General features: G+C 58.6%; 348 protein-coding genes, 4 tRNA genes, 2 rRNA genes, 15 pseudogenes and 1 riboswitch (2 of these 370 cut by a window edge). Of the genes and pseudogenes, 145 read left to right on the top strand and 224 right to left on the bottom strand.

From position 1 onward, the window contains the following. Together AB4P91_RS20550 and rrf are read left to right on the top strand one after the other, a co-directional pair. Nucleotides 1-2,710, top strand: a 23S ribosomal RNA gene (locus AB4P91_RS20550); it begins 184 nt to the left of the window's first position. A 151-nt stretch (nucleotides 2,711-2,861) separates the two neighbouring features. Beyond that, nucleotides 2,862-2,977: ribosomal RNA gene (gene rrf, locus AB4P91_RS20545) — 5S ribosomal RNA — on the top strand. Nucleotides 2,978-3,150: 173 nt separating this feature from the next. Here the strand turns inward: rrf and AB4P91_RS20540 are convergent. After that, a complete protein-coding gene (locus AB4P91_RS20540; RefSeq protein ID WP_150597652.1) occupies nucleotides 3,151-3,777 on the bottom strand; it encodes a TetR/AcrR family transcriptional regulator in 627 nt (208 codons plus the stop codon). A gap of 130 nt (nucleotides 3,778-3,907) precedes the next feature. On the opposite strand from AB4P91_RS20540, the gene AB4P91_RS20535 reads away from it, so the two are divergent. After that, on the top strand, nucleotides 3,908-5,125 hold the full coding sequence (locus AB4P91_RS20535) for an MFS transporter (protein WP_395603543.1): 1,218 nt from the start codon (nucleotides 3,908-3,910) through the stop codon (nucleotides 5,123-5,125). Between the two features lie 144 nt (nucleotides 5,126-5,269). On the opposite strand, the gene AB4P91_RS20530 is transcribed toward AB4P91_RS20535, so the two are convergent. Next, nucleotides 5,270-7,399 carry a TonB-dependent receptor family protein gene (locus AB4P91_RS20530; protein WP_395603542.1) on the bottom strand — a complete coding sequence of 710 codons (2,130 nt, stop codon included), beginning with the start codon at nucleotides 7,397-7,399 and terminating at the stop codon, nucleotides 5,270-5,272. Between the two features lie 170 nt (nucleotides 7,400-7,569). Between AB4P91_RS20530 and ppk2 the strand changes: the two genes are divergently transcribed. Further along, a complete protein-coding gene (gene ppk2 / locus AB4P91_RS20525) occupies nucleotides 7,570-8,385 on the top strand; it encodes a polyphosphate kinase 2 (RefSeq protein WP_150597655.1) in 816 nt (271 codons plus the stop codon). 145 nt (nucleotides 8,386-8,530) lie between these two features. Further along, the gene (locus AB4P91_RS20520; protein ID WP_150591618.1) at nucleotides 8,531-8,734 is read left to right on the top strand and encodes a hypothetical protein; all 204 of its coding nucleotides are present in this window, start codon (nucleotides 8,531-8,533) and stop codon (nucleotides 8,732-8,734) included. A gap of 47 nt (nucleotides 8,735-8,781) precedes the next feature. Here AB4P91_RS20520 and AB4P91_RS20515 read toward each other — a convergent pair whose 3' ends face one another. Continuing rightward, nucleotides 8,782-11,427, bottom strand: a complete 2,646-nt coding sequence (locus AB4P91_RS20515) for an EAL domain-containing protein (RefSeq protein WP_395603541.1) — start codon at nucleotides 11,425-11,427, stop codon at nucleotides 8,782-8,784. Nucleotides 11,428-11,725: 298 nt separating this feature from the next. On the opposite strand from AB4P91_RS20515, the gene AB4P91_RS20510 reads away from it, so the two are divergent. Beyond that, entirely contained in the window at nucleotides 11,726-13,921 is a 2,196-nt protein-coding gene (locus tag AB4P91_RS20510; protein ID WP_395603540.1) for an OsmC domain/YcaO domain-containing protein, read from the top strand. Between the two features lie 58 nt (nucleotides 13,922-13,979). Here AB4P91_RS20510 and AB4P91_RS20505 read toward each other — a convergent pair whose 3' ends face one another. The 3 genes from AB4P91_RS20505 to AB4P91_RS20495 all read right to left on the bottom strand — a co-directional run bounded on the left by AB4P91_RS20505 (nucleotide 13,980) and on the right by AB4P91_RS20495 (nucleotide 15,265). Next, complete coding sequence (locus AB4P91_RS20505; protein ID WP_395603539.1) at nucleotides 13,980-14,438, bottom strand: GNAT family N-acetyltransferase; 459 nt, start codon at nucleotides 14,436-14,438, stop codon at nucleotides 13,980-13,982. Between the two features lie 11 nt (nucleotides 14,439-14,449). Continuing rightward, nucleotides 14,450-14,944, bottom strand: a complete 495-nt coding sequence (locus AB4P91_RS20500) for a PaaI family thioesterase (RefSeq protein WP_042558882.1) — start codon at nucleotides 14,942-14,944, stop codon at nucleotides 14,450-14,452. 72 nt (nucleotides 14,945-15,016) lie between these two features. After that, nucleotides 15,017-15,265 (bottom strand): hypothetical protein, encoded by a 249-nt coding sequence (locus AB4P91_RS20495; protein WP_150591622.1) that lies wholly within the window; start codon nucleotides 15,263-15,265, stop codon nucleotides 15,017-15,019. Between the two features lie 170 nt (nucleotides 15,266-15,435). On the opposite strand from AB4P91_RS20495, the gene AB4P91_RS20490 reads away from it, so the two are divergent. Both AB4P91_RS20490 and AB4P91_RS20485 read left to right on the top strand, forming a co-directional pair. Then, nucleotides 15,436-16,074: an ATPase gene (locus tag AB4P91_RS20490; RefSeq protein WP_150597659.1), complete on the top strand. Its 639-nt coding sequence runs from the start codon at nucleotides 15,436-15,438 to the stop codon at nucleotides 16,072-16,074. Between the two features lie 85 nt (nucleotides 16,075-16,159). Next, nucleotides 16,160-16,501 (top strand): hypothetical protein, encoded by a 342-nt coding sequence (locus AB4P91_RS20485; RefSeq protein WP_395603538.1) that lies wholly within the window; start codon nucleotides 16,160-16,162, stop codon nucleotides 16,499-16,501. A gap of 157 nt (nucleotides 16,502-16,658) precedes the next feature. On the opposite strand, the gene AB4P91_RS20480 is transcribed toward AB4P91_RS20485, so the two are convergent. From AB4P91_RS20480 to AB4P91_RS20465, 4 genes and pseudogenes are all read right to left on the bottom strand, one after another. After that, nucleotides 16,659-17,852 (bottom strand): GAF domain-containing sensor histidine kinase, encoded by a 1,194-nt coding sequence (locus AB4P91_RS20480; RefSeq protein ID WP_150591625.1) that lies wholly within the window; start codon nucleotides 17,850-17,852, stop codon nucleotides 16,659-16,661. 132 nt (nucleotides 17,853-17,984) lie between these two features. Further along, nucleotides 17,985-20,077: pseudogene (locus tag AB4P91_RS20475) on the bottom strand (TonB-dependent siderophore receptor). Between the two features lie 333 nt (nucleotides 20,078-20,410). Continuing rightward, a complete protein-coding gene (gene yghU / locus AB4P91_RS20470) occupies nucleotides 20,411-21,250 on the bottom strand; it encodes a glutathione-dependent disulfide-bond oxidoreductase (protein WP_395603537.1) in 840 nt (279 codons plus the stop codon). Nucleotides 21,251-21,323: 73 nt separating this feature from the next. After that, nucleotides 21,324-21,458 (bottom strand): annotated as a pseudogene (locus tag AB4P91_RS20465) (GFA family protein); the annotation flags it as partial. A 162-nt stretch (nucleotides 21,459-21,620) separates the two neighbouring features. Here AB4P91_RS20465 and AB4P91_RS20460 point away from each other — a divergent pair. Further along, nucleotides 21,621-21,944 carry a hypothetical protein gene (locus tag AB4P91_RS20460; RefSeq protein WP_395603536.1) on the top strand — a complete coding sequence of 108 codons (324 nt, stop codon included), beginning with the start codon at nucleotides 21,621-21,623 and terminating at the stop codon, nucleotides 21,942-21,944. 18 nt (nucleotides 21,945-21,962) lie between these two features. Here AB4P91_RS20460 and AB4P91_RS20455 read toward each other — a convergent pair whose 3' ends face one another. Together AB4P91_RS20455 and AB4P91_RS20450 are read right to left on the bottom strand one after the other, a co-directional pair. Then, the gene (locus tag AB4P91_RS20455; RefSeq protein ID WP_395603535.1) at nucleotides 21,963-23,012 is read right to left on the bottom strand and encodes an alpha/beta hydrolase family protein; all 1,050 of its coding nucleotides are present in this window, start codon (nucleotides 23,010-23,012) and stop codon (nucleotides 21,963-21,965) included. Between the two features lie 48 nt (nucleotides 23,013-23,060). Further along, nucleotides 23,061-24,028, bottom strand: a pseudogene (locus AB4P91_RS20450) (LysR substrate-binding domain-containing protein). Between the two features lie 124 nt (nucleotides 24,029-24,152). Here AB4P91_RS20450 and AB4P91_RS20445 point away from each other — a divergent pair. Beyond that, on the top strand, nucleotides 24,153-24,428 hold the full coding sequence (locus tag AB4P91_RS20445) for a DUF2798 domain-containing protein (RefSeq protein WP_150591631.1): 276 nt from the start codon (nucleotides 24,153-24,155) through the stop codon (nucleotides 24,426-24,428). A 3-nt stretch (nucleotides 24,429-24,431) separates the two neighbouring features. On the opposite strand, the gene AB4P91_RS20440 is transcribed toward AB4P91_RS20445, so the two are convergent. Further along, nucleotides 24,432-24,950 (bottom strand): cupin, encoded by a 519-nt coding sequence (locus AB4P91_RS20440; RefSeq protein ID WP_395603534.1) that lies wholly within the window; start codon nucleotides 24,948-24,950, stop codon nucleotides 24,432-24,434. Nucleotides 24,951-25,147: 197 nt separating this feature from the next. Here AB4P91_RS20440 and AB4P91_RS20435 point away from each other — a divergent pair, with 197 nt between their 5' ends. Both AB4P91_RS20435 and AB4P91_RS20430 read left to right on the top strand, forming a co-directional pair. Then, the gene (locus AB4P91_RS20435; RefSeq protein ID WP_395603533.1) at nucleotides 25,148-26,935 is read left to right on the top strand and encodes a thiamine pyrophosphate-requiring protein; all 1,788 of its coding nucleotides are present in this window, start codon (nucleotides 25,148-25,150) and stop codon (nucleotides 26,933-26,935) included. A gap of 87 nt (nucleotides 26,936-27,022) precedes the next feature. Beyond that, nucleotides 27,023-27,772: a DUF72 domain-containing protein gene (locus AB4P91_RS20430; RefSeq protein ID WP_395603532.1), complete on the top strand. Its 750-nt coding sequence runs from the start codon at nucleotides 27,023-27,025 to the stop codon at nucleotides 27,770-27,772. Nucleotides 27,773-27,978: 206 nt separating this feature from the next. Here AB4P91_RS20430 and AB4P91_RS20425 read toward each other — a convergent pair whose 3' ends face one another. The 8 genes from AB4P91_RS20425 to AB4P91_RS20390 form a co-directional block, all read right to left on the bottom strand. Continuing rightward, entirely contained in the window at nucleotides 27,979-28,197 is a 219-nt protein-coding gene (locus AB4P91_RS20425) for a hypothetical protein (protein WP_150591635.1), read from the bottom strand. Between the two features lie 183 nt (nucleotides 28,198-28,380). Continuing rightward, nucleotides 28,381-30,204, bottom strand: coding sequence for a hypothetical protein (locus AB4P91_RS20420; protein ID WP_395603531.1), 1,824 nt, complete (start codon nucleotides 30,202-30,204; stop codon nucleotides 28,381-28,383). A gap of 258 nt (nucleotides 30,205-30,462) precedes the next feature. Then, complete coding sequence (locus AB4P91_RS20415) at nucleotides 30,463-32,142, bottom strand: MFS transporter (protein ID WP_395603530.1); 1,680 nt, start codon at nucleotides 32,140-32,142, stop codon at nucleotides 30,463-30,465. Between the two features lie 191 nt (nucleotides 32,143-32,333). Then, the gene (gene phnE / locus AB4P91_RS20410) at nucleotides 32,334-33,101 is read right to left on the bottom strand and encodes a phosphonate ABC transporter, permease protein PhnE (protein ID WP_395603529.1); all 768 of its coding nucleotides are present in this window, start codon (nucleotides 33,099-33,101) and stop codon (nucleotides 32,334-32,336) included. Then, complete coding sequence (locus AB4P91_RS20405) at nucleotides 33,098-33,922, bottom strand: ABC transporter permease (protein WP_150591639.1); 825 nt, start codon at nucleotides 33,920-33,922, stop codon at nucleotides 33,098-33,100. The genes phnE and AB4P91_RS20405 overlap by 4 nt, the downstream gene beginning before the upstream one ends. Next, entirely contained in the window at nucleotides 33,916-34,713 is a 798-nt protein-coding gene (locus AB4P91_RS20400) for a phosphonate ABC transporter ATP-binding protein (protein ID WP_150591640.1), read from the bottom strand. The genes AB4P91_RS20405 and AB4P91_RS20400 overlap by 7 nt, the downstream gene beginning before the upstream one ends. Next, nucleotides 34,710-35,573 carry a putative selenate ABC transporter substrate-binding protein gene (locus AB4P91_RS20395; RefSeq protein WP_150591641.1) on the bottom strand — a complete coding sequence of 288 codons (864 nt, stop codon included), beginning with the start codon at nucleotides 35,571-35,573 and terminating at the stop codon, nucleotides 34,710-34,712. The genes AB4P91_RS20400 and AB4P91_RS20395 overlap by 4 nt, the downstream gene beginning before the upstream one ends. Nucleotides 35,574-35,739: 166 nt before the next feature. After that, on the bottom strand, nucleotides 35,740-36,141 hold the full coding sequence (locus AB4P91_RS20390; protein ID WP_150591642.1) for a RidA family protein: 402 nt from the start codon (nucleotides 36,139-36,141) through the stop codon (nucleotides 35,740-35,742). A 113-nt stretch (nucleotides 36,142-36,254) separates the two neighbouring features. Between AB4P91_RS20390 and AB4P91_RS20385 the strand changes: the two genes are divergently transcribed. The 3 genes from AB4P91_RS20385 to AB4P91_RS20375 all read left to right on the top strand — a co-directional run bounded on the left by AB4P91_RS20385 (nucleotide 36,255) and on the right by AB4P91_RS20375 (nucleotide 39,544). Next, complete coding sequence (locus AB4P91_RS20385; protein ID WP_150591643.1) at nucleotides 36,255-37,148, top strand: LysR family transcriptional regulator; 894 nt, start codon at nucleotides 36,255-36,257, stop codon at nucleotides 37,146-37,148. Between the two features lie 123 nt (nucleotides 37,149-37,271). Continuing rightward, nucleotides 37,272-38,432, top strand: coding sequence for a radical SAM/SPASM domain-containing protein (locus tag AB4P91_RS20380; protein WP_150591644.1), 1,161 nt, complete (start codon nucleotides 37,272-37,274; stop codon nucleotides 38,430-38,432). Between the two features lie 86 nt (nucleotides 38,433-38,518). Beyond that, on the top strand, nucleotides 38,519-39,544 hold the full coding sequence (locus AB4P91_RS20375; protein WP_150591645.1) for a GlxA family transcriptional regulator: 1,026 nt from the start codon (nucleotides 38,519-38,521) through the stop codon (nucleotides 39,542-39,544). A 128-nt stretch (nucleotides 39,545-39,672) separates the two neighbouring features. Here AB4P91_RS20375 and AB4P91_RS20370 read toward each other — a convergent pair. Together AB4P91_RS20370 and AB4P91_RS20365 are read right to left on the bottom strand one after the other, a co-directional pair. Next, nucleotides 39,673-39,777, bottom strand: a pseudogene (locus tag AB4P91_RS20370) (DUF559 domain-containing protein); the annotation flags it as partial. 276 nt (nucleotides 39,778-40,053) lie between these two features. Then, the gene (locus AB4P91_RS20365) at nucleotides 40,054-40,422 is read right to left on the bottom strand and encodes an endonuclease domain-containing protein (protein WP_395603528.1); all 369 of its coding nucleotides are present in this window, start codon (nucleotides 40,420-40,422) and stop codon (nucleotides 40,054-40,056) included. Between the two features lie 321 nt (nucleotides 40,423-40,743). Here AB4P91_RS20365 and AB4P91_RS20360 point away from each other — a divergent pair. Then, nucleotides 40,744-41,071 (top strand): annotated as a pseudogene (locus AB4P91_RS20360) (DUF6124 family protein); the annotation flags it as partial. Between the two features lie 71 nt (nucleotides 41,072-41,142). Here AB4P91_RS20360 and AB4P91_RS20355 read toward each other — a convergent pair. Further along, entirely contained in the window at nucleotides 41,143-42,165 is a 1,023-nt protein-coding gene (locus AB4P91_RS20355; protein WP_395604987.1) for an alpha/beta fold hydrolase, read from the bottom strand. Between the two features lie 324 nt (nucleotides 42,166-42,489). Between AB4P91_RS20355 and AB4P91_RS20350 the strand changes: the two genes are divergently transcribed. Continuing rightward, nucleotides 42,490-42,564, top strand: a tRNA-Gln gene (locus tag AB4P91_RS20350). Nucleotides 42,565-42,675: 111 nt separating this feature from the next. On the opposite strand, the gene AB4P91_RS20345 is transcribed toward AB4P91_RS20350, so the two are convergent. Both AB4P91_RS20345 and AB4P91_RS20340 read right to left on the bottom strand, forming a co-directional pair. Further along, entirely contained in the window at nucleotides 42,676-44,664 is a 1,989-nt protein-coding gene (locus AB4P91_RS20345) for a U32 family peptidase (protein WP_395603527.1), read from the bottom strand. A 489-nt stretch (nucleotides 44,665-45,153) separates the two neighbouring features. Next, nucleotides 45,154-45,534, bottom strand: coding sequence for a RidA family protein (locus AB4P91_RS20340; protein WP_042558925.1), 381 nt, complete (start codon nucleotides 45,532-45,534; stop codon nucleotides 45,154-45,156). 272 nt (nucleotides 45,535-45,806) lie between these two features. On the opposite strand from AB4P91_RS20340, the gene AB4P91_RS20335 reads away from it, so the two are divergent. Continuing rightward, nucleotides 45,807-46,220, top strand: coding sequence for a cupin domain-containing protein (locus AB4P91_RS20335; RefSeq protein ID WP_395603526.1), 414 nt, complete (start codon nucleotides 45,807-45,809; stop codon nucleotides 46,218-46,220). Nucleotides 46,221-46,223: 3 nt separating this feature from the next. Here the strand turns inward: AB4P91_RS20335 and AB4P91_RS20330 are convergent, their stop codons facing one another. Next, a complete protein-coding gene (locus AB4P91_RS20330) occupies nucleotides 46,224-46,433 on the bottom strand; it encodes a hypothetical protein (protein ID WP_150591652.1) in 210 nt (69 codons plus the stop codon). Nucleotides 46,434-46,623: 190 nt separating this feature from the next. Here AB4P91_RS20330 and AB4P91_RS20325 point away from each other — a divergent pair, with 190 nt between their 5' ends. The 4 genes from AB4P91_RS20325 (at nucleotide 46,624) to AB4P91_RS20310 (ending at nucleotide 49,096) form a co-directional block, all read left to right on the top strand. Further along, nucleotides 46,624-46,758, top strand: coding sequence for a hypothetical protein (locus AB4P91_RS20325; protein WP_263596245.1), 135 nt, complete (start codon nucleotides 46,624-46,626; stop codon nucleotides 46,756-46,758). 435 nt (nucleotides 46,759-47,193) lie between these two features. After that, nucleotides 47,194-47,841, top strand: coding sequence for a hypothetical protein (locus tag AB4P91_RS20320; protein WP_395603525.1), 648 nt, complete (start codon nucleotides 47,194-47,196; stop codon nucleotides 47,839-47,841). Further along, nucleotides 47,841-48,269: a phage holin family protein gene (locus AB4P91_RS20315; protein ID WP_150591653.1), complete on the top strand. Its 429-nt coding sequence runs from the start codon at nucleotides 47,841-47,843 to the stop codon at nucleotides 48,267-48,269. Before AB4P91_RS20320 ends, AB4P91_RS20315 begins: the two co-directional genes overlap by 1 nt. After that, on the top strand, nucleotides 48,266-49,096 hold the full coding sequence (locus tag AB4P91_RS20310; protein WP_150597681.1) for a DUF3618 domain-containing protein: 831 nt from the start codon (nucleotides 48,266-48,268) through the stop codon (nucleotides 49,094-49,096). Before AB4P91_RS20315 ends, AB4P91_RS20310 begins: the two co-directional genes overlap by 4 nt. A 49-nt stretch (nucleotides 49,097-49,145) precedes the next feature. Here the strand turns inward: AB4P91_RS20310 and AB4P91_RS20305 are convergent, their stop codons facing one another. The 15 genes from AB4P91_RS20305 to rfaH form a co-directional block, all read right to left on the bottom strand. Next, entirely contained in the window at nucleotides 49,146-49,631 is a 486-nt protein-coding gene (locus AB4P91_RS20305; RefSeq protein WP_150597682.1) for a DUF6130 family protein, read from the bottom strand. A 126-nt stretch (nucleotides 49,632-49,757) separates the two neighbouring features. Continuing rightward, nucleotides 49,758-51,245, bottom strand: a complete 1,488-nt coding sequence (locus AB4P91_RS20300) for a family 16 glycosylhydrolase (RefSeq protein WP_395603524.1) — start codon at nucleotides 51,243-51,245, stop codon at nucleotides 49,758-49,760. 30 nt (nucleotides 51,246-51,275) lie between these two features. Continuing rightward, entirely contained in the window at nucleotides 51,276-52,331 is a 1,056-nt protein-coding gene (gene galE / locus AB4P91_RS20295) for a UDP-glucose 4-epimerase GalE (RefSeq protein ID WP_150687448.1), read from the bottom strand. Nucleotides 52,332-52,360: 29 nt separating this feature from the next. Beyond that, nucleotides 52,361-53,779, bottom strand: coding sequence for an oligosaccharide flippase family protein (locus AB4P91_RS20290; RefSeq protein ID WP_150591657.1), 1,419 nt, complete (start codon nucleotides 53,777-53,779; stop codon nucleotides 52,361-52,363). Between the two features lie 15 nt (nucleotides 53,780-53,794). After that, nucleotides 53,795-54,730: a glycosyltransferase family 2 protein gene (locus AB4P91_RS20285; protein ID WP_395603523.1), complete on the bottom strand. Its 936-nt coding sequence runs from the start codon at nucleotides 54,728-54,730 to the stop codon at nucleotides 53,795-53,797. After that, nucleotides 54,724-56,040 (bottom strand): O-antigen ligase family protein, encoded by a 1,317-nt coding sequence (locus AB4P91_RS20280; protein ID WP_395603522.1) that lies wholly within the window; start codon nucleotides 56,038-56,040, stop codon nucleotides 54,724-54,726. Before AB4P91_RS20280 ends, AB4P91_RS20285 begins: the two co-directional genes overlap by 7 nt. Further along, on the bottom strand, nucleotides 56,037-57,149 hold the full coding sequence (locus tag AB4P91_RS20275) for a glycosyltransferase (RefSeq protein WP_395603521.1): 1,113 nt from the start codon (nucleotides 57,147-57,149) through the stop codon (nucleotides 56,037-56,039). The genes AB4P91_RS20280 and AB4P91_RS20275 overlap by 4 nt, the downstream gene beginning before the upstream one ends. Continuing rightward, on the bottom strand, nucleotides 57,146-58,219 hold the full coding sequence (locus AB4P91_RS20270; RefSeq protein WP_395603520.1) for a glycosyltransferase: 1,074 nt from the start codon (nucleotides 58,217-58,219) through the stop codon (nucleotides 57,146-57,148). Before AB4P91_RS20270 ends, AB4P91_RS20275 begins: the two co-directional genes overlap by 4 nt. Nucleotides 58,220-58,234: 15 nt before the next feature. Beyond that, the gene (locus tag AB4P91_RS20265; protein WP_395603519.1) at nucleotides 58,235-58,942 is read right to left on the bottom strand and encodes a WecB/TagA/CpsF family glycosyltransferase; all 708 of its coding nucleotides are present in this window, start codon (nucleotides 58,940-58,942) and stop codon (nucleotides 58,235-58,237) included. After that, nucleotides 58,939-60,297 (bottom strand): UDP-glucose dehydrogenase family protein, encoded by a 1,359-nt coding sequence (locus AB4P91_RS20260; RefSeq protein WP_395603518.1) that lies wholly within the window; start codon nucleotides 60,295-60,297, stop codon nucleotides 58,939-58,941. Before AB4P91_RS20260 ends, AB4P91_RS20265 begins: the two co-directional genes overlap by 4 nt. Nucleotides 60,298-60,348: 51 nt before the next feature. Further along, nucleotides 60,349-61,740 carry an undecaprenyl-phosphate glucose phosphotransferase gene (locus AB4P91_RS20255; protein ID WP_395603517.1) on the bottom strand — a complete coding sequence of 464 codons (1,392 nt, stop codon included), beginning with the start codon at nucleotides 61,738-61,740 and terminating at the stop codon, nucleotides 60,349-60,351. Between the two features lie 90 nt (nucleotides 61,741-61,830). Beyond that, nucleotides 61,831-64,146: a Wzz/FepE/Etk N-terminal domain-containing protein gene (locus AB4P91_RS20250; protein WP_150687440.1), complete on the bottom strand. Its 2,316-nt coding sequence runs from the start codon at nucleotides 64,144-64,146 to the stop codon at nucleotides 61,831-61,833. A 2-nt stretch (nucleotides 64,147-64,148) separates the two neighbouring features. Beyond that, nucleotides 64,149-64,682 carry a polysaccharide biosynthesis/export family protein gene (locus AB4P91_RS20245; RefSeq protein WP_150687439.1) on the bottom strand — a complete coding sequence of 178 codons (534 nt, stop codon included), beginning with the start codon at nucleotides 64,680-64,682 and terminating at the stop codon, nucleotides 64,149-64,151. Between the two features lie 12 nt (nucleotides 64,683-64,694). Further along, the gene (locus AB4P91_RS20240) at nucleotides 64,695-65,855 is read right to left on the bottom strand and encodes an outer membrane beta-barrel protein (RefSeq protein WP_395603516.1); all 1,161 of its coding nucleotides are present in this window, start codon (nucleotides 65,853-65,855) and stop codon (nucleotides 64,695-64,697) included. Between the two features lie 53 nt (nucleotides 65,856-65,908). Then, nucleotides 65,909-66,427, bottom strand: coding sequence for a transcription/translation regulatory transformer protein RfaH (rfaH, locus tag AB4P91_RS20235; RefSeq protein ID WP_395603515.1), 519 nt, complete (start codon nucleotides 66,425-66,427; stop codon nucleotides 65,909-65,911). A gap of 760 nt (nucleotides 66,428-67,187) precedes the next feature. On the opposite strand from rfaH, the gene AB4P91_RS20230 reads away from it, so the two are divergent. Beyond that, on the top strand, nucleotides 67,188-68,162 hold the full coding sequence (locus tag AB4P91_RS20230) for an NAD-dependent epimerase (protein ID WP_395603514.1): 975 nt from the start codon (nucleotides 67,188-67,190) through the stop codon (nucleotides 68,160-68,162). A 33-nt stretch (nucleotides 68,163-68,195) separates the two neighbouring features. Here AB4P91_RS20230 and AB4P91_RS20225 read toward each other — a convergent pair whose 3' ends face one another. Continuing rightward, nucleotides 68,196-69,155: a DMT family transporter gene (locus tag AB4P91_RS20225; protein ID WP_150591670.1), complete on the bottom strand. Its 960-nt coding sequence runs from the start codon at nucleotides 69,153-69,155 to the stop codon at nucleotides 68,196-68,198. A gap of 344 nt (nucleotides 69,156-69,499) precedes the next feature. Between AB4P91_RS20225 and AB4P91_RS20220 the strand changes: the two genes are divergently transcribed. Then, on the top strand, nucleotides 69,500-70,006 hold the full coding sequence (locus AB4P91_RS20220; RefSeq protein WP_150591671.1) for a CinA family protein: 507 nt from the start codon (nucleotides 69,500-69,502) through the stop codon (nucleotides 70,004-70,006). A 171-nt stretch (nucleotides 70,007-70,177) separates the two neighbouring features. Beyond that, entirely contained in the window at nucleotides 70,178-70,405 is a 228-nt protein-coding gene (locus AB4P91_RS20215) for a PLD nuclease N-terminal domain-containing protein (RefSeq protein ID WP_395603513.1), read from the top strand. A 103-nt stretch (nucleotides 70,406-70,508) separates the two neighbouring features. Here the strand turns inward: AB4P91_RS20215 and AB4P91_RS20210 are convergent, their stop codons facing one another. Further along, on the bottom strand, nucleotides 70,509-70,757 hold the full coding sequence (locus tag AB4P91_RS20210) for a DUF6555 family protein (protein WP_150592551.1): 249 nt from the start codon (nucleotides 70,755-70,757) through the stop codon (nucleotides 70,509-70,511). A 253-nt stretch (nucleotides 70,758-71,010) separates the two neighbouring features. Then, nucleotides 71,011-71,961, bottom strand: coding sequence for a universal stress protein (locus tag AB4P91_RS20205; RefSeq protein WP_395603512.1), 951 nt, complete (start codon nucleotides 71,959-71,961; stop codon nucleotides 71,011-71,013). Between the two features lie 277 nt (nucleotides 71,962-72,238). Between AB4P91_RS20205 and AB4P91_RS20200 the strand changes: the two genes are divergently transcribed. From AB4P91_RS20200 to AB4P91_RS20190, 3 genes are read left to right on the top strand one after another with little or no spacing between them, the layout of a single operon-like run. Beyond that, nucleotides 72,239-73,312 (top strand): NAD(P)-dependent alcohol dehydrogenase, encoded by a 1,074-nt coding sequence (locus AB4P91_RS20200; protein WP_150591674.1) that lies wholly within the window; start codon nucleotides 72,239-72,241, stop codon nucleotides 73,310-73,312. A 35-nt stretch (nucleotides 73,313-73,347) separates the two neighbouring features. Further along, on the top strand, nucleotides 73,348-73,560 hold the full coding sequence (locus tag AB4P91_RS20195) for a hypothetical protein (protein WP_395603511.1): 213 nt from the start codon (nucleotides 73,348-73,350) through the stop codon (nucleotides 73,558-73,560). 54 nt (nucleotides 73,561-73,614) lie between these two features. Continuing rightward, complete coding sequence (locus AB4P91_RS20190; protein ID WP_395603510.1) at nucleotides 73,615-74,856, top strand: MgtC/SapB family protein; 1,242 nt, start codon at nucleotides 73,615-73,617, stop codon at nucleotides 74,854-74,856. On the opposite strand, the gene AB4P91_RS20185 is transcribed toward AB4P91_RS20190, so the two are convergent. Next, on the bottom strand, nucleotides 74,853-75,767 hold the full coding sequence (locus AB4P91_RS20185; protein ID WP_395603509.1) for a diguanylate cyclase domain-containing protein: 915 nt from the start codon (nucleotides 75,765-75,767) through the stop codon (nucleotides 74,853-74,855). The two genes, AB4P91_RS20190 and AB4P91_RS20185, sit on opposite strands and share 4 nt — an antisense overlap. A 209-nt stretch (nucleotides 75,768-75,976) precedes the next feature. Here AB4P91_RS20185 and AB4P91_RS20180 point away from each other — a divergent pair, with 209 nt between their 5' ends. Then, a complete protein-coding gene (locus tag AB4P91_RS20180) occupies nucleotides 75,977-76,900 on the top strand; it encodes a universal stress protein (protein ID WP_395603508.1) in 924 nt (307 codons plus the stop codon). 52 nt (nucleotides 76,901-76,952) lie between these two features. Here the strand turns inward: AB4P91_RS20180 and AB4P91_RS20175 are convergent, their stop codons facing one another. The 4 genes from AB4P91_RS20175 to fnr all read right to left on the bottom strand — a co-directional run bounded on the left by AB4P91_RS20175 (nucleotide 76,953) and on the right by fnr (nucleotide 81,256). Beyond that, on the bottom strand, nucleotides 76,953-77,516 hold the full coding sequence (locus tag AB4P91_RS20175) for a GNAT family N-acetyltransferase (protein WP_395603507.1): 564 nt from the start codon (nucleotides 77,514-77,516) through the stop codon (nucleotides 76,953-76,955). A gap of 235 nt (nucleotides 77,517-77,751) precedes the next feature. Beyond that, nucleotides 77,752-78,657, bottom strand: a complete 906-nt coding sequence (locus AB4P91_RS20170; RefSeq protein ID WP_150687430.1) for an amino acid ABC transporter substrate-binding protein — start codon at nucleotides 78,655-78,657, stop codon at nucleotides 77,752-77,754. A 49-nt stretch (nucleotides 78,658-78,706) separates the two neighbouring features. After that, nucleotides 78,707-80,047 carry a putrescine-ornithine antiporter gene (gene potE / locus AB4P91_RS20165; RefSeq protein WP_395603506.1) on the bottom strand — a complete coding sequence of 447 codons (1,341 nt, stop codon included), beginning with the start codon at nucleotides 80,045-80,047 and terminating at the stop codon, nucleotides 78,707-78,709. Nucleotides 80,048-80,515: 468 nt separating this feature from the next. Further along, nucleotides 80,516-81,256 (bottom strand): fumarate/nitrate reduction transcriptional regulator Fnr, encoded by a 741-nt coding sequence (gene fnr / locus AB4P91_RS20160; RefSeq protein ID WP_395603505.1) that lies wholly within the window; start codon nucleotides 81,254-81,256, stop codon nucleotides 80,516-80,518. Nucleotides 81,257-81,822: 566 nt separating this feature from the next. Here fnr and AB4P91_RS20155 point away from each other — a divergent pair. Next, nucleotides 81,823-82,740 (top strand): universal stress protein, encoded by a 918-nt coding sequence (locus AB4P91_RS20155; protein ID WP_150591683.1) that lies wholly within the window; start codon nucleotides 81,823-81,825, stop codon nucleotides 82,738-82,740. 172 nt (nucleotides 82,741-82,912) lie between these two features. On the opposite strand, the gene AB4P91_RS20150 is transcribed toward AB4P91_RS20155, so the two are convergent. Next, nucleotides 82,913-83,344, bottom strand: a complete 432-nt coding sequence (locus tag AB4P91_RS20150; protein ID WP_150591684.1) for a VOC family protein — start codon at nucleotides 83,342-83,344, stop codon at nucleotides 82,913-82,915. Nucleotides 83,345-83,579: 235 nt separating this feature from the next. Continuing rightward, nucleotides 83,580-84,548, bottom strand: a complete 969-nt coding sequence (locus AB4P91_RS20145; protein WP_395603504.1) for an AraC family transcriptional regulator — start codon at nucleotides 84,546-84,548, stop codon at nucleotides 83,580-83,582. Between the two features lie 101 nt (nucleotides 84,549-84,649). On the opposite strand from AB4P91_RS20145, the gene AB4P91_RS20140 reads away from it, so the two are divergent. Continuing rightward, on the top strand, nucleotides 84,650-85,897 hold the full coding sequence (locus AB4P91_RS20140; RefSeq protein WP_395603503.1) for an MFS transporter: 1,248 nt from the start codon (nucleotides 84,650-84,652) through the stop codon (nucleotides 85,895-85,897). A 446-nt stretch (nucleotides 85,898-86,343) separates the two neighbouring features. Here AB4P91_RS20140 and AB4P91_RS20135 read toward each other — a convergent pair. Beyond that, nucleotides 86,344-86,431 (bottom strand) — tRNA-Ser (locus tag AB4P91_RS20135). Between the two features lie 122 nt (nucleotides 86,432-86,553). On the opposite strand from AB4P91_RS20135, the gene AB4P91_RS20130 reads away from it, so the two are divergent. Beyond that, a complete protein-coding gene (locus AB4P91_RS20130; RefSeq protein WP_007915443.1) occupies nucleotides 86,554-87,225 on the top strand; it encodes a Bax inhibitor-1/YccA family protein in 672 nt (223 codons plus the stop codon). Nucleotides 87,226-87,290: 65 nt separating this feature from the next. Here AB4P91_RS20130 and AB4P91_RS20125 read toward each other — a convergent pair whose 3' ends face one another. Next, entirely contained in the window at nucleotides 87,291-87,617 is a 327-nt protein-coding gene (locus AB4P91_RS20125; RefSeq protein WP_150591687.1) for a YceK/YidQ family lipoprotein, read from the bottom strand. Nucleotides 87,618-87,675: 58 nt separating this feature from the next. Continuing rightward, nucleotides 87,676-88,113, bottom strand: coding sequence for an Lrp/AsnC family transcriptional regulator (locus AB4P91_RS20120; RefSeq protein WP_150591688.1), 438 nt, complete (start codon nucleotides 88,111-88,113; stop codon nucleotides 87,676-87,678). 149 nt (nucleotides 88,114-88,262) lie between these two features. Between AB4P91_RS20120 and AB4P91_RS20115 the strand changes: the two genes are divergently transcribed. Further along, nucleotides 88,263-89,156: a DMT family transporter gene (locus AB4P91_RS20115; RefSeq protein WP_150591689.1), complete on the top strand. Its 894-nt coding sequence runs from the start codon at nucleotides 88,263-88,265 to the stop codon at nucleotides 89,154-89,156. Nucleotides 89,157-89,160: 4 nt separating this feature from the next. Here the strand turns inward: AB4P91_RS20115 and AB4P91_RS20110 are convergent, their stop codons facing one another. Together AB4P91_RS20110 and AB4P91_RS20105 are read right to left on the bottom strand one after the other, a co-directional pair. Next, nucleotides 89,161-90,201, bottom strand: a complete 1,041-nt coding sequence (locus AB4P91_RS20110) for an FUSC family protein (protein WP_395604986.1) — start codon at nucleotides 90,199-90,201, stop codon at nucleotides 89,161-89,163. 46 nt (nucleotides 90,202-90,247) lie between these two features. Continuing rightward, a complete protein-coding gene (locus AB4P91_RS20105; RefSeq protein ID WP_150591691.1) occupies nucleotides 90,248-91,873 on the bottom strand; it encodes an NADP-dependent glyceraldehyde-3-phosphate dehydrogenase in 1,626 nt (541 codons plus the stop codon). A gap of 366 nt (nucleotides 91,874-92,239) precedes the next feature. Between AB4P91_RS20105 and AB4P91_RS20100 the strand changes: the two genes are divergently transcribed. From AB4P91_RS20100 to AB4P91_RS20080, 5 genes and pseudogenes are all read left to right on the top strand, one after another. Continuing rightward, nucleotides 92,240-92,602, top strand: a complete 363-nt coding sequence (locus AB4P91_RS20100) for a c-type cytochrome (protein WP_395603502.1) — start codon at nucleotides 92,240-92,242, stop codon at nucleotides 92,600-92,602. A gap of 76 nt (nucleotides 92,603-92,678) precedes the next feature. Continuing rightward, nucleotides 92,679-94,007 (top strand): D-arabinono-1,4-lactone oxidase, encoded by a 1,329-nt coding sequence (locus tag AB4P91_RS20095; RefSeq protein ID WP_395604985.1) that lies wholly within the window; start codon nucleotides 92,679-92,681, stop codon nucleotides 94,005-94,007. A 56-nt stretch (nucleotides 94,008-94,063) separates the two neighbouring features. Continuing rightward, on the top strand, nucleotides 94,064-95,290 hold the full coding sequence (locus AB4P91_RS20090) for a DSD1 family PLP-dependent enzyme (RefSeq protein WP_395604984.1): 1,227 nt from the start codon (nucleotides 94,064-94,066) through the stop codon (nucleotides 95,288-95,290). A gap of 216 nt (nucleotides 95,291-95,506) precedes the next feature. Next, nucleotides 95,507-95,856, top strand: a pseudogene (locus AB4P91_RS20085) (hypothetical protein); the annotation flags it as partial. 190 nt (nucleotides 95,857-96,046) lie between these two features. Beyond that, nucleotides 96,047-96,565 (top strand): GNAT family N-acetyltransferase, encoded by a 519-nt coding sequence (locus AB4P91_RS20080; protein WP_395603501.1) that lies wholly within the window; start codon nucleotides 96,047-96,049, stop codon nucleotides 96,563-96,565. 1 nt (nucleotide 96,566) lies between these two features. Here the strand turns inward: AB4P91_RS20080 and AB4P91_RS20075 are convergent, their stop codons facing one another. Continuing rightward, nucleotides 96,567-97,259 (bottom strand): aspartate/glutamate racemase family protein, encoded by a 693-nt coding sequence (locus AB4P91_RS20075; RefSeq protein ID WP_395603500.1) that lies wholly within the window; start codon nucleotides 97,257-97,259, stop codon nucleotides 96,567-96,569. A gap of 202 nt (nucleotides 97,260-97,461) precedes the next feature. On the opposite strand from AB4P91_RS20075, the gene AB4P91_RS20070 reads away from it, so the two are divergent. Beyond that, on the top strand, nucleotides 97,462-97,953 hold the full coding sequence (locus tag AB4P91_RS20070) for a hypothetical protein (RefSeq protein WP_395603499.1): 492 nt from the start codon (nucleotides 97,462-97,464) through the stop codon (nucleotides 97,951-97,953). A gap of 326 nt (nucleotides 97,954-98,279) precedes the next feature. Here the strand turns inward: AB4P91_RS20070 and AB4P91_RS20065 are convergent, their stop codons facing one another. Next, entirely contained in the window at nucleotides 98,280-98,501 is a 222-nt protein-coding gene (locus AB4P91_RS20065; protein ID WP_395603498.1) for a cbb3-type cytochrome c oxidase subunit 3, read from the bottom strand. Between the two features lie 16 nt (nucleotides 98,502-98,517). Further along, nucleotides 98,518-99,945 (bottom strand): cytochrome-c oxidase, cbb3-type subunit I, encoded by a 1,428-nt coding sequence (gene ccoN, locus AB4P91_RS20060; RefSeq protein WP_395603497.1) that lies wholly within the window; start codon nucleotides 99,943-99,945, stop codon nucleotides 98,518-98,520. A 231-nt stretch (nucleotides 99,946-100,176) separates the two neighbouring features. Between ccoN and AB4P91_RS20055 the strand changes: the two are divergent. The 10 genes and pseudogenes from AB4P91_RS20055 to AB4P91_RS20010 form a co-directional block, all read left to right on the top strand. Next, nucleotides 100,177-100,320 (top strand): annotated as a pseudogene (locus AB4P91_RS20055) (DUF934 domain-containing protein); the annotation flags it as partial. A gap of 150 nt (nucleotides 100,321-100,470) precedes the next feature. Then, nucleotides 100,471-101,445, top strand: coding sequence for a hypothetical protein (locus AB4P91_RS20050; RefSeq protein ID WP_150591701.1), 975 nt, complete (start codon nucleotides 100,471-100,473; stop codon nucleotides 101,443-101,445). Between the two features lie 471 nt (nucleotides 101,446-101,916). After that, on the top strand, nucleotides 101,917-102,591 hold the full coding sequence (locus AB4P91_RS20045) for a DUF3313 domain-containing protein (protein WP_395603496.1): 675 nt from the start codon (nucleotides 101,917-101,919) through the stop codon (nucleotides 102,589-102,591). A gap of 227 nt (nucleotides 102,592-102,818) precedes the next feature. Beyond that, nucleotides 102,819-103,319, top strand: coding sequence for a thiol peroxidase (gene tpx, locus AB4P91_RS20040; protein ID WP_150591703.1), 501 nt, complete (start codon nucleotides 102,819-102,821; stop codon nucleotides 103,317-103,319). 186 nt (nucleotides 103,320-103,505) lie between these two features. After that, complete coding sequence (locus tag AB4P91_RS20035; RefSeq protein ID WP_395603495.1) at nucleotides 103,506-104,813, top strand: MdtA/MuxA family multidrug efflux RND transporter periplasmic adaptor subunit; 1,308 nt, start codon at nucleotides 103,506-103,508, stop codon at nucleotides 104,811-104,813. Next, nucleotides 104,810-107,911: an MdtB/MuxB family multidrug efflux RND transporter permease subunit gene (locus AB4P91_RS20030; RefSeq protein WP_395603494.1), complete on the top strand. Its 3,102-nt coding sequence runs from the start codon at nucleotides 104,810-104,812 to the stop codon at nucleotides 107,909-107,911. The genes AB4P91_RS20035 and AB4P91_RS20030 overlap by 4 nt, the downstream gene beginning before the upstream one ends. Before the next feature lie 79 nt (nucleotides 107,912-107,990). Next, entirely contained in the window at nucleotides 107,991-111,098 is a 3,108-nt protein-coding gene (locus AB4P91_RS20025) for an efflux RND transporter permease subunit (protein WP_150597720.1), read from the top strand. Beyond that, a complete protein-coding gene (locus AB4P91_RS20020) occupies nucleotides 111,095-112,555 on the top strand; it encodes an efflux transporter outer membrane subunit (protein ID WP_395603493.1) in 1,461 nt (486 codons plus the stop codon). The genes AB4P91_RS20025 and AB4P91_RS20020 overlap by 4 nt, the downstream gene beginning before the upstream one ends. Nucleotides 112,556-112,771: 216 nt before the next feature. Further along, nucleotides 112,772-114,853, top strand: a complete 2,082-nt coding sequence (locus AB4P91_RS20015) for a bifunctional diguanylate cyclase/phosphodiesterase (RefSeq protein WP_150687396.1) — start codon at nucleotides 112,772-112,774, stop codon at nucleotides 114,851-114,853. 117 nt (nucleotides 114,854-114,970) lie between these two features. Then, nucleotides 114,971-115,717 (top strand): SDR family oxidoreductase, encoded by a 747-nt coding sequence (locus AB4P91_RS20010; RefSeq protein WP_150591709.1) that lies wholly within the window; start codon nucleotides 114,971-114,973, stop codon nucleotides 115,715-115,717. A 142-nt stretch (nucleotides 115,718-115,859) separates the two neighbouring features. On the opposite strand, the gene mapR is transcribed toward AB4P91_RS20010, so the two are convergent. The 3 genes from mapR to AB4P91_RS19995 all read right to left on the bottom strand — a co-directional run bounded on the left by mapR (nucleotide 115,860) and on the right by AB4P91_RS19995 (nucleotide 119,505). After that, the gene (gene mapR, locus AB4P91_RS20005; protein WP_395603492.1) at nucleotides 115,860-117,269 is read right to left on the bottom strand and encodes a GntR family transcriptional regulator MpaR; all 1,410 of its coding nucleotides are present in this window, start codon (nucleotides 117,267-117,269) and stop codon (nucleotides 115,860-115,862) included. Nucleotides 117,270-117,618: 349 nt separating this feature from the next. After that, a complete protein-coding gene (gene ccoG / locus AB4P91_RS20000) occupies nucleotides 117,619-119,061 on the bottom strand; it encodes a cytochrome c oxidase accessory protein CcoG (protein ID WP_395603491.1) in 1,443 nt (480 codons plus the stop codon). Nucleotides 119,062-119,256: 195 nt separating this feature from the next. After that, nucleotides 119,257-119,505, bottom strand: a complete 249-nt coding sequence (locus AB4P91_RS19995) for a DUF3203 family protein (RefSeq protein ID WP_150591712.1) — start codon at nucleotides 119,503-119,505, stop codon at nucleotides 119,257-119,259. 122 nt (nucleotides 119,506-119,627) lie between these two features. Between AB4P91_RS19995 and AB4P91_RS19990 the strand changes: the two genes are divergently transcribed. After that, nucleotides 119,628-120,161, top strand: coding sequence for an MgtC/SapB family protein (locus tag AB4P91_RS19990; protein WP_150591713.1), 534 nt, complete (start codon nucleotides 119,628-119,630; stop codon nucleotides 120,159-120,161). A gap of 58 nt (nucleotides 120,162-120,219) precedes the next feature. On the opposite strand, the gene AB4P91_RS19985 is transcribed toward AB4P91_RS19990, so the two are convergent. Next, entirely contained in the window at nucleotides 120,220-120,378 is a 159-nt protein-coding gene (locus AB4P91_RS19985) for a hypothetical protein (RefSeq protein WP_191623965.1), read from the bottom strand. A 218-nt stretch (nucleotides 120,379-120,596) separates the two neighbouring features. Here AB4P91_RS19985 and AB4P91_RS19980 point away from each other — a divergent pair, with 218 nt between their 5' ends. The 3 genes from AB4P91_RS19980 (at nucleotide 120,597) to glgB (ending at nucleotide 128,335) form a co-directional block, all read left to right on the top strand. Then, nucleotides 120,597-122,594, top strand: a complete 1,998-nt coding sequence (locus tag AB4P91_RS19980) for an alpha-1,4-glucan--maltose-1-phosphate maltosyltransferase (RefSeq protein WP_150591714.1) — start codon at nucleotides 120,597-120,599, stop codon at nucleotides 122,592-122,594. A gap of 165 nt (nucleotides 122,595-122,759) precedes the next feature. Continuing rightward, nucleotides 122,760-126,101, top strand: coding sequence for a maltose alpha-D-glucosyltransferase (treS, locus tag AB4P91_RS19975; RefSeq protein WP_150687393.1), 3,342 nt, complete (start codon nucleotides 122,760-122,762; stop codon nucleotides 126,099-126,101). Between the two features lie 2 nt (nucleotides 126,102-126,103). After that, the gene (gene glgB / locus AB4P91_RS19970) at nucleotides 126,104-128,335 is read left to right on the top strand and encodes a 1,4-alpha-glucan branching protein GlgB (RefSeq protein WP_395603490.1); all 2,232 of its coding nucleotides are present in this window, start codon (nucleotides 126,104-126,106) and stop codon (nucleotides 128,333-128,335) included. A gap of 121 nt (nucleotides 128,336-128,456) precedes the next feature. Here glgB and AB4P91_RS19965 read toward each other — a convergent pair whose 3' ends face one another. Beyond that, on the bottom strand, nucleotides 128,457-129,383 hold the full coding sequence (locus tag AB4P91_RS19965; RefSeq protein ID WP_395603489.1) for an autotransporter domain-containing protein: 927 nt from the start codon (nucleotides 129,381-129,383) through the stop codon (nucleotides 128,457-128,459). Here AB4P91_RS19965 and AB4P91_RS19960 point away from each other — a divergent pair. Beyond that, entirely contained in the window at nucleotides 129,358-129,603 is a 246-nt protein-coding gene (locus AB4P91_RS19960; RefSeq protein ID WP_224787114.1) for a hypothetical protein, read from the top strand. The genes AB4P91_RS19965 and AB4P91_RS19960 overlap by 26 nt on opposite strands. A 375-nt stretch (nucleotides 129,604-129,978) precedes the next feature. On the opposite strand, the gene AB4P91_RS19955 is transcribed toward AB4P91_RS19960, so the two are convergent. Beyond that, nucleotides 129,979-130,761, bottom strand: coding sequence for an endonuclease/exonuclease/phosphatase family protein (locus tag AB4P91_RS19955; RefSeq protein WP_150687390.1), 783 nt, complete (start codon nucleotides 130,759-130,761; stop codon nucleotides 129,979-129,981). 212 nt (nucleotides 130,762-130,973) lie between these two features. On the opposite strand from AB4P91_RS19955, the gene AB4P91_RS19950 reads away from it, so the two are divergent. Next, nucleotides 130,974-131,070 (top strand) — tRNA-Sec (locus AB4P91_RS19950). A gap of 103 nt (nucleotides 131,071-131,173) precedes the next feature. Here the strand turns inward: AB4P91_RS19950 and AB4P91_RS19945 are convergent. From AB4P91_RS19945 to AB4P91_RS19860, 18 genes and pseudogenes are all read right to left on the bottom strand, one after another. Continuing rightward, nucleotides 131,174-134,887 (bottom strand): YncE family protein, encoded by a 3,714-nt coding sequence (locus AB4P91_RS19945; protein ID WP_395603488.1) that lies wholly within the window; start codon nucleotides 134,885-134,887, stop codon nucleotides 131,174-131,176. A 116-nt stretch (nucleotides 134,888-135,003) separates the two neighbouring features. After that, nucleotides 135,004-135,762 carry a PIG-L deacetylase family protein gene (locus AB4P91_RS19940; RefSeq protein ID WP_150591719.1) on the bottom strand — a complete coding sequence of 253 codons (759 nt, stop codon included), beginning with the start codon at nucleotides 135,760-135,762 and terminating at the stop codon, nucleotides 135,004-135,006. Between the two features lie 155 nt (nucleotides 135,763-135,917). Then, the gene (locus AB4P91_RS19935) at nucleotides 135,918-136,604 is read right to left on the bottom strand and encodes a glycosyltransferase (protein ID WP_395603487.1); all 687 of its coding nucleotides are present in this window, start codon (nucleotides 136,602-136,604) and stop codon (nucleotides 135,918-135,920) included. Beyond that, complete coding sequence (locus AB4P91_RS19930) at nucleotides 136,601-137,200, bottom strand: SAM-dependent methyltransferase (protein ID WP_150687389.1); 600 nt, start codon at nucleotides 137,198-137,200, stop codon at nucleotides 136,601-136,603. The genes AB4P91_RS19935 and AB4P91_RS19930 overlap by 4 nt, the downstream gene beginning before the upstream one ends. Beyond that, nucleotides 137,197-137,967, bottom strand: a complete 771-nt coding sequence (locus AB4P91_RS19925; protein WP_150591722.1) for a PIG-L deacetylase family protein — start codon at nucleotides 137,965-137,967, stop codon at nucleotides 137,197-137,199. Before AB4P91_RS19925 ends, AB4P91_RS19930 begins: the two co-directional genes overlap by 4 nt. Next, nucleotides 137,964-138,962, bottom strand: a complete 999-nt coding sequence (locus AB4P91_RS19920; RefSeq protein ID WP_150591723.1) for an acyl-CoA dehydrogenase family protein — start codon at nucleotides 138,960-138,962, stop codon at nucleotides 137,964-137,966. The genes AB4P91_RS19925 and AB4P91_RS19920 overlap by 4 nt, the downstream gene beginning before the upstream one ends. Nucleotide 138,963: 1 nt before the next feature. Continuing rightward, nucleotides 138,964-141,123, bottom strand: coding sequence for a glycogen debranching protein GlgX (gene glgX, locus AB4P91_RS19915; protein WP_150597728.1), 2,160 nt, complete (start codon nucleotides 141,121-141,123; stop codon nucleotides 138,964-138,966). 161 nt (nucleotides 141,124-141,284) lie between these two features. Continuing rightward, on the bottom strand, nucleotides 141,285-141,614 hold the full coding sequence (locus AB4P91_RS19910) for a DUF2934 domain-containing protein (RefSeq protein WP_395603486.1): 330 nt from the start codon (nucleotides 141,612-141,614) through the stop codon (nucleotides 141,285-141,287). Nucleotides 141,615-141,641: 27 nt separating this feature from the next. After that, nucleotides 141,642-144,410 carry a malto-oligosyltrehalose synthase gene (locus tag AB4P91_RS19905; protein ID WP_395603485.1) on the bottom strand — a complete coding sequence of 923 codons (2,769 nt, stop codon included), beginning with the start codon at nucleotides 144,408-144,410 and terminating at the stop codon, nucleotides 141,642-141,644. Then, complete coding sequence (malQ, locus tag AB4P91_RS19900; protein ID WP_395603484.1) at nucleotides 144,407-146,485, bottom strand: 4-alpha-glucanotransferase; 2,079 nt, start codon at nucleotides 146,483-146,485, stop codon at nucleotides 144,407-144,409. The genes AB4P91_RS19905 and malQ overlap by 4 nt, the downstream gene beginning before the upstream one ends. Continuing rightward, a complete protein-coding gene (gene treZ, locus AB4P91_RS19895; protein WP_395603483.1) occupies nucleotides 146,482-148,284 on the bottom strand; it encodes a malto-oligosyltrehalose trehalohydrolase in 1,803 nt (600 codons plus the stop codon). The genes malQ and treZ overlap by 4 nt, the downstream gene beginning before the upstream one ends. 18 nt (nucleotides 148,285-148,302) lie before the next feature. Continuing rightward, nucleotides 148,303-149,889, bottom strand: coding sequence for a glycogen synthase GlgA (gene glgA / locus AB4P91_RS19890; protein WP_150591729.1), 1,587 nt, complete (start codon nucleotides 149,887-149,889; stop codon nucleotides 148,303-148,305). A gap of 598 nt (nucleotides 149,890-150,487) precedes the next feature. After that, nucleotides 150,488-151,441 (bottom strand): D-2-hydroxyacid dehydrogenase family protein, encoded by a 954-nt coding sequence (locus AB4P91_RS19885; RefSeq protein ID WP_395603482.1) that lies wholly within the window; start codon nucleotides 151,439-151,441, stop codon nucleotides 150,488-150,490. 13 nt (nucleotides 151,442-151,454) lie between these two features. Further along, nucleotides 151,455-152,507 carry an alpha/beta fold hydrolase gene (locus AB4P91_RS19880; protein WP_150596299.1) on the bottom strand — a complete coding sequence of 351 codons (1,053 nt, stop codon included), beginning with the start codon at nucleotides 152,505-152,507 and terminating at the stop codon, nucleotides 151,455-151,457. A gap of 86 nt (nucleotides 152,508-152,593) precedes the next feature. Then, on the bottom strand, nucleotides 152,594-153,028 hold the full coding sequence (locus tag AB4P91_RS19875) for a YqaA family protein (protein WP_150687383.1): 435 nt from the start codon (nucleotides 153,026-153,028) through the stop codon (nucleotides 152,594-152,596). Beyond that, on the bottom strand, nucleotides 153,028-153,474 hold the full coding sequence (locus AB4P91_RS19870; RefSeq protein ID WP_395603481.1) for a DUF411 domain-containing protein: 447 nt from the start codon (nucleotides 153,472-153,474) through the stop codon (nucleotides 153,028-153,030). The genes AB4P91_RS19875 and AB4P91_RS19870 overlap by 1 nt, the downstream gene beginning before the upstream one ends. 221 nt (nucleotides 153,475-153,695) lie before the next feature. Beyond that, nucleotides 153,696-154,223, bottom strand: a pseudogene (locus AB4P91_RS19865) (methyl-accepting chemotaxis protein); the annotation flags it as partial. A 381-nt stretch (nucleotides 154,224-154,604) separates the two neighbouring features. Beyond that, nucleotides 154,605-155,633 (bottom strand): annotated as a pseudogene (locus AB4P91_RS19860) (cache domain-containing protein); the annotation flags it as partial. Nucleotides 155,634-156,067: 434 nt separating this feature from the next. Here AB4P91_RS19860 and AB4P91_RS19855 point away from each other — a divergent pair. Beyond that, nucleotides 156,068-156,595, top strand: coding sequence for a hypothetical protein (locus AB4P91_RS19855; protein WP_150591735.1), 528 nt, complete (start codon nucleotides 156,068-156,070; stop codon nucleotides 156,593-156,595). Nucleotides 156,596-156,653: 58 nt separating this feature from the next. Here the strand turns inward: AB4P91_RS19855 and AB4P91_RS19850 are convergent, their stop codons facing one another. The 5 genes from AB4P91_RS19850 to AB4P91_RS19830 are packed head-to-tail and all read right to left on the bottom strand — an operon-like array spanning nucleotide 156,654 to nucleotide 163,726. Continuing rightward, nucleotides 156,654-157,598: a GNAT family N-acetyltransferase gene (locus tag AB4P91_RS19850; protein WP_395603480.1), complete on the bottom strand. Its 945-nt coding sequence runs from the start codon at nucleotides 157,596-157,598 to the stop codon at nucleotides 156,654-156,656. Continuing rightward, nucleotides 157,576-158,886, bottom strand: a complete 1,311-nt coding sequence (locus tag AB4P91_RS19845; RefSeq protein ID WP_395603479.1) for a phenylacetate--CoA ligase family protein — start codon at nucleotides 158,884-158,886, stop codon at nucleotides 157,576-157,578. Before AB4P91_RS19845 ends, AB4P91_RS19850 begins: the two co-directional genes overlap by 23 nt. A gap of 47 nt (nucleotides 158,887-158,933) precedes the next feature. Then, nucleotides 158,934-161,336, bottom strand: coding sequence for an acyl-CoA reductase (locus tag AB4P91_RS19840; RefSeq protein WP_395603478.1), 2,403 nt, complete (start codon nucleotides 161,334-161,336; stop codon nucleotides 158,934-158,936). A 1-nt stretch (nucleotide 161,337) separates the two neighbouring features. After that, nucleotides 161,338-162,468 (bottom strand): acyl-protein synthase, encoded by a 1,131-nt coding sequence (locus AB4P91_RS19835; protein WP_395603477.1) that lies wholly within the window; start codon nucleotides 162,466-162,468, stop codon nucleotides 161,338-161,340. A gap of 10 nt (nucleotides 162,469-162,478) precedes the next feature. Continuing rightward, on the bottom strand, nucleotides 162,479-163,726 hold the full coding sequence (locus AB4P91_RS19830) for an MFS transporter (RefSeq protein WP_395603476.1): 1,248 nt from the start codon (nucleotides 163,724-163,726) through the stop codon (nucleotides 162,479-162,481). A gap of 450 nt (nucleotides 163,727-164,176) precedes the next feature. Here AB4P91_RS19830 and AB4P91_RS19825 point away from each other — a divergent pair, with 450 nt between their 5' ends. Then, complete coding sequence (locus AB4P91_RS19825) at nucleotides 164,177-164,365, top strand: hypothetical protein (protein ID WP_042559024.1); 189 nt, start codon at nucleotides 164,177-164,179, stop codon at nucleotides 164,363-164,365. Nucleotides 164,366-164,383: 18 nt separating this feature from the next. Here the strand turns inward: AB4P91_RS19825 and AB4P91_RS19820 are convergent, their stop codons facing one another. Continuing rightward, complete coding sequence (locus AB4P91_RS19820) at nucleotides 164,384-164,761, bottom strand: fe2+ zn2+ uptake regulation protein (RefSeq protein WP_150591742.1); 378 nt, start codon at nucleotides 164,759-164,761, stop codon at nucleotides 164,384-164,386. Nucleotides 164,762-165,062: 301 nt separating this feature from the next. Between AB4P91_RS19820 and AB4P91_RS19815 the strand changes: the two genes are divergently transcribed. Beyond that, nucleotides 165,063-167,408, top strand: a complete 2,346-nt coding sequence (locus AB4P91_RS19815) for an acylase (RefSeq protein WP_395603475.1) — start codon at nucleotides 165,063-165,065, stop codon at nucleotides 167,406-167,408. 55 nt (nucleotides 167,409-167,463) lie between these two features. Here the strand turns inward: AB4P91_RS19815 and AB4P91_RS19810 are convergent, their stop codons facing one another. Then, nucleotides 167,464-168,465, bottom strand: a complete 1,002-nt coding sequence (locus AB4P91_RS19810; RefSeq protein ID WP_150596309.1) for a FecR family protein — start codon at nucleotides 168,463-168,465, stop codon at nucleotides 167,464-167,466. Between the two features lie 152 nt (nucleotides 168,466-168,617). On the opposite strand from AB4P91_RS19810, the gene AB4P91_RS19805 reads away from it, so the two are divergent. Next, nucleotides 168,618-168,887, top strand: a complete 270-nt coding sequence (locus tag AB4P91_RS19805) for a PepSY domain-containing protein (protein ID WP_150596310.1) — start codon at nucleotides 168,618-168,620, stop codon at nucleotides 168,885-168,887. Between the two features lie 59 nt (nucleotides 168,888-168,946). Here the strand turns inward: AB4P91_RS19805 and AB4P91_RS19800 are convergent, their stop codons facing one another. Further along, nucleotides 168,947-173,755 (bottom strand): hypothetical protein, encoded by a 4,809-nt coding sequence (locus AB4P91_RS19800; protein WP_395603474.1) that lies wholly within the window; start codon nucleotides 173,753-173,755, stop codon nucleotides 168,947-168,949. Between the two features lie 219 nt (nucleotides 173,756-173,974). On the opposite strand from AB4P91_RS19800, the gene AB4P91_RS19795 reads away from it, so the two are divergent. Further along, nucleotides 173,975-175,015, top strand: coding sequence for an Ldh family oxidoreductase (locus tag AB4P91_RS19795; RefSeq protein WP_150591746.1), 1,041 nt, complete (start codon nucleotides 173,975-173,977; stop codon nucleotides 175,013-175,015). Nucleotides 175,016-175,056: 41 nt separating this feature from the next. Here the strand turns inward: AB4P91_RS19795 and AB4P91_RS19790 are convergent, their stop codons facing one another. Then, nucleotides 175,057-175,374, bottom strand: a complete 318-nt coding sequence (locus AB4P91_RS19790; RefSeq protein ID WP_150591747.1) for a YqjD family protein — start codon at nucleotides 175,372-175,374, stop codon at nucleotides 175,057-175,059. A gap of 154 nt (nucleotides 175,375-175,528) precedes the next feature. Between AB4P91_RS19790 and AB4P91_RS19785 the strand changes: the two genes are divergently transcribed. Then, a complete protein-coding gene (locus AB4P91_RS19785) occupies nucleotides 175,529-175,780 on the top strand; it encodes a hypothetical protein (protein ID WP_042559031.1) in 252 nt (83 codons plus the stop codon). Here the strand turns inward: AB4P91_RS19785 and AB4P91_RS19780 are convergent. Then, nucleotides 175,755-176,702, bottom strand: coding sequence for a LysR family transcriptional regulator (locus AB4P91_RS19780; RefSeq protein WP_395603473.1), 948 nt, complete (start codon nucleotides 176,700-176,702; stop codon nucleotides 175,755-175,757). The genes AB4P91_RS19785 and AB4P91_RS19780 overlap by 26 nt on opposite strands. A gap of 84 nt (nucleotides 176,703-176,786) precedes the next feature. On the opposite strand from AB4P91_RS19780, the gene AB4P91_RS19775 reads away from it, so the two are divergent. Continuing rightward, complete coding sequence (locus tag AB4P91_RS19775) at nucleotides 176,787-177,710, top strand: carbon-nitrogen hydrolase family protein (RefSeq protein ID WP_395603472.1); 924 nt, start codon at nucleotides 176,787-176,789, stop codon at nucleotides 177,708-177,710. Nucleotides 177,711-177,827: 117 nt separating this feature from the next. On the opposite strand, the gene AB4P91_RS19770 is transcribed toward AB4P91_RS19775, so the two are convergent. Together AB4P91_RS19770 and AB4P91_RS19765 are read right to left on the bottom strand one after the other, a co-directional pair. Continuing rightward, nucleotides 177,828-178,301, bottom strand: coding sequence for an LEA type 2 family protein (locus tag AB4P91_RS19770; RefSeq protein WP_395603471.1), 474 nt, complete (start codon nucleotides 178,299-178,301; stop codon nucleotides 177,828-177,830). A gap of 66 nt (nucleotides 178,302-178,367) precedes the next feature. Next, on the bottom strand, nucleotides 178,368-179,834 hold the full coding sequence (locus tag AB4P91_RS19765; protein WP_150687372.1) for a nucleobase:cation symporter-2 family protein: 1,467 nt from the start codon (nucleotides 179,832-179,834) through the stop codon (nucleotides 178,368-178,370). A 148-nt stretch (nucleotides 179,835-179,982) separates the two neighbouring features. On the opposite strand from AB4P91_RS19765, the gene zapE reads away from it, so the two are divergent. From zapE to AB4P91_RS19750, 3 genes are all read left to right on the top strand, one after another. After that, nucleotides 179,983-181,104, top strand: coding sequence for a cell division protein ZapE (gene zapE / locus AB4P91_RS19760; RefSeq protein WP_395603470.1), 1,122 nt, complete (start codon nucleotides 179,983-179,985; stop codon nucleotides 181,102-181,104). A 17-nt stretch (nucleotides 181,105-181,121) separates the two neighbouring features. After that, entirely contained in the window at nucleotides 181,122-181,703 is a 582-nt protein-coding gene (locus AB4P91_RS19755) for a DinB family protein (protein ID WP_395603469.1), read from the top strand. 121 nt (nucleotides 181,704-181,824) lie between these two features. Continuing rightward, nucleotides 181,825-182,322, top strand: a complete 498-nt coding sequence (locus tag AB4P91_RS19750; RefSeq protein ID WP_150591754.1) for a GNAT family N-acetyltransferase — start codon at nucleotides 181,825-181,827, stop codon at nucleotides 182,320-182,322. Between the two features lie 86 nt (nucleotides 182,323-182,408). On the opposite strand, the gene AB4P91_RS19745 is transcribed toward AB4P91_RS19750, so the two are convergent. The 4 genes from AB4P91_RS19745 to AB4P91_RS19730 all read right to left on the bottom strand — a co-directional run bounded on the left by AB4P91_RS19745 (nucleotide 182,409) and on the right by AB4P91_RS19730 (nucleotide 187,322). Beyond that, nucleotides 182,409-182,618, bottom strand: a complete 210-nt coding sequence (locus AB4P91_RS19745) for a hypothetical protein (protein WP_395603468.1) — start codon at nucleotides 182,616-182,618, stop codon at nucleotides 182,409-182,411. A 166-nt stretch (nucleotides 182,619-182,784) separates the two neighbouring features. Further along, nucleotides 182,785-185,031 (bottom strand): TonB-dependent siderophore receptor, encoded by a 2,247-nt coding sequence (locus tag AB4P91_RS19740; protein ID WP_395603467.1) that lies wholly within the window; start codon nucleotides 185,029-185,031, stop codon nucleotides 182,785-182,787. Nucleotides 185,032-185,178: 147 nt separating this feature from the next. Further along, nucleotides 185,179-186,927 (bottom strand): phosphoethanolamine transferase CptA, encoded by a 1,749-nt coding sequence (locus AB4P91_RS19735; protein ID WP_395603466.1) that lies wholly within the window; start codon nucleotides 186,925-186,927, stop codon nucleotides 185,179-185,181. A gap of 212 nt (nucleotides 186,928-187,139) precedes the next feature. Then, nucleotides 187,140-187,322 (bottom strand): DUF6026 family protein, encoded by a 183-nt coding sequence (locus tag AB4P91_RS19730; protein ID WP_064391122.1) that lies wholly within the window; start codon nucleotides 187,320-187,322, stop codon nucleotides 187,140-187,142. A gap of 272 nt (nucleotides 187,323-187,594) precedes the next feature. On the opposite strand from AB4P91_RS19730, the gene gnd reads away from it, so the two are divergent. Genes gnd through AB4P91_RS19715 form a run of 3 tightly spaced genes read left to right on the top strand, consistent with a single transcriptional unit; the run spans nucleotide 187,595 to nucleotide 190,901 of the window. After that, nucleotides 187,595-188,575 (top strand): phosphogluconate dehydrogenase (NAD(+)-dependent, decarboxylating), encoded by a 981-nt coding sequence (gnd, locus tag AB4P91_RS19725; protein WP_150591758.1) that lies wholly within the window; start codon nucleotides 187,595-187,597, stop codon nucleotides 188,573-188,575. After that, nucleotides 188,572-190,095 (top strand): glucose-6-phosphate dehydrogenase, encoded by a 1,524-nt coding sequence (gene zwf, locus AB4P91_RS19720; protein WP_395603465.1) that lies wholly within the window; start codon nucleotides 188,572-188,574, stop codon nucleotides 190,093-190,095. Before gnd ends, zwf begins: the two co-directional genes overlap by 4 nt. Then, nucleotides 190,092-190,901 (top strand): HAD family hydrolase, encoded by an 810-nt coding sequence (locus AB4P91_RS19715; RefSeq protein WP_395603464.1) that lies wholly within the window; start codon nucleotides 190,092-190,094, stop codon nucleotides 190,899-190,901. Before zwf ends, AB4P91_RS19715 begins: the two co-directional genes overlap by 4 nt. A gap of 125 nt (nucleotides 190,902-191,026) precedes the next feature. On the opposite strand, the gene nhaB is transcribed toward AB4P91_RS19715, so the two are convergent. From nhaB to AB4P91_RS19700, 3 genes are all read right to left on the bottom strand, one after another. Next, a complete protein-coding gene (nhaB, locus tag AB4P91_RS19710; protein WP_150591761.1) occupies nucleotides 191,027-192,529 on the bottom strand; it encodes a sodium/proton antiporter NhaB in 1,503 nt (500 codons plus the stop codon). A 184-nt stretch (nucleotides 192,530-192,713) separates the two neighbouring features. Next, complete coding sequence (locus AB4P91_RS19705; RefSeq protein ID WP_395603463.1) at nucleotides 192,714-194,003, bottom strand: delta-60 repeat domain-containing protein; 1,290 nt, start codon at nucleotides 194,001-194,003, stop codon at nucleotides 192,714-192,716. 281 nt (nucleotides 194,004-194,284) lie between these two features. Then, on the bottom strand, nucleotides 194,285-194,551 hold the full coding sequence (locus AB4P91_RS19700; RefSeq protein WP_042559048.1) for a hypothetical protein: 267 nt from the start codon (nucleotides 194,549-194,551) through the stop codon (nucleotides 194,285-194,287). A gap of 368 nt (nucleotides 194,552-194,919) precedes the next feature. Here AB4P91_RS19700 and AB4P91_RS19695 point away from each other — a divergent pair, with 368 nt between their 5' ends. Next, nucleotides 194,920-196,245 (top strand): sigma-54 dependent transcriptional regulator, encoded by a 1,326-nt coding sequence (locus AB4P91_RS19695; protein ID WP_150591763.1) that lies wholly within the window; start codon nucleotides 194,920-194,922, stop codon nucleotides 196,243-196,245. A gap of 64 nt (nucleotides 196,246-196,309) precedes the next feature. On the opposite strand, the gene AB4P91_RS19690 is transcribed toward AB4P91_RS19695, so the two are convergent. From AB4P91_RS19690 to AB4P91_RS19650, 9 genes are all read right to left on the bottom strand, one after another. Further along, on the bottom strand, nucleotides 196,310-197,614 hold the full coding sequence (locus AB4P91_RS19690) for a transporter (protein WP_150591764.1): 1,305 nt from the start codon (nucleotides 197,612-197,614) through the stop codon (nucleotides 196,310-196,312). Nucleotides 197,615-197,659: 45 nt separating this feature from the next. After that, nucleotides 197,660-198,406 carry a hypothetical protein gene (locus AB4P91_RS19685; protein ID WP_150591765.1) on the bottom strand — a complete coding sequence of 249 codons (747 nt, stop codon included), beginning with the start codon at nucleotides 198,404-198,406 and terminating at the stop codon, nucleotides 197,660-197,662. 43 nt (nucleotides 198,407-198,449) lie between these two features. Then, complete coding sequence (locus tag AB4P91_RS19680) at nucleotides 198,450-199,130, bottom strand: C39 family peptidase (RefSeq protein WP_150591766.1); 681 nt, start codon at nucleotides 199,128-199,130, stop codon at nucleotides 198,450-198,452. Between the two features lie 62 nt (nucleotides 199,131-199,192). Beyond that, on the bottom strand, nucleotides 199,193-200,185 hold the full coding sequence (locus AB4P91_RS19675; RefSeq protein ID WP_150591767.1) for a heme utilization protein: 993 nt from the start codon (nucleotides 200,183-200,185) through the stop codon (nucleotides 199,193-199,195). Nucleotides 200,186-200,256: 71 nt separating this feature from the next. After that, nucleotides 200,257-200,829 carry an adhesin gene (locus tag AB4P91_RS19670; protein WP_150591768.1) on the bottom strand — a complete coding sequence of 191 codons (573 nt, stop codon included), beginning with the start codon at nucleotides 200,827-200,829 and terminating at the stop codon, nucleotides 200,257-200,259. A gap of 1 nt (nucleotide 200,830) precedes the next feature. After that, entirely contained in the window at nucleotides 200,831-201,280 is a 450-nt protein-coding gene (locus AB4P91_RS19665) for a hypothetical protein (protein WP_150591769.1), read from the bottom strand. Between the two features lie 347 nt (nucleotides 201,281-201,627). Continuing rightward, nucleotides 201,628-202,152, bottom strand: coding sequence for an AAA family ATPase (locus tag AB4P91_RS19660; protein ID WP_150687487.1), 525 nt, complete (start codon nucleotides 202,150-202,152; stop codon nucleotides 201,628-201,630). Further along, nucleotides 202,149-202,712: a nicotinamide riboside transporter PnuC gene (gene pnuC / locus AB4P91_RS19655; RefSeq protein ID WP_150596320.1), complete on the bottom strand. Its 564-nt coding sequence runs from the start codon at nucleotides 202,710-202,712 to the stop codon at nucleotides 202,149-202,151. Before pnuC ends, AB4P91_RS19660 begins: the two co-directional genes overlap by 4 nt. A gap of 358 nt (nucleotides 202,713-203,070) precedes the next feature. Next, nucleotides 203,071-204,705, bottom strand: coding sequence for a methyl-accepting chemotaxis protein (locus AB4P91_RS19650; protein WP_395603462.1), 1,635 nt, complete (start codon nucleotides 204,703-204,705; stop codon nucleotides 203,071-203,073). A gap of 304 nt (nucleotides 204,706-205,009) precedes the next feature. Between AB4P91_RS19650 and AB4P91_RS19645 the strand changes: the two genes are divergently transcribed. Beyond that, complete coding sequence (locus AB4P91_RS19645; protein WP_150591772.1) at nucleotides 205,010-205,840, top strand: undecaprenyl-diphosphate phosphatase; 831 nt, start codon at nucleotides 205,010-205,012, stop codon at nucleotides 205,838-205,840. After that, nucleotides 205,837-206,265: a DUF1294 domain-containing protein gene (locus AB4P91_RS19640; protein WP_150591773.1), complete on the top strand. Its 429-nt coding sequence runs from the start codon at nucleotides 205,837-205,839 to the stop codon at nucleotides 206,263-206,265. Before AB4P91_RS19645 ends, AB4P91_RS19640 begins: the two co-directional genes overlap by 4 nt. A gap of 117 nt (nucleotides 206,266-206,382) precedes the next feature. On the opposite strand, the gene AB4P91_RS19635 is transcribed toward AB4P91_RS19640, so the two are convergent. Next, the gene (locus AB4P91_RS19635) at nucleotides 206,383-206,742 is read right to left on the bottom strand and encodes an MmcQ/YjbR family DNA-binding protein (protein ID WP_042559061.1); all 360 of its coding nucleotides are present in this window, start codon (nucleotides 206,740-206,742) and stop codon (nucleotides 206,383-206,385) included. Next, nucleotides 206,739-207,647: a LysR substrate-binding domain-containing protein gene (locus AB4P91_RS19630; RefSeq protein ID WP_150591774.1), complete on the bottom strand. Its 909-nt coding sequence runs from the start codon at nucleotides 207,645-207,647 to the stop codon at nucleotides 206,739-206,741. The genes AB4P91_RS19635 and AB4P91_RS19630 overlap by 4 nt, the downstream gene beginning before the upstream one ends. 128 nt (nucleotides 207,648-207,775) lie before the next feature. Between AB4P91_RS19630 and AB4P91_RS19625 the strand changes: the two genes are divergently transcribed. Together AB4P91_RS19625 and AB4P91_RS19620 are read left to right on the top strand one after the other, a co-directional pair. After that, a complete protein-coding gene (locus AB4P91_RS19625; protein ID WP_047301015.1) occupies nucleotides 207,776-208,387 on the top strand; it encodes an FMN-dependent NADH-azoreductase in 612 nt (203 codons plus the stop codon). 237 nt (nucleotides 208,388-208,624) lie between these two features. Further along, nucleotides 208,625-209,662 carry a dienelactone hydrolase gene (locus tag AB4P91_RS19620; protein WP_150596440.1) on the top strand — a complete coding sequence of 346 codons (1,038 nt, stop codon included), beginning with the start codon at nucleotides 208,625-208,627 and terminating at the stop codon, nucleotides 209,660-209,662. A 45-nt stretch (nucleotides 209,663-209,707) separates the two neighbouring features. Here the strand turns inward: AB4P91_RS19620 and AB4P91_RS19615 are convergent, their stop codons facing one another. Then, nucleotides 209,708-210,895: an MFS transporter gene (locus AB4P91_RS19615; RefSeq protein ID WP_395603461.1), complete on the bottom strand. Its 1,188-nt coding sequence runs from the start codon at nucleotides 210,893-210,895 to the stop codon at nucleotides 209,708-209,710. Nucleotides 210,896-211,175: 280 nt separating this feature from the next. Next, the gene (locus AB4P91_RS19610; RefSeq protein WP_080896013.1) at nucleotides 211,176-212,762 is read right to left on the bottom strand and encodes an ABC-F family ATPase; all 1,587 of its coding nucleotides are present in this window, start codon (nucleotides 212,760-212,762) and stop codon (nucleotides 211,176-211,178) included. A gap of 379 nt (nucleotides 212,763-213,141) precedes the next feature. Here AB4P91_RS19610 and lpxO point away from each other — a divergent pair, with 379 nt between their 5' ends. Then, complete coding sequence (gene lpxO, locus AB4P91_RS19605; RefSeq protein WP_395603460.1) at nucleotides 213,142-214,041, top strand: lipid A hydroxylase LpxO; 900 nt, start codon at nucleotides 213,142-213,144, stop codon at nucleotides 214,039-214,041. 140 nt (nucleotides 214,042-214,181) lie between these two features. On the opposite strand, the gene AB4P91_RS19600 is transcribed toward lpxO, so the two are convergent. Then, nucleotides 214,182-215,042, bottom strand: a complete 861-nt coding sequence (locus AB4P91_RS19600) for a Ku protein (RefSeq protein WP_150591778.1) — start codon at nucleotides 215,040-215,042, stop codon at nucleotides 214,182-214,184. Nucleotides 215,043-215,231: 189 nt separating this feature from the next. Between AB4P91_RS19600 and AB4P91_RS19595 the strand changes: the two genes are divergently transcribed. Both AB4P91_RS19595 and AB4P91_RS19590 read left to right on the top strand, forming a co-directional pair. Then, nucleotides 215,232-215,552, top strand: a complete 321-nt coding sequence (locus AB4P91_RS19595; RefSeq protein WP_150591779.1) for a hypothetical protein — start codon at nucleotides 215,232-215,234, stop codon at nucleotides 215,550-215,552. Nucleotides 215,553-215,603: 51 nt separating this feature from the next. Beyond that, nucleotides 215,604-216,758 carry a PQQ-dependent sugar dehydrogenase gene (locus AB4P91_RS19590; protein ID WP_150596325.1) on the top strand — a complete coding sequence of 385 codons (1,155 nt, stop codon included), beginning with the start codon at nucleotides 215,604-215,606 and terminating at the stop codon, nucleotides 216,756-216,758. Between the two features lie 64 nt (nucleotides 216,759-216,822). Here the strand turns inward: AB4P91_RS19590 and AB4P91_RS19585 are convergent, their stop codons facing one another. After that, complete coding sequence (locus AB4P91_RS19585; RefSeq protein ID WP_395603459.1) at nucleotides 216,823-217,923, bottom strand: GNAT family N-acetyltransferase/peptidase C39 family protein; 1,101 nt, start codon at nucleotides 217,921-217,923, stop codon at nucleotides 216,823-216,825. A gap of 92 nt (nucleotides 217,924-218,015) precedes the next feature. Here AB4P91_RS19585 and AB4P91_RS19580 point away from each other — a divergent pair, with 92 nt between their 5' ends. From AB4P91_RS19580 to nudC, 4 genes are all read left to right on the top strand, one after another. Next, nucleotides 218,016-219,590, top strand: coding sequence for a RimK family protein (locus AB4P91_RS19580; protein WP_395603458.1), 1,575 nt, complete (start codon nucleotides 218,016-218,018; stop codon nucleotides 219,588-219,590). A 7-nt stretch (nucleotides 219,591-219,597) separates the two neighbouring features. Then, the gene (locus AB4P91_RS19575; RefSeq protein ID WP_150596327.1) at nucleotides 219,598-220,521 is read left to right on the top strand and encodes a magnesium transporter CorA family protein; all 924 of its coding nucleotides are present in this window, start codon (nucleotides 219,598-219,600) and stop codon (nucleotides 220,519-220,521) included. Nucleotides 220,522-220,703: 182 nt separating this feature from the next. Beyond that, nucleotides 220,704-221,516, top strand: coding sequence for a crotonase/enoyl-CoA hydratase family protein (locus AB4P91_RS19570; protein WP_395603457.1), 813 nt, complete (start codon nucleotides 220,704-220,706; stop codon nucleotides 221,514-221,516). 5 nt (nucleotides 221,517-221,521) lie between these two features. Next, nucleotides 221,522-222,352, top strand: coding sequence for an NAD(+) diphosphatase (gene nudC, locus AB4P91_RS19565; RefSeq protein WP_395603456.1), 831 nt, complete (start codon nucleotides 221,522-221,524; stop codon nucleotides 222,350-222,352). Here the strand turns inward: nudC and AB4P91_RS19560 are convergent. Next, complete coding sequence (locus AB4P91_RS19560; protein WP_042559075.1) at nucleotides 222,320-223,099, bottom strand: TSUP family transporter; 780 nt, start codon at nucleotides 223,097-223,099, stop codon at nucleotides 222,320-222,322. The two genes, nudC and AB4P91_RS19560, sit on opposite strands and share 33 nt — an antisense overlap. A gap of 166 nt (nucleotides 223,100-223,265) precedes the next feature. After that, nucleotides 223,266-224,420, bottom strand: a complete 1,155-nt coding sequence (locus AB4P91_RS19555; protein WP_395603455.1) for a MalY/PatB family protein — start codon at nucleotides 224,418-224,420, stop codon at nucleotides 223,266-223,268. A 244-nt stretch (nucleotides 224,421-224,664) separates the two neighbouring features. Here AB4P91_RS19555 and fdnG point away from each other — a divergent pair, with 244 nt between their 5' ends. From fdnG to AB4P91_RS19515, 8 genes are all read left to right on the top strand, one after another. Then, entirely contained in the window at nucleotides 224,665-227,730 is a 3,066-nt protein-coding gene (gene fdnG, locus AB4P91_RS19550; protein WP_395603454.1) for a formate dehydrogenase-N subunit alpha, read from the top strand. Further along, nucleotides 227,731-228,666 carry a formate dehydrogenase subunit beta gene (fdxH, locus tag AB4P91_RS19545; RefSeq protein WP_150591789.1) on the top strand — a complete coding sequence of 312 codons (936 nt, stop codon included), beginning with the start codon at nucleotides 227,731-227,733 and terminating at the stop codon, nucleotides 228,664-228,666. Further along, nucleotides 228,663-229,328, top strand: a complete 666-nt coding sequence (locus AB4P91_RS19540; RefSeq protein ID WP_395603453.1) for a formate dehydrogenase subunit gamma — start codon at nucleotides 228,663-228,665, stop codon at nucleotides 229,326-229,328. The genes fdxH and AB4P91_RS19540 overlap by 4 nt, the downstream gene beginning before the upstream one ends. 3 nt (nucleotides 229,329-229,331) lie before the next feature. Next, nucleotides 229,332-230,258, top strand: a complete 927-nt coding sequence (fdhE, locus tag AB4P91_RS19535) for a formate dehydrogenase accessory protein FdhE (protein WP_395603452.1) — start codon at nucleotides 229,332-229,334, stop codon at nucleotides 230,256-230,258. A gap of 48 nt (nucleotides 230,259-230,306) precedes the next feature. After that, nucleotides 230,307-231,719: an L-seryl-tRNA(Sec) selenium transferase gene (selA, locus tag AB4P91_RS19530; RefSeq protein ID WP_395603451.1), complete on the top strand. Its 1,413-nt coding sequence runs from the start codon at nucleotides 230,307-230,309 to the stop codon at nucleotides 231,717-231,719. Next, nucleotides 231,716-233,632, top strand: coding sequence for a selenocysteine-specific translation elongation factor (gene selB / locus AB4P91_RS19525; RefSeq protein WP_395604983.1), 1,917 nt, complete (start codon nucleotides 231,716-231,718; stop codon nucleotides 233,630-233,632). Before selA ends, selB begins: the two co-directional genes overlap by 4 nt. 6 nt (nucleotides 233,633-233,638) lie before the next feature. After that, a tRNA-Sec gene (locus AB4P91_RS19520) sits at nucleotides 233,639-233,734 on the top strand. A gap of 84 nt (nucleotides 233,735-233,818) precedes the next feature. Further along, a complete protein-coding gene (locus tag AB4P91_RS19515) occupies nucleotides 233,819-234,286 on the top strand; it encodes a hypothetical protein (RefSeq protein WP_395603450.1) in 468 nt (155 codons plus the stop codon). A gap of 31 nt (nucleotides 234,287-234,317) precedes the next feature. Here AB4P91_RS19515 and AB4P91_RS19510 read toward each other — a convergent pair whose 3' ends face one another. Both AB4P91_RS19510 and AB4P91_RS19505 read right to left on the bottom strand, forming a co-directional pair. Further along, nucleotides 234,318-235,613, bottom strand: coding sequence for an OprD family porin (locus tag AB4P91_RS19510; protein WP_395603449.1), 1,296 nt, complete (start codon nucleotides 235,611-235,613; stop codon nucleotides 234,318-234,320). A gap of 334 nt (nucleotides 235,614-235,947) precedes the next feature. After that, the gene (locus tag AB4P91_RS19505; RefSeq protein ID WP_395603448.1) at nucleotides 235,948-237,651 is read right to left on the bottom strand and encodes an amidase; all 1,704 of its coding nucleotides are present in this window, start codon (nucleotides 237,649-237,651) and stop codon (nucleotides 235,948-235,950) included. Nucleotides 237,652-237,902: 251 nt separating this feature from the next. Here AB4P91_RS19505 and AB4P91_RS19500 point away from each other — a divergent pair, with 251 nt between their 5' ends. Beyond that, entirely contained in the window at nucleotides 237,903-239,018 is a 1,116-nt protein-coding gene (locus AB4P91_RS19500; protein WP_395603447.1) for an AI-2E family transporter, read from the top strand. Nucleotides 239,019-239,081: 63 nt separating this feature from the next. Here the strand turns inward: AB4P91_RS19500 and proP are convergent, their stop codons facing one another. The 3 genes from proP to AB4P91_RS19485 form a co-directional block, all read right to left on the bottom strand. After that, nucleotides 239,082-240,584 (bottom strand): glycine betaine/L-proline transporter ProP, encoded by a 1,503-nt coding sequence (proP, locus tag AB4P91_RS19495; protein WP_150591797.1) that lies wholly within the window; start codon nucleotides 240,582-240,584, stop codon nucleotides 239,082-239,084. 259 nt (nucleotides 240,585-240,843) lie between these two features. Beyond that, on the bottom strand, nucleotides 240,844-241,503 hold the full coding sequence (locus tag AB4P91_RS19490) for a DUF3313 domain-containing protein (RefSeq protein ID WP_150596339.1): 660 nt from the start codon (nucleotides 241,501-241,503) through the stop codon (nucleotides 240,844-240,846). Further along, nucleotides 241,503-241,817, bottom strand: coding sequence for a hypothetical protein (locus AB4P91_RS19485; RefSeq protein WP_150596340.1), 315 nt, complete (start codon nucleotides 241,815-241,817; stop codon nucleotides 241,503-241,505). Before AB4P91_RS19485 ends, AB4P91_RS19490 begins: the two co-directional genes overlap by 1 nt. Nucleotides 241,818-241,981: 164 nt before the next feature. Between AB4P91_RS19485 and AB4P91_RS19480 the strand changes: the two genes are divergently transcribed. The 5 genes from AB4P91_RS19480 to chrA all read left to right on the top strand — a co-directional run bounded on the left by AB4P91_RS19480 (nucleotide 241,982) and on the right by chrA (nucleotide 248,407). Next, a complete protein-coding gene (locus tag AB4P91_RS19480) occupies nucleotides 241,982-242,692 on the top strand; it encodes a response regulator (RefSeq protein ID WP_395603446.1) in 711 nt (236 codons plus the stop codon). Further along, nucleotides 242,689-244,020: an ATP-binding protein gene (locus AB4P91_RS19475; protein ID WP_395603445.1), complete on the top strand. Its 1,332-nt coding sequence runs from the start codon at nucleotides 242,689-242,691 to the stop codon at nucleotides 244,018-244,020. Before AB4P91_RS19480 ends, AB4P91_RS19475 begins: the two co-directional genes overlap by 4 nt. A gap of 248 nt (nucleotides 244,021-244,268) precedes the next feature. Continuing rightward, a complete protein-coding gene (locus tag AB4P91_RS19470; RefSeq protein WP_150596343.1) occupies nucleotides 244,269-246,128 on the top strand; it encodes an ABC transporter ATP-binding protein in 1,860 nt (619 codons plus the stop codon). Nucleotides 246,129-246,224: 96 nt separating this feature from the next. Beyond that, nucleotides 246,225-246,980 (top strand): hypothetical protein, encoded by a 756-nt coding sequence (locus AB4P91_RS19465; RefSeq protein WP_395603444.1) that lies wholly within the window; start codon nucleotides 246,225-246,227, stop codon nucleotides 246,978-246,980. Between the two features lie 218 nt (nucleotides 246,981-247,198). Beyond that, the gene (gene chrA, locus AB4P91_RS19460; protein WP_395603443.1) at nucleotides 247,199-248,407 is read left to right on the top strand and encodes a chromate efflux transporter; all 1,209 of its coding nucleotides are present in this window, start codon (nucleotides 247,199-247,201) and stop codon (nucleotides 248,405-248,407) included. Nucleotides 248,408-248,458: 51 nt separating this feature from the next. Here the strand turns inward: chrA and AB4P91_RS19455 are convergent, their stop codons facing one another. Continuing rightward, the gene (locus tag AB4P91_RS19455; RefSeq protein WP_395603442.1) at nucleotides 248,459-249,211 is read right to left on the bottom strand and encodes a methyltransferase domain-containing protein; all 753 of its coding nucleotides are present in this window, start codon (nucleotides 249,209-249,211) and stop codon (nucleotides 248,459-248,461) included. Next, the gene (locus AB4P91_RS19450; RefSeq protein ID WP_395603441.1) at nucleotides 249,211-249,909 is read right to left on the bottom strand and encodes a glutathione S-transferase family protein; all 699 of its coding nucleotides are present in this window, start codon (nucleotides 249,907-249,909) and stop codon (nucleotides 249,211-249,213) included. Before AB4P91_RS19450 ends, AB4P91_RS19455 begins: the two co-directional genes overlap by 1 nt. Nucleotides 249,910-250,149: 240 nt before the next feature. Between AB4P91_RS19450 and AB4P91_RS19445 the strand changes: the two genes are divergently transcribed. The 3 genes from AB4P91_RS19445 to AB4P91_RS19435 all read left to right on the top strand — a co-directional run bounded on the left by AB4P91_RS19445 (nucleotide 250,150) and on the right by AB4P91_RS19435 (nucleotide 252,684). Next, nucleotides 250,150-251,073, top strand: coding sequence for an AraC family transcriptional regulator ligand-binding domain-containing protein (locus AB4P91_RS19445; RefSeq protein WP_395603440.1), 924 nt, complete (start codon nucleotides 250,150-250,152; stop codon nucleotides 251,071-251,073). A 135-nt stretch (nucleotides 251,074-251,208) separates the two neighbouring features. Beyond that, nucleotides 251,209-251,466, top strand: a complete 258-nt coding sequence (locus tag AB4P91_RS19440) for a hypothetical protein (protein ID WP_191623967.1) — start codon at nucleotides 251,209-251,211, stop codon at nucleotides 251,464-251,466. Nucleotides 251,467-251,868: 402 nt separating this feature from the next. After that, on the top strand, nucleotides 251,869-252,684 hold the full coding sequence (locus tag AB4P91_RS19435) for an alpha/beta fold hydrolase (RefSeq protein ID WP_395603439.1): 816 nt from the start codon (nucleotides 251,869-251,871) through the stop codon (nucleotides 252,682-252,684). 54 nt (nucleotides 252,685-252,738) lie between these two features. Here the strand turns inward: AB4P91_RS19435 and AB4P91_RS19430 are convergent, their stop codons facing one another. Beyond that, nucleotides 252,739-253,641: a bestrophin family protein gene (locus AB4P91_RS19430; protein ID WP_150596349.1), complete on the bottom strand. Its 903-nt coding sequence runs from the start codon at nucleotides 253,639-253,641 to the stop codon at nucleotides 252,739-252,741. A gap of 177 nt (nucleotides 253,642-253,818) precedes the next feature. Here AB4P91_RS19430 and AB4P91_RS19425 point away from each other — a divergent pair, with 177 nt between their 5' ends. Beyond that, nucleotides 253,819-254,010, top strand: coding sequence for a hypothetical protein (locus AB4P91_RS19425; RefSeq protein WP_150591810.1), 192 nt, complete (start codon nucleotides 253,819-253,821; stop codon nucleotides 254,008-254,010). 65 nt (nucleotides 254,011-254,075) lie between these two features. Here the strand turns inward: AB4P91_RS19425 and AB4P91_RS19420 are convergent, their stop codons facing one another. Both AB4P91_RS19420 and AB4P91_RS19415 read right to left on the bottom strand, forming a co-directional pair. Continuing rightward, nucleotides 254,076-255,365 carry a carbohydrate porin gene (locus AB4P91_RS19420; RefSeq protein ID WP_395603438.1) on the bottom strand — a complete coding sequence of 430 codons (1,290 nt, stop codon included), beginning with the start codon at nucleotides 255,363-255,365 and terminating at the stop codon, nucleotides 254,076-254,078. Nucleotides 255,366-255,460: 95 nt separating this feature from the next. Beyond that, entirely contained in the window at nucleotides 255,461-257,869 is a 2,409-nt protein-coding gene (locus AB4P91_RS19415) for a glucose/quinate/shikimate family membrane-bound PQQ-dependent dehydrogenase (RefSeq protein ID WP_395603437.1), read from the bottom strand. 321 nt (nucleotides 257,870-258,190) lie between these two features. On the opposite strand from AB4P91_RS19415, the gene AB4P91_RS19410 reads away from it, so the two are divergent. The 3 genes from AB4P91_RS19410 to AB4P91_RS19400 all read left to right on the top strand — a co-directional run bounded on the left by AB4P91_RS19410 (nucleotide 258,191) and on the right by AB4P91_RS19400 (nucleotide 259,962). After that, the gene (locus AB4P91_RS19410) at nucleotides 258,191-259,102 is read left to right on the top strand and encodes a ZIP family metal transporter (protein ID WP_395603436.1); all 912 of its coding nucleotides are present in this window, start codon (nucleotides 258,191-258,193) and stop codon (nucleotides 259,100-259,102) included. 85 nt (nucleotides 259,103-259,187) lie between these two features. Beyond that, nucleotides 259,188-259,436, top strand: coding sequence for a hypothetical protein (locus tag AB4P91_RS19405; RefSeq protein WP_150591815.1), 249 nt, complete (start codon nucleotides 259,188-259,190; stop codon nucleotides 259,434-259,436). A 25-nt stretch (nucleotides 259,437-259,461) separates the two neighbouring features. Continuing rightward, nucleotides 259,462-259,962 carry a GNAT family N-acetyltransferase gene (locus AB4P91_RS19400; RefSeq protein ID WP_224795331.1) on the top strand — a complete coding sequence of 167 codons (501 nt, stop codon included), beginning with the start codon at nucleotides 259,462-259,464 and terminating at the stop codon, nucleotides 259,960-259,962. A gap of 4 nt (nucleotides 259,963-259,966) precedes the next feature. On the opposite strand, the gene AB4P91_RS19395 is transcribed toward AB4P91_RS19400, so the two are convergent. From AB4P91_RS19395 to AB4P91_RS19385, 3 genes are read right to left on the bottom strand one after another with little or no spacing between them, the layout of a single operon-like run. Then, entirely contained in the window at nucleotides 259,967-260,758 is a 792-nt protein-coding gene (locus AB4P91_RS19395) for an ABC transporter ATP-binding protein (protein WP_395603435.1), read from the bottom strand. Beyond that, a complete protein-coding gene (locus AB4P91_RS19390) occupies nucleotides 260,755-261,759 on the bottom strand; it encodes a FecCD family ABC transporter permease (RefSeq protein WP_395604982.1) in 1,005 nt (334 codons plus the stop codon). The genes AB4P91_RS19395 and AB4P91_RS19390 overlap by 4 nt, the downstream gene beginning before the upstream one ends. 8 nt (nucleotides 261,760-261,767) lie before the next feature. Beyond that, nucleotides 261,768-262,781: an ABC transporter substrate-binding protein gene (locus AB4P91_RS19385; RefSeq protein ID WP_395603434.1), complete on the bottom strand. Its 1,014-nt coding sequence runs from the start codon at nucleotides 262,779-262,781 to the stop codon at nucleotides 261,768-261,770. Nucleotides 262,782-262,922: 141 nt separating this feature from the next. Next, nucleotides 262,923-263,117, bottom strand: a riboswitch (cobalamin riboswitch). A 230-nt stretch (nucleotides 263,118-263,347) separates the two neighbouring features. On the opposite strand from AB4P91_RS19385, the gene AB4P91_RS19380 reads away from it, so the two are divergent. Then, nucleotides 263,348-264,115 carry a pyrroline-5-carboxylate reductase gene (locus tag AB4P91_RS19380; protein WP_150591820.1) on the top strand — a complete coding sequence of 256 codons (768 nt, stop codon included), beginning with the start codon at nucleotides 263,348-263,350 and terminating at the stop codon, nucleotides 264,113-264,115. Between the two features lie 27 nt (nucleotides 264,116-264,142). Here AB4P91_RS19380 and AB4P91_RS19375 read toward each other — a convergent pair whose 3' ends face one another. Beyond that, nucleotides 264,143-265,249, bottom strand: a complete 1,107-nt coding sequence (locus AB4P91_RS19375) for an NADH:flavin oxidoreductase (RefSeq protein ID WP_150591821.1) — start codon at nucleotides 265,247-265,249, stop codon at nucleotides 264,143-264,145. Nucleotides 265,250-265,371: 122 nt separating this feature from the next. Between AB4P91_RS19375 and AB4P91_RS19370 the strand changes: the two genes are divergently transcribed. Continuing rightward, nucleotides 265,372-266,253, top strand: a complete 882-nt coding sequence (locus tag AB4P91_RS19370; protein ID WP_150596359.1) for a LysR family transcriptional regulator — start codon at nucleotides 265,372-265,374, stop codon at nucleotides 266,251-266,253. Here AB4P91_RS19370 and AB4P91_RS19365 read toward each other — a convergent pair. The 4 genes from AB4P91_RS19365 to AB4P91_RS19350 all read right to left on the bottom strand — a co-directional run bounded on the left by AB4P91_RS19365 (nucleotide 266,250) and on the right by AB4P91_RS19350 (nucleotide 269,807). Beyond that, the gene (locus tag AB4P91_RS19365) at nucleotides 266,250-267,008 is read right to left on the bottom strand and encodes an OBAP family protein (RefSeq protein ID WP_150591823.1); all 759 of its coding nucleotides are present in this window, start codon (nucleotides 267,006-267,008) and stop codon (nucleotides 266,250-266,252) included. The genes AB4P91_RS19370 and AB4P91_RS19365 overlap by 4 nt on opposite strands. A gap of 12 nt (nucleotides 267,009-267,020) precedes the next feature. Beyond that, the gene (locus tag AB4P91_RS19360; RefSeq protein ID WP_395603433.1) at nucleotides 267,021-267,512 is read right to left on the bottom strand and encodes a short chain dehydrogenase; all 492 of its coding nucleotides are present in this window, start codon (nucleotides 267,510-267,512) and stop codon (nucleotides 267,021-267,023) included. Between the two features lie 152 nt (nucleotides 267,513-267,664). Next, nucleotides 267,665-268,804, bottom strand: coding sequence for a sensor histidine kinase (locus AB4P91_RS19355; RefSeq protein WP_150596361.1), 1,140 nt, complete (start codon nucleotides 268,802-268,804; stop codon nucleotides 267,665-267,667). Nucleotides 268,805-268,991: 187 nt separating this feature from the next. Beyond that, nucleotides 268,992-269,807, bottom strand: a complete 816-nt coding sequence (locus AB4P91_RS19350; protein WP_395603432.1) for a DUF1206 domain-containing protein — start codon at nucleotides 269,805-269,807, stop codon at nucleotides 268,992-268,994. Nucleotides 269,808-270,132: 325 nt separating this feature from the next. Here AB4P91_RS19350 and AB4P91_RS19345 point away from each other — a divergent pair, with 325 nt between their 5' ends. Beyond that, entirely contained in the window at nucleotides 270,133-272,259 is a 2,127-nt protein-coding gene (locus AB4P91_RS19345) for a TonB-dependent siderophore receptor (RefSeq protein WP_395603431.1), read from the top strand. A 523-nt stretch (nucleotides 272,260-272,782) separates the two neighbouring features. Here the strand turns inward: AB4P91_RS19345 and AB4P91_RS19340 are convergent. After that, a pseudogene (locus tag AB4P91_RS19340) lies at nucleotides 272,783-273,061 on the bottom strand (hypothetical protein); the annotation flags it as partial. A gap of 383 nt (nucleotides 273,062-273,444) precedes the next feature. Further along, complete coding sequence (locus AB4P91_RS19335) at nucleotides 273,445-274,359, bottom strand: LysR family transcriptional regulator (RefSeq protein ID WP_395603430.1); 915 nt, start codon at nucleotides 274,357-274,359, stop codon at nucleotides 273,445-273,447. A 214-nt stretch (nucleotides 274,360-274,573) separates the two neighbouring features. Here AB4P91_RS19335 and AB4P91_RS19330 point away from each other — a divergent pair, with 214 nt between their 5' ends. Beyond that, nucleotides 274,574-275,914 carry a nucleobase:cation symporter-2 family protein gene (locus tag AB4P91_RS19330; RefSeq protein ID WP_395603429.1) on the top strand — a complete coding sequence of 447 codons (1,341 nt, stop codon included), beginning with the start codon at nucleotides 274,574-274,576 and terminating at the stop codon, nucleotides 275,912-275,914. Nucleotides 275,915-275,945: 31 nt separating this feature from the next. After that, entirely contained in the window at nucleotides 275,946-276,455 is a 510-nt protein-coding gene (locus tag AB4P91_RS19325) for a nucleoside deaminase (protein WP_150591829.1), read from the top strand. Between the two features lie 145 nt (nucleotides 276,456-276,600). On the opposite strand, the gene AB4P91_RS19320 is transcribed toward AB4P91_RS19325, so the two are convergent. The 7 genes from AB4P91_RS19320 to AB4P91_RS19290 all read right to left on the bottom strand — a co-directional run bounded on the left by AB4P91_RS19320 (nucleotide 276,601) and on the right by AB4P91_RS19290 (nucleotide 285,959). Continuing rightward, the gene (locus tag AB4P91_RS19320; RefSeq protein WP_395603428.1) at nucleotides 276,601-277,722 is read right to left on the bottom strand and encodes an SMP-30/gluconolactonase/LRE family protein; all 1,122 of its coding nucleotides are present in this window, start codon (nucleotides 277,720-277,722) and stop codon (nucleotides 276,601-276,603) included. Between the two features lie 185 nt (nucleotides 277,723-277,907). Continuing rightward, entirely contained in the window at nucleotides 277,908-279,041 is a 1,134-nt protein-coding gene (locus AB4P91_RS19315; protein ID WP_395603427.1) for an alanine--glyoxylate aminotransferase family protein, read from the bottom strand. Nucleotides 279,042-279,131: 90 nt separating this feature from the next. After that, on the bottom strand, nucleotides 279,132-280,430 hold the full coding sequence (locus AB4P91_RS19310) for an MFS transporter (RefSeq protein ID WP_395603426.1): 1,299 nt from the start codon (nucleotides 280,428-280,430) through the stop codon (nucleotides 279,132-279,134). Between the two features lie 334 nt (nucleotides 280,431-280,764). Further along, nucleotides 280,765-281,877 (bottom strand): alkene reductase, encoded by a 1,113-nt coding sequence (locus tag AB4P91_RS19305; RefSeq protein WP_395603425.1) that lies wholly within the window; start codon nucleotides 281,875-281,877, stop codon nucleotides 280,765-280,767. Nucleotides 281,878-282,019: 142 nt separating this feature from the next. Next, complete coding sequence (locus AB4P91_RS19300; protein ID WP_395603424.1) at nucleotides 282,020-284,254, bottom strand: molybdopterin cofactor-binding domain-containing protein; 2,235 nt, start codon at nucleotides 284,252-284,254, stop codon at nucleotides 282,020-282,022. Then, entirely contained in the window at nucleotides 284,251-284,724 is a 474-nt protein-coding gene (locus AB4P91_RS19295) for a (2Fe-2S)-binding protein (RefSeq protein ID WP_150591835.1), read from the bottom strand. The genes AB4P91_RS19300 and AB4P91_RS19295 overlap by 4 nt, the downstream gene beginning before the upstream one ends. Further along, nucleotides 284,721-285,959, bottom strand: coding sequence for a c-type cytochrome (locus AB4P91_RS19290; RefSeq protein ID WP_395603423.1), 1,239 nt, complete (start codon nucleotides 285,957-285,959; stop codon nucleotides 284,721-284,723). The genes AB4P91_RS19295 and AB4P91_RS19290 overlap by 4 nt, the downstream gene beginning before the upstream one ends. Nucleotides 285,960-286,296: 337 nt before the next feature. On the opposite strand from AB4P91_RS19290, the gene AB4P91_RS19285 reads away from it, so the two are divergent. Together AB4P91_RS19285 and AB4P91_RS19280 are read left to right on the top strand one after the other, a co-directional pair. Beyond that, entirely contained in the window at nucleotides 286,297-287,496 is a 1,200-nt protein-coding gene (locus tag AB4P91_RS19285) for an MFS transporter (protein WP_395603422.1), read from the top strand. Between the two features lie 94 nt (nucleotides 287,497-287,590). Beyond that, nucleotides 287,591-288,514 carry a LysR family transcriptional regulator gene (locus AB4P91_RS19280; protein WP_150591838.1) on the top strand — a complete coding sequence of 308 codons (924 nt, stop codon included), beginning with the start codon at nucleotides 287,591-287,593 and terminating at the stop codon, nucleotides 288,512-288,514. A gap of 10 nt (nucleotides 288,515-288,524) precedes the next feature. Here the strand turns inward: AB4P91_RS19280 and AB4P91_RS19275 are convergent, their stop codons facing one another. The 4 genes from AB4P91_RS19275 to xylA form a co-directional block, all read right to left on the bottom strand. Continuing rightward, nucleotides 288,525-289,661 (bottom strand): sugar ABC transporter permease, encoded by a 1,137-nt coding sequence (locus AB4P91_RS19275; RefSeq protein WP_395603421.1) that lies wholly within the window; start codon nucleotides 289,659-289,661, stop codon nucleotides 288,525-288,527. Further along, nucleotides 289,662-291,218 (bottom strand): D-xylose ABC transporter ATP-binding protein, encoded by a 1,557-nt coding sequence (gene xylG / locus AB4P91_RS19270; RefSeq protein ID WP_395603420.1) that lies wholly within the window; start codon nucleotides 291,216-291,218, stop codon nucleotides 289,662-289,664. It abuts the gene before it with no gap. A gap of 151 nt (nucleotides 291,219-291,369) precedes the next feature. After that, entirely contained in the window at nucleotides 291,370-292,371 is a 1,002-nt protein-coding gene (xylF, locus tag AB4P91_RS19265; protein WP_150591841.1) for a D-xylose ABC transporter substrate-binding protein, read from the bottom strand. 148 nt (nucleotides 292,372-292,519) lie between these two features. Next, complete coding sequence (gene xylA, locus AB4P91_RS19260; RefSeq protein WP_150596374.1) at nucleotides 292,520-293,836, bottom strand: xylose isomerase; 1,317 nt, start codon at nucleotides 293,834-293,836, stop codon at nucleotides 292,520-292,522. Nucleotides 293,837-294,011: 175 nt separating this feature from the next. On the opposite strand from xylA, the gene AB4P91_RS19255 reads away from it, so the two are divergent. From AB4P91_RS19255 to AB4P91_RS19245, 3 genes are all read left to right on the top strand, one after another. Further along, nucleotides 294,012-295,193: a XylR family transcriptional regulator gene (locus AB4P91_RS19255; RefSeq protein WP_150596375.1), complete on the top strand. Its 1,182-nt coding sequence runs from the start codon at nucleotides 294,012-294,014 to the stop codon at nucleotides 295,191-295,193. 58 nt (nucleotides 295,194-295,251) lie between these two features. Further along, nucleotides 295,252-295,884 (top strand): dTMP kinase, encoded by a 633-nt coding sequence (locus AB4P91_RS19250; protein WP_395603419.1) that lies wholly within the window; start codon nucleotides 295,252-295,254, stop codon nucleotides 295,882-295,884. 226 nt (nucleotides 295,885-296,110) lie between these two features. Next, nucleotides 296,111-297,397: a DUF2254 domain-containing protein gene (locus AB4P91_RS19245; protein ID WP_150687480.1), complete on the top strand. Its 1,287-nt coding sequence runs from the start codon at nucleotides 296,111-296,113 to the stop codon at nucleotides 297,395-297,397. Nucleotides 297,398-297,490: 93 nt separating this feature from the next. Here the strand turns inward: AB4P91_RS19245 and AB4P91_RS19240 are convergent, their stop codons facing one another. After that, nucleotides 297,491-298,945, bottom strand: a complete 1,455-nt coding sequence (locus tag AB4P91_RS19240) for a TrkH family potassium uptake protein (protein WP_395603418.1) — start codon at nucleotides 298,943-298,945, stop codon at nucleotides 297,491-297,493. A 386-nt stretch (nucleotides 298,946-299,331) separates the two neighbouring features. Between AB4P91_RS19240 and AB4P91_RS19235 the strand changes: the two genes are divergently transcribed. Both AB4P91_RS19235 and AB4P91_RS19230 read left to right on the top strand, forming a co-directional pair. After that, nucleotides 299,332-300,999 carry a BCCT family transporter gene (locus tag AB4P91_RS19235; protein WP_150687312.1) on the top strand — a complete coding sequence of 556 codons (1,668 nt, stop codon included), beginning with the start codon at nucleotides 299,332-299,334 and terminating at the stop codon, nucleotides 300,997-300,999. A gap of 86 nt (nucleotides 301,000-301,085) precedes the next feature. Then, a complete protein-coding gene (locus AB4P91_RS19230; RefSeq protein ID WP_150687311.1) occupies nucleotides 301,086-302,222 on the top strand; it encodes a mechanosensitive ion channel family protein in 1,137 nt (378 codons plus the stop codon). 107 nt (nucleotides 302,223-302,329) lie between these two features. On the opposite strand, the gene AB4P91_RS19225 is transcribed toward AB4P91_RS19230, so the two are convergent. The 3 genes from AB4P91_RS19225 to nhaA form a co-directional block, all read right to left on the bottom strand. After that, nucleotides 302,330-303,049, bottom strand: a complete 720-nt coding sequence (locus AB4P91_RS19225) for a 3'-5' exonuclease (protein WP_150687310.1) — start codon at nucleotides 303,047-303,049, stop codon at nucleotides 302,330-302,332. Further along, on the bottom strand, nucleotides 303,046-304,926 hold the full coding sequence (locus AB4P91_RS19220; protein ID WP_150687309.1) for a DUF294 nucleotidyltransferase-like domain-containing protein: 1,881 nt from the start codon (nucleotides 304,924-304,926) through the stop codon (nucleotides 303,046-303,048). Before AB4P91_RS19220 ends, AB4P91_RS19225 begins: the two co-directional genes overlap by 4 nt. A gap of 507 nt (nucleotides 304,927-305,433) precedes the next feature. Continuing rightward, nucleotides 305,434-306,807 (bottom strand): Na+/H+ antiporter NhaA, encoded by a 1,374-nt coding sequence (nhaA, locus tag AB4P91_RS19215; protein ID WP_150687308.1) that lies wholly within the window; start codon nucleotides 306,805-306,807, stop codon nucleotides 305,434-305,436. A gap of 429 nt (nucleotides 306,808-307,236) precedes the next feature. On the opposite strand from nhaA, the gene AB4P91_RS19210 reads away from it, so the two are divergent. The 4 genes from AB4P91_RS19210 to AB4P91_RS19195 all read left to right on the top strand — a co-directional run bounded on the left by AB4P91_RS19210 (nucleotide 307,237) and on the right by AB4P91_RS19195 (nucleotide 311,200). Beyond that, nucleotides 307,237-307,671 (top strand): hypothetical protein, encoded by a 435-nt coding sequence (locus AB4P91_RS19210; RefSeq protein WP_395603417.1) that lies wholly within the window; start codon nucleotides 307,237-307,239, stop codon nucleotides 307,669-307,671. Continuing rightward, complete coding sequence (locus tag AB4P91_RS19205; protein ID WP_150591846.1) at nucleotides 307,668-309,128, top strand: ATPase domain-containing protein; 1,461 nt, start codon at nucleotides 307,668-307,670, stop codon at nucleotides 309,126-309,128. Before AB4P91_RS19210 ends, AB4P91_RS19205 begins: the two co-directional genes overlap by 4 nt. A 10-nt stretch (nucleotides 309,129-309,138) precedes the next feature. Continuing rightward, the gene (locus AB4P91_RS19200; protein WP_150591847.1) at nucleotides 309,139-310,164 is read left to right on the top strand and encodes a sensor histidine kinase KdpD; all 1,026 of its coding nucleotides are present in this window, start codon (nucleotides 309,139-309,141) and stop codon (nucleotides 310,162-310,164) included. A 172-nt stretch (nucleotides 310,165-310,336) separates the two neighbouring features. Beyond that, nucleotides 310,337-311,200, top strand: a complete 864-nt coding sequence (locus tag AB4P91_RS19195) for a sensor domain-containing diguanylate cyclase (RefSeq protein ID WP_150591848.1) — start codon at nucleotides 310,337-310,339, stop codon at nucleotides 311,198-311,200. Nucleotides 311,201-311,211: 11 nt separating this feature from the next. Here AB4P91_RS19195 and AB4P91_RS19190 read toward each other — a convergent pair. Further along, a pseudogene (locus AB4P91_RS19190) lies at nucleotides 311,212-311,301 on the bottom strand (DUF190 domain-containing protein); the annotation flags it as partial. Nucleotides 311,302-311,473: 172 nt separating this feature from the next. Here AB4P91_RS19190 and AB4P91_RS19185 point away from each other — a divergent pair. Both AB4P91_RS19185 and AB4P91_RS19180 read left to right on the top strand, forming a co-directional pair. After that, entirely contained in the window at nucleotides 311,474-312,916 is a 1,443-nt protein-coding gene (locus tag AB4P91_RS19185; protein WP_191623987.1) for an ATPase domain-containing protein, read from the top strand. Nucleotides 312,917-312,939: 23 nt separating this feature from the next. After that, a complete protein-coding gene (locus tag AB4P91_RS19180) occupies nucleotides 312,940-313,311 on the top strand; it encodes a response regulator (RefSeq protein WP_150596379.1) in 372 nt (123 codons plus the stop codon). A gap of 243 nt (nucleotides 313,312-313,554) precedes the next feature. On the opposite strand, the gene umuC is transcribed toward AB4P91_RS19180, so the two are convergent. Together umuC and AB4P91_RS19170 are read right to left on the bottom strand one after the other, a co-directional pair. Further along, entirely contained in the window at nucleotides 313,555-314,835 is a 1,281-nt protein-coding gene (gene umuC, locus AB4P91_RS19175) for a translesion error-prone DNA polymerase V subunit UmuC (protein ID WP_150591850.1), read from the bottom strand. Beyond that, nucleotides 314,822-315,253 (bottom strand): LexA family transcriptional regulator, encoded by a 432-nt coding sequence (locus tag AB4P91_RS19170; RefSeq protein ID WP_150591851.1) that lies wholly within the window; start codon nucleotides 315,251-315,253, stop codon nucleotides 314,822-314,824. The genes umuC and AB4P91_RS19170 overlap by 14 nt, the downstream gene beginning before the upstream one ends. A gap of 97 nt (nucleotides 315,254-315,350) precedes the next feature. Between AB4P91_RS19170 and AB4P91_RS19165 the strand changes: the two genes are divergently transcribed. The 4 genes from AB4P91_RS19165 to AB4P91_RS19150 all read left to right on the top strand — a co-directional run bounded on the left by AB4P91_RS19165 (nucleotide 315,351) and on the right by AB4P91_RS19150 (nucleotide 318,503). Continuing rightward, complete coding sequence (locus AB4P91_RS19165) at nucleotides 315,351-316,061, top strand: SOS response-associated peptidase (protein ID WP_395604981.1); 711 nt, start codon at nucleotides 315,351-315,353, stop codon at nucleotides 316,059-316,061. 140 nt (nucleotides 316,062-316,201) lie between these two features. Continuing rightward, complete coding sequence (locus AB4P91_RS19160; protein ID WP_150591853.1) at nucleotides 316,202-316,507, top strand: hypothetical protein; 306 nt, start codon at nucleotides 316,202-316,204, stop codon at nucleotides 316,505-316,507. A gap of 82 nt (nucleotides 316,508-316,589) precedes the next feature. Next, nucleotides 316,590-316,955 carry a histone-like nucleoid-structuring protein, MvaT/MvaU family gene (locus tag AB4P91_RS19155; protein WP_150591854.1) on the top strand — a complete coding sequence of 122 codons (366 nt, stop codon included), beginning with the start codon at nucleotides 316,590-316,592 and terminating at the stop codon, nucleotides 316,953-316,955. A 282-nt stretch (nucleotides 316,956-317,237) separates the two neighbouring features. Beyond that, a complete protein-coding gene (locus AB4P91_RS19150; protein WP_150596447.1) occupies nucleotides 317,238-318,503 on the top strand; it encodes an APC family permease in 1,266 nt (421 codons plus the stop codon). 216 nt (nucleotides 318,504-318,719) lie between these two features. Here AB4P91_RS19150 and AB4P91_RS19145 read toward each other — a convergent pair whose 3' ends face one another. Next, on the bottom strand, nucleotides 318,720-319,394 hold the full coding sequence (locus tag AB4P91_RS19145) for an HAD family hydrolase (RefSeq protein ID WP_395603416.1): 675 nt from the start codon (nucleotides 319,392-319,394) through the stop codon (nucleotides 318,720-318,722). Between the two features lie 86 nt (nucleotides 319,395-319,480). Then, nucleotides 319,481-319,663, bottom strand: coding sequence for a hypothetical protein (locus AB4P91_RS19140; protein WP_395603415.1), 183 nt, complete (start codon nucleotides 319,661-319,663; stop codon nucleotides 319,481-319,483). A 257-nt stretch (nucleotides 319,664-319,920) separates the two neighbouring features. Here AB4P91_RS19140 and AB4P91_RS19135 point away from each other — a divergent pair, with 257 nt between their 5' ends. Continuing rightward, complete coding sequence (locus AB4P91_RS19135) at nucleotides 319,921-320,412, top strand: cupin domain-containing protein (RefSeq protein WP_191627771.1); 492 nt, start codon at nucleotides 319,921-319,923, stop codon at nucleotides 320,410-320,412. Further along, nucleotides 320,409-321,197 carry a carboxymuconolactone decarboxylase family protein gene (locus AB4P91_RS19130; RefSeq protein ID WP_395603414.1) on the top strand — a complete coding sequence of 263 codons (789 nt, stop codon included), beginning with the start codon at nucleotides 320,409-320,411 and terminating at the stop codon, nucleotides 321,195-321,197. The genes AB4P91_RS19135 and AB4P91_RS19130 overlap by 4 nt, the downstream gene beginning before the upstream one ends. A 5-nt stretch (nucleotides 321,198-321,202) precedes the next feature. Here AB4P91_RS19130 and AB4P91_RS19125 read toward each other — a convergent pair whose 3' ends face one another. From AB4P91_RS19125 to AB4P91_RS19105, 5 genes are all read right to left on the bottom strand, one after another. Next, nucleotides 321,203-322,117, bottom strand: coding sequence for a LysR family transcriptional regulator (locus tag AB4P91_RS19125; RefSeq protein WP_395603413.1), 915 nt, complete (start codon nucleotides 322,115-322,117; stop codon nucleotides 321,203-321,205). A gap of 29 nt (nucleotides 322,118-322,146) precedes the next feature. Continuing rightward, the gene (gene paoC, locus AB4P91_RS19120; protein WP_395603412.1) at nucleotides 322,147-324,357 is read right to left on the bottom strand and encodes an aldehyde oxidoreductase molybdenum-binding subunit PaoC; all 2,211 of its coding nucleotides are present in this window, start codon (nucleotides 324,355-324,357) and stop codon (nucleotides 322,147-322,149) included. A 52-nt stretch (nucleotides 324,358-324,409) separates the two neighbouring features. Next, entirely contained in the window at nucleotides 324,410-325,360 is a 951-nt protein-coding gene (locus tag AB4P91_RS19115) for an FAD binding domain-containing protein (protein ID WP_395603411.1), read from the bottom strand. Further along, nucleotides 325,357-326,025 (bottom strand): aldehyde dehydrogenase iron-sulfur subunit PaoA, encoded by a 669-nt coding sequence (paoA, locus tag AB4P91_RS19110; protein WP_150596387.1) that lies wholly within the window; start codon nucleotides 326,023-326,025, stop codon nucleotides 325,357-325,359. Before paoA ends, AB4P91_RS19115 begins: the two co-directional genes overlap by 4 nt. A 481-nt stretch (nucleotides 326,026-326,506) precedes the next feature. After that, the gene (locus tag AB4P91_RS19105; RefSeq protein ID WP_150596388.1) at nucleotides 326,507-327,568 is read right to left on the bottom strand and encodes an SDR family oxidoreductase; all 1,062 of its coding nucleotides are present in this window, start codon (nucleotides 327,566-327,568) and stop codon (nucleotides 326,507-326,509) included. Between the two features lie 72 nt (nucleotides 327,569-327,640). Between AB4P91_RS19105 and AB4P91_RS19100 the strand changes: the two are divergent. Then, a pseudogene (locus AB4P91_RS19100) lies at nucleotides 327,641-327,766 on the top strand (inorganic diphosphatase); the annotation flags it as partial. Here the strand turns inward: AB4P91_RS19100 and AB4P91_RS19095 are convergent. The 7 genes and pseudogenes from AB4P91_RS19095 to AB4P91_RS19065 form a co-directional block, all read right to left on the bottom strand. Then, nucleotides 327,747-328,166 carry a DUF6691 family protein gene (locus tag AB4P91_RS19095; RefSeq protein ID WP_395604980.1) on the bottom strand — a complete coding sequence of 140 codons (420 nt, stop codon included), beginning with the start codon at nucleotides 328,164-328,166 and terminating at the stop codon, nucleotides 327,747-327,749. The pseudogene AB4P91_RS19100 and the gene AB4P91_RS19095 overlap by 20 nt on opposite strands. 2 nt (nucleotides 328,167-328,168) lie before the next feature. Next, on the bottom strand, nucleotides 328,169-328,603 hold the full coding sequence (locus tag AB4P91_RS19090; protein WP_395603410.1) for a YeeE/YedE family protein: 435 nt from the start codon (nucleotides 328,601-328,603) through the stop codon (nucleotides 328,169-328,171). Nucleotides 328,604-328,685: 82 nt separating this feature from the next. Then, nucleotides 328,686-328,955 (bottom strand): annotated as a pseudogene (locus AB4P91_RS19085) (pyridine nucleotide-disulfide oxidoreductase); the annotation flags it as partial. 380 nt (nucleotides 328,956-329,335) lie between these two features. Beyond that, a complete protein-coding gene (locus AB4P91_RS19080; RefSeq protein ID WP_395603409.1) occupies nucleotides 329,336-330,724 on the bottom strand; it encodes a tripartite tricarboxylate transporter permease in 1,389 nt (462 codons plus the stop codon). Beyond that, the gene (locus AB4P91_RS19075; protein ID WP_395603408.1) at nucleotides 330,721-331,197 is read right to left on the bottom strand and encodes a hypothetical protein; all 477 of its coding nucleotides are present in this window, start codon (nucleotides 331,195-331,197) and stop codon (nucleotides 330,721-330,723) included. The genes AB4P91_RS19080 and AB4P91_RS19075 overlap by 4 nt, the downstream gene beginning before the upstream one ends. A 58-nt stretch (nucleotides 331,198-331,255) precedes the next feature. Next, on the bottom strand, nucleotides 331,256-332,173 hold the full coding sequence (locus tag AB4P91_RS19070) for a hydroxymethylglutaryl-CoA lyase (RefSeq protein ID WP_339474228.1): 918 nt from the start codon (nucleotides 332,171-332,173) through the stop codon (nucleotides 331,256-331,258). A gap of 2 nt (nucleotides 332,174-332,175) precedes the next feature. Next, nucleotides 332,176-333,465 carry a hydroxymethylglutaryl-CoA reductase, degradative gene (locus AB4P91_RS19065; RefSeq protein ID WP_395603407.1) on the bottom strand — a complete coding sequence of 430 codons (1,290 nt, stop codon included), beginning with the start codon at nucleotides 333,463-333,465 and terminating at the stop codon, nucleotides 332,176-332,178. A gap of 137 nt (nucleotides 333,466-333,602) precedes the next feature. On the opposite strand from AB4P91_RS19065, the gene AB4P91_RS19060 reads away from it, so the two are divergent. Beyond that, nucleotides 333,603-334,973 (top strand): PLP-dependent aminotransferase family protein, encoded by a 1,371-nt coding sequence (locus tag AB4P91_RS19060; protein ID WP_210703488.1) that lies wholly within the window; start codon nucleotides 333,603-333,605, stop codon nucleotides 334,971-334,973. A 156-nt stretch (nucleotides 334,974-335,129) separates the two neighbouring features. Then, a pseudogene (locus AB4P91_RS19055) lies at nucleotides 335,130-335,222 on the top strand (hypothetical protein); the annotation flags it as partial. A 258-nt stretch (nucleotides 335,223-335,480) separates the two neighbouring features. On the opposite strand, the gene AB4P91_RS19050 reads toward AB4P91_RS19055, so the two are convergent. The 4 genes from AB4P91_RS19050 to AB4P91_RS19035 all read right to left on the bottom strand — a co-directional run bounded on the left by AB4P91_RS19050 (nucleotide 335,481) and on the right by AB4P91_RS19035 (nucleotide 338,163). Beyond that, nucleotides 335,481-335,873 (bottom strand): RidA family protein, encoded by a 393-nt coding sequence (locus AB4P91_RS19050; protein ID WP_210703487.1) that lies wholly within the window; start codon nucleotides 335,871-335,873, stop codon nucleotides 335,481-335,483. 263 nt (nucleotides 335,874-336,136) lie between these two features. Next, nucleotides 336,137-337,099 (bottom strand): IS30-like element ISPpu17 family transposase, encoded by a 963-nt coding sequence (locus AB4P91_RS19045; RefSeq protein ID WP_004577240.1) that lies wholly within the window; start codon nucleotides 337,097-337,099, stop codon nucleotides 336,137-336,139. A 112-nt stretch (nucleotides 337,100-337,211) separates the two neighbouring features. Then, nucleotides 337,212-337,547, bottom strand: a complete 336-nt coding sequence (locus tag AB4P91_RS19040; protein ID WP_210703486.1) for a chorismate mutase — start codon at nucleotides 337,545-337,547, stop codon at nucleotides 337,212-337,214. Between the two features lie 25 nt (nucleotides 337,548-337,572). Continuing rightward, entirely contained in the window at nucleotides 337,573-338,163 is a 591-nt protein-coding gene (locus AB4P91_RS19035; protein WP_210703485.1) for a LysE family translocator, read from the bottom strand. Between the two features lie 253 nt (nucleotides 338,164-338,416). On the opposite strand from AB4P91_RS19035, the gene AB4P91_RS19030 reads away from it, so the two are divergent. Together AB4P91_RS19030 and AB4P91_RS19025 are read left to right on the top strand one after the other, a co-directional pair. Continuing rightward, on the top strand, nucleotides 338,417-339,001 hold the full coding sequence (locus AB4P91_RS19030; protein WP_210705681.1) for a TetR/AcrR family transcriptional regulator: 585 nt from the start codon (nucleotides 338,417-338,419) through the stop codon (nucleotides 338,999-339,001). A 333-nt stretch (nucleotides 339,002-339,334) separates the two neighbouring features. Next, the gene (locus AB4P91_RS19025) at nucleotides 339,335-339,496 is read left to right on the top strand and encodes a hypothetical protein (RefSeq protein WP_395603406.1); all 162 of its coding nucleotides are present in this window, start codon (nucleotides 339,335-339,337) and stop codon (nucleotides 339,494-339,496) included. A 105-nt stretch (nucleotides 339,497-339,601) separates the two neighbouring features. Here the strand turns inward: AB4P91_RS19025 and AB4P91_RS19020 are convergent, their stop codons facing one another. After that, nucleotides 339,602-340,006, bottom strand: coding sequence for a helix-turn-helix domain-containing protein (locus AB4P91_RS19020; RefSeq protein ID WP_210705679.1), 405 nt, complete (start codon nucleotides 340,004-340,006; stop codon nucleotides 339,602-339,604). Between the two features lie 48 nt (nucleotides 340,007-340,054). Between AB4P91_RS19020 and AB4P91_RS19015 the strand changes: the two genes are divergently transcribed. Together AB4P91_RS19015 and AB4P91_RS19010 are read left to right on the top strand one after the other, a co-directional pair. Then, the gene (locus AB4P91_RS19015) at nucleotides 340,055-340,870 is read left to right on the top strand and encodes an SDR family NAD(P)-dependent oxidoreductase (protein ID WP_395603405.1); all 816 of its coding nucleotides are present in this window, start codon (nucleotides 340,055-340,057) and stop codon (nucleotides 340,868-340,870) included. A 133-nt stretch (nucleotides 340,871-341,003) separates the two neighbouring features. Continuing rightward, nucleotides 341,004-341,471, top strand: a complete 468-nt coding sequence (locus tag AB4P91_RS19010) for a MarR family winged helix-turn-helix transcriptional regulator (RefSeq protein WP_210705677.1) — start codon at nucleotides 341,004-341,006, stop codon at nucleotides 341,469-341,471. Between the two features lie 2 nt (nucleotides 341,472-341,473). Here AB4P91_RS19010 and AB4P91_RS19005 read toward each other — a convergent pair whose 3' ends face one another. The 3 genes from AB4P91_RS19005 to AB4P91_RS18995 form a co-directional block, all read right to left on the bottom strand. Further along, nucleotides 341,474-342,487, bottom strand: a complete 1,014-nt coding sequence (locus tag AB4P91_RS19005) for a zinc-binding dehydrogenase (RefSeq protein ID WP_210705675.1) — start codon at nucleotides 342,485-342,487, stop codon at nucleotides 341,474-341,476. Between the two features lie 4 nt (nucleotides 342,488-342,491). Continuing rightward, entirely contained in the window at nucleotides 342,492-342,926 is a 435-nt protein-coding gene (locus AB4P91_RS19000; protein WP_210705672.1) for a PaaI family thioesterase, read from the bottom strand. Nucleotides 342,927-343,865: 939 nt separating this feature from the next. Continuing rightward, nucleotides 343,866-344,183 carry a helix-turn-helix transcriptional regulator gene (locus tag AB4P91_RS18995; RefSeq protein ID WP_313005330.1) on the bottom strand — a complete coding sequence of 106 codons (318 nt, stop codon included), beginning with the start codon at nucleotides 344,181-344,183 and terminating at the stop codon, nucleotides 343,866-343,868. Between the two features lie 91 nt (nucleotides 344,184-344,274). Here AB4P91_RS18995 and AB4P91_RS18990 point away from each other — a divergent pair, with 91 nt between their 5' ends. Continuing rightward, on the top strand, nucleotides 344,275-344,709 hold the full coding sequence (locus tag AB4P91_RS18990) for a hypothetical protein (RefSeq protein ID WP_313005328.1): 435 nt from the start codon (nucleotides 344,275-344,277) through the stop codon (nucleotides 344,707-344,709). Nucleotides 344,710-344,837: 128 nt separating this feature from the next. On the opposite strand, the gene AB4P91_RS18985 is transcribed toward AB4P91_RS18990, so the two are convergent. Together AB4P91_RS18985 and AB4P91_RS18980 are read right to left on the bottom strand one after the other, a co-directional pair. Beyond that, entirely contained in the window at nucleotides 344,838-345,032 is a 195-nt protein-coding gene (locus AB4P91_RS18985; protein ID WP_313005326.1) for a hypothetical protein, read from the bottom strand. Between the two features lie 124 nt (nucleotides 345,033-345,156). Further along, nucleotides 345,157-345,594 (bottom strand): hypothetical protein, encoded by a 438-nt coding sequence (locus AB4P91_RS18980; RefSeq protein ID WP_395603404.1) that lies wholly within the window; start codon nucleotides 345,592-345,594, stop codon nucleotides 345,157-345,159. 257 nt (nucleotides 345,595-345,851) lie between these two features. On the opposite strand from AB4P91_RS18980, the gene AB4P91_RS18975 reads away from it, so the two are divergent. Next, nucleotides 345,852-346,061: a hypothetical protein gene (locus AB4P91_RS18975; RefSeq protein ID WP_313005322.1), complete on the top strand. Its 210-nt coding sequence runs from the start codon at nucleotides 345,852-345,854 to the stop codon at nucleotides 346,059-346,061. Between the two features lie 171 nt (nucleotides 346,062-346,232). On the opposite strand, the gene AB4P91_RS18970 is transcribed toward AB4P91_RS18975, so the two are convergent. Next, entirely contained in the window at nucleotides 346,233-347,393 is a 1,161-nt protein-coding gene (locus AB4P91_RS18970) for an ATP-binding protein (protein ID WP_313005321.1), read from the bottom strand. A 281-nt stretch (nucleotides 347,394-347,674) separates the two neighbouring features. Here AB4P91_RS18970 and AB4P91_RS18965 point away from each other — a divergent pair, with 281 nt between their 5' ends. Further along, the gene (locus AB4P91_RS18965) at nucleotides 347,675-348,973 is read left to right on the top strand and encodes a site-specific integrase (protein ID WP_313005318.1); all 1,299 of its coding nucleotides are present in this window, start codon (nucleotides 347,675-347,677) and stop codon (nucleotides 348,971-348,973) included. Nucleotides 348,974-349,039: 66 nt separating this feature from the next. Here the strand turns inward: AB4P91_RS18965 and AB4P91_RS18960 are convergent, their stop codons facing one another. Both AB4P91_RS18960 and AB4P91_RS18955 read right to left on the bottom strand, forming a co-directional pair. Beyond that, nucleotides 349,040-349,486 (bottom strand): hypothetical protein, encoded by a 447-nt coding sequence (locus AB4P91_RS18960; RefSeq protein ID WP_395605012.1) that lies wholly within the window; start codon nucleotides 349,484-349,486, stop codon nucleotides 349,040-349,042. 617 nt (nucleotides 349,487-350,103) lie between these two features. Further along, nucleotides 350,104-350,310 (bottom strand): annotated as a pseudogene (locus AB4P91_RS18955) (DNA-binding protein); the annotation flags it as partial. Between the two features lie 270 nt (nucleotides 350,311-350,580). Here AB4P91_RS18955 and AB4P91_RS18950 point away from each other — a divergent pair. Then, nucleotides 350,581-351,576 (top strand): site-specific integrase, encoded by a 996-nt coding sequence (locus tag AB4P91_RS18950; protein WP_313005296.1) that lies wholly within the window; start codon nucleotides 350,581-350,583, stop codon nucleotides 351,574-351,576. Here the strand turns inward: AB4P91_RS18950 and AB4P91_RS18945 are convergent. The 17 genes from AB4P91_RS18945 to AB4P91_RS18865 form a co-directional block, all read right to left on the bottom strand. Continuing rightward, a complete protein-coding gene (locus AB4P91_RS18945; RefSeq protein ID WP_395604979.1) occupies nucleotides 351,560-351,742 on the bottom strand; it encodes a LysR family transcriptional regulator in 183 nt (60 codons plus the stop codon). The genes AB4P91_RS18950 and AB4P91_RS18945 overlap by 17 nt on opposite strands. A 40-nt stretch (nucleotides 351,743-351,782) precedes the next feature. Continuing rightward, nucleotides 351,783-352,991: an MFS transporter gene (locus tag AB4P91_RS18940; protein WP_313005294.1), complete on the bottom strand. Its 1,209-nt coding sequence runs from the start codon at nucleotides 352,989-352,991 to the stop codon at nucleotides 351,783-351,785. Nucleotides 352,992-352,997: 6 nt separating this feature from the next. Next, complete coding sequence (locus AB4P91_RS18935; protein ID WP_313005292.1) at nucleotides 352,998-353,855, bottom strand: cache domain-containing protein; 858 nt, start codon at nucleotides 353,853-353,855, stop codon at nucleotides 352,998-353,000. 78 nt (nucleotides 353,856-353,933) lie between these two features. After that, complete coding sequence (gene panC / locus AB4P91_RS18930; RefSeq protein WP_313005290.1) at nucleotides 353,934-354,785, bottom strand: pantoate--beta-alanine ligase; 852 nt, start codon at nucleotides 354,783-354,785, stop codon at nucleotides 353,934-353,936. 4 nt (nucleotides 354,786-354,789) lie between these two features. After that, nucleotides 354,790-355,341: a glutathione peroxidase gene (locus AB4P91_RS18925; RefSeq protein ID WP_313005288.1), complete on the bottom strand. Its 552-nt coding sequence runs from the start codon at nucleotides 355,339-355,341 to the stop codon at nucleotides 354,790-354,792. A gap of 24 nt (nucleotides 355,342-355,365) precedes the next feature. Further along, complete coding sequence (locus tag AB4P91_RS18920; protein WP_313005286.1) at nucleotides 355,366-356,490, bottom strand: acyl-CoA dehydrogenase family protein; 1,125 nt, start codon at nucleotides 356,488-356,490, stop codon at nucleotides 355,366-355,368. A gap of 43 nt (nucleotides 356,491-356,533) precedes the next feature. Further along, nucleotides 356,534-357,334 (bottom strand): crotonase/enoyl-CoA hydratase family protein, encoded by an 801-nt coding sequence (locus AB4P91_RS18915; protein WP_150578824.1) that lies wholly within the window; start codon nucleotides 357,332-357,334, stop codon nucleotides 356,534-356,536. Further along, a complete protein-coding gene (locus tag AB4P91_RS18910; protein WP_313005283.1) occupies nucleotides 357,331-358,404 on the bottom strand; it encodes an acyl-CoA dehydrogenase family protein in 1,074 nt (357 codons plus the stop codon). Before AB4P91_RS18910 ends, AB4P91_RS18915 begins: the two co-directional genes overlap by 4 nt. Next, nucleotides 358,404-359,552 carry an acyl-CoA dehydrogenase family protein gene (locus AB4P91_RS18905; protein ID WP_313005281.1) on the bottom strand — a complete coding sequence of 383 codons (1,149 nt, stop codon included), beginning with the start codon at nucleotides 359,550-359,552 and terminating at the stop codon, nucleotides 358,404-358,406. The genes AB4P91_RS18910 and AB4P91_RS18905 overlap by 1 nt, the downstream gene beginning before the upstream one ends. Nucleotides 359,553-359,663: 111 nt before the next feature. Further along, nucleotides 359,664-360,971, bottom strand: a complete 1,308-nt coding sequence (locus AB4P91_RS18900) for an amidohydrolase family protein (RefSeq protein WP_150578821.1) — start codon at nucleotides 360,969-360,971, stop codon at nucleotides 359,664-359,666. Nucleotides 360,972-361,082: 111 nt separating this feature from the next. Beyond that, on the bottom strand, nucleotides 361,083-362,360 hold the full coding sequence (locus AB4P91_RS18895; RefSeq protein ID WP_150578820.1) for a cytochrome P450: 1,278 nt from the start codon (nucleotides 362,358-362,360) through the stop codon (nucleotides 361,083-361,085). A gap of 138 nt (nucleotides 362,361-362,498) precedes the next feature. Next, on the bottom strand, nucleotides 362,499-363,002 hold the full coding sequence (locus tag AB4P91_RS18890) for a carboxymuconolactone decarboxylase family protein (protein ID WP_191623091.1): 504 nt from the start codon (nucleotides 363,000-363,002) through the stop codon (nucleotides 362,499-362,501). Between the two features lies 1 nt (nucleotide 363,003). Continuing rightward, nucleotides 363,004-364,179, bottom strand: a complete 1,176-nt coding sequence (locus AB4P91_RS18885; RefSeq protein ID WP_150578819.1) for a thiolase family protein — start codon at nucleotides 364,177-364,179, stop codon at nucleotides 363,004-363,006. Next, on the bottom strand, nucleotides 364,176-365,078 hold the full coding sequence (locus tag AB4P91_RS18880; RefSeq protein WP_313005276.1) for a 3-hydroxyacyl-CoA dehydrogenase: 903 nt from the start codon (nucleotides 365,076-365,078) through the stop codon (nucleotides 364,176-364,178). Before AB4P91_RS18880 ends, AB4P91_RS18885 begins: the two co-directional genes overlap by 4 nt. A 13-nt stretch (nucleotides 365,079-365,091) precedes the next feature. Continuing rightward, on the bottom strand, nucleotides 365,092-365,943 hold the full coding sequence (locus AB4P91_RS18875; RefSeq protein ID WP_313005275.1) for a fumarylacetoacetate hydrolase family protein: 852 nt from the start codon (nucleotides 365,941-365,943) through the stop codon (nucleotides 365,092-365,094). After that, nucleotides 365,943-367,007 carry an amidohydrolase family protein gene (locus AB4P91_RS18870; protein ID WP_150578816.1) on the bottom strand — a complete coding sequence of 355 codons (1,065 nt, stop codon included), beginning with the start codon at nucleotides 367,005-367,007 and terminating at the stop codon, nucleotides 365,943-365,945. Before AB4P91_RS18870 ends, AB4P91_RS18875 begins: the two co-directional genes overlap by 1 nt. Nucleotides 367,008-367,352: 345 nt before the next feature. After that, nucleotides 367,353-368,084, bottom strand: a complete 732-nt coding sequence (locus tag AB4P91_RS18865) for a TetR/AcrR family transcriptional regulator (RefSeq protein ID WP_313005272.1) — start codon at nucleotides 368,082-368,084, stop codon at nucleotides 367,353-367,355. Nucleotides 368,085-368,267: 183 nt separating this feature from the next. On the opposite strand from AB4P91_RS18865, the gene AB4P91_RS18860 reads away from it, so the two are divergent. Continuing rightward, nucleotides 368,268-369,899, top strand: coding sequence for an ATP-dependent acyl-CoA ligase (locus AB4P91_RS18860; RefSeq protein ID WP_313005270.1), 1,632 nt, complete (start codon nucleotides 368,268-368,270; stop codon nucleotides 369,897-369,899). A gap of 120 nt (nucleotides 369,900-370,019) precedes the next feature. Here AB4P91_RS18860 and AB4P91_RS18855 read toward each other — a convergent pair whose 3' ends face one another. Further along, entirely contained in the window at nucleotides 370,020-370,820 is an 801-nt protein-coding gene (locus AB4P91_RS18855) for an SDR family NAD(P)-dependent oxidoreductase (protein WP_150578813.1), read from the bottom strand. Nucleotides 370,821-370,921: 101 nt separating this feature from the next. On the opposite strand from AB4P91_RS18855, the gene AB4P91_RS18850 reads away from it, so the two are divergent. Beyond that, nucleotides 370,922-371,662, top strand: coding sequence for a DUF2889 domain-containing protein (locus AB4P91_RS18850; protein WP_313005268.1), 741 nt, complete (start codon nucleotides 370,922-370,924; stop codon nucleotides 371,660-371,662). An 84-nt stretch (nucleotides 371,663-371,746) separates the two neighbouring features. Here the strand turns inward: AB4P91_RS18850 and AB4P91_RS18845 are convergent, their stop codons facing one another. The 4 genes from AB4P91_RS18845 to AB4P91_RS18830 form a co-directional block, all read right to left on the bottom strand. After that, nucleotides 371,747-372,322 (bottom strand): aromatic-ring-hydroxylating dioxygenase subunit beta, encoded by a 576-nt coding sequence (locus AB4P91_RS18845; RefSeq protein WP_150578811.1) that lies wholly within the window; start codon nucleotides 372,320-372,322, stop codon nucleotides 371,747-371,749. A 91-nt stretch (nucleotides 372,323-372,413) separates the two neighbouring features. Then, a complete protein-coding gene (locus AB4P91_RS18840; protein ID WP_313005265.1) occupies nucleotides 372,414-373,814 on the bottom strand; it encodes a Rieske 2Fe-2S domain-containing protein in 1,401 nt (466 codons plus the stop codon). A 123-nt stretch (nucleotides 373,815-373,937) separates the two neighbouring features. Then, on the bottom strand, nucleotides 373,938-374,936 hold the full coding sequence (locus tag AB4P91_RS18835) for a fumarylacetoacetate hydrolase family protein (RefSeq protein WP_395603403.1): 999 nt from the start codon (nucleotides 374,934-374,936) through the stop codon (nucleotides 373,938-373,940). Then, nucleotides 374,933-375,634 carry an SDR family NAD(P)-dependent oxidoreductase gene (locus AB4P91_RS18830; RefSeq protein ID WP_150578808.1) on the bottom strand — a complete coding sequence of 234 codons (702 nt, stop codon included), beginning with the start codon at nucleotides 375,632-375,634 and terminating at the stop codon, nucleotides 374,933-374,935. The genes AB4P91_RS18835 and AB4P91_RS18830 overlap by 4 nt, the downstream gene beginning before the upstream one ends. A 139-nt stretch (nucleotides 375,635-375,773) precedes the next feature. Between AB4P91_RS18830 and AB4P91_RS18825 the strand changes: the two genes are divergently transcribed. Both AB4P91_RS18825 and AB4P91_RS18820 read left to right on the top strand, forming a co-directional pair. Next, the gene (locus AB4P91_RS18825) at nucleotides 375,774-376,172 is read left to right on the top strand and encodes a Zn-ribbon domain-containing OB-fold protein (RefSeq protein ID WP_313005261.1); all 399 of its coding nucleotides are present in this window, start codon (nucleotides 375,774-375,776) and stop codon (nucleotides 376,170-376,172) included. Then, nucleotides 376,172-377,362, top strand: a complete 1,191-nt coding sequence (locus tag AB4P91_RS18820) for a thiolase family protein (protein ID WP_150578806.1) — start codon at nucleotides 376,172-376,174, stop codon at nucleotides 377,360-377,362. Before AB4P91_RS18825 ends, AB4P91_RS18820 begins: the two co-directional genes overlap by 1 nt. A gap of 9 nt (nucleotides 377,363-377,371) precedes the next feature. Here AB4P91_RS18820 and AB4P91_RS18815 read toward each other — a convergent pair whose 3' ends face one another. The 6 genes from AB4P91_RS18815 to AB4P91_RS18790 all read right to left on the bottom strand — a co-directional run bounded on the left by AB4P91_RS18815 (nucleotide 377,372) and on the right by AB4P91_RS18790 (nucleotide 382,820). Further along, nucleotides 377,372-378,157 carry an IclR family transcriptional regulator gene (locus AB4P91_RS18815; protein WP_395603402.1) on the bottom strand — a complete coding sequence of 262 codons (786 nt, stop codon included), beginning with the start codon at nucleotides 378,155-378,157 and terminating at the stop codon, nucleotides 377,372-377,374. An 83-nt stretch (nucleotides 378,158-378,240) separates the two neighbouring features. Continuing rightward, entirely contained in the window at nucleotides 378,241-379,827 is a 1,587-nt protein-coding gene (locus AB4P91_RS18810; protein ID WP_150578804.1) for an MFS transporter, read from the bottom strand. A gap of 40 nt (nucleotides 379,828-379,867) precedes the next feature. Further along, entirely contained in the window at nucleotides 379,868-380,752 is an 885-nt protein-coding gene (locus AB4P91_RS18805; RefSeq protein WP_313005253.1) for a fumarylacetoacetate hydrolase family protein, read from the bottom strand. A gap of 1 nt (nucleotide 380,753) precedes the next feature. Next, on the bottom strand, nucleotides 380,754-381,704 hold the full coding sequence (locus AB4P91_RS18800; protein WP_395603401.1) for a VOC family protein: 951 nt from the start codon (nucleotides 381,702-381,704) through the stop codon (nucleotides 380,754-380,756). 69 nt (nucleotides 381,705-381,773) lie between these two features. Further along, nucleotides 381,774-382,532 (bottom strand): SDR family oxidoreductase, encoded by a 759-nt coding sequence (locus AB4P91_RS18795; protein WP_313005248.1) that lies wholly within the window; start codon nucleotides 382,530-382,532, stop codon nucleotides 381,774-381,776. Nucleotides 382,533-382,583: 51 nt separating this feature from the next. Further along, nucleotides 382,584-382,820, bottom strand: coding sequence for a ferredoxin (locus AB4P91_RS18790; RefSeq protein ID WP_150581003.1), 237 nt, complete (start codon nucleotides 382,818-382,820; stop codon nucleotides 382,584-382,586). A gap of 123 nt (nucleotides 382,821-382,943) precedes the next feature. Here AB4P91_RS18790 and AB4P91_RS18785 point away from each other — a divergent pair, with 123 nt between their 5' ends. From AB4P91_RS18785 to AB4P91_RS18770, 4 genes are all read left to right on the top strand, one after another. Then, entirely contained in the window at nucleotides 382,944-384,206 is a 1,263-nt protein-coding gene (locus tag AB4P91_RS18785) for an MFS transporter (RefSeq protein WP_150581004.1), read from the top strand. Between the two features lie 26 nt (nucleotides 384,207-384,232). Further along, nucleotides 384,233-384,553: a 2Fe-2S iron-sulfur cluster-binding protein gene (locus AB4P91_RS18780; RefSeq protein ID WP_150581005.1), complete on the top strand. Its 321-nt coding sequence runs from the start codon at nucleotides 384,233-384,235 to the stop codon at nucleotides 384,551-384,553. 20 nt (nucleotides 384,554-384,573) lie between these two features. Further along, a complete protein-coding gene (locus tag AB4P91_RS18775) occupies nucleotides 384,574-385,809 on the top strand; it encodes an NAD(P)/FAD-dependent oxidoreductase (protein ID WP_150581006.1) in 1,236 nt (411 codons plus the stop codon). 84 nt (nucleotides 385,810-385,893) lie between these two features. Then, nucleotides 385,894-386,727 (top strand): oxidoreductase, encoded by an 834-nt coding sequence (locus AB4P91_RS18770; protein ID WP_313005240.1) that lies wholly within the window; start codon nucleotides 385,894-385,896, stop codon nucleotides 386,725-386,727. A gap of 39 nt (nucleotides 386,728-386,766) precedes the next feature. On the opposite strand, the gene AB4P91_RS18765 is transcribed toward AB4P91_RS18770, so the two are convergent. From AB4P91_RS18765 to AB4P91_RS18745, 5 genes are all read right to left on the bottom strand, one after another. After that, complete coding sequence (locus tag AB4P91_RS18765; protein ID WP_313005238.1) at nucleotides 386,767-387,117, bottom strand: nuclear transport factor 2 family protein; 351 nt, start codon at nucleotides 387,115-387,117, stop codon at nucleotides 386,767-386,769. Between the two features lie 23 nt (nucleotides 387,118-387,140). After that, a complete protein-coding gene (locus AB4P91_RS18760; RefSeq protein ID WP_150581009.1) occupies nucleotides 387,141-388,442 on the bottom strand; it encodes an MFS transporter in 1,302 nt (433 codons plus the stop codon). Between the two features lie 10 nt (nucleotides 388,443-388,452). Continuing rightward, nucleotides 388,453-389,241, bottom strand: coding sequence for an SDR family NAD(P)-dependent oxidoreductase (locus AB4P91_RS18755; RefSeq protein WP_395603400.1), 789 nt, complete (start codon nucleotides 389,239-389,241; stop codon nucleotides 388,453-388,455). 148 nt (nucleotides 389,242-389,389) lie between these two features. Beyond that, nucleotides 389,390-390,421 carry a hypothetical protein gene (locus AB4P91_RS18750; protein WP_313005233.1) on the bottom strand — a complete coding sequence of 344 codons (1,032 nt, stop codon included), beginning with the start codon at nucleotides 390,419-390,421 and terminating at the stop codon, nucleotides 389,390-389,392. A gap of 51 nt (nucleotides 390,422-390,472) precedes the next feature. Next, complete coding sequence (locus AB4P91_RS18745) at nucleotides 390,473-391,750, bottom strand: cytochrome P450 (RefSeq protein WP_313005231.1); 1,278 nt, start codon at nucleotides 391,748-391,750, stop codon at nucleotides 390,473-390,475. A 182-nt stretch (nucleotides 391,751-391,932) separates the two neighbouring features. Here AB4P91_RS18745 and AB4P91_RS18740 point away from each other — a divergent pair, with 182 nt between their 5' ends. Further along, complete coding sequence (locus AB4P91_RS18740) at nucleotides 391,933-392,598, top strand: TetR/AcrR family transcriptional regulator (protein ID WP_313005228.1); 666 nt, start codon at nucleotides 391,933-391,935, stop codon at nucleotides 392,596-392,598. Between the two features lie 191 nt (nucleotides 392,599-392,789). On the opposite strand, the gene AB4P91_RS18735 is transcribed toward AB4P91_RS18740, so the two are convergent. The 6 genes from AB4P91_RS18735 to AB4P91_RS18710 all read right to left on the bottom strand — a co-directional run. Continuing rightward, a complete protein-coding gene (locus AB4P91_RS18735) occupies nucleotides 392,790-394,394 on the bottom strand; it encodes an NAD(P)/FAD-dependent oxidoreductase (RefSeq protein WP_313005226.1) in 1,605 nt (534 codons plus the stop codon). Nucleotides 394,395-394,492: 98 nt separating this feature from the next. Then, nucleotides 394,493-395,314 carry an SDR family oxidoreductase gene (locus AB4P91_RS18730; protein ID WP_313005223.1) on the bottom strand — a complete coding sequence of 274 codons (822 nt, stop codon included), beginning with the start codon at nucleotides 395,312-395,314 and terminating at the stop codon, nucleotides 394,493-394,495. Nucleotides 395,315-395,342: 28 nt separating this feature from the next. Then, a complete protein-coding gene (locus tag AB4P91_RS18725; RefSeq protein ID WP_313005221.1) occupies nucleotides 395,343-396,161 on the bottom strand; it encodes an enoyl-CoA hydratase/isomerase family protein in 819 nt (272 codons plus the stop codon). Then, nucleotides 396,158-397,129, bottom strand: coding sequence for a lactoylglutathione lyase (locus tag AB4P91_RS18720; protein ID WP_313005219.1), 972 nt, complete (start codon nucleotides 397,127-397,129; stop codon nucleotides 396,158-396,160). Before AB4P91_RS18720 ends, AB4P91_RS18725 begins: the two co-directional genes overlap by 4 nt. A gap of 46 nt (nucleotides 397,130-397,175) precedes the next feature. Beyond that, the gene (locus AB4P91_RS18715; RefSeq protein WP_313005217.1) at nucleotides 397,176-399,707 is read right to left on the bottom strand and encodes an MMPL family transporter; all 2,532 of its coding nucleotides are present in this window, start codon (nucleotides 399,705-399,707) and stop codon (nucleotides 397,176-397,178) included. A gap of 35 nt (nucleotides 399,708-399,742) precedes the next feature. After that, nucleotides 399,743-400,226, bottom strand: partial view of a YCF48-related protein gene (locus AB4P91_RS18710; protein WP_395603399.1) — the end only. The gene runs 647 nt beyond the window's last position; only the last 484 of its 1,131 coding nucleotides appear in the window; its start codon lies off the right edge, out of view; its stop codon occupies nucleotides 399,743-399,745.

The raw sequence follows: 400,226 nt of genomic DNA, 5'->3' as shown, positions 1-400,226 counted from the left end.
AGGGGAACTGAAACATCTAAGTACCCTGAGGAAAAGAAATCAACCGAGATTCCCTTAGTAGTGGCGAGCGAACGGGGACTAGCCCTTAAGTGGCTTTGAGATTAGCGGAACGCTCTGGAAAGTGCGGCCATAGTGGGTGATAGCCCTGTACGCGAAAATCTCTTAGTCATGAAATCGAGTAGGACGGAGCACGAGAAACTTTGTCTGAATATGGGGGGACCATCCTCCAAGGCTAAATACTACTGACTGACCGATAGTGAACTAGTACCGTGAGGGAAAGGCGAAAAGAACCCCGGAGAGGGGAGTGAAATAGATCCTGAAACCGTATGCGTACAAGCAGTGGGAGCAGACTTTGTTCTGTGACTGCGTACCTTTTGTATAATGGGTCAGCGACTTATTTTCAGTGGCGAGCTTAACCGAATAGGGGAGGCGTAGCGAAAGCGAGTCTTAATAGGGCGTCTAGTCGCTGGGAATAGACCCGAAACCGGGCGATCTATCCATGGGCAGGTTGAAGGTTGGGTAACACTAACTGGAGGACCGAACCGACTACCGTTGAAAAGTTAGCGGATGACCTGTGGATCGGAGTGAAAGGCTAATCAAGCTCGGAGATAGCTGGTTCTCCTCGAAAGCTATTTAGGTAGCGCCTCATGTATCACTGTAGGGGGTAGAGCACTGTTTCGGCTAGGGGGTCATCCCGACTTACCAAACCGATGCAAACTCCGAATACCTACAAGTGCCGAGCATGGGAGACACACGGCGGGTGCTAACGTCCGTCGTGAAAAGGGAAACAACCCAGACCGTCAGCTAAGGTCCCAAAGTTATGGTTAAGTGGGAAACGATGTGGGAAGGCTTAGACAGCTAGGAGGTTGGCTTAGAAGCAGCCACCCTTTAAAGAAAGCGTAATAGCTCACTAGTCGAGTCGGCCTGCGCGGAAGATGTAACGGGGCTCAAACCATACACCGAAGCTACGGGTATCATCTTAGGATGATGCGGTAGAGGAGCGTTCTGTAAGCCTGTGAAGGTGAGTTGAGAAGCTTGCTGGAGGTATCAGAAGTGCGAATGCTGACATGAGTAACGACAATGGGTGTGAAAAACACCCACGCCGAAAGACCAAGGTTTCCTGCGCAACGTTAATCGACGCAGGGTTAGTCGGTCCCTAAGGCGAGGCTGAAAAGCGTAGTCGATGGAAAACAGGTTAATATTCCTGTACTTCTGGTTATTGCGATGGAGGGACGGAGAAGGCTAGGCCAGCTTGGCGTTGGTTGTCCAAGTTTAAGGTGGTAGGCTGGAATCTTAGGTAAATCCGGGATTCTAAGGCCGAGAGCTGATGACGAGTCATCTTTTAGATGACGAAGTGGTTGATGCCATGCTTCCAAGAAAAGCTTCTAAGCTTCAGGTAACCAGGAACCGTACCCCAAACCGACACAGGTGGTTGGGTAGAGAATACCAAGGCGCTTGAGAGAACTCGGGTGAAGGAACTAGGCAAAATGGCACCGTAACTTCGGGAGAAGGTGCGCCGGTGAGGGTGAAGGACTTGCTCCGTAAGCTCATGCCGGTCGAAGATACCAGGCCGCTGCGACTGTTTATTAAAAACACAGCACTCTGCAAACACGAAAGTGGACGTATAGGGTGTGACGCCTGCCCGGTGCCGGAAGGTTAATTGATGGGGTTAGCTAACGCGAAGCTCTTGATCGAAGCCCCGGTAAACGGCGGCCGTAACTATAACGGTCCTAAGGTAGCGAAATTCCTTGTCGGGTAAGTTCCGACCTGCACGAATGGCGTAACGATGGCGGCGCTGTCTCCACCCGAGACTCAGTGAAATTGAAATCGCTGTGAAGATGCAGTGTATCCGCGGCTAGACGGAAAGACCCCGTGAACCTTTACTATAGCTTTGCACTGGACTTTGAATTTGCTTGTGTAGGATAGGTGGGAGGCTTTGAAGCGTGGACGCCAGTTCGCGTGGAGCCAACCTTGAAATACCACCCTGGCAACTTTGAGGTTCTAACTCAGGTCCGTTATCCGGATCGAGGACAGTGTATGGTGGGTAGTTTGACTGGGGCGGTCTCCTCCTAAAGAGTAACGGAGGAGTACGAAGGTGCGCTCAGACCGGTCGGAAATCGGTCGTAGAGTATAAAGGCAAAAGCGCGCTTGACTGCGAGACAGACACGTCGAGCAGGTACGAAAGTAGGTCTTAGTGATCCGGTGGTTCTGTATGGAAGGGCCATCGCTCAACGGATAAAAGGTACTCCGGGGATAACAGGCTGATACCGCCCAAGAGTTCATATCGACGGCGGTGTTTGGCACCTCGATGTCGGCTCATCACATCCTGGGGCTGAAGCCGGTCCCAAGGGTATGGCTGTTCGCCATTTAAAGTGGTACGCGAGCTGGGTTTAGAACGTCGTGAGACAGTTCGGTCCCTATCTGCCGTGGACGTTTGAGATTTGAGAGGGGCTGCTCCTAGTACGAGAGGACCGGAGTGGACGAACCTCTGGTGTTCCGGTTGTCACGCCAGTGGCATTGCCGGGTAGCTATGTTCGGGAAAGATAACCGCTGAAAGCATCTAAGCGGGAAACTTGCCTCAAGATGAGATCTCACTGGAACCTTGAGTTCCCTAAAGGGCCGTCGAAGACTACGACGTTGATAGGTTGGGTGTGTAAGCGCTGTGAGGCGTTGAGCTAACCAATACTAATTGCCCGTGAGGCTTGACCATATAACACCCAAGCAATTTGCGTCGAAAGGCCAAATTGCGGTGTGTGAAGACGAAACGAACCGAAAGTTCGATGTTCACAAAACACCGAAAGCTGTCACATACCCAATTTGCTGAAGCGAGACCACTTGGTCACGACTCAGTACCCGAATTTCTTGACGACCATAGAGCGTTGGAACCACCTGATCCCATCCCGAACTCAGCAGTGAAACGATGCATCGCCGATGGTAGTGTGGGGTTTCCCCATGTGAGAGTAGGTCATCGTCAAGATTAAATTCCGAAACCCCAATTGCGAAAGCAGTTGGGGTTTTGTTTTGCCCGCAGGAAAGTTCTTACAGCGTTTGTGGACACAGTTCGGTTGTATCTAGGTTCAATTTACACAGATCATTCACTACAGGCCGCGAATACCAGCTTCAGCGGTTTTCGGAACGCGCTCCCTCTGATTAATCCTTGGCAGAAGTGGCGGCCGCAATGTCCCACGTCATCAATACCTGAGTGATAGCCGCATCAATCACCTCAATCGAGGTGTCATCCCGGGCGAGGATGGAAATTCCCTGCAGAAAACTGTCAAACACCGTCGCCAGGGCGGGTGCCACAGTATTGGCCGGTAACTCACCTGAACTCATTCCTCGCTTGACGCACGCCAGGATCCCCGCACGAGTCCGTGCGCGGGACCGGGTGAGTGCTTCAACCACTCGGGCGTTTTCAAGGCTGGGTGCGCTCATTACGCCGAGAGTAACCATGCAACCCTTAGGGTGGCCATCTTCGCACTGCATGCGCGCCGACTGGCGCAACGCGGTTTCAATAGCCTGGCGCGGAGGCAGATTTTCGTCCCAGAGGCATTGGGTGACCTGAGCGAAGGTCTCTAGGTAACGCTGCACGCATTCATCAAACAGGGCTTCCTTTGAGCCGAACGCAGCGTAAAAGCTCGGCGCGGAAATTCCGCCGCCCAGTTGTGCTTTCAGCAGGGCGAGGGAGGTGGAGTCATAGCCGTGTTGCCAGAACAATTGCATGGCTTGCTCGACGGCGTCGTCGCGGTCGAAATTTCGGGGGCGGCCCGTTCTTGCCATTTCAGGATTCCTCGGTCAGATGATTTAAATACTAGACGATACATAAATCGTTGACAACGAGTAGTCACTGCCTCCAGTATTCTATATCGATCGGTATTTAATTCTCGAAATCCCTACTCAAGGACTTCCCGTGACGCCCTCACTCACTTTATCGGCAAAGCCGAAAAGCCTGCCAATCGGCGCCTTGCTGGCGTTGGCCATGACGGGTTTTATCTGCATCGTCACCGAAACCCTCCCAGCCGGCTTGCTGCCGTTGATCAGCGAAGGCCTGGCGATCTCGCCGTCGATGGCCGGCCAGATGGTCACGGCCTATGCGTTAGGCTCGGTGCTGGCGGTCATCCCGATGACCATCGCGACCCGTGGCTGGCGCCGGCGTAACGTGCTGTTGCTGACTATCGTCGGTTTCTTGCTGTTCAATTCCATCACGGCGCTGTCCTCTCACTATGGCGTGACGCTGGTGGCGCGATTCTGCGCTGGCGTATCAGCCGGGTTGGCGTGGAGCTTGTTGGCCGGTTACGCCCGCCGCATGGTCGAGCCCGATCAGCAGGGCAAGGCGTTGGCGCTGGCCATGGTCGGCACACCCATTGCGCTGTCACTGGGGGTGCCACTCGGTACATGGCTGGGTGGTCTGGTGGGTTGGCGCACGGCGTTTGGCATCATGTCGGGCCTGACGGTGATTCTGATCGTTTGGGTGTTGGTGAAAGTGCCTGACTACCCACCGCAGCCCGCGCACCAGCGCATGTCGCTGCGCAGTGTGCTGACCACGCCGGGTGTGCGGCCGGTGCTGGCGGTGGTGATCAGCTGGATGCTCGCGCACAACATCCTCTACACCTACATCGCACCGTTCGTGGCGTCGGCGGGGTTGGAAAGTCGGGTGGATCTGGTGTTGCTGGTCTTCGGGATCGCTGCGCTGGTGGGGATCTGGTTGACGGCGAAATTGGTTGAGCCGCTGTTGCGAAAAACCACACTCATCAGCCTCGCGGCGTTTGCGACGGTTTGCGTGGTGCTGGGTTTTTCAGGGCACGTACCGCAAGTGATCTACATCGCCGTAGCGGTGTGGGGCTTGAGCTTTGGCGGCGCGGCGACGTTGTTGCAAACCGCGCTGGCGGATGCGGCTGGCGATGGCGCAGACGTGGCGTTGTCACTGAATGTGGTGGCATGGAATAGCGCCATTGCGGGCAGCGGCGTTGTCGGTGGCGTTTTGCTGGACAAGTGGGGCGTCGCGTCTTTTCCCTGGGCGATGACGCTGCTGGTGGCTGTCGGGTTGGCCATTGTCTGGCGCGCGCGCGGGCATGGCTTCAAGCCGGGGGCGCGTGGACATGGACGAACGGTGGTTACTGGGCATTGAAGCCCCGAAGCGCTGCTTTTCGAACGTCCCTTGCTCCTGGCGATGGGGGACGTCGTCAATGGCAGCGCTTTCCATCCTCAGTCTGAAATGGCTGATCGTTGGCCCACAGAGATTGGCGGGGTATTTACCTATCTTGTCGTGGCCTCAGAGCAAACTCCACGAAACCCCGACATAAAGGCCCATCCCTTCACCCGGCGTCGACCGCGCCGCATCCAGTCCCTTGTCGTCATATCCCGGCGTGACCGTCGCCGCATAGTGTTTGTTGGTCAAATTGCGCATGTCCACCCAGGTCTGCCAGTCACCCTTCGGCGCGTTGTACCCCAACGTCGCGCCGAACAGCGCATACGGATCGGCGTAGTAACTATTGGCGTAGTCCACTGCAACTTTCGACACCAGTTGTGTGTTCACAGCGGCGAAGAAACCCTGCGGCCAGTCGTAGCGCAATTCACCTTGGTAGTAATGCATCGGCAATCCCGGCAAGCGGTTGTCACCGAAGCGATCGTCATCGCTGTAGTGGAAATCGCTGAAGGTGTACGCCTGACGCAAACTTAACTGCTGCCCGTCGGCGGAAGACCAGAGTTTGCTGTTCAGGCTGGCTTCGACACCCTGGTGCACGGTGGGGCTGGCGTTGAGCTCATACGGCGTGACTGCGGTGGCGTCTGGCAGCACCGAAAGCAACTCGTGGCGCACTTGCGCGTAGTACCAGGACAGGCTCCATTCGCCGAGCGCGCTGTCACCACGACCGCCGAGCTCAAGGGTGGTGGCTGTCTGATTTTGTAGTTTGATCGGGTCGCGCTGTGTGCCGGTGGCCGCGCCGCTACCCTTCGGGAAGCGCACGTTGGAGCTGTAGATCAGCGACCACGGATGCGGCGCTTCGACCGAGCGGCTGAGATTGCCGAACACTTGCAGGTCCGGCGTCACCTGATATCGCAGACCGAGACGGGGCGCGTAGTCCCAGTCGCTCATGCTGGTTTTGCCTCCGCCCTGCGGATAGGTGACGGCGCTTTCGCGGCGGGTGTAGATGGCGGCGAGGCCGGTGGTCAGCCACAGGTCATCGGCTATTTCCAGATCATTGCCGAAATGCAGAACAGTGTCCGAACCCTGATAGGTGAAATTGCGCATGCGCGTGCCTGGTACATAGGCTGCGGTGTTGGGCGCGGTGGGAATGCGAACAAACTCACTGGCGCCATCGTTGGGCAGATGTTTGGTCACACGCAGGCCCACATTGCTGCGACTTTCCATGCCCCACAGCGTGTCGCGGCGCTTGTAGTCGAAGGTGCCGCTGACGTCCGTATAGGCGACCTTCAGACGATTCGGGCCTTCGCGCAGATCCATCGGGTAGTCGTGGTAAACGAGGCCGGTCTGGATGCTGGAATCGTCGTCGATGTAGAAGGTGGTCTTGTTGCCGATGAAGGTGCTGCCCGGCTGCTTGCGGCTGTCATCGCGCGACACGTAAGTCGGGTTGGCTGCCCGTGGATCGTGTTCAATGGAGTGCTTGGTCACGCGTCCGGCGAGGTCGTTGTCGGTTTCGCGGTAACGGATGTAGAAGCGGGTTTCCAGGTTCGGGTTGAAGCGATAACCGAAGTTGGCAATCAGGCCTTTGCTTTCGCTGGCGGTGTGGTCCTGGTAGCCGTCGGCGTTCGAGTCGGTCAACGACACGTAGTAATCGAAGTCGCCGAGCACTTGCCCGGAACTGACCTGACGCTGCTGGTAACCGTGGTTGCCGGTGGCATAGCGGACTTGCAGTTTCGGCGCGTCGTAGCCGGTATGGCTGACGTAATCGATGGAGCCACCGAGAGCCAGCGAGCCGCGATCGAAGCCGTTGGCGCCGCGCAGCACTTCAACATGGTCGACCCACAACGGTTCGAGCAATTCGTAAGGCGTGCCACCGGGGCCAGTCAGCGGCAGGCCGTCGAGCATTGTATAAAGCCCCGAAGCATGAGCCCCCGGCGCACGATTGATGCCCGAGCCGCGAATCGAAATCTTCACGCCTTCGTTGCCCGCCGACTGCGCATAAACCCCCGGCTGATAGGCCAGCACATCCTGATTACTCGCCACGCGGCCCTGCAACGGCTGGCGCATGTCGACAACGTTGGTGCCGCCGGGCACACCGGCCAGACGCACCTTGGCGTCATCGATAGCCGCATCGGTACCGCTGCGATCCTCGGCCGAAATCAGCACCTGCCCCAACTCCATACCTTGGGCCTGGGCCATGGTCGGGCAAGCGAGAGCCAGCCCCAACAACGCGGTGGGCAGGGAATTGGGCGAAGGCATCGAGAAAACTCCAGACAAGACAGGCACGGGCAATGAACAGTGCGACGTTAGAAAGAACGAAGGAAACACATCGCGATTTTGCTTATTGTCCGGCAATGGAAAACAACGCGCCATAAACTAATCTCACGAGTCTGGTTCACAGCAAATTCCCAGTCAGTGAGGGCTCGGCCATGGCAAAAGATAAGAAGAAAGCCGCAAAGACGTCCGAAACTCCCCGGTTGAAAAACAAGGCTTACCTTGAGGCGTTGCGCACGCTGCATGTCGAGCTGGTCAAGCTGCAGGAGTGGGTCATCGCCAAGGGCGTGAAGGTTTGTATCGTCTTCGAGGGGCGCGATGGTGCGGGGAAGGGCGGGACAATCAAAGCGATCACCGAACGGGTCAGCCCACGGATCTTTCGCGTCGTGGCGCTGCCGGCGCCAACAGAACGCGAGAAAAGCCAGATGTACGTCCAGCGCTACCTGCCACATTTGCCTGCTGCGGGCGAAGTGGTGATCTTTGATCGCAGTTGGTACAACCGCGCCGGCGTCGAACGGGTGATGGGTTTTTGCACCGAGGAACAAGCCGACAAGTTCCTCAAATCTACACCGCTGGTCGAGCGCGCAATCGTCGAGTCAGGGGTGATCCTGATCAAATACTGGCTGGAGGTCAGCCCGCAGGAGCAGACCCGTCGGCTGGAAGCGCGTATCAACGACGGCCGTAAAACCTGGAAGCTGACGGGGATGGATCTCAAGTCCTACGGCCGTTGGTATGACTACTCACGCGCACGTGACGAGATGTTCAAGCATACCGACACTAACCACGCCCCCTGGCTGGTGGCCGACTCAAACGACAAGCGCCGGGCGCGGCTGAATATCATCACCGATTTGCTCGGCCGCATTCCTTATGAGGCGTTGGTGCACGAACCGGTCAAGCTGCCCAAACGGCAGAAACCGGGCAAGTACCGTGAACCGGATTATCAGTACAAACGTGTTGCAGACACGTTCTGACGGCTCGCTCCTGGTGGTAGACATAGATGATTGAGCCTGTGCCGGAATCGGCAGGATCATGAATCAGCCTTCCACCCGTCGACTACGCTGAACGACCGCGCCAGCACGTTTTTCTATTAGGGTAGTCCCTCACGAGATAGACCCTATGTTCGATCAGCGCAAGAAAGAATTACTGGCGGCATGGCGCAAACTGGCGACGCAGTCGCACTTGGAGATGGATCCTGAGGAGCAGTACGACGAATTGCTCAAGGCTGCCGATGAAATGGAGGCGCAGGGAATCATTACCAGTGCCGAATGGCGACAGTTGGTTAGGGATGCAGGCAGCGTGTTTACCAGCGACACGACTTAGACACTTGGCTGAAACCGAATGAAGTAAGTCCTAATGTTCTGGGGGGCTCACAAACCCTCCAGATTCAGACCACTCCTGAGGCGGTCTTTTTTTGCCCTCGGCTGCTCTGTCTGGTCACTTCTCGATGTTTGCAGCAGACGCATAAATCCGGCTTTGTCGATCGGGCGACTCATGAAGTAACCCTGTACTTCGTTGCATTGATCGACGCCGAGTATAGTCAGTTGTTCTTGGGTCTCGACGCCTTCGGCGGTGACGTTCAGGCCCATGGCTTTGCCCAGCCCGATGATCGCTTGCACCACCGCCCGATCATTGGCACCGCTGCTGATTGAGGCGATGAAGCGCTTGTCGATCTTGATGCCATCGAACGGATACGCACGCAGGTAACCAAGCGATGAGTATCCGGTGCCGAAGTCGTCCATGTTCAGGCGCACGCCCAGCTCTTTAAGAGCGTTCATGGTGGTCAGCGCGCCGTCGGTATCGTTGAGCATGACGTTTTCAGTGATCTCAAGCTCCAGCCGAGTGGCCGGGAATCGGGTGTCGACCAGCACTTCGCGGACATCCTCGACCACATCGGTCATGGCGAATTGCGCAGGCGACAGATTGACCGATAGCAAGATGTCTTCCGGCCACGTCAGCGCCGTTTCGCAGGCCTCACGCAATACCCAGCGCCCGAGCGGGACGATCAGGTCGCTTTGCTCCGCCAGCGGAATAAACAGGTCGGGCCCAAGCAGACCCCTGGTCGGATGCTGCCAGCGCACCAGTGCCTCGACTGAAACGATCTGTTTGCCATCAACCTTGTAACGTGGCTGGTAGTGCAGGATAAACTCGTTGTGCTTGAGCGCATGTCGCAGGTCGTCTTCCATTTGCCGGCGTGTCTGGATCTGGTCGCTCATGTGCGCTTCGAAATAACACCAGGTGTTCTTGCCCTCGGACTTGGCCTGGTAAAGCGCAATGTCGGCGTAGCGGATCAGTTCGCTGGGGGTGAATCCATGGCGCCGGCTCAGGGCGATGCCGATGCTGGCGCCAATGTGCAACGGGTGATGCTCGAAGATTACCGGTTGATGCAGGCTGCCGATCAGTCGGGTGCAGAACTTGTCAATTTCGTTAGGTGCGTCCATGCCATTGAGCACCACGACAAATTCGTCGCCGCCAAGCCTGGCGACAATGTCATCATCGCGGGTGCATTCACGCAAACGGGCGGCGACTTCCTGCAGCACCGCATCACCGGCCGGATGGCCGAGCGAATCATTGATCGGTTTGAAGTTGTCCAGGTCGATCATCAGCAGCGACAGCGCCGGCGCGTGCTCCCTGAGCATCAGCGCTTCATCCAGATAGCGCGCGAGTTTGTTGCGATTGGGCAGCCCGGTCAGGGCATCGTGCATGGACAAGTGCTGGATTTGCGCATGGGCGGCGACCTCGTCGGTGATATCGCTGGCGGTACCGCGATAACCAATGACGACATGCTTGTCAAAGATCGGGCGAGCCGAAAGACGGCAATGACGTTGCTGCCCGCCATGGTCGCGGTAGGTGCAGCGCAGATCGCTGGCGTGACCTTCTTCGTTCAGTTTTTTCAGCCACAGCTCCAGCGGCGTGGTGTCGCAGAACAGCAGTTGACCGATGTCCTGGCCCTGCCAAAGGGTTTGCGGGTAACCGGTCACTTCGCTGAATCGCGCCGACAAATAGGTCAGCGACAGATGGTGGTCGACCTCCCAGATCCAGTCTGAAGCGGCTTCCGCCACCGCGCGAAAACGCTCCTCGCTGGCTTCCAGGCCAAGGTTGGCGGCTTCCAGTGCAAGGTTGGAAGACTGCATCACCGCAAAACTTTCGTCGACATAACGCGACGAACGCAAAGCGTGGCGGAAGAAGTAGGCGGTCAGTAGCATCAAGACCACCATTGTCGCGCCGAGGGTGGGCAGCAATGACCACAATAACTGTTGCCCCGGCCGCTCAAGATCGGCTACAAGGCTAAAACCGGTGCTGTCCAGCGGCACTCGCGGGTGTGCCGGTTCCAGGGTTTCATCCGGCGCAAGGGTCAGGTTTTTCAAGCCGTAACCGCTGCCGATCTTGCGCAGTTTGGTCGGGGTGAGTTTGTCGACGAAGACCAGCACAGAGGTTTGCTGCGCAGTCTTTTGTGGCCGCTCATCATTCGGCAAAATGGCCGCTGCCGACACTAGCGCCGGCCAGCCTTCGAACAATGCGTAGCGGCTGACGGGGTGGGTCAAGTCGCTTTGGCCTTGCACCTGATCCAGCAGTGATATCGCGTTGACGTCCACGAACGCCGCGATATCCGTATCGAGCATTTGTCCGCGAACCACAGCGTATTTGGTGCGCTCGCGATCCAGCACGAACACGCCGTCATAGCCGTCAGCGGTGAACAGCGTTTTACCCAGGTTTTGCTCGGTATAAGCCCATTGGATGTCGACCTGCTCACTCAGACGCTCATAAGCCGTGGTCCAGTAGGCGTAACTGGTGATGTAGTTTTTCGAGGCGGTGATGCGGTTTTCCAGAGCACCAACGGAATAGAACTCGGTCCTTTTGACCTCCTCCTGATTCAGCCTGTTGGCGATGCCGAGCAAGGCCACGGCCGCAGCAATCACTCCAGCGACAAATAGCGCACCCACGGCAACCGCCAGACGCCGGGTGACGACGCTCTGCCGAGGGGGAAGCGGCGCTGCGTAAGTGGAAATGTCCATTCGCTCGTCCTTGATCCACTGTCTTCTGAATCTAGAACAGTGCCGCGGGGGCAATGTTCAGATTCTTCTTCAGGATCATGCTGATCGGAATCTGTAGAAGCGTAGTGAACACCGAGAGACTTTGCTTTTGCCAGTTTGCAACAAGTGACGACTGACCCACCCAGGCCGCACCGGATATGGGTTTGCGCGCCGAAGACGGCGTCGCCCCGGTCGGCGGCGATTCCCGAAAGCACAAGACTTCCCGCTCAAAAACCGGATAATGGCCGCCATTCGTTTAGCCGTATTCTGGTAATCCCGCATGGAAATCAAGGTCAACTTTCTCGACAACCTTCGACTTGAAGCCAAGTTCGACGACTTCACGGTGATCGCCGATCAGCCCATCCGCTACAAGGGCGATGGCTCGGCACCGGGACCGTTCGACTACTTCCTGGCGTCGTCGGCCTTGTGTGCGGCTTACTTTGTGAAGTTGTACTGCGACACGCGCAATATCCCGACGGAAAACATTCGCCTGTCGCAAAACAACATTGTCGACCCGGAAAATCGCTACAACCAGATCTTCAAGATTCAGGTCGAATTGCCGGCGGACATCTCTGAAAAGGATCGCCTGGGCATCCTGCGCTCGATCGACCGCTGCACGGTGAAGAAAGTCGTGCAGACCGGCCCGGAATTCATCATCGAAGAAGTCGACAACCTCGATGCCGATGCCCAGGCCTTGCTGATGCCGCACTCGGCTTCGGCGGCGGGCACCTACATCGCCGGCAAGGACCTGCCGCTGGAGCAGACCATCGCCAACATGTCGGCAATTCTCGCCGACCTGGGCATGAAGATCGAAATCGCTTCGTGGCGCAATATCGTGCCCAATGTGTGGTCGCTGCATATCCGTGACGCGCACTCGCCGATGTGCTTCACCAACGGCAAGGGCGCGACCAAGGAAGGTGCACTGGCGTCTGCGCTGGGTGAGTTCATCGAGCGGCTGAACTGCAACTTCTTCTACAACGATCAGTTCTGGGGCGAAGACATCGCCAGCGCAGAATTTGTGCATTACCCGGACGAGCGCTGGTTCCAGCCTGGCCCGAAAGACGAGTTGCCGAGCGAGATCCTCGACGAATACTGTCTTGAGATTTACAACCGGGATGGCGAGTTGCGTGGCTCGAACCTCTATGACACCAACTCCGGCAACACTCAGCGCGGCATCTGCTCGCTGCCGTTTGTGCGCCAGTCCGATAATGAAGTGGTGTACTTCCCGTCCAACCTGATCGAAAACCTGTTCCTCAGCAACGGCATGAGCGCTGGCAACACGTTGGCCGAAGCGCAGGTGCAGTGCCTGTCGGAAATCTTCGAGCGCGCGGTCAAACGCGAAATCCTCGAAGGTGAAATGGCGCTGCCGGATGTTCCGCAGGAAGTGCTGGAGAAATACCCGAGCATTCTCGCCGGCATCAAGGGCCTGGAAGAGCAAGGCTTCCCGGTGCTGGTCAAGGATGCGTCGCTGGGCGGTGAGTTCCCGGTGATGTGCGTGACCCTGATGAACCCGCGCACGGGCGGCGTGTTTGCCTCATTTGGCGCGCATCCAAGCCTGGAAGTCGCGCTGGAACGCAGCCTGACCGAGTTGTTGCAGGGCCGCAGTTTTGAAGGCCTTAACGACCTTCCGCAGCCGACCTTCTCGGGGCAGGCAGTGACCGAGCCGAACAACTTTGTCGAGCACTTCATCGACTCCAGCGGCGTGGTGTCGTGGCGGTTCTTCAGTGCCAAGGCTGATTTCGAGTTCGTCGAGTGGGACTTCTCCGGCCACGGCGAAAACTCCAACGTCGAAGAAGCCGCCACGCTGTTCGGCATCCTCGAAGACATGGGCAAAGAAGTCTACATGGCGGTCTACGAGCACATCGGCGCCAAGGCTTGCCGGATTCTGGTGCCGGGCTACTCGGAAATCTATCCGGTCGAAGACCTGATCTGGGACAACACCAACAAGGCCCTGCAATTTCGCGCCGACATCCTAAACCTGCACAGCCTGAGCAAAGTCGGCCTGCGCAACCTGGCCCAGGGTCTGGAAAAAAGCGAGCTGGACGATTACACCGACATCACCACCCTGATCGGCATCGAGTTCGACGACAACACGCCGTGGGGCAAGCTGACCATCCTCGAACTGCGCCTGCTGATTTACCTCGCGCTGCAAAAGTTTGATCAGGCGAAAGACCTCGTTGAAGCCTTCCTGCAATACAACGACAACACTGTCGAACGCGGCTTGTTCTACCAAGCGGTGAATGCGGTACTGGAAATGGAACTGGACGAAGATCTGGAACTGGCCGACTACGAAGCCAACTTCCGCCGCATGTTTGGCAACGAGCGCATGGACGCGGCCATCGGCTCGGTGAACGGCAGCGTGCGTTTCTATGGTTTGACGCCGACGAGCATGAAGCTCGAAGGCCTTGATCGGCATTTGCGCTTGATCGAGAGCTATAAGAAGCTGCATTCGGCGCGGGCGAATGTGAAGGGTTGATCCTGAAATGCGCACCTGTGGCGAGTGAGTAAGCTCTCTAGCCACAGGTCTGCGTGTCCTACACTTGGCTCAGCCATTTCTCCATGATGACCGTGCGCTCGGCGCCGTGAAACTCATCGCGGATTTTCTCGAAGCCCAGCGAGGCATAAAAACCTTCGGCGGTAATGGAGGAGGGCACGCGCAGGCGCTGCAAACTTTCGTTGATGGCCACTGACTCAAGTGTCTCCATCAGTTTTTTGCCGATTCCGGTGCCTTGATGGGGAGGATCAACGAATACGCTTCGAACCACTTCCCGATCAAGACTGGCCGTTGCAACGATGCGCCGTTCGATGGTCGCTACGTACACCCGACGCTGAGTCAGCATCTGCAGGAGGGCTGCAGGGGAGAAGCTTTGCTCAACCAGGTCGATGATCTCCTGGGAGTAGTCCTGAGCATTGGATTCACGCAGGGCCGCGATAATCACTCGGCTGATGGCAGGCGCATCGTCGCGGGTCGCGGTTCGAATCAGTGGATCCATTGAGGCTGTCCTTAGCGCTTATGCGCAGCATCCGCCAACTGCCCGGTATCGACTCGCACAAAAACCGAATCACCCACCGCTGTCAGCACGTCGCCCGCAAACACCTCGCAGATCACTCGGGTTTTGCGCCCGACTTCACCCTCGACTTTCGCCCGCAAGGTCAGCGTTACGCCCATCGGTGTTGGTTTGATGAACTTGATACCGAGGTTGCCCGTGACGCAATCGATGCGGGGCAACGTCCCGGCTTCGCGGTTTTCTGCGCGGTAGTGATAGGCCATCGCCGTCCAGTTGGAATGGCAGTCGACCAGCATCGCGATCAGTCCGCCGTAGACCAGATCCGGCCAGCCGCAGTACTTGGCATCCGGCAGATGCTCGGCGATGACGTGCACTGCGTCTTCATGCCAGTGGCTCTTGATGTGCAGGCCGTGGGGGTTGCTGCCGCCGCAGCCGTAGCAAACGCCTTCGGGGGCGGCGCTGTCTTGAAGTGGGGTATCGAGGTTGGACATGGGTGTGGTCATCCTGAAGTAGTGAGCCCGGTCAGGCGAATGCGGTTACGGCCGCCGCGCTTGGATGTACGGTCATTCTTCGGACGTAAGCCACGTGTCGACAACCCGTCGATCCAGCTCTTCCCAATACGCCATGCCCAGAACCCGTGTGGTGTTGAGCCCGCGCAGATAGCCGCGCAACTGATTGGCTGTGTCCCGAATGAGCTGCCGGTCAGGGTCATCCTTGCTCAGCAGGACACTTTCGTACTGGACCAGGTATTCAGCCACGCGCTCACGATATTCGGATAGGACGGCGTCGCGGATCAGGTCAAATGTTCTCAAGGAGAATTCCTCATTCATCTTGTTCTGGTTGTGACCGAGTGTGTAATCAGTCTGCACATTGCGCAACTATCGCTAGAAGTAATAGTGACCATCACCAAACGCAAGTTCTGCTTTGTCGCCGATGGGCGGAAAATCGCCCCATCGAACACGCAGCTCAAGGAATTTGCGCGATGAACATTCTGACTCGATTGGCTCTGGCGGCCCTGCTGATGGGCGCTGTCGCTGCGCCGACCTACGCCGACGATGCCCGGTCGTGTCATTTTCAATCCATCACCGGCAGCAGCGCCACGTTGCAGCATTCGCAGACTGTTGGCGTGCTGTACAGCGAAAACACCCTGGACAACCTGCAATACCTTGAGCGTTACCACGACATGGCCATCAACGGCGCGAAAGATGCGCTCGACTCGCGGATTCGCGACGCTTTCGTCGCCAGTTCCGATCCGGAACTGGCCATCGACTGGTTGATGAGTTCGTTACAACAGCAGTTCTTGTCCGTGACCGTCTACCACAGCCTTGACGAGCTGGTGCAGGCCCATCCCGATGTGGTGGTGAAGCTCGACACGTTCAATCGTCTGCTGACCCAACGCAACAATCTGGTCGAAGCGCGTTTTACCGCGCGGTTCTACGACGCCGACCTGCAGTACATCGGCAAGGCTGAAGGCGCTGTAGAAAAGCAGATGCCGTCGGTCTGGGTGCATAACCAGGCGGCGCCGCAAATCGCCGCGCAGATCGATAAGCAACGTGACTTGCAACTCAATGCATTGAAGCAGTTCGACAACTCGCTCAAGGCGTTGGTCTCGGCAAGCTGACATCGCAAATACCAACGGCAATGGCGGCGCCGTGAAGCCGAACCGTTGCCGGTTGAACCGAAACTTTATTTTCAGGATTACACCGATGCGTCCTTTATTCGTTTCTGCCTTGGCTGTCGCTTCTTCGCTGCTTGTCGGCTGCGCCTCTGCACCGAACGACCCGACCCTGACCTTGCAGACCCGCAAGACTCCTGCGCAATACGCCGATTGCGTCGTGCCCAAGTTGCAGGGCATTGCGCTCAACCCGACCGTCTCGCAGACCCAGCGCAGCTACCGGATCGTGGTGCCGAGCAAGGTCTCGGCGGACAACGTGCTGGAAGCCCACAAGGCCGGCAGCGGCGGCAAGGTGTTCCTCTACGAGCGCCACCTGCTGGCCTCGAACTTCCTGCCATCAAGTTTTGAACGGGCAGCTCAGGACTGCATCTGATTTTGCCCGTTAACCGTGTCTGACAGAGCTCCTTTGGTTGGCCGCAACCAACCAATTTTTTACCCCGCCCCTTAATTGGGTTGCGGGGTTTTTTTTGCTCGGATTTTGAGGGGGCGAATCGCGTCGATTTTTTCCGGCATGTTGGGGGGCAACGGGCTCAGACCCATTTGAATTGCGCCGGGAATCTCGCCACGAAACGGGTTCCCGATTCGCGGTCTGAGGTTACGCTCAGACTGCCGTTATGCGCCGCCGCAATCTGCGAAGCGATGTAAAGGCCCAGACCCAGTCCTTCGCAGCGCTGCCCGGCTTCGGAGCGGGAGAAGGGCTCGAACAACAGCGGAATCAAATGAGGGGCAATCGGTGTGCCCTGGTTGGTCAGCGAGATCACCATTTCGTCGTTCTCGGCCCAGGCGTTGAGGACAATCGGTTCACTGATTGAACCGTGGGTGACCGCATTGCCCAGCAGATTGGAGAGCAATTGGCTGATGCGCAATGCATCGCAATAGACACCTGTCGGCACGTCCAGCGTATGAATGAACGTTGCCTGCGGGTGGGACACCTGAACCTCTTCAAGCGTCATCCGCAGCGTGCGCTGCAAGTCGTCGACCAGTTTTCGCTGCACTGGAATGCCGCCGCCGAGGCGTCCGCGGGCAAAGTCGAGGATGTTTTCGATCAGCACACCCATGCGTACAGAACTGTTGCGGATCGCCGCGATAAAATTGAGCGAACGCTTGTCTTCGATTTTGGTTTCGAGCAAATCGGCACTCATGCGAATGGCGCTCAGCGGTGTGCGCAGGTCATGCCCCAACACCGCAATGAACTGCTCGCGCAACCGGCCCAGCTCATTGGCACTGTCCAGTTCGGCTTTGGCGGCGTGCAAACGATTTTGGGTGTCGAGGCTCATGGCGATCAGCTGCGCGAACAGCGTGAGCGTCTTGACGATGGCGGGTTCGTCGAGTTTGGCCGGTACGGAGTCGATAGCACACAGCGTGCCAAAAAATTCGCCATCGGCTTTGACGATAGGAATGGAAATGTAGCTCTCCAGGCCATAGGTTTTCGGCGTGTGATGCACTGAAAAGAGCGGATGCAGGCTGGCATGGCCGAAGATGACAGGCTGTTTATGCTGGCGGATCTCGTGGCAAATGGTCGATTCGAGGACCAGTTCGTCGCCGGGTTTGAGGCCGAAATCGATCGAGTCGTCGACCGCGCAGGCCACCCAATTATTTTCGGTAACCCGGGCAACCGCCGCGAAACGCATGCCGGTGATGTGCTTGACCATGCTCAGGATGACAGGCACCGCATCAATGCTGCGGATGGCTTCAATGTCTGATGTGAACTGAGGATCGGTCATGGCGGCGCTTCGAAATAATGTCGTCGAAAGACTATCTCTTATTGCCAGTCTTGGCTAATTGGCCCGTCCGAAAAAAGGGCGCCATGGCTTGTCCAGGCGCCCTTGCGTGTGCCGAGGTGAGGGTTACACGACTCAGAACTTGTATTTGGCCGTCAGCATGTAGCTGCGCGGAGTGCCGTAGTTGTCGTTGGAACCCCAGGTGACGTTACTGCCGATGGCGGAGTAGTAAACGCGGTCGAAGATGTTGTTCGCGTTGACCTGCAGGTCGAGGTGTTTGCTGACTTCGTAACCGGCCATCAGGTCGGCGGTCGCGTAACTGCCCTGTTCGAGACGATAGCTGCTGCCATTGGCGAGTGCGATGTCGTTATACATACGGCTCTGCCAGTAAACGCTGCCGCCGACGCGGAGTTTTTCCAGTGGGCCTTGCAGGCGATACATCGTCGAGACCTTGAACAAGTGCTCAGGCGTGTCGCTGTCGAATTTCTGATTGTTGTTGGCCGGATTTTCGTCCTTGATGAAATGCGCGCGGGTGTAAGTGTAGCCAGCGCCGAGCTGCCAGTTTTCGGTCAGCGCGCCTTGCAGCTCCATGTCGATGCCTTGGCTGCGCACTTTGCCGGACGCGTTATAGCAGGTCATCACCGGGCAACCCAACTGGTTGTCCGCTGTGGTCGAGCGGCCGGTCTGGTCCATCTGAAACACGGCCAGGCTGGCGTTGAGTGCACCGTTGAAATATTCACCCTTGATGCCGACCTCGTAGTTCTCGCCGACGATGGGCTCCAGCACTTTGCCGGAGAGGTCTTTGCTGGTTTGTGGGGTGAATATGTCGGTGTAGCTGGCATAAACCGAATGGTGGTCATCAAGCTTGTAGATCAGACCGGCATAACGCGTCAGGTTGCGGGTGATTTTATAGTCGCCGTCGGTGGTGCGGTCATCGTAGTCATACCAGTCCAGACGACTGCCGAGGATCAGCGTCAGCGGATCAGCGAGGCTCAAACGGGTGGTCAGGTAAACCGCATCCTGAGTGGTGACGCTGCGCGTCTTGCCATCACGCACGAAGTTGGGCTTGGGTGCACCGATCGGCCAGGCTGTGGTGTAAGGGTCGTATTCTTTGGACGTCGCATCGTAGACGCGATTGCTGGCGCCGACGACCAGTTCGTGGGTGCGGCCGAAGGCTTCGAACGGGCCGCTGGCAAAGCCGTCGAAAGCGTGTTGCTTATCGGTGTTGTGCGACTGATAGGCGGTGGTTTCCAGCGGGCCGGCGTAACGCGACAGGTACGAACCAGAGAATTCACCGTTCAGCGTTGAAGAGGAGCCGGCTACATGCAGTTTCCAGTCGTTGTCGAAGCGATGCTCGATGTCACCGAAAACGGTGTCGATCTGCAGTTTCTTGTTTTCCCAATCCGTGCCCGGGTAGGTGGAGCGGGGCAGGTCGAGGTGGTGGCCGTTGGTGCCGATCGGCAAGCCGCCCCAGAAATAGTTGGTCTGCTCATTTTGCCGAGAGAAGCCCAGCGTCGCAGTCGTGGCGTCGCTGAGGTCGGCTTCACCGATGGCGTAGAACAGACCGTGATCATTTTGCTCTTTGTCGCGGAAACTGTCGGCGCCTTGATAGGAACCCACTACGCGGCCACGCAATGTGCCGCTTTCGTTGAGCGCGCCGGAGGCGTCGATCTCGCCGCGGTAATCATCCCAACTGCCGGCTGCACCGGTGAGCGTCACTTGCGGGGTGGCCGTCGGGCGTTTGCGCACCATGTTGATCGCTGCTAAGGGTTGCCGGCACCGGTCACCAGGCCGGTCGCACCACGCACGATTTCAACCCGGTCGAACATCGCCAGATTCGGCTGCACTGCCATCGAGTACGGCTGGTAAGAGCTGGGCAGGCCGTCGTACATGATGTTGTCGATGTCGAAACCGCGGGCGCTGTAATTTTGCCGACCCGGGCCGCTGGATTGATTAAGGAACAACCCCGGCGTACCCCGCACCACATCGTTGATGCTGGTCATGCCCTGATCATCCATGCGCTGGCGGGTGATGACCGTCAGCGCCTGCGGCGTTTCGCGCATGGTCAGCGACAGTTTGGTCGCGGTCTGCATCGGGCCTGTGGTGTAGGACTCTGAACCTTCCGTTGTGCTGCTCATCTGCGTGGCGCCGATCTCGGTCGCACCCAGCTCCAGCGTGGCGGGCGCCGCGGTGTTTTCTGGCGGGGATGATGTGGGTTCATCGGCCATCGCTGGCGCGACGCCGGCCATGCAAATGGCCATTGCCAACAAGTTAGGCGAAAGGTTCGAACGGCGATAACGGGTATGAAACGACATCAATCTGCTTCCCCAAGAATACTAAAGACGAATCCGGTGCATATGCGTGTAGGAATTATTCGCATTAGTCTGTCAGATTGATCCGCTCGGAGAAAGCCATACGAGTCAGTTAGTTAACAAATTTTTCACATCTGGCTTATGACTGAACAGCCACCACCGTGATTGGATGAAGGTAGGAATTGAAAAAAGGCCGATCAATTTGATTTTGATCGGCCGTTTTTAAACCAGGGGAGCCTTGCGCGAGTATCAGCTCAAATCTTCAGCCTGATGCCGCTCGGGTACCTGGCTCGCCTCATCGCCCCATGTGCGGTTGACGCGCTGTCCACGGATGACGGCTGGTCGCTTGGCTATGTCTTCTGCCCAGCGCTGCACGTGGGTGTATTCATGGGCCGCGAGAAACTCCGCCGCCGAATAAACATTGTTGCGCACCAGTTGGCCGTACCACGGCCAGACCGCGATGTCGGCGATGGTGTAGCTGTCGCCGGCCAGGTACGGGCTCTCGGCCAGGCGCCGATCAAGCACATCCAGCTGCCGCTTGGCCTCCATCGTGAAGCGATTGATCGGGTATTCAAGTTTCTCCGGCGCATAGGCATAGAAATGTCCGAACCCGCCGCCCAGATACGGCGCCGAGCCCATCTGCCAGAACAGCCAGTTCAGGGTTTCGGTGCGCCCAGCCGGGTCTTCAGGCAGGAAGGCGTCGAATTTTTCCGCGAGATACAGCAGGATCGAGCCCGACTCGAATACGCGAATCGGTGGCTCGACACTGCGGTCGAGCAGGGCAGGAATTTTCGAGTTGGGGTTGATCTCGACAAAACCGCTGGAGAACTGATCGCCCTCGCCAATGCGGATCAGCCACGCATCGTATTCGGCGGCGCTGTGCCCCAGCGCCAGCAACTCTTCGAGCAGGATGGTCACCTTCACCCCGTTGGGCGTGGCCAACGAGTAAAGCTGCAGCGGATGCTTGCCAACCGGCAGCGTTTTCTCGTGCGTCGGCCCGGCAATCGGGCGGTTGATGCTGGCAAACTGGCCGCCGGACGCTGCTTCGTTTTTCCAGACCTTGGGCGGAACGTAGGGCGCATTGCTCATGAAAAAGACCTCATCGTTGCTGGCTGAGAATAGAGGGACACCGTAGGGAAAAATCTCGTTCGATTCAATGCGAGCTGGCAAATGCTGCACCATGGCTCTTGCGGCACTGACTGCAATGGCAATGAGAAAGCGCTTTGGGTCTTGAGTTGATCTGATATATCACTGCGCCGCAAAGGCAACTGCCCAGAAAGGCCTGGGGAAACGTCATTAAAGACCTCTTGGTTGAGTGGTGTTTCGTCTTGGGGCAAAACCTGAGCCCAGCTAGTGGCTTTTACTTTCAGAGGATAGAATCCCGGCCTTTCACCCACATGGATGCTGGCGTTGTCGACTGACAGTGCCAGGCGATTGGATTTTAAGGATAAAGCCTGTAATGCGACGTCAGTTCCACCTCAAAAAAATTTCATTTGTCACCGTTATCGCACTGACGCTTTCTGGCTGTGTCGGGGTTTCCGTTTCAACGAGTAAACCGGGAGATCAATACGAACAAGCCGACAGTGGCGAAACCCACCGAGAATGGTGCGGTGTCACGCTTTGGGCAGTTATTGTGCCTATCCCCTTGAAGTTGCCTGTCTGCAAGATGCGTAGTGGAGAGACCTTCGTGACGCCCATGTACGCTTGCGGGCCCCTGATGATCTTGGGACCTATCGTCCATGGTTATCAGGGAAATGCCCTATGTGGTGTGTTTCCGAATTGATGATGAATGTTTGCTCGATCAATTGGGTGTTTCTTGACTCACCTGCAGAAACTCGCTGATCAGCGAAATAACCTGCTGTTGGATCACCTCACGCGCGCGCCCAGCCTCGCCATCTGTACAGATGATTCCATCACCGGGCACGTCTTCTTCGAGCATGGCTATCGCGCCCGGTTTGCACAGCGACAGAAAGCTGAAATGACTGGCATCGCCAATTTCAACGTATTGGCTCGACGGTTTGGGCAGACGCTTGGCCAGGTCGGCGGACTCCAACTCGGCCGGCAGATCTTCAGACGGCACGCCCGCTGCGATCACCAACACCGGCACCGGCAGCGCTGCAAGGCTGGCATCCGTGAAGCCGCGTGACAAACCCAGGTCCAATGCCACCACGGCAGTGACGCGCTTGTCGCGTAAATCAGCGGCGAGTCGGGCCTTTGATGCCGGGTTGCTCGCCGGATTCATGGTTTGGTAAACGCCGCAACTGGCTAACTTCTGATGGACGCTGCAGTCGCGGGCAAACAGGTCCGTGTCGAAACGCGCGCCGGCGATTTCCATTGCTGTCCAGCCGCCAAGTGAATGACCGATCACGGCAATACGCCGCGTCGCGACTGCACCAAATTTTGCCGGCTGAGCCGTCACCGCATCAATGGCCCGACCAATGTCTGCGGGACGCTGCCATAGCTGCGCGGCTGCTTGTGGGCTACGGTCATGCGTGGTGCTACCGGGATGATTGACCGCCGCAACGATGTAACCCTGATGCGCCAGCGCGCTGGCCAGCCATGCCTGGTTAGTCCAATTGCCGCGATACCCGTGGGAAAGCACCACCAATGGGTGTTCGCCTTCAGCCGGTGCTGCGTTTTCGACAGACAGGACACCGACAAATGCCGGATTGTCGGCGATCAACTTGGGGGCAGTGGTGGTTGCACGGGAAGGGTACCAAACGACCATTTCCAACGGACGGATGTTGTCCGTGTCGGGCAGTGTTGAACGCTGGAAACCGATAGGTGTGTCATCAGCGAATGCTTGGGTGGTGAGGCAGAGCAGGAGCAGGGCGCAGAAAGCATTTTTCATTGTTTTTATCGTCCATGATGAGCCTCGATTGGCGATGTGGACTTTGCCTTAGTCCGCACGTTTCAGCGAATATCTTTTAGCGCCCGATGACACCTGTTCCATCGGCCAGCGCAGCTTCAAATGTTCGATTAAATAGTCCATGAACGCTTTGACCTTCGGCGTCATCGCCGCGCGATCCTGCACGCAGGCGTATATCTCCATCGGTTCGACAACGGCATGATCTGCGCTGTGACGGGTTTCGAACAGCGGCAGCAGTTGACCGCTGGCGATGTAAGGCGCCGCCACGAACTCCGCCAGACGCGTGATGCCGGCGCCGCTGATTGCCATCTGCGCGAGCGCGTCGATGTCGTCGCTGATCGCTGTGGCATTGATATTGGCTTCGTAACGCTGGCCGTCGCGCAGAAAACTCCAGCGAAGAAATCGCCCATCAAGAGGATAACGAAACGCCAGGCACGCATGGTTTTGCAGCTCGTGCGGTGATTGCGGTACGCCTGCGCCTCGAGATAGGCGGGGGCGGCGCACAGGATGAAGGGCAGCGAAACGATCTTGCGCGCGACAATGCCTTCTTCCAGTTGCGGCTTGATCCGCAGGCTCAGATCAATGCCATCCTGAATGTGGCTGATCTTGCCGTCGGTGGTCGACAGCTCAATCAGCAGGCGCGGATGCTGTGCGGCGAAACCTGCGATCAGCGGTGCGAGCACATGCCGGCCGAACGCAGAGGTCGAGGCAATGCTCAGTCGCCCCTGCAGTTCGGTTTCTTCATTGCTGATTGAGCTTTGCGCCGACTCCAGATCCGCCGCGATGCGCTTGACCTTTTCGTAGTACACCGCGCCGTTTTCAGTCAGCGCCATACTCCGCGTCGTGCGTTGCAGCAAGCGCACGCCCAGATGCGCCTCCAGACGATTGATCGTCTGGCTCACCGCCGCTGCACTGACGCCCAAGGCTTTGGCTGCACCGACAATGGAGCCCGATTCGACCACTTTGATGTAACTGGCAATCGCCGCTAACAGATTCATCCATGGCCTGCCGAGAAGAGGATTCGTAAGCAGTGCTTTATAAAGTACCTGCTATTGGCCGTCTAGTTGAGGGCAAACGGGCTTGCTAAGGTGCCCGCTCCCTGTCAATGGATGCAAAAGCCATATGAATCAAAGAACAAACTCCGACGCCCTGTATGTCAGCCGCCGCAAGCTGTCAGCACGGGCCACGCCCTACGTGTTTGCGTTGTACATGGCGACGATCATGGCGTTTCTGATGTCGCTGGTGATCACCGCCGCCAATTCCGGCATTGATAACGACTACCTGACTAATGCGCTGCACGCTTACAAACTGGCGATGCCGGTGGCATTCCTGTGCATCCTCTTCGTTCGGCCCATCGTGATCAAACTGGTGGCGATGACGGTGCATCCGCATCGGTGAGGTTCATTCGTCCCAATATTGCCTGACTGCACCTTCATGCCCTTGCACCGGATCGCTCTCGGGAAACGGCAATTTTTCAATACGCTGCAACTGCTCCCGGCTCGGCGCGTCCCGACAGATGTCAGCGTGTTGCCCTGGCGGATAGGCACCGACCACCAGAAAGTCAGCGCTGGAACCCAGGTTGCAATGGCCGGTGCCGGCGGGCAGCAACAGTACGTCGCCGGCGCTGACGTCTATTTCATGGCCATTCGGGCCACCGAGCATCAACCGTGCATGGCCGCCAGCGATGCCGAGCACTTCATGCCCTTCGGTGTGGTAGTGGTGATAATCGTAGATGCCATAGCGCCATTGCGGCGGCCAGCCGTTGGCGCTGAAAGTTTGCTCGAACAGGGCGGCTGGATCGTTGCCTTTGATGGCAATCGCTTTGGGGTAAATCAGCACCGGCAGGCGTGGGTTGTTCGGCACCCAGTCATTGCGCTCAAGCAACACGGTTTGCACGGCTACAGCCTTCATCTCAGTCATCGCAATGGCTCCGCAGTCCTGTTGAACAATGGACAGCGACTTGGGGCCTTCGCCTCAATAAACAGATCAATCTCCCCTCGTCATCCAAGGCAAATCAATCGAAACTTCGCCACCAACCCGACTGTCCAGACCCTTACAACTTCCGGCGGATGCGCTGCCGGAAAGCTCCATGCACCGGTGAAAGGCGAGGCACAACGATGACGATGACAGTAGGAGATTTTCTGGTTGAGCGGCTCAGCCAATGGGGCGTCACGCGGATCTTTGGTTATCCGGGCGACGGCATCAATGGCGTATTTGGCGCGCTCGACCGAGCCAACGGAAAGATCGAATTCATACAGGCACGCCATGAGGAAATGGCCGCGTTCATGGCTTCGGCGCATGCCAAGTTCACCGGCGAACTGGGGGTTTGTATCGCCACTTCGGGCCCCGGCGCTTCACACCTGATCACTGGCCTCTACGATGCGCGGATGGACCACATGCCGGTGCTGGCGATTGTCGGTCAGCAGGCACGCACCGCGTTGGGCAGTCACTACCAGCAGGAGCTGGATCTGGTCTCGATGTTCAAGGACGTCGCTGGCGCTTTCGTACAGCAGGCATCGGCGCCATCGCAGGTCCGCCATTTGCTTGATCGCGCGGTGCGCACAGCGATTGGCGAACGACGCGTCACCGCGGTCATCCTGCCCAATGATTTGCAGGATCTGGCCTATGAGGCACCGGCCCGTGCGCATGGCACCGCGCATTCCGGTGTCGGCTACAGCAAGCCGAAAATCATGCCTTACGAGGCAGATTTGCAGCGTGCGGCGGACGTGCTGAATGCCGGAGAAAAGGTCGCGATCCTGGTCGGCGCCGGTGCGCTGGAGGCGACTGACGAAGTCATCGCCGTGGCCGAAAAACTCGGCGCCGGTGTCGCCAAGGCGCTGCTCGGAAAGGCCGTGCTGCCCGACGATTTGCCATGGGTCACAGGCAGCATCGGCCTGCTCGGCACTGAACCCAGCTACAAGTTGATGGCCGAGTGCGACACCTTGCTGATGATCGGCTCGGGTTTCCCGTATTCAGAATTCCTCCCTAAGGAAGGCCAGGCGCGCGGCGTGCAGATCGATTTACAGCCCGACATGCTCAGCCTGCGCTATCCGATGGAGGTCAATCTGCAAGGCGACGCGGCAGAAACACTGGCCGCATTGCTGCCACTGCTCGAACAGAAAAGCTCGGGCAAATGGCGCAAGAAAGTCGAAGGGTGGCGCGGCACTTGGGAGAAAACCCTGGAAAAGCGTGCGATGGTCAAAGCCAAACCGATCAATCCGCAACGGGTGGTGTACGAGTTGTCGCCGCGCCTGCCGGATCAGGCGATCGTCACCAGCGACTCCGGTTCGTGCGCCAACTGGTACGCGCGCGACTTGAAGATTCGTCAGGGCATGAAGTGTTCGTTGTCCGGTGGACTGGCCTCGATGGGCGCCGCCGTGCCTTATGCCATCGCGGCCAAATTCGCCTATCCCGAACGTTCGGTCATCGCACTGGTGGGCGACGGTGCGATGCAGATGAACAACATGGCCGAACTGATCACTGTCGCCAAATACTGGCGGCAATGGGCTAGTCCGAAATGGATCTGCGCAGTGTTCAACAACGAAGACCTCAATCAGGTTACCTGGGAGCAGCGAGTGATGGAGGGTGATCCGAAGTTCGAAGCATCGCAGAGTATCCCCGACGTGCCTTATCACTTGTTCGCCATTTCCATCGGCCTGAAAGGTATTTTCGTTGACCGCGAAGAAGACGTGGCGGCGGCCTGGGAACAGGCATTGGCCTCGGACGTACCGGTGCTGATTGAGTTCAAGACCGATCCGAACGTGGCGCCACTGCCACCGCACATCAAACTTGAGCAGGCGAAGAAATTCGCCACGACGTTGCTCAAGGGTGATCCGGATGAGGCAGGCATTATTGTGCAAACCGCCAAACAGGTATTGAGTTCAGTGCTGCCCGGCAAAAAGTAACCTGAAGGCCAGCCAAGCCCTGTAGGAGCTGCCGCAGCCTGCGGCAGCTCTTACATGGGGGCGACGCAGTATGTGGAGGGAATCGATTTGATTTACATAGGCTGCGCAGGCTGGAGTCTGGGGCGCGAGCATTGGCCGGCGTTCCCGGTTGAAGGTACGCACCTGCAGCGCTATGCAACGCAATTCAACAGCGTGGAAATCAACAGTTCGTTCTATCGCCCGCATCGCCTACAGACCTACCAACGCTGGGCTGATTCGGTGCCAGACGGCTTTCGCTTTTCAGTGAAGATCCCCAAGCACATCAGCCATGAACTGCGCCTGGCAGGCAGTGAGGCCGCGCTCGATGAGTTTCTCGGGCAATGCAACGGCTTAGGCGATCGCCTCGGTTGTTTGCTGGTGCAGTTGCCGCCGTCACAGGCGTTTGATGAAGCCATTGCCCAAGGGTTTTTCAGCGCATTGCGCGAGCGTTTTGCCGGGGCGGTGGTGCTTGAACCGCGTCACGCATCATGGGTTGCTGCCAAACCGTTGTTGATCGCTCATCAGATTGCGCAAGCGGCGGTCGATCCTTCACGCATCCGCAGTGACTCGTCTCCGAGTGGCTGGACCGGCATTCAGTACTGGCGATTGCACGGTTCGCCGCGCATTTACCACAGCACCTACGATTTGCCGTACCTGCAAAGACTTGCGCAAACGTTACATAGCGCAAGTGCCGAAGGCGCCGCGACCTGGTGCATCTTCGACAATACCGCCAGCGGCGCCGCGATCGGCAATGCGTTGACCTTGGCGAAGGAACTCAATCAGTACGCGCCCCCGACGCCGTCGAAGCCCTCACCCTAACCCTCTCCCAGAGGGAGAGGGGACTGATTAAGTTGATAGCGAGAGTTTCACCGACCTGAACGATCGCGCTGATTTCAAGACCTCAAGCCATGAGAGCTGAGTCGAGCCGAGGTTTTGAACGGCATGAAGATCGGCTCCCTTTCCCCCTCTCCCTGAGGGAGAGGGTTGGGGTGAGGGGGAAATGTCCAACTGACACTACAAAAATCTCAGTTGCCGTCCGCCACTTTGCGCTCAATCTCATCAACCTTGCGCTGTAGCTCTTCGGCATCCTGCTCTTTGACCCGAGTGGATGAAGGCGTGATGACCTCATCCACGGCTTTGGTGTCATCGTCCCTGTCCGCAAGATCACGCTCGACCACATTCACCGGTTTGCCGGACGTATCTGTGGGCGGGGCGTTTGGGGTTTTGCTGTCGTTGCTGTTCATATCGCTGACCTCCGTTGGTGTAAACATTGGAGGTGTCGCACAGCAGAGCGTTCGATATTTCTGCCGATTGCTCAATCAATAATGATGAAATATTGCAACGGGCTAGCCGTAGATCACACAGACACTGCTTGGGGTGACCACGTCCCGGGCACCAATTACCGGAGAATCGATCGTCGGCGACACTCAGCCAGCAATCAGCAGATCAAGCGTTGCCGAGTACTCGTACTGCCCGGTGGCGGCGCGGAACAACACACAACTCACTTGCACTGTTTTTCCGATGTTGGGTGTCACAAACCGTATATCGACTCTGAATCGCACAGGTCGGCCTTCGGTCACTGTCGTAATGGGCACCCAGTCACTGGTGCTGCCAAGGGGATCATCCCCACACCAGTAGTAAGTGACGATGTCATCCTTTGCTGTTTTCGCCTCGATCAGTAAGTGAGCCATGTCGACCACTTTGCTCGGATCCAGCCTGTCCGGCGGATCGGCTTCCTCCACCACCGGCATCGGCAGCGTGGCGCGGACTTTCTCGACCTTGGCCAGCAACCGTTCGGATTCAGCGACGCCGTAGAGCGCCGCCTGGTCGTTGGACACTCGATAGGAAAGATCGAGTTTGACCAGCGGGCTGATGTGCTCATTGTCGACGTACAGGGTGACGATCCCTGCCTTTGCTTCGTTTTCGCTGACGATATGTTCAGCTTCGTGCGCATACGGGGTGCCGTTGGATCGCTCGCCTTTCCACACCAGGTTGATGAGGTCGCCACTGCTTGGGCCCGGATAACGGATGTCCACGGTGGCGCACGCCTTGTCTGGCTCCAGCGTGTCGCCGCGAAGCTCCCGAATGGTCGGCTCTGGCAGCATCACAACGTCACCCACCACTTGAGCAAACGTGCGCTTGGATGAGAGCGGTGGCCCGCCATTCTTTGGCACCAGCACACATGAAGCATCCGCCAGGCCCATGGCGATGGCTCTTATCAGTGCGTAGGGCACTTTCAATTCCAGAATGCTGGGTATGTTGTCGACGATTCTAGACGCTGAATGTATCAATGGCTTACCGGTCTTGGGCGTGCCGATAAAGTTTAAGGTCACGTTGTCGCCGAGCGTGAAATCCTTGTTCTGCACATGGAACTGAACCGTGACGTCCTGTTTGTTCAGTTCCCTGATGATAATGAAGCCGTTGACCGATTCTTTGATGACGGGCGCTTCCAGGCGCCAGCCACCGGCATCAACGCGAACGCGCGTGCGTTGCGAGCGCCGGACCGCCCAGTTCCAGACCTCATCGTGAATATCATAGAGCACTGGCTGCTCTTCACTGTCTCCCCCGGCCAGAATGGCCGCCTGGTCAGCGATCATCACGATGGGGGTTTTTCCATCGGCCTCATCCTGAGTCACGGTATGAGGCGCAAGAATGTTGTTGGCGCTCCCCCAATGCACCAGGATCGAGTCACCCACTGCCATTTCCGGGTAGAACGGAATGATGATGGGCACGCCTTTTTTCGCCCACTCGGCATCAATACCCTGTCGCACGACCTCCTCGGGCAACTGCGGTGGATGCAGCTCGGAATGGCCGTCCGGCAGATGCGGCGCCTTGTCGCGACCGCCGGGGCGCGTGAATTTGACCCGTAATCTCAGCGCCACCGAGGGGGCGTCCGGGGTGCCTGCGCCGAATCGGGTCAGTTGGTAATCACACTCTTCAACCCAGCCCGGTTGGGCGATGTTCGTGGGCAGGTAAAAAAACAGCGGTTTATTGACTTCGTTCGCCTCTACCACCTTGGTGTAAACGGCTGACCTTTCCCAGCAAATGACAAGCTGATCGCCCTCATGCATGCCGATATACGGATTGATCACACACAGCATCCCGGCGGGGTTGTCGGTGACCACTGCGATATTGATGCCGCCATCCCCACCTTTAATGGGGCGAACCATGCCCGCGATCAGCAGGGGACGAAGCGCCAAGGTCTCGTTGTCATCGAAGCGGGGGAACAGATAGCTATGGTCGGAGGGCATGGCGAAGTTCCTGTCGTGGGGGAAGACAACTTCAGGCGATGAGAGGCCTGTCTGATCGAGCCTCGACAGGGTGAGCGTGACTGCTGCTTGCCGATCGTTTGTTGGCGCACATGATCAGGAACTCCGTTCAGCAAAGTGACGGAGTGATTGAACGATGTATGGGAACATTGCGCACCTGTCAGATCTGACAGGTGCGCAGGGTTTTTCGACGAGCGGTAGGAGGCAAAACTCTGCCTCGGTTCTCGTAGGGATGAAAAATCAGTCCTTGAGAATGTCGCGATCCTTGGTTTCCGGCAGGAAGAACGTGCCGAGTATCGCCGTCATCACCGCAATCACGATCGGGTACCACAGCCCGTAGTAGATATCACCCGTGGCCGCGACCATCGCGAAAGCCACGGTCGGCAGGAAGCCGCCGAACCAGCCATTGCCGATGTGATAGGGCAGCGACATTGAGGTGTAGCGGATGCGAGTCGGGAACAGCTCGACCAGCCACGCCGCAATCGGGCCGTACACCATGGTCACGTAGATCACCAGAATGGTCAGCAGCAGCAACATCATCGGGTAATGGGTTTTCGCCGGATCGGCTTTCTCCGGGTAGCCCGCTTCTTTCAGTGCGCCACTCAAGTTGGCGGTAAACGCATCGTTGCGCGCCTTGAAGTCAGCGGCGGGGAGGGCGCTGCCCTCGAAGCTCTCGACGACTTTGTCACCAATGCGCACCTGTGCCACGGTGCCGGGCTCGGCCTCGACGTTCTTGTAAGGGATCGCGCGTTTCGCCAGCAGGGTCTTGGCCAGGTCGCAGGAACTGGTGAATCTGGCCTTGCCCACCGGGTCGAACTGGAACGAGCACTGATCGGAATTGGCGATCACCTTGACCGGGTTTTTCTCCTGGGCGATGAACACGTCGGGGTTACCGTACTGGGTCAACGCATGGAAGATCGGGAAGTACGTCAGCGCCGCCAGAATGCAACCGACCATGATAATCGGCTTGCGGCCGATACGGTCGGACAGGCTGCCGAAGATCACGAAGAACGGCGTGCCGATCAACAGTGAACCGGCGATCAACAGGTTGGCGGTCTGAGGGTCGATCTTCAATGTCTGCAACAGGAAAAACAGCGCGTAGAACTGCCCGGTGTACCAAACCACCGCCTGGCCGGCCGTACCGCCGAGCAGCGACATGATCACCACTTTGAGGTTGTCCCAGCGCGCGAAGGATTCGGTCAGCGGCGCCTTGGAGGCCTTGCCTTCAGCCTTCATCTTCTGGAACACCGGCGACTCGCTCAGTTGCAGGCGGATGTACACCGAAACGATCAGCAGCAGGATCGACAGCAGGAACGGAATCCGCCAGCCCCAGGCTTCGAACGCTTCGGTGCCCAGCGCGGTGCGGCAGGCGAGGATCACCAGCAGCGACATGAACAGGCCCAGGGTCGCGGTGGTTTGAATCCATGACGTGAAGAAGCCGCGTCTGCCCGGTGGCGCATGTTCAGCCACGTAAGTCGCAGCGCCGCCGTACTCACCGCCCAGCGCCAGGCCTTGCAGCAGGCGCAGGGTGATCAGGATGACTGGCGCGGCGACGCCGATGGTCGCGTAGCCGGGCAGCAAACCGACGATGGCCGTAGAGACACCCATGATCACAATGGTGATCAGGAACGTGTGTTTGCGCCCGATCATGTCGCCGAGCCGGCCAAACACGATGGCGCCGAACGGCCGCACGGCAAACCCGGCGGCGAACGCCAGCAAAGCGAAGATGAACGCAGTGGTCTCGTTGACGCCGGCAAAAAAGTGCTTGGCGATGATCGCGGCCAGTGAGCCGTAGAGGTAAAAGTCGTACCACTCGAACACCGTGCCCAGGGACGAAGCGAAGATGACCTTGCGCTCCTCCTTGGTGATGCCGCCGCTGCGAGGTGGATTGCCTGTGGGTGTCGTGTCGATTGTGGTCATGGGTGTACTCCGTCGTACGTGTTTTTTGTAGGCCGGAGTTCCCCATTACCGCTTTATCGCACTCTGGCCTTGTGGCGTGTGCCGCAATTGCTGCCGCGTGGAACCTGCACAGTCTGACCGCCTCGCAGGTGTGCGAGGTTTCCTGAAGCATAATCAGCTTCTGGCAGATATCCACTCGCCATCATCTGGACTTACGCCTTCACCCAGCGCTGGCGGCTCCACGCACTCAACCAGTCCACCGCAAACACCAGCACCAGCATCGCCAGAATCACCGTGCTGGCCTGTGCTTCCTGAAACAGGCTGAGGCTCACATACAGCATCTGCCCCAGTCCGCCCGCGCCGACAAAACCCAGCACGCTGGCCATGCGGATGTTGTTTTCCCACCGGTACAGGACGTAGGCGAGCAGTTGTGGGGCGAGGTTGGGCAGGGTGCCGTAGCAGAAGGCGAGGACGGGGTTAGCGCCCTGCAAGCGGATCGCTTCGGCCGGTTGCGGCGGGGTGTTTTCCAGCGCTTCGGCAAACAAGCGGCCCAGCACGCCGGTGGTGTGCAGGGCGAGGGCGAGGGTGCCGGCGTTCGGGCCCAGCCCGGCGGCGAGCACCATCAGCGCGGCCCAGACCAGTTCCGGAATGGCCCGCAGAGCATTGAGCAGCCATCGCGAAGCACTGCGCAGCGGCCAGCCGAAAAGTCCGGCCGCGGGCAGGGCGAGGACGATGCCCAGCAGTGCGGCGAGCAGGGTGCCGAGCGCCGACATGGCGAGGGTTTCCAGCGAGCCATGGAGGATCGCTTTCAAGTAATCGGCGCTCAGATCCGGGCTGAGAAAGCGCTGCACATACGCGCCCATTTGTTTCAGGCTGGTGGCAGTGCCCAGTTCGCCGAGGTCGAGCCCCAAGTAAATGAACGAGGCGATGACGGCCGCGCCGATACCGGCGATCAGCAACAGATTGATCAGACGGTTCATGCCAGCCTCCAGCGCAGCAAACGGCTGAGTTGATCGGCCACCAGCACCAGCAGCAGGAACGTCAGCAGAATGCTCGCGACCTCACCACCGGCGAACATACGGATCGACAGGTCGATTTGCTGGCCCAGGCCACCGGCGCCGACAAAGCCCATCACCACCGAAGCGCGGATCGCACATTCCCAGCGATAGACCGTGTACGAGAGCAATTCCCCGGCGACATTCGGCAGGATTCCATACGCAAAACTCGCCAGTCGACCGCTGCCCGACTGCAACAGCGCGTGCGCCGGACGCTGGTCGGTGGATTCGAAAATCTCTGCGTAGACCTTGCCGAGCATGCCGCTGTAGGTGATCGCAATCGCCAGCACGCCCGACGCCGGGCCGAGGCCTACGGCGCGCACGAACAACAGCGCCCAGACGATTTCCGGCACGCTGCGCAGGAAGATCAGCAACCCACGAACCGGCCAGCGCAACAACCGACCGAAACGACTGGGCACGCCCCCCCGTGAAGCGGCAGACAGCGACAAGGCACGGCTGGCGAGCAAACCGGCGGGCACCGCCAGCAACAGCGCCAACGCCATGCCTGCCGTAGCAATCGCCAGGGTTTGCAGCGTGGCCTTGAACAACAACTGCAAAAAATCTTCATCGTGGGCGGGCGGCCAGAACTGCGCGACAAACCGGCCCATTTCATTCTGGCTGTCGGGCAGCAGCACGCCCGGATTCAGCTCGCTGAGCTGGATTCCCGGCCACAGCACCGCAATCGCCAAAACCGTCAGCAGCAGACGCGGCCACGCCGCGGGATCGCGTGAATCGGCCTTCAGCATCGAGGGATCTGCACAGGCAAAGGCGCAATCGCAACGGTCGGCGATTGCAGATGTTCATTGGCGTACAGCGCGTCGAGCATGTCGTGGCTGACTTGATCGGCAGGGCTGTCGAACAGAATCTGCCCGTCACGCAAGCCGATGATGCGCGGGAAGTGCGACAGCGCGAGGTCCACCGCATGCAGGCTCGCCACCAGCGTGACGTTATGTTCTCGGGCATGACACGACAGCACCGTCAGCGTGTGCCCGGCCATGACCGGGTCCATCGCCGAAACCGGCTCATCCGCCAACAGAATCTCCGGCGCCTGATACAGCACCCGGGCGATGCCGACGCGCTGCAACTGACCGCCAGACAATTGCTGGCAGTGGGCGAACAGCTTGTCGCCCAGATCCAGCCGCGCCAATGCCGCGCGGGCGCCCGGCACGTCGAGAGGGTGCAGCAGGTTCAGCAAACTTTTGCCCAAACTCCATTGCCCGAGTTTGCCGGCCAGCACCGCCGTAACCACGCGCTGGCGCAACGGCAGGGGCGGCGCCTGATGCACCAGGCCAATACGCGCGCGCAGGCGTTGTCGCTGGCGGGCAGACAAGTGCCAGGCGCGTTCGCCGAGCACTTCGATCTCGCCGCTGCTGGGCCGCAGTGCGGTGGCCAGCAGGTTGAGCAAACTCGATTTGCCGGCCCCGGACGGGCCGATGATCGCGACGTGTTCGCCGACGCCAATCTGCAAGTCGACGCCGCGCAGGGCATCGACTCCATTGGCGTGGCGAAGACTGACGTGGGTGAGGCGTAGCGTCATTTCAGCAAATCGGCAGCGCGGGCGGCTTCCTCGATGCCTTTGTAGTTCTCAGGCTTGGTGTCGATGAAACGGCTGGCAGCCTGCAGATCGAGGATCTTCTTCTGTTCAGGGTTGGCCGGATCCAGATCGAGGAAAGCTTTTTTGATCTTCGCCGCCAGCGCCGGGTCGAGTGTGCCGCGCACAGTCCAGTTGTAATCGAAGTACGACGGGGTGGTGGCGAAAACTTTGACCTTGTTGGTGTCGACCTTGCCGGCGTCCACCAGTTTCTGCCAGACACTGGCGTTCAACACACCGGCGTCGACCTTGCCAGCCTGCACCCAGGCAACCGTGGCGTCGTGGGCGCCGGAGTAGGCGACGCGACTGAAATACGCCTCAGGCTTGATACCGTCATTTTTCAGCATGAAGTAGCGCGGCATCAGGCTGCCGGAAGTCGACGACACGGAACCGAAAGCGAAGGTCTTGCCCTTCAGATCGGCCAGGCTTTTGACGTTCGGGTCGGCGGTGATGAATTTGCTGGTGAATTGCGCATCCTGTTCGCGCTGCACCAGCGGAATCACCGGGGTAGTGGCGTCGGTCTTCAAGCGCGCCTGCACGAACGTAAAGCCACCCAGCCACGCCATGTCGAGACGGTCGGTGGCCAAGGCTTCAACCACTGCCGGGTAATCGGCCACCGGGACGAACTGCACCTTCATGCCCAATTGCTGTTCCAGATACGCACCCAGTGGCTCGAACTTGCGCAACAGTTCGGTCGGCGCTTCATCAGGAATGGCGCTGACCTTCAATACATCAGCGGCTTGCGCCACCAGCGCGGAAAGGGACAGGGCCAGGCCGGCCGTCAGTGCCAGGGTTCGTTTGAGCATGGAATTCTCCGTTTCGTGAGCGTCAAAGTCGAAGCGCCGCCGTTGTGCAGTCGAGGCTGGGCGCAAAGTCAGGTTAGACGAAACGGCGAGGTTATACGCATTCGTGGGTTCAAAGGCCAGAGCGCATCAGCGTTGGCGACACTTGATGCACTCCTGCAAGGGGCAATCAGTGGTTTTCGGGGAGTCTGGCGATCACTTTGATCTCGAAGTCGAAACCATACAGCCAGGTCACGCCAACGGCGGTAACGGTTGGATGCGGCGCATCGCCCCAGAACTCCGTGAGCACGATGTTCCAGATTGTCTCGAACTTCGATTGCGGATCAACCATGAAAAGGGTGACGTCAACCACATCCTCGAACGTGCAACCGGCCTCGTCGAGAATCGCGTTCAGGTTATTGAAAGCCTGACGCACCTGGTTTTGCAGATCCGGCTCGGGCGTACCGTCCTCCGTAGTGCCGACCTGGCCCGAGACAAACAGAAAACCGTTGGAGCGGATCGCCGGTGAGTAGCGATGGCGCTCGTACAGGGTTCGGCGTGCAGGGGGGAAAACAACATCGCGCTGCGTCATGGGGGGCTCCATCAGTGAGGTGATGGGCCAACTTTAGGCATTTGCAGGCCCGCGATAAACGCGCAAGCTTGGCGTTAACTGTTTGTAAAACCCAAACAATCGGAAGTCGAGCAATGGATCGTTTTGATGCAATGCAGGCATTTGCACGGGTGGTCGAGGCGGGGAGCTTCACCAAAGCCGCCGGAACCCTGCACATGAGCAAGACCACCGTGACGCAACTGGTCCAGCAATTGGAGGCGCGGCTGCGGGTCAAATTGCTCAACCGCACCACGCGCAAGGTCAATGTCACGGCCGACGGTGCGGCGTATTACCAGCGCGTGATCAAGTTGCTGGCCGACATGGAGGACGCCGAAACCAGCCTGCCCGGTGCCTCGGTATCGCCACGTGGACGATTGCGCGTGGACGTGCCGAGCCCGTTCGCTCGCTTGATTCTGATCCCGGCATTGCCCGAATTTCACGCGATGTATCCGGATATCCAGATCGACATGGGCGTCAGCGATCGCATCGTCGACATCATCGATGAGAACGTCGACTGCGTGGTGCGCGGCGGCGAGTTGCTGGACCAGTCACTGATGGCGCGCAAGGTTGCGGACCTGCAACTGGGCGTGTTTGCCGCGCCCGACTACCTCGCTCGCTCCGGCACGCCGATGCACCCGCAGGAACTGGAAGATTCCCATCATCGCGTGGTTGCGTTCCTGTGGGCACGCACCGGCAAGCCGATGCCGTATGCCCTGCATAACGATAAGCAAAACCTGCAGATCAAGGGTCGCCATGTGTTGGCAGTCGACGACGGCAATGCCTACCTTGCGGCGGGTCTGGCCGGCATGGGTGTGCTGTGGCTGCCCAGGTACATGTCCGACGCCCCGGTGGCACGCGGTGAGCTGGTGCCACTGTTCGAGGACTGGCAACTTGCATCAATGCCTCTCTACATCGCGTATCCGCCGAACCGCCATATCAGCTTGAAGTTGCGAGTATTTATCGATTGGGTTGTGAGGTTAATGGCTTAGCAGGCGTGTGGTGCACTTTTTGCTTGCATGTGCTCAATGTCGTCAAATAACTAACACATCCGGCAACCCGACAGCCTGCGGCGTTGACCAGAGTAGCGTTAAGCTCAAGGAGCTTTACTCATCATGAACATGTACATCGATATCGTCGGTGCCTGCAATCTGAGCTGCCCCTCTTGCCCGATGGGCAATTCGGAAAACCTCAACTTCAAAAAAGCCATGCAGATTGAAATGTTCCGCGAGATCGTTGAGAAGGCCAAACGCGAAGGCGTGCGGGCGATTTTTCTCTACAACTGGACTGAGCCTTTGGTGCATCCGAAGATCGGCGAGTTCATCGAGATCATCAATGCGGCCGGCATGAACAGTGGCGTCAGCACTAACCTGAACCTGGCCAAAAACATGGAAAAAGCCTTGTTGGCCGAGCCAGGGTTCTTCCGTATTTCGCTGTCAGGGTTTTATCAGGAGACCTACGCGAAGGGGCATGTCGGGGGGGATATCGAAGTTGTAAAACAGAACATGATCACGCTGAGTGAACTCGTGCAGCGCCATGGTCTGAACACCCTTGTCGAAGTTTATTACCACCGGTATCTGGATAATCTGGCAGAAGAAGCACTGATGCGCGAGTTCAGTGAGCGTCTGGGCTTTAGGTTCAGCACGGGTTATTCCGTGATGATGCCGCTGGAGAAGGCGTTGGCCATTGTCGAGCGCGATCCTTCCGTAACCGACACTGACCACGAGACCCTCAAAAGGCTGGCATTGCCGCCTTACGATGATCTGGTCAATGTCGTACAACACTTCCACAAGCAAGCGTGCACACTCAAAGATGACTGGCTGGTGATCGACTGCAACGGCAATACAGTGCTTTGCTGCACCATCTTCAATCAAAGCGAATATCAGGTCGGAAAGTATCTGGACATCAATGTCGACGAATTGATGACGCGTAAAAACACGCAGAAAAACTGTGTCGACATGTGCAATCGGTGCGTAAAGAAGGGGATGCACATCTATGCGATGCACCCCGGCAAGGGCGTGCTTGAAAGTCATGCAATCAATCGCATGATCGATTTCCAGCAGCGCACCGTTGCCGGTTTGCCGATTGATAGCGAGCAACTCGGCCGGGCCGGCGAGGTCAGTTCCGAAAATTTCGATGAAGCCCAATACCTTCAACTGAACGATGACGTGCGCCACGCCGTTTCCACCGGCGCTTTCACCAGCGGCTATCAACACTACGTGCTCTTCGGCCGCCTGGAAGGGCGAGTGGGCGCCGGGCTTTTTTCAGCGGTGTAAACGCCGTCAGGATGACCCGGTCAGCAACAGGCGTGATTGACTCCGGCGCGGTTCAGGCCAACTATCGGCGCATAACAATATGACCGATGGACCAGACCTTGATCGAACGACGTCAATTCAGCGGGGGCATGAAGGGCAAAAACCTCCGCTATCTGAATGAGCAATCCGCCGACCAGACCCGCGTGACGCGCGCGGGTTTTTTACTGCTTGAACACTTTTCGCTGCCGGCCTTCACTCAGGCGCTGGACACGATCATCACCAGCAATCTGTTGCGCGCCGAGCTGTTTTCTACGCGCACGTTTGGCTTGAGTGAAGCTGAGGTCGTCAGCGATCTGGGATTGGTGATTCGGCCAGATGCGCGGATTGATCCGGCGGCGCTTCAGGATCTTGACTTGTTGGTGGTGTGCGGCGGTTACCGAACCGAACTGCGCGCCAGTGACGCGTTCATCAGCCTGTTGAAAGCGGCAGCAGAACGCGGTGTCAGCCTCGCCGGTTTGTGGAATGGCGCGTGGTTTCTAGGCCGCGCCGGATTGCTCGACGGCTATCGTTGCGCGATCCACCCGGAACATCGCCCGGCGCTGACCGAAATCTCCAAGACCACCCACGTCAGCAGCGAACCCTACGTCATCGACCGCGACCGACTCACGGCATCGAGCCCGTCCGGGGCCTTTCACATGGCGCTGGACTGGATCAAGAACCTGCACGGCAAGGCCTTGGTCGAGGGCGTTGAAGATATCCTCGCCTTCGAGGAGTCGCGTTATCGACGGATCAAACCGGACGAAAACATCTGCGTCAGCGCACCGTTGCGTGAAGTGGTGAAGCTGATGGACGCGAACCTTGAAGAGCCGTTGGAACTGGAACAACTGGCGGTGTATGCCGGCCGCTCCCGGCGCCAGTTGGAGCGCTTGTTCAAGGAACAACTCGGCACCACGCCGCAGCGCTATTACCTCGAGTTGCGCATCACCGAAGCACGGCGTTTGCTGCAACACACCGAGCTCTCGCAAGTGGAAGTGCTGGTGGCGTGTGGGTTTGTCTCGCCGAGTCATTTCAGTAAGTGCTATAGCTCGTATTTCGGGTATCGACCTTCGAAGGAAAAACGGCTGGTCAAATAACTCGAGCTGTTACTAACCCGAGTTCACCCGGTATCCAAAGTCGGCGTAGCGCCCCCATTCAACTCGGTCAGTTCCCTCTCCCTCCGGGCGGTCCGACGTTTCGGGAGGGCTAGGGTGAGGGGCTTTTTCGCGATTTGGCGGGCGCGCAGCTTTTGCCAAAGCAGGTGTTCGCAGTCAGTTTGATGAGTACGCAAATGGCGGGCGAATTGGGCGAGGGTGGGGCGATTTTGCATGCTTCACGATCCTTGTGAAGTTGATGGAGATTTAACTGTAGACCACTTTCCCTCACCCCAGCCCTCTCCCAGAGGGAGAGGGGGCCGACCGAGATGTCTTGCGTCATACATCGACCTGAAGAACCGAGTTGATTATGGCCTCGGCAGCACCGCTGCAATGAAGATCGTGGATTCGGCGATGTACTGTCAGTTCGATCATGGATTCGGCAATGCACTCTCAGGTCGACGTATGCCTGAAGCATCGCACGGTCAGTTCCCTCTCCCTCCGGGAGAGGGCTAGGGTGAGGGCGCTTTTCGTTCTGCCGCGGTTTTTATGATCTGCTCCAACACAGCCCCCATCTGCTGGATCACCTCTAAATTACTAAACCGCACCACTTCAATCCCCTGACGCTGAAGGAACAATGTCCGGCGTTGGTCGTGAATCACGCCCGCTGATTGATAGTGCTGACCACCATCCAGTTCGATGGCCAGTTTCAGTTCGACGCAATAAAAATCCAGGACGTATGGCGGGCAGGGGAATTGTCTGCGGAATTTCAAGTTGGCGATTTGGCGGGCGCGCAGCTTTTGCCAGAGCAGGTGCTCGCAATCAGTTTGATGAGTACGCAAATGGCGGGCGAATTGGGCGAGGGTGGGGCGATTTTGCATGCTTCACGATCCTTGTGAAGTTGATGGAGATTTAACTGTAGACCACTTTCCCTCACCCCAGCCCTCTCCCAGAGGGAGAGGGGGCCGACCGAGATGTCTTGCGTCATACATCGACCTGAAGAACCGAGTTGATTATGGCCTCGGCAGCACCGCTGCAATGAAGATCGTGGATTCGGCGATGTACTGTCAGTTCGATCATGGATTCGGCAATGCACTGTCAGGTCGACGTATGCCTGAAGCATCGCACGGTCAGTTCCCTCTCCCTCCGGGAGAGGGCTAGGGTGAGGGGCTCTTCTAAACACCACCCCGCACACACGTTCAGATCCGGCATCGCCGAACCCATCACAACTCAAGAAAACTCCACGAAGCAACAGAACGTGCGCTTGACCATTACCTGCTGCCAGCAGCCGGGATTATGGCAACACCCTATACGCCCAGCACTCTGTTCATGGTCAGCCCGCAGTCCGACGCCGAGTCTTTACTGACCAATGCCAGCGGCTCTTTAGCGTCTGCCACGGTCATGCTCGGTCATTTTGCAGGGCTGCTGGAAGGGTCGAACCGCCACACCTTGTTGGGTATCGCGCAAGTGGTCATGCTGGGAGAGTTGGCGGGCAACAAGGCGTTGGATATCGTTGTGCCAACTGGGTGATCACACACGTTAGCCATTAAGCAGTCAGCCTGAGCGGCTGACTGCTTTTTTGTGCGGGTAGGGGAAGACTTTTAAAGGTGATCCGCATCAATCACAGCCTTGGCAAACGCCTGCGGATCTTCCTGCGGCAAGTTGTGGCCAATGCCGCCGTTGATCAGCCGAAACTCGTACTTGCCGGTAAAGCGCTTGGCGTAATCCTCGGGCGCCGGGTGCGGTGCACCGTTGGCGTCGCCTTCCAGGGCGATGGTCGGCACGCTGATTGAGGGGGCGGTGGCCAGTTTCTGTTCCAGCGCCGCGTATTTCGCCTCGCCCTGCACCTGGCCCAGACGCCAGCGGTAATTGAAGACGGTGATGTCGACGTGATCGGGGTTCTCCAGCGCTTTGGCGGAGCGATCGAAGGTTGCGTCATCGAACTTCCACTGCGGCGAAGCCGTTTGCCAGATCAGCTTGGCGAAGTCGCGGGTGTTCTTCGCATAGCCAGCGCGGCCGCGGTCAGTGGCGAAGTAAAACTGATACCACCACTGCAATTCAGCCTTGGGCGGCAGCGGGTTCTGCCCGGCCGCCTGATTGCCGATCAGGTAGCCGCTGACCGCCACCAGCGCTTTGACCCGTTCTGGCCACAGCGCCGAGACGATGTCCGCCGAGCGTGCGCCCCAGTCATAACCGCCGAGCACCGCTTGCTTGATCTTCAGCGCATCCATGAAATCGATGACGTCACTGGCCAGCGCCGCCGGTTGGCCGTTGCGCAGGGTGTCTTTGGAAAGGAATTGCGTATCGCCATAACCCCGCGCATACGGCATTAACACGCGATAACCCTTGGCCGCGAGCAATGGCGCGACTTCATCGTAGCTGTGAATGTCGTAGGGCCAGCCGTGCAACAGAATCACCACCGGGCCGTTGGCCGGACCGGTTTCGGCGTAAGCCACGTCCAGCACGCCCGCCTTCACATGCTTCAGCGGGCCGAACGGCGAGGGCGCGGAATAGCTCGCAGCCGCGGGTTCTGCGGTTTGGGCTTGAGCCGTACCCAAAGCGCCGAACAACGACAGCGCCAGAATCGAAAGTCCGAATGCGGTTTTGCGAGTGTGCAGTGCCATTTTCACGGTGACGTCTCCTCTGCGAACTGTGGGTCGAGGGTTGCGAATGAGCCCTTCAAACCTTGAGTGCATTTGAGCGCCGAGACGTATCTGGCCTGTGTCGAAGAGGGGCGATGTTGAAATCCGCTGTATCGCCGCGGGGTAGGTACACAGTGTGATACACGCCGCCAAACGGCCCGATCATTGGGCTGAATCGGGCCAAGAAAATAAGTCGCTGTTTTAAAACAAAAAATATTTCATTTCGGGCTTCCCAAACGTAACGAATGTTGATAAATTGCGCCCCGTTCTTGCAGTGATCCTCACGGAGCCGCTGACAAGTGCTGTAGGGGCGTCGCCAAGCGGTAAGGCAGCAGGTTTTGATCCTGCCATGCGTTGGTTCGAATCCAGCCGCCCCTGCCATCTATCAAAAAACGCCAACTTCGAAAGAAGTTGGCGTTTTTTTATGCCTGCGATCTGGCCTCGATGGAGCAGGGCAGGCGTGCGCGGCGCCGAAGCACCGCGCACGACCACTCAGTGCGGTGCGCGCGGGATGGTTTTCATCAGGTCTTCGGGGCTGATGTGGCCCACCACGCTGCCCAGTTGCGGCAGGTTGAGGATGTGGCCTTTCATCTTGCCGATGATGTGCATCTCGCACGGCTTGCAATCGAACTTCAGCGTCAGCACTTCATCGCCGTGGATCAACTGCATCGGCGCAACCTTGGTGCGCACGCCGGTCACGCCTTTGGCCTGTTTCGGGCACAGGTTGAAGGAGAAACGCAGACAATGCTTGGTGATCATCACCGGCACTTCGCCTGCTTCTTCGTGCGCTTCGTACGCAGCGTCGATCAGCTTCACGCCGTGACGATGGTAGAAGTCGCGCGCTTTCTGGTTGTAGACGTTGGCGAGGAACGTCAGGTGCGAATCCGGGTACACCGGTGGCGGCGTGGTTTCGGCTTTGCGGCCGCCGCGCGAATGAGCGGCAACGCGGGCGGCGGTCAGCGCTTCGATCACTTCACGGCGCAGGGATTTGAGCTGCGAGTTAGGGATGAAGAATGCCTGCGGCGCGTCGAGTTTGATGTCTGTGGCGTGGTACTGCGTGGTGCCGAGTTGGCCGAGCAAATCGCGCAACTGCTCCAGTGCCTGCTCCGGTTTATTGGCAACGCCAAACGGGCCGTTCAGGGTGACGCTGGCGCTGATGCCTTCTTCACTGGTGGCGGTGACTTCCAGCTGCTCTTCACGCAGACGGGCAGCCCAGCTCAGGGCCACGCGACGCTCGGAGGAAGTCTTTTGCAGCGCCTGCTGCCAGTTGTGATCAAGGTTGCGATTCAACGGGTGGTTCGGGCGCAGTTTGTACAGGCCTTCGGGCATTTCGTTCGGCTCGACGCGGTAGCGGTAACGCTTCTCGCCGTCTTCTTCGAACTCGCCTTTTGGCTCGGCGATGTTGGCGCGGAAACCGACCACTTCACGCTTGACCAGTACGTTCAAACCGTCGCCGTTGGACAGCGGTTCGTGGGTCACGACCTGCATGTCACGCTTGCCGACTTTCTCGACCGTGCCCACCGGCAAACCGGTGAAGGTCGGCGAATCGAAGGCGCCGATGTCGATCTTGCGATCAGTCACGAAGTAATCGGTGCTGCCGCGGTGGAAGGTTTTTTCCGGATCGGGCACGAAAAAGTGCGCGGTGCGGCCGCTGGAAGCGCGGGCGAGGTCCGGGCGATCTTCGAGCACGTCGTCGAGGCGCTGACGGTAATAGGCGGTGATGTTTTTCACGTAGCCCATGTCTTTGTAGCGACCTTCAATCTTGAACGAGCGCACACCGGCTTCGACCAGGGCGCGGATGTTGGCGCTCTGGTTGTTGTCCTTCATCGACAGCAGGTGTTTCTCGTAGGCGATCACGCCACCCTTTTCGTCTTTAAGGGTGTACGGCAAGCGACAGGCCTGGGAGCAATCGCCACGGTTGGCGCTGCGCCCGGTCTGCGCGTGGGAAATGTTGCACTGGCCGGAGAACGCCACGCACAACGCGCCATGAATGAAGAACTCGACGGCGGCGTCGGTTTCATCGGCGATCGCGCGGATTTCCTGCAGATTGAGTTCGCGGGCCAGCACCAATTGCGAGAAGCCGGCCTGATCGAGGAACTTCGCCCGTTCCAGCGTACGAATGTCGGTCTGGGTCGAGGCGTGCAGCTCGATCGGCGGAATGTCCAGCTCCATCACGCCCAGATCCTGGACGATCAATGCATCGACACCGGCGTCGTACAACTGATGGATCAGCTTGCGCGCCGGCTCCAGTTCGTTGTCGTGCAGGATCGTGTTGAGGGTGGTGAAAATTCGCGCGTGATATTTACGGGCAAATTCCACCAGCCCGGCGATCTCGCTTACTTCGTTGCAAGCGTTGTGGCGGGCGCCGAAGCTTGGGCCACCAATGTACACGGCGTCGGCGCCGTGCAGGATCGCCTCGCGGGCAATGGCCACGTCGCGGGCAGGGCTGAGCAATTCCAGATGATGCTTGGGCAAGGACATAGTTTTTTTTAGTCAGGCTGTCACGGTTGAGGCGCGCATTGTAGCCCCGAAACGCGCGCCGGGCACGCCCGTGCTGCCCGATGGCAAACGCAACGTGCCAAACCCTGTGGGAGCGCGCTTGCTCGCGAAGGGGCCAGCACATTCAACATCAATGTCACCTGACCCGCCGCCATCGCGGGCAAGCCCGCTCCCACAGTGAGTTGTGCCAGACACAAACCTCGCGACCACCGCAAAACCCTGTGGGAGCGAGCTTGCTCGCGAAAGGGCCAGCACATCCAACATCAATGTCACCTGACCCGCCGCCATCGCGGGCAAGCCCGCTCCCACAGTGAGTTGTGCCAGACACAGATCTCGCGACCGCCGCAAAGCCCTGTGGGAGCGAGCTTGCTCGCGAAAGGGCCAGCACATCCAACATCAATGTCACCTGACCCTCCGCCATCGCGGGCAAGCCCGCTCCCACAGGTTCTTGCGTTTACTTCAGATCGGGGCTCAGGCCTTGGCGGCCATCGCGGTGACTTCCACGCGCATGCCTTCGACGGCCAGCGAGGCAACGCCAACCGCCGCACGCACCGGCCACGGTTTGGCGAAGAAGCGCTTGTAGACCTCGTTGAACGCGGCACGATCAGCCATGTCGGTGAGGTAGATGGTCAGATGCATGACCCGGTCCATCGAACTGCCGGCACGTTCCAGTGCAACTTTCAGCGCCTGCAGTGTGCATTCGCTTTGCTCGGTGATGCCGCCCAGTTCCAGGCTGCCATCGGCGCGGGTCGGAATCTGTGTGGAAACCATGATCCCGCCGAAGGTCGCGACGTCGGAAGAAATGGACTCGGCGTCCGGATCGGGCGTGAAGGTGATGTCTTGGTTGGCCATGTGGATCCCTTGTCTGAGCGAGTAAAGATCGCGGCAGTTTACAGATTCGCTGCCGACATGGCCCGTTTGGTCAATCGAATGGAGGCCAGTCACGCTTCGCACCTCAGGGGCGGTCGCTCCCGCACAGACAGACGAAGCGTTTGTATAACCGTGTATCAATCCCGGCTCGGTACACACGCCAATAACAAACCAAGGATTCACGACACATCAGCACTACAAGCCCTGTTCAAAGTGGCGTCACCACACACCACTGAGTTTGAGAGGGCAACATCATGCGCCGTCCATTGTTCCTGACTACTGCCGCCATACTTGCTTCGATGATTGGCATCGCACACGCCGCCGAGACGCAGCCCAAGAGCTGGCAGCAAGGCCTGAGTCGTACCGATCTGGTACGCCAGGACCTCGGCGCTGCCGACCGCGAAGTCATTCAGGCACGAGTCGATTTTGAACCCGGTGTGACCTCGCCACGCCATGCGCATCCGGGCGTGGAGGTCGCGTACGTGATCAGCGGTACATTTGAATATCAACTTGAGGGCAGGGCGCCAGTGACGCTGAAGGCGGGTGACTCGCTGTTCATTCCTGAAGGCGTGGCGCATATCGCCAAGAACATCGGTACTGAGAAGGGGTCGGAGTTGGCGACTTACATCGTGAAGAAGGGTGACCCGCTGTTGATTCTCAAGCCGTAGGGTTTAGTGCAGTGTCACAACCCGTCGACTCTCACCAATCCGGATCCGGTCGAGCGCACGGTTTAATGCATCAAGTGCGTCGAGAAGGGCTTTGGCCTCCGCTTCTCGACCGTCACCCCACAGCCGTTCGGCCATTTTGTTCAACGCCTGAATCGATCGCTCGATTTCCGCGGCGGTGGCGGCCTCTTTACTGGCCGGTTGTTTCCTGGGCATTCGGTGACTTTCCTGCAATACGGGTAGCTGCCGTTTTAGCACGATGCCTGCGTGCCGTGAAGTTCAAGGCAACATGGCGCCAACGTGCTTTAGCTTGCCCGCCCGTGCAAGCCAGAGAGAAAATTTGAATTAGTCAGTTGCCTGTTCGGTCAAGAATTATGAACGCAGTAAATCTGACGAGGTAACAGCGATGACTATCCAGGCAGAGACACTCGTACAACTGGCCGAAGCGCTTCAGGAGCGCGGCATGACTCTGGTTTCAGACGTCCACTTCACCCGCGCGCCTTATCGGCATAATCACCTCTGGATCTGCACGGTAGAGTAGCGATCCTTATTGCCGGCGGCCTGGACCCACAGTCCGCCGCCGGCTCCTTATGCGCAAATTCGCGCTTGCACCCTCAGTCACTTCGCACTCTTTGACGAGGCACCAGTAGAACCGACGAAATCCTCCTCGTTAACGCTCCTGTCACTGCAAGTACACATCCGACGAAGAGAGCGGGGATCTCCTTATCTGCCTCCGGAACACGAAAGTAGCTCATGATCAAATCGAACTCAGCGTGGCTCGCTGCAAACTCATGCTGGGTGCGGCCTTTGCGCCGATTTAGCACACGCTGACAGCGGCCCGAGCTTGCGGAGGAGTGCTCGTTCATCAAATCCTTTGAACGATCCCGAGAACTGATCCGTCCTTAACTTTAAGGGGCTCAGGGCAATGGTGCTGCGAAGTCCCGTACGACGTTTTCAGCAGAAGGCGAGGGACGACATGAATACTTCAGACAGCAGGGCCGGCACCCAGTCCGGTGCGCCAGATGATGGCAAGCCGCAGGACTTTCAACATTTAAAGGACGATGTCACCGACGCACTCGGCGGCGCTAGGCAGCAGGCTGACGCACAATTCGGCCAATACCGCGACACCGCCGCCGACCAGATCGAGGCCTTGGCACAGGGCGCAAAAAGCTTCGTTTCGGAGCTGGAAGACAAGGACACGCTGGGCATGTCCGATTACCTGACCGATATGGCCGAGTCCATGACCGGCCTGGCAGGTAACCTTCGCGGCAAAAGTGCCGAACAGCTGTTGCATGATGCCGCCGATCTGGCCCGCAGCAATCCCGGCTTGTTCATTGCCGGCAGCATTGCGCTGGGCTTCGGCCTGTCGCGGTTTCTCAAGGCGGGCAGTTCCGCCGCTGTGACAGTCAGTGCAAATCACGATCCGGCGGCGGGCAACTCGACACCGCCAGCTACAGGCTATGGCGCGCACCGACCCTACGAATCCTCCCCGGCATCGACCGCAAATCCCAACCCTGGACTGGCCACTGGCATCACCCCGACGTCGCCGAATGAATACGACCACCCCTCGGATTTTGCCGGATCATCGACGCCTATTTCGCCAAGCACGAAAGGAGAATTCTGATGAACAGAGACGATTCCGAACTGCCGGGTGCAAGACCTGTCTCCCAGCCTGACGACGCTTCGATGGTTGGCCTGCTGCGGCAATTGTCCCGCGAGGTGCCCGCGTTGTTTACCAAGGAGCTGGCGCTCGCCAAGGCCGAGCTGCAAGCCAGTCTGACCACGCTCAAGGCCGGTATTGCCGGCGTCGCGGGCGGGGCGATCGTGCTATTGGCGGGCTTGATCATTCTGTTGATGTCGGCGGTCTACGCCCTCAGCACGATGATGGCGCCGTGGCTGGCGGCACTGATTGTGGGTGTTGTGGTGATGGTTATCGGCTTCATCATGCTGCAATCGGGCAAAAAACAATTCGAGCCGTCCCACTTCAAGCCTGACCGGACGCTGGACGCTTTGAATAAAGATCAGGAAGCGCTGCGGAGAAAAGTCTCATGAAAAGTGAACTGGATTTCGAATCGGAAAAAAGCCCAGAACAAATCGAGCGGGAGATCGACGCGCAGCGCGCCAGCATCGGCAACATCGTCGACAAGCTGGAAAGCAAATTCACGCCCGGCCAGATGTTCGATCAGGCGTGGAGCATGATGCAGAACAATGGCTCGACGTTCGTCAGCAATCTCGGCACCAGCGTGCGCAACAACCCCGTGCCCGCCGTGCTGACATCAGTCGGTTTACTGTGGCTGATGATGAGTCAGAACCGCCCGCCAGTGCCGCAACCGGTGTATCGCAGCGGTCCGGATCAGGACCGCGCGGGGGAGTGGGCGGATGGCCTGGCTGACGGCATCGACAGCGCGCGCGACAGTCTGCATCACACGGCCGACTCGCTGAAGGACGGTTACCAGTCGCTGAAAAACAAGGCCAGCCACTTAGGCGATAACGTTGGCGCTGCTGGCGAGAACCTGAGTCATGCGATGCACGATGCCGGCGACCGCCTCAACCGCAGCACGCAGGTATTGGGCCAGCAATTCAATCAAATGCTCAAGGAACAGCCATTGGTCGTCGCGGCGGCGGGCATCGCATTGGGCGCATTGATTGGCGCGGCATTGCCGAGCACTTCGACGGAGCAGCGTTACATGGGACGAACCAGCGCGGGCCTGGTCGACAAAGTGAAGAAACAGGCGCAGGAGGGTTACGAGGCGGTGCGTGACACCGTGACCAAAACCACTGAGCAAACGGAGGTGGCATCAACCACGAACGCGCCGCCGCAGCAAAACATGACCACCAGCCAATCGGCGGATTTGTCCGGGGGAATGGGCACTTCCTGAGGTCCATGAAAAAACGGGGGGCCTGCAACGGGCCTCCCGTTACGGTCGGTCACGGTTTAACCGCGTGCCCGTCGTCCATAGGCGGGGCGTCCATTGGCTTTAGCTCGGGAACACTGAAACTGACGGTCGTCTGGGTGAGAACGGTGTGGGTCGGGTCGGCGATTTCCAGCAAAACCTTGTGTGCTCCTGGCGTTAGTCCTACCAGGATAATCGGGTCTTCACTGGTGTGCGCCCACGTACCTTTCCAGTCATCTACCGTCACGTGAAGGTGACCGAGACGGGGTGATACGTCACCCGCGACTTTGCCAAATACCGGCATGATCCTGGCGTGCTCTGTTCGATACTGAATGATCACCACCCCACGCGCGAGCGGCCCGGCCAGCGGCGGATAGGCGATGATTTTTGCCTGCGATTCAGATTCCAGGGGGAGTATTGCCGGCGGCTGATCAACGCTGGCGGGCTCCTGAGCAAATGCCGCGATGCAATAAAAGCCTGCCAAGCACAGCACAAACAGATTTCTGAGAGCGAGAAACATGGCGTTTTCTCCCGAGGGGTTTTGTACAAGGCTAGACCAGCGGATGCAGGCATTAAACTCGCGCCGTGTACCAATCATCAGAAGACCTAAATGTGCTCGGAAACAGTTCTACCGATCAGTCTGGCCCTACGGACGTTGCGTCCAGACTTTCACATAGTCGACACGAAACGTGGAGGGCAGGTCAGCGTCATCGACCACGCCGAACCAGTCCCACATCGCCTCGCTGTCGAAGACGATCTGCATCGGGAAGAACCAGTGGGTGTTCTTTGCCTCGCGCACCAGCACCCCGTCGACGTACCAGCGCAGGGTGTCCGCGCGCCAATCGAAACCATAGACATGAAAGGTGTTCGCCAATCGCCATGGCGCAATCCAGGTGCCGCCGTCGCTCAAGTGTTCATCGCTTTGGGGTGTGGCCCAAACGTGCGCGTTCATGTTGTACATGACATCGAATTTGCCATTGAGGGTCTTGCCGCCGATTTCGAAGATATCGATTTCGGTGGCGTTGTCCGGCAGCCCGGTCCAGGCCAGCCAGAACGCACTGGAGCCCGCCGAGTTCATCGGTTTGGCACGCGCTTCGTAATAGCCGTAGAGCCCGCGTTCAATGGTGCGCACCATCGCCGAGCTGTAGTCCTTGTAGCCCAGGCGCACGTATTTTTCGGGCAGCGTCTGCTTGCGAAACGAGATGTTTAGATTGCCGTTGGCGACCTTGGCATTCTCGGGCAGAAACAGCGCCGGTTTGCGCCCGAGGGAGTCGGTGCCGGTGGCGTTGTTGACGTGCCAACGCGTGGCGTCGATGGCGTTGCCGTTGAACTCGTCAGACAGCCGCGTATCCAGCACCCACTTTCCGGCATTCGCCTGATCGGATAACGGCAGGTTGGCGTTGGTTCGCACCGGCGTCGGACCGAGCGGGCCGGTGCGGGTCCAGGCGGTTGACGGCTGCGGCAGTGTCACCGCCCACTTTGTGCGGAGGTAGTCCGACACCTTTTGACGTTCAGCCTGAGAGGCCAGCAACCGGTCGTAAACCAGCACTTCGGCAATGTCGCCGCGCAGGATTTCCGAAGTACCGACCACGTTGCGCGCCACGGCGAACGGGCCGATGGGCACGTTGGTGGTTTCCAGAAACGCCACTGTCGGCGCGTAAGCGCTGGTCTGCTGCACGCTGAGACCGAAGTTCGGCGCCACGTTGTCGTTGTCGGCCAGTTGCGGGCGCGAGCTGAACAAGCGCTGCCAGGCTTTGCCGCCGGCTTGATCCGGCAAACGGCGCGAGACCACGAACACCGTTACCGAACCCTTGGAGGTGCGGATTGCCTGACCGGTGAAGGCCGAAGCACCGTTGAAACGCAGCACCGAGTGACCATTCAGGGCGTTCTCCATGCGCAACGGCAGTGAAGCGGCAGCCGGGTCATCAAGGCTTACATCATTGGACTGCCCGGATTTGTCATGCCAGCGCGAGACCCGATGTTGCGCATCCAGAGTCATATGCACCGCATCGGCGCCATCGAGCCACAGCACCAGCCCATCGGTGACGGGCAGGTCGGCGGACGCCTGCGCATTTATTTGCACGCCGGCGCTCAACATCAGCCACAACACTGTCAGCACGTATTGCCTGAACATGGCGCAATCCTTCCCTGAGTCGAACGGTGGTTATTTGCCGGCGAATGCCAACATTGGTGCAGGTTGCGGGTGGTAGCCGTCCGGGTTGTTCGACTGCCAGCGCCAACTGTCCGTGAGCATTTGCCCCAGGTTGCGTTGTGCGCTCCAGCCCAGTTCGCGGCTGGCCTTGCTCGCATCGGCCCAATACTGCGCGACATCCCCGGCGCGTCGGGGTGCAAAGCGGTAGGGAATGCTGACCCCGGTGGCGTCCTCGAAACCGCGGATCAGTTGCAGCACGCTGTAACCGATGCCGGTGCCGAGATTCCAGATGTGAATGCCATGGTCGCCCTGAAGTCGTTCGAGGGCCTTGAGGTGACCTTCGGCCAGGTCGACCACGTGAATGTAGTCGCGCACACAAGTGCCGTCGACGGTCGGGTAATCGTTGCCATACACCATCAATTCACTCATGCGCCCCGTCGCGACCATCGTCAGGCACGGCAGCAGATTATTCGGTATGCCGTTGGGCGCCTCGCCGATCATTCCGCTTTCGTGGGCACCGATGGGATTGAAGTAGCGCAGCACGGCGATGTTCCAGCGTGAATCGGAACACGTCAGGTCGGTCAGCAACTCTTCGGCCATCAATTTCGAGCGGCCGTAGGGGTTGGACGGTTTGCCGGTACCCAGGTCTTCGCCGATGGGCGTGCACGCCGGTTCGCCATAGACCGTCGCCGATGAACTGAACACCAGATTGAACACGTGCGCACGCGCCATTGCCTGGCACAGCGTGAGCGTGCCGGTGACGTTGTTGGCGTAATAATCCATGGGTTTGCGCACGCTTTGCGCCACGGCTTTGAGCCCGGCGAAATGCATCACGGCGTCGATCGCGTAGTCGCTGAAAATCTCGTCGAGCAGGCGTGAATCGAGGATGTCGCCTTCGATGAATTCGATCCGTGTGCCGCTCAGTGACTCGAGCCGACGGATCGATTCGACACTGCTGTTGCTCAGGTTATCCAGCACCAGCACGCGGTGGCCGGCCTCCACCAGTCTCAACGCAGTATGGGAACCGATGTAGCCGGCGCCCCCGGTAATCAGGGTAGTTTTGCGCATGACGATGTGCTCCAGAGAGGCAACGGTGCTCACCGGGTGGTGAACACCAACTTGAATTCATGCGGCCAGCGCGGGTGCAACACGCTGTAGGCCAGGGCGTAGGTCAGCCCGCCGGCGGCGATATTGGCGATCAGGTGCAGATAGCCCACCAGACCCGAATGGCTTGATACCCACGACACGACAGCGGCCATCACCAGCGTGGCGATCACGCTGCGGTAGGCGGATTCGAAGAAGGTGCGCCAGCCATAACCGATCGCGGTGTTCAGCCCGATGACCTGCAACGGTGTGATCGCGACCATACGGATCAACAGCGCAATCGCTGCCGCCATGCCGCCATACACAGGCCCGAGGACGTACACCAGCGCCAGCGCCAGCAGCGTGGTGAGCACTTCAGCCTTGAGGGTCAGGTAGGTGCGATTGACGGCGACCAGCGCCGTCGTTGCATAGAGGGCCAGATTGCCCAGCGCGGCGGTGCAGGCCAGCACTTGCAGGAGCCCGACGGCGTCGGCCCATTTCGCGCCGAAGATCAGCAGGATGATGTCTTCGGCGGTCAGCGCGATGCCGACAAACAACGGCGTCAGCAGAAAGCCGCTGATGGCCGTGGTGTCGCCGATCAGCCCGACCAGCCGAGTCGGTTCGCCGCTGCGCCGGGCAAAGGCTGGCAGTGCATAGCTCATCAGGCCGTTGTAGATGGCGGATCGCGGCAGGTCGATGATGCGCATCGCCAGGTTGAACATGCCCACCGCGTGCGCGCCGGCGGTGATGCCCAGCACCACGTTGACCCCGCGTTGCAGGGTTTGCGAACTCATGACGTTGATCGCCACCGGCGTGCCCGTGCGCAGCAGATCAAGCAACAATGGCCCGTCGATGGCGAAGGGGATGCGCCGCCGATCGCCGCGCATCAACACCACCATCGACACCAGATCCATGATCAGCGCCTGGGCAATCACCGCCCACGGGCCGAAGCCCAGCAGCGCCACGACAATCCCGGTACCGCCGCCGACGACTTTACCCAGCAGCGTGCGCGAGGCCAGCAATTTGAAGTTACCACTGCGGCGCATCTGCGCGACGTAGACCCGCGCCATCATGGTGAACAGAATCTTCACCGAGGCGATGGCCGTCATCCATTGCAGGGCGGGCGATGGGGTGTACAGCATCACGCCCAGCGAAATCACCAGGATCGACGCCAGGCTGATCAACACGGAGAACCAGAACGCGGTGCTGATGTGCTTGTCTTCCAGGCGTTCGAGCCTGACCAGCGGGTCTTCAAGCACCGAAGAATAGAGAATGCCGACCACCTCGACGATGGCGATGATGATCGTGCCGATGCCCAGTTCGGTCGGCGTGAGCAAATGCGCATACACGACGAAGGTGATCATCGACAGGAAAATCAGGCCGAATTTCTCGGTAAAGATCCAGATCAAGGTGGTCAGGCGCTGGTTGGCCATGGCGGGGCCCCGGACTCAAGCCGTCCTGCGCAGCGTCTTCGCCAAGGCGTAGACGTAGCGCAGGGTCGGTTTGCCGCGGGAGAAAAACAGCGTCTGCCATGAATGATCGAGCATGTTGCGGAACACATTGATCACATGTGCGTGGTCGCCGCGGCGGGACGAGGCGCAGAGAAAATCGGCGTGGTTGGCCAGGACGAAATCAATGCGCTGCTGCTTGCTCATGTGCGCGCCGTAGCGGGCGAGGTAGAGCTCGATAAATTGCACTTTGTACGGGTAATACTTGCGCGGCTGCGCGGTGATGTTGCCGTTGTTGACGCTGCGCCGCAGCAACACCTCGGGCACGGTGTGGATCTCCCACTGCTCGGCGATCCGCGTCCACAGCAAACGGTCTTCGGCATAGCGCAGGGTCTGATCGAAGCCTTCCAGCGCGATGATTGCGCCGCGCAACACCAGCACGCCGGAGGTGCCGTTGATCACGTTCTCGCGCATGAAATCGGCAAAATGATTGCCGCCCTTGCGCCGGTCCTCCAACTGTTGCGTGCCGTCGCTGAATTCGCTCATCTGGTAGCAGTCGATCAGTCCGACCCGACGCCCTTCACGCGTGAGTTGCTCATACAACGCCAGTTGCTTGTGCAGTTTTTCCGGGTGCCATTGATCATCGGCATCAAGGAACGCGATAAACCGCTCGGTGGCGCTGAATACGCCGCGATTACGCGCGGCTGCCGGGCCCTGATTGGTCTGTTGCAGCAGGATCAATTCAAACGGCGCGACGTAATCCGTGACGATTTGCGGGCCCTCGTCGCTTGAGCCGTCGTCGATGACTATTACCTTGTCCGGACGGCGGGTTTGCAGGCTAAGGGATTCGAGCGCCGGGCCGATGCTGGCGGCAGCGTTGTACATCGGGATGATCACGCACACCGATCCTGACGTGGGCACAGAGCTGTTCAACATGATGAGAACTCCTTGGCCCGCGCACGGGAGCGCGGGGCGGCGTGGGCATTGGCGCGCGGCAGCGGCGCAGGGCGGTTGACTCGGTGATGGCGGAACGACAGGGCGAGGACGCAGAACACCAGAAACTCGGCCGAGCGATAGTTGGGGATCACGTAGGCGACGTAGTTGGTGACCGCAAACAAGCCGAGGACCACCAGGGCGCAGGCGTGATAGCGCGCCGAATGCTCGGCGGTAATCGCCCGGTAATGCTTGGTCAACGTCTGCGCGAACAGCAGGATCAGCGCGATCAACTGAATCAGGCCGCCATTGAGCAACGTCTCGACATAGCCGCTGTGGGCGTTGCCGATGTAGCCCCAACGTTTGATGAATCCGCTCGCGTCGGCACTGCTCCAGAACGCGCCGAAGCCGTAGCCCTTGAGGAAGCGATCATCGATCAGCGGCCCGAGCAGCTCCCAGATCAGGGTGCGGTCGGTGAGTGACGGATCACGGCCGACCAGTTCCAGCAGCAGCGTGTAATTGCCGTACAGAAAAGCGCAGATCAGCCCATACACCACGGTCGCGACGAAAAAAGCCGTCAGCGAACGGTTGATGCGCAAGCGGATCAAGATGAGGAAATACCAATAACTCGCGGTCCCGGCGACGATCAGCGCGATGCCGGTCGCGGACTGCGCCAGACAAATGGCGATCAAACAGAACGCGGCGTAGACGATGGCCAGTGGATTGCGCTGACGGATCATCGGCAGCAGTAAAAGAATGGCGATGGCGTTGATCCGCGCGCCGGCATTCTTCTCGGAAAAAATACCCTTGAACGCACCGTCGCGTATGCCGCCGCTGATGAAGGCGATGTCGGGGCGGATCACCGCGAAAATCAGACCCATCAGTGCCGCCGCACCAATCACGCAGCCGAGCATGAAGGCGATTCTTTCAAGGCTATAGTGCCAGGCGATGAAGCCTGCGAAAAACACCACGCTGATCATCGCGATGAAGCGCTTCAGGCTCAGGGTGGGGTCGTCGGACCAGCCGATTGACGCTGCCACGCAGACCAGAAACGCCAGCAGAAAAGCGTTTTGCCGGTAGAAGCTTTTGCTCAGGAACACCTTGTTGCGGATAAAGAAGAACAGCGGCACCAACAGCGTGATCAAGCCGCAGACCTGGTTGGCGACGTTACCTTCCAGATCTTTCTGCGCGTTATCCAGACTCGCGGCGCTGCCCATGCCGAGAAAGAACGTGAGGATCTGCACGTAGAACATCACGCCAAACAGGACGAAGCCGTCACGCAGCGTCGAATAGCGGACTTGAAGTCTGTTCATGGCGCTGGACTCCCGAGCAACGCCGTCAGGTAGGTTTTCACCGCGCGAGCACTGACGAAGCGTGCGGCGGCATCGATGCGCCGTTGCCGGTTGAGGTCGCGGGGCAGGGCCAGCTCCAGGCTGATGGCCTGCGCCAGTGCTGCGGGATCATCGACATTGACCAGTGGTGCGACGCGGCCTTCGGCGAGAATCTCTTGTGGTCCATAAGGGCAGCGCGTTGATACCACCGGTGTACCCGTCGAGAGCGCTTCGACCAGGGCATTCGGACTGCCCTCGAAGCGTGACGACAGGACGAAACAATCCGCTGCGCCAATCTGCGCCAGCGCATCGCTGGCATAACCCGGCAGGTCAACACGCTCGGCGACCCCCAGGGCATTGGCTTGCGCCAGCAGTTCGGCGCGCAGCGAGCCTTCGCCAAAAATGATCAGGCGGACGTTGCGATCCGGTAGTCGGGCGAAGGCGTCGAGCAACGTATCGAAACCTTTTTGCCGGGCCAGGCGTCCCACCGCGACGATCACTTGCAAGGTGTTGTCCAGCAGCCAGGGATGGCTGGCGGGGGCCAATGGTCGCTCGCGAAAGTCGTTGTCTAGCACCGGGTTGTCAGCGGTGGTCACATCCCGCGTGCGGGCCAGTGTGGTGTCGACCAGATCCTGGGCGACACCGCGCGAGACGCAGATCACCGGGTTGGGAATCAAGCGGTACAACAGCGGCGCCAACAGGTAAGCGAAGCGCACGTGCAGCGCCGGATTCACGTGTTTGTCCCGGGAGAAGGCGTTGCGCTCGCTGACATGCAACCGCGCCAACGTGCCCGACAGCGTGGCGGCGGCGATAGCTATCACGTTGACGTGGGTGAGGGCGGCCAGTTGCGCATCGAAGCGATTGCGCCGCAGGAACCGCGTCAGCGCCGGGACGGCGGCGACGCTGCGAGGGCTGTGCAGCGAGACTTGTTTGACCCGCGAATCGAGCCCCGCCAGATTCACGCCGCCGCCAGTGAGCATCAGCAGCGTCACGTCGTTGCCGGCCTCGACCAGCGCACCGGCCAGACGCGCCATCATTTTCTCGGCGCCGCCCGCACTGAGATCCTGAAGAATGATCAACAGTTTTTTCATTGATTCCACACCTGATAGTAAGCCTGCGCCGCGTGCTGGCTGGTGTAGGGAAGCACCGCGTCCGCGACCGCTTTGCCGAGGGCGGACTTGTCGCTGCTGAGGTTTTGCAGCATGGCCTGCGCCAGCGCCGGCACATCGTTGACCCGTACCAGTTGGCCGACGCGACCGTGGTCGAGCAATTCACGCGGGCCGGTGGGGCAATCGGTGGCCAGCACTGGCGTGCCGAGGGCAAGGGCTTCGACCAGCACGGTCGGCATGCCTTCATGCAACGAGCTGAGGATCAGCAGGCGTGCCTGGCGAATCAGCGGGTATGGATTGGCAAGGTGGCCGGTGAAATGGACCTGGCGCGCAATGCCCAGGCGTCGGGCCTGCTCCTCGAGTTCGCCACGCAGCGGGCCGTCCCCGGCAATCACCAGATAAGGCACCGTGGCCTGACGTGCCGCCAGCGCATAAGCTTCCAGCATTATGTGGAAGCCCTTGAGTTCCACCAGCCGACCGACGCCCAACCAGTACCGCGCCGGCACATCGGCGGGCAACGGCGCTTGCGCGGCGCTGAGCAATTGCTCGGTGATCACCGCATTCGGGCAATAGCGAATCCGCTGACGGCCCCAGGGCATCAGGCCGGTCAGCGCCTGACGCAAACCCAGCGACACCGCCACCACTTTGCCGCTGCCGCACAGGTACAGCGCGTACAACAGGCGCAGGCTGCGCACGCCGGTGTGTTGTTCGGAACAATCGAGGTCGGTGTGCCGGGTGTAGATGACCTTGCACGGCGTCCCCAGCGTGGCGAGCCAGGTGCACAGGTTGGCCTGCTCCTTGGCGCCGATCAGGTGCGTGACCTTTTCGCGCAGAATCAACCGGCGCAGCAACACCACCGAACGCAGCAGGCCGCTAAACCCACTCCCGCCGCCGGCAATCGTCGGCACCTCGTCACTGTCCGGTCGTTCGCCGTTCATGATGAAGAAACCGACGCGTCGCCCGTCTTTGAGAAATTGTCCGGCCAGCCGTTGCTGCACGCACTCGACGCCACCACCGGTCTTGAAATCTTTGAGTGTGAAGAGGATATGCATGGTCATTCCCGGCGCTCAGGGCGCAGTGATATCGATCGCAACTTTGTGCCGGACGATCATCTCGGCCAGCTGCAAGAAGTTGCGCGGGTAGTCGAGCAGGTAGCGTTTGATGGTGTGCGGCTCGCGGTACATGCGATAGAACGCGCGCAGGTGCAGGCGGTTGATGGCGGCGGGGTAGTAGCACTCGCTGGCGCTGGCTTCCTGACGGATGAAACCGCCGCAGGTGAAGGCCACTCCGGCAAAACCGGCGTTCAGCGCATCGATCACGAAGCGCTCCTGCAAACCGGCGCCGAGCCCCACCAACAACAGGTTCGCTGCGCTGGTGCGGATGTCGGCATGCAGGTTCGCCGCTTGCGCCTGATTGAAATAACCGTTGTGCGCGCCGGCAATGATCAGCCGCGGATAGCGCCCGCGCAGCTTGACGACGAACGCCTCAAGCTCGGTTTGCGTGGCGCCGACGATGTACACCCTCAACTGCTGCTGTTCGGCATCGCGCAACACCGGGTCGGCAATCGAGGTGAAATCAAAACTGACCCGCTGCACCGGTTGCCCGGTGACCCACGACATGAATCCCGACATCAGCATGCCGTCGCAGAAGTAGGCGACGGAGGGCGGCGGCTGGCGGATGAAACTGCCAATCGAAGCGAAATTGATAAACGAAAATGCGCGGTTGCCCATGAGCAGATTCGGCGAGTAATGCCCCATCAAGGCGAGCCGGATCATGACGCATCACCCGGTTCAAACGCCTGCTGGGTCTGGCGGCCGACCGAGATATAGGTGAAGCCGCGCGTGCTCATGCGTTGCGGATCGAACAGATTGCGCCCGTCGAAAATCAGCGGTTGCTTGAGTTGGCGTTTGAGCAGGTCGAAGTCGGGTGCGCGGAACAATGTCCACTCGGTAACGATGATCAGCGCGTCGGCATTTTTCAGCGCCGCTTCCTTGGTGCCGGCAAGGCTGAAGTCATCGCGGGCGCCGTATAAACGCTGCGCTTCTTCCATGGCCTTGGGGTCGTAGGCCTGGACGTTGGCGCCTGCCCGCCACAGCGCTTCCATCAGCACGCGGCTCGGCGCCTCGCGGATGTCATCGGTGTCGGGTTTGAAACTCAAGCCCCACAACGCGAAAGTCTTGCCTTGCAGCGCACCGTTGAAGTGATCGGATATCTTGCGAAACAGCGTGGTTTTCTGTTCGTTGTTGCGCGAGTCGACGGCTTTGAGCAGCCGCGCATCGATGTCGACACCCTCGGCGGTGTGGATCAGCGCCTTGACGTCTTTGGGAAAACACGAGCCGCCGTAGCCGATGCCGGGGTAGATGAACTGATAACCGATGCGCGGATCGGAGCCGATGCCGTGGCGGACCATCTCGATGTCGGCGCCGAGTTTTTCGGCGAGATTGGCCATCTCGTTCATGAAGCTGATTTTGGTCGCGAGCATGCAATTGGCGGCGTACTTGGTCAGCTCGGCGCTGCGCACATCCATCACGATGATTTTTTCGCGGTTGCGGTTGAACGGCTCGTACAACTCGCGCATCACCTCTTCGGCACGCGGGCTGTCGGTGCCAATGATGATCCGGTCGGGGCGCATGCAGTCGTCGACCGCACAGCCTTCCTTGAGAAACTCCGGATTGGACACGACATCGAACGTCACGTCGGCGCGGTCGCTTTCTTGCAGTGCCTCGGTGATGCATTCTCGCACCCGGTCTGCGGTGCCGACCGGCACGGTGGACTTGTCGACGATGATCACGTGGCGTTGCAGGTTCAGGCCGATGGTGCGCGCCACGCTCAGCACGTGGCGCAAGTCCGCCGAACCGTCTTCGTCGGGCGGCGTGCCCACGGCGATCAACAGCACGTCGCCGTGGCGCACCGCTTCACCGAGGTCGGTCCCGAAGCGAAGGCGCCCGCCCTGATGGTTGTCTCGCACCAACGTCCTCAGGCCTGGCTCGTAGATCGGCAGCGTGCCGCTTTCGAGGGCTTGCACCTTGGCGGCGTCAACATCCACACACAGCACGTCGTGCCCGACCTGCGCCAACGCGGCGCCCTGAACCAGTCCCACATAGCCGATGCCGAATACGCTCACATTCATGGGTAAACCTCGGTAGGTCGTGTTGACGGCCCGGGAACCGGGCGCGCGCGGTTAGTAGATGTTTTTGGAGAACAGCGAGAGGGGGGTCTTGAGCAGAATCTTGATGTCGAGCCACAGCGACCATTGGTTGATGTAGTTCAGGTCCTGGGCGACCCGCAGCTGCATCTTTTCCAGGGTTTCGGTTTCGCCACGGTGCCCGGTGATCTGCGCCAGCCCGGTGATGCCGGGCTTAAGGCGATGGCGCGCCATGTAGGCGCGCACCTTGCCGGTGTAATAGATGTTGTGGGTGACGGCATGCGGCCGCGGACCGACCAGCGCCATGTGCCCGAACAACACGTTGAACAGTTGCGGCAGTTCGTCGATGGAACTGCGGCGCAGGAAACGTCCCAGTGGCGTCACGCGGTCGTCGTTGCGGCTGGCCTGGCGCACCTCGTGATCGTCGTGGACGCGCATCGAGCGAAACTTCCAGACCCTGATCACTTCGCCGTCGCAGCCGTGGCGGTTTTGCTTGAACAGTACGGGCCCGGGGGATGAGCATTTCACCGCAATCGCCACGCCCAGCAGCAGTGGGCTGAGCACCAGCAGCGCCATCGCGGCGAGGCTGCGCTCCAGCAAGTCCTTGCAGAACAGACTGCCGGGGTGCGATGTGATGAGGCTTTCGTTGAGGTAGATCGCCGGCATCCGCTCGATTTCCGAAATCGAGTGGTTGAGCAAGACCATGCTGCCGAAATCGGGAATCCACACCACGTCGACGTTGATGTCGAGCAGGTCGATGTACAGCGCTTCGATGGTGGCGGCGTCGGCCATCGGCAAGACGATGTAGACCCGACGGGCTTCGAGGCGAGTGATGATTTCGCGGATGTCGTCGACATGCCCCAGCAGCGGCAGAATGCTCGGTGCCGGGCACACTAGCGGCGTGGCGGAAACAAAGCCGAGCAACAAAGTACGGTCGGGGTGAATAAGCTTTTTCGCCAATTCATGCGCTGTTGAGCACGTGCCGATGATCACTGAGCGACGGTCGTTGCGGCTCAGTCGCGTATACAGTCGCACGGCGAAATGCAGCGGCAGGAAGCTGCACATCTGCACCACAAATCCTCCGATCGCCCAGACCAGCATCACCTGCCGTGAATACAGGGCGCTGGTCTGCGTGACAAACGCGATGGTGCTCAGCGCCGCCAGCAGAATCAGCCAGCCGGCCAGCAAACGGCTGAGCCCGGCCAGCAACCCATGGCGCTTGTGATAGACCTGCATGAGGCTGTACGTCGGCACCGATCCGAGAATCGTCAGGATCATCAGCACGCGGTATTCGCTGGGCAGGCTGCCGACCCGCCATTGCACCAGCACGATCAGCAACAGGTTGACCAAGGTCATCGCGCACAGCCACTGGCCCCAGAAAGTCAGGCCACGGCGGTGGGCCATTTGAGCGGTATTGAGCGGCGTCATCGACTCGATCTCACAAAAAAAGAACGAACGGGCCCCTGAGGCGAGGGCGCAAGCGCTCTCGCCACCAAGGCTGTCTTAAAAAATCAAGGGTTAGCGGGGGGCGAAGTCGTAGTCGTAGAAGGAGCGCGAATGGCTGTGGCCGTATTTTCGCGCCTTACGCAAATCGACCTGGTTGAGCACCACGCCGAACACGGGCGCCTGGCTTTGCTGAAGTACCGCAAGGCCTTTTTGCACCTGCGCGACCGGCGTGCTTTCGGCTTTCACTACGTAGATGACGGCGTCCGAATGCTTGGCCAGCAACAGGGCGTCGCTGACCATTTCCGCCGGTGGTGAATCGATGATGATGTGTTTATACCGGCCCTTCAGCGCCTCCAACATGCGACCCAGTCGCGGCGAACTGAGCAGATCCTGCGCCGGCGGCCGGTGAGCGGATCCATATTGCGCACGGGCCGAAGGCAAGCGCGGGGCGTCGAACGGGTCAAGCGGGGAGAGCGTCAGACTGCCGGCCGGCAACATGTCGAGATTGCCCACGGTACGGATGCAGTCTTCGAGTTTGGCGGTGCCTGCGATCACATTCGCCAAACCTGGGTTTTCCGGTGGGAAATCGAAGTTCAGCGACAGTGTCGGTTGACGCATGTCGGCGTCGATCAACAACACCCGCTCAAGCGAGGTCAGTGAGCAGGCGAGGTTGTTGGCGATGGTGCTTTTGCCTTCACCGGCCACCGACGACGTGACCAAAACCACCTGCGCCGGCGCCTCGGTGTTTTGCAGCATGAGCCAGGTGCGCAGGTTGCGGATGGTTTCGCAGAATCGCGGGTTGTCGTTGTCTTCGAACAAGCGCGCCAGTTGCCGACGGCTTTTTTTCATCACCAACGGCACCACGCTGAGCAGCGGCACGCCGAGGGTGCTTTCGATGGTTTCATCGCTCTTGAAGGTGTTGCTCAGGGTTTCCAGCAAGAAGGCCAAGGCAATGCCAATGACGGCGGCGACCAGCGCGACAATCGCGATGATCAGGGATTTGCGCGGTTTGCTCGCTTCGGTCGGGGCAATCGCGGCATCGACGATCCGCGCCTTGGCTGAATCCATGTCGGAGGTGGCGGCGGTTTCTTTCAGGCGGGTGACGAAGGTTTCGTAAAGCGCCCGGGTGCTGTCGACTTCACGCTGGTATTCGCGCAGCTGGAATTCCTTGCGCGAGATGTCCTGGATCTGCGCTTTGTTGGTGTTGAAGGATTGGCGCAACGCGCTTTCGCTGGCAACCGCGAGCTGATACTGGCGCTCAATGCCGGCGACCACTTGCTGCACTTGCAGACGCAGGCTGCTGGCGGCGGTGCGCAATTCGGTCTGGGCCGACACCAGCGACGGGTGTTTCGGCCCGTAGCGCCCGGACAATTCTTCGACCTTGGCTTGCGCCTTGGCCAGATCCGCCTGGAATTGCTGGATCAAAGGGTTGCTCAGCACCGCCGGCACACTCGAGAGTCGGCTGATATCGCCGTTGCTCAACGACTGCGCCTGACGGAACTGGCTTTCGGCCTCGGCACGGTTGCGCCGCGCATCGATCATCCGGTTGCCGGTCATCTGCAACTCGTTGGCGCTGATGGTCGCGACGCCGTCGACATCCACCAGGCCTTGTTCCTCGCGATAACCCTGCAGTTTGTTTTCAGCGGCGCGCAGGTTATTGCGCAGCTCTACCAGGCGGGTGTTCATCCAACTGGTGTTGTTTTGCGAAGACTTGAGGCTGGTGTCCTGCTGGCTGTCGATAAAGCCCTGAGCCAGTGCATTGGCGGTGACGGCCGCAAGCGCTGCGTCAGGCAGCTCGACTTCAATTTCGATCAACTGGCTCTTGCCGACGAATTTGACGCTGGTGTGCAGCATCAGGTTTTGCGTGACCTCGTTGAACACGTCCTCTTCGGTCGGCGCTGGCTTGGGCGCCGGCAAGTATTCCAGCCAGGGCAGCCATTCACCACGATTGAGCTCGGCCAGCCATTGCCGTGGCGCGAACCATGATTTGGGCTGCTGACGAGGGTCTGTGATCGGGTTGGTAGTCAGCCCAAGCTTCTTCACGGCCCGTTCGGCAAGATCGCGCGATTGCAGCAACGCCTGTTGCGTCTGCAAATAATCAGTGGTGGTCGAACCACCGGTATCGGCATTCTGCTGAAAACTCATCACCGGTGGCGTTTTGTCCTTGATCAGCAAGGTGGTGCTGCCGACGTACTGCGGCGTGACCATGGACAATGCGGCCGCTGCCAGCGCGGCACTGAGCACCACCAGCAAGGCGATATTCCACTTGGCCGCCCAGACGGTTCGCCAGAGCTGAAGCAGGTCCAGGGTGTCCGACTCTTCGTTGTGCGACGCACGCAAGTGCGCCTGGAGGGGACGTTCGACGTAGGTGCTAGGGCTGTTGTCCATGATTAGAAAAAGCCTTGTGCAATGGAAATGGTGTCACCCGGGCTGATGACCGTGGTGCGGCTGATGTCGTCGATTACGGGCGGGCCACCCACGCCGCGCAGGATGGTCACGCGTTTCATCGAAGCGCGTTCGGTCAGGCCACCGCCCAGCGCAATGGCTTTTTCAAGCGTGAGTCCGGGCTGAAACGGATAGCTGCCAGGCTTCTGCACTTCGCCATTGATGTAGAACGGTCGGTACTCGATCTGGCTGAGGCTGACTTTTGGATCGACCAGATAGCCTTGCTTCAAGCCCTCGACGATTTTCTGCTCCACCTGATTGGGCGTCAGGCCCCGGGCGACGACTTCGCCCAGGAACGGATACGAGAACGTGCCGGCATCGTTGAGGCGGATCTTCTTGAAACTCAGCTCCGGTTCGCCGAACACGGTGATGCGCAAGACATCGCCTGCCGCGAGTTTGTAGTCAGTAAGGGTTTCGGCGGCGTGGGCTGCGGGAGTCAGCCACACCAGCAACAACAGGAAAACGATGCGCATATTCATGGGCCTGGCCTCTTAGAGACTGACGTCGAAACTGATCTGGAAGACGTTGCGGGTGAAGCTCTCGTTGTCGGCGTCCGAGTCGTTATCGCGAAAGCGATAACCGAGTTCGATATCCAGCCAGCGGCGCATCTTGTAGATCACCGCCAGGTTGTAGTCCTGAAGGTCGTCGCTGCGCGACTGACCCTCGTAGTCGTAGCGGCCCATGCCGGCCTGCGCCACGGTGGTGATGCGTTCCGTCCAGCCGTGGCGCCAGCCGACCTGGGTGAAGGTCGACTTCACGGCGTCAGCGCCGTCGTCACCTTCAGCCATGGCCTGGCGGGCAAGAAAGGTAAAGGTCGAATAGGTGCGAGGTTTCCATTGCAGATCCACTTGCCAGGTGGGATTGCTCAGGTCGCTGGCGCCACTTTCGTCGAAATTCTTGCGTTCATAACCGAGCTTGAGCATGCCGGTGGTACGGGCGCTCATGTCCCACTCGGCTCCGCCCAGCAATGCATTGGAACGGCTGCTGCGGGTACTGCCCGATTGCAGATAATCGAACCGGGTGTGGTCGTATTCGAGCAGGCCGCGCGTGTTGCTGCCGAGGCGGTGATACCAGATGCTGGAAAAGCCGCTGGTGTTGCGCTCTTTGTCGTCGTTGATGCCGCCGCCGTTGTCGTAGCGCAGTTGCGCATAACTGGCGCCGAGGTCGATTTGATTGGCGGCAGTTTTCGCGCCGAAGGTGTACACGCCGTTGACTCGGGTACTTTCGATCTTGTCGTTGATGCCATCGACGGCCGTTGAGGTCGTGCGCTCGTACTTGCGCGCTTCAGCTTCGAGTTTCAGCCGATGGCGATCGGTGAACTCCATGATGCTGTCGGCGCGCACGCGCTGGGCGGTGTTCGAGGCATCGTCATCCTGGTGGTAGATGTAGCGCGTGGGCTCCCAGATCACCCGCGTCGCACTGTTGCGATCCTCGGCCTTGAGCTCGAAGTAGGGCGCCAGCCGAGTGACCATCGTCGATTGGACATTGTGTTCAAGCTCACGAAAGTTATCGTCGTAGCTTTCCGACAAGCCGAACTTCGGGATGAAGTCGAAGCCGTAGACATTGATCGCTTGTGGCTCCAGGCACCAGGCCACTTCGGGGTACAGAAAGGCCAAGAGCAGGGCAGCGGGGCAGCGGGAATTCAGGGCCATGGTTCTTGGTCCGCAAAGTGGGTATCGGCGTATGGCTGGGGGAATGGCGGGCGTTACTGTCGTTGTCGCTCAAGCAGGCTCAGCGGTACGCGGACAGGCTGTTGCCGGTTAAGAACCTGCAACAGAATCATCACGCGTTCAGCACCCAGCGATGACAGGTAGACACCTTCAAGCGGCTCCAGCGAACCTTGAACGATGTGCAAGATTTCACCGGGTTCGAGCGCGTTGGGAGTGGGGGATTCAAGCGACGTTGCACTGCGCTCGCGCAGGTGTTCGATCACCTGATCGTGGACGATGGCGGGCACATGATTGAATTCGACGATGCGGCTGACGCCACGGGTGGAGCGGATCGGGCCCCAGTTGTCATCGGCGCTGAGCTGAATGAACAGGTAACCCGGGAACAACGATTCGATAACGTTGTGCCGTTTGCCCCGCACGATGCGACTACTCATCAGCTCAGGCCGAAAGGTGGCGTAACCCTGTTGAAGCAAATTGAATTGCGCCCGCTCATCCTGGCGGGGTTTGCACTGCAATAAATACCAGTTAGAACCGCTGCGGCGACTCGTTAGCATGCTGGAATACTCCATACATAGCGAAGGTGTAAGCATGCCGAACGCAGACACTTCAGTGCGTATTCATGCTTGCTGGTAGCTAGTAGGCTGATCAAGGCCAAGATGGCGAAGCCAGATGCGTTACATGTTTTTATTGGCAGGGTAAGTGTTTCAGAAATGAATCACTCGGGTCGTGCTCTAGTTGTGGGTCGGGCTGTCTTTGGTGCAAAACGCGGTAATTTTCGTTTGGGCAAAGCTACCGCACGGTTTGCACATGCAACCTTTTTGAAATGTTTTTTAGATGGTCGCCTGACAACTAACGGTGGAGACCTGCAAGGTTCCGGCGTAGGCAAGTCAGGCAGGGAATAGTTATCGGCCAGTCGTGATCGGCTGTCAAATACTAACAGTCAAAAAAAGCGCCATTTATCCATCGGTATTTTTCGGTTTGTTCAAGTCTATGTTTTGTATGTGTTTTTATATTTTCAGAATTGCGCAAAACTTTTTCGATTATGCGCGGTCGCGTTCGATTGCAGGGGCTTGTCAAGTCGGTTTAGTTACTAACAATGCTTTCCCCGTTAGTGGGTGAAATAACCTAATTGTAGCTTTTCTGTGGTTTGCATGAAGTTTTGAAGCCTCGCTATCAACTCTGCTATAACCTCACAACTTCCAGTAGTTGTCGCTTGCGGTACGCTTGCATGGATTAGTGGCGTCAAAGAATCGCCATTGTTTGTTTTGATCGCTGAGTCGCTCACGAACCAAGTATTAAAGGGGAAGCATTGCCATGACTATTCTCGTGACCGGTGCTGCCGGGTTTATTGGCTACCACACTGTTAAGCGTTTGATTGAAGACGGAATTGAAGTTGTCGGGATCGATAATCTCAATGGCTACTATGATGTCACGCTCAAACAGGCGCGACTCGCCGCATTGCAATCTTTGCCAGGCTTTGAATTTCACGAAATGGACATCGTCGACAAACCTGCGCTGATGGCGCTGTTCCAACAGCACCGTTTTGAATACGTCGTGCACTTGGCAGCGCAGGCTGGTGTCAGGTACTCACTGGATCAACCGGACGTCTACGGGCAATCGAATCTGGTGGGTTTTCTGAATGTGCTTGAAGTCTGTCGGCAGTTTCCCCCAGAGCACCTGATCTACGCGTCGAGCAGTTCGGTGTACGGCGCCAATCATAAGATGCCGTTCCACGAAGAGGACCCCGTCGAGCAGCCGGTCTCACTCTATGCCGCGACCAAACGCGCCAATGAATTGCTGGCTTACAGCTACTGCCATCTCTATGGCTTACGCGCCACCGGGCTGCGTTTTTTCACGGTGTACGGGCCTTGGGGGCGGCCCGACATGGCGCTGTTCAAGTTTACCCAGGCGATGATCGAGGGGCGCTCCATTGATATCTACAACGAAGGGCAAATGGCTCGGGACTTTACCTACATCGACGACATTGTCGAGTCGATCCAGCGCTTGTTGAGCAAGCCCCCTGAGGGCACGCAAGGGCGCGGCGCCAATCGGTTGTTCAATATCGGCCGCGGCAGTCCGGTCGCGCTGCTGGCGTTTGTCGAGTGTCTGGAGCGGGCGCTGGGCATCGAGGCCCAGCGCAATTATCTGCCGCTGCAAGAAGGTGATGTGGTCAAGACCTGGGCAGATGTTTCGGCGCTTGGCGCGTGCATCGACTTCAGCCCCCAAGTGTCGGTTGATGTCGGGGTGGCGGCTTTTGTGCAGTGGTATCGGGCTTATTATCGGGTTTGAGTTGGGTAGAGCGAGCCAGTGAGCATCCGCTTTTCACACCACAGCTTTGGCTTCAGCCTTGATCGCCGATCTGCGGTACGTCAGCAATACGATGCCGGCGACCACAATCACCCCGCCGAAAACCTGCCCGGTACTGAGCATTTGATCCAGCACAATCCAGCCCATCAATAATGTCGCCAACGGCTCGATGTTCATGACCGGCGCATTGCGCGGCATGTCCAGGCGAGGCACCGAAATGAACAGCACGATAAAACCGGTGCCGTACAACACCACAAGGGTGGCGAGGGCCAGCCATCCGGTCGAGGTTGCGGGCAGGTTCAGTCCGCTTGGGAAGGCGCCGGTCAGTCCCGCCAGATTAATGCTGCTGAAGACGATAAAAATGGTCAACAGACTGCGCGCCGAGCCACGTACCTGAGACAACTTGTGGTCGGTGATCCACAGCGCGCAGGCGAATACGCTGGCGGCGCAGAACGCGAGCGCGACGCCCAGCCCCCATTCCGGGCCGACGCTGGTAGTGGACGAAAGACGTCCGGGTACGTCCAGTACAAACACCAGCCCCACCAGAATCAAACCCATCAACGCAGCAGTGCGTGCGGTCGGTCTCGGGCCACCCATCGCCCAGGTGAGCAACGCCAGCAGGATGGGGAACACGTTGGCCACCAGCAGCGCCAGCGCCACTGGGACTCGAGCGACGGCCGAATACAGGCACAGGCTTTGCGCGGTAATCAGCAGCCCCAGCAGCAACTGCCAGCGCCAGGCACCTGCGGGCAGGCGCAGACTTTGTCGTTGCCACAGCACCAGGATGGCGAGCACCAGTAAAGTCCCGCCCGAACGCAGCAAGATCGCCAGCAACACCCCCGCGCCATCATCAAAAGCGACCCGAGCCGCCACATGGTTGCCAGCGAAAGCACAGCCCATGCACAGAAGAATGATCACGGCCAGATGACGGGGGAAAGGGGGCGGAGCAGTTTGCGCAAGGGTAGAGCGAGGCATGGCAGATCTCGAACAGTGCTCGGCCATTCGGGATGGCGTGCGGGTTTTTATTATGTTGTCGTACAACTGGGTCGTTTTGTACCGCAATTGAGTGTGTCGGGCAAGGAGCGTGGCATCCGGGCCTTTTGCGTACTGCAGCGAACGTTTGCCGGGGGAGCTGGCGGAAATGCCAGGAAGGGTTTTTTTACCGCTTTGCGGGCAGACAGTTTCGCGGCTACGGGCGAATTACCGGGTTTGACCTGGACTCATCGCCACTTTTTTGCCGAAACTGACAAAGCCAAAATGCAATGGAATGTTCGTCCTTCCTGTCGGTCAACCGAGCAATAACCCTGTGAGTTGAGCTCATGCCCATTGCCGAAGACACCGTTCGATACCTGCGGGATAACGCCTTGGTGATCACGACAGCAGAGTCGTGTACGGCGGGCAAAATCGTTACGTTGCTTTCCGAGGTCGAAGGCAGCGGCAATTTCATCGAGTGCGGGTACGTTGTTTATTCGCCGCAAGCCAAGCAGCGGCTACTGCACGTTAAGCCACACACCATCGACACTTTCAATTTGACCAGCGTGGAAGTTGCCCGGGAGATGGCGACGGGAGCCTTGCGCGACAGCACTGCCAATGCGGCCATCGCAACCACCGGGATTCTCGGCCCGGACGATGTAGACGGCATCCCGGCAGGGACGATCTGCTTTGCCTGGGCCTTTCAAATGGCTGATGAGTGCCACCTGTTCAGCCATAAACACCGGTTTCACGGCGATCGTTGTGAGGTGCAAAAACAAGCCACTGAATATGCACTGCATTGGTTGCCGCTTTTCCACGAACGTGTTTTGCAACGCGATAAAGGTGAGGCGTGATGAGCGATGAGATCTCGCGGTTGATTGATGGTGAGCCGACCATCCTTGTCGAGACCGCGAAGCTTCTCCATGAGCACCTTCGTCGCGCTCGATTATTAGAAGCGGATGTCATGGAGGCTGCACGTTTCAGCCAAGGCATCTACGCCGTAATCAGCCTGAGGAGGCTAAATCATGTCGCAAGCTACCAGCTATATCGCGATTGCCGTCGCCGTGTTCATTCTTCTCGTCAATCTGTGGGCCATTGTCAGCGTGTTTGGCAGCGATAAAACAGTGGGGGTGAAGGCGGGTTGGGCTATCGGGCTTATCGTTTTCCCAGTGATAGGGTTAGTGGTTTGGGGCCTTGCTGGCCCCCGTGGAATCAAAGAGGGGCCAACGTCGCCTGAACACAGCAAAGGGTAGATGTAACTCGTTCCACGACGCTGGGAGTAGGGTGGTCTAGACGTCCTCGACGCGGTGACGGTGGACGCACCGTCACCGCGTCGAGTTCATGAGTCAGTCATGGCTAGGCTTCTGTCCATACCAACGTAGCGGTTTCGCGCCACTTCACTTCAGTGACTCCGAACCGCTCGGCTTGAGGTTTCGAAACGACCTTCAGCGGAGGTTTACCTGGCTTGGGGATTGGGGCTATACCCGCATCGCAACTTGCCCAATGCCAGGCATCAACATTACGCATGGACTTGGCGCGAATCACGAATGACTTTGACTGCCCGTGAAGTTTGTAATCGATGACGAAAATGTCTGTTTGGCTCATGAGTTCCTCCTTACGCTCATAAGCAAATGAGCTGTACCGACCGAAAAAATTCCAACGTTTTTCAGCGTCGAAATAGAGCATGACTTTTCGCCTGGTTCTCTGCCCATCGGCAGTGCCAAACTCTTCACCTCCAGTCGCTCTTCGGTGAGCGGGATCGCTGAATGGGCATGCCCCCGCCAACTGGACGCAGTCATCTGGACTGCTCTGCCGCCATGCCGCTTTCAGACCCCCACTGGCTTGTTTTGAGTCCAGTTCAAAGCCGTAGCGTGCCAGATGTGCCCATCGCGAGCATTTCTGGCGCCACGACCCACACGCTGCAAGGCATTTTGTACAACAGATGCTCCACCGTACTGCCGATCAGTCGGCCTATCCCTCGATGGGTAATACGGCCCATTACGATCACGTCGACATCGTATGCATCGGCGTAGCTGGAAAGCACCTTGGCTGGATCTCCCATAATCATGTGCTGGTTTTCTGCCGGGATATTGTTGCGCGCAGCCAGCGCCTGGAAGGCTTCGCCTTGGGCGTCAAACAGGCTTTTGGCGGCGCTGGAGGAAAAGAACGCTGACGCGTTATCAAAGCCGAATTCGGCGGCGCTGAGGGACGACAGGTCATGGGCATAGATCACGTCAAGTTCGGCGTTGCAGGTGCTCGCCAGTTTTGCCGCTTCGCTCAGGATCCGGTCGTTGAGTCCCTCGTACTGGCCATCGCGATGGAAGGGATCGACGGCGGCAACGATTCGCCGCGGCAGGGCGTGTTGTACGTGACTGACAAAATGCAGCGGCACCGGGCATTCACGCAGCAGGTGGATGTCCAGCGGCGTGAACATAAGGCGTGATAGCAGCGACTCATGCTCCAGTGCTTTGATCAGCGCAGCCATCGGCTGCTCCCGCAGGTGGATGAGGATTTCCTGCAAGGGCTGTTCTACCCACACCACTTCCGTGGTGACGTGCACACCGATTTTGCGCAGTGGCCGGGCCTGGTCTTCGAGCCATTGGTGATGGCGCTCGACGTAGCCCAGGCGCATCTGTTCCAGGGCCTGTTCGTTGACCAGCCCGGCGGTCGCCAGACCCTCCAGATAATCGAACGCCACGATGTGCAGTGCGGCATCCGAGGCTTTAGCCAGTGCGGCGGCGCGGTCGAACGCAGGGCTGTTCTTCATCAGCGGCGAGGCAACGAGCATGAAGCGTGCTTGATCAGACATGACAGAACTCCCGTGGGTCATCACAGCAGTAATGCGCTCATGAACTCAAACGTTCACGAGCAGGGCAGTGACATGTACTGATCCTGGCGCGAGCGGCGGCGGGGCGCTTGATATTTGTCAAATGCTTGGCTGATCAATCACACCATCGGATGCACGGTCGGGCATTGCGGCTCATTCACCGATTGTTGACCATTATCAACCTCCGGTCTGACACCGCGGCGCAAGCTCCGGTGGAGTGCTGAACTCAAACGCGCCACTGGCGCAGGGAGAAGTCACCATGGCCACCATGAAAGCCGCGATCTTCGTTGAAAAAAACCGCATCGTGCTCGACGACAAACCGATACCCGAAGTAGGGCCACTGGATGCGTTGGTCCGCATCACCACCACGACCATTTGCGGCACTGATGTGCATATCCTGCGCGGCGAGTACCCAGTGGCCATAGGGCTGACCATCGGTCACGAACCGGTCGGCGTCATTGAACGATTGGGTTCGCAAGTACGCGGTTTTGTCGAAGGGCAGCGGGTGATTGCCGGCGCCATCACCCCCAGCGGGCAAAGTTATGCCTGCCTGTGTGGTTGCGGCTCGCAGGATGGACCCGAGACCCGGCATGGCTTCAAGGCCATCGGCGGCTGGAAGTTCGGCAATACCCTCGACGGCTGCCAGGCCGAGTACGTGCTGGTACCGGATGCGCTGGCCAATCTGTGCCCGATTCCCGATGGACTGAGCGACGAACAGGTGCTGATGTGCCCGGATATCATGTCTACCGGGTTTTCCGGCGCAGAACGCGGCGAGATTGCTATTGGTGACACGGTCGCTGTTTTCGCCTTGGGGCCTATTGGCCTGTGTGCCGTGGCCGGGGCTCGCCTCAAAGGCGCCACCCGCATCATCGGTGTGGACGCGGTGCCTGAACGAATGAGTGTGGCCCGCCAGTTGGGCGCGACCGATACCGTCAACTTCAATGACGGTGACGTGGTGGAGCAGATTATGGCGCTGACCGATGGCCGTGGCGTCGATGTGTCCATCGAAGCGCTGGGCACTCAGGGCACGTTCGAGTCGGCATTGCGGGTGCTGCGTCCCGGTGGGCGCTTATCCAGCCTCGGTGTGTATTCCAGCGATTTACGTATCCCGCTCGGCGCGTTTGCCGCGGGCCTGGGCGATTACAGCATCGTCTCCACCCTGTGCCCGGGCGGTAAGGAACGCATGCGGCGCTTGATGGGAGTGGTGCAGAGCGGTGCCGTAGATCTCTCGCCGCTGGTGACTCACCGATTCAGACTGGACGATATCGAGGCCGCCTACGAACTATTCGCGCATCAACGCGACGGCGTTATGAAAGTGGCAATCACTCCTTGAAAGCACATGGATGTGCCGCTGAAACCGAGGTTTTCATGAACATCGAGATCACTGAAAGGCAGGCACCCCATGTTTGGGTCGTGCACCTGGATGGCTGGGATGTGAACTTCAGGAGCGTCAAGGCTGCGAAGGATTTTGTCGATGTGCTTCAGGCCCGCATCAATGCACCTCATATGTGGCCAAATGCTTGTGCTCAGACGCCAACGAGGCCGGTTGCGGTTCGCCGAATGGGGGCGAGCGTTGAATGATCGCTGTGAGCTGCGTGCAGGGCAGTTCGCAAACGCTGCGGGGCGCTACCCATCATGAACGAAGTTTTCGATCTTTCCGGTGCCGCGGCGGCGTTGGGGATCGGCATGCTCATCGGTCTTGAGCGTGAACGGCACAAGGGCACTGGCGATGCGCGACACTGCGCCGGCTTGCGCACGTTCGCCATTACCGCTTTGTTGGGCTATGTCGCGCTGCAAGTCGGCGGTGGCCTGCTGGTGGGGATCATCGCCGCCTGTGTGACGCTGCTGATCAGCGTCGCGTATTGGCGCAGCCGCAGCGACGATCCCGGGGTAACCAGCGAGGTGGCGTTAATCACGGTGTTGCTGTTGGGCGCGTTGTGTACGACCGCGCCGGCGCTGGCAATTGCCCTTGGCGTGGTCATCGCGGGTTTATTGGCGTATCGCCAGACGCTGCATCATTTTGCCAACAGCCAGTTGACCGAAGCTGAGATGCGCGACGGCCTGATCTTGCTGATCGCGGCGCTGGTCGTGTTGCCATTGGTGCCGGATCGGTACATGGGACCCTACGCCGCGATCAATCCACGCACTATTTGTACGCTGACGGTGTTGCTGATGCTGGTCGGCGCGACCGGTCATATCGCCGTGCGTACGCTGGGCAGCCGCTACGGCTACGTGATCAGTGCAATCGCCTCCGGGTTTGCTTCGAGTACCGTAACGATCGCGACCATGGGGCAGCGAGTCGTCCATGAGCCGGACAACATCAGGATCCTCAGCGCGGCCGCCATTCTGTCCAATCTTGCCACGGTGGTTCAGGTCGGCCTGATCTTCGCCATGGTTGATCCGGACTTGCTGCGCGACGTGTGGGCGCCATTGGGCTTCGGTTTGGCAGCGACAGTCTCTTATGGCGCCTGCCTGATGTTTCCCGACCCGACACGGGGTACCCGCAGCGAGCCGATCAAGACCTCCGGCGCGTTCAATCTCAAACTCGCCATCATCGTGACGCTGACCCTGACCGGCATCACGCTGCTGTCATCGGTAATGCTCAACCACTTTGGCCAGGCGGGAATGATGCTCACGGCGACCCTGACAGGCTTTGCCGATGCGCATTCCGCCACGGCCTCTGTGGCGAATCTTGCCAAGGCGGGGCAGCTGCCCTATGACGCCATAGCCGCGCCCGCGCTGATTGCCGTCAGCAGTAACTCGGTGAGTAAATGTGTAGTGGCCTGGGTCAGCGGCGGCAGACGGTTCGCCGCCTATGTGATCCCGGGCCAGCTGTTGCTGACGCTCGCGATGTGGGCAGGCTACGTGTTGATTTAATCGCAAGCTGACTCGCAACCCGGCGCCAGCAGACTGAAGCGGCAGGCGTTGCCGCCGTTACGCTTGGCTTCGTACATCGCATTGTCTGCGCGCCCCAGTAATTGCTCAACACTCGTCCCATCAGTCGGGTATACGCTGATACCGACGCTGATACGCATCTCTATCCGATGGTTATCGATCATGAAGGGCTGATCCATGGAGGTGATCAGTTTGTTCGCCAGCGCTTCGATCAATTCGCTCCGATCCATGCCCGGGATCAGGATCGCGAACTCGTCACCGCCCAGGCGCGAGACCACATCAGACCTTCGCACCGACTGGCCCAGACGCTCAGCCACGGCGACCAGCAACTTGTCGCCGCAAGCGTGACCAAAGGTGTCGTTGACGCCTTTGAAACGGTCCAGATCGATGAACATCAACGCCAGTGTCGACGGATGAGTGTGAGCGCCGTTGATTGCCTTATTGAGCAGGTTCAGGAATAGCACGCGGTTGGGCAATCCGGTCAAGGGATCATGGAATGCCAGCTCCTGCATGGCAGCGCGTTCTTCGTCCCTGATCTTAAAGTTGTGCAGGATGGAGATGAAATGGGTCACCACACCCTGATGATCGAGAACCGGAGTTATGACCTGATTGACGGTGCAGGTGCCTCCATCCTTGCGACGCTCGACCATTTCGCCCTGCCAGGTAAGGCCGGCCAGTATTGTCATCCAAAGGTTGCGATAAAAAGTTGTGTCTTGGCGTCCCGAGGCCAGCAAATGTGGAGTCTTGCCCAACAGCTCCGGTTTGGAGTAGCCGCTCAGCAGGCAGAAGGCTTTGTTAATCCAAACGATGCATCCCGTACGTTCTGTTATCAAAACCGGATTCGTTGCGGCGTCCAATGCTCTTGCCAGTACTTGCTGGTCACTTTCGATCATCGCACCCCTCCAATACTGCCGTTGACACAGAAGACCTGGCTTCAGGCTAGGGCACGGCACAGCGGGTCTCTTGACCGAAGTCAACTTTTGCTCGGGTCATGCCCTGCGTCAAAATCCGTCCAGTTGCTGACAAAGATCAAAGTGCTTGCGGCCGCAGCGTTCACGCGGAAGGTCTATTCCTTTTGGCTGGCCGCGTGCCGAGGTATCCAATGTCGCAAACTCAGCGTTTACTGTTGATCGCTCCTCCCACCATGGAGCGCACACCGGCGTTCGAGCGCGCGGCGGCGCTTGCCCAGGCCATGCAGGTGCCGCTGCACATCGTGGCCTTCGACTATGTGCAAGCGCTGGCGGTGGCCGGCCTGTTTGCCCCTGAGCAAATCCGCCTGGCCCGCGATGGTTATTTGCGCACCCATCGCCAGTGGCTCACAGAGCAGGCGTCATTGCTGGCAAGACATCACATCAAGGTCACCACCGAGGTGGTCTGGGTTCAGGATCCCTTTGTCGAGATCCTGCAGTTCGTCAATGAGATGCCGGTGATATTGATCATCAAGGATGCCCAGCACGAGTCGGCGTTGAAACGCATTTTTTATACCCCGCTGGATTGGCAACTGTTACGCGATTGTCCGGTGCCGGTACACCTGGTGACTGACGACACTCATTCTCGCCCGCGCAATGTACTGGCCATCGTTGATGTCTTGCGCAGCGAAGAACAGGATTGCCTGTTCAACGACCAGATCCTTGATGCAGCCACCCGATTGGCTGAGCAATGTGATGCCAGACTTGAGCTGGTGCATGTGTATGACTGGACGACGGTTTACACCACGGACATGGGTTTCGGCGCATTGCCGCTGGCCACCGGTGTTCACGAAACGCTGGGTAGCGCTCAGCATGAGGCGTTTGCGGCCCTGGCCGAACGTCACGGCGTGCCAGATCCATGCCGACATTTCATCGAGGGCGCGCCGGTGCCAAGCATCTGCGAGTTCGCCGACAAGCAGCAGATTGACGTCATTGTGATGGGAACGGTGCAGCACCACGGCTTGAGCAAGTTGTTAGGCACCACCGCCGAACAACTGCTGCATCGCGCTCCGTGCAGTGTGTTGGCGATCAAGCCACAACACACCTTGCAGTCCTGAAACGGGATCGCCCCGTAATGAGCCGTTGGCCGACACATCACGGGGCGATTTTTTACAGGTGAAGTCGATGAATGACCTGGTGCGGATCGTCGGGATCATTGTGAGTCTCAAACCCTAGACTTTTGGCCAGATCGCGCATCAACGCGTTACTCGCAGCGTCGACCGAATACATCTGGCGAAAACCGTTGTGGCGGGCAGTCTTGATCAACTGCTCCATCAGCAATGTGCCCAGGCCCAAGTGCCGCCATTCATCAGCGACCGTCACGGCGCATTCGCACTGATATTCGCCGGTGCCGGCATAACGGCTGATACCGATTTCGATCAACTTGCCGTTCTCGTGAACCAGTGCAATGAAGGCCGTACGCTGTTTGTTGTCGGTGTCCATCAACTGGTCGAGCAGGGCGGTGCCAGGTTCGCTGATCTGGGCAAGAAAGCGCATGTGCCTGGATTCGGGTGACAGGCGCTTGATGAAGTTGTATTCGCGCTCACGATCCTTTTCCGAAAGCGGGCGGATCAACACATGGCGGCCGTCCTTGAGCGCCTCAATCCAATATTGGCCGGAGACCGCCGCATAGGCGGCTACGGCCTGATCGTTGTGGTCTTTAACGGTGAGCATGGGTCATCCTCCATCCAGTTGAAAGGCTGGCGCGCGGTGAAAAAAACGTCCGCTTGGCTTCCTTCTACACCGTTGCCCGCGGCTGCATCTGATCTAAATCAGGCACAGGCCTCGCGGTTCTTCATTGGCATCGGTTTGATGGAAATCAACGAAGGGCAGGTGGGGCGGGTGCAGCCTTAGACTCTGCTGGCCCATGGCGCTGGAATCAGCATTCAAACGTGTTTTCAGCACGTCGCTAAGGTATCGCATAGATCTTGAATAGCTTTTTGGCCGAATCACCGGCTCCCCCCAGATATTTTTCGAATGCCCGTTCAATGTCGCCGGATCGATACATTTCACTCAGCGCGGTGTCGACCAGCAGACGGAAATCTTCATCCTCTCGATCCACTGCCATTGCAGTCGGTGCGTACTCAAAAATCCGCTCTAGCAGTACCAGGTTTCCCGAAGGGTAATTGCTGGTTAGCAGATGCTTGAGCATCATGCGTTCAGCGAAGAAGGCATCGGCTTTGCCATTGGCAACCAGATTGAGACCTGCATCTGCGTTCTCTACTGTGATCAAAGTGGCTACAACACCCAGCAATCGCATCTGCTGATGTATCCACGTCTCGGTGACACCGCCAGCGATGGCGGCATACGTTTGATTGGACAGACCAAGGTTCACAGTCGCTCGCCACGTTGGTCCTGTATGAGCCACCTTGCCGCCCAGCACATTGAGCAAGGCGTCGGAAGCATTCTGGCGGACCACTGCCGAGAGACCGGCCGTGTAAATTGGCACCGAGTAGCTGACGATCTTCCTCCGTGCCAGTGTGGGTGGGGTCGGCGTACAAAGAATGTCGATCTTCCCCGAACTGACGGCATTCATCTCGTCTTTGAGTGAGACAGGTTGGTACTGAACTTTCAACTCAGGCAAATTCAAATCGGTCTTGACCTTCTCGGCTATTTTCAGACAAAGATCGATGGCATAACCGCTGGCTTTATCGGCTGCCTGATCACTGAAAGGCACGAAGTCAGGTAAGTAGCCCAGAGTGATAGCGTGACTCGCGCGTATGCGCTCAAGCGTATTGCCATGGACCATTATCGGTAGCAGCGCCAGTATGCAGACGAGCAGCAGGTTGTTTGCTTTGGCAAGTTTTACGTTCATACACGGGTTTCCTCGAATTCAGATGTCTGTGTCGTACTGAACACTTGGATCAAGGGTTATCGGCCCGGGTGTTAGCAGGCGCCGGGACGTCGACAAAACGTTTGGCGAGGAAACCGTAGAGCAAGTAGCCGAACACCAGAACAAGGATGCCGCCGAACACGGCGTCTTTGCCGCAGGCATACAGCGCATACAAGGAATAGGCGACGGCAACCACTAACAGCAGAGTGTTGCGCGTGTATACGCCTGCGCTGACTTTGGCTTTGTACATCATGACCAGCAGCCCGGTGGCTGCCGTCACGTAGGGGATCAGGTTGGTCACCGCGGCGAGGCTGACGAGTTTTCCGAACTGTGCACTCGCGTTTGGCGAAATGGTCGACAGCGCCATCAAGGTCTGCAGCACGCCACAGACCACCATCCCGACGACGGGGGCATTGTGTGCGCTGACCTTACTGAACAGTTTTGGGAACATGCCCTGATCAGCCGTCATCTTGGCGGTTTGCGCCAGAGTGAACTGCCAGCCCAACAGTGATCCCACACAGGCCATCACCGCGAGCGCCATGATGATGTTGCCGACCGTGGGGTTGAACATGTGCGCATACACGAGCGCGAAAGGGGCTGATGAGTTGGCCAGTTCGGCATTGGGAATGATGCCCTGAATGACCGTCGTGGATAGCACATAGACAGCGGCGGCCCCCAGTGTGCCGAACAGGCAGGCCAGCGGTACGGTGCGCGTGGGGTTTTCCACCGCATCAGAGGCCTGGGCAGCCGACTCCATGCCGAGAAAAGCCCAGAGGGTCAGAGGAATCGCTTTGCTGATCGCTTCGGATATGGGCAGGTTGTTCGGGTTCCAGGCAGCGATTATCAGATCGGTTTTGAACCAGAACCAACCGATGATGCTCAAGCCCGCTACCGGGATGATCACCCCCCAGACAGTAACCGCACCCATCCTGCCCGTGATGCCAGGGCCGCCAAAATTAGCCACGGTGGTTAACCAGAGCAAGCCGACCGTTCCGATGAACAATGGAATGGCGCCGCTTCCCAGCCAAGGCATGAACGATGTCATGTATCCCACTGCGGAGATGGCCACGGCCACGTTGGCGATGGCCAGCGACAGGAAATACAGATAAGAGCACAGGAAAAAACCTGATTTTGCGTGCGCTTCTTCGGTGTAGGCGGATAACCCGCCCGAGCGCAGACAATAGATGCCACATTGGGAAAAACAATACGCGATGGCCATGGATCCAACAGCGGTGACGATCCATGACAACAATGAAACAGCCCCGAGTTGGGCCATGCTCGTCGGCAACATAATGATGCCTGAGCCCATCATGTTTACCGCAACCAGTGTGGTGAGCCCCATGAGGTTCATTTTCTTGCTTGAGTCGGCCATCGGAATCCCCTGGATCTGCGAAAAGCATCACCGCTCAACCCTCGAATGCACTGCGAAGCAGGCTCAGGCTCCCGCCGAAAATGGCGATGGACAATCTGACCAGCTGCCTGACAACGCTCACGCGCCTGCCCAAATTTTGCTATGAGAGTGGGTCGGACACGTTGAGTTACGGTCTTGTCACAACACTAGTACCGGCAGACGGGGGCATTTCTGATAATTATCAATCAATACGATCTGCCAGCCGTTAGCCCCATGGATTGGCACTCAAGCCATGTAGCAGCCCTCCAACGACCGCGGTAATAAACCCGCTAACGCCGAGTGCTGGTCTTCTCACGTGATGTTCAAAGCGTAGAAAGCCGGATTATTTAAAATTGATGGGTACAGGACGCTCGTCGCTTTGCAACGGCTTGCCCGAGGGCGCACAAAACCAGGACGGGCGCGCCTGATCGATCTGCGTTAGGGACGGTGTCATTGATTCTGGCGATTGCAGCCGGACACCATGTGTTTGAGGCCGTCCATGTTCTGGATGGTCACGTCGCGACCGGCGATTTCCACCAGCCCCTGATCGCGCAAGTGGGCAATGCCACGACAGATGGTCTCCAGACGCAGCCCAAGGTAGGAGCCGAGCTCTTCACGGCGCATTTTCAGCACAAACTCTTTGGAGGAATAGCCACGCACGCTCAGGCGTTGCGAGAGGTTGAGCAGGAATGCCGCCAGGCGCTCATCGGAGTTCATATTGCCCATCAGCATCAACATGCTGTGGTCACGCACAATTTCCCGGCTCAACAGTTTGTTGAGGTTGTGCTGCAGGGATGGAAGGCTTTGCGCCAGTTTTTCCAGTTGCGCGAAGTGAATCGGGCAGACTTCGCTGTCCTCCAGGGCATACGCAGTGCAGGCATGCTGATCGGCACTGATGGCATCCAGACCGAGCATTTCGCCGGGTATATGAAACCCCGTCACTTGTTCTCGGCCATCGACGGACAGCACGCTGGTCTTGAACGAACCTATGCGCACAGCGTACAGCGAGCGCAGCGGGTCACCTGCCCGGTATAGCGCGGTGCCTTTCTTCACCTTGTATCGCTGCACGATCAGTGTATCGAGTCGATCGACCTCCGAACCCGTCAGGCCGATCGGCAGGCATAGCTCCACCACGCTGCAACTGGAACAGGCAGCTTTGAGCAGTGGCGGGGGAGAATGAGTTTCAAGCATGGGAAAGGCGCCTCCAAGGGTCGTGATAAGCATAGGCGTCGTAGCGGCGCGAGTACTTTTCATTTGGCCTTTCACCGTGATTGCAGACGAGCGGAGTGCCCGGATTACCGAGACGCTGGCAGCTTCGTCTTTATTAAGCTTCAAGGTTGCTGTTGATACTTGATGTAAATCAATCATTGCCCGGTTTTTCAATTTGGGCAGCCAGTCGCTCAGGCGTAACAAACACTCGTAAAGAATCGACACAGCAGCGAATTCACCGCTACCCATCGATGCTGTCTTTTGTTGACAAAAATCAGAGTCGGGAGCGCGCATCGTCAGATACTCAGTTCAGCGATTTGGCAGAGCAGTGATTGACCAAGGGGAATCATGAACCTGCGCTCATCCATCATCGTGCTGAGTATCCTCTGGTGGCTACAGCCACCGGAGCGTGCAGCCGTCGAGGCCAATGAGCGCATCAAGCGGATGGCCGAAAAGGCAACGCGCAAGTCGTCGGCGATTTCATCAAACCGGACACGGATGTCGGGCTGGCAATCAGGCCGGCGAAGCATTGCCAGGAGAGGTACGTCATGTTCAAGCTCAAACGCATTCTATTGATCGCACCCGCCGAAATGACCCGCACTCCGGCGTTTGACCGCGCCCAGGCTCTGGCCCGGGCCAGCGGTGCGTTGTTGCACATCGTGGCCTTCGATTATGTGCAGGCCTTGGCGCTTGCCGGTCTGTTTGACCACAACGCCATGGCGCAGGCGCGCGAAGGTTATTTGCAGGTGCATCGGCATTGGCTGGAACAGCAAGCCCGATTCGAGCGTGGCAGCGGCGAGCAAGTCACTACCGAAGTGGTCTGGGCCAGGTCCACACCGGCGCATGTGCTTGAGTACGTCAATGACTTCCACGCCGATCTGGTCATCAAGGACGCCCACCATGTTCCGGCCCTTGATCGGGCATTCCATCAACCACTGGACTGGCTGTTGCTGCGCGATTGCCCAGCCTGTCTGCACCTGGTCACCGATGCAGCGAACCCGACGCCTTTGAAGATTTTGGCGGCCATAGACCTTTCCCACCTCGAGGACCTGACCCAAGGGCTCAACGACCGGATACTCGGCCTGGCATCGACTTTGGCATCAGAGTGCGGAGCGTCGTTGCATCTGCTGAACGTGAGCAATTGGTCCGTAGTGGGTGATGCCGCGATGAGTGTGCCGAACCTGAGTCTGGATCACAGCTTGCGCGATGCGATCACCGATACTCAGCAAGAGGCGTTCGATACCCTGGCCGAGCGCTATGGTGTCGATGAAAAACACAGGCACTTGCTGACCGGTATCCCTTACCGGGTGATCGAACAGTTTGCCCGACAGAACGCGTTCGACCTGATGGTGCTGGGCACGTCCTACCATCACGGCCTCGACGGTTTTATCGGCGGTACGGCGCAATGCCTGATAAATCGCGCGCCGTGCAGCTTGGTGATGGTCAAGCCGTCCGTGCACTTTTAGACGAAAGCCGCCGATAGAAGACAGCCAGATCCCCCGAGCTTCGGGTCGAGACAACTAAAGTTAAGGGGGCGGGCAGCAGCGTCGGAAGGGCAGGGTTGTGCAAGTGCCCGAAAAGATGCGGAAACGATCCATAGAGACAGCAGCCAGTTTCCTGAATGGCAGAATCCTGAGTTCAGATTGAACAAACCGGGCGCTCTCCCAAACGCTCTACCAACCTTACGAGATAGCCATCGGGATCCTGGACGATGAATTCGCGCTGACCGACTTCTACATTGTTAGCCCGATACCAGGTGTCTTTGCATTCTCGATAGAGTGGAAATCCAGCCTGACCAAGTTTTTGGATGATCGGGCCGACAGCCGCAACGTCAATCTGGAGGTTGATTCCTCTTCCATACGGCTTAGTCAGGGGGGCAGTTAGCCATTGGCCAGCCTCCGGGTCAGCCTGCTCAAGCATTACCTGCGCACCGTTCAAGTCGAGGTAAGCGAATCCGTCTTCTGGGCGTTGATAAGCCACTTCAAGTCCCAGGCAAGAAACCCAAAAGGCCAGACTGCTATCCAGGTCAGTGACCATTAACTCTGGAACCAGTTTGCTACGTTCGAACATGAGATGACTTCCATTTCAATCGGCTCAATCGCCGGGGGTGAACAGTGTAAAAAGCTGATTCGCGCGATCAGGCAGTGCTCTTTTGGCACGGGCCCTGGGAGGTGGCGAGCATCATGATGCACGGTCGGCTGAGTATTATCGAATCGAGTTGAATGGCGACTTTTGGCCTAAAGCTGCCTGACGCATGGGCAGTGCAAAGCCGCCCTATGGCTCCCTCCACGACTTCTGCTCGGCGTCAGGAAACGGCGGACTGTCTCGACTGTCGACTTAATCCAGGCGTCTTGCCCGTAATGCGCTTGAATGCGCGACTGAAAGCGGCCTGAGATGTATAGCCCAGGCGCAGCGCCACCTCTTCAATTGGCAGCCTTTCCAGCGTCAGCCACTGGCTTGCAAGCCGCATTCGCAACTCAGTGACGTAGCGTAGTGGTGTCATGCCAATCGTCACTTGGAAACGGTCCGCGAAGACTGAACGCGAGCTATTGCATTGCTCCGCCAGCTGCGCAACGGTCCAGTTGCGTCCCGGTTGTTGGTGGAGCGCAAGAAGCGCATTTGCCAAGCGTGGATCGCGCAATGCGGCGACCAGGCCAGAGGCACTACCGCAGGCGCACTCCACCCAGCCGCGAACGACCATGGCGGCCACCACGTCGGTCAGTCGCGCGAGGATGCCGGCGAAGCCGATACGTGCGGCGCTGACCTCGCGCTCCATGGTGGTCAGGATCGGCACCAGTCCGGGGTAACGCTGCCCACCGGCATCAATCAGCATCAAGCCGGGCATCAGGCTGCCCAGGCCATGGATACTGCCCAACTCAAACTCCATGCAGCTACTGAACAAAATGGTCGTCGGCGTGGGGTTGGCATCGGTTCCGGCATCCACCGCGCTGACGGTTTCACCGAGGGGCGCGCCGTCTAAACGGTCGATGTCCTGAACAGGCACGTCCGTATGGGAAAGCAGTTGATGGGCCGCCCCATGGGAGATAAATACGGCGTTGCCGGCAGACAGCGCATAGGTTGTCCCGTCCTCCATCCGTAGCACCGCATTCCCGACCGCCAGGAAGTGGAACCAGGCATGCCCAGGTTTGGCCGCGAAGCCCAGGCCGAAGACTGGACCGGCTCGGATACGCCGGTGCTCAACGCCACGCAGGCGCATGCCGCGCAACAACTCGTTGATGAGTTCCGAGGAGAGAGCAAACTGATCTGTAGGCATCGTTAGGTGTTTCAGTCAAAAAAACGAGGTTTTTGATCATAGATCATCCAGATTCTCGCGCCTAGACTGCGGGTCGCAATGAAGATTGGGAGATCCGTGCAATGACTGACCTTGTGTGTAATGCCGTAACCGACAGCCGTGCCGGCGTCGGGCAGGATGTAGAACCTGCAACCCCCGCGTGGATGGCCGTATTCTCGTTGGCAATGGGCGTGTTCGGCTTGCTGACCGCTGAGTACCTTCCGGCCAGTCTGTTAACACCGATGGCTACCGATTTGGGTGTGTCCGAAGCGCTAGCTGGCCAGGCCGTAACGGTGACCGCAGTGGTGGCGCTGTTCGCCGGCCTGTTGGTGCCAGGCCTGACACGCAGTATCGATCGTCGCTGGGTGCTCCTGGGTTTTTCCACGCTGATGATCGCATCCAATCTGTTGGTCGCCATTTCCTCCAGTTTCGCGGTGCTGCTGTTGATGCGTATCTTGCTGGGTATCGCCCTTGGCGGGTTCTGGAGCATGGCGGCGGCAGTGGCGATGCGATTAGTACCGGCTGCTTTGTTGCCGCGAGCGCTCTCGATCATTTTCAGCGGCATTGCTATCGGGACGGTGGTTGCGGTCCCGTTGGGCAGTTTTCTGGGCGGGCTGTATGGCTGGCGCAGCGCGTTCTTTGCAGCGGCGGCGGTGGGGGGCGTGACCCTGACTTTCCAGTCGTTTACTCTGCCGCGCCTTGCGCCGCGCCGGCCTGCACGCCTGCGCACGGTGTTTGAGGTGTTGCTGCGCCCGGGCATCGCCATCGGGATGTTCGGTTGTGTGCTGGTGCACAGCGGCCACTTTGCGATGTTTACTTATATTCGGCCATTCCTGGAAGGTACGACAAGCATTGGCCCGCAAGGGCTGTCGCTGATGCTTCTGGGGTTTGGTGTGGCGAACTTTGTCGGCACGCTGGTGGCTGGATGGCTGCTTCCCCGTCACCCGTTGGCCACCCTGGTGTTGATGCCGGTGCTGGTGGGCGTTGCGGCACTGGCGTTGGTTCTTTTGCCGGCCTCGGTGCCGGGTCAGGCCATTCTGCTGGCGGTCTGGGGCTTGGCCTTTGGTGGTGTGCCAGTGGCATGGTCGAACTGGGTCGCCAGCGCCGTACCTGATCAGGCGGAAAGCGCCGGGGGCATGGTAGTGGCGTCTGTGCAGTCGGCCATCGCAACAGGCGCAGCCGCTGGCGGTGCGATGTTCAGCTTCGGTGGTAGCGCAGGCGTGTTTGTAGCGGCGGCCGTGTTGATGCTGCTGGCCGCGTTGCTGATTGCGTTGCGTGTCCGGGTTCCTTCCCATGGCGGTGCCCAGGCCAGGCCGGCGCTGCACCTTTGATCCGACTCCCCGCGCGCCCCGATTCTGCCTGTAACCCGGACATGAAATAAGAACAATACGACGTCTCACCAAGGACGCCTGAAATCTTTTCACGCCGCAGGTATAGGCAATGCGCTCGGGTGGTTCGACTGGACGTTGTACGCAACCTTTTCGGTGTACCTGGCAGGCAATCTGTTCGACAAGGCCTGTCAATGTACCCGCGCTGATCAAGCATTGGACTCGGGCAAGACATCCTGTCGTGAAAAACGGTAGAGAATGGCCGAAAGCTGTCCGTTGAAGACAGCCACATCCTCAGGTGTGTCGAGGTCGAACCAGTGATGTCGGAAGGGAAGGGTTGCGGAAATGGCCGAATAGATGCGGAAACGGTCTATAAAGAGAGAAGCCAAATTCCTGAAAGCCAGAAACGACAAAGCCCTGAATAATCAGGGCTTTGTCGGTACCAAATATGGCGGAGGCGATGGGATTCGAACTCATGGACCTGTTACAGTCGACGGTTTTCAAGACCGTTGCCTTAAACCACTCGGCCACACCTCCGTTGCGTTGCGGGCGCCATAATACCTGAATGAAACACACTGTCAAACTCTCTGCATGGCTTGTTACAGAGCGTCTGTTATGATCTTTGCGACTGAACGTTTCAAACCAACAGGAGTGTCGCCATGCGCGAACAGGATTACGCAGTTAATAACAGCGTGCAGGCTGAGCAGCTAGAGGTTAGCCGCGTCCTGCGCAACACTTATGGTCTACTCGCCCTCACCCTCGCATTCAGCGGCGTGATGGCGTTCGTTGCCCAGCAGATGCGTGTTGGCTACCCGAACATTTTCGTGGTGCTGATTGGCTTCTACGGGCTTTTCTTCCTTACCAACAAACTTCGTGATTCCGCGTGGGGCCTGGTGTCCGCCTTTGCGTTGACCGGTTTCATGGGTTTCCTGCTCGGCCCGATCCTCAATCGTTACCTGGGCATGCAGGGCGGCGCTGAAGTGGTCAGCTCCGCGTTCGCGATGACGGCACTGGTGTTCGGTGGTCTGTCGGCTTACGTGCTGATCACCCGCAAGGACATGAGCTTCCTGGGTGGTTTCATCACCGCCGGTTTCTTCGTCCTGCTGGGTGCAACGCTGGCAAGCTTCTTCTTCCAGGTCAGCGGCCTGCAACTGGCGATCAGCGCAGGTTTCGTGCTGTTCTCGTCGGTCTGCATCCTGTTCCAGACCAGCGCCATCATTCACGGCGGCGAGCGTAACTACATCATGGCGACCATCAGCCTGTATGTATCGATCTACAACCTGTTCATCAGCTTGTTGCAGATCTTCGGCATCATGAGCCGCGATGACTGATCGCAGTTCATGACATAACAAAAAACCCGCTTAGGCGGGTTTTTTGTTGCCTGCAGAAAAGGTGATCAATTGATCACGATGCTGCCATCGGCTTGTTGCTTATAGATCGTGTAAGGCAACAGCAGTGTGTCCAGCACCCCCGACAACGCGGCATCCACCAGCACGCCGGGCGTTGCGTTGTTGTAATTGAACGCATCGACATCATCCGGCCGCTCTGCGTGCAGCAGGCAGAAATCATAGGTCACGCCGCTGTAGATCCGCGGAACGGCGCCGCAGTGGGATTTCTTGTCTTTCAGATAGTCCGCCGCGACTTGATCACTGCGCACTACCGTCTGCACGGTCCCGCAGCCGGCGAGCATAAGCGTCGCCAACATCACTGCCTGAATTTTCATACCGCCATTCCTTAGCCGCAAATAACCTCAATCTACGCTGACCGCCGGCAAAAAGCATTCATGCCATTGGCGGTAGTCGGCGCTTGACTGGCGTCTTCTTGACGATCGCCGTATTGGTTTCGGCCAGGTTGTTAAGGCGATCGAGCAGGGTGTCCAGCTGTTCCATCGAACGTACGTGCAGGCGAGCGATGAAACAGTCCTCGCCGGTGACCTTGTCGCACTCGGTGAATTCGGGAATCGCCAGAATCTGCCGCTCGACTTCTTGCAGCTGCCCCGGCAGCGGCCGCACGCGGACGATGGCCTGCAATTGATAGCCAAAACATTTAGGGTCAATTTCGACGGTGTAGCCCTTGAGCACGCCGCGTTCTTCCAGTCGGCGCAGCCGTTCCGCGACGCTGGGCGACGACAGGCCACTGATCTGCGCCAAGGCCTTTAATGAGCGCCGAGAATCCTCCATCAAGGCACTGATGAGGATCTGGTCGATGTCATCGGTCATGGTCAATCTCCGGCATTAGGCAATTGATGAAAACCACCCTCGATAAAAAAGGCAGAAACCGATTTTAGCCTGCTTTTTGCGCTGGAATGGCCCGGCGTCGGATTGGCATACTTTTGCCACGCATTCGCCAAACGCTGAGGAGATTGATAATGGACAACCCGATCCGTCGCGGCTCGATTGAAATGACCGCGGCCATGCTGATATCCGGGACGATCGGCTGGTTCGTACTGGTTTCCGGGCAACCGGTGCTGGACGTGGTGTTCTGGCGGTGTGTGTTTGGGGCCGGCACTTTGTTGATGATTTGCGCGGTTTTCGGTTTTTTGCGCCCCGGCTTACTGACGCGCACTACATTCTTGCTGGCGGTGCTCAGCGGCATGGCGATTGTCGGCAACTGGGTGCTGTTGTTTGCGTCTTATTCCCGGGCCTCGATCGCCATCGGCACAGCGGTGTACAACGTGCAGCCGTTCATGCTGGTCGGACTGGCGGCGCTGTTCCTCGGCGAGAAAATTACCCTGCAAAAGCTGTTTTGGCTGGCAATTTCCTTTATGGGCATGCTGGCGATTGTCAGTGCCCACGGACAGCAAGGCGATGGAGGTAGTCAGTATCTGCTGGGCATTGCTCTGGCACTGGGCGCGGCGTTTCTCTATGCGATTGCCGCGTTGATCATCAAGCGCCTGACGGGCACGCCGCCGCACTTGATTGCGCTGATCCAGGTCTGCACCGGCGTGCTGTTGCTCGCGCCTTTTGCGCACTTTTCGGCACTGCCGCAAGCGCCGAGTGCATGGGCCAGCCTGGTGACACTGGGCATCGTTCACACTGGCCTGATGTACGTGCTGCTCTATGGCGCGATTCAGAAATTGCCGACAGCGTTGACGGGCGCACTGTCGTTCATCTACCCGATTGCAGCGATTTTCGTCGACTGGTTAGCCTTCGGTCATCGCCTGGAAGTCCTGCAATGGGTGGGCGTAGCAGCGATTCTGCTGGCCGCCGCGGGGATGCAACAGGGTTGGGGCTTCAAGGTTCGGCGACTGGCTGCGCAGTAAAACGTCAAATGTTCCAGCGCGGCGCGGTTTTCGCCAGGCGCTGGCGCAACTCGCCGATGTTCGCGGCGAGTTGCCGGGTCAGCAACCGATAGCCATCCAAATCGCTATAAACCGGTGCGTCAAGGCTGGCGTCCGGCAATTCCGCTGGCCGATCCAGACGCTGCGTCGCTCCCGATTTGAGTGCGCGGGCCATACCAATCAATTGCACGCGAATCTGCCGGTGCTCGGCCTTCAACGCTGATTGCAGATGGGCCATGGCTTGGGGGTCGTTGGCGTCGGGGCGCGTGTTACCGAGGATCTCCAGTGTGCTGATGCACATGCGCAGGTTGCGCTGGATGGCATCGAGTTCGGTCATGGAAACCTTCACTTCCTTGGACACCGACGGCATCAGCGAACGCAGTTGCACCATCACCGCACCCAGGCGGCCCATCAGTTTCAGATGTTCGTCGGCGCTGACCGGTTGGCCGCTGATGATGCGTCCGTATACCGTGGCGCAATCGCGTAAAGCATCGGCCAGGTTGTAGCGCCAGGAGTACACCGCGTACAGCGGCAGGGCAAAGGAAAATGCCAGCGCCAGGGCAATGCCGATCAGGATGTCGACCCCGCGCCACAACCCATCCGTGATCGGGTTGTCACCGTGCCCGGCGACGATAAATACGGTGATTGCGGAGAGCAGGGCGGTGTACCCCCCCTTGCCGATGGCGTGATACGAGAAGAAGCCGCACACCACGGCCATGGCAAAGTAGGTCAGCCACGGCATGCCGAGCCACGCCTCCTGCGCCACCAGTAACAAACCGACGCCGGCGCCGATCAAGGTGCCGGTGGCGCGTTCAGCGGCTTTTTTGCCGATGTTGCCGTGGTGCTGCAAACCGCCGATGACCACCAGCATGGTCACCGATGCCCACTCGCCATGAGGGAGGTTGATGCCGGTGGTCAGCAGGATGGTTGCCAGCAACCCCAATGCCACCCGCACAGCGTGGATCAGTCGGGCGTGGCGGTAGCGCCGGTACGGGTCCAGCAGCGGACGCAGGATTCGGCGCAACAGCGGTGGCAGTCGGTGGGTGCTGAACGTACTCAGTGCAAGGCCCTCGTCAGAAGATGTAGTCGGTGGTCAGGAAGCTCGAATCGCGTCCGCGAATGATCTCGCTGATCAGATCCTTGTTGCTGTCCTGGTATTTGGTGGCCACCAGCGTGCGGATCGAAAACACCCGCAGTGCATCGTGTACCGACAGCGTGCCTTCGGCGGAGTTCTTGCGGCCGTTGAACGGATAAGTGTCAGGGCCACGCTGGCATTGGGCGTTGAGGTTGATCCGGCCGACCTGATTGGCGAACGTGTCGACCAGCCGTCCGACGGCCACCGGGTTGGTGCCGAAGATGCTCAACTGCTGGCCGAAGTCCGACTCCAGCACGTAGTCGATCACCGTATCGAGGTGACGGTACGGCACGATCGGCACCACCGGGCCAAACTGCTCTTCCTGATACACGCGCATCTGCGGGTTCACCGGGTACAGCACCGCCGGGTAGAAAAACGACTCGCGCGACTCGCCGCCATTCGGGTTGACCACTTCGGCACCCTTGCTGCGCGCATCCGCGACCAGCCCATGCAGATAATCGACCTTGCCCGACTCCGGCAGCGGTGTCAGTGACACTCCGCTGTCCCACGGCATGCCCGGTTTCAGTGTGGCCAGTCTGGTGTTGAATTTTTCGATGAAGCTGTCGACCACATCCTCATGGACAAACAGTATTTTCAGCGCGGTGCAGCGCTGGCCGTTGAACGACAGTGATCCGGTGACCGCCTCGCTGACGGCGTTGTCCAGATCGACTTCCGGCAGGACGATGCCGGGGTTCTTCGCATCCAGCCCCAACGCCGCGCGCAAGCGGTGCGGTTTTGGGTGCAGTTTCTTCAGGTCGCTGGCGGCCTTGTTGGTGCCGATGAAGGCGAAGATGTCGATCTTGCCGCTGGCCATCAGTGCGCTGACCGTTTCGCGGCCGCTGCCGTAGATGACGTTGATCACACCGGTAGGGAAGCTGTCGCGGAACGCTTCGAGCAATGGGCGAATCAGCAGCACGCCAAGCTTGGCCGGTTTGAACACCACGGTGTTGCCCATGATCAGCGCCGGAATCAGCGTGGTGAAGGTCTCGTTCAGCGGATAGTTGTAGGGGCCCATGCACAGCGCCACGCCGAGCGGCACGCGGCGAATTTGCCCGAGCGTGTCCTGCTCCAGTTCGAAACGGCTGGAGCGGCGGTCGAGTTCTTTCAGCGCATTGATGGTGTCGACGATGTAGTCGCAGGTGCGGTCGAACTCTTTTTCCGAGTCCTTGAGGTTCTTGCCGATTTCCCACATCAGCAGCTTGACCACGGCGTCACGCTGCTGGCGCATGCGCCCGAGGAACGCTTCAACGTGCTGGATGCGTTCGGCCACACGCATGGTCGGCCACAGGCCCTGGCCACGGTCGTAGGCGCGGACGGCGGCGTCCAGCGCGGTGAGGGCAGTGTCGGCGTCGAGCAGGGGTGTGCTGCCGAGAATCACTTGCTCATCGCCATTGTCGCCGTGCAAATAGACCGGGCTGCGAACCGTGGCGAGCGGGCCGTCCCAGCGGCGCAATTGCCCGTCGACCAGGTATTCGCGCTGCTCGACCTGACCGTCGAGGCGGTATTTTTCCGGGATGTCGCTGACAGAAGGGAACAGGTTGCCAAGGATGTTTGCTGTGGTCATGTCGTTACCCCGTGTTGAAGTCCGCGTGCAGATCAAAAAGTCTGTACAGGTTATACGCCTGAATGTGGCGAAATTTAAACCCGAAAATGTCAGGCAAAGGTGTGAATTAGAGCTGTGCTCACTGTAGATATCCTGTGGGAGCGAGCTTGCTCGCGAAGGCGTACTCACATTCAGCAAAGTTGTTGCCTGACACTCCCTCTTCGCGAGCAAGCTCGCTCCCACAGTTTTTGATGTTGTGGTTCAGTTCGAGTGAACCCAACTGGCCCCGTAAGTCCCCCTCACTGTCCCGCAATGCCCTCAAGCCTCTGGCGTTGCTGTCTTAAGGTGTGATCACAACAATAAGTGGGGCCACCCTTGAGGATCGTTATGCGGGCAATCCTGATCATTTTGCTGCTGGCGTTGGCCACGATGCTGCCCGGATGCGGCGACGAGGCCAAACCGGCGGTCACTTCCAGCATCGCCAGCAGCGCTACCCCGTCCGACCCGGCGCTGGCGCAGATCTACGCCAACAGTTGCCAACTCTGCCACGCCAACCCGGCCGCCAATGCACCGCTCACCGGCGACCGCAAAGCCTGGGAGCCGCGAATCCAGCAGGGCGCCGACACGCTGCTCGACCATGCCATCAACGGCTACAACGGCATGCCGCCGATGGGCCAATGCGTTGAGTGCTCGCAAGAGCAGTTCCTGCAATTGATCGGCTTCATGGCCGACCAGCCTCTTCCAGAATAAGGGTGCGCGCATGACGATGGATCTGACACGGCGTCAGTTGTTGCAACGGGCGAGCATTGTTGGCGCGTTCAGCGCGTTGGCAAGCAACCCGGCATTGGGCCAATTGATGCGCGCGCCACGGCTGATCCCTTGGCGCAACTGGTCGGGCGCGCAGAGCTGCCTGCCGGCGGCGCGTCTGGCGCCGAAAAATCTCAATGAGCTGACGACAGTGATTCGTCAGGCTCAAGGCACGATTCGCCCGGTCGGCTCGGCGCATTCGTTCAGCGCCCTGGTGCCCACCGACGGCACATTGTTGTCGCTGAGTTACTTCACTGGGCTGCTCGATCACGACCCGAAAACCCTGCAGGCCGAATTCGCCGCCGGCACACCGATGTCGCGCATGGGCATGCCCCTGAAGGACGTCGGCCAAGCGCTGCAAAACATGGCCGATATCGACTATCAGACCCTCGCCGGCGCGATTGCCACCTCGACTCACGGCACCGGTAAAAACTTCCAGTCCTACTCCGCCCACGTCTGCGGTATGCAGTTGGTGACGGCCAGCGGCGAGGTGCTGGACTGTGACAGTCAGCGCCATCCTGAGGTGTTCAATGCCGCCCGCGTATCCCTCGGTGCACTTGGTGTGGCAACAAAAATTCGCCTGCAGAACCGCCCGGCCTATCGCCTGCGCGAACGCCAGTGGATCGCCAAAACCGAGGAATTACTGGAAGACCTCGACACCAACACCCGCGAAAACCAGCACTGGGAAATGCTCGTGGTTACCCATTCCGACTACGCCTTGTCCATCGCCCTCAATGAAACGAAAGACCCGACCACGCCGCCGATCAGTCCCGAAGAGGAGGGCGGCAACGAGTTCGTGACCCTGATTGAAAAGATTGACAAGTACGCCAGCGATTTTCCCGAACTGCGCCGCACGATGCTCAACAGTCTGCGGCATCTGGCGCGTTTCGATGACCGGGTCGGCGACTCGTTCGACATCTACGCCAACGTACGCACGGTGCGCTTCAACGAGATGGAGTACTCGGTGCCTGCCGAACATGGCCCGGCCTGCCTGCGCGAAATCCTCAAGCTGATACATGACAAGGACCTGCGCACCTGGTTTCCCATCGAGTATCGCTACGTCAAGGCCGACGACATCCCGCTGAGCATGTTCGAGGGCCGCGACAGCTGTTCGATCTCGGTGCACCAGCATTACCAGATGGATCATCACAATCTGTTCGCCGCCGTCGAGCCCATCTTCTGGAAGTACAACGGCCGCCCGCACTGGGGCAAGTTGCACACGCTCAACGCGAAAAACCTGCAACCGCTGTACCCGCGCTGGCGTGAATTTGCCCAGGTGCGCGAGGCGCTTGATCCGAGTGGGCGGTTTCTCAATGCGCATTTGTCGTCGATTCTGGGGGTGAGCTGATGGCGGTCAATCGACGTAGCTTTGTGCTTGGCACGTTGGGTGTCGGAGCTTTATTGATGGGCGTCGGCGCGTGGTTACGGCCGGCGGATCGCGGTGGGCCTTATAACGACTATTTCCGGGCGCTGAATAAAGAGCTGAGGGAAAAGGGGCCGATGCGCCCGGTGCTCCTGATCGATCTGGATCGTCTCGATCACAACATCGACGTGGTCATGCAGTCGGTCAAACGAGGCGGCAAGCAGTTGCGATTGGTGGAGAAGTCGCTGCCATCGCCGGGGTTGCTCAGCTACATCGCGCAACGTACCGGAACGCAAAAACTGATGTCGTTTCATCAGCCGTTTCTCAATCACGATGCGGTGACGTTTGCGCAGTCGGATATCTTGCTCGGCAAACCGTTGCCGGTGCGCTCGGCCGAGTTGTTTTATCAGATCCACAAAGGCCCGTTTGATCCTGCCAGGCAGTTGCAATGGCTGCTCGACAGCCCTGAGCGTTTGCAGCAGTACCTGGCGCTGGCACAGGGTTTGGGCACGCGGATGCGCATCAACATTGAGCTGGATGTGGGCTTGCATCGCGGCGGGGTCAGTGACGTGAACGTGCTGGGGCAGATGCTCGCGCTGATCAGTGCCAACCCGCAGCACCTGCAGTTTTCCGGGTTCATGGGTTACGACCCGTTCGTGGGCATGGGGGTGCCGGGGATTCTGGGTTCGCCCGAGGAGTTGTTTGCCAGGGTCATGGTGATTTATCAGCGCTGCGTTGATTTCACCCGCCAGCAATTTTCGGGGTTGTGGCATGACGGTTTGTGCCTGAACACCGCTGGCAGCCCGAGTTATCGCATCCATGAAAAGGAAACCCTGAGCACGGAAGTTTCAGTCGGTACGGCAATGCTCAAGCCGACGCACTACGATCTCCCGTCCCTGGTCGATCATGTACCGGCCACTTACATTGCCACGCCCGTGCTGAAAAGCACCGGAGCGGTCAACATCCCGGCGCTGGACGACAAGTCGACACTGTTCTCGTGGTGGGACCAGAATCAGCGACAGACCTTTTTCATCTACGGCGGCAACTGGATGGCCGAGTTCGAATCGCCGCAGGGGCTGCAAAGCAACACTGTTTACGGCCGCAGTTCGAATCAGGAAATGGTCAACGGCTCGAACGCGGTGGGCCTGAGGATTGAGGATCACGTCTTCCTGCGCCCGACCCAGAGCGAAGCCGTCCTCCTGCAATTCGGTGATTTGCTGGCGGTGCGCGGCGGCAAGATTGTTGACACCTGGGCGGTTTATACCTGAAAACGCATCCACGCTAAACGCCACGCTCCCTGTGGGAGTTGGCTTGCCAGCGATGAGGTCGGCACACTCAACATCATTGGTGACGGACACTCCGCCATCGCTGGCAAGCCAGCTCCCACAGGGTTCTCCATTGGGTTCAGAATATTTTCAACGTGCTGCAAGCCATCAAACAACGAAGATCGACAGGGAGTCATCGATGTCATTCACCGAGCCCGCATCGCCCTCGACAGTGAACTGTCCTTGCGCGCGGTCAGCGCCGACGTCGTTCTGTGGCTAGCTCCCGGAGACTCACCCAGCCCCGGCGTCTGGCCGGGGTGGTGCAGATGCAGTCCTACGAAATGATGCTGGAGATGATCCGTTGCAGCGCATGCATCGGCTTGCTGCCCATGTACATGAGTCGCTATGACCGTGGGCTGGTGGCGCTGCCGGGCCTGTTTGAACAGCCAATGCAACTGAATGCCTGGCTGGCCGTAAATGCCGACTCGCAGAATGTCAGCGAAGTGCAAACCCTGATCGAACTCATCCACCACACCTTCAATGAGCGCCAGGAATGGTTTGAGACTTGAGCCGAATCTTCAGTACCCCAATGCCCTGTGGGAGCGAGCTTGCTCGCGAATGCGTTCGATCAGTCGGCATGAATGCTTAATGACACGCCGCCTTGGCGAGCAAGCTCGCTCCCACAGTTTTTGATCTCGCCAAATGGATAATGGGCGGTTTAGAGTGGTCAGCCACACATCGATCCAGGAAGGATCCGCCATGCCTGACCACGACCCCGCCATTCACCTCGAGCGCTTCAACGAATCCCACGTCGAGGGTGTCACCGCACTGTACAACGATGCCGCGGTCGCCCGGCAGGTGTTGCAGATGCCGTTTCAGTCCGCCGAGGTGTGGCGCCAGCGGATCCAAGCCGATAACGAGCGGGCGGTGAAACTGGTGGCGCTGCATCAGGGCGTAGTGATCGGTCACTTGGGCCTGGAGCATTTTTCGCGGATTCGCCGCAGCCACGCCGGCAGCTTCGGCATGGGTGTCGCGACCGCGTGGCAGGGCAAGGGCGTCGGTTCGACGTTGTTGGCGGCAGCGCTGGATGTGGTCGACAACTGGATGAATCTGCACCGCGTCGAGCTGTCGGTGTACGCCGACAACGAGGCGGCCATCGGTCTCTACCGCAAGTTCGGTTTCGAGACCGAAGGCCTGTTCCGTGATTACGCGGTACGCGACGGGCAATGGGTCGACACCCTGAGCATGGCCCGCCTGCGCAATCGTCCGACAACCTGACTCAGTCGCCCAGCGCGAACGCCACCGCCGACTGCGCATGCAGCTCGGTGGTGTCGAGCAGGGGCAGGGCGCTGTGTTCGGGTTTGATCAGCATGCCGATTTCCGTGCAGCCCAGAATGATTGCCTGGGCGCCGCGAGCGGTCAGGGATTCGATTACCTGCTGGTAGATCTTGCGCGACGCCTCGCTGATCACGCCGACGCAGAGTTCGTCGTAGATGATCCGGTGCACTTCTTTGCGCTCAGCGTCGTCCGGCACCACGACCGTCAAGCCTTGGGCGATCAAGCGCTGCTTGAGAAAATCCTGCTCCATGGTGAACGCCGTGCCCAACAGCCCGACCGTACGCGCCTCGATCTTCAGCGCCGCTTGCGCTGCCGGTTCGGCAATGTGCAAAAACGGAATGCTGACTGCCGCCTGAATCTGTTCGGCCACCTTGTGCATGGTGTTGGTACACAGCACCACACATTCGGCGCCGCCCCCTTCGAGCCTGCGCGCGGCGTCCACCAGAATCGCAGCCGCGTCGTCCCAACGCCCGGCATGCTGGGCCTGTTCGACCGGGCCGAAGTCGACGCTGTACATCAGCAACTTAGCCGACCGCAGCGGGCCGAGCTGATCGCGGATTTGCTGATTGATGATGCGATAGTATTCGGCGCTGGACTCCCAGCTCATGCCGCCGATCAGGCCGATGGTGCGCATTCGATTTCCCCAGGCAGGTGCCCAGGCGAAAGGCTGGGCCGGAGCCGAGTGTCTATTTGTTCACCCGCGCGCGCCAGCGCAAATTAACTGTACCGATCATCCATCGGCAAAGTGTTTCGGTGGGCGCTTTCGAGGTTAAACGTACGCCGGTGCTTCGATCTGTCACTATCAGGTATCGCAGGCTCCTCAGAGGAATGTACCCATGAACGACGTACAACAACTGGGCGAAATGCTTCGTCACTATGCCGAGAGTGAGTCGCACAAGAAGCAACTGTTCGAAACGCAGTCGCAGGTATGGGCGACACGGATTACCGAATTGTTCGGGCAGATCCAGCAATGGCTTGAGCCGTTGCAGGCACCGGGTTTGCTGGAGGTCAGCCGTGAGGCGTATGTTGCGTTCGGCCCGAGCACACCGGTCGAGACTTCAACCTTCAAGACCGAGAAACTGACCATTGTGATTGCCGGCAAACCGGTGGAGTTCGTGCCCGATGTGATGGGTAGCTCGGGACAGATTTCGTTGGCGGTGATGGGTTTGACAGCGGCGCGCTACGGCAGTATTTCGCTGGTGGGCCTGCCGGACGGGGAGTGGCAGTGGCGCAAGACCAACGGCCTGAAAGACCCGGATACCTTTGCGTTTGATGCGGATTTTCTGGCGTTGCAGTTGCAGAGTCTTATTCCTCGCGACCGCGGTTAAGATCAAGAGCTAACCCCCTCACCCCAACCCTCTCCCCCAAGGGGGCGAGGGGGAAAGGGAGCAGATCTTCAGTGTTTTCGGAATCAGCGTTCGGCGGGGAAGGGAGCAGATCTTTGTTGTTGTCAGAGTCTGCGTACGGCGGGGAAGGGAGCAGATCTTTGTTGTTGTCAATGTCTGTATTCGGCGGGGAGTTGAGCAGATTTTGCTGTTTTTGATAGGGCACTCACTCTCGATATGTCAGGTCGACGTAGCTCGTATAAACCCCTCGGTCAGTCCCCTCTCCCTGTGGGAGAGGGTTAGGGTGAGGGCATTCCAACTGACACCCCTCACATCTCCAGATTGACCCAACCCGGCTTCCCCACCTCCGGCGCCACCGCTTTCACAGCCTTGCCCGTGGCCAGCTCAACCCTTCGCGCCATCTCCGGGTCATCGGCAAACGGCATCATGCTCGCCTCATCCAGACTGTCTTCGGTTTCACGGCGCAAGCAATACTCCACCGCCAGCCACAGAAACACCACGCCCAACCCATTCAAGAAAAATTCGAACATGACCCGGCTCCCTGCCTCAGGCGATCTGCGCTTCACGGTGTGCCAGTGCCACGTCCGCGACCCGCACGGTGCGCCAGATGTTGTAGGCCATCAGCAGCATCCCGGTCAGGAAGAACACCCCACCAGCAAAGCGCACGATGAACCCCGGATGGCTGGCCTGCAGCGCCTCGACAAACGAATAGGTCAGCGTGCCGTCCTCATTGATCGCCCGCCACATCAGGCCCTGGGTGATGCCGTTCACCCACATCGAAGCGATATAAAGGACCGTGCCAATGGTCGCCAGCCAGAAGTGCAGGTTGATCAGCGGCGTGCTGTACATCTGTTCGCGGCCAAACACTTTCGGCACCATGTGATACGTCGCACCGAAGGTGATCATTGCCACCCAGCCGAGTGCCCCGGCGTGAACGTGGCCGATGGTCCAGTCGGTGTAATGGGAGAGGGCGTTGACGGTTTTGATCGCCATCATCGGACCTTCAAAGGTCGACATCCCGTAGAACGCCAGCGACAGCACCAGAAAGCGCAGGATCGGGTCGGTACGCAACTTATGCCAGGCGCCCGAGAGCGTCATCATCCCGTTGATCATCCCGCCCCAGCTCGGCGCCAGCAGGATCAGCGACATCGCCATGCCCAGCGACTGCGCCCAGTCTGGCAGCGCGGTGTAGTGCAAGTGGTGCGGGCCGGCCCAGATGTACAGGGTGATCAGCGCCCAGAAATGCACGATCGACAACCGGTACGAATACACCGGCCGATTGACCTGTTTTGGCACGAAGTAATACATCATCCCGAGGAAGCCTGTGGTCAGAAAGAACCCCACCGCATTGTGCCCGTACCACCACTGCACCATGGCATCGGTTGCGCCGGAATACACCGGATAGGATTTGAACCAGTCGACCGGAATCGACAGGTGGTTGACCACGTGCAGCATGGCGATCACCAGGATGAACGCGCCGAAGAACCAGTTGCCGACGTAGATGTGTTTGGTTTTGCGCTGCACCACAGTGGTGAAGAAGACCACGGCGTAGGCGACCCAGACCACGGCCATCCACACGGCACCGGAGAATTCGATCTCGGCGTATTCCTTGGTGGTGGTGTAGCCCAGCGGCAGGGTGATCAGCATGATCACGATCACCGATTGCCAGCCCCAGAAGGTGAACGCGGCGAGTTTGTCCGAATACAGCCGCACCTGACAGGTACGCTGCACGGCGTAGTAACTGGCAGCGAATTGCGCGCTGCCGGCGAAACCGAAAATCACCAGGCTGGTGTGCAACGGTCGCAAGCGGCCGAAGGTGGTCCACGGCAGGTCCAGATTCATCTGTGGCCATACCAGTTGCGAGGCGATCCATACCCCCATCGCCATGCCCACGACACCCCAGAAAACAGTCGCGATGACGAATTGGCGGACGACCTTGTAGTTATAAGCCTGTCCGATTATTGCTGTGCTCATGGTCAGTTCTTCCACGGTTGCAAAGTCTTGCCAGGCCACCCGGTCTGGCATGGGTTGCACTGTAGAAACCCCACCGGAAACAAAACAGGCTCAGGAATCTTTCATTTGTGCGGATCAGATTGAAGTGCTGCCTGCGGCCATCTGCCGCGCCCTGATACGGTTTTTATGCTCTCAGGTGAATCTGTAACGCGCTGCGCCGTAGCGTCATAGTGGTGTTACGAAAACTGTGGGAGCCATATGCGCCAGTGCGGATTCGACAGCTTTGCCGTGCGAAAAAACAAATCGGCTGACGATGCGCTGAAGGGGTTGGCAGGGATGAGCGTGCTGTATGGCCGCTCAGTGACTGAACCACGCCCACTGTTTCGTAGACGCTAATGAATCAAAAGATCGAGCCATACCGGGGAAACCCCTAGAACCCTGGCTCATTCGGGATTTTTCCTTGGGTCGATGGTGGCCTTTTGGTAGAGTCGCCGTCGCCAGCGGGTTTTCGGCTGGACGGTAGAACCGAAGAAGGGAGTCTGATCAGTGAGTCCGGGCAAGAAAATCCTGGGCCTCACCGCGCTGCTGTTGATGCTGACGCTGTGGGCCAGTTACTTTTATGTATTCAATCAAAACCGCGACGGCCAACTCGGCGGTGTCGGCGAAAGCACCGCCTGGTGTGGCACACCGCCGTCCACTGAAGCGGCGCTGCTGGGCAAGGATCAACTGACCTTGCGCGTCACCAACAACCTGCGTGGCGAGTTCATGCTCAGCGGTTCACTGGTGGTCTCCGAACGCACGTTCAACCGCTACGATCTGGGCCGCAACGAACTGCGTCTGCGTCTGGAACCGTTGCAGTGGTCCTATGGCGCGACGCCGATCTTCCTTGAGCAGGTCAAGGTCCAGCCCCTGAGTCGCAACCTCTCAGCCACCAACAAAAGCGCATTTGCCGAACTTGAACCGCGTCCGATAGGCGTGCAGGGGCAGGTCACCGCGTTCCCGTTCGACACCTACCGTTACGGCTACAAACCGGTGCTGTATTACCTCAAGGGCAGCGAGCGCATCGACCTGCGCTTCAAGAACATCACCACGCTGATGGAGATGTCCAACACGTTCACGCCGATCCAGAAGTACAACCGCGTCGACTACATCGCCGAGCAAACCTCGATGATCCGCGACGAGGATTACAAGGCCTATGGCCCGCACGAATGCGCGTTCAGCGTTGAACGCAAGGGCTCCTTCAAAGCCGTGGTGCTGTTGTTTCTGCTGGTGCTGTGTCTGCCGCTGTTGCTGGTGTTCTATCGCGAAGAGCCGGGGATCGACTTCCTCGCCACGCTGGTGGGTGTTGCCCTGGTGCGGGTGCTGCTGATCGGGCCGGTGGAGGATTTCCGGTTGTACAACATCGACTTCCTGTTTGGCGCTGCGATTTTGCTGGTGGGCACGGTGTCGTTGTACAAAGCGATGCGCGCCAATACTCGGCGAGAGATAGCGTTGCGCAGCGGTGAAACTTCTTCCTGGTGACGGGCTGAAGATCAAAAACCCCTCACCCCGACCCTCCCGAAACGTCGGACCGCCCGGAGGGAGGGGACTGATCGAGTAGTGCGACGATCTACACCGACTTGAAAGACCGGGTCGACAATGGATTCACAGCACATCGTTCACGTCGGTGAATCTCCTGAGCTTCCCCCCATCGGTCCCCTCTCCCTCGGGAGAGGGCTAGGGTGAGAGGCAACAATCTTCAGCCTGTCACTTCAGCGCCGCGCCACCCCATGTTCATCCTCTTCCAACCCTGCAAACAGCCCCTGCGCCCTTGGTGCCTTGCCGTTTTGCACCGCGAGAGCCGCGCATTGCGGTTCTACCGTTTGTACCTTGGGGCGATCCCTCCAGAATCACGCTTTTTTTGTGGTTTCAAATCGCAATTGCTGCGGTTTTAGCTATACCTGTAACTCCCCCTCAAGCAATACATTCAGGCCTTCTGACAGGAGTTACAGCATGAAGCTAGCAGTAATGATGGGCACGCTGTGCATCGCCACCCTCGGCGTGGTGGGCTGCTCAAGCAAAACCGTCGCTCCCGATGAATATTCGGGGTTTCTCAAGGACTACAGTCAGCTGAAGGAGGCCAAGTCACCGTCCGGCGCCGAGGTGATGCGCTGGATGGACCCGAAACTCGACGTCAACAAATTCACCAGCGTTTACGTCGAGCCGAGCCAGCTCTACCCCAAACCACAAGCGACCGCAAAGGTCCCGCAACAGACGCTCAACGGCATTACCAGCTACTACGATCAGGCGCTCAAGCGTGAGCTCGGCAAGTCGTTGCCAATCGCCACCGGCCCTGGTCCCGGGGTGATTGTCGTGCGTCCGGCGATCACTGCTGTGAGCAGCAAGACCAAAGGCCTGCAGGTTTATGAAGTGATCCCGATTGCACTGGTGGCGGCGGCAGTGAGCACCGCCACGGGGATCCGCGATCAGGAAACTACCCTGGCCACTGAAGCGGTGTTCATGGATGGCGCCACCAACAAGGTCGTCGCTCAGGTCGTGCGTAAAGGGACTGGCAAACCGCTGGAGAACGACTCGCAAGTGATGCAGACCAATGACGTCAAAGCCGTGATCGATGGCTGGGCTTCGGATCTGCATCAGTCGTTTCTCAAGCTGAAAGCGGGTAAATAACCGCTTACCAGCGTAGGCGCTGCCGAAGGCTGCGATCTTTCGATTTTGCTGTTTCAAGATCAAAAGATCGCAGCGTTTCGCAGCGTCCGCAGGGGGGGACGAGTTGTGTGCAGTTTTGCATTTCAGAACATGACAATTTCTGCGCGGGCATAGGTTGTCGAACAATTTCGTGGTTAACTTCGGCCCCTGCGTGATTTTCTAAAACAACGTTCAGAAGGACTCAAGTCATGGCTCAAGTCACCCTCAAAGGCAACCCGGTTCAAGTCAACGGCCAGTTGCCACAAGCCGGTTCCAAGGCGCCAGCCTTTTCCCTGGTTGCCGGCAATCTGTCCGACGTCACCCTGAAAGACTTCGCCGGCAAGCGCAAAGTGCTGAACATCTTCCCAAGCGTCGACACCCCGACCTGCGCTACCTCCGTGCGCAAGTTCAACGCCCAGGCCAACGACATCAGCAACACCGTGGTGCTGTGCATCTCGGCTGACCTGCCGTTCGCCCAGGCGCGTTTCTGCGGTGCCGAAGGTCTGGAAAACGTCCAGAACCTGTCGACCCTGCGTGGCGCCGAGTTTATCGAGAACTACGGTGTGGCCATCGCCGACGGCCCGCTGAAAGGCCTGACCGCCCGTGCCGTGGTAGTACTGGACGAGAACGACAACGTCCTGCACAGCGAACTGGTCCAGGAAATCGCTGAAGAGCCGAACTACGACGCTGCTCTGGCGGTACTGAAGTAAACTGCGCAACAGCGCTTTTACAATTGTTAACGGCCTGGCCCTGTCCAGGCCGTTTTCATTTGTGTATCAGTGTTTTGACTCACACCTTGAAACGTAAGTTGAAGGTAAATTGCCGGTAAAGCTGCTTTGCTTAATTCCCGTCAGTGCTTATCGTTCAGCCTCCCGTAGAAGAAGCCCACGCGCCCAATGGTTAATCACTCCATGCAATCGTCTCCCCGCAACTCCCGTCGCTGGCTGTTCAGCCTGCTTGTCTTGTTGGTTATCGCCGTACTGTGCTGGAAATTCTGGCCCGCCGGTTCAGCCGACAAGGAGGGCGGCGAGAAGGCTGCAGCCGGACATGCCGGGCGTTCCGGGATGATGCGGCCGGGCTTCGGCGGCGGCACAGGGCCAATTCCTGTGCGCGTGGCGCCGGCGGTCACGGGTGACTTTGCGCTGTATTACAAAGCGCTCGGCACCGTCACTGCGCTCAACACCATTAACGTGCGCAGTCGAGTGGGTGGCGAATTGGTGAAAATCCATTTCGAGGAAGGCCAGATGGTCAAGGCGGGCGATTTGCTTGCCGAGATCGACCCGCGCTCCTACCAGAACGCCTTGCTTCAGGCGCAAGGCACTTTGATGCAGAATCAGGCGCAACTGAAAAACGCACAGGTTGATGTCGAGCGCTATCGCGGTCTGTTCAAGGAAGACAGCATTGCCAAACAGACCCTGGACACCGCCGAAGCGCTGGTCGGCCAGTATCTGGGCACGGTCAAGACCAACCAGGCGGCTGTCAACGACGCGAAACTCAATCTCGAATTTACTAAAATCCGCGCTCCAATTGCCGGTCGTGTCGGTCTGCGTCAAGTGGACGTCGGCAACCTCGTTGCGGCCAACGACACCACGTTTCTGGCGGTGATCACCCAGACTCAGCCGATCAGCGTCGCCTTCACCCTGCCGGAAAACAACCTCGAAACCGTGCTCGCCCGCTACCGCAGCGGCGCCAAGCTGCCGGCTGAAGCGTGGGATCGCGGCGACACCAAACTGCAAGCCACCGGTGTGCTGCAAAGCCTCGACAACCAGATCGATGTGGCCACCGGCACCCTGAAATTCAAGGCTCGTTACGATAACCGTGATCAGTCGCTGTTCCCCAATCAGTTCGTCAACGTGCACCTGCTGGCCGACACCCTGAAAAACGTCGTGTTGGCACCGTCCGCTGCGATTCAGTTCGGCACCAACGGCACTTTCGTCTACGCGCTGGATGGCGACAAGAAAGTCACGATCCGTCAGTTGAAGATCGGCGCCAGTGACGGTGAAAACACCGTGATCACTGAAGGCCTGGCCGCTGGCGACCGCGTAGTGCTGGAAGGCACCGACCGCCTCAAGGAAGGCAGCGAAGTGGAGGTGGTCAACGACAGCAATCAAGTGCCGACCACACCGACCGAACACCTGCAAGGCAAGTCCGCCGCCACCCCGACTGATGCCGCTGTTACTGACAAGGCCAAGAAGGGCGCATGAACATTTCGCGGCTGTTCATCCTTCGTCCGGTAGCCACTACCCTGAGCATGCTGGCCATTGTGCTGGCCGGCCTGATCGCTTATCGCCTGCTGCCAGTGTCCGCCTTGCCGCAGGTCGATTACCCGACCATCCGCGTCATGACCCTGTATCCCGGGGCCAGTCCGGACGTGATGACCAGCGCCGTCACTGCGCCGCTTGAGCGTCAATTCGGGCAGATGCCGGGGCTGACACAAATGGCCTCGACCAGCTCCGGCGGTGCCTCGGTGCTGACCCTGCGTTTCAGCCTCGACATCAACATGGACGTCGCCGAGCAGCAGGTGCAAGCGGCAATCAATGCTGCGACCAATCTGTTACCGACCGACTTGCCGGCGCCGCCGGTTTACAACAAGGTCAACCCCGCGGACACCCCGGTGCTGACCCTGGCCATCACCTCGAAAACCATGCTGCTGCCCAAGCTCAATGACCTGGTCGATACGCGCATGGCGCAGAAAATCGCCCAGATCAGCGGCGTCGGCATGGTCAGCATCGCCGGCGGTCAGCGTCAGGCCGTGCGGATCAAGGTCAACCCGGAGGCGTTGGCCGCCAATGGCCTGAACCTGTCGGACGTGCGCACCTTGATCGGCGCCTCGAACGTCAACCAGCCGAAAGGTAACTTCGACGGCCCGACCCGGGTGTCGATGCTCGATGCCAATGACCAACTGACGTCGCCCGAGGATTACGCCAACCTGATCCTCGCCTACAAGAACGGCGCGCCGTTGCGGCTCAAGGATGTCGCGGAAATTGTCGATGGCGCCGAGAACGAGCGCCTGGCCGCGTGGGCCAACCTGAATCAGGCCGTGCTGCTGAACATTCAGCGTCAACCGGGCGCTAACGTCATCGAGGTGGTCGACCGGATCAAAGCCTTGCTGCCAAGCATCACCGACAATTTGCCGGCCGGCCTCGAAGTCACTGTGCTCACCGATCGTACCCAAACCATTCGCGCCTCGGTCACCGACGTGCAGCACGAACTGCTGATCGCCATCGCGTTGGTGGTCATGGTGACGTTCCTGTTTCTGCGCCGTTTCAGCGCGACGATCATTCCGTCGGTGGCTGTGCCGCTGTCGCTGATCGGCACGTTCGGCGTGATGTATCTCGCCGGATTCTCGGTCAATAACCTGACCCTGATGGCGCTGACCATCGCCACCGGTTTCGTGGTCGATGATGCGATCGTGATGCTGGAAAACATCTCGCGCTTCATTGAGGAGGGCGACAGCCCGATGCAGGCCGCGCTAAAAGGCGCGAAGCAGATCGGCTTCACCCTGATTTCCCTGACCCTGTCGCTGATAGCCGTGCTGATCCCGCTGCTGTTCATGGCCGACGTGGTCGGGCGGCTGTTCCGCGAGTTCGCCATCACCCTGGCGGTGGCGATCCTGATTTCCCTCGTGGTCTCGCTGACCCTGACGCCAATGATGTGCGCGCGTCTGCTCAAGCGCGAACCCGAGGAGCATGAGCAGGGCCGGTTCTACCGGGCCAGCGGCGCGTGTATCGACTGGATGATCGCCGAGTACGGTCGGATGCTGCGCTGGGTGCTCAAGCATCAGCCGCTGACGTTGCTGGTCGCCATCGGCACTCTGGCATTGACTGTGTTCCTCTATATGGTCGTGCCGAAGGGCTTCTTCCCGGTGCAGGACACCGGGGTGATTCAGGGTATTTCCGAAGCGCCGCAGTCGATTTCCTTCGCCGCCATGGGTGAGCGTCAACAGGCCTTGGCCAAGGTAATTCTTGAAGACCCGGCAGTGCAGAGCCTGTCGTCTTACATTGGCGTCGATGGCGATAACGCCACGCTCAACAGCGGCCGGTTGTTGATCAATCTCAAACCCCACAGCGAGCGTGATCTCACCGCCACCGAAATCATCGCGCGCCTGCAACCGCAACTGGACAAACTGGTCGGCATTCGTCTGTACATGCAACCGGTGCAGGACCTGACCATCGAAGACCGCGTCAGCCGCACCCAGTACCAGTTCAGCATGTCCTCGCCAGACGCCGAGCTGCTGAGCCAATGGAGTGGCAGATTGGTCCAGGCCCTGGCGCAACGTCCGGAACTGACCGACGTCGCCAGTGACTTGCAGGACAAGGGTTTGCAGGTTTATCTGGTGATCGACCGTGATGCGGCGTCGCGCCTCGGTGTGTCGGTGGCGAACATCACCGATGCGCTGTACGACGCCTTCGGCCAGCGGCAGATCTCGACCATTTACACTCAGGCCAGCCAGTACCGCGTGGTGCTGCAGGCGCAGTCCGGGGAAAGGATCGGGCCGCAGGCGCTGGATCAGATTCACGTCAAGACCACTGACGGCGCGCAGGTGCGCCTGTCGAGTCTGGCTCACGTCGAGGAACGCCAGGCGCAACTGGCGATCACCCACATCGGCCAGTTCCCGGCGGTGATGATGTCGTTCAACCTCGCACCGGGCGTAGCGCTGGGGCATGCGGTGGACGTCATCGAACAGGTGCAGAAAGACATCGGCATGCCGGTCGGCGTGCAGACCCAGTTCCAGGGCGCGGCCGAAGCGTTCCAGGCATCGCTGTCGAGCACCTTGCTGCTGATTCTGGCGGCGGTGGTGACCATGTACATCGTGCTCGGCGTGCTGTACGAGAGCTATATCCACCCGATCACCATTCTCTCGACTCTGCCGTCAGCGGCGGTCGGTGCGTTGCTGGCATTGCTGCTCAGTGGCAACGACCTGGGCATGATCGCGATCATCGGCATCATTCTGCTGATCGGCATCGTCAAGAAGAACGCGATCATGATGATCGACTTCGCCCTCGACGCGGAACGCAATCAGGGCATGGCGCCGCAGGAGGCGATCTATCAAGCGGCGCTGCTGCGTTTCCGACCGATCCTGATGACCACGCTGGCGGCGCTGTTCGGTGCCGTGCCATTGATGCTCGCCACCGGTTCCGGGGCTGAGCTGCGCCAACCGCTGGGGCTGGTGATGGTCGGTGGTTTGTTGGTGAGTCAGGTGCTGACGCTGTTCACCACACCGGTGATCTACCTGTATTTCGACCGTCTGGGCCGACGCTTTGGCAAAACCAATGCCGACACCCAAGAGGTGGCGGTATGAAGGCAGCTGCGAGCTTCCAGCCTCAAGCTGCAAGATACCTGGGTTTTAGCTTGACGCTTGAAGCCTGGGGCTCGGCGCTATGAATCTTTCTGGTCCTTTCATCAAGCGCCCGGTGGCAACCATGCTCCTGAGCCTGGCGATCATGCTGCTGGGCGGTGTCAGCTTCGGCTTGCTGCCAGTGTCACCGCTGCCGCAAATGGACTTCCCGGTCATCGTGGTGCAGGCGAGCCTGCCCGGCGCCAGCCCGGAAGTCATGGCGTCCACCGTGGCGACGCCGCTGGAGCGTTCGTTCGGCGCGATTGCCGGCGTCAACACCATGAGCAGCCGTTCGAGTCAGGGGTCGACCCGGGTCATTCTGCAATTCGATCTCGACCGCGACATCAACGGCGCGGCGCGGGAAGTGCAAGCCGCGATCAATGCTTCGCGCAATCTGTTGCCGAGCGGGATGCGCAGCATGCCGACCTATAAAAAGGTCAACCCGTCGCAGGCACCGATCATGGTGCTGTCGCTGACCTCGGATGTGCTCGAAAAGGGCCAGCTCTACGATCTGGCGTCGACGATCCTCTCGCAGAGCCTGTCGCAGGTGCAGGGTGTCGGTGAGGTGCAGATCGGCGGCAGCTCGCTCCCGGCAGTGCGCATCGAACTCGAACCGCAGGCACTGAACCAGTACGGTGTGGCGCTCGACGATGTGCGTAAAACCATCGCCGATGCCAACGTGCGCCGGCCGAAAGGCTCGGTCGAGGACGGTCAGCGGCTGTGGCAGATCCAGGCCAACGATCAGTTGGAGAAAGCCAAGGATTACGAATCGCTGATCATCCACTACGCCGATGGTGCCGCGCTGCGCCTGAAGGATGTGGCCAAGGTCAGTGACGGTGTCGAAGACCGTTACAACAGCGGTTTCTTCAACGACGACGCGGCAGTCCTGCTGGTGATCAACCGACAGGCCGGCGCGAACATCATCGAGACGGTCAACGAGATCAAGGCGCAGTTGCCGGCGCTGCAGGCGGTGTTGCCGGCCAGCGTCAAGCTGAATCTGGCGATGGACCGCTCGCCAGTCATCAAGGCAACCCTGCACGAAGCCGAGATGACCCTACTGATCGCCGTGGCGCTGGTGATCCTGGTGGTGTTCCTGTTTCTGGGCAACTTCCGCGCCTCGCTGATTCCGACTTTGGCGGTGCCGGTGTCGCTGGTCGGCACGTTTGCGGTGATGTACCTCTATGGCTTCTCGCTGAACAACCTGTCGCTGATGGCGCTGATTCTCGCCACCGGGCTGGTGGTGGACGATGCCATCGTGGTGCTGGAAAACATTTCCCGGCACATCGACGAAGGTGTCAAACCGATGCAAGCGGCGTATCTGGGCGCCAAAGAAGTCGGCTTTACCTTGCTGTCGATGAACGTGTCGCTGGTCGCGGTGTTCCTGTCGATCCTGTTCATGGGCGGGATTGTCGAGAGCCTGTTCCGCGAGTTTTCCATCACGTTGGCCGCGGCCATTGTGGTCTCGCTGGTGGTGTCCCTGACGTTGACGCCGATGCTCTGTGCGCGGTGGCTCAAGCCGCATACGCCGGGACAGGAAAACCGCCTGCAACGCTGGAGTCGCAGAACCAATGACTGGATGGTCGCCAGGTACGCCACCAGCCTCGACTGGGTGTTGCGCCACCGTCGCCTGACGTTGCTCAGTCTGTTTGTTACCGTTGGCGTCAACGTCGCGCTATACGTAGTGGTGCCGAAAACCTTCATGCCGCAGCAGGACACGGGTCAGTTGATTGGTTTTGTGCGCGGTGACGACGGTCTGTCGTTCAGCGTCATGCAGCCGAAAATGGAGATCTTCCGCCGCGCCGTGCTCAAGGACGAAGCGGTAGAGAGTGTCGCCGGGTTCATCGGTGGCAGCAACGGCACCAATAACGCCTTCATGCTGGTGCGTCTGAAACCGATCAAGGATCGCCAGTTGTCGGCGCAGAAGGTTATCGAGCGCCTGCGCAAGGAAATGCCCAAGGTGCCCGGTGCGCAACTGATGCTGATGGCGGACCAGGACCTGCAATTTGGCGGTGGCCGCGAGCAAACCTCGTCGCAGTACAGCTACATCCTGCAAAGCGGCGACCTCGGTGAACTGCGTAAGTGGTATCCGAAAGTGGTCGCCGCGCTGCGAGCCTTGCCGGAGCTGACGGCCATTGACGCTCGTGAAGGCAAGGGTGCGCAGCAAGTGACCTTGATCGTTGATCGTGATCAGGCCAAACGCCTTGGCATCGACATGGACATGGTCACCTCGGTGCTCAACAACGCTTATAGCCAACGGCAGATTTCGACGATCTACGACAGCCTCAACCAATATCAAGTGGTGATGGAGGTCAATCAGAAATACGCCCAGGACCCGGTGACGCTCAAGCAAGTGCAGGTGATCACCGCTGACGGTGCGCGCGTGCCGCTGTCGACGTTTGCTCACTATGAAAACAGCCTCGAAGACGATCGCGTCAGCCACGAAGGTCAGTTCGCCTCCGAAGATATTGCCTTCGACATGGCCGAAGGCGTGACGGTGGAGCAGGGCAGTGCCGCCATCGAGCGCGCGATTGCCAAGGTCGGCTTGCCGGAAGATGTCATCGCGAAAATGGCCGGCACCGCCGATGCCTTTGCCGCGACCCAGAAAAGCCAGCCATTCATGATTCTTGGCGCGCTGCTGGCGGTGTATCTGGTGCTGGGCGTGCTCTATGAAAGCTACATCCATCCGCTGACGATTCTGTCGACGCTGCCCTCGGCCGGGGTTGGCGCGTTGCTGTCGATCTATGCGCTGGGGGGTGAGTTCAGCCTGATTTCGTTGCTCGGGTTGTTCCTGCTGATCGGCGTGGTGAAGAAAAACGCGATCCTGATGATCGACCTCGCGCTGCAACTGGAACGTCATCAGGGCATGACTCCGCTGGAGTCGATCCGCAGCGCGTGTTTGCAACGGCTGCGACCTATCCTGATGACCACGCTGGCGGCGATCCTCGGTGCCTTGCCGTTACTACTCAGCCGCGCCGAAGGTGCCGAAATGCGCCAGCCATTGGGCCTGACCATCATCGGCGGGCTGATTTTCAGCCAGGTGCTGACGCTTTACACCACGCCTGTGGTTTACCTCTATCTCGACAAGCTGCGCCATCGCTTCAACAAATGGCGTGGCGTGCGTACTGATGCCGCTCTGGAAACTCCGCTATGACTGACCGTTCGCTTTTCAATCTGGCCACTGCTCGCGGCTCGCGCCTGTTGAGCCTGTCATTGTGTGTGGCAATGCTCAGTGCCTGCGCCGTCGGCCCGGACTACCAGCGCCCGCAGACAGCGCAAATCGCTCAATACAAGGAAGCCGAAGGCTGGCGCCAGGCCAACCCGAGCGATTCGCTGGCCCGCGGCGCGTGGTGGGAGCTGTACGGCGATCGGCAACTCAACGGTCTGATCGAGAAACTCAACAATGCCAACCAGACGGTCGCGCAATCGGAAGCCCAATACCGTCAGGCCCAGGCCTTGGTCCGCAGTGCGCGTGGAGCGTTTTACCCCAGTGTCGACCTGAGCCTTGGCAAGACCCGCTCCAGTCAGGGCACCGGCAGCAGCAGTTCGAGCCTGAGCAGTTCCTCCAGCGGTATTCGCGATACCTACAACGCGCAATTGGGCGTCAGTTGGGAAGCAGACATCTGGGGTAAGCTGCGCCGCGGGCTGCAAGCCGATGAGGCCAGTGCCCAGGCGAGTTTTGCCGATCTGGCGGCGATGCGTCTGAGCCAGCAGTCGGAGCTGGTGCAGAATTACCTGCAACTGCGGGTGATCGATCAGCAGAAGCGTTTGCTCGAAGCCACGGTTGCGGCGTATGAGCGTTCGCTGAAAATGACCCAGAACCAATACCGCGCGGGCGTTTCCGGGCGTGATGCGGTCGCCCAGGCGCAGACGCAACTGAAAAGCACCCAGGCTGATCTGGTCGATCTCATCTGGCAGCGGGCGCAGTTTGAAAACGCCATTGCCGTGCTGACCGGACAAGCGCCGGCAAACTTCGACATTGCCGAAACCCAGACCATTCCGAACCTGCCTCAGGTGCCGCTGAACCTGCCTTCGCAACTGCTTGAGCGGCGCCCGGATATCGCCTCGGCCGAGCGCTCGGTGATTGCCGCCAACGCCAACATCGGCGTCGCCAAAGCCGCGTATTACCCGGATCTGTCGCTGAGTCTGGGCGGTGGCTACAGCAGCAGTACGTCAAACGACCTGATCAGCCTGCCGAACCGCTTCTGGTCGGTGGGACCGAAACTGAACTTGCCACTGTTCGACGGCGGCATACGTTCGGCAGAGGTCGACCGTACCGAAGCGGTGTACGACCAGACGGTGGCCAAGTACCGGCAGACGGTGCTCGATGGTTTCCGCGAGGTGGAAAACTATCTCGTGCAACTCAAGGTGTATGAGGACGAGGCGGCGGTGCGCCAGGAAGCGCTGGATGCTGCCCGTGATTCGCTGCGCCTCACGGAAAACCAGTACAAGGCCGGGCTGATTGCCTATATCGACGTCGTGGTGGTGCAGGCCACGGCGCTGAGTAACGAACGCAATGTGCTGAATATCCTGCAGAACCGGCTGATTGCCAGCGTGCAACTGATTGCTGCGTTGGGCGGTGGATGGGATGGGGACTTGCCCGCCGAATGACTGTGTAGGCGCAGCCTTCGGCAGCGCCTGCAAGGGGTTTTTTGGGGGCGGTGATTAGCGCGCCAGAGCCTTGTAGGACGATCAAACAAGCGTTTCATCGGGTTGATGGCAAAATGGTTACTTTGTCAGTGCGTTCTGCTGTGCAATCAGTACAATCGCCGCATTTGCCCGACCGAGAATGGACGCAAGCCGGTATGGGTAGCCTCGAGAATTCGCATGCTCATCGGTAGTTATTCCTCCACTCTGGTTTTCATCTCGCTGTGTGTCGCAATTCTCGCTTCGTACACCGCGCTCGACCTCACTGGCCGCATCACCACTGCCAAGGGCCGTGCCGTGCATTTCTGGACTGCCGGTGGTGGTTTCGCCATGGGCATTGGCGTCTGGTCAATGCACTTCATCGGCATGCTCGCCTTCAAGCTGCCGATCGAACTTGGCTACGATATCGCCCTCACGGCGCTGTCGCTGCTGATCGCGGTGCTGTCTTGTGGTTTTGCCTTGTGGCTGGTGAGTCAGCCGAAACTGCCCGTTCTGCAATTGGCGTTTGGCGCGCTGATCATGGGCGCCGGCATCAGTGCCATGCATTACACCGGCATGGCGGCGATGCGCATGACCCCGGGAATCGACTACGATCCGACGCTGTTCAGTGCGTCCTTGTTGATTGCGGTCGGTGCTTCTGCGGCGGCGCTGTGGATCGCGTTTCGCCTGCGCCAGCATTCGCCCTATGTCCGTTTGATTCGCGCTGGCGCTGCGGTGATCATGGGCCTCGCGATTGTCGGCATGCATTACACCGGCATGGCCGCCGCGCAGTTTCCGGACGGCAGTTTCTGCGGCGCGGCGATCAATGGCCTGAAAGGCAATGGCCTCGACAGTCTCGTGCTGATCACCACGCTGGCGGTGCTCTCGATTGCCTTGCTGACCTCGATACTCGATGCGCGTCTTGAAGCGCGCACCGCCGATCTGGCGCACTCCTTGACCGTGGCCAACCGCGAACTCACGCAACTGGCGCTGCACGACACCCTGACCGGGCTGCCCAATCGCATGCTGCTGGACGACCGCATCAATCAGGCGATGAAAAAGGTCAACGAGCAGGGTGGCTGCTTTGCACTGATGTTCATTGATCTGGACGGCTTCAAACCGGTCAATGACGCATTCGGCCATCACATGGGTGATCAACTGTTGCGTGAAGTGGGCGTGCGTCTGCGCGAAGATTTGCGCAGCCTCGACACGCTGGCGCGGATCGGCGGTGATGAATTCGTCTTGCTGGTGCGCCTGACCGAGCCTGACGACGCCTTGGGCCTGGCAGCACGCCAGGTCGGGCTGATCGCGCAGCCATTTCACGTGGCTGAACATGACTTGCAGATTTCCGCCAGCATCGGCATCGCCCTCTACCCTGGTAATGGCGAGAGTGCTCAGGAATTGCTGATGAACGCCGACGCGGCGATGTACCACGCCAAGGGAGGTGGCAAAAACGGCTACAGTTTCTTCGACGTATCGATGAATACCAATGCGCGCAAACAGTTGCAATTGCTGCAGGATTTGCGCGCAGCGCTGGAACATGGCCAGTTCAGCCTGCATTACCAACCCAAATTCGACGCCGCCAACGGTCGACCGGTCGGCGCCGAAGCGCTGCTACGCTGGCAGCACCCGATCCACGGCATGCTGATGCCAGCCAAATTCATCGATCTGGCGGAGAAAACCGGAGTCATCATCCCGATCGGCGAATGGGTGCTCAACGAAGCCTGCCGACAGATGCGCGAGTGGTACGTGCTCGGCTACACCGACTGGCGCATCGCGGTGAACCTGTCGGCGTTGCAGTTCTGCCATGCAGGGCTGGTGCGCAGCGTTGCCAAGGCGCTGGCGACTCACCAGTTGCCGGCCAACAGCCTGACCCTGGAAATCACCGAAACCACGGCAATGAGTGACGCCGACGCGAGCATGACGGTGTTGCAGGAGTTGTCGGACATGGGCGTCGATTTGTCCATTGATGACTTTGGCACCGGCTATTCGAGCCTGATGTACCTCAAACGCCTGCCGGCCAACGAGTTGAAGATCGACCGTGGCTTTGTCCGCGATCTGGAGCATGACAGCGACGACGCTGCGATCGTTTCGGCGATTGTCGCGTTGGGCCAGGCGCTGGATTTGCGCATCGTTGCTGAAGGTGTTGAAACGGATTCGCAGCAGGATTTCCTGACGCAACTGGGTTGCGATTCGTTGCAGGGGTATCTGCTGGGGCATCCGCTGCCGGCGGATCAGTTCATGCGTGACATTGCCCGGGGCGAGAAGCTCGCGGTGATCTGACGCCATAACCCCGGTTCTTTGGGGCAAGCCCGGACGCAACACGGTCCATGCAAAACCGGCCAATGGCGGTTATTCTTCCCCGCGACGGTTACGTGTGCATTTGGGGGAAAGGCCAGCATGGATAAAGTCATTGTGATCACCGGTGGCGGGCGCGGAATTGGCGCCGCCACGGCGTTGTTGGCTGCCGGACAGGGTTATCGGATCTGCATCAACTACCAGTCAGACGAACAGGCCGCGCACAGCGTGCTGCAGCAAGTCCGTGCGCTGGGCGCACACGCCATCGCGGTGCGCGCCGACGTCAGCATCGAAGACGAAGTGATCGCGCTGTTTCACCGGGTCGACACCGAACTGGGCCGAGTGACCGCGTTGGTGAACAACGCCGGCACCGTCGGGCAAAAGTCGCGTGTCGATGAGATGTCCGAATTCCGCATCCTCAAAATCATGAAAACCAACGTCCTGGCGCCGATCCTCTGTGCCAAGCACGCCATCCTGCGCATGTCGCCCAAACACGGCGGGCAGGGCGGCAGCATCGTCAATGTGTCGTCGGTGGCGGCGCGCCTCGGTTCGCCGAATGAATACGTTGACTACGCGGCCTCCAAAGGCGCGCTCGATACCTTCACCATTGGTTTATCCAAAGAAGTGGCGGGCGAGGGGATTCGAGTCAACGCAGTGCGTCCGGGTTACATCTACACCGATTTCCATGCGCTGAGCGGCGATCCGGATCGGGTCAGCAAACTGGAATCGGCAATCCCGATGGCCCGTGGCGGGCGCCCGGATGAGGTGGCGGAGGCGATTATCTGGTTGCTGTCGGACAAGGCTTCGTACGCGACCGGGACGTTTGTTGATTTGGGGGGCGGACGCTAGATCGGCGGTGCCTGGTCTGCCCTTATCGCTGGCAAGCCAGCTCCCACAGGATTCGATGTCGCTCACAAATTGCGTGTTCAACACAAATCACTGTGGGAGCTGGCTTGCCCGCGATGAGAGCGGCGCTATCAACCTCAAACCTTCAGAACGACCGCACAATCCGCCCCAGCGTCTCCATCGCTCTCTCCGAATCCTCGGTCCACGGGCTGCCGTAATTCAAGCGAATACAGTTCCTGAAGCGCTGCGTCGGCGAGAATATCGGCCCCGGCGCGATGCTGATGCCTTGCGCCAGCGCCATCTGAAACAACTTCAACGAATCCATCTGCGGTGGCAATTCCAGCCATAAAAAGTAGCCGCCCGCCGGCTGACTGACCCGTGTCTGCGCCGGGAAGTACCGGGCAATCGCCGCCAGCATCGCGCTTTGCTGTTCTTCCAGCGCATAGCGCAATTTACGCAGGTGCCGGTCGTAGCCGCCGTGTTGCAGGTAGTCGGCAATCGCCGCTTGCGCCGGCATCGAGGCGCACAGCGAGGTCATCAGTTTCAGCCGTTCGATTTTCTGCGCGTAGCGCCCGGCTGCGACCCAGCCGATGCGATAGCCGGGGGCCAGACTCTTGGCGAACGAACCGCAATGCATCACCAGCCCTTCGGTATCGAAGGCCTTGGCCGGTTTTGGCGCCTGCTGGCCGTAATAGAGCTCGGCGTAGACGTCGTCTTCGATCAGCGGCACTTGATGGTGGCGCAACAGTTCGACCAGTTCCTGTTTCTTGGCCTCGGGCATGGTCGCGCCCATCGGATTCTGGAAACTGGTCATGCACCAGCAGGCCTTGATCGGATGGCGTTCCAGCGTCTGCGCGAGCACGCCGAGGTCGATACCGTCGCGCGGGTGCACGGGGATTTCCACGGCTTTGAGTTTCAGTCGTTCCAGCACTTGCAGGCTGGCGTAGAACGCCGGGGCTTCGATGGCCACCAGATCGCCGGGTTCGGTGACCGCTTGCAGGCACAGGTTCAGCGCTTCGAGGGCACCGTTAGTGATCAGCAGTTCTTCCATCGGCAGCATCAAGCCGCCGACCATGTAACGCAGGGCGATCTGTCGACGCAGTTGCGGGTTGCCCGGCGACATGTCGGTGACGACCATGCGCGGGTCCATCTCCCGCGCGGCGCTGGCCAGTGACCGCGACAGCCGTTGCAACGGGAACAGCGTCGGGCTGGGGAATGCCGAGCCGAATGGCACGGTGCTGGGGTCCTTGATCGACTCCAGCACCGAGAACACCAGTTCGCTGACATCGACTTCGGTGGAATCGTTGACGTGGCTGCTGATGACCGGCTCCGAGAACGGGCTCGGTGCGTGGGTGTTGACGAAGTAACCGGAGCGGGGTCGTGCGCGAATCAGGCCGCGACGTTCGAGCAGGTAATAGGCCTGGAACACCGTGGACGGGCTGACGCCGTAAGTCTGGCTGGCGTAGCGCACCGACGGCACGCGCTGGCCGGGGCCCAGGACGCCGGAGCGGATCAGTTCAGCAATGTCTTCGGCGAATTTTTCGTAGCGTTTCATCGAGGGCCTTGGTGCTTGTTGGTTGTGTGGGGTGCCAGGCAACTGCCCCTCACCCTAGCCCTCTCCCAGAGGGAGAGGGGACTGACCGTGTTGAATGTTGCAAGTACGCCGACTTGAAGGATCATCGGTGAACTCGGGTCCTGAAAAGCGCCGAAAACGACTGCCTTTTCTCTCATTCCAACCGTTTCCCAAAGGGAGAGGGAACTGGCTGTGTTGAATGTTGGAAATACGAGCTTACCTAAATCTATGACCGACTCGGTCGCCCAGGTCGATGCACAACGAAAGACACTTCGGTCGGCCCCCTCTACCTCTGGGAGAGGGCTGGGATGAGGGCAGAGATTCTAACGACTCAGCGATTCATCGGCGCGACAAACCTGCTTTTCGCCACGCTATAAACCTCAGGCTCGTCGCTGTCGGCAATCTTGAAACTCAAGGTCTGCGAACTGCTGCTCGGCCGCTCCGTGGTCATCGCCACCGACACCGGTACATCGACAATCTCACCCGGCGCCAGGCTCAGTTCGGTTTTGCCTTGCAGCTGGAAGCCCTCGCCGTCGACCAGGCTCAGCTGGTAATCCTGACGCTGCTGGGTCTTGTTGATGACTTTGAGGCTGTAGATGTTTTCGATCTGGCCCTGACCGTTTTCGCGGAACAATCCGCGATCCTTGGTCACGTCCAGCGACACCATCGGCCGCTCCACCAAGGCCAATGCCAGTGCGCCGATCATCACCAGCAGTACCGCCACGTAACCGACCAGCCGTGGTCGCAACAGATGTGTTTTGCCGCCCTGCAATTCGCGCTCGGAACTGTAGCGGATCAAGCCGCGTGGGTAGTTCATCTTGTCCATGATCGAATCACAGGCGTCGATGCACGCCGCGCAACCGATGCACTCCATCTGCAAACCATCACGAATGTCGATACCGGTCGGGCACACCTGCACGCACAACTGGCAGTCGATGCAATCGCCCAGCCCGGCCTCGAGCGGTTTTACATCACGTTTACGCGGGCCACGGTTTTCGCCGCGGGCCACGTCGTAGGAAATAGTCAGGGTGTCCTTATCGAACATCACGCTCTGGAACCGCGCATACGGGCACATGTGCATGCACACGGCTTCGCGCAGCCAGCCGGCATTGATGTACGTCGCGGCAGTGAAGAACAGCACCCAGAACAGGCTGACCCCGCCGATTTGCAGGGTCAGCAACTCTTCGGCCAGCGGCCGGATCGGCGTGAAGTAACCAACGAAAGTCAGACCGGTGAGCACGCTGATCGCCAGCCACAAGGTGTGCTTGGCCGCGCGGCGCGCCAGTTTGTTCAAGCCCCAGGGCGCGGCTTGCAGCTTGATCCGTTGGTTGCGCTCGCCCTCGGTGATCTTTTCGCACCACATGAAGATCCACGTCCACGAACTCTGCGGGCAGGTGTAACCACACCAGACCCGTCCGGCGAAGACGGTGATCGCGAAGAGGCCGAACGCGGCGATGATCAACAGGGCCGAGAGCAGAATGAAATCCTGCGGCCAGAAGGTCGCGCCGAAAATGTGAAATTTGCTTTCCGCCATGTCCCACAACACCGCCTGACGACCACCCCAGTTCAACCACACCGTGCCAAAGAACAGCAAAAACAGAAACCCCGCGCCGCTCATGCGCAGGGTGCGAAAAAGGCCGGTGAAACTGCGGGTGTGAATCTGGTTGTCGCTGGACTTGGCCGTCGCCTTCATTGGGCGTGCGGGCACCTTTTTTATATGAGGAGCTAGGGTGGGGGTTGCTTCTACGGTTCGGACGGGGATTTGTTCGCTCATGGTCATTCGCTCATCAGCCTCCATCAGGCCGATGAACTATGAGCGTCGATCTGTTTGCATAACAGACTCAGCTAATTCAATAAAAACCGTATCAGATGAACTTTAAAGCCACGCCTGCGACAACTTGAAGCAGCCCGCAGACTAGGGCGCAAACGTCTGAACCAGACGTTTGCGTGAAGTGTTGATCAAAGTCAATCAAATCACCGAATCACCGGTGTCGGCTTTCAGATGTTTACGCCCATCCTTGGCACCTGCAACGGTCAAGGCGTCGGCCTCTGCTTCGGTGATGTAGACGCGCCGCGCTTCGATTTCTACGAATGACATGGCTTTTTCGCTATCTGTGTTGACCTCAAGGGTGTCGCAGATGCGAATCTCCTCGCCATTTTCAACAGTAAAAAAACACACTTTATTCTCGGGATTGGATTCATCGATTCGAACGGTCATGGAGCGGTCCTTTTTTCACGGGTGTCTGAAAGGTTAGGGCACGGGACTCGCAGATCGTTCTGCGCAACTGATTAATGGTCGCCGCTGTCCATCGCTTATCAAGCCATAACAAGGACTGCACGATGAACGCGTGGTGGGAAGAGGTGCTGGAAACGCTGCAAGCAGAATTCGCCGACATTGGCGATGCGTCGCAACTGACAAGAATTACCGTACGGCTGCTGATGGCGGCAATACTCGGTGGGATCCTCGGTTTTGAGCGCGAACACAAGGGCAAGGCGGCCGGGGTGCGAACGCACATGCTGGTGGCGTTGGGTGCGGCGCTGTTTGTGCTGGTACCGCAGACCTCGGGCGCAGAGGCCGACGCCATGAGTCGGGTGGTCCAGGGGATCATTGCCGGTATCGGGTTTCTCGGGGCAGGCACTATCCTGAAAAATCAGGAGGGTGATGAAGGCCACGTCAAAGGACTCACCACTGCCGCCGGCCTTTGGATGACCGCCGCCATTGGTGTGGCGGCAGGCATGGGCAAAGAAGCAACGGCGGTGCTCAGCACCCTGTTGGCGTTAGGTATTTTCAGCGTGATGCCGCGGATCGTGCGTGTTTTCGAGAAGGACGATCAGAATTTCGAGAAAGATGAGCAGAAAAACGATCGTCTGTAGTGTCTTTGGTGGATGTTCCCACGCAGCGCGTGGGAACGATTGTCGCGATTGATGCGTGTCAGACAATCACTGGCGGCATCGTCGACGGTGGCTCTTCCTTGGGTGGTGGGAGGGTGCCGGGCGGCTCCTGCTCGGGGATCGGTTGCGGCTCGGTCTCGGGAATGGCCGGGTTGTCGATGTTCGGATCGGGCGTTTCCGCCGGGAATGGGTTGTTCATCAGGTAGACCTCCGTGTGGCACATGGCGTGAGAAGTGCTTAAGTGGATTGACCACCTCGCGACGAATTCGATCCGCCGGTTCAAACAGACAAATCGCTGTGAACTTTTCTCTGCCGCGGTCGCTCGGAACCTAAGTGAGTTCATTCCGGGGCAGGTGCTTTGTTGTGAAGACTGAACCGGCACAAGAGCGTCCTTGGGGCGTACAGGAGAGATGCTCGATGACTGCTGAAAAACCCTCAGAGCTGAGCTACAACCCGCACATGCCGCTGTCGCAGGCATTGCTGCTGCCTCGCATTGTTATCGAAGACACCATGCCAACCCTTGATGGCGGCCAGTTCGCCGTGAAGTCGATTGCCGGGCGCGACGTGATCGTTACCAGCAAGGTGTTTGCCGACGGTCATGACAAGCTCGCCGTGCGCATTCGCTGGCGCGAGGAAGGTCAGGAAACCTGGCAAAGCGAAGTCATGTCGGAGCTGGGCAACAACGGCTGGCGTGGCAGTTTCCGCCCGGAACACCAAGGGCGATTCGTGTATTGCGTCGAAGCGTGGATCGACCATTTCGCCAGTTTCCAGTACGAACTGGAAAAGAAGCACAACGCCGCCGTCCCGGTTTCACTGGAGCTGCAAGAAGGTCGCAGCATGGTGCAACACGCCGCCGAGCGCAGTGAAGGTCAGCTCAGCGAACACCTGGCCGCGCTGCACCATGAACTGTCCGGTCTGCTCGAAACCGAGCAAGTCGCGCTGTTTCTGCACTCGCGCAGTGCGCAACTGATGGCCCAGGCGGATCACCGCGCTTATCTGAGCGTCAGCGCCGAATTCCCGATGGATGTCGAGCGCGAACTGGCCGAATTCGCCAGTTGGTATGAGTTGTTTCCACGCTCGATCACCGATGATCCCAACCGCCACGGCACCTTCAATGACGTGCACTCGCGGTTGCCGATGATTCAGGACATGGGTTTCGACGTGCTGTACTTCACGCCGATCCACCCGATTGGCCGCGCCCACCGCAAGGGTCGCAACAATTCCCTGACGGCTGGGCCGGATGATCCGGGCAGCCCGTACGCCATCGGTAGCGAGGAGGGTGGCCACGAGGCGATTCACTCGCAACTCGGCACGCGTGAGGATTTCCGTCGGCTGGTGGCTGCGGCGGCCGATCATGGTCTTGAAATTGCCCTCGATTTCGCGATCCAGTGTTCCCAGGATCACCCGTGGCTCAAACAGCATCCGGGCTGGTTCAACTGGCGGCCGGACGGCACCATCAAATATGCGGAAAACCCGCCGAAGAAATATCAGGACATCGTCAACGTCGACTTTTATGCCCCGGACGCGATCCCGAGTCTGTGGGTCGAGCTGCGCGACATTGTCATTGGCTGGGTCGAGGAGGGCGTGAAGATCTTTCGCGTCGACAATCCGCACACCAAGCCGCTGCCGTTCTGGCAATGGCTGATTGCCGACGTGCGGGCGCTGCACCCGGAAGTGATCTTCCTCGCCGAAGCCTTCACCACGCCGGCAATGATGGCGCGCTTGGGCAAGGTCGGTTACACCCAGAGCTACACCTATTTCACCTGGCGCAACACCAAGGCCGAATTGGCCGCGTACTTCACCGAGCTGAACGAATCGCCGTGGCGCGAATGCTACCGACCGAACTTCTTCGTCAATACGCCCGACATTAACCCGGCGTTCTTGCATGAATCCGGGCGCCCGGGCTTTCTCATACGTGCGGCGCTGGCGACCATGGGTTCAGGCCTGTGGGGCATGTATTCAGGGTTTGAACTCTGTGAAGCGGCGCCGGTGCCGGGCAAGGAGGAGTACCTCGATTCCGAGAAATACGAGATCCGCGTCCGCGATTTCAACGCGCCGGGCAACATCATTGCCGAAATTGCTCAGCTCAACCGCATCCGTCGCCAAAACCCTGCGCTGCATACCCATCTGGGTTTGCAGGTCTACAACGCGTGGAACGACAACATTCTGTACTTCGGCAAACGCAGCGCCGATGGCAGCAATTTCATTCTGGTGGCGGTGAGCCTTGATCCGCATAACGTTCAGGAAGCGAATTTCGAGCTGCCGTTGTGGGAAATGGGCCTGCCGGACGATGCAACCACCCACGGCGAAGACTTGATGAACGGGCACCGCTGGGACTGGCATGGCAAGTACCAGTTCATGCGCCTTGATCCGGCGTATCAGCCATTCGGCATCTGGCGGATCAGTCATTCCTGAGCCCGACAACTATCAAATGTGGGAGCTGGCTCGCCAGCGATTGCGTTCTGGCAGCTTGCTTGTTTATCGCTGAACCACCGCTATCGCTGGCAAGCCAGCTCCCACAATGAACACCCTTTTTTCAGGACGCCGGTTGGCTTCCAGAATTGAACGCAGGAGTTTCACATGGCGAAGAAACCCAAGGCAGCCACCTTTATCAAAGACCCGCTCTGGTACAAGGATGCGGTGATTTATCAAGTTCACGTCAAATCGTTTTTCGACTCTAACAACGACGGGATCGGCGACTTTCCCGGCCTGATCGCCAAACTCGATTACATTGCCGAACTCGGCGTCAACACCATCTGGCTGCTGCCGTTCTATCCCTCGCCACGTCGTGACGACGGCTACGACATCGCTGAATATCGCGGCGTGCACAGCGATTACGGGACCATGGCCGACGCCAAGCGCTTCATCGCTGAGGCGCATAAGCGCGGTTTGCGCGTGATCACCGAGCTGGTCATCAACCACACTTCCGACCAGCACCCGTGGTTCCAGCGGGCGCGCAAGGCCAAACCCGGTTCGGCGGCGCGAGACTTCTACGTGTGGTCGGACGACGACCAGAAATACGACGGCACGCGAATCATTTTCCTCGACACCGAAAAGTCCAACTGGACCTGGGACCCGGTCGCCGGCCAGTACTTCTGGCACCGTTTCTATTCCCACCAGCCGGACCTGAATTTCGACAACCCGCAAGTGATGAAAGCGGTCCTGTCGGTGATGCGCTACTGGCTGGACATGGGCATCGACGGTCTGCGTCTGGACGCGATTCCCTACCTGATCGAGCGCGATGGCACCAACAACGAAAACCTTCCGGAAACCCACGACGTCCTCAAGCAGATCCGCGCCGAAATCGACGCCAACTACCCGGACCGCATGCTGCTCGCCGAGGCCAACCAATGGCCGGAAGACACTCAACTGTATTTCGGTGACACCGACGCCGAAGGCCTGAATGGCGACGAATGCCACATGGCTTTCCACTTCCCGTTGATGCCGCGCATGTACATGGCGCTGGCCCAGGAAGACCGCTTTCCGATCACCGACATTTTGCGCCAGACGCCGGAAATTCCCGCGAACTGTCAGTGGGCGATTTTCCTGCGTAACCACGATGAACTGACGTTGGAAATGGTGACCGACAAGGAGCGCGATTACCTGTGGAATTACTACGCGGCTGACCGTCGCGCGCGAATCAACCTCGGTATTCGCCGACGTCTGGCGCCGTTGATGGAGCGCGACCGTCGTCGCGTCGAGTTGCTCAACAGCCTGCTGCTGTCGATGCCGGGCACGCCAACCCTGTATTACGGCGATGAAATCGGCATGGGCGACAACATCTACCTCGGTGACCGTGACGGTGTGCGCACGCCGATGCAGTGGTCGATCGACCGTAACGGCGGCTTCTCCCGCGCCGACCCGGCCAGTCTGGTGCTGCCACCAATCATGGACCCGCAATACGGTTACCTGTCGGTCAACGTCGAAACCCAGGCCGGCGACCCGCACTCGCTGTTGAACTGGACGCGGCGCATGCTCGCGGTACGTAAACAGTCCAAGGCGTTCGGGCGCGGCACGTTGAAGATGCTTTCGCCGAGCAACCGGCGGATTCTGGCCTACACCCGCGAATTCACCGATGCCGATGGCAAACACGAGATTATTCTTTGCGTGGCTAACGTATCGCGCAGTGCTCAGGCAGCGGAGCTCGACCTCTCTGCCTACACCGGGATGGTGCCGGTGGAAATGCTCGGCGGTAATGCTTTTCCGCCAATTGGCCAGTTGAATTTCCTTCTGACCCTGGCGCCTTACGGCTTCTACTGGTTCGCCCTGGCGACCGAAAACCAGATGCCGAGCTGGCACGTCGAACCGGTGCAAAGCCTGCCGGACTTCACCACGCTAGTACTGAAAAAGCGTATGGAAGAACTGCTCGAAGCGCCGTCCCGCACGACGCTGGAGCAGAGCATTCTGCCGAGCTGGCTGCAAAACCGTCGCTGGTTCGCCGGCAAGGATGCGGCCATCGAAAAGGTCAATCTGGCTTATGGGGTGCGGTTTGGCGATGCGCAGCAACCCGTGTTGCTCAGCGAAATCGAAGTCACCAGTGGTGGCCAGACCAGCCGATATCAGCTGCCGTTCGGCTTTATCGCCGAAGATTACGTCGGGCCACCGTTGCCGCAGCAATTGGCACTGGCCCGCGTGCGCCGGGTTCGTCAGGTCGGCTTGATCACTGACGCCTTCAGCCTCGAAGGGTTTGTTCATGCGGTGCTGCAAGGCATGCAGAACAACACTGTGCTGGAATCGTCCGAGGGCGAGATTCGTTTCGCACCGACGGCGCATCTGGAAAAACTCAACCTGGGCGCCGACTCTGAAGTGCGTTATCTGTCGGCCGAGCAATCCAACAGTTCCGTGGTGATCGGCAATAGCCTGGTGCTTAAGCTGATCCGTAAAGTAGCGTCTGGCGTACACCCTGAACTGGAGATGAGCGCTTACCTGACCGCTGCCGGATTTGCCAATATCTCACCGCTGCTGGGCTCGGTGATTCGCCGCGACGCCCAGGGCGAAGATAATCTGCTGATGATTGCCCAAGGTTATTTGAGCAATCAGGGCGATGCGTGGGAATGGACGCAGAACAACCTCGAACGGGCATTGCGCGATGAATTGGCCGACTCCATGTCCGAGCAGGATCAGCATTACAACGCTTTGGGCGAACTGAGGGATTTTGCCGGTATGCTCGGTCAGCGCCTCGGTGAGATGCACCAGATGCTGGCCGCGCCGACCGACAACGCCGATTTTGCGCCACAGGTGAGTTCGGCCAAGGATATGCAGGCGACCGGCAAGGATGTCGTGTCTCAGGTCGAGCATGCGCTGAAACTCTTGAAGCAACATCAAGGGCAACTCAGTGCTGCGGATCAGAAACTCGTCGCACGGCTGCTCGACGAGAAGAAAACCATTCTTGCCCACGTGCAGGATCTGGCGAAAAAAGCCGCGGGTGGTTTGCGTATTCGTGTCCACGGTGACTTGCACCTGGGCCAGGTGCTGGTGATCAAGGGCGATGCCTATCTGATCGATTTCGAAGGTGAGCCTGCGCGACCACTGAGCGAACGCCGTGGCAAGCATAGTCCGTACAAGGATGTCAGCGGTGTGCTGCGTTCTTTCGATTACGCCGCCGCGATGACCATCAACGTGCACAACGTTGATCACAGCGCGGAATCCGAAGACGCTCGCCGTCGCGTGGCGCAACGGTATCTGCTTGAGGCGCGCGCAGCATTTGTCGAGGCATATCGCCAAGCGACAGCTAGTCTTGATCATGCCTGGCAGGATCCTGAAGGTGCCGACGCCGCGCTTGCGCTGTTCGGTCTGGAGAAGGCGGCCTATGAAGTGGCCTATGAAGCCGAAAATCGCCCCACGTGGCTGCCCGTGCCGTTGCACGGTTTGTATGGGTTATTGACGGGGCTTAAACCCTTTTCCGATCTTGGTGGAGAGTAGTCATGAGTTTCTCGAACAAGGAACAGGGTCACGCTAAAGAAGCGTTACTGCCGTCGGCGAAAGACATCGACGCGCTGGTACGTGCGGAACACCCGGATCCGTTTTCCATTCTTGGCCCGCACGGCGATGGCGCTGGCGGGCAGTTCATTCGCGCCTATTTACCCGGTGCGCTGAGCGTTGCCGTGCTGGACAAGGACAGCGATGAAGAAATCGGCGCGCTGGCGCAAACCGAAACGCCGGGGCTGTTTGTTGGCCACTTCAATGGGGAGCGGCGCTATCGCCTGCGCACCCGTTGGGCCGGTGGTGAACAGGTTGCCGAGGATCCTTACAGCTTTGGTCAGTTGCTCGGTGAAATGGATTTGTACCTGTTCGCCGAAGGCAATCACCGTGACCTCAGTGCCTGCCTCGGTGCGCAACTGAAAACGGTTGATGGCGTCGACGGTGTGCGTTTCGCGGTGTGGGCGCCGAATGCCCGGCGCGTCTCGGTAGTGGGTGATTTCAACGTCTGGGACGGTCGCCGCCACCCGATGCGCCTGCGTCATCCGTCCGGGGTGTGGGAGTTGTTTATCCCGCGCCTGCAAGCGGGAGAATTGTACAAATACGAGATCCTGGGTGCTCACGGGATTCTGCCGCTCAAGGCTGACCCGATGGCGCTGGCCACCAGCCTGCCGCCGGACACCGCGTCGAAAGTCGCCGCGCCATTGCAGGTCAATTGGCAGGATCAGGACTGGATGAACAGCCGCCGCGAGCGGCAAAAACATTCGGCGCCGCTGTCAATCTACGAGCTGCATGCCGGGTCGTGGCAATGCGAGCTGGATGATCTCGGTGAAGTGGCGCGCCAGTACAGCTGGCCGGAACTGGCTGAACGGCTGATTCCGTACGTCAAGGAACTGGGTTTCACCCACATCGAACTCATGCCGATCATGGAGCATCCCTTCGGTGGCTCGTGGGGTTATCAACTGCTCTCGCAGTTCGCCCCGAGTGCGCGTTATGGCACGCCGGAGCAGTTCGGCGAATTCGTCGACGCCTGCCACCGCGCCGAGATCGGCGTGATCCTCGACTGGGTGCCGGCGCACTTTCCAACCGATACCCACGGTCTGGCCCAGTTCGACGGCACGGCACTGTACGAATACGCCAATCCGCTAGAAGGTTTCCATCAGGACTGGGACACGCTGATCTACAACCTCGGGCGCACCGAAGTACATGGCTACATGCTTGCCTCGGCGTTGCATTGGTTGAAGCATTTTCACATCGACGGTCTGCGCGTCGATGCGGTGGCCTCGATGCTTTATCGCGACTATTCGCGCAAAGCGGGCGAGTGGGTGCCGAACCGCCATGGCGGACGCGAGAACCTGGAAGCCATCGACTTCCTGCGGCACTTGAACGATGTGGTTGAGCTCGAAGCCCCGGGTGCCTTGGTGATCGCCGAAGAGTCCACCGCGTGGCCGGGCGTCAGCCAGAGTACGCAGCAGGGTGGCCTGGGCTTTGCCTATAAATGGAACATGGGCTGGATGCACGATTCGCTGCATTACATCCAGCAGGACCCGGTGTACCGCGCCCATCATCACAACGAGCTGAGTTTTGGTCTGGTTTACGCATGGTCCGAGCGCTTCATCCTGCCGATCTCCCATGATGAAGTGGTGCACGGCAAGCATTCGCTGATCGACAAGATGCCCGGCGACCGCTGGCAGAAGTTTGCCAACCTGCGCGCCTACCTGAGTTTCATGTGGACCCATCCGGGCAAGAAGCTGCTGTTCATGGGTTGTGAGTTCGGCCAGTGGCGCGAGTGGAACCATGATCAACAGCTCGACTGGTATCTGCTGCAGTATTCCGAGCACAAAGGCGTGCAGAAACTGATCGGCGACCTCAATCGCTTGTATCGCGAAGTGCCGGCGCTGCACGATCAGGATGACGCGCCGCAGGGTTTTCAGTGGCTGATCGGTGACGATGCGATCAACAGCGTTTATGCCTGGTTGCGTTGGAGCAAGGACGGCGAGCCCGTGTTGGTGGTGGCTAACTTCACGCCGGTGCCGCGTCAGGCGTATCGCGTTGGCGTGCCGTTTGCCGGGCGCTGGACTGAGCTGCTCAACAGCGACGCCGACACCTACGCCGGTTCCAACTATGGCAACGGCGGCGGGGCGTTTACCGAAGAAGTGCCGAGCCACGGCCAGGCGATGTCACTGGAGCTGAACCTGCCGCCGCTCGCGGTGTTGATCTTGCGACCGCAGGGCTAGCCAGGCGCCGCATAACCTGTGGGAGCGGGCTTGCCCGCGATGAGGCCAGCACATTCGGTTGTCTGGCCTGCCGCTATCGCTGGCAAGCCAGCTCCCACAGGGATTTAAGGTGATCCGAAGATCACCAACGCATCCGCACACCCAAACTTCCTATCAGCCCATTCAAATCATTGTCATCGACGTCACTGCTGTAATCGGCGCTGACGTACAGGCTGACCACGGGTGTCACCCGCGCCACGAGTCCCAATCCCAATTCCACTGTCGACGACTTGCGACTGCTGCTGATCTTGTCGACCTGATCCAGAGTCACCGTGCTGCCGGTATACACCGTGTGCCACAGGTTGGTCCGCACATAGGGTTCGACCGGTAAACCGTTCAAGTCATAACTGCCTTTCAACCGTGCGCCGACGCGACCGCTCCATGAGGTCAGGTCGCTTGACGACGCATTGCCCGAGCCCGCGGAAGGGGTATTGAGGGTGATGCGCTGGTTGATCAATTGTGCCTGCGGTTCGACCACCCAGTTTTCGCTCAAGCCAATCGGGTAACCGCCCTCGACCGAGAAGGTGATCGCGCTGCCTTCGGTGGCTTGCCGCGCACCTTGTTGATTGCGACTGAAACCACTGACGCGCCCGCCGCTGGCCGAGAGGTCGACGTGCCAGCCTTGCGCCCCCGTCAGGCTGTAATAGGCGCCGAGGCTTTGGCCTTCCAGATTCAGGGTGGCGGAGGATGGATCCGCGAGGGCACGACTGGTGAGCGGGCCGTTGCCGTTGGCCTGAATCTGGTTCACGCCGCCAATCAAACCGATGGTCTGGGTGGCGCCGTTGCCGCTTTGCAGGGTCAGGACAGCAGGACCTTTCGAATGGCCACCGCCGGGTAATGCGAAACCTGATGACAGCACGTCGGTTTGCGCTTGGCGGGAGCGTTGGCCGTAGAATCGCTCCCAGGCGCCGGGCGCGAGGTCTTCAGTGATCAGTCGGGAGTCTTGCAAGTCAGGGCGCTGATTGAAGCGTTGCGGACCGGGGGTGATCACCGTCGCGGGCAAGGTCATCACCGGCACGTTCTCTCGATACCAAGGGGACGTTTCATCCGCCGCAGAACCGGCCTGCGCCTCCATGGATGAGCACAGCAAGATAGAACTCGACACTGTGCAAAAAGTGATTTTGATCTCGTGTGGGGTGATTGAACTTTTCATGGAGGTCTACCTTGCAGGCGCATGCGGCATCTCGATGTGGCGCCTCTCCTACCCCGAACGAGGGGCGACCGAATGAAGCGAGGCAAACCGTGGGCGCTCGATTTCGCGAGAGTCCGAAGGCTTGCCCCGGTTAGGATTCCGGGGGTAGTAAGGTAGAGATAAGAAGAGTGAAGGGCGCGCGTCAAGAAATTGAACGATGAGCGGTAGTGGCGAATTGTCCGGCGCAAGCGTTTGTTTTTCTGCACATAACTAAGTGGTTGTTTGCATGGAAAAACGCAACGAAAGCGCCGGCCCAGAGCATTTTCTTACCGACGGAAGGTTCACCAGCTAATGCGGATCCCGATGTTACCCGACACGCCGCGCACGTCATTGCTGTCAATATTGCGAGGTGTAGAAGGTATTTTCGGCGTCGGACACCATGTCTGACGCACGATCCAGTGCATATGTAAGGCTACAGATGCACTTCAACCGCCAGCGGCAGATGATCCGACAGATGAGTCCAGGGCTTGTTGCCAAGGATCTGAGGGTCATGACTACTGGCGTTGCGCAGGTAGATCCGGTCCAGACGCAATAAGGGAAACCGCGCCGGATACGTCTTGGCCGGGCGACCGTGGTGGCGTTCGAAGGCTTCGTGCAGATAAGCACGACGGGCGAGGGCGGCGTTGCCGTGTAACTGCCAGTCGTTGAAGTCGCCGGCAATAATTACCGGGGCGTCGTCCGGAAGGGATTCGAGCAACTGGCAGAGCAGTTGCAACTGCAATTGGCGATGGCTTTCGAGCAGGCTCAAGTGCACGCAGATCGCGTGTACTTCGGCGTGCCCCGGCACCTCCAGCACGCAGTGCAAGAGGCCGCGGCGCTCAGGACCGGTGATCGAGACATCAAGGTTGCGGTATTCGCGGATCGGGTATTTCGACAGCAGCGCATTGCCGTGATGGCCGTGAGGATAGACCGCGTTGCGCCCGTAGGCGAAATCGCTCCACATGCTGTCGGCGAGAAATTCATATTGCGAGGTTTGCGGCCATTCGTTGTAGCGGTTCGAATGCCGCTCGTGTTCACCCACCACTTCCTGCAAAAACACCAGATCGGCCGAAGTGCTGCGTACCGCTTCACGCAATTCCGGCAGGATGAAACGCCGGTTGAACGCGGTAAAACCCTTGTGGGTATTGACCGTCAGCACCCGCATACGATGGATGGCGGGTGCGTCGACGGCGTGAGGCTTGGGATCGCTGGACACGGTTACTCCTCTGAATCCTGAGTGCCTGTTCATGCGACTGATGGGTGGGGGTGGCAGTTCCGTTGGAATGAGGCGGCTCATTTAGCTGTTGCGCTGCCCGCTTTGCGAGGGCTTAGGGTTTCGGGTACCGGTCAGCCCGGCGACCCTAAGGCGAAGTACGACAAACCTGTCACGACAATGGGTTGGTAATGGCGCACGCCTACTGAACTCAGGGAATGCAATCGCGCCCGATAGCGTGGCCGGGCTTCAAACCCGGTTGGGGACGGCATCCGTCCCCGGGCAGGTTCGACTCCAGCAGCCTTGCTGCCACTTCCCTAGCACAGATACAGGCAATCGCAGCTAGGCAAAGAGGTGATTTTCCACCTGTTTCACCAGGGAGAATCCCATACCGTATGATCGTCATGGTTACAGATTATACCCGTTGCCCATTCTTGCTGAATGCCACTGCATGCGGCGACCGACCCGATTTGATTCTGCGGATTGCAAGTGTGCTCGTGTCAATGATGAACGATTCTTCGCTTTTGCTCTCTCCAACACAGCATAAATGTTTTCCATCTGGCGTTATCGCCATTTTTGATAGACCGGGATGAACGTTTATTCGTCGGGTGATGTTGTGCGTTGGAATGCTTATCTCTATGAGTTCAGTGTGCTGACTGCTTAACACATATAGATATGTTCCATCTGGTTTTACAACTATATCGGTTGCATTCCACGCTACATCGAGGCTTTTTATTTGGGTGAAGTTATTGGTTTCGAATATCAACAGCGAAGGAAGACTGTTTCTATTGATAGCGTAGAGGTGCTTATCGTCCGGAGATAATGCGGAAGGTAGCGAATTGTTGCCCAAGTTGATGTTTCGAATTATTCGACCACTTGCAATATCTAGAACTTCCGTTCTTCCGTTAGGGAAATCGGTATTCATGTCGCCAGTACTGTAAAGCTTGCTGTGGTCGTGACTGGCGATTAAATCTGATCGATAAATTTCGCTGGTGAATGATCGCAATTGTGAGAGATCAGAAGCGTCATATTCAAGAATGATAAATGGAGTGGAAAGATACAGTCGATTGCCATCCCGACTAACGATTAAGTCCCAGACAAGCCGAGTGTTTATATTGGTGGAGTCAATAACGCGCTGCGTCGCGAGATCAATAACGTCGAGTGTGATCACTCTGTTACTAACAGGACCGAAGCCGAGTACATATGCACGAGCGCCATCAGGACTGACCGCGATGTAGCGCGGAAACTGGGTTGGTATGACATTCAGCTTTCCCACCACGCTGAATGTGCGTGCGCTTGACTCCAGGCCCGAACCATAAAGTGCCTTCGCCTTGTAAAGGTGAGTCGTCAGGCTCAAGCCTGAATCTCTCAATTCCCAATTGCCTGTTGTCCCATCTGCGGTGGCGTCCCCTCTGGAGGTGGCGCCGTCGAACACTTCAACTTTCTGGCCTTTGGCGGCAGTGCCACTCAGTGTGACGGCTGTTTCCACGGTAGTGCCACCCTCGAGAATTTCATCCCCGCTCGGTGAGCCTTTGACGGATGTAATTTGCGGCTTCAGATCCTCCACAGCCTTGATGGTATAGGTGCGCACCGGGAAAGTTACCGCTTTGCTTTCATCGGGGCTGCGATCAAAGCCGACCTTGAACATTACGCTCACGCGTTCACCATGTCGCAATGCCTTGAGTGCAGCCACCGGAGTGTCGGGATACATCCCGGTGGGCAGTCCCGCCGCAGGGGTTGGCGTGGCCTCGTAAGTTACGGCGATGGGCGTAGGGTCGTCGTCTTTCAGATAGAGCAACCACAGGGGTTGCCCCTGTGCGATATGCGCCCAGCGTGCAATGCGTGTTTTTGCGCCGCGGGCCAGCGTGGTGGTGTCCAGTTCGGAGCTGGTGTTGCCATTGATGATCGGGCTTGGCAGGCGATGGTCCTGATCCTTGATCGGCAACACCGCCAGCAGCAACAGCTGCGAATCTTTCGATTCGCCATCACGGCTCACGATGAAACTCACCGTCACAGATTGGCCGAGGTTGAAAGCCAGAACCGCGTTGTCGATCTCAATTTTCTGCGCACCAATGGTGGTCACGTTCACTGGCGCCGTGGTGTGCGAGCCGCCGGCCGGGGTGCCGGGGGCGCCGGTCAAGGTCACGGTGATTTTGTCGCCAAGGCGCATGTCGTAATCGATAATTGCGGTCAGCGCATCCTCCGCCGCAAAGGGATCCAGGGTGGAACCATTCGGCGCTTGTTCGATGGAGGGGGCTTTGAGCTCCAGCGCCACCCCGACACGGAACGTCAGCGGGTTGGAATAACTGGTGCCACCCGCCGCGCGTTTGATGCAATAGTCCGTCTTAACCATCCCACCTTCATTGTTCTTGATCAGCCCGGCCCCGATGGTGAACTGGATGATTTTGCCCGCGGTAAACGAGTTCAGTGTGATCGAGTCGCAGACCGTGCCGGTTTTCGAGCCGCTCCAACAGTAGGTCACGACATCGCCGGGTTGTGTGTCCAGGTAGGATATGGTCAGCGTCGTGCCGTCTCTGTCGGGCGGCATGACACCGTTGACGACGCCGGCCACTTCCGGCTCCGGCAGTTCCAGGCGCGGCTCGCCGACTTGCAGGATCTCGGCGTGGATCGATTCGCGGGTGGCATGGGTGGCGTTGACCCGATTCATCGTGCCGAGCACCGCGTTTGCAACGTGCAACAGATAGTACACCTCCAGCTTGCCGCCATTGGCCATCTCCAGGTGCGGATCACCGGGGACGTTTATTTGCAGCGACTTTTTGGCCGCGATGTCACCATCGGTGATCGTGCGCAATGGCAGGGTGGGCATGTAGTGACTCAGGTCGGAACGAATGACGAGCCAGCGCAGTTCGATGGACTGGCCGGCGACGAACGATTCATCGAACGGGATCAGAATGACCACCTGTGCCAGTGTCGGGTCCAGCGCGCCATTCAAGGCGTCACGGACAATCGGAGCCGCCAGCCGCTGCACCTCGCCGATGGCGCTGATGAACTGGGTTTTGGCGTGCAGCTCTGGAGAACCGTCGGCACTGAGTAACCGAAAGGACATCGCAAAGCGCGATTTGGCAAATTGCCGCAGGACAGCGTTGGGCACCGACATTTCGGCAATGCTGGGCACGCTGACCAGCGGCTCGCTGACGATCTCTTTATAGATGGGCGCACCTTCCACAGGCGTGCCCTTGATTTGCAAAATGATGATGTCGCCCACTTTGAATTTGCTGGTGTCCAGGGCGACGATCTGCGCCGTGCCGTTGGCGTTGCCGAGCTTGTCGACATCCAGCACGTTGTTGACGGCTTCCCTGAGCAGCGGCGCCTCCAGCCGGGTCGTGTCGATGGCGACCACCACGCGTTGCTCGAAGCTCCAGTCCTCGGAGCGGTTGTCCACCAGATCGTAGACCTCGAAGGCCACCCCCAAACCGGTGCTATCGGAGTCGCCCGCCTCGCGCAGGGTGGCTTCGTCGATGTGAATGGTGATCGGTATCTTGCCGTCGGCCTGATCCTGAGTGAGCCGCTCGCTGAGCACAAATACTCCGCCAACGCTTACCTGGATCTGATCACCGGCCGCTGCGAATGGGTAGGGCGGCAAGCCGTCATCGTTGCTAATGGTGACCAGGAAACCGTCGGCGATGTTGTCCTTGTCAATGCCGCCGCCGATGATCTCCGGCGGGATGCTCATGATCAGCTTCGAATGCCCCGGCCTATCGTCTTCGTCGTGACCGCCGGGGCGGGTACCCTTGAACACATAATCCGTGACCTCTGAAGGCAGAGGCGTCTGGTTGAGGCGAGTGACCGTGTAGGAGACGGTGAATGGGCCTTCGTGGAGGCGGGCTGCGGGCACGAACATCTGCAGCTCTTTGTCGACCTCGTGCTTGTCGACGATTTTTCGCAGGACTTCCAGCCCTGCCATAGAAATCGCGATCGTGTCGCCAACTTCCATCAAACCCCACGGCCCGGCCCGACACAACAGGCCCTGACGGGGAAAGTTGTCATGCGCAGCCGCCCGGTTGATACCCCATACCATCGGCCGCTGGGAGACCGGACCCGTGCGGCCGGGGATGTCGAGTTCCTTGAAGAGTGTGGTGGTGTTGCCGGGCAGGTCGTTGGCGGACATGGGCGAAGAACTCCGGTCGGTTAGTGGCCGGAGTCATTACGCGCTGAATGGGAGGATTGCGCACCTGTCAGATCTGACAGGTGCCGACGAATGGTCATCCGTGCGAGAGTGATAAGTCAGACGAAAACGATCTCATACGGCAAACGCATCCGCTCAAGAATCACCGGCGGCAGCATGGGGGCGATGCCCAGCGCCGGTTCGCCCTTGAGCTGGCTGGCGTAAGCATGGGTGGCGTGGCTTTTACGTGCGACTGTCCAGGTGTCGAGACGCAGTTTTCTAGCTCGCTGCCAAGGGATCAATTGCTGGTCGCGCTCCGGCCAATGCCATGCCCAGACCGGTACGTCGTGGAAAGTCGCCCCGGCCAGTTCAGCGGCTTCGGCGGCGGCGTGACCGACCGCTTCATGGTCGTCATTGCCGTCGCCGCGCCACGTACTGAACACCACGTCCCCGGGCCGCAGATAACGGCCGATGAACTCGGTCAACTGGCTGTGTTGATCGCTCAGGGCGTTATCGGTGAAGCCCCCGCGAACCCATTTCAGGCTGTGCATCGGCAAGCCGAGGCGGCGCAAGGCTTCGACGCTTTCCTGCGGGCGGAATACGCTCAGGCGTTTTTCCGACCATTGTCGGGAACCGGGGTGGCTGGCGCTGCCATCGGTAATGGAGAGCAATTGCAGCGGATGGCCCAGGCTTGAAAGTAATTGCAGCAGGCCGCCGCAGGTCACCACTTCGTCGCCGGGATGCGGCGCGATGATCACCGCGCGCGCGCCGGTGCGCACCAGGCTACGGGTATTGATGACGGGGATGTTGTCGAGTTGCGCGGCGCTGTTCCAGATTTGCGCCGAAGAAGGGCCTTCACTTAGCGATAACGGTTTCATGGGTACGACGTCCTTGTTTGTCTCGCCCTCGATCGCGCTCACCGTCATGAAATCCGACGTCGTCGACCCTTGAAGGCTGGTTGATTGCCGTGCAGCGCTCCGAACCCTGGATTGCCACGCACGGGAGTATTGCCCATGAACTCAGATTCGTCGCGTCACAGATCAATCTGATCCGGTTTTTTTGCTTCCAACTGTGCCAAATGGCGCAGATAGTCGCCAAATCCGCCCCGGGCCCGACTGTCCAGGCGAGCACTGGTGTGAACCTGCGGGCGATGGCTCCAGGCGATGTTTGCGCCAACCAGCTCCAGCTCCCGGACCAGTTGCACATCTTCGTCGCACGCCAGCGGTTTAAAGCCTCCGGCCCACCGGTAAGCGTCAGCGCTGATGCCCAGATTGGCGCCGTGGATATGCCGATGACCCTCGCAGGCCCGATAGTTTCGGTGATAGTGGATTTGCGCCGCTTCATCGAACGACTCATGCCAGCGCTCGACAGTGACCGTGCCGCACACCGCGTCCGCGCCCAGCCCGAGCTGAGCCACCAGCCAGTCATCGGCGACGCGGCTGTCTGCATCCGAGCAGGAGATCCAGCGCGCCCCGCGCTCCAGTAACAGCTGGGCACCGGCGGCGCGGGCCTGGCCGACGTTGCGTGCCTCGATGTGCAGACTCTGCACTGGATAGCGGCTGACGATTTGCGCCGAGCGATCAGTGCAGCTGTCGAGCACCACCAGCACTTCGACGCGTTCACCGGCGAGCAAACCGTGCTGGCTCGCGCGCATGGCCGCACTCAGGCAGTCGTCGAGCAGGTCTTCTTCGTTGTGCGCCGGGATCAGAATGCCAATCATCGCAAGCCCTCCAATGCCGCCACCGAGCGCGGTTCGCGGCTCCACACCTCGAGAATAAAGTCCGACTCCTGGTGCAGCGCCACACGCGGCAGCCGCAATTGTTCGTGAATCAGATCGTGAACCTGACGTGCGTTCAGCGGGCAGCCCTCAATGGGCGGGCGCCAGTGACAGGCCAGCAATTGCCCGTCGGCCGTCAGGGAATCGCTGATCTGACGGATCACTTCTGTCAGATCCTTGCCATCGAGGTAGTAGCCGATTTCGCTAAATACAATCAGGTCGAATTTTTCCTCCGGCCAATCTCCGGGCAAGCGGCTTTGGCGGACTTCGGCGTGATCAAACAAACCCAATCGGGTTCGCGCCAGTTTCACCGCAGCACTCGCCGTGTCACAGCACAACAGTCGGTCACAACGGCTGGCCAGTTCCGCGCTCAACTCGCCATTGGCACAGCCCGGTTCGAAAATCGCCCGGTAGTGCGCTCGAGGCAACGCAGCGAGGGTAATCGCACGCTTGCGCTGTTCATACCAGCGTTCGCGGAAGGCCCAAGGGTCATCGTTGCCTGCGAACAGGCCTTCGAAATACCGATCCTCGACGCTCATAAAAACACCACTTCAAAGGGCTGGAGCAGACGCTCGAGAATGTGCGGCGCCAGCACCGGGGCGAGTCCGGCGGCGGGGTCACCTTCCAGTTGACTGGCAAAGGCGTGCACTGCGTGGCGTTTGCGTGCGACTTGTTCAGGCGTCAGTAGAATCTTGCGTGCTCGTTGCCACGGCACGACCGCGTCTTCGGGGGTTGCCCAGTGCCACGTCCACACGGGCAGCTCGTGGCAGCTTGCGCCGACCCTTCGCGCAGCTTCGGCACTGGCGCGGCCGACGGCTTCGTGGTCGCAATGGCCGTCTTCACGCCAAGTGGTGAACACCACGTCGTTGGGACGTAGATAGCGCTCGATAAAGTCGCTTAATGCAGACTCCTGAGCGGCCACCTGGGTGTCGGCAAAACCACCGCGCAGCCACTTCAGCTGGTGCATCGGCAAGCCGAGCCGGCGCAAGGCTTCGGCGGACTCTTGCGGGCGGATCACGCTCAGGCGTTCCACCGGCCAGCGCTCCGAGCCAGGGTGACTGGCGCAGCCGTCGGTGACCGAGATCAGTTGCACCGGGCGGTCGGCGGCGGCAAGCAGTTGCAACATGCCGCCGCAGCCCAGCACTTCGTCGTCCGGGTGCGGCGCGATGATCACCGCCCGAGCGCCCGCAGGCACCAGCTCGAGAATATCGATGCTGCCCAGTTCCGCCAGATGCCGCGAGTTCTGCCATTGCTGCAGGGAGGTGCCGTGACCCACGATTGGATTGTCCTTATGCGCAGCGTTCATAGCGTCCAGGCCTCCACGGATTGCTCGGCAACTATCTGGCCGAGGGCGGCGAGGTCGCGTTCGGCGTGGCTTTGCCGCAGGAACACCGGCAAGTCGGCGATAAGGCTGGCGAAATGCCGATCCTTGCAATACGGCCCGGCGCCCAGTGCGCGGCCAACTTCGCGAATCACCTGCTCAGCCGACTGTTCGACCACGGCGCGGGCGCGACGGGCGAGGAGTTCGGCGTTCTCTTCGGGATGCGCATCGATGTGCAAGGCGCTGAAACGCAACACATCGGCGGCCGCCTGCAACGCCGTATCGACCGCGCCGAGGTGGGCGAGGGCGTGTGGTTCTTGTCGTTGCGTGCACTGTTGACGCAACGCCTCGGCAATCTGCCGTGCCGCGCCATACCAGCAGGCGGCGATGCCGATCCCGCCTTGCCAAAACCCCGGTCGGTGCAGGTAATCGCCGGGATTGCCAATCGCCTGGGCTTCGGCGCCGTCGAACAAGACTTCGACGCTACCGGTAGCGCCCATGCCAACCGCTTGCCAGCCCTGATCGGTGAGGGTCACGCCCGGTTGATCGAGTGCGACCGCAACCAGTTGCTGTTGATCATCGGCATCCCACGCAGTAAGCAGCGCATGGCTGAGCACGGCGGCGCCAGAACACCACGCCTTGCGTCCATGCAACGTGACCAAATGCCCGGCGGGTCTCACCTGCACCCGCGCCTGCGGCGGTTCAGCCGCCCACATGCCCCACGTGCTGCCGGGCGTTGGCGAACCGCCCAGTTGCTCGATGATTGCCAGTGCGTCGGTGTGGCCTTCATAGAGTTTGCACAGCCCCAGATCGTGGCCGGCAACATTGGCCAGATGCTGCCACCGCTGCAGCGTGTGACCGCTGCCCGGTAGCGGCAAGCGGTCGAGCCCGGCTTCGACCATCGCTCGCAAGCAACCACCCAGCGCCAAGGTGTCGCTGTAGCCCGGGGGACGGCGGGCGAGATAGTTTTGCAACTCCATATCAATCTTCTTCATCACGTTGCAGTTCGAACAGCAGCAGCGAACGCCCGGTGACCGAGTACTCGTGACCGAAGTCGAAACGTTCCTGACCCCGGATCGACGGCTGATTAGTGTCGATCATGCACGTCCAGAAACTGCCCTCAGGCACTTCCGGCAAGGTGAAGTTGACAACGTCGTGATGGGCGTTGACCACCAGCAGCAGGGTCGCATCGGCGCCCTTGCGGCGGATACCGGTTTCCTGCGCGCGGCCATCGAGCAGCATGCCCAGGCAACGGTTATTGGCGTCGTGCCAATGCTCGGTGGTCATCTCGGTGGCATCGGGTGCCAGCCAGGTCACGTCCTTGACGCCGATGTCTTCGTTGTATTCGCCGACCAGGAAACGGCCTCGACGCAAGATGGGGTAAGCGAGGCGCAGCTTGATCAGGCGTTTGACGAATTTCAGCAGGGCTTTGCCGTCCTCGCTCAGGTCCCAATTGACCCAGCCGATGTCGCTGTCCTGGCAATACGCATTGTTATTGCCGTCCTGAGTCCGCGCGAATTCGTCACCGGCGACGATCATCGGTGTGCCTTGGGACAGCAGCAGCGTGGCGAAGAAGTTGCGCATCTGCCGATGGCGCAGGGCATTGATTTCGGGATCGTCGGTCGGGCCTTCGACGCCATGGTTCCACGACAGGTTGTTGTTGCTGCCGTCCTGATTGTTCTCGTCGTTGGCCTCGTTGTGCTTGTCGTTGTACGACACCAGATCGTTGAGGGTGAAGCCGTCGTGGGCGGTGATGAAGTTCACCGACGAATACGGCCGCCGTCCACGCTGGTTGAACATCTCGCCGGATGCGGTCATGCGGGCGGCGAAGTCGGCCACCTGGCCGTCGTCACCTTTCCAGAACGCGCGCACGGTGTCGCGGAATTTATCGTTCCACTCGACCCAGCCCGGCGGGAAGTTACCGACCTGGTAACCACCGGGGCCGCAGTCCCAAGGCTCGGCAATCATTTTCACCTGACGCAGCACCGGGTCCTGACGGCAGGCCACAAGGAAGCTGTGACGCTCGTCGAAACCGTCGTGGTAGCGACCGAGAATGGTCGCCAGGTCGAAGCGGAAACCGTCGACATGCATTTCGCTGGCCCAGTAACGCAGCGAGTCGGTGACCATTTGCAGGACGCACGGGTGACTCAGATCCAGCGTGTTGCCGGTGCCGGAATCGTTGATGTAATAGCGTTTGTCATCGGGCATCAGGCGGTAGTACGACGCGTTGTCGATACCGCGCATCGACAAGGTCGGGCCTTGCTCGTTGCCCTCGGCGGTGTGGTTGTAGACCACATCGAGGATGACTTCGAGATTGGCTTCGTGCAGGTGCGCGACCATCTCCTTGAACTCGGCGATCTTGCCACTGGCCAGATAACGCGGGTCCGGGGCGAAGAACGCGATGCTGTTGTAGCCCCAGTAATTGGTCATGCCCTTGTGCAGCAGATGCTGGTCGTTGACGAATGCGTGGATCGGCAGCAGCTCCACCGACGACACCCCGACGCTGCGAATGTGCTTGAGCACGTCGTCATTCATCAAACCGGCGAAGGTGCCGCGCACGTTTTCCGGCACCGAAGGATGCCGCATGCTGATGCCGCGCACATGGGTCTCATAGATGATGGTTTTGTCCCACGGCACGCTGACGCGCTGGTCGTTGCCCCAGGTGTGCGCCGGGTCGATGACCTTGCACTTGGGCACGAACGGGGCGCTGTCGCGTTCGTCGAAACTGAGGTCGGCGTCGGGGTGGCCGATGGTGTAGCCGAACAGTGCTTCCGACCATTTGAGTTCGCCAACCAGTTGTTTGGCGTAGGGGTCGATCAGCAGTTTGTTGTGGTTGAAGCGGTGGCCGTTGGCCGGATCGTACGCGCCATAAACGCGGTAGCCGTAGATCATCCCCGGGTGCGCGTCGGGCAGGTAGCCGTGATAGATCTCGTCGGTGTATTCCGGGAGTTCGATGCGTTCGAGCTCGACTTCGCCGGCATCATCGAAGATGCACAGTTCAACCTTGGTGGCGTTGGCGGAGAACAGTGCAAAGTTCACCCCCAAGCCATCCCAGGTCGCGCCGAGCGGGAAGGGCAGACCCTCACGGATTCTCGATGGCTCGGCGTGTGTAACGGGCTCGGCTTTATTTGGACGGGTCATGACTGCTCCTGCAAAATTCGGGTCGTTCGTTTTACACAAGCACCTGTGGGAGCGAGCAGGCTCGCTCCCACAGGTGTTTGTGTGCTTTTTTCAGGGCGAGTGAGCCCTCGGTGGCGAGCACGCTCGCCACACGGTCGTTCAGTTCAATACTCGGAAGCGCTTCAGTTCGCCGGGGGCTTGCGTGCGGCTCGCGGCTTTTTCTCGGCGGCTTTTTCGCCCGGCGGGATTACTGAAGCAACGCTTGCAGGCTTGGCCTTGGACGCCGTCTTCGGTTTTGCCGCCGCGCTTTTACTGTCCACCGACTTGGTGGTCGCAGACTTGCCAGCGGTTTTACTGCCGGCAGCCTTTGGCGACTTCTTCGGCGCCAGTGCCTCGGCCTCGGCCAGTTTGCGCGCCATCTCCCAGTGGCGTTCTTCCTGGCCTTGCGGTTGACCTTCAGATTCCCAGATCTGATAGGCGAACTCGCGAATGCGTTTATCGTCGGTACTCATCGCAATACTCCTGAACTGAACTCATGCTTACGTTAAGTGTTGGATATAGAGATTGACCGGGACATCCCCCAGCGCGTCGCTGACTTTCAACTCCCTGTTTTTTGTGACTGCGCGGGTTGCAAAAAGTCCCTTCAGGTTTGTGTCAGAGGCGGCGAACGGTAAAACCACTCGCGTATCGCCCCAGCGCAGCGCATCGACCTGCGGCACAGCACTGTTTTCCAGCAAGCTCGCGCAGCGAATGGGCACGATCACGATAGCTTGCTGCCCCGCATGTTCGCGGACAAAAGCGAGCACGTTGTGCGCCTGGCTGCCCAGCACCTCCAGGGCCTGATACGAGCCGCGGCGGAACAACTCGGCCTGCTCGACGCGCAGGTTCAGCACTTGGGCAATCAAGGCCTGCTTGATGCGCCCGTCACGCCAATCGTGCACCAGCTCCCCGACCGGTAACGCTGCTTCCAGGGCCTGCTCGCGAGCGGCGTAATCCACCGGCCGACGATTGTCCGGATCGACCAGGCTGAAGTCCCAGAACTCGTTGCCCTGATACAGATCCGGCACGCCCGGCACGGTCATGCGCAGCAAAGTCTGCGCCAGGCCATTGAGTGCACCGGCGGCGGCGATGCTGTTGACGGTCTTGTGCAGGGCCGCGCGCAGCAGTTCGCCTTCTTCGCCGGTGAGCAGTTTTTCGGTGAACGACTGCGCGGCGTTTTCATAGGCTTCGTTGGGAGCGCTCCAACTGCTTTGCAGCTTGGCTTCGCGCAACGCTTTCTGCTGCCACTGCCAGATGCGTTTGGCGTAGTCAGCCAATCCGGCCTGATCGCCATCGTGCAGGTCCAGCGGCCAACTGCCGAGCAGGGCTTGATAGAGAATCAGCTCATCGCCAGTCGACGGCATTTGATCGTCACTGCGCACCGGGCGGGCGAGGGCGCGCCACAGTTCGATCTGTTCGGCGTACCAGTGGCTGCGCTCGCTGAGAACAGCGAGGCGCGCGCGGGTGTCTTCGCCGCGTTTGTGATCGTGGGTGGCGGTGGCCAGCAGGTTGTCGGGGAACTGCTCCAGACGCTGCTGATTGATCTCGTGGAAATCGCTGACCGGTGCGCTGAACTGTTCGGTGTTGTAGCCGACGTCATTGCGCGACAACAACACGGCCGAACGATACAGGGCCGTGTCTTCCACGGCTTTGGCGGCTGCCGGGGAAGTCAGTTGCTGGAAGCGTACGCAAGCGTGTTTGAGGATTTTGCGCGAACGCCCGCGCGGCTTCTGCCGCCACGGCGTGCCACCGAGCCAGGCCGCGACGCAGTCGAGCACCGGCCAGTCGCCTTCACCGAGGGTCTGCCGCGCACCGTCCATGGCCTGCTGGAAAAACACCTCATCCTGAGCGGAGCGGCCCATCGCGCTGATGTAGGTGCGATAGACCGGGAAGTTCACGATCAATGCCTGCAAGACCCGGCGGATCGAGCCGAGGGTCAGGTCGCGGGTCATCAAGTCATCGCGGGCCACTTGCAGTAACGCCTGCGCGACACTTTCGCAATCGCTGGCCAGCGAGCCGTTGAGGATCTGCTGACGCGCCAGTTGCGCCTCTTCGATGAACGCGGCAGGGCGCTCGGTGCGGCGTTGCCACAAGTCGCCGAGCACGTGTTCACCGTCGGGATCGTGTTGCAGCAGCGACAGCTGATTCATGAACTCGTAACCGGTGGTGCCATCCACCGCCCAGTCGCGTCGCGGGGTTTCGCCGGCACCGAGGATCTTCTCGATGTAGATCGGCAAATGACGCCCCGGCGCGAGCAGATCGACACGGCGGCGCAGTTTACGGCAATAACCACGCGGATCGGCGAGGCCATCGATATGGTCGATGCGCAGGCCATCCACCAAACCTTCGGCGATCAACTGGAAGATTTTGCCGTGAGTCGCTTCGAAGACCGCCGGACGTTCGACGCGCAAACCGCCCAGTTCGTTGATGTCGAAGAAACGCCGCCAGTTGATGTCATCCGCCGCCGTGCGCCAACTGGCCAGGCGATAACTCTGACGTTCCAGCAACTGATGCAGCTTTTGGAAACCTTCTTCGGTGGTCGAGTCGTAATGCGCCAGATTGCTGTGAATGGCTGCGAGAACCTGCGGCTCGCTCGCCCATTGCCGAAGCTCTTCTTTCAGAGGAATGGCCAGCGAATGGGCATCGGTCTGGTAGCTGAGCGAGCTGAAACGATCGGCCAGGGACTTCAGCGCTTCTTCGGATTTGAGCAGCTCGCCATAATCGTTCGGGCAAATCGGGAAATGATGATCATAGTGCTCGACGTAAAAGCCGCCGGTTTGCGCATTGAACTGCAGCTTGAGCGTGCCCTCTTGCAGCGCGACACCGTAATCACTGCCCAGAAACGGCAACAGCAACTGGCCTTCCATCAACGGGTCGGGCGAGTGCCACTGAATGTCGAAGAACTCGCCGTAAGGGCTCAGACGCCCCCACTCCAGCAAGTCCAGCCACCACGGATTGTCGTTGCCGCCCACAGCCATGTGGTTGGACACGATGTCGAGGATCAGCCCCATGCCGTGTTCGCGCAGGGTACTGACCAAACGGCGCAGCGCAGGCTCGCCACCCAGTTCCGGATTGACTTGCGTCGGGTCGACCACGTCATAGCCGTGCATCGAACCGGCCCGCGCTGCGAGCAGTGGCGAGGCATAAATGTGGCTGATGCCGAGGCGCGCAAAGTACGGCACCAGTGGCACGGCTTGTTCGAGGGTGAAGCCTTTATGAAATTGCAGTCGCAGGGTGGCGCGCAACGGTTGGATGTTCGCTTGGTTCATTGGTCACGCTCGGCAGCTTGCAGGCGCGCACACGCCAAGAGTTCCAGACGCCGTGCGGCATCCGCACCGTCAAGCAATGCTTCGCTGTTGCCGGGCAATCGCCGCGACCAGTTCGGGTGCGTGTCAATGGTGCCCGGCAGGTTGGCTTGTTCGTCGATGCCCAGCGCATCTTCAAGCGGCAGCAACACCAGCGGTGCGCGGGTATGGCCCAGGTAACGCACGGCGGCGTCGACGATTTGATCGGCTTCGTGGGATTCTTCGCGAAAATTCTGCGGATCCTGACTCAAGGCACTGCGCAAGCCTTCGCGCTCACGCTGGCGATAGCGACGCCATTCGATTTCGCCATTGGCATCGACAAAACCCAAGCGGGCGTTCCAGTCGATATCGCGGCCATGCCACCAGCCGTTGAGCGTCGGCAGGTCGTGGGTGCTGGTAGTGGCCAGTGCGTTGTCCGGCCAGTCGAGAATCGGTCTGAAATGGGTGTTGTTCTGTTCGAACAACAGCACGCGCATGCCCAGTATGGAGCGGGCAATGAGTTTTTCCTGCAGGCCGTCGGGCACGGTGCCGAGGTCTTCACCGAGGACGATGGCTTGATGGCGGTGGGACTCAAGGGTGAGCAAACGCAGCAGATCATCCACCGGGTAATACAGGTACGCACCGTCGGCCGGCGCCGACCCATTGGGAATCACCCACAACCGCTGGAGGCCCATGACATGGTCGATGCGCAGGCCGCCGGCATGGGCGAAGTTGGCACGGAGCATTTCGATGAATGCACGAAAGCCATTGCGAATCAGGCCTTCGGGAGAAAATGCGGAAATCCCCCAACCCTGGCCGGAACGATTGAGGATGTCCGGCGGCGCGCCCACGGTCAGCGAGGCGAGCAGCTCATCCTGAAAACTCCAGGCCTGACTGCCACCGCCATCGGCACCAACCGCCAGGTCGGCGATCAGGCCAATACCCATGCCGCCACCGCGTGCAGCGGTTTGGGCGCGTTCCAGGCAGCGGTGGATCAGCCATTGGCAAAAGGCGAAGTAGCCGATGCGCTCGGCGTACTCCTGGGCGAATGCGCCGAGGGCGGCGCCACGCGGGTCGTGCCAGTGCTCGGGCCATTCGCGCCAGTCAAGGCTCTCGCCACGGGCGGCGCGCATTTCCTGAATGGCTTCAAAGCGGCAGTGGTTTTCCAGCGCATCGCCACCGGCGTGACGAAAACTGGCGAAGTCGGGATGCAACGGATGTTCGCCAGCGACAAAGCCTTCATACAAGGCTTGCAGCAGTTTCTGTTTGGCGTCGGCGGCGGTTGGCCAATCGACCAGCTTCAGGTCTTCGAGTTGTGCGAAGTGCGCCGCCAGACCTGCGCTGTCGATGGCATCGCGCAGGGCGCGTTCGCCGAGAATCGTGCCGGGCGCGGCATACAGGGAATTCAGAAACAAACGACTGGACGGCGAATAGGGGCTGTATCGGCCCGTGTCGGCGCTGAACATCGCGTGCATCGGGCTGATCGCCAATGCATCGGCACCGCGCTCGCCGGCGACCCGGGCCAGTTCCTCCAGCGCCTGAGTATCACCGAAACCGCCGTCGCCGGCCCGACGCAGGCCATACAACTGCACGCTCAGACCCCAGGCGCGGGGGAGCGGGTTGTCAACCGCATCGCCGACACTGAAGCAACGTTCTGGCGCCACAGCCAGCGTGAAGTACTGATCGTCAATGTGCACCTGCTGATAGCCGACTGGAACCACGCCGGGCAGCTTGGCTTCGGAGTCGAGTTTCAGGTCCATCCGCGAACCGTCTTCGAGGTGGATTTCACACGGCGTCTCGGGTTTGAAAAAACGGGCCAGGTCAACGCTGACGCCCACGTCACTGGTCAGCAGCGGCGGCAGATGGCGGTCTTGCTGGACTTTTTGCAATTCAAGCAGGCTGGCGTCGATTTCCTGAGCCGTGCTGGCGGGGTGGCCGAGGCCGATCAGGACATTGCGTAGCACCGCCGGGACGACTTTTTGTGGCCGCCCGTTGGCGTCAATCCAGTCGACGGCAAGGCCGGCTCGGCTGGCAAGAATTTCCAGTTGCGCATCGCTCATAGGCGCTCTCCATTCAGAGGTTGCAAGGGGGTTGCGGCCGTGAGGCTGACGAGCGCGCAATACGGGGGCAGCAGGCCTTCATCCGACAGTTCGTCGGCGGGCGGCTTTTGAAACAGCCACACCGCGCCGGTCCGTGGAGGGTTGACCACTGCGGTATCGCTGAGGTTCAGGTCGATTCGCAGCTCACTGCCATCGCCCAGACGCCAGCGTGCAGTGACGGCCGCATAACCCAGCATTTGCGCGCCAAGGGCCTGTGTGCCACTGAGGTGCGGAATGATGTGCTGATGGCGCAACTGCAGCAGTTGCCGGTATAGCGCGAGGGTTTCCTGCTGCTGCGCGGTGCCGCCGTCTACCAGACGTGGCTGCGAGGCGTGGAAGGTTTGCTCGGCATTGGGATCAGGAATCTGCTCGCGTTTATGCGGATCGGCGAAGGCGCTGAACGCGGCAAATTCATTGCGTCGGCCCTCACGAACCAGCTCCGCCAGTTCGCCATGATGGCTGGTGAAAAACAGGAACGGCTGTTCGGCGGCGAACTCGTCGCCCATGAACATCAGCGGAATCATCGGCGACAACAGCAGCAACACGGTCGCGGCCTGCAAGGCTCGGGGATCGGCCAGTTGATGCAGGCGTTCGCCAAAGGCGCGGTTGCCGATCTGGTCATGGTTTTGCAGAAACAGCACGAAAGCGGTGGACGGAAGATGTTCGCTCGGTTCGCCCCGAGGTTCGCCATGGCGGGTGATGTGGCCCTGAAACACAAAGCCCTGGCTCAGGCAGCGCACAAGTTGCTCGGTTGGCTGGAGCGCGTAATCGGCGTAATACGCATCGGTTTCGCCGGTCAGCAGCACGTGCAGGGCGTTATGCCCATCATCGTTCCATTGCGCGTCGTAGTCCTCTTCAAGCAGGCTCGACTGGTTGAATTCGTTCTCCACGGTCAGCCAGACGTGCCGGGACGGATCGACTTGCTGGCGGATGCGTCGCGCCAGTTCACGCAGGAATTGCGGGTCTTCAATGGCGTGCACCGCGTCCAGGCGTAACCCGTCGAATCGATATTCCAGCAGCCACATCAAAGCGTTTTCGATGAAAAAATCGCGGATTTCCAGACGGCGGAAATCGATCCCGGCGCCCCACGGCGTGTGCTTGTCCTCGCGGAAAAAGCCTTTGGCGTAGCGGTGCAGATAATTGCCGTCGGGTCCGAAGTGGTTGTAGACCACGTCGAGAATCACTGCCAGACCATGGCCGTGGGCGGTATCGATCAGGTGTTTGAGCTGTTCGGGCGTGCCGTAGGACGCTTGCGGTGCGTAGTGCAGGACGCCGTCGTAGCCCCAGTTTCGCTCACCGGGGAACTGCGCAATCGGCATCAGTTCGATAGCAGTGATACCCATCTCGGCCAGTCGGGCAAGATGCGTTTCAACCGCTGCAAAGCCGCCGAGCGCGCCAACGTGCAGCTCGTAAATCACCGCCTCGTGCCAGGGGCGACCGTGCCAGGTGAGGTGTTGCCATTGATAGGCGAGAGGGTCGACCACCACGCTGTGGCGATCGATGTCACCGTCCTGAGCTCTGGAGGCCGGGTCGGGCACCTCCAGTTCGCCATCGATGTTGTAACGGTAGCGAGTACCCGCCGGACAGCGGGACTTGACCACGAACCAGCCGTCTGCCTGAGGCAGCATCGGCAGCGACTCTCCATTGTCCAGCTCTACGCTGACGTAAAACGCGTCAGGTGCCCACAGCGCAAATTGTGTGTGTTCGGCGTCCAGCTTGATCGCGCCGTGGGGCCAGTTTTCTTGGGTCCGTAACGGCATCGTTAAAAAACTCCCTGCTTATTTGTGGTGAGCTTTGCCCAGTGCCTTGGCGACCAGTTGTTCATAAAGTTCAGCGTACGGTTCGACCGCTTTGCACCAGTTGAACGGTGCAGCCATGGCGCGGCAACGCATGGCGTTGAGCAGTTCGGGGAAAGCGAAAACCTTGAACGCGCGGCTCAGCGCTTCGCGATAGCTTTCAACCGTGGATTCGTCGAAGAGGAACCCGGTCATGCCATTTTCAATGGTGTCGGCCAGCCCCCCGGTATTGCGCGCCACGGGCAGCGAACCAAAGCGTTGCGCATACATCTGGCTCAGGCCACAAGGCTCATAACGCGAAGGCATCAACAGGAAGTCGCTGCCGGCAAACATGCGGCGTGCGTCAGTTTCGTTGAAGCCGATGCGCACACCGATCTGGCCCGGGAAGCGCAACGCCAGTTCACGCATGGCTTGTTCTTCTTCCGGTTCGCCACGTCCGATGATCGCAATCTGCCCACCGTTCTGCACGATGTACTCGGAGACCGCTTCGGTCAGATCCAGGCCTTTCTGATAAACAAGGCGCGATACCACGGCGAACAGCGGGCCCTCGGAATCTTTCAGACCAAACAACTCACGAACGTGCGCGGCATTGATCGCTTTGCCTTCCCAATCGCCGATGGCGAACGGCGCGAACAGGTGCGGGTCGGTGGCGGCGTCCCAGCTTTCATCAATGCCGTTGGGGATGCCACTGAGCAAACCTTGCTGGGTCTTGGCGGCGAGAAAACCGTCGAGACCGCAGCCGAAATCCGGGGTGGTGATTTCCTGCGCGTAGGTCGCACTGACCGTGGTGATGTGACTCGAATAAGCCATGCCGGCCTTGAGGAACGACATCTTGCCGTAGAACTCCATGCCTTCCTGTTGCAGGGCATGGTTCGGGATGCCGAGTTCAGGGCACGAGCCCAGGCTGGTCACGCCTTGATACGCCAGGTTGTGGATGGTGAACAGGGTTGGCGTACGCTGACCGCGCCAGTGCATGTAAGCAGGCGCCAGGCCAGCCGGCCAATCGTGGGCGTGCACCAGGTCCGGGCACCAGTGAATTTGCGCGAGGTTGGCGGCGATATCGGCAGCGGCCAGGCCCAGACGTGCGAAGCGAATGTGGTTGTCCGGCCAGTCGCGGCCGTTGTTGGCGCCGTAGGGCGAGCCTTCACGCTCGTAGAGTTCAGGGCAGATCAACACGTAGATCACCAGCCCGTCGGGCATGTCCATGCGCCCGATCTTGCACGGCGGCAGCGCTGCATGGCCGCCGAGTTCGCCGATGATATGGATAGGGTTCTCGCTGTGCATCACCTGCGGGTAACCGGGAATTAGCACCCGGACGTCGTGCAGATGCGCCATGGCGCGGGGCAGGGCGGCGGACACGTCACCCAGGCCGCCGGTCTTCACCAGATCGGCAATTTCCGAGGTCACGAACAATACTTTTTTCTTGTTGGGATTCTGACTGGCTACCGGTGTCAGTGTTTTGCTGCTCGGGACGTTGATCGACCGGCTGCCGGGAATGCTGACGGTGCTCGCTTCGCCTATCGACTGCTGAGCACGTTCTCCCTGAATGTCCAATGCCGCACTGATCATATGAATCTCCCGTGTTTTTGATCTGATTCTTGTCTCAAACAAACGATGTTCATGGCCAAATCCTGTGGCCGGGCGCAAACGCACCGCGCAGGGGGGAGCAAACGCTACCCAACACGCGCAAAGCAGAATGGGTGGAGAGGCCATTGCAAGGATTGCACCACTCGCTTCAGCCCTACCTTTGAGATGACCCGCCGGGCTCAGCAAAAGTTTCGACTTTTTTTCGAGTTTGTGACCGACAGTTTTTACCCCGCGAAAATGAGTCTAGGCCAGATCCTAGAGCGGGCCAGAGCAAATGGGTAAATTGTTCGACAATCGGTTACGCGGTGTTGCGATTGGAGGTATGGAGGAGGAAACGCACCGACGAAGGGCAGGTTTTTTTGCCTGAATGGGTCAAAACGGTGACCGGACGGTCACGTTTTCGTGCTAGCGAAGAAGAGGGGTGCACTGTTGTGGTGCGTGCGGGTTGTTGATGAGTTGTGTTCAATGGCCTCATCGCTGGCAAGCCAGCTCCCACACGACTGGCGGCGTACGCAAATCCTGTGGGAGCTGGCTTGCCAGCGATGGCGGCGCAGGGCACAGCAATGTCGAGAGGTTGATATCAATTCAACAAACGAACCGGACTGCCCGCCGACCAGGCCTGAATATCCTCGATCATTTGTGAAAAGAATTGCTGATAATTCTGCCGACTCACATACCCCACATGCGGGGTCGCCAGCACAGTGTCGAGGGTGCGAAACGGGTGCAGTGCTGGCAACGGTTCCTGATCGAACACATCCAGCGCCGCGCCGCCGAGCTGTTGTTTCTGCAAGGCCTTGATCAGCGCAGCTTCATCGACAATCGGGCCGCGGGCGGTGTTCACCAACAGTGCAGTCGACTTCATCCAGGCCAATGCCTGCGCGTTGACCAGCCCACGGCTGCGGTCGCTGAGCACCAGGTGCACGGACAGCACGTCCGCCTGTTCAAACAGTTGCTGCTTGCCGACATAGGTCACGCCGGCTTGTTGCGCGCGCTCAGCCGTAAGGTTTTCGCTCCAGGCAATAACGCGCATGCCAAACACCTGCCCGAACTGCGCCACCCGTTGGCCGATGCTGCCCAAGCCGAGGATGCCCAGGGTCTTGCCATGCAAATCGCCGCCAAGGCCTTGTTGCCACGCACCTGCGCGCACTGCATTGGCTTCATTGAGCAGGTTGCGCGTGGCGGCCATGATCAGCGCCCAGGTCAGTTCCGGCGCGGCGTGTTTGTAGCTGTCGGTGCCGCAGATCTTGATGCCCAGCGCCGCTGCGGCTTGCAGGTCCAGCGCGGCGTTGCGCATACCGCCGGTGACCAATAACTTGAGATTGGGCAAACGCTTGAGCAGGTCTTCGTCAAAACGCGTGCGTTCACGCATCACGCAGATCACTGAGTACTTGCCCAGGCGTTTGGCCAGCGTGGCATTGTCCGTCGGGTAATCATGTTCGAACGTCACCTCACCGATGCTATCGAGGACCGACCAGTCGACCACATCCCGCGCCACGTCCTGCCAGTCATCGATCACCGCAATCTGTACCGCCATCAGCCTGACCTCATCAATCAACGGGATTGGTTTTGTTCAGCCAGCCGAGCAGGGCCTGGTGAAACTTCGCCGGCTCTTCCATCTGCGGCGCGTGGCCCATGCCGGGGAATTCAACCAGAGTCGACTGCGGGATCAGTTTGGCGACCTGTTTACCAAGCACCTCATAGTGACCGATTTTCGCTTTCACCTCAGGTGGCGCGAGGTCCTTGCCGATGGCCGTGGTGTCGGAGGTGCCGATCAGCAACAGTGTCGGCATCTTCAAGTCCTTGAACTCGTAGTACACCGGCTGGGTGAAAATCATGTCGTAGATCAGCGCCGAGTTCCACGCTACCTGGGTCTTGCCCGGGCCTTTGCTCAGGCCCGCGAGCATGTCGACCCAGCGGTCGAACTCCGGTTTCCAGCGGCCATCGTAGTAAGTCGTGCGCTCGTAGTCGCGAATGCCTTGGGCGGTAACTTTCAGTTCCCGTTGGTACCACTGATCCACCGTGCGATACGGCACGCCGAGGGCTTTCCAGTCTTCCAGACCAATCGGGTTGACCAGTGCCAATTGGTCGACTTGCTCCGGGTACAGCAGCGCGTAACGCGTGGCTAGCATGCCGCCAGTGGAATGACCAAGCAGGGTGGCTTTCTGAATGCCCAGCGCTTTGAGCAGTTGCTGGGTATTGGTTGCCAGTTGCTGGAAGCTGTACTGATAGTTGTCCGGTTTGCTGGAGGTGCAGAAGCCGATCTGATCAGGCGCGATCACCCGGTAACCGGCCTCGCTCAGGGCCTGGATCGAACTGTCCCAGGTGGCTGCGCAAAAATTCTTGCCGTGCATCAGCACCACGGTGCGACCGTTGGCCTTGCCGAGGGCGGCGACATCCATGTAACCCATCTGCAAGGCTTTGCCCTGAGACTGGAAATCGAAGTGTTTAAGCGTATAGGGGTATTCGAAGCCTTGCAGTTGTGGCCCATATGCCGGACCTTCGGCGGGGGCTGTTGCTGTTTGCGTGGCGGCGTGGGCAAACAGCGGCAGGGCGGCAGTCAGGAACAGGCCGGGCAGCCAACGGGATAACGTGACAGACATAAGGGCTAACTCCATTGAAATCGGCCGATGCTGGAACGGCAGGATTAGGGCGACGTTAAACACAGGCAATGCGCGACGATGATGGTTCAACCGATCCAGCCCAGCGTCAGCATGGCCAGCACGCCATACCGCGCGCCTTTGGCGAGGGTAACGATCAACAGGAAACGTCCGAGCGGTTCGCGCATGACCCCGGCAACCAACGTCAGCGGATCGCCAATAATCGGCAACCAACTGAACAGCAGTGACCAATGGCCGTATCGTTCATAGTGCTTGCGTGCGGTTTCCATGTGCCTGGCGCTGACCGGAAACCAGCGCCGATCCTGAAATCGCTCAAGCCTGCAACCCAGCCACCAGTTGACCAGCGAGCCGAGCACATTGCCCACGGTCGCCACCGCCAACAATCCCCAGAGCCAGTAACGGTCGCTGACGATCAACCCGATCAGCAAGGCTTCGGATTGCAGCGGCAGCAATGTCGCGGCGCCGAAGGCGGCAAAGAACAGTCCGGTGTAAGCAGCGCCCATCAACGGGCCGGGTAGTCCGCCAATACGACGTCAGCGCCGTCTTTTTTCAGGCCGATCACTTGATAAGCGTCGCTCATGCCGTCCATTTCCATGCCCGGCGAGCCCATCGGCATGCCCGGTGCGGCAACACCCAGCAAATCGTCACGCTTGCTCAGGGCCAGCACTTGCTCCGCCGGGACATGGCCTTCGACAAATTTGCCGTTGATGATTGCGGTGTGGCATGAGGCAAGCCGTGGTGGCACGCCGTGTTGTTGCTTGAAGCTGCTCATGTCGGTTTCAACGTGATCTTCGACTTTGAAACCGTTGGCTTCGAGGTGACTGATCCATTTTTTGCAGCAGCCGCAATTGGCATCGCGATGGACTTCGATGGGGATCAGGTCGGCAGCCTGGGCCAGGGAGGAGATGAACAGGGCGCTCAGGGCGACCAGACGCAGGTGGGTTCTCATGACGGGCTCTCGACTCGGGTGGCGGTCAAAAAGAACGTATTTTGACCGGTTTTTCCTGCCAGGCATCAACTCAGTGTTTCAAGTTGCTACAAGGCAGGCTGGCAGGATAATCGTAGATCAACCCTGACAGCCCCCTGAGCGAGAGATGACAATTCCGTAAGGTTGCAAGCGATCCCGTGTAGAAGCAGCCCGCGGCAGCGCCTACATGAGATTGAGGTGGATCAACGCACCTTGAACCGCCCCATGATCGCACTCACCCGGCTGTTGGCTTCCAGCAACTGGTGGGTGTTGAGTTCACTGGCCTGGCCGCTTTGAACCAGTTCATCAACCATGTGGCGAATTTGCACCATGCTGCGGTTGATCTCTTCGGTCACCGCACTTTGCTGCTCGGCGGCGGTGGCGATTTGCGTGCTGAGGCTGTTGATATGGCTGACGGAACCGGCCATTTCATCCAGCCCCGAGTTGACCCGTGCCGTGGCGTCGGCCGCCGACTGGCAGCTGGCCTGAGTGTTTTCCATGGCGCTGACCGACGAACTCACCCCTTGGGTCAGGCGCTTCAACATCTCGTTGATTTCCGAAGTGCTGGCCTGGGTCCGGGCGGCGAGGGCGCGCACTTCATCGGCCACCACGGCGAAGCCGCGACCCTGTTCACCGGCGCGGGCCGCTTCGATGGCGGCGTTGAGGGCCAGCAGGTTGGTCTGACCGGCAATCGCGCCGATCACTCCCAGAATCTCGGTGATGCGTTGAGCGTCCTGTTGCATGTTTTCAACTTTATGGGTGGCGCTGGCCACTTCATCGATCAGCGCCACCACGCTGTTGGTCGCTTCGCCCACCACCACCCGCGAACGGTCGGCGTTTTCGTTGGCGCGCTGGGTGAACGCCGCGGTTTCAGCAGCGTTCTGCGCCACGCTTTCGGCGGTCGAGCTCATCTCGGTGATGGCGGTGACGGTCTGATCGGTTTCCGAAGCATGACGCAGCAGAATCTGGCTGGTATGCGCCGACGTGCGTTGCAGATTATCGAGACTCGACGCCATGGCGCCGGTGGCCTGGGTGACTTCACCGATCATGTTTTGCAGATAGGCAATAAAGGTGTTGACCGAATGACCGATGGCGCCGAGTTCGTCCTCGGCGCGGATGGTGATGCGTCGAGTCAGGTCGGCATCGCCGCTGGACAGCAGGTCGATGTTGGCTTTCAGCGCTTTCATGCGCGAAACCAGCTGACGGATCGCGTAGACCTGCAACAGCACCAACAGAATCACCAGCGGGATCTGCAACAGGCTCAGGGTGCTGAGCACGTCGTCACGCTGGGCAGTGAGCATTTTGGTCGGCAGGGCAGTGGCGAGGAACCACGGGGTGCCCTCGATCGGGCGCATGAAGAAGGTGCTGGCTTCACCGTTGTTGTCGAATTCGACGCGCTGCGCCTGATCGCGGCTTTGCAGGCCCGCCTTGACCTGGCTGGCGAAGGTCGAGCTGGCAGCCAGTTCGCTGATGTTCTTCAGCACGATCGGTCCGCTGATGCGCGAACTGTTGCTGATGATTTTGCCATCGGCCTCGACAATGAGCATTTCAGCGTTGAGGTCTTTTTCCTTACGGGCCACCAGGTCGTTGAAGAAACCCAAGGTGACGTCGATGGTCGACACGCCCCAGGCGTTGCCGTTTTTCTGGATGGCCATGGCGCAGTTGGTGCGCGGCTCGGCGCTGGCGTCGTCCTTATAGGCCGCCGCCCAGGCGCACTGACCGCGCGGGGTGGCCATGCCGCCCTTGTACCAGGTCTGGTCGTAGTAATTGGGTGCCGCGTCACTGTTCCAGAACGTGTTTACCGCAAGTTTGCCCGAGGCGTCGCGGTGCCAGAAGGTGCTGAACTTGTTGCGCCCGGCTTCACGCTGGCCGGGTAGCGGCCAGATACCACCGCCAAACACTTTCAGTTCGCCGTATTGATCCACCAGGCCCGGCAATACCGTGTCGATGGCAGCGCTGTCGAGCAGCGGGATGGTCTGGGTGATGCTGCGTTGTTGCGCCTGAACCTTGTTCAACTCGCCCTGAATCTGCTCCGCGACTTCGGCAATGCGGTTGAGCACCACCTGTTCTTCGGTTTGACGCAGTTTGGGGGCGACCAGTTGGCTGATACCGACCACGGTCAGCACTGACAACAGCAGCATGAACAGAACCAGAAACAGCGTGTAGCGAGCCTGAATAGTGCGGAATGCGGGCATGGAAACCGGTCCTTGAGCTGCGATTCTTATTAGGGGCGGGAAGCGTAAACAGTGCGGGTATCACTAGGTATCGTCGTTGCCGTCAGAAGCTTTAGGTACCGGCGTGCTAAAAAGCTGAATGCCGATGACTGGTCGGTATTGAACTTGATACACATCAATCGACCAGCCCGGCCACCGGTGTGAATATCTATCGGTCGCGGCGTGATAAAGGGCTTGAAAGCCAGCATCCACGGAGGTCTGCTGATTTGTATCGAGAATGTACGAGAATTGTAAGTGAGTGCACAAAAAGGGTTGGTGCCATCAGTTAGCCGGTGGATACTCCCCGGCATTCGAGTGGTTCAACAAGGATATTTCATGTTCATTTCACAGGGAGTTTTCTCATGACGATTGGCATTGTCGGCGGCTGGGAAAGCAAGGCTGGCGTCATGGTGCGCAACACGGGCGGGAAAAAGCAGGTGTCCCAGAGCGTCATGGTGCAGCAGATGCTTACCAAGGTTGGTAACGATCCCAACGCTTTGAATGTTGCCGAGATGGACAAGCAAGGTCTGCGCAAAAACATCAAGGGCTTTGATCCTGCGAACGTCTCGGTGAAGCAGATGGGTAACCTTGCCGCCATGCTGCGCGGCCGAGGGCTGATCTCGGAAATCACGTCTTTCACCTTGATGAATGCCGGCGACAAGTTCGATCGTTTCGGCGTGACAAAAGACATTGATGTCAAATTCAACGCGCTGGAGTATTTCGCGACTCAGCTTAATGCGATCCAGAACAATGGCCTCAATGGCAACGCTTACGGCAAGAACCTGATTCCCGAGTTCAAGAAAGCGATCTACGTCCTGCAGAACCTGAAGACGTACGGCGAAGGCAACGTGGCGAAACCCGTGGATGAGGGCCTTAGAGCCAAGGCCTGACAAGACAACGCTTGGCCCGCTCGAGCTGAGCGGGCGTAATCGAATGACCGTGCTGCGCCTAATTGCCTGATAGCGGTGTCTCGTGCATGTGCCGCACGACTTGCTGTTGTGCCTGATTGTGTAACTGCTGCATCTGCGGGCAGCGCAACTCAAGTTTTCCCAGCCGGTAACCCCGGTGAAACAGGGCCAGCCATCCTCCCTGCTTACCCTCGACGGGTGCCAGCCCGGTAAAGACAAATCCGATTGCAGCCAGTCTGTTCAGATCGCAGGTAAATTGCTGCGACAAGCCGAGCCGGATCGACACCAGCCATTGCGGCGGCAATCCCCTTAGCTGCTCGAGCAAATCGGGCCGCAGGGTCTTGAGCCGGAGGTCGTAACGATTGGCATGTTGCTCCAGCTGAATCGCGGGTCCATGCCAGTAAAGTCTTTGCTCTTGCGTGCCGAATACATCACATAAATGTTCCATGAAACGACGGTAAGCAGACGGCCAGGTCTGCCTTGGCAACGGGCGTTGATACCCCTCCATGATGCGAGATCCCAGGACGATCGATTCCGGCGTTGAGCGACCAAACGGCGAGGGCACGTAGTCCGGCAGCAGCCCGGTATTATGAAAACCGAGGTTGGCGGCCATGCGTTGCGTGTACGGGTGGTGAGTGACCTGTTTGATGGACACGTCGTGGCAGCCCAACGCTTGCGCGCGGGTCAGCAGTTGCTGGCTCAGACGTGTGGCAATGTTTTGCCCCCGGGCATCCGGATGGACGGCGCTCAATGCCAGTTCGGCGGTGCGGGCGCCTGTGTCACGAAACAGCGTGGCGTGTCCGCGTATCTGCCCGTCGACCTCGGCGACCAGCGAGTGCCAGCGCTGGTGGGCGTGGTTCTGGTTGATCATCTGCGGCAGATAAACGTGCGGTTGCACATAAAGATCGCCGTACACCTCGCGGAACAACTGGCTGACCGCCGTGGCATCGCTGGCGCGATAATTACGCAGAATCAACGGTTCCATCCGGACCCTCCTGATCCTTGTGTTCATAACGACGCAGGTCCAGCACCCGCAGGCATTTGCCTGAGCGGGGATGTCGTGGCAGATCCTCATGCGTGCAGCACTGGATGTGCAGTTCCAGCAAATGATCCGCCCGTAATTGCGTGATCAGCGGATAAAGCTCAAGCATTGCGGTTTCCAGTTGCTGATTGACGTCGGCGCGGTCGGGGGACTGTGCAGTCAGCACCCATTTCAGCGTCAGCCTGTCCTTGAGCGCGACCTGTTCAATCACCAGTTGCCAATCGTCGCTGGCGGCGTCACGGCGTATCAGCTCGGCGATTTCCTGAGGCACCAGCGACAAAATGCCCACTCGGACCCGATGGCTACTGGCGCTGCGGCCCATTATCGCGAACTTGCGCTGCGCAGTGCCGAGCGGTTCTCGCCAACAGGCGCGGTCGCCTACCGGGTATCGAATCAGCGGCATCAAGCGCCGGTGGGGACTGGTCAGAACAAGCAAACCCACTTCATCGCAAGACTCGATCACCTCTCCCGTGTATTCGTCGATGATCTCCAGGATCGCGTGATTTTCATGCATTCGATGCTCGCCCTCGGCGCAGTCGCGCTGACTGCTGCCGATGAAACCGGCGTCAACGCTGGCGTACCCGATGGAGGCGATGCGCGCGTTCGGAAACGCCAGGTTGAGAAGTTGGCGCTGTGAATCAAACAGACTTTCGCCGCCGTAGAGCAGCGTGTCGACAACCGGCAATGTTTGCTCGCGACTTAGAAGCCACGCGGCAAAGGTCAACAGATGTGCCGGCAAGCCTGCAAGTACGTTGATCTGATGCTGCTGGATGGATTGCGCCAATACCTGCGAATCGATGTCGCCAGTGAACGGGAACTCGGTGATGTCCACACGGACATGTGCCAATGAATCGTGGATGAACAGGAAGCTGGCATACAGGTCGCCCGCAAAAAACAGATTGGCCACCCGGTCTCCCGGGTTGAATTGTGCACTGAGGGCGTTGCCGAAATCGCCGACCAGACGCCGCCATTCATCCCGGGTGTAAACAGAGAGTTTCCCGGCACTGGTGGAACCGCCGGTTCTGAAGACCAGTGCCCCCTGCGCTGAGTCGGTCAATACCGGCCACAGGGCGAGGGTTTCGCTGTGACGCCAGAATGCGTCGGGATCAATGATCGGTAGCTCGGTGAGCAACGCGACCTCTCCAGGGACTTCGGCAAAATGTTTGCGGTAATAGAGCGAGTGCTGACGAGCGAAGTTGATCAATTCGCCCACTGAGTCAGTGATGTTCACAAGGTTGACCTTTTTTTATGGTTTTCTGGCTTAGCTCACGGCAAATATCAGTTACGCGAATCAATCATTAACGGCGTCTTGCCGCTGTGCGTGTTTCGGGCGAAGTCTTTGATGGCACAGACTTCAACTTCGAGATTGAGCAATCCGCTGTGAACAATCGTTGCCAGGGTCGGGTAACTCGACAGTCGGGCCTGGACGTCAGCGGCTTCGAGTTCGCTGCGCAAACGCATGCGCTCGACACCGTCGGGTGCATGATCCAGCAACAGTTGAAACGGCACTTGCAGATGCACCGCCAGTTCGCTCAACGAAATGAAGTCGGTGCCGATGCGGATCAATTTGCCGTGGCGCTGCAGCAGTTCGAAGCGTGGTGAGGCCAGTCCGCAAGCGCAGGCGCCGGATACCCAGCGGCCGGTGTCGCCGACGTCATAGCGGTGCACGTTTTGCGCCTCCCGGGCGATAGAGGTGAACAACAACCGGCCGACTTGATTGCCGACCACAGGCTCATCGGCGTCGAGGGCGACAATTTCCAGATGCTGGATGTCGTTCATCAGATGAAAAATGCCATCTCCCGCAGCCGGGCAGGCATGGCCGAGGGGGCCGGCGTCGACACTTCCGTAAATGGCCGAGCGGATGCTGGTCACACCGCAACGGCGCAAAAGAGCCCGACTCGGTTCACTGAGATGTTCGCCACCGAGAAACACCTTGGTGATGCCGCCGTAGGCTTGCAGGCGCTCCCGTTCGTTGAGGAACAAGCGGTGCAGAGTGCTTGGCATGCCCATCAGCACCGTCACGCGCTGACTGATGATCAGCTCGGCGATGTCGCGGTAATCGTCATCGGCCGGGGCGCCCATCGGCAGGTGGGTAATGTCCAGCAACTCAAGGACTTTGGCGAAACTCAGAAAACCGCCGTACAACCCACCGCAGAAGAACAGGTTCATGACCCGATCCCGCGCCGGATCCAGGCCCGCAGCGAACAAACCGTCCGCTGTCGCGCGCATCTGTCGATGGAAATCAGCATGGCTGTAACCGGACAGCGCGGGTGTCCCGCTGCTGCCACCGGAGCGGAAGTACAGCTGCGCCGCCGCGTTGCACGGCTGCTCCTTGAAGCGCTCCTTGTCCATGATCGGCTGTCCGCAAAGCCTGACGGGTACAGGCGCGGGGTCAAGGGTGGCGTGGCTTGCCAACAGGCCGGCAGCGACGCTGACTGACACACGTCGACTAAACCGTTGCAGCGCGTAAACGCCATCATGGGGCTCACCGTCATAGCCATCGTGAATGCCGGCCACTGGCGCGATGCGGGTCACACCGGCACGGATCAGCATCCGCGCCAACTCGCCGATCTGTGCTTCGCCGCACAGCAGCGCGCAACTTTGCAGGACGTTGCGCCATGGCAGCAGAGTGTCGGTGATCAGCGAGCGCGGTACCGGATGCAGCAGCACGCTGCGAAACAGTGGGGAGGGGGCGAGCTGACGCGCGTGCGCCCAGATCACCCGCCAGCCCGGCGCGCTCCAGACATGGCCGGTTTGTTCGGCGAAACTCTGTGCCAGGCGTGCCATGTGCGTGTGCGTGGTGATTTGCGCGCCTTCCTGTGGCGTTGGCAGCAGCGCCGGCCATTGCCCGGCGCGGCGTTCGAGGGCTGCCGCCAGGCGTTCGCCGATCTCGCGCAATACGACCGGGTCGTCACTGTCCACCAGCAGCCATTGCGGGCTGGAACAGGCCTGCTGATCCAGTCGACAGACTTCATCGGCGACGGCATCAAGGTTTTGCGCTGTGGCGGCTTCGCCAGTCAGATAGACGAAGCTGATGCGATGTCCCCAGTCGATCCAGCGGCAACCGGAAGGGAGCTGCTTGCGAATGGCTTGTAAAGCAGGTTCACCCCCCCACGCCGCAACGCCATTGGCGCGTTGACACAGTTGCCCGATCTGCCCCGTGCTCACTGGCAATACCGCCACGTAACCCGCAAGTTGGCCACTCGAATCGCATTGCAACAACGCGTGCAGTAACCGTGCGCTCAGGCCTCGGTCGCTGCTGCTGGGGCGTAACCAGTTGACGTTGCCCGCCAACAGACTTTCCAGTACCGCGCAGAACGCCAGCAACGGCGCGTTGCCCGGCGTGATGTGCACCACCAGCCCGAGGGGGCTCCAGCATTCGAAGCGCGACTGTCGATAGTCGATGCGGCGCAAAGAGCCCGGTTGCGCGCCCAGTTCGCGTTGCAATTTGTGCTGCAACGCCTCGGCCGTGCAGAACTCGATCAGGGCCTGTCGATGTTCGAGATCAAGCGCGAGCGCTTGATTGTCGCCGCTCAGTTGCTCGGCAAAGCAGTTTGCGGCGCTGATCACCGTGCTGCTTTCCAGCGGCGTGCACAGACGGTCCGCAAGATCCGCCTGAAGGCGTTCAAGCGCAGCGTCAAGGTCGCAGGCGTCGCGTAATTGTCCGTAGATCAAGTACATATCAGTAGCTCCCCAGCAGGTCGGCGGCTGCCATCGCGCAACTTCTGCCTGCGGCAGTGCCCGCGCGGCCGTGCAGTTCAAACCAGTCGCTGCTCAGCCCGCAGCCGCAACTCTGGCCAGGGTGCAACGTCGCCAGATCGCTCATCACCACCGCGTGCGCGGGACTGGACGAGATGTAGGGCGAGACGAATCCCAGCAGGCCTTGCTGGCCATAGGGTTGAATAGAAAAATCAGAGGGATGGCGCACGTACACCTTCGAATAGACCGGGACATGAAAACGGTGATGGGCGCATTCGATGTAAGGCACGGCATGCTCGACGGCACCGTAACCATCTCGACAACGCGAGGTTTCAATGCCCAGTTGGCGGTGGATGCAGGCATATAGCTGTTGCCTGGGAATTTCATGTGCGGCCTGGGTTTTCCAGCCACCGCCGAAAAATGCCAGGGAACCGGCCGGCAGTTTCAGATCTGGCATGCCGAGGGCCTGCATCTGTTGCAAGGTCTGCCAGAGAAATGCCGGGAAGCCGAGGATGCGCACCGGCAGATCTTCTTCGGCAAACGCCTGCAAGGCCTGGATGACGCCAAACACATCAAACCGATGACCGTTACCGGTGCTGCGCAAGGCATAGACCACACGGTTGGCGGGGGCGAAGCGGCACAGAAACTGATCGGTGAACGAGGTGCCAAGCGTGATCAGCCCTTGCGGTTCGTAACTCAGCAACAAGTAGTTGCAGGGCGTGTCCGGAGTGTCCCAGCCGTAATGGCGGAAGATCTGCGCGACCATGAATTGCGCCGCGCCAAGGCTGCGCTCGTCGTAGCGCATGCGGCTGCGCTGACCGCTGGTGCCGGAAGACGTCAGCTCCAGGGCATCGGCGCCGGTGCTGCTGAGCAGCAGCCGTTGCTTGAAAAAATTGGCAAAGATCGGTGGCAAGCGTGACCAGTCATCAAGTGAGTCCAGGTCATGCGCACCGAGCCCGTGGGCGTTCAACCAATGTTCGTAACCGGGTGTGTGCTGGCAATGAAAACGGCTGATCTCGGCCATGGCCCGTTCGAACAGGCCGGTGGGTACGGAGCGCGGGCAATATGGATGGGGCAACGCGCATAACGCATCGCTCGCGGGTAAATGGATCATCGATATTCCCTTATTCAGGTGCGGCGACCGCGGTTTTGGCGTGTTGCAGGAACCAGAGCAGCAGCGGCAGGCACATCAAGCCTCCGAGTGCGGCCCACAGGGCGAAGAACTCGAGGCGGGTTCCGCCGCCAATGGCCGCAATAATTGAGCCGCCGATGCCCATCACCGCAATCGAAATCATGCCGACCATGGCTGAAACCAGGCCTTTGCTGTCATCCGAACAAAACAGCGCCAGCCGATACAGCGCCGCATTGCCGATGCCCAATCCAACGGCGTAAAGCGCCAGGCTGGCGACTGCCGCTGTCAGTCCCAGGCCCTGCATCGCACAGCCAATCAGCGCGAGCAGGCCCAGGCCGAACGGCCAAAGCCCCAGTTGAATCACGCGTGACAACGAGTGCGTCACCAGCAGACGGTTGAGAATCAGATTGCCGATGATGACGGCAGAGAAAATCGGGATTTGCCACAGACCGTACATCAGCGGTGTCAGGCCCAGGCCCTGGATCAGCAGCAACGGCGCCAGACCGATCCAGGCAATCAGTGGCAGGCTCATCAGCCCCAGGGCCAGGCTCGCGCCGAGAAACCGCGGGTTACCCAGCAGGGCAAGGTAGCGCTGGCGGATCTGACGCATGGAAAAGGCCACGCGGACTTGCTGCTGCCCATCGCGACGGACAACCCCCACGGTCTCCGGCATACAGGCGTAAAGCCCCAGCCAGACCAGCACCGCAGCAATGCCGAGTGCCAGAAACAGCTCGCGCCATGTCAGCCATTCCAGCAGTACGCTGCCGAGCATGGGTCCCAGCAACGGCGATAGCAGCGCAATGTTGCCGAGCAGGGCCATCAGGCGCACGGCATCCGCTTCGCAGAACACTTCCTGCAGGGCCGGATAACTGACGGCCACGACAAACCCCAGTCCCATGCCCTGTATCAGGCGCAGCGCATTGAACGCTTCAATGCTGCGGGTGATGAAAGCGCCGGCACAGGCAGCAGCGAATGCGGCGCAGCCGATCAACAGCAGTCGGCGCCGCCCCCAATGATCAGACAGGGGGCCCAGCAGCCATTGCAGGCAGACGCCGCCCAACAGATAAAGATTGAAGGCATTGGGAACATGGCGAACATCGGCCTGGAACTCTTCAGTGACGCTCAACATCGCTGGCATGATCAAGTCACTGGCCATATAGGTCAGGAGTTCAAAAGCGCTGAGCGCCAGGCAGAATCCCGCCACTTGGCGTGGCCCGATTCTTATCAATGTTCTCTGCATAAACATCCTTGTCAGGTAAGGAGGAGGTTGCAGAGCCTAGGTCCAGACATGGGCGTGACCTACTGGTTAGCTGAAACATTAGCTGTCGAATCTTTGCAGGATATGAAACGGACGCAAAACGCTCGTAAAACAAGACGTTACCGGGCAGGTATCCACGGTCAAAAAAAATGCCCGCGAATGGGGCGGGCATTGTTTTTCAGTTAATTCAGTGTGTATTTTTCCTGCCCGGCGTCTGTCACTGACGAGCAGGCGGGGTGAAATATCCTGTTAACGATGTTGATCGCTGCCGGGGCTCCCCCGTTGCAAGGATGAGGGTCGTCTTGAAGCCGTGATGAAGCCAAAAGCCTCTATCGGCTGTAACATGAGACCCCGTTTGCAGCGGCGCGTACCCGTATGACGGCAAGTGCATGGCAGGCAAGTGGATACATTCCAAAGTTTCAGGAAGCCGCAATGACCCAGAAGCAACGTTTGATTTATTCGATTCTGATCGCCGTCTCCGTACTGGCGATCATGCTCGGCCTGTCCTGGCTGCAGAACACCGGGAAGATCGATGAAAAGACCTTCCAGTACATCGCCATCGGTGTGGCGGTGATCGTCGTGGTGATCAACGGCGTCATGCGCCGCAAGGTCAAACCCTGACGGCGAACGCAATACGGTTCACTCGGTGTCGAGAACTGCAGCAGCCTGCGGATGCAGGCTGTAGCTCTTGTCCGCGTTGAAGGTGATCACGCCTTCGGCGCTCAGGCGCTTGAGGACTTCGCGCACACTGAGGAAGGACAGCGGAATATCCAGATCCAGCAATTGGCTATGGACGCCGCGAACGCCCAGGCGACGGTCGTTTTGTGCCGCGACCAGCAGGGCGTCGATGACCTTGAGGCGAATCAGGCTGGTGCGCAGACCGAAACTTTTCAGCAACAGCCGGATGCGTTCGTTGCCGTGACGCTCGATGCGTGGTCCGAAATCGCTCGCGTGAGGGCTCATGGATGCTCCTCTTGACGCCTGGCTACCGTCCGTTGGTAGTTGCGGGTTGTACATGCAATTACTCCTTTTCAGAGCCCGATCGGGAAAGGTTTTTTTGCGCTCTCTAAACAAGACGTTTCAGCTCGCCAAATCATGAAAGAAAAAATGTAGAAAATTTGTCGGGATTTCGTCTTCTGCGCGTAATCACTGCGCAAAACTGCCGCGCACCGCGCTAAATTTTTTTCGTCGACGTTCGTTTTCAGGACAGGCTCATTGCGCGTGGACGCGTGGGTGTTAGCACAGCGGATCCGTTGCCCGTCACATGTTTCGCGCGGCAAGGCAGGTCCGCTTTTCGGCATTTCGATCAGGAGCGAGCGTGATTATTTCCAGGCAGTTAACCGGACTGGCCGTTGCCGGTATGCTTTTCGGGCTGAGCCTTTCGGCCCATGCATTCAGCCCCTCCATTGATACCAGCGCCGAGATCCGTCGTACCGGTTTTGGCGTGCCGCATATCCGCGCACAAGACGAGCGTGGCCTCGGTTTCGGCATCGGTTACGCCTATGCGCAGGACAACCTCTGCCTGCTGGCCAACGAAATCGTCACGGTCAATGGCCAGCGTTCGCGTTATTTCGGCCCGGATCAGTTCACCGTCGAAGAGCGTGAAAACCGTGTCAGCGATGTCTTTTTCAATTGGCTTAATACGCCGGAAGCGGTCAACACCTTCTGGCAGGCGCAAACGGCACCGGTGCGGGATCTGGTCCAGGGCTATGCCGCGGGCTACAACCGCTATCTCGCCGAACGCCGTCAGCAGGGCCTGCCGCAACAATGTCAGGGCGAATGGGTTCGCGATATTGCCCCAGAGGATCTGGTCAAGCTGACCCGTCGTCTGTTGGTCGAGGGCGGGGTTGGTCAGTTCGCCGAAGCCCTTGCCGGTGCCACGCCGCCACAGGCCACGGCCCGGATCGCCAACGATACGCACGCCTTCCAAATGGCAGGTGTCCGTCAGCAGCGCTTCGCGCTTGATCGTGGCAGCAATGCCGTGGCGGTGGGGGCCGAGCGTTCGTTCAACGGTCGCGGCATGCTGCTGGCCAACCCGCACTTTCCCTGGGTTGGCGGTATGCGTTTCTATCAAATGCACCTGACCATTCCCGGCAAACTTGACGTCATGGGCGCCGCGTTACCGGGCCTGCCGATGATCAACATCGGTTTCAACCAGCACCTGGCCTGGACCCATACGGTCGATTCCTCCAAACACTTCACCCTGTATCGCCTGCAACTCGATCCGAAAGACCCGATGCGCTATCTGCTCGATGGCCAATCGTTGCCGATGAGCAAACAGAAGGTGACCGTGCAGGTCAAACAGGCCGACGGGCAAGTGCTGCCGGTGGCACGTGACATCTACAGCTCGAAGTTCGGCCCGATTGTGCAGTGGCCGGGCAAGCTCGATTGGGACACTCAGTTCGCCTACAGCCTGCGTGATGCCAACCTCGACAACGATCGCGTGCTCAAGCAGTGGTATGCGATGAATCAGGCTTCCACGCTTGAGGATTTGCAGGATTCGGTGCACACGATTCAGGGTATTCCCTGGGTCAATACGCTCGCCGCTGATGAGAAGGGGCAGACGCTGTACATGAACCTGTCGGTGGTGCCGAACGTCAGCGGCGAAAAACTCGCAAAGTGCAGTGACCCGCGAATCGGCACCCAGATGATCGTGCTAGACGGCTCAAACAGCGCCTGCGCCTGGGACGTCGACCCGCAAGCCGCGCAGAAGGGCATTTTTGCTGCCAGCCAATTGCCGCAACTGCTGCGCAAGGACTTTGTCCAGCACTCCAACGATTCCGCATGGCTGGCCAACCCGGCGCAACCGCTCACCGGTTTCTCGCCTCTGATCAGTCAGGATGGCCAACCGCTGGGCTTGCGTTCACGCTTTGCCCTCGATCGTCTGGCGAGCCTGAACAAAAAAGGCGCGTTGGGGATCAAGGATCTGCAGCAGATGGTGATGGACGATCAAGTGTATCTGGCGACCCAGGTGGTGCCGGATCTGCTGAAGTTCTGCGCCGCTGACCTTGGCGCCGATGCGCAAGCACTGAAACCGGTGTGTGCCAGCCTGAAAGCGTGGGACGGGCGGGCCAATCTGGATGCGGGCCTAGGCCTGGTGCATTTCCAGAACATCATGCAAGCCCTGCAGAAGTCGACGGACATCTGGCGTGTCGCCTTCGATCCGCAAGACGCGCAACACACGCCGCGCGGTCTGGCGGTCGAGCAGTCAGCGGTGGCCAAGGCGCTTCGCGAAGCGATGCTGGCGTCGGTCGATACGGTGGCCAAAATGGGCCTGAAACCGCAAACCCGTTGGGGCGACATCCAGGTGGTCAGCAGCGGCGGGCGGCAGACGCCGATGCATGGCGGGCCGGGTACGCTGGGGATCTACAACGCGATCCAGAGCGTGCCACGCGAGGATGGCAAGCTTGAGGTGGTCAGTGGCACCAGTTATCTGCAAGTCGTGACGTTCGATGAAAAGGGGCCGCACGCGCAGGGGCTTTTGGCGTTCTCGCTGTCCAGCGATCCGGCATCGAAATACTCGCGCGATCAGACTGAGGCATTCTCGAAGAAACAGTGGAGTGTGCTGCCGTTTACCGAACAGCAGATCCAGGCGGACCCGCTGTATCAGGTGCAGACCATTCACGGGACGTTGGACAAAACGGGGAAGGTCGCCGCCCAGTAAACACGGCGTTACTGGAAACACAATTGAAGGCCGCATCCCGCAAGGGGCGCGGCCTTCAGCTTTTTGGCGGCTGTTGCGGCATCGGGTTGATCACCGGGTTGCCTTCCTTGTTGCGCGTCAGGTAAACGGGCAAGACCTTGGGCAGGGAGTTGGCGAGGTTGTTCAGCTCTTTGATGTTGTAGATACCGCCCACGCGGATCGCTCCGGTGCTGTTGTCGGCGAGCATCAACGGTTTTTCCAGGTAGCGGTTGATCAGCGGCAGCGCTTCACTGAGCGGCAGATTGTCCAGCACCAGTTTGCCGCTGCGCCAGGCCAGCGAAGCATCGTTTGGGTAGGTCTGGCTGATCTGCGGCATGTAGTCGCCCGGTTTGTAACGCGCTTGCATGGACGGCTCGAGACGCAAGCCGTCGCCCGGCAATTGACGATTACTGCTGACCAGCACCGAACCTGCGATCAGGTTCACCCGCACTTGATCCTCGTACATCCAGACATTGAACCGCGTGCCGGTCACCCGAATCCTGCCTTCGCCTGCCCGCACGACAAACGGGTGCGACGTGTCGTGACTGACGGTAAAGAACGCCTCGCCTTTTTTCAAAGTGACGCGGCGTTCGTCCTTGTAGTTGCTGAAGGTCAGGTCAGTGTTGAGGTTCAGTTCGAGTTGGCTGCCGTCACTCAGCGTCACCTGACGCACATTGTCAGTGGCGGCAAATTGCTCATAACTGTTGGGCAGCCAGCCCAGATGCCAACCGGTGTAAGCCGTCAAGGGCAACGCCAGCGCACAGACTCCGGCCGCTATCGCGTATCGGTGCCATGGGCGGGCAGGCTGAGCAACCGGCACGACCACTGCTGTGTCCGGGCGCGGCAGGTGTCCGGCAACGTCCCAGATTTCCAGCATGGCTTCGTACTCGAATGCATGCAGAGGATGAGCATCGTGCCATTGCTGGAATGCGCGACGCTCTTCGTCCGTGCAGTCGGCGGCGTGCAAACGCATGCACCAATGCGCGGCGGCATCGGTGATCGCATCGTATTCGGCTTCCGAGAGAGTGTCTTGGGTCATTGACTCATCCTGATTTCGCCCATTCTAACCTTGACGGGAAGTTACCGAGAACATCAGTCATGGCATTTACCCATCAAAGTGGAACTTATTTTTCGCTCAGGCGCCCAAAAAACAGGACGCCAATGACCACTATCCACAAATGGAGTGAAAAAATGATCAAGAAGACCTTTGCTGCACTGATTGCCACTGCAAGCCTGCTCAGCGCCGGTGCCGCGCTGGCAGACAAGCCAGGCGCTGGCTGGATCACCATCGAAAAAGCCATCGAGACCGCGAAGACCAAGGCCGGTTATGTCGAGATCTACAAGATCGAGGCCGATAACGACGGCTATTGGGAAGGGGAAGGGCGCAAGTCTGACGGTGTCGTCTATGAGTTCCGCATTGATGGCGCATCGGGCAACATTCTGCGCGATCAGAAAGACTGATCCCGACCGTCTGAGCCAGGGCGCAGGTTTAGACCTGCGCCCTTTTTTTTATGTTTTTTTCAGGGCGCCGGCACCGGGTCCAGTTGCCGGCCCATCTCGCAGATCAACAGGGCGAGCGAATCGGCATTGTGCAAAATGATATCGATCCGCGCATCCGCTGAGATCCGGTTGTAAAAAGCGTTGCGCGCCTCATCCATGGTCGGGCTGCTGGTCAGCCTGAGTATTTCTTTGCCGATGTGTCTGCCATCGGGGCTCTTGTCCAGATCGACATACTCCCCGCGGCGGTGGCTTTCACGCGCAAAGAGTGCCTGACGCGGCGTTTGCAGGGACAGCGCGGTGCTTCGAAAGTCTTCCAGCGCATCCCTCAGGTTTCGCCCGAAGACCGTGATGGTGTTGATCAGATCGGGAAACGGTCGCCGGGCTTCCAGTAAGGCGAAGTCTTCGGTGCCGGAGTATTGATGGGAAAATTCGTGGATCAGGGTGGCAGCCTGGGCGTGGCCTTCGATGTTGAAGGGCTCACTCAGATGCTCTTGGTAGTAGGCCAGGTTCGGGTCGAAGAAATGCTCGGTGAAATGCACCATTTTGCGCTCGTCCTTGATCAGTACAAACGCACTGACGGAGGACTTATAGATATTGGAGCCCACCACAAACCGCTCGGTGTTCATCAGGTCATCGCTGGGGTCTACCAGCGCTTCACAGATCGGCACGATCGCCTTGTGCACCTTGCTTAACAGGTGTTTATCGACCGCAGTTACCCCGAAAAAACCCTTGAGAAAGCCATCCAGCCGGCTGCCGGGAACGTTGGCTTTGAGTTGGGCCAGATTGTGCAAACTGTTGAAAGCGTAAAAGCGGGCAATGTCGATGGCCTGCTGGATCTGCCGTGCTTTATACGGATGAAGGCGCTGAATCTCCTTCATGCCAATCGCTTCAATGTTCAGCAACGCTCTGCGGTTGGCTTCAACATCATCCGCGCGCGACAGGATCGACATGACTTTGCCGTAATGCGCGGCGTTCTGATCAGGTGCCAGCAGCAGGCGTGAGCCGCTCTGGACCAGGCTCGGGCCGGGTGCCAGGTCGTTGACCATCTGCCACACGGGACCTGAGTGGTCTACACGGTTTACTTTGCCAGCGATCGGCGCATAGGTGCGCTTGTTGAGCAGATCCTCATAGAGGCCTGTTTGTGGGACATGCCGCAGATCCTGCAGCGCGACATCCGTGGCTTCGAAGGGCTGCAACTCGGTGCGCAGCGGCGAGGTGGTTCTGATCTGCGACCAGCTCGGTGCAGCCTGCGCGGTGGGCGGTGTGGGGACGTCGGTGACGTCGGTGACGGGCGCGGCGCCTTCCAGCTTGAGACGCCCCAGCGAGATCATTTGCGCCGCCCCTGAAATAAAGCTTTTCAGGGCTTGCGGCCAGTGATGATCCTGCAAGCCTTCGGCGGAGTGCTTGAAGTCTTTGTAGGCCTGCCAGAGAAAAGAGAGGTAGGACACTTTACCCGGGAGCAGGCTCGCGCTCAGGCTGATACCTCGGTTAAACAGCGCTTTGGCCGTGTCCCAGTCGGACTGGGCGTCGCGTTGCAATTGGCAGCTCAGCAATTGCGGCAGCAGTTTGAGGTTGTCAGTAAAAAACCTGTGCAGCACGTTGCCGGTGATGGGCGTGCTGGACAGGGTGAACTCACTGGTCATGCCAGCGCTGGATTGTAAAAGCGTAGCGAAGATCGACTGCTGCGCCTGGGGCAAACGACGAATCAGCAGGTCCTGGAAACTGCCCGGTGTGTTGATGGCGGCGATGACGCTCGCCGAATCCACGAACTCGCGCAACACCTCTTCACCATACGGCGAATACAGGACCAATGGGCCGGTGTGGCCGCCGCCCGGACCGATCAGGTACAGCCCCAACGCTTCGACAGCGACTGCGCCTGCGGTCTTGAACAACGACAGCGGAGAAACAATCGCGTGGGCGCCTTCGACGGTTTTGCGGGCGAGGCCATCCGGCATGTCGAGCACCTGACACAGGTGATCGAACGCGCGGGCGGACAGCTGTTGCTGCATCTTCAGACCTTGCGCATGTTGCAGCAATTGCCAGGGCAACTGGCGATAAAAGCGCTGTCTGCGCGCCGTGGCTTGCGCATTGCCCGGCGACAACGCGGCGGTGATCTTTGCCGCGAATGTCGTGGGTATGTCCAGCGACAACAGCAATTGCCTGACAGCGCTTTGATCCAGGCCGGCCGGTAGACGCCGGGTGGTTTTCGAGGCGACCTTGAACCCGGTGCCCTGGCCGATGTTGAAATGATTCAACGCAAATTCCGTCAGCGGGCGCGCAGGGCCGGCCAATGCCAGGTTGGGGGTGATCTCGATGTTCTGCGGATCAAGCGCGCTACCCGGGAAACGGCTGTCGAGCAACGACTGCAAGCGCTGGCTGACGTACTCGGGCAGTGAAGGCAGGCCGCTGAGGTAATCCTGCTGGTCAACCACACTGTGGCGCCATTGCTCCAGCAGTTCGAGATAAAGCTGTTGCTCTTGCACCGGCGCCATGCCCATCCAGGCCGGCAGCGATTGTTGCTGGCAGATGGCGTTGGCCAGGAAGACGCTGCGCTCCAAATTGGTGTCAATCGGGGTTTTCACCACTACGTCAAAGGCAACCTTGAGTTTCGACGCCGTCTTGATGCGCTGGCGAAGCTGATTGCAACGCGCAAGGAAATGCTCGATGCCGGACTGGACACGTTCCAGCAGCACGTTGTCCTCGATCAACCGCAAGGCACCCAAGGTGTACTCGTTATGAAACCGACGTTGCTGGGGCAGCAGGTTTTCCAGCAGCGTCAGGCGATCAAGCTTGTCCTTGAGCCGATGTTCCAGCGCGAGGCGGGCGCCGCCGATGCTGGCAAAGACTTCCAGACCCTGTGCCGGGGTCCACAAAACGGCGCGACCGGAGTGCAGGTCATCCAGGCCGCCACGCTCGGTCAGTAAAAAGCAATGGGCCAATGCCAACGCTTGCACCACCCCGGCGCTCCTGAGGGTGATTGACCAGGCGTCGGGTCGGAAACCATTGAGCGAGCGACGATCATCGCGGCTGGGCTGAGCGTTGTTGAACACGGTGTCGACTATCGCTTGCTCCGGCACCGTCAGCGAGCCACTCATCACGCGTAGCTGCGCCTCATGGGTCACGCCGCTGAGCAACACATTGCTGAGCCTGCCTTTGAGAGTGTCGAGGTAACGGCGCTGTTCGGCTTCGGTCGCGGTCGGCTGCCCTCTGAACGTGCCGGTCAGCACGATGTTTTCCAGATCACAGGTGTCGGCAATCCTCGTCGCCTTGTGCGCCAGCACTTCGGAAGGTTGTTGCACGCCGGTCAATACCGGGCGTGTCGACCAACGCTCGCCGGCGTCCAGAGTCAGCAGCCGTTCATGCAGCATGGCGCGGATATCCAGGGCCTTGTCGAACAATGAATGAATGTCGACGCCGCCATCGCTGTGCCGGAACACTTGCAAGGCGTAGGCGATGTTTTGCCGTTGCTTGGTGATGATCGCCTCGCACAGCACTTTGAAGGGCTCGCCGCCGAGGCTTTCTCCCGTTACGTTCGGGCGATTGAAACCAATGAACCGGTTGCGCTCCTGCATGCTCAGCAAGCCATAGAATTCGTCCTGATGACCGCGTGCGCCGAACTTGCTCAACACGGTGTCTCGCAGGTCAGGGTAGTCCTTGAGCACCTGCAACCCGTGCGTGGGCGTGTACAGACAGGCATCGATGTGGCTGATCATCAGCGAACCGGCCAACTCGACATACTCGGGTTGGTACTCCCAGATCCGCACGTTTTCGATGGTCGGGCGACCGGCCGGTAAGGCGTCGGGCTGAATCATCTGATGCAGGACAGCGAACTTGTCAGCGCTGAGGATGGCGCTTTCGCGTTTGATCATCAGATCGGCGCGGGCCTGCTCTTGGAGCACGGCACTGAAAAACGTGTTACGCGGCGTACCTGTTTCGGCGGGCGCCTGCCAATAGTGTTGCAATTGTTGAAAGAGCAACACCTGCAGCTTGCCCGCGACCGCATCAAGCGCCTCTTCCCATACGGCCTGGTCGCGATCGAACGGTGCACGCCCGGGATGGGAAAACTCATGCATCTGGTCAGTTGGCCAACCCTGATTGCGGTAGACCATCAAGACTGCGTCACTCAGGCTGATGGAGTCGTGCCAGTGCCTGACGGACTGCGTTGGCGATGCGGCGTTAGCGCTGCCCAGCGCGGCATCGAGGTAGAAGTTGACTCGGGTCAGCGCCTGATTGATGTGAGGCAAACGGATGTTCAACAAGCCGTTGAGGAGCGTTTCCAGCATCGATGTCAGCGAGGGCAGGCGTTTCAACTCGTCGAGCGTGGTTTGGGCATTGCGTTGCTGGCTCGCGAGAATCTGCGCCTTCTGATGATCGAAAATGTCGCCTTCGATGGCTTCGAACGTCAGCGTGCGTTGCCGCTGTTCGACAATGTCCCTACGTTGGTCGAGCGCGATGAAGGTCAGAAGCAGGTCGTCTTCTTCGGCATCCTTCAGACGTTTTTCTCGCTGTTTTTTCAGCGTGGCCAGGCTTTCGTATTTCTTGATGCCGTCGTAGGGCGTGTACAGGATCGCGCCCTGGTCATCAGGCGTTTCGCTGAGAATGAAACAGCCTGCCAACGTCACCGAGGGCGCCGTGCCTGCGTGAATGTGAATGCTTTGCGCAAGCATTGGCGGGGTTTGCCGGCTGCGCAGTGCCTGGGTGGCGAGTTTCACATGGCTCAGCCAGGTGAAATCCTTGGCATTGAGGTTGTGCGTTTTACCCAGTTGCCTCCACAGCGCGGGAAAATTCAGGGTTTCGGGGAACAGCAACGGGGATGCCGGCTCAGTCATCATCAGGTCTCGAAATGGCGCGTGCGGCGCGAAGAATGAAAACCGAGACTAGGGGCGATGAAGGCGGCGCAGGTGGTAGATAGTTATCGCACGGCCAGATGCTGGTGCTTTGGACGGCAGGCGTCGAAGGGTTGACAGGGTACTGTTGTGGCGTGGTTAATCGGTGCGCAAGTTGTCCGTACGCTGGTGTTCCCTCCAATAACTATTCTGGAGCTTCAGATGTCTGCGCCAAACGATTGTGCAATACCTGCCGCTGCGTCCTCGATCACCGTTGAGGCGCTGACCGGGTTGCTTGAAAGCGTGTTTCTGCGCAATGGCACCAGTGCCGAAGTAGCGCGGGTGCTAGCCGCCAACTGCGCCAATGCCGAGCGTGATGGTGCTCATAGCCATGGCGTGTTCCGCATTCCCGGCTATGTTTCGACTCTGGGCAGTGGCTGGGTCGACGGCCAGGCAGTGCCCCAGGTTGAAGACGTCGCCTCGGGTTTTGTCCGGGTCGATGCCGGTAATGGCTTTGCCCAGCCGGCACTGGCAGCGGCTCGGGCGCTGCTGGTGGAGAAAGCGCGTCACGCCGGAATCGCCGTGTTGGCCATTCGCAACTCTCACCATTTCGCCGCGCTGTGGCCGGATGTCGAGCCTTTCGCCGAGGAAGGGCTGGTGGCATTGAGCGTGGTCAACAGCATGACTTGCGTGGTGCCGCACGGCGCTGACCGGCCCTTGTTCGGCACCAATCCGATTGCATTTGCCGCCCCGCGCGCCGGCGCCGCACCCATCGTTTTCGACCTGGCCACCAGTGCCATTGCCCATGGCGACGTGCAGATCGCCGCACGCAAAGGTGAAAAACTGCCGCCGGGGATGGGCGTCGACAGCCTCGGCCAGCCGACTCAGGACCCCAAGGCGATTCTGGAAGGCGGGGCACTGTTGCCGTTTGGCGGGCACAAAGGCTCGGCGCTATCAATGATGGTCGAATTGCTCGCGGCAGCGCTAACGGGAGGGAATTTTTCTTTCGAGTTCGATTGGTCCAACCATCCCGGGGCGAAAACACCGTGGACCGGCCAGCTATTGATCGTCATCGACCCAAGCAAGGCGGCGGGCCAGAGCTTCGCCGAGCGCAGTGAAGAACTGGTGCGTCAGATGCATGGGGCAGGGCTCAAGCGCTTGCCGGGGGACCGTCGGCATTTGCAGAGGGCGAGGTCGCTGGCTCAGGGGATTGTGCTGGATGAGCCGACTTTGCTGCAGCTCAGAACGCTGGCTGGATACTGAGGTGTGGTGAGGGGACGAGTCCCCTCACCATAGGAGATTGCTTAGCGACGACCGAGCAGCAGACCCACCACCAGGCCAAAGCCGGCCGAGATGGCCACGGTTTGCCAAGGGTGGCCGCCGATGTAGCTTTCGGTGGCTTCGACCGCAGGTTTGGTGCGATCACGCACGCTGGATACCGAGTCCAGCGCCTGCTGCAGCTTCACCGAGATTTGTCCGCGAAGGGTCTCCGCTTCTTCGCCGACCATCGAGGCACTGCTCTTGAGCAGTTTTTCGGACTCTTCGATCAGTGCCTGGAGTTCGCTGAAGGCTTGATCCTTGATTTGATCCTGGGCGGCTTGTACGGCGGATTTGCGGGCCATTGGGTGACTCCTTGCAGTTGAATGGACAGTGGTCAATGGAGTGTGACGCAGGGTAAAAAGTTGCACTGAATTTAGTCCGGAATCAAAAACCTGCGCGGGAGATTTCAGTCGAGCGTGTAAGATGTCGGCAATTTACGCAGCAGGAAAATTCCCCATGAGTTTCAATCTGGCCGACAAACCCCTCGCAGAGCGCGCCGCGCTGGAAGATGAGAAATCCCGTCTGTTCGACCTCTGGCAAAGCAATCTGGGCAAGGCCAAAGGCGAAGCTGCACGGTTGTTCGGCGAGCGCGCCAAGCGCAAGGGCAAGTGGGCCGAGTGGGTCCGTGCGGAACTGGACGGCATGTCACCGCCGGAGTTCGCCAACATGGTGCGCAGTGAGGTCAATCGCTTGATGGCAGCGAAGTAACGCCGCTGCAGTCGCGGTTGAAACACGCAACAATGGCTTCGCGTACCTTCACCACCACAGGGTCGAGCTGGGTACTGGTGCGCCAGCCCAGCTCGATCGGGTAACGCGGCAAGGCCAGCGGGCAGGGCAACAGCGCCAGGCCACTGAGTGCGGCGATGCTCGCGGCGGCATGCGCCGGAATCGTCGCCACCGCCTGGCTGCCCTTGAGCAGAAAAGGCAGCGCGGCAAAATGTGTGGTCGACGCACACACCCGGCGAGTCAAGCCTAACGTCGCCAGTCCTTCATCGGTGATGCCGATAAAACCGCCTGACGAGACCAGAAGGTGCTCGCGGGCAACAAACTCCTGCAGATCGATCTGTTGCTGGCCCGGCGCAAGGCTCACCGGGTCGACCAGGCACGCGTAACCCCCTTCGCCCAACACCTGACGGCTGAGCAAGCGTTCGGCAAAGCCGCCGGCAGTGATCGCCAGGTCGATGCTGCGTTCCATCAGCGCGCGGGCGACGATCTGGCTGTGGGTCTGGCGGAAGATCAGCCGCAGTTTCGGTGCACTGCGGGCGATTTCCTCGATTAAGCGACGGCCGTAAGCAATTTCAAAATCGTCCGAAAGGCCAACAGTGACCGAACGACCGTCGTAGTGATTGGCCGTCGGATCAACCATCGCCAGACTTTGCCTGCATTTGTTCAGCGCCTCGCTGACCACCGGTTTCAGCTGATTGGCCTTGAGCGTCGGCGCCAATCCGCGGCCGGTGCGCACAAACAATTGATCGCCGTAAACTTCACGCAGACGCCGCAATGCCGCGCTGACTGCCGATTGCGTCACGCCCAGGCGCAGGGCTGCACGGCTGGCACTGGATTCTTCATGCAGGGCTTCGAATACTTTCAACAGGTTGAGGTCGACCGGGGCGATATTCATTTGGCTCATATCATTCAGCAGTGAGCGGGGCTTTATTCATGATCCCGTGACGCCGGAGAATCAGCAACACCTGAATCGGATGGAGTGACCGCGATGCCAAAATCAATCGTAGCTGCGCTGCAAATCGGCGCATTACCCGGTGGCAAAGACGCTACCCTGTCGCAGATTCTCGGTTGGGAGGCCGCCATCATTGAATCAGGCGCGGCGTTGGTGGTGATGCCGGAAGCCTTGCTCGGCGGGTATCCGAAAGGTGAGGGCTTCGGCACGCAACTGGGTTATCGATTGCCAGAAGGTCGTGAAGCGTATGCACGTTATTTTACCAATGCCATTGATGTGCCGGGTGCGGAGACCGACGCGTTGGCGGCTTTGGCGGCGCGCACCGGGGCCAATCTGGTGATCGGCGTGATCGAGCGCTCGGGCAGCACGTTGTATTGCACGGCGCTGTATTTCGATCCGCAGTCCGGACTTGTCGCCAAACACCGCAAATTGATGCCCACCGGTACCGAGCGGCTGATTTGGGGCACGGGCGACGGCTCGACGCTGCCGGTGCTCGACAGCCAGGTCGGCAAACTCGGCGCGGTGGTGTGCTGGGAGAACATGATGCCTTTGCTGCGCACAGCGATGTACGCCAAGGGCATTGAGGTCTGGTGCGCGCCAACCGTGGATGAGCGCGAGATGTGGCAGGTGAGCATGCGCCACATCGCTCATGAGGGGCGCTGTTTTGTGGTCAGCGCCTGTCAGGTGCAGGCGTCGCCGAATGAGCTGGGGGTGGAGATCGCCAATTGGCCGCAGGATCGTCCATTAATTGCCGGTGGCAGCGTGATCGTCGGGCCGATGGGTGATGTGCTGGCGGGGCCGTTACGCGGCGAGGCAGGGCTGCTGACGGCTGAAATCGATACGGATGACCTGATCCGGGCGCGCTATGACTATGACGTGGTCGGCCATTATGCGCGGCCCGACGTGTTCGAGTTGAGCGTTGATGAGCGCGCCAAACCGGGCGTACGGTTCAACACATAACCCTTGTGACAAAGCCTGGCCTGGGTCGTATCTGGATCCCCACAGGACAACAACCGGGATTCTGGATTGCGCCGGCCTGGCAAGGTCAGTGGGTGGATCAGCGAGGCTGACGCATTTTTACCAGGTCGCGGCGCTGGCCTTGGGCAGGCTGAGTTTGCCGCTGTCGACAAAACGCACGGTGCCGAACAGTCCGCCGGCGAGTTTGCCGCGCAGTACGTAGGGCAGGTTGTCGAGGGTTTGCGTCTGGCTCAGGCCGAGGGTCTGGCGCAACACCGAGAACGCGGAAACGCTGACCGGGACGCTGACCACTGTTTCGGAAAACCGCGCGATCGTCCCGCTCTGGTCGCTGACGCCCGAGGCCAGCGCATGGCCGTTGACCTCCAGATCGAGGGCGATGCCGTTGTAATCGATAGCGGTTTCGTTGGGGTTCTGTACGCGCAGTTTGATCGCGAAACGCACTTCCAGATCCTGACTGGTCAGCGGTTCGATCCCGACCACGTTGATGTTGACCGGGTCACGATTGGGAAACAGCGCGCAGGCACTGAGCGACAGCAAAAATAGCGACAGGATCAAGGCGTGCAAGCGGCGCATAAACAGTCTCTCAACAAAAAAGGGCTGAGCCGCTACCGGATCAGCCCTGTTATTCAGAGCGCAGTGTTAGCGGTTCAACTGTGCGACAGCCGCAGGCGAGGCAGGTTCACCTTTGGCCGGGACATCCGGGTTTTCCATGACTTGCAGGATAGAGGCTTCCGGATCGAAGTCGTCCTCCTCAAGTTCGATGAATTCTTCTGGCAGGAAGATGTTCAGCACGATAGCGCACAACGCGCCCACGGTGATTGGCGATTCGAAGATATTGCGCAGCGCCTGGGGCAGTTCGCGCAGGACTTCCGGCACGGCGGCGATGCCCAGGCCCATGCCCAGGGAAATGGCCACGATCAGCATGTTGCGCCGGTGCAGGCCAGCCTCGGCGAGGATCTTGATCCCGGCCACGGCCACGGTGCCGAACATCACCAGTTCGGCGCCGCCGAGCACGGGTTTGGGCATCAGTTGCAACACCGCACCAATCATCGGGAACAGGCCCAACAACACCAGCAGGCCGGCAATGAAAAACGCGACGTAACGGCTGGCCACGCCGGTGAGCTGAATCACGCCGTTGTTCTGCGCGAAGGTCACCATCGGCATGCTGTTGAACACCGCTGCCATCGCCGAGTTGAGACCATCGGCGAGCAAACCGGACTTGATCCGGCGGATGTACAACGGGCCTTTGACCGGTTGCCGGGAAATCATCGAGTTGGCAGTCAGGTCACCGGCAGCCTCCAGCGGCGAGACGAGGAAAATCACCGCGATGGGCACAAACGCTACCCAGTCGAAATTGAAACCGTACTTGAACGGCACCGGTACGCTGACCACCGGCACGTCGGGCAGGTTGGCAAAGTCCACGCTGCCCATCAACCAGGCGACCACGTAGCCGAGGGTCAGGCCGATGACGATCGCGCCCAAACGCAGGAACGGCACGTCGACCCGGTTCAGCACCACGATGGTGCCGAGCACCAGCGCTGCCAGAAACAAATGGCTGGCGCCGCCCAGATCCGCGGCGCCGAAACCGCCGGCGATATCGGTCATTGCCACTTTGATCAGCGACAGGCCCATCAGCGTGATGATTGTGCCGGTGACCACCGGGGTAATCAGCATGCGCAGTTTGCCGATGAACTGGCTCAGCGCCACTTCAATGAACGCAGCGAAAAAGCACACGCCGAAGATCGTCGAGAGAATTTCATCGGTGCCGCCACCGCGGGCCTTGACCATAAACCCGGCACTGAGAATCACGCTGATAAAGGAAAAACTTGTTCCTTGCAGGCACAACAAGCCAGAGCCCACCGGGCCGAAACGCTTGGCCTGAACGAACGTGCCCAGGCCCGAGACGAACAGCGCCATGCTGATCAGGTAAGGGATTTCGCTTTGCAGACCGAGGGCGCCGCCCATGATCAGGGTCGGGGTGATGATGCCGACGAAACTCGCCAACACGTGTTGCAACGCAGCAAACACAGTGGCGGTCAGGTGCGGGCGGTCGTTGAGGCCGTAGATCAGATCGTTGTTGCGCAGGGCTTTTTCAGAGGCGGTCATGATGATTTGCGCGCCGTGAGGCGGAGCCGGGTCAGAAAATGGAGGCGCAGAATGCCGGAAGAGAGCGGCGAGGGCAACGCAATAAAACTGCCTGAAAGGTCAGGTTTTATTGGGTGTGGCGTGGGCAAGCCGTGGCATACTGCCGCGCATGACTTTCGACTCTCCGCTAAGCGCCTGGCAGCATGCCATCGAGCACAAGGGTTTCATCCAGGATGAAGCTCAGGAGCACGCTGTATGGGCGCTGCAAAAATGCCACGAAGCCTTGCACGGCGGCGCCCGCTCCGTCAGCGGCGTGTACTTGTGGGGCCCGGTCGGGCGCGGCAAGACGTGGCTGATGGATCAGTTCTATCAAAGCTTGCGAGTGCCAGCGCGGCGGCAACACTTCCATCATTTCATGGGCTGGGTGCACCAGCGTTCGTTCCAGTTGACCGGCATCGCTGATCCGCTGCGTGCGCTGGCCAAGGAGCTGGCGAGCGAAGTGCGGGTGCTGTGTTTCGACGAACTGTTCGTTAACGACATTGGCGATGCGATCATTCTCGGGCGCCTGTTCCAGGTGATGTTCGACGAAGGCGTGGTCGCGGTCTGCACCTCCAACCTGCCGCCGGATGATTTATACGCCGATGGCTTCAATCGCGACCGTTTTGTCCCGGCCATCGCGGCGATCAAGGCGCATATGCAGGTGGTCCCGGTGAATGGCGCCGAGGATCATCGCCTGCATCCGGGCGTGATCCACCAGCGCTACTTTGTCGTCGCCAATGCCGGAAGCACCAGTGCACTGGGCGAGGTCTTTGACGCGTTGACGGCCGGGCAATCGGCCAGCGCTGAACCGGTAACGGTCGGCCATCGAGTGCTCAACGTGGTGCGGGCCAGTCAGACTGTGCTCTGGTGTCGATACGCTGACCTGTGCGAGCAACCGTTCGCCGCCATGGATTTCATCGCGCTGTGCGACAACTACCGGGCTATTCTGTTGAGCGAGGTGCCGAACCTCAGCGCACAGAAGCGCGAAGGACGTATCGCTCGCGGCACCGAAGACGGCAGCGCGCAAGTGGTGGCGGGGGATCGTGAGTTGCCACAGTTATCGGTGCACGACGATGGCGTGCGGCGTTTTATTGCCTTGGTAGACGAGTGCTACGACCGCAAGGTCCCGCTGTACATCGAGGCACACGTGGCGATGGAGGCGCTCTACACCGAGGGCTATCTGCAGTTCCCGTTCCGCCGCACCCTCAGTCGCTTGCAGGAAATGCAATTGCAGCGCTTTGCCGAGGCTTGAAAGAAGAGGGCGCCCACATGAACCAGCCGCTGTCCCATCATCTATTGACCATGGCGTATCAAAACGCCTGGGCCAATCACCGACTGGCCAAGGCCTGGTCGCAACTCGACGACAGCGAGCTGTCGGCCCCTCGGGTGAGTTTTTTTCCGAGCCTGCGGCTGACCCTCAACCACATCCTCACCTGTGACTGGTTCTATGTGGATGCGCTGGAGCGCGAACTGCGCGGGGACGAACCGCATCCTGACTGCTACGTGTTTTTCAACGCCGCCGAACCCTTTACCGACCCACTTCCATTGCGTGAGGAACAGGCCCGTGTCGATCGCCGGCTGATCGCTTATTGCGAACAACTGCGCGATGCCGATCTGGGCCGGCTCGTTACCATCGCCCGCGAGATACCGCAGCACGACAGCCGCTTGCGCATGCTTTCCCACCTGTTTGAGCATCAGATCCATCATCGTGGGCAGGTGCACGCGATGCTTAGCGACACTGCCGTGAAACCGCCGCAACTGGATGAGTTTTTCTGTGTCGGTGAGGCGCGATTGCGCGCCGCGGATTTTGCTGAATTGGGCTGGACCGAGGAGCTGATCTGGGGGCGTTGAACGACCTTGTGATCTTTTGCTTTCCCTGCGGGTTGTCCGCCGGGCCGCGGTCGCGCTAAGGTCTTGCTGTGCCTTTCAGCAAGCACTTTGCGCGCTGGGGCTTTTGTGTTCGGGGATGGAAATGGATTCCGCAGAAATTCTTGTGCTTCAGGCCAGTTACACCAATCCAGTGCACGCCGAGGCCATTGGCGTTGTACTCAATCACTATGCAGAAGATCCCATGGGTGGCGAGCAACCGATCGACCCTGAGTTGCTGCGACGCCTGCCCGAAGAGCTGGCGCGCCGGCCGCACGCCTTCAGTGTGCTGGCGTTTGTCGGCGGTGAACCGGCAGGGGTGGTGAACTGCTTTGAGGGGTTTTCCACATTCGCATGCAAACCCTTGGTCAACGTCCATGATGTGGCGGTGATGAGCAAGTTTCGCGGTTTGGGGTTAAGCCAGAAAATGCTCCGCAAGGTGGAGGAAATCTCCCGTCAGCGCGGCTGCTGCAAGATCACACTCGAAGTACTGGAAGGCAACGCCGTGGCGCAGAACGCCTACAGCAAATTCGGCTTTGCGCCCGGCATGTTCAACCCTGATCACGGGCGCATGCTGTTCTGGATCAAGGATCTTCAGGCATAAAAAAAGGCGCCCGAACAGGGCGCCTAACTGTCTTCCCCCAGGCCGGAGCACAGCCGTGGGAGGTTCATCGGTTGCTCTGTAAAAACTCAGTTGCGGTAGGAGTCGGTCACTTGCGCCGTCTGATCGGCGGGAACCCGAATCTCTTTCGTGCTGGCGTCGTTCGCCTGTTCGCTTTGCGTGTGATGGACGGGGAAATTGTCGAAGTAATGACGCATGCGTTCGGCGCCACCTTCAGCGAAAGCGCTGGCGGAACCAAGGGCGAGTAGCCCGGCAAGCATTGCGGTGGTGATTTTCATGGTGCCTCCTACTGAACAAGTCGGAGCCGTTCGTCCATGAAGCAGATCTCGGGGGCAATTCTGTGCGGAGCGAATTAACTCGGGGTTAACACCCTTTGACGGTGTGCCCTACCTGTAGCGCGGGCGCTTGTTCCTGCACTACAGGTGATGGGTGGATAAAAGAAAGTCAGAGCTTCCAGTCCAGGCTCACCGTGACTGTGCGCGGATCGCCCCAATACACGCCGTTGTAGAAGCCGACGTTTTCGTAGTACTTCTTGTCGAAAAGGTTATCGACGTTCAGCGAGGCCGAGAGGTTTTTGTCGATGGCATAGCGCGACATCAGCTTGACCACGGTGTAGGCGCCCTGGTGAATCTTGGTATTTTCGGTGATGAATTCGCCCTCGGCATCCCGGCCGATCGGGCGATTCGAATCGCCGAAAATACGGCTCTGCCAATTGACCGCACCGCCGACGGTCAGCGCTTGCCATTCACCCGGCAAACGATACGCCGTGGAAACCCGCAGCATGTTCAGCGGTTGGTTTTCATTGGTGCGTTGTTGCTCACCGTTGGCCGAATGGGTGTAGGTGTAGCCGGCGGTCATGTTCCAGCCGTTGAGAATCTCGCCTGAGACCTCGGCTTCGAAACCACTGACTTTGTTGCCTTTACCGCCTGACTTGTAGAACTTTTCACGGGTGACCGGATCTGGCGGCACCGAATTGTCGACCTCGGCCACGTTGTCCTGCTTGCTCCAGAACAGCGCCGTGGCGACATTGAGTCGCTCTTCCAGCAAGCTGCCTTTGAGGCCCACTTCGTAGTTGCTGCCGACGACCGGATCGAGGTACTTGCGACTGCTGTCGCGGTTGCTCTGCGGTTTGAAAATATCGGTGTAGCTGACGTAAGCGGTGTATTCCGGCGTCAGGTCGTAGAGCAGGCCGGCGTAGGGTGTCCAGACGTCACTTTGTTGCTGGCGAGTTGTTTCAACGCGGGTCAATTGCAGGCTTTTGTCATACGAGTAGTCGGCATTTTCGCCTTCCCAACTGCCGTAACGGCTCCCGATCACGGCGTGCAACTGATCGGTCAGGCTCAGGCGCGTGGCGATGTAGCCAGCCTTCTGCCGCGTGTTGCCCCTGGAGCTGGTGAGGCCTGTGACGGTGTCGGGGAACCTGGCGATATCGCCCATGTATTTCCAGTCGCGGATGCTGCCGTAACCGGCGCCACGCGGTCCGTTGACGGTCTTCGGGGAGTAGGAGCGGTGTTCGGCTTCGCCATAGCCGAACATCATTTCGTGCTCACGACCGAGCAACGAATAGGGGCCGGAGAGATTGAAGTCATAGACGTCCATTTTCTGCGTGCCGACCATGTGCGAAGAGTAAGCAACCATGCCACTGCGGTCTGCGTCGGGGAAACCTTCGCCGCCATAATAAACCTTGCCGTCGATATCGCTTTGGCGGTGGGTGTAGGCCGCTTTCAGGTGCCAGCCTCCAGCCAGTGCCTGATCAAGGGTGGAGAAGGCGGTCTTATCCTTGAGTGGCCACGAGCTCCAGGAAGTCGCCATATTGGTCGAGCGACCCAGCCCGGCCTTGCCGCCGTCGGCGTTCCAGTAGGGTACGGTGCCCCAGGCCGAACCTTGCACCTGTTTGTCCTGATAGTCATAACCCACGGCGAGCACGGTGGAATCGGTCAGGTCGGCCTCAAGAACCCCGTAGCCGACTTCCCGTTGCAGCGCGTACTTGTCGCGAAACGACTGGCTGTCGCGGTAAGCCAGCACCGTACGCCCGCGTAAACGGCCATCAAAGGCCAGCGGGCCGCCGACATCGACGTAACTGTAGTAGTCGTCGTAGCTGCCACCGCTGACTCCGGCCAGGGCCTGAAGTCGGGTCGTCGGCCGTTTGCGCACCATGTTGATGGTCGCCGACGGATCGCCCGCACCCGTTGTCAGGCCAGTGGCACCGCGCACCACTTCTATGCGGTCGTAGATGATGGTGTCGGCGTCGGACTTCATCCGGTCGAACGTGTTGAGCATCCCGTCGATCTGGAAATTGTTGATCGAATAACCCCGGGAGGAATAGCTGACCCGATCCGAGTCAAGGTGCTGGACCACCACGCCAGTGGTCTGGCTCATGGCTTCGGACAATGTACCGAGCTTGAAATCATCCATCTGCTGGCGGGTGACCACCGACACCGACTGTGGCGTTTCCTTGATCGACAGGTTCATTCGGGTAGCGGTGCTCATGGCGCCGGTGGTGTAAGCGTGGGTGTTTTCGGTGCTGCTGCCCAGGCCTTGGGCGGAGATGTTGGTCGATTCCAGTTGCAGCGCCGGGGCGGTGGGCTCCGGTGCTTTTTCGGTGTCGGATTCAGCCAGCAGATCGGGGCTCAGTGCGGCTGCGCAGAGGCCGAGGGTAAGGGTCATGGAACGGGTAATGGGCGCGAACATCGCAGCCGACTCCTTGTCTTCGAGGGGAAAAAATCCGTTTGTTCAAAGACGAAGCGCGAAACTGCGATTTAGTATCAAACGCGAAATACTTTCATTTGAAAATGTTGCAGGCATGAAAAAGGGGCCGGTGTCGGCCCCTTTGCGATGTCACTGTTTTACGACTTTCGGCTCTGAGCCCACGACGGGCTTGGGCTTCATCAGGCTGAAATCGATCAGCGCCCGTTGTTCACGTTGATACGGATCGCCGATCAGCAGTGGACGAACCTTGAAGCTGTCGCTGACCACGCTTTTGCTGCGGTCCAATTCGTCGAAGCTCAAACCGGCCAGGTCTGCCCACGTGTGGATCAGATGCGAGCTGCTGTACGGTCGCTGCAAGTCACCGGCCAGGTTCCAGTCATGGTTTTCGCGCCATTTCGGCGAGGCCCAGGCCATGAACGGAATGGTGTACATCGGCGCGGTCGGTTTGTTTTCGTTGCGGCCCAGGGTGTTGTGGCCCACCGAGTCGAACACGTCTTCGCCGTGGTCCGAGAGATACAGCAGGAAGCCATTCGGATCGGATTTGGCGTAATCCTTGATCAGGCTCGACACGACAAAGTCGTTGTACAGCACGGCGTTGTCATAGCTGTTGTAGGTCGGGACCTGATCGTCACGCACACCCGGCGGAACACCGTTGCGATCCTTGAACTTGTCGAAGGTCGGCGGATAACGGTATTGGTAGCTCATGTGGGTGCCGAGCAAATGTACGACGATCAACTTGCGCGGCGCCGCATCGGCCAGCGCCTTGTTGAACGGCTCGATCACGTCGCCGTCGTACTGAGCCGCGTTCTGGTTGCGGTTGTTGTTCAGGTACACCTGCTCGTCGGCCTGTTCGGAGAAGGTCGTGAGCATGGTGTTGCGCTTGGTCATGGTCTGCTGGTTGGTGATCCAGAAGGTCTTGTAACCCGCCTGTTTCATCATGCTGACCAACGATGGCGTGGACAGGTACAGGTCCGGATTTTCTTCGTCAGCGAACGTCAGTACCTGCTGCAACGCCTCGATGGTGTAAGGGCGAGGGGTCACGACGTTGTCGAAAATCGCCAGTTGATCCTTGAGTTTGTCCAGTTCCGGCGTGGTGTTGCGCGGGTAGCCGTACAGGCTCATGCGCTGACGGTTGGTCGACTCGCCGATTATCAGCACAAGGGTTGACGGCTGATCGGCGCCGGCAGCCTTGAGGTTTTGCAGCGGCGGGATCTTGCTGGCGCTGTGCAGCATGCCCTGCATGTCTTCCAGGGTGTCGAGATAACGGTGGTAAGCCACTGCCATTTGCCATGGCACCGCTGGCTCGATACGGGTTTCGAATTTCTCGAAGCCTTGAGCGAAAGTGCCCATGCGCAGCGTTTGCTTGATCAGCGGATAACCGACAACAGCGATCACGATAGCCGCGGCAGCGACCATTGCGCGGCCACGGGGCATGTACACCGGGCGCAAGCGAGTCCACAGGAACCAGGCGAATGCGGTATGCGCCAGGAACGCCGCCACCATCCACCAGGCAAAGTACTGAGTCATGTACTCGCCGGCTTCAGACACGTTCGACTCGAACATGATGAAAATGACGCTCTGGGAGAATTCCTGCTGATAAATGAAGAAGTAACCCAGACTGGCCATCGAACAGGCCCACAGCACCACGCCGATCAGGCCGGCGAGCAGTTTTGTGCGTTTTGGGAACAACAGCATCGGTGCCAGCCAGATCGCGCTCATCACGAATGCTTGGCGAAACCCGGTGAAACCGGAGGTGCCGGTTATCTGAATCAGCAGTTGGGTAATGCCGGAGAAGTACCAGAAAAACACAAACAGCCAGAGAACACCGGCCCAATCGAAACCTGCCGCAGTCGTTTTGCTGCGTTTGAACAATGCCATTCGGCGCTCCAGCTCACTCGTTACAACTACCGCCGGCACATCCATGAAGCCGACGAACGGACGCCGCACGCGCAGGTACGGCCAGAATGCGGCGCAGTATCACGAAGGGATTGTGAAAGTTTTGTTAATCGGCGCGCTTGTCTGTGCTTAAGCGGCCAGAAGTGCATCGTGTCGGGAACAGCGTCGGCTGCTCCCGAAAACAGCGGGGAAGATCAGGCGTGCGGGTGACGCTGGACAACCGGTAGTGGCTTGGGCTGAGCGCCCTGGGTCAGCGCGCGCAGTTGCGCCAACTCCTGCTTCAACTGGTCGCGCTCGTCTTTCAACTGACGCAATTCATCGCGACGAATCGTGACGTACAGGGTTTGTGGCGGCATTGCTGTGTGTACTGTGCCCATTGCTCACCTCGCAAATGGTGTGTCTCAACTGTAAGTAGCCCCCGTTTTAAGGTGCTGACTTACTATCGGCACCAATTTTGTTTTCTTTTGCCTCTGAATGGAACTTTTTTATTTTTCATGGTCGGTGTGTCTTCGACACGTTTAAGGGCGTTATCAGTCTGGATCGGGCACAATGCCCGGAAACTTCATCCCGGTGCTCTGGACTAACCTCCATTAGTCGCGTTGGGCTATACCTTTTGACACACATTATTTGTAGTAAGGAGCATCAGCACATGCAACTCGGGATTATTGGACTGGGCCGTATGGGCGGCAACATTGCGCGGCGTCTGATGCTCAACGGTCATACCACCGTTGTTTTCGACCGCAATACCGCCTTCATCGATAACCTGGTCGCCGAGGGCTCCACGGGCGTTGCCGATTTGCCGGCACTGGTTGCAGGCCTGGCCAAACCACGGGCCGTGTGGGTCATGCTGCCGGCCGGCGCGCCGACCGAAGACACCATCGAAACGCTGAGCAACCTGCTGGAAGCTGGCGACACCATTATCGACGGTGGCAACACCAACTATAAGGATGACATTCGCCGCGCCAAAACCCTGGCCGAGAAGGGCCTGCATTACATCGACGTCGGCACCTCCGGTGGCGTCTGGGGCCTGGAGCGCGGTTACTGCATGATGATCGGCGGCGATGCCGAGACCGTAAAACGTCTCGACCCGCTGTTTGCCGCATTGGCGCCGGGCATGGGCGATATTCCGCGCACCAGGGACCGCAAGTCCGATGACCCGCGTGCCGAGCACGGCTACATCCACGCCGGTCCCGCCGGTGCCGGGCATTTTGTGAAGATGATTCACAACGGCATCGAGTACGGAATGATGGCGGCCTTCGCCGAAGGTTTCGACATCCTCAAGACCAAATCCAGCGAGCGTCTGCCGGAAGATCAGCGTTTTGATCTCAACGTGGCTGACATCGCTGAAGTCTGGCGCCGTGGCAGCGTGGTGTCGTCCTGGTTGCTCGACCTGACTGCCGACGCCTTGGCCAGCGACCCGAAACTCGACGGTTTCTCCGGCTCGGTGGCAGACAGCGGCGAAGGCCAATGGACCATCGAAGCCGCCATGGAACAAGCGGTGCCGGTACCGGTGCTGTCTAACTCGCTGTTCTCGCGCTACCGCTCACGCGGTCAGGGCACTTTTGGCGACAAGATTCTTTCGGCCCAGCGCTTCGGCTTCGGCGGCCACGTAGAGACTGCGAAAAAATGACCCATACGATCCGCAGAAAATCCAAGGCAGAACCCGCACCACCGACCACGCTGTTCCTGTTCGGTGCCCACGGTGACCTGGTCAAGCGCTTGCTCATGCCCGCGCTGTACAACCTGAGTCGCGACGGCTTGCTTGATGAGGGTCTGCGGATCGTCGGCGTTGATCACAACGCCATTACCGATGAAGCCTTCGCGCAAAAACTTGAAGACTTCATCCGCACTGAAGTGGCGGCGAAGGTCGGCAAGGGCGATCAGATGCTTGATCCGGCCTTGTGGGCCAAGCTCGCCCAAGGTATCAGCTACGTCCAGGGCGACTTCCTGGACGACAGCACTTATTCCGCGCTGGCGGCGAAAATCGCCGACAGCGGCACCGGCAATGCGGTGTTCTATCTGGCCACCGCGCCACGTTTCTTCAGCGAAGTGGTGCGCCGTCTCGGCAGCGCCGGTTTGCTCGAGGAAACACCCGAAGCGTTCAGAAGGGTGGTGATCGAAAAGCCATTCGGCTCCGATCTGCACACTGCCGAAGCACTGAATGCCTGTTTGCTCAAGGTGATGTCCGAGAAGCAGATCTACCGGATCGACCATTACCTGGGCAAGGAAACCGTGCAGAACATTCTGGTCAGCCGGTTTTCCAACAGCCTGTTCGAGGCATTCTGGAACAACCACTACATCGACCACGTACAGATCACCGCCGCGGAAACCGTTGGCGTTGAAACCCGTGGCAGTTTTTACGAACACACCGGCGCGCTGCGCGACATGGTGCCCAATCACCTGTTCCAGTTGCTGGCGATGGTGGCCATGGAACCTCCGGCAGCGTTCGGCGCCGACGCGGTGCGGGGCGAGAAGGCCAAGGTGGTCGGCGCCATTCGCCCATGGAGCGTGGAAGAGGCGCGGGCCAACTCGGTACGCGGGCAGTACAGCGCCGGCGAAGTGGCCGGTAAACCACTGGCCGGTTATCGCGAAGAGGCCAACGTCGCACCCGACAGCAGCACCGAAACCTACGTCGCCCTCAAAGTGATGATCGACAACTGGCGCTGGGTCGGCGTGCCGTTCTACCTGCGCACCGGCAAGCGCATGAGCGTGCGCGACACCGAAATCGTTATCTGCTTCAAACCGGCGCCTTATGCGCAGTTTCGCGACACCGAAGTGGACGAGTTGCAGCCGACCTACCTGCGCATCCAGATCCAGCCAAACGAAGGCATGTGGTTTGATCTGTTGGCCAAACGTCCCGGCCCGTCGTTGAACATGGCCAACATCGAACTGGGTTTCGCTTACAAGGATTTCTTCGAGATGCAGCCGTCAACCGGCTACGAAACACTCATCTACGACTGCCTGACTGGCGATCAGACACTGTTCCAGCGCGCCGACAACATCGAGAATGGCTGGCGCGCCGTGCAGCCGTTCCTTGACGCCTGGCAGCAGGATGCGAGTGTGCAAAGCTATGCCGCCGGTGAAGACGGCCCGCAGGCTGCCGTAGACCTGCTGACTCGCGACGGTCGCGTCTGGCATGGTCTGGGATGAGCGAGCCGGTCCGTTTTTTGTTGAGCGATATGGACGGCACGCTGTTGCTGCCCGATCACAGTCTGAGCCAGCGCACCATTGACGCCGTTCGATCGTTGCGCGAGGCGGGCGTGCTGTTCAGCCTCGCCACTGGCCGCCCGCCAAAAGCCATGCTGCAGCAGATCGAAGCCTTGGGCGTCGACCTGCCGACGGCGGCGTTCAATGGCGGCACCATCGTCAATCCGGACGGCAGTCTGCTGGTGGCGCATTACCTGCCGGCGACAACCGCACTGATTGCACTGGCGACGTTCGCCGATCAACCTGATGTTGAAGTCTGGGTGTTCAGCGGCGGTGACTGGCTGCTCAAAGACCCGAACGGGCCAATGGTGCCGCGCGAGCAGCATGGCCTCGGTTATCCGCCGGTGGTGGTGGAGAGTTTTGAACCGTATCTGGAGCGCATCGACAAGATCGTTGCGACCAGTCACAACACCGAGTTTCTGATCGAGCTGGAAGCGCGCCTGTTGCCCAAGGTCAACGGCATGGCGCAAGTCTCGCGTTCACAACCGGTGTACCTCGACGTCACGGCGCTGGAGGCGAACAAGGGCACCGCGCTGGCAACGATTGCTGCGCATCTCGGTGTTGCGCTGGAACAAACGGCGGCGATTGGCGATGGCGGCAATGATCCGGCGATGTTCCATTGCGCGGGGTTGTCGATTGCCATGGGGCAGGCGGAAGAGGCGGTGCGGCGTCAGGCGGATGTGGTGACCGGCACAAACACTGAAGACGGTGTCGCCCAGGCGATCGAGACGTACATCCTCCCTCGCTGAGCCAAAAACAAAAGCCAATGTGGGAGCGAGATTGCTCGCGAATGCGGTGCGCCATTCAACGAATTCGTTGCCTGACACTCCCTCTTCGCGAGCAAGCTCGCTCCCACCGTTTTACTTTGGTGGGTTTACAACCAGTAACTCACCGCATACCAGCCCAGCAGCCCCATCACCACGGTGTAAGGCACTGCCATCCATACCATCCGCCCGTAAGACAACCGCACCAGCGGCGCAATCGCTGAGGTCAGCAGGAACAGAAACGCGGCCTGACCATTCGGCGTCGCCACACTCGGCAGGTTGGTGCCGGTGTTGATCGCAATCGCCAGCGTCTCGAAATGCTCGCGGCTCATGTGGCCGGCGAGGAATGCCTGCTTCACTTCGGTGATGTAGATGGTTGCGACAAACACGTTGTCGCTGATGGCCGACAACAGGCCGTTGGCGATAAACAGCATGCCCGGTTGTTGATCCACCGGCAGCGCCAGTACCCATGTAATCAGCGGCACAAACAGCTGTTGATCGTGAATCACTGCCACCACGGCAAAAAACACCACCAGCAAAGCGGTGAACGGCATGGCGTCCTTGAAGGCACTGCCCAGACGATGCTCGTCGGTGATCCCGGTAAAGGCGGTGATCAGCACAATCACCATCAAACCGATCAGGCCGACCTCTGCCACGTGAAAGGCCAGGCAGCCAATCAGGATCAGCGCGGCAGTGCCTTGCACCAGCAGCGCAGCACGTTGACGTGCGGTACGTTCGGCGTTGTCTTCGGCCGCATAGTTGGCCAGTACAGCGCGCACGTTGTCCGGCAGCAGGGTGCCGTAACCGAACCAGCGCAGTTTCTCCAGCAACACGCAGGTCACCAGGCCCGCGGCCAATACCGGCAGGGACACTGGCGCGACTTTCAGAAAGAACTCCGCAAAATGCCAGCCCATTTCATGGCCGATCAGCAGGTTCTGCGGCTCGCCCACCAGCGTACAGACGCCGCCCAGCGCTGTACCGACCGCGCCGTGCATCAACAGACTGCGCAGAAACGAGCGAAATTGTTCCAGGTCGGCATGGTGCAGGGCCGACAGGTGTTGGTCGTTGCCGAATTCGCTGTCCTTGCGCGGATCGTTGCCCGAGGCGACCCGATGGTAGACCGAGTAAAAGCCTACCGCTGCGCTGATGATCACTGCGGTGACCGTCAGGGCATCGAGGAACGCCGAGAGGAACGCCGACAAGAAGCAGAACATCAGCGACAGTATCGCTTTGGAGCGCACACCCAACAGCAATCGCGAAAACAGATAGAGCAGCAGGTCTTTCATGAAGTAGATGCCGGCGACCATAAACATCAACAGCAGGATCACCGGAAAGTTGTGCACCAGCTCATCGTAGAGCGCCTGCGGCGTGGTCATCTTCAGCAGCAGGGCTTCGATCAACAGCAAACCACCGGGCATCAGCGGATAGCACTTGAGGGCCATGGCCAAGGTGAAAATGAACTCGATCACCAACAGCCAGCCCGCCGCGACGGGCCCAACGGTGAACAGCACCAGCGCATTGAGGATCAGGAAACCGACGATGGTCGCCTTGTACCAGCGTGGCGAGTGCCCGAGAAAGTTGTGCGCGAACGCCTGGGCGATTGAACCGGACATCGGTTGCTCCTTGTATTCAGAAGCGCGCAAGTTGCCGGATGTTTCAGCCGAGTTCAAGTTCTAACTGCCTGAAACACGCCCCTGTAGAACTGCTGAAGGCTGCGATCCTTCGAGCTTGTTTCTAAAATAAAAAAATAGCAGCCTTCGGCAGCGGCTACCGGGGCGTAGTTGTGTCAGGGGAAATTCATTGATTAAGGTACCGCGCAACCATCGCCCGGTAGTTGCCATCCAGCGAATAGCCGCCCGCCAGTATGGCGCCGTCTGGTTGCACGGCCAGTGAGTTGGCCGTATCGAGGCTGCGACCAAGGCGTGTGCGTAGCCAGCCGTGGCCATGACCGAAGCTCGGGTCGAGGCTGCCATCGGCGCGGTAACGAGCGACGATGAAGTCTGCCTCGACACCGCCAAGGGTAGCTCCTACCGCAATCATCCGACCGTCTGCCATGCGTTGCGCGGCGCTCCACTGGCAGCCGCTGGGTCCGATTTCGAGCAGTTGCGGCTGGCCATTGTTGATGTGCGAATCCGGGCGACCATTGGGGTGCACGGTGAGCGCCAGGCAGCGGATCGGGTCGCGACTGCTGCCGAAGCAGTGCAGCGATTCGGTCGACTCAAGAATCTGACTGACCAGTGCACTTTTGCCTTGGGCGGTGAACGCCATGAAGCCATCCACCGCGAAGCTTTCATCGAGACAACCCTCGGGCAGGTATCGCGCCAACAGGCCTTGCTGCGGAAAATCGATCGATCCGCCGACCAGGATCCGCCCGTCGGCCTGCAACAACAGACTGCTGAGCCAGGTATTGAGCAGCAAATGGCGGATCATCACGAAGCCGCGACCGTTGAACGTCTCATCCAGGCAACCATCGGGTTTGAGACGAATCAGCATGCCGGCGTGATCAGCGAGTTCGAAATGATGGTTGGCGATCAGCAGAATATGCCCGTCGTCCTGTACCGCGAAGTCGCAGGCTTCGGCACCCGGTACACCGGGCGGGAGCCAGGTATCGCGGGTGCCCATGGACAAGTCGCCCGGCAGACGCACGACTTGCCGGCCGTTGTCGCCGAATGTCTGATCCGGATTGCCTTGCGCATCGAACAAGGCGAAGGCGGGCAAGGTGCGATGGCTGTTTTCATAGTGCAAACCGGCCAGCAGGATGCGCCCATCGGCGAGCACTTGCACTTTACCGGCCATCGCGTCGAAACCGTGGGTAAACGTGTCAATCACGCTGCCCTGATTGCCGAACGACAAATCCGCAGAACCATCTGCAAGCAACCGCGCGAGGCCGAACCGGCTGCCTTCGGCAACGCCGACTTTCGCCGCCACCAGAATCCGCCCCTGCGCATCGAGCGCGACATCCTCGGTCAGGCTGGACAAACTTGCGGCGAAATACACCTGAGCAACGCCGCCGTGGGCAAAGGTCTGGTCAAGTTGTCCCGCGTCATTCATTAACGCCGGGAGCGCAAAGGCGTTCAGTGTGGACATGCACGCATCTCCTTGCGAGTTGACCAACACCGAAAACCGGCTGGTAACTGCATGAGCGGAACATTCAAAACCTGAACTGAGGGAAGTACAACTGTAAGAACTAACAGGTGGAGGGTCGCACTGTGCCAGAACAGTGTCTTTTTGAACCAATTGCAAGCGAGCCAAGCAATTATGCTGGAGCGTATTGCCGAAAGTTGTACAAAAGTATCGAGGATTAACCAGAAACAGCAACTAACAAGCGGTGGGCGGATGAGCAGGAAGTCATCCGCGTCACCCGGTTATCAGTGTGGCATCGACCAGGATTGCAGCGCGTAACCTTCTTCGCTCAGTTCAGCACGCGCCTGCTGCAGCAGTTGCTCAAGTTGTGCTGGATCGGAGTAGGCGCTGCTTGGAATCTGTTTGCGACCGATGTGGGAGTTGGTGCGGTCGATAACGGTCAGGCTCAGTTCGCCATTGCCGTCTTGCGGCGCCCAGGCCACGCACTGGAAAGGCTTGAAGGCGTGGTTGGCAATCAAAAGTGCTTCGTTGATACGGAGCGGGGCGGTCATGGGGGTCTTCTCTCTGTAGTGCCCAATCAGTGATTTGCCGTCGGTTGGGCTGACCGTTCGGCTGGTTACTTGTACTGATGCACGCAACCGGGGAGCAGGTCACACTCCCGGCAAAGAAATTTCGACTTTCTTTCATCTATCCGCTTTTAAGCCAGTTTTGAAAGCTTGGCGAAAGCTTGTTAACGGCGAGTCATAAACAGACTTAAGTCGATAGCTAACTAACAACTGAAGTTCTTATAACAAGTTTGGTTGTACACCTATAAGCAAACGATACAAGGCGCTGTCAAAATCTTGCTAGTGTTACAGCCAGGTCTGCCAAATGACTGTTTTTTCAACCTTTTCCTAAAATTTGGCGCCAAGGAACAGTCATGAGCGAAGCGCCTGCGTTACGACGTTTATTGGTGGTCGATCCGTGCGACGACTGCCATCGCCTGTTACCGGGTTTACGCGCGGTAGGGTGGGATGTCGACAGTTGTACCCTGGAAAACGCCGCCGACCGCAGCTGTGATGTCGGGCTCTTGCGTTTGCAGCCCTTTCATCTGGAACGACCCGAAGCCGTCAAAGAGCTGATCAGCCGCAGCGGCACCGAATGGATCGCTGTGCTCAATCAGGAAGTGCTGCGTTTGCAGAACGTTGGCGACTTCGTGTGCGAATGGTTCTTTGATTTTCATACCTTGCCGTTCGACGTGTCACGGGTGCAGGTCACCCTCGGCCGAGCCTTCGGCATGGCGCGGCTGCGCGGGCAGGGCACGATCCACGTCGATCAGCCCGAGCATGAACTGCTCGGCGACAGCAAACCGATCCGCGAACTGCGCAAGTTGCTCAGCAAACTGGCGCCCACCGAATCGCCCGTGTTGATCCGTGGCGAAAGCGGTACTGGCAAGGAATTGGTTGCGCGCACGCTGCATCGCCAATCCCAGCGCCACAACAAACCTTTTGTGGCGATCAATTGCGGAGCGATTCCCGAGCATTTGATTCAGTCCGAACTGTTCGGCCACGAAAAAGGTGCGTTTACCGGCGCTCATCAACGCAAGATCGGGCGTATTGAAGCGGCCAACGGCGGCACGTTGTTTCTGGATGAAATTGGTGATCTGCCGCTGGAATTACAAGCCAATCTGCTGCGGTTTCTGCAGGAGAAGCACATTGAGCGAGTGGGTGGCAGTCAGCCTATTGCGGTGGATGTACGCGTGCTGGCGGCGACCCACGTCGACCTTGAGGCGGCAATCGAGAAGAAGCGCTTTCGTGAAGACCTGTATTACCGGCTCAACGTGTTGCAAGTCGTCACCGCGCCGTTGCGCGAACGGCATGGGGATCTGTCAATGCTGGCCAACCACTTCTCGCATTTCTACAGCCACGAAACCGGCCGCCGTCCGCGCAGCTTCAGCGAAGATGCGTTGATTGCGATGGGCAAGCATGACTGGCCCGGCAATGTCCGTGAACTGGCCAACCGTGTTCGTCGCGGCCTGGTTTTGGCCGAAGGCCGGCAGATTGAAGCGCGGGATCTGGGCCTCATCAGCCAGCATTCGATTGCCACGCCCATGGGCACCCTGGAAGACTACAAGACCCGCGCCGAACGTCAGGCCCTGTGCGACGTCTTGAACCGGCACAGCGATAATCTCAGCGTTGCGGCCAAAGTGCTCGGCGTTTCCCGGCCGACGTTCTACCGTTTGCTGCACAAACACCAGATCCGCTAGGGCGGGGAGCATAAAAAAAGCCCGCTGCGATCATCTCGCAGCGGGCCTTTTCATGTCCGCAAGTTTAGAAGTAGTACGGGAATTTCAGGCTGAAGGAAAAGTCCGGCGCATCCTCGGTAATGCCGATGGACAAGTTGGGCACGATGGTCAGGTTGTCGGTGGCTGCAATGGTCATGCCGACGTTGAAGTAACCGGCGTTGGCGTCGCTGGACACCACCGATTCCCAATCCCCGCCATCCTGCTTCAGTTTGCTCTTGCGCTGCACCAGGTCGGATACCGAGAACGACATACTCATCTTCTCGTTCAGTGCGAAGGCAATACCGGCGCCGATCTGGAAGCTGTCGCCGATCTTCACCTTGCCCGGGTTTTTCTGGTTGACGGTGGAGCTGATATCGTCGAACGACTCCTCAAGGTTGTGCGTATAGGACAGGCTGCCGAACAACACGGCCGGGTCAAACGTCTTGACCAGCGAGATGCCCGGGGTGATCGACCAGACGCCGTTGCCGGTCGGCAGGGTGTCAGGTACGAACAGGTTGGAGTTGGCGTCGGTCTGGCGCAGTTTGATCCCGAACGGATCCTTGCCGGTTGGCGCCTTGACGCGCAAGGTGACGACCGCATCCGGCGTATTGACTGACTCGTCGAGGAACTTGTACGCAATACCGAAGTTGACGTCGCCGATGGTTGGATCCTTGGTGACGGTTTCCTCGGTGGTGACGCCTGCCGCACCCTCGTTGCCGCCGCCCGACTGATACGTCGACTCGCGGTACACGACGGGCACGTTCAAATCGAACTGCCAGCGATTGTCGAAGTTGTAGCGGCCCGTGAGGTCAAGGGTCCAGGTGTCGGCCTTGATCCGGTCGAGGTTGATGTTGCCGAGAAAGATCGAGTCCAGTGCCAGAAAGCCATTGAGAATCAGCTGGCGGGTGTCATAGCGCGAATAAGTGAGGCCGGTTTCAACGCTGAATTTGCCACCGCCGAAAAAGCCGCTGGCCTCGTCATAGAGGTTGGATACGCTTTGCGCCGGTTGTGAATCGTCAGCCAGCGATTGCCCGTAAGAGGCGCCGCTGCCCCCGGCGGCTCCTCCTGATGCTGCGGCGGCACCGGTACCGGTGGCGACGCGATTGCCTTTCATGTCCGACGGCGATTTCGCCAACCGTTTTGGCGGTGGGGCAGAGGGTTGTTCTTCAACCTGGCGAACCCGTTGCTCGAGTACCGCGAGGGCTTTTTGTTGTACTTCGTATCGTTGCTTCAGCTCCAGAAGTTCCTGTTTCAGGGCCTCTACATCCGCGTTAGGAGCCGCTTGCAGCATTGCGGCAGGGATTAGAGTGCTCAAACACACCGCTGCGCGCAGTGATACTGATCGATACATGAATAAGCCGTCCCTTTATGCCCAATGATCGAGACTCAGCGTAGTTCAATATCCTATATTGCGTAGGGCCCCGAGTTGAGTCAGGTTGCAGTCCAGTGCACCGGCGCTTCTGCCGTTATTGTTCAGTACGACGCTGAGTTGAGTCAGGTTGTTGACCACGTTGGCGCTGCCCAGCAATCGAGTGTTCTGCAGCAAACCGCCCTGGGCGACTTGTTGCAGGGCAGTCCCCTGATTGCCGCTGGCTTGAATGGCCATTTGAACGCCGCCGCCAGTGGCCGAAACCGCGACACTGCCTGCCGCGTTGCTGCCATTGATGGTTTGTCCGGCGACCAGCGCCTGGCCTTGGGAAGGTGCCAATGCAGGCGCCTGACTGGCTTCTTTGACGTTGATTGCAACATTGTTGTTGGCGGTATTGCTGTCGCCGGCGGCACGTACGCTTTGTGTCACGCCCTGACTGCTGTTGAGTCCCGCGCCACCGATGACACTGCCAGTACCCAGCGTCGGGGTGCTGCCATTGCCGCGTTCCTTGATGGTCGAGACGTAGAATTCCGGTTTTACCGTCGCGGCCTGAATCTGCATCGAGGTCGCGGCCCCGATCAAGTCACCGCTGGCGTTGCGCCAGGTACTACTCATGACAATGCCGAAGCTGATAATTCGCCCCGGCATGACATAACGACCACGTAGCTCGGCGAGCTCCTGATCCTTGATTTCTATGGGTTTGAATCCTGCATTGGCAAAACCCGACGCGCTCGCTGCCAGGCAGGCGGCGGCCAGCCAGTATGAGGTTTTCATTTGCTGCTCCCGGGACATCCAGTCCCATTTCTATAGTCGGCGATTAAAAGAAGTCGCTCTGTATGAACCCGAAATCCATCAATTCAGCATCTTTGACAGGGTTGAAGCCATCCAGCTGGTTCTTGGCCGTCAACGGTACCGGTGGACTGCGCAAGGCGTTGGCCTTGTCGTACCCGGGGCCAACGATGGCGAAGACAATGCCGTTCCAACCTTTGACAAAGTCATCGTGTTTGTAGCGCTTATGTCCAAGGACAGGGTCTCCGATATAAACCCACTCCTTGTCTGCACGCTGCAACACGACGAAATGCTTGTAGCCGCGAATCTCTATCAGTACCACCACCGGTATCGTCACCGCTTCGAGCTTCTCGGGCGGTATCCGGTAGCCTCTGGCACGCATGCCGATGCTTTCCACGTAGCGCTTCATGTCGAGCATGGAGAAACCTTGAGTACGAACAAGGTCCTGGTCTGCATTGACCAGCATGCCTTTGATGATGTGCTCCTCATCGACGTCGAGCCAATAAGCCTGGCGTAACACCGTGGCCAGTGCGGCAGCGCCGCAGCTGAAATCGGTTTTCTGTTCGACGATGTCGGCAAACTTGCGCTCACGAATGCTCTGCACGTCCTTGTAAACAAGTGTGCCGCCCGGCAAGGCAGCCACAGGCATCTGTGCCGCCTGAGTCAGACCGCACAGGCACAGCAAAGCGAGAAGGGCAGACTTACGCATGATCGATACGCCTTTGCGGACTGAGGAAAAGCCCCGTTTCCGGGGCTTTCGTTCGATCGCGATTACAGGCAGGCTCTGCAACCTGCGGCGATGGACAGCGAGTTGCTTTGTTGGTTGCCCACACCAGACGAGACGTTGGCCCCACCGTTGCCGGAGAAGTTGTTCATCGAGTTGGTCATGTTGGCATTGTTGACCACTGGCGCTTTCCAGCCGTCTTTGGTCATCACTTGCTGAGTGGTTACGCCAGCGAGGCCAAAGGTACCCACGGCTTCGAATTTGGCTTTCTGATCATCGTTGCCGCCGTGGCCGCCGCCACGATTGCCCCAACCGCCGTGATCATTATCGTCTTCGATGGTTGCAGTGCCTTTTGCCTTGAACGTCCCGGCAGCGGCATAAGTCCCGGTGAGGGTGTCGGTTTTGTAGGTCTGCACGCCTTTGTTATCGACAACCAGGCCAGTGGAAGACTGGTTGGCAGAAGCAGCAGCCTGAGCTACGCGACCACCGGATACGGCGATTGCCAGGTTGTTTTTCTGCTGGTTGAAGTTGCCGGCAGTGACGTTGATGCCGATGTTGCCGGAACCATTGTTGCCTGCGTTGTTGAGATTGGCGTTGTTGAAGGTGGACGAGTTTTTCACATAGTTGTTGTTGTTGACTTGAGTGGCGCTCGAGGCAGCAACAGCGTTACCGAAGATGAAGCTTTCGTCAGCGGTGGCCAGTGCAGCAGCATTGTCCTGCTGGTTGCCGTCGCCAGCTGCAACGTTGGCGCCCATGTTGCCGTTGGAGTTGTTCAGCGAGTCACTGGCGTTAGCGTTATTGAGCGTGCCCTGGTTTTTGACAACGTTGCCGTCGCTTTCTTGCTCATCGAGCACAGCGGCGCCGGCGCCTGCGGTGATTTGCAGCAGTTGTTCCAAGCTTGGGCCTCTTGGCTGGTTATTACCGTGGCCGTTGCCGTGCCCATTACCATGATCGTCATCACGACCGCCTGCCTGTGCTGCGATTGCCATCACTGCTGCAAGTGCGAAAACCAGTGGTTTGAGAGCCATTGTAGGTTTCATGGTGTTTCTCCATCGTGCTTATTAGTTGGTTAAGTGTTGGTACTTTCTAATTGCACTGCTTTTTATTTGGGTCAGTCTGCGACCCGGATGCTCAGGGTGTTGGCCATTCGGTTCCCCACCCCGGCACTCTGGTTCACCTGGATTACCCCGCGGCTGCCGGTGAAGGCCTGATCACTTGTCGTGACCTGGCGACTGCCGATTGAGGTACCAGTTGCTCCTGAGCTCGGTAACAACGCCACGTTCTGTTGCGAAAGGGCGCTGTCGTCAATGCTCTGCGGGCCAGCACTGATGCTGACGCGCGTCACATTGGCCATCTGGTTGTTGGCCCCGGCGCCCTGGTTGACGCCCAGGATTCCGTTGCCATTACTGAAAGCGTTGCCGCCGATGTTGGCGCTGGCGTTCATCGAGCGATCGGCAGGTGTGTCGATCTTCTGAATGACTCGGGTAGTGGCCTGAGATTCGGTGCCGATGGCGATCGCCTTGGTATTGGCTTGTTGCATCTGGTCACCGGCGGCCTGGTTGACGTTGAAATTGCCGCGGTATTGCATGCCTGAATCCTGAATGTTTGCGCTGTTGACTGAACTTGGGTCAGCCATGGCGCTGGTGCAACCGAGCAAGGCGAGGAGAAGAAGAGTGCGATTCATCTCATTGGCCTCCGGCCATGCGGGTCAGGGGGGCCAGGCCGGTGCTCATGGCACGGTTGACGGTATTGGAGATCGAGCCGCCGGCACCGCCGCCGGTGCCAGTGCGCATGCCCGGCAAGCCGTTGGTGTTGGTCAGCGTGTTCATCCCCGGCAGGTTCGAAGTTGGCGTGTTCATGTTGCCGCGTATCGAAGAACCACTGGCGATCTCGGCGAAGTCACCGTCACTGAGTTCAGTGCTGCTCAGGGTCTGATTGATTCGAGCGGAGGGATTGGCGTTGACGGTCGTCGGGTAGGGGTCTTTGCCGCCATTGCGACCGATAGGGATAGGCTGCACATCGCGATCAAGGACGATCACGCCATTGCCCTCGGCCTGAACGTTGGTGCTGATCAATACACTGGCTGCTGATCCGATCAGCAAAAGGCAGGTCATGCTCTTTTTGATATTCCCCACGGCTGCAATTCCTTCTTCAGTGGGCTGCCCTTGTCAGCGTTGTGAAGGAGATAGCGAAAGCTGTGCCGCTTTTGAATTGTTGTTGTTTTCCAGTGAGTTATGAGAAATACGGGCTGAGTCGGTGCTCAGTGTGTTTCATCGTTGAAACACAAGCGGTCTCGCCAGCCTTTCTATTGGCTGAACAATGCTCTGGAACAAGGGTTTGCGCGGATGTGTATCAGGGACGTAACAAATGCCATGACAAAGCGATGAATAGCGTTGAAACGGCCACTCTGCACCCGGGCGAGTGTTTCAGGAATGGACACTTTTCCCCCAAAACAGGGTGAAACAGTGGGTCAAGTGCCCCGTCAGTTGGCCAACAGGCGCGCAACGGCCGCGAAGGCCTGGACCTGTCGCTCGGCCCAGTCGCCGTGGATGATCTGGCAGGGTTGCCGATGCTGTTCCAGCCAATCACGCGTGGCCTGAAAGAAAGCCAGGCGCTGTGCCAGATCCGGCTGGCAGCGCTGACCGTCATCGGTCCAGTCAATCCGTTCCGGCGAAAGAAGCAGGTGCAAATCGTAATGGCGCGCCAGCAACTCGCCTTCCAGCCAGTCCGGGCACGCGCTGAAGAGGGTCTGGCTCCAGAGCATATTGCTCAACAAGTGGGTGTCGAGAATCAGCAGCGGCGGTTGTTGCGCCCGCGCCTGATCTTCCCATTGCAGTTGCCCGCGGGCGATCTCGGGGATGTCGGCCAGGCAGGTGTCACGCGGGTTCTGCTCGATAAACCAGCGCACGTACTCGTCCACCCGCAGACCGCCAAACTGTTGCTGAAGGCCCGCCGCCAGCCAGCTCTTGCCAGTGGATTCCGGACCGGTCAGAACCACGACCTTCATGTGCGCAATGCCGGGTCGGCGCGCCATTCGCGCCAGCCCTGAATGGCAATCACGGTGAACAGTGCGTACAGGCCCGCGGTGAGGTAAAGCCCCTTATAAAGGAACAGTCCGACAAAAATCACGTCGAGCACGAACCACAGCGCCCAGCATTGCAGGCGTTTCTGCGCCATCCATAACTGCGCAACCAGGCTGAAACCGGTGAGCGCCGCGTCCAGCCACGGTTGCGCCGCGTCAGTCCAGTGCGCCATCGCAGCCCCCAGCAACACGCTGCCAATTGCGCCGACACTCAGGCCAAGCGCTATCGAGCGAGTATCCAGGCGAGTGACTTGTCGCCCGTCATGCATCGTCCCGGCGCGCGTCCATTGCCACCAGCCATACACTTGCAGGGCGGCGTAGATCACTTGCAGCAACATGTCCGAATACAGCTTCACTTCAAAGAAGATCCAGCTATAGAGCAACACCATGACCAGGCCGATCGGCCAGCACCACGGATTCTGTTTGACCGTCAGCCACACGGCGATGACACCGAGAGCGGCGGCAAACAGTTCAAGCCCGGACATGTGGGTTCCTTGAGGGGGAGTTGAAAGAGGGGGCGGATTGTACTGTATTCGCCAGAACACTGAAGAACCCTGTGGGAGCGAGCTTGCTCGCCAGTGTGGCGGCCCACTCAACACTGATGCTGAATGTCGCACCCCCATCGCTGGCAAGCCAGCTCCCACAGGGATTTATGTAGTGCTCAGGCTTTGTGGCACGCCGCCAAAGTTTGCCAGCTCACACAGAGATTCATGTTGTGCTCACAAAAGATGGCGCTGCACAAAACCTGTGGGGGCTGGCTTGCCAGCGATAGCGGTGGGGCAGGCAACACCTTCCAACCGACAAGCCGCTATCGCGAGCAAGCTCGCTCCCACAGGTTAGGTATTACACGCGGAACTGGCGCAGGAGGCCGTTGAGTTGTTCGCTCAGTTGCCCAAGGCGTACGCTCGCCGCACTCGACTGTTCTGCCGCCATGGCCGTGCTGTGAGAAAGCCCCGCCGCCTGGGTAACGTTCTGGTTGATGTCCTCGACCACATGCGCCTGTTGTAGCGTGGCGCTGGCAATCGACGCGTTCAGGCCATTGAGGTTGCGCAACGCCTGGCCGATGGCATTCAGGCTCGCGCCCGCCAGCCCGGCCTGTTCAATGGTCAGTTGCGACGCCTTGCTGCTGTCACCGATGACCTTCACCGCCGCCTCGGAGTGATTTTGCAGGCGTTCGATCATCGACTGGATTTCCGCTGTCGACTTCTGCGTACGCTGCGCCAGCAAGCGCACTTCATCCGCCACCACGGCGAATCCACGGCCCTGTTCACCAGCACGCGCCGCTTCGATCGCCGCGTTGAGGGCGAGCAGGTTGGTTTGCTCGGCAATCGAGCGAATCACCTCCAGCACGCTGCCGATCTGGGTACTTTCGGTGGCCAAGGTGCGAATCACCTCGACTGCTTGATCAATGGTGCCGGAGAGCTTGTCGATTTGTTGCAGGCTACCGTCGATATTGATCTGGCCCTGTTGCGCCTGCGCCTCGGCATCACGCATTTCGGTGGCCGCATGCTCAGCGTTTTTCGCCACGTCCTGCACGCCGTAAGTCACCTCGTTGATCGCGGTGGCCACCAACTCCATTTGTTGCGACTGTTGCTGACTACGTTGCTGAGCTTGCGAGGCATCGTTGCCCAGTTCGCTGGACGATTGACCGAGCGCGCTGGCCGACACCTGCAACTCACCGATCACCCGGCGCAATTTGGCGGTAAACGCATTGAAGTGGTGAGCCAGTTCGGTCACTTCGTCCTTGCCGTGGGTATCGAGGCTGCGGGTCAGGTCGCTTTCGCCGCTGGCGATGTTGGCCATGGCATTCACGGTTTCCTGCAAGGGGCGCACGATGCTGCGCGCGATCAGGATCACCAGCAGCGCCATGATCATGGCAATCCCCAGACCGATCACGGTGGCCTTGATCACCTGGCCCTGGAATTCGGCCTGCACGTCGTCAACGTAAACCCCGGAGCCAAGCACCCAGCCCCACGGCTCGAACAGTTTGACGTAAGAGGTTTTCGCCACAGGCTCACTCGCGCCGGGTTTCGGCCAGCGGTAATCGACCATGCCGGCGCCCTTGGACCGGGCAATCGCGACCATTTCGTTGAACACCGCAAAACCGTCCGGATCGCGGATTGCCGAGAGGTTCTGGCCTTCGAGTTTGGGGTTGGTCGGGTGCATGACCATCACTGGGGTCAGGTCGTTGATCCAGAAGTAATCGCTCTGGTCGTAGCGCAGCCCACGGATGGCCGTGAGGGCTTGTTTCTGCGCCGCCTCTTTAGTCAGCGTTCCGGCGGTTTCCAGCTCGTGGTAGTAGGTCAGCAGGCCACTGGCGGTCTGTACCACGTGCTGGGTTTTCTGGGCTTTGGCGTGATACAGGTCGTCGTGGATCTGCTTGAGCATCAATACGCCCAAGGTCAGCAACATGACCACCGCCACAATCAAGATGAGCCACAAGCGTCGGCTGATCGACACACTGCGCAAGCTGTTCATAACGCTGTCACTCCGGATTCTTTTTCTTGTAATAAACGACCGCCAGCATCCAACCACGATTTCGCGAGCGGGCATACGCGACCCAAGTCGTATAACGCGGCAGCGCTAATAAGGCTTGTCTGTTAGGATTTCGGCCCCGCGCGTGAAAACCTGAATCGAAGTTGATATTTCACGGAATTTTGACCCGTTCCTAGGGATCCTGTGCGCGCGGAATCGGTCCAGCATTAACCAGCTACGCTGATCGCAGTGAACGTAAAAAAATACTATCGGGGCATGCCGGCGTGCATCGCTCTTTGGGGGATTGATGGATCTTTGGACCGCCTTGCAGGCATTGATACTAGGAGTTGTAGAAGGGCTGACGGAGTTTTTGCCCATTTCCAGTACCGGACACCAGATCATTGTTGCCGACCTGCTCAACTTCGGCGGCGAACGGGCCATGGCGTTCAACATTATTATTCAGCTGGGCGCGATTCTCGCCGTGGTCTGGGAATTTCGCCGCAAAATTTTCGACGTGGTCATCGGCTTGCCGACCCAGCCAAGTGCGCGGCGCTTTACGGCTAATCTGCTGATCGCGTTCTTACCTGCCGTGGTGTTGGGGGTGATTTTTGCCGACCTGATTCACGAATACCTGTTCAACCCGATCACTGTGGCGGCGGCGTTGGTGGTGGGCGGGGTGATCATGTTGTGGGCCGAAAAGCGTCAGCATGAAGTGCATGCCGAAACGGTCGATGAGATTCGCTGGAGCGACGCCCTTAAAATCGGCTTCGCCCAATGCCTGGCAATGATTCCCGGCACTTCGCGTTCCGGCTCGACGATCATTGGCGGCCTGCTGTTCGGCCTGTCGCGCAAGACCGCCACCGAGTTCTCGTTCTTCCTCGCCATGCCGACCATGGTCGGTGCTGCGGTGTACTCGGGCTACAAGTATCGCGATCTATTTGTGCCGGCGGATTTTCCGGTGTTTGCCATCGGTTTCGTCACCGCATTTATCTTCGCGATGATCGCCGTGCGCGGCCTCCTCAAGTTCATCGGCAGCCATAGCTATGCGGCATTTGCCTGGTATCGGATTGTATTCGGGCTGGTGATTCTGGCGACCTGGCAGTTTGGCTGGGTGGACTGGTCGGCGGCCAAGGCATGAGTGATTCGCGCGCGCGCCGCCCCGAAGGTCGGCCGTCCGGAGGCAATATTCAGCACCTGAAACTGAAGCTGGTCGTCCTGTTGATCGTCTGTGCGTTGCCGTTGGCAGGCTCGCTGTCGATGTGGCTGAGCGGCATTTCTCTGCTGCCGCTGGCGGCGTATGGCATCGTCAGCGTGTTGGCGTTTTTCATGTACTGGGCGGACAAGCGCAAGGCTCGCAACGATGCGTGGCGCACGCCGGAAAACATCCTTCATGCGGTGGAGCTGGCGGGCGGCTGGCCGGGTGCGCTGATTGCCCAACAGGTGTTCCGGCACAAGACGCGCAAAGTGTCGTTTCAGGTGCTGTTCTGGATGATTGTCGTGTTGCATCAGGTGTTCTGGATCGACCAGTTGTTCCTCGGTTCGAACCTGTTGTCCTTCCTTTGAGAGATCACATAGAAACCTGTGGGAGCGAGCTTGCTCGCGAAGAGGTCGTGTCAGTCGACATCATTGCTCAATGACAAGCCGCTTTCGCCAGCAAGCTCGCTCCCACAGATACTGTGGTTAAAGCAGTAATCCAATCCGGGTTTTCTTCGGCAACTTGCTCACCACCAACTGATGCGACCGTTGCAGCAACCCCTGCAATTCCTCGGTGCCCAGCGGGTAGGGCGGATGCATGATGATCCACTGTGCCCTTGCCAGATAAGGAGCGGGATGGATCCCGGGGCGGTCGCAATGGCCTAAAAACAGGTCTTTGTCGACCTTGAACGCCAGTGAATCCCCACGCAGCCCCTGCAAGGCAAACATCTTGTTGCCGGCAATCGAAAATACGCGCACGCCACCCCACTTGTAGTCCTCGCGCGCGCCCGGCAATGCCAGACAAAACGCGGCGACGTCCGCTTCGCTCATTTTTCCCTTGCTCATAACAACCGCTCCCCACAGGCATTGAACGACTCGACCAGGTGATCAATCCACGCACGCACCGCCGGCATGACCCCGCGCCGATGCGGGTACACCGCTTGCAGCCATCCGCCGGGCAGCGACCATTCGGGCAGCAACTGCACCAGCGCGCCGCTTTCCAACTCGGCTTCGCAATACATCATGGGCAATAGCGTGAAGCCCTGGCCGGCCAGCACACAAGCCTTGCGCACGACAAAATCGTCGATGCCCAGCCGTGCTTCCATGCTCAGCTCGAAACTGGTGCCCTGTTGATCGATTAAACGCACATGCACCAGCCGATCGGCCTCGAGCGCGCCGAGCACCGGCAAGTTCTTCAGGTCTTGCGGGTGGCTGATCGACTGGCCTTGCATGAATGTCGGGCTGGCCACGACCACCATTTGCGCCTGGCGCAGACGGCGCGTGACCAGTAACGGGTCTTCATCGCCCAGCTCGCGCACACGCAGGGCAACGTCAAATCCTTCGGCGACCAGATCGACCCGGCGATTGAGCAACACCACTTCAAGTTGCACCTGAGGGAATTTGCCGAGGAAGTCGCTGATCACCCACGGCAGCATTTCATGCGCCAGGCCGGTGGGGCAGGACACCCGCAAACGTCCCCGCGGTTCGCTGGACATGCTGGCGACGGCTTCGTCGGCCATTTCCGCTTCAAGCAGCATCGCCTGACAGTGACGCAAATAGCGCTCGCCGACCGCGGTGAGGTTGAGTTGGCGCGTGGTGCGCTGCAGTAAACGCGCCCCGAGACGCTCTTCCAGTTCGGCGATGCGCCGCGACAGTCGTGACTTGGGAATCCCCAGCAAACGGCCGGCCGCCGCAAAACCGCCAGCCTCGACGACTTTGGCGAAATAGTAGAGATCGTTGAGATCTTGCATGGTGGATATCCAACTGTTCTATCAGTGGGACGAACTATCGCATTGCTGGCGGCTAATCAGCTATTGGTTTGTTGCGTAGGATTGTCTCCATTCCGTCGCCACCGGCGATTCATTCCAGGAGATCCCACATGAAACTGCTGCATATCGATTCGAGCATTCTGGGCGACAACTCGGCTTCCCGTCTGTTGAGCAGCGAAGTCGTCAAAGCCTGGCAAGCCGCCGAGCCAAGCGCGGTGGTGACTTACCGCGACCTGGCTGCCGACGCCATCAGCCATTTCTCGTCGACCACGCTGGTTGCCGCCGGCACCACCGCTGAACTGCGCAACGCCGCACAGCAACACGAAGCCGACCTGAGCGCTTCGACGCTGGCCGAGTTCATCGCCGCTGACGCTGTAGTGATCGCTGCACCGATGTACAACTTCACCGTTCCGACCCAACTCAAGGCGTGGATCGACCGTGTTGCGGTTGCCGGTCAAACCTTCCGCTACACCGAAGCCGGCCCAGAAGGCCTGTGCGGCGGTAAGAAAGTCGTCATCGTTTCCACTTCTGGCGGCATTCACGCCGGTCAGGCCAGCGGTATCGCCCACGAAGAATATCTGAAGCTGGTATTGGGTTTCCTTGGCATCACCGACATCGAAATCGTCCGTGCCGAAGGCCTGGCGTACGGTGACGAAGTGCGCAACAACGCCATGACCGCCGCGCAAGCGAAGATCAGCGAGCAACTGTTCGCCGCCGCGTAAGGCTCGCGTAAAAAACCGCTGATGTTCAGGTAGCACCCCAAAAACTCTGTATTCTGGTTCCGCAAGGGCCAAGTACGGAGTTTTTTGTTTCTGGCTGTTACATAATCTGGCCCGGGTTATGCAGTCAACTGATCAGCGTCTGAGTGCAATGTCGTGACCTGCGCACCGAATGCACGGCTTTCTGGTCTCACACTGCAACGAATCTTTCGATTGAGTCACAACAGGGTGGGGCGTCCGGTGATGCGTCTTTGTGCAACGTTACTGATTTGCCTGCTCGGCAGCCTGAATACAGTGCAAGCGGCGCCGGGGCGTCATCCTGCGTGGAGCGCCGGTTACCACGAAATGACGTTCCTCGATCCGCTCGACTTGCAACCGATGCGCGCCATCGCGTTTTATCCCTCCAGCGACCGCGAACATCTGAGCATGCTCGAGGGTTATTCAGTCGAAGCCGGCGAAGACACCAAAGTCGCCATGGGCCGATTCCCAATGCTGATGCTGTCTCATGGCAACACCGGCACGCCGCTGGCCCTGCACGATCTTGCCACGTCATTGGCGCGCAAGGGGTTCGTTGTGGTGGCGGTGATTCACCCCGGCGACAACTCCAGGGATCACAGCCGACTCGGCACCCTGAGCAATCTTTACGGGCGGCCGATCCAGATTTCCGAAGCCATTACTGCGACCCTTGGCGACCCCATGCTGGCGCCGTTCGTCAATGCAGAACAGGTAGGCGTGATCGGCTATTCGGCCGGGGGCGAAACAGCATTGATCCTTTCGGGGGCGCAACCGGATCTGGATCGCCTACGCCGCTACTGCCAGGAACGCCCGGACGACCGTGACGCCTGCAACACCCAAGGCGAGCTCATTGTCGACCGTGATGATTTGCAGCCGGTGGCTGACCCACGCGTGCACGCCTTGTTGCTGATGGCGCCGCTCAGCCTGAAATTCGGCCGACATACGTTGGCTGACGTGCATGTGCCCGTGCTGCTGTACAGCGGCGATGGCGACAAACTGGTGGCTTTCGATAAAAACGCTGCCGCACTGGCGCGCAAGCTGCCGACTGCACCGGACTTCAAATTGCTGGCCGGGGCAGGGCACTTTGTATTCATGGCGCCGTGCAACGAAGAGCAGATCATTGCCATGCCGGCGTTGTGCACGGATGCCGATGGGGTTGATCGCCAAGACATCCATCGCAATCTGATTTCCGAAGCCGGTCGATTCTTCGCCCATGCGCTGGGCCGGCCTACACGGGCGGGGATGCAGACTGCGGATCAATAGCTTCAGGCGTTTATCCTGAAGTCACCACAAATCCTGTGGGAGTTTTCAGGAAATTGCCCGGCGCTTGAGCATCAAGGTCAACCCCAGCCCCGTCACCGACAACAGCGCCGCACTGAAGAAAATCCACGAATACCCCAGATTCAACGCCACCGCGCCCATCAACGGCCCGGCCACCGCCAGTGCCAGATCAAAGAACACCGCGTAGGCACTCAATCCGGCCCCGCGACTGGAGCCCGGTACCTGCTTGATCGCCTCGACGCCCAGTGCCGGATACACCAGCGACAGGCCAAACCCCGCCAGTCCGGCACCGATCAATGCAAACGCGGTGGACGGCGCGAGCCACAGCATGACCAGCCCCACGGTTTCAACAGCAATGCAGACGATGGCCGAAGTGAAGCCACCGAATCGACTGATTGCCGAAATAAACATCAGCCGCGACACGATAAAGCACACGCCGAACACCGTCAGGCAATACGCCGCGCCGCTCCACCCGCGGTTGAGGTAATAAAGGGTGATAAATGTAGTGAGTGTGCCGTAGCCGATTGAGGCCAGCGTTAGGCTCGCGCCAAACGGTGCAATCCGCCCGAACACGGCCCAAAACGGCAGACGCTCACCGCGTATCACCGGTACCGAAGGTTTGTGACGAATCAACAGCAACGCCCCCGCCGCCAACACCGACAGCGAAATACCGAGGCTGGTGAAACCGTACTCGGCCACCATCACCACGCCCAGCGGCGCGCCAATCGCAATGGCGCCATAGGACGCAATACCGTTCCAGCCGATGGACCTGGCGGTGTGTTCGACCCCGACCTGACCCATGCACCAACTGATGGTGCCGACACCGATCAGCCCCTGCGCAATGCCCAGCAACAACCGCCCGAGAATCAGAATCAACAGGCTCGGCAGCGGATAGCTTTGCAGCAGCGTGGACAACAGCGTCAGCGCGCCACTGAGCACAATCCCCAGCAAGCCATACACGATCGCCCGTTTGGTGCCGATGGTGTCAGACATGCGCCCGGCCATTGGGCGGCTTAGCAGGGTGGCCAGGTACTGCGAGCCGATTACCAGTCCGGCAACGATCGCGCTGAAACCCAGTTGTTCATGAACATAGCCCGGCAGCACCGCAATCGGCAGCCCGATGCAGAGGAACGCAATAAAGGTATAGAAAACGATAGAGACGATCTGCACGGTGATCGCCATGGAGCGTTGCGGTGGCAGTTGCTGCGCAGACATGAGGACTCGTTCGCGGGCGGCGGTGGGAGAGTTCGCATCATGGCGTGGGTGTGGAATAAAAGGAAGCTGGCTAACTATTTTTCCCGGAATGGGTATCGCTGCTGATGGGCCCCTTCGCGAGCAGACTCGCTCCCACCCCTGAAATGCATTCCCCTGTGGGAGCGAGCTTGCTCGCGAAGGTGTCTGCACCAAAAAATGACTGACCCTGAAATGCAAAAAGCCCTGTCACATGGACAGGGCTCTTAACCTGCAGCTAACAGCTGAAAACTCGAAGCTGCTTTTAGAATACGACGCCCTGGCTACGCAGGTAGTCATCGTACGTACCGCTGAAGTCGGTCACACCGTCCGGGCTCAGCTCGATGATGCGAGTGGCCAGGGACGATACGAACTCACGGTCGTGGCTGACGAAGATCAGCGTGCCCGGGTAGTTTTCCAGCGCCAGGTTGAGCGCTTCGATCGATTCCATGTCCAGGTGGTTGGTCGGTTCGTCCATGATCAGCACGTTCGGCTTTTGCAGGATCAGCTTGCCGAACAGCATGCGACCTTGCTCACCACCGGAAATCACCTTCACCGACTTGAGGATTTCGTCGTTGGAGAACAGCATCCGCCCCAAGGTGCCACGGATCACTTGCTCGCCCTGAGTCCACTGACCCATCCAGTCGAACAGGGTCATGTCGTCTTCGAAGTCGTGCGCGTGGTCCTGAGCGTAGTAGCCCAGCTCGGCGGCATCGGTCCACTTGACACTACCGGCATCCGGAGTCAGCTCGTTGACCAGGGTGCGCAGCAGCGTGGTTTTGCCGATACCGTTCGGGCCGATGATCGCTACGCGCTCGCCGGCTTCAACCTGGAAGCTGAAATCCTTGAACAGTGGCTTGCCGTCGAAACCTTTGGCCATCTTCTCGACCATGACAGCCTGACGGTGCAGCTTTTTGTTCTGATCAAAGCGGATGAACGGGCTGACGCGGCTCGAAGGCTTGACCTCGGCCAGCTGGATCTTGTCGATCGCCTTGGCGCGGGAAGTGGCCTGCTTGGCTTTCGAGGCGTTGGCCGAGAAGCGGCTGACGAACGATTGCAGCTCGGAAATCTGTGCTTTCTTCTTGGCGTTGTCCGACAGCAGTTGCTCGCGGGACTGGGTCGCCACGGTCATGTACTCGTCGTAGTTGCCCGGGAACAGGCGCAGCTCGCCGTAATCCAGGTCAGCCATGTGCGTGCACACGCTGTTCAGGAAGTGACGGTCGTGAGAGATGATGATCATCAGGCTGTTGCGCTGGGTCAGAATGTTTTCCAGCCAGCGGATGGTGTTGATGTCCAGGTGGTTGGTCGGTTCGTCGAGCAACAGCACTTCCGGATCGGAGAACAGTGCCTGAGCCAGCAACACGCGCAGTTTCCAGCCTGGCGACACTTCGCTCATCGGGCCAAAGTGCTGCTCGATGCCGATACCCAGGCCCAGCAGCAATTCACCGGCACGGGATTCGGCGGTGTAGCCGTCCATTTCGGCGAATTCGGTTTCCAGCTCGGCCACGGCCATGCCGTCTTCTTCAGACATTTCCGGCAGCGAGTAGATGCGGTCGCGCTCGGCCTTGACCTTCCACAGCTCTTCGTGACCCATGATCACGGTATCGATCACGGTGAATTCTTCGTAGGCGAACTGATCCTGGCGCAGCTTGCCCAGGCGCACGTTCGGCTCAAGCATGACCTGGCCACCCGTCGGGTCAAGGTCACCGCCGAGGATTTTCATGAAGGTCGACTTGCCGCAACCGTTGGCGCCGATCAGACCATAACGGTTACCCGCGGCAAATTTGACGGAAACGTTTTCGAAGAGCGGCTTGGCGCCGAACTGCATCGTGATGTTAGCTGTAGAGATCAAGAGTTTTTCCTGCGAAGCATTCTGAATAGCGAGGGTGCGGCCGTAGCGCTTGGCCCGAGTCAAGGTGCGCTGAGGCGGGGAGTTCCCGGCATCAACCAAGGGGGCGCGTAAAGTTTGGCGGCGATTGTACTGGTCTGGCTCTTTAAACGATAGGGCGAAGACGTCGCGGGTGCCGATTGGCACAATCGCGGGACAGTTTTTCACAGATGAAGGTTCACTATCGGTTACAAAGTGTGGCTAAAATGCCATCCATTCACCCACCGCCCTACAGCGGCGCGGGCTCAAGGACGTGCCATTTGTACTCAGACCACTGCATAAGACGCTGGGCCCCAGGCCGACAGGCGCGCAGTTTTTTTACTTCTGACGTGTGACGATTTCCGTGAAACTCATCATTGCTGCTATTTATGTCATTTCCATTGCATACGTTCACTTGCGTGGCCGTGTGCGCCACAAACTGGGGCGGCAACTAAGCGACCATTCGACGTTTCTGGCGCCGATCAACTGCTTTCTCTACCTGTTCTCGAAAAAGCCGAACAAGCCTTACCTTGATCCGACCGAATTTCCCGACCTGAGCCCGTTGCAGGCGCATTGGGAAGAAATCCGTGAAGAGGGCCAGAACCTGCTGCGCGCGGGTGAGATCAAGCGTTCGAACCAATATGACGACGTCGGTTTCAACTCCTTCTTCAAAAGCGGCTGGAAGCGTTTCTACCTCAAGTGGTACGGCGAGAGCCATCCGTCGGCCATGAAGCTGTGCCCGCGCACCACGGAACTGGTGCAGAGCATCGGCTCAATCAAGGCTGCGATGTTCGCCGAACTGCCGCCAGGTTCGAAACTGGTACGCCATCGCGACCCGTACGCCGGCTCCTATCGTTACCACTTGGGCCTGGACACGCCTAATGATGCGGGTTGCTACATCAATGTCGACGGTGAGAACTACCACTGGCGTGACGGTGAAGCGGTGATGTTCGATGAAACCTTCATCCATTACGCCGAAAACACCACTGACAAGAACCGCATCATTCTGTTCTGCGACATTGAGCGCCCAATGAAGTATCGCTGGGCTGCAGCGTTCAATGCCTGGTTCAGCCGTACGGTCATGTCTGCCGCCGGTGCGCCCAACGATGCGGGCGACCGTACCGGTGGGATCAATCGCCTGTTCACTAAAATCTACAAGATCAGGTTGCGTGGCAAAGAGCTGAAAAAGCGAAATCGTGCGCGGTACTACATGGAAAAGTGGGCGATCTTTGCTGGTTTGCTGGCGATCTTTATTCTGATCTGAACATTGCGGCGACTGTCCTGGCGCCATCGCTGGCAAGCCAGCTCCCACAGTGGCCAGCGTGAGGCTGCTATTGCATTCACACCGCTAAACCTGTGGGAGCTGGCTTGCCAGCGATGAGGCCCTGAGATTCACCCGATGACTCAGGAGGCTTTTTTGGCCTTCTTCGCTGGCGCCGACTTGCTTGCCGTTTTGGCCTTCGGCTTGGCGGGCGCCTTGCCACCCAGGCTGCGTTTCAGCAGCTCGGTCAGGTCAATCACATCGGCGGTCTTGCGCTGTTCCTCGCCACCCACCGTCTCGACATCCTCGATCTTGCCCTCGTGGGCCTTTTTCTCCACCAGCGCCATGATCTTGTCTTCGAACTCGTCCTTGTAATCCTCGGGGCTCCAGTCCCCGCTCATGTCCTCGACAAGACGTTTAGCCATGTCCAACTCACCTTTGGCAAGCTGAGGCTTGGTCACTTCGCTGCCCAGTTCCAACTGATCGAGGCCGCGTACTTCCTGTGGCCAGCGCAATTTCACCAGCACCAGCGCTGACTCCAGCGGCATCAGCGCCGCCAGATACTGGCGCGTGTGCAAGACGACGCGGGCGAGCGCAACCTTGTTGGTTTTGCTCAACGTTTCACGCAACAGTGCGTAAACCTTGCCACCGCGCTTGTCCGGCGCCAGGTAATAAGGGGTATCGATGTTTTGCAACGGGATTTGCTCGGCATCGACGAAAGAAAAGATGTCGATGGTCTGGGTCGAAACCGGGTGTGCCGAGCGGATTTCCTCCTCGCTGAGTACCACATACCGGCCCTTTTCATAGGCCACACCTTTGACGATGTTTTCCTTGGTCACTTCCTTGCCGGTCACCTTGTTGATGCGCTTGTAGCCAACCGGATCCATGCTGCGACTGTCGAGCCAGTCGAAATCCACGCCTTGGGATGAAGTCGCTGAAACCAGCGCGACGGGGATGTGGACCAGTCCGAAGCTGATCGCGCCTTTCCAGATTGCCCGAGCCATGGTGAGTTCTCCGAGTGATGATCAGGTGACCCGAGGCCCGGCGCGAAAGTTTCCTGAGAATGCGCGTTTTCAGTTTGGCTCGGTCAAGCCGTGTTACATGTTGTTTAAGACCGACGGGTTAACAAATCCGAACCTGAAGCGTAGCGTGGACTCGAAGGCTCTACTCCACGCACATCGAGAGGCTGACCCATGAACCGATTTTTGATTGGCATCGCCGTCCTGACACTCAGTGGCGGTCTGGTTCATGCGGACGTGGTGCTGGCGCAGAGTCCGACCGGCAACAGCAACAACCCCTACAACAGTCCGATTCGCCGGGCGAATCCCAACAGCATGCAGGGCACCCAGCCCAGTGCCCCGCCCATCCGTGGACCAAACACCGTTCCCGTGCCACGTCCGCCAACCCTTGATAACCGGGGGATTGGCAACGGCCAGCCGATTCGTTCAGCGCCGACCAAGCCCCCCACGTTCATTCCCAACCCACCCTCGCGAAGCACCGACACTCAACGTTAAACGGCAGGTCAAGCGGTCTGCCAGACTTTGAAACGACAAAAGGAATCGTGCATGTTGCGTAAAACCCTTCTGGCCAGCCTGTGCGCCAGCGCTCTGATCAGCGTTCCGGTATTCGCCGCTGTCCCCAAAGCGCTGCAAAGCGAGCAAGGCACTCTCGAAGTCACAACCATTGCCCAAGGACTTGAGCATCCGTGGTCGCTGGCCTTCCTGCCGGACCGCCAAGGCATGCTGGTGACCGAACGACCGGGCAATCTGCGCGTGGTGGGGGCGGACGGCAAGCTATCGGCTCCCCTAAGCGGCGTGCCGCAAGTATGGGCCAAGGGGCAGGGCGGTTTGCTGGATGTCGTGTTGTCACCCGACTTTAAACAGGACCGACTGGTTTACCTGTCCTACGCCGAAGGTGGCGGCGCTGGGGACAAGGCAGGCACGGCGGTGGGACGCGGTTACCTGTCGGATGACTTGAAAACGCTGAAGGATTTCAAAGTGATCTTCCGTCAGGAGCCAAAGCTCTCCACCGGCAACCACTTCGGTTCACGGCTGGTGTTTGATCGCGATGGTTATCTGTTCATCACCCTGGGTGAAAACAACGACCGGCCGACCGCGCAGGATCTCGATAAGCTGCAAGGCAAGATTGTGCGGATCTACCCGGACGGCAAGGTTCCGGACGACAATCCGTTCGTGGGTCAGTCAGGCGTGCGCCCGGAAATCTGGGCTTACGGCATTCGCAACCCGCAGGGTGCAGCACTTAACCCGTGGAACGGCACAGTCTGGGAAAACGAGCACGGCCCGCGCGGCGGTGATGAGGTGAATATCATCGAGCGGGGGAAAAACTACGGTTGGCCGCTGGCGACCCACGGCATCAACTATTCGCTGCTGCCGATTCCCGAAGCCAAAGGCAAAAGTGTCGAAGGGGGCGTCGATCCGCGTCATGTGTGGGAGAGATCACCGGGCGTCACCGGCATGGCGTTTTACGATGCCGATCGCTTCAAGCCCTGGCAGAAAAACCTGTTTATCGGCGCGCTGGTGAGTCAGGAGTTGATTCGCTTGCAGTTCGATGGCGACAAGGTCGTGCATGAGGAGCGCTTATTGGGTGAGCTGAAACAGCGCATTCGTGACGTGCGGCAGGGACCGGATGGGTACTTGTATGTGCTGACGGATGAGGAGAACGGTTCGCTCTACAAGATCGGCCTCAAACCCGATCTTTGAGACTCATAAACCTGTAGGAGCTGCGGAAGGCTCCTACAGGTTCAGTATCAGCATCTGGGGCAGACTATTCACTACGGGCGTAAAGAATCACCACCGCCCGTAACTTCCCCCGCCCAAACCGGCACATCTTCTCAAACTCGCCGTGGCTGACCGGCACATGCTGGCAATCAATGGGCTGGCGGTGCTGGCTATGGTCGACGTCCGGATCGTGCAGGTAAACGAAATCCTCATCGCAATCGGTCACCACCACCCAGTGCGGCGATTTCGATCGCGTCAGCCGATAGCTGCTGATCAGCACCAGCGGTTGGCCTCCCGCGTCCAGTAAGCGCGGCAAATCCAGCGCAGTACCGATCACGCGCTCCACATCGGTCTGCGCCAACTGCGCGGTGAACTCTTCATGGACCAGGCGCATGACGTCTTTTTTATGCTCATTACGTACGCCGTCGAGGAACAACGGCCCCGCCAGGCTCAACTCCAGACGCACACGAAATCCCCGTCGCCATGCGGCGAGCGCCAATCCCTGCGGACTGCAACCACCATGCCCCGACGTCATGAAAACGGTCGTCGCCTCGCGCCAGATCTGCAGTTCCTCACGGCGCTCCAACAAGCGTTCTGACTGCAACGCCCCCATGGCCATCAACAGGCACGCCGGGCCACAGGTGAAGTCGGTGGTTTGTCCGTACCAAGGCACTTTGATGCTGCGTGAGTCTCGATGCTGAAGAATGCGTTTCTCCAGGCGCAGCGCGTCGGCGTGGTCTTCGTAGTAATCGTGAATCAGTGCAAAACGCCGGTAGCCGTTGCGTTCATACAGGGCAATGGCGGCGGGGTTGTCGGTGCGTACTTCCAGGCGCAGATACGCGCAATCATGTTCCAGCGCGCAAGCCTCGATCCGTTGCAGCAGTTGTTTACCCAACCCGCTCCCGCGCGCCTCGGCAGCAATCGCAATGGAATACAGCCGCGCCAGCGACGTACCACGGTGAAACAACGCCAGTGCGTAACCCTGTAATTGGCCGTTTACCTCGGCCACCAGCAGCTGTGCGTGGGCGCGGGTAATCATCCAGTGAAAACTGCGACGGCTGAGCCCATCTGTTGTGAAACATTGCATTTCCAATGCCAGCAACGCCGGCAGATCTTCAACTACCGCCAAACGAAAAACAGCACTCATATGACCACCGTAAAAGTTGCGTAACGAAACGAGACTTTCGAAAAACTTCGTGCTTAATAGAAAAGGTCTTGTTCTCCAACGGATCAATCTCTATGTCAGCGGTACAGGGTCATTGGCGCGAAGTATCCGAGCAAAATTTGCCGGCGGCAACTTATTTAAATTCAGCAACTGGCACTTCCAGTCGAGTGTTGATCATTGTCGAACGCAAGGAAGATTGGGCTTCGTACTTCCCCAGCGAGGACATCATCACGGCGCAGGAATACCTTGAGCAAACCCGTGACAGCGAGCCGGGCAAACGTGTGCAGGTGATCAATCTGTGCCGTAGCTACAAGTACCTCGGCCATGGCTATTACTGCTCGCTGCTGGCCGAAGCCCGCGGCCACAAAGTGATTCCGTCGGTTCGCACGATCAGCGAACTGACCAAAAAATCACTCTACGGCCTGGCGCTGGACGACCTCGATAAAACCCTGGAAAAAGCCCTCAGTCATCATCTCTACAGCGATACCGAAGGTTTTACCCTGACGCTGTATTTCGGCAGGACTCATATCGAGCCATTACAGGATCTGGCTCGACAATTGTTTGAAGTGTTTCCCTGTCCGATTCTGTTAGTTGAGTTTCGTCGAACTAACGGCTGGCACATCGAGGGCATAAAGTCCGGCACTTTGCATAAGTTGCGCGACGACCAGGAAGATCAATTCGCCAATGCGCTTGATGGCTTCAGCCGCAAAGTCTGGCGGGTGCCTCGCTCCAAGCAAGTGGCGCGGTATGACCTGGCGATCTTGCACGATCCGCAGGAAGCGCTGCCGCCATCAAACAGCAAGGCGCTTGCGAACTTTGTTCGGGTCGGCAAGACCATGGGCATCGACGTCGAGCTGATCGAGCGCAAGGATTACGCGCGACTCGCCGAGTACGACGGCTTGCTGATTCGCGAAACCACCAGCGTCGACAACCATACCTACCGTTTCGCCAAGAAGGCTGAAAGCGAGGGGCTGGTGGTGATGGACGATCCGGCCTCGATTCTGCGCTGCACCAACAAGGTCTACCTCACCGACCTGCTCAACAGCCATCAACTGGGCATGCCGGCGACGGAGATTCTGTACAAGGAGCGACCCGAAGATTTCGAACGGGTAGGGGAACGGCTGGGTTTTCCGTTGGTGTTGAAGATCCCCGACGGCTGTTTCTCGCGGGGTGTGATCAAGGTCGAAAGCCAGCAGGCGCTGCTCGAAGCCACGGCCGAGCTTTTTGAACATTCGGTGCTGTTGCTGGCCCAGGAGTTTTTCTATACCGAGTACGACTGGCGCATTGGCGTGCTCAACCGCAAACCGATCTTTGCCTGCCAGTACTTCATGTCCAAGGGGCACTGGCAAATCTACAACCACAAGGCCAAGGGCCAGGACATCAACGGCGAATGCCGGACAATGGCGATCCACGAGGCACCCCGCGCCGTGGTGGAGCTGGCGGTGAAAACGGCCAACCTGATCGGCGACGGTCTCTATGGCGTGGACCTCAAACAGGCAGGCGACAAGGTGGTGGTGATCGAAGTCAACGACAACCCGAACCTGGACGCCGGTATCGAGGACGCTTATTTGCAGGACGATTTGTATTCACTGGTGCTGGAAGAGTTCGTGCGGCGGCTGGAGCTCAAGCGCCGCGGTCAGGCCTGGTGAAGCGCCGATGATCAACAGTTTTGCATTGAGTCGCGGCGCCTTGCAGCGAGTCGAACGACTGGACGCCGAGGTGATGCTGTTCAGCGATCCCGACGCCGCCGAGCGTGACCTGCTGCACAGTCATTTCAAAGTCGATGAGCACGCTCTGGCCTCGGCACTCGATCCGGACGAAGTCTCGCGAATCGAGTTTCACCCCGATCACTTGTTCCTGATCTGGAAGCGCCCGGAAAACTATTCCGGCGGTGGCAGTCTGGCGTTTGAAGTGTCTTCGTGCGGTTTGCTGTTCTCGCCCGGGCAGTTGCTGGTGATCGCCACCGACGACACGCCGCTGCACGGCCTCGGCACTCGCCAGCCGTTAAACACGCCGCTGGATGTTCTGCTCGACCTGCTGTTCAACAACATCCATCACTACCTCGGGCACTTGAAGGTGATCAAACTGGTCGCCCGCGAGTTGCAGCAAAAATTCAACGCCTCGATGCAGAACCAGCATCTGGTGCAAATGTTCAACCTCAGTGAAAGCCTGATCTATTACATCAACGCCCTGCACAGCAACGGCGCAGTGCTGACGCGGCTGCGCAACCACGCCGAAAAACTGCATTTCAACAGCGAAGCGATCGGCCTGATCGACGACCTGATCATCGAAAACAACCAGTGCTACAAACAGGCGGAGATTTATTCCACGGTGTTTTCCGGGCTGATCGACGCGCGCGGCAACTTGATGAACAACAGCATGAACAACCTGTTGCGCAAATTGACGTTGATCAACGTGGTGTTTTTGCCGTTGAACCTGATTGCAAGCATTGGCGGGATGTCGGAGTTCAGCATGATGACCGAAGGAACACCGTGGTGGGTCTCGTATCCGCTGTTTTTGGCGGGGATGTTGCTGGGGGCCGCGGGGATGTTGTTTGGGCTGCGGAGGTTGGCGCGGTGATTGATGATGATTGCGGACGCCTTCGCGAGCAAGGGATCTTTGGTGTTCCCGAAATCCCTGTAGGCTCCGGCCGCGCCTACACGGTTTATGTATTTCTGACAGTCCCGCTTTTGGCCGAACCGCCACCGTGATGCCTTGTTATAGTTCGGGCCTCATTTTCAGCCCGGTAAAGGATCACTGCCATGTCTCAATACACCGCCTTCAGCGTCGAACTGGCCGACAATATCGCCCATGTGCAGATCAATCGTCCGGAAAAAATCAACTCGATGAACGCCGCGTTCTGGAGCGAGATCGTCGAGATTTTCCAGTGGGTCGACGACACCGACGAAGTGCGCGTGGTGGTGCTCAGCGGCAACGGTAAACACTTTTCCTCCGGCATCGACCTGATGATGCTCGCCGGCGTCGCCAATGAACTGGGCAAGGATGTCGGCCGCAACGCGCGCCTGCTGCGCAAAAAGATCTTTACCCTGCAAGCCTCGTTCAACGCCGTCGATAACTGCCGCAAACCGGTCATCGCGGCGATTCAGGGCTATTGCCTGGGTGGCGCGATTGATCTGATCGCCGCCTGCGACATGCGATACGCCGCCGAAGACGCGCAATTCTCGATCAAGGAAATCGATATCGGCATGGCCGCCGATGTTGGCACTTTGCAACGGTTGCCACGGATCATCGGTGACGGCATGCTGCGTGAGCTGGCTTACACCGGTCGCCACTTTGGCGCTGAAGAAGCGCGCAGCATCGGTCTGGTCAATCGCGTTTACAGTGACAAGGACGCGCTGCTCGAAGGCGTGCTGGATATCGCTCGCGACATCGCGTCCAAGTCGCCCATCGCCATTGCCGGCACCAAGGAAATGATCAGCTACATGCGCGACCATCGCATCGACGACGGCCTCGAATACGTTGCCACCTGGAACGCCGCCATGTTGCAATCCACCGACTTGCGCGTGGCCATGGCCGCCCATATGAGCAAACAGAAACCCGAATTTGTGGATTGAGTACCATGACATCTCGCTGGACCACTGCAGTACTGGACACCGATCAAACCGGCGGCTGGGCCGTGGCGCGTAGCCCCGAAGGCTTTCTGTTCGACGATAACGGCGCGCTGTTCCCGCGGGAGTGGCTCAAGCGTCAGGACTTGTCAGTGCTGGCCGAGCATGGCATCGGCCACCTCGATGGCGAGCCGGTGTACTTGCTGGAATTGCGCAGCGCCAGCGAGGTCATGGGTTGCGGCTGGAAGGGCCTGCGGGCGTTCATGCTCGACGGCGATCACACGATTTACAAAGTACTGGGTTATGCCGCGCAGATCGGCACCTGGGCCCGTGAACACCGCTTCTGTGGCAATTGCGGGCAAGCCATGACGCAAGTGCCGCGCGAGCGGGCGATGTATTGCCAGCCGTGTGATCTGCGCAGTTATCCGCGGATTTCGCCGAGCATGATCGTGCTGATTACCCGTGGCGACGAGATTCTGCTGGCACGCTCACCGCGGTTTGTGACTGGGGTTTACAGCACGCTGGCCGGTTTTGCCGAGCCGGGCGAGTCGGCGGAGGACTGCCTGATTCGCGAGGTGCGCGAAGAAGTGCAGATCGAGGTGAAGAATATCCAGTATCTGGGGAGCCAGTGCTGGCCGTTCCCGCACTCGATGATGCTGGGTTTTCACGCAGAATACGCGGGCGGGGAGATTGTGTGTCAGGAAGACGAGATCGAAGACGCCCAGTGGTTCAACGTGCACGAGCTGCCGCCATTGCCGGCGTCAAAATCGATTGCCCGTTACCTGATCGACGTCTATGTGGCGCGGCGATTAGGCCACGCTGAACCAGTGCTGCCAGGCTAGGCGCACGGTTAATCCCAGCACCACGGTGATGAACACCGGACGAATGAACTTGGCGCCACCGCTGATTGCGGTGCGCGCGCCAAAGAAAGCGCCAACCATCACCGACAGGCCCATGCTCAGGCCGATGATCCAGTCCACTTGCCCGGAAAACACGAACACCGACAGCGCCGCAATGTTGCTGACGAAGTTCATGCTGCGCGCCACGCCGCTGGCCTTGACCAGATCGATCGGGTACAGCAGCAAGCTGCTGACGGTCCAGAACGCGCCCGTGCCGGGACCGGCCACACCGTCGTAGAAACCGAGGCTGAAGCCTTGGGTCGATTGCCATTTCTTCTTGATCGGCGCGTTGCTGTCCAGCGGCGCTTTTGGCGTGCCGCCGAACAGCAGATACAGGCCACAGGCGAAGACGATCACCGGGAGCATTTTGTTCAGCCATTCTGCCGGCAGGTAATGAGCGACGACGGCGCCGGTCAATGCACCGACCAGGGTGCCGACAATCGCGTGCATCCACTGGCGAGGATGAAACAGCTTGCGCCGGTAGAAAGTGAAACTGGCCGTCGCCGATCCGAAGGTTGAACTCAGCTTATTGGTGCCCAGCACCAGATGTGGCGGCAGGCCAGCGGTCAGCAGCGCAGGCGTGGTCAACAGACCGCCACCGCCGGCGATGGCATCGATAAAACCGGCAACGAAAGCGACAACGGCCAGAATGGCCAAAGTGGTGAGGTCAACGCTGAGTTCAAAAGGCATGGAGTCGACTTATTCGGCAGGGGCGCAGATCGGGGCTGCGCGGAGGGCTGCCATGTTACTCATTTCCAGGTGTTGCGGCGAGTTGACTGGCGTCTTCGCGAGCAAGCTCGCTCCCACAGGTTTTTGCGTTGATCTCAAAGACCCTGCAGGAGCTTCTCGCTAAGCGTCAGACACTACGATCAGCCAACGCCCGTTCCATCCGCGCAATCCCTTCTTCCAGCAACGACCGCGGGCAGCCGAAGTTCAGCCGCACGAATTGCTGATTCTGATCGCCAAAGTCCAGCCCGGCGCTCAACCCTACCTTGGCCTGTTCAAGGAAGAACTGCTGAGGGTTTTCCAGATCCAGCGCCGAGCAATCGAGCCAGGCCAGATAAGTCCCCTGCGGCACATTGATGCTCACGCCCGGCAAACGACTGCGAACCGCTGCAACCAGATAATCACGGTTGGCCTGCAGGTAGGTTTTCAACTCGGCAAGCCATGGTCCACCTTCGCTGTAAGCGACGCGGGTGGCCTCCATGCCCAGCGGGTTGACGCTGTCGACCATGCCGCAACGGGCGTGATTGACGCGTTCACGCAGGGCAGCGTCCTGGATGATCATGAACGAGGTCTTGAGACCGGCGATGTTGTAGGCCTTGCTCGCCGACATCAGGGTGATCGTGCGCTGGGCGATTTGCGGATTCAGCGAAGCGGTCGGAATATGCACGCGGCCATCGAAGCACAGCTCGGCATGGATTTCGTCGGAGATGATCCATGCGTCCTGCGCCACGCAGATGTCCGCCACCGCTTGCAGCTCATCGCGGCCGAACACTTTGCCGATCGGGTTGTGCGGGTTGCTCAGCAACAGCGCGCCGCCACCGTGCAGCGAATCACGCAAAGTGTCCAGCGGTGTGGCGTAGGTGCCGTCAGCCTGCGGCACGAATTCCAGCTCAACCTTGTTCAAACCCCAGTGAGCCGGCGCATGGCGCAGTGGCGGGTAGTTCGGCACTTGCACCACGACATTCTGCTGCGGCTGCACCAGCGCCTTGAGCGCCATGTTGAAACCGGATTCAACGCCCGGCAGGAAGATCAATTCTTGCGGTTGGACTTTCCAGGCGAACTTGGTCCAGAGGTCGGCAACGATGGCTTCACGCAGGTTGTCCTGCGCGACGCTGTAACCCACCAGCGGGTGCAGCAAGCGCTGTTGCAGCGCCTCGATGACCACCGGCGGCGCGGCGAAATCCATATCAGCGACCCACATCGGCAGCACGTCGGCCGAATAGCGGCTCCACTTGGTGCTGCCCGTGTTGTGGCGGTCGAATACCTGATCAAAATCGAAAGTCATGCGCGGTCTCGTGAAGGCGGGTGAGTTCTGTTCGCCATGATAAGCCCATGACCTTGTGGGAGCACACAAAACCTGTGGAATTGAAGTTGTCAGGGAGAGCCCCGACAAACGGCCGACGGTCGGTTTTCACACAGTCTGTGTGGTCATTGTCTACAGTGAAAAAGCGGGCACCCGTTGCCGCAACCGTGTTTGTCCAGATAAAGCCCGGCTCAAGTACCGGGTTCCACCTGATCAGGAGTGCACGATGGATCTCAGCCGTCGTCAGTTCTTCAAGGTCGCCGGTATCGGCCTTGCAGGCTCTAGCCTGGGCGCGTTGGGCATGGCCCCGACGCCTGCCTTCGCCGAGCAGGTGCGTCACTTCAAGCTTGCCCACACCCATGAAACCCGCAACACCTGCCCATATTGCTCGGTCGGTTGCGGTTTGATCATGTACAGCCAGGGCGATGCCGGAAAGAATGTCGCGCAAAATATCATCCACATCGAGGGCGACGCCGACCACCCGGTCAACCGTGGCACCCTCTGCCCAAAAGGCGCGGGCCTGTTGGACTTCATTCACAGCCCGGGCCGTTTGCTGTATCCGCAGACGCGCAAACCTGGCAGCAGCGAATGGACACGGATCAGTTGGGATGAAGCGCTGGATCGCATCGTCGATCTGATGAAAATCGACCGCGATGCCAACTTCATCGAGAAGAATGAGCAGGGGCAAACGGTGAATCGCTGGCTGACCACCGGTTTCCTCGCGGCCTCGGCGGCGTCCAACGAAGCGGGCTACATCACCCAGAAGGTGATTCGCAGCCTCGGTCTACTGGGGTTCGATAACCAGGCGCGTGTCTGACACGGTCCGACGGTGGCAAGTCTTGCCCCGACGTACGGCCGTGGTGCCATGACCAATACCTGGACCGATATCGCTAACGCGAATCTGATCCTGGTGATGGGCGGCAACGCAGCAGAAGCGCATCCGTGCGGCTTCAAATGGGTGACCGAGGCCAAGGCGCACAACGCCGCGCGGCTGATCGTGGTCGACCCGCGTTTTACCCGAACCGCTTCGGTGGCTGACTACTACGCGCCGATTCGCACCGGTACCGATATCGCCTTCATGGGCGGTTTGATCAATTACCTGCTGACCGAGGACAAGATCCAGCACGAATACGTGCGCAACTACACCGATGTGTCGTTCATTGTCAAAGCCGGTTATGGCTTCGAGGACGGCATCTTCAGTGGTTACGACGTGGCCAAGCGCAGCTATACCGACAAATCCGGTTGGGGCTACGAAATGGGCGAGGACGGCTTCGTCCGAGTCGACCCGACCCTGCAAGACCCGCGCTGCGTCTATCAGTTGATGAAGCAGCATTACAGCCGCTACACCATCGACCTCGCGAGCCAGATCTGCGGGATGCCGGTCGATGCCATGCAGAAAATCTGGGACGAAATCGCCACGTGCTCGATACCGGGCAAGACCATGACGATTCTCTACGCGCTCGGCTGGACCCAGCATTCCATCGGCGCGCAAATCATCCGCAGTGCGGCGATGGTGCAACTGTTGCTGGGCAATGTCGGCATGCCGGGCGGCGGGGTGAACGCCTTGCGCGGGCACTCGAACATTCAAGGCCTGACCGACCTCGGATTGCTCTCCAATGCGCTGCCGGGCTATCTGTCACTGGGCACCGATACCGAGCAGGATTACGCCACCTACATCCACAAACGCACGCAAGTGCCGTTGCGGCCGGGGCAACTCTCGTACTGGCAGAACTACAGCAAATTCCACGTCAGCCTGATGAAGTCGTGGTACGGCGCCCACGCCACGGCCGAGAACAATTGGCTCTACGACCATTTGCCGAAACTCGACATCCCCAACTATGACGTGTTGAAGATGTTCGACCTGATGAGCCAGGGCAAGGTCAACGGCTACTTCTGCCAGGGCTTTAATCCCATCGCCGCGTTGCCTGACAAAAACCGTGTGATGGGCGCGTTGGCCAAACTCAAATGGCTGGTGGTGATGGACCCGCTGGCCACCGAAACGTCGGAGTTCTGGCACAACGTCGGGCCCTACAACGATGTGAAAACCGACGAGATCCAGACGGAAGTCATTCGCCTGCCGACCACCTGTTTCGCCGAAGAGGACGGCTCGCTGGTCAACAGCAGCCGCTGGCTGCAATGGCACTGGAAGGGCGCCGATGGCCCGGGCGAAGCGCAAACCGACATTCGCATCATGAGCGAACTGTTCCTGCGCCTGCGCAAGCGTTATCAGGCCGAGGGCGGCAAGTTTCCCGACCCACTGCTGAAACTGACGTGGCCGTACAAGATCGCCGACGAACCGTCCCCGGAAGAACTGGCCAAAGAGATCAACGGCAGCGCCGTCACAGACTTTACCGATGCCACCGGCGCCACGGTCAAGGCCGGCACGCAACTGGCCGGGTTCGGCTTGCTCAAGGACGACGGCAGCACCGCGTCCGGCTGCTGGATTTTCGCTGGCAGCTGGACCGAGGCCGGTAATCAGATGGCCCGGCGCGACAATGCCGACCCGTATGGCATGCATCAGCACCAGGGGTGGGCCTGGGCCTGGCCGGCCAATCGGCGGATTCTCTACAACCGCGCTTCCGCAGACGTTGCGGGCAAACCGTGGGATCCGAAAAAGCGTCTGGTCTGGTGGAACGGTAAAGTCTGGACCGGCACCGATGTGCCGGACTACAAGGCCGACGTGCCGCCGGAGGCCGGGATGAATCCGTTCATCATGAACCCGGAAGGTGTGGCGCGGTTCTTCGCCGTCGACAAGATGAATGAAGGGCCATTCCCCGAGCACTACGAGCCGTTCGAAACCCCCATCGGCATCAACCCGCTGCACCCGCAAAACAAGCAGGCCACCAGCAACCCGGCAGCGCGGATCTTCGATTCGGTCTGGGAAACCCTCGGCGAAGCCAAGGACTTCCCGTACGCCGGCACCAGCTATCGCTTGACCGAGCATTTCCACTTCTGGAGCAAGCACTGCAAGTTGAACGCGATTGCCCAGCCTGAGCAGTTTGTCGAAATCGGCGAGGTGCTGGCGAAAGAGAAGGGCATCGCGGCCGGTGATCGAGTGCGGGTCAGTTGCAAACGCGGATTCATTGAAGCGGTCGCGGTAGTGACCAAAAGGATCCGGCCGCTGCAGGTCAACGGCCAGGTGGTGCATCAGATCGGCATCCCGTTGCACTGGGGTTTTACCGGTTTGACACGTCACGGTTACCTGACCAACACCTTGGTGCCGTTCCTCGGCGATGGCAACACACAGACCCCGGAATCCAAGTCATTCCTGGTCAACGTGGAGAAACTGTAAATGGCCAGCCAAGACATCATTGCCCGCTCGGCCACCACCACGGTGCCGCCCTCGGTGAGGAATCAGGAGGCCGTGGCCAAGCTGATCGACACCACCAAATGCATCGGCTGCAAGGCCTGCCAGGTCGCCTGTTCGGAATGGAACGAACTGCGCGACGAGGTCGGCCACAACCACGGCACCTACGACAACCCGCAGGACCTGAGCGCAGAATCCTGGACGCTGATGCGCTTCACCGAGCACGAAACCGACGCCGGCAACCTCGAATGGCTGATCCGCAAGGACGGCTGCATGCACTGCGCCGAGCCGGGGTGCCTGACGGCGTGTCCCAGCCCCGGTGCGATCATCAAGCACGCCAACGGCATCGTCGACTTCGATCAGGATCACTGCATCGGTTGCGGCTATTGCATCACCGGGTGCCCGTTCAACATTCCGCGTATCTCGCAAAAAGATCACAAGGCGTACAAGTGCACGCTGTGTTCGGATCGAGTCGCGGTGGGTTTGGAGCCGGCCTGTGTGAAAACCTGTCCGACCGGCGCCATCGTCTTCGGCACCAAGGAAGACATGAAGGAACACGCCGCCGAACGCATCGTCGACCTGAAAAGCCGTGGCTTTGAGAACGCCGGTTTGTATGACCCGGCCGGCGTCGGCGGCACTCACGTCATGTACGTGCTGCACCACGCTGACACACCGAGGATTTACGCCGGTCTGCCCGACGCGCCGACCATCAGTCCGCTGGTGGGCTTGTGGAAAGGCATCAGCAAACCGCTGGGCTTGTTGGCGATGGGCGCGGCGGTGCTGGCCGGGTTCTTCCACTACGTGCGCATCGGCCCGAACCGGGTTGAAGAGGATGAACATCCGACCGCGCCCGACACCTCGGTGCATGTCGTTGATCCGGCGGTGCACACCTTCGACCCACGCGGGGAGGACCGGCCATGAGCAATAAGACGATCCTGCGTTACACCGCCAACCAGCGCACCAATCACTGGCTGGTGGCGATTGTGTTTTTCATGGCCGGGCTGTCGGGGCTGGCGCTGTTTCATCCATCGATGTTCTGGCTGACCCATCTGTTCGGCGGTGGACCGTGGACGCGGATTCTGCACCCGTTCATGGGGGTGGCGATGTTCGTGTTGTTTCTCGGTTTGGTGTTCAATTTCTGGCGCGCCAACGTCTTCATCGCCAACGACCGGCAGTGGCTGCGGCGCATTGATCGGGTATTGGTCAACGACGAAGAAGCCGTGCCGCCGGTTGGCAAGTACAACGCCGGGCAAAAGCTGCTGTTCTGGACTTTACTGCTGTGCATGCTCGCGTTGCTGTTCACTGGGCTGGTGATCTGGCGCGCCTGGTTCAGCGCGTTTTTCGGCATTACCCTGATCCGCTGGTCAATGCTGCTGCATGCACTGGCCGGGTTTGTGCTGATCCTCAGCATCATCATCCACATCTACGCCGGGCTGTGGATCAAGGGCTCGGTCGACGCGATGCTGCATGGTTGGGTCAGCCGCGCCTGGGCGAAGAAACACCACGCACTGTGGTATCGCGACATCACCCGCGATGAACGCAATCCGGACGTGCCAGAGCGACCGATCACCAAAAAGGGCTGACCTTTGCCAAGCATTCTTGAACCCGGAGAAATCGAAGCGGCGGCCAGTTCGCCGCCGTTTCTGCACCTGCCACCGCACAACCTTTTCACCCTGCGCGCCGAACGCCTGGAGCGATTGGCCGTAGGGCATCCGTTGGCCGAGTATCTGCGCTTGATCGCCGGTTTGTGCCGGGCGCAGCAGCAAGTCCTGGATGAGCCGCCGTCGACCGGGCCAATCGATCAACAACGGCTTGCGCTGTGCCAGCAACACGGTTTACCGCCGTTCGGCGCCGATACCTTAATTCGCGAAGATGACTGGCAAGCCTGGCTGGAGGCTTTGTTGCAGCGTTACACAGCACCCGAGCAACCCGCTGTGATCGATGCAATCGCCACATTGCGCAGCGCCGATTCTGGGCAATTGCGCAGCTGGGGGGTGGCGCTGGTCAGCGGGCAATATTCCATGGTGCCGGCGCAATTGGTGCCGTTTTTGGGCGCGGCGCTGCAAACCGCGTGGAGCCACTGGCTGCTCAGCGCGCCCAACCTGCAACTCAAACCCGGCGACAGCCTCAGCCAATGCCCGGCCTGCGGTTCACCGGCCATGATCGGCGTGATTCGCCATCGCGGCAAACACAACGGCTTGCGCTATCTGGTGTGTTCGCTGTGCGCCTGTGAATGGCACGTGGTGAGGGTCAAATGCGTGTATTGCGAGTCGAGCAAGGGCCTCGACTACCTGAGCTTTGAGGACGATCGCCACGCCGCCAATCAGGCGCCGCTGCGCGCCGAAGTCTGTCCGGGCTGCAACAGCTATCTGAAATTGCTCTATCTGGAGAACGATGCCGACGCCGAGGCGTTGTCGGCTGATCTGAGCAGTTTGCTGCTGGACATGCGTCTGGCGCAGGACGGCTATCAGCGTCTGGCGCCCAATCTGCTGCTGGCGCCGGGAGACGAATGACCGCAGCGTCTACACTCGCCGGACAGTCTTTTGTTTCGGGAGTGGCAGATGTCTGCAAGTGTTGCCCTGCGATTACCTTCCATTGATGGTTTGTTGCGTCACCCGGCGTGTCTGCCGTTGGCCGAGCGTTATGGGCGTGAGGCGTTGCTGGCGAGTTTGCGACAACTGCTGGATGAACTGCGCTCGAGTGTGGTGAACGGGCAGTTGTCGGCGGCTGAAATCAGTCCTGATGTGCTGGCCGGCCGGGTCGGCGAACGGCTTGTGCAGCAACAACGCAGCCAGGTTCGGCGGGTGTTCAACCTCACGGGCACGGTGTTGCACACCAATCTCGGCCGGGCGCTATTGCCTGAAAAAGCCATCGAAGCGGTACAAATGGCGGCACGGTATCCGCTCAATCTTGAGTTTGATCTGGCCAGCGGTAAACGCGGCGACCGTGATGATTTGATCGAGGGCCTGATCCGCGAACTGACCGGCGCCGAAGCCGTCACCGTGGTCAACAACAATGCCGCGGCGGTGCTGCTGACGCTCAACAGCCTCGGGGCACGCAAGGAAGGCATCATCTCGCGCGGCGAGTTGATCGAGATCGGCGGCGCGTTTCGCATCCCCGACATCATGGCCCGCGCCGGCGTGCGTCTGCACGAGGTCGGCACCACCAATCGCACCCATGCCCGTGATTACGAAGCGGCGATCAGCCCGCGCAGCGGTTTGATCATGCGTGTGCATGCGAGCAATTACAGCATTGAGGGTTTTACGGCGCGGGTGGCGACCGCCGAGTTGGCCGAGTTGGCGCATCGTCACGGGCTGCCGTTGCTGGAGGATCTGGGCAGCGGCAGTCTGCTGGATCTGACGCGCTGGGGGTTGCCCGCAGAACCGACGGTGCGACAGGCGCTGCTTGATGGCGCCGATATCGTCACCTTCAGTGGTGACAAGTTGCTCGGCGGCCCGCAGGCCGGATTGATCGTCGGAAGCAAAGCGCTGATCGCGAAAATCAAGAAGAACCCACTGAAGCGTGCATTGCGGGTCGACAAACTGACCTTGGCGGCGCTGGAAGCCGTGCTGGGTTTGTATCGCGATCCGGATCGACTGGCCGAACGATTGCCGAGCCTGCGCCTGTTGACCCGTGCGCAAGCCGACATTTTTGCGCAGGCGTCACGATTGCAACCGGCCATGGCTGGCGCTTTGGGCGAGGTCTGGCGTGTTGCTGCTGTGCAGTCACTCGGCATGATCGGCAGCGGCAGCCAACCGGTGGCGCGCTTGCCCAGTGCGGCGCTGTGTTTGCGCCCGCAAGTGTCCAGGCGATTACGCGGCCGTCATCTGCTCAACCTTGAAGCCGCGCTGCGTGCCTTGCCGATCCCGGTGCTCGGGCGCATTGATGACGACGCGTTGTGGCTGGATCTGCGCCAGCTCGACGACGAGCCCGCATGGCTGGGGCAGTTGTCGCTATTGCAGGTCGCGCAATGATCGTCGGCACAGCGGGGCACATCGACCACGGCAAGACCTCGTTGCTGCAAGCGCTGACCGGGCAAACCGGCGACCGCCGCCCGCAGGAACGCGAACGCGGCATGACCATCGACCTCGGTTATCTGTATGCCGAGCTGGAACCGGGTGCCGGGCTGAGCGGTTTTATCGATGTGCCTGGCCATGAAAAATTCACTCATAACATGCTCGCCGGCGCGCAAGGCATTGATCTGGTGTTGCTGGTAATCGCGGCGGATGACGGCGTGATGCCGCAAACCCGCGAACATCTGGCAATTGTCCAGTTGCTCGGCATTCCCCGCGCGGTGGTGGCGATCACCAAGTGCGACCGGGTCGAGGCGGGCAGGGTGGAGGAAGTGCAGCGCCAGACGCTGGACTTGCTCGAAGCCGGACCGTTTGCCGAGGTGCCGATTTTGGCTGTATCGAGCGTGAGCGGGCAGGGCATTGATGAATTGCGACAGATCTTGTTGCAGAGCCAACGTGAAGTGCTTGAGCGCAGTCGAGAAGGAGGTTTTCGTCTGGCCATCGACCGTGCTTTCAGCGTTGCCGGTGCGGGGATTGTGGTCACCGGCACCGCGCTGTCGGGCGTGGTCGCGTTGGGCGACAAACTGGTTTTGGGGCCTGCCGGTAAAGCCGTCAGGGTTCGTGGTTTACACGCGCAGAATCAGCCCTCCGAACACGGGTTCGCCGGGCAGCGGGTGGCATTGAATATCAGCGGCGATCGCCTGGCACTGGCGCAAATCCACCGCGGCCAATGGCTGCTGAGCGAGTGGCTGTACGCGCCGACGCAACGGGTCGATATCGAGTTTCAACTGTTGCCCGGCGAACGTCCCTTCGAGCACTTCCACCCGGTGCATCTGCACCTCGGCACTCTAGACGTGATCGCCCGCGTCGCCTTGCTCGAAGGCCCGCGCCTGAACCCCGGCCAACGCATGTTCGCGCAATTGCTGATCAACGCGCCGGTGCACGCGGTAAGGGGGGATCGGCTGATCCTGCGCGATCAAAGTGCCCAGCGCACCCTCGGCGGCGGCCAAGTACTCGACCCGTTCGCCCCGGCCCGCCAACGGCGCAGCCCCGAACGGCTGGCGCAACTCGAGGCCTTGGCGCGCAGTGAACGTTTTGAGCAGGTGCTGCCGGTGCTGCTCAATCACAGTGCCGGCGGCCTCGATCCGCAACGGCTGGAGCGCCAGTTCAATCGTCCGCGTGAAGACTGGTCATTGCCGCAGAACGTCCGGTTGATCGATACGCGCCAAGGGCCGGTGCTGTTCAACGTGCAGCGCTGGGGCCAGCTGAAATTCATCCTGCTGGAACAACTGGCGAAATTTCATGAACTGGAGCCCGATCAGATGGGCCCGGATCGGGATCGTCTTCGGCGTTTCAGCGGGTTGGTGCTGGAGCGCTCTATTTTTGTCAGTCTGTTGGACGAATTGCTCGGCGCCGGTTCGATCAACGCCAGCGGGCCGTGGCTGCACCTGCCGGATCATCAGGTGCGCTTGAATGCCGAAGACGAAACCTTGTGGCTTCAGCTGCAACCGCTGTTCGAACAGGCCGGGTTCGATCCGCCGTGGGTGCGCGACATCGCCGGAGTTGTTGAGCAAGACGACGCCGTCGTCCGCTTGCTGCTGCGCAAACTCGCGCGCCTTGGGCTGATGCATCAAGTGGTGCGCGACCTGTTTATCAGCGACGCGATGCTGCGGCAGATGGCGACCGTATTGTTGCAACTGGCCAAGGAAAATCCGCAGATCCAGGTGACAACCTTCCGCGATGCGCTAGGCTTGGGACGCAAGCGCTCAATTCAATACCTCGAATACTTCGACCGTCTCGGCCTGACCCGGCGCAGCGGTGAAACTCGACTCATTCGTTACGACAACGCGTTGGCCATGGCGGACGCGCACTGAGTTCAAGGAAGGCAATCGCGTCCGGTGGCGCGGCCGGGCTTCAAACCCGGTTGGGGACGGCATCCGTTCCCGGGCAGGTTCGACTCCGGCTGCCTTCCGCCACTTTGCAAACAGAAGATCGCAGCCTTCGCCAGGGCCTACCCTGTACCATCCGGCAATCCTGACAATGGACTGCCGGAGATCCGCTTGAAAAATCCAACCAGAAGCACCGTGCTTTTCTTCACCCTGTTGGTGTGTGCGAATGCTGCGGGATGGCTTTACTACGTAATCACGCACGCCACGGTGACACGTGGGATGCCAATGATCAGAACCACAACGCCGCTGCTGATTGGCGGGCGCGATGGTGATGAAACCCGCTACGTACTGCCGGTGGGCACCACGCTTTATGAAGATAAAAGTTCCCCGGAAGGGTTCACACGTTACCTGGTCTACTTCAACCACAAAGGCCCGATTGATCACGAAACGGTGACGATGGAGCCCAAGTATGGCGGCTCGGTGGTTGTCCCGCAGTGGTTGGAAAGCATTGATGCCGTTACGTTGAACAACATTTTTAAACGTTTCCCTTTATCCAGGCGCGACGTTGCCGCGGCGGTCAAGGCCAATGACATTAGCCGGGATGATCTGATTGAGATTATCGGTGAGATGCCGGAGTGACGGATTAAAGGCGATGTTCAGCCATGCGCAGTCAGAGCCCCAACGGATACTCCACCACCACGTAAATCCGATCAATATCATCCCCGGCCTGTGCTTCATTGGCCCGGTGCGAAACGTGCGACACCTGCACCGACAAATCCTTCGCCGCGCCCGACTGCACGATGTATTTCAGATCGATGTCGCGCTCCCAGTGTTTGCCACCATCGCCTTGCTGCGGCTGGTATTCGCCGCTATCGGCATCAAATGGATTGTAGGCGCCACCCTTGGGCGCATGGGTGCCATCGATGTGGCTGCCGGAGACGTAGCGGGTCATGAACTTGAGGCCAGGAACGCCAAAAGCGCCGAGATCGAGGTCGTAGCGTGCTTGCCACGAACGTTCACCGGCACCGTTGAAGTCGGCGTATTTGATCGAGTTGGCGAGGTAGATCGAGTCGCCGCCGACGAAATCGAACGGTGTGTGGCCATTGATCCGCTGCCAGCCGAGCATCACTGCATGCGGGCCGAGGGTGTACTTGCCCGAGAGGCTGAACGCGGTGTTGTCGATTGCCCCGGCCAGTGCCCGCCCGGTGTCGCGGGTGTGATAGAAGTTGGCGTCGAGCAACAGGCCGGGGCGCCTGAAGTGCAGGTTGCCGTAGAACTGCTGCCAGGTGTCGCTCAGGTCGGACGCATACAGCGCGCCACCCAGTGGGCTGTCAGCAAAAAGATCGGCACCGACAAAGCTGATAGCGCCAGATTTCGTGCTGGCACCGTATCCGTAAAAATCATCTTTCCTGGAAGAACTGTCCTGATTCTTGAATGCCGTGAAATGCCCGGCTTGTAGATTGATGTTGTCGATTTCCTGACTGCTGAGCAGAAAACCGGTGGCGTATTCCGGTTGCAGGCGTTTGTCAGAGGTGTCGAATACCGGGGTTTCGACGGTCATTTCGCCGAACGCCAGGGTGGTGCGCGAAGCCTTCAACTTGAGGGCGCCGCCAGCGCTGGAGTAGTTGTTTTCGCTGCGGCCATTGCTGTCGACCGGCAGCAACCCGGTGCCCGAATGGCCCCTGCCGCCATCGAGTTTCATGCCTATAAAGGCGTGCGTATCGATGCCAAAGCCGACTGTTCCTGGTGTGAAACCCGATGAGAAAGTACCGATAAACCCTTGTGCCCACTCCTGTTTATAGTTTTTCCCGGTGGATGAGGGTGAGCGGTAGTCGTTGTTCAGGTAGAAATGGCGGCTGAGTACCGCAGATTGGGAGTTTTCGAAAAACCCGCCCGCGTTTGACGTGGTGCTCAGACCGCAGAGCAGCGCAAGCAGGGTGATACGCGATGACGTGCAGTCGATCATTATCAGTGGCCAGCAGCAAAGTAGATGGCGCTGATGATCACGGCATTCGGCAGTCAGGGATTGGGCCGGTGTGCTGAATGTGGTCGCTGCACCCAAAAAGCTGTGAGCGAGCCTGCTCGCGATGGCGGCAGGTCATTCACCCACGATGTTGACTGACCGGGCGCTATCGCTGGCAAGCCAGCTCCCACAGGGACTCGAGGTGTGCCCAGGATATTGGGTGACACCCAAAAACCTGTGGGAGCTGGCTTGCCAGCGATTGCAGTGCGTCAGGCAACATTTCTATCAACTGACACACCGCCATCGCGAGCAGGCTCGCTCTCACAGCTTGACCGCGTTATGACAACGGCGGGGTGCGTGGCGGGATCATGCGTTTACTGCCCGTCGATTCAAACGCCGCGGCCAGGCGCAGCAGGCTTGAGTCGTCGTAGGCGCGGCCGGCGAAGGTCAGGCCGACCGGCATGCCGATGTCGGCCATCACGCCCATGGGCACGGTGACGGTGGGTACGCCCAGGTGGCGGATCGCGAGGTTGCCGTTGGCGACCCAGATGCCGTTGCTCCAGGCAATGTCGGCGGACTCCGGGTTCACATCCGCATCCGCCGGGGCGACATCGGCGACGGTCGGGAACAGCACGGCGTCGAGGCCCAGCTTATCCATCCAGTCCTCAAGGTCGATGCGCCGGGTTTGTTCCAGGCCACGCAAGCCATCGGGAACAGTGGAAATTTCATTCCACGGCGTGATGCCACGCTCGGCCATGCGCACGTATTCGTCCATGCCGGCGACAAGGTCACCCTCCCGGTTGGGCAGAGTGCCCGGCTCGTGCGGGAAGATTTTCGCACCGTCGACGTCGACCAGACGATTGAGCTTCGGGTCGCCGTTGGCTTGCAGGAAGTCGTCAAAAGCCCAGGCGGTCAGGTCCCACAGTTCATGGTGGAGGAACTCTTTGGACACCAGCCCACGGGTGAACACGGTCGGTGCGCCGGGACGGTCGCCTTCGCAGTTGGAGACCAGCGGGAAGTCGGTTTCGATCACTTCGGCACCGGCAGCTTCCAGTGCCTGACGCGCCTGTTTCCACAGATCGATCACCGACGCGCGCGTGTTGATGCGTTGGCCGGTCGGGCCGCCGATGCCCGGCGCTTCGCTGGTACCAGCGTCAGGGTCGGCATTGATGAACATGCGCGGCACGGCGAAACGCTTGCCGGCCAGCGCCGTGCGGTCGGCAGCCAGTTCGGCGTAAGCGGCAGGGCGTACGGTGCTGACGCTCGGGATCGGCACCCAAGGTTGCAGGCGCCACAGATCGCCGCGGGTGTCCGGATCCTCGGCGACGACGATGTCGAGGACTTCGAGCAAGTCAGCCATGGTGCGTGCGTACGGCACCACGACATCCATGGTCGGGGTCAGCGGCCAGTTGCCGCGCACCGAAATCACACCGCGTGACGGGGTGTAGGCGCACAGGCCATTGTTCGAAGCAGGGCCGCGCCCGCTCGACCAGGTTTCTTCGGCCAGGCCGAATGCAGCAAAACTCGCGGCCGTGGCGGTGCCGGCGCCATTGGACGAACCGGAGGCGAACGGTGCGGTGAGGAAGTCAGCGTTGTATGGGCTCTCGGCACGGCCATAAACTCCGCGCTGCATGCCGCCATTGGCCATCGGCGGCATGTTGGTCTTGCCCAGGCAAATCGCCCCGGCACCGCGCAGGCGCTCAATGGTGAACGCGTCGCGATGGGCGACCAGATCAACGAAGGCCGGGCTGCCGGACGCGGCGGTCAGGCCCTTGACCAGATAACTGTCCTTGGCGGTGTAAGGAATGCCGTCGAGCGGGCTAAGGGTTTCGCCTTTGGCGCGGCGGGCGTCGGCAGCCCTGGCTTCGTTCAGCGCTTCGGGGTTGCGCACGACAACCGCGTTGAGCGCTGTCGCCGTGTCGGCGCCGTCGTAGGCATCGATGCGGGCGAGATAGGCCTGCACCAACTCAAGCGACGTGGTCTGGCCGGACTCAAGCGCTGCGCGCAGTTGGGCGATGGAAACTTCAGTGACTTCGATCATGCGTTCACCGCCGATTGCAGTTGAGCGTCATGGGTTTTTGAAGAGCTATTCATATCAGTTCTCGTGCACGGCTTTAGCGACAAGGTTAAGACTGGCGCCTATTTAACACCATGCCGGGCGCGGAGTAATCGGCGGGATGTTTTTTGTCTATCGATGACCCCTTCGCGGGCCCATCAATCAAACAGGAAGAATGCAAGGAGGTGATCTAGGCTCAGCGCAGTCCGACCGATGCGCTTGACGGGGGAACCACTGTGGAAGAGAAACCGCTGATCGCATTCAACAGTTCCAGAGCGTTGCTTGACGTGCTGATCCGTGCGGGGTTGATCGTCACGTTGGTGCTGTTCTGTTACGACATTTTCCATCCGTTTCTCAATGTGATGCTCTGGGCGCTGATCCTGGCCGTCACCCTGTACCCGCTGAACAGAATGCTCGGCGCCAGACTCGGTCAACGTTACGGCTGGGCCGCGGTCATTGTGGTGGTGCTGGGGCTGCTGATCCTGATGGTGCCTTTGAGCCTGCTGGGCGCATCGGTGGCCGAGTCGGTGAAGGGCGGGATGCAGGTGCTTGAAAGCGGCCATTTCGAAATCCCGCCGCCGCCGGCCAATGTCGAGACCTGGCCGCTGATCGGACCACCGATCTTCGGCATCTGGCAGCACGCCTCGCAGGATCTTAGCTGGGCCTTCCAGGAACTGGCGCCGCACCTCAAGGAATGGGGCAGAGTGATGCTGCACCAAGCGGCCGGGGTGGGCGCGGGCATTGTGGTGTTCGTCGTAGCGTTGATCGTTGCCGGGTTGATCATGACTTACGGTGAAAGCGGCCATCGCACCGCCGTCGCCGTCACCACGCGGATTTCCGGGCCCGCGCGTGGGCCGCAGATCGCCCAATTGTGCACGGCGACCATTCGCGCCGTCGCTCAGGGTGTGGTGGGCATCGCTTTTATCCAGATGCTGCTGATCGGCGTTGCCTTGGTGATCATGGGCGTACCAGCGGCCGGCATATTGGCGCTGTTGGTGCTGTTGCTGGGCATCACCCAATTACCGGTGCTGTTGATCACGCTGCCTGTGGTGATTTTTGTTTTCGCTCAGCAAGGGGTCAGCGCCGCAACGGTGATCTTTGGCGTGTGGATGGTGGTTGCCGGGCTTTCCGACAATGTGCTCAAACCGATGCTGCTGGGACGCGGCGTGGCCGTGCCGATGCCCGTCGTGTTGATCGGCGCCCTCGGCGGCATGGTGACCAGCGGGATTATCGGGTTGTTCACCGGGCCGGTGATTCTGGCGGTCGGCTATGCGTTGTTTATCGGTTGGGTGTATCAGCCCGCCGATGTCACCGAGGTGCTGGAAGCTCCGCCAGAGGAAAATCTGTCCTGACTCACGCAGTGCTGAAGATGTGGCAGCAGCCCGGGCAGTTTTCTGCACCGGGCCACGCAGGGCTCAGTTGATCCGCGGATGCTGTTGCACCAGGTTCTTGCGCTTGGCTTCCAGTTCGGCAATTTCAGCATCGATGTCTTCGATCTTCTGCTCGATATTGTCGTGATGTTCTTGCAGGAGCTCCTTCGCCTCTGCCAGGTCAGAGGCGGCGGGGGCGGCGCCACGCAACGGTTTGTTCGCCGTTTCCTTCATGGTCAGGCCGGTGATCAGACCGACCACGGCAACCACCATCAGGTAGTACGCCGGCATGTACAGGTCGTTGGTGCTTTCCACCAGCCAGGCCACGACGGTCGGCGTCAGGCCGGCGATCAACACCGAAATGTTGAACGACGCCGCCAGCGCACTGTAGCGAATGTGTGTGGGGAACATCGCCGGCAGGGTCGAGGCCATCACGCCGATGAAGAAATTCAGCAACACCGCCAGCATCAGCAGCCCGGCGAAGATCAGGCCGATCTTGCCGCTGTTGATCAGCATGAACGCTGGAACGGCGAGAATGAACAGGCCAATGCTGCCGATGACGATGAAAGGCTTGCGGCCGATTTTGTCGCTGACAAAACCGATCAGCGGCTGCACGAACAGCATGCCGACCATGATCGCGATGATGATCAACACGCCACGATTTTCGCTGTAGTGCAGGTTATGCGACAGGTAACTCGGCATGTAAGTGAGCAGCATGTAGTAAGTGACGTTGGTCACCGCCACCACGCCGACGCAGGTCATCAGGCTGCGCCAGTGCTTGGTGGCGATTTCCTTGAACGACACTTTCGGGCCACGGGCCAGACCTTCGCGATCCCCTTGTTCGAGTTTCTCCACGTGCTGCTGGAACGCCGGCGTTTCTTCGAGCGCGTGGCGCAGATACAGACCGATCATGCCCAGCGGCAGAGCGAGGAAGAACGGCAGACGCCAGCCCCATTCGAGAAACTGCTCTTCACCGATAATCGCCGAGATCATCACCACCACGCCGGCGCCAAGGACGAAACCGGCAATCGAACCGAAGTCCAGCCAACTGCCGAGGAAGCCGCGTTTGCGGTCCGGGGCGTATTCGGCGACGAAGATCGAGGCACCGGTGTATTCGCCACCGACGGAGAAGCCTTGGGCCATTTTCGCCAGCAACAGCAGAATCGGCGCCCAGATGCCTATGGAGTCATAGGAGGGGATCAGGCCGATGGCGAAGGTGCTCAGGGACATGATGACGATGGTCGCGGCGAGGACTTTCTGTCGTCCGTACTTGTCGCCCAACGCGCCGAAAAACAGGCCGCCCAGCGGCCGGATCAGGAACGGCACGGAGAAGGTCGCCAATGCCGCGATCATCTGTACGCCAGGATCGGCGCCGGGGAAGAAGATCTTGCCGAGCGCATAGGCGACAAAACCGTAGACGCCAAAGTCGAACCATTCCATGGCATTGCCGAGGGCAGCGGCCGTAATGGCTTTGCGCATCTTGACGTCGTCGACGATGGTGATGTCTTTCAGACCAATCGGTTTGACGCTGCTTTTACGTGATTTCATCCGGGTATTCTCTTTACTGATCCATCTTGTCGCGTCAATGCCATCTATTTGATGGCGCGTGCTTAATGGGTCTGATACATGAGGACACGAAATAATTCACCGCTCGCGGCTTTTTTTAATTTTCAAACACAAGATCAAAAGATCGCAGCCTCGTTTTACTCGACAGCTCCTAGAGAACTTCTGCCCCGTGGGCTGGTGATAGCTGCACTTTACGTTAGACGAAAAAACGCTTTACGACCGATGCCTCCCGCCACGGGTTCTACTTTCGAATCGCCACGTACGATTTACCCAGATCACTGGCCCAGCCATCGAGCACCACTTTGACGTCGTCGGCAGTCAGCACCTGTTTGCTGTTGTCCAGCGCCACGCCGGTGCCCTTGCGCATGACTTCTGCAACCACTTCGCCGGTCGAGCCGTCCTCGAACGACACTTCCGTGGCGATTTCGCTGTCTTGATCACGAATGCCAGTAGCGGTGCTCACGCCAGCCGCAAGCAGTGTGACCGGCAACCATTCGTAAAAACGCAAACCTTGGGTGCTGGTGGCAACCCGGGTAATCGCGGGCCTGACGATCAGCGTATTGGGACCGGGAGTCGATACCAGTGGCAGGACTTTGCCCAGTTCCTGCCTGAGGGCCGCGTCGTAATAGTCGGTGACACCCGCGAGGGTGCTGAGGGGGATGCGTTCGGTGGGCTCGGCGCTGGGGAAAAACTGACTCGGCGCCAGATAGGCCTGGGTGTAACGCCCCCTGGCCAAAGCAGGGCTGACCCACCCCAATACATCGTGACCCGAGGGCGATGTGTGTTGCTTCAAAACGCTGTAATCATGCAGAAATCCAGTGTGTTCGACGCTTGGACTGGTGCAGGCCGAGAGGCTCAGGGACGCAGTACACAGCACCGTCATCAGGCAATGGCTTCTCATTAATGTGAATCCTTGTGGGTGTGCGGGGCGTTTTCCGAGCACTCGATGTGCAACTGGCCGTGGGTCATGATCCAGTGGATGAGGTCGGCGGCCGGGATCGAATGGGCATACTCCACCCACTGAGCGTTGGCCGGGCTGAACTGCTCGAAGTAACGGCGCAGGACAATCCGGCTCTGATCACCGGACACCCCCAGGCAGAACTCCTGAAACAGGACCGGCGTATCGTGTGTCGGTGCTGTCGTGCGCTGGCTGAGGATCAACGGATATTGGGCTTTATGCCCCTCGGCGGTGTACCTGCTGTGCAAGGCCTTCATGAACAACCCCTGATTTGGAAAGGAGTGCAGGATGCACGAGGGTTTTTGCCGGACGATGTCCGGTTGATGTCGCTGGTGACGGAATGTTGCGCGATTGAAATAAATGACCCAGACGCCAGAATGGTTTTAGATGCGCTCTTTTCTGGATTGAGGATCCTGTGCCCGTGAGCAGACTGCTGATCGTCGACGACGACGTGGAAATTCTGTCGCTGCTGAAGAAGTTCTTCGTCCAGCACGCCTATGAAGTCAATGTGGCGGCGGACGGCGAGGCGATGTGGGCGGCGATCGCGCAGCAGCGACCGGACACGATTATTCTCGACCTGATGCTGCCCGGGGAGGGCGGCTTGAGTCTGTGCCAGAAAGTGCGCGCGCAGATGGCCATTCCGATCATCATGCTCACCGCCATGGGCGAACTGAGCGACCGCATTGTTGGCCTGGAGCTGGGGGCGGATGACTACGTCACCAAGCCGTTTGCACCGCGTGAACTGCTGGCTCGTCTGCGTGCCGTGCAGCGCCGTGCAGGCGAACCGGTCAGCCACCCGAGCGAACCGTCCCGGCCGGTGATTGCCTTCGCCGGATGGCATCTGGATATCACCTGTCGCGAACTGCGTTCACCGCAAAACGTGATGATCCCGCTGTCCGGTGGCGAGTTCGATTTGCTGGTGGTGTTTCTCGAAAATCCGCAACGCATCCTCACTCGCGAGCAACTGATCGACCTGACTCACGGCCAGGGCCACGACGCGTTTGATCGCAGCATCGATGTGCAGGTCAGCCGGCTGCGGCGCAAGATCGAGCCCGACTGCAAACGTCCGGACCTGATCCGCACCGTTCGCAACGGCGGTTATATGTTCACGGCCAAGGTCAGCCGCTCGTGATCCGCCGGATGCTGCGGCGCGACACGCTCAGTCGGCGGATTGCCCTGACTATCGTCGCGGCGATGCTGACGTCGCTGGCCCTTAATGCCTTGTTCGTGCAAGTCGCCGGGATCTGGGCGCGTCCGCCGATTGAGCGTACCGGTTTGCTGGAACAGATTGCCGCTACCGTGCGCGTGATCGAGGCCGCGCCGGTACAGTTGCGCCCGCAGTTGGCGGACGCGGCAAGCAGTCCGCGGCTGAAAGTGGCGTGGAAAGCGCAGCGCGCCGACTTCGGGCTGCCGGCGGGCGGCAATCCGGTCGAAGCGGGCAGGGTGCCGGTGCTACAATTGCTATTGGGCAATGGCCGAACCATGGAAGCCTTCAACCCCGACGACTGGCCGAGCCACAGCCCGCAGGCGCACTATGCCGCACTTGTGCAACTGGTCGATGGCAGTTGGTTGTCGTTCACCCCACCTGAACGGGTTTGGGGGCTGGAGGCGAGTACGCGGATTGCGGTGGTGATTGCCCTCGGACTGATCGCTACCTTGCTGGTGGCCTGGATCGCCACGCGCCAACTGGCCAAACCCCTGCAACGTTTCGCCAGCGCCGCGCGGCGTTTCGGTGGTGACCTGCGCGCCCCGCCGATCAAAATCGAAGGCCCTGAGGAAATCCGCCAGGCGATCATCGCCTTCAACACCATGCAGGCGCAGATTCAGCATTTCATCGGCGAACGCACGCACATGCTCGCGTCCATCTCCCACGACTTGCGCGCACCGCTGACCCGCATGCGCTTGCGCAGCGAGTTCATGGAAGACCTGGATCACCAAGGCAAACAGATTCGTGATATCGAAGAGATGCAGTCGATGATCAACGCCGCGTTGGCGTTTTTTCGCGAGGACACCCACCGCGAGTCCACTACAGCGTTTGACCTTGCCGAACTGCTGCAAACCATCATCGATGACTACCGTGACCAGAACATCGATGTCGGCTACACCGGCCCGGCACACTGGGTGTATGAGGGGCGGCCGCTTGGCATCAAGCGAGTGATCGTCAACCTGCTGGATAATGCCGAAAAGTACGCGCAACACCCGCGCATCGCCTTGAGTGGCGATGGCTACACGATCTGCATCGAGGTCAGTGACGACGGGCCGGGGATTGCCGAAGAGTCGCTGGAGCGCGTGTTCGATCCGTTTTTGCGCCTCGAAACCTCACGCAACCGCGAGACCGGCGGGGTCGGACTCGGGCTTTCCGCGGCGAGGGCCATCGTGCGTGAGCAGGGCGGGGAACTGACGTTGAGCAATCGCAGCGGCGGGGGTCTGGTGGCGCGGGTTGAATTGCCGATTCAGTGACCACGCCTTTAGCCGATGTCAGGGGCACCGTCATCAGCGCCAGGACATTCCGTGGTTATACGAATTCGATGGATTGCATTCCTAAGCTGGGCAGACGCGCATCATTCGACCTGCTGGAAAGCTGCGTGAAAAGCGATCTGTGGTTTATGGCCGAAAGCTGTCCCCACGGACACACACTTTTTCACAAAGCCCTCCTGCCAACCATTCAATGGCAGAATCCCCTCAACTTGAAAGTTTTGGAGATCACTATGCTTCGTGCGTTCGAACGAAGACTCGACCCTTTTCCGCCTGATGAGGTACCGCCGCCGCCCAACGGCCTGGCGCGTTTTCTGTGGGCCTGTACGCGAGGTGCGCGCGGTTACATTCTGCTGCTTGCGCTGCTGAGTGCCGCTGTGTCGATTTACGAAGCCTGGCTGTTTTCCTTCCTCGGGCAGGTTGTGGATTTGCTCTCGACCTGGCAGGCCGGCGGTGAAGCGGCGGTGCAGGAAAGTCGCGTGTTGTGGGGCATGGGCATCGTCATGGTAACCAGCGTCGGGCTGGTGGCGTTGCGCACCATGGTGCAGCACCAGATTTTGGCGATTAACTTGCCGTTGCGACTGCGTTGGGACTTCCATCGTCTGATGCTGCGGCAGAGCCTTTCGTTTTTTTCCGATGAGTTTTCCGGCCGGGTCACCACCAAGGTGATGCAAACCGCGCTGGCAGTGCGCGACGTGCTGTTTACCCTGATCGAGATCATCCCCGGGATCGGCGTGTATTTCATCGCGATCATCGCGCTGGCCGGTGGCTTTGCGCTGAAACTGATGCTGCCGTTCATTGGCTGGGCGGTGTTGTTCGCGCTGGCCATGTGGTACTTCGTGCCGCGCCTGGGCAAAGTCGGGCAGGAGCAGGCCAATGCACGGTCAATGATGACTGGGCGTATCTCGGACGCCTACACCAACATCACGACGGTGAAGCTGTTCTCCCATTCCAATCGTGAAGCGCACTTTGCCCGTGCAGCGATGGAAGATTTCAAGCTGACCGGTTTTCGCCAGATGCGTCTCGTCAGCAGGTTCGAGATCGTCAACCAGGCCTTGGTGGTAGGGCTGATCATGTCCGCGGGTGGTTACGCCCTGTGGTTGTGGCACCAGGGCGATGTCGGTGCCGGTGCCGTGGCGGCAATCACTGCCATGGCTTTGCGCATTAACGGCATGTCGAACTGGATCATGTGGCAGATGACCTCGCTGTTCGAGAGCATCGGCACTGTGCAGGATGGCATGGCCACGCTGACGCAAGGCGCGAAGGTGCAGGACGCGCCGGATGCGGGTGTGCTGGTGACCAAGGGCGGCGCCGTTACTTTCGATAAGGTGCACTTCAATTACAACGGCGAACGCCAGGTGCTTGATGGCCTCAGCCTGAACATCCGCCCGGGTGAAAAGATCGGTCTGGTCGGCCGCTCCGGCGCCGGCAAATCCACGCTGATCAACTTGCTGCTGCGCTTCTATGACGTCGACAGCGGCGAGATTCGCATCGACGGGCAAAACATCGCGAAAGTGACCCAAGACAGTCTGCGCAGCGCCATCGGCATGGTCACTCAAGACACCTCGTTGCTGCATCGTTCGATTCGCGACAACATCGCCTATGGCCGTCCGGACGCAACCGATGCGCAAATCCGCAGCGCCGCCGCCAGCGCCCAGGCCGATGAGTTCATCAGTCAACTCAGCGACCGCCAAGGCCATAGCGGCTACGACACGCTGGTCGGTGAGCGAGGCATCAAGCTGTCGGGCGGTCAACGGCAGCGCGTCGCGATTGCCCGGGTGATGCTCAAAAATGCACCGATCCTGCTGTTGGATGAAGCGACTAGCGCGCTGGATTCGGAAGTCGAAGTGGCCATTCAGGAAAGCCTCGATGACATGATGCAGGGCAAAACCGTGATCGCTATCGCCCATCGTCTGTCGACAATCGCGGCCATGGACCGGCTCATTGTGATGGATGACGGCCGCATCATCGAACAGGGCACCCACAGCGAATTGCTGGAGAGGAACGGCGTGTATGCGCGGCTTTGGCAGCATCAAAGCGGCGGGTTTCTGGGTGAGGACAAAGGGTTGGTCGAGGCACTGGATCAGGCTTGAGGTGCAAGGGCGCATGGCGCGGATATATCGAGTTCTGCGAGAACACCTGACAGTCTATGCTCCAAGACTTGACTCCACTGTTCAGGGTGCTGATGCATGAACTCTCTCTGGATCGCACTGGCCATTTTCGGGTGCCTGGTTGCTGCCTCGCTTCTCATGATGAATGGGTACCCCAAGCTGGCGTCCCACCACCGCGATGACGAGACCAATACCGTCATTCGCCTGGTCGCCAATATTTTTGTGGTCATGACGTCGCTGGTCTTTGGTCTGATGATCAATTCCGCCAAAAACACCTACGAGTCCATAGATGCAAACTTCCATGGCTATGCAACCAGCCTGATTATTTTTGACCGGACGCTACGAGGCTATGGAGATGGCACACAAGACACGCGCAACCGCCTGATCACCTATCTTGAGCGCGCTATAGAGACCCCGTATCGAGGGGATGAGGCCTTGCAGCATCGCGACAGCGAAGCGGCTAAATACCTGGATGACATAGGCAAGTCGTTGACCGGCATAAAGCCACCGGATCGCTTCCATGAAACGATGCTTCAGGATATCCGTCAGCAATATCATTCGCTTATCGAGCAACGCTGGAGGATCGTCGAGCAGTCAGAAGGGGCGATTCCGGGCCCTCTGATCGGGATGCTGGTTGCCTGGTTGACACTCATCTTCGCCAGTTTCGGATACCGCGCACCCCGGAACTCGATGGTGGTTGGAATGTTCATTGTCTCGTCATTGCTCATCGCGGCCTCTGTTTACCTCGTGCTGGACATGGATGTGCCATTTCACGGCCCTATTCAGATATCCGATGAGCCCCTGCGCAGGGCGCTCGCCGAAATGCAGCTCTGAGCGGCTTGTTGGGCGTTTGCATTCTGAGTAGCAGCTTTCGGCTACTGGTTACTCTTCTGTTCCGGATGCCAATGCTCCAGCCGTTGCAGATGGTGCGACAGGAAGCAGCCAATCATCGTCCCCGGTGGTTTAACGGCAATGGAACAATGGCCCTGTAACTTCTCAAGAAACCGAAATACGCTATCGTTGCGCGACTATTGAAGAAGGAACGCGGCTACATGACCGACACTTATACCGCTGAACGAAACAGTGCCTGGTCGGTGTTTCTGATCTTTCTGCGGCTCGGATTGACTTCATTCGGTGGTCCTGTTGCTCACTTGGGTTACTTCCACCATGAGTTCGTCAGTCGGCGGCAATGGCTGACCGAGCGCAGCTATGCCGATCTGGTCGCGCTTTGTCAGTTTCTGCCGGGACCTGCAAGCAGTCAGTTCGGTATCGCTTTGGGCCTGTCCCGCGCGGGCTATCGCGGTGCGTTCGCTGCTTGGGCCGGGTTCACGCTGCCGTCAGCGATGCTGATGATTTTGTTTGCGCTGGGCCTGTCCCGTTATGGCGCTGTTCTTTCGCCCGTTGCTCTGCATGGCCTCAAAGTCGTGGCTGTCGCAGTGGTTGCTCAAGCCGTGTGGGGAATGGCTCGAAACCTGTGCACGGATGTACCGCGAATGACCCTTATGGTCATTGCAGCGTGCGTCGCGTTGCTTGCGCCGTCTGCCTGGGGGCAGGTCAGTGTGATTGTCGTCGCCGGGCTGCTGGGGCTGATGCTGTTCAAGCCTGCGCAACGTGTCGAACACGACGCGCTGTCGATACCGATCAGCCGCAGAGCCGGGGTGATGTGGCTGGCCTTGTTTCTTCTGTTGTTGGTGGGGCTACCGTTGTTGGCTGAACGGGTAACTGATCAAAGCCTGGCAATGGTCGATGCTTTCTACCGTTCCGGCTCCTTGGTATTCGGCGGCGGCCACGTGGTTCTGCCTCTTCTGCAAGCAGAAGTCGTGCCCTCCGGTTGGGTCAACAACGAGGCGTTCCTGGCCGGATACGGTGCTGCGCAGGCTGTGCCGGGTCCGTTGTTTACGTTCGCGGCGTTTCTCGGCGCCTCCATGAACATCCCACCTTCAGGTTGGGCGGGCGGCATGATCTGCTTGCTGGCGATCTTTGCCCCAGCATTTTTGTTGGTTGTCGGCGCCTTGCCTTTCTGGGAGCGATTACGTCGTAGCGTGCGTGCACAAGCCGCTTTGGCTGGCGTAAACGCGGCGGTCGTTGGTCTGTTGCTGGCCGCGCTTTATCAACCTGTGTGGACCAGCGCGATTCTCAAGCCGCAAGACTTCGGCCTCGCGCTGGTTGCCCTGATGGCGCTGATGGTCTGGAAGATGCCTGTGTGGCTGGTTGTGATCGGCACGGGAGTGGCGGGGTGGGTAATGAGTGTCACGCTTTGAAAACGTCCAGGTCTGCGCTCTACGCGACCGCGCCTGTATAGCATGTGAAAATCACACTTTGCGCGCCCAGCTACCGAACATCACGTCGCCGATGTACGTTGCGCGAGCGTCTGAACGCTCCTGGTCCAGTCGCTGTTGCAACGTTTCAATCCCGACCTCTTCTGCACTGGCCACCCCCAGCGCAATGATGCGCGGCAGGCACGCTTGAACAATGCTGCCGAGACCGTAAGGTGTATCAGGCGTCTGCACCAGACATTCAGCCCGCACATGTTCGACGGCCAGGCCCGCCTGGGTGAAGAGGCTGTGCAGGTTGAATCCGATGTGCAGATCGGCCCCCTCAAGCGCGATCATTTGCTGTATCCAGGCTTGCGCTCGTCTATGCAGCGGGAAAGGCTCCAGGCTCGCCGGTACCATCGTCGTATCGTGTTCTTGAAAGACCACGATGCCGCCGGGACGCAAGCATTTCGACAGCGCCCGAATCGTCGCCACGGCATCCTTCTGATACATCAGCACGCGCCGCCCGACGATGGCGTCGAAAGAACCCATGGAATCTGGCAGCTCCAGCAGATCGCACTGCACAAAGGTCAGGGCAGGGTGGGCTTTTGCCGCACCGCGCTCGCGGGCAATGGCGACGGCGCGGGCGTCATGATCAACGCCAATGATTTCTCCGTCTTTCCCCACCAGGTCAGCCAAGAGAAAGGAAACGTCTCCTGAGCCGCAGCCCACGTCCAGAACGCGCATTCCTTCGGCGATGCCCGCGTCGATCAGCAAGCGCGTGGTGAAATCCGGTCTGTTGCTCGTCATCACAAAGCCTCTTCAAGTGTTCCGGGGAAACTCCCCAGCAGTGCTTCATCCTTTGCCACGGCACGTTTATAAGCATCGCGACTTATCAACTTCCCGGCGTAAGCGAGAAACGCGGGTCTGTGCGGCAAAGTGCCCAAGCCTAGCCCCCAGCCGATGTGGGAGCCAACATAAATGTCGGCAGCGCTGAAGTGCTCCCCGGCAATGAACGGCTGGGCCAGCACGGCGCGTTCGAGTTGGTCGACGGTGCGTTCGTAGCTTCCATAGCCAAAGAAGAACTCCTGCTCCGCCGTCGGGTTGAAGCCGGCGCGATGGTTGGTCACGGCTTGTTCCAGAGGGCCCGCGGCGAAAAACAACCAGCGGTAGTACGACGCCCTTTGCGTGACCGCAGGGGCCAGCCCGGCTTCCGGGAATGTGTCTGCGAGGTACGCACAGATGGCGGCCGTTTCTGTTATGGTTTGCCCGTTATGCACCAGCGCAGGGATCTTGCCCATCGGGTTGACGTCGCGAAAGAATCTGACCCGCGGATCATCACCCTCGGCCAGCGCCGGCACTGCCAGCGCAGCGCCTCCCCAGCGGTCTGCCTGACTGGTCGCTTGGTAATCCAGAATGACCGTTTCATAGGAGCAGCCGATCTCTTCAAGCATCCAGCGCACCATGCGGCCGCGAGAATTGGGGTTGGTATAAAAGGTCATCGTCATCGTGAGCTCCTTTCAGCTCGATTCGTTGCCGACAATGTTAAGAGCGAAGCTGCATCATCCCTTCGGCGGTTTGCGCCAAAACACTCGCAGAGTGCGCCATCAACGAGGCGCTACGTCAGTAAGCCGCTTGCCTGCGGCTCGGAGCCTGGAAAAATGTCCCACCCTCAGACCAGCGCCGAGCGCTGTAGATTACCCCGAGCGTTCTGGCAATCGGTCGAACAACTGGGTCTGAATCCCTCTTTGATTCAGGCGCACGCTCAACTGCCCCATGACCTTCATCTGAACGAAGCTGCCGTTGTCAGCACACAGCAATTGTTTGCCGTGTGGAACGCGATCGAGGCGCTTTCTTCAGACCCGGCCTTCGCGATAAAAATGGTCCGCGATACGCCCAGCGCGAAACACAAACTCGCGTTTCTCGCAGCGCTATATGCGGCCAGTTTTCGCGACGCCCTTGCGAGGTTTTGCCGTTTCAAGCGCCTGTGCAGTCCCGACCAGATTTGCATGGATGAGCATGAGGGCAGGGTGCTATTCACGATTCAGTGGCCTTCGGGTGCAGGGCTTGCGCCTCATTTCTCGGTGGATGCCTGTTTTGCTTTGGTACTTGAGCTGGGTCGACGAGGCACCGGTAAGCACCTGAAGCCTGTGGCACTGAGCTTGAGGCGCCCGCCGCAAAGCCTGGAGACTCATTCGAATTATTTCGGTTGCCCCATTCAATACGGCGCGGCTCGTGACGAGTTGAGCATGTGCGCCACCGACCTCGATCTGCCATTTCTTCAACACAACCCGGAAGTGCTGGACATGATGACGCCCGGCCTTAGCGCCGCGATGCGAGAGATCGAAGCGCCGGCTGGATTCTGCGAGCAGGCGATTGAAGTTCTGAAACGAGCCTTGGCGGATGGTCGGCCGAGTTTGCAGTATCTCGCCCGTGAACTCTTGCAAAGCGAGCGCACGTTGCAGCGACGATTAACGGCGGAGGGTACGACGTTCAGCGCGCTGCTTAACGAGGCCCGGCGCCAGGCAGGATTGCACCTGCTGGCTGACAAGACGCTTGAGCTGAAAGAAGTGGCTTACCTGCTCGGGTATCAGGACGTGAACTCTTATTACCGGGCGTTTCGGCAATGGGAGAACGTTTCACCGGGTGAGTGGCGACGCGCCAATGCATGAGCTTTTAATGGGTAGCGACAGGGACTGATCAACGCGTGGCATAAATAATTTGAACGGCTCTCGGGCGCGCTCACCTAATGATTAGCTTGTGAATAATCACACAGGCCATGTGCCAATATCGGCACGCTCCGAGAGGTGATCAACGTGGCTAAAGACGAGAAGAAAAGCAAAGGTGACGCTTCGAAAGCCAGCAAGGACTTGAAGGATAAAAAGTCATCGCCGGCAAAAAAATCAGCGGCGGCTTCGACGCTTTCCAAATCCTCCGACAAGAAGGAAAAAAAGAAAGACGCCGAACCCAAGAAGTCAGCAAAGAAGGCTGATAGCAAGCCAGAAAAGGCCAAGAAATCAGAGAAGTCTGAAAAATCTGACAAGCCGGCAAAAAAGAAAAAGTAACGTCTGCTATCCGCTAGGGCTTCGCGCCCTAGCTTTTCGACGTGTCGGGATCGACTGGCTTGTTTGGTCCTGACTGAATGGCGCGGCCCGCGAGGTGCAGCAGACGTGGCGTACCTGTGAGTGTTGGCCAGCTTGGGCATTGGCTTGATTGCGACGTTCTTTTCTGTGTCCCTCGATGCTGTCTGAACACCTGTCTCACGCAGGTTCAGATCACTTCGTTGGCCGACAATGCTTCCATGACCTGGGTTGTTTCGGTCGTATGCACTTCACGACTCTCAAATTTTCATCGGCCACTGTCAGGCGCTGAGCAATGGCAGGGGTTCGCTTGTCTATGCTTCGCCGTTTACATGAACCAGAGTCTTTAGCCAGATGCCCTCTTGGTCGCGGGCAGCAAGGGGAACGATGAAAACGCGCAAACTGGTCGTTAATGACTTGCAGTTGAACGTATCGATCTGCGGACAAGGCTCGCCGCTGCTGTTGCTCAATGGTCTGGGTGGCTTGATCCGTACCTTCGCCCCCCTTCGCGAGGCACTTGGGGACTACACCACGATTACGCTGGACGTGCCCGGCGTCGGTAAATCGCATAGGCCCCGCTGGCCGCTGCGTCTGCCGGGCCACGCCGACTTGATTGCCGAGATGCTCAAGCAACTGGGCATCAAGCAGATCGACGTGTTCGGGGTGAGTTGGGGCGGCGCATTGGCGCAGGAATTTGCGCTACGGCATCCGAGTATGGTGCGGCGGTTGATCCTTGCGGCGACTTCGGCCGGCCCGGTGGTGCTGGTGAAGCCAGCCCACATCGTGGATTTTTTTGCCAGGCGCCAAAATCCCAGATTGCGCAACAGCCCGGGATCGCGCGATTCACTACAGACGTTGCTGCGCTTCGGTGTGGCAAGAGGCATGCTCACCGCTGATCCGCGCACCTATTACCACCAGCTCGCTGCATTGGCGGGCTGGACCAGCCTGCTGCGGCTGTTCCGTCTTCGTCAACGTACGCTGATCCTCACCGGCGACCGCGATACTTTGGTCCAGCCATACAACGCGCATATCCTGCGCCGCACCATTCGCCGTGCCGAACTCCACGTCCTGGAGGGCGAGGGGCATTTTTTTGTGGTGACGAGTGCCGAGCGCACTGCCCAAGCCATCCGCGAATTCCTCGGCAGCTGGAACGGCGATGAAGCTGCCGATGACAGAAACAACGTTCCTATCGAGATGGGTTGAGGCGCTCGATCGCATGCCTCGCGAGCGCATCAATCAGCGACCACAGCCCTTCGTTCAGACGGTTTCTTCAACTCTGTGCACATCACCCAAGGAATCACGCTGCATCGATTGCAGGTTTTTCTCGATGGTTTCGCACAGCGCTTCCATCTGAATCTGGTGTTCACTGAGACGAAACGGGCTTTGCAGATCGGTGCCGATGCGCTCGATGGCCAGCAACATGAAGCCCACCACGGTCGAGGCGAGCGGGGTAAACCAGCCCAGGGACTCCACCAGCCCCACTGGCACGATCAGGCAGAACAGCGAGATAAACAGCCGAGGGAAATACACATAAGGGTAGGGCAGTGGGGTATTGGCGATCCGCTCCATGCCGCCCTGGCTGTTGGACAGATCGACCATGGTCGATTCCAGCCGCGCAAGGCGAATGCTGTCCAGACGCCCCGCCTTGTATTCCTTCGCCAGCAGGGCAGCAGAACCTGTGAGGATGTCGTTGGCGAAGTTGTTGGTGGTGCCGCTGCGGGCGAATTCGTCGGCAGGGATAAACGCGCGAACTTCTTCCGGGCAAGGCTCGCCCTGAAGATGCGCCGCGAGGCAATTCACATAGGCCACGTGACGGCGCAGCAGGGTTGATTTGACCGGATTCACCTCGCTGCCGGTGTCGTCCAGCAGCGTCAGCACTTGTCGGGCGTAGCTGCGCGAGCTGTTGATCATCATGCCCCACAGCGTTCGCGCCTCCCACCAACGGTTATAGGCACTGCTGTTGCGAAAACTGATCAAGACTACCAATGCCGAACCGAGCAATGTCAGGGGCATCAGCGGCAGGTTGATCTTGGCATTGAGAAACAGCATGAAGTCTACGGTGACAGCGATATCCCAGAGCAATAGCCAGAACAACGCCCAGCCCACATAGCCCATGGTTTTGATGATCAGACGGTATTTTTTGACGATGGCAGCTTTCAAACGGAAACCTCGAGGCGAGCGGTAAGCATTAACGCCTTAGCTCGGACGGTGTTTTCGGGGTAAAGGTTCGGCGATTGAAATACTTGTCGTCCATTCGTCCAAAACCCGGCACTCCTCAGGCCGAATCGCCTCTGAACTTCAAGCACGGATTTCCCGCGCCCCGGTTGGAGAGCCAGCATGGACATTGATGAAAACGCGCCAGGCAACACGTCTCAGCAGGAAGTGACACGTACCACGGACAACGAGACTGGACACGATCCGCGGCGCGATGAACCTGAGGTTCCGCTGCCAGCAGACGACGAAGCGCCGGTCGAGGAAGACATGAGCGATGTGGATGCGAATAACTCGGTATCGAGTGAGCATCCCTGATCAACAGGATCGAGCCACAAAAAAACCGGCATTGCGCCGGTTTTTTATGGTCTGCAATCGGCCAATCAGAGCGCAGCTTTCACCTGCAAGCCAAACACCAGCGCATTGTCGATGTCCTGGCCGGAGAACGCGCCCGGCTCGATGATGTACTGCATGTTCGGCCGCAAGGTCAGCCAGGGCGTGGCCTGATAACCGTAACCGAGCTCGATCAACTGTTCGGCGCTGTCCAGATTCGGGAACGCTGTGCCGTTGTTCAGCGCGGCGTCTTGTTGAACATCGCGACTGCGCGGGTTGGGCACAGCGCGGCCATAGCCCAAAGCAAGCGTGTCACGCGGCCGGCCTTCGAACGGTTTGTACAACACCACGCCTGTGCCGTACCACTTGCTGAAAGGCGAAGCGGCAGAACTGGCTGCCGAATACTGACCGAAGGCGTGCAGGCTGCGACCTTCGGACGCCTGCGAGCGCCACACCGCCTGGTCGACGAGCAGGTAATGACCACCGCGACCGGACACCTCTTTGTCGCTGTCGATGCGTTTTACATCGGAGCTGTCGTAGTAGTAACCAACCTTGTATTCACCCGGCAAGTCACCTGTGTGCTTGTACACCAACTCGATCGGCACGACGGTGCCTGTGGTGTGTTTCGGGCCAAGATGCCAGGCACGGCTGGCGTCGCCGTTGCTTTCGGGGTCGACATTGAATGCGGCCACACGCAGTTGCCACGCTGGCGACAGGTCGTATTTCACCCGCACACCCAAGCGGGCGTTGGGGTAGTTGGTCCAGCCGCTGCCGCCGGACATGTTCAGCGGGTGGCCGCAGAAACCGGCGTTCATGAAGTTACAGAGAATGCCACTGTCCAGGCCACCGAGGTCGTTACCCATGGCCATGTAGCCGAGTTTGACGTTCAGCGCCGGGGTAAACAGCGATCGTTCGTAGCTCAACTCGGTCAGGCGGGTGTAGAGCCCACCGTAGTTTTCCTGGATCGGCAGGCGGTTGCCGACCAGATCTTCAGAGGCGCTGTTGCCGCGACGGTCGTTGATGGTCAGTTGGACCTTGCCGGCGTTGTCCACGCCGTACAGTTTGCTTAGGTCGAACTGCACACCCAGCTTGATGTTCTGCGAGTAACGCGCCGAACGATGCAGTCCGCCGTCGGCGTTATAGGCCGTCTCACCGCTGTAATCGCCGGTGAACTTGATGCCGTCTTCGTCCATCTGGTGGCGCAGGCCGCCCCAATCGCCGGTCAAGGTGTTGCGGGTCAAGAGGTTCGAACCGGTGTCGGCGAAGGCGGGCAGGGCGGTGCTGCAGGTCAGCCCCAACAGCACGCCGTTGAGCCAGCCGATATGAGAAAAACGAAACATGGAAGTCTTCCTGGTGAAATCTTCAGCGATAGGCATAAAGCGGCGCGGCACCCGAAGGTGCCGCGCACAAGTGCAATGAAGTGGCTCGCAGATGTTTACGGCAGCGCGTAAGCCATCACGTAATCGCCACGATCGGTCGACTGACGAGCACCGCCAGCGGTGACAACGATGAATTGCTTGCCGGTCTTCGGCGAAACGTAAGTCATCGGACCGCCCTGGCTGCCCACAGGCATACGCGCCTTCCAGACTTCTTCGCCGTTGCCGCTGTTGAAGGCGCGCAGGTAGAAGTCCTGAGTACCGGCGATAAAGATCAGGCCACCTTGAGTCGACAGCGTGCCGCCGAGGGTTGGCAGACCGACCTTGATCGACAGGTGCATGCGGATACCCAACGGGCCCGTGTCTTCAACGGTGCCGACCGGCACTTGCCAGGCGACTTTCTGGGTTTTCATATCGATGGCGGTCAGCGTACCGAACGGCGGCGCCTGGCAAGGAATACCGGCGACCGACAGGAAGCGGTTTTTGTTCACCGCGTAAGGCGTGCCCTTGAGCGGCACGGCGCCCATGCCGGTGTTCAGCGATTCGCCACCGGAAGCGGCCTGAGCCTTGTTCTGCGACGGGATCATCTGAATCCACAGACCCAGGCGCATGTCGTTGACGAAGATGAAACCGTGCACCGGATCGGTGGAGATGCTGCCCCAGTTCATGCCGCCCAGCGAACCCGGGAAGCTCAGGGACTTGTCGGTGCCCGGTGCAGTGTACAAGCCGTCATAACGCATCGACTTGAAATCGATCCGGCACAACAGTTGGTCGTACGGCGTCGCGCCCCACATGTCCGATTCGGTCAGGTGCTGCGCACCGATCTGCGGCATGCCTACCGATTTTGGCTGGGTTGGCGAGTACGGCTCGTTAGGGATGTTGGCCGCTTTGACCGGTACTTCTTCAACATCGGTCAGTGGTTTGCCGGTGGCGCGATCCAACACATAAATCTGACCAGCCTTGGTGCCGATGACCAGCGCCGGAACGGTTTTGCCGTCCTTGGTGAAGTCGATCATGCTCGGTTGCATCGGCAGGTCGAAGTCCCAGAGATCGTTGTGAACGGTCTGGAACACCCACTTTTCTTCACCACTGTTGGCGTCCAGTGCCAGGATTGACGCACCATAGGTGTGATCCAGTTGGCTGCGCTCGACACCGTAGATGTCGGTGGACGAACTGCCCATCGGCAGGAATACGGTGTTGGTTGCCGCGTCGTAGGACATCGGCGCCCAGCTGTTCGGTGTGCTGCGCACATAGGTGCTGCCGTCGGCTGGTGCGTTGCGATCCTGCGGGTTGCCCGGATCGAATGCCCAGCGCATGGCGCCAGTCATCACGTCGAACCCACGGATCACGCCGCCCGGCATATCGGTTTGCACGTTATCGGCCACACGACCGCCAACCACGACGGTGGTCCCGGCCATCAGCGGTGCGGAGGACAACTGATAGTAGCTGTCCGGGACATCGCCCAGACCGGCCTTGAGATCAACTTGGCCGTTGTTGCCAAAACCCCGGCAGAACTCGCCGGTATCGGCATCCACGGCAATCAGGCGTGCGTCGATGGTGTTGGTCAGCAAACGGCGCTGGCAGTGGGCAGGGAGGGCATCGGCTGTTTCTTGAACGACTGGCGAGTTTTCTGGCGTGGCGACTGCCGCCGTGGCGTCGAAATAAGCCATGCCACGGCAACGCTGCCAGACTTTCGATTGCGCGTTGATCGAGTTTTTCCAGATTTCCTTGCCAGTGTCGGCATCCAGCGCGATCAGATTGTTGTGCGGGGTGCAGATGAACACTTTGTTGCCGACCTGCAGCGGGGTGAGCTGGTCTTCGGCACCGTTGCCATCGCTCTCGGCGACGTCACCGGTGTGGTAAGTCCATGCGACCTGCAATTTGTCGACGTTGGTGCGGTTGATCTGATCGAGCGCGGCGAAGCGGCTGCCGCCTTCGGTATTACCGTAGTGAGCCCAGTCTTTCTGCTCCTTCCCAGGCTCCACCGGGGTGAGCCCCGGGCCAGTGCCGGTCGCTGCAACCGTGGGGTGAGCAACGAACATGTTGCCGGCGGCAACGGCCAGCGCCACCGCCAATACGGCGGCAACGCCATAAGCGCCACGACCAGGAACGCCACCGTTGGCACGTGTCAGCAGGGGGTAGACCAACGTCACGGCCAGACCGATCGCGCTGAACATGAACAGGCGCGAGAACAAAGGCCAGAACACCAGGCCCACGTCGCTGACCGCCCAGACTGCCGTTGCAAGCAGAAACGCCGCAAACAACCAGGCCCCGGCCGGTTTATAGCGAGCGATCAGCAAACCGGCAATGGCCATGACCAGACCACCGACCAAGAAGTAACACGAACCACCGAGGCCGACCAACTTCACGCCCCCGGCCGCCAGCGCCAGACCGAGCAGGGCGATGATCACACCCAGCCCGATCAGAATGAATTTTGATACGCCAGAGACGCGTTGACTTTGCTTCACGTTAAGAGCCCCGTTGAAATGAAGCGCGCATTATATAGTTAGGTAACTATCTAGTTAAATCACAATTTCACCCTCAAGCGTAGTTCGTCCTTGTCAAGCGCTCCATCGCGAGGCCCTGAACACGTCAGGCGTTTGCTGCGTTTGGCCAAATGCTGACGACAGGCGCTAAAATCGGCGGTGAGCGCCGCCCGTCGCAAGCGCACCGTGAAAATTGCAATTATTCCTTTCGACCACGTTTCAGATCATTGTGGATTGCCTTCACCGCTGCCGATCCCGGCGCGGACGTGCGATGTACCCACTTCAAAAAAATCAGGAGGAGCAATGTCGCAACCTGTTGCGTCTGCAAGGCCGACTCAAGCGTCAAACCGGCGCTGGATGGGCATGATGTTTTGGCTGGTACTGGCAGGGGTGGCAGTGCTGTTGCTGGTCAGTGGCTACGGTGCGTTGGTAAATGCCGACCGCGCTCACTTGCAACTCGCCGTATTGGGCGGACTTTCCGGATTTGGTGCCACCGCTCTGGGCGCCGTGGCGGCCATTGCGCTGCGCGACATTTCGGCGCGTACGCAGGACACCATGCTCGGCTTCGCCGCCGGAATGATGCTGGCGGCCAGTTCTTTTTCATTGATCCTTCCCGGTATCGAAGCCGCTCGGCAGCTTAGTGGCAACCCGTTGCTGGCTGCCGGTATCGTCGTGCTGGGATTGGGCCTGGGGGTGGGGTTGATGATCGGACTCGACCGATTCGTCCCTCACGAACATACCGAGAGCGGGCGGCGCGGACCTGAAGTCGAGCGCATCAACCGGGTCTGGTTGTTCGTTCTGGCGATCACCTTGCACAACTTGCCGGAAGGCATGGCCATCGGCGTCAGTTTCGCCAATGGCGACATGCAGGTCGGTCTGCCGTTGACCACAGCCATTGCCATCCAGGACATTCCAGAAGGTCTGGCTGTCGCGCTGGCCTTGCGGGTGACCGGCATTTCCGCGCTGCGGGCGGCGATGATCGCCATCGCCTCCGGCTTGATGGAGCCAGTGGGCGCCGTCGTCGGTCTGGGGATTTCCAGCAGCTTCGCGCTCGGTTACCCGATTGCACTGGGGCTGGCTGCCGGCGCGATGATATTTGTCGTCTCCCACGAGGTGATTCCCGAAACGCACCGTAACGGCCATGAAACACCGGCGACGCTTGGCCTGATGCTGGGCTTCGGGGTAATGATGTTTCTCGACACGGCGCTGGGCTAGTCGCTCATCGTCCGATTTGAACTCCCGGACTTAGTGCTGCGTCCTTTGTTGTACGGTCAGTAATACTTTTATCGGGGCCCTTGCCATGAATGCCTACAAAAATTTGCTGAGCGATACCGAAGTGAAAAAACTCGCCGCGCTGGATCGTTGGCACGCGGCGTTGGACGATGTGACGTTGCGTCGCGACAACCCGGATGGCTATCACGAAGAGCTGATCCGCCGCGCAGACGAACTCGACCGCCTCGGGAAAATCACCTTCGAAGAGTGGCGAACCTTGCGGCTCGACGCTGATCAAGCCTGGTTGCGTGCGGTATCCGGGGATGACTATCGGTGAAGGGCTTATCAACCAGGGAGAATTTGTGTCCACATTCACCATTGAGGTCGTGACCCGGTCAGAGATTGCCGAAGTCATCGACTTCGTCATGCAGGCTCGCGCTGAGCTTTTTCCTAAACTGAGCGCCACGGGAATCCCGCCAGATCTGGCGAATTTTGAAGAGACTTACCTGAATGGCGCCGGGCTTTTTCTGCTTGCCCGTCATGAGGGCCGCATCGTCGCCACGATCGGCTATCTGCCCTACGACCGACGCTTCGAACACCTCGATTACGGGCAGCTCAAGGTAGTGGAAGTGGTGCGGCTGTTTGTTCTTCCCGAGTTCAGACGCTCGGGACTTGCCAGTGAGCTTTACCAGACCTTGCGGTCATCGGCCGAACGCGCAGGGGTCGATGTGATTTACCTGCACACGCACCCGTTCTTGCCGGGCGCGATCAATTTCTGGCTCAAGCGCGGTTTCCAGGTGATCAGCGTCGATGCCGATCCGGTCTGGCAGACGACCCACATGGATTTCCGGATTCATGACTGACCCATCAGGAAGAGCGCAATCGCAGGATCTGCGCGCCGTCGAACGGGTCAGTCAGGTAATGCGCGTGGACACCAAACGTTTCCAGCAGGCGTTGCGCGGTCAACACTTCAAGTGGTTTGCCGAGGGCGACGAGTCGACCCTTGTCCAGTACGGCCAAACGATCACACGTCAGTGCCTGATTGAGGTCGTGCAGGGCAATCACCGTGGTCACCGGCAACGCTTGAACCCCATGCAAAATCGACAGTTGATGCTGGATATCCAGATGGTTGGTAGGTTCGTCCAGCAGCAGAATTTGCGGGCGCTGGGCGAGGGCGCGCGCGATGTGCACACGCTGGCGCTCGCCACCGGAAAGGCTGCGCCAGGAGCGATTGCGCAGATGCGCCGCGTCAACATCGCGCAGGGCCTGATCGACGATGCCATCGTCCTCGGCAGACCACGGACTGAGCGCCGACAGCCATGGCGTTCGACCCAGTGCCACCGCATCAAACACGCTGATCGCATCGAGGGTGTCCGCCTGTTGCTCAACCACCGCCAGCGTTTGCGCGACGGTTCGGCGCGATAGCGTTTTCAAGCGCTGGTCGTGGAGATGGATGTCGCCACGACTGGGCGCGCGTACGCCGCAAAGCAATTTCAGCAAAGTGGATTTGCCAGAACCGTTGGGGCCGACAAGCCCAAGGGTTTCGCCGTGACGGATGTCCAGATCGATTTCGTGTAGCAACCGCGCATCGCGGATATCAAAGCCGAGGCCGCAGCACCGCAGCACCGAATCGCCGATCACCGGGGACAGCGCATTCATCGGGCATTCCTCCGGCCGATCAGGATCAGCGCGAACACCGGCGCACCGACCAGCGCGGTAATCACGCCGACCGGGATCACCTGGCCTTTGATCAGCGTGCGCGACAGCACATCAGCGGCAATCAGAAACACCGCGCCACCCAGCGCACTCGCTGGTAGCAGGCGCGTGTGTCGAGTGCCAAGCAACAGCCTTACAGCGTGGGGAATGACCAGCCCCACGAAACCTATCGAGCCGACAATCGATACCATCACTGCCGTCACCAATGCGGCACAACTGATCAACAGCAATTGCACGCGCCGCACCGGAATGCCGAGCGAGGCAGCTGAGTCGATGCCGAAGGTAAACGCGTCCAGCGCACGCCGATGCCACAGGCACACAACGAGCCCGATGACCGCCACCGGCACCGCCAGCCACACCGATGGCCAGCGCACGCCGCTGAGATTGCCGAGCATCCAGAACATGATGCCGCGTGCCTGTTCGGAACTGGCCGACTTGGTGATCAGAAATGCCGTGAGTGCATTGAACAGTTGCGAGCCGGCAATCCCCGCCAAAATGATCTGGCCGGTATTACCCGGTGAACCTGCGGCGCGGCCGAGCAAAACCACCACGGCGAACGCCACCACAGCGCCGCCGAACGCGCCGACTGACATGGAAATCGCCCCGGCGCCGAAACCCAGCAACGCGACCATCACCGCACCGGTCGAAGCCCCGGCGGAAATGCCCAGCAGATACGGATCGGCCAACGGGTTGCGCAGCAGCGATTGCAGAATCACCCCGCAAGTCGCCAGGCCAGCGCCGCAAGCGGCGGCCACCAGCGCGCGCGTCAGGCGATAGTTCCAGACGATGCCTTCGTCGATCGGATCAAGCACATACCCGGCCGCCCACAGTTTGTTGGCCAGCACCTGAAACACCACGACGGGATCAATGGTGGTTTCACCAATGGCCACACCTGCAATCACCGCTAAAAGCAGGATCGTCAGTGCAAGCACGGTGCGTATCAACGTCGCGGTCATTTGGACAGGTCGTATCCGTTGATGGCGCTCGCCAGTGCGGCGATACCGTCGAATGTGCGCATGCTGGCCTGCATGGCCATGGCGTCGAGAATAATGATGCGGTTGTTTTTTACCGCGTCCATGTTGCGGGTCACGGGATCGCTGCGCAAAAATTCCAGCTTCTTCAGGTAGTCATCCGCCGGGAAGCGACGGCGATCCATGCGTGCGATGACCAGCATTGTCGGGTTGGCTTTGGCGATGGTTTCCCAGCCGACGGTTGGCCATTCCTCATCGGACTCCACGACGTTGCGCACGCCCAGGGTGGTGAGCATGAAGTCTGGAACGCCTTTGTGTCCGGCGACGTACGGGTCGATATCCAGACTGGCACTGGAAAACCAGACCAACGCGCTGATGTCTTTCGGGTTCTTGTCACTCGCCATGGCAATGGACTTGGACAGGCTCGCCTTGAGGTCTGTGTTCAGCTGCTGCGCACGCGCCTGGACATCAAAAATCTCACCGAACTGGGTGATGCTTTTGTAGATGCTATCGATGCGAAACGGCGCCAGACGCGTGCCGTCGGCACCGACCAGATTGTCCTTGGCCTCGCAGTCAGACGGCATCAGATACGTCGGAATCTTCAGCTCGTGAAACTGTTCGCGGGTGCCGACCGCACCTTGTGGCCCGACCATCCATTCCAGCTCCACAGCCACCAGTTGCGGGCGCTTGGCGATCACCGATTCGAAACTCGGTTCGTTATCGGCCAAGCGCTCGATGTTGTCGTTTTGCGCTTTGTACTGAGGCAGCACATCGTTGAACCACAACGATGTGCCGACCATTTTGTCAGCCAGCCCGAGCGCAAAAAGCATTTCCGTGCCGGCCTGGCCGATCGTGACCGCCCGGGCAGGGGCCTGCGCGAAGGTCAGCGTGCTGCCGCAGTTAGCAATTGTCAGCGGGTACTGCGTCGGCGACGCATGGGCGAGGGAGCCCAGAGCCAGGCCAGCGACGAGGGCGACAAAGCGGGGCAGTGGCATGATTGCAGTCTCCATTCGGACCGTACACAAAGCAGGGGTGCAGGGTCTGGAAACACATCTCGACGCTGCGGATCAGCAGTGCCAGGGCGATCAACACGTGATGCGCGCAGAGGGATGTCCTTCCCGGACACCCCGCCGGTTAGTGATTGTTGCTTGGCCGGCAGGTCTCCTGACTGATGCGTCATCGCCTGCTTCAGCCTTCCCGGGAGCAATCCCAGTGGCAGTTCAGAAGCAGGCTCGGCATCTACAGTTGCGGGGGCAGTTCCGTTTGAGGCGTCGAGCGCATCACGGATTCCCTATTATTTCCAATTGGAAACCGGCGGGCAGCATGGTATCCGATCATGACGGTCGAGGCGAACGGGCGGCGCAAATGAGTTCGGGCTCAGGAGCCGGTACCCGCAATGACCGGCCCAGCGCTGCGGTTTCCAGGGTTTTGGGCGTGGCACGGAACGTGTTGACGAGCCTTTGGTGCCAATGCAGAGGAAAGTTCTGTCAACAATTGGGTTGTCCAGCAACATGACGCCAGCAAGCCCATCAACGGGCGCGTCAAACCGGGAGGAAAATCAGTGCAGCAAATTGGAATTTTGGGTGTAGGCGAGCTGACCGAAAAAGTCGTCATGGGCCTGCGCCGTAGTGGCTACACAGGTCGAATCTGCTTGTCCCCACGTAACCAGAAGCGCGCCGAGGCGCTCCGCGATAATTGGGATTGCGAGGTGATGGACAGCAATCAGCGCGTTGCAGACGGCTCTGCGGTGTTGTTTCTGGGCGTCCGTCCGGAGGCTGTGGAGCAGGTTGCCAAAGAAGTCAGCGTGACATCCGATCAAACCGTGATTTCGCTGGTTGCCGGCATGAATCTGCAGGAACTCGACCGCCATTTTCCGCACGCGAAGCGGGTAAGGGCCATGCTCTCCTACGCTGCGCAAATCAACCAGTCGACGGTCGTGGTCACGCCGGCCGGCGAGCCGCATGAATCCTTGCTCCGCGATCTCGGCACGCTGGTTGTGCTGGACAACGAACAGGCTTTCGAGTTGGCGACGGTCGCCGCGTGCATGAATGGCTGGTTCTATTTCTTCCTGGGCGAGTTGCAGCAATGGTTCGTTGAGAAGGGATTGAACAACGAACAGGCGGCGCAGTTAGTGATGGGGAACATGCAAGACTGTCTTGCCAGTGCTCGCCAACAGCCCGGTTTGAGCCTGGAAGAACTCGGAAACAGGATTGCGACGCCCGGGACCTTCACGGCTGCCGGGCTGGATGTGCTCAATGGTGCAAACATGCGTGAACCATGGCGGCAGGCGTGTGATGTAATCCTGCAACAGCTGGTGAAAACGCCCTAGTCGTTGAGCATGTCGCGGTAGTCCGCGCTACGCCATGTTCAACTCGCTATCCTTGATGTTGGCAATGGGCCCCAAAATCGCGGCATCGAATTCGGCGAGGTCAGTATGGGTCGCCAGTCGACGGGGAAAATCAGGGTTTGCCAACGCCGCTTTGCCCAGCGCGATGACATTGGCACCGTCACCGAATGCTTGCTCGGCGCGCTGAGGGACACCCAGTCCACCGTTGGCGATGATCGCCACTTGGGGCGCATACCGGCGGGCCAATTCAACCAGGCTTGCAGATCCTCCATCGAACGCCGGTTTCCAGGCCTCAAATTCAGTCACATGAATGAAATCAACGCCGGCGTCCTTGACCGACCCGAAAATGACCTCGGCGCCAGCTTCGCCTTCCGGCCATTTATGTTCGTAGTCGTTTACTTTGCTTTGGGAGAGGCGTACGCCTACGGGAACACTTGCGCCGACAGCCGTCTTCACAGCCTTGATGACTTCCAGTGTCAGCGCTATCCGCGCCGCGACATTCCCGCCCCAGCGATCGGTGCGCTGGTTGGTGTAGTCGGTCAGGAATTGATCGAGTAAATAGCCGTTCGCCCCGTGGATTTCAATGCCATCGAAACCAGCAGTTCGCGTTGCCAGCACGGCCGCTTGCGCAAATCCGGCGATGGCATCGGCAATGTCCTCATCATTCATTGCCTGGGGTAACGGATATTGTCCCTCGCCGTAATAGAACTTCATCTGCGTGCCTTTTGGTCGAACGGGGGAGGGTGCAGCCGTCGACATTTCAAAACGATTGGCCTGACTCAGCGCTCCCGCGTGCATGAGTTGTGCGAATACGGTGCCATCGTGAGCATGGACAAGATCGGTCATGCCGCGCCACGCCTGGGCCTGTTCGACATCGCTGACGCCCGGTTGGAAGGGGTATCCCTGAGCGTGTTTCTGGTCGGTGTACAGCCCTTCGGTAATGATCAGACCGAATCCGCCTTCGGCGAATCTTCCGTAGTAACGCTCCATCTCAGCGGTCACCTGGCCCGCGTCGGTAGCGCTGACACGTGTCATGGGCGCGACGGCAAGACGATTCGCCAACTTGACGTTGCCAATATCAAATGGGGTTAGAATCTGCGCATCGTAGTCAGTCATAAAACCAGTCCTCATGTGTCCGGGTTGTGGTCGCAAAGCGATGTGGACAACAATAGACTCGGCATGAAGCCCTGATAACCCAAGCAAAGGGTTATGCCGCTTTATCAGAAACGGATGTAATGATGCAAGTTTCAGATGTGCAAGTGTTCGATGCCATTGCCGATACCGGCAGTCTTTCGGCTGCGGCCCGACGGCTGGGCCTTACCCCGATGACGGTGTCGCGCAGGCTGGCAGCACTTGAATCCGAGCTGGGGGTCAGGTTGTTTCATCGCACGACCCGCGCCGTATCGCTTACCGCAGAAGGCGAAACCTTCCTGCCTTTTGCTGCGACGTTGTTGCAAGCAAGCGAAGAGGCCAGGGCCTGTTTGAAATCCAGCGCCGGCACGGCCAGCGGGGTGCTGAAGGTCACGGCCCCCACCGTGTTCGGACAGTCAGTGATCATGCCGCTGTTGCCCGCGCTATTGGCGGAACACCCGGCGCTGCGGATAGATCTGACGCTCTCGGACAGCATCGTCGATATTGTCGGTCTCGGAATCGATGTCGCCATTCGTATTGCCACCCTGCGAGACTCGGCTTTGATCGCGCGCCCGCTAGCACCCAATCCCAGAGTGCTATGCGCAAGTCCCGCGTATCTGAAGCGTTACGGCACGCCGACGACAATGGAGGCACTGACGAACCACCGGCGCATCGCCTTGCACGGCATGCCTTACTGGCCTTTCATGCGCGCGGGTGAGGCCGTGGCAATCCGCGCCGACGGTGTTTTTTCTGCCAACAGTGTCGAAGCGGTGCGCACGGCGTGTCGAGAAGGTTTGGGTATGGCGATGCTCACCTATTGGGACGTGCGCGACGACCTGGCTGCTGGAAATCTCTGCCTGCTCGAGCTGGCGGATGCCATGCCCGAACAACTCTTCATCACCGCACTACTACCCACGCGCCAGCACGTACCGCATAGAGTTGGCATTTTCCTTCAGCGTCTGGAGGCTGCGCTCAAAGCTTCTGATTAGTTCGGCCGGTGTATATGCGATGCCTCCGTCGGGTCCACGATCTGAATGACCTTCCCCGTGCGCCACGCATCCGCGCCTGGTGCAACGGCGGGCGCAGGGATATCCGCTCGTTCCTTCTTTTTCTGCGCACTATCCACTTCAAGCCGACGATCGCGATCGGCAACCATGCGCGGGTCGGCCTGGCCGTCGGCGGTGAAACCCATCATCAACTGCGGCACGCCCAACGGCAGGTTTTTGTCCAGATCGGTGTGCCACGTATGCCAGGTCTTGCCGTAGGTGTGGACCAGTTTTTCCATCAGGGCATGTTCAGCGATTTGCGGAATCCCGGGCGCCACGAGCTGGCCGGATTTCACTTCGTGAACATGGCTGTGCCACAGCGCTTTCTCCGCTGCCGGAAGGCCGGTAAACAACCGCTCACTGATGATGTACTCAACGCCCATGAGCTTGGCGTCCTTGCGGTTACCGTCATAGATAACGCACTGGATAACCTCTTCGTTGAGAATGGAGCAGTAGTGGTGGGCCTCCATCTGAACATCGGGATGGCCGTTGTAAAAATGAAACCCGTCCAGATAGGCGTTCAACGCCTCCACCGGTGGGCGTGACTGGAGCAGGGCAGCGCCGGCGTCCAAAGTCTTCAGGGTTGGCGACTTGTCGGCGCCCGGCGCGATGACATTGGACGCACTGTTGTTGCCCGCGCATCCAGCCAGTGCTGCCAACAGCGTCAGGGAAAACGCATACGTCATGTTCTGAGCCATCGTTAATTCCTTTTAACGGAGTTTGCGAGTAGTGCGGCTGCTGCGGCGGGTAAGCGCAAGCAGAATCCCGCTGATCACCACGGCAGCCCCGGCAACGATTAACAATGGCGAACGCCCGCCAACTGAGCGCTTGGCGCGCAGCGCCTTGTCTTCAAGCGCTTGAGCGGCGGTTCGGCGCTCATCCAGCGTGTCGATCGGCGTTGTGTCTGCCTCTTCGTCATCGGTGTAGTTCATTTGGTTTATTTGCAGACGTACACCGTCGGCCAACACCAGTGTCAGGTCCTCGACCGTACCCGCCAGCCGATCCGGAAACACCGGTTCGCCCGCAGGATCAAGTTCGTCGTAATAAAAACGGTTGCCTTCCAGCCAACCGATTGACGTCATCAACTCGGGACCCAGGTAATACTTCCCGTCTAGAAAAAAACCCGGGAAGTGGTGAGTTCGCTCCAGGCTTTCAACGATGTAGCGCTCGCCGACCTTCATTCCGGTTGATGGCTCGATCATGATCACATCCTCAGATTTGTTGGTGTTGCGATAGAGGATTGGCAATCAGCAATGTTCCATTGAAATGACCGAACGGATGTCAGCGGGACACCAGACGCTGCGCCAGGCCCGGTATCGTCCGGCTTTCTCGTATCATCGCGCGGACGGGGGCATCATGGTTCTTTGCGCTGAAGGTTTGGAACGGTCACTACAAAGGTCGTCCCGCTATGTGAATTCGAAGTGACCTCGATGACACCGCCGTGCGATGTAACGATCTCTGAAGCAATAAACAACCCCAATCCCAGGCCTTCAGTAGGGCCATGGTCGATGATCGAGTGCTGAGAGAAACGGCCCATCGGGTTGAAGATGAACGGCATCACATCATCTGGAATGGGTTCACCGCTGTTATGTACGTTGAAAATCACATGCTCCTCAGCGGTGTCCAGAGTAACGGTCACTGGCTGTTGATTATCGCCATGCTGCACGGCATTGCTGACCAGGTTGGAAAGAACCTGCTCCATCCGTGCTCCGTCGAATTCACCCTGACAGGATTTTTTTGCCTCAAAGAGGATATCGGCACTCGGGTAGTACGCCCGCAGCTCATCAACGATGCGCTCGCACACGGGCAACAAGTCCAGGCGCTCTGTTTTAACAGGTATGCCGGGGCCCATCTGGCAGCGTGTCAAATCCAGCAGGTCACCGACAATCTGAGTGGCGCGTTTGACGCTGGTGTAAATTTGCGTGGAAATCTTCGTGGCCCTGGTGCCGATGTCCTCTGAGCGCCTCAACCTGTCGGCACCGAGCAGGATCGCGCCCAGCGGGGTTCTCAGATCATGGCCAAGGATGCCCAGGAACAGGTTTCGTGACGCTTCAACGGCTCGTGAATAACTTGCAATTGACTCGGCGAGGGCCTGGTCTATTGCTTCATGAAATCTCGTCATGTCATCGATGTCGAGTGGCGTGCCGGCCTTGATCTGTTTAGACCACTGGTTGAGTACGCTGGCTCTGAGCGCGCGATATTCGGAGACCATCTGATCAATGGTGAATCCTGCCATGAGTCGCGTGACCGCATGGGTTTCAGCGGGTGTTTCCAAATCGTTGGACGGGGCATTGCCATGCGCCTTCGCCAGTTGTTCTTTTGCAGTCTGTTTAGTCTGTAGATCGAGCACTATGGCGTCGAGCATCTGTTCGGCATGATCGCGCAGGGCTTCTGTGTGCAGCGGTGCACCGGGTGTTTCAATCGTTCGCGCAAAAGAGTCCCATTCCTGCAAAATCGGCTCGAGGTTGGCGGTGATGAAATCGGACAGTCGCATGTGCATGATCCTGGTCAGGAGGGCGAGTTCCAGACAGGAAGGAAGGGGAAGCCGCAACGTGAAGTAGAACACGGATTCACTGTGTTGCTGCGCTGTCCTATGAAACGCTGCGCCCTCAACGCTGATTGCGTTATGCGTACAAGGGCGCTCGCCTTACCAGGTCCTGCGACCGGCATTCACTTTGCCGCTAGCGCTTCTCTACGCCCGGCACATCCATGTTTATCTTGCGCCAGGCGCCTTCGGAGAAACTGTAAACCGAGAAGGCGATCAATCCCAACGCCATCACCATCAGAATCAAACCGCCAAAAGGCATACTTTGCAAAGCATCCAGGGCTTCCTTCATGCCCGGTGGGTTCGTGGCTTTATAAAGGGAGCCGCTGATTGCCATGAGCACTGCGATCTCGATAAACACCACGCCTCGGGCTATCAGTCCGAACCTGGACACCGGGCGGATATAGCGCATTACGTCGTCGTCAGCTTCAAAGTACTTCTCGAACGACGCTTTCCAGCCTTTGATGATGTGCGCAATGCCGACGCCTAACGGCACGAGTGCCACAAGGTAGACCAGCAGGTTTGAATGCTCGAACGACAAAAGATGCGCTAACAAATCCTTCGTTTTGCCATCCCCGGAGTTACCCGAGCTTCCAGCACCACTGACGAGCAGGCCCAATGCAAAAACCGCCAGCGCGCCATTGACCAGACCTCCCGCGAACAACCCTGCACGAATGACGAGCCCCTTGAGTTCGGTACCGTGATGATCAACGTCGCGAATGGCTTGCAACACACGCCACGCGGCGAAGGCGAGTAGGCCGGCCACCACCAGCCCAATCAAGACATACCCGAAGGGCTGGCTCAGCAGTGCCTCGAGACTTTTATGACTGTCTTTTGGTTTCGTAGCGTCTTGAGCCGCCAGCAGCGCGAATATCCCGATGATCAGATACAGAACGCCCCGAGCGGCATAGCCGCAACGCGCGAGCAGAACAAGGGTGTTTTGGGCAAGCATTGAATATTTCCAGACAGAGAAGGTGTATACGAGCAGACCCGCCGCAGCGGCAGGGGTTCGATAAAGCACTGTGCGGCGACCTGAAGGGTTGTGAGCCGTTACTGGCAGCGGGCAACACCCAGCTTTTTTCATTGTCACCAGCGTGGATGCATGGGTTACGCAAGTTGAGTTGTCTGGAAGGATCGATCTTCAACACGGCTATTGGAGCGGCGTTGATAAATACAAATGCGAATACGTATCAAATGCTCGAGGCGTCATATATTATTGCCCCCGAATTATTGGCACGTATGCCGTCCCATTTGGCTATTTCCTCAAGGCTTTCTCGATGCGTCGTACTCTGGTTTCCATCTGTGTGCTTCAGGCAATTTCCGCTTCCTCCTGGGCGGAGCAGGCGACATCCGATACAACCATTCTGGAGTTGCAGGCGACCGACATCGTCGGTACTGCGCAGTACGAAGCCGCCCAAGGGCCGGTGGAGGGCTACCGAGCAACGCGTTCTGCCAGCGCAACGCGAACCGACACCTCGATTCACGAGACCCCGCAGTCAATGAGCGTGGTGACCAAAGATGCTGTCGAAGACATCGGCGCTACTCGGCTTCAGGACGCGCTTGATTACGCCGGAGGGGTGGGGCGGGCCAATAACTTCGGAGGCCAGGGACTGACTACTTTCACGGTGCGTGGATTTACCACGGGCGAGTTCTATCGCAACGGTTTCCCGATCAACCGTGGTTATCCGAACATGCCCGATGCGAACACCATCGAGCGTCTTGAAGTACTGCGAGGCCCCGCCACTACGCTCTATGGTCGAGGTGATCCAGGTGGCACGTTCAACGTGGTCTCCAAACAGCCGTTGATGGAGCGCACCGCGACCCTGGGCAGCCAGCTCGATGATCAGGGAATGAAGCGCGGCACGCTGGATGCTTCCGGCCCGATCGACGAGGAAGGCCGCCTGGCCTATCGCTTGAATGTGGTGGGGGAAGGCGGTGATACCTTCCGCGATCATGTTGAAACCGAGCGCTATGGCGTGACGCCGGTTATTTCCTGGCAGGCCAGCGACGATACCAAGGTGATCTTCGAGGGTGATTTCATGCGCAATAATCACCCGCTGGATCGTGGCGTCACGCGTTATCCAAATCAGATCGGTACCGCGTCTCGCGATACCTTCTTTGGCGAAAAAGACGTTGGCAAGTTGCACAACGACAACAACATGGCGCAGCTGCGTTTCGAACACCTACTGAGCGATAACTGGACGTTGGGCGGTGGTTTTCAATGGCTCGATGGGACACTGCAGGGCAATGCGATTGAAGCGAATGGCGTCGCTGCCGACGGGCGCACGCTGGGGCGCAACTTCAATTATCGCAAACTGGAGTGGACGGACAAGGACACCCAACTGAACCTCACCGGACATTTCTCGACCGGGGGCTTCGATCACACGCTGTTGACCGGAATCGAGTACGAGGATTACGACTATAAGTCCATCATCCAGCGTTCCAGTGGCGCGGTAGGTGCCTACCCGATTGATATCTTCAATCCGGTATATGGTCAGGCTCGTCCCGCCCTGACCCGTACGCCGACCCACGACAAGGAAAATCTCAAGACCTACGCCGCCTTCATCCAGGATCAAGTGGCATTGACCGAGCGCCTGAAAGTGCTGGCGGGCGCCCGTTTCGAGCGTTTCGAGCATGACTATGAAACCTATGTGCCGGGCGGCAAAAGCTGGGAGGCAAGCGACAATGCGGTGACCCCACGTCTTGGCGTGCTTTATGACCTTACCGATACCGTCGCGGTGTATGCCAATACCGCGCGCTCATTCAAACCCAATACGGGAGCAAGTCGGCAGGGCGGCGGTTTTGAACCGGAAAAGGGTAAGTCTTATGAGATGGGGATCAAATGGGAAGCGCTGGATCGCCAGTTAAGCGTTGACGCGGCGATCTACCAGATTGAAAAACGCAACGTCCTCACCACCGATCCCGTGGACTCCACTTTCAGCGTGGCCGCTGGAGAGGTGCGCAGCCGAGGCTTTGATCTCAACGTGGCAGGCAACGTAACCCCAGAGTGGCGGGTGATTGGCGGTTATGCCTATGTGGACGCTGAAGTCACCAAGGACAATGTAATCCAGTCGGGCACACGACTGATGAACATTCCGAAGAACAGCTTCAGCCTGCTCAACGTTTACGAATTCCAGGATGGCAATCTCAAGGGATTGGGTTTGGGGATGGGCGGCAAGTACGTTGACGAACGTGCCGGCCAGACGGCGAACACGGCGTTTTCGATGGGCAGTTACACCGTTGTCGATTTGCTCAGCTTCTACAAGATCAACGACAAGGTCAGGCTTAACCTTGATGTGAAGAATGTCTTCGACCGCGACTATGAAGAAGGCGCCTTTGGCAATGTGTATGCGTACCCTGGTGAACCGAGAACCGTTCAAGTGGGTGTTTCTTACACTTTGTAGATGATCCGGACACACCGGTGACCTGACGCTAATCCGCATCGGCAGCGCGCGGCTGATTCTGCTGCTGCCCTGCATCATGCCGAAGAGTATCTGGGTCTCCACGGGCGCTCATATACTCCATGATTGGACGCTTTTCATTATCGCCCTGTTGGGTGCGTTACCCTCTGGGCATTAAGGCGCCGCTGAATTGCGCGATCGGCAGAACGAAGCCCTGCTGGGCTGCCGATCGCGCAAGCAAAGGGCGCTTGGCTACCACTCAGAGTTTGCCTTCAGATCCGGTATAACTTGCACCTTGGACTTTGCCACTGGCATCGGACAGGCACGACCAAGGAGCGTCCGCGTCAGGTACCTTGATCGTCACGCCAACTCCCGCTTCGGCGGTCATGACGTCGGTCACCGAAAGTTTGCTGACGGCCACACCGGTTTTCTTCGCCACCTCGGCGAGGCAGGCTTTCTCTGCCTTGCTGGTGGCAGATGTGCCATTGGCGCTACCGACAGCACTCGCAGCGCCCGATGTCGCTGGCTTGCACACCCCATTGGCCCCGCCTTTACCGGTATAGGATACGTCCCATGACGCATCTGGATTACGCGTGAGAGAAATCGTCACGCCAGAGCCTTTGGCTTCATAGGCGTTGTTATTGAATTTCTTCAGTCTGGCCTCCTTGCCATTGATGTACACCGGCCCGCCCTGATCCGCATGCACGGCGATATTAGTCGGGCAGTCGTAGTTGAGTAGTGGAATATCAGCACTGGCCACGGTGGCAAACAGTAAAGTGGTGGCTCCCAGCAAAAACGTGTTCATATTCATGCGAAATTCTCCTTCTGTTTGAGAGTGGTTGTACTTACTGCACGAGCGCCATGGTCATACAACAGCACGCGCAGGGCCGAAACGACTTTTTGCCACCTCGACGACAATGTTTCGGCAGTATAGGTCGTGGTGGCCAGTTTGAACGGCTAAACGCCCAGGGTCGGATCTGATTGTCGGGTAGACAGACAGTTGCTCTCATCCACCCGTTCATACGAGTTCCAGCATACGATTCAAGCCTGCGCTGAGGCACCATTGGACACCCTATGGCTTTGTCGGAGTGGGGTTGGATACAACTTCGATGAGCTGGCCCTTTGCGAGGCGACACTTACCATCAGGGCTGCGGGCAAATTTGCCGATCAGCGCTATTTCCAGCGTCGTCACAGCGTGGTGATCTGTCCATTTCGATCCAGCTCAAAAACCTTGTTGTCCTGCAATTTCTCTTTCAGCCAGCGCTCAGCCTTGCCCAAGGGCCGCTGGCGTGCCCACAACAGGTCCACGCCTATTTGCCAGTCGGTGTGCGGGTAGGCCGAGAGTTGAAGTTCTACCAATTCACCTCTGGCCAGTTCGCGCTGGATGAGTTGACGGGGCAGGGTGGCCCAGCCGAGACCGGCGCGCACCATTTCCAGTAAGGCCAGATAGCTTTCCGCCTGCCACAGCTGGGTCGAGCGCAGGTATTCGCTGCTCGGCAGTTTGCTCGCGTGGGCGCTGAACGCCAGACGTCGATGGACGTGCAGGTCCTCGAAGCTGACGTTGTCGAGCTGCGCCAGCGGGTGATCGGGATGGCAGACGTGCAGCATGATCAGTTTGCCCAGTTGCTGGAACGCCAGCTCATTGGGGTAGTCGGGCTGTGAAAACGCCACGCCGAGTATGGCTGCGCCGCTGCTGACGAGCTCGCTGACATCGCCGTACACCGGATGGCGGATGATCAGATCGACGAAGGGGAACGCTGCTTCGAAGGCTTTGAGTACGGACATGATCGGGCCGTACGGCGTTTCAATCGCGAGCGTCAGGCTGGGTTCGACGTCGTCCGACAGGCAGTCGGCGTGGGCCTCAAAGGTCATGCAGCGTTCGAGCACGGCTTCGGCCTGCAGCAGCAATTTGTGGCCGCTGGCGGTGAGGGCAGGGCTGCGGTTGCTGCGGTCGAAGAGGTCGACGCCGAGGTCGGTTTCGAGGTTGGCAATCGCCGCGCTGATGGTCGATTGGGTCTTGCCCAGTTTGCGCCCGGCGGCGGAAAACGATCCGCTTTTGACCACTTGGACGAACATCAACAGTTGATCGAGTGAAAAGCGCAAGCGATGAACTCCCGGGTCGAAGGTAAGGGGTTATAGCAGCAAGCGGATACCTGATTGTGCCATCGAAAAAAGCGATGGTTGCCAATTTGTTTCATCGTAATAAACGTTCAAATATGGCCCCGCGTCAAACGATCTCCGGGGCGGATCCACCTTTCAAACGCCCCTGAGCATGCCCGCGATCTCAATAGATGCCGCACCTTCAGGAGCGTGTGAAATGACCACACAACGCATTCATCCGGTGGACGAGGTTTTGCCGCTGCGACAGTTGTTCACGTTTGGCTTGCAGCATGTTTTGGTGATGTACGCGGGAGCAGTCGCGGTGCCGCTGATTCTTGGCAGTGCGATGGGCCTGACTTCGGCGCAGGTGGTGTTTTTGATCAACGCCAACCTGTTGACCTCTGGTGTGGCGACGTTGATTCAAACCCTCGGTTTCTGGAAATTCGGCGCGCGTCTGCCGCTGATTCAGGGCTGCTCGTTTATCGCGCTGGCGCCGATGATCATGATCGGCAAGGAGTTCGGCCTCAGTCAGATTTTCGGTGCGGTGATCGCGGCGGGCTTTATCACCATTGCGCTGGCGCCGGTGTTCAGCCGTTTGCTGCGGTTTTTCCCTCCGGTGGTGATTGGCAGTCTGATCACCATTATCGGCATCTCGCTGATGCCTGCTGCTGCGATCTGGTTAGGTGGTGGCAATCCCGACTCAGCGGATTTTGGCAATCCCGCCAACTTGTTGCTGGGCTTGGCCACGGTCAGTGTGACGCTGGTCATCTATGCCAAATTCAGGGGTTTTATCGGCAACCTCAGCGTGCTGATCGGCTTGTTCGTCGGCAGTCTGATCGCAGCGGCTTGCGGCATGACCCACTTCAGCCGGGTCAGCGAAGCAGCGTGGTTTGAGCTGAGTGCGCCGATGGCATTCGGCGCACCGGAATTCTCGCCGGTCCCGATTCTGATCATGACCCTGGCGATGCTGGTGATCATGGCCGAGACCACCGGCAACTGCCTGGCAATCGGCAAGTTGACCGGCAAGCCGACCACGCAACAGACCCTCGGCAACGCGTTTCGCGCCGACGGTTTGTCGACCATGCTCGGCGGCTTGTTCAACAGTTTTCCTTACAACGCGTTCACCCAGAACACCGGTTTGATTGCGCTTTCGAACGTTAAAAGCCGCTTCGTCGTGGCTGCTGCCGGGGCAATCATGGTGCTGATGGGCTTGTTCCCGAAACTCGGCGCGCTGATTGCGGCGGTGCCGACGCCGGTGCTCGGTGGCTGCGCGATCGTGATGTTCGGCATGACCACGGTGGCGGGGATTCAGGAACTGTCGCGGGTGCAATTCGAGGGGACGCGCAACGGCATCATCGTCGCCGTGTCGGTGAGTGTCGGCGTGCTGCCGATGTCCTTTCCGGCGCTGTTCGAACACGTCGGCCCGACGCTGAAACTGGTGCTCGACAGCGGGATTTTCCTCGGTGCGATCACCGCCATCTTCCTCAATCTATTGCTCAACAACGAAAAAAAATCGACCGAAACCATCGGCGCTACGTCGGCTGAACTGGCCGACTGACTGTGTTTTTTCCACTGCCCAGGAGTTACCCATGAATCAATTTACCCAGCTCATCCCGGCCGGTGTCAGCGATCTTGACCTGACATTGCTGCGCCAGACCATTGCCTTGTCCGAGGCATCGAAACAGCGCGGTCGCCATCCGTTCGCGGCATTGGTAGCCGACCGCAACGGCAAGGTGATTGTCGAAGCAGGCAACAACTCGATGCCGCCGGAGGGTGATCCGACCCAACATGCCGAACTGGTTGCAGCGGCTGCAGCGGCCAAGCTGCTGTCGCCGCAAGAGCTGGAACTGTGCACGCTGTACACCAGCGCCGAACCTTGCTGCATGTGCGCAGGCGCCGTGTATTGGACGGGGATCGGGCGGGTGGTCTATGCCTTGTCGGAGCATGCGTTGCTGGAGTTGACGGGAGACCATCCGGAGAACCCGACGTTCTCGCTGCCGTGCCGCGAGGTGTTCGCCAAGGGGCAGCGCAAGGTGAGTGTGTTGGGGCCGATGCTGGAGGGTGAGGCGGCCGAACCGCATAAAGGGTTCTGGTCGTAAACTGCTGTTGGGCACCTGTGGCGGTGCGCATCACAAGGTCCAGCGAGGCGGGATCAGTAAACAGGCTTGAATGCCGCGCATCCTCGGATGCGCGGCAGTCTGTCGATTCGCCACTCACGAAACTGTCGTGAGAAGAACCTGGCGTCTACAACGCAAACGTAGTCCCTCGAGTATTCACAAAAAGCGAATAGATCGAGTGACTGCTGGCCATGAACAGCCGATTCCCTTCGCGTCCCCCGAAGCACACATTCGGGCAGCGCTCTGGCAGAGAAATGTGCCCGATGGCCTTGCCCTGAGGATTGAAAACCCGCACGCCGTCGAGTTTCTCCAGGTCGGCCTTGGGATCACCATTGCCGCCCCAGCCGCACCACAGGTTGCCCGCTTCGTCGCATTTGATGCCGTCGATCGCGGCATATTCCAGCCCTTCAATGTGCTTTCGGCGTTCGCCGAGTGTGCCGTCGTCCTTCACGGCAATTGCCCAGACCAGACGATTGGGCTTGGCGCGACCTTCGACGACGTACAGGGTTTTTTCATCGGGAGAAAAGCACAGGCCGTTGGGACCGTTGAGATCGCCGATGACCCGCGTGACTTTTTTGCTCTCGCCGTCGATGCGGTACACGGCGTGGGGTTGGCTCGGGGTGACTTTGTGGCCTTCGTAGTTGTTGCTGGTCTGGAAGGGCGGGTCGGTGAACCAGATCGAACCGTCACTTTTGCAGACGATGTCGTTGGGCGAATTGAAGGGCTTGCCGTCGAAGCTGTCGGCCAGCACGGTGATCGTGCCATTGGATTCGGTGCGCGTGACGCGGCGGCCTTCGCTGGTGGTGGTGGAGCCTTCGCAGACAATCAGACGCCCTTGGCGATCCCGGCACATGCCGTTAGAAAAGTTGGAGTGTTCGCGGTACACGGTGAACGTGTCGGTGATTTCATCCCAGCGCATGATGCGATTATTGGGGATGTCGCTGACCAACAAATAGCGGCCATCACCGACCCACACCGGTCCTTCGGCCCAGCGCATACCGGTGGCAAGTTTTTCAACACTGGCGTTGAACACACGTAGCTCGAGGAAGCTGTCGTCGAGGATGTGAATCAGCGGATCCGGATAGCGCTGACTCAAGGGTTCGGCGGCCTCGGCAATCCGGGTCAGTGCGGTGCCGCCGACGGTGACGAGTGTGGCGGAAACGGCGAGGGACTTTTTCAGGAAGCTGCGGCGAGTGTTGCCTACCGCGCGGTCAAGGCTTTCAGGCTTGGCGGACAGGGATGAGTCCATGTAGCAATCTCCGGGGTTTTATTTTTTTTGTGGGAGACATAGTAATACCTCGTGATAGGACATCGTACAACCTGTTCGCTGCGCACTGGGCACAGGCCGTATGCAGCGATGGAAGCGATCAAGCATCGCCTCCACCAGAAATATTGGCATGCGATAACTTCGTGCCCTGCGGGCACGAACAGGTCTTAGCCAACCATCACTTCATCCAGCGCCTGCTCAAGCGTACTGATCGTACGCTCGATATTGTGCAGCTTTTCAAGCCCGAACAGGCCGATGCGGAAGGTCTGGAAGTCGGCCGGTTCGTCGCATTGCAACGGCACGCCGGCAGCGATCTGCAGACCGTGGTGGGCAAATTTCTTGCCGTTCTTGATGTCGGCATCATCGGTGTAGCTCACCACAACGCCAGGGGCCTGAAAGCCGGCAGCCGCCACGCTTTTGAAGCCTTTGCCGGTCAACAGGGCGCGTACCCGGTCACCCAGCGTCTGTTGCTCGCCGCGCACTTTGTCGAAACCGTAGGCTTGGGTCTCTTTCATCACGTCGTTGAACCGCGCGAGGGCATCGCTGGGCATGGTCGCATGGTAGGCATGTCCGCCCTGTTCGTAGGCTTGCATGATCTGCAGCCACTTTTTCAGGTCGCAGGCAAAGCTGCTGCTTTGCGTCTGTTCGATGCGCTCCAGAGCCCGAGCACTGAGCATGACCAGGGCGCAGCAAGGGGAGGCGCTCCAACCTTTCTGCGGTGCGCTGAGCAGCAGGTCGACGGCGCATTTGTGCATATCCACCCAAATCGTGCCGGAAGCGATGCAGTCCAGCACGAACAGGCCGCCCACCGCATGCACGGCGTCGCCGACTGCCCGCAAGTACTCGTCGGGCAGGAGGATTCCGGATGACGTTTCAACATGGGGCGCGAAGACTATCTGCGGCTTCTGCGCCGCAATGGCTGCCAGCACTTCATCCAGAGGCGGCGGGGCATAGGCCGCTTGGTGACCCGTTTCGACTGGCTGGGCTTTGAGTACCGTGGTGGCGGCCGGAATATTGCCCATCTCCAGGATCTGGCTCCAGCGATAGCTGAACCAGCCGTTGCGGATCACCAGGCACTGCTGGCCGGTGGCGAACTGCCGCGCCACCGCCTCCATGCCGAATGTGCCGCTGCCCGGAACCACCGCAACAGCCTCGGCGTTGTAGACCTTTTTCAGGGTTCCGGAAATGTTCTTCATCACCCCTTGAAAGGACTGCGACATGTGGTTCAGCGAGCGGTCGGTGTAGACCACTGAGTACTCGACCAGCCCCTCGGGATCGACACTGGGGTAGAGCTTGGACATAAGGTGACTCCTTGGGCACAGAGGTAAACATCATTGCCAAGGAGTGTAGGCAAAAGGCACTAATGGGCTCATCGAATTACGTAAATGAGCTTAGCGTGCTTCACATTGCGGCGAAGGTTCGCCGCTCAGCGCGTCAACCATCGGCGGATGCTCCTGCACGGCCTGACGCAGATCTTCGGTCACCCGCAGCTCCGCACCCGTCGGCGAGAAGGTCGCCGCCGCCGCAAACGGCGCGGGATTGGCCGGAACCGGGCGCTTGCCACGCCGCCACAGGAAGAAACTGACCATGCACAGATTGACCAGCGCAAAGACCCAGAACAGTCCATTGGCACCGAACGAGTTCATCACCGGCGAGATCATCATCGGGCTGATTGCCGAGCCCAGTGAGTTGATCAGCAGCAAGCCCTGAATCATCGGTACCAAGGCTTCGGCGGGGGCGCGGTCGGCGGCGTGGCTGACCGCCACCGGGTAAAGCGCGAAGACTCCACCGCCAAGCAGAAACAACATCACCGCGAGCAGCGCCGAGGACAACGGCACCAGCACAATCACCAGCGACAACACCGTGCACGCCACCGTCAGAATCGTCAGCACCTGCAAGCGATCCTTGCGGTCGGACCAACGTCCGACCGGGTATTGCAGGAGCATGGCGCCGAGGATTGTCCAGGCCATCATGCTGCCGACGTCACCGACATTCAGACCGCTGCGTTGCAGATACAGCGGCAGCAAGGTGTAAATCGCCGCGATGCTGACACCCGAGCCGAAACAGCCGACCAGCCCGGTTGGCGTCACGCCCAACAATTGCCGTGGCTTGAGCGGCTCGACCTGATCGAGCAGTGGCGACACGCGCGGCAGGATCACAATCGGCAGCACCGACAACGAAGCGAGCATGCCGGCCACCATGAACGGTGCGCTGTCGCTCAACCCGGTGATTTTCCCCAGCGTTGCCTGACCCAGCACACCGGCGCCGTACAAAACGATCATGTACAGCGCAAGCAAGCGCCCACGAATCTTCGCGTCGCCGGCCAGCAGCAGCCAGCTTTCGATCACCAGAAACACGCCGACCGTGGCCCAGCCGTTGATCAGGCGCAGGGCGAACCAGCCCCACGTGTCATAGAACAATCCCTGCAGCAGGATGGTCACGGCGATCAGCGAGGCAAAGCTGCCGTAGGCGCGGATATGGCCGATGCGCAGAATCAACCGGTCGTTGAACACCGCACCCAGGGTTAAACCCATGAAGTAGGCTGATGAAACGAAACCGATTGTCGTGGCCGAGGCACCGGCGGCGTCCAGGCGAAGGGTGGTCAGGGAAGACAGGAAACCGTTGCCCAGCGCAACAATGAACAGCCCAAGCAGGGGCGCCAGCGCCATGGCCAGCAAACGCGCAGACATAAAAACCTCTAGAAAACGAACAGCAGAACGTGCGCTTCCGCGCATGCGATTGCCAAGCCGAAGGGTGTGGGGTGCAAGTGCTCGCCGAACGGGAGGGGCGATTGAGTCCGAGGTGGGGCCAGCCCGTCAGGTATGCCTCGGGTGCCAAATCTGGCGACTGCAAGAGCGCGCGGATTCTAAGGCTTGTGCGGAATTTTCCAATGGCTGTTTGCTGCGACAGTTGGACGCAGGGCCAGCGCCGCTGGCCCCCGCGCGACCGCGCAGTACAGCCCCCCCCTAAGTCTGGCTTATAGGGGATTTACACAGTCATGCAGCGAAGGCCGCGTGCTTGTGCTCAGGCATGAAACGGATAATCAACGTACCCACGCTGATCCCCGCCGAAAAAGCTGCTCGGGTCCGGCGTGTTGAGCGCCAGGCCATCGTGCAGTCGACGCGGCAAGTCAGGGTTTGCCAGGAACGGGCGGCCGAACGCAATGATGTCGGCACGATCAGCGACCAGCGCCTGTTCGGCAGATTGCGCATCGTAGCCGCCGGCGAGGATCAGCACGCCGTTCCACGTTTCGCGCAACTGGGCAATGATCGCGTCCCAGCGCGGGTCGAAATTTTCATCTTTGACTGTGCCGACCATCGCTGGCTCGACCAGGTGCAAGTACGCCAGATTCCATTGGTTGAGCGCTTCGACGAGGTGGCCGAAGGTGGCCTGCGGGGTGTCATCGCCCATGCCCATGAAACGCCCCATCGGCGTCAAGCGTACGCCGACCCGCTCGGCGCCGACTTCTTCAGCCACGGCCGCGACCACCTCCAGCAGAAACCGCGCGCGATTCTCTACGCTGCCGCCATAGGCGTCGTCACGGTGATTGCTGTTGCTGTTTAGAAACTGATCGAGCAGGTAACCGTTGCCGGCATGAATCTCTACACCGTCCATGCCTGCCTGCAATGCGTTGCGCGCGGCCACGCGATAATCCTCGACGATGCCGGCAATTTCCGCTGTTTCCAGTGCACGTGGCACCGGCACATCCCCCCAGACGCCGTTTCCGCTTTCATCGACGATAAACGTCTTGCCGGGCACCGGCAGCGCGCTGGGCGCCACCGGCAGGCCGGCATCGGGTTGAAAGCTTGGGTGGGAAACCCGGCCGACGTGCCACAGCTGCATGAAGATCAATCCGCCGGCCGCATGCACCGCCGCACTGACGTCGCACCACGCCTGGACTTGTTCCTGGCTGTAAATGCCCGGCGTCCATGCGTAACCCTGAGCCTGCCGGGAAATCTGCGTGGCCTCGGTGATGATCAGCGCGGCGCTGGCACGTTGGCGGTAGTACTCGGCGTTCATGCTCGTCGGCACATCGCCCGGCTGGCCGGCACGTGATCGCGTCAATGGCGCCATCGCTACGCGATGGGCAAGGGTGTAAGGGCCGAGTGCGATGGGTTGGAACAGGCGACGAGTCATGGGTAGCTCCGGATTGATCAAAGGGTTTCAAGCGCGGCCGCAGGGCGGCGAACCAGTGCTGCTAACTTAACCGGGTGCCGCGGGGGTGATAATCGGTGCCCGGCGCTACGCTGTTTTGCGCACGACGCAACGGCGCCCATGTTCAAGTGAATTGCGTCGAACGGGTCAATGGCAGGTTCAACCAGCGCCGGCCGGTGGCGTTGGCGACGGCGTTGCCAAGGGCCGCGGCCATGGGACCCTGGACGATTTCAGCGGCACCGAGGAAGGGTTCCCCTGGCTGGTCGAGCAAATGCACATCGACTTTTTTCGGCAATTGCGTGAAGCGCAGAATCGGATAACCGCTCCAGTCGTAGCTGCGAATGCCCCCCGCGTCGTAGGCGACTTTTTCGTACAGGGTCCAGCTTGTGGACTGCACAATGCCGCCCTCGACCTGATTGCGCAGGCCATCGGGGCTGACGATCTGGCCGACGTCCACGGCTGTGACCACATGATCGATGCGGATCTCGCTGGTCTGCGGATGCACCCTCAGCTTCACCGCGATGGCGCAGTAACCCATGATGTTTTTGTAGCGGGCAAAGGCGAAACCGATGCCGGCGCCGGGTTCACTGCTTTTTTGCGGCCAGCCGATGGCATCTCGCACCCGTTCGACGACTGCGCGGGCGCGCGGGTCGCTCAGATGGGCCAGACGCAGCGCGACCGGGTCGATGCCGGCCTTGATTGCCAACTCGTCGATACTCGCCTCGATGGCGAAGATGTTGATGTGCGCGCCCAGCGAACGCATGGCCGAAGTGCGAAAGGGCATTGTGGTGACGAAGTTCATGTTGATGCGCGTCGAGTTCAGGTCGTAGAGCGGCACGGCGTTGCGATCTCCATCGCCTTCAGGCTGGGCGATCGGCACTGATGGCGCTGAGGCGAAGGGCCGGGCGAGCAGGCGTGCCGGCAACAGGCGCCCGGCGTTAACAATGCGTTCGTTGTGCGGGGTGGTCCAGAGTTCGTAGGTCCAGTCCTGCAAACGCCCCTGGCTGAGGCCAGCGTCGACCTCGGTGACCATCGCCGAGCTGTACGGCTCCCAAAGATTTTCCTGCTCGCGCATCCATTGCACGCGCACCGGCGTGCCGGGCACGCGCAGGGCAATCAGTGCTGCGTCGGCGGCGGCATCATCGGCGCCGTTGTGCCCGTAACAACCAGAGCCTTCGGTATGAATACAACGCACCCGTTCAGGGGGCAGGCGCAGCATTTCGGCAATGCCGGCGCGCAGGGGGTAAACGCCTTGGGTGTGGGTCCACACGGTGAGCATGCCGTCCTTGAACCAGGCCACCGCACAGGACGGGCCGATCGAGCCATGCATCAGGTATTGCTTGGTGACCCGTGCCTGAAAACGCGTGTGGCCCGGTGTGCCTGGCGTACCGGTATTGCTGATCGGATAGCGCCGCGAGGGCAGGCGCTTGAGCAAGTCATGAATGTGCGTCGCCTCCGGAATCGCATCGCCGGCGCTCCATTGCGCAACTTCGCTGGCACGGCGCATGGCTTTGATCGCTTGCCACTCATCACGGGCGATCACGGCCAGATAGTTGCCGTCGCGGATCACCTTGACCACGCCAGCCAAGGTTTCGATAGAGGCCTCATCGAATACTTGCAGCGTGCAGCCCGGACGTGGCGGGCGGATCACCCGCGCATGCAGCATGCCCGGCAGGCGTATGTCCTGCACGAATGCCGCGCCGCCGCTGACTTTCGCCGGGATATCGAGGCGGGGCAACGAATGGCCGATCAGTTTGAAGTCAGCAGCGGCCATCGCCGGTGACTGCGCCTTGGCATATTGGTGTACATCGACATGCTTGACCGCGTCGGCATAACTCATCCGCTGACCGGCCGGGCCTTCGATCACTCCGTTTTGCGTCGCAAGCAGCGCCGCCTCAACCTGCCAACTGCGCGCGGCGGCATCGACAAGCATTTCGCGCACCTGCGCGGCGGCGTTATACAACGCGGTACCGCTGTCGAAAATGCTGTGGCTGCCGGCGGTGTAGCCCTCGTTGGGCGTCAGCGCGGTGTCGGCGGTGAGCAAGTTGATTGCGGCTGCTGGCACCTGTAAGCGCTCGGCGGCAATTTGCAGCAGTGCGGTTTTCACCCCGGTGCCCAATTCGACCTTGCCGGTGTAGACGGTAATGCCGTCGGCGCCGATGCGAATCCAGGCGTCGAGAAACGGGTTGGTGCGCAGGCTTCCGGGGAGGTCGGGCGCGAGGACCACGGTGCCCAGCGTATCGACTTCGGTATCCGCCAACACACGCCGCGCTACCGGCATCAGGGTGAACGCCATCAACAGCGCACCGCCGCGCAGGAAGGCGCGCCGACTCGGTTGCAAACCATCGGACTCACTCATGTCAGGCTCCCGTGTTGCCCGGCCACCTGTTTGATCGCCTCGATGATCCGCAAGTGTGTACCGCAGCGGCATAGATTGCCGGCCATGTGCTCGCGGATGGTGGGTTCATCCGGGTGTGGATTGCGTTCAAGCAGCGCTTGCGCGCGCATCAGCATGCCGGCAATGCAGTAGCCGCATTGCGCGGCCTGTTTCTCGATGAACGCTGTTTGCAGCGGGCCGGGCTTCTCGACGCTGCCGAGGCTTTCCACGGTACGGATTTTCTTGCCTTCGAGACCGGCACAGGGCGTCAGGCAGGCGAACACGGGTTGATCATCGACGATCACCGTGCAGGCGCCGCATTGGCCCAGCCCGCAGCCGTACTTGGCGCCGTTAAGGTTCAAGTGATTGCGCAGCGCATACAGCAGCGGCATGTCCGGCTCCAGCTCAAGCGCTTGCGCGGCGCCATTAACGTTTAGCGTGATCTGGCTCATTTCGTCTCCTGACGTAACGCTTCAATAGTGGAAGAGAGGTCGGCCCAAGGCTGATCGGGTCGGGCTTGCTGGCGCAGATACGCGGCGAGTGCGCCGAGTTGCGCGTTGTCCAGGCTGGCGGCGAACGCTGGCATCAGCGGGCCGGGCGATCCGGGCGTGGCGGGTAAGCCTTCGAGCACGGTTTTGAGGAAGTTGCGCGAGCTCGCCGCTTGCAACGCCGAGGTGCTTTGCAGACCCGGGCGACCATCGATCACGCGCATTGGCGCCGCCGGGCCATGGCAGCCGGCGCAGGCGCTGCTGAAAAGCAGGGCACCGGTCGAGTGGTCTGCCGGTTCACTGGCAGGCGTCTTCGCCGTTGTCTCTGTCACCGAAGGCGGGTTTTCCAGGCTGAGCAAATACTCGGCAATCGCCTCGGCTTCACTGGCGGGCAAGCGGGCCAGACTCAAGCTGACAGGACGCATCGGCCCGGCGGGCGTGCCGTGACCATCGACCACGTCGGCGCGCAGATAGCCGACCAACTGATCTCGATTCCACGGGGCGGCGCGCTGGCCCATACCAACCAGCGCTGGCGCGTGCCAGCCGTCGACGCTACCGCCTTGCAAATATTCCGAGGATTTTTCCGCGCCGATCAAATTCAGCGGTGAATGGCACCCGGCGCAATGGCCCGGGCCGTCGACCAGGTAACGCCCGCGATTCCACGCCTCGCTGCGCTGTGCCATCGGAGTTAATGGCTCCCCGTGCAGGAACAGCAGGTTCCAGAACGCTACCAGCGGACGAATGTTCATCGGGAAATTCATCTGGTTCTGCCTGGCCGGTGCGTGCACGCCAGGACCGCTCATCAAATAGGCATAGGCGTCGGCGATGTCCACCTGGCTCATGCGCCGGTAGTGCACGTAGGGGAACGCGGGATAGAGGAAGTGACCATCGCGAGCAATGCCCTGGCGCATCGCCCGCTCGAAGGCCGGCAGTGACCATTGGCCAATACCGGTTTGAGCGTCCGGGGTGATGTTGGTGCTGAACAGCGTGCCGAACGGTGTCACCAACGGCAGCCCACCGGCCAGGTACTCACCGCCGGGGCGGGTGTGGCAGACGGCGCAATCGCCGGCCTCGACCACCCGCGCCCCGCGCTGCAACTGAGCGCCATCGAACCCTGTCGGGCGTTCGATGGGTGCAATCGCCGGGCGCCACATCAGCAAAACGGCGCCGATCAGACCGAGCACAGCGACGACGGCCACGTAGATCCAAAGCGTTCTGGACTTCAGGAATGAGCTGTTCATGGCACAGGAAAAAACGCGGCAGACAATGGCAGGACGGATGGGCTGCGGGTCATGGAAACGCTCCTTGTGATGGCCGGGGAAGGGCGCCGCCGGGGACGACCGCGCCAGGGGCCAAAGCGTAGAGAAACCGCCAGCGCCGGAGAATCACCGGCCCACGCAACAGCGCGTTGCGCCAGAAGCAACGCCTGTGCCGTTGCGCGGGACGCATCACTGCGTTGCCCGCCGCGTGGATTCTGCGCATCGACACAGGGCCGTAGCCTTGGCAGCACTTTCCTGAACTCAATGAGGTGTCATCATGCTCACGGGCAATCCGGTCGTTGCGACCAATGCCGAACAGCCGGCTGGACTTTCCGGCCTGATGGTCGCGTTCCTGGCTTTTTGCTGTGGTGCGGTCGTGGCCAATCTTTATTACGCTCAACCGATCGTTGAACTGATTGCACCGCAGATCGGTCTGTCCAGCGCCAATGCCAGCCTGATCGTTTCGCTGACGCAGTTTGGCTACGCGCTGGGCCTGTTGCTGCTGGTGCCGCTGGCCGACCTGATGGAGAACCGCCGTCTGGTGGTCGGCTTCACTCTTGCGGCGAGCGTCACGCTGTTGTGCGCCGGGCTGACCCATTCACCGTCGATGTTCCTGGTGCTGTCTTTGCTCATCGGCCTGACGTCGGTGGCCGTGCAGATCCTCGTGCCGCTGGCGGCGCATTTGGCCCCCGAGGCCAGTCGTGGCCGCGTCGTCGGCAATATCATGAGCGGTCTGCTGCTGGGGATTCTGTTGTCGCGGCCACTGTCGAGCCTGTTGGTCGAGGTGTTCGGCTGGCGCGGGGTGTTTTACAGCGCAGCGGCGCTGATGGCGGTCATCGCGTTGATTACCGCAGTGGCACTGCCGCGTCGGCTGCCGACCCATAAAGCCACGTATGCCGCGTTGATCGGTTCAGTATTTACCTTGGCCCGGCGCTATCCGGTGTTGCGTCAGCGCTCGCTGTATCAAGGGCTGCTGTTCGCCAGTTTCAGCCTGTTTTGGACCCTCGCACCGATTGAACTGATGCGGCACCACGGTTTCAGTCAGGCACACGTGGCGATCTTCGCGCTGGTCGGTGCGGTGGGTGCCATTGCCGCGCCGATTGCCGGGCGTCTCGCCGATGCCGGGCATGGTCGGCGCGGCACGCTGGTCGCGTTGTTGCTGGCGCCGGTGGCGCTGTTGATCGCCGCGCTACCGGGCAGCGGCTATGTCTGGCTGGTGGTGTGCGCGGTGCTGCTGGATTTCGCCGTGCAATTGAACATGGTGCTCGGCCAGCGTGAGGTGTACGCCCTCGATCCGCACAGCCGTGCACGCCTGAACGCCGTGTACATGACCAGCATTTTCGTCGGCGGCGCGGTGGGGTCGTTGGTGGCCAGCCCGCTGTACGAGCACTTCGGCTGGCACCTGTCTGCCGTCGCGGTGGCGCTGCTGCCAGCGCTCGCACTCGGGTTGTTCCTGAGCCGCAGGGCGGATGTCTGAACACTGGATGAATGCGTTCAAGCACGGCGGTACAAGACGACAGACGAACAGTGATGCACAATCATCCGCGTTCCCTATCGACCGGACCCCGCTGATGGACAAGTTGCTGGCACTGAAGATGTTTGTGGAAACCGTGCGCTGCGGGGGCTATTCCTCGGCAGCGCGCAAACTCGGGATATCCACGTCGTCAGTGACACGGCAAGTGGCAGGGCTGGAACACGAGCTGGGCGCGAGCCTGCTCAATCGCACCACACGCAACACCAGCGTAACCGTTGCCGGCCAGACCTATTTCGAAAAAGCCGTGGCGATTCTCGACGCGATCGACGAAGCCGATGCCGTTGTCGCCGATCGTGGCGCCGAAGCGCAGGGCCGCCTGCGCATTAGCGTCCCTGTGGAGTTTGGTCGACGCCTTATTGCGCCGCACCTGAGTCGTTTGCTCGAGCGGCATCCGGGGCTGGAGATCAGTCTGTCACTGAGCGATCAGGTCAGTGACCTGCTCAGCGAGCAGATCGATGTTTCGGTGCGGTTGGGGTCAACCGTGGTCAGCGAAGACATCGTCAGCAAACGCGTGGGGCATTTCGAACGCTGGGTGGTGGCCAGTCCGGCGTATCTGGCGCGTAGCGCGGCGCTCTGTCACCCGCGGGATTTGCTGGAGCATCAATGCCTGCGTTTCGATTACGGCGGCATCCACCAGCACTGGACCTTTCAGCATGACGACGCGCCCATTCAGCTCAACGTCCAGGGGCGCCTGCAAAGCAACAACGCCGACATCCTGCGCGAAGCCGCCATCGGCGGGGGCGGGGTGACGCTGTTGGCCGACTGGCTGGTGCGCGACGACGTGGCGGCGGGCCGGCTGACCCGCTTGCTTGAGGACTACGCGGTCAATCCCGGCAGTGCCAGCGGTTGCATCAACGCCTTGTACTTGCCCAATCACCGTGGCTCCAGCCGGATCAATGTGTTTATCGATTTTCTGATGGAGATTCTCGGTCCGGCGGCCTCAAGCACGCCCGCCGGGTGATGCCTGCGCCTTAACGGCGTCCGGTGCGCGTACTCACATCCACCCACACGGCCAGCACCAGAATGCTGCCCTTGACGATCATCTGCCAATAGCTGTCGACATCGAGCATGGACATGCCGTTGTCCAGACTGGTGATGACCAGCGCGCCGAGGAGGGCGCCGTAGACCGTCCCCGAACCGCCGCGCATGGAGGTGCCGCCGATGAAGCAGGCGGCGATGGCGTCGAGCTCACCCATGCTGCCGGCCGAAGGTGAACCGGCGGCCAGGCGCGCGGTGTTGACCATGCCGGCGAGGGCGCACATCACGCCCATGATCCCGAAAATCCACAGCTTCACGGCCTGCACATTGATACCGGACAGGCGCGTCGCTTCCATATTGCTGCCCACGGCATAGACGCGCCGACCGAACACGGTCTGACTGGCGACGTAGCTGAACGCGCCCAGCAACACAAGCAGCAGCAAGACCGGCACGGGAATGCCGTCGTAACTGTTGAGCGTCTGGACGAAGCCGGCCAGCACCGCACCGATCACCAACACGCGTATGACGTCACGCACCAGTGAATGCGCCGCCAGGCCGTGAAGGGCGCGATTGCGCCGTTGTTTCCAGGTCAGGAACACCGTCAGCGCAAACAGCAGAACGCCCAGGCCGGTGCCGATCGCGTGGGGCAAGTACCCCTGGCCGATGTAGACAAGTTCCGGTGACACCGGCGCGATGGTCGTGCCGCCGGTAATCCCCAGCAGAATCCCGCGAAACGCCAGCATGCCCCCCAGACCGACAATGAAGGACGGTATGCGCAAGTAAGCTGCCATGTAACCGTTGGCGAGACCGATCAACAGTCCACAGAGGGCGACCAGGCTCAAGTTCGCCAGCAGCGGGACGTGGTAGATCACATCGAGAATGGCGGCGAGGCCACCGAGCAGACCCAGCAATGAGCCGACCGACAAATCGATCTCGCCGCTGATGATCACCAGCACCATGCCGCAGGCGAGAATTCCGGTAATGGACATTTGCCGCAGCAGATTGGAGAGGTTGCGCGGGGTGAGGAATCCGCCCTCGGTCTGCCAGCTGAAGAACAGCCAGATCAACACCACGGCAAACACCAGCGCGAGCATTTTGTAGCGAGTGAACAGTTGTTTGACCTGATTCATTTACGCGGATTTCCGATCATTATTGTTATGGCTGCCAGGCTGGCTGAGGGCCGCGGCGAGCACCTGCTCCTGGGTGAGTTCATGGTTGATGAAGTCGCCACGCAACTGACCTTCGCCGATCACCAGCACGCGATCGGAAACGCCGAGCACTTCGGCCAGCTCCGACGACACCATGATGATCGACACGCCTGAGGCCGCCAGCGCGCCCATCAACTTGTAGATTTCGTATTTGGCACCGACGTCCACGCCTCGGGTCGGCTCATCGAGAATCAGCACCCGGGGTTGGGTGAGTAGCATCTTCGCCAGTACGGCTTTTTGTTGATTGCCACCCGACAGGCTGGTGATCGGCAGGTACGGGCTCGCGGTCTTGAGGTGCAGGCGGGCGATTTCATGGCCGATGCTGCCCAGCTCGGCCTCGGCATCGATACGGGTGAGTTTCGAGTAGTTGTCCAGCACGGCGAGGGTGATGTTCTGGCCGACGCCCAGGTCCGGAATGATGCCCTGGCGCTTGCGATCCTCCGGCACCAGGCAGAGGCCGGCACGAATCGATTTGAGCGGTGTACGCGTGTCGATGGGGTGACCGTCCAGCCAGACTTCGCCCTCATGACGACCCGGGTAAGCGCCGAACAGCGCGGTCACCAGTTCGGTACGGCCGGCGCCGACCAGCCCGGCGATGCCGAGGATCTCGCCGCGTTTGAGGACGAACGAGATATCGTCGACCCGTTTGCGCCTGGGGTTGTCGACGTCGTAGCAGGTGATGTGACGGGCCTCGAAAATCACCTCGCCGATATCGTGTGGCTCGGTGGGGTAAAGGTTGCTCATTTCCCGTCCGACCATCTGGGTGATGATCTGTGGAATGTCCATGTCGGCCATGGCGGTGGTGGCGATATGTTTGCCGTCGCGGATCACCGAAATGGTGTCGCACACGGCAGCCACCTCATCGAGTTTGTGCGAGATATAGACGCAGGCAACCCCCTTGGCTTTGAGGTCGCGGATGATGTCCAGCAGCACCTCGATTTCCGAGCGGCTCAAGGCTGATGAGGGTTCGTCGAGGATCAGCAGGCGGGCCTTTTTGTTCAGGGCTTTGGCGATTTCCACCAGTTGCTGATAGCCACCGCCGTACTGCGATACCGGCAGCGCTACGTTCATGTCGGGCACTTTCAGCTCGCGCATCAAAGCTTCGGCACGGTGAATCATCGCCGGGTAATTCATCCGCCCGCCCGGCAGTGTCAGTTCATGGCCCATGAAAATGTTTTCGGCCACCGACAGGTCGGGCACCAGCGTCAGTTCCTGGTGAATGATGACGATCCCGGCCGCTTCCGTCTCGCTGATCGATTGCGCCGTGAGCGGTTGCCCGTCCCAGAGGATTTCACCGTCCCAGGTGCCGTGGGGATAGACCGCCGAAAGGATCTTCATCAGCGTGGACTTGCCGGCACCATTCTCGCCGCACAGGCCAACGCATTCCCCCGGTTTGACCTTGATGTCGATACCGTTGAGCGCTTTGACACCGCCGAAGGTTTTGACGATGCCGTGCATTTGCAGCAAATAGTCGGACATAACGAGGGCTCGTATTCCAAAGGCTCAAACACTTAACGCTGTGGGAGCGAGCCTGCTCGCGAAAGCGGCGGTTCAGCGGGCATCAATACTGAATGTGCTGCCGTCTTCGCGAGCAAGCTCGCTCCCACAAGGGTTTTCGCATTACCGGAGATCACTTCCCGGCAATTTGCGCCTTGGTGTAGAAGCCGTCCTGTTCCAGCAAATCGATGTTGTCCTTGGTCAACGGCGTTGGCGTGAGCAGGATGGTGTCGACTTTTTTGCTGCCGTTGTCGTATTGCGAGCTGTAGGTGGGTTTCTCGTTGCGCGCCAGTTGCACCGAGAGCTTGGCCGCTTCGGTGGCGATGAGTTTCAACGGCTTGTACACGGTCATGGTTTGGGTGCCGGCGATCACTCGCTTGACCGCTGCAAGGTCGGCGTCCTGCCCGGAAATCGGCACTTTGCCCGCCATTTGCTGCGCGGCCAGGGCCTGGATGGCGCCGCCCGCCGTGGCGTCGTTGGAGGCGACGATGCCGTCGATTTTGTTGTCGTTGCGGGTCAGGGCGTTTTCAACAATGCTCAGCGCTTCGGTCGGGTTCCATTCCTTCACCCACTGTTGGCCGACAATCTTGATATCACCCTTGTCGATGGCCGGTTGCAGGATTTTCATCTGGCCTTCACGCAGGATTTTTGCGTTGTTGTCGGTGGGCGCCCCACCGAGCAAAAAGTAATTGCCCTTGGGCGCCGCTTTCAGCACGCCGCTGGCCTGCATCTCGCCGACCTTTTCGTTATCGAAGGAAATGTAGGCGTCGACATCGGCATTGAGGATCAGACGGTCATAGGACACGACTTTGATCCCGGCTTTCTTCGCTTCGGCCACCGCGTTGGTCAGCACCGTGGCGTTGAACGGCACGATGACGATGACATCGACGCCGCGGGAAATGAGGTTTTCGATTTGCGAAATCTGCTTTTGCTCGTTGGCATCAGCCGACTGTACGAAGACCTTGGCATCCATTTTTTCTGCCGCCGCGACGAAATAGTCACGGTCACGCGACCAGCGTTCCAATCGCAGGTCATCAATGGAGAAGCCGATTTTCGGGTGGGTAGCGTCAGCCATCACCGGCAGTGACAGCAGCGCCAGGGCGGTGGCCAACAGCGTGCGTTTTACGTTCTTCATGTGGGGCGTCCTTTTATTTTTGTTGGAAAGACACGGCCTGACGATGAGTTATCGGGCTGGTAAAACTGTAGAGAATCCGCAAGCGCCGCAGGCACAGATTTGTCGTTGAAATGTCACCGCGCGGCGCGCCCGCAGACTCTGTGGGTGATCAGCGATAGATAAACCGGTTGACGATGTTCTCGAGCATTTCCTGGCGACCGCTCACGGCTTGCGGGTTCAACTCGTTGGTGAACGCATGCTCGGCCAAGGACTCAAGATTGAAGTCACCCGCCATTAGCGCCTGCCCGAACGGCTGCTTCCAGCCGGCGTAGCGTTGATCCTTGAGCCGTTGTAGTTCGTCGTTCTGCACCATGGCCGCTGCGCGTTCCAGGGACAGGGCAAGCACATCCATGGCACCGACATGACCATGGAACAGATCGATCTGATCGAGGCTTTGCCGGCGAACCTTGGAGTCGAAGTTGAATCCGCCATTCGTGAACCCTCCGGCCTTGAGGATTTCGTAGGTGGCCAAGGTCATTTCTTCGACGCTGTTGGGGAATTGATCGGTGTCCCAGCCGTTTTGCGGATCACCCCGGTTGGCATCAATGCTGCCGAAAATCCCCAGCGAGACGGCCGTCGCAATCTCGTGATGAAAACTATGGCCGGCCAGGGTGGCGTGGTTAGCCTCGATGTTGACCTTGATTTCGTGCTCCAGCCCGAACTGCTGGAGGAAGCCGAACACGGTGGCGCTGTCGTAATCGTATTGGTGCTTGGTCGGTTCCTGCGGCTTGGGTTCGATCAGCAGGTCACCAGTGAAACCGATCTTGTACTTGTGCTCGACCACCATGCGCATGAAGCGGCCCAGTTGTTCGCGTTCACGTTTCAGGTCAGTGTTGAGCAGGGTTTCGTAGCCTTCGCGACCGCCCCACAACACGTAGTTGGCGCCTTTGAGGCGATGGGTCGCGTTCATGGCGCTGAACACCTGAGCAGCAGCGCAGGCGAACACTTCGGGGTCGGGGTTGCTTGCGGCACCCGCGGCAAAGCGTGGGTTACTGAAGCAGTTGGCGGTGCCCCACAGCAGTTTGATCCCGCTTTCTTCCTGATGCCGCTCCAGGTGATCAATCATTTGCGCGAAGTGGTTGCGGTACTCCTTCAACGACTGGCCTTCCGGGGCGACATCCGTGTCATGGAAGCAGTAATAGTCGATACCCAGTTTGGTGAAGAATTCGAAGGCGGCTGCCGCCTTGCCAATGGCCAGTTCCATCGGATCGCCGGCGTGTTGCCATGGGCGCTTGAACGTCCCCGCGCCGAACACATCGGAACCCGGCCAGACAAACGTGTGCCAGTAACAGGCGGCCATGCGCAGGTGTTCGCGCATGGGTTTGCCGAGGATGAGTTTGTCGGCGTCGTAATGACGAAAGGAGAGGGGAGACTCGCTGTCCGGACCTTCGTAGCGAATCGGCTCGACATCGGGGAAATACTGCATTGACCTTGTCCTTGTTGTTCTTGGCGGTGTCTCGATACTAGCAACGGCCCAGTGCCCGCTGATTATGAAAAACACCAACACGGGGTGCGATTTTGCGTATTGAGGTTCGTCGCCCACGCGCCTAGTCTGTCTGCATCGCCTCCGAAGCAAGGGGCTCAGAACAAGCATAAAAACAATGAAAACCGTACCGCCTGTCCACCGTATCGCCCTGTTGTTCAACGGCAGCAAGATCTACGACCGTGGCATCATCAGCGGCATCGGCAACTACCTGAGCAGCACCCGCGCTTCATGGGATCTTTTCCTGGAGGAGGATTTTCTCTGTCGCTTGAAAGGGATCGAGCGCTGGCAGGGTGACGGCATCATTGCCGACTTCGACGATCCGCTGATTGGCGAAGCGCTGGCCGACATCCAGTTGCCGGTGGTAGCGGTGGGGGGCTCGTATGAGGATAAGCGTGCCTATCCGAAAGCGATTCCGTATGTCGCCACCGATAACAACGCGTTGATGACGCTGGCCTACAACCATTTGATTGAGGCGGGACTGCAGCGTTTCGCCTGCTTCAGCCTGCCTGAAGCGCAGGCCAATCGTTGGGCTCAGGAGCGGGAAAAAGCCTTCCGCAGACTGATGCAGCGCGACGGCCTGCACGCCGAAATCTATCGCGGCATGGGCACGAGTGCGCCGCTCTGGGACAGCGCGGTCGAACAGCTGATTGCCTGGCTGCAAGGCCTGCCCAAGCCCATCGGCATCATCGCCGTCAGCGACGCTCGTGCCCGCCAGTTGCTGCAGGCCTGCCTGACCGCCGGCATTGCCGTGCCAGAGCAGGTGGCTTTGATCGGCATCGACAACGACCCGCTCACCCGCAGCCTGACTCGAGTACCGTTGAGCTCGGTCATCCAGGGCACCGAAACCATGGGCCGTACCGCCGCGCAATTACTCCACCAGATGCTGCACGGCCTGCCGTCCACCGGCACGCAGATTCTGATCCCTCCCGATGCGGTCAATGTGCAGGTGTCGAGCTTGCACCAACCCTTGGGCAATCCGTACGTCATGCAAGCGCTGCTGTTCATCCGCCAATACGCTTGCCAGGGCATCAAAACGGCGCAGGTGGCGGCTTATGTCGGTGTATCGCGCTCGTCACTCGAAGCGCATTTCCGCGCTGAACGAGGCTGCAGCGTGCATGACGAGATCCTGCGTTTCAAACTGGCGGCGGCCACCAGCGGGCTAAAAAATACCGACTCGGTGATTGCCGACGTCGCACGCAGTTGTGGCTTCAAGTCGGCGCAGTATCTGCACACGGTGTTCCGACGGGAGTTTGGCTGTACGCCTCGTGAGTATCAGCAAGGGGCAGGGGAGGGCTAATGGAATACCCGCAAATGAGGTTACAGTGCTCATCAATGTCTCAGTTGTTGTGTGAACAATGAATCGTCCGCTGTTCGTTTCTCTGGATGGGCCCAAGGGCACCGGCAAAACCACACTGTTGGAAGCCATTACGCAGGTACTGCGCGCGGGCAACCAGAAAGTCATCCGGCTTTGCGAGAGAAAAAGCGATCCTTTCAGGGGTGAAACCATGGCCCTGGTCAACAATCTCGCCCGAAATCCCTCCACGGATCTGGAGTGGGCTGTATGCCAGGGTTTTGCTGAAAGTCGTAGCTGGATTTCCCGTCACATACTGACGAAACAGCCGCCAGACAGCATCATCCTGATTGATCGCTGGTATCCATCTGACGCCGCGTTTCGGCAAACAGTCCCGTTTTCCGACATTCTCCAATTGAACATGGATCGAGACGTACAAGTGCCAGACCTGCATGTTGGCGTCGTTACCGACCCGGACATTTCATGGGCAAGGGCCGCGACACGTTCGCGAGGACTGGGCGGCACTGTGATTCAAAAATATGCAGAGCACGTTGCGTGTACCGAGTCGTTCGAAAAAGCGGTAGCCGACCACGGTTGGGTTCTCTGTCGTAATGAAGGAACGATCGAAGAGGCGACAACGCAGGTGGTAACTCAGATCTATCAGGTGATGTTGGCACGGAACAGGGGGGCGCTATAAGCGCGTGAAGCGCAATCGGCCAGCCTTCCACCTTTAGCTGAGGTCCGCACCCGTTGCAGACCGCTGCTACACGCCAGGTAAGCTGACATTTCGAACGGGGATATTCTCGAGACGGGTCACGAGCCGTAATGTTTTTCTAGCCGGGATGAAAATCCGTTTCAAATTGCCGGTGAAAACCTATGCGCTGCTCCCGACGTTAACTGACGTAGTCATTGAAGGATTGCACATGATCGCTCGCTGGCGCTGGATAATAAGCCAACTGACAAAGAGGCTGTGGTTCAGAGCTTCCTTGTTTTCAGTTCTCGGAGTAGCGACCGCACTGCTCGCGGTGGTGCTCAAAGACTTCATCCCGGAATCATTGTCGGCGCGCATCGGCGCGGATGCCGTGGACAATATTCTGGGGATCATTGCCTCTAGCATGCTGGCCGTCACAACCTTCTCGTTAAGCACGATGGTCACCGCTTATGGGGCCGCGAGCAGCGGAGTGACACCGCGCGCTACCACCTTGGTGATGGAGGACACCACGACCCAAAATGCACTTGCCACATTCATAGGCTCATTCCTTTTCAGCCTGGTGGGGATCATCGCGTTGAGCACGGGCGCCTATGGCACGCAAGGTCGAGTATTGTTGTTCGCTGTGACGATAATTGTGGTCATCTTGATTGTTTACACTCTCCTGCGCTGGATTGATCACCTGTCAAAACTTGGAAGGGTGGGAGAAACCATCGATCGCGTCGAAAAGGCTGCAATAAAGGCAATCACTCAACGCGTTCAGTGGCCCTACTTAGGCGGCTCAGCTTACCCAGCCGATCTGTCGCTACCTCCAAGCGCAATCACAGTTAAAAGTGAGCTAACAGGCTATGTGCAACATATCGATGTGAGCGCACTTGGAGCTATTGCTCAGCATGATGAAATACAGATTTATCTGGATGTGCTCCCGGGGACATTTGTATACGAGGGAATGCCACTCCTACACATCGTGAGCTTGGGAAACTCGATGGCCGGGGATACCGATACTGCAAGAGACAAGGTTCTAGCGACGCTGACCATAGGCGTGCGGCGAACCTTTGAAAATGATCCCCGCTTCGGACTCTGCGTTCTTTCGGAAATCGCTTCTCGCGCCTTGTCGCCTGCGGTGAACGACCCAGGAACAGCCATCGATGTCATTGGCCGGGGAGTGAGGACTTTGACTTGCTGGAGCAAGCCTCACGTCTCTGGCTCGCAAACAGACCAGGGCTGTAAACAGGTCTTTCTCCGAGGATTGACGGTTGATGATCTGTTCGATGATTTTTTTGCCCCAATCAGCAGGGACGGTGCAGCTTTGCTAGAAGTAAACCTTCGGCTGTTAAAAGCCCTCATGAGCCTCGCCGAAATAAACCCAGCGATCTTTAAAGATGCATGCGACAGGCACGTGGATCTTCTCATCACTCGCGCAGAGATCACGCTTACGCTTCAGCACGAGAAGGATCAACTGACCTCAATAGCTGGAAGAATCACACGGCAGGCCAATTGAGTTGGACTCTTTGGCTTGGTGCAGCTTCCGCGTTTTCAAGAAAGCCTCGGGCCAATTGTTGCAGGGCCCATTCTTGAACTGACCGTGAGAGTATTAATACCTCCAAAAAACCGGCGTGAAGAGTACCAGCACGGTGAGTATCTCCAGCCGTCCCAGCAGCATGCCAATGGTAAGCAACCATTTTGCTGCGTCAGGCAGTGTTGAGAAGTTGCCAGCAGGCCCGATGATTGTGCCTAAACCTGGCCCCACGTTGCACACCGCAGTGGCAGCTCCGCTCAACGCTGTCGTCCAGTCTAGTCCGATCAGGGCGAGTCCCAAGGCGATCACTGCAATAGTGATGGTGAAGAAGAATGAGAAGGTCAAAAGCGAACGCAAGATCTCTTCATCAATCGGATGACCGTTGTACTTCTTCTGAATCACTGCACGAGGATGGATCAACTGCTTCAGGCTACTCACTAATAGAGCTCCAGCAACCTGGAAGCGGAAAATTTTAAGGCCGCCTGCTGTTGAACCCGAACAGCCACCAACAAAGGTCAGATAGAAGAACAACAGAACGGCAAAACTACCCCACAAGGTGTAATCGCCTACAGCAACTCCGGTGGTGGTGACGACCGAGGTCACATTGACCGCCACGATACGAAACGCATCCCACCATCCGTAGTCGCTGTGCAAACACAGCCAGGTACCCACCGCAAGCCAGGTCACGACCAAAAAACCTACGAATCCGCGCACCTGGTGGTCCTTGAACAGCGCACGACGATTACCGCGCAGCGTCGCGACGTACAAGGTAAAGGGCAGGCTTCCCATAATCATGATGACGACCGCTATCCAGTGAATCGCGGGCTGTGTCCAGTGGCCAAGTGATGCATCTGAGGTTGAGAAACCGCCAGTGGAGATCAAGGACATCGCGTGGTTGACCGCGTCAAACGGTGTCATCCCCGCGATCCATAGTGCGAGAGCTCCGGCGCTCGTTAGCCCCAGATAGAGAAAGAGGATGTACTTAGCGGCCACATGGGAGCGGGGCGCCACTTTCTCCGACCAGTCTGAGGACTCTGTCTGAAAAAGACGCATGCCACCCACCCGCAGCAGGGGAAGGATCGCCACAGCCATGCCGATGAAGCCGATACCACCCAGCCAGTGCAGCATCGAGCGCCAGATCAACAAACCGGGTGAGGCGGTATCCAAACCACTTAGAACGGTTGAGCCAGTTGTAGTGATGCCGGACATCGTCTCAAAGAACGCATCGGTGTAACTGATGTGACTGATGAACACCATAGGCAACGCTGCGAAGGTACACACCACCACCCAACTGCAAGTCGTCAATAGATACATATCCCTCGGACGAAGCTGAGCATCGTCCGGGCGCCCTCGCACGATCAACAGGAGGCCACAGATGAAGGTGATCAAGCTTGACCAGAGAAAGGCGGAGAGGTCGTCGTTGCGCTCGAAAGTCACCAGCGTGATCATGGGTATAGCCATGCTCACAGCCAACGTGATTAGAAAGATGCCTAAGATGAAACCGACAAGCCTGAGTGCAGCAGAGGACATGAAGTTAGCCTGCCAAAATTAACGCCGCGAAGTATCCGATAGCTAACATTCAATACGTGTAATTTTTGCGTAAAAAAATCGCGATCTCCGTGCACAGGGACGCCAGCGTGCGACCGCAATCAAAGGAATATAGCGGCTTTTAGCTTCGTTAGAGGCTGACGATTAATCATGGATTGGCTTAAGTCCACCCACCGCATATCCGTATCCGCGTTCTTTAGTTTCAGCGGGGAACGGTGCCGTGCTTTCCTGGGGCTGATTCAGGCAGCGTTCGCCACATGATTGGAAAGCTTGTTAGGATAGGACCCTACACATCTCGTTTTTACCATAGGAACAGCGGGGCTAACGGCCATTGCACGTTACAGCGTGCCACAACCAAGGAGGCTCTTATGGGCCGATCACCTAGCGATGATCTACCGGAAAAACCTCATCAAAGCAGTGAGGATGGCATTCCTGCTCCTAGCGGAGCTGCCAATCTGATCGACACCGACTATGTCATCGGGCAAGACAATATCAAGGGTGAGTTTTCGTTCTCCCTCGATATTCACGGCAAAGTGTTCATCATTTCAGCCGCAACAATCCTGTTATTCGTGATTTTGACGCTCGCACTTCAAAATGAGGTTGAGCCGCTGTTTAGTTCTATCCGAAATTGGTTAACTGGCAATCTCGCCTGGCTGTTCATGAGCATCGCAAACATATTTGTGGTGCTCTGCATCGTGCTGATTTTTTCCCCGCTGGGAAAGGTTCGTTTGGGCGGTAGAGATGCTAAACCAGACCATAGCTATGTGGGCTGGTTCTCGATGCTCTTCGCCGCGGGAATGGGCATCGGCTTGATGTTCTACGGCGTGGCCGAACCTATGTCGCATTACCAGGCGTCCATGGGCGGTGTGACCGTCGATGCAAGTGGTGTGCGCACCGACTGGGCACCGTTAGGGGGAGCAGCGGGTGATGCAAAGGCCTCCGCCGACTTGGCGATGGCTGCCACTATCTTCCACTGGGGACTCCATCCCTGGGCGATATACGCAATTGTTGCCTTATCCTTGGCGTTGTTCTCTTACAACAAAGGCTTACCGCTCTCCATACGGTCGATCTTCTATCCATTGCTAGGCGAGCGAGTCTGGGGATGGCCGGGGCACATGATCGATATCCTGGCGGTATTTGCCACCTTGTTTGGACTGGCGACCTCCTTGGGGATAGGAGCAGAGCAGGCAGCAGCAGGGATTGAATATCTCTTCGGTATTGAGTCGACGAATCTAAGCAAGGTGGTGCTGATCGTTGGTATCACCTTAATTGCGCTCTGGTCGGTACTTGCTGGCTTGGACAAGGGCGTCAAGTTGCTGTCTCAAATCAATATGGGCCTCGCATTGCTGTTGCTGGTGTTCATCATTGTTGTTGGGCCGACCTTGGCGATTTTCACTGGATTCTTTAAAAATCTGGTGACGTATGCTGAGTACCTTCCGGCACTTTCCAACCCTTTCGGACGCACTGACACTGAATTCACTCAAGGCTGGACTGCATTTTATTGGGCATGGTGGATTAGCTGGTCTCCCTTTGTGGGGATGTTCATTGCCCGCGTCAGCCGTGGCCGAACAGTCAGAGAGTTCCTGATCTCGGTCTTGCTGGTTCCAACCGTGGTATCGGTATTGTGGATGACGACTTTTGGCGGGACTGCCATTGACCAGGCTACCGTACAAAACCTGGTTGGCGTCAAGGATGCTGTGTTGGAACTGAAGCTGTTCGCGATGCTGGGAGAACTACCTCTCAAGGAAATTACTTCGTTCCTGGGCATTGTTCTTGTCATTGTGTTTTTTATCACCTCCTCGGACTCTGGTTCCCTGGTCATTGATACGATCACAGCAGGGGGCAAGGTCGATGCGCCTGTTCCGCAGCGTGTATTCTGGGCTGTCATCGAGGGAGTGATTGCCATTGCGCTACTGTTGGGCGGCGGTCTTGTGGCGCTGCAGGCTATGGCTGTATCGACGGGCCTGCCTTTCGCACTCGTTCTGGCGCTTGGTTGCGTTTCCCTGGTGAAAGGGCTGATGTCCGAGCCCCGCTGAAGCTCGGGGCTGAGCGACCGTTAATCCTTCAATAACCCGCCAAGCACAACTGCTGGCGGGTTAAACCTCGGATAAATGAGGTCAGAATGTTTCAAGAAGTTGTTAGCTTTTTCATCACGTACGAGTTTTTGGGGATTTCGTTAGCCAACTGGGCTTTCGCTGTTGTGTTGGCAACCATAAGCTTTGTATTCGCGAGAACCTTGATCGGTGTCTTTCTGAGGAAACTTCGAAAGATATCAGCATCACCCAATGCACCTATTAGCCGTATTGCAGTCGTAGTGCTTTCAGGAACGAGCAATACGCTTTTACTGCTTGCATCGATACTCATTGGTGTAGGTGTGCTCGACCTGCCAGAGCGTTGGCTTGTACGAGTCAGCAGCCTCTGGTTCGTTGTCGCTGCTTTGCAGGTCGGCCTCTGGGCAAATCGCGCTTCTGCGTTGGCTTTAGCCCAATACTTCAAACGGCACAGTGCCTCTGAAACATTTCAGGGGAGCGCGTTGGCGACGTTAAGCTTGTGGGGAGCAAAGGTCTTCTTATGGGTCGTGGTTGTGCTGGCGATGCTTTCAAACGTCGGCGTAAACATTACAGCTTTCGTCGCCAGTTTAGGGGTAGGCGGCATCGCTATAGCCTTGGCAATGCAGAATATTCTAGGGGACGTATTCGCTTCGCTATCCATTGCGGTAGATAAACCGTTTGAGGTAGGCGATTTCATCGTTGTGGGCTCATTGTCTGGCACCGTCGAGCATGTAGGATTGAAGACAACGCGGATTCGTAGCCTTGGCGGTGAACAAATCGTTATGGCTAACGCGGACATGATCGGAAGTACCATACAGAATTACAAACGGCTTCTAGAGCGCAGGATCGTTTTTGAGATAGCCCTGAATTATGGTTGTTCCGCGCAGCAGGTAAGGGAAGTACCGCAACGAATCGAGCATATTATCAGGCAGCAAAAGAAGGCCCGATTTGACCGATGCCATTTTCGTAGTTTTGGGGAGAGCGCTCTAGAATTTGAGGTGGTCTACATTGTTTTAGACCCAAGTTACAACGTCTACATGGATATTCAGCAGGACATAAACTTAGAAATAATGGACGCCTTTAACGAGATAGGTGTCAGCTTTGCACTGCCATCGCGCACCGTTTACGTTGCATCGATTCCCGGTGGCGAGATGCCTGTGGGGCGTAGCAAAGAAGTGGCGATGAGGACTTCCGAGCACTCGACATAAAAGCCTGCTCAGACGTATGGAATCATGCATACCACCTGACAGAATTTCGAGGCTTTGAGAAGCCTAGCGCCAAGGCATTTCTGGCGACCCCGCTTGGTGCCGGGTCGTCAGTCCCATAGCGCGCCAATAGGTGACGCTGATGAATAATGGGTAGCTATCTGCGCTTGTAGCAGTTCAGCGGTAGCGAGGGCATCGGTTAACGCATGATGCCCTTGATAGGCTGGAAGGTTATAGCGCGTGCGGCTGTCGGCCAATCGTATGGATGTTTTCGGACGGCGCAAGAGCCTGGCAATCCAACCCTGCTTTTGCCGATGCATCCTGGCTTCCAATTGCATCGTGTCTACGACCGGAAACCTCAGGCCTTCTCCGAGGTGCCTACGCAGTGCTGCATCAAGAAACTCACGCTCGATATTGCGGTAATGGACGACAATCACCTTGCCGGCCATGGCCTGCAGAAGCGGTTCCAGCACCTCAGGGAGTGAGGGAGCATTCAAAATCTCAGCGTGGGTAATATGGTGGAAGGTGACTGACTTTTCATTCAGTTCGGATGATGGATTTAGCACCCAGTACGCTGCCTTGCTGCAATAGATGCGCTTCAAGGTGAACGGTACCAAACCGATGCTGACAATACTGTGAGCCTGGGCATTGAGCCCGGTTGTCTCCACGTCCATTGCAAGAAATTCCACGCTTTCAATCAGGGTTTGTGGTGAGACAACGCCCGTCTTATAAAACGTTCTCAAGCAAGAATTAGCCGACTTCTGCGCCAATTCCCGGAACACATCTGGCCAGTCCGCCGGGTAATCCGATTGCACCTTGGCCTCATTCATTTTGAGGTGCGGCCCTTTGCCGGGTAGCGAAAGCGCAAAAAGTTCTGGCCGTTACTCAAGACTTGGAAGGCCTCTTTGAGATTGTGTCGCTCGCTATTAGAGAAGCGTTCAGGCTCGATATAGTTATTGGGCGTTTCTCCTTGCTCCAGGGCCTCTACCTGATGCCGGATCCGCACCATGGAGAGGAATTCCAGCGCATAACGCAGGTGCTTCAGTGCTTCGGGCGGCATGATATTAGCGCTAGTGATTTCATCAATACGATCAAACGAGTTCTGCGCGGTACTGCCGCAAGCTAGCGAATGGATGCGAATGAGGTCGGTGAGCGGGGCGGTACCGCGACCTTTGAGGTTGATGATTCTCTTCTGTTGCCCATCTGTTTCGACGACAAATGTACGAAAGAATCCCAACGGGGGTGTCCGGTTGAGCGCAATCCTGGCCATGGCATTGAGAAATCCGGGATGTCGACTGGATTTTTGAGCACACAGGACTTTGAGTTCCTGCACCAGCGAGAGCTCGCCAAATACGCCATCCAGATCGAAAAAAATGCAGCTATTGAGTAAGGTTGTCGGGTTTGGCTTCTCGATCCACTGATCAAAATAGCTGCGCCAAACTTTCAAAGGCTGGCGCCATTGATCGTTGGTCGCCATGATCCCGCCCTTACAGTAGCTGTACCCACACGCGGCGAGGCCATCGCACACAAACGATGCAAGGCTGCGGAAATATGCATCATGCGAGGAGGGGTCGAATCGATCGTCCAGCACCAAAGCGTTATCTTGATCGCTTATCAGCAGTTGCTCATCGCGCGCCATCGAGCCGAGTACCATGAAGCAATAAGGTACTGGTGGAGGGCCCAGCTTTTTTTCCGCAAGTTCCAGCAGGCGTTGCGTGAAAGCTCTGCCGATACCAGAGATAGCGCTGCCGATCATGTGCGCGGTCGCACCATCTCGCACCATGCGGATGTACGTTCCTCGCAGGTCTCGTAAGAGCGACTTCAGACCGTCGACCGACGTCTGGTTAGATATTCTGTTGACCAGGTACAAGCTACTGTGGGACTCGTACCGAATAATATCTGACAGGTTAATTACGCCAATCGGGCGGCCCTGGTTGAGAACCGGCAGGTGATGGATATTGCGGCGTAACATCACAAGCATGGCTTCAAACCCTGAATCATCAGCATTTATGGCCACTGGATCTGTAGTCATAATGTCGCTGATGAGTGTTTCACCGGCATTCTTTCCGGCAGCGACGACCCGCGTGCGAAGATCCCTGTCGGTCACAATGCCCTGAGTGTCTCCTGCCTGCAGCCCCGCTGGCGACATGACCACGACGCAAGCAACGCGTTGTTCGGTCATTAGCCTTGCAGCCTCGCGAACGGTGGTATCCGATGTAACCCACACTAGCGAGCGTGACAGCAAGGCTCGGCATTTGAGCTGGATCAGTTCGCTCGACCGCCCTTGCGCCTCGACAGCAGACTTGAGCCTGGAGTGCCCTTCAGCTTCAACGAAATCCGCAAAGGCGTCATGCTGTGCGCATAGATCGGCAAAGACGTCTGCGGGGATATAGTAAATCAGGCTGTCTTCAAGTGCTCTCGCAGGAAAACGTACTTTGTTGCTGCGTAAAAGCCCTGCCTGGCCAAAGATATCGCCTTCGACAAGCCGGTTGTAGAGTTCACCGTTGCGTCGATAAATCTCTACGGCTCCGCTGCGAACATAGTGCAAATCCTGGATAACTTCGCCAGCTTCCAGGATGTCGCTGCCGGCTTTGAAATAGCGCACATCCACTCGCCGTGCCGTAGCGTCTACTGACTCTCTAGGCAGCTTGTCAAATGGAGCAAAACGGTAGAGATGGTCGCTAATCTCCTGCATCTCGGCTTGCATGGAACCTCGGTATGTTAGGCAAGGGTCAGATCGCCAATAGGTGTATGTCGAAAGTTTATGATGGCCGAAAGGGTATCAGATAGGTCCTTAAGGATCATAAGATTAAGGCAATCGTGCCCATGGATATGGCAGCTGATATCAGGCTTTCATGCCTTGCACACGCCGGAGCTATCGCTGGTGGAGTCCACTGTAGAACACATAATGAGCTGAAAGGTCTATATGGCCAGATGGTGGGCGAAGCCGCGAAGGTAAGAATGCTGGCACTAGACCAGCCACCCTTGCGGGTGCCCGACGCGACCCCCGCCCATAACACTTGAACCGAGGAGGGTATTCTCGTAGAAGTCAATGTGAATGACTTTTGGACTGCTTAACAACAGCCTGAGATTAGCCCTGATTTTCGGACTGTCGACAAGGAATTTGATACAAAAATTATCATGACCTATTGGCTAATCACGTTTCTCAGTAACCCGTTTTTGGATAAAAAACGCGGTGCGCGCCAACCAGGGATCATGCGCTGTTTACCTTGGATTTTTTGCCCTTGATTAATCGCCGCATCCAAATCCAGCTCAGGCCTAATACTGCGGCGGCACCGGAAGCGCACAAGACGCTCAACTTTGATGCGGCTAGCAGGGCCGGATCGTCAAATGCCAGAGATGCGATGAAAATCGACATGGTGAAGCCAATCCCCGCAAGCAGGCCTACCAAAACGATTCCAGCCCAGCCTACGTCAGAAGGAAGCTCACACCACTTCAGTTTCAAAAGAACGTAGGACGAGAGAATAACGCCTAATGGTTTTCCGACAACCAATGCCAGTATCACCGCTATAAATACATTTTGTGATAGCGAGCTTTCAAGGTCGGCTCCTGCGAAACTAACGCCGGCATTTGCTAATGCGAAAAGTGGCATGATACCGAAGGCGACCCATGGATGGAGTGTTGCTTGAATACGCTGCACAGGCGAAAGGATCTCCCTTTGGGCCTGCTGTATTTCTTTCAGAGGCTTAGTGACCGAGTGATCTGACGTATCATTTGAAGAGAATCGGTCTAACAATTCGTGAAAGTTTCGCTGAATAATATCTAGCGGTCGTTCTGTCATTGGCATAGAGCGCACCGGACTCAAGAGCCCAAGAATCACGCCCGCCAGTGTTGGATGAACGCCTGTTTTCAGCAAGCCGTACCAAATGATGGCGCCCGGCAATACATAGGGGATCATCATGCCAACGCCCATCCGCTGGAACATGAAAATCATCAACAATCCGCCCGCAGCAATTGCCACCCCATCAAGATTCAAATTAGAAGTATAAAATACTGCGATTATAAGAATGGCGACAATGTCATCAATGATTGCTAACGCTAAGAGCAATACCCTTACACCTCCGGGTATGGACTTCCCCAGTAAGGCAAGTACTCCTACAGCGAAAGCGATATCTGTTGCAGTTGGCACAGCCCAGCCATCACTGGCTTCTGTGCCATGATTGATGGCAATGTAGATCAACGCTGGAACCAGTACGCCGCCTAATGCCGCACCCAGTGGAAGCAAAGCCATTCTAATATTCGCTAAGGCTCCATCATGGATTTCATGACGTATCTCAGCACCGACGACTAGAAAAAAAATTGTCATCAACCCATCATTCACGAGGAAATGAAGCGATTGGGATAAGCTGACGTCACCAAAACTAATAGTGAGCCTGGTATGCCAAAAGTGTTCATAGCTCGCAGAAAAAGAACTGTTTGCCCAGGCTAAAGCCGCTATAGCTGCAATTAAGAGAGCAATCCCGCTGACCGCTTCAATGTGCGAAAAACGCTGAAGAGCAGCAAGTGCTTTTTCTGTGAGTACTTGAGGGCGGGGGATAGACGGAGAAGGGGAGTTATTTTCGGGCACTGAAATTCTCCGATGGCGGCCCGACCAACGTTACGATTAACCTGCCCTGCGCGTAATACAGCAGGACACCCGCTGTGATGGTATGAATCTATGCGCCTCGGCGCAAATCTTTTGCGTTAGTGTTCAGCCGTTAAGCGCTTCGATTGCCCACATCCATTTTCGAGCCCAAGGCGCTTATGTCTTGTTCGCACGCGCGGTTCACCACCTTCCGATACACGTTTTGCAAGGCTGCTCACTCTCAGTGAGGCGAGGAAAGGGTGGGGCGTCACGCTAGGGGTAGAGCCAAGACTCCCTGCCATTGAGCTTGTTCACCAACCATTTCTTGTTTCGTCACCATTTACTGTCGCATTTGTAATGTTGCATCCAAGGGACTCAATAGTTCGCTTGAGGGTGTACCATCAGACTCTGCTCATCAGATATCAGTCAGCCATGTCCACGCTTAGCGAAGAGAGCCGCCGGATCGTAGCTTCTCTGGCGCAGGGTGTCGGTCTTAATGCTGACACTGCAAGCATCGCCGAGGCGATTGTTGCGAAATTGCAGGCTATGGACGCCGCCCTTGCGCCGATTATTGGCCAGCAAGGGGTTGTCGCCCTGTACCGGCGCAGTTTACATCTGTGTGTTTCTGCTCATCCGCATCTCTCCGGCACCTATGACAGTCTGCCGGCCGCGATGGATCTTATTGCCCTTAAATCCGTACTCGTCGAGCAGCAGGACACCGAAGCCCTGTTTTGTGGTGAAGTGTTGCTGACTACTTTCTACGAGCTTCTGACCACACTGATCGGGCCCTCGCTCACCGCTAGTTTGCTTCGTGGCGTGTGGGAACCTTCTTTGAGCGACACCCCCTCGCAGGAAAATTCGCCATGAGCACCAAAGTGACTATCAACCGTCTGGCCACCGGCGTGCCTGGACTGGACGAGGTGCTGGGTGGAGGATTGCCGGAATTTTCGTTCAATCTGATTGCCGGCCCTCCTGGTTGCGGCAAGACCACGCTGGCCCACCAGATGATGTTTGCCCTGGCAACACCTGAACGCCCGGCGCTGTTCTTTACCGTCCTGGGTGAACCGCCATTGAAGATGCTGCGTTATCAGCAGCAATTCGACTTTTTCGACAGCGAAGCGATCAACCAGTCGATCCGTTACATCAACCTGGCCGACGATACCCTGGCCGGGGACTTGGACGAGGTGCTGCGGCGCATCGTCAGCGAAGTCGAAGCGCATTCGCCGGCCCTGGTGTTTGTCGATTCGTTCCGCTCCGTGGTGCTGGCCAGCCAGACCCAGGACAACCCCAATAACAACCTTCCGCAGTTCGTTCAGCAACTGGGCATGCTGATGACGACGTGGCAAGCGACGACGTTCCTCATCGGCGAGTATTTCACTGAAACCGACACCAACCCGATTTTCACCGTGGCCGATGGCCTGATCTGGCTTCGACAAAGCGTTCAACGCAACTCCATGGTACGCAAGCTGGAAATCATGAAGATGCGCGGCCAACCGACGTTGCCGGGCCTGCACACCTTCCGCATTGCAACTTCCGGGATCAAGGTTTTCGCACCCGTAATAGCTGGCCCGTTTGATACACCGCTGGAATCACCGATCAAGCGCTTGAGCATGGGGGTTACGCGGCTCGACGAAATGCTCGGGGGCGGTCTGCCTCGGGGCTATTCGTTGCTGGTGGCCGGGCCATCGGGCTCAGGTAAAAGCATCCTCGCGGCGACCTTCCTCGCCGAAGGCGCGCGCAATGGCGAAACCGGCGTGATCGCAGTATTCGAACAACGGCCCAATCACTCGCAGAATGCGACCCTGTCGGGTTTGATTGCGAGCGGGCAGGTCGGTCTGGTGGATAGTCGCGCTCCCGATCTTTCGATTGACGAAATTGTCCAGCTGTTGCTCGGCGAGATCACCCGGCTGAACGCCACTCGCGTGGTCATCGACTCGCTGTCGGGCTTCGAACTGGCACTGGCGCCGACCTTTCGCGAGGATTTTCGCGAGTCGCTGTCGCGCATGGTCACGGCGCTGACCAATTCCGGGGTCAGTGTATTGATGACCTCGGAGCTGGAAGATCGCTACACCGATCTGCGTTTCAGCCCTTACGGCACGGCGTTTCTGACGGATGCAATCATCGTCCAGCGCTATATTGAGGTGGAGAGCCGGTTGCTGCGCATCATGGCCGTGGTCAAGGTTCGCGCCAGTGCGCACTCTGATGAGTTACGCCAGTACTTCATTGATGATAGCGGCCTACACATCGGTGACATGTTGCCGGAGCAGGAAGGTTTGCTCGGCGGGCGACCGACAAGGCAGGTTTTGAGCAAGGTCGATCGATGAGCGAACAATGATGAGTGAGGCCAGCGGCAAGAATGAACAGGCTTTGGCCACTGCTGCACGCGAGCTGTTCCTCCTGGGCCGCAAAACGGTCGCGGCTCGGGCGGCACTCGCGGCGCTGCACAAGGAACTCAGCGAAGCCAACAGCCAGCTTGTTGATGCCTTGCAAGTCGAGCAACTTATTGAGGCCAATCAGCAGTTAGTGCTGGCAATTTTATCGGCGCAGTCGGATGTTGAAAATCAGAAAAATGCTCAGGCAAAACAGCAGCTGTACTTGGAAATGCGTGAAGCCAACGAGCGATTGGTGATAGCAGCGCTTAGCGCCCAAGATTTACAAGTTGCAGCTGAACAGGCACTGGAGCAGCAGCGCAATATCCTTTCTATAGTGGCCCACGAGCTGCGAAATCCACTGACGCCCATCAGCATGATTGCTGGCCGCCTGGTGCGAATTCCTCGCGAAGAATTGCCACGCATGCAGCTATTGATTGAAGGCCAGGTACAGCGGATGTCCCGACTGGTGGAAGATTTGCTCGACATTGCTCGCGCTACCACCGGTAAATTTCGCCTGAACTTCCAGGTTACTAACATGGCTGACATCATTAGTGACGCAATAGCGATCTTCACTCCGGTCATGCTCGCTCACGGCTTGAGTTTCACCTCAGAACGCTTGGAATCTCGTTTAGCGGTGAACGGCGATCCTGTAAGGCTGACGCAGATTCTTGATAATTTGCTGGGTAACGCGGCCAAATACACGCCGAAGGGTGGCACTGTCACACTTGCCGTTTGCGTTGAAGCCAATCTGCTGGAAGTTCGCATTCGTGATTCCGGCATTGGTATCTCAGCCAAAGCACTGCCTTTCATCTTTGAGCCGTTTGTCCAGGATGAACATGCAGTGAGTTTCAATGGCGCAGGCTTAGGCATTGGTTTGACGGTGGTGCGAGAGTTGGTTGAAGCCCATAGTGGAACAGTGACCGGCACAAGTGCGGGGGAAGGCAAGGGAAGCGAATTCGTCGTGAAAATACCGCTGCTAAATCCTTAGCTTTTCTTTTGCCTCAGCCAATAAAAACCTGATGGTCACAGACGCTTCCCAGTACCCCTGGGAGCTTTCAGCGAGCGCGTACAGACGGGATTCCACTTCTCCCAAGATTCCTCGCAGCCCACCCTACAAATCGGGATATGATCGCGCTCAACGACTCAGACCCACATGACCTATGGCCATCGATCTTCAAGCGCTTTACCCCAAACTGATCCACCTGATGTTGGATACCGTTTTTGTGGTTGATGAAAGCGACCACATTGTTTTTGTGAGTGATGCCTGTAAGGCCCTGTTGGGCTATCTCCCTGAAGAGCTGATGGGCACCAGTATCACCCGCTATATGCATCCTGAAGATTTGGATGCGACGCGAGCGTCGATTTCCCGGGTCATGAATGGGCAACCTCATTTCGATTTCCGCAACCGTTACATCCGCAAGGATGGGGCAGTCGTGTACATCCTGTGGGCTGCATTCTGGTCGGAGGAGGTCGGTGCCAGGATCGGGGTCGCAAGAAACGTTACAGCTTTAGCTAAAGCCGAGGAGGAGTTACGCTTCCTCGCTCATCACGATCCGCTGACGAAATTAACCAATCGGTCGCTCTTTAGTGATCGACTGATATCTGCACTGCAGACGGCGCAGCGCCACGGTAATGAGCTGGCTCTGCTGTTTTTGGACATAAATGACTTCAAGAGTATCAATGATGTCCATGGTCACGCAGCGGGAGACAGGGTTCTGTGCATTGTGGCCCAGCGTCTAAAAAGCTGTGTGCGTGAGACAGACACCGTGGCTCGCATTGGCGGCGATGAATTCACGGTGCTGCTAACAGACGTCCAGTCCAGAGACACGATTTCCAAAAAGCTAGAGCAGATTCACAACGTCATGGCTGAGCCCCTGGGCCCTGAGTTCGGCACACTCAAGATGCCATTGTGCAGTATTGGCGTTGCCTACTATCCCGAGCACGGAAATGATGCCGATACACTGCTCACCCATTCGGACAGTGAAATGTACCGAATGAAGAGGTATCGCTCTTTGGAGAGCTAAGCGTGAGGCTCTGAATGTTGCTGTCCGGTATGTCCAAACCCTTCAATTCCAGTGCAGAGTGTGGCGCCGCGTAACTCCATCTCTTTAGCCACATCGACGATCCCTTCGCAGCGCCTGCCGATGATTCAAGCTTCTCCAAGCAATCAACCCGAGTCAGGCGACCAGCCTGTTGTCAGTAAACGCATGCCACTCATTACTGCATTGGCCCAGAGCGAAAATGGCGTTAGCATTCCACCATTCGGCTTAAACAGCCTGTTTTCAGATCAGGGTCGCATTGTGGAAAAGCTAAAACGCCTCGAAAGTGGAATCGAAGGGCTCGACGCTCTGCTCAAGGGCGGGCTGGTAGCGGGCTCCTCATACATAATCCAAGGGCGCCCAGGGTCTGGAAAAACGATCTTGGCCAACCAGCTTGGGTTCCATCACGCGCAAAAGGGTGGGCGGGTTCTAGTCGCAACACTGCTGGCCGAGTCACATGATCGCCTTTTTCAATTTCTTTCGACTCTGAGCTTCTTCGACTCTTCCAAAGTCGGGGCTGAAATCCAGTTTGTCAGCGCATTCGATACTTTGGAAAACGAAGGTTTGGATGAAGTCGTGAAGCTGCTTCGGCGTGAGATAAGCCGTCAGAAGGCCACCGTTATGGTGGTGGACGGCTTGCTGAATGCGCGTTCAAAAGCGGATTCCCATATCGACACCAAGAAATTCATCTCTGAGTTGCAAGGGCATGCCGCGTTCGCTGGTTGCACGGTGCTGTTTCTAACCAGTTCTCGCCTTGACGATGGCAGTCCTGAGCACACGATGGTTGATGGCGTGATTGAGATGGGCGAAGAGTTGTATGGCACTCGTTCGGTGCGTCGAATTCAGCTGCGTAAAACTCGCGGCAGCGGAGCAATGACCGGCCTTCACGAGTGTGAAATTACCGACAATGGCCTGGTTGTTTATCCACGGCTCGAAAGTCTTTACAGCCATCCGTCCTCTCCCGACAGCGCCGACATGACGCGCATCGCCAGTGGCATTGAATCGCTGGACGACATATTGGGCGGAGGCCTGCACAGTTCCAGTGTGTCTCTGGTCATAGGCCCCTCCGGGATTGGTAAAACGACGCTGGGCCTCAAATTCCTGGCCCAGTCGACTGTGGAAGCGCCGGGCCTGCATTTCGGCTTCTACGAAAGCCCACAACGGTTGCGACTCAAGGGCCAGTCACTGGGCATCGATTTAAAAAGCATGGAAGACAGCGGCGCACTGACCATTGCATGGCAACCCACCACAGAGGGCCTCCTGGATGGTTTGGGCGCACGACTACTGAATCTCGTTGAAGAAAAGGGCATCAAGCGCCTGTTTATCGATAGCCTGAGCGGTATGACGCGAGTCTCGACAAATCCGGCGCGGATTACTGACTTCTTCAGTGCACTGATGAACGAGCTGCGATCCAGGGGGGTTACCGTGTTTGCCTCTTGGGAAATGCGCGATCTTTTTGGCTCCGAGGTCAGCGCACCGAATTCTGACCTGTCCAGTATCGTCGACAATCTGATGCTCATGCGGTTCTCTGAGAATCATTCTGAACTTAGCAGGACGCTCTCCATTCTTAAAATACGAGACAGCTCCTACGATCCTTCGCGATTTGTGGTCGTGATTCGTGATCAAGATGTTTTCCTGGAAAAGGCTTCAAGACGTGAACCATCAGTTCCCGCTGAGTCATCGCCCGGTTCGATTTCTTAAGCTTGTGAGTGGGTTGAATTAACATGTCCACCATCCTGGTCGTCGACGACGAGTATTTGATCGCTGACATTCTCAGCTTTGCGCTTGAGGATGAGGGGTTCATGGTGGTGACGGCCAGCAATGGTCGAAAAGGGCTCGAGGTACTGGATAGAGAACGACCTGCCTTGATCATTACCGACTTCATGATGCCGGTCATGGACGGCCTGGAATTCGCCACCGCCGTTCGAGCTCTCCCTTCAGCTGGTCAATTGCCGATCATCTTGATGAGCGGCGCTCAGGCACATATTGGTATGCAAAGATCAGATTTGTTTGATGCCGTATTGGCAAAACCATTCGACATCGACTTGATCATCGCCGAAGTCAAAAAGCTCTTGGCTGCTGAATCGCGGGACTAAATCAGCTTTCAAGCAAGTGGAAGTCTTCCCGTTCTGTTCTGCGACGCCTTGTCGTATCGGTTTTACAGACAGTGGGCGTAATCCTTGGGGTTGACGGGCAAATCAGTTCGGCTGGAGCCAAGGAGGAGGTATAGGCGCTGATCGCTTTGGGTTCTACGAGGAAAACCAAGACTGAGCCCTTCTGGTCGTAGGCAGTCGTTATGACGCACCGCTCACGATAGATTCAGCGCGCCCCACCCCCGGCTACCTAGCCTTTACCGTCCACAACTGATCTACCTTCGTCGTGTAGCTCTGACTCATCAGGTCGCGACGCATCGCCCATCCAGGTGCCGCAGGTACGCTGGCCAGCCGCACAACTCCCTTTCCCCAACGGCCATTGATCTCATCCAGAACACTCATCACTTTGTCAGCCATCGCAGGCTGAGACTGGGCGAATAGGTCATCGGTGAATTCGCCAGGCTGACGTAGATCCATTAGCAGAACCTCCGCTTTGCTGTACTTGAAGCCCGGTCGATACAGACGATTGACGGCTTCGGTCGCAGCCTTGGTCATGAGTCGAACATCATTTGTCGGGTAGGGGAGTTCGACCAGTGCGCCGTTCGCATACTTCGCTTCTTCGGGATTAAACATGCCTGTCCTGATGCTCACGCGGATCTTCTTGCACAGCGAGTTTTGCGCCCGAAGCTTTTCCGCTGCGCGCTGGGTATAGGTCGCAACTGCCTCCTTGATAGGTTCTATCTGTGTGAGGCGGGTTCCGAACATACGGCTACAGCAGATTTCCTGCTTGGGTGGTTCAGTTTCACCCAATTCCAAACATGGGGTGCCGGCCAGCTCGCGAGCGGTCTTTTCGATCACTACGCTGAATTTCTGGCGAAGCATTGTCGGGTCGGCTTTCGCCAAATCCATGGCCGTCTTGATGCCCATCACTTCCAGGTGAGCTTTCATGCGCCTGCCGATTCCCCAGACTACTCCAACATCGGTGTTGCGCAGCGTCCAGTCGCGTTTGAACGCATCGCAGAGATCAACCACGCCGCCGGTGACATCCAGCAGCCTTTTGGCGGTATGGTTCGCGAGCTTGGCCAAGGTTTTGGTGCGGGCAATACCCACTCCGACCGGGATACCCGTTCGCTTGAGAAGGGTGGAGCGCATGTGTCGACCAAATGCCGACAAATCTCCGGGAATACCCGTCAGATCGGCAAACGCCTCATCAATGCTATAGACCTCGAGCGCTGGCACCATCGATTCGATGATCGTCATAACGCGTTCGCTCATGTCGCCGTACAAAGCGTAATTACTGCTGAAGGCCACGATTCCATGCCGGCGCAGATGGTCTTTGATCTGGAAGTACGGCTGGCCCATTTTCACGAAAGGCTTGGCGTCATAGCTGCGCGCGATCACACAGCCGTCGTTGTTGGACAGCACCACGATGGGTGTCTTCGCCAGGTCGGGTCTGAAGACGCGCTCGCAGCTCGCGTAGAAGCTGTTGCAGTCAATCAGTGCAAAGACGGGCTCACGTGTTGTCATGATCGCGCACGCTGTATTTCACCACACCCCAGATCACCAGTTCATCGCCTTCCATGACGTGTCTTGCCGGGTATTTTGGGTTCTCCGATAAAAGCATCACGGCCTTCTCGCGCAGCAGCAGACGCTTGCAGAACGGCTCCGAGTTCAGCGCCGCGATGACGATATCGCCACTGACCGCATCAACGCTGCGATCAACGACCACCAGATCTCCTGAATAGATGCCGGCGCCCTGCATGCTGTCTCCATCAATTCTCACCAGGTACACATGCGGCGCGCGGATATCGAACAGCTCATCGAGGGAGATGTGCTTTTCGATGTGATCAGCCGCTGGTGAGGGGAAACCCGCCGGCACCCTGGATGAATAGAGGGGCAGTTTCCTGCCGCCAGATGCGAGAGGGCCGAGAATGGTGATGCTCATGATGCAAGCCTTAGGGGTTGACTGTACGTATATACAGTTAACGATTTGGTTCACTTGCGGTCAATCTCTTAGGTACGACAATTCGACGGGTGACATCATGTGCGGACGCTATTCGATCTACGAATCGATGGATCACTACCTCAAGGAGCTTGCGCCAAAGCAGCTGGTGATCAATGGCTATGACCTCTGGCCTGTCGAGCGTTACAACGTCGCGCCTTCTACGCGGGTGGAGATTATCCGGCCAGCGGGAGAGGGCTTGAGTGTCGATAAGGTTAAATGGGGATGGGCGCCGTTCTGGGCGAAGGGAAAGCGTCCTGACCCGATAAACGCTAGGGTCGAGACCGTCATCACCGGGAAGTTTTTTAATCAGCTCTGGCCAAATGGTCGCGTACTCGCGCCGGCAAACGGCTGGTTTGAATGGGTTAAAGACCCTGATGATGCAAAGAAAAAGCAGCCCTATTTCATCACGTTGAAAGAGCAGATTCCGATGTTCTTTGCGGGTCTGGCTGAGGTGCACGAAGGGCTGGAGCCGGATGATCGAGACGGCTTTGTGATCATCACCGCTGCGAGTGATGAGGGCATGGTCGATATCCATGACCGCAAACCCTTGGTCTTAGCGCCTGAGCACGCCCGCGAATGGATAGATCCCGACACGTCACCGGAACGAGCTCGCGAACTGGCAATGGAGCACTGCAGGCCTGCGACGGATTTTCATTGGTACAAAGTGGGCAAGGAGGTGGGTAACGTGCGTAATCAGGGCCCGCATTTGATTCAGCCCCGGTCACTGACCGAAGGCGCCGATGACTGATTACAGACGCAGTCTGAAAGTCAGCAACTCGATCCGGGACGTGTTTAATAAACCTTGGCGGGTGTGAGCTGCCGACATTTGGAACGACCTCCTGTGCCCGTAAGTCTACCTGTATCTGCTTATTGGTAAGGTACAGAGCAATGGATAAGACAATCACCGTCGATCAACTGGCGACCACCGACCTGAGATCAATCAACGAGATATGGCTCGGCGAGACCCATACGCAGCTATGCCTATGGCGTGGCGAACAAGTTTTTACGCACGAGATGATGAGCGAGGGCACCCACGATCAGAATGTTCGACGTTTGTGCTTGCAATTGGTCAACCCTGACGATCAAGCCGCCGTTGTCAGCGTTGAGTTGATCGTGCGCGAACAGCTAAAAAGGATGGGGAAGGAGGGCGAGTTTTATCCAGCCGAGGAGGCGGATACTCATCAATCCAGGTGAAAGACCTCAGGCGCCACTCCTTGTAAGTGCGCCCCGTGATTTATGGTGTAACCTCTAGGTATTACTCACATCGAGAATTTCCATGTCCAAACTTGCCGAATTCCGCCAACTTGAAAAACACCTCGCCGAACAACTCCAAGCGCTCGAAAACCTCAAGGGTGATGCAGGCCTCAAGAAAGAAATCGAGTTCGAAACGAAGCTGCGTGATTTGCTCGCAAAATACGGCTACAGCCTGAAAGACGTGATCAACCTGCTAGATCCACAAGCAGGCCGTCGCGCTCCGACCGCAGAGTCCAAAGCCGGCAGTCGCAAGCCTCGCCAGTTGAAGGTCTATAAAAATCCGCACACCGGTGAAGTCGTAGAAACCAAGGGTGGCAATCACAAGACGTTGAAAGATTGGAAAGCTGAACACGGCTCCGCGACCGTCGAGTCCTGGCTGACCAAGTGATTTTGGTTTGAATACAAAAGGGCCTGCTAGGGCCCTTTTTTGTTATCGTTTTTTAGTCAACTTGAGTGTAACTACGTAGCTCTGTTCAGATTGTAGGAGCGGCGCCTTCTTCCCGACACGTTGCCAAGATATGTGAACTTTAGACACCGGCAAATTTCCATTGCTTGAAAGTAAGCGACCTGGCGACTAGCTGGGGATGCGCTGTTGAAACCTCAAGCCAGGAAGTTGAACGTGAACACCTCTCCCCAGAAGACCTCGCTGCGCCGCGCTGTCACCGGCCCTATGCTTTTTCTGTTTATTCTCGGAGATGTACTCGGGGCGGGCGTTTATGCGCTCGCCGGGACAATTGCGGGGGAGGTAGGTGGCGCAATATGGGTGCCCCTGCTAATCGCCCTGTTCTTCGCGATGCTGACTGCAGGTTCTTACGCAGAGCTGGTGACAAAATATCCGCACGCGGGCGCCGCTTCGGTTTTCGCTGAGAAAGCGTTCCGTTCTCCGCTCATTTCTTTTCTCGTTGGCTTTTGCATGCTATCTGCGGCTGTCACGAGCGCGGCGGGTTTATCGTTGGCCTTTGCGGGTGATTACCTGGCGGCGTTCATCCATGTACCGCCTCACATCGCAGCCTTACTGTTCCTTCTCGTTATCGCGCTATTAAATGCGAGGGGTATTAAAGAGTCTTTGGGAGCCAACCTGGTGATGACAGTCATTGAGCTGTCAGGTCTTCTTTTGGTCGTTGTTGCCGCTGCCTGGTATTTCCGTACAGGCGAAGCGGATTTGGGCCGCAGCCTGGAGTTCAAACCGGGGATCAGCCCGATGTTAGCCGTTTTGGGCGCGGCATTAATCGCCTTCTATTCTTTTGTAGGATTCGAAACATCCGCCAATCTCGCGGAAGAAATCCGAGACGTTCGAAAAGTGTACCCGCGCGCATTATTTGCCGCATTGCTAACCGCCGGAGTCGTCTACATGGCTGTCGGAGTCGCGGCATCTTCCGTACTGCCCATGGAAAAACTAGTGGCGACCTCGGCTCCTCTTCTTGAAGTGGTTCGGGCGTCAGGTTTAAACATTCCGCCTCGCGTCTTCGCCTTCATTGCACTGATCGCGGTAGCCAACGGCGCACTGTTAACCATGATAATGGCGAGTCGCCTTACCTATGGCATGGCCTGCCTTGGACTGTTGCCGGGCGCTTTGAGAAAGGTGCTGCCTCGGCGACGCACCCCCTGGATCGCGGTCATCGCTACCACCCTTGTAGCAATCGCACTCACGCTGACGGGAACGCTGGCTACATTGGCCGAAACCGTTGTCCTGCTCCTGCTGTTTGTATTTCTCAGTACTAATTTGTCTGTGTTAATCCTGCGCCGTGACGAGGTTGCGGAAAATCACTTTCGGGTGCCGACGTGGGTTCCGGTACTTGCTATCGTCTCTTGCCTGGTACTGCTCAGTCAGCAAAGTCTGGAAACTTGGATGCGGGGAGGGGGCTTGATTCTGATAGGCATACTGCTTTTTGTCTGTTCAAGAGTGGCACTGCCGGCGCCAGTGGAGCCTGGCTGATCCTGTAAGCGCTTTCCCTGTCTATCGCAGCGTAAACTTGTCGAAGTTCTAGGAGTGCCGGGTGGGCGCAGTTGTATCGGGTGCGTCCAATGCTTCGGATCGTCGATTCTAAAGAGCACTGGAACAACACCCGATCAATCGTCTGGCATGGCTGCATGCGTGAACGTCGCGTTTAGGGAGGAGCACACCCACTCCATCCGCGTGCCTGCACATGGCTCACGGACGGGAAGCAACCTCGTCCAGGTGCTGCAGCAGTGCCAGCGGATCCTCGTAGACTCGCAGTGCACCGGCACGTTCAAGCTCTCCAGTGTCGTAACCCCCTGAAAGCAGCCCTATACCGGTGGCCTTACAGCGGCGTGCGGCAAGCATGTCCCAGACGGCGTCGCCGATTACCAGGCAATCTTCGATGGGTACATTGAGTTTGCTTGCAGCGGCGAGGAATAGGTCTGGATCGGGCTTGCCATACTTGACGTCATCACGGGTGATGAGGTTGACCTCCGCGATATCCAAGCCTAATGCTTTCAGATTTATCGCTGCGGTGTCCATGCCACCGCTGGTCGCAATACACCACTTGAGCTGGTCGCGGTTTAACGTATCGAGAAGCTCGACGGCGCCGGGGAGAGCGCTTATCTGTCCCTGCAGATCCTTATAAGCTTCATCATGTTTATCGCTCAGCCTTTTAGCCTGATCTGGTTTGATCTCCACGCCGGTTTCACGGGCTAACATCTTAAGCATCAGCCCGCCGCTCATACCGATCTTTCTATGAATTCGCCACATAGCCAATGGAATGTCTTCGGAATCCAGTGCTGTCTTCCACGCAAAGACATTCTGGTAAACGCTATCAGTCAATGTGCCATCCAGATCAAATATGAATGAGGTTTGCTGGCGCATGCGGGTTACCTCCCCAAAAATTAAAGTGCAAACGATAGAAGCTGTATTTGAAATGCCGATCGCGGCTATATCAAAGGAAAACCTGGTTAGTCCTTGAGTCTCTCGAGGTCGGCTGGGCCAGGTTCTACACGTGGTTCGTCGCCAAAAAATTGATCGTCCCTAACCACCCGCTCGTCATCTGTTAAACCTGTATCTGGCGGGTCTGAGTCGAGAGCGGGATCCTTCTCGTCTTTACGCTTCGCTGGGGAAACCAAGTTTTTGTCAGGCATTGCGTGTCTCCTTGCGTCTCGAAATGTAAAGCGCTCAATTTTTCGAAAGCATGTGCCCTGACTCGTTCAGTCTTTCGCGAAAAGCAAACACCCTGTTCCATAGATTGCCACCACAGAACCTGAGTTCGATCTAGCCGTACATGAATGGGCGTATTGTTGAGTTCGGCTCATCGGAGCATCAACCCAACAGCCGGTAGTTGAATGCACTGAGATCAATTAGGTTGGTCGCAACTCTATTGATTCAGCAAGGAGCTACCATGCGCCAAAGAGCGATCCTGCCTTTCGTCACCCTGTTGGCCACCGTCGCATTTAACGTCTGCGCTGCTGACGCTTCCCCTGAGTCATCCATGACTATTGTGAGAAATGGTGAGCAGGCATCGATAATCGGGGCGCCCGCGAACTTTGTGGGCAATGCACGCATTGATCCGCTCTTCGCCGCACACGTACCGTCGAACGTCTCGGCAGCGTATGTGACCTTTCAGCCGGGCGCGCGATCGATGTGGCACACCCACCCACTGGGACAAATGCTGGTAGTCACGACGGGTACTGGATGGGTTCAACAAGAGGCCGTTGATAAACAGGTTATCAAGCCTGGAGACGTCATCTGGACTCCCCCGGGCGTCAAGCACTGGCACGGCGCGACGAGCACGACCGGCGTAACTCACATGGCCATTCAAGAGGCGCTTGACGGCAAAAATGTTGAGTGGCTTGAGCCTGTCACCGACGCCCAGTACGGCGCTTCATTATGATTATTCGCACATTTGCAGTAGCAACATTAGCGATGTGTTTGTCTGCATGCGCCACCCCTCAGGGGGCGCCGACTGAGGAAATTTCTGACATGCCTGTTTCAGCTGATATACACGCGACATCTCCGGTAATGGCTCACAACGCCGACAGCCTTCTGCTTGGTGAGGTCTGGAAACGCTCGGAGCTGTCTGCCCGCGACCGCAGCCTGGCGACGGTAGCCGTCCTGATTGCCAAAGGTCAGACAGCCGAGCTGGCCGCTCACCTGGATCTGGCGTTGAAGAATGGCGTGACGCCTTTGGAGTTGTCCGAGACGATCAACCATCTCGCGTTTTATTCGGGGTGGGGGAATGCCGCTGGCGCGGCGTCGATTGCCAAAGGGGTCTTTGATCAGCACGGAATAGACTCTGATCAACTGGCGCCGGTGTCGCCCGTCCTGCTGCCGATCGATCAGGCCGCTGAAGACGCACGCGTTGCGGCTGTCGACAAATCCGTTGGCCCGGTGTCGCCCGGATTGGTGCAGTACACCACCAGTGCGTTGTTCAACGATCTGTGGCTGCGCCCGGGCCTTGCGCCCCGAGACCGCAGCCTGATTACGGTCACGACGTTAGTGGCAAACGGTCAGGTGGCGCAGATCGGTTACCACCTCAACCGTGCGATGGACAATGGTCTGACGCAGACCGAAGCCTCCGAATTGCTCTCACACCTCGCGTTCTATGCGGGCTGGCCTAACGCATTTTCGGCGGTGCCGGTGTTTGGCGAGGTCTTCAGCAAGCGGCAGGCGAGCTGAACTCGCTACGGGAGTGGCCCCATGGGTTCGAGTTCGCGGATGAGGTCAATGAGCAGGCGAAGGCCTACAGGCACTTGTCGGAAGTTTGAGTAATAGATGTGAAAACCCGGATCGTGATGAGTCCAGTCCTCGAGGACTCGCCGTAGGGAGCCTTCCGCGATCTGGCGCTCGACGACCCACGCCGGAACATACATCAAACCGGCGCCGCGCATTGCCATCGCTACACCGACACGTGTCTCATCGATAGTGATGGCGCCTGGCGCATCTACCTCCAACGATTGACCTTCTTTCGAGAATTGCCAGTGGTAGATGCGTGCATTGCCCAGTCGAATGCGTAAACAGCGATGGTGATGCAGGTCTTCCGGATGTATCGGCGCACCAAATCGCGCAAGATAATCAGGCGCGCCAACGACTGCCCAGGCGACATCGGGTGAGAGTCGTTGCGCGATCATGTCTTCGGGAACCGTGCCGCCGAAACGAATCCCGGCATCATGGCCGTCGCCGATCACATCGACCATTCGATTGGTGACGGTGAGGTCGACTTCAATATCCGGATAACGATCAACAAAAACCGGGAGCACGGGGCCCAACAGCAGTTTTGCGCCGTCGCTCAAGACGTTCAGGCGGATTCGCCCGGCGGGCTCATCACGGAGGCGGTTGAGGGTTTCCAGCGCTTGGCCGATGTCATTCACTGGAGCGCTGATCAGTCCCTGCAACTCCTCGCCTGCAGCCGTGAGGGTCACGCTGCGGGTGGTGCGATTGAGCAGGCGAACGCCAAGCCGGGTTTCCAGTCCTTTGATGGCATGGCTTAGCGCTGACGCGCTGATTCCTACTTCCAAACCTGCTTTTCTGAAGCTTTGATGCCGAGCGATGGCAAGGAAGTAAACAATATCTGCCAGGTTCGTGCGGCTGAGTTGCATGGATGACTCCGAAGCCTAGAGCGGTAAGGTCAGCCCAGAGCGGGCAAGTGGTCAATCAGCTTATCGAGTGTAATCGGGTAATCGCGAACCCGAATGCCGGTAGCGTTATACACGGCGTTGGCAATCGCCGCTGCTGCGCCCGAGATACCCAGCTCGCCGACTCCTTTAGCTTTCAGTGGCGTCGCGTAGGGGTCTACTTCATCAAGGAAAATCACCTCCTGATGGGGGATGTCGGCATGCACCGGCACTTCGTAGCCAGCCAGATCGTGATTAACAAAAAAACCCAAGCGATGATCGACAACCATTTCTTCCATCAACGCGGCACCTGCGCCCATGGTCATACCCCCGATGATCTGACTACGTGCTGTTTTCGGGTTGAGTATTCTGCCTGCGGCACACACCGCCAACTGCCGGCGAAGGCGAATTTCGCCGGTGGCGGCGTTTACACCCACCTCGACGAAGTGGGCGCCAAAGGTTTGCTGAGCATACTGCTTGGCCAGGTCGCCGAACTCCATGACGTCTTCGGCCACCAGATCACCATGCTCTGTCGCCTGTATCAATGGCAGATTTTTCGTCCCTTCAAGAACGTGGCCATCGATAAATTCGGTTTTCGTTGGATCAAGGCCTAGCTGGGTGGCGACGGCTTCTCTGAGTTTCACACAGGCAGCATAGACGCCTGCCGTGGATGAAGCCGCACCCCATTGGCCGCCTGAACCCGATGACTCCGGGAACCGTGAATCCCCGAGGTACACGTTCACCTTGTCTATGTCTACGCCCATCATTTCGGCAGCCGTTTGGGCAATGATCGTGTACGAGCCGGTGCCAATGTCGGTCATGTCGGTTTCGACGGTGATCATGCCTTTGCGATCAAGTCGTACACGAGCGGCGGACTTGGTGGTGGGTGCGCCGCGAATCGCCGAGGCCATGCCCATTCCGACCCACCAGCCGTCTTTCAGCGCTTTGGCCGGTTGGCTATGACGTTGAGCCCAGCCGAAATGATCGGCCCCCGTGTTCAGGCATTCAACTAACTGGCGCTGAGAAAACCGGCGATCCGGCTGCTCTGGATCCACCTGGGTGTCGTTGATGACGCGAAACTTCACAGGATCCATGCCCAGTTTCTCAGCCATTTCATCCATGGCAATTTCCAGCGCCATCATGCCGGGCGCTTCGCCGGGTGCGCGCATGGCGCTGCCTTCAGCAAGGTCGAGTTCGGCAAGATACAAACGGGTCATACGGTTTGCGCCCGCATACAACGTCCGGGTCGATGCAGTTGCTGCTTCCGTGCGACCGCCGCGCAGATTGCCCGACCAACTCTCATGGCCGATTGCGGTGAGCGTGCCGTCCGGATTGGCACCGAGCCGAATTCTTTGAATCGTCGCCGGTCGATGGGTCAGGTTATTGAACATGAGCGGGCGGGGGAGTGCGACCTTCACCGGGCGCCCGGCCGCTCTGGCGGCAAGCGACGCCAGGACAGCATCGCAGAGGATGGTGCCTTTGCCACCAAAGCCGCCGCCAATGTATGGCGAGATCAAATGAATGTTTTCTTTGCGGATGCCGAGTGTTTTGGCCAGATCTCTGACACCCCAATTCATCTGCTGGATCGAAGTCCAAAGCGTCAGTTTGTCTCCCTGCCACTGCGCGATGGTGGCATGGGGTTCCATCATCGCGTGGGCATGATCCGGGGTGGTGTAATGACCGTCGAGTGTGAATGCTGCCTGCTTGAACGCGCCTTCAAAATCGCCGATCGCGGTGTGCGGAGGAGGGCCAAACGCACCCGGCGCGGGTGTCTTGGCGGACGCGCGTTGTGCTTCCAGGTCGTAGGCGCCAGGCTCTCGCACGTAGAAGACCCGCAGCAAAGCCGAAGCGGCCCTGGCCTGTTCGAACGTCTGGGCGACGACGATTGCCACTGCCTGGTGATAGTGATCGACCTTTGGCCCGGCCAGTGCGCGATCAACGTAAAATTCGCCTCTGTCCAGATGGCCCGCATTTTCATGAGTGACGATCGCGATGACACCGCTGGCTCGGCGTGCTTCGCTCGAGTCAATGGAGGCTATCCGCCCTTTGCCGATGGCTGCACCGACTACATAGCCGTAGGCGGGAGGACTGACAGCAGCCTGTTGCTCGTAAGCATAGGTGGCCGTGCCGGTTGTTTTCAGTTTGCCTTCAACACGATCTTTGGGTTGACCAATGACCTTCATTTGATCGATGGGATTTGTGCTCGCAGGCGTATCAAACTTCATGAGGCTTACTCCTGGTCAATCGACCGCAGTCGTGCAATGCCGGTGATTTTGTTTAGGAAGACGCGTTGGACAGCGCGAGACCAATCGTGCGTTCTGCCAGTTTGATCTTGAAAGCGTTCTGCGCGGTGGGGTGAGCGCCAGCCAGCAAATGTGTGGCTACGGCCTGCGCACCCTCAGGGAGATAAGCCTCGGCGTCTTCATTTCGCCACGGCTTGTACGCCACGCCACCCAGCGCCACCTGACCTGACTGGTCTGGCATTACGATCGCCGCCACAGAAACCAGCGCAAAAGCGTAGGACGCACGGTCGCGAACCTTGTAGTAGATATGTTTGCCTCCTGCTGGTTTAGGCAAAGTCACAGCGGTGATCAGTTCGTTCGCATCCAGAATGTGCTCGATATGTGGAGTGTCCCCGGGAGCTCGGTACAGGTCGGCGATATCGATTGTTCTAACTTGGCCATCTGCGTTGAGCGTTTCTACTTTCGCGCCCAATACTCGCATCGCCACGGCCATGTCACTGGGATGGCTGGCAATGCAGGCTTCGCTGACACGGATGATCGCTTGTTGACGACTGGCGCCACCCATCGCCGGGCAGCCAGCCCCCGGGCGGCGTTTGTTGCAAGGCTGATGGGTGTCGTAGAAGTAAGCACACCGGGTGCGTTGCAAGAGATTGCCTGCTGTTGTGGCTTTGTTGCGCAGTTGCCCTGACGCTCCGGCGAGCAGGGCTTTGGAGAGGACGGCGTAGTCTTGCCGCACTTGAGGTGCAGCGGCCAGGTCGGTGTTACGCACCATGGCGCCAATCCTTAACCCGCCATCCTCTGTCCGGGTGATGTTGTCGAGCGCCAGTCCGTTCACGTCAATCAGGTGCTGTGGCGTCTCGATTTCCAGTTTCATCAGATCAAGCAAATTGGTGCCGCCGGCGATGAATCGAGCGCCCGGATTGTTAGCGGATGCGTCAACCGCTTGCTGTAAAGAGGTGGCGCGCTCGTAGGTGAAGGATTTCATGCCTCACCTCCAGCTATTTCGTGAATGGCTTCGACAATGTTGGAATACGCACCGCAACGGCAAATATTGCCACTCATGCGCTCACGGATTTCAGCGGCTGTTGTAGGGCTCTTGGCGATCAAATCGCTGCTGACGTGGCTGGGTACGCCGGCCTTTATTTCCTCGAGCATTGCGACGGCCGAGCAGATCTGGCCAGGCGTGCAATAACCGCATTGATAACCGTCATGTTTGATGAAGGCCGCTTGCAGCGGATGCAGGTTGTCCGGCGTACCGAGCCCCTCGATGGTGGTGATGCTGTCACCTTCATGCATGACCGCAAGCGTCAGACACGCGTTGATGCGTCTGCCCTCGACGATCACCGTACAAGCCCCGCACTGGCCGTGGTCACAGCCCTTCTTGGTGCCCGTCAGGTGAAGCCTTTCGCGAAGGAGGTCCAGAAGAGTGGTGCGGTTGTCGACATCCAAAGCAAATCGCCGCCCGTTGAGGTTGAACGTCAAGTGACTCGCTGGCGAGCTCTGCGGCACTGATGTCGTGTTGGCAACCGCGTGTGCATCATCGACCTTCGCTAACGCGGCTGTGACTGCAGTACCGGCGGTGCCGATAAGCACTTGTCGCCGGGACAGTTCTATTCCGGCTCCGGGTTCGGTGGGATTTCTAGGGCTCATCACGTCTCCATTCGCAGTTAGGCGGACAGTGCTGCTGGACTGTTCATCGTGGGAGCCTATGGCACTGCGTTGCTACTGATAACTGGCGTTTTCAGAATGAATAGGTGAGTAGCGCTCATTAATTCACGTTGCGACTTTATTTAATAAGCATCACAACGTGAGTTGGACAGATTCGCTTGCGAGGACCGAGGCACTCATAACAGCTATCTGATCTCCTCATGAATGCTCTGTCAGCGTGGGCTGTAGCATTAACCCGGAAATCATCGCCGAAGCCGCCTTTTCAACTCGGCATCGCCTATCAGGGCTGTAGGCATTCATTGAAGTTCTGAGGGAATGCGCCACAGCCCATGTTGAACGTAATGACGGTCAGGGCTTCTGCCACGGTCTTTGCCAGACGCTTATTGTTAGGGGGTGTGGGTAGTTGACGTGGCCAAAAGGATGCGTCTATCGCAAAGAAGATCATTTTTCCTCTTGGAGCAGCCTAAGGTATCAAGCGCATCTCACGTAGTGTGTCGAACACATCGAAAAATGCCTGATCGCTCGCCTGGTAGGCAGTGAAGCCCATGGCACGGCTTTTCGACATATCCGTGACAACTTCGATGGGTCGACCGAGGTCTGCATCGGTGTGCCATGGGGATGTCAGGCGACCGATATCGGACTCTTTCAGGCCGTGCTCAGCGACTATTTGCGCCCATACGGCTTGGTCGCCAGCCATCTGCTTTTCAAGGGGGCAGAGTGAAGCGGGATAATCGGCAGCAGGCAAGTCGAAGTAGTCGGCAATTCGGCTCCACATCCATTTCCAGCGAAACACATCGCCATTAGTGACATTGAAGGCCTGATTGGCGGCAGCCGGCGTGGTGGCCGCCCACAGTTGTTGTTTCGCTAACTGCCGGGCGTCCGTCATATCGGTAAGGCTGTCCCATTGCACTCTTGAACCTGGAAACACAAAAGGGCGATTGGTTTGTTTGCAAATTGAGGCATAGACGGCGAGGGTGGTTGCCATGTTCATCGCATTGCCTACAGCAACTCCAGTCACGGTATGCGGGCGGTGAACGCTCCATGTAAAACCGTCTTTTTCAGCCGCGGCGAAAAGTTCATCCTCCTGGGCGTAATAGAAATTCTCGACATCCAGACGACCTTGCTCTTCGCGAAACGGTGTTTGCGGAAGGCTGCCTTTACCATAGGCTTCGAACGGGCCGAGATAGTGTTTCAGGCCAGTGACCAGTGCGACGTGCTCGACGCTCTTGGCTGGGCGAATGGCGGCGAGCACATTGCGAACCATGGCGGCGTTGACGCGAATGTTCTCGGCTTCTGTGGCTTGCCGTGACCATGTGGTAATGAAGACATGAGTGGGTTTCAAATCCGCCAGCGCCTGTTCCAGCGAAGCAGGATCCTGAAGATCTGCCGCGACAGGTATCACGCCTTGCACTTGTGACGGGTGCCTCGAGAGCGCGGCGACCTGCCACTTGTTGTCGATGAGTAACTGAGTGATGGCGCTGCCGACGATGCCGCTGGCGCCCACAACCAAAGCTGTATGGGTCATAAGTTTCTCCTGGATTCAGGTTTGGGAGTCCGCCTGAGCAGCAGAGGTTCAACCTGAACCGGATTCGCTGACGTTCGCAATCGTCCTGGAGGTGTCATGGACATGACGGATAAGGCTGGAGCGGATGCCAAAGTAATCGCAGTGCCTCATGACACACTCAGCTCGATTCACAGCGACATCAGGTTGTGCGTCGACGTTCTAATAGAGAGAACAAGTACATACCGGCCAACATGGCCAATATGAATATGATGATCCGCCCGTGCCCTGTAAGCAGAATAGCGACCGCAGGCCCAGGGCAAATCCCCGCAATTCCCCAACCTATGCCGAACACCAGGCTGCCGCCGATCAAGCGGGCATCCAGCTCCCTTTTCATCGGCAACTGCATGGGGGCACCCAGCAAGGACTGCTTGTTCTTACGCGCCCAATTCAGGGGGATAACCGCCACTGCGATGGCTCCTCCCATCACCAGTGCGAGAGACGGATCCCAGGCCCCGGCCACATCAAGAAAAGCCAATACTTTTTCGGGGTTCGCCATGCCTGCCAAGAGAAGACCAAGGCCGAAGATCAGGCCAGATAAAAATGCGGCCAACTTGATCAAGTTCATGCTCCCACCACGTGGCGCATGACGTACACCGTTGCAAAACCGGCGAACATAAAGCACATCGTTGCCGTGATGGATCGGGCTGACAGTCGAGAGATCCCACAAACGCCATGACCGCTCGTACAGCCAGAGCCGTAACGGGTTCCAACACCGACGAGCAGCCCCGCCATAATCAGGGTGGGCCACTCAGCCCTGATCTCGATTTGCGGCAAAACGTTAAATGCTCCCCATAACACTGGCGCAAGCAACAGACCAAGAAGAAATAGCGCCTTCTCGTTCCAACCTTCACTGCCCAATTGCATCACGCTTCCAATCAAGCCACTGATGCCTGCGATGCGCCCATTTGCAAGAACGAATAGGCTAGCCGCCAGGCCAATCAAGGCTCCTCCGCCCAGGGATGTCCAAGGCGTAAAGTTGACCCAATCAATGCTCATTTTGCGTCTCCTGCACAGAAGGGCTGATAAAGGACGTTAATTGTGATGTAAATCAGCGTTGACTGAGCTGAGGTGCGCCGACTCACTGCTCTATCAAAAAACGCTCAATTTCCTCAACGGTGCTGCGCGCCGTTCGGGTCACGCCGATCAGTGTCGCGGAAGCGGCGCCTGTCCAGTCGCCATAACCCACCAACCACAAGCGCGGTTCCTGAATCGAATGCGTGCCTTTGACGGCCACGCGCCCGTCGGCGGTACACACGCCCAGGGATTCCAAATAGCCGAGGGCAGGGCGGAAGCCGGTGCACCAGATCACCGCGTCGATCCGCGTTTGCGAGCCATCCGCCCACGTCACCTTATGAATTGCCAATCCTGCCGAACCCAAAGCGTTTTTCTGCACTACAACACTGAGCTTTCCTTGCGGGTCGACTTTGAGTACCTGCCCACCAAATACCTCCACAAATAGCAAATTGCCCTCGCGATCGAAGGCCGGGCCTTCCAGCTGTATCCCTTTGTCCGAGACCTTGATCCAACGCTGTGCAGTTACAGTCGGAAGGTCTTTTTCAGAGGCCGGAATGGCATGTAGCTGTTTGTCGCCTGCGGGATAAGCGAGGGCCGGAATTGACTCTGCAGCGTCAGCGATGAACGCAGTCGCGCTCAGCAATAACAGCAGGGAAGCGAGGACATTTTTATGCATGATGGTTACCTGGATATTTTTGTTATGTTTGCTAGGAGTCATGCGTTTATCAGGGCAACGAGGGCCGGGACAGTGAGTACGGCGGTGTAATAGCCCATGAACTGCACGCCAATGTTGAAGCCCAAAAAGCGTGAGAGAAATCCGCCCAGCGGACCGATGGTGATGATTACCAGCAAACCTAGGAGGCCGCCTTCCCAGATGCCAATCACCAGGATTAGGCCAACAAAAGTCGAGATCACGGCTTCGTGGCTGATTTTGCGCGACACATAGGATGCTGCTCTGTGCGCGTAATTCATGGTGAATGGGTAAGCAATCAGAATGGCAATGACCACTGCCAACATGCCATACCCAAGAAACTCCCAAGTGCTGAGCAGTGAGTGCAAGTTGTGCACCTGGCCCGTCGCTGTGTCGACGCTGAAGCGCGGGGGGGCATTGAAGAGTGGCGCTGCCGGGCCCGCTGCAACGGGGCTAAGTGGCAGACCAAAAGCGATGAGCGGGATCAACGCTTCGGCGAGGTATGTTGATTCGGTGACCCCGTTGCGAGCGGTTATGACTGTGGTCAAGCGATGGTAAACGTGCTTGACCCTTGAACCGACGACTTCGCCCATGATGACGGTCATGGCAACCGGGCTGAACACGAAGGTGGCGCTGGAGACTACGGCAGTGACGGCAGTCCACATGCTTTGTTTGCTGTCCAATACCGTAAGCGGATTAGGAAAAAATCCGCCCCAGCTTTTTACGTCGGGAGATAAGGAAAAAGTGCGCACCTCCTGACGTCGCATTGTTTCTCGCTCGGCAGGTGCGAGCATGGAGAACAGCGCGGCGATTAGCGGGCCGATGGCAATGCCAAGGAAGTAACTGACACTGAGCTTGACCCCATATTGCCCGGTGATGCTTTGTAGGCCAACAATGACCATGACGAAGGGGATCAGCGTCAGCACAGCAGCCAGGCGTCCTTTGGAGAACCATGCAATGGCAATCGCCGCAAGCAGAAAAACCCAAGGCGCAGCATGTTTGATCATGTCACCGAACGGCGCGAGCATTACGGCGAACAGTACGGCCATCGGAACTGCAATCAGCGCAGCAATCACCGCTCCCGAAATCATCTTGCGCAATGCAATGTGTGGAACACCTAGATTGCGCAAGAAGTTGGCCTCGCGCATGAGCGGCGTCGCCATGGTGTCACCAGGAATGCCCAGTAGTGCCGTCGGTACGGCGTGGGTCATATGTTTAGCTACGGCTCCCGCTAGGAAGAATGTCAGCACACCTGCGGCAGGAACGCCCAGCAGAACGACCAGCAAAGTCAGCGGGGCGAGCGTAGTGGTTTCATCGCTGCCTGAGATGAGTCCGATCCCGGCGAAAATTACTGCCCCCAGAATACCCATACCCAACGCTATTAAGATCTGATCCAGGATTGGTTCGATCATGACCGGCCTCCATTGACGCTTACAGCTCTGACAGTACTGGCGGGTTGCACGTCGAGGCTTTTGTCGGGAGAGAGAAGGGCTTTCTCGTAATCAGCGAACAGATCATAAAGATCCATTTCACGCAGTTCCGCAATCGTGGCGGGCGGTAAGTCAGTCAGGCTGCCAAGGGGGCCATATTCGTTCTGCAATTCGATCAGGATTTTTGAACGCCATGCCGGATCTGCCAGATGCTCTACGACGTTACGCTTGGGTTTGAAAAGTGCCGCACTGATGGCTCCACCTGCCAGGCAGCCAACAATACCCACCAGCATCGCGTAAGCGCGCGCCATCTGCAGAGAGTCTACCCAGCCGACAAGCAGGTGTTGCGCTATGAAGAAAGCGCCGAGGCTGACAATTGCGCCGATGCCAATGGAGTAGATCAGGTGGCGACCGTCTACCGTGTCTCCCCATACTTCAAACAGTTCGGGTTTCATAAGGGTTCTCCCACCGCCCCTGCGGGCTTTTATTGTTATGAACGTGAAGAGATGCGGCTTAGTTCGTTTCTACGAGACCACGTTTCGCAAGAAGGGCACGGGATACTCTGGATGCAGTTTCCCGTCCAAGTTCGGTATTGATGAACTCACCGATTTCTATCAATGCATCAAGATCGACGCCATGGTTCATGCCTAGGCCGCTCAGCAGGTAAATCACATCTTCAGTGGCAACATTGCCAGTGGCCCCTGGCGAATACGGGCAGCCACCCAGGCCGGCAATCGAGCTGTCGAAGATCCGTACATCGGCTTCCAGCGCAGCATGGATATTGGCGATAGCCATGCCATAGGTGTCATGAAAATGTCCGGCTAGAGCGCTGACGGGAACTACCTGTCGACAGGCATTGATCAGCGTTTTCGTTGCCGCAGGTGTACCCGCACCAATGGTGTCGCCCAGACTTACCTCATAACACCCCATTCCGAAGAGCGAAGCGCTGACTGCGGCGACCGCCTCGGGTTTGACGTGGCCTGTGAAGGGACAACCCATGGCGCACGAGACGTAGCCTCTGACCCTAACTCCGGCATCGCGCGCGCGCACCATCACTTCCTGATAGCGGAGTAGGCTTTGCGCAATAGAACAGTTGGTATTCCTTTGCGAGAACGCCTCGGAGGCAGCAGTGAACACTGCGACCTCTCGGCAACCTGCCTCTATTGCTGCTTCCAGACCTTTCACGTTGGGCACCAACGCTGTCCAGGTTACGCCGGGGCGTGTTGTGAGCGCTTTTAGCACCTGATCAGATCCGGACATCTGCGGTACCCAGCGTGGCGAAACAAAAGCTCCGGCCTCCAAGGTTCGCAGGCCCGCATCTGCCAGCATTTCTAACAATTGCACTGTGGTCTGGGGCGGTAGCGTCCGCTTCTCGTTCTGCAAGCCGTCTCTTGCACCTACCTCAACCAACCGGACATGATCATTGGTCATGATCAGTACTGCGCACGCTTTTGCTTAAGTAGTTCAGCCGCTTTGTCTGAGCGTACATCACGAGCCTCAACCATCTGCTTGACCAGCCAGTTGACCTCTTCACCTTTGGCGCCAGCGGAAAGAGCAATGTTGCGCGCATGCAAAGCCATGTGGCCGCGTTGTATTCCTTCAGTAGACAATGCGCGTAGCGCGCCGAGGTTTTGTGCTAGACCGACTGCCACCGCGATTTCGGCGAGTTCCTGCGCTGTCCTCACACCCAAGATGCGTAGCGATAATTGTGCCAGTGGGTGAGTCTTGGTAGCGCCGCCAACCAGTCCGACAGGCATGGGCATTTCCAGTGTGCCCACCAGATGGCCCTTGCCATCTTTTTCCCACGTGGTCAGCGAACCGTAATGTCCGTTGCGACAGGCGTAGGCGTGTGCACCTGCTTCCACCGCGCGCCAGTCGTTACCTGTGGCGACAATAAGAGGGTCGATTCCATTCATGATGCCCTTGTTGTGAGTGGCTGCACGATAGGGGTCGACGACGGCAAAGTTGTAAGCATCGAGGATCCCTTCAATGACGTCTTCGCCTTTGAAAGCTGCGGTCGTGAGCAGCTCAGGAGCAATGCGGATCTGGGCTCGGGCAAGACGCAGGTCGGCCAAGTTGGACAGGATGCGCAGTCGTACCTTGCCGCCAGTAATCTCTTCCATCAACGGGGCCACCGCTTCAGCCATGGTGTTCACGGTGTTGGCACCCATGGCATCCCGCACGTCCACGATAAGGTGGGCTACCAGCATCGGCCCACGTGGGCTCTGGGCGAAGGTATGTACTTCAATGTCGCGACAACCCCCACCTAACTTGTTAAGTAGTTGATCCTTGCGGTTAGCGAGTTCGATGATTTCGTCTTTGCGGCGCATAAGACTCAGACGTGCATTGAAGGGATCTTCGATTTCGACGATCTGAACTTGGGCCCGCATCAGCGGCAGAGAGCTGGAGGTCTGGAAACCACCAGCCTCGCGTGCCAGTTTCGCCATGAACGATGCTGCCGCGACTACCGAAGGCTCCTCAACGACCAACGGCACAATTACGTCGCGACCATTTATTTGGAAGTTGCTCGCGACGGCGTATGGCAATTCAAATTTGCCGATGACGTTCTCGATCATGCCATCAGCTATTTCCAGAGGTAGGGCGCCGGCATCGCGTAGCAGAGCAACATCATCCTCTGGAAGCTCAAGTAGCTCTTGCAAGTGACCCAGACGCTCGGCGGGCGACATGCTGCGGAACATCGGGAGGCGGGAGTCGATACTCATGGGAGGAGTCCTGGTGCAGTTATTGTTTTTGAGTTGCAGTTACCCTATTCGCATGTGTCTTAGTAAAAAAGGTACAGTTTGGACGGACAGTACCTAAGCTGTACCCTCTATGATTAATTCATTCAGGACTCCATACGATGGCGCGGCTGACACTTGCCCAGCAACTGACGGCATCATTGGTCGAGCAGATCGGCAACGGCACGTACCGAGTGGGAGACCGTCTGCCATCCCTGCGCGAGTGCATGCGCTTGTTTGGTCATTCGAAAAATACAGTGATCAACGCTTACGAATCGCTCGCCTCCCAAGGACTCGTTGAAGCGCGTCATGGGCAGGGCTTCTACGTTAAACAGGGAGCCCCGAGTAGCAGCGAACCGGAAGAGCCGCTGCCGTTCACTCGGGCGATGGACACCATCTGGCTCATGCGTCAGCAGTTTGTCCGTGAGCCTGGTCACTCGCCACTCGGTGAAGGTTTTCCGCCAGTGGAATGGTTGATGGATTTGCGGTTGGACAAGTTCACACGGCAGATCATGCGAATCGGTGTAACGACGCTTTTCCGATACGGCAATCGGCTGGGGAATGCGGCGCTTCGTCAACACCTGGTGCAAAAACTGGCTAGCTATTCGATTACTGCCAGTGCTCGACAAATCGTAACCACCCATGGGGCCAATCACGCACTGGATTTGATAATCCGCCGTTTCATTGCCCCAGGCGATTACGTTTGTGTCGAGGATCCAGGCTATTACCCATTGTTCGGCAAGCTGCAACTGCAAGGCGCACGGATGCTATCCGTGCCCAGATTGCCGGATGGGCCGGACATGGAAGTGCTGGAGCAGTATCTTCTCTTGTACAAGCCAAAATTATTTTTTATTCAGTCTGTCGGGCACAACCCGACGGGCTCCGATATTTCACCCAGCAAAGCTCATCGGTTGGTTCAGTTAGCGGAAGAGCACAACTTCATCTTGGTGGACGACGACGCTTTAGCAGATTTCAAACCGGCATCAGCAATCAAGGTGTCTGCGCTGGATCAGTTGAAACGCTCTCTGTACGTGGGCAGCTTTTCCAAATCTGTTTCTGCGGCATTGAGGGTCGGGTTCATCGCAGGCAGCAAAGACGTCATAGATGAACTGGGTGATCTGAAAATGCTGCTGCACACCAGCACGTCGGAGCTTTGTGAGCGAACCGTTGATGTCATTCTGACGGAGGGGCATTTCCTGCGTCATTCGATCCGTCTTCAAGAACGGCTGAAAGCTGCTACAACGGCAGGTTTGCAGATGCTGGATGAGATAGGGGCCGAGGTATTTGTTCGTCCAGAGCAAAGTCTTTATCTGTGGGTCAGGTTTCCTCACATTGACGATGCCAGAGAGCTGACGCGACAACTGCTTCCAAAGGGTTTCATGATCGCCCCTGGACACATTTTCTCACCGGAACAGTCGCGCATAAATCCATGGACGAGATTGAATGTGGCGTATCTGAATGATCCGTTACTCAAGGCCGTATTGAGCGGCTGAAATGCTGTCGTTTTCCTTCATGGATGCCATTCTTTATCAGCTGGCGCTACAACGCATCATCGTCGCAAAGTAAATAATGGGTACTCGCAAGCCTAGCCAAGTGCCGACTGTAAAAATCCAGAGTCCGGCGAAGTCGTTGAAGCGAAGGGTGAACACAATATTCTGAAAGAGTGGAAAGCCAAATACGATTCCGACACCGTTGAGTCCTGGCTGAGCAAGCGATTTTGGTTTGAGTACAAAAGGGCCTGAGAAGGCCCTTAATTAGTTGGCGAGGAAGAGGGCGCGAACTAGAAAACAGTGCGTTTATTTTGGCGGCCCAGGCAATGACAACGCCGGTGGCTCAGCGCGTTGGGACTATCGATTAAAGCGCTCGACCAACGAATATTGAGTTGCAGCTGTCTTGGTCAACTCCTTGCTTAGTTCTGCTGAGTGATGAGACTTCAGATCTACTGCCGCATAGACGGACAGGCATCTAAGATTTACATTTTCACGTGCCTATCTGAAAAATTATCGCTGCACGGCGATGCATTTGATCTCCACCAGGAGCCCCGGTCGAGCCAGTTCACCCACACCTATGCATGTCCATGCGCAAGTACTCCTAGGAAAGACTTCATCCTTCACTTGTCTAAAAATTGGCATGTGGCGTTGCATATCGACGTGATAAGTCGTCATTTCGACCACATCCTCAAATTCGCAGCCACCGGCTGCCAAGACGAGCCGTAGATTCTCCCACGCCGCCAAAAATTGCTGCTCAGGATCTTCGATAACTGATAATTCCGGCGTCCGGCCTACCTGGCCAGCGCAGTAGAGCGTTTTTCCTACCTTTACAGCTGGCGCGTAACCAGCATGCTCGCAGAGCAATTTCATGCCGTCTGGAACGATGATCTGACGATTAGTCATGGTCGTGGAATCCAAAATATAAACGGTTATGTAACCAAACCCAGATGCCAGAGCGCCATCCACTCGGGGAGGAAATGCGCCAAGCATTATTGGCCCCTCTGGGCATCCCCGCCCCATGTAGACCCTGTAAAGTCGGATGAACTGGCTTCTGAGGTTAAACTCAGACCAATGACTAAGCCTCTTTCGCTAAAACTGAGAGTGACATTGCACGTTTCCAAAGAGTTTGAGGGTGCCGTGTATGGGGTTGTATATGACCCCTGAATTCAACACATAAGTGCAACGCTCACCCCTGTATGCACTTCGTACGGCGTCTTCCAGCCCAAGCGCTTGCGCGGGCGTAGATTGATCCTCGCTACTGTCCGATTGACGGCTTCGACGGTCAGCTTGCTGAAGTCGCTGCCCTTGGGGAAATACTGGCGGAGCAGACCGTTGGTGTTTTCATTGGTGCCACGTTGCCAGGATGAATAGGGGTCTGCAAAAAAGACCTGGCACTGGCTCCGTAGCGCGATGCGTTCATGCCCGGCAAACTCCCTTCCGTTATCCAGCGTCAGCGTGTGAGCGGCATGGCCCTGAAGCATCAGATTGATCGCCCGCGTTACCTGCCGGCGCGTTCTGCGCTTGACCGGATAGGCGCTCAGATAGCCGCTTTTGCGATCAACCAGGGTCACCAGGTTACCGCCCAGTCCATGTACCGTATCGCCCTCCCAGTCCCCCAGGCGCTCGCGGCTTTCGACCTCGGCTGGGCGTTCACTGATTGACACGCGATTACGCAGCTGCCCGCGCCGATCGTGGCTTCCATAGCGTTTCCGGTAGCGCTTTCGGCGATGTCGCAGATAGGTATAAAGCTCACCACCGGCGCGCTGTTCGGCGGCAATGAACCGATAAATCCACTCATGGCTGACCGCCCGGCTTGGCTGCTCCTGCTTCAACCGCTGGGCGATCTGCTCCGGACTCATGCCATGCTTGAGCCACACCGGGAGATGATGGCTGAGCCATGTCGCCGGCTTGCAAAACTTGCGCGCACCCGCTCGACGAGCATCACTTTCATGGGCCGCAGAAACAGCCTTGTAGATATTCTGGGTGCTGTTGCGGCGAACCTCGCGACTGATCGTCGAGGGATGCACGCCGACCCGCTTTGCAATGCTCGCCTGGCTCTCTGCGGCGCTCAAGCCAGCCTCAATCTGGTAACGTTGTCCCTGAGTCAGCTGCCGGTAATGCGTAGTCATCTGCGCTTGAATCCTTCGGTGTGAGAGCCTGGATTCTACCGGTGGCTGGCTCTCTGCCTCTCGTTTCAAGCGTTGCGCTTATTCTATGAATTCAGGACCCCAAAAAGTGGTGTTAAAGGTATTTGCCGTCAGAGTATGGCTGCGCTGCGGCGCTATGCTCCGTGGCTATTTTCTTGTGTCGCTGCACTACCTCACTAATGACAAACTGCATCAATTTCTCGACAAAAACAGGATCCAGACGGGCATGCTCTGCAAGTTCCGTCAGGCGATCGTATTGATGCTGTTCCCTCTTCTTATCCACTGCAGGCAAATGGTGTTCAGCTTTCAATACGCCCACCTGATCAGTGCAGCGAAAACGTTCTGCAAGCATATGGATGAGCGCGGCGTCGATATTGTCAATGGTCTGTCGAAAGGATGAAAGTTGATCGGTGATATCGGGCGTATCCATAAAATGTTCTCTTTGGGGCAAGTGGTTAAGGAAACAACACGGGATACAGGGAGCTAACGAGAAGTAATGCCATCGCGATGTTGAATGCCCTGAGCCTTCCGCCTGACAGCCAATGCCGCAGCGCGGTCCCCAGCCCTGTCCAAATTGCATTCGAGGCCAACCCGATGACCGCGAACGCAATTGCAACCAGGATCACCGAGGCCAGCAATCGATCGGCAGCAAAAAGTGTAATGGCCGAAAAACCGGTGGCCCAGATCTTGGGATTGACCGCCTGAAAGGTTGCCGACTGGAAAAAGGTAAGTGGTTCGGGGCCTCTTGCTTTTGCCTCAGGTGGCACGGCGATGGCGATCTTCCAGGCCAACCATAAAAGATAAAGTGCAGATACGGCCCGCATAACCGTTTGCAGCACGGGAAGGGCGTCAAAGACAGCCATCAGTCCCAGCCCCATCAGGCAAATAATTGCAAAGACTCCGGCCGAAATCCCACAAAGATGAGGCAATGAGCGGACAAGGCCGAAGTTAGCACCCGAAGCCATCACCATGATGTTGTTCGGGCCGGGAGTGATGCTCGCGGCAGCCGCGAAAATTGCAAGCGCTGGCAAAATGTTATCCACCATTGAGTATCCTTCAGTAAGTCAGCTCTATGCCAACGCAAAGCGCTGCTGGTCAGACAACAATATGACTAAATAAACCTACTAGATGGTAGGCTTAGTTTCAATGCCTAATACCCAAACTATCCGAAAAATTTGGCCTGCCCTTGGGCCTCGTGCGCATGGATGTCTGGCCACTGATGTGTCATCTCTCGGGCTTGCCCATTTGACAAAAATCGACATACTTGACTCTCAGCCTACCAGAAGGTAGGGTCCGGCCATGACAAACTACTCCAACACCTTTTACGAAATTCTCAACTGTACCCGCTCGCTCATTATCGCAGGTGGGTACAACGGCTTCAGTTATGCGGATATATCCGAGTTTGTGGGTATTCGCAAAGCGAGTATTCACCACCACTTTCCTACCAAGGTGGATCTTGTACGAACGCTTGTTATGCGGTATCGAGAGGAAGCAGAAGCTGGGATTGGCGAAATTGAGCGCCATTGTCCAGCCCCCGAAGACCAACTGCGCGCCTATATGGGCTATTGGCAATCCTGCATAGGCGATGCAACAAAGAGTTACTGCGTCTGCGCATTATTGGCGACTCAGATTCCAGTGTTACCGAAAGAGGTGGTGGTAGAAGTGCGAACCCACTTTCTAGCGCTTTCCGCATGGCTCACTTCCGTCCTTGACCGGGGGGCCAAGCAAGGTATTTTCATGCTGTCCGGCGATCCTCGCTCCGAGGCAGAGGCATTTATGGCGACCGTTCATGGTGCGATGCTCTCGGCTCGCGCATACGGCGATCCCGAGATGTTTGGCATGATTACTCTCCCGCTCATCGACAGGTTGGTTATCAAGCAATAATAGAAAGGGCGCATGGCGGGATTCTGTTATGCGCGCCATCTCGATGTGTTGGCGGGCCTCCAGAAAAGGTTCGTGGAAGGCATTCGTGGCCGCGGCTGGGTTTTGTCTGTGAATGGGTGCAAAAAAACAGTCAATACATTCATGGGCGCTTGTTCCGTCTGATGGCGAATACACGGGAAGCTTTATTCCTTTCGATCAGTCCGATCCATTATCACAGCAGCTATAGCGCGCCGTGGATATGGCGCTGGGGCCACGATAAGTAGAGGTCGAAGTCGCGACTTCGAACAGCACAAGAATCTGCTCTACGAGATCATCATCGGCGGCGCCGATTTGATGGGTGACGACATTCTCGATCAGTTCACGCAGTTGCGTTCTATAGGCGGAAACGGCTTGCGCTACATCGGCTATGTTTCCGCCAGTTTCGCTATAGGCCCTCAGAAAGAGGCAACCGCGAGCCCCCTCGATCAGCGTCCAGTTTTCCAGCGCATCGAATAAACCTTCGACGCTGGTAACCCGGCATTGGTTGAAAAAAAACGTTGAGAACGCTCGTTCAAAACAGCTGTGTGGCCACTTCCGCCGATCCCGCCTAAGCCCGGATGTTCAAATCTCCTCTGACGAATCTTCCGCCTCGGGTGGATGGCTTGTCGAAAATCTGCGCGCTGCAATCAGAACAGGAAGAAGCTGGCGTCCCATTGGTGACATCTGATACTCGACACGCAGAGGCTTTTCACCGAAATCGATTCGCTCGATCAAGCCGTCTCTGGCCAGTTCGCGAAGATGGGCCGTCAGCATCTTCTGCGAGACGCCTGGCAGGTCGCGCTTCAATTGCAGTGTGCGAATCGATGGGTCCGCGTAGAGCCTGAACAGAATCGGTAGTTTCCATCGACTCTGGATCATTCTGATCACCCGAGCCACGTGCCAGGTCGATCCCTCAGGCCCAAGACAAATCTCACGTTGTTCCTGACTGATAGGCACATAAAAGTGCGTACTGGTTTCATCCATCATCTCTATTTACCTTGCGACGTTGACAATACGTGAAGAGGAGGTGGGTACATGGACTTGCAATTAGGTGGCAAGAAAGCGTTGGTCACCGGTAGCAGCAAAGGCATTGGCGAAGCGATCGCCAGAAAGCTCGCGCTTGAGAATGCAGTCGTCATCGTTCACGGTCGCGATAGAACTCAGGCAGAACGAGTAGCCAAGGACATTATTAAGCTGGGCGGCAGTGCCTTTGTGGTCGTGGGTGATCTGACGGAAGATGACCAAGTCCGGCAACTTGTCGACACCGCGGAAAAGCTCGCGGGTCCTATCGACATTGTGGTCAATAATGCCGGCGGCTCAGGGGGCACGAAAGACTCCTGGAGCCTCACACAGCCCGATACCTGGGCAGCTGCCTACGATCGAAATGTTCTCGCAGCCCTACGTGTTACCACGCGCCTACTGCCCAGCATGCAGGAAGCGCGATGGGGACGAGTCATCAACATCTCCAGTCTGGCTGCAACGATGCCGCCACCCACTGCGCCTGACTATTCCGCGGCCAAAGCCGCTTTGAACGCAATGACCGCTTCCATGGCGAAAGCTGTCGCCGCAGAGGGGATAACGGTCAACGCCATCTCTCCCGGCACGATACACAGTGCCACCCTTGATGCTCGGTTTCGTGAGGTCGCCGAGGAACGTGGCTTGGCGAGTAAAGACGCGCCATGGGAAGAAGTCGAGCGAGCGGTCCTGCCGATGTTTGCTCAGGTTCCTCTCGGCAGAGTCGGTCGTCTTGACGAGATCGCGGCCGCCGTCGCGTTTCTGGCAAGCCCGGTTGCCGGGTACATAACCGGGGTCAATTTACGTATTGACGGTGGTCTTTCTCCGGTTATCTAACACCTGCATCGTAAACGCTCCTTTTTTCCCCCATTCCAATCTTGTGCAAATGGCACGCATGGGACCGGCGTCGCAGTTGCCCTGAGTATCCACTACGGTTTAGGCTGCGCCGGAGCTCAGGGAATCCGTGCACATGGTCATTGAAAAAAAGATAAACATAGCATCGGTCAGCATGCAGTCGCTGCATCCACTCGATCATGCGCTTGAGTTACTGCATTTCGGATTTCGCGGGCTGACCATCAAGGCCGATCAGTTTCTGGCGACGCGCGACCTGTCTCGCGTGCATCACCGTGTTCTCTACATCATCGCCCGGGCAGATGAGATCAACGTCGGTGATCTGGCGATGACATTAGGCATCAGCAAGCAAGCGTTACATCGACCTCTCAAGCACTTGATCGACCAGGATCTGGTGTGTTTCAGCCGCTCCCCGGAACGCCATCGTTTCAAGCAGCTGGCGCTCACGGAAGGGGGTAGGGCGGTGGAACAGACCGCCACTGAATTGGAGAGACAGACTCTGGATCAAGCCTTTCGCACTGTAGGGGTCGAAGGGCAAGAGGCCTGGACGTCCGTCATGACGACACTGGCAGACAATCTGAACTGAAATCAGGTAATGCGCTCTCGCACCATGATGCACTTGGCGAGTGGGTCAAGTAATGCTTCGGTTGCCTCATCGGGCGAGACCACGGTGGGGCTTACCATCAATGGATCGCAGCGCCCGCTACTGACGAGGTCAAACACCTTGGGAATGTGTGGGCGTACATTGCAGAGCCCCACCGAAAGCGTGACGTCGCGCAAGTACATGCCGAAAAGGGGGATCTTCGGATCGTCGAAGATGATTCCTATGCACGAGCAATGTCCGCCCGGCGCCAGTGCCAGCAGCCCACGGTGCAGCGACTCATGATCACGGGTGGCGGACACGACAACGTCGTAACGCTCGTCAAGTACCGTCGGCAGTTCGACGTTGGCACCGCTACGCAGAGCGAGATCCCGACGATATTCGTTGTCGTCCAGATAATCGACGCTGCCCGCTCCAGCGGCGACGGCCATCTGTACAGCGAGCACGCCGAGGCTTTCGGTGCCACCCACCACAAGAACTCGGGCGTCCGGCCGGGTGCTGATTGGGCGACTGGTGGCGACCCAGGCATCTGTCAGGTTGTCACTGGCGCTTGCCACCGCCAGCGGGTTGAGCCCTGCGGGCAAAGGGACAAGCATCGCGTCGGCAAATGGCACGTCGACCACTTCCGAAAAAAGTCCGCCCCAATGGCCGCCTGCCGGCACACCGTAGGCAGCGTGGCGCGGTACTGTGGTGCATGCGGTGGCACGCCCGGCAAGGCACTGCGGGCACGTCCCACACGCGATCTTCCACGGCACGGAAACGAGATCGCCGCGGCGGACGGTCAGCACGGCCTCACCCACTTTCAACACCTCGGCGACACATTCGTGGCCTAAAGCAAAGGGCGGTTTGAAGGGGGTACTACCGGCAATCAGTCGACGGTCCAGGTCACAGGAAGCGGAAGCTATAGGGCGGACCAGCGCGCTGTGGGCGCTGGAAAGCTTCGGTGACGGAGCCTCGATCCAGGCCAATCGGCCCGCACTTTGAACATTCAGTACTTTCATCGGATCAGCCCTCAGTTACGACAAACGTGGTGGTGGCCTTGGCGAAAAGCTTGCCTGCATCATCGACCACTTGAGCATCGCAAATCGCCAGGCTCCGTGTACGCTCAACGACCCATCCTTCGACACAGTAGATCTGGCCGGCGCGTAGCGGCCGCACGTATTTGACGTTGAGGTCGATCGTTGAATGGGGAGTGGACGTTTCCAGCGTTGAGAATAACGCCAGCGCCGCAGCGCCATCGAGGCACGTTGCGGCAAAACCGCCATGCACGCCACCTGCCGGGTTCAGATGACGATCGTCAGGTCGAGCCTCCAGCGTAATTCTTCCAGGGCTGACCATGACGGCGGTCAGGCCCATCGTCTGGCCGATAGAAGAGGCGGGGATTTCCCCGCGAATCAGCGCACGCAGCGCTTGAAGCCCAGAGATCTCGTGTTCGGTCATAAATTCAGATTTTTACTTCTCTGAAATTTCGATCTTCACTTCCGGGTACCGGCAGCTTGTCGTCGATGAAGCATTTCCAACATGATATATGATTTAACATAATATACATTATGCGAAGCGTCCTATACGGACGTGAGGGGCTCTGGTGATCATGTCGAGATTACTTAAAAATGGAAAAGGCATTTGAAACTGAAAAACTTTTAAAGATCATTGCCTTATCGATCGCTACGCGCTAGGGATTCAGAGCATTTTGGAAATTTAACGTGAAAAGTTATTTAAATGCGAAACGACAAAGTCGTGCTTCGCTCCTCAAAAATCAGCCCTGAGCCGATACTTCTAAGCTTAGCTTCTCTGCTAGGTGTTTCCACCTCGGCAGTTTTCAGAAGTCATCATGGGAAAAATGTGAAGTTGTCGTGTAAATCAAGCATGGCATTTTTCACGTCACAACCCCGTCTTCAAGCACGTCACGCTATGAAATCTACAGCGTTCAACATGGAGTTGGTGCGTAGATTTCAGGCGGCTCCAATCGCTGGCTGATTTACATGCAGGTGCGCAAGGTGTGCCAGTACATACCTTGCGCTTGGCGCGCTGATCTCCGATTCCTCGAGTTTCAGGCATTAGGTGTCGAGCCTCGAGCCAATCCTATGTAAGCAGGAAGGCCTGGTGAATGGCATTGTTCATCATGACGAACCCAAAACTTTACGTAATTCTCATGCAGAACTGCGGCTGTTCGAGAGGAACACTTGCTGTGCCCATCCTCTGCTACAGATTTGTACTTCAAATTCGGCGCAAGCAGGCGAAACGATCATCGACTTCCTTTTTTGTACCGCAACTTCGCGAAAGCAGCGGTCACACTAATGTATGCCGCTAACTCATTGATAATTCGACTAAACGGCTATTTAGTTGAGTTAATTCCAAGCGTTCTACGAACATAAAGAATCAGATGTTACTCCTGCCCTCCTTCTCCATTGTCGATGACATTCCAATGAGTTGTAGCTCATCCTCCACGTGGGATAAAAATCTCCTGATATCCCCAGTGTTTTCTTTCCGCATATAGCATGCCGCCACTAAGCTGACCGGATGGATGCCGAGAGCGCTGCAAAGCTCCTCGAGCTTATCAAGCGTAGGACTGGTGCCACCTCGCTCGAGCAAGCTGACATTGGTTCGGCTACTGACAAGCGCAAAATCCTCCTGCGTAAGGCCTTTCTGAAGGCGAACCTGCCTCAGCGATGCCCCAAATGCTTTTCTCAGTTCCATTTTGCGACCTCACAAAAGGAACGATAAAGCTTCATTGCACAATATATGACTACAACATATATTGTGCATTTGCGACGCGGAGAGGCTTGTCATGAACCAAGAGCATGGGCAATCAATGATCTTTTCCGGCCTATTTAACAACGATTTTCTTGCTCGCCCTTACGTTCGACAGACGGTAATGTGTCCATGGTTTTATCTGCAAGCCGAGGTACGTGAAGGGAAGGAATTCGTGGGTGAGATGCTCATGGTCTCTTCATTTGATTCACTTAAAGATATCCTGGAGCAGCAGCATGATTCCTTTCGGGTCCAGTCAATCCAGTATGTGACCCCTGGTTTTGTCAACAAAACTGGTCAGTGGTGCATGGAGACGGTTCTTGAGGCGAGCGAAGCTATCGATGAAGGTGGCCAAAGAATACCGATTTTGACAGTTGCAGGCCGGTCGTATTCGCAGTTGGAAATCAGCACAGAGATAGATTTAACTAATGTTAAGGTATTGTTCACCCACAAGACGGATAGGCATGACTGATTTTCTGTTTGCAGTCTCTGCCTCAGTCGGGGGGCTTGCCTAGCCCTTTCAGCTCAGAAGCACTCTGATGCGGTTTACGACTCAAAATCTTGTACGCAGCGATGCCTGATTCTTCAAATCGTCGGTAATCAGTCACGCGGCGATGGATCGCCCAAATCCTTGGTGCGCGTCAAGGGCATGCCAGCGAAGGCGGTACCTTCTACCTTGCTAAAAGCATCAATAGCATCGACGTTAAAATAACTACGATACTTGGACGACTTTTGCAGACGCTCAAGTTTGGCTCGGGCATTAGCTGCGATATTGCTATCGACTTTAGCGCTCATTCTTTGCTCCTTTTTGCTGTAAAGCACCGATGCGTAGTACAAAACCTGACGGAGATCTTGTTCGCGGATTCGATATGCGACTCGAGGATTTAGGTCGGCATTACCTTCGAGCACTCAAAGACCGTCACTTTTTTCGACGACGTGATTCTCGTTCAGTGAAATCAAAACTCAATCGTGCGAGTGGGCCACACGGTTCTTGATCCGGATGACAATGGAGCAAACGTTCCCGTAATTTGTGATCCAGTTTATTGAGTTTATTGAGTGATTGGAGGGCCTCGCCGTCATTAACCTCCGCATCTGGCTCGCTGCCCCCGTCTTCCGGCACCAATGATTCCGGGCTAGTCAAATAAAGAGCGAGCAATTTATGGTGAGGATAGCGGTTCTCAAATTGCCCTAGCAATCCCTTGAAAATGCTTTCACCCGTAGGTGTACCAGCAACTCGGCGAATCACATAGTCAGCGATAGCCAGGCGCACCTCGATCTCGTTTGAATCGAGTGGAAGATCCTCATACCCATCTTCAAATTGGCTATAGGGGCGATATCCAACGGGCTTATCGGTCATCGTTCAGACCTCCTGCATGGGTTGACGTTGATAGGAAATGACCGTACACGAAACTCCGGTATTACGATTGAAGTGATCGCGTTTGCGAGATTTCGGCGCTATCTTCAAAGTACGTCAACTCCAAAACAAATGAAACCACCGGAATCTTGTGTACGGTGAGCGAAGTCCAGGAGAGAACGCACTGCGCTCTCTTTCAAGCTGGAGCCCTCTGACATCCCATCAGCTCAGGCTGTAGTCATACGCGAGTGAGGCACCAAATGAGTAATCGCAACAAGCGTTCAGGAGAAGCTAGCTTTGACGAGATATTGATGATCAAGCGTCGAGCCAGGGGCAGGCTTGTCGATGCGGTGTACGCAGCAGATGGTGAAAGCCTTGAGCTCGCAGCGGAACATATCAAAGCGGTTCTACGTGGCAACTCACCAATTCCACGGCCACAACGATTTAGCTGTCTCGATTACGAGAAGTAAAACGCCACGCTAGCTCTACAAACTAAATAGCCGCAAAATGGTGACTAATAGACTGAACTCCAGCGCCTGAACACTATTGAAGGATTAGTTTGCGAAGGCCAACCGTGTTGTGACCATACAAGGGTGCACTCACCTACCATGCTTTAACGCAGGAACCACTATTGATGAGGTTCAAGCCAGTCTCTCCAACAGACCGTCGTCGCGTAGCATGTCAACTACTATCTGTTCTTCGATCGTATAGACACCACGTGAAGTTTTCCAGACCAGCTTTTTTTCCTGTAGTGCCATGAGCGCTAGCTGCACATCCTCTACTTCAATTATCGGCTCGCTTGGTGCTACGCCAGTGCTCTCTATCGCTTTGGCATACAGCTCCATCGTCGAGGATTCGTAGGGTGCGAAACTCTCACCCTTCGCACCCATCACACGTATGACGGCAGACTGGATCGGTGTGAGGCTATGAATCACCATCTTAAGGTTCGCATTGAGCGCTTCCACTTGCGCTCGGACAAGCTCAGCAAAACGCACCAGGATAGCTTTAGGATCGACGGTGGGATCCAAACGGATACCGTCTGCGGCAGCGCTGATAATTTCGGGGCGATAACCACTCTCTTGAAACAACTGGAATACGTCTGAAGGGTCGAGATTATTTGGAAGGTCAAGCCACTTGCAATACCAGTCAACGAACTCTTTATCCAGCAGTGGGAGCTGCACCATTGGGGCTCCAAAAAACGCCTCATCGCTGCTATTGCGAAGCATGGCAAGCTTGTTTTGGTTTGATCCGATGCAAACGATGCGAAGACCATAATGTTTGGAGCTGTTAAGTTCGTCTCTCGCCGCCTTTAGCGCAAAGAGCGCTGCGACGCCTTCGTCTGTCGTGATCGCCTGTTGGGTTTCGTCGATTATCAGAACAATGAGTTTTTTCACCTCATCGGACAGCGCTTCAAATGCCTTGGTCAGGCCGATTTCTTTCCCGAGCCCAATTTTGTTCACGTTGAAATTCACGCGACCGACACTTACTGATTCCAGCCCGGGAGCTATCGCCAATCGGTTCATGAGTTTCTCGTCACGTCCGATAGCTTCTCGGACAGCCTCGACTATGACAGCTCCCGGCTCTGTTGTCGGGTCCTTCCAAAGATCGACATACAACACAATGGCTCCCGCCTCTTCCAAGGCAGGCCTCAAATCTTCGCGGGCGAAAGTGGACTTCCCGGTTCGACGTGGCGCTGTCAGGAAGACACCCGACGCAGCAGCACTGCCCACTGCCACCTGCGTTATCAGCTTTGTGAGCCGTGCAGCCAGCGTCCGGCGGCGGTAAAAAAATTTCTGGGACATTGCTGGCCTTTGATGAGATCTAAAGGGAATCGAAGAGTGTGAAGCCGAATTTGAGCGGGGCTTTGTATCGCGCCCAGCCACTGTTGAAGGTAGCTGTTCTGTCAGCGTTCAAAAACCATTATAGGTCTGGACCCGGTGTTGATAGTCCTACGTCAACTGACCCTACCTCTAAGGTTCGATACAAATGTAATATCCGATAACGCGCAGACTCGGTTATTGCAGGGCTGCCGAACGCTGCCTATCATCGAGGCACGTTGTTCCGTCTCTTATTTGGTGCTTACATGGCTACAACTCCAATTCCTTTATTTGAAGCGTACAACCGTTTTCGAAACCTGAATTTTAGTCGTGTGATTGATGAACTGCCTCTTGTCTCTCAGTACCTGTTCTCCTTTCCGTCAGAGTTGAAGGCTCAGGATGGTTACCTGGCGGTACGCGGATTTCTAAAATCCTACTCAAACAATGAAGCCACGTTCAATTCCTACCGCACCCACGTTGAACGTCTGCTGCTGTGGTCTCTTCTGATCGCCAAGAAGCCGCTTCTCGAACTCAAACGCCATGATTGTGAGAGCTTCCTGGAGTTTTGCTTACAGCCTCGTCCTGAGTGGATTGGTCCTGTCGTCAAATCGAGATTTACCCGGGTGGGAGGTCGTAAGGCTGCTGAAACTGACACCTACATCATCAACGACAAATGGCGGCCCTTTAACGTCAAAATCGATAAGCAAATTCGCAAGGTCGCTGCGGAGAACTGTAAAGATGTAGATGAAACAGCCTACAAAATGTCTGCTGGCTCGATGGGTCAAATGTTTGCTGTTTGTGGCAGTTTTTTTCAGTACACAATCGACGAAGGCCTGACCGCTGACGCCAATCCTATTAGGTCCGTCAAACAAAAATCCAACTTTAAGCAGCGCAACACGGTGATCGGCTCTGGTAAGGCGCTGACTCCGCTCCAGTGGAATTATGTAATCGAGACCGCAGAAGTCATGGCTGCAGAGGATCCTAGGCACGAGCGTACGCTATTCATTGTGGCCACCCTCTTCTCTCTCTACCTCCGAATCTCTGATCTCGTCGGTCGGGACAACTGGAAGCCTACAATGGGTTCGTTCGAGTACGACGGTGAAAACTGGTGGTTCAACGTTGTCGGTAAGGGCAACAAGGCCGCGAAAATTAGCGTGCGAGACGAATACATTGAAGCCTACTTGAAGCGTTATCGGACCACCCTCTCCCTTCCCCCCTTGCCGTCTTACAAGGAGAGTACTCCATTAGTCACAACGGTCAGAGGTCGAGCTGGCCTGTCAGATCGTTACATTCGTGCCCTCATTCAGATGGTGTTCGATAAATCACTTCAGCGCATGAAGGACGAGGGTCAAACTGACTTAGAGATGGACAAGCTTCGGTCGGCATCCCTACATTGGTTGCGTCACACGGCGGCTACATTTGACGCGCCATTTCGTGATATCAAAGATCTCCAAGCTGACTTACGCCACGAGAGTATGTCGACAACTCAGAACACCTATTACAACTCGCTGGATCAGAATCGTGCCAAGTCAGTTAAGGGGCTCGGGATCAAGGACAGAGGTTAGGATTTCGCTAAAACCAGCAAACTAGGCTCGGCTCGGCTCGACGAGGTCGATCGGGACACCACGGGTTCAAGGGCTCCAATACGGCAGTTTTGAAACCCCCGCTTTCTCTGCAACGATCGCTACGCTCTGCTGTGCACGGGTCACCGCAACGTAAAAAGCAGCTGCTGGCCCTGGTTCCAACGAAACTTTCTTCTGGAGAAAATTGAGTATCGGAGCGGTAGGAACGATCAGAACGCGCTCATAGGTAGCGCCCTTTGAGACCTTGAAATTCAGAAATTCCAGGTCGTAATCCTTGCCCGAGCTCGCCGTATTACGCAGGCATTGCGGATGAAATTGGGCGATGTAACTATCGACGTGCTTTTTCTGTACGAGAAACACCCCGTCGTGTTCGGTCCTAGTTTCATTCAGTGACTCTGTCGTGGGGAACAACCAGCTGGCGTCAAAAATGGTGTCGGAGAATGCGGCGACTCCTGGATGACAGCGCCACGTGGTTACCCTTTCAGTAATTTCCAAGAGGCCTTTTTTCTCACGCTCCCTGAACCAATGAATGGCCTCGGTATATGCGTACTTTCGGTTCTTCGAACCACGTGGGTTTGTGGCCAATACTGATTGGCGAATATCGCCGACCATTCGGACGTCGATCGATGAGTGAAGCAGGACGTCGAGGATTTCCCAGTCGTAACTGCTGAGGTCTTGCACCTCATCAACGAGGATCTCGTCATAGATGCACTCCAGCCGGTGAGTCGAGTCAGTTCGTCCTGCTTGATCATCAACGTTTGCTGGAGTTGGCGCAGCTCAACCTGAACTTGCTGCACCTGCCCTTCGTGCCGTTGCTGTTCCTGGTCTCGCTGTTCCTTGACCGCATTGCGGTAATGCTCCAATGCATCTCGAGAGTGGAGGTGCTTTTCTTCGAGAGAGCGGATCTGCTCATCCTTTTCCTGCACACGAATTTCTAAGTCACTGCAATTTTGGCTCAGGCGGGCATTGCGAGTGAGTTCGTCTTGCAGGCTTGTCTGACAAATCTGCAACTCATCCGCTTGAAGCGCTAACGCTTCTTTCTGACTATCCACTTCACGCTGCAATGAGGTGAGATCGGCACTCAAGCCGTCGAGCTTTTGTTCCAGCGCGCTCCGCTGCTCGTCGAAACGCGCCTGGGCGTACGCGAGAGCTTCGCCTCCTTCCTCCGTCATTCGCTCTAAAAGGCCGGCAACAAGCTCGGTCAATTCATCACTCAGCCGCTCTCTAGAGGCCCGAGGCCGAGGGTCAAAATCTTCTATTTCCTTCAAATAACGGTGAATAGTCGTCTTTGAGCCGGTTTTTCCAAGTTCAATGCGCACGGCGTCGATGCTCGGGTTCTCTCCCCGAGCAAGCAGCGATTCCCGGGCTTGTTGGACAATCGGCCTTGTTAATTCCGCCGCGTGCCATTTGCCTCTCCTACGATTTCGTACTGTTTTACATACCACGTATATACATAGCACTTTACTGCTATAAAAAAGAACAATATAAGAGTGATTCTTTGATAAAATAATCGAGCGTTATCGCATCAAAGAGGCGTTTTTCGCTTTTTTCAATATGCGAAAAAGTACGTTTGGCACGGAAGGGTCGAGATGAACAAGGCGGATCGTTACCTGCAGGCCGGCACGCGGGAGAACACTCGGCGCAGCTACCGTGCGGCGGTGGAACACTTCGAAGTGACCTGGGGCGGATTTCTGCCGGCGACGGGCGATGGCATCGTGCGCTACCTGGCCGAGTTCGCCGACCAGCACGCCATCAGTACTCTCAAACAACGCCTAGCCGCCCTCGCCCAGTGGCACATCACCCAAGGCTTTCCCGATCCGACCAAAACACCGGCGGTGCGGCAGATGATCAAGGGTATCCGTGCCTTGCATCCCGCCCAGGAAAAACAAGCCGCTCCCCTGCTCCTGCAGGATCTGGAGCAAGCCGTACGATGGCTGGAGCGCGACGCGGAGCAAGCGGCCGCCCGCCAGGACCTTTCCGCCCTGCTGCGCAGCCGGCGAGACCTGGCCTTGGTGTTGATCGGATTCTGGCGCGGCTTTCGCGGGGATGAGCTATCGCGCTTGCAGGTTGAGCACACCCAAGCGCAGGCCGGCGTGGGCATTACCTTTTACCTTCCGCACAGTAAGGGGGATCGCCAGCACCTCGGCACGACGTTCCGCACACCCGCCCTGAAAAAGCTCTGCCCTGCTCAGGCCTACATCAACTGGATTACGGTCGCCGGCCTCGCACGGGGACCGGTCTTCAGAAAGCTCAATCGTTGGGGGCATCTGGCGGAGGACGGCTTGAATGCCAACAGCCTGATTCCGCTGCTGAGACGAATTTTTAATCGCGCGGGTGTGTCTGCCGATCTGTACACCAGCCACTCGCTGCGTCGCGGTTTCGCCACCTGGGCAGCGGCGAATGGGTGGGATATCAAAGCGCTGATGACGTACGTCGGCTGGAAGGACATGAAGTCCGCTATGCGCTACATCGACACGGCAGATTCCTTTGGAGAATTGGCGATAGGGAAGTCGCTTACATCATTGGATATGCCACTGGCCGGAGCGCAAGCGTTGACTGCGGCTGAAATTACCAAGCCGAGCTGAAGGTTCTCATGAATCGCCGCGCGCTTTTTGCTGAGCATCGAAACTGTTTTCCGCCACACTGGGTTTCGAGTTGTGCCAGCTGGCGGCTGATCGTAGAGTTGGTGATTTCGAGCGCCAGTGACGCACGCGTCAGGCTGCCTAGCTCCGACAACTTGATGAAGACCATCAGAGCCTTTGTGTCCATCCCGGGCCACTCCTGTTTCGAGTCAATGATGTATGGGTTCACTCCGCCAACATAACCCGATCACCAGAAAAAAACCGCCTGCCGACATCACAGCGGCACAGAAAAATATGGCGGCGTAGCCAAAACCTGAAGCAATGAGCCCCATGACCGGGCCCGCGACCCCTACTGCAACATCAAAGAACAACGACAGGGCACTGAGCGCCGAATTGCGGTTTGCCGGTGGCGTGCGTGCTAATGTCTCCACCCCGAGGCCCGGGTAGACCCATGACACCCCTGCCCCGGTCAGCACACCGCCGGCAATCGCCAACGCGGGAGACGCTGCGAGCCAGATCAGCAGCATGCCCAACGTTTGCACGAGCAGGCAGCCAGACACCACTTTATAGCCTCTGAATCGCTGCAGGATCCCCGGTGATGACAAGCGCGCAAGGATAAAACCAAAGCCAAAACCACTCAGGCACCAGGCCGCGTAGTCCCAACCCAAGCTGTCGAAATACAGCGCTACAAACGCGGTCAGCCCGCCAAATCCTACTGAGCTGCAGATCAGCACCAGACCATTGGGCATGACAGTGAACAGCACTCGATGGAAGGCCATGCGGGCACCTGCAATCAAGGGCGCCGGGCGTTTGCCGAATGCCACCAGCAGGAACGTCAAGCCCAGCAATACGGTGCACAGCCCCACACTCACGATTCCCAGCGAATAGCTGAGCAGCACACCCAGTGGCGCGCCCACCGCGGTGCCGCCGTAAGCCGCTATACCATTCCACGACATGACTTGTGCGGCCCGGGGCGTACCACATAACCCTATCGCCCACGTGCAACAAGGCGTTGAGATCATCGCCGTGGAGGCTCCCAACACCAGTCTCCCCAGCATCAACAGGGACAGGATCAACCACCAGGGCTGATCAGGCAGAAAGAGCGCGAGCGCAGTCAGCGCGCCGCTCAACACCAACCCGCTGAGCCCGCACACCACCGCGTATTTAGCACCTGACCGGTCCGCCACGCCACCGGCCAGCGGGCGCGCCAGAAGTGTTGCCAGGTACTGTGAACTGATCACGATACCTGCAAACACTGAGCTCAACCCCAGGTCATTGAGGACGAATCCCGGTAACACCGCAAGCGGCAGGCCACTGCAGACGTAGGATATGAAGTTGAAGACGATGATGGACAGGATCAGCCCGCTAGCGGGGATTGCCTTATCGCTGTCACGGCTTAGCGCATTGGCTTCGCTCATCATGGGTCACTTGATTGCATAACTGCCCACTGCAACGATGTAGCCGTTCACTCGCTGCACGAACGTTCGCTTGTACTCATTTTGCCCGGTCATAGGGTTGCGCCATTGGTAGGTGATCTCCCCGGTATCATGCGCGCTCATCAGCTTGAGTATTTCTTCGCCAATCGGCTTGCCGTCGGTTGAACGCAAAGACTTGAAGTCGGTGCCGATCAAGCGTGGGGTAAACCCGTGAGCGACAAACCGCTGGGTTTTGCGGTCCACCACAAAGGCATACAGATCGTCCTGAGTCAGCGTCTTGTCGTGCTTGTTGATGAGTACCAAGGTGGCTTTTGCATCGTTGGCAACTTGCCCGGAAATCTGGCGCATCAATGCTTGCGCTTGTTCCGGGCTGGACCGTGGCATGTAGTAACCCACAGAGATCACACGGTCCTTGATACGTTGGTAGAACACGCGTTTGCGTTCGACCTTGCCGTGTTGCCAGTTCCACCAGCGATATTCAGCGCTGTGCACAACACCGTCGTCGGGCCGCGAGATGGCTTGCTGGAAGGCGACCTTGAGGTCGTCGTCGAGCACGCTGACCACCGGTTTGCCGACCAGTGAAACTGAAGGCCCGCCGCTGGCGAGCATGACACCCGAGGTATCGACCACGTAGATGTACAACTCGCCATCGACATAGGCACCCTGCCGGCTGAACTCTGCCAAGGCGCTGTCGCCCCTGGCTTTATAAGCTGCGACCGCTTTTGCCAGCAAGGCATTGGCACGCCGGGTGTCCGCCTCGTAAGCATCCGGGGGGGCCGGTTGAGCGGCGGCGACAAGGGCGACAAGGCACAGGCCTAGCATCGCGAAAGTTCGATAAAGGCTCATTATTGTTATTCCTCTGCTGATCTTTCTGATGTCACATGGCCTGGGCAGGCGGGTCTGGCAGCTGTCATGTTTGATGAGTCACCGTAAGTTCACGGTCAGATTATCGATAAGGCGGGTGGTACCAATGCGCGCCGCCACCAGAAGTACCAGCTGTGCAGCGCCCTCCCTCGCCGGACTCAAATCCTGCGCATTGCGAATTTCGAAGTAGTCCAGATCCACGCCGGCATCGATCAGGCTTAGCCGACACGCCTGAAGCAGCGACTCGTCCACCTGATGCAGTTCGCGAATTGACGCCGCCATTTGCTTCAAACTCTCGTAAAGAACGGGGGCGATTCTGCGTTGCTGTTCACTGAGGTAGCCGTTGCGCGACGACAACGCCAGGCCATCCGCAGCCCGGATGGTCGGCGCACCGACAATCTCGGTGAGCATGTTGAGGTCCCTGACCATCGAGCGAATCACGGCCAGTTGCTGATAATCCTTCTCGCCGAAAACTGCGACGTCGGGCTGCACAATGTTCAGCAACTTGGCGACGACCGTCGCCATGCCATCGAAGTGACCGGGACGTGCCGCACCGCAAAGCCCTTCTGAGACCCGCGGCACACTGATGATGGCCTGGTTGCGCATTCCATCCGGATAGATCTGTTCCACCGCAGGAGCGAACAGCACATCACAGCCGGCGTTGACCAGTTTCTCGCGGTCGGCATCGGGTGTGCGCGGGTAATTGGCCAGATCTTCATTGGCGCCGAATTGCAGCGGATTGACGAAGATACTCGCCACCACGCAATCAGCCCGCTGCCTTGCGCAGTGAATCAGCGCGATATGGCCGTCATGCAAGTTGCCCATGGTCGGCACCAGGGCGACTTTCTTCTGCTCACCCCGGGCACGGACAACCAGCGCACGAAGCGCGCTGATCGTTTCGACTGTCTGCACCGCTTCAGGCCTCTCGGGCTAATTGAGCGTCGATTGCTTCAAGCAGACGAGGATCATCAGCCGCAACGTCCGGCGCGAAACGAGCAACTACGTTGCCCTGACGGTCAATCAGGAATTTTTCGAAATTCCACAGCACTTCCGTGGTGTCTTGCGACTCGACGCCATAACCCTTGAGCCGTTCGCGGAACGGGCCTTCACCGGTAGACTCGGGTTGCGCAGCGGTCAACTCGGTGTACAGCGGATGCTTGTCCGCGCCGGTTACCGAGATTTTCGTGAACAACGGAAAGTGAACGTCGTAGTTGACGGAGCAGAACTCAGCGATCTGCGCGTCAGTACCGGGCTCCTGCTCCTTGAAATTGTTGGCCGGGAAACCGAGCACCTCCAACCCCAGAGTTTTTTTGCTCTGGTAGAGTTTTTCCAAGCCTTCGTATTGCGGGGTCAGGCCGCATTTTGAAGCAACGTTGACCACCAGCAGGACTTTGCCGCGATAGTCGCCAAGGCTGCTGGCACTGCCATCAATCTGCGTCAGCGCAATGTCGTAAAGGGAGTTACTCATCTGTTTGCCTCGTGCAAGTGTGCTTCAAAGGGTTCGGCCGATAATTTCTTTCATGATTTCCGAAGTGCCGCCGTAAATGCGCGCAACGCGGGCATCGACCCAGGCACGGCTGATCTTGTATTCGCTCATGAAGCCGTAGCCGCCATGCAGTTGCAGAAACTCGTCGAGCAACTTGCCCTGCATTTCCGAACCCAGCAGTTTGGCCATTGCCGCAATTTCAGGGGTCAGCTCGCCGCGCATGACCTTGGCCAGGCAGTCGTCGATGAAGACCCGCAACATGGTGGCCTGAGCCTTGGCTTCGGCCAGTTTGAAACGAGTGTTCTGGAAATCCAGCACCGGTTTGCCGAACACCTTGCGTTCGCGGGTGTACTCAATGGTTTCTTCGAGCAGGGTATCAATCGACTGTGCGGCGCGGATGGCAATGATCAAGCGTTCCCAGGCCAGTTGATGGGTCAGGTATTTGAAACCCATCCCCTCCTCCCCCAGTCGGTTGCTGACCGGTACCCGAACCTCATCGAAAAACAGTTCCGCGGTGTCCTGCCCTTTCAGGCCGATCTTTTCCAGCAGACGTCCTTTCGCGAACCCTGCTCGGCCCTCTTCCACGCAGATCAGGGTCAGTTCCTTGGCGGCCGGGTCCATCTTGGTCGCCGTGACCACCAGGCCTGCGTTACCGCCGTTGGTAATAAAGGTTTTCTGGCCGTTGACGATGTAGTCATCACCGTCGCGCCGGGCCGAGGTGCGCATGGCTCGCAGGTCGCTGCCGATGCCCGGCTCACTCATGGCGATCACGCCAATCAATTCACCGCTGACCATGCGTGGCAGCCATTGCTGCTTCTGCTCTTCGGAGCCATAGGCAACGATGTAGGGAGTGACGATTTCAGAGTGCGTGGTAAAACCCACGGCGGTGGCGTTGGCGCGCGCCAGTTCTTCGATCATCACCGCCGAGTGACCAAAGTCGCCGCCCGGGCCGCCGTATTCTTCGGGCACCGTGGAGCAAAGCAGGCCATTCTCGCCGGCCTTGAGCCAGACTTCCTTGGGCACAATGCCGTTTTTTTCCCACTCATGCAGATAGGGCACGATTTCGCGGTCGACGAAACGCCGGGCCTGATCACGGAACATGTTGTGGTCTTCTCGAAATACGCCACGCATTTTGCTTTACTCCCGATCGATTCTTGTTGTGGGCTTTGAGTGATCAGCGGTCCTGGTAATGGGGATCGCGTTTATCGACAAAGGCCGCCACGGCTTCCTGATGGTCTTCGGTGTGATGCGCCAATGCCTGATAGGCCGCCGATAATTCCAGCAGTGAATCCAGACGCATATGCTGGCCTTCACGCAGCAAGCGCTTGCACAGACGCAACGCATGGCCAGGGTTGCTGGCGATGCGTCGCGCCAGTGCCTGCGCTTCCGACTGCAGGGTTTCATGGGTGCAGACTTGCTCCACCAGCCCCCAGTCCAGCGCTTTTGCGGCATCGATTGCGTCACCCGTAAACGCCATCAGACTGGCCTTCGGGATGCCGATGATGCGCGGCAATAACCACGCGCCGCCGTCGCCCGGAACGATGCCCAGGCGCACGAAACTCTCGGCAAAGATGGCCTTGGGCGCGGCCAGGCGGATATCGCACATGCAGGCCAGATCGAGGCCTGCACCGATTGCCGGGCCGTTGACTGCGGCGATCACGGGTATATCCAGCTCGTAAATCGCCAGCGGAATTCGCTGGATGCCATCGCGATAGGTATTGCGCAGTTCATACGGCGAGCCCGCGAAGATGCCGCCACGCTCGTGCATGTCCTTGACGTTGCCGCCGGCACAGAACGCGCTGCCATTACCGGTGAGCACCATGACCCGGACCGACATGTCACGGCGCAGGTCAGCGCAGAGATCGACAAATTCCTGAATCTGCTCGTGCGTTGTCAGTGCATTGCGGGTGTCGGGATGGTTCATGCGCACGGTGACGATGCCGCCCTCGCGCTCAATCTGCAGGAAGGCACTCATACCGGGTTACTCGATAGACGGGTTAAGGGTTGCTGGCCATGGCTGGTCAAAAACGGCCAGTAACCGAGGCTGCCTCCTTGGCATATTTGCGTGCCCAGGCGCTGACTCCAAAGACTGGCGGAGCCGAACTCGCTGCGCCATGCCCACAACCGACGGGTGAGCAAATGCAGCGGATATTCTTCGGTAAAACCGATAGCGCCATGCACCGAATGGGCGATACCTGCGCCGACACTCGCTGCCTCTGCCGTGCTGATCTTTGCCGCGGCGATGGTCAACGCGGCGAGGCCGGAACTGGATTCGGTGAAGGCCGCCTCGGCCGCTATGTTGGCAGCAGCAGCCTGTTCAGCGAATACCGCCAATTGTTGCTGAATGGCCTGGAACGAGCCGATAGCCTTGCCGAACTGTTTGCGTTCGCCAGCATAGTTGGCGGTCATGTCCAGCAGTGCGTGCAGGGCTCCGGCAGACTGCGCCGCACGTAACATGGCGCCGCCCAGTTCCAGCACATCGACGTCAAGCCCGATCGGCAGCGGCGCATGCGCCAATACCTGAACTCCGGTGAAGCCAAGGTCATCACGCGGTTCGCCCGCCACGTTCAGGCTCAACGTCAATTCGCTCGCACTGCTGCGCGGCAGCAGTACTACATGCGCGGCACCGGCGGAGTCACTGGCGATAGCAACCACCGCTTCAACGTTGCGACCCCACGGGACCGAAAAAACGCTGCCATCAACACGTTCGCCATCGAGTACGAGCTCGGCGTTGGCAGCAACGCTGAGGGCGCCCGCCCTGCCCTCCAAACCGGCGTTGCTCAGCAACCAATTGCCCAGTAGCGCTTCGGCCAAGGGGGCGGGAACACAATGGCGCCCGGCAGCACGGACCAGCACATACATATCGGCCCAGCTGGCTTCGGCGCCGCCCAGTGCTTCGCTGACACCGGCCAGGGTGAAGCCGGATTCATCCAGCGCGGCCCATAGCTCGGCCGGCCATTCACCACCTTCGCAGCTCATCACATAAGCCGGTGTCGCCAGATCGGCAAACAGGCGTTCAATCGTGCTTTCAAATATCTCGCGCATTATCGCAACCCCAGGCCGCGGGCAATGATGCCGCGTAGAATTTCGCGGGTGCCCCCACGCAGTGAGAATGACGGCGCCATCTGGGTCAGGTAGGCCAGCACGCGTGCATGCTCGCTGCCGCCGTCCTGCCGTGGTTCGGTTTCCAGCAGCAGCTGGGCAACCTCTGGAATTTCCTGCTCGAAGGCATTACCGAGGTCTTTCACGCACGAAGCTGCCCACGCTGGATGCTCACCCGCAGCCAACAGAGCCGTGACTGACAACGACATATTGCGCAAGGTCAGCAATTTGGCGGACAAGCGCCCGATCTCACGGGCCTGCAGCGCGTCAGGCGTCTTGCCTACCGCATCAATCAGTGTTTTCAACAATGCCATGCAACTGAGAAAACGTTCCGGGCCGCTGCGCTCGAAGGCCAGTTCGGCGGTGACCTGATCCCATCCCTTGCCTTCAGCACCGATCAAGGCATTGCCAGGCAGCCGCACATTGTCAAAGAACACCTCGTTGAAATGCTCGCCACCGGCAAGGTCACGTATGGGTCGGATGGTGATGCCAGGCAAGCTCAGGTCGACGATAAATTGCGACATGCCTTCATGCCGGGCCGCTTGTTTTTCGCCGGTACGCACCAGGGCTATCATGTAGTGCGAATGGTGAGCATTGGTGGTCCAGACCTTCTGGCCGTTCACCAGCCAGCTATCGCCGTCACGTACCGCAGTGCTTTTGATCGACGCCAGGTCTGATCCTGAATTGGGCTCGCTCATGCCGATGCAGAAATAACTCTCACCCCTGCAAATCGCCGGCAAATAATCCTGCTTTTGTTGCTCGGTGCCGAACCGGTTGATCAGCGGCCCGCTCTGCCGGTCGGCAATCCAGTGAGCCGATACCGGCGCACCGGCCGCCAGCAACTCTTCGATGATCACGTAACGGGCAAACGGCCCGGCTTCCCGGCCACCATAGACTTTCGGCAACGCCATGCCGACCCAGCCTTTGGCGCCGAGTTTTTTGCTGAATTGCGCATCGAATCCCATCCAGGATTGAGCGCTCAACAGGGGTGGGTAATCGGCCAGGGTGTCGCGAATGAACGCTCGCACTTCTGGGCGAAGCGCTTGCGCCTCGGGAGGGATACTGCTGTAGGAAAATTGACTGATGGCCATATGCGCTCTCTTACGGCTGAACACTGGCGCAATCGCTTCGGACGAAGCGACCACTGAACCGCAACCGCCCCGCAGTCGCCGTTGGCCGACGACTGCAGGAACAGCGGCAACTTACAACGCGGTTTGCGCGTCAGCCTCGGCAAACATCGCATTGATGTCGCCGGAGGTAACAGGCTTGTTGTCCTGGCGACCGTGATCGGCACCACCCAGACCCAGGGCCGGCTCGATGCTGACGTGCGTGGCTTGCGCCCGCAGTGCAGCAACGGTGCAGTTTTCACGACCGTGGATGGAGAACGGGTCGAAGGAAAACTCGCGCATTGCGTTCAAGTGAGTGACCTTGTCGATCATCTCTTTAGGCAGGTGTTGCAAACCTTCCCATGCGGTTTCCGGCGAGTTCGGCCAGGTGCAGTCGGAGTGCGGGTAATCGCTTTCCCAAGTAACCATCTCGGCGTTCAGGTAATCGAGGTTCTTCAGGCCGAAGTTGTCCTCGATGAAGCAGGTGATGAAGTGTTTGTTGAAGATGTCGCTGGGCATCTTCCCTTCAAAGTTGGAGTTGGTCCACGCGTTGTGATGACGGTGGGTGAAGTCGGCACGCTCCAGCAGATAAGGAATCCAGCCGATCCCGCCTTCGGAAAGGGCCATGCGCAGTTCCGGGAATTTCTTCCACATCGGTGCCCAGATCCAGTCAGCGGCAGAGTTGGCGATGGAAATCGGCATGGAGGTGATCCAGGCGTCGATTGGCGACAAATCCGAAGCGTGCTGGGCTTTTACGCCGGTACCGATATGGCAGCAGATCACGACTTTGTTGTCGCTGCAGGCTTTCCACAGCGGGTCCCAGTAATCACTGTGGATCGATGGGTAACCATGAATGGCCGGGTTGTCCGACAGCGACAGCGCATGCACACCCTGTTTGGCCAGACGCTCTACTTCGGCAGCAGCGGCTTTCATGTCCCACCACGGCACGATCATCAACGGGATGAAACGGCCCGGTGCGGCGTTGCACCAATCGTGCAAATGCCAGTCGTTGTAAGCCTGGATCGCGGCCATCGACACGTCGCGGTCGGCGTGCATCTGAAAACGCTGGCCGGCAAAGCCCGGGAAGGTGGGGAAGCACAATGAGCCAAGTACGCCATTGGCGTTCATGTCGTCGACGCGGTCCTTCACGTTCCAGGTGCCACGGCGCATCTGGTCGTAGCCCAACGGCTCCATGCCGTATTCCTCTTTAGGGCGACCAACCACGGAGTTGAGGCCCATGTAGCCAGTGGCCTGCTCCTCGAACACCCATACATCGCGATCGCCTTTCTTGACCACATGAGGCTCACGCCCCTTGAAGCGCGCAGGCATGTGGCGAGCGAAAGCGTTTGGCGGCTCGATCGCGTGGTCATCGACACTGACGAGAATCAGATCTTCAACTTTCATTGTTTTCCCCTTCGCATTCGGGCTTGTTGTTGTGCCTGAATCATAGTGCACATCCCGCTTTAATTAAACACATTTTTTGAATGTGTTCATATTAATTCAGGTTCGTGTGCATCAGTCCCACAGCACATGCAGGTAGTGCGGACCGCGCAGCTGTGCGCCGACAATTTTCGGCCCGGGCTTGTCAGCGTCCAGACGGATGTTGGGCATCAAGTCGAGGATGGCATTCAGGGCGCAGTTGATCTCGGTTTTAGCGACAAACTGACCGATGCACATGTGCGGGCCGAAGCCAAAACCGAAGGACGGTTTCGGTTTGCGATCGATGTCGAATGTGTCGGCGTTTACGAACGCATCCTCATCGCGGTTGGCGGAGGTCACGATGCACTGCACCATCGCCCCTTTAGGGATCGCTACACCGCGAATTTCCAGGTCTTTGGCAGCCTGGCGCACCTTGAAGGTGGCGACCGGCTCAAAGCGCACTGCTTCATCGATGGCCTTGTTCACCAGGCTGCGATCGTTGCGCACTCGCTCCAGCACCTCCGGATTTTGCAGCAGCAACGACATCAGGGTGCCGAAAGTACGCGTGGTGGTTTCACTGGCGGCCGGCAGCAACGAACGCACAAACGTGGCGATTTCATGATCGTCCAGCGAGCGGCCCTCATATTCGGCGTTGATCAGCCTGCTGATCAGATCGTCGCCCGATGCGCCCTGTGCGCGACGCTCCGACACCACCACTTTGACCACATCGTAGAGCGACTGCGCGGCCTGCATCGCGGCGCCGCGTGCCGCTGCTGCTTTTTCCGGATCGACTTGCGGACCCGCCAGGATGGCCAGGGCCCAGGCAGCGTATTGCTCGATCTGCTCTGGGCGATCCTCGGGAAAGCCGATCAGCGAGTAGATGACGCGAATCGGGAAGTACAGGGCGAAGTCCATGAGGTCGGCGCCTTTGGCCGGCACCATCGGCTTGAGGTATTCCTCGCGAATCACCCGGTCGATCTTGGTTTCTTTCCAGCGATTGACCGTGTCCGGCATGAATACCGGCTGCAACAGATTGCGGATGTTCTTGTGCGCCTCGCCGTCCATTGCAGTGAGGATCAAACCATCAAAAAACGCACCCAGCCCTTCGGCGATAAAACCGCTGGTGAAGGTGTTGGCGTCACGCATGACGGCCATGACATCGTCGTATTTGAACAAGGTAAAGGTCGGCCGGCTGGCATCGAGCCCGGCGATTGTCGGCACGCCCAGCCGGGCCATGAAATTTTCTTGCAGCACGGGCGAATTGGCGCGCATATCGCGATACGTCGCGTGCAGGTCGATATCGCTGTTACCGCGATAATTGCTGGCTACATCGGTAAAAGCCTTGGTCAGATCGTTCTGCGCCGGTGTGGACATGATCGTCTCCGCTATTTTTGTCATTATTTTTGTGAAGAGGCCTGTTGAATGCCGAGTCTACCGCCTGATAATAGGCCGGTAGCAACTGTATTGGACACTTATTGATATTCCGACCAACAATTTGTGCTGCGAGACGTGTCAGTAGGCTTGCTGCACCAATGTCATGCGTCCACCTGCCAACATCAGCGCACAGTACAGCCCAAGCTCAGCGACCTGAGCCACCGAGAAATACTCGCCAAGTCGCAGGAAATGCGTGTCGTCAATCGCCAGGTAATCGCTGGCGAACAACTCGGCGTAACGCAGCGCGGCGCGCTCTGCCGGCGTAAAGTGCTCGCTGTCCGTCGCCATGCAGGCGATGTCTTCTTCAGTGACTGAATCAGACTTGCGGGCCAACTGGCAGGCCTGACACGTGGTAATGCTGGCAATTTTCAGGCGCACCAGCTCACGCAGACGCTCATCGAGCAAACTGTCGCTGTGCAGGCGCTCCATCAAACCCAGCCAGGCCAAGGCTACTTCAGGCCGATGCGCCCAGACCTGGACCGGCGTGGTTGAACTGAGCATGCGGCTGCGCTGACCACGCTCGACTGCTGCTTGCAACGCAGCCGGCATGGCCTCCAGAGGAATCAGCGGAAGGCGTGCCATCTCAATCGAGCCGTTCGATGATCGTCGCGGTGCCCATGCCGCCGGCACAGCAAATGGCTTGCAGGCCAAAACGTCCGCCTCGGCGCTCCAACTCATTCAACAATGTGGTCATCAGTCGCGCACCGCTCGCGCCCAATGGATGACCCAAGGCGATGGCGCCGCCATTGACGTTCAACTTGTCGTGCGACACACCGGTCTCCTGCATCCAGGCCAACGGCACCGAGGCAAACGCTTCGTTGACTTCAAACAAGTCGATGTCATTGATGTTGAGCCCGGCCTTGGCCAACACTTTCTCAGTGGCGGCAATCGGGCCGGTGAGCATCAACGTTGGATCGGCGCCGACGGTGGTGAAGGCGACAATCCGCGCTCGCGCCCTGAGCCCAAGGTTTTTCGCAGTGTCGGCGCTCATCAGCAACAATGCCGCCGCACCGTCGGAGATCTGCGAGGAGTTACCCGCCGTGATCCGGCCAGTCTCCGGGCGAAAGCTTGTTTTAAGGGTGGAGAGTTTTTCCCGCGAGGTCTCACGACGAATGGTTTCGTCCAGGCGCAGTGTTGACGCAGGCTCGGTCATTCCCAGCTCGCGAAGTTCCTCGACCTCGACCGGCACGATTTCATTATCGAAATAACCGGCATCCGACGCCGCGGCGGCGCGCTGGTGACTGGCAAATGCAAAATCATCCAGTGCATCGCGGCTGAGCGCCCACTTGTCGGCAATCCGCTCGGCCGCCTCACCCTGGCTGGTCAGTTCGTAACGCTGCGAAGCCATCCAGCCAAATGCCTCGCCATGGATTTCGCGGTTGCTGCCCATCGGCACGCGGCTCATGTTTTCCGCGCCGCCCGCCACGACGATATCAGCGGAACCCGCCGCAATTGCACCGACGGCCAAATGCACCGCCACTTCGCCCGAGCCACATTTGCGGTCGATGGTCAGCCCCGGCACGCTGACCGGCCAACCCGCACCGAGCAAGGCGGTGCGGGCGATATTCGCGGACTGCTCGCCAATTTGCGTGACGTTGCCGAAGATCACGTCATCCACCAGCGCGGGCGACAGATCCACCCGCTCCAGCAAGCGACTGATTACCAGCGACCCGAGGTGGTCGGCACGCACGCCGGCCAGGCTGCCGCGAAACTTGCCGACTGGCGTGCGCACCGCCTCTACAATTACGATGTCTTTCATAGCGCGCTCGCCTTGAGTCCAGAACCGGGTACCTGTTTACCGTCTTCATAGCGATAAACGCCCTGCCCCGATTTGCGGCCTAGGCGACCGGCAGCGACCATTTTGATGATCAGCGGGCACGGGCGGAATTTGTCGCCCAAGGTCTGGTGCAGGTACCGCAGGACCGATAAACGCGTATCCCAACCGGTCAGGTCACCGAGTTCCAGCGGGCCCATTGGATGGTTGAAACCCAGCCGCAACGCCGTGTCGATGTCTTCGGCGGTGGCTGTGCCTTCTTGCAGCATCCACATCGCCTCGTTACCCAAGAGCGCAGACATGCGGCTGGTGGTCAGTCCTGGCGATTCGTTGACGATGATCGAGGTTTTTCCGATCTGTTCACAGAGGTTGCGGGTGCGTGCCACCACCTCATCGCTGGTGGCCAACCCGCGGACGAGCTCCACCAACTTCATCTTGTGTACAGGGTTGAAAAAATGCATGCCGATTACACGATCAGCACAGTCTACCGTTGCCGCAATTTCGGTAACGCTGAGGGCCGAGGTATTGGTGGCAATGATTGCATCTGGCGCCAGCAAGGGCGCCGCTTGTGCGAGCACTGCCTTCTTCACCGCCAACTGTTCGGAAACCGTCTCCACCAGCCAGTTGGCACCACTTGCCGCTTCACTCAAGTCACTGCAGGTCTGCAGGTTGGCGAGTGATTGCTGTGCTGTTTCTTCACTGACCTTACCCAGGCGTACACCGTCGGCAAGGATCTTTTCAATACTGGCCCGGGCGCTCGTCAATGACGCGGCGTTGGTATCGACCAACAGCGTATTGAACCCGGAACTGGCGAACGCGTGCGCAATACCGGTGCCCATCAAACCTGCACCGACCACGACTACTTTTTCATTATTGGCGTTCATGTTTGGCTCTCGATTAGGCGCGGTTCTTTTTGCTGACCACATTGCGTAACGTGCCAATGCCTTCGACGCTGGCTTCGACCACATCACCCTCCTTGAGGAACAGACCGGTGCCCATCCCCACTCCTGCCGGCGACCCTGTGAACAACACATCGCCACAGGCAAAACTGGACCGCTGCTGTACAAAGCGGATCAGGTGATCGACCCCCCACGTCATCTCGCCAGTCGAGCCGTCCTGGCGCGTCTCGCCGTTCACCTTGAGTGTCAGGCGGAGCTGCGGGGAACCCTCCGGGAACTCGTCTTTGGTCACGATCCAGGGCCCCAGACCCGTGGTCTGATCCTGGCTCTTGGCCGCGAACAGGTCCATGCCGATACCGGCCGGTCCACTGCGTTGCAGATCCCGCGCGCTGACGTCGTTGCCAACCGTGTAACCCAGCACGCAGCCGAGCGGGTTTTCCAGGTCAATCTCGGCAGTGCCGATGACGGCTACCAGTTCAACTTCGTGATCGAGTTCTTCAGTCAGCGGCGGAAAACGTATCGGGTCATTGGCGCCAATCAGCGCGCCATAAGCCTTCAGAAACGCAACCGGCTGGGACGGCGCACTCAAGCCGAACTCGACCAGATGTTTTGCGTAGTTGGCGCCCGCTACAACCACACGGTTGATCGGTTCGATCGGTGGCAACAGCCGTACTTTTGACAGCGGTAATGCCGGGCCGGCAAAGCGCAACGAGCTGATACCGCGCCCGGCAGCGACCCCGGGTGCCCAGTCAGTGAAATTGCCGGAGATGGGCGTCACCTGGTCTTGGGCGACATCCACCACCGCCCAAAAGATGCCAGTCCCGAAATACTCACATCGCGCCAGTTTCATCAGGCACCTACCTTGCCCAACTTGGCCGGATCGATGTGCAGCAAGCGGCAGGCGTTTTCGTAGCGAATCTTGCGCAGGTCTGCATCGGACAGCTTCAGGCCATGAGTCAGATCGTGACGCACGGCATCACTGCCGCCGAAGTTGCTGCCATACAACACATGATCGGCGCCAATGATGTCTACCAGAGCCTGGCGCATCGGTACTTCATGCAGCTCCACGTCGAAGTAGAAATTCTTCATGTATTCGAGCAGCGGCTTTTTGTTGTATTTGACGTCGAGATTTTCGTTGGTCTTGGCCAGACGGCCGAGTTGGTACGGGACATAACCGCCGCCATGGGTGATGTACACCTTGAGATCGGGGAAACGGTCCAGCACGCCGCCGCAGATCAGGTTCCAGAAGCAACGGCTTTCGTCGTACTGCATGCCCACGATCGCGGTAGTTTCGTAACGGTCATCGTTTGCATTCTTGCCCCAGGTCACGGACTGGTTGTAGCCGTGGATGAACATCGGCAAATCCAGGTCGCAGAGTGTTCGCCATACCACATCCAGTTCCGGCGAATCGAATTCCAGCCCGCCGAAGTTGGCGCCACCGGCAACCAGACCTTTTGCGCCCAGTTCGGTGCAGGCATGGCGCAGTTCGGCGGCAGCCGCTTCTGGCGCGTTCAATGGCACATGGGCCCAGAACATCAATCGGTCAGGAGCTGCTGAGCAGTACTCTGCCAACGTTTCGTTGACCTTGCGGGCGAAAGGTACGGCGAATTCCGCTTCGGTCCAGTACATGTAGCAGTGAGACGGCACGGACACCACCTGCAGGTTCTGTCCAGCCGCATCCATGCCTGCAAGACGCACTTTAGGGTCAGCCCAGCGAGCGAAATATTCTTCAAGCTTGGGGCCATTACCCGAGCGCACGGCAGCTTTACGCTCCGGCGATCCAAGACCCAGAATCCAGTCACCTACCCGCAGCTTGATATCGCCATCAGCGTGCTGCTCGAAGAACGGCCCCCAGTGCGGGTGCTGGTTATAATAGCCAGGGTGCGGTGCGTGGGCGTGGAGATCGATAAGCATGTCTTGGTACCTCGAAGTTGGCACTTTCTTGTTGGTTTTTAGCGCGGTGCCTTTTCGTGGACGGTAGCGGTCTGCCGCGAAAAGGGAAGCTGGAAGCTCACTGCTCTGATCGAAGCTTAAATTTAAATTGATCAGAAATCAAAATACTGTTCAATTTATTTTTGAAGGCGCGTGAAGAGGCCTGACCCAGAGCCCTCGACAAACGTTTAAGAATGCTCGTCGAGGTCAGTTGGCGCCGTCTGCAAACAAGAAAGTGGCCAATGTGCAGCAAAAAAAATGGGCGCCCGGAAACGCAAAACCCCCGATAAACGGGGGCTTTGGCTACAGCGGTGAATATTCCTGGATTTAGCGCCGGGTTCGCGAGGTCGAGCCCATGATCAAAGCGCCGAGCAGTTTTTTCACGCGAATCGGGAACAATCGACGTCCGGCCGCTTCAGGAACCAGGATTTCGCTCAACACGTACCGGATAATCATTTCGCAGATCAGTTCACGATCGAGACGCACCCCGAGTCGATCGTCCCAATCGTCGAACACGATGCCCAGACCATCCTGAAAGCGCACGATCGAATCGTGGAAAATCCGACGAAAGAAACCCAGCGCATAATCAGGCGCGACCACCAGAAGACGCCGGGCCCGACTTTGTTCCAGGTAGTTGTCGAGGTAGGCGAACAAAGCGTTCAGGCGTGCTTCCGGATCGCTGATGTGGCTCAATTCCTGCGACAGTGAGCTGTGAAAACTTTCACGCTTGTGTCGCGAAAACGTGTCCAGCAGGTCTTCCTGGGAGGCGAAATAGCGATAAAAGGTGCCGCGGGACACGCCTGCCACCTGGCACACGTCGAGGATCGAAATACGATCCGCGCCGGACATCAGCACGACTTCTTCAGTGGCTTTGAGGATGTTCGCGATGGTCTCTTCCGAACGGCGGTTCGGCTTGACCTTGTTGCCGGCCGAGGAATTGGCCGCAGCACGTCGCTCGAGTGATTTCACGGGAGCCGTCGCTGCGTCAGGCGCCACTTTTCCAGTGGTTTTGGCGGCCGGTGCAGACGCCTCTGCTTTCTTCGATGCGGCTTTTGGCATGGGTTGACGGGCTCGGTAAAATTGAAGATTGCGCAACGTTATCACAGGATCTGTGCATAAATAACCGTATATGTTCAACTTATTGCTAAAGACATTTACTCAGTTTGTATTTAGAATCCGATTCTCTCTTCAAAATAAAATCAGGTGCCCACCCAGCTGCGGGCGCCTAAAAGGAGAAAACCGATGGGTAGCAGTGGACATCCAGACACTTGGGCAGTGGGAGAACGAGACACTGTCATAGATGCGTTAGATCGCGCGGTTGCAAGGCATCCAGACAAGATATTGCTAGATTTCAGTGGTGAGTTATACAGTTATGCTCAGGTTGACTCACTTTCTACCAGGATGGCCAATGCATTAGCCGCGCTGGGCGTTAAAGCGGGCGAAACCGTGCTGACAATGCTCGACAACAATGTCGATGCGGTCACCACCTGGCTCGCCATCAACAAGCTCTGCGCTGTGAGCGTGCCGATCAACACTGCCCTCAAAGGCGAGTTCCTTCGTCATCAGATCGCCGACACCGGCACCTCGGTGGTGATTTGCGAAGCGGCGTATGTACCGCGTATCACCCCACTCGCCGATCAGTTGAAGGACGTTCACCACATCCTCCACCGTGGCGCACTCGAAGCGGCTGCGGATTGCCCGATTCGTGTGGCCCCGCTCGATGAGTGGCGCGGGCATGACACCACCCCGCTCGCGCACAAGCCGCAACCCTCCGACCTCGCCTGTCTGATCTACACCTCGGGCACCACGGGTCCCTCCAAGGGTTGCATGATCAGCTACAACTTCATGTGCAACCTGGCGCGCCTGCAATTGCGGGCTGGTCCGGCCAGTGCTGACGATGTGACCATCACGCCGCTGCCGCTGTTTCACATGAACGCGCTCTGTGTATCGATCATTGCCAGTATTCTGGTGGGCGCGCGCGCCGCCATTCTCCCGCGATTCTCGGTCTCCAATTTCTGGCCCGAAGTGGAGCGCTCGGGCGCGACCATCGCATCGATCCTGGGCGGCATGGGCGGCCTCCTCGCCCAGGCGCCGGATAATGACGCGATGCTGCGCTGCGTGGGTCAAATCCACACTGCGCGCGGAAACCCGTACACCGAAGAAACAAAAAAAATCTGGCGCGAGCGCTTTGGTACCAAACTGGTGGGCGGCAATGGCTATGGCCTGACCGAAGCGTGTGTGATCACTTCACTGGCAGCGGGTGAATACGCCGCACCGGGGTCGTCAGGGAAACGCATCGCCGATTTTGACGTACGAATTGTCGATGACCTGGATCAGGAAGTGCCGCCCAATGCTGCGGGCGAGATTGTCGTGCGTCCGCTAAGGCCCGACATCATGTTCCAAGGCTACTGGCGTCGTCCGGAAGACACTCAGAAGTTGATGCGCAACATGTGGTTCCACACGGGCGACGTCGGCAAGTTCGATGATGACGGGTTCTTCTACTTTGTCGATCGCAAGAAGGATTACATGCGCCGCCGCGGTGAGAACATTTCCAGCTTCGAGATGGAAGCAGCCTTTGCATCTCATCCGGCATTGGCTGAAGTGGCCGTGCATGCCGTGCCTTCGGAAAAGGGCGAGGATGATGTGAAGGTGACGGCAGTGCTGCACGAAGGTGTGACGCTGGAACCGGAGCAGCTCTTCCATTGGGCGACCGATTCGGTGCCTTATTACGCATTGCCGCGTTATATCGAGTTCCGCACCAGCTTGCCGAAAAATCCTCAGGGACGCGTGCTGAAGTATTTGCTGCGTGATGAGGGCAAAACCCAGGGCACGTGGGATCTGGAAACGACTTCGATCGTGGTGTCGAAGAAATAACCGAAGAGGCATCCGACGTTGAAAGCCCGCATTCAAGCGGGCTTTCTTTTGTTCGCACTCTGGCTTTTCGCAGTCGTTGCCAGCTGCCGCCGGTTGAGTCCGGCGGCAGCTGCAGGTCGATCAGTACTCGCGAACGGGAACGCCTTTAGGCCGGGAGTTGTAGCCGGGCAGATGCAGCCCGCCATCCACGTGTATCGTTTCACCGGTGATGAACCGCGACATCTCCGATGCCAGAAACACGACCACCGGCCCGATATCCGCTTCAGGTTCGCCACAGCGCCCTAACGGCCGCATCGATGCGGACATCTCGGCAAACCCCGGGTTCTCCGCAGCGAGCTTGTGGAACGTGGCCCCCATCGCTGTAGGCGCGATGGCATTGGTGCGAATGTTGAACCGCCCCCATTCAGAAGCGGCACTGCGGGTCAGCCCGACAATCGCCGCCTTCGCCGTGTTGTAGTCGCCATGCAACCAGGCGCCGATCTCGATATCGATGGAGTAGAAGTTGATGATCTTGCCGCCGCCCCGCGCTTTCATGTGCGGCAGCGCGGCTTTCATCGCCCACCAGGCCGCCCACACGGTAGAGCCGAGGGTTTGCTCCAGCATCGCATCGGTTTTTTCTTCCAGGAGTACATTGGGCGTTGGCGCGAAAGCGTTATTGACCAGAATGTCCAGGCCACCAAACTGATCGACGGCCAGTTGCACGGCAGCTTCGATATCGGCCTTGCTGCACACGTCGGTCTTGATGAATGCAGCCCGGGCGCCCAGCGCTCTGAGTTCTGCGACCACCGCCTCGCCACTGCTGATATCCAGCTCGGCGACCACCACGGCGGCGCCCTCTTTGGCGAAGTTCAGCGCTATGCCGCGGCCGATACCACCACCTGCACCGGTAATCAGCGCAACCTGTTCGTTTAGCAGTGCCATAGCCACCCCATTTCTTGTTTTTTAGTGAACATTATTGGTTATAGTGTTCAAATATAGCTGATTTCGTCAGCTCGAACAGCACTGGAACAAGGATATTGAGGATGACCGTATTTCGTCGCCGCGTGGACATCATTGCTGTTGCCGGCCAAGGCCCCGGGGAAGTACGTGCAGCGCTGGAAGACGACTTCCACCACTTCCGCGTTTGGGTGCGCCACGACGAAGGTCGCGTCACGGCCATCGGTGGCGAAGCGCTTCGCTATCCTTACTCCTTGTGCCCGCAGGCGTGCGGCAATCTGCAACAATTGGTGGGCATGGAGCTGGACCGGATCGCCCACTCCGTCACCCGCCAGGCCGACGCCAGTCATCAATGCACCCACCTCTTCGATCTGGCGGGTCTTGCAATTGCAGCCGCCGCGCGCGGAACCCGCCAGCGGCGCTATGAAATCACCGTCGGCGAGCGCATCGACAACCGCACCCGAGCCATCCTGATACGCGACAGCCAGGAGGAACTGACCTGGGATGTAAATGGCACGCTGATTGAAGGCCCTTCTCCCTACGCTGGCATCAACCTTCGCGAAGGCATGGCACGCTGGGCGTTGAATACACTCAGTGAAGAAGCCGCTGAAGCGGCGCTGTTACTGCGTCGCTGCACGCTGATTTCGATGGGCCGGGCCTACAACCTTGACGCGCAGATCCATGCTTCTTCCACCGCACGCTGTTACAGCCAGCAGCCTGAACGCGCGGAGCAGGCGTTGCGGATGAAAGGCTCGACATTGGACTTCAGCCATAACAAGGGCAGCCTGTGCGCCTTGGATCAGCAATGGCTTGGCCAGGAACGCTAGCCGGGACGAGCTCGCGCCACGCGGTATCAGGCCAGGATCCTGGAGGTACGGCGATCCGCAAACGAACCGGATCGCCGGATTTGGCTAGAGGAATACAGCCAGGTTGGGCGTACCAAGCACCGCTTGGTCAATGATGACTTCGCGCCGCGCCAGCTTGAATCCCGTGTCACTCAGGCGCAGCACGTCGCGGCGTTCGCCACTGATGATGTCGACATGGTGGTCTTTGAAACGGCTGCGTGTGAGCAACAGGTAACTGGTCACCACAAATTCATCGCTCTTGGCGGTTTCTTCAACGAATACGTTGGTGACCAGACGCCGTGTGCGCGAGGGAGGATCTTCGGCCCAGGCGCTTTTTCCGGACAAGCGCAAGATACGGCCCATGATCGAGCGATAGTCATCGTGGTAATGCTGAACGCTGCGCACGATGGTGGTTTTCAGTTCGGCCGCCAGACGGGTCTGGCGTAGCGGCACGGTGTACACGAGATCTGTGTCCAGCCGTTCAGCCCACTCCTGCAGGCGAATCTGATCGAGCAGCGTGGCTTCCTCGTAGAGAAAGGTCACCACATCGTTGTAGATCGGCGAACCTACAGGCACCCGTTGGGTACCGACAGGCGAACCCGGCTGGATATCCTCCACACCGCGTTGTTGAACCTGAGCCATGAGTCATTCCCTCACTGTTATTCTTGTTAATGCGGTTGTTGGCGAAAGCGGCCCCTGAGGACCGCAGTCGAACGAGGCCCGAACGAAGTTGTTACTTGTCGTCCGAAGCTGTCATCAGCTCGTGCCAGTACAACCACCAGTGCCACTGGGTATCGTCCTTGGTGAAGCCTTCGTTGACGATGCCCGGGCCGGGCCAGCCTTCCGGAGCGCCGGTTTCGAAGACTGCCTGGTATTTCATGGTGCTCTTGCGGCCCATCGCGCCTTTGGCGGCCAGGGTCATGTGCGGCCAGGTATCGGAGTCATCCTGCTCCACCATGCCGGAGGTGCCGAACAGCTGGATGGTCTGCTTGAGCATTTTGTCGCGCAGCTCCGGGGAAGCGTCTTTCTCGGCAAACACCCAGTTGACGAACTCAAGCTTGTCCGGCCCTTGCGGTACGTAAGCGTGCAGCGTCATCGAGCCGACCACAGTGCCGTCTGGCTGTGGAATGTAGACGAAGCCGAAAAGGATGTTCGGGAACATCCCGCCGACTTGCGGCGGCATGCTGGTGAGCACTTTCAGCTGATCTTCGGTCAGGTTGCGAGCCAGCTGCTCGACCATGTCGGCAGTCATGCCGGCCGGCGGCAAGGCTTCGAGTTTTTCCTGCACCGTCAACTCTGCAGGATCGAGGCCGGTCAGACGTTTGATCTTGCGCGCCAGATCAATGCAGCGCAGGGCATGGCCGTGCGGCGAGCTGATTTCGACGCCGATCATTTCCGGGCTGAGGTCGGCGGTTTCGCCCTCACCTTTCTTGGCATAGTTGCCGACTTCACCCAACCAGCGGTGCAGGGTCAGCGTGTGGAAACCGTCGGCCGCCGATTGCTCGCCCGCCGTTTTCCAGTTGGCGTTGACGATGAAGCGCTGCGGTGGGCCGAGCACTTCCATGCCTTTGTCGGAGCGGCAGAACAGCATGTCGTAGTACCACTTGGCATCACCCAGGAACTCGTCGAACGATGGCCCATCGATGTTCCAGGTCGCGAACACCAGGCCGCCATACAAGGTGACCCGCGCCTTTTTCAGGCCCAGCTCTTCCTTGGGCAACATCTTGCCGTGCATGCACTCACGCTCGACAGGCGAGCCGACGAAATCGCCGTTCGGGCGGAACGCCCAACCGTGATAGATGCATTTGTGAATTTGCGTGTTGCCGCAGTCGGCAGTGCTGATGCGCATGCCGCGGTGCGGGCAGACATTGAGGTTTACATACACCTCGCCCTCTTTGCCACGGGCAACGATGACTGAGTCGGAGCCCAGGTCCCGGACCATGAAGTCGCCGGAGTTGGGGATTTCCGACTCGTGACCCAGGAGTACCCAGATCTTGCCGAAGATTTTTTCCATCTCCAGCTCGTAAATTTCGCGGTCGGACAACACGCGCATTTGTACTTCACGGCTGGAAGGGTAGATGAGGTCTGAGACCTTGGTTCCATCAGACAATACGGGGCTTGTTGTTGTTAGCATGATTGCCTCCTGATCAGAGCGTCGCGACAGTGGTCGCGAGGAAATATAAGACACTTTCTCTGTTTGTGTACATAGAATTCACTGGCCACTTGTAAGCGAATTCTTCCGGCAATGGCTTTACCCTCACGCCTGGCTTGATGCCTTGCCCACCTGGGTGCGCAGCACACCAATGCCATCGATCTCCAGCTCAACCACATCGCCGGGTTTCAAGTAACGCAATTGTTCAAGGCCGCAACCGTTGCCGACCGTGCCGGAGCCTAGAAACTCGCCGGGGTACAAGGTTTCCGAGCGGGACACATGGGCTATGACGTCTTCAAAACTCCAGCGCATGTCACGGGTATTACCGCGCCCCCACTCCTCCCCGTTGACCCTGGCCACCATATTCAGGTCGTAGGGGTCACCCAGTTCATCAGCGGTCACCAGGCAGGGCCCCATGATGTTGGCGGTGTCGAAATCCTTGCTTTTAGCCGGGCCGAGCATGCCGGGCATTTCCAGCGCCTGGGCATCACGAGCACTCATGTCGTTGAAGATGGTGTAACCGACGATATGCCCACGGGCGTTTTCGCGGCTGATGTCTTTGCCGCGCTTGCCGATGTAGCAGCCGAACTCCAGTTCGAAATCCATCGCCTGACTGAAACTGGGCCACTGGAATTCGTCGTCGATGCCGACCACGGCGAAACGGTTGCCCTTGTAGTAGATGGGCTGCTTGTTGAACGTCTCGATCACCCGGTCGTCGGCGCCCGTGTTCATTGCTTTCAGCGTCGCCTCTGGATCGTCGGTCCTGAGCGCTCGGGCCCGGCGGGCCGCGGAGAAGGCCTGGCGCAGATGCAATTCGAAGCAGGAGCAATCGCGCATCTGTGGGGGAGGCTGGATCGGTGCGCGCAATTTCACGCTGTCACGCTCCAGCAGTGCGGCCGAGGGTGCCTTGGCTACCAATGAACGGGCCAACTCCAGCGCCGGCTCACCCGCCTCTACCAGGGCAAGAATGCTGCTCAACGCGACACTGTCGCGACCTTCCAGCGAGCGATAGGCGATTTGCAGATCGAGCACCTGCTGGTCGCGGTTGAGCAAGGCCCCGGCGCGGTCGAAGCCATCCGCATCGGTATACGTCACCAGCCTCATACGCGGCCGCTCACAGGTACGAGCGCGCCGGTGACCGCTGCGGCTTCATCGGATAACAGGAACGCGACCACCGCCGCCAACGCGTCTGGTGTGACCCAGCGACTGCTGTCGGCATCGGGCATGTCGGCACGGTTGGCCGGGGTGTCGATAATGCTGGGGAGCACGGCGTTGACCGTTACGCCACGGTCCTTCAGCTCTTCCGCCAATGCTTCGGTCAACCGGGCGACACCGGCCTTGGACGCAGCGTAAGCGCCCATTCCCGTCGCGGCTTTGATCGAGGCCAGCGCACCGATGTTGACGATGCGTCCTGCTTTGGAACCCAACAGGTGCGCCAGGGCCGATTGGGAACTGACTACCGCAGTGCGCACATTCATCTGATAGAGCCGATCCCAGGTCAGCAAGTCGCCGCCTTCCACGGTTTCCCAGGCGAAGCCGCCCGCGACATTGACCAGACCATCGATACCGCCCCACTGCTCTGCAATGTGCGTGAATGCCGCGCTGGCCGATTCGCTTGAAGTCAGGTCGACGCCACCCAGGCATAGCAGGTTTTCCGTGTCCAGCAACGCACTTGGCGCTTCGCTGCGATCCAGTAGTGCGACGTGGGCGCCACGCGCCAGCAGAAACTTGCCCAGTGCGCTGCCGAGGGCACCAAACCCGCCAGTGACGACTACCCTCTTGTCCAATAATGATTGGAGCATTGCGACATCCTCTTATTGTTGTTTTACGACGCGAACGGTCGATTCGTGCCTTCACTCGGATGAATATATGACACTTTTAGAAAATATGTACAAATGATACCGTATGACTTCAAGTCAAACACTCACTTGCGGAGCGCTGATGCCTAGAAAACTGCCTGCACTCAACGCCGACAACCGGGCCTTCTGGCAAGGCGGCCAACACGGCGAACTGCTGATTCATCGCTGTTCTGGCTGCAGCCGCTATTTCCACCCGCCTGGCCCGCTCTGCCCGCACTGCGCCAGTTTCGATGTGGCGCCGCAGGCGGTGTCCGGAAGAGGCAAGGTGCTCAGTTATACGGTCAACTATCAGCCGTGGGCGCCTGAGCTGGAAGTGCCCTACGTGGTCGCGATCATCGAACTGGTTGAACAACCCGGCTTGCAGTTCGTGAGTAACGTGGTAGGCGTGCCGGTCACGCAGGTGCATATCGACATGCCAGTGCGGGTCAGCTTCCTCAATGTCGAGGATGTGTGGTTGCCTCTGTTCGAAAAGGATCAGTGATGTTCGATCATCGTTATGAGAAAGACGTAGCCATCACCGGCATCGGGCAGTCGGAAGTCGGGCGACCTTCTAGCAAATCTGCCATGCGCCTGACCCTGGATGCCTGCCTCGAAGCCATTGCGGACGCTGGCCTGCAACGCAGCGACATTGACGGCGTCGCGTGCTGGCCGGGTGACAACAACAATGGCGACGCGTTTTCGCCGGTGGGCCCCAGTGCGCTGAAGAGTGCACTTGGGCTTAACGTCAACTGGTTCGGTGGCGGCTATGAAGGTCCGGGACCGCTGACAGGTGTCATCAACGGGGCCATGGCGATTGCGGCGGGACTGTGTAAGCACGTCCTGGTATTTCGCACCATTACCGAAGCCTCGGCGCGCCTGGTCAACAAGCAGGCAGGCGCCCTCACCAATAAGACTCAAGGTCGCGACAGCAGCTATGCCTGGCAATGGTTCACGCCGTTCAATGTGCAGTCGGGCATCAACCTGATGGCGTTGTACGCCCAGCGCCACTTCCATGAATACGGCACTCGCCCTGAGCAGTTGGCGCAGATCGCCCTGACCTGTCGCCGCAACGCCATGCGCAACCCCAAAGCACTGTATCGCACGCCCATGAGCATGGACGACTACATGGCCTCACGGATGATTTCATCACCGCTGCGCATGTTCGACTGCGACGTGCATTGCGATGCCTCCACCGCCATCGTCCTGTCACGGCGCGATATTGCTCAGGACCAGCCTAACAAGCCGATCCGTATTGAAGCCATGGGCGCGGCGTTGAATCAGCCTTGGTCCTGGGACCAGATATCGCTGACAAGGATGGCCGCCTTCGATGTCGGCGAGATGATGTGGGCGCGCACCGACTACACCCCGCAGGACGTCGGATCGGCGCAGTTGTATGACGGATTTTCAATTTTGACCCTGATCTGGCTGGAAGCCTTGGGCCTGTGCCCTACCGGACAAAGTGGCGCTTTCGTGGAGGGCGGCACGCGCATCGCGCTGGAAGGCAGTTTGCCGATCAATACCAACGGCGGGCAACTCTCCGGCGGGCGCACCCACGGTCTGGGCTACGTGCACGAAGCCTGTCTGCAGCTATGGGGCCGCGCCGAGGGTCGCCAAACCAGGGAACATTCCGTCAGTACGGTGGCAGCAGGCGGCGGCCCGTTGGGTGGCAGCCTGCTGCTCGTCCGCGAGTAACAGCGAAACTCAATACAGCACGCCGGCCACTTCACTGCAGAATTCGATCAGCGCCTTGCCCAGTTCGGCAAGGCCCTCTTCGTCCCTCTGCCCACGGAACATCACCGCCGACACGGTGAAATCGATGCTGTTGGACGGCGAGTAGACCGGTGCGGCGATCGCCAGAATGCCCCCGGAAAAATGCCCGTCATCCAAGGCCCAGCCACGCTCGGCCGCGGTTCTGACTTCCTCCCGGTAAACCTCGAGTGGCAGTGGCTGAGCCCAGCGAATGGTCTCGAAGCTGCCCTGCACTTCTGGGTCGTCAAGGTCGATCTGCGTGGCGAACAAGCGACCGCTGGCGCCCATCAGAATCGGCAAGCGTTGACCTTCGGCCATGTCGATGCGCACATCGGTGGGGCTGGCAGCGGAACTGACGATGACGATGCGGTCAGCGCTCATTTTGCGCCACAGTGTAATCGTCACCCGTTGGCGTGCAGCCAGGTTATGCAACAGCGGTTTCGCCATCTGCACGCGATGGCCTTGGGTCACCAGTTGTTCCACCAGCCGTGCCAACCCCAAGCCTACAGAGTAACGCTTGGACATCGAGCTGAAGTCGACCACTTCCTCCTGCACCAGAGTGCGCAGGATGTTGAAGCAGGTGCTGGGATTGATTTTCAGTTGTCGGGCGATGTCCACCGATCGTTCCGGTGTGCCCACCTGACTGAGGTAGCGCAGGATTCGAATTGCATTGGAAACGGGCTTGACGATGGTCGCGCCGGCCGCTTTGGTGGTGTCGTTAACGTCAGAGAGGTCCATGCCCGATCCAGTCACTTTAAAGTGCGGTCATTCTAGCCTGAGAATGAATCGGCACGGAAAAGTTTTATCTGGGAATTTTCGAGCTACGTGGTTTGTTTCAGCGGTGGCTGGTAGATCAGACGGCGGGTTTGCAGATCCTCGCGGCGAAAATGCTCAAGAACCTGCTCCTGGGCATGGTCCGCTTGCGTTACCCGAACCTGCTGGCGCAAGTAATCGAGCCAGGATTCGACGATGAAGCGTTCGCTGTAGAGTTGATCAGCCGACATGTCGCGGTACAGCCGCCAGTTTTGCGCACCGTTGCGGCGTCGCGCCTTGCCGACCGCGTACACGGCTGTCAGAAAGGCATCACGTTCTGGCTCGGTCACCTGATAGACGATCTCCACCGATACCGGACCGTCGGAATGGGAAATATTGCCGGTCAGCTGCAAGGAGTCGGTTACCTGAACTTCGGCGAAATCGGATTCCTGACCCAATTCCACGTAATCATTACGGGTCAGCGCGATACCCACCAGCAGTAACAGTGCCGATAACAACAAGCTTTCGCTTAGCCCCAAGTATTGCGCCAACGCGCCCCATAACGCGCCCCCGGCTGCCATCGCGCCCATCAGGATCAGTACATACACGGAGGCGACCCGTGCGCGAACCCAGTTGGCGGCGTAAGTCTGCACCACCGTGGAAATAGTCGCGTTGACCGCCATCCAGCCGAATCCAGCCAGCAACATCATTGCGCAGACCGCGTAGCGGTTGTTCGACAGCGCGGCGGCCACGCTTGCCAGGGCGAACGATACGGAGCCGCACATCAACAGATGACGCATGCTCATCACCCGATATAAACGCGGCAAGCAGAGCGCCGCCAGCACTGCACCGGCCCCCAGAAATGCCATCAGCAGGCCATAACCTCCGGCATCCATGCCCAGTTCCTGCTTGGCCACCAGTGGCATCAACGCCCACAAAGCGCTCGCACTGCTGGTGAACACCAACACTTGCTTCATGGCGCTGAACAGCACCGCCGAATGGCGGATGTAGCGCAGGCCACTGCGCATGCCACCCGTCAGGGTCTCGGGCGGCAAGCCAGCGGCAGGCGGATTACGCGCCAGAGAAAAGAGGAAAATCAGCACCACCAACATGCACAGGGCTATCACCAGAAACACCGACGTGGTGTTCCAGTACGCAATAAGCGCGCCGGCCAGCGCCGGCCCCAACGCGCGGGTCGCGTTGATGGAGATTCCGTTGAGGGAAACGGCAGCCGGTACCTGATCGCGCGGCAGCACGCCGACCATGGTCACCATCCACGCGGACATGCCCAGCGCACTGCCGGTGCCCAGTACAAAAGTGAACGCCAGCAGGCCCCAGGTTTCCAAATGCGCGCTGTACGCCAACAGGCAGAGTACCAGCGCCGCGAACAGCATCATGCACTGGGTAATGATCAGCCATCCGCGGCGGTCTACCCGATCGGCGATCACCCCGCCGGGAAAGGCGAAGAGGAAGACCGGCAAGGTCACGGCGGTCTGCACCAGGGAGACCATGACCGCCGATGTCGTCAACGTGGTCATGATCCACGCCGCGGCCACGGTCTGCATCCAGATCGCCATATTGACCACGGCGGCTGCCAGCCATAAGCCTCGGAACGCTCTGTTGCGAAACGGCGCCCACGCCGAACCCTCGCTCATCATTACTCCTCAGCGTTTTCGCCGATCAATATCAGGGGGATTACGGTGCCAGTGGCTGGCCAAGTCGCCCGCGTGCTCGCGCAGGGCTGAGCCGGCGAAGTGCTGCAATGCTATTGCGCAGTCGACCAATGCCATCGATATGCGCTTCTACCCGATCACCCGGGCGCAGGAAGCGCCCGGTTTCCAGACCCACACCGTGGCTGGAACCGGTAAACACCAGGTCACCAGGGCGCAGACTGATGCGTGCATCCAGATAGTTGAGCAATTCATCTAGAGGGAAAATCATCTGCCGCGTGTTGTCGTGCTGGCGCACTTCATCGTTGACGCTCAGGCGCATTTCCAGCGCAGGCTGGCCTGTACCACCCAGCTCATCCGCCGTCACAATCCAGGGGCCGACCGGTGTCGTGCGGTCCATGGCTTTCTGAGTCAACAGGTCCAGCCGGCCAATCAGTTTGCCGGCATCCCGCGCACTGATGTCATTGCCTATCGTGTAGCCCAACAGGCAGTCGCTGGCGTGCGGCTCGTCCAGCAACGGCCGGCCGACCACTGCGACCAGTTCTACTTCGTAGTCGAGCTGGCAGGTCAGAGGCGAATAATCGATCTCGTCACCGGCACCCACCAGCGCTGACTCGGGTTTCATGTAAGCCAGTGGATGGGCCGGCGCTTCGCTGCCCAGACGCTTGAGGTGGCTGAGGTAGTTGAGGCCCACACCGAACACCCGGCCGCCCGGCTCCAGCGGCGCAAGCAAGCGCGCCGCCGACAACGGCAGCCACTCGCCCACCAGGTCGAGGGCGCCTGCCACACCATCCGCACGCAGCCCGGCCCAGTGGCAGAACGGCGCGCTGATCCTGCGCAGGTGATCGGTTTGGGCATCAAGCAATGCCCAGAACGTTTGTCCGGCCACCTCGACCCGCGCCAGGCGCATGTCAGCGCTTGGCCAGGTAGATCGGCAGATACTCGGCGTCGAGTACTTCTTCGGGCGTCTTCACGCTGGCGCCGAGAATCGGGCCGACCATTTCATGGCCCCACAGGCTGAGTTTTTCCGGGTTCAGCTCGTAGGGATCGCCCTGCCATGGCTCGATCTCAGCAATGGTCTCGAAAGCAAAACCGGACGGATTGAAATGGTAGAACGACAGGTGCGGGTCCTGGGCATGTTGGCCAAGGGTCATCATCATTGGCAGCTCGCGCTGACGCACGATGTCGTAGGTTTCCCCCACATCGCGGACATTGCGGACGAACAGCCCGACATGCTGCACGCCCATGCGTCCCGGCCCATGGCCGTAGGCAATATCATGGCTGGTGTGATGGTTGAGTTTCGAACGGAAAAAACCGGTTCGCCCTTTACCGGCACCGGCGCCATACCAATTGAAACCCATGACGTTGATCAGGAAGTCTTCCAGCTCCGGCGTGTAGTCCGGGGTGATCAGCACCACATGCCCCGCCCCTCGTTCGTCGGCCAGAAAACCGCTGTGGGGACGCCCAGGCTGGAAGGAACGCGGCATCCATTTTTGCCCGTAGAAAAGTTCGTGCTGATAACCGACCGGATCGCGGAAACGCACCAGTTCCCGCACGCCACGCTGTTCACAGAGCTCTGCATCGCCACGGCTGTAGTCGACATTGGCCGCCGCCAGCTTCCTGATACCGTCTTCGAACGCCATGCGCCCGACCGCTTCCCAGCCGATGTAGGCAATCCGGTCAACTTTACCTGGGTGAAACGCGAAACGATGACGGCGGTCATCAATCTTGAAATACAGCGACTCCGGATCACTATCGGGGTTCTTACCGATACCAAAGCCCATGACCTGCGGGCCGTATTCACGCCAGGCTTCGAGGTTGGGAGTTTCAAAGCCCATGTAACCGATACCGATAATGTCCACGTCATTCACCTTGTTATTGTTCGAGATGATGAAAGGTGCCGGTCGCTCCTGCCAGGGGCGCCGCGCGTACTAGATCGCCAGCAACCCGCCGTCGATTACAAAGTCCGAACCGGTAATGAACGAAGCTTCGTCCGAGGCGACGAAAACCGCCATCGCGACCACTTCCTCAGGTTCGCCGGGGCGGTCCATCAATACGCCATCCAGCAGCATCGCACGCATTTTCGGGTCTTCCAGAAACGGACGAGTTCCGGGCGTCGCGACAAATCCTGGGCTCAGACTGACCGCACGGATGCCAAACGGCGCACCTTCTACGGCCAGTTGGCGGGTGAACGAAACCACCGCACCCTTGGCTGCGGAATGCGCAGAAATTCCGGCCACTTTCGAACCGCCCCACGCGGCGGTTGACGATACGTTGATGATCACCCCGCGCTGTTCGGCCAAGTGGTGCCAGGCATATTTGGTGGTATAGAACAGCAGGTCGATTTCGTTGCGCATGGTGTACTGCCAATCTTCGATCGACAGTTCGCTGACCAGGCCGAACCGTGCAGCGGATGCGTTGTTGTAGAGAATGTCGATGCGCCCGTGCTCGACGACGGCGGCATGGATCCACGCCTTCGCCTGCTCGTGGTCACCCAGGTCCACCGGGGCCGAGCCGTACAGAGTGAAACCCTCTGCCCGCATCAACGCGGCCGTTTCTTCATGACCTTCGGCGACAAAGTCGCAGCCAACGACAATCGCCCCTTCGCGGGCAAACCGCAGCGCCGCGGCCCTGCCCTGCCCGCCGCCGGTACCGGTGATCAGCGCGACTTTGTTGTGTAAGCGTCCCATAAGTACATCCTCACTTCAGTGATTGACACGTTGCGGTCGATGCTTTCGCTGTCAAACGGCTTCGTCTTCTGAAGTGATGGGCTCAAGCCAGATCGCCTCCGCCGGGCAAGCGGCGGCACCTTCGCGGGCCTCCTCTTCAAGTTCCGGTGGCACGGCGGCGTTGTCGAGGTACACCAGGCCATCGGCGTCAAGTTTGTAGACGCTTGGGCAGATCGCGGCACACAACCCGTAACCACAACAGCGGCTACGGTCGGCCACGGCTTTAAATTGCGCTTTTTCTGAACTCATTTTTTTCTCCTTATCAGGTTCAGCGATGGCAAATTATGAACACTTATTTATTTTATGTGCAATTAATTTTTAACGCGGATATGCTGAGACTGGCTCAACAAAACCTATAAGGAAGCCAGTCCCATGCATCCGTCCAAAAGCGAAGCGGCCATTGATCCGCAGGAATTTCGTCAAAGCTGGAGAATCCTGATCCTGTCGGTGGCCGGTGTCGCCATCAGCATCAACGCTGCCCTGCTGTATGGCTTCGGTACCCTGGTGGTGCCACTGGGCGATGCGTTCGGCTGGAGTAAAAGTGAACTGCAGGCCTGCATCACCTTCCTGTTCGGCGGCGCAGTGGTTTCCCTGCAACTGGTGGGTTGGTTCAATCTGCGCTACGGCATGAAGCGTGTCACGGTTATTTCCCTGCTGCTGCTGTCACTCGGCTACCTCGCGACGACCCAGCTGACCCAGTCGATCTGGTCGATGTACATTGCCTTCGCGCTGCTGCCGATCGTCGGCATGGGCGCGCTGGCGGTGACGTGGACGCAGCTGATCAGTCTGTGGTTCGATCGCAATCGCGGCCTGGCGCTGGCCATTGGTCTGTCCGGCACCGGCGTCACCGCTGCCACCATTCCCCGCCTGATGGCCTGGGGTATCGAACAGTGGGACTGGCGCGCAGCGTTTGTGATCCTGGCGCTGCTCAATCTGCTGGTGCTGCTGCCGTTGATTCTGCTGTGGTTCAAGCTGCCCGTCGCTGCCGCTCAGCGCAGTGACGGCGGTGAGCTTGAGCAATTGCCGGGGATGGGTTTCCGTGAAGGCATGGGCTCGCTGAAATTCTGGACGTGCAACCTGGCCCTCAGCCTGGTGATTTCTTCGATTGTCGGCATGGTCACCAGCACCGTACCCATGCTGCAAGCCCGCGGTTTATCGGCTGCGGACGCCGCCACTATTTTCAGTTGCTTTGGTATCTCGCTGATCTTTGGTCGCATGTTGATCGGCTATTTGCTTGATCGCCTGTGGCCGCCGGCAGTGTCTGCGCTGAGCCTGTTATTGCCCGCCGTGGGTTGTTTCATCTACCTGAGCCCGACAGCCGAGTTCGCCCCCCTGATGCTGGCGGCGGTGCTGGTCGGTTTTGGCGCCGGGGCGGAATTCGATATTGCCGCGTTCCTGATTGCGCGCTACTTCGGTTTGCGCGAGTACGGTCGTCTGTTTGGCGTCCATCAAGGCTTGAATACCGTGGCGTCGGCACTGGCGCCGTTGCTCTTCGCCTACATGCTGGCGCGAACCGGTTCGTATAGCGCGATGCTGGTGTACAGCGCCGCTTGCTGCATCATCGGTCCGTTGCTGCTGCTGACCCTGGGGCGCGTGCCGCGCTTCAACGCGCAAACCCTTCCCGGCCAATCCTGAGCCCCCAACAAGAATCGGAGCAGACCATGCCCACACTGACCTTTATTGAACACAACGGCACCGCCCATCAGGTCAAAGGTGATATCGGCCAATCGGTGATGCAGGCCGCGACCTTTGCCTCGGTGCCGGGCATTCCGGCCGATTGCGGCGGTGCCTGCAGTTGCGCCACCTGCCACACCTACGTCGACGAAGCCTGGCTGGGCAAAGTGCAGGCCGCCGAAGGCATGGAAAACGACATGCTCGAATACGCCTTCGAGCGCCGGGACAACAGCCGCTTGAGCTGCCAGTTGATCATCAGCCAAGAGATGGACGGCATGGTCCTGCACCTGCCGTCTTCGCAATTCTGAATGCGCATGAAGGAGTTCCCATGACCCTCGCCTCAGTGGTAATTGTCGGTGCCGGCCAGGCCGGATTTCAGGTCGCTACTTCCCTGCGTCAGGAAGGCTATGACGGGCGTATTACCCTGATTGGCGATGAGCCTGGCTTGCCCTACCAGCGCCCGCCGTTGTCCAAGGCCTACCTGCTCGGCAAGATTCAGGCGACCAATCTGCTGTTTCGCCCTGCGGATTTTTACGCCACCCAGCGCATTGAATTGCTGCATGACCAGGCAACAGCGATCGATCGCCTGAATCGACGGGTGGTGCTGGCCTCCGGGACGGCGGTCGCCTACGACCATCTGGTATTGGCCACTGGCGCGCACAACCGACCATTGCCGGTTCCCGGCGCGGATCTGCCGCAAGTGTTCGGCATCAAAACCCAGGCTGATGCCGATGCCCTGGCGCCACTGGCGAAAGAAGCGCGCAACGTGGTGGTGATCGGTGCCGGGTTTATCGGCCTTGAGTTCGCCGCAGTCGCTGCTGCTTTGGGCGCCAACGTGCACGTGCTGGAGCTGGGCGAGCGTCCCATGGCGCGGGCGGTGTCGCGGGAAATGTCGGAACTGTTCCGCCAGGCCCACGAAGCCTGGGGCGTGCACTTCGACTTCCGCCAGGGCTTGAGCCGCATCGATGGCGACAACGGCAAAGTGTGCGCAGTGCAAACCGCTGACGGGCGCGTCTTGCCAGCTGATCTGGTGGTGTTTGGCATTGGCGTCATCCCTAACGCGCAACTGGCGACTGAAGCGGGTCTGGACATCGAGAACGGCATAAGGGTAGACGCCAGTTTGCTGACATCCGACCCGCAGATTTCCGCACTGGGTGACGTTGCCAGTTTCCCTTGCCTGCAAAACAATGAGCAGCACACCCGGCTTGAGTCCGTACAAAACGCCGTCGATCAGGGCCGCGCAGTCGCCGCTCGACTGATGGGCAAACCGGCGCCATACAGCGCGCTGCCGTGGTTCTGGACCGATCAAGGCAATCTGAAGCTGCAAATTGCCGGGCTCTCCCATGGCTACGACAGCACCGTGGTGCTCGGTTCTGTAGAAGACAGGCAAGCCTCGGTGCTGTGTTTCCGCAATGATCGCCTGGTGGCCGTGGAGTCCTGTAATCGCATGGGCGATCACATGGCCGCGCGCAAGATACTCACCCGCGCGCCCAGGCTGACGGCCGCAGAGGCTGCCGCTGACGGTTTTGACCTGAAAGCCTGGGAAGCGGCCAATCGCGACTGAGCGGGCCCGGACGAGTAACGCACACAGCCGCGCCCGCCTCTGAGCTGACGCGGCTTTTTTTCGCATGACGAAGGGAGCGATGCCATGAACAAAGTCTGGTTTGTAACCGGTGCGGCCCGAGGCCTTGGCGCTGCGATTGCCAAAGCGGCATTGGCCGACGGTGACCGGGTTGTCGTCACCGGCCGGCGTATCGAACCGTTGGAAAAGGTGTTTGCCGAGTACGGCGAGCGTGTTCTGGCTGTGGCGCTGGATGTGACTGACGAAGCCCAGGCGCTGGTTGCCGTAGACAGCGCCGTTGCGCATTTTGGCCGCATCGATGTGCTGGTCAACAACGCTGGTTATGGCCAACTGGCGCCCTTCGAAGACAATTTCGCCAGCGACGCCGACAAGCAATTTGCGACCAATGTGTCGGGTGTATTCAACGTCTGTCGCGCGGTATTGCCCGTCATGCGCCAACAACGCAGCGGCCGGGTGTTAAACCTGTCTTCAATGGGCGGCGTGGTGGGGATGGGCGGAGCGGCTTTGTATTGCGCCTCGAAATTTGCCGTGGAAGGTTTTTCCGAGTCCCTGGCCCTGGAGGTCGCGCAGTTTGGCATCAAGGTCACACTGGTGGAGCCCGGCGTTTTCCGCACTGACTTCCTCGACCCCAGCTCGGCTGTTTTTGGCACACGTGGACTTGAGGATTACGCCGTCTTCACGGCCAAGGTCAAAGGCGCGTCGGCTGCCTACAACCATCAGCAAACCGGCAACCCGGCGAAGCTGGGCGTCGCGCTGGTGCAGCTGGCCAACAGCGAAAACCCGCCGTTGCGCTATGTTGCGGGCTCCGACGCCTATCAGCAAATCAGTGACAAGCTGAACAGAATGCTCGCGGAAATCGAGCATTGGCAGCAACTGTCATTCTCCACCGACGGCATATGACGCCGGTGCGCACAGCCGATGAGCGGCTGTGCGCAACGACTATAGATTGATGAAGTAGCGCACCGACAACGTTCCTTCCTCGAATCGATACAACTCGATCGTCTCAACGCCCCCCTCCTGCTCGCGGAAGGCGTTGAGGTGATGACAGGCCGCTTCATTGCCGTTGATGATGCACTGGCGCACTTCCACGCGAATCTTCGGTTGCTGCTGCGCCCACATGCCTTCCAGCACCTGCCAGGCATCGTGCTGCGGCTTGCCGACGTATTCGATACTCAAGCCGTTGGGCGACACACTGCGGTAGTGGTCAAAAAAACCCTCCTTGTCACCCCTGTTCCAGCAGTCGATCTGACCGTGCAGGAAATGCTCGATCGTCTGTTTTTCCATACTCATGTCGGGTTCATCCTCGGGTAGGGTCAGGCGTGCTGCTGCGGTTGAAGGTTGCGTTGACGCGCCAGAAAGGCCGGTTCCATCCGCAACCACAGCAAAATGGTCGGACCGATAATGGCGCAGCAGAAACAGCACACCAGCACCGCGGAATAGCTGCCGTACACATCGTAGAGATAGCCGAACAGCATGGGCACCAGACCGGAAACGATGGTGATCAGGCACAGGTGCAACCCGAAGATTCGCGCGTAGTCCTTCAGGCCGAAATAGCGTGCCATCAGGAAGGCCGCCAGATCGAATTCAGCACCGGCACTCGCGCCAATGCACAGGGTGGCCAGTACCAGCAGCGGTATGTTCTGCGCCCCGCCAAACAGAAAAATTGCACAACCCAACGCCGGTAGCGCCAGGCTAACGGCGGACACCACAGAGGGCGAATAACGGTCCAGCAGATAGCCCACCAGCAAACGTCCGCCGATAATGGAAATGCCGAAGGTGCTGAAGATCTGGCTGGCCTGCTGGGCGCTCAAGCCTTTGCTTTGCAGCATCGGCACTAGGTTGGTGACCATGCCGACGGTCAATGACACCGACAATATCAGCGCGACGTTGAAACCCCAGTACATGCCGGAGCGCACGGCTTGTTTGAAGGACATGCCGGACAGTTCCGGAAGCACTTTTTGCGTGGTGGTCTCCGCGCTGGCGAAGTGAGCCGGCACACGCAGCCACATCAACGACAATGGCAGCGTGAACAGCAACGGCATCGCCGCCAGGGCAATGAAACCGGCTTGCCAGCCATAGGCGGCAATCAGCCTCGACAACAGCGGCGGCAGAATCATTGCCATCAGCCCGGTGCCGCACAGAATCACCGCCAGCGCCAGCCCCCGGTTGCGCTCGAACCACAGGTTGATCAGTTGCGTCCAGGTAATCGCAATGGTGCCGGCGCAAACGATCGGCATGCTGAAGAACGCCAGGTACAGCCAGCCAATCGACCCCTGGATCCGGGTGATGGCAAGGTACCCGACGATCTGCAGCACAATCGACACAATCGCCACTCGGCGCAGGCCGTAACGGCGGTAGAGCCAGCCAACCAGTTGCGTGGATATCGCGACGCCGGCGAACAGGAACGTGATGGATGCCTGCAGGTCGCCGCGGCTCCAGCCGAAGGCTTGCTCCAGGGGAATCACCAAGGTGCCGAAGGCGTAAAGCAACGCCGCGGTGATGCTGGTGCAAATCCCGAACAGACCCAGTATCACCACACGCCAACCGTGCTTGAATTCGGAGAAATCAGTGCCACCGTGGGCGGTGGTGCGGGTGTTGCGTGTCTCGGTTGTCATGACTGATTCCTCAATCGCCCTTGAGAATTTCTTCGACTTTGGGCAGCGCGATCATGGTGGCGCCGCCATCCACCAGCAGTGAAGTGCCGGTGATGTAGGAAGCTTCGTTGGAGGTCAGAAACAGCACGGCATTGGCAATGTCGGCGGACTCGCCCAAGCGACCTATTGGGAAATGCGCGGCCAGTTTATGTGGCAGTTCCTTGCCCAGGGTTTCCAGCATGTGGTCGGTGCCGATCAGTCCGGGCTCCACCACGTTGACCAGAATATTCATGGCGCCAAATTCCACCGCCAGACCGCGCGCGAAAGCATTCATGAAGGCTTTGCTGGAGCCGTAGGCAATCAGCCGTGGGGTGTATTTGCGGTTGGCTTCGCCCGATGAAATGAAGATAAGGCGTCCTTTGTCGACCGCTTTTGACAGGTGCGGCGCGCTGTCTTTGGCCAGCCAGAACAAGGATTGAATATTGCTGCGCACAATGTGATCAAAGATGTGATCGGCCATGTCAGCGATCAATCCGTGACTGGTGTCGGCGGCGCAGTGCACGACGATGTCCAGGCCGCCGAAATGTTCGACGCCATCCTCCACCATTGCTTTGATCGCCTCGCGATCGGCTATGTCGCCACTCACCAGGCAGGCTTCACCGCCCAGCGCCTTGATCTGCGCGATGGTTTCGTCGCCGTATCGAGCGGTGCGTGCCGACACAATCACCTTGGCGCCTTCCCGGGCATAGGCCAGCGCAATGGCGCGGCCCATGCCTCGACCGGCGCCAGTGATCAGCACGACTTTGTTGTGGAATTTCATCGTTAATCCTCATTGTTGTATTTGTCGAGGCTATTGATGCAACGCATATGCCCCCCGTAGGAGCTGCCGAAGGCTGCGATCTTTTGATTTTGTTTTTCAAGATCAAAAGATCGCAGCCTTCGGCAGCTCCTACAGGGGGGCGGCTGGTTTACAGGTCTTTGCCCGGAACGTTGCGGGCCGAGCCGTTGCGCCGGTCCGACTCGCCCCAACCTAACCAGTGCGAGGGCTCGCGGGTATCGCCGACCCGCCGCCAGCGCCCTTCCTGCTGCGCCGTGATCGGGAAGCCACCGACGAAATCGATCATCTCGCCCTTCTCGTCCGGCAGGAACTCCCACTCTTCATCGCCTTCCAGCACTATTTTTGCGGACTTGAGGAAGTAGCTGCCGTCCTTGTGCTCGGTGTGACCTTCGATATCGGTGGTGACCCGCACTTCGCCTTTTTCGTTGTTGAAAATGGCGTAGCCCAGATGGTCATGACCGACCATGAACGAACCGGTGTCCCAGGTGCCGTCTTTGTATACCGTGACAAACGACCACCAGATCACATGCTTGTTGTTGTTCACCACCAGGTCTTTCTTGAAGTGGATGGCGCCGCCTTCGGCCATGTAAAACTGATCCAGCGCCATGGCGCCCTTGACCGGCCGCCCTTCGCAGACACCGGCGATATCCCACAACTGCGACACGTAAAAGGTGCCCCACTCCACGCCTGGCAAGTACCACTGCAGCCCTGGGCCAAGCAGTCGGCCTTCAAGGTGAAACAGGCCTTCTTCCTTCCAGGTCAGGCGTTCGCTGCTCGCGGTTATTTCCCAGCCGTTACCGGGCTCACCCGGCTGACTGGCCCACCGCGCAACATCACGTTCCAGACTGTGCACCGGCAGTGGTGTCAGCGCCTGCCGGGCCATTTTTTCGTGATCCATGCGCAGGTGGACGTTGTCGACATGGTTGTTCAGGTAGATAAACTTGGTCGGGTTGGGTGTGCCGTTCGGCGCCATCAACGAGCGGACGAACGAGTAGATATTGCCTTGCTCATCGCGCACCGATCCGAACGGTGAACTCTTGCTCAGGTGCAGGCCGAAAAAACCGCGTTCGGATGACAGGGATTCGCCGGTGACCTTGTGCGGCCCAACCAATTGTTGAAAGCCGAAGTCGCCGCGTTCTGGAATGGTTTTGAACGTTCTCATAATGCCCTCTGTTGTTTTTGTTACGGCCGGGAAACGGATTTACCGGGTGAGTCAGTCCCAGATCACCGGGAGCGTGGAGACCCCGCGCAGTTGCGCACCGCCGATTTGCGGAACGGGTTGAGTCGGGTCCAGGCGCAGGTTGGGAAACAGGTCGAGGATCGCGTTGACCGCGCAGCTGATTTCCACCTTGGCGACGAATTGACCGATGCACATGTGCGGGCCGAAGCCAAATCCAAAAGAAGGTTTTGGCTTGCGATCGATGTCGAACACTTCGGGGTTTTCAAAGGCGTCTTCATCGCGGTTGGCCGACACCACCATGCATTGCACGAACGAACCCTTGGGGATTTTCACGCCATGGAACTCCACTTCTTTGGCGGTTTCGCGCACCTTGAAAGTCGCCACCGGTTCAAAGCGGGTGGTTTCGTCCATCAGTCTTCCGATCAGCGAACGGTCAGCCTTGACCCGTTCCAGCAGACCGGGCGTGGTCAGCAGCAAGGTCATGACCGAGCCGAACATGCGCGTGGTAGTTTCACCTGCGGCCGGTAACAGGGATCGGGTGAAGGTGATCACCTCATGATCATTCAGCGTGCGCCCCTCATATTCGGCGCGCAGCAAGCGCCCGACGACGTCATCGCCCTGGCTGCCCGCGGCGCGCCGTTGCACCACGACCTCGGCCAGTGCGTCGTACAGGCCTTTGACGGCGATCCCGGCCTGACGCCGCGCCTCGACCATCTTGCTCGGGTCGATCTGATTGCCGCCAACAATGGCCAGCGCCCAGGCCGCATATTGCTTGTACTTGGACGGCTCATCCGACGGAAAACCCATCAAGGCGTACATGACCCGAATCGGCAGTTCGAGGCCGAACTTCATCAAGTCGGCTTTTTTCGCCGGTAACATGGGCTGAAGGTATTCCTCGCGAATCACTTGGTCGATCTGCGGACGCCACTTGTTCACGGTCTCCGGCATAAACGCTGGCTGCAGCAACGCTCGTACTTTGCGGTGCTCGTCACCGTCCATGGCCAGAATGATCAAGCCATCGAAAAACGCCCCCAGGCCTTCGGCGATAAATCCGCTGGTGTAGGTCGCGCCGTCGCGCAGCACGGTCATCACGTCCTGGTATTTGAACAAGGCGAAGGTCGGACGCGTGCCCTGCTGAGTGCCGGCGTTGGTCGGCACACCAAACTGGGTGATGAAGTCGCCTTCGTAGATCGGGGATTTGAGCCGCTGTTCGCGGCACACCGCGTGAATATCCAGGTCTGTGCCGCGATACATTTGCGACACTGCGGAGTACGCGGTGGCCAGATCCAGTGCTGCGCTTTCGTTGCTCATCAGGATTTCCTGTCTTGTTTTTATTGTGCTTGCACACCAAGATTGCCCGGCTGCCAACTCATCGTAAGCGGTTGTGTGCGAGCGGGCAGTCCGCTTCGTTTGACTCAGGGTCAAACGAAGCCCTTCAGGAAAATGCTTCAGGGTGTGAGCAGCTGCGCAGATCCAGGCACAAGGAGTTCGAGGTGGTAGTAAAAGCAGGAGAAGGTGGCGCACAGAGCAAGCGCAATACAATGAACCGCCTGCTGGCTGCTGCGCGAGTGGAGTTCGCCAGAAAAGGCCTGGCAGGCGCCCGCGTGGAAGAAATTGCCCGGGATGCCGGCGTTACCAAGCAGTTGGTCTACCACTACTACAACTCCAAGGAAGGCCTGTTCATAGCGGTACTGGACGAGTCTTCGGACAACATCATGTCGGAGCTGGTCAACCTCAGTGTCGAAGAGCTTTCACCGCCTGTGGCCATGCGCGCGGTGCTCAATCATTTTTTCGACCAATACCGTCTGGACCCCTTCCTCGGCAGCCTGGCGCTGGAGGGCATCCGTTACCACGATACTCACCAGACACCTCGCAACCACTTTCTGGAAATGGTCCCCAAGCTGATCGCCAAGCTCGACGCGATTCTCCTGCGTGGGGCCACCAGTGGTGATTTTCGCGCGAACATCAACCCGCGCCTGTTACTGGCAAGTGCATCGCTGGTGACTACGGGCTGGTTTACCAATCGCTATTCGATGTCGGCACTGGCCGGGCTGGATACCGACTCGGAGCAAGGCATGGCGACGTGGCGGCAGTACTCGGCGGATTTTGTGCTGGCAAGTATTTCGTTGGGGGCAGAAAAAACTGCCGACAGCGTATGATCGCCACCCGGCATTGTCGAAAGACCTATCGCACACGCCCCCCTGTAGGAGCTGCCGAAGGCTGCGATCTTTTGATCCGGCCGTGGCTCTGCTCCGGCTGATCGAAAGCCAAACGCGACAGCAAGGCAGCCTCGTTTCACTCGACAGCTCCTACAGGTCGTAGGTGTTTACGGGTTTTCGTGTTTGCGGGTTTAGCGTGCCTTTTTACCCAGATACTTGCTCACCCGCTTCGCCGCCAACCGCCCGGCCATGCCATTGACCCCACCCCCCGGATGAATCCCGGCACTGCCCAGATACAAACCCGCTACCGGCAAGGTGTCGCCGCCCAAGCCGTGCGCAGGTCGCATGGTGCTCGAACGCATCGACGTGGTGTCGATATGCACCACGCAGCCATTCACCGTGTTCAAGCGAGCCGTGAAGTCTGGAGCCGCCTCGATGTGCCGACCGATCACCTGCCCCTCGATTCCTTCGATGTAGTCGTACAGCTGTTCCTGCACCTGATCGGCCACACGCTCACGCAAGTTGTCCCAACCCTCATTGGGAGCCACCGGCATCACCGGCGGATAGATGTACAAGATGTCCTGCCCGGCCGGTGCTTGCGACGTGTCGGCGGCACTCGGTGCGGCCACGGTGATATAGGGCAGCTTCGGCACCTCGCCACGGGCGCAAGCGGCGAAGTTTTCCAGCACGGCTTCTTCGGTGCCGATCAACATCACGGTTTTACGCAAGTCCACACCGTCGCCACGTAGGGCAGCAAAACGTGGCAGCGAAATCTGCCCACGCAGGGCCACGTCCACCTTCAAAGGCCCGGAGCCCTTGCCGTTGGCCGGCGCCATGGCAATACGGGTCAGCAGGTATTGAGGAATTTGACCCGGCGTCACCATGTCCAGCGCTGGCTTTGGATGGCAGCCGGCGATGACCGCCCGCGCCGTGAACTGACGACCATCGGCCAGTTTCACGCCTTGGATCTGCCCTTCCCTGGCGACGATTTCACTGACGCTCGCCGAGACCAGCACTTTGCCGCCCAGTTCTTCCAGGCGAGCCTGCATGGCATTGCTCAACTGCTGCATGCCCCCCAGCACTCGACCAACACCAAAACGATGGAGGAACCCGAGCAAGGCGTAATAGATGCCCCCGCCATCGGCGCTGATATCGCCTGCCAGCCCGGTCAATGCGCACATCGCCGAGATAGTCACCGGATGCTCGAAACGCTCACGCGCGGCCTGCAGTGCAGAGCCCGTCATCAACGCCATCAGCTCGGGTTTCAGCGCTTTATGCTTGATCGCGGTACCCAGTATTCTCAGCTTCACACCCAGATTCGTTTTGGCCGGGTCGACCCGCATCATCGGCAGCGCGATATCCAGGAACATGTCGATGACGTTCATGAACTGCAGAAACGCCTCGGCGTCTTTGCTGCTGAAGCGGCGAATCTCGGCGGCGGTCTTTTCGCGGTCACGCCAGAAAATCAGCGATTGCCCGTCCGGGTGCAAATAGACGTAACCCGGCGCTAGTTCTATCGACTTGAAGCCGTGTTGATCCAGGCCCAGTTCGGCCGGCACGTGGGAATGCACGCGCATCGACATCATGTCCAGCGCACAAGGGTGGACCAGGTGCTGCGGGGCTTCGGGTATCAGGTAACCTGACGAAGCCATGCCGCCGACCTTGTCCAGCGCTTCCAGCACCAACACTTTTTTGCCTTCCAGGCCCAGGTAGCAGCCAGCCGAAAGGCCGTTGGTGCCGCCGCCGACAATGATCACATCGAAATCGGTGTTGCTCGCAGGTGGGTGCTGGTTCATCAAAAGCTTCCATGTCGACATTCGACCACGGCGGCGCGCAGCGGCTGTGGCGGCGAAGATGAGCGGCGGCGCGCACGGCATAGCGGCGCCGGAGAGCGTTACATGCCGGTGCGGCCCATTTGCGCGAACAGCGCACGCATGGCCACCAGCGAAGGTGTATGGCTGCTGAAGCCACCGTCGGCAACCAGCGTGGTGCCGGTGACAAACGAGGATTCATCACTGGCCAGAAACGCCACTACATCGGCGATCTGCCGAGGCGTGCCCAGTTCGGCGGTGCAATGGTTGTCGCGCAGAATGTCGAGCAATGGCGCAGGCATCGCGTGTTCCGAAGGCGCCAGGCCGATCTGCACGGCATTGCCACGAATGCCCTGCTTGCCGTATTGCGACGCCACCATACGCGGCAGCATCATCAGCCCCGCTTTGGAGGTCGCGTAGCCGGTCAGTGACATATCGCCCTGCATGCCCAGGCCGGAGGTTGCGAAGATGATCGAGCCCTTGCCGTTCTCCAGCATGACCGGGATCACATGTTTGGTGCACAGCACCGCTCCACGCAGATTCACTGCGATCGCACGATCCCAGGCTTGCATGTCGAGGTTGACGAAATCGCGGTCCATCTGGCGTTGCTCGGCATTCAGGATGGCCGCGTTGTTGTGCAGGATGTCGATACGGCCGAAACGCTCCTTCACCTGGGCGACCATGTCCCGCACGTCATCTTCCGAAGAGACGTCAGTGGCGATCGCCAGGGCCTGGTGGCCATCGGCAAGCAGAGATTCGGCGACCGCTGTCGCCCCGTCGAAATTGATATCGACCACCGCAATGCTTGCCCCGTGCGACGCCAGCACCCGAGCGCATTCAGCGCCGAGGCCGCCACCGGAGCCGGTAATAATGGCCACACGTCCTGCCAGTTTTCCTGTGCTCATGTCTTGTTCCTTAGTGTTTTGGGGCGTTTTATTCGCCGGTAAAACGCGGTTCCCGTCGCTCGCTGAACGCCTGGGCCGCTTCACGGGCGTCCTGGGTCGGGGCCAGCAAGGCGAACAGGTCCAGCTCCAGATCGAGGCCGCGCTTGAGGTCCATGTCCAGAGCAGCCCGGGCCGCCTGCTTGACGAAGGCCGAAGCGGTGGGCGGCTTGACCGCAATGCGCTGCGCAAAGGCGCGCACTTCGTCCAGCAGGCTGGCGTTGTCACTGGCCAGGCGACTGACCAGACCAATACGCTGCGCTTGCTCGGCGCCCATGCGGTCACCGGTGAGCAGCATGTCCAGTGCCTGACCTGGCGCCACCACGCGGGAAAGCCGTTGTGTACCGCCGCCACCGGGGATCAGCCCCAGACCGGTTTCCGGCAGGGCGAATACTGCATCGGGCGCGGCGAAGCGGATGTCACAGGCCAATGCCAGCTCCAGCCCGCCGCCCATGCAGTAGCCATGGATAGCGGCAATGACCGGTTTGCTGATGCCATCCAGCGCTTCTATCCAGCGTACTTTTTCCATGCGCTGGCGAACCTGTAGGCTCGACTCCGGGCCGCGCCGTTCCTTGATATCGGCCCCCGCGCAGAAGCCCCGGTCGCCTTCGCCGCGAATCACGATCACGCGAATCTGCGGGTCTTGCTGCAACTGCGCCAGCGCTTGCGGTACGCCCTGGCGAATGTCGTCGTTGATGGCATTGATCTGCCGGGGTCGGGTCAGAATCACCCAGCCCACCATGGCATCGCGCTCCAAACGCACTGCTTCGTTGATCAGTACCGGAGGCTGCTGGTTTTGCGCTGTGCTCATGCAGGGCACTCCTCGAACTCGAACACCTGGCCGTTGAGTTCTTGCGGGTCGATCTTGATCAATGCACGGCCGCCAACGGCTTGCGACGATTCGATCCATTCGAAGCGCGTGCCGCGTGCCCGCAGATCCTCGGCCTTGGCCGCCAGGTCGTTGACGCCGATGCGGATGTAATACGGACCCGGCCCCCAGTTGTTAACGTAATGCCCGGCGTCGGTGTTCCAGTAGGTCGCTTCGAGTACATCGAGGGTGGCGCTGTTGGGCACGGTGAAACCCATTCGCGCACGGCGGTAACCTTCGCTGGCGATGGTCTCTACCGGGCCGCTCGGCTCCCAGTCGAGGTTGGTCGATACTTTGCGCAGGGTTTCGTCGAGATCGCGCACCAGGAAACCTCGGGCCGTCACGCGCACCATGTCGCCAGGCTTCTGATCACGCGGCTGCATCGGCGGCAACTGGTACGTTTCCGGTGGCATCTGCAACGGCTCGGTTGGCATGATTTCAATGCACAAGCCGCCGTCCACAGTCGGCTGGTAATACGGTTGTTCCGGAGTCGCGCCCAGCCACAGACGGTCGAACGGCATTTCCGGGGTGCGTTGCGCCATGCGGAACGGCAAGCGACGACGCATCAGTTTGTCCACCAGCGCGTCGAATTTGTCCCCGTGCAAGGCCAGCACAATGGAGTGGGTCAGCATTGGCCGATGGTGGCCCTGGAAATCCTTCAGGCTTTCCAGAAAATCATGGAACAGGGGATCGCCAGGGTTCGGCCGATCCAGGTGCCACTGCGGTTCGATGCGCGTTGGCGACACCGCCAAAGATTTGTGAACCCGCAAAAAATGCGCGATGTAGGGATGATTGTCGAACGCCTGACGCCAGCGCTCATGCTTATAGATCCCGAGCTTGTCGACCAACATTTCCGTCATGCCGTCCGGGTCCGGAACCATCATGTCGGCACTCATCAATAACTCGAACATTGTTCTCTCCTTGCAATTGCCAGCCGGGTCTGTGCCCGGCTATTAGTCAGCGGACACGCCGGGGGAAGGCGAGCTCATTCAATGAGTGCGTAGTCACGGCAGCGGAAGGTTTACGCGGCTCCTGCTGCGCGCGGGCATCTTCCAGGTCGAGCGCCACCCCGGCCTTGGAATTGCCCTTCGGGTTAAGCAGGTAATGCGACAGGGCCGGGATAAGCACCAGCGCACCGAGCATGTTCCACAGGAACATGAAGGTCAGCAGAATGCCCATGTCGGCCTGGAACTTGATCGGCGACCAGGCCCAGGTAATGACCCCGGCTGCCATGGTCAGGCCGACGAGTGCGACGACGCGGCCGGTGAAGTCCAGCGAGCGACGATAGGCCACCGCCAGACTGCCACCGCGTTCCTGTACCGCCAGTTGCACACTCAGCAGATACAGGGCGTAGTCCACGCCAACCCCCACGCCCACTGCAATCACCGGCAAGGTGGCCACTTTCAGACCAATGCCCAGCCACACCATCAATGCCTTGCAGATGATGGTGGTCATCAGCAATGGAATCAGGGCGACCAGGGTTGCGCGCCAGCTGCGGAAGGTCAGCAGACACAGCAAGGCCGTCGCGCCGTATACCGCCAGGTACATGGTGATGATGCCTTTCTCGACCTCGATGTTAGTGGCGGCCTCGATGCCGGCATTGCCTGCGGCCAAAAGGAATTCCACAGGTTGTTCAGCACCGGCGGCGGTATTGTTTTCCTTGGCGAATGCTTCGGAGACCTGCAACACCCGGGTCAACGTGTCAGCCTTGTGGTCTGCCAGATAGGCAATCAACGGCGTCACCGAGCATTGCTGGTTGGTGATGCCCGGGGCAGAAATCATCGCCGCATCCACGGCTGAGTTGGTGATGGCCTGGTCACGACTGATGCTCAGCCACTTCGGGCTGCCTTCAGCCATGCCGGAGCTGATCATCCGCACGGTTTCGGCCAGCGATTGTGTGGTTTGCACCCCCGGCGTCTGGCGCAGGCGCCAGGCCAGTTTGTCCATGCTTTGCAGCGACTGATACAAACGGCAGCTGTCTTCGTTGGTCTTCATGATGACTACGAACTGGTCGCTGGAAAGTCCGTAGTGACTGGTGATGTAGGCGTTGTCGAGGTTGTACCGCGACTCGGCACGCAACTCCGGTGCGCCGGGGTCCAGATCGCCCACCTTGAGGTTCATCATCACCACACTGCACACCAGGGTCACCAGCAGCGACAAGGCAATGACGGCCGTCGCCCACGGACGCTCGGTGAAGCGATCGAGGCTGTGCCAGAGGTGCCCGAGCACACCACGGTTGGCGGCGCCGGCCTGGTCTTTGGCGATGGCGATTCGCGCGGCTTTTTTGCTCACACCCAGGTACGAGAGCGCCACCGGGATCAGCAGCAGCTTGGTGAAAATCAGGACTGCAACGCCCATGCTGGTGGTCAGTGCCAGGTCGCGGATCACCGGGATATCGATGATCACCAGCACCGCAAACCCGACGATATTGGTCAGCAGCGCGGTCAGACCCGTAAGGAACAAACGGCGGAAGGTATACCGCGCCGCCACATATTTATGGGTACCGCGGCCAATGTCCTGGAGGATGCCGTTCATCTTCTGCGTGCCATGGGAGATCCCGATGGCAAAAATCAGAAACGGCACCAGAATCGAATACGGGTCCAGCTCATAGCCAAGGATCTGCATCAGACCCAGCAGCCACACCACCCCTGCCACCGCCACGCTCACCAGCAACAACGTACTGCGCAGGCAGCGGGTATAGAAATAGACGAACAGCCCGGCGATCAGTACCGATGCGCCAAAGAACAGCATGACCGAATACAGGCCATCGATCAGGTCACCGACCAGTTTGCTGAAGCCGACTATGTGGATGCCCACCTTGTCACTTTCCAGTGAGCGGATCTGCGCTTCCAGTTGCGTGGAAAAGTCGCCGTAATCCAGAGGCAGGCCAGTCTGCGGGTTGGTATCGAGCAGCGGCGCGACAATCATGCTCGACTTGCCGTCGTTGGCCACCAGGTTGCCGATGATGCCGGAGCGCATGATATTGCGCCGCAGGGCCTTGATCGACTTGTCGCTGCCGTCGTAATCCGAAGGCATCACCGCACCGCCATCGATGCCCTCCTCCGTCACCTCTTTCCAGCGTACGATCGGCATCCACAGCGACTTCATCCAGGAGCGGTCGATACCCGGGATCAGGTACAGGGTGTCGTTGACTTTCTGCAGCGCCAGCAAGTAGTCGGCGTCGTAGATGTCACCAGTCTTGTTTTCGACCACCACGCGAATGCTGTTACCCAGGCCCGGCAACTGGTTTTTGTAGGCCAGGTAATTCTTGATGTACGGGCTGGAGCTGGGAATCATTTTCTCGAAGCTGGCATTCACCTGCAGCCGTGTAGCAAAGAAGCCCAGCACCACGGTGGCGAGCAAGCAAGCAACGACGACCACCATGCGATGACGGAAAATGACCCGTTCAAACCAGCCACCGGAGTTCTTGTCAAAGTCCTCCAGGTTGGCGATCACTGGCATCCCGCTGTTGAATTTTTGCTCGACCATTTTTTCTTTCTCGTAGGGGAATCGTGCCGACGGCTTTAGTTGGCCTGGGCGATATCGATGACCTTGGCGCCGCTGAAACGCGTGACAACCAGGCTCCCGGCCTGTTGCGTGGCACTGGCTGCATACACCTCGCCGACCCGCGCATCTGCCAGCGGCGTGACCTGCAAACTCTGCCGGTCGACGCTGACCAGTTGCCCACCCTGGCTCACCACGATCAAGGCATCGCCCTGCTCGACGATGCTGACCAGGCTGCTGTTGAGGTTGGTTTGCACGGGCTGCCATTGCTGGCCGTCATCCCGACTGGCGAACAGATTGCCGCGCAGCCCATAGGCCAGCAGCAGACCGTCGAAGGCACGGACGCCGAAGTAGGTGCCGGTGTAAGGCGTCTCGACTTTCACGAAACGTTGCTGCGCAGCGTCCAGGCGCAACACCACGCCTTGTTCACCACCGATATAGAACGTGCCGGCATGTTCCGCGAGGCCATACAGGTGCATACGCCGGTCGTTGTCACTGCGCTCG

The sequence above is a fragment of the Pseudomonas sp. B21128 genome (genome assembly GCF_044218865.1).
Lineage (GTDB): Bacteria > Pseudomonadota > Gammaproteobacteria > Pseudomonadales > Pseudomonadaceae > Aquipseudomonas > Aquipseudomonas iridis.
Note: the sequence above shows the minus strand (reverse complement) of the source record. Positions and strands in the feature narration are given on the sequence as shown.

Coding starts and splice junctions, on each gene's coding strand:
- AB4P91_RS20540 (WP_150597652.1), bottom strand. CDS start 3,777: ATGGCAAGAACGGGCCGCCCCCGAAATTTCGACCGCGACGACGCCGTC.
- AB4P91_RS20530 (WP_395603542.1), bottom strand. CDS start 7,399: ATGCCTTCGCCCAATTCCCTGCCCACCGCGTTGTTGGGGCTGGCTCTC.
- ppk2 (WP_150597655.1), top strand. CDS start 7,570: ATGGCAAAAGATAAGAAGAAAGCCGCAAAGACGTCCGAAACTCCCCGG.
- AB4P91_RS20520 (WP_150591618.1), top strand. CDS start 8,531: ATGTTCGATCAGCGCAAGAAAGAATTACTGGCGGCATGGCGCAAACTG.
- AB4P91_RS20515 (WP_395603541.1), bottom strand. CDS start 11,427: ATGGACATTTCCACTTACGCAGCGCCGCTTCCCCCTCGGCAGAGCGTC.
- AB4P91_RS20510 (WP_395603540.1), top strand. CDS start 11,726: ATGGAAATCAAGGTCAACTTTCTCGACAACCTTCGACTTGAAGCCAAG.
- AB4P91_RS20505 (WP_395603539.1), bottom strand. CDS start 14,438: ATGGATCCACTGATTCGAACCGCGACCCGCGACGATGCGCCTGCCATC.
- AB4P91_RS20500 (WP_042558882.1), bottom strand. CDS start 14,944: ATGTCCAACCTCGATACCCCACTTCAAGACAGCGCCGCCCCCGAAGGC.
- AB4P91_RS20490 (WP_150597659.1), top strand. CDS start 15,436: ATGAACATTCTGACTCGATTGGCTCTGGCGGCCCTGCTGATGGGCGCT.
- AB4P91_RS20485 (WP_395603538.1), top strand. CDS start 16,160: ATGCGTCCTTTATTCGTTTCTGCCTTGGCTGTCGCTTCTTCGCTGCTT.
- AB4P91_RS20480 (WP_150591625.1), bottom strand. CDS start 17,852: ATGACCGATCCTCAGTTCACATCAGACATTGAAGCCATCCGCAGCATT.
- yghU (WP_395603537.1), bottom strand. CDS start 21,250: ATGAGCAATGCGCCCTACGTTCCGCCCAAGGTCTGGAAAAACGAAGCA.
- AB4P91_RS20460 (WP_395603536.1), top strand. CDS start 21,621: ATGCGACGTCAGTTCCACCTCAAAAAAATTTCATTTGTCACCGTTATC.
- AB4P91_RS20455 (WP_395603535.1), bottom strand. CDS start 23,012: ATGAAAAATGCTTTCTGCGCCCTGCTCCTGCTCTGCCTCACCACCCAA.
- AB4P91_RS20445 (WP_150591631.1), top strand. CDS start 24,153: ATGAATCAAAGAACAAACTCCGACGCCCTGTATGTCAGCCGCCGCAAG.
- AB4P91_RS20440 (WP_395603534.1), bottom strand. CDS start 24,950: ATGACTGAGATGAAGGCTGTAGCCGTGCAAACCGTGTTGCTTGAGCGC.
- AB4P91_RS20435 (WP_395603533.1), top strand. CDS start 25,148: ATGACGATGACAGTAGGAGATTTTCTGGTTGAGCGGCTCAGCCAATGG.
- AB4P91_RS20425 (WP_150591635.1), bottom strand. CDS start 28,197: ATGAACAGCAACGACAGCAAAACCCCAAACGCCCCGCCCACAGATACG.
- AB4P91_RS20420 (WP_395603531.1), bottom strand. CDS start 30,204: ATGCCCTCCGACCATAGCTATCTGTTCCCCCGCTTCGATGACAACGAG.
- AB4P91_RS20415 (WP_395603530.1), bottom strand. CDS start 32,142: ATGACCACAATCGACACGACACCCACAGGCAATCCACCTCGCAGCGGC.
- phnE (WP_395603529.1), bottom strand. CDS start 33,101: ATGAACCGTCTGATCAATCTGTTGCTGATCGCCGGTATCGGCGCGGCC.
- AB4P91_RS20405 (WP_150591639.1), bottom strand. CDS start 33,922: ATGCTGAAGGCCGATTCACGCGATCCCGCGGCGTGGCCGCGTCTGCTG.
- AB4P91_RS20400 (WP_150591640.1), bottom strand. CDS start 34,713: ATGACGCTACGCCTCACCCACGTCAGTCTTCGCCACGCCAATGGAGTC.
- AB4P91_RS20395 (WP_150591641.1), bottom strand. CDS start 35,573: ATGCTCAAACGAACCCTGGCACTGACGGCCGGCCTGGCCCTGTCCCTT.
- AB4P91_RS20390 (WP_150591642.1), bottom strand. CDS start 36,141: ATGACGCAGCGCGATGTTGTTTTCCCCCCTGCACGCCGAACCCTGTAC.
- AB4P91_RS20385 (WP_150591643.1), top strand. CDS start 36,255: ATGGATCGTTTTGATGCAATGCAGGCATTTGCACGGGTGGTCGAGGCG.
- AB4P91_RS20380 (WP_150591644.1), top strand. CDS start 37,272: ATGAACATGTACATCGATATCGTCGGTGCCTGCAATCTGAGCTGCCCC.
- AB4P91_RS20375 (WP_150591645.1), top strand. CDS start 38,519: ATGGACCAGACCTTGATCGAACGACGTCAATTCAGCGGGGGCATGAAG.
- AB4P91_RS20365 (WP_395603528.1), bottom strand. CDS start 40,422: ATGCAAAATCGCCCCACCCTCGCCCAATTCGCCCGCCATTTGCGTACT.
- AB4P91_RS20355 (WP_395604987.1), bottom strand. CDS start 42,165: ATGGCACTGCACACTCGCAAAACCGCATTCGGACTTTCGATTCTGGCG.
- AB4P91_RS20345 (WP_395603527.1), bottom strand. CDS start 44,664: ATGTCCTTGCCCAAGCATCATCTGGAATTGCTCAGCCCTGCCCGCGAC.
- AB4P91_RS20340 (WP_042558925.1), bottom strand. CDS start 45,534: ATGGCCAACCAAGACATCACCTTCACGCCCGATCCGGACGCCGAGTCC.
- AB4P91_RS20335 (WP_395603526.1), top strand. CDS start 45,807: ATGCGCCGTCCATTGTTCCTGACTACTGCCGCCATACTTGCTTCGATG.
- AB4P91_RS20330 (WP_150591652.1), bottom strand. CDS start 46,433: ATGCCCAGGAAACAACCGGCCAGTAAAGAGGCCGCCACCGCCGCGGAA.
- AB4P91_RS20325 (WP_263596245.1), top strand. CDS start 46,624: ATGACTATCCAGGCAGAGACACTCGTACAACTGGCCGAAGCGCTTCAG.
- AB4P91_RS20320 (WP_395603525.1), top strand. CDS start 47,194: ATGAATACTTCAGACAGCAGGGCCGGCACCCAGTCCGGTGCGCCAGAT.
- AB4P91_RS20315 (WP_150591653.1), top strand. CDS start 47,841: ATGAACAGAGACGATTCCGAACTGCCGGGTGCAAGACCTGTCTCCCAG.
- AB4P91_RS20310 (WP_150597681.1), top strand. CDS start 48,266: ATGAAAAGTGAACTGGATTTCGAATCGGAAAAAAGCCCAGAACAAATC.
- AB4P91_RS20305 (WP_150597682.1), bottom strand. CDS start 49,631: ATGTTTCTCGCTCTCAGAAATCTGTTTGTGCTGTGCTTGGCAGGCTTT.
- AB4P91_RS20300 (WP_395603524.1), bottom strand. CDS start 51,245: ATGTTCAGGCAATACGTGCTGACAGTGTTGTGGCTGATGTTGAGCGCC.
- galE (WP_150687448.1), bottom strand. CDS start 52,331: ATGCGCAAAACTACCCTGATTACCGGGGGCGCCGGCTACATCGGTTCC.
- AB4P91_RS20290 (WP_150591657.1), bottom strand. CDS start 53,779: ATGGCCAACCAGCGCCTGACCACCTTGATCTGGATCTTTACCGAGAAA.
- AB4P91_RS20285 (WP_395603523.1), bottom strand. CDS start 54,730: ATGTTGAACAGCTCTGTGCCCACGTCAGGATCGGTGTGCGTGATCATC.
- AB4P91_RS20280 (WP_395603522.1), bottom strand. CDS start 56,040: ATGAACAGACTTCAAGTCCGCTATTCGACGCTGCGTGACGGCTTCGTC.
- AB4P91_RS20275 (WP_395603521.1), bottom strand. CDS start 57,149: ATGAAAAAACTGTTGATCATTCTTCAGGATCTCAGTGCGGGCGGCGCC.
- AB4P91_RS20270 (WP_395603520.1), bottom strand. CDS start 58,219: ATGCATATCCTCTTCACACTCAAAGATTTCAAGACCGGTGGTGGCGTC.
- AB4P91_RS20265 (WP_395603519.1), bottom strand. CDS start 58,942: ATGATCCGGCTCGCCTTGATGGGGCATTACTCGCCGAATCTGCTCATG.
- AB4P91_RS20260 (WP_395603518.1), bottom strand. CDS start 60,297: ATGAATGTGAGCGTATTCGGCATCGGCTATGTGGGACTGGTTCAGGGC.
- AB4P91_RS20255 (WP_395603517.1), bottom strand. CDS start 61,740: ATGACGCCGCTCAATACCGCTCAAATGGCCCACCGCCGTGGCCTGACT.
- AB4P91_RS20250 (WP_150687440.1), bottom strand. CDS start 64,146: ATGGACAACAGCCCTAGCACCTACGTCGAACGTCCCCTCCAGGCGCAC.
- AB4P91_RS20245 (WP_150687439.1), bottom strand. CDS start 64,682: ATGAATATGCGCATCGTTTTCCTGTTGTTGCTGGTGTGGCTGACTCCC.
- AB4P91_RS20240 (WP_395603516.1), bottom strand. CDS start 65,855: ATGGCCCTGAATTCCCGCTGCCCCGCTGCCCTGCTCTTGGCCTTTCTG.
- rfaH (WP_395603515.1), bottom strand. CDS start 66,427: ATGCTAACGAGTCGCCGCAGCGGTTCTAACTGGTATTTATTGCAGTGC.
- AB4P91_RS20230 (WP_395603514.1), top strand. CDS start 67,188: ATGACTATTCTCGTGACCGGTGCTGCCGGGTTTATTGGCTACCACACT.
- AB4P91_RS20225 (WP_150591670.1), bottom strand. CDS start 69,155: ATGCCTCGCTCTACCCTTGCGCAAACTGCTCCGCCCCCTTTCCCCCGT.
- AB4P91_RS20220 (WP_150591671.1), top strand. CDS start 69,500: ATGCCCATTGCCGAAGACACCGTTCGATACCTGCGGGATAACGCCTTG.
- AB4P91_RS20215 (WP_395603513.1), top strand. CDS start 70,178: ATGTCGCAAGCTACCAGCTATATCGCGATTGCCGTCGCCGTGTTCATT.
- AB4P91_RS20210 (WP_150592551.1), bottom strand. CDS start 70,757: ATGAGCCAAACAGACATTTTCGTCATCGATTACAAACTTCACGGGCAG.
- AB4P91_RS20205 (WP_395603512.1), bottom strand. CDS start 71,961: ATGTCTGATCAAGCACGCTTCATGCTCGTTGCCTCGCCGCTGATGAAG.
- AB4P91_RS20200 (WP_150591674.1), top strand. CDS start 72,239: ATGGCCACCATGAAAGCCGCGATCTTCGTTGAAAAAAACCGCATCGTG.
- AB4P91_RS20195 (WP_395603511.1), top strand. CDS start 73,348: ATGAACATCGAGATCACTGAAAGGCAGGCACCCCATGTTTGGGTCGTG.
- AB4P91_RS20190 (WP_395603510.1), top strand. CDS start 73,615: ATGAACGAAGTTTTCGATCTTTCCGGTGCCGCGGCGGCGTTGGGGATC.
- AB4P91_RS20185 (WP_395603509.1), bottom strand. CDS start 75,767: ATGATCGAAAGTGACCAGCAAGTACTGGCAAGAGCATTGGACGCCGCA.
- AB4P91_RS20180 (WP_395603508.1), top strand. CDS start 75,977: ATGTCGCAAACTCAGCGTTTACTGTTGATCGCTCCTCCCACCATGGAG.
- AB4P91_RS20175 (WP_395603507.1), bottom strand. CDS start 77,516: ATGCTCACCGTTAAAGACCACAACGATCAGGCCGTAGCCGCCTATGCG.
- AB4P91_RS20170 (WP_150687430.1), bottom strand. CDS start 78,657: ATGAACGTAAAACTTGCCAAAGCAAACAACCTGCTGCTCGTCTGCATA.
- potE (WP_395603506.1), bottom strand. CDS start 80,047: ATGGCCGACTCAAGCAAGAAAATGAACCTCATGGGGCTCACCACACTG.
- fnr (WP_395603505.1), bottom strand. CDS start 81,256: ATGCTTGAAACTCATTCTCCCCCGCCACTGCTCAAAGCTGCCTGTTCC.
- AB4P91_RS20155 (WP_150591683.1), top strand. CDS start 81,823: ATGTTCAAGCTCAAACGCATTCTATTGATCGCACCCGCCGAAATGACC.
- AB4P91_RS20150 (WP_150591684.1), bottom strand. CDS start 83,344: ATGTTCGAACGTAGCAAACTGGTTCCAGAGTTAATGGTCACTGACCTG.
- AB4P91_RS20145 (WP_395603504.1), bottom strand. CDS start 84,548: ATGCCTACAGATCAGTTTGCTCTCTCCTCGGAACTCATCAACGAGTTG.
- AB4P91_RS20140 (WP_395603503.1), top strand. CDS start 84,650: ATGACTGACCTTGTGTGTAATGCCGTAACCGACAGCCGTGCCGGCGTC.
- AB4P91_RS20130 (WP_007915443.1), top strand. CDS start 86,554: ATGCGCGAACAGGATTACGCAGTTAATAACAGCGTGCAGGCTGAGCAG.
- AB4P91_RS20125 (WP_150591687.1), bottom strand. CDS start 87,617: ATGAAAATTCAGGCAGTGATGTTGGCGACGCTTATGCTCGCCGGCTGC.
- AB4P91_RS20120 (WP_150591688.1), bottom strand. CDS start 88,113: ATGACCGATGACATCGACCAGATCCTCATCAGTGCCTTGATGGAGGAT.
- AB4P91_RS20115 (WP_150591689.1), top strand. CDS start 88,263: ATGGACAACCCGATCCGTCGCGGCTCGATTGAAATGACCGCGGCCATG.
- AB4P91_RS20105 (WP_150591691.1), bottom strand. CDS start 91,873: ATGACCACAGCAAACATCCTTGGCAACCTGTTCCCTTCTGTCAGCGAC.
- AB4P91_RS20100 (WP_395603502.1), top strand. CDS start 92,240: ATGCGGGCAATCCTGATCATTTTGCTGCTGGCGTTGGCCACGATGCTG.
- AB4P91_RS20090 (WP_395604984.1), top strand. CDS start 94,064: ATGGGCGTCGGCGCGTGGTTACGGCCGGCGGATCGCGGTGGGCCTTAT.
- AB4P91_RS20080 (WP_395603501.1), top strand. CDS start 96,047: ATGCCTGACCACGACCCCGCCATTCACCTCGAGCGCTTCAACGAATCC.
- AB4P91_RS20075 (WP_395603500.1), bottom strand. CDS start 97,259: ATGCGCACCATCGGCCTGATCGGCGGCATGAGCTGGGAGTCCAGCGCC.
- AB4P91_RS20070 (WP_395603499.1), top strand. CDS start 97,462: ATGAACGACGTACAACAACTGGGCGAAATGCTTCGTCACTATGCCGAG.
- AB4P91_RS20065 (WP_395603498.1), bottom strand. CDS start 98,501: ATGTTCGAATTTTTCTTGAATGGGTTGGGCGTGGTGTTTCTGTGGCTG.
- ccoN (WP_395603497.1), bottom strand. CDS start 99,945: ATGAGCACAGCAATAATCGGACAGGCTTATAACTACAAGGTCGTCCGC.
- AB4P91_RS20045 (WP_395603496.1), top strand. CDS start 101,917: ATGAAGCTAGCAGTAATGATGGGCACGCTGTGCATCGCCACCCTCGGC.
- tpx (WP_150591703.1), top strand. CDS start 102,819: ATGGCTCAAGTCACCCTCAAAGGCAACCCGGTTCAAGTCAACGGCCAG.
- AB4P91_RS20035 (WP_395603495.1), top strand. CDS start 103,506: ATGGTTAATCACTCCATGCAATCGTCTCCCCGCAACTCCCGTCGCTGG.
- AB4P91_RS20030 (WP_395603494.1), top strand. CDS start 104,810: ATGAACATTTCGCGGCTGTTCATCCTTCGTCCGGTAGCCACTACCCTG.
- AB4P91_RS20025 (WP_150597720.1), top strand. CDS start 107,991: ATGAATCTTTCTGGTCCTTTCATCAAGCGCCCGGTGGCAACCATGCTC.
- AB4P91_RS20020 (WP_395603493.1), top strand. CDS start 111,095: ATGACTGACCGTTCGCTTTTCAATCTGGCCACTGCTCGCGGCTCGCGC.
- AB4P91_RS20015 (WP_150687396.1), top strand. CDS start 112,772: ATGCTCATCGGTAGTTATTCCTCCACTCTGGTTTTCATCTCGCTGTGT.
- AB4P91_RS20010 (WP_150591709.1), top strand. CDS start 114,971: ATGGATAAAGTCATTGTGATCACCGGTGGCGGGCGCGGAATTGGCGCC.
- mapR (WP_395603492.1), bottom strand. CDS start 117,269: ATGAAACGCTACGAAAAATTCGCCGAAGACATTGCTGAACTGATCCGC.
- ccoG (WP_395603491.1), bottom strand. CDS start 119,061: ATGAGCGAACAAATCCCCGTCCGAACCGTAGAAGCAACCCCCACCCTA.
- AB4P91_RS19995 (WP_150591712.1), bottom strand. CDS start 119,505: ATGACCGTTCGAATCGATGAATCCAATCCCGAGAATAAAGTGTGTTTT.
- AB4P91_RS19990 (WP_150591713.1), top strand. CDS start 119,628: ATGAACGCGTGGTGGGAAGAGGTGCTGGAAACGCTGCAAGCAGAATTC.
- AB4P91_RS19985 (WP_191623965.1), bottom strand. CDS start 120,378: ATGAACAACCCATTCCCGGCGGAAACGCCCGATCCGAACATCGACAAC.
- AB4P91_RS19980 (WP_150591714.1), top strand. CDS start 120,597: ATGACTGCTGAAAAACCCTCAGAGCTGAGCTACAACCCGCACATGCCG.
- treS (WP_150687393.1), top strand. CDS start 122,760: ATGGCGAAGAAACCCAAGGCAGCCACCTTTATCAAAGACCCGCTCTGG.
- glgB (WP_395603490.1), top strand. CDS start 126,104: ATGAGTTTCTCGAACAAGGAACAGGGTCACGCTAAAGAAGCGTTACTG.
- AB4P91_RS19965 (WP_395603489.1), bottom strand. CDS start 129,383: ATGACCTTGCCCGCGACGGTGATCACCCCCGGTCCGCAACGCTTCAAT.
- AB4P91_RS19945 (WP_395603488.1), bottom strand. CDS start 134,887: ATGTCCGCCAACGACCTGCCCGGCAACACCACCACACTCTTCAAGGAA.
- AB4P91_RS19940 (WP_150591719.1), bottom strand. CDS start 135,762: ATGAAACCGTTATCGCTAAGTGAAGGCCCTTCTTCGGCGCAAATCTGG.
- AB4P91_RS19935 (WP_395603487.1), bottom strand. CDS start 136,604: ATGATTGGCATTCTGATCCCGGCGCACAACGAAGAAGACCTGCTCGAC.
- AB4P91_RS19930 (WP_150687389.1), bottom strand. CDS start 137,200: ATGAGCGTCGAGGATCGGTATTTCGAAGGCCTGTTCGCAGGCAACGAT.
- AB4P91_RS19925 (WP_150591722.1), bottom strand. CDS start 137,967: ATGAACGCTGCGCATAAGGACAATCCAATCGTGGGTCACGGCACCTCC.
- AB4P91_RS19920 (WP_150591723.1), bottom strand. CDS start 138,962: ATGGAGTTGCAAAACTATCTCGCCCGCCGTCCCCCGGGCTACAGCGAC.
- glgX (WP_150597728.1), bottom strand. CDS start 141,123: ATGACCCGTCCAAATAAAGCCGAGCCCGTTACACACGCCGAGCCATCG.
- AB4P91_RS19910 (WP_395603486.1), bottom strand. CDS start 141,614: ATGAGTACCGACGATAAACGCATTCGCGAGTTCGCCTATCAGATCTGG.
- AB4P91_RS19905 (WP_395603485.1), bottom strand. CDS start 144,410: ATGAACCAAGCGAACATCCAACCGTTGCGCGCCACCCTGCGACTGCAA.
- malQ (WP_395603484.1), bottom strand. CDS start 146,485: ATGAGCGATGCGCAACTGGAAATTCTTGCCAGCCGAGCCGGCCTTGCC.
- treZ (WP_395603483.1), bottom strand. CDS start 148,284: ATGCCGTTACGGACCCAAGAAAACTGGCCCCACGGCGCGATCAAGCTG.
- glgA (WP_150591729.1), bottom strand. CDS start 149,889: ATGATCAGTGCGGCATTGGACATTCAGGGAGAACGTGCTCAGCAGTCG.
- AB4P91_RS19885 (WP_395603482.1), bottom strand. CDS start 151,441: ATGGCGGTACAGATTGCGGTGATCGATGACTGGCAGGACGTGGCGCGG.
- AB4P91_RS19880 (WP_150596299.1), bottom strand. CDS start 152,507: ATGTCTGTCACGTTATCCCGTTGGCTGCCCGGCCTGTTCCTGACTGCC.
- AB4P91_RS19875 (WP_150687383.1), bottom strand. CDS start 153,028: ATGGGCGCTGCTTACACCGGACTGTTCTTTGCCGCCTTCGGCGCCGCG.
- AB4P91_RS19870 (WP_395603481.1), bottom strand. CDS start 153,474: ATGAGAACCCACCTGCGTCTGGTCGCCCTGAGCGCCCTGTTCATCTCC.
- AB4P91_RS19855 (WP_150591735.1), top strand. CDS start 156,068: ATGACGATTGGCATTGTCGGCGGCTGGGAAAGCAAGGCTGGCGTCATG.
- AB4P91_RS19850 (WP_395603480.1), bottom strand. CDS start 157,598: ATGGAACCGTTGATTCTGCGTAATTATCGCGCCAGCGATGCCACGGCG.
- AB4P91_RS19840 (WP_395603478.1), bottom strand. CDS start 161,336: ATGTACTTGATCTACGGACAATTACGCGACGCCTGCGACCTTGACGCT.
- AB4P91_RS19835 (WP_395603477.1), bottom strand. CDS start 162,468: ATGATCCATTTACCCGCGAGCGATGCGTTATGCGCGTTGCCCCATCCA.
- AB4P91_RS19830 (WP_395603476.1), bottom strand. CDS start 163,726: ATGCAGAGAACATTGATAAGAATCGGGCCACGCCAAGTGGCGGGATTC.
- AB4P91_RS19825 (WP_042559024.1), top strand. CDS start 164,177: ATGACCCAGAAGCAACGTTTGATTTATTCGATTCTGATCGCCGTCTCC.
- AB4P91_RS19820 (WP_150591742.1), bottom strand. CDS start 164,761: ATGTACAACCCGCAACTACCAACGGACGGTAGCCAGGCGTCAAGAGGA.
- AB4P91_RS19810 (WP_150596309.1), bottom strand. CDS start 168,465: ATGACCCAAGACACTCTCTCGGAAGCCGAATACGATGCGATCACCGAT.
- AB4P91_RS19805 (WP_150596310.1), top strand. CDS start 168,618: ATGATCAAGAAGACCTTTGCTGCACTGATTGCCACTGCAAGCCTGCTC.
- AB4P91_RS19800 (WP_395603474.1), bottom strand. CDS start 173,755: ATGACTGAGCCGGCATCCCCGTTGCTGTTCCCCGAAACCCTGAATTTT.
- AB4P91_RS19795 (WP_150591746.1), top strand. CDS start 173,975: ATGTCTGCGCCAAACGATTGTGCAATACCTGCCGCTGCGTCCTCGATC.
- AB4P91_RS19790 (WP_150591747.1), bottom strand. CDS start 175,374: ATGGCCCGCAAATCCGCCGTACAAGCCGCCCAGGATCAAATCAAGGAT.
- AB4P91_RS19785 (WP_042559031.1), top strand. CDS start 175,529: ATGAGTTTCAATCTGGCCGACAAACCCCTCGCAGAGCGCGCCGCGCTG.
- AB4P91_RS19780 (WP_395603473.1), bottom strand. CDS start 176,702: ATGAGCCAAATGAATATCGCCCCGGTCGACCTCAACCTGTTGAAAGTA.
- AB4P91_RS19775 (WP_395603472.1), top strand. CDS start 176,787: ATGCCAAAATCAATCGTAGCTGCGCTGCAAATCGGCGCATTACCCGGT.
- AB4P91_RS19770 (WP_395603471.1), bottom strand. CDS start 178,301: ATGCGCCGCTTGCACGCCTTGATCCTGTCGCTATTTTTGCTGTCGCTC.
- AB4P91_RS19765 (WP_150687372.1), bottom strand. CDS start 179,834: ATGACCGCCTCTGAAAAAGCCCTGCGCAACAACGATCTGATCTACGGC.
- zapE (WP_395603470.1), top strand. CDS start 179,983: ATGACTTTCGACTCTCCGCTAAGCGCCTGGCAGCATGCCATCGAGCAC.
- AB4P91_RS19755 (WP_395603469.1), top strand. CDS start 181,122: ATGAACCAGCCGCTGTCCCATCATCTATTGACCATGGCGTATCAAAAC.
- AB4P91_RS19750 (WP_150591754.1), top strand. CDS start 181,825: ATGGATTCCGCAGAAATTCTTGTGCTTCAGGCCAGTTACACCAATCCA.
- AB4P91_RS19745 (WP_395603468.1), bottom strand. CDS start 182,618: ATGAAAATCACCACCGCAATGCTTGCCGGGCTACTCGCCCTTGGTTCC.
- AB4P91_RS19740 (WP_395603467.1), bottom strand. CDS start 185,031: ATGTTCGCGCCCATTACCCGTTCCATGACCCTTACCCTCGGCCTCTGC.
- AB4P91_RS19735 (WP_395603466.1), bottom strand. CDS start 186,927: ATGGCATTGTTCAAACGCAGCAAAACGACTGCGGCAGGTTTCGATTGG.
- AB4P91_RS19730 (WP_064391122.1), bottom strand. CDS start 187,322: ATGGGCACAGTACACACAGCAATGCCGCCACAAACCCTGTACGTCACG.
- gnd (WP_150591758.1), top strand. CDS start 187,595: ATGCAACTCGGGATTATTGGACTGGGCCGTATGGGCGGCAACATTGCG.
- zwf (WP_395603465.1), top strand. CDS start 188,572: ATGACCCATACGATCCGCAGAAAATCCAAGGCAGAACCCGCACCACCG.
- AB4P91_RS19715 (WP_395603464.1), top strand. CDS start 190,092: ATGAGCGAGCCGGTCCGTTTTTTGTTGAGCGATATGGACGGCACGCTG.
- nhaB (WP_150591761.1), bottom strand. CDS start 192,529: ATGTCCGGTTCAATCGCCCAGGCGTTCGCGCACAACTTTCTCGGGCAC.
- AB4P91_RS19705 (WP_395603463.1), bottom strand. CDS start 194,003: ATGTCCACACTGAACGCCTTTGCGCTCCCGGCGTTAATGAATGACGCG.
- AB4P91_RS19700 (WP_042559048.1), bottom strand. CDS start 194,551: ATGACCGCCCCGCTCCGTATCAACGAAGCACTTTTGATTGCCAACCAC.
- AB4P91_RS19695 (WP_150591763.1), top strand. CDS start 194,920: ATGAGCGAAGCGCCTGCGTTACGACGTTTATTGGTGGTCGATCCGTGC.
- AB4P91_RS19690 (WP_150591764.1), bottom strand. CDS start 197,614: ATGTATCGATCAGTATCACTGCGCGCAGCGGTGTGTTTGAGCACTCTA.
- AB4P91_RS19685 (WP_150591765.1), bottom strand. CDS start 198,406: ATGAAAACCTCATACTGGCTGGCCGCCGCCTGCCTGGCAGCGAGCGCG.
- AB4P91_RS19680 (WP_150591766.1), bottom strand. CDS start 199,130: ATGCGTAAGTCTGCCCTTCTCGCTTTGCTGTGCCTGTGCGGTCTGACT.
- AB4P91_RS19675 (WP_150591767.1), bottom strand. CDS start 200,185: ATGAAACCTACAATGGCTCTCAAACCACTGGTTTTCGCACTTGCAGCA.
- AB4P91_RS19670 (WP_150591768.1), bottom strand. CDS start 200,829: ATGAATCGCACTCTTCTTCTCCTCGCCTTGCTCGGTTGCACCAGCGCC.
- AB4P91_RS19660 (WP_150687487.1), bottom strand. CDS start 202,152: ATGAAGGTCGTGGTTCTGACCGGTCCGGAATCCACTGGCAAGAGCTGG.
- pnuC (WP_150596320.1), bottom strand. CDS start 202,712: ATGTCCGGGCTTGAACTGTTTGCCGCCGCTCTCGGTGTCATCGCCGTG.
- AB4P91_RS19650 (WP_395603462.1), bottom strand. CDS start 204,705: ATGAACAGCTTGCGCAGTGTGTCGATCAGCCGACGCTTGTGGCTCATC.
- AB4P91_RS19645 (WP_150591772.1), top strand. CDS start 205,010: ATGGATCTTTGGACCGCCTTGCAGGCATTGATACTAGGAGTTGTAGAA.
- AB4P91_RS19640 (WP_150591773.1), top strand. CDS start 205,837: ATGAGTGATTCGCGCGCGCGCCGCCCCGAAGGTCGGCCGTCCGGAGGC.
- AB4P91_RS19635 (WP_042559061.1), bottom strand. CDS start 206,742: ATGAGCAAGGGAAAAATGAGCGAAGCGGACGTCGCCGCGTTTTGTCTG.
- AB4P91_RS19630 (WP_150591774.1), bottom strand. CDS start 207,647: ATGCAAGATCTCAACGATCTCTACTATTTCGCCAAAGTCGTCGAGGCT.
- AB4P91_RS19625 (WP_047301015.1), top strand. CDS start 207,776: ATGAAACTGCTGCATATCGATTCGAGCATTCTGGGCGACAACTCGGCT.
- AB4P91_RS19615 (WP_395603461.1), bottom strand. CDS start 210,895: ATGTCTGCGCAGCAACTGCCACCGCAACGCTCCATGGCGATCACCGTG.
- AB4P91_RS19600 (WP_150591778.1), bottom strand. CDS start 215,042: ATGGCTCGGGCAATCTGGAAAGGCGCGATCAGCTTCGGACTGGTCCAC.
- AB4P91_RS19595 (WP_150591779.1), top strand. CDS start 215,232: ATGAACCGATTTTTGATTGGCATCGCCGTCCTGACACTCAGTGGCGGT.
- AB4P91_RS19590 (WP_150596325.1), top strand. CDS start 215,604: ATGTTGCGTAAAACCCTTCTGGCCAGCCTGTGCGCCAGCGCTCTGATC.
- AB4P91_RS19585 (WP_395603459.1), bottom strand. CDS start 217,923: ATGAGTGCTGTTTTTCGTTTGGCGGTAGTTGAAGATCTGCCGGCGTTG.
- AB4P91_RS19580 (WP_395603458.1), top strand. CDS start 218,016: ATGTCAGCGGTACAGGGTCATTGGCGCGAAGTATCCGAGCAAAATTTG.
- AB4P91_RS19575 (WP_150596327.1), top strand. CDS start 219,598: ATGATCAACAGTTTTGCATTGAGTCGCGGCGCCTTGCAGCGAGTCGAA.
- AB4P91_RS19570 (WP_395603457.1), top strand. CDS start 220,704: ATGTCTCAATACACCGCCTTCAGCGTCGAACTGGCCGACAATATCGCC.
- nudC (WP_395603456.1), top strand. CDS start 221,522: ATGACATCTCGCTGGACCACTGCAGTACTGGACACCGATCAAACCGGC.
- AB4P91_RS19560 (WP_042559075.1), bottom strand. CDS start 223,099: ATGCCTTTTGAACTCAGCGTTGACCTCACCACTTTGGCCATTCTGGCC.
- AB4P91_RS19555 (WP_395603455.1), bottom strand. CDS start 224,420: ATGACTTTCGATTTTGATCAGGTATTCGACCGCCACAACACGGGCAGC.
- fdxH (WP_150591789.1), top strand. CDS start 227,731: ATGGCCAGCCAAGACATCATTGCCCGCTCGGCCACCACCACGGTGCCG.
- AB4P91_RS19540 (WP_395603453.1), top strand. CDS start 228,663: ATGAGCAATAAGACGATCCTGCGTTACACCGCCAACCAGCGCACCAAT.
- selA (WP_395603451.1), top strand. CDS start 230,307: ATGTCTGCAAGTGTTGCCCTGCGATTACCTTCCATTGATGGTTTGTTG.
- selB (WP_395604983.1), top strand. CDS start 231,716: ATGATCGTCGGCACAGCGGGGCACATCGACCACGGCAAGACCTCGTTG.
- AB4P91_RS19510 (WP_395603449.1), bottom strand. CDS start 235,613: ATGATCGACTGCACGTCATCGCGTATCACCCTGCTTGCGCTGCTCTGC.
- AB4P91_RS19505 (WP_395603448.1), bottom strand. CDS start 237,651: ATGATCGAAGTCACTGAAGTTTCCATCGCCCAACTGCGCGCAGCGCTT.
- proP (WP_150591797.1), bottom strand. CDS start 240,584: ATGAAATCACGTAAAAGCAGCGTCAAACCGATTGGTCTGAAAGACATC.
- AB4P91_RS19490 (WP_150596339.1), bottom strand. CDS start 241,503: ATGAGAAGCCATTGCCTGATGACGGTGCTGTGTACTGCGTCCCTGAGC.
- AB4P91_RS19485 (WP_150596340.1), bottom strand. CDS start 241,817: ATGAAGGCCTTGCACAGCAGGTACACCGCCGAGGGGCATAAAGCCCAA.
- AB4P91_RS19470 (WP_150596343.1), top strand. CDS start 244,269: ATGCTTCGTGCGTTCGAACGAAGACTCGACCCTTTTCCGCCTGATGAG.
- AB4P91_RS19465 (WP_395603444.1), top strand. CDS start 246,225: ATGAACTCTCTCTGGATCGCACTGGCCATTTTCGGGTGCCTGGTTGCT.
- chrA (WP_395603443.1), top strand. CDS start 247,199: ATGACCGACACTTATACCGCTGAACGAAACAGTGCCTGGTCGGTGTTT.
- AB4P91_RS19455 (WP_395603442.1), bottom strand. CDS start 249,211: ATGACGAGCAACAGACCGGATTTCACCACGCGCTTGCTGATCGACGCG.
- AB4P91_RS19450 (WP_395603441.1), bottom strand. CDS start 249,909: ATGACGATGACCTTTTATACCAACCCCAATTCTCGCGGCCGCATGGTG.
- AB4P91_RS19435 (WP_395603439.1), top strand. CDS start 251,869: ATGAAAACGCGCAAACTGGTCGTTAATGACTTGCAGTTGAACGTATCG.
- AB4P91_RS19425 (WP_150591810.1), top strand. CDS start 253,819: ATGGACATTGATGAAAACGCGCCAGGCAACACGTCTCAGCAGGAAGTG.
- AB4P91_RS19420 (WP_395603438.1), bottom strand. CDS start 255,365: ATGTTTCGTTTTTCTCATATCGGCTGGCTCAACGGCGTGCTGTTGGGG.
- AB4P91_RS19410 (WP_395603436.1), top strand. CDS start 258,191: ATGTCGCAACCTGTTGCGTCTGCAAGGCCGACTCAAGCGTCAAACCGG.
- AB4P91_RS19405 (WP_150591815.1), top strand. CDS start 259,188: ATGAATGCCTACAAAAATTTGCTGAGCGATACCGAAGTGAAAAAACTC.
- AB4P91_RS19395 (WP_395603435.1), bottom strand. CDS start 260,758: ATGAATGCGCTGTCCCCGGTGATCGGCGATTCGGTGCTGCGGTGCTGC.
- AB4P91_RS19385 (WP_395603434.1), bottom strand. CDS start 262,781: ATGCCACTGCCCCGCTTTGTCGCCCTCGTCGCTGGCCTGGCTCTGGGC.
- AB4P91_RS19375 (WP_150591821.1), bottom strand. CDS start 265,249: ATGACTGACTACGATGCGCAGATTCTAACCCCATTTGATATTGGCAAC.
- AB4P91_RS19370 (WP_150596359.1), top strand. CDS start 265,372: ATGCAAGTTTCAGATGTGCAAGTGTTCGATGCCATTGCCGATACCGGC.
- AB4P91_RS19365 (WP_150591823.1), bottom strand. CDS start 267,008: ATGGCTCAGAACATGACGTATGCGTTTTCCCTGACGCTGTTGGCAGCA.
- AB4P91_RS19360 (WP_395603433.1), bottom strand. CDS start 267,512: ATGATCGAGCCATCAACCGGAATGAAGGTCGGCGAGCGCTACATCGTT.
- AB4P91_RS19355 (WP_150596361.1), bottom strand. CDS start 268,804: ATGCGACTGTCCGATTTCATCACCGCCAACCTCGAGCCGATTTTGCAG.
- AB4P91_RS19350 (WP_395603432.1), bottom strand. CDS start 269,807: ATGCTTGCCCAAAACACCCTTGTTCTGCTCGCGCGTTGCGGCTATGCC.
- AB4P91_RS19345 (WP_395603431.1), top strand. CDS start 270,133: ATGCGTCGTACTCTGGTTTCCATCTGTGTGCTTCAGGCAATTTCCGCT.
- AB4P91_RS19330 (WP_395603429.1), top strand. CDS start 274,574: ATGACCACACAACGCATTCATCCGGTGGACGAGGTTTTGCCGCTGCGA.
- AB4P91_RS19325 (WP_150591829.1), top strand. CDS start 275,946: ATGAATCAATTTACCCAGCTCATCCCGGCCGGTGTCAGCGATCTTGAC.
- AB4P91_RS19320 (WP_395603428.1), bottom strand. CDS start 277,722: ATGGACTCATCCCTGTCCGCCAAGCCTGAAAGCCTTGACCGCGCGGTA.
- AB4P91_RS19315 (WP_395603427.1), bottom strand. CDS start 279,041: ATGTCCAAGCTCTACCCCAGTGTCGATCCCGAGGGGCTGGTCGAGTAC.
- AB4P91_RS19310 (WP_395603426.1), bottom strand. CDS start 280,430: ATGTCTGCGCGTTTGCTGGCCATGGCGCTGGCGCCCCTGCTTGGGCTG.
- AB4P91_RS19305 (WP_395603425.1), bottom strand. CDS start 281,877: ATGACTCGTCGCCTGTTCCAACCCATCGCACTCGGCCCTTACACCCTT.
- AB4P91_RS19300 (WP_395603424.1), bottom strand. CDS start 284,254: ATGAGTGAGTCCGATGGTTTGCAACCGAGTCGGCGCGCCTTCCTGCGC.
- AB4P91_RS19295 (WP_150591835.1), bottom strand. CDS start 284,724: ATGAGCCAGATCACGCTAAACGTTAATGGCGCCGCGCAAGCGCTTGAG.
- AB4P91_RS19285 (WP_395603422.1), top strand. CDS start 286,297: ATGCTCACGGGCAATCCGGTCGTTGCGACCAATGCCGAACAGCCGGCT.
- AB4P91_RS19280 (WP_150591838.1), top strand. CDS start 287,591: ATGGACAAGTTGCTGGCACTGAAGATGTTTGTGGAAACCGTGCGCTGC.
- AB4P91_RS19275 (WP_395603421.1), bottom strand. CDS start 289,661: ATGAATCAGGTCAAACAACTGTTCACTCGCTACAAAATGCTCGCGCTG.
- xylG (WP_395603420.1), bottom strand. CDS start 291,218: ATGTCCGACTATTTGCTGCAAATGCACGGCATCGTCAAAACCTTCGGC.
- xylF (WP_150591841.1), bottom strand. CDS start 292,371: ATGAAGAACGTAAAACGCACGCTGTTGGCCACCGCCCTGGCGCTGCTG.
- xylA (WP_150596374.1), bottom strand. CDS start 293,836: ATGCAGTATTTCCCCGATGTCGAGCCGATTCGCTACGAAGGTCCGGAC.
- AB4P91_RS19255 (WP_150596375.1), top strand. CDS start 294,012: ATGAAAACCGTACCGCCTGTCCACCGTATCGCCCTGTTGTTCAACGGC.
- AB4P91_RS19250 (WP_395603419.1), top strand. CDS start 295,252: ATGAATCGTCCGCTGTTCGTTTCTCTGGATGGGCCCAAGGGCACCGGC.
- AB4P91_RS19245 (WP_150687480.1), top strand. CDS start 296,111: ATGATCGCTCGCTGGCGCTGGATAATAAGCCAACTGACAAAGAGGCTG.
- AB4P91_RS19240 (WP_395603418.1), bottom strand. CDS start 298,945: ATGTCCTCTGCTGCACTCAGGCTTGTCGGTTTCATCTTAGGCATCTTT.
- AB4P91_RS19235 (WP_150687312.1), top strand. CDS start 299,332: ATGGGCCGATCACCTAGCGATGATCTACCGGAAAAACCTCATCAAAGC.
- AB4P91_RS19230 (WP_150687311.1), top strand. CDS start 301,086: ATGTTTCAAGAAGTTGTTAGCTTTTTCATCACGTACGAGTTTTTGGGG.
- AB4P91_RS19225 (WP_150687310.1), bottom strand. CDS start 303,049: ATGAATGAGGCCAAGGTGCAATCGGATTACCCGGCGGACTGGCCAGAT.
- AB4P91_RS19220 (WP_150687309.1), bottom strand. CDS start 304,926: ATGCAAGCCGAGATGCAGGAGATTAGCGACCATCTCTACCGTTTTGCT.
- AB4P91_RS19210 (WP_395603417.1), top strand. CDS start 307,237: ATGTCCACGCTTAGCGAAGAGAGCCGCCGGATCGTAGCTTCTCTGGCG.
- AB4P91_RS19205 (WP_150591846.1), top strand. CDS start 307,668: ATGAGCACCAAAGTGACTATCAACCGTCTGGCCACCGGCGTGCCTGGA.
- AB4P91_RS19200 (WP_150591847.1), top strand. CDS start 309,139: ATGAGTGAGGCCAGCGGCAAGAATGAACAGGCTTTGGCCACTGCTGCA.
- AB4P91_RS19195 (WP_150591848.1), top strand. CDS start 310,337: ATGGCCATCGATCTTCAAGCGCTTTACCCCAAACTGATCCACCTGATG.
- AB4P91_RS19180 (WP_150596379.1), top strand. CDS start 312,940: ATGTCCACCATCCTGGTCGTCGACGACGAGTATTTGATCGCTGACATT.
- umuC (WP_150591850.1), bottom strand. CDS start 314,835: ATGACAACACGTGAGCCCGTCTTTGCACTGATTGACTGCAACAGCTTC.
- AB4P91_RS19170 (WP_150591851.1), bottom strand. CDS start 315,253: ATGAGCATCACCATTCTCGGCCCTCTCGCATCTGGCGGCAGGAAACTG.
- AB4P91_RS19165 (WP_395604981.1), top strand. CDS start 315,351: ATGTGCGGACGCTATTCGATCTACGAATCGATGGATCACTACCTCAAG.
- AB4P91_RS19160 (WP_150591853.1), top strand. CDS start 316,202: ATGGATAAGACAATCACCGTCGATCAACTGGCGACCACCGACCTGAGA.
- AB4P91_RS19155 (WP_150591854.1), top strand. CDS start 316,590: ATGTCCAAACTTGCCGAATTCCGCCAACTTGAAAAACACCTCGCCGAA.
- AB4P91_RS19150 (WP_150596447.1), top strand. CDS start 317,238: ATGCTTTTTCTGTTTATTCTCGGAGATGTACTCGGGGCGGGCGTTTAT.
- AB4P91_RS19145 (WP_395603416.1), bottom strand. CDS start 319,394: ATGCGCCAGCAAACCTCATTCATATTTGATCTGGATGGCACATTGACT.
- AB4P91_RS19140 (WP_395603415.1), bottom strand. CDS start 319,663: ATGCCTGACAAAAACTTGGTTTCCCCAGCGAAGCGTAAAGACGAGAAG.
- AB4P91_RS19135 (WP_191627771.1), top strand. CDS start 319,921: ATGCGCCAAAGAGCGATCCTGCCTTTCGTCACCCTGTTGGCCACCGTC.
- AB4P91_RS19130 (WP_395603414.1), top strand. CDS start 320,409: ATGATTATTCGCACATTTGCAGTAGCAACATTAGCGATGTGTTTGTCT.
- AB4P91_RS19125 (WP_395603413.1), bottom strand. CDS start 322,117: ATGCAACTCAGCCGCACGAACCTGGCAGATATTGTTTACTTCCTTGCC.
- paoC (WP_395603412.1), bottom strand. CDS start 324,357: ATGAAGTTTGATACGCCTGCGAGCACAAATCCCATCGATCAAATGAAG.
- AB4P91_RS19115 (WP_395603411.1), bottom strand. CDS start 325,360: ATGAAATCCTTCACCTACGAGCGCGCCACCTCTTTACAGCAAGCGGTT.
- paoA (WP_150596387.1), bottom strand. CDS start 326,025: ATGAGCCCTAGAAATCCCACCGAACCCGGAGCCGGAATAGAACTGTCC.
- AB4P91_RS19105 (WP_150596388.1), bottom strand. CDS start 327,568: ATGACCCATACAGCTTTGGTTGTGGGCGCCAGCGGCATCGTCGGCAGC.
- AB4P91_RS19090 (WP_395603410.1), bottom strand. CDS start 328,603: ATGAGCATTGATTGGGTCAACTTTACGCCTTGGACATCCCTGGGCGGA.
- AB4P91_RS19080 (WP_395603409.1), bottom strand. CDS start 330,724: ATGATCGAACCAATCCTGGATCAGATCTTAATAGCGTTGGGTATGGGT.
- AB4P91_RS19075 (WP_395603408.1), bottom strand. CDS start 331,197: ATGAAACCCGAACTGTTTGAAGTATGGGGAGACACGGTAGACGGTCGC.
- AB4P91_RS19070 (WP_339474228.1), bottom strand. CDS start 332,173: ATGACCAATGATCATGTCCGGTTGGTTGAGGTAGGTGCAAGAGACGGC.
- AB4P91_RS19065 (WP_395603407.1), bottom strand. CDS start 333,465: ATGAGTATCGACTCCCGCCTCCCGATGTTCCGCAGCATGTCGCCCGCC.
- AB4P91_RS19060 (WP_210703488.1), top strand. CDS start 333,603: ATGGCGCGGCTGACACTTGCCCAGCAACTGACGGCATCATTGGTCGAG.
- AB4P91_RS19050 (WP_210703487.1), bottom strand. CDS start 335,873: ATGACTAATCGTCAGATCATCGTTCCAGACGGCATGAAATTGCTCTGC.
- AB4P91_RS19045 (WP_004577240.1), bottom strand. CDS start 337,099: ATGACTACGCATTACCGGCAGCTGACTCAGGGACAACGTTACCAGATT.
- AB4P91_RS19040 (WP_210703486.1), bottom strand. CDS start 337,547: ATGGATACGCCCGATATCACCGATCAACTTTCATCCTTTCGACAGACC.
- AB4P91_RS19035 (WP_210703485.1), bottom strand. CDS start 338,163: ATGGTGGATAACATTTTGCCAGCGCTTGCAATTTTCGCGGCTGCCGCG.
- AB4P91_RS19030 (WP_210705681.1), top strand. CDS start 338,417: ATGACAAACTACTCCAACACCTTTTACGAAATTCTCAACTGTACCCGC.
- AB4P91_RS19025 (WP_395603406.1), top strand. CDS start 339,335: ATGGGTGACGACATTCTCGATCAGTTCACGCAGTTGCGTTCTATAGGC.
- AB4P91_RS19020 (WP_210705679.1), bottom strand. CDS start 340,006: ATGATGGATGAAACCAGTACGCACTTTTATGTGCCTATCAGTCAGGAA.
- AB4P91_RS19015 (WP_395603405.1), top strand. CDS start 340,055: ATGGACTTGCAATTAGGTGGCAAGAAAGCGTTGGTCACCGGTAGCAGC.
- AB4P91_RS19010 (WP_210705677.1), top strand. CDS start 341,004: ATGGTCATTGAAAAAAAGATAAACATAGCATCGGTCAGCATGCAGTCG.
- AB4P91_RS19005 (WP_210705675.1), bottom strand. CDS start 342,487: ATGAAAGTACTGAATGTTCAAAGTGCGGGCCGATTGGCCTGGATCGAG.
- AB4P91_RS19000 (WP_210705672.1), bottom strand. CDS start 342,926: ATGACCGAACACGAGATCTCTGGGCTTCAAGCGCTGCGTGCGCTGATT.
- AB4P91_RS18995 (WP_313005330.1), bottom strand. CDS start 344,183: ATGGAACTGAGAAAAGCATTTGGGGCATCGCTGAGGCAGGTTCGCCTT.
- AB4P91_RS18990 (WP_313005328.1), top strand. CDS start 344,275: ATGAACCAAGAGCATGGGCAATCAATGATCTTTTCCGGCCTATTTAAC.
- AB4P91_RS18985 (WP_313005326.1), bottom strand. CDS start 345,032: ATGAGCGCTAAAGTCGATAGCAATATCGCAGCTAATGCCCGAGCCAAA.
- AB4P91_RS18980 (WP_395603404.1), bottom strand. CDS start 345,594: ATGACCGATAAGCCCGTTGGATATCGCCCCTATAGCCAATTTGAAGAT.
- AB4P91_RS18975 (WP_313005322.1), top strand. CDS start 345,852: ATGAGTAATCGCAACAAGCGTTCAGGAGAAGCTAGCTTTGACGAGATA.
- AB4P91_RS18970 (WP_313005321.1), bottom strand. CDS start 347,393: ATGTCCCAGAAATTTTTTTACCGCCGCCGGACGCTGGCTGCACGGCTC.
- AB4P91_RS18965 (WP_313005318.1), top strand. CDS start 347,675: ATGGCTACAACTCCAATTCCTTTATTTGAAGCGTACAACCGTTTTCGA.
- AB4P91_RS18950 (WP_313005296.1), top strand. CDS start 350,581: ATGAACAAGGCGGATCGTTACCTGCAGGCCGGCACGCGGGAGAACACT.
- AB4P91_RS18945 (WP_395604979.1), bottom strand. CDS start 351,742: ATGGTCTTCATCAAGTTGTCGGAGCTAGGCAGCCTGACGCGTGCGTCA.
- AB4P91_RS18940 (WP_313005294.1), bottom strand. CDS start 352,991: ATGAGCGAAGCCAATGCGCTAAGCCGTGACAGCGATAAGGCAATCCCC.
- AB4P91_RS18935 (WP_313005292.1), bottom strand. CDS start 353,855: ATGAGCCTTTATCGAACTTTCGCGATGCTAGGCCTGTGCCTTGTCGCC.
- AB4P91_RS18925 (WP_313005288.1), bottom strand. CDS start 355,341: ATGAGTAACTCCCTTTACGACATTGCGCTGACGCAGATTGATGGCAGT.
- AB4P91_RS18920 (WP_313005286.1), bottom strand. CDS start 356,490: ATGCGTGGCGTATTTCGAGAAGACCACAACATGTTCCGTGATCAGGCC.
- AB4P91_RS18915 (WP_150578824.1), bottom strand. CDS start 357,334: ATGAGTGCCTTCCTGCAGATTGAGCGCGAGGGCGGCATCGTCACCGTG.
- AB4P91_RS18910 (WP_313005283.1), bottom strand. CDS start 358,404: ATGCGCGAGATATTTGAAAGCACGATTGAACGCCTGTTTGCCGATCTG.
- AB4P91_RS18905 (WP_313005281.1), bottom strand. CDS start 359,552: ATGGCCATCAGTCAATTTTCCTACAGCAGTATCCCTCCCGAGGCGCAA.
- AB4P91_RS18900 (WP_150578821.1), bottom strand. CDS start 360,971: ATGAAAGTTGAAGATCTGATTCTCGTCAGTGTCGATGACCACGCGATC.
- AB4P91_RS18895 (WP_150578820.1), bottom strand. CDS start 362,360: ATGTCCACACCGGCGCAGAACGATCTGACCAAGGCTTTTACCGATGTA.
- AB4P91_RS18890 (WP_191623091.1), bottom strand. CDS start 363,002: ATGGCACGCCTTCCGCTGATTCCTCTGGAGGCCATGCCGGCTGCGTTG.
- AB4P91_RS18885 (WP_150578819.1), bottom strand. CDS start 364,179: ATGAAAGACATCGTAATTGTAGAGGCGGTGCGCACGCCAGTCGGCAAG.
- AB4P91_RS18880 (WP_313005276.1), bottom strand. CDS start 365,078: ATGAACGCCAATAATGAAAAAGTAGTCGTGGTCGGTGCAGGTTTGATG.
- AB4P91_RS18875 (WP_313005275.1), bottom strand. CDS start 365,943: ATGAAACTGGCGCGATGTGAGTATTTCGGGACTGGCATCTTTTGGGCG.
- AB4P91_RS18870 (WP_150578816.1), bottom strand. CDS start 367,007: ATGCTTATCGATCTCCACGCCCACGCACCGCACCCTGGCTATTATAAC.
- AB4P91_RS18865 (WP_313005272.1), bottom strand. CDS start 368,084: ATGCCAAAAGCCGCATCGAAGAAAGCAGAGGCGTCTGCACCGGCCGCC.
- AB4P91_RS18860 (WP_313005270.1), top strand. CDS start 368,268: ATGGGTAGCAGTGGACATCCAGACACTTGGGCAGTGGGAGAACGAGAC.
- AB4P91_RS18855 (WP_150578813.1), bottom strand. CDS start 370,820: ATGGCACTGCTAAACGAACAGGTTGCGCTGATTACCGGTGCAGGTGGT.
- AB4P91_RS18850 (WP_313005268.1), top strand. CDS start 370,922: ATGACCGTATTTCGTCGCCGCGTGGACATCATTGCTGTTGCCGGCCAA.
- AB4P91_RS18845 (WP_150578811.1), bottom strand. CDS start 372,322: ATGGCTCAGGTTCAACAACGCGGTGTGGAGGATATCCAGCCGGGTTCG.
- AB4P91_RS18840 (WP_313005265.1), bottom strand. CDS start 373,814: ATGCTAACAACAACAAGCCCCGTATTGTCTGATGGAACCAAGGTCTCA.
- AB4P91_RS18835 (WP_395603403.1), bottom strand. CDS start 374,936: ATGAGGCTGGTGACGTATACCGATGCGGATGGCTTCGACCGCGCCGGG.
- AB4P91_RS18830 (WP_150578808.1), bottom strand. CDS start 375,634: ATGCTCCAATCATTATTGGACAAGAGGGTAGTCGTCACTGGCGGGTTT.
- AB4P91_RS18825 (WP_313005261.1), top strand. CDS start 375,774: ATGCCTAGAAAACTGCCTGCACTCAACGCCGACAACCGGGCCTTCTGG.
- AB4P91_RS18820 (WP_150578806.1), top strand. CDS start 376,172: ATGTTCGATCATCGTTATGAGAAAGACGTAGCCATCACCGGCATCGGG.
- AB4P91_RS18815 (WP_395603402.1), bottom strand. CDS start 378,157: ATGGACCTCTCTGACGTTAACGACACCACCAAAGCGGCCGGCGCGACC.
- AB4P91_RS18810 (WP_150578804.1), bottom strand. CDS start 379,827: ATGAGCGAGGGTTCGGCGTGGGCGCCGTTTCGCAACAGAGCGTTCCGA.
- AB4P91_RS18805 (WP_313005253.1), bottom strand. CDS start 380,752: ATGCGCCTGGCGCGGGTCGAGGTGGCCGGACAAACGTTCTGGGCATTG.
- AB4P91_RS18795 (WP_313005248.1), bottom strand. CDS start 382,532: ATGGGACGCTTACACAACAAAGTCGCGCTGATCACCGGTACCGGCGGC.
- AB4P91_RS18790 (WP_150581003.1), bottom strand. CDS start 382,820: ATGAGTTCAGAAAAAGCGCAATTTAAAGCCGTGGCCGACCGTAGCCGC.
- AB4P91_RS18785 (WP_150581004.1), top strand. CDS start 382,944: ATGCATCCGTCCAAAAGCGAAGCGGCCATTGATCCGCAGGAATTTCGT.
- AB4P91_RS18780 (WP_150581005.1), top strand. CDS start 384,233: ATGCCCACACTGACCTTTATTGAACACAACGGCACCGCCCATCAGGTC.
- AB4P91_RS18775 (WP_150581006.1), top strand. CDS start 384,574: ATGACCCTCGCCTCAGTGGTAATTGTCGGTGCCGGCCAGGCCGGATTT.
- AB4P91_RS18770 (WP_313005240.1), top strand. CDS start 385,894: ATGAACAAAGTCTGGTTTGTAACCGGTGCGGCCCGAGGCCTTGGCGCT.
- AB4P91_RS18765 (WP_313005238.1), bottom strand. CDS start 387,117: ATGAGTATGGAAAAACAGACGATCGAGCATTTCCTGCACGGTCAGATC.
- AB4P91_RS18760 (WP_150581009.1), bottom strand. CDS start 388,442: ATGACAACCGAGACACGCAACACCCGCACCACCGCCCACGGTGGCACT.
- AB4P91_RS18755 (WP_395603400.1), bottom strand. CDS start 389,241: ATGAAATTCCACAACAAAGTCGTGCTGATCACTGGCGCCGGTCGAGGC.
- AB4P91_RS18750 (WP_313005233.1), bottom strand. CDS start 390,421: ATGAGAACGTTCAAAACCATTCCAGAACGCGGCGACTTCGGCTTTCAA.
- AB4P91_RS18745 (WP_313005231.1), bottom strand. CDS start 391,750: ATGAGCAACGAAAGCGCAGCACTGGATCTGGCCACCGCGTACTCCGCA.
- AB4P91_RS18735 (WP_313005226.1), bottom strand. CDS start 394,394: ATGAACCAGCACCCACCTGCGAGCAACACCGATTTCGATGTGATCATT.
- AB4P91_RS18730 (WP_313005223.1), bottom strand. CDS start 395,314: ATGAGCACAGGAAAACTGGCAGGACGTGTGGCCATTATTACCGGCTCC.
- AB4P91_RS18725 (WP_313005221.1), bottom strand. CDS start 396,161: ATGAGCACAGCGCAAAACCAGCAGCCTCCGGTACTGATCAACGAAGCA.
- AB4P91_RS18720 (WP_313005219.1), bottom strand. CDS start 397,129: ATGTTCGAGTTATTGATGAGTGCCGACATGATGGTTCCGGACCCGGAC.
- AB4P91_RS18715 (WP_313005217.1), bottom strand. CDS start 399,707: ATGGTCGAGCAAAAATTCAACAGCGGGATGCCAGTGATCGCCAACCTG.